408 protein-coding genes, 5 tRNA genes, 1 rRNA gene, 2 pseudogenes and 3 riboswitches (2 of these 419 only partly in view) are annotated in these 461,373 nt (G+C 66.5%); of the genes and pseudogenes, 273 read left to right on the top strand and 143 right to left on the bottom strand.

What is annotated here, in order from left to right:
* Window positions 1-474: the 3' end of a GAF domain-containing sensor histidine kinase gene (locus FBY33_RS10655; RefSeq protein ID WP_142030534.1), read on the top strand. 1,206 nt of this gene lie to the left of the window's left edge; 474 of the gene's 1,680 nt are visible here — the last part of the coding sequence; the start codon falls outside the window, past its left edge; it ends in the stop codon at window positions 472-474.
* A 26-nt stretch (window positions 475-500) separates the two neighbouring features.
* Here FBY33_RS10655 and FBY33_RS10660 read toward each other — a convergent pair whose 3' ends face one another.
* Window positions 501-1,187, bottom strand: coding sequence for a response regulator (locus FBY33_RS10660; RefSeq protein ID WP_142030535.1), 687 nt, complete (start codon window positions 1,185-1,187; stop codon window positions 501-503).
* A gap of 133 nt (window positions 1,188-1,320) precedes the next feature.
* Complete coding sequence (locus FBY33_RS10665; protein WP_235010537.1) at window positions 1,321-1,773, bottom strand: hypothetical protein; 453 nt, start codon at window positions 1,771-1,773, stop codon at window positions 1,321-1,323.
* A 209-nt stretch (window positions 1,774-1,982) separates the two neighbouring features.
* Here FBY33_RS10665 and FBY33_RS10670 point away from each other — a divergent pair, with 209 nt between their 5' ends.
* A complete protein-coding gene (locus FBY33_RS10670; protein WP_142030536.1) occupies window positions 1,983-2,690 on the top strand; it encodes a hypothetical protein in 708 nt (235 codons plus the stop codon).
* Window positions 2,691-2,699: 9 nt separating this feature from the next.
* On the opposite strand, the gene FBY33_RS10675 is transcribed toward FBY33_RS10670, so the two are convergent.
* From FBY33_RS10675 to FBY33_RS10690, 4 genes are all read right to left on the bottom strand, one after another.
* A complete protein-coding gene (locus tag FBY33_RS10675; protein ID WP_142030537.1) occupies window positions 2,700-3,776 on the bottom strand; it encodes a tellurite resistance/C4-dicarboxylate transporter family protein in 1,077 nt (358 codons plus the stop codon).
* A 110-nt stretch (window positions 3,777-3,886) separates the two neighbouring features.
* Complete coding sequence (locus FBY33_RS10680) at window positions 3,887-4,660, bottom strand: alpha/beta fold hydrolase (RefSeq protein WP_142030538.1); 774 nt, start codon at window positions 4,658-4,660, stop codon at window positions 3,887-3,889.
* Window positions 4,661-4,703: 43 nt separating this feature from the next.
* On the bottom strand, window positions 4,704-5,969 hold the full coding sequence (locus tag FBY33_RS10685) for a flavin-containing monooxygenase (RefSeq protein ID WP_142030539.1): 1,266 nt from the start codon (window positions 5,967-5,969) through the stop codon (window positions 4,704-4,706).
* A gap of 2 nt (window positions 5,970-5,971) precedes the next feature.
* Complete coding sequence (locus FBY33_RS10690) at window positions 5,972-6,376, bottom strand: TfoX/Sxy family protein (protein ID WP_142030540.1); 405 nt, start codon at window positions 6,374-6,376, stop codon at window positions 5,972-5,974.
* Window positions 6,377-6,604: 228 nt separating this feature from the next.
* Here FBY33_RS10690 and FBY33_RS10695 point away from each other — a divergent pair, with 228 nt between their 5' ends.
* From FBY33_RS10695 to FBY33_RS10725, 7 genes are all read left to right on the top strand, one after another.
* The gene (locus FBY33_RS10695; protein WP_142030541.1) at window positions 6,605-7,111 is read left to right on the top strand and encodes a hypothetical protein; all 507 of its coding nucleotides are present in this window, start codon (window positions 6,605-6,607) and stop codon (window positions 7,109-7,111) included.
* A complete protein-coding gene (locus FBY33_RS10700; RefSeq protein ID WP_142030542.1) occupies window positions 7,108-8,334 on the top strand; it encodes an Nramp family divalent metal transporter in 1,227 nt (408 codons plus the stop codon). The genes FBY33_RS10695 and FBY33_RS10700 overlap by 4 nt, the downstream gene beginning before the upstream one ends.
* On the top strand, window positions 8,331-8,741 hold the full coding sequence (locus FBY33_RS10705; RefSeq protein ID WP_142030543.1) for a hypothetical protein: 411 nt from the start codon (window positions 8,331-8,333) through the stop codon (window positions 8,739-8,741). The genes FBY33_RS10700 and FBY33_RS10705 overlap by 4 nt, the downstream gene beginning before the upstream one ends.
* Window positions 8,728-9,075 carry a PRC-barrel domain-containing protein gene (locus tag FBY33_RS10710; protein WP_142030544.1) on the top strand — a complete coding sequence of 116 codons (348 nt, stop codon included), beginning with the start codon at window positions 8,728-8,730 and terminating at the stop codon, window positions 9,073-9,075. The genes FBY33_RS10705 and FBY33_RS10710 overlap by 14 nt, the downstream gene beginning before the upstream one ends.
* Window positions 9,076-9,277: 202 nt before the next feature.
* The gene (locus FBY33_RS10715; RefSeq protein WP_015936345.1) at window positions 9,278-9,481 is read left to right on the top strand and encodes a cold-shock protein; all 204 of its coding nucleotides are present in this window, start codon (window positions 9,278-9,280) and stop codon (window positions 9,479-9,481) included.
* A 126-nt stretch (window positions 9,482-9,607) separates the two neighbouring features.
* Window positions 9,608-10,897: a plasmid pRiA4b ORF-3 family protein gene (locus FBY33_RS10720; RefSeq protein ID WP_142030545.1), complete on the top strand. Its 1,290-nt coding sequence runs from the start codon at window positions 9,608-9,610 to the stop codon at window positions 10,895-10,897.
* A gap of 301 nt (window positions 10,898-11,198) precedes the next feature.
* Window positions 11,199-12,152: a plastocyanin/azurin family copper-binding protein gene (locus tag FBY33_RS10725; RefSeq protein ID WP_142030546.1), complete on the top strand. Its 954-nt coding sequence runs from the start codon at window positions 11,199-11,201 to the stop codon at window positions 12,150-12,152.
* A gap of 69 nt (window positions 12,153-12,221) precedes the next feature.
* On the opposite strand, the gene FBY33_RS10730 is transcribed toward FBY33_RS10725, so the two are convergent.
* Window positions 12,222-12,956 carry a FadR/GntR family transcriptional regulator gene (locus FBY33_RS10730; protein WP_200831360.1) on the bottom strand — a complete coding sequence of 245 codons (735 nt, stop codon included), beginning with the start codon at window positions 12,954-12,956 and terminating at the stop codon, window positions 12,222-12,224.
* A gap of 192 nt (window positions 12,957-13,148) precedes the next feature.
* Between FBY33_RS10730 and FBY33_RS10735 the strand changes: the two genes are divergently transcribed.
* The 3 genes from FBY33_RS10735 (at window position 13,149) to FBY33_RS10745 (ending at window position 16,070) form a co-directional block, all read left to right on the top strand.
* Window positions 13,149-13,694, top strand: coding sequence for a gluconokinase (locus FBY33_RS10735; RefSeq protein ID WP_142030547.1), 546 nt, complete (start codon window positions 13,149-13,151; stop codon window positions 13,692-13,694).
* 35 nt (window positions 13,695-13,729) lie between these two features.
* A complete protein-coding gene (locus FBY33_RS10740) occupies window positions 13,730-15,133 on the top strand; it encodes a GntP family permease (protein ID WP_142030548.1) in 1,404 nt (467 codons plus the stop codon).
* 112 nt (window positions 15,134-15,245) lie between these two features.
* The gene (locus FBY33_RS10745; RefSeq protein ID WP_142030549.1) at window positions 15,246-16,070 is read left to right on the top strand and encodes an SDR family NAD(P)-dependent oxidoreductase; all 825 of its coding nucleotides are present in this window, start codon (window positions 15,246-15,248) and stop codon (window positions 16,068-16,070) included.
* 2 nt (window positions 16,071-16,072) lie between these two features.
* Here the strand turns inward: FBY33_RS10745 and FBY33_RS10750 are convergent, their stop codons facing one another.
* A complete protein-coding gene (locus FBY33_RS10750) occupies window positions 16,073-16,864 on the bottom strand; it encodes a hypothetical protein (protein ID WP_235010538.1) in 792 nt (263 codons plus the stop codon).
* Window positions 16,865-16,996: 132 nt separating this feature from the next.
* Window positions 16,997-18,406, bottom strand: coding sequence for an aminotransferase-like domain-containing protein (locus FBY33_RS10755; protein ID WP_142030550.1), 1,410 nt, complete (start codon window positions 18,404-18,406; stop codon window positions 16,997-16,999).
* Between FBY33_RS10755 and FBY33_RS10760 the strand changes: the two genes are divergently transcribed.
* Both FBY33_RS10760 and FBY33_RS10765 read left to right on the top strand, forming a co-directional pair.
* Window positions 18,405-19,334 (top strand): DMT family transporter, encoded by a 930-nt coding sequence (locus FBY33_RS10760; RefSeq protein WP_142030551.1) that lies wholly within the window; start codon window positions 18,405-18,407, stop codon window positions 19,332-19,334. The two genes, FBY33_RS10755 and FBY33_RS10760, sit on opposite strands and share 2 nt — an antisense overlap.
* Window positions 19,335-19,352: 18 nt before the next feature.
* A complete protein-coding gene (locus tag FBY33_RS10765; RefSeq protein WP_142030552.1) occupies window positions 19,353-19,976 on the top strand; it encodes an FMN-binding negative transcriptional regulator in 624 nt (207 codons plus the stop codon).
* Between the two features lie 6 nt (window positions 19,977-19,982).
* On the opposite strand, the gene rlmC is transcribed toward FBY33_RS10765, so the two are convergent.
* Window positions 19,983-21,110, bottom strand: coding sequence for a 23S rRNA (uracil(747)-C(5))-methyltransferase RlmC (gene rlmC / locus FBY33_RS10770; protein WP_142030553.1), 1,128 nt, complete (start codon window positions 21,108-21,110; stop codon window positions 19,983-19,985).
* A 224-nt stretch (window positions 21,111-21,334) separates the two neighbouring features.
* Here rlmC and FBY33_RS10775 point away from each other — a divergent pair, with 224 nt between their 5' ends.
* On the top strand, window positions 21,335-21,796 hold the full coding sequence (locus FBY33_RS10775; protein WP_142030554.1) for an Lrp/AsnC family transcriptional regulator: 462 nt from the start codon (window positions 21,335-21,337) through the stop codon (window positions 21,794-21,796).
* Here the strand turns inward: FBY33_RS10775 and FBY33_RS10780 are convergent.
* Window positions 21,793-23,220 (bottom strand): aldehyde dehydrogenase family protein, encoded by a 1,428-nt coding sequence (locus FBY33_RS10780; protein WP_142030555.1) that lies wholly within the window; start codon window positions 23,218-23,220, stop codon window positions 21,793-21,795. The genes FBY33_RS10775 and FBY33_RS10780 overlap by 4 nt on opposite strands.
* Complete coding sequence (locus FBY33_RS10785; protein WP_142030556.1) at window positions 23,213-24,265, bottom strand: homoserine dehydrogenase; 1,053 nt, start codon at window positions 24,263-24,265, stop codon at window positions 23,213-23,215. The genes FBY33_RS10780 and FBY33_RS10785 overlap by 8 nt, the downstream gene beginning before the upstream one ends.
* 288 nt (window positions 24,266-24,553) lie before the next feature.
* Between FBY33_RS10785 and FBY33_RS10790 the strand changes: the two genes are divergently transcribed.
* Complete coding sequence (locus FBY33_RS10790; RefSeq protein ID WP_142030557.1) at window positions 24,554-25,993, top strand: amino acid permease; 1,440 nt, start codon at window positions 24,554-24,556, stop codon at window positions 25,991-25,993.
* Window positions 25,994-26,141: 148 nt separating this feature from the next.
* Window positions 26,142-26,918, top strand: coding sequence for an IclR family transcriptional regulator (locus FBY33_RS10795; RefSeq protein WP_142030558.1), 777 nt, complete (start codon window positions 26,142-26,144; stop codon window positions 26,916-26,918).
* Between the two features lie 11 nt (window positions 26,919-26,929).
* On the opposite strand, the gene FBY33_RS10800 is transcribed toward FBY33_RS10795, so the two are convergent.
* The 3 genes from FBY33_RS10800 to FBY33_RS10810 are packed head-to-tail and all read right to left on the bottom strand — an operon-like array spanning window position 26,930 to window position 28,932.
* Window positions 26,930-27,706, bottom strand: coding sequence for an IclR family transcriptional regulator (locus FBY33_RS10800; protein WP_142030559.1), 777 nt, complete (start codon window positions 27,704-27,706; stop codon window positions 26,930-26,932).
* A gap of 30 nt (window positions 27,707-27,736) precedes the next feature.
* Entirely contained in the window at window positions 27,737-28,486 is a 750-nt protein-coding gene (locus FBY33_RS10805) for a cyclase family protein (protein WP_142030560.1), read from the bottom strand.
* Entirely contained in the window at window positions 28,483-28,932 is a 450-nt protein-coding gene (locus FBY33_RS10810) for a hypothetical protein (protein WP_142030561.1), read from the bottom strand. Before FBY33_RS10810 ends, FBY33_RS10805 begins: the two co-directional genes overlap by 4 nt.
* Window positions 28,933-29,054: 122 nt before the next feature.
* On the opposite strand from FBY33_RS10810, the gene mmuM reads away from it, so the two are divergent.
* Complete coding sequence (mmuM, locus tag FBY33_RS10815; RefSeq protein WP_142032778.1) at window positions 29,055-30,005, top strand: homocysteine S-methyltransferase; 951 nt, start codon at window positions 29,055-29,057, stop codon at window positions 30,003-30,005.
* Window positions 30,006-30,077: 72 nt separating this feature from the next.
* A complete protein-coding gene (locus FBY33_RS10820) occupies window positions 30,078-30,428 on the top strand; it encodes a DUF3846 domain-containing protein (protein ID WP_142030562.1) in 351 nt (116 codons plus the stop codon).
* A gap of 135 nt (window positions 30,429-30,563) precedes the next feature.
* On the opposite strand, the gene FBY33_RS10825 is transcribed toward FBY33_RS10820, so the two are convergent.
* The gene (locus FBY33_RS10825; protein ID WP_142030563.1) at window positions 30,564-31,115 is read right to left on the bottom strand and encodes a dihydrofolate reductase family protein; all 552 of its coding nucleotides are present in this window, start codon (window positions 31,113-31,115) and stop codon (window positions 30,564-30,566) included.
* A gap of 224 nt (window positions 31,116-31,339) precedes the next feature.
* Between FBY33_RS10825 and FBY33_RS10830 the strand changes: the two genes are divergently transcribed.
* Window positions 31,340-31,717, top strand: coding sequence for a hypothetical protein (locus tag FBY33_RS10830; protein WP_142030564.1), 378 nt, complete (start codon window positions 31,340-31,342; stop codon window positions 31,715-31,717).
* A gap of 30 nt (window positions 31,718-31,747) precedes the next feature.
* On the opposite strand, the gene FBY33_RS10835 is transcribed toward FBY33_RS10830, so the two are convergent.
* Together FBY33_RS10835 and FBY33_RS10840 are read right to left on the bottom strand one after the other, a co-directional pair.
* Window positions 31,748-33,937: a putative bifunctional diguanylate cyclase/phosphodiesterase gene (locus tag FBY33_RS10835; protein WP_235010539.1), complete on the bottom strand. Its 2,190-nt coding sequence runs from the start codon at window positions 33,935-33,937 to the stop codon at window positions 31,748-31,750.
* Window positions 33,938-34,082: 145 nt separating this feature from the next.
* Window positions 34,083-34,352 carry a GlsB/YeaQ/YmgE family stress response membrane protein gene (locus tag FBY33_RS10840; protein WP_056332502.1) on the bottom strand — a complete coding sequence of 90 codons (270 nt, stop codon included), beginning with the start codon at window positions 34,350-34,352 and terminating at the stop codon, window positions 34,083-34,085.
* A 244-nt stretch (window positions 34,353-34,596) separates the two neighbouring features.
* On the opposite strand from FBY33_RS10840, the gene FBY33_RS10845 reads away from it, so the two are divergent.
* Entirely contained in the window at window positions 34,597-35,460 is an 864-nt protein-coding gene (locus tag FBY33_RS10845; protein WP_142030565.1) for an HAD hydrolase family protein, read from the top strand.
* Window positions 35,461-35,490: 30 nt separating this feature from the next.
* On the opposite strand, the gene FBY33_RS10850 is transcribed toward FBY33_RS10845, so the two are convergent.
* The gene (locus tag FBY33_RS10850; protein WP_142030566.1) at window positions 35,491-36,861 is read right to left on the bottom strand and encodes a UDP-glucose dehydrogenase family protein; all 1,371 of its coding nucleotides are present in this window, start codon (window positions 36,859-36,861) and stop codon (window positions 35,491-35,493) included.
* A complete protein-coding gene (locus FBY33_RS10855; RefSeq protein WP_200831361.1) occupies window positions 36,858-38,012 on the bottom strand; it encodes a glycosyltransferase family 4 protein in 1,155 nt (384 codons plus the stop codon). Before FBY33_RS10855 ends, FBY33_RS10850 begins: the two co-directional genes overlap by 4 nt.
* 258 nt (window positions 38,013-38,270) lie before the next feature.
* Between FBY33_RS10855 and FBY33_RS10860 the strand changes: the two genes are divergently transcribed.
* Window positions 38,271-39,134 carry a DUF2382 domain-containing protein gene (locus FBY33_RS10860; RefSeq protein ID WP_142030568.1) on the top strand — a complete coding sequence of 288 codons (864 nt, stop codon included), beginning with the start codon at window positions 38,271-38,273 and terminating at the stop codon, window positions 39,132-39,134.
* 438 nt (window positions 39,135-39,572) lie between these two features.
* Complete coding sequence (locus tag FBY33_RS10865) at window positions 39,573-40,889, top strand: cell division protein PerM (RefSeq protein ID WP_142030569.1); 1,317 nt, start codon at window positions 39,573-39,575, stop codon at window positions 40,887-40,889.
* A 12-nt stretch (window positions 40,890-40,901) separates the two neighbouring features.
* Here the strand turns inward: FBY33_RS10865 and FBY33_RS10870 are convergent, their stop codons facing one another.
* Window positions 40,902-41,333, bottom strand: coding sequence for a hypothetical protein (locus FBY33_RS10870; protein WP_142030570.1), 432 nt, complete (start codon window positions 41,331-41,333; stop codon window positions 40,902-40,904).
* A gap of 39 nt (window positions 41,334-41,372) precedes the next feature.
* Between FBY33_RS10870 and purN the strand changes: the two genes are divergently transcribed.
* Window positions 41,373-41,954, top strand: a complete 582-nt coding sequence (purN, locus tag FBY33_RS10875) for a phosphoribosylglycinamide formyltransferase (protein ID WP_142030571.1) — start codon at window positions 41,373-41,375, stop codon at window positions 41,952-41,954.
* A 589-nt stretch (window positions 41,955-42,543) separates the two neighbouring features.
* A complete protein-coding gene (locus tag FBY33_RS20695; protein WP_235010540.1) occupies window positions 42,544-43,083 on the top strand; it encodes an endonuclease domain-containing protein in 540 nt (179 codons plus the stop codon).
* 36 nt (window positions 43,084-43,119) lie between these two features.
* Here the strand turns inward: FBY33_RS20695 and FBY33_RS10885 are convergent, their stop codons facing one another.
* Entirely contained in the window at window positions 43,120-44,472 is a 1,353-nt protein-coding gene (locus tag FBY33_RS10885) for an MFS transporter (protein ID WP_142030573.1), read from the bottom strand.
* Window positions 44,473-44,615: 143 nt separating this feature from the next.
* Between FBY33_RS10885 and purH the strand changes: the two genes are divergently transcribed.
* On the top strand, window positions 44,616-46,301 hold the full coding sequence (purH, locus tag FBY33_RS10890) for a bifunctional phosphoribosylaminoimidazolecarboxamide formyltransferase/IMP cyclohydrolase (RefSeq protein ID WP_142030574.1): 1,686 nt from the start codon (window positions 44,616-44,618) through the stop codon (window positions 46,299-46,301).
* 189 nt (window positions 46,302-46,490) lie between these two features.
* Here purH and FBY33_RS20510 read toward each other — a convergent pair whose 3' ends face one another.
* Both FBY33_RS20510 and FBY33_RS10895 read right to left on the bottom strand, forming a co-directional pair.
* Entirely contained in the window at window positions 46,491-46,664 is a 174-nt protein-coding gene (locus FBY33_RS20510) for a hypothetical protein (RefSeq protein ID WP_200831362.1), read from the bottom strand.
* Window positions 46,648-47,628 carry a trypsin-like serine peptidase gene (locus FBY33_RS10895; protein WP_142030575.1) on the bottom strand — a complete coding sequence of 327 codons (981 nt, stop codon included), beginning with the start codon at window positions 47,626-47,628 and terminating at the stop codon, window positions 46,648-46,650. The genes FBY33_RS20510 and FBY33_RS10895 overlap by 17 nt, the downstream gene beginning before the upstream one ends.
* A 330-nt stretch (window positions 47,629-47,958) precedes the next feature.
* Between FBY33_RS10895 and FBY33_RS10900 the strand changes: the two genes are divergently transcribed.
* On the top strand, window positions 47,959-50,178 hold the full coding sequence (locus FBY33_RS10900; protein ID WP_142030576.1) for an NADP-dependent isocitrate dehydrogenase: 2,220 nt from the start codon (window positions 47,959-47,961) through the stop codon (window positions 50,176-50,178).
* A 90-nt stretch (window positions 50,179-50,268) separates the two neighbouring features.
* On the opposite strand, the gene FBY33_RS10905 is transcribed toward FBY33_RS10900, so the two are convergent.
* The 11 genes from FBY33_RS10905 to FBY33_RS10955 all read right to left on the bottom strand — a co-directional run bounded on the left by FBY33_RS10905 (window position 50,269) and on the right by FBY33_RS10955 (window position 64,048).
* Window positions 50,269-50,802 (bottom strand): hypothetical protein, encoded by a 534-nt coding sequence (locus tag FBY33_RS10905; protein ID WP_142030577.1) that lies wholly within the window; start codon window positions 50,800-50,802, stop codon window positions 50,269-50,271.
* The gene (locus FBY33_RS10910) at window positions 50,799-52,067 is read right to left on the bottom strand and encodes a serine/threonine-protein kinase (protein ID WP_142030578.1); all 1,269 of its coding nucleotides are present in this window, start codon (window positions 52,065-52,067) and stop codon (window positions 50,799-50,801) included. The genes FBY33_RS10905 and FBY33_RS10910 overlap by 4 nt, the downstream gene beginning before the upstream one ends.
* 284 nt (window positions 52,068-52,351) lie before the next feature.
* Complete coding sequence (locus tag FBY33_RS10915) at window positions 52,352-53,866, bottom strand: hypothetical protein (RefSeq protein WP_142030579.1); 1,515 nt, start codon at window positions 53,864-53,866, stop codon at window positions 52,352-52,354.
* 91 nt (window positions 53,867-53,957) lie between these two features.
* Window positions 53,958-54,926 carry a hypothetical protein gene (locus tag FBY33_RS10920; RefSeq protein ID WP_142030580.1) on the bottom strand — a complete coding sequence of 323 codons (969 nt, stop codon included), beginning with the start codon at window positions 54,924-54,926 and terminating at the stop codon, window positions 53,958-53,960.
* Window positions 54,927-55,132: 206 nt separating this feature from the next.
* A complete protein-coding gene (locus FBY33_RS10925; protein ID WP_142030581.1) occupies window positions 55,133-56,203 on the bottom strand; it encodes a Gfo/Idh/MocA family protein in 1,071 nt (356 codons plus the stop codon).
* A gap of 121 nt (window positions 56,204-56,324) precedes the next feature.
* Window positions 56,325-57,029: an ABC transporter ATP-binding protein gene (locus FBY33_RS10930; RefSeq protein WP_142030582.1), complete on the bottom strand. Its 705-nt coding sequence runs from the start codon at window positions 57,027-57,029 to the stop codon at window positions 56,325-56,327.
* Between the two features lie 2 nt (window positions 57,030-57,031).
* Window positions 57,032-58,489: an ABC transporter permease gene (locus tag FBY33_RS10935; protein WP_142030583.1), complete on the bottom strand. Its 1,458-nt coding sequence runs from the start codon at window positions 58,487-58,489 to the stop codon at window positions 57,032-57,034.
* A 197-nt stretch (window positions 58,490-58,686) separates the two neighbouring features.
* Entirely contained in the window at window positions 58,687-59,784 is a 1,098-nt protein-coding gene (locus FBY33_RS10940) for a substrate-binding domain-containing protein (RefSeq protein WP_142030584.1), read from the bottom strand.
* A 49-nt stretch (window positions 59,785-59,833) separates the two neighbouring features.
* Window positions 59,834-61,120, bottom strand: a complete 1,287-nt coding sequence (mmsB, locus tag FBY33_RS10945) for a multiple monosaccharide ABC transporter permease (protein WP_142030585.1) — start codon at window positions 61,118-61,120, stop codon at window positions 59,834-59,836.
* Window positions 61,121-61,165: 45 nt separating this feature from the next.
* Entirely contained in the window at window positions 61,166-62,725 is a 1,560-nt protein-coding gene (mmsA, locus tag FBY33_RS10950; protein WP_142030586.1) for a multiple monosaccharide ABC transporter ATP-binding protein, read from the bottom strand.
* 132 nt (window positions 62,726-62,857) lie between these two features.
* On the bottom strand, window positions 62,858-64,048 hold the full coding sequence (locus tag FBY33_RS10955) for an ROK family transcriptional regulator (RefSeq protein ID WP_142030587.1): 1,191 nt from the start codon (window positions 64,046-64,048) through the stop codon (window positions 62,858-62,860).
* A gap of 240 nt (window positions 64,049-64,288) precedes the next feature.
* On the opposite strand from FBY33_RS10955, the gene FBY33_RS10960 reads away from it, so the two are divergent.
* Entirely contained in the window at window positions 64,289-65,158 is an 870-nt protein-coding gene (locus FBY33_RS10960) for a nitrilase-related carbon-nitrogen hydrolase (RefSeq protein ID WP_142030588.1), read from the top strand.
* 26 nt (window positions 65,159-65,184) lie between these two features.
* On the opposite strand, the gene FBY33_RS10965 is transcribed toward FBY33_RS10960, so the two are convergent.
* The gene (locus FBY33_RS10965; RefSeq protein WP_142030589.1) at window positions 65,185-66,792 is read right to left on the bottom strand and encodes a PucR family transcriptional regulator; all 1,608 of its coding nucleotides are present in this window, start codon (window positions 66,790-66,792) and stop codon (window positions 65,185-65,187) included.
* Window positions 66,793-67,060: 268 nt separating this feature from the next.
* Between FBY33_RS10965 and FBY33_RS10970 the strand changes: the two genes are divergently transcribed.
* Both FBY33_RS10970 and FBY33_RS10975 read left to right on the top strand, forming a co-directional pair.
* Complete coding sequence (locus tag FBY33_RS10970) at window positions 67,061-68,491, top strand: amino acid permease (protein WP_235010646.1); 1,431 nt, start codon at window positions 67,061-67,063, stop codon at window positions 68,489-68,491.
* Window positions 68,488-70,224 (top strand): flavin monoamine oxidase family protein, encoded by a 1,737-nt coding sequence (locus tag FBY33_RS10975; RefSeq protein WP_200831364.1) that lies wholly within the window; start codon window positions 68,488-68,490, stop codon window positions 70,222-70,224. Before FBY33_RS10970 ends, FBY33_RS10975 begins: the two co-directional genes overlap by 4 nt.
* Here FBY33_RS10975 and FBY33_RS10980 read toward each other — a convergent pair.
* Together FBY33_RS10980 and purU are read right to left on the bottom strand one after the other, a co-directional pair.
* Window positions 70,221-70,739, bottom strand: coding sequence for a gamma carbonic anhydrase family protein (locus FBY33_RS10980; protein ID WP_142030591.1), 519 nt, complete (start codon window positions 70,737-70,739; stop codon window positions 70,221-70,223). The genes FBY33_RS10975 and FBY33_RS10980 overlap by 4 nt on opposite strands.
* A gap of 82 nt (window positions 70,740-70,821) precedes the next feature.
* Window positions 70,822-71,682 (bottom strand): formyltetrahydrofolate deformylase, encoded by an 861-nt coding sequence (gene purU / locus FBY33_RS10985; protein ID WP_142030592.1) that lies wholly within the window; start codon window positions 71,680-71,682, stop codon window positions 70,822-70,824.
* Between the two features lie 43 nt (window positions 71,683-71,725).
* Window positions 71,726-71,811, top strand: a riboswitch (ZMP/ZTP riboswitch).
* A 146-nt stretch (window positions 71,812-71,957) separates the two neighbouring features.
* Here purU and glyA point away from each other — a divergent pair.
* From glyA to FBY33_RS11035, 10 genes are all read left to right on the top strand, one after another.
* A complete protein-coding gene (glyA, locus tag FBY33_RS10990) occupies window positions 71,958-73,256 on the top strand; it encodes a serine hydroxymethyltransferase (protein WP_142030593.1) in 1,299 nt (432 codons plus the stop codon).
* A gap of 4 nt (window positions 73,257-73,260) precedes the next feature.
* Entirely contained in the window at window positions 73,261-74,163 is a 903-nt protein-coding gene (locus FBY33_RS10995) for a bifunctional methylenetetrahydrofolate dehydrogenase/methenyltetrahydrofolate cyclohydrolase (protein ID WP_142030594.1), read from the top strand.
* A 129-nt stretch (window positions 74,164-74,292) separates the two neighbouring features.
* On the top strand, window positions 74,293-75,267 hold the full coding sequence (locus tag FBY33_RS11000) for an ABC transporter ATP-binding protein (protein ID WP_142030595.1): 975 nt from the start codon (window positions 74,293-74,295) through the stop codon (window positions 75,265-75,267).
* Entirely contained in the window at window positions 75,260-76,105 is an 846-nt protein-coding gene (locus tag FBY33_RS11005; protein ID WP_142030596.1) for an ABC transporter permease, read from the top strand. The genes FBY33_RS11000 and FBY33_RS11005 overlap by 8 nt, the downstream gene beginning before the upstream one ends.
* Window positions 76,102-76,917 (top strand): ABC transporter permease, encoded by an 816-nt coding sequence (locus tag FBY33_RS11010; protein WP_142030597.1) that lies wholly within the window; start codon window positions 76,102-76,104, stop codon window positions 76,915-76,917. The genes FBY33_RS11005 and FBY33_RS11010 overlap by 4 nt, the downstream gene beginning before the upstream one ends.
* Window positions 76,918-76,978: 61 nt before the next feature.
* Window positions 76,979-77,542 (top strand): hypothetical protein, encoded by a 564-nt coding sequence (locus FBY33_RS11015; protein WP_142030598.1) that lies wholly within the window; start codon window positions 76,979-76,981, stop codon window positions 77,540-77,542.
* Between the two features lie 10 nt (window positions 77,543-77,552).
* Window positions 77,553-78,386, top strand: a complete 834-nt coding sequence (locus FBY33_RS11020) for an exodeoxyribonuclease III (protein WP_142030599.1) — start codon at window positions 77,553-77,555, stop codon at window positions 78,384-78,386.
* A gap of 16 nt (window positions 78,387-78,402) precedes the next feature.
* On the top strand, window positions 78,403-79,446 hold the full coding sequence (gene trpS, locus FBY33_RS11025) for a tryptophan--tRNA ligase (protein WP_142030600.1): 1,044 nt from the start codon (window positions 78,403-78,405) through the stop codon (window positions 79,444-79,446).
* Between the two features lie 4 nt (window positions 79,447-79,450).
* On the top strand, window positions 79,451-80,155 hold the full coding sequence (locus FBY33_RS11030; protein ID WP_142030601.1) for a 2'-5' RNA ligase family protein: 705 nt from the start codon (window positions 79,451-79,453) through the stop codon (window positions 80,153-80,155).
* Window positions 80,156-80,264: 109 nt separating this feature from the next.
* Entirely contained in the window at window positions 80,265-81,188 is a 924-nt protein-coding gene (locus FBY33_RS11035) for a YihY/virulence factor BrkB family protein (RefSeq protein ID WP_235010541.1), read from the top strand.
* A 50-nt stretch (window positions 81,189-81,238) separates the two neighbouring features.
* Here the strand turns inward: FBY33_RS11035 and FBY33_RS11040 are convergent, their stop codons facing one another.
* The 5 genes from FBY33_RS11040 to sdhC form a co-directional block, all read right to left on the bottom strand.
* The gene (locus tag FBY33_RS11040; RefSeq protein WP_142030603.1) at window positions 81,239-82,015 is read right to left on the bottom strand and encodes an alpha/beta hydrolase; all 777 of its coding nucleotides are present in this window, start codon (window positions 82,013-82,015) and stop codon (window positions 81,239-81,241) included.
* A gap of 172 nt (window positions 82,016-82,187) precedes the next feature.
* Window positions 82,188-82,970 carry a succinate dehydrogenase iron-sulfur subunit gene (locus tag FBY33_RS11045; protein ID WP_018761929.1) on the bottom strand — a complete coding sequence of 261 codons (783 nt, stop codon included), beginning with the start codon at window positions 82,968-82,970 and terminating at the stop codon, window positions 82,188-82,190.
* Window position 82,971: 1 nt separating this feature from the next.
* A complete protein-coding gene (gene sdhA / locus FBY33_RS11050) occupies window positions 82,972-84,771 on the bottom strand; it encodes a succinate dehydrogenase flavoprotein subunit (RefSeq protein ID WP_142030604.1) in 1,800 nt (599 codons plus the stop codon).
* A 108-nt stretch (window positions 84,772-84,879) separates the two neighbouring features.
* Window positions 84,880-85,341 carry a succinate dehydrogenase hydrophobic membrane anchor subunit gene (locus FBY33_RS11055; RefSeq protein ID WP_142030605.1) on the bottom strand — a complete coding sequence of 154 codons (462 nt, stop codon included), beginning with the start codon at window positions 85,339-85,341 and terminating at the stop codon, window positions 84,880-84,882.
* A 3-nt stretch (window positions 85,342-85,344) separates the two neighbouring features.
* Window positions 85,345-85,725: a succinate dehydrogenase, cytochrome b556 subunit gene (gene sdhC, locus FBY33_RS11060; protein ID WP_081620212.1), complete on the bottom strand. Its 381-nt coding sequence runs from the start codon at window positions 85,723-85,725 to the stop codon at window positions 85,345-85,347.
* Between the two features lie 276 nt (window positions 85,726-86,001).
* Between sdhC and FBY33_RS11065 the strand changes: the two genes are divergently transcribed.
* The 28 genes from FBY33_RS11065 (at window position 86,002) to FBY33_RS11200 (ending at window position 114,972) form a co-directional block, all read left to right on the top strand.
* On the top strand, window positions 86,002-87,135 hold the full coding sequence (locus tag FBY33_RS11065) for a mannose-1-phosphate guanylyltransferase (RefSeq protein WP_142030606.1): 1,134 nt from the start codon (window positions 86,002-86,004) through the stop codon (window positions 87,133-87,135).
* A 99-nt stretch (window positions 87,136-87,234) separates the two neighbouring features.
* Entirely contained in the window at window positions 87,235-88,452 is a 1,218-nt protein-coding gene (locus FBY33_RS11070) for an amidohydrolase (RefSeq protein ID WP_142030607.1), read from the top strand.
* Window positions 88,453-88,603: 151 nt separating this feature from the next.
* A complete protein-coding gene (locus FBY33_RS11075; protein WP_142030608.1) occupies window positions 88,604-89,038 on the top strand; it encodes a MarR family winged helix-turn-helix transcriptional regulator in 435 nt (144 codons plus the stop codon).
* A gap of 43 nt (window positions 89,039-89,081) precedes the next feature.
* On the top strand, window positions 89,082-89,513 hold the full coding sequence (locus FBY33_RS11080; protein WP_142030609.1) for an organic hydroperoxide resistance protein: 432 nt from the start codon (window positions 89,082-89,084) through the stop codon (window positions 89,511-89,513).
* Window positions 89,510-90,526: an NADP-dependent oxidoreductase gene (locus tag FBY33_RS11085; RefSeq protein ID WP_142030610.1), complete on the top strand. Its 1,017-nt coding sequence runs from the start codon at window positions 89,510-89,512 to the stop codon at window positions 90,524-90,526. Before FBY33_RS11080 ends, FBY33_RS11085 begins: the two co-directional genes overlap by 4 nt.
* Window positions 90,527-90,781: 255 nt before the next feature.
* Complete coding sequence (locus tag FBY33_RS11090; protein ID WP_442858328.1) at window positions 90,782-91,891, top strand: BMP family lipoprotein; 1,110 nt, start codon at window positions 90,782-90,784, stop codon at window positions 91,889-91,891.
* Between the two features lie 179 nt (window positions 91,892-92,070).
* On the top strand, window positions 92,071-93,642 hold the full coding sequence (locus tag FBY33_RS11095; protein ID WP_142030611.1) for an ABC transporter ATP-binding protein: 1,572 nt from the start codon (window positions 92,071-92,073) through the stop codon (window positions 93,640-93,642).
* Window positions 93,635-95,023 carry an ABC transporter permease gene (locus FBY33_RS11100; RefSeq protein WP_142030612.1) on the top strand — a complete coding sequence of 463 codons (1,389 nt, stop codon included), beginning with the start codon at window positions 93,635-93,637 and terminating at the stop codon, window positions 95,021-95,023. Before FBY33_RS11095 ends, FBY33_RS11100 begins: the two co-directional genes overlap by 8 nt.
* Window positions 95,020-96,345, top strand: a complete 1,326-nt coding sequence (locus FBY33_RS11105; RefSeq protein ID WP_142030613.1) for an ABC transporter permease — start codon at window positions 95,020-95,022, stop codon at window positions 96,343-96,345. Before FBY33_RS11100 ends, FBY33_RS11105 begins: the two co-directional genes overlap by 4 nt.
* A 5-nt stretch (window positions 96,346-96,350) precedes the next feature.
* On the top strand, window positions 96,351-96,758 hold the full coding sequence (locus tag FBY33_RS11110; RefSeq protein WP_142030614.1) for a cytidine deaminase: 408 nt from the start codon (window positions 96,351-96,353) through the stop codon (window positions 96,756-96,758).
* A complete protein-coding gene (locus FBY33_RS11115) occupies window positions 96,755-98,071 on the top strand; it encodes a thymidine phosphorylase (RefSeq protein WP_142030615.1) in 1,317 nt (438 codons plus the stop codon). The genes FBY33_RS11110 and FBY33_RS11115 overlap by 4 nt, the downstream gene beginning before the upstream one ends.
* Window positions 98,072-98,077: 6 nt before the next feature.
* On the top strand, window positions 98,078-98,707 hold the full coding sequence (locus FBY33_RS11120) for a DedA family protein (protein WP_142030616.1): 630 nt from the start codon (window positions 98,078-98,080) through the stop codon (window positions 98,705-98,707).
* Between the two features lie 135 nt (window positions 98,708-98,842).
* Window positions 98,843-99,568 carry a DedA family protein gene (locus FBY33_RS11125; RefSeq protein WP_142030617.1) on the top strand — a complete coding sequence of 242 codons (726 nt, stop codon included), beginning with the start codon at window positions 98,843-98,845 and terminating at the stop codon, window positions 99,566-99,568.
* A gap of 39 nt (window positions 99,569-99,607) precedes the next feature.
* The gene (locus FBY33_RS11130; protein ID WP_142030618.1) at window positions 99,608-100,744 is read left to right on the top strand and encodes an adenosine deaminase; all 1,137 of its coding nucleotides are present in this window, start codon (window positions 99,608-99,610) and stop codon (window positions 100,742-100,744) included.
* A 61-nt stretch (window positions 100,745-100,805) separates the two neighbouring features.
* Window positions 100,806-101,396, top strand: coding sequence for a MazG nucleotide pyrophosphohydrolase domain-containing protein (locus FBY33_RS11135; RefSeq protein WP_142032786.1), 591 nt, complete (start codon window positions 100,806-100,808; stop codon window positions 101,394-101,396).
* A gap of 118 nt (window positions 101,397-101,514) precedes the next feature.
* Entirely contained in the window at window positions 101,515-102,795 is a 1,281-nt protein-coding gene (eno, locus tag FBY33_RS11140; protein ID WP_142030619.1) for a phosphopyruvate hydratase, read from the top strand.
* Window positions 102,796-102,921: 126 nt separating this feature from the next.
* The gene (locus FBY33_RS11145; protein ID WP_142030620.1) at window positions 102,922-103,605 is read left to right on the top strand and encodes an FtsB family cell division protein; all 684 of its coding nucleotides are present in this window, start codon (window positions 102,922-102,924) and stop codon (window positions 103,603-103,605) included.
* Between the two features lie 27 nt (window positions 103,606-103,632).
* On the top strand, window positions 103,633-104,304 hold the full coding sequence (locus FBY33_RS11150; protein WP_142030621.1) for a DUF501 domain-containing protein: 672 nt from the start codon (window positions 103,633-103,635) through the stop codon (window positions 104,302-104,304).
* Window positions 104,301-105,248 (top strand): Ppx/GppA phosphatase family protein, encoded by a 948-nt coding sequence (locus FBY33_RS11155; protein WP_142030622.1) that lies wholly within the window; start codon window positions 104,301-104,303, stop codon window positions 105,246-105,248. Before FBY33_RS11150 ends, FBY33_RS11155 begins: the two co-directional genes overlap by 4 nt.
* Window positions 105,249-105,252: 4 nt before the next feature.
* Window positions 105,253-106,674: a S8 family serine peptidase gene (locus FBY33_RS11160; protein WP_142030623.1), complete on the top strand. Its 1,422-nt coding sequence runs from the start codon at window positions 105,253-105,255 to the stop codon at window positions 106,672-106,674.
* 34 nt (window positions 106,675-106,708) lie between these two features.
* The gene (locus FBY33_RS11165) at window positions 106,709-108,175 is read left to right on the top strand and encodes an NAD(P)/FAD-dependent oxidoreductase (RefSeq protein WP_142030624.1); all 1,467 of its coding nucleotides are present in this window, start codon (window positions 106,709-106,711) and stop codon (window positions 108,173-108,175) included.
* Window positions 108,176-108,287: 112 nt separating this feature from the next.
* Window positions 108,288-108,361, top strand: a tRNA-Leu gene (locus FBY33_RS11170).
* Window positions 108,362-108,601: 240 nt separating this feature from the next.
* Entirely contained in the window at window positions 108,602-109,834 is a 1,233-nt protein-coding gene (locus tag FBY33_RS11175) for a branched-chain amino acid ABC transporter substrate-binding protein (protein WP_142030625.1), read from the top strand.
* A 158-nt stretch (window positions 109,835-109,992) separates the two neighbouring features.
* A complete protein-coding gene (locus FBY33_RS11180; protein WP_142030626.1) occupies window positions 109,993-111,000 on the top strand; it encodes a branched-chain amino acid ABC transporter permease in 1,008 nt (335 codons plus the stop codon).
* Entirely contained in the window at window positions 110,997-112,244 is a 1,248-nt protein-coding gene (locus FBY33_RS11185) for a branched-chain amino acid ABC transporter permease (RefSeq protein ID WP_142030627.1), read from the top strand. Before FBY33_RS11180 ends, FBY33_RS11185 begins: the two co-directional genes overlap by 4 nt.
* Window positions 112,241-113,188, top strand: a complete 948-nt coding sequence (locus FBY33_RS11190) for an ABC transporter ATP-binding protein (protein WP_142030628.1) — start codon at window positions 112,241-112,243, stop codon at window positions 113,186-113,188. The genes FBY33_RS11185 and FBY33_RS11190 overlap by 4 nt, the downstream gene beginning before the upstream one ends.
* Window positions 113,175-113,888, top strand: a complete 714-nt coding sequence (locus FBY33_RS11195; protein WP_142030629.1) for an ABC transporter ATP-binding protein — start codon at window positions 113,175-113,177, stop codon at window positions 113,886-113,888. Before FBY33_RS11190 ends, FBY33_RS11195 begins: the two co-directional genes overlap by 14 nt.
* 163 nt (window positions 113,889-114,051) lie before the next feature.
* Window positions 114,052-114,972: a Bax inhibitor-1/YccA family protein gene (locus FBY33_RS11200; protein WP_142030630.1), complete on the top strand. Its 921-nt coding sequence runs from the start codon at window positions 114,052-114,054 to the stop codon at window positions 114,970-114,972.
* Window positions 114,973-115,079: 107 nt separating this feature from the next.
* Here the strand turns inward: FBY33_RS11200 and galK are convergent, their stop codons facing one another.
* Window positions 115,080-116,261: a galactokinase gene (galK, locus tag FBY33_RS11205; protein ID WP_200831365.1), complete on the bottom strand. Its 1,182-nt coding sequence runs from the start codon at window positions 116,259-116,261 to the stop codon at window positions 115,080-115,082.
* A complete protein-coding gene (gene galT / locus FBY33_RS11210) occupies window positions 116,258-117,415 on the bottom strand; it encodes a galactose-1-phosphate uridylyltransferase (protein ID WP_142030631.1) in 1,158 nt (385 codons plus the stop codon). The genes galK and galT overlap by 4 nt, the downstream gene beginning before the upstream one ends.
* Before the next feature lie 110 nt (window positions 117,416-117,525).
* Between galT and FBY33_RS11215 the strand changes: the two genes are divergently transcribed.
* The 4 genes from FBY33_RS11215 to FBY33_RS11230 are packed head-to-tail and all read left to right on the top strand — an operon-like array spanning window position 117,526 to window position 121,724.
* The gene (locus FBY33_RS11215) at window positions 117,526-118,488 is read left to right on the top strand and encodes an aldose 1-epimerase family protein (RefSeq protein ID WP_142030632.1); all 963 of its coding nucleotides are present in this window, start codon (window positions 117,526-117,528) and stop codon (window positions 118,486-118,488) included.
* 36 nt (window positions 118,489-118,524) lie between these two features.
* The gene (locus tag FBY33_RS11220) at window positions 118,525-119,856 is read left to right on the top strand and encodes an AI-2E family transporter (RefSeq protein ID WP_200831366.1); all 1,332 of its coding nucleotides are present in this window, start codon (window positions 118,525-118,527) and stop codon (window positions 119,854-119,856) included.
* 3 nt (window positions 119,857-119,859) lie between these two features.
* The gene (gene ilvA, locus FBY33_RS11225; RefSeq protein WP_142030633.1) at window positions 119,860-121,098 is read left to right on the top strand and encodes a threonine ammonia-lyase; all 1,239 of its coding nucleotides are present in this window, start codon (window positions 119,860-119,862) and stop codon (window positions 121,096-121,098) included.
* Window positions 121,099-121,106: 8 nt separating this feature from the next.
* Window positions 121,107-121,724, top strand: coding sequence for a rhomboid family intramembrane serine protease (locus FBY33_RS11230; protein ID WP_142030634.1), 618 nt, complete (start codon window positions 121,107-121,109; stop codon window positions 121,722-121,724).
* Between the two features lie 109 nt (window positions 121,725-121,833).
* Here FBY33_RS11230 and greA read toward each other — a convergent pair whose 3' ends face one another.
* Together greA and FBY33_RS11240 are read right to left on the bottom strand one after the other, a co-directional pair.
* On the bottom strand, window positions 121,834-122,328 hold the full coding sequence (gene greA / locus FBY33_RS11235) for a transcription elongation factor GreA (protein WP_142030635.1): 495 nt from the start codon (window positions 122,326-122,328) through the stop codon (window positions 121,834-121,836).
* 151 nt (window positions 122,329-122,479) lie between these two features.
* Window positions 122,480-122,938, bottom strand: coding sequence for a DUF4307 domain-containing protein (locus tag FBY33_RS11240; RefSeq protein ID WP_142030636.1), 459 nt, complete (start codon window positions 122,936-122,938; stop codon window positions 122,480-122,482).
* Between the two features lie 133 nt (window positions 122,939-123,071).
* Between FBY33_RS11240 and mca the strand changes: the two genes are divergently transcribed.
* Both mca and FBY33_RS11250 read left to right on the top strand, forming a co-directional pair.
* Window positions 123,072-123,977: a mycothiol conjugate amidase Mca gene (gene mca / locus FBY33_RS11245; RefSeq protein WP_142030637.1), complete on the top strand. Its 906-nt coding sequence runs from the start codon at window positions 123,072-123,074 to the stop codon at window positions 123,975-123,977.
* 98 nt (window positions 123,978-124,075) lie between these two features.
* Window positions 124,076-124,417, top strand: coding sequence for a hypothetical protein (locus FBY33_RS11250; protein WP_142030638.1), 342 nt, complete (start codon window positions 124,076-124,078; stop codon window positions 124,415-124,417).
* Window positions 124,418-124,462: 45 nt separating this feature from the next.
* On the opposite strand, the gene trhA is transcribed toward FBY33_RS11250, so the two are convergent.
* On the bottom strand, window positions 124,463-125,206 hold the full coding sequence (gene trhA, locus FBY33_RS11255) for a PAQR family membrane homeostasis protein TrhA (RefSeq protein WP_442858329.1): 744 nt from the start codon (window positions 125,204-125,206) through the stop codon (window positions 124,463-124,465).
* 146 nt (window positions 125,207-125,352) lie between these two features.
* On the opposite strand from trhA, the gene FBY33_RS11260 reads away from it, so the two are divergent.
* Window positions 125,353-126,114, top strand: coding sequence for an isoprenyl transferase (locus FBY33_RS11260; RefSeq protein WP_142032794.1), 762 nt, complete (start codon window positions 125,353-125,355; stop codon window positions 126,112-126,114).
* Window positions 126,115-126,354: 240 nt separating this feature from the next.
* Entirely contained in the window at window positions 126,355-127,773 is a 1,419-nt protein-coding gene (locus FBY33_RS11265; protein WP_142030639.1) for a PhoH family protein, read from the top strand.
* A 427-nt stretch (window positions 127,774-128,200) separates the two neighbouring features.
* Here the strand turns inward: FBY33_RS11265 and FBY33_RS11275 are convergent, their stop codons facing one another.
* Both FBY33_RS11275 and FBY33_RS11280 read right to left on the bottom strand, forming a co-directional pair.
* Window positions 128,201-128,848, bottom strand: a complete 648-nt coding sequence (locus FBY33_RS11275; protein ID WP_142030640.1) for a GNAT family N-acetyltransferase — start codon at window positions 128,846-128,848, stop codon at window positions 128,201-128,203.
* A 36-nt stretch (window positions 128,849-128,884) separates the two neighbouring features.
* A complete protein-coding gene (locus FBY33_RS11280; protein ID WP_142030641.1) occupies window positions 128,885-129,685 on the bottom strand; it encodes a hypothetical protein in 801 nt (266 codons plus the stop codon).
* 59 nt (window positions 129,686-129,744) lie between these two features.
* Between FBY33_RS11280 and FBY33_RS11285 the strand changes: the two genes are divergently transcribed.
* Complete coding sequence (locus FBY33_RS11285; RefSeq protein ID WP_142030642.1) at window positions 129,745-130,290, top strand: prepilin peptidase; 546 nt, start codon at window positions 129,745-129,747, stop codon at window positions 130,288-130,290.
* A gap of 42 nt (window positions 130,291-130,332) precedes the next feature.
* Complete coding sequence (locus tag FBY33_RS11290) at window positions 130,333-130,803, top strand: NUDIX hydrolase (RefSeq protein WP_142030643.1); 471 nt, start codon at window positions 130,333-130,335, stop codon at window positions 130,801-130,803.
* Window positions 130,804-130,825: 22 nt separating this feature from the next.
* Here the strand turns inward: FBY33_RS11290 and FBY33_RS11295 are convergent, their stop codons facing one another.
* The 5 genes from FBY33_RS11295 to FBY33_RS11315 all read right to left on the bottom strand — a co-directional run bounded on the left by FBY33_RS11295 (window position 130,826) and on the right by FBY33_RS11315 (window position 136,107).
* Window positions 130,826-132,481, bottom strand: a complete 1,656-nt coding sequence (locus tag FBY33_RS11295) for an MDR family MFS transporter (RefSeq protein WP_142030644.1) — start codon at window positions 132,479-132,481, stop codon at window positions 130,826-130,828.
* Window positions 132,478-133,149, bottom strand: a complete 672-nt coding sequence (locus tag FBY33_RS11300; RefSeq protein WP_142030645.1) for a TetR/AcrR family transcriptional regulator — start codon at window positions 133,147-133,149, stop codon at window positions 132,478-132,480. The genes FBY33_RS11295 and FBY33_RS11300 overlap by 4 nt, the downstream gene beginning before the upstream one ends.
* A 138-nt stretch (window positions 133,150-133,287) precedes the next feature.
* Window positions 133,288-134,715 carry a class II fumarate hydratase gene (locus FBY33_RS11305; RefSeq protein ID WP_056332340.1) on the bottom strand — a complete coding sequence of 476 codons (1,428 nt, stop codon included), beginning with the start codon at window positions 134,713-134,715 and terminating at the stop codon, window positions 133,288-133,290.
* A gap of 87 nt (window positions 134,716-134,802) precedes the next feature.
* Window positions 134,803-135,417, bottom strand: a complete 615-nt coding sequence (locus tag FBY33_RS11310; protein WP_142030646.1) for a carbonic anhydrase — start codon at window positions 135,415-135,417, stop codon at window positions 134,803-134,805.
* Window positions 135,418-135,426: 9 nt separating this feature from the next.
* The gene (locus FBY33_RS11315; protein ID WP_235010647.1) at window positions 135,427-136,107 is read right to left on the bottom strand and encodes a DUF4245 domain-containing protein; all 681 of its coding nucleotides are present in this window, start codon (window positions 136,105-136,107) and stop codon (window positions 135,427-135,429) included.
* 224 nt (window positions 136,108-136,331) lie between these two features.
* On the opposite strand from FBY33_RS11315, the gene glpX reads away from it, so the two are divergent.
* Both glpX and FBY33_RS11325 read left to right on the top strand, forming a co-directional pair.
* Window positions 136,332-137,354, top strand: a complete 1,023-nt coding sequence (gene glpX, locus FBY33_RS11320) for a class II fructose-bisphosphatase (protein ID WP_200831455.1) — start codon at window positions 136,332-136,334, stop codon at window positions 137,352-137,354.
* Window positions 137,355-137,441: 87 nt separating this feature from the next.
* Window positions 137,442-138,497, top strand: a complete 1,056-nt coding sequence (locus tag FBY33_RS11325; RefSeq protein WP_142030648.1) for a lipid II:glycine glycyltransferase FemX — start codon at window positions 137,442-137,444, stop codon at window positions 138,495-138,497.
* Between the two features lie 74 nt (window positions 138,498-138,571).
* On the opposite strand, the gene manA is transcribed toward FBY33_RS11325, so the two are convergent.
* From manA to FBY33_RS11345, 4 genes are all read right to left on the bottom strand, one after another.
* Window positions 138,572-139,816, bottom strand: a complete 1,245-nt coding sequence (gene manA, locus FBY33_RS11330) for a mannose-6-phosphate isomerase, class I (protein WP_142030649.1) — start codon at window positions 139,814-139,816, stop codon at window positions 138,572-138,574.
* Window positions 139,817-139,915: 99 nt separating this feature from the next.
* The gene (locus FBY33_RS11335) at window positions 139,916-141,565 is read right to left on the bottom strand and encodes an LCP family protein (RefSeq protein ID WP_142030650.1); all 1,650 of its coding nucleotides are present in this window, start codon (window positions 141,563-141,565) and stop codon (window positions 139,916-139,918) included.
* 10 nt (window positions 141,566-141,575) lie between these two features.
* The gene (gene purE, locus FBY33_RS11340; protein ID WP_142030651.1) at window positions 141,576-142,160 is read right to left on the bottom strand and encodes a 5-(carboxyamino)imidazole ribonucleotide mutase; all 585 of its coding nucleotides are present in this window, start codon (window positions 142,158-142,160) and stop codon (window positions 141,576-141,578) included.
* On the bottom strand, window positions 142,157-143,353 hold the full coding sequence (locus FBY33_RS11345; protein ID WP_142030652.1) for a 5-(carboxyamino)imidazole ribonucleotide synthase: 1,197 nt from the start codon (window positions 143,351-143,353) through the stop codon (window positions 142,157-142,159). The genes purE and FBY33_RS11345 overlap by 4 nt, the downstream gene beginning before the upstream one ends.
* Window positions 143,354-143,528: 175 nt before the next feature.
* Between FBY33_RS11345 and FBY33_RS11350 the strand changes: the two genes are divergently transcribed.
* Entirely contained in the window at window positions 143,529-144,089 is a 561-nt protein-coding gene (locus FBY33_RS11350; RefSeq protein WP_142030653.1) for a GtrA family protein, read from the top strand.
* A 12-nt stretch (window positions 144,090-144,101) separates the two neighbouring features.
* Here the strand turns inward: FBY33_RS11350 and FBY33_RS11355 are convergent, their stop codons facing one another.
* On the bottom strand, window positions 144,102-144,803 hold the full coding sequence (locus FBY33_RS11355; RefSeq protein ID WP_142030654.1) for a TIGR03089 family protein: 702 nt from the start codon (window positions 144,801-144,803) through the stop codon (window positions 144,102-144,104).
* 388 nt (window positions 144,804-145,191) lie between these two features.
* Here FBY33_RS11355 and FBY33_RS11360 point away from each other — a divergent pair, with 388 nt between their 5' ends.
* From FBY33_RS11360 to FBY33_RS11370, 3 genes are read left to right on the top strand one after another with little or no spacing between them, the layout of a single operon-like run.
* Window positions 145,192-145,725 (top strand): WhiB family transcriptional regulator, encoded by a 534-nt coding sequence (locus FBY33_RS11360; protein WP_142030655.1) that lies wholly within the window; start codon window positions 145,192-145,194, stop codon window positions 145,723-145,725.
* Window positions 145,726-145,754: 29 nt separating this feature from the next.
* Window positions 145,755-149,120, top strand: a complete 3,366-nt coding sequence (locus tag FBY33_RS11365; RefSeq protein ID WP_142030656.1) for a glycosyltransferase family 2 protein — start codon at window positions 145,755-145,757, stop codon at window positions 149,118-149,120.
* Window positions 149,113-150,861 carry a DUF5719 family protein gene (locus FBY33_RS11370; protein ID WP_235010543.1) on the top strand — a complete coding sequence of 583 codons (1,749 nt, stop codon included), beginning with the start codon at window positions 149,113-149,115 and terminating at the stop codon, window positions 150,859-150,861. Before FBY33_RS11365 ends, FBY33_RS11370 begins: the two co-directional genes overlap by 8 nt.
* Window positions 150,862-150,889: 28 nt before the next feature.
* Here FBY33_RS11370 and FBY33_RS11375 read toward each other — a convergent pair whose 3' ends face one another.
* Entirely contained in the window at window positions 150,890-151,402 is a 513-nt protein-coding gene (locus FBY33_RS11375; RefSeq protein ID WP_056332317.1) for a metallopeptidase family protein, read from the bottom strand.
* 117 nt (window positions 151,403-151,519) lie between these two features.
* Here FBY33_RS11375 and FBY33_RS11380 point away from each other — a divergent pair, with 117 nt between their 5' ends.
* The 4 genes from FBY33_RS11380 (at window position 151,520) to FBY33_RS11395 (ending at window position 155,058) form a co-directional block, all read left to right on the top strand.
* A complete protein-coding gene (locus FBY33_RS11380) occupies window positions 151,520-151,906 on the top strand; it encodes a DUF3499 domain-containing protein (RefSeq protein WP_142030657.1) in 387 nt (128 codons plus the stop codon).
* A 79-nt stretch (window positions 151,907-151,985) separates the two neighbouring features.
* Entirely contained in the window at window positions 151,986-152,213 is a 228-nt protein-coding gene (locus tag FBY33_RS11385; RefSeq protein ID WP_056332930.1) for a Trm112 family protein, read from the top strand.
* 75 nt (window positions 152,214-152,288) lie between these two features.
* Window positions 152,289-153,755: an adenosylhomocysteinase gene (gene ahcY, locus FBY33_RS11390; RefSeq protein ID WP_142030658.1), complete on the top strand. Its 1,467-nt coding sequence runs from the start codon at window positions 152,289-152,291 to the stop codon at window positions 153,753-153,755.
* 64 nt (window positions 153,756-153,819) lie between these two features.
* Window positions 153,820-155,058 (top strand): L,D-transpeptidase, encoded by a 1,239-nt coding sequence (locus FBY33_RS11395; protein ID WP_142030659.1) that lies wholly within the window; start codon window positions 153,820-153,822, stop codon window positions 155,056-155,058.
* Window position 155,059: 1 nt separating this feature from the next.
* On the opposite strand, the gene FBY33_RS11400 is transcribed toward FBY33_RS11395, so the two are convergent.
* Window positions 155,060-155,860: an RDD family protein gene (locus tag FBY33_RS11400; protein ID WP_142030660.1), complete on the bottom strand. Its 801-nt coding sequence runs from the start codon at window positions 155,858-155,860 to the stop codon at window positions 155,060-155,062.
* Window positions 155,861-155,948: 88 nt separating this feature from the next.
* Between FBY33_RS11400 and FBY33_RS11405 the strand changes: the two genes are divergently transcribed.
* Both FBY33_RS11405 and FBY33_RS11410 read left to right on the top strand, forming a co-directional pair.
* Window positions 155,949-156,941, top strand: coding sequence for a stage II sporulation protein M (locus tag FBY33_RS11405; RefSeq protein WP_200831368.1), 993 nt, complete (start codon window positions 155,949-155,951; stop codon window positions 156,939-156,941).
* Between the two features lie 124 nt (window positions 156,942-157,065).
* Entirely contained in the window at window positions 157,066-158,319 is a 1,254-nt protein-coding gene (locus FBY33_RS11410; protein ID WP_142030661.1) for a TIGR01906 family membrane protein, read from the top strand.
* Here the strand turns inward: FBY33_RS11410 and FBY33_RS11415 are convergent.
* Together FBY33_RS11415 and FBY33_RS11420 are read right to left on the bottom strand one after the other, a co-directional pair.
* On the bottom strand, window positions 158,310-160,139 hold the full coding sequence (locus FBY33_RS11415; RefSeq protein WP_142030662.1) for an AMP-dependent synthetase/ligase: 1,830 nt from the start codon (window positions 160,137-160,139) through the stop codon (window positions 158,310-158,312). The genes FBY33_RS11410 and FBY33_RS11415 overlap by 10 nt on opposite strands.
* Before the next feature lie 67 nt (window positions 160,140-160,206).
* Window positions 160,207-161,934, bottom strand: coding sequence for a dolichyl-phosphate-mannose--protein mannosyltransferase (locus FBY33_RS11420; protein ID WP_142030663.1), 1,728 nt, complete (start codon window positions 161,932-161,934; stop codon window positions 160,207-160,209).
* Between the two features lie 45 nt (window positions 161,935-161,979).
* Here FBY33_RS11420 and rsmI point away from each other — a divergent pair, with 45 nt between their 5' ends.
* Window positions 161,980-162,855 carry a 16S rRNA (cytidine(1402)-2'-O)-methyltransferase gene (rsmI, locus tag FBY33_RS11425; RefSeq protein WP_142030664.1) on the top strand — a complete coding sequence of 292 codons (876 nt, stop codon included), beginning with the start codon at window positions 161,980-161,982 and terminating at the stop codon, window positions 162,853-162,855.
* A gap of 183 nt (window positions 162,856-163,038) precedes the next feature.
* Window positions 163,039-164,538 (top strand): NAD-dependent succinate-semialdehyde dehydrogenase, encoded by a 1,500-nt coding sequence (locus FBY33_RS11430; protein ID WP_142030665.1) that lies wholly within the window; start codon window positions 163,039-163,041, stop codon window positions 164,536-164,538.
* A gap of 60 nt (window positions 164,539-164,598) precedes the next feature.
* Here the strand turns inward: FBY33_RS11430 and FBY33_RS11435 are convergent, their stop codons facing one another.
* Genes FBY33_RS11435 through FBY33_RS11445 form a run of 3 tightly spaced genes read right to left on the bottom strand, consistent with a single transcriptional unit; the run spans window position 164,599 to window position 169,718 of the window.
* A complete protein-coding gene (locus FBY33_RS11435) occupies window positions 164,599-167,130 on the bottom strand; it encodes a transglutaminase family protein (protein ID WP_142030666.1) in 2,532 nt (843 codons plus the stop codon).
* Window positions 167,127-168,608, bottom strand: coding sequence for a DUF58 domain-containing protein (locus tag FBY33_RS11440; RefSeq protein WP_142030667.1), 1,482 nt, complete (start codon window positions 168,606-168,608; stop codon window positions 167,127-167,129). Before FBY33_RS11440 ends, FBY33_RS11435 begins: the two co-directional genes overlap by 4 nt.
* A 9-nt stretch (window positions 168,609-168,617) precedes the next feature.
* Complete coding sequence (locus tag FBY33_RS11445; RefSeq protein ID WP_142030668.1) at window positions 168,618-169,718, bottom strand: AAA family ATPase; 1,101 nt, start codon at window positions 169,716-169,718, stop codon at window positions 168,618-168,620.
* Between the two features lie 163 nt (window positions 169,719-169,881).
* On the opposite strand from FBY33_RS11445, the gene FBY33_RS11450 reads away from it, so the two are divergent.
* From FBY33_RS11450 to FBY33_RS11470, 5 genes are all read left to right on the top strand, one after another.
* Complete coding sequence (locus tag FBY33_RS11450; protein ID WP_142030669.1) at window positions 169,882-170,787, top strand: TatD family hydrolase; 906 nt, start codon at window positions 169,882-169,884, stop codon at window positions 170,785-170,787.
* Window positions 170,788-171,068: 281 nt separating this feature from the next.
* A complete protein-coding gene (locus tag FBY33_RS11455; RefSeq protein WP_142030670.1) occupies window positions 171,069-172,238 on the top strand; it encodes a resuscitation-promoting factor in 1,170 nt (389 codons plus the stop codon).
* 110 nt (window positions 172,239-172,348) lie between these two features.
* Window positions 172,349-173,221, top strand: a complete 873-nt coding sequence (rsmA, locus tag FBY33_RS11460) for a 16S rRNA (adenine(1518)-N(6)/adenine(1519)-N(6))-dimethyltransferase RsmA (protein ID WP_142030671.1) — start codon at window positions 172,349-172,351, stop codon at window positions 173,219-173,221.
* Window positions 173,218-174,195, top strand: a complete 978-nt coding sequence (locus FBY33_RS11465; RefSeq protein ID WP_142030672.1) for a 4-(cytidine 5'-diphospho)-2-C-methyl-D-erythritol kinase — start codon at window positions 173,218-173,220, stop codon at window positions 174,193-174,195. Before rsmA ends, FBY33_RS11465 begins: the two co-directional genes overlap by 4 nt.
* Window positions 174,196-174,228: 33 nt before the next feature.
* Window positions 174,229-176,055 carry an ABC-F family ATP-binding cassette domain-containing protein gene (locus FBY33_RS11470; protein WP_142030673.1) on the top strand — a complete coding sequence of 609 codons (1,827 nt, stop codon included), beginning with the start codon at window positions 174,229-174,231 and terminating at the stop codon, window positions 176,053-176,055.
* 401 nt (window positions 176,056-176,456) lie between these two features.
* Here the strand turns inward: FBY33_RS11470 and FBY33_RS11475 are convergent, their stop codons facing one another.
* Window positions 176,457-177,083 carry a TetR/AcrR family transcriptional regulator gene (locus FBY33_RS11475; RefSeq protein ID WP_142030674.1) on the bottom strand — a complete coding sequence of 209 codons (627 nt, stop codon included), beginning with the start codon at window positions 177,081-177,083 and terminating at the stop codon, window positions 176,457-176,459.
* Window positions 177,084-177,214: 131 nt separating this feature from the next.
* Between FBY33_RS11475 and FBY33_RS11480 the strand changes: the two genes are divergently transcribed.
* From FBY33_RS11480 to sufU, 9 genes are all read left to right on the top strand, one after another.
* Window positions 177,215-177,286, top strand: a tRNA-Gln gene (locus tag FBY33_RS11480).
* A 102-nt stretch (window positions 177,287-177,388) separates the two neighbouring features.
* Complete coding sequence (gene glmU / locus FBY33_RS11485; protein WP_142030675.1) at window positions 177,389-178,867, top strand: bifunctional UDP-N-acetylglucosamine diphosphorylase/glucosamine-1-phosphate N-acetyltransferase GlmU; 1,479 nt, start codon at window positions 177,389-177,391, stop codon at window positions 178,865-178,867.
* Window positions 178,868-178,869: 2 nt separating this feature from the next.
* Entirely contained in the window at window positions 178,870-179,850 is a 981-nt protein-coding gene (locus tag FBY33_RS11490) for a ribose-phosphate diphosphokinase (RefSeq protein ID WP_142030676.1), read from the top strand.
* Between the two features lie 267 nt (window positions 179,851-180,117).
* A complete protein-coding gene (locus FBY33_RS11495) occupies window positions 180,118-180,726 on the top strand; it encodes a 50S ribosomal protein L25/general stress protein Ctc (RefSeq protein WP_142030677.1) in 609 nt (202 codons plus the stop codon).
* A gap of 106 nt (window positions 180,727-180,832) precedes the next feature.
* Entirely contained in the window at window positions 180,833-181,438 is a 606-nt protein-coding gene (pth, locus tag FBY33_RS11500; protein ID WP_142030678.1) for an aminoacyl-tRNA hydrolase, read from the top strand.
* A gap of 109 nt (window positions 181,439-181,547) precedes the next feature.
* On the top strand, window positions 181,548-184,283 hold the full coding sequence (locus FBY33_RS11505) for a helix-turn-helix transcriptional regulator (protein WP_200831369.1): 2,736 nt from the start codon (window positions 181,548-181,550) through the stop codon (window positions 184,281-184,283).
* 52 nt (window positions 184,284-184,335) lie between these two features.
* Entirely contained in the window at window positions 184,336-186,927 is a 2,592-nt protein-coding gene (locus tag FBY33_RS11510) for a helix-turn-helix domain-containing protein (protein ID WP_142030679.1), read from the top strand.
* Between the two features lie 497 nt (window positions 186,928-187,424).
* Entirely contained in the window at window positions 187,425-188,750 is a 1,326-nt protein-coding gene (locus FBY33_RS11515; protein ID WP_142030680.1) for a SufS family cysteine desulfurase, read from the top strand.
* 23 nt (window positions 188,751-188,773) lie between these two features.
* Window positions 188,774-189,223 (top strand): Fe-S cluster assembly sulfur transfer protein SufU, encoded by a 450-nt coding sequence (gene sufU / locus FBY33_RS11520; protein WP_142030681.1) that lies wholly within the window; start codon window positions 188,774-188,776, stop codon window positions 189,221-189,223.
* Between the two features lie 95 nt (window positions 189,224-189,318).
* On the opposite strand, the gene FBY33_RS11525 is transcribed toward sufU, so the two are convergent.
* The 3 genes from FBY33_RS11525 to FBY33_RS11535 are packed head-to-tail and all read right to left on the bottom strand — an operon-like array spanning window position 189,319 to window position 191,591.
* A complete protein-coding gene (locus FBY33_RS11525; protein WP_142030682.1) occupies window positions 189,319-189,540 on the bottom strand; it encodes an SCO4848 family membrane protein in 222 nt (73 codons plus the stop codon).
* 3 nt (window positions 189,541-189,543) lie between these two features.
* Window positions 189,544-190,041: a DUF2505 domain-containing protein gene (locus FBY33_RS11530; RefSeq protein WP_142030683.1), complete on the bottom strand. Its 498-nt coding sequence runs from the start codon at window positions 190,039-190,041 to the stop codon at window positions 189,544-189,546.
* A 44-nt stretch (window positions 190,042-190,085) separates the two neighbouring features.
* Entirely contained in the window at window positions 190,086-191,591 is a 1,506-nt protein-coding gene (locus FBY33_RS11535) for an SDR family oxidoreductase (RefSeq protein WP_142030684.1), read from the bottom strand.
* Window positions 191,592-191,882: 291 nt separating this feature from the next.
* Between FBY33_RS11535 and mfd the strand changes: the two genes are divergently transcribed.
* Together mfd and FBY33_RS11545 are read left to right on the top strand one after the other, a co-directional pair.
* Window positions 191,883-195,626: a transcription-repair coupling factor gene (mfd, locus tag FBY33_RS11540; RefSeq protein ID WP_235010544.1), complete on the top strand. Its 3,744-nt coding sequence runs from the start codon at window positions 191,883-191,885 to the stop codon at window positions 195,624-195,626.
* Between the two features lie 6 nt (window positions 195,627-195,632).
* Window positions 195,633-196,445, top strand: coding sequence for a metal-dependent hydrolase (locus FBY33_RS11545; protein WP_142030685.1), 813 nt, complete (start codon window positions 195,633-195,635; stop codon window positions 196,443-196,445).
* A gap of 125 nt (window positions 196,446-196,570) precedes the next feature.
* Here FBY33_RS11545 and FBY33_RS11550 read toward each other — a convergent pair whose 3' ends face one another.
* The 6 genes from FBY33_RS11550 to nirB all read right to left on the bottom strand — a co-directional run bounded on the left by FBY33_RS11550 (window position 196,571) and on the right by nirB (window position 203,668).
* A complete protein-coding gene (locus tag FBY33_RS11550; protein ID WP_142030686.1) occupies window positions 196,571-196,834 on the bottom strand; it encodes a hypothetical protein in 264 nt (87 codons plus the stop codon).
* Between the two features lie 52 nt (window positions 196,835-196,886).
* The gene (deoC, locus tag FBY33_RS11555; RefSeq protein WP_142030687.1) at window positions 196,887-197,606 is read right to left on the bottom strand and encodes a deoxyribose-phosphate aldolase; all 720 of its coding nucleotides are present in this window, start codon (window positions 197,604-197,606) and stop codon (window positions 196,887-196,889) included.
* Window positions 197,607-197,696: 90 nt separating this feature from the next.
* Window positions 197,697-198,569 carry an FAD-dependent oxidoreductase gene (locus tag FBY33_RS11560; RefSeq protein ID WP_142030688.1) on the bottom strand — a complete coding sequence of 291 codons (873 nt, stop codon included), beginning with the start codon at window positions 198,567-198,569 and terminating at the stop codon, window positions 197,697-197,699.
* 226 nt (window positions 198,570-198,795) lie between these two features.
* Entirely contained in the window at window positions 198,796-199,977 is a 1,182-nt protein-coding gene (locus tag FBY33_RS11565) for a uroporphyrinogen-III synthase (RefSeq protein WP_142030689.1), read from the bottom strand.
* 14 nt (window positions 199,978-199,991) lie between these two features.
* Window positions 199,992-201,023, bottom strand: a complete 1,032-nt coding sequence (gene cobA / locus FBY33_RS11570; RefSeq protein WP_142030690.1) for a uroporphyrinogen-III C-methyltransferase — start codon at window positions 201,021-201,023, stop codon at window positions 199,992-199,994.
* Window positions 201,024-201,025: 2 nt separating this feature from the next.
* Window positions 201,026-203,668, bottom strand: coding sequence for a nitrite reductase large subunit NirB (gene nirB / locus FBY33_RS11575; protein ID WP_142030691.1), 2,643 nt, complete (start codon window positions 203,666-203,668; stop codon window positions 201,026-201,028).
* Window positions 203,669-203,926: 258 nt separating this feature from the next.
* On the opposite strand from nirB, the gene nirD reads away from it, so the two are divergent.
* Window positions 203,927-204,307: a nitrite reductase small subunit NirD gene (gene nirD, locus FBY33_RS11580; protein ID WP_142030692.1), complete on the top strand. Its 381-nt coding sequence runs from the start codon at window positions 203,927-203,929 to the stop codon at window positions 204,305-204,307.
* A gap of 71 nt (window positions 204,308-204,378) precedes the next feature.
* Here nirD and FBY33_RS11585 read toward each other — a convergent pair whose 3' ends face one another.
* On the bottom strand, window positions 204,379-206,127 hold the full coding sequence (locus tag FBY33_RS11585) for a phospho-sugar mutase (protein ID WP_200831370.1): 1,749 nt from the start codon (window positions 206,125-206,127) through the stop codon (window positions 204,379-204,381).
* Window positions 206,128-206,183: 56 nt separating this feature from the next.
* On the bottom strand, window positions 206,184-207,002 hold the full coding sequence (locus FBY33_RS11590; protein WP_142030694.1) for a purine-nucleoside phosphorylase: 819 nt from the start codon (window positions 207,000-207,002) through the stop codon (window positions 206,184-206,186).
* A 102-nt stretch (window positions 207,003-207,104) separates the two neighbouring features.
* On the opposite strand from FBY33_RS11590, the gene FBY33_RS11595 reads away from it, so the two are divergent.
* The 7 genes from FBY33_RS11595 (at window position 207,105) to FBY33_RS11625 (ending at window position 212,422) form a co-directional block, all read left to right on the top strand.
* On the top strand, window positions 207,105-208,520 hold the full coding sequence (locus FBY33_RS11595) for an NAD(P)H-quinone dehydrogenase (protein ID WP_142030695.1): 1,416 nt from the start codon (window positions 207,105-207,107) through the stop codon (window positions 208,518-208,520).
* A gap of 66 nt (window positions 208,521-208,586) precedes the next feature.
* Complete coding sequence (locus FBY33_RS11600; protein ID WP_142030696.1) at window positions 208,587-209,345, top strand: prolipoprotein diacylglyceryl transferase; 759 nt, start codon at window positions 208,587-208,589, stop codon at window positions 209,343-209,345.
* Window positions 209,342-209,692, top strand: a complete 351-nt coding sequence (locus tag FBY33_RS11605) for a hypothetical protein (RefSeq protein ID WP_142030697.1) — start codon at window positions 209,342-209,344, stop codon at window positions 209,690-209,692. Before FBY33_RS11600 ends, FBY33_RS11605 begins: the two co-directional genes overlap by 4 nt.
* 1 nt (window position 209,693) lies before the next feature.
* On the top strand, window positions 209,694-210,038 hold the full coding sequence (locus tag FBY33_RS11610; RefSeq protein ID WP_142030698.1) for a hypothetical protein: 345 nt from the start codon (window positions 209,694-209,696) through the stop codon (window positions 210,036-210,038).
* A 16-nt stretch (window positions 210,039-210,054) separates the two neighbouring features.
* The gene (locus FBY33_RS11615; RefSeq protein WP_142030699.1) at window positions 210,055-211,641 is read left to right on the top strand and encodes a radical SAM protein; all 1,587 of its coding nucleotides are present in this window, start codon (window positions 210,055-210,057) and stop codon (window positions 211,639-211,641) included.
* Window positions 211,642-211,649: 8 nt separating this feature from the next.
* Window positions 211,650-212,033, top strand: coding sequence for a hypothetical protein (locus FBY33_RS11620; RefSeq protein WP_142030700.1), 384 nt, complete (start codon window positions 211,650-211,652; stop codon window positions 212,031-212,033).
* 140 nt (window positions 212,034-212,173) lie between these two features.
* A complete protein-coding gene (locus FBY33_RS11625; RefSeq protein ID WP_142030701.1) occupies window positions 212,174-212,422 on the top strand; it encodes a hypothetical protein in 249 nt (82 codons plus the stop codon).
* An 81-nt stretch (window positions 212,423-212,503) separates the two neighbouring features.
* On the opposite strand, the gene FBY33_RS11630 is transcribed toward FBY33_RS11625, so the two are convergent.
* Genes FBY33_RS11630 through FBY33_RS11640 form a run of 3 tightly spaced genes read right to left on the bottom strand, consistent with a single transcriptional unit; the run spans window position 212,504 to window position 217,672 of the window.
* Window positions 212,504-214,066, bottom strand: a complete 1,563-nt coding sequence (locus FBY33_RS11630; RefSeq protein WP_142030702.1) for an FAD-dependent oxidoreductase — start codon at window positions 214,064-214,066, stop codon at window positions 212,504-212,506.
* A complete protein-coding gene (locus tag FBY33_RS11635; protein ID WP_142030703.1) occupies window positions 214,063-216,258 on the bottom strand; it encodes a molybdopterin oxidoreductase family protein in 2,196 nt (731 codons plus the stop codon). Before FBY33_RS11635 ends, FBY33_RS11630 begins: the two co-directional genes overlap by 4 nt.
* A gap of 1 nt (window position 216,259) precedes the next feature.
* Window positions 216,260-217,672 carry an MFS transporter gene (locus FBY33_RS11640; protein ID WP_142030704.1) on the bottom strand — a complete coding sequence of 471 codons (1,413 nt, stop codon included), beginning with the start codon at window positions 217,670-217,672 and terminating at the stop codon, window positions 216,260-216,262.
* A 277-nt stretch (window positions 217,673-217,949) separates the two neighbouring features.
* Between FBY33_RS11640 and FBY33_RS11645 the strand changes: the two genes are divergently transcribed.
* Window positions 217,950-219,359, top strand: coding sequence for an MFS transporter (locus tag FBY33_RS11645; RefSeq protein ID WP_142030705.1), 1,410 nt, complete (start codon window positions 217,950-217,952; stop codon window positions 219,357-219,359).
* 166 nt (window positions 219,360-219,525) lie between these two features.
* On the opposite strand, the gene FBY33_RS11650 is transcribed toward FBY33_RS11645, so the two are convergent.
* The 6 genes from FBY33_RS11650 to FBY33_RS11675 all read right to left on the bottom strand — a co-directional run bounded on the left by FBY33_RS11650 (window position 219,526) and on the right by FBY33_RS11675 (window position 226,570).
* On the bottom strand, window positions 219,526-220,257 hold the full coding sequence (locus FBY33_RS11650; protein ID WP_142030706.1) for a glutamine amidotransferase: 732 nt from the start codon (window positions 220,255-220,257) through the stop codon (window positions 219,526-219,528).
* A 43-nt stretch (window positions 220,258-220,300) separates the two neighbouring features.
* Entirely contained in the window at window positions 220,301-220,738 is a 438-nt protein-coding gene (locus FBY33_RS11655) for a YybH family protein (RefSeq protein WP_142030707.1), read from the bottom strand.
* Between the two features lie 18 nt (window positions 220,739-220,756).
* Window positions 220,757-222,568, bottom strand: coding sequence for an acetyl/propionyl/methylcrotonyl-CoA carboxylase subunit alpha (locus FBY33_RS11660; RefSeq protein ID WP_142030708.1), 1,812 nt, complete (start codon window positions 222,566-222,568; stop codon window positions 220,757-220,759).
* Window positions 222,569-222,697: 129 nt separating this feature from the next.
* On the bottom strand, window positions 222,698-223,342 hold the full coding sequence (locus FBY33_RS11665; protein WP_142030709.1) for a Maf family protein: 645 nt from the start codon (window positions 223,340-223,342) through the stop codon (window positions 222,698-222,700).
* Window positions 223,343-223,351: 9 nt separating this feature from the next.
* Window positions 223,352-225,874, bottom strand: a complete 2,523-nt coding sequence (locus FBY33_RS11670) for an MMPL family transporter (protein ID WP_142030710.1) — start codon at window positions 225,872-225,874, stop codon at window positions 223,352-223,354.
* Window positions 225,875-225,892: 18 nt separating this feature from the next.
* A complete protein-coding gene (locus tag FBY33_RS11675) occupies window positions 225,893-226,570 on the bottom strand; it encodes a TetR/AcrR family transcriptional regulator (protein WP_142030711.1) in 678 nt (225 codons plus the stop codon).
* Window positions 226,571-226,735: 165 nt separating this feature from the next.
* Between FBY33_RS11675 and FBY33_RS11680 the strand changes: the two genes are divergently transcribed.
* Entirely contained in the window at window positions 226,736-227,299 is a 564-nt protein-coding gene (locus FBY33_RS11680) for a hypothetical protein (protein ID WP_142030712.1), read from the top strand.
* Between the two features lie 90 nt (window positions 227,300-227,389).
* Here FBY33_RS11680 and FBY33_RS11685 read toward each other — a convergent pair whose 3' ends face one another.
* The 4 genes from FBY33_RS11685 to FBY33_RS11700 all read right to left on the bottom strand — a co-directional run bounded on the left by FBY33_RS11685 (window position 227,390) and on the right by FBY33_RS11700 (window position 232,641).
* A complete protein-coding gene (locus tag FBY33_RS11685) occupies window positions 227,390-228,832 on the bottom strand; it encodes a dicarboxylate/amino acid:cation symporter (protein ID WP_142030713.1) in 1,443 nt (480 codons plus the stop codon).
* A gap of 251 nt (window positions 228,833-229,083) precedes the next feature.
* Window positions 229,084-230,769, bottom strand: coding sequence for a DUF885 domain-containing protein (locus FBY33_RS11690; RefSeq protein WP_142030714.1), 1,686 nt, complete (start codon window positions 230,767-230,769; stop codon window positions 229,084-229,086).
* Window positions 230,770-230,809: 40 nt separating this feature from the next.
* Window positions 230,810-231,061, bottom strand: coding sequence for an acyl-CoA carboxylase subunit epsilon (locus FBY33_RS11695; protein WP_235010545.1), 252 nt, complete (start codon window positions 231,059-231,061; stop codon window positions 230,810-230,812).
* On the bottom strand, window positions 231,058-232,641 hold the full coding sequence (locus FBY33_RS11700) for an acyl-CoA carboxylase subunit beta (RefSeq protein ID WP_142030715.1): 1,584 nt from the start codon (window positions 232,639-232,641) through the stop codon (window positions 231,058-231,060). Before FBY33_RS11700 ends, FBY33_RS11695 begins: the two co-directional genes overlap by 4 nt.
* Before the next feature lie 215 nt (window positions 232,642-232,856).
* Between FBY33_RS11700 and FBY33_RS11705 the strand changes: the two genes are divergently transcribed.
* From FBY33_RS11705 to FBY33_RS11800, 21 genes and pseudogenes are all read left to right on the top strand, one after another.
* Window positions 232,857-233,744 (top strand): SDR family oxidoreductase, encoded by an 888-nt coding sequence (locus FBY33_RS11705; RefSeq protein ID WP_142030716.1) that lies wholly within the window; start codon window positions 232,857-232,859, stop codon window positions 233,742-233,744.
* A gap of 112 nt (window positions 233,745-233,856) precedes the next feature.
* Window positions 233,857-234,765 carry a biotin--[acetyl-CoA-carboxylase] ligase gene (locus FBY33_RS11710; protein ID WP_142030717.1) on the top strand — a complete coding sequence of 303 codons (909 nt, stop codon included), beginning with the start codon at window positions 233,857-233,859 and terminating at the stop codon, window positions 234,763-234,765.
* Window positions 234,758-235,369, top strand: a complete 612-nt coding sequence (locus FBY33_RS11715; RefSeq protein WP_142030718.1) for a PH domain-containing protein — start codon at window positions 234,758-234,760, stop codon at window positions 235,367-235,369. The genes FBY33_RS11710 and FBY33_RS11715 overlap by 8 nt, the downstream gene beginning before the upstream one ends.
* Window positions 235,359-236,570, top strand: coding sequence for an adenylate/guanylate cyclase domain-containing protein (locus FBY33_RS11720; RefSeq protein ID WP_142030719.1), 1,212 nt, complete (start codon window positions 235,359-235,361; stop codon window positions 236,568-236,570). The genes FBY33_RS11715 and FBY33_RS11720 overlap by 11 nt, the downstream gene beginning before the upstream one ends.
* Window positions 236,571-236,714: 144 nt before the next feature.
* On the top strand, window positions 236,715-242,888 hold the full coding sequence (locus tag FBY33_RS11725) for an Ig-like domain-containing protein (protein ID WP_142030720.1): 6,174 nt from the start codon (window positions 236,715-236,717) through the stop codon (window positions 242,886-242,888).
* Window positions 242,889-243,035: 147 nt separating this feature from the next.
* Window positions 243,036-249,158 carry an Ig-like domain-containing protein gene (locus FBY33_RS11730; protein ID WP_142030721.1) on the top strand — a complete coding sequence of 2,041 codons (6,123 nt, stop codon included), beginning with the start codon at window positions 243,036-243,038 and terminating at the stop codon, window positions 249,156-249,158.
* 75 nt (window positions 249,159-249,233) lie between these two features.
* Window positions 249,234-250,205: an AAA family ATPase gene (locus FBY33_RS11735; RefSeq protein WP_142030722.1), complete on the top strand. Its 972-nt coding sequence runs from the start codon at window positions 249,234-249,236 to the stop codon at window positions 250,203-250,205.
* A 73-nt stretch (window positions 250,206-250,278) separates the two neighbouring features.
* Window positions 250,279-251,622 carry a DUF58 domain-containing protein gene (locus tag FBY33_RS11740; RefSeq protein ID WP_142030723.1) on the top strand — a complete coding sequence of 448 codons (1,344 nt, stop codon included), beginning with the start codon at window positions 250,279-250,281 and terminating at the stop codon, window positions 251,620-251,622.
* Window positions 251,619-254,192, top strand: a complete 2,574-nt coding sequence (locus FBY33_RS11745; protein ID WP_142030724.1) for a transglutaminase-like domain-containing protein — start codon at window positions 251,619-251,621, stop codon at window positions 254,190-254,192. Before FBY33_RS11740 ends, FBY33_RS11745 begins: the two co-directional genes overlap by 4 nt.
* Window positions 254,189-254,245: pseudogene (locus tag FBY33_RS20830) on the top strand (hypothetical protein); the annotation flags it as partial. The gene FBY33_RS11745 and the pseudogene FBY33_RS20830, both read left to right, overlap by 4 nt.
* Window positions 254,246-254,533: 288 nt before the next feature.
* Window positions 254,534-255,805, top strand: coding sequence for an RDD family protein (locus FBY33_RS20835; RefSeq protein WP_268815888.1), 1,272 nt, complete (start codon window positions 254,534-254,536; stop codon window positions 255,803-255,805).
* Window positions 255,802-256,752: a PP2C family protein-serine/threonine phosphatase gene (locus FBY33_RS11755; RefSeq protein ID WP_142030726.1), complete on the top strand. Its 951-nt coding sequence runs from the start codon at window positions 255,802-255,804 to the stop codon at window positions 256,750-256,752. The genes FBY33_RS20835 and FBY33_RS11755 overlap by 4 nt, the downstream gene beginning before the upstream one ends.
* Window positions 256,739-258,889 (top strand): FHA domain-containing protein, encoded by a 2,151-nt coding sequence (locus FBY33_RS11760; RefSeq protein ID WP_142030727.1) that lies wholly within the window; start codon window positions 256,739-256,741, stop codon window positions 258,887-258,889. The genes FBY33_RS11755 and FBY33_RS11760 overlap by 14 nt, the downstream gene beginning before the upstream one ends.
* The gene (locus FBY33_RS11765; RefSeq protein ID WP_142030728.1) at window positions 258,886-260,688 is read left to right on the top strand and encodes a serine/threonine-protein kinase; all 1,803 of its coding nucleotides are present in this window, start codon (window positions 258,886-258,888) and stop codon (window positions 260,686-260,688) included. Before FBY33_RS11760 ends, FBY33_RS11765 begins: the two co-directional genes overlap by 4 nt.
* An 85-nt stretch (window positions 260,689-260,773) precedes the next feature.
* A complete protein-coding gene (locus tag FBY33_RS11770) occupies window positions 260,774-261,478 on the top strand; it encodes a hypothetical protein (protein ID WP_142030729.1) in 705 nt (234 codons plus the stop codon).
* The gene (locus FBY33_RS11775) at window positions 261,475-265,920 is read left to right on the top strand and encodes an FtsK/SpoIIIE domain-containing protein (protein WP_142030730.1); all 4,446 of its coding nucleotides are present in this window, start codon (window positions 261,475-261,477) and stop codon (window positions 265,918-265,920) included. Before FBY33_RS11770 ends, FBY33_RS11775 begins: the two co-directional genes overlap by 4 nt.
* A gap of 121 nt (window positions 265,921-266,041) precedes the next feature.
* Window positions 266,042-266,644 (top strand): hypothetical protein, encoded by a 603-nt coding sequence (locus tag FBY33_RS11780; protein ID WP_142030731.1) that lies wholly within the window; start codon window positions 266,042-266,044, stop codon window positions 266,642-266,644.
* Window positions 266,645-266,700: 56 nt separating this feature from the next.
* Window positions 266,701-269,019: an NAD-dependent DNA ligase LigA gene (gene ligA / locus FBY33_RS11785; RefSeq protein ID WP_142030732.1), complete on the top strand. Its 2,319-nt coding sequence runs from the start codon at window positions 266,701-266,703 to the stop codon at window positions 269,017-269,019.
* On the top strand, window positions 269,016-269,825 hold the full coding sequence (locus tag FBY33_RS11790) for an inositol monophosphatase family protein (protein ID WP_142030733.1): 810 nt from the start codon (window positions 269,016-269,018) through the stop codon (window positions 269,823-269,825). The genes ligA and FBY33_RS11790 overlap by 4 nt, the downstream gene beginning before the upstream one ends.
* Before the next feature lie 131 nt (window positions 269,826-269,956).
* Window positions 269,957-270,460: a GNAT family N-acetyltransferase gene (locus tag FBY33_RS11795; protein ID WP_142030734.1), complete on the top strand. Its 504-nt coding sequence runs from the start codon at window positions 269,957-269,959 to the stop codon at window positions 270,458-270,460.
* Between the two features lie 46 nt (window positions 270,461-270,506).
* A pseudogene (locus FBY33_RS11800) lies at window positions 270,507-270,886 on the top strand (RidA family protein).
* Window positions 270,887-270,973: 87 nt separating this feature from the next.
* On the opposite strand, the gene FBY33_RS11805 reads toward FBY33_RS11800, so the two are convergent.
* Window positions 270,974-271,636, bottom strand: coding sequence for a response regulator (locus FBY33_RS11805; protein ID WP_142030735.1), 663 nt, complete (start codon window positions 271,634-271,636; stop codon window positions 270,974-270,976).
* Entirely contained in the window at window positions 271,629-273,377 is a 1,749-nt protein-coding gene (locus tag FBY33_RS11810) for a sensor histidine kinase (protein WP_142030736.1), read from the bottom strand. Before FBY33_RS11810 ends, FBY33_RS11805 begins: the two co-directional genes overlap by 8 nt.
* Window positions 273,378-273,577: 200 nt before the next feature.
* On the opposite strand from FBY33_RS11810, the gene FBY33_RS11815 reads away from it, so the two are divergent.
* The 5 genes from FBY33_RS11815 (at window position 273,578) to FBY33_RS11835 (ending at window position 279,491) form a co-directional block, all read left to right on the top strand.
* Entirely contained in the window at window positions 273,578-275,044 is a 1,467-nt protein-coding gene (locus tag FBY33_RS11815; protein ID WP_142030737.1) for a CitMHS family transporter, read from the top strand.
* A gap of 147 nt (window positions 275,045-275,191) precedes the next feature.
* Complete coding sequence (gatC, locus tag FBY33_RS11820; protein ID WP_043455998.1) at window positions 275,192-275,488, top strand: Asp-tRNA(Asn)/Glu-tRNA(Gln) amidotransferase subunit GatC; 297 nt, start codon at window positions 275,192-275,194, stop codon at window positions 275,486-275,488.
* Window positions 275,489-275,490: 2 nt separating this feature from the next.
* Window positions 275,491-277,065: an Asp-tRNA(Asn)/Glu-tRNA(Gln) amidotransferase subunit GatA gene (gatA, locus tag FBY33_RS11825; protein ID WP_142030738.1), complete on the top strand. Its 1,575-nt coding sequence runs from the start codon at window positions 275,491-275,493 to the stop codon at window positions 277,063-277,065.
* Entirely contained in the window at window positions 277,065-278,573 is a 1,509-nt protein-coding gene (gatB, locus tag FBY33_RS11830; protein WP_142030739.1) for an Asp-tRNA(Asn)/Glu-tRNA(Gln) amidotransferase subunit GatB, read from the top strand. Before gatA ends, gatB begins: the two co-directional genes overlap by 1 nt.
* Window positions 278,574-278,795: 222 nt before the next feature.
* Window positions 278,796-279,491 carry a DUF5666 domain-containing protein gene (locus FBY33_RS11835; protein WP_142030740.1) on the top strand — a complete coding sequence of 232 codons (696 nt, stop codon included), beginning with the start codon at window positions 278,796-278,798 and terminating at the stop codon, window positions 279,489-279,491.
* A 48-nt stretch (window positions 279,492-279,539) separates the two neighbouring features.
* Here the strand turns inward: FBY33_RS11835 and FBY33_RS11840 are convergent, their stop codons facing one another.
* Window positions 279,540-280,451 carry a LysR family transcriptional regulator gene (locus tag FBY33_RS11840; protein ID WP_142030741.1) on the bottom strand — a complete coding sequence of 304 codons (912 nt, stop codon included), beginning with the start codon at window positions 280,449-280,451 and terminating at the stop codon, window positions 279,540-279,542.
* A 129-nt stretch (window positions 280,452-280,580) separates the two neighbouring features.
* Here FBY33_RS11840 and tdh point away from each other — a divergent pair, with 129 nt between their 5' ends.
* From tdh to FBY33_RS20705, 7 genes are all read left to right on the top strand, one after another.
* Window positions 280,581-281,627: an L-threonine 3-dehydrogenase gene (gene tdh / locus FBY33_RS11845; RefSeq protein WP_142030742.1), complete on the top strand. Its 1,047-nt coding sequence runs from the start codon at window positions 280,581-280,583 to the stop codon at window positions 281,625-281,627.
* 8 nt (window positions 281,628-281,635) lie between these two features.
* A complete protein-coding gene (locus FBY33_RS11850) occupies window positions 281,636-282,832 on the top strand; it encodes a glycine C-acetyltransferase (RefSeq protein WP_142030743.1) in 1,197 nt (398 codons plus the stop codon).
* Window positions 282,833-282,872: 40 nt separating this feature from the next.
* A complete protein-coding gene (locus tag FBY33_RS11855; protein ID WP_142030744.1) occupies window positions 282,873-284,018 on the top strand; it encodes an NAD(P)/FAD-dependent oxidoreductase in 1,146 nt (381 codons plus the stop codon).
* An 11-nt stretch (window positions 284,019-284,029) separates the two neighbouring features.
* On the top strand, window positions 284,030-285,241 hold the full coding sequence (gene hutI / locus FBY33_RS11860; protein ID WP_142030745.1) for an imidazolonepropionase: 1,212 nt from the start codon (window positions 284,030-284,032) through the stop codon (window positions 285,239-285,241).
* A 101-nt stretch (window positions 285,242-285,342) separates the two neighbouring features.
* The gene (locus tag FBY33_RS11865) at window positions 285,343-286,131 is read left to right on the top strand and encodes a DeoR/GlpR family DNA-binding transcription regulator (protein ID WP_142030746.1); all 789 of its coding nucleotides are present in this window, start codon (window positions 285,343-285,345) and stop codon (window positions 286,129-286,131) included.
* A 69-nt stretch (window positions 286,132-286,200) separates the two neighbouring features.
* Window positions 286,201-286,980 carry a CPBP family intramembrane glutamic endopeptidase gene (locus FBY33_RS11870; RefSeq protein ID WP_142030747.1) on the top strand — a complete coding sequence of 260 codons (780 nt, stop codon included), beginning with the start codon at window positions 286,201-286,203 and terminating at the stop codon, window positions 286,978-286,980.
* A 135-nt stretch (window positions 286,981-287,115) separates the two neighbouring features.
* Complete coding sequence (locus FBY33_RS20705; protein ID WP_235010546.1) at window positions 287,116-287,256, top strand: hypothetical protein; 141 nt, start codon at window positions 287,116-287,118, stop codon at window positions 287,254-287,256.
* Window positions 287,257-287,345: 89 nt separating this feature from the next.
* Here FBY33_RS20705 and FBY33_RS11875 read toward each other — a convergent pair whose 3' ends face one another.
* Together FBY33_RS11875 and FBY33_RS11880 are read right to left on the bottom strand one after the other, a co-directional pair.
* The gene (locus tag FBY33_RS11875; RefSeq protein ID WP_142030748.1) at window positions 287,346-289,079 is read right to left on the bottom strand and encodes an HNH endonuclease signature motif containing protein; all 1,734 of its coding nucleotides are present in this window, start codon (window positions 289,077-289,079) and stop codon (window positions 287,346-287,348) included.
* A gap of 196 nt (window positions 289,080-289,275) precedes the next feature.
* Window positions 289,276-289,914, bottom strand: coding sequence for a VOC family protein (locus FBY33_RS11880; protein ID WP_142030749.1), 639 nt, complete (start codon window positions 289,912-289,914; stop codon window positions 289,276-289,278).
* A 220-nt stretch (window positions 289,915-290,134) separates the two neighbouring features.
* Window positions 290,135-290,249: riboswitch (SAM riboswitch) on the top strand.
* 43 nt (window positions 290,250-290,292) lie between these two features.
* Between FBY33_RS11880 and FBY33_RS11885 the strand changes: the two genes are divergently transcribed.
* The 4 genes from FBY33_RS11885 (at window position 290,293) to FBY33_RS11900 (ending at window position 295,659) form a co-directional block, all read left to right on the top strand.
* Window positions 290,293-291,615: a bifunctional o-acetylhomoserine/o-acetylserine sulfhydrylase gene (locus tag FBY33_RS11885; protein ID WP_142030750.1), complete on the top strand. Its 1,323-nt coding sequence runs from the start codon at window positions 290,293-290,295 to the stop codon at window positions 291,613-291,615.
* Between the two features lie 102 nt (window positions 291,616-291,717).
* Window positions 291,718-291,833, top strand: a riboswitch (SAM riboswitch).
* 12 nt (window positions 291,834-291,845) lie between these two features.
* On the top strand, window positions 291,846-292,961 hold the full coding sequence (gene metX, locus FBY33_RS11890) for a homoserine O-acetyltransferase MetX (protein ID WP_142030751.1): 1,116 nt from the start codon (window positions 291,846-291,848) through the stop codon (window positions 292,959-292,961).
* A gap of 163 nt (window positions 292,962-293,124) precedes the next feature.
* Window positions 293,125-294,507 (top strand): MFS transporter, encoded by a 1,383-nt coding sequence (locus tag FBY33_RS11895; RefSeq protein WP_142030752.1) that lies wholly within the window; start codon window positions 293,125-293,127, stop codon window positions 294,505-294,507.
* Window positions 294,508-294,516: 9 nt separating this feature from the next.
* Window positions 294,517-295,659: a zinc-binding dehydrogenase gene (locus FBY33_RS11900; protein WP_142030753.1), complete on the top strand. Its 1,143-nt coding sequence runs from the start codon at window positions 294,517-294,519 to the stop codon at window positions 295,657-295,659.
* Between the two features lie 3 nt (window positions 295,660-295,662).
* Here the strand turns inward: FBY33_RS11900 and FBY33_RS11905 are convergent, their stop codons facing one another.
* Window positions 295,663-296,565: a LysR family transcriptional regulator gene (locus tag FBY33_RS11905; protein ID WP_142032806.1), complete on the bottom strand. Its 903-nt coding sequence runs from the start codon at window positions 296,563-296,565 to the stop codon at window positions 295,663-295,665.
* A gap of 141 nt (window positions 296,566-296,706) precedes the next feature.
* Here FBY33_RS11905 and mmsB (FBY33_RS11910) point away from each other — a divergent pair, with 141 nt between their 5' ends.
* Together mmsB (FBY33_RS11910) and FBY33_RS11915 are read left to right on the top strand one after the other, a co-directional pair.
* Complete coding sequence (gene mmsB / locus FBY33_RS11910) at window positions 296,707-297,627, top strand: 3-hydroxyisobutyrate dehydrogenase (RefSeq protein ID WP_142030754.1); 921 nt, start codon at window positions 296,707-296,709, stop codon at window positions 297,625-297,627.
* Between the two features lie 36 nt (window positions 297,628-297,663).
* Complete coding sequence (locus FBY33_RS11915) at window positions 297,664-299,148, top strand: CoA-acylating methylmalonate-semialdehyde dehydrogenase (RefSeq protein ID WP_142030755.1); 1,485 nt, start codon at window positions 297,664-297,666, stop codon at window positions 299,146-299,148.
* Between the two features lie 117 nt (window positions 299,149-299,265).
* On the opposite strand, the gene FBY33_RS11920 is transcribed toward FBY33_RS11915, so the two are convergent.
* Window positions 299,266-299,847, bottom strand: coding sequence for a hypothetical protein (locus tag FBY33_RS11920; protein ID WP_142030756.1), 582 nt, complete (start codon window positions 299,845-299,847; stop codon window positions 299,266-299,268).
* 49 nt (window positions 299,848-299,896) lie between these two features.
* A complete protein-coding gene (locus tag FBY33_RS11925; RefSeq protein ID WP_142030757.1) occupies window positions 299,897-300,766 on the bottom strand; it encodes an SGNH/GDSL hydrolase family protein in 870 nt (289 codons plus the stop codon).
* Window positions 300,767-300,844: 78 nt separating this feature from the next.
* Between FBY33_RS11925 and FBY33_RS11930 the strand changes: the two genes are divergently transcribed.
* Window positions 300,845-301,495: an alpha/beta hydrolase gene (locus tag FBY33_RS11930; RefSeq protein ID WP_142030758.1), complete on the top strand. Its 651-nt coding sequence runs from the start codon at window positions 300,845-300,847 to the stop codon at window positions 301,493-301,495.
* 57 nt (window positions 301,496-301,552) lie between these two features.
* Here FBY33_RS11930 and FBY33_RS11935 read toward each other — a convergent pair whose 3' ends face one another.
* A complete protein-coding gene (locus FBY33_RS11935) occupies window positions 301,553-301,783 on the bottom strand; it encodes an RNA-binding S4 domain-containing protein (RefSeq protein WP_056338601.1) in 231 nt (76 codons plus the stop codon).
* A gap of 32 nt (window positions 301,784-301,815) precedes the next feature.
* Here FBY33_RS11935 and FBY33_RS11940 point away from each other — a divergent pair, with 32 nt between their 5' ends.
* The 3 genes from FBY33_RS11940 (at window position 301,816) to FBY33_RS11950 (ending at window position 305,365) form a co-directional block, all read left to right on the top strand.
* On the top strand, window positions 301,816-302,814 hold the full coding sequence (locus FBY33_RS11940; RefSeq protein ID WP_142030759.1) for a DMT family transporter: 999 nt from the start codon (window positions 301,816-301,818) through the stop codon (window positions 302,812-302,814).
* A 131-nt stretch (window positions 302,815-302,945) separates the two neighbouring features.
* Complete coding sequence (locus FBY33_RS11945; RefSeq protein ID WP_142030760.1) at window positions 302,946-304,331, top strand: glycine--tRNA ligase; 1,386 nt, start codon at window positions 302,946-302,948, stop codon at window positions 304,329-304,331.
* Between the two features lie 2 nt (window positions 304,332-304,333).
* A complete protein-coding gene (locus FBY33_RS11950) occupies window positions 304,334-305,365 on the top strand; it encodes a GNAT family N-acetyltransferase (RefSeq protein ID WP_142030761.1) in 1,032 nt (343 codons plus the stop codon).
* Between the two features lie 67 nt (window positions 305,366-305,432).
* Here the strand turns inward: FBY33_RS11950 and FBY33_RS11955 are convergent, their stop codons facing one another.
* Both FBY33_RS11955 and FBY33_RS11960 read right to left on the bottom strand, forming a co-directional pair.
* Entirely contained in the window at window positions 305,433-306,269 is an 837-nt protein-coding gene (locus FBY33_RS11955; RefSeq protein ID WP_142030762.1) for a lysophospholipid acyltransferase family protein, read from the bottom strand.
* Between the two features lie 12 nt (window positions 306,270-306,281).
* Entirely contained in the window at window positions 306,282-307,073 is a 792-nt protein-coding gene (locus FBY33_RS11960; protein ID WP_235010547.1) for an alpha/beta hydrolase, read from the bottom strand.
* Window positions 307,074-307,214: 141 nt separating this feature from the next.
* Between FBY33_RS11960 and FBY33_RS11965 the strand changes: the two genes are divergently transcribed.
* Window positions 307,215-308,651 (top strand): YibE/F family protein, encoded by a 1,437-nt coding sequence (locus FBY33_RS11965; RefSeq protein WP_142030763.1) that lies wholly within the window; start codon window positions 307,215-307,217, stop codon window positions 308,649-308,651.
* Between the two features lie 33 nt (window positions 308,652-308,684).
* On the opposite strand, the gene FBY33_RS11970 is transcribed toward FBY33_RS11965, so the two are convergent.
* Entirely contained in the window at window positions 308,685-309,905 is a 1,221-nt protein-coding gene (locus FBY33_RS11970; RefSeq protein ID WP_142030764.1) for a globin domain-containing protein, read from the bottom strand.
* 137 nt (window positions 309,906-310,042) lie between these two features.
* Between FBY33_RS11970 and dusB the strand changes: the two genes are divergently transcribed.
* From dusB to FBY33_RS11995, 5 genes are all read left to right on the top strand, one after another.
* A complete protein-coding gene (gene dusB, locus FBY33_RS11975) occupies window positions 310,043-311,221 on the top strand; it encodes a tRNA dihydrouridine synthase DusB (protein ID WP_142030765.1) in 1,179 nt (392 codons plus the stop codon).
* Window positions 311,205-312,518, top strand: coding sequence for a deoxyguanosinetriphosphate triphosphohydrolase (locus tag FBY33_RS11980; RefSeq protein ID WP_142032811.1), 1,314 nt, complete (start codon window positions 311,205-311,207; stop codon window positions 312,516-312,518). Before dusB ends, FBY33_RS11980 begins: the two co-directional genes overlap by 17 nt.
* Window positions 312,519-312,621: 103 nt before the next feature.
* Window positions 312,622-314,565, top strand: coding sequence for a DNA primase (dnaG, locus tag FBY33_RS11985; RefSeq protein ID WP_142030766.1), 1,944 nt, complete (start codon window positions 312,622-312,624; stop codon window positions 314,563-314,565).
* 105 nt (window positions 314,566-314,670) lie between these two features.
* Window positions 314,671-314,743, top strand: a tRNA-Asn gene (locus tag FBY33_RS11990).
* 124 nt (window positions 314,744-314,867) lie between these two features.
* A tRNA-Asn gene (locus FBY33_RS11995) sits at window positions 314,868-314,940 on the top strand.
* A gap of 89 nt (window positions 314,941-315,029) precedes the next feature.
* Here the strand turns inward: FBY33_RS11995 and FBY33_RS12000 are convergent.
* From FBY33_RS12000 to FBY33_RS12010, 3 genes are all read right to left on the bottom strand, one after another.
* Complete coding sequence (locus tag FBY33_RS12000) at window positions 315,030-315,437, bottom strand: hypothetical protein (protein WP_142030767.1); 408 nt, start codon at window positions 315,435-315,437, stop codon at window positions 315,030-315,032.
* Between the two features lie 64 nt (window positions 315,438-315,501).
* The gene (locus tag FBY33_RS12005; protein WP_142030768.1) at window positions 315,502-315,711 is read right to left on the bottom strand and encodes a hypothetical protein; all 210 of its coding nucleotides are present in this window, start codon (window positions 315,709-315,711) and stop codon (window positions 315,502-315,504) included.
* 27 nt (window positions 315,712-315,738) lie between these two features.
* Window positions 315,739-316,962: a multidrug effflux MFS transporter gene (locus FBY33_RS12010; protein WP_142030769.1), complete on the bottom strand. Its 1,224-nt coding sequence runs from the start codon at window positions 316,960-316,962 to the stop codon at window positions 315,739-315,741.
* A 180-nt stretch (window positions 316,963-317,142) separates the two neighbouring features.
* On the opposite strand from FBY33_RS12010, the gene FBY33_RS12015 reads away from it, so the two are divergent.
* From FBY33_RS12015 to FBY33_RS12040, 6 genes are all read left to right on the top strand, one after another.
* Window positions 317,143-317,994 (top strand): phage holin family protein, encoded by an 852-nt coding sequence (locus tag FBY33_RS12015; RefSeq protein WP_142030770.1) that lies wholly within the window; start codon window positions 317,143-317,145, stop codon window positions 317,992-317,994.
* A 94-nt stretch (window positions 317,995-318,088) separates the two neighbouring features.
* Window positions 318,089-318,712, top strand: a complete 624-nt coding sequence (locus FBY33_RS12020; protein WP_142030771.1) for a CDP-alcohol phosphatidyltransferase family protein — start codon at window positions 318,089-318,091, stop codon at window positions 318,710-318,712.
* A complete protein-coding gene (locus FBY33_RS12025) occupies window positions 318,712-319,620 on the top strand; it encodes a DMT family transporter (RefSeq protein ID WP_142030772.1) in 909 nt (302 codons plus the stop codon). The genes FBY33_RS12020 and FBY33_RS12025 overlap by 1 nt, the downstream gene beginning before the upstream one ends.
* 111 nt (window positions 319,621-319,731) lie before the next feature.
* Window positions 319,732-320,928: a glycosyltransferase gene (locus FBY33_RS12030; protein WP_142030773.1), complete on the top strand. Its 1,197-nt coding sequence runs from the start codon at window positions 319,732-319,734 to the stop codon at window positions 320,926-320,928.
* Between the two features lie 73 nt (window positions 320,929-321,001).
* Window positions 321,002-321,075 (top strand) — tRNA-Ile (locus FBY33_RS12035).
* Between the two features lie 146 nt (window positions 321,076-321,221).
* Complete coding sequence (locus tag FBY33_RS12040) at window positions 321,222-322,412, top strand: acyl-CoA dehydrogenase family protein (RefSeq protein WP_142030774.1); 1,191 nt, start codon at window positions 321,222-321,224, stop codon at window positions 322,410-322,412.
* Between the two features lie 107 nt (window positions 322,413-322,519).
* Here FBY33_RS12040 and FBY33_RS12045 read toward each other — a convergent pair whose 3' ends face one another.
* On the bottom strand, window positions 322,520-323,071 hold the full coding sequence (locus FBY33_RS12045; protein ID WP_142030775.1) for a M23 family metallopeptidase: 552 nt from the start codon (window positions 323,069-323,071) through the stop codon (window positions 322,520-322,522).
* A 460-nt stretch (window positions 323,072-323,531) separates the two neighbouring features.
* Here FBY33_RS12045 and rpsB point away from each other — a divergent pair, with 460 nt between their 5' ends.
* The 6 genes from rpsB (at window position 323,532) to FBY33_RS12075 (ending at window position 328,555) form a co-directional block, all read left to right on the top strand.
* Entirely contained in the window at window positions 323,532-324,407 is an 876-nt protein-coding gene (gene rpsB, locus FBY33_RS12050) for a 30S ribosomal protein S2 (RefSeq protein ID WP_142030776.1), read from the top strand.
* A gap of 128 nt (window positions 324,408-324,535) precedes the next feature.
* The gene (gene tsf / locus FBY33_RS12055) at window positions 324,536-325,372 is read left to right on the top strand and encodes a translation elongation factor Ts (RefSeq protein ID WP_142030777.1); all 837 of its coding nucleotides are present in this window, start codon (window positions 324,536-324,538) and stop codon (window positions 325,370-325,372) included.
* Between the two features lie 134 nt (window positions 325,373-325,506).
* Window positions 325,507-326,244 (top strand): UMP kinase, encoded by a 738-nt coding sequence (gene pyrH, locus FBY33_RS12060; protein ID WP_018771653.1) that lies wholly within the window; start codon window positions 325,507-325,509, stop codon window positions 326,242-326,244.
* A gap of 129 nt (window positions 326,245-326,373) precedes the next feature.
* Window positions 326,374-326,931: a ribosome recycling factor gene (gene frr / locus FBY33_RS12065; RefSeq protein ID WP_056338542.1), complete on the top strand. Its 558-nt coding sequence runs from the start codon at window positions 326,374-326,376 to the stop codon at window positions 326,929-326,931.
* Window positions 326,931-327,851, top strand: a complete 921-nt coding sequence (locus FBY33_RS12070; protein ID WP_142030778.1) for a phosphatidate cytidylyltransferase — start codon at window positions 326,931-326,933, stop codon at window positions 327,849-327,851. Before frr ends, FBY33_RS12070 begins: the two co-directional genes overlap by 1 nt.
* Before the next feature lie 119 nt (window positions 327,852-327,970).
* Window positions 327,971-328,555, top strand: coding sequence for a DivIVA domain-containing protein (locus FBY33_RS12075; protein ID WP_142030779.1), 585 nt, complete (start codon window positions 327,971-327,973; stop codon window positions 328,553-328,555).
* Window positions 328,556-328,559: 4 nt separating this feature from the next.
* Here FBY33_RS12075 and FBY33_RS12080 read toward each other — a convergent pair whose 3' ends face one another.
* Genes FBY33_RS12080 through FBY33_RS12100 form a run of 5 tightly spaced genes read right to left on the bottom strand, consistent with a single transcriptional unit; the run spans window position 328,560 to window position 333,078 of the window.
* Window positions 328,560-329,270 carry a hypothetical protein gene (locus tag FBY33_RS12080; protein WP_142030780.1) on the bottom strand — a complete coding sequence of 237 codons (711 nt, stop codon included), beginning with the start codon at window positions 329,268-329,270 and terminating at the stop codon, window positions 328,560-328,562.
* A 4-nt stretch (window positions 329,271-329,274) separates the two neighbouring features.
* Window positions 329,275-330,771, bottom strand: coding sequence for a sodium/solute symporter (locus FBY33_RS12085; RefSeq protein ID WP_142030781.1), 1,497 nt, complete (start codon window positions 330,769-330,771; stop codon window positions 329,275-329,277).
* Between the two features lie 7 nt (window positions 330,772-330,778).
* Window positions 330,779-331,150 (bottom strand): DUF485 domain-containing protein, encoded by a 372-nt coding sequence (locus FBY33_RS12090; protein ID WP_142030782.1) that lies wholly within the window; start codon window positions 331,148-331,150, stop codon window positions 330,779-330,781.
* Window positions 331,147-331,863 carry a LytR/AlgR family response regulator transcription factor gene (locus FBY33_RS12095; RefSeq protein ID WP_142030783.1) on the bottom strand — a complete coding sequence of 239 codons (717 nt, stop codon included), beginning with the start codon at window positions 331,861-331,863 and terminating at the stop codon, window positions 331,147-331,149. Before FBY33_RS12095 ends, FBY33_RS12090 begins: the two co-directional genes overlap by 4 nt.
* Before the next feature lie 33 nt (window positions 331,864-331,896).
* A complete protein-coding gene (locus FBY33_RS12100; RefSeq protein ID WP_142030784.1) occupies window positions 331,897-333,078 on the bottom strand; it encodes a sensor histidine kinase in 1,182 nt (393 codons plus the stop codon).
* 233 nt (window positions 333,079-333,311) lie between these two features.
* On the opposite strand from FBY33_RS12100, the gene FBY33_RS12105 reads away from it, so the two are divergent.
* Both FBY33_RS12105 and FBY33_RS12110 read left to right on the top strand, forming a co-directional pair.
* Window positions 333,312-333,692, top strand: coding sequence for a DUF485 domain-containing protein (locus tag FBY33_RS12105; protein ID WP_142030785.1), 381 nt, complete (start codon window positions 333,312-333,314; stop codon window positions 333,690-333,692).
* A complete protein-coding gene (locus FBY33_RS12110) occupies window positions 333,689-335,305 on the top strand; it encodes a solute symporter family protein (RefSeq protein ID WP_142030786.1) in 1,617 nt (538 codons plus the stop codon). The genes FBY33_RS12105 and FBY33_RS12110 overlap by 4 nt, the downstream gene beginning before the upstream one ends.
* A 131-nt stretch (window positions 335,306-335,436) precedes the next feature.
* On the opposite strand, the gene FBY33_RS12115 is transcribed toward FBY33_RS12110, so the two are convergent.
* The 4 genes from FBY33_RS12115 to FBY33_RS12130 form a co-directional block, all read right to left on the bottom strand.
* The gene (locus FBY33_RS12115) at window positions 335,437-336,042 is read right to left on the bottom strand and encodes a hypothetical protein (protein WP_235010548.1); all 606 of its coding nucleotides are present in this window, start codon (window positions 336,040-336,042) and stop codon (window positions 335,437-335,439) included.
* A gap of 92 nt (window positions 336,043-336,134) precedes the next feature.
* Entirely contained in the window at window positions 336,135-336,539 is a 405-nt protein-coding gene (locus FBY33_RS12120) for a DUF4383 domain-containing protein (RefSeq protein ID WP_142030787.1), read from the bottom strand.
* A gap of 138 nt (window positions 336,540-336,677) precedes the next feature.
* Complete coding sequence (locus tag FBY33_RS12125) at window positions 336,678-337,223, bottom strand: hypothetical protein (protein WP_142030788.1); 546 nt, start codon at window positions 337,221-337,223, stop codon at window positions 336,678-336,680.
* 167 nt (window positions 337,224-337,390) lie between these two features.
* Window positions 337,391-337,864: an Lrp/AsnC family transcriptional regulator gene (locus FBY33_RS12130; RefSeq protein WP_142030789.1), complete on the bottom strand. Its 474-nt coding sequence runs from the start codon at window positions 337,862-337,864 to the stop codon at window positions 337,391-337,393.
* Between the two features lie 192 nt (window positions 337,865-338,056).
* Here FBY33_RS12130 and pdhA point away from each other — a divergent pair, with 192 nt between their 5' ends.
* The 3 genes from pdhA to FBY33_RS12145 are packed head-to-tail and all read left to right on the top strand — an operon-like array spanning window position 338,057 to window position 341,657.
* Window positions 338,057-339,226, top strand: coding sequence for a pyruvate dehydrogenase (acetyl-transferring) E1 component subunit alpha (pdhA, locus tag FBY33_RS12135; protein ID WP_142030790.1), 1,170 nt, complete (start codon window positions 338,057-338,059; stop codon window positions 339,224-339,226).
* Window positions 339,226-340,236, top strand: coding sequence for an alpha-ketoacid dehydrogenase subunit beta (locus FBY33_RS12140; RefSeq protein WP_142030791.1), 1,011 nt, complete (start codon window positions 339,226-339,228; stop codon window positions 340,234-340,236). Before pdhA ends, FBY33_RS12140 begins: the two co-directional genes overlap by 1 nt.
* Window positions 340,233-341,657: a dihydrolipoamide acetyltransferase family protein gene (locus FBY33_RS12145; RefSeq protein ID WP_142030792.1), complete on the top strand. Its 1,425-nt coding sequence runs from the start codon at window positions 340,233-340,235 to the stop codon at window positions 341,655-341,657. The genes FBY33_RS12140 and FBY33_RS12145 overlap by 4 nt, the downstream gene beginning before the upstream one ends.
* 15 nt (window positions 341,658-341,672) lie before the next feature.
* Here FBY33_RS12145 and FBY33_RS12150 read toward each other — a convergent pair whose 3' ends face one another.
* Window positions 341,673-342,326, bottom strand: coding sequence for an SACE_7040 family transcriptional regulator (locus tag FBY33_RS12150; RefSeq protein ID WP_235010649.1), 654 nt, complete (start codon window positions 342,324-342,326; stop codon window positions 341,673-341,675).
* A gap of 162 nt (window positions 342,327-342,488) precedes the next feature.
* Between FBY33_RS12150 and FBY33_RS12155 the strand changes: the two genes are divergently transcribed.
* The 7 genes from FBY33_RS12155 to FBY33_RS12185 are packed head-to-tail and all read left to right on the top strand — an operon-like array spanning window position 342,489 to window position 350,530.
* Window positions 342,489-344,096: a carboxyl transferase domain-containing protein gene (locus FBY33_RS12155; RefSeq protein ID WP_142030793.1), complete on the top strand. Its 1,608-nt coding sequence runs from the start codon at window positions 342,489-342,491 to the stop codon at window positions 344,094-344,096.
* Window positions 344,097-344,109: 13 nt separating this feature from the next.
* Window positions 344,110-346,377, top strand: a complete 2,268-nt coding sequence (locus tag FBY33_RS12160) for an acetyl/propionyl/methylcrotonyl-CoA carboxylase subunit alpha (RefSeq protein ID WP_235010549.1) — start codon at window positions 344,110-344,112, stop codon at window positions 346,375-346,377.
* 2 nt (window positions 346,378-346,379) lie between these two features.
* Window positions 346,380-347,543 carry an acyl-CoA dehydrogenase family protein gene (locus FBY33_RS12165; protein WP_142030795.1) on the top strand — a complete coding sequence of 388 codons (1,164 nt, stop codon included), beginning with the start codon at window positions 346,380-346,382 and terminating at the stop codon, window positions 347,541-347,543.
* 35 nt (window positions 347,544-347,578) lie between these two features.
* The gene (locus FBY33_RS12170; RefSeq protein ID WP_142030796.1) at window positions 347,579-348,370 is read left to right on the top strand and encodes a CoA transferase subunit A; all 792 of its coding nucleotides are present in this window, start codon (window positions 347,579-347,581) and stop codon (window positions 348,368-348,370) included.
* A 2-nt stretch (window positions 348,371-348,372) separates the two neighbouring features.
* The gene (locus FBY33_RS12175) at window positions 348,373-349,140 is read left to right on the top strand and encodes a CoA transferase subunit B (RefSeq protein WP_142030797.1); all 768 of its coding nucleotides are present in this window, start codon (window positions 348,373-348,375) and stop codon (window positions 349,138-349,140) included.
* Complete coding sequence (locus tag FBY33_RS12180) at window positions 349,137-349,694, top strand: MaoC family dehydratase (protein WP_142030798.1); 558 nt, start codon at window positions 349,137-349,139, stop codon at window positions 349,692-349,694. The genes FBY33_RS12175 and FBY33_RS12180 overlap by 4 nt, the downstream gene beginning before the upstream one ends.
* Window positions 349,691-350,530 (top strand): HpcH/HpaI aldolase/citrate lyase family protein, encoded by an 840-nt coding sequence (locus FBY33_RS12185; protein WP_142030799.1) that lies wholly within the window; start codon window positions 349,691-349,693, stop codon window positions 350,528-350,530. Before FBY33_RS12180 ends, FBY33_RS12185 begins: the two co-directional genes overlap by 4 nt.
* A gap of 5 nt (window positions 350,531-350,535) precedes the next feature.
* On the opposite strand, the gene FBY33_RS12190 is transcribed toward FBY33_RS12185, so the two are convergent.
* A complete protein-coding gene (locus tag FBY33_RS12190; RefSeq protein ID WP_142032819.1) occupies window positions 350,536-352,005 on the bottom strand; it encodes a lipase maturation factor family protein in 1,470 nt (489 codons plus the stop codon).
* 103 nt (window positions 352,006-352,108) lie between these two features.
* Between FBY33_RS12190 and dxr the strand changes: the two genes are divergently transcribed.
* The 11 genes from dxr to FBY33_RS12245 all read left to right on the top strand — a co-directional run bounded on the left by dxr (window position 352,109) and on the right by FBY33_RS12245 (window position 363,643).
* The gene (gene dxr, locus FBY33_RS12195; protein WP_142030800.1) at window positions 352,109-353,293 is read left to right on the top strand and encodes a 1-deoxy-D-xylulose-5-phosphate reductoisomerase; all 1,185 of its coding nucleotides are present in this window, start codon (window positions 352,109-352,111) and stop codon (window positions 353,291-353,293) included.
* A gap of 17 nt (window positions 353,294-353,310) precedes the next feature.
* Entirely contained in the window at window positions 353,311-354,642 is a 1,332-nt protein-coding gene (locus FBY33_RS12200) for a M50 family metallopeptidase (protein WP_142030801.1), read from the top strand.
* Between the two features lie 77 nt (window positions 354,643-354,719).
* Window positions 354,720-355,424: a MarR family transcriptional regulator gene (locus FBY33_RS12205; protein ID WP_142030802.1), complete on the top strand. Its 705-nt coding sequence runs from the start codon at window positions 354,720-354,722 to the stop codon at window positions 355,422-355,424.
* Window positions 355,425-355,488: 64 nt separating this feature from the next.
* Entirely contained in the window at window positions 355,489-356,007 is a 519-nt protein-coding gene (locus tag FBY33_RS12210) for a hypothetical protein (protein WP_142030803.1), read from the top strand.
* An 80-nt stretch (window positions 356,008-356,087) separates the two neighbouring features.
* Entirely contained in the window at window positions 356,088-356,381 is a 294-nt protein-coding gene (locus FBY33_RS12215) for a YciI family protein (RefSeq protein WP_142030804.1), read from the top strand.
* Window positions 356,382-356,415: 34 nt separating this feature from the next.
* The gene (gene ispG, locus FBY33_RS12220) at window positions 356,416-357,582 is read left to right on the top strand and encodes a flavodoxin-dependent (E)-4-hydroxy-3-methylbut-2-enyl-diphosphate synthase (RefSeq protein ID WP_142030805.1); all 1,167 of its coding nucleotides are present in this window, start codon (window positions 356,416-356,418) and stop codon (window positions 357,580-357,582) included.
* Complete coding sequence (locus FBY33_RS12225; protein WP_142032822.1) at window positions 357,545-358,435, top strand: GNAT family N-acetyltransferase; 891 nt, start codon at window positions 357,545-357,547, stop codon at window positions 358,433-358,435. The genes ispG and FBY33_RS12225 overlap by 38 nt, the downstream gene beginning before the upstream one ends.
* Before the next feature lie 40 nt (window positions 358,436-358,475).
* Window positions 358,476-359,249, top strand: a complete 774-nt coding sequence (locus FBY33_RS12230) for a hypothetical protein (RefSeq protein ID WP_235010550.1) — start codon at window positions 358,476-358,478, stop codon at window positions 359,247-359,249.
* Between the two features lie 344 nt (window positions 359,250-359,593).
* On the top strand, window positions 359,594-361,405 hold the full coding sequence (locus FBY33_RS12235; RefSeq protein WP_142030806.1) for a proline--tRNA ligase: 1,812 nt from the start codon (window positions 359,594-359,596) through the stop codon (window positions 361,403-361,405).
* The gene (locus FBY33_RS12240) at window positions 361,402-362,196 is read left to right on the top strand and encodes a sulfite exporter TauE/SafE family protein (RefSeq protein ID WP_142030807.1); all 795 of its coding nucleotides are present in this window, start codon (window positions 361,402-361,404) and stop codon (window positions 362,194-362,196) included. Before FBY33_RS12235 ends, FBY33_RS12240 begins: the two co-directional genes overlap by 4 nt.
* Before the next feature lie 55 nt (window positions 362,197-362,251).
* Window positions 362,252-363,643: a pyridoxal phosphate-dependent decarboxylase family protein gene (locus FBY33_RS12245; protein ID WP_142030808.1), complete on the top strand. Its 1,392-nt coding sequence runs from the start codon at window positions 362,252-362,254 to the stop codon at window positions 363,641-363,643.
* A gap of 31 nt (window positions 363,644-363,674) precedes the next feature.
* Here FBY33_RS12245 and FBY33_RS12250 read toward each other — a convergent pair whose 3' ends face one another.
* The 3 genes from FBY33_RS12250 to FBY33_RS12260 form a co-directional block, all read right to left on the bottom strand.
* Window positions 363,675-364,697: an aminoglycoside phosphotransferase family protein gene (locus FBY33_RS12250; protein WP_442858330.1), complete on the bottom strand. Its 1,023-nt coding sequence runs from the start codon at window positions 364,695-364,697 to the stop codon at window positions 363,675-363,677.
* A 64-nt stretch (window positions 364,698-364,761) separates the two neighbouring features.
* Window positions 364,762-365,529 (bottom strand): VIT1/CCC1 transporter family protein, encoded by a 768-nt coding sequence (locus FBY33_RS12255; RefSeq protein WP_142030810.1) that lies wholly within the window; start codon window positions 365,527-365,529, stop codon window positions 364,762-364,764.
* Window positions 365,530-365,624: 95 nt separating this feature from the next.
* Complete coding sequence (locus tag FBY33_RS12260; protein ID WP_142032826.1) at window positions 365,625-366,743, bottom strand: DUF4439 domain-containing protein; 1,119 nt, start codon at window positions 366,741-366,743, stop codon at window positions 365,625-365,627.
* Window positions 366,744-366,882: 139 nt separating this feature from the next.
* Here FBY33_RS12260 and rimP point away from each other — a divergent pair, with 139 nt between their 5' ends.
* From rimP to rbfA, 5 genes are all read left to right on the top strand, one after another.
* Window positions 366,883-367,494: a ribosome maturation factor RimP gene (gene rimP, locus FBY33_RS12265; RefSeq protein ID WP_142030811.1), complete on the top strand. Its 612-nt coding sequence runs from the start codon at window positions 366,883-366,885 to the stop codon at window positions 367,492-367,494.
* Window positions 367,494-368,474 carry a transcription termination factor NusA gene (gene nusA, locus FBY33_RS12270; RefSeq protein ID WP_142030812.1) on the top strand — a complete coding sequence of 327 codons (981 nt, stop codon included), beginning with the start codon at window positions 367,494-367,496 and terminating at the stop codon, window positions 368,472-368,474. Before rimP ends, nusA begins: the two co-directional genes overlap by 1 nt.
* Window positions 368,475-368,638: 164 nt before the next feature.
* Window positions 368,639-369,001 (top strand): YlxR family protein, encoded by a 363-nt coding sequence (locus tag FBY33_RS12275; RefSeq protein WP_142030813.1) that lies wholly within the window; start codon window positions 368,639-368,641, stop codon window positions 368,999-369,001.
* Window positions 369,002-369,153: 152 nt separating this feature from the next.
* Window positions 369,154-372,075 (top strand): translation initiation factor IF-2, encoded by a 2,922-nt coding sequence (infB, locus tag FBY33_RS12280; protein ID WP_142030814.1) that lies wholly within the window; start codon window positions 369,154-369,156, stop codon window positions 372,073-372,075.
* Window positions 372,076-372,323: 248 nt separating this feature from the next.
* Window positions 372,324-372,833 carry a 30S ribosome-binding factor RbfA gene (gene rbfA / locus FBY33_RS12285; protein ID WP_142030815.1) on the top strand — a complete coding sequence of 170 codons (510 nt, stop codon included), beginning with the start codon at window positions 372,324-372,326 and terminating at the stop codon, window positions 372,831-372,833.
* 75 nt (window positions 372,834-372,908) lie between these two features.
* Here rbfA and FBY33_RS12290 read toward each other — a convergent pair whose 3' ends face one another.
* The gene (locus FBY33_RS12290) at window positions 372,909-374,051 is read right to left on the bottom strand and encodes a ScyD/ScyE family protein (RefSeq protein WP_142030816.1); all 1,143 of its coding nucleotides are present in this window, start codon (window positions 374,049-374,051) and stop codon (window positions 372,909-372,911) included.
* Window positions 374,052-374,225: 174 nt separating this feature from the next.
* Here FBY33_RS12290 and FBY33_RS12295 point away from each other — a divergent pair, with 174 nt between their 5' ends.
* Together FBY33_RS12295 and trxA are read left to right on the top strand one after the other, a co-directional pair.
* Window positions 374,226-374,747, top strand: a complete 522-nt coding sequence (locus tag FBY33_RS12295; RefSeq protein ID WP_235010552.1) for a nucleoside deaminase — start codon at window positions 374,226-374,228, stop codon at window positions 374,745-374,747.
* Between the two features lie 2 nt (window positions 374,748-374,749).
* Complete coding sequence (gene trxA / locus FBY33_RS12300) at window positions 374,750-375,187, top strand: thioredoxin (RefSeq protein ID WP_142030817.1); 438 nt, start codon at window positions 374,750-374,752, stop codon at window positions 375,185-375,187.
* Here trxA and FBY33_RS12305 read toward each other — a convergent pair.
* Window positions 375,184-376,386, bottom strand: coding sequence for a pyridoxal phosphate-dependent aminotransferase (locus FBY33_RS12305; protein WP_200831372.1), 1,203 nt, complete (start codon window positions 376,384-376,386; stop codon window positions 375,184-375,186). The two genes, trxA and FBY33_RS12305, sit on opposite strands and share 4 nt — an antisense overlap.
* Window positions 376,387-376,487: 101 nt before the next feature.
* On the opposite strand from FBY33_RS12305, the gene truB reads away from it, so the two are divergent.
* The 10 genes from truB (at window position 376,488) to FBY33_RS12355 (ending at window position 386,531) form a co-directional block, all read left to right on the top strand.
* Window positions 376,488-377,423: a tRNA pseudouridine(55) synthase TruB gene (gene truB, locus FBY33_RS12310; RefSeq protein ID WP_142030819.1), complete on the top strand. Its 936-nt coding sequence runs from the start codon at window positions 376,488-376,490 to the stop codon at window positions 377,421-377,423.
* Window positions 377,424-377,426: 3 nt separating this feature from the next.
* The gene (locus FBY33_RS12315; protein WP_142030820.1) at window positions 377,427-377,780 is read left to right on the top strand and encodes a hypothetical protein; all 354 of its coding nucleotides are present in this window, start codon (window positions 377,427-377,429) and stop codon (window positions 377,778-377,780) included.
* 19 nt (window positions 377,781-377,799) lie between these two features.
* Window positions 377,800-378,267 carry a hypothetical protein gene (locus FBY33_RS12320; protein ID WP_142030821.1) on the top strand — a complete coding sequence of 156 codons (468 nt, stop codon included), beginning with the start codon at window positions 377,800-377,802 and terminating at the stop codon, window positions 378,265-378,267.
* Window positions 378,268-378,342: 75 nt separating this feature from the next.
* Window positions 378,343-379,326, top strand: coding sequence for a bifunctional riboflavin kinase/FAD synthetase (locus FBY33_RS12325; protein ID WP_142030822.1), 984 nt, complete (start codon window positions 378,343-378,345; stop codon window positions 379,324-379,326).
* 55 nt (window positions 379,327-379,381) lie between these two features.
* Window positions 379,382-380,236 carry a tryptophan 2,3-dioxygenase gene (kynA, locus tag FBY33_RS12330; RefSeq protein WP_142032830.1) on the top strand — a complete coding sequence of 285 codons (855 nt, stop codon included), beginning with the start codon at window positions 379,382-379,384 and terminating at the stop codon, window positions 380,234-380,236.
* A complete protein-coding gene (kynU, locus tag FBY33_RS12335; RefSeq protein WP_142030823.1) occupies window positions 380,233-381,492 on the top strand; it encodes a kynureninase in 1,260 nt (419 codons plus the stop codon). Before kynA ends, kynU begins: the two co-directional genes overlap by 4 nt.
* Before the next feature lie 185 nt (window positions 381,493-381,677).
* Window positions 381,678-381,947, top strand: a complete 270-nt coding sequence (gene rpsO, locus FBY33_RS12340; protein WP_056338389.1) for a 30S ribosomal protein S15 — start codon at window positions 381,678-381,680, stop codon at window positions 381,945-381,947.
* Window positions 381,948-382,186: 239 nt separating this feature from the next.
* A complete protein-coding gene (locus FBY33_RS12345; protein ID WP_142032832.1) occupies window positions 382,187-384,448 on the top strand; it encodes a polyribonucleotide nucleotidyltransferase in 2,262 nt (753 codons plus the stop codon).
* 114 nt (window positions 384,449-384,562) lie between these two features.
* The gene (locus FBY33_RS12350; protein WP_142030824.1) at window positions 384,563-385,906 is read left to right on the top strand and encodes a M16 family metallopeptidase; all 1,344 of its coding nucleotides are present in this window, start codon (window positions 384,563-384,565) and stop codon (window positions 385,904-385,906) included.
* Between the two features lie 118 nt (window positions 385,907-386,024).
* Window positions 386,025-386,531, top strand: a complete 507-nt coding sequence (locus FBY33_RS12355; RefSeq protein ID WP_235010553.1) for a DUF1579 family protein — start codon at window positions 386,025-386,027, stop codon at window positions 386,529-386,531.
* A gap of 8 nt (window positions 386,532-386,539) precedes the next feature.
* On the opposite strand, the gene FBY33_RS12360 is transcribed toward FBY33_RS12355, so the two are convergent.
* Window positions 386,540-386,821, bottom strand: coding sequence for a hypothetical protein (locus FBY33_RS12360; protein WP_142030825.1), 282 nt, complete (start codon window positions 386,819-386,821; stop codon window positions 386,540-386,542).
* A 139-nt stretch (window positions 386,822-386,960) separates the two neighbouring features.
* On the opposite strand from FBY33_RS12360, the gene FBY33_RS12365 reads away from it, so the two are divergent.
* The gene (locus FBY33_RS12365; RefSeq protein WP_142030826.1) at window positions 386,961-388,142 is read left to right on the top strand and encodes a helix-turn-helix transcriptional regulator; all 1,182 of its coding nucleotides are present in this window, start codon (window positions 386,961-386,963) and stop codon (window positions 388,140-388,142) included.
* A gap of 74 nt (window positions 388,143-388,216) precedes the next feature.
* Here the strand turns inward: FBY33_RS12365 and FBY33_RS12370 are convergent, their stop codons facing one another.
* From FBY33_RS12370 to moaA, 3 genes are all read right to left on the bottom strand, one after another.
* The gene (locus FBY33_RS12370) at window positions 388,217-389,518 is read right to left on the bottom strand and encodes an HNH endonuclease signature motif containing protein (protein ID WP_327436749.1); all 1,302 of its coding nucleotides are present in this window, start codon (window positions 389,516-389,518) and stop codon (window positions 388,217-388,219) included.
* Window positions 389,519-389,991: 473 nt separating this feature from the next.
* Complete coding sequence (locus FBY33_RS12375; protein ID WP_056338374.1) at window positions 389,992-390,258, bottom strand: MoaD/ThiS family protein; 267 nt, start codon at window positions 390,256-390,258, stop codon at window positions 389,992-389,994.
* A 5-nt stretch (window positions 390,259-390,263) separates the two neighbouring features.
* A complete protein-coding gene (moaA, locus tag FBY33_RS12380; RefSeq protein WP_200831373.1) occupies window positions 390,264-391,391 on the bottom strand; it encodes a GTP 3',8-cyclase MoaA in 1,128 nt (375 codons plus the stop codon).
* 174 nt (window positions 391,392-391,565) lie between these two features.
* Between moaA and FBY33_RS12385 the strand changes: the two genes are divergently transcribed.
* From FBY33_RS12385 to FBY33_RS12420, 8 genes are all read left to right on the top strand, one after another.
* Entirely contained in the window at window positions 391,566-393,176 is a 1,611-nt protein-coding gene (locus tag FBY33_RS12385; RefSeq protein ID WP_142032838.1) for a molybdopterin-dependent oxidoreductase, read from the top strand.
* Window positions 393,177-393,215: 39 nt separating this feature from the next.
* On the top strand, window positions 393,216-394,481 hold the full coding sequence (locus tag FBY33_RS12390; protein ID WP_142030827.1) for a molybdopterin molybdotransferase MoeA: 1,266 nt from the start codon (window positions 393,216-393,218) through the stop codon (window positions 394,479-394,481).
* The gene (moaC, locus tag FBY33_RS12395) at window positions 394,469-394,960 is read left to right on the top strand and encodes a cyclic pyranopterin monophosphate synthase MoaC (RefSeq protein ID WP_142030828.1); all 492 of its coding nucleotides are present in this window, start codon (window positions 394,469-394,471) and stop codon (window positions 394,958-394,960) included. The genes FBY33_RS12390 and moaC overlap by 13 nt, the downstream gene beginning before the upstream one ends.
* Window positions 394,961-394,974: 14 nt before the next feature.
* Window positions 394,975-395,487, top strand: a complete 513-nt coding sequence (locus FBY33_RS12400; RefSeq protein ID WP_142032840.1) for a MogA/MoaB family molybdenum cofactor biosynthesis protein — start codon at window positions 394,975-394,977, stop codon at window positions 395,485-395,487.
* Window positions 395,477-395,968 carry a molybdenum cofactor biosynthesis protein MoaE gene (locus FBY33_RS12405; protein WP_142030829.1) on the top strand — a complete coding sequence of 164 codons (492 nt, stop codon included), beginning with the start codon at window positions 395,477-395,479 and terminating at the stop codon, window positions 395,966-395,968. The genes FBY33_RS12400 and FBY33_RS12405 overlap by 11 nt, the downstream gene beginning before the upstream one ends.
* Before the next feature lie 113 nt (window positions 395,969-396,081).
* The gene (dapB, locus tag FBY33_RS12410) at window positions 396,082-396,852 is read left to right on the top strand and encodes a 4-hydroxy-tetrahydrodipicolinate reductase (protein WP_142030830.1); all 771 of its coding nucleotides are present in this window, start codon (window positions 396,082-396,084) and stop codon (window positions 396,850-396,852) included.
* A 3-nt stretch (window positions 396,853-396,855) separates the two neighbouring features.
* Window positions 396,856-397,338, top strand: coding sequence for a hypothetical protein (locus tag FBY33_RS12415; protein WP_142030831.1), 483 nt, complete (start codon window positions 396,856-396,858; stop codon window positions 397,336-397,338).
* Between the two features lie 249 nt (window positions 397,339-397,587).
* A complete protein-coding gene (locus FBY33_RS12420) occupies window positions 397,588-398,577 on the top strand; it encodes a TM2 domain-containing protein (protein WP_142030832.1) in 990 nt (329 codons plus the stop codon).
* A gap of 118 nt (window positions 398,578-398,695) precedes the next feature.
* On the opposite strand, the gene FBY33_RS12425 is transcribed toward FBY33_RS12420, so the two are convergent.
* Window positions 398,696-399,931 carry a heparan-alpha-glucosaminide N-acetyltransferase domain-containing protein gene (locus tag FBY33_RS12425; RefSeq protein WP_142030833.1) on the bottom strand — a complete coding sequence of 412 codons (1,236 nt, stop codon included), beginning with the start codon at window positions 399,929-399,931 and terminating at the stop codon, window positions 398,696-398,698.
* 101 nt (window positions 399,932-400,032) lie between these two features.
* On the opposite strand from FBY33_RS12425, the gene FBY33_RS12430 reads away from it, so the two are divergent.
* From FBY33_RS12430 to FBY33_RS12460, 7 genes are all read left to right on the top strand, one after another.
* Window positions 400,033-400,422 (top strand): hypothetical protein, encoded by a 390-nt coding sequence (locus FBY33_RS12430; RefSeq protein WP_235010554.1) that lies wholly within the window; start codon window positions 400,033-400,035, stop codon window positions 400,420-400,422.
* A 58-nt stretch (window positions 400,423-400,480) separates the two neighbouring features.
* Window positions 400,481-401,389 (top strand): 4-hydroxy-tetrahydrodipicolinate synthase, encoded by a 909-nt coding sequence (gene dapA / locus FBY33_RS12435; RefSeq protein ID WP_142030834.1) that lies wholly within the window; start codon window positions 400,481-400,483, stop codon window positions 401,387-401,389.
* Between the two features lie 40 nt (window positions 401,390-401,429).
* A complete protein-coding gene (locus FBY33_RS12440) occupies window positions 401,430-403,121 on the top strand; it encodes a ribonuclease J (RefSeq protein ID WP_142030835.1) in 1,692 nt (563 codons plus the stop codon).
* 181 nt (window positions 403,122-403,302) lie between these two features.
* Window positions 403,303-406,200 (top strand): FtsK/SpoIIIE family DNA translocase, encoded by a 2,898-nt coding sequence (locus FBY33_RS12445; RefSeq protein WP_142030836.1) that lies wholly within the window; start codon window positions 403,303-403,305, stop codon window positions 406,198-406,200.
* Between the two features lie 17 nt (window positions 406,201-406,217).
* Window positions 406,218-406,880 (top strand): CDP-diacylglycerol--glycerol-3-phosphate 3-phosphatidyltransferase, encoded by a 663-nt coding sequence (gene pgsA, locus FBY33_RS12450; protein WP_142030837.1) that lies wholly within the window; start codon window positions 406,218-406,220, stop codon window positions 406,878-406,880.
* Window positions 406,877-407,356: a CinA family protein gene (locus FBY33_RS12455; protein ID WP_142030838.1), complete on the top strand. Its 480-nt coding sequence runs from the start codon at window positions 406,877-406,879 to the stop codon at window positions 407,354-407,356. Before pgsA ends, FBY33_RS12455 begins: the two co-directional genes overlap by 4 nt.
* Window positions 407,357-407,523: 167 nt before the next feature.
* The gene (locus FBY33_RS12460) at window positions 407,524-407,976 is read left to right on the top strand and encodes a helix-turn-helix domain-containing protein (protein ID WP_018771597.1); all 453 of its coding nucleotides are present in this window, start codon (window positions 407,524-407,526) and stop codon (window positions 407,974-407,976) included.
* Between the two features lie 105 nt (window positions 407,977-408,081).
* Here the strand turns inward: FBY33_RS12460 and FBY33_RS12465 are convergent, their stop codons facing one another.
* Window positions 408,082-408,612: a MarR family winged helix-turn-helix transcriptional regulator gene (locus FBY33_RS12465; RefSeq protein ID WP_142030839.1), complete on the bottom strand. Its 531-nt coding sequence runs from the start codon at window positions 408,610-408,612 to the stop codon at window positions 408,082-408,084.
* A 41-nt stretch (window positions 408,613-408,653) separates the two neighbouring features.
* Here FBY33_RS12465 and FBY33_RS12470 point away from each other — a divergent pair, with 41 nt between their 5' ends.
* From FBY33_RS12470 to dapF, 6 genes are all read left to right on the top strand, one after another.
* Complete coding sequence (locus FBY33_RS12470; RefSeq protein WP_142030840.1) at window positions 408,654-408,887, top strand: DUF3046 domain-containing protein; 234 nt, start codon at window positions 408,654-408,656, stop codon at window positions 408,885-408,887.
* A gap of 180 nt (window positions 408,888-409,067) precedes the next feature.
* Window positions 409,068-410,123 (top strand): recombinase RecA, encoded by a 1,056-nt coding sequence (gene recA / locus FBY33_RS12475; protein WP_142032844.1) that lies wholly within the window; start codon window positions 409,068-409,070, stop codon window positions 410,121-410,123.
* 120 nt (window positions 410,124-410,243) lie between these two features.
* Window positions 410,244-410,744: a regulatory protein RecX gene (locus tag FBY33_RS12480; RefSeq protein WP_142030841.1), complete on the top strand. Its 501-nt coding sequence runs from the start codon at window positions 410,244-410,246 to the stop codon at window positions 410,742-410,744.
* Window positions 410,745-410,747: 3 nt separating this feature from the next.
* The gene (gene miaB / locus FBY33_RS12485) at window positions 410,748-412,322 is read left to right on the top strand and encodes a tRNA (N6-isopentenyl adenosine(37)-C2)-methylthiotransferase MiaB (protein WP_142030842.1); all 1,575 of its coding nucleotides are present in this window, start codon (window positions 410,748-410,750) and stop codon (window positions 412,320-412,322) included.
* A gap of 2 nt (window positions 412,323-412,324) precedes the next feature.
* A complete protein-coding gene (gene miaA, locus FBY33_RS12490) occupies window positions 412,325-413,221 on the top strand; it encodes a tRNA (adenosine(37)-N6)-dimethylallyltransferase MiaA (RefSeq protein ID WP_142030843.1) in 897 nt (298 codons plus the stop codon).
* A gap of 44 nt (window positions 413,222-413,265) precedes the next feature.
* Window positions 413,266-414,210, top strand: coding sequence for a diaminopimelate epimerase (gene dapF / locus FBY33_RS12495; protein WP_142030844.1), 945 nt, complete (start codon window positions 413,266-413,268; stop codon window positions 414,208-414,210).
* On the opposite strand, the gene FBY33_RS12500 is transcribed toward dapF, so the two are convergent.
* A complete protein-coding gene (locus FBY33_RS12500; protein WP_142030845.1) occupies window positions 414,182-414,805 on the bottom strand; it encodes a class I SAM-dependent methyltransferase in 624 nt (207 codons plus the stop codon). The genes dapF and FBY33_RS12500 overlap by 29 nt on opposite strands.
* A 436-nt stretch (window positions 414,806-415,241) precedes the next feature.
* Between FBY33_RS12500 and hflX the strand changes: the two genes are divergently transcribed.
* Complete coding sequence (hflX, locus tag FBY33_RS12505) at window positions 415,242-416,822, top strand: GTPase HflX (protein WP_142030846.1); 1,581 nt, start codon at window positions 415,242-415,244, stop codon at window positions 416,820-416,822.
* Window positions 416,815-418,875 carry an ATP-dependent DNA helicase gene (locus FBY33_RS12510; protein WP_142030847.1) on the top strand — a complete coding sequence of 687 codons (2,061 nt, stop codon included), beginning with the start codon at window positions 416,815-416,817 and terminating at the stop codon, window positions 418,873-418,875. The genes hflX and FBY33_RS12510 overlap by 8 nt, the downstream gene beginning before the upstream one ends.
* Before the next feature lie 87 nt (window positions 418,876-418,962).
* On the opposite strand, the gene lexA is transcribed toward FBY33_RS12510, so the two are convergent.
* The gene (gene lexA / locus FBY33_RS12515) at window positions 418,963-419,697 is read right to left on the bottom strand and encodes a transcriptional repressor LexA (RefSeq protein ID WP_142030848.1); all 735 of its coding nucleotides are present in this window, start codon (window positions 419,695-419,697) and stop codon (window positions 418,963-418,965) included.
* 435 nt (window positions 419,698-420,132) lie between these two features.
* Between lexA and FBY33_RS12520 the strand changes: the two genes are divergently transcribed.
* From FBY33_RS12520 to FBY33_RS12555, 9 genes are all read left to right on the top strand, one after another.
* Entirely contained in the window at window positions 420,133-420,474 is a 342-nt protein-coding gene (locus FBY33_RS12520; RefSeq protein ID WP_142032846.1) for a LysM peptidoglycan-binding domain-containing protein, read from the top strand.
* A 111-nt stretch (window positions 420,475-420,585) separates the two neighbouring features.
* The gene (locus FBY33_RS12525) at window positions 420,586-421,704 is read left to right on the top strand and encodes a histidinol-phosphate transaminase (RefSeq protein WP_142030849.1); all 1,119 of its coding nucleotides are present in this window, start codon (window positions 420,586-420,588) and stop codon (window positions 421,702-421,704) included.
* Window positions 421,705-421,765: 61 nt separating this feature from the next.
* Window positions 421,766-422,392: an imidazoleglycerol-phosphate dehydratase HisB gene (gene hisB, locus FBY33_RS12530; protein WP_142030850.1), complete on the top strand. Its 627-nt coding sequence runs from the start codon at window positions 421,766-421,768 to the stop codon at window positions 422,390-422,392.
* Window positions 422,389-423,150, top strand: a complete 762-nt coding sequence (gene hisH, locus FBY33_RS12535) for an imidazole glycerol phosphate synthase subunit HisH (protein WP_142030851.1) — start codon at window positions 422,389-422,391, stop codon at window positions 423,148-423,150. Before hisB ends, hisH begins: the two co-directional genes overlap by 4 nt.
* Window positions 423,151-423,309, top strand: coding sequence for a hypothetical protein (locus FBY33_RS20515; RefSeq protein ID WP_200831374.1), 159 nt, complete (start codon window positions 423,151-423,153; stop codon window positions 423,307-423,309).
* Window positions 423,310-423,399: 90 nt separating this feature from the next.
* Window positions 423,400-424,146 carry a bifunctional 1-(5-phosphoribosyl)-5-((5-phosphoribosylamino)methylideneamino)imidazole-4-carboxamide isomerase/phosphoribosylanthranilate isomerase PriA gene (priA, locus tag FBY33_RS12540; RefSeq protein WP_142030852.1) on the top strand — a complete coding sequence of 249 codons (747 nt, stop codon included), beginning with the start codon at window positions 423,400-423,402 and terminating at the stop codon, window positions 424,144-424,146.
* 20 nt (window positions 424,147-424,166) lie between these two features.
* Window positions 424,167-425,051, top strand: a complete 885-nt coding sequence (locus FBY33_RS12545) for an SseB family protein (RefSeq protein ID WP_142030853.1) — start codon at window positions 424,167-424,169, stop codon at window positions 425,049-425,051.
* Window positions 425,052-425,109: 58 nt separating this feature from the next.
* Window positions 425,110-426,405 (top strand): MFS transporter, encoded by a 1,296-nt coding sequence (locus tag FBY33_RS12550; protein WP_142030854.1) that lies wholly within the window; start codon window positions 425,110-425,112, stop codon window positions 426,403-426,405.
* A 94-nt stretch (window positions 426,406-426,499) separates the two neighbouring features.
* The gene (locus tag FBY33_RS12555) at window positions 426,500-427,702 is read left to right on the top strand and encodes an IS30 family transposase (RefSeq protein ID WP_142030855.1); all 1,203 of its coding nucleotides are present in this window, start codon (window positions 426,500-426,502) and stop codon (window positions 427,700-427,702) included.
* Window positions 427,703-427,853: 151 nt separating this feature from the next.
* Here FBY33_RS12555 and FBY33_RS12560 read toward each other — a convergent pair whose 3' ends face one another.
* Window positions 427,854-428,240, bottom strand: a complete 387-nt coding sequence (locus tag FBY33_RS12560; protein WP_056338291.1) for a DUF1844 domain-containing protein — start codon at window positions 428,238-428,240, stop codon at window positions 427,854-427,856.
* Between the two features lie 402 nt (window positions 428,241-428,642).
* On the opposite strand from FBY33_RS12560, the gene infC reads away from it, so the two are divergent.
* From infC to FBY33_RS12580, 4 genes are all read left to right on the top strand, one after another.
* Entirely contained in the window at window positions 428,643-429,644 is a 1,002-nt protein-coding gene (infC, locus tag FBY33_RS12565) for a translation initiation factor IF-3 (protein WP_235010556.1), read from the top strand.
* Window positions 429,645-429,761: 117 nt separating this feature from the next.
* Window positions 429,762-429,956 carry a 50S ribosomal protein L35 gene (rpmI, locus tag FBY33_RS12570; protein ID WP_009358635.1) on the top strand — a complete coding sequence of 65 codons (195 nt, stop codon included), beginning with the start codon at window positions 429,762-429,764 and terminating at the stop codon, window positions 429,954-429,956.
* 118 nt (window positions 429,957-430,074) lie between these two features.
* On the top strand, window positions 430,075-430,464 hold the full coding sequence (rplT, locus tag FBY33_RS12575; protein WP_018771574.1) for a 50S ribosomal protein L20: 390 nt from the start codon (window positions 430,075-430,077) through the stop codon (window positions 430,462-430,464).
* A gap of 71 nt (window positions 430,465-430,535) precedes the next feature.
* Window positions 430,536-431,462: a TrmH family RNA methyltransferase gene (locus tag FBY33_RS12580; RefSeq protein ID WP_142030857.1), complete on the top strand. Its 927-nt coding sequence runs from the start codon at window positions 430,536-430,538 to the stop codon at window positions 431,460-431,462.
* A gap of 154 nt (window positions 431,463-431,616) precedes the next feature.
* On the opposite strand, the gene FBY33_RS12585 is transcribed toward FBY33_RS12580, so the two are convergent.
* The gene (locus FBY33_RS12585) at window positions 431,617-431,892 is read right to left on the bottom strand and encodes a GlsB/YeaQ/YmgE family stress response membrane protein (protein WP_142030858.1); all 276 of its coding nucleotides are present in this window, start codon (window positions 431,890-431,892) and stop codon (window positions 431,617-431,619) included.
* A 154-nt stretch (window positions 431,893-432,046) separates the two neighbouring features.
* Entirely contained in the window at window positions 432,047-433,255 is a 1,209-nt protein-coding gene (locus tag FBY33_RS12590; protein WP_142030859.1) for an MFS transporter, read from the bottom strand.
* A 172-nt stretch (window positions 433,256-433,427) separates the two neighbouring features.
* Between FBY33_RS12590 and FBY33_RS12595 the strand changes: the two genes are divergently transcribed.
* Window positions 433,428-433,916, top strand: coding sequence for a (deoxy)nucleoside triphosphate pyrophosphohydrolase (locus tag FBY33_RS12595; protein ID WP_142030860.1), 489 nt, complete (start codon window positions 433,428-433,430; stop codon window positions 433,914-433,916).
* A gap of 30 nt (window positions 433,917-433,946) precedes the next feature.
* Here FBY33_RS12595 and FBY33_RS12600 read toward each other — a convergent pair whose 3' ends face one another.
* From FBY33_RS12600 to FBY33_RS12610, 3 genes are all read right to left on the bottom strand, one after another.
* Window positions 433,947-435,068: an Rv2578c family radical SAM protein gene (locus FBY33_RS12600; protein ID WP_142030861.1), complete on the bottom strand. Its 1,122-nt coding sequence runs from the start codon at window positions 435,066-435,068 to the stop codon at window positions 433,947-433,949.
* A 68-nt stretch (window positions 435,069-435,136) separates the two neighbouring features.
* Window positions 435,137-435,775 (bottom strand): SIMPL domain-containing protein, encoded by a 639-nt coding sequence (locus FBY33_RS12605; RefSeq protein WP_142030862.1) that lies wholly within the window; start codon window positions 435,773-435,775, stop codon window positions 435,137-435,139.
* A gap of 17 nt (window positions 435,776-435,792) precedes the next feature.
* A complete protein-coding gene (locus FBY33_RS12610; protein WP_142030863.1) occupies window positions 435,793-436,245 on the bottom strand; it encodes a hypothetical protein in 453 nt (150 codons plus the stop codon).
* A gap of 201 nt (window positions 436,246-436,446) precedes the next feature.
* On the opposite strand from FBY33_RS12610, the gene pheS reads away from it, so the two are divergent.
* Window positions 436,447-437,508 (top strand): phenylalanine--tRNA ligase subunit alpha, encoded by a 1,062-nt coding sequence (gene pheS, locus FBY33_RS12615; RefSeq protein ID WP_142030864.1) that lies wholly within the window; start codon window positions 436,447-436,449, stop codon window positions 437,506-437,508.
* Window positions 437,509-437,510: 2 nt separating this feature from the next.
* Window positions 437,511-440,054 carry a phenylalanine--tRNA ligase subunit beta gene (gene pheT, locus FBY33_RS12620; RefSeq protein ID WP_142030865.1) on the top strand — a complete coding sequence of 848 codons (2,544 nt, stop codon included), beginning with the start codon at window positions 437,511-437,513 and terminating at the stop codon, window positions 440,052-440,054.
* 109 nt (window positions 440,055-440,163) lie between these two features.
* On the opposite strand, the gene FBY33_RS12625 is transcribed toward pheT, so the two are convergent.
* The 3 genes from FBY33_RS12625 to FBY33_RS12635 form a co-directional block, all read right to left on the bottom strand.
* On the bottom strand, window positions 440,164-440,802 hold the full coding sequence (locus FBY33_RS12625; RefSeq protein ID WP_142030866.1) for a hypothetical protein: 639 nt from the start codon (window positions 440,800-440,802) through the stop codon (window positions 440,164-440,166).
* Between the two features lie 76 nt (window positions 440,803-440,878).
* Window positions 440,879-441,517, bottom strand: a complete 639-nt coding sequence (locus tag FBY33_RS12630; RefSeq protein ID WP_200831375.1) for an SRPBCC family protein — start codon at window positions 441,515-441,517, stop codon at window positions 440,879-440,881.
* A 153-nt stretch (window positions 441,518-441,670) separates the two neighbouring features.
* The gene (locus FBY33_RS12635; RefSeq protein WP_142030867.1) at window positions 441,671-442,636 is read right to left on the bottom strand and encodes a quinone oxidoreductase family protein; all 966 of its coding nucleotides are present in this window, start codon (window positions 442,634-442,636) and stop codon (window positions 441,671-441,673) included.
* A gap of 161 nt (window positions 442,637-442,797) precedes the next feature.
* Here FBY33_RS12635 and argC point away from each other — a divergent pair, with 161 nt between their 5' ends.
* The 10 genes from argC to FBY33_RS12685 all read left to right on the top strand — a co-directional run bounded on the left by argC (window position 442,798) and on the right by FBY33_RS12685 (window position 452,946).
* Window positions 442,798-443,829, top strand: coding sequence for an N-acetyl-gamma-glutamyl-phosphate reductase (gene argC, locus FBY33_RS12640; protein WP_142030868.1), 1,032 nt, complete (start codon window positions 442,798-442,800; stop codon window positions 443,827-443,829).
* Entirely contained in the window at window positions 443,826-444,992 is a 1,167-nt protein-coding gene (gene argJ, locus FBY33_RS12645; RefSeq protein ID WP_142030869.1) for a bifunctional glutamate N-acetyltransferase/amino-acid acetyltransferase ArgJ, read from the top strand. The genes argC and argJ overlap by 4 nt, the downstream gene beginning before the upstream one ends.
* 55 nt (window positions 444,993-445,047) lie before the next feature.
* On the top strand, window positions 445,048-446,007 hold the full coding sequence (gene argB, locus FBY33_RS12650; protein WP_142030870.1) for an acetylglutamate kinase: 960 nt from the start codon (window positions 445,048-445,050) through the stop codon (window positions 446,005-446,007).
* Window positions 446,004-447,269, top strand: coding sequence for an acetylornithine transaminase (locus tag FBY33_RS12655; RefSeq protein WP_142030871.1), 1,266 nt, complete (start codon window positions 446,004-446,006; stop codon window positions 447,267-447,269). The genes argB and FBY33_RS12655 overlap by 4 nt, the downstream gene beginning before the upstream one ends.
* On the top strand, window positions 447,266-448,267 hold the full coding sequence (gene argF / locus FBY33_RS12660) for an ornithine carbamoyltransferase (RefSeq protein ID WP_142030872.1): 1,002 nt from the start codon (window positions 447,266-447,268) through the stop codon (window positions 448,265-448,267). Before FBY33_RS12655 ends, argF begins: the two co-directional genes overlap by 4 nt.
* Window positions 448,267-448,797, top strand: a complete 531-nt coding sequence (locus tag FBY33_RS12665) for an arginine repressor (RefSeq protein ID WP_056338242.1) — start codon at window positions 448,267-448,269, stop codon at window positions 448,795-448,797. The genes argF and FBY33_RS12665 overlap by 1 nt, the downstream gene beginning before the upstream one ends.
* Window positions 448,798-448,842: 45 nt before the next feature.
* Window positions 448,843-450,048, top strand: coding sequence for an argininosuccinate synthase (locus FBY33_RS12670; RefSeq protein ID WP_056338239.1), 1,206 nt, complete (start codon window positions 448,843-448,845; stop codon window positions 450,046-450,048).
* Between the two features lie 5 nt (window positions 450,049-450,053).
* Window positions 450,054-451,481, top strand: a complete 1,428-nt coding sequence (gene argH, locus FBY33_RS12675; RefSeq protein ID WP_142030873.1) for an argininosuccinate lyase — start codon at window positions 450,054-450,056, stop codon at window positions 451,479-451,481.
* Window positions 451,482-451,602: 121 nt separating this feature from the next.
* Complete coding sequence (locus FBY33_RS12680) at window positions 451,603-452,151, top strand: pyridoxine/pyridoxamine 5'-phosphate oxidase (RefSeq protein WP_142030874.1); 549 nt, start codon at window positions 451,603-451,605, stop codon at window positions 452,149-452,151.
* Window positions 452,152-452,208: 57 nt separating this feature from the next.
* Window positions 452,209-452,946, top strand: a complete 738-nt coding sequence (locus FBY33_RS12685; RefSeq protein WP_142030875.1) for a maleylpyruvate isomerase family mycothiol-dependent enzyme — start codon at window positions 452,209-452,211, stop codon at window positions 452,944-452,946.
* Between the two features lie 95 nt (window positions 452,947-453,041).
* On the opposite strand, the gene FBY33_RS12690 is transcribed toward FBY33_RS12685, so the two are convergent.
* A complete protein-coding gene (locus FBY33_RS12690) occupies window positions 453,042-453,536 on the bottom strand; it encodes a methylated-DNA--[protein]-cysteine S-methyltransferase (RefSeq protein WP_142030876.1) in 495 nt (164 codons plus the stop codon).
* Complete coding sequence (locus tag FBY33_RS12695; protein WP_142030877.1) at window positions 453,533-455,011, bottom strand: AlkA N-terminal domain-containing protein; 1,479 nt, start codon at window positions 455,009-455,011, stop codon at window positions 453,533-453,535. Before FBY33_RS12695 ends, FBY33_RS12690 begins: the two co-directional genes overlap by 4 nt.
* 128 nt (window positions 455,012-455,139) lie before the next feature.
* On the opposite strand from FBY33_RS12695, the gene FBY33_RS12700 reads away from it, so the two are divergent.
* The 4 genes from FBY33_RS12700 to FBY33_RS12715 all read left to right on the top strand — a co-directional run.
* A complete protein-coding gene (locus FBY33_RS12700) occupies window positions 455,140-455,829 on the top strand; it encodes a DNA-3-methyladenine glycosylase (protein ID WP_142030878.1) in 690 nt (229 codons plus the stop codon).
* Between the two features lie 51 nt (window positions 455,830-455,880).
* Window positions 455,881-458,109, top strand: a complete 2,229-nt coding sequence (locus tag FBY33_RS12705) for a HelD family protein (RefSeq protein WP_142030879.1) — start codon at window positions 455,881-455,883, stop codon at window positions 458,107-458,109.
* 34 nt (window positions 458,110-458,143) lie between these two features.
* The gene (gene tyrS / locus FBY33_RS12710; RefSeq protein ID WP_142030880.1) at window positions 458,144-459,457 is read left to right on the top strand and encodes a tyrosine--tRNA ligase; all 1,314 of its coding nucleotides are present in this window, start codon (window positions 458,144-458,146) and stop codon (window positions 459,455-459,457) included.
* Between the two features lie 493 nt (window positions 459,458-459,950).
* Window positions 459,951-461,373 (top strand): 16S ribosomal RNA (locus FBY33_RS12715) (it continues 99 nt past the right edge of the window).

Consider the following 461,373-nt stretch of genomic DNA (forward strand, 5'->3'; position numbering starts at 1 on the left):
CGGATTGCCGGCATCACCACGGAACTGGACGACTGCATCCACCAGCTCCGCGACACCATCTACGCCCTGCAGGCCCGGGAACAGGACGGGGAGCTCCTGAGCGGCCGCGTCCTGCGCGCCGTCCAGGAAGCTGCCAACGCGGCCGGGGTCCTTCCGAGGATCCAGCTCTCGGGCCCCGTCGATGACGTCGTCGGAGACGAGGTGGCCGAACAGTTGCTGCCGGTGCTGTCCGAAAGCGTCAGCAACGCCGTCAGGCATTCGGGCTGCGAGGAGATCTACGTGCACCTCTCCGTGCAGGAGGGCCACGTGGTGCTCACCGTCCGCGACCATGGGCGGGGCTTCACGGATCCCGGCCGGATCAGCGGCCTGAACAACATGAAGACCCGGGCCTCCCGCGTGGGCGGGACCTGCATTATTGACAGCGCCCCCGGCAAGGGCACCAGCGTGACCTGGACGGCGCCCCTCCCTGAATGAGGGTGAGGGCTCCGTCCCGTGGTGTATCAGTGCAGCAGTTCCCACGCGGGCGGGATTGGCACCGGGATCAGCTGGCTGCGGCGCCGGAAGCCCAGCTTCTGCAGCACTGAGGATACGCAGGCACTCACCTGCTCGTCGGGCAGCATCAGTTCCTGCCCGATCTGCCGGTTGGTCAGGCCGCGGGCCATGAAAGCAAGGACGTTCCGCTCCTTCTCCGTCAGGCTGTCCAGCCAGGAGGCGGAGGAAGCTGCGTAAAGGCTTTCCGCGATCCTTTCCCTGACCCCCGGCCGTAACAGTGAACTGCCAGCGGCAGCGCTGCGGATGGCGTTCACCAGTTGGGTGTTGTCCCCCACCTGCTTCAGCACGTATCCGGACGCGCCTGCCAGAACCGCTGCCCGCACGGCATGCGGTTCATCCCAGCTTGTCAGGATCAGGCACCGGACCCCGGGGGCGGTGGCGCGGAGGTCGCGGCAGACCTCGATCCCGGTCCCGTCCGGGAGCCTGTCGTCCAACACGGCGAGGTCCGGTTCCAGGAGGGGGATAAGGTGCCTGGCTTCGGCGGCCGATCCGCTTTCACCGGCTATCGCGAACCCGTCATTTTCAAGCAGATCGCTCAGTCCCCGCCGCACCGGCTCATGGTCGTTGAGGATGAAGATCCGGGGAGTCCAGGCCGGAGACCGAAGTGAATCGCGGGGTGCTGCAGGTGTATCCATGAAGACGCTCTCATCGGGTCGATGGCCTCCCCGGCCGCCTTGTCAGCGCGCCCGCCCCGTTCGGAAGGATCCTCAGTCAATCATTTCGTGTCCGGCTACTTTAGCAGCAGGGCCAAAGGTCCGGTCCTGCAGTTTACCGGCGGAGGAAAACCTCCACTGAATGAAGGATGACGGCTGCGTCCTTGAAGGCCGGGCTGCCATGCGGGTGCAGCCGGTCCAGCAGACCGCCGTTGTGCTGGAGGCGGCGGAGGGCCGTGGACACCGCACGGCTGGCATAGGCCAGGTCTCCCTGGTGGCGGAGCAGTGCCAGGGGCGTGCCCTGGAGCGAGGTCAGCGCGACAGCAAGGACGTTTGCGTCCATCTGCCGGCCCGCGGCCCGGTGCCTGCGCAGCTGTAGTGCAAACCCGTCCCACACCTCCCGCGCCGCAATGCGTGCCACTTCCGTGCGGGCTTCATTGTCCGGGAAACCGCGGCATACCAGGTCCTCGTGAAGGCATTCGAACCTGCTGCTGAGTTCCTCCGCCATGCCATCGGCGTCCGTGCCGGGGGATGTCGAAGGCTTGAAGTTGGAAGGATGGAGGAGCATCGCGCGTCGGCGCGCGGCTTCCTACAAGGATGCCAAGCGTCCCGGCCCGGTTATAGGGCTGAAAGTCCCAACCTCGGAGCGGGCAGGGGGAGGGACAGCGGTTCAGGCTGAAGCCGGGGGGCTTTGGGCCCTGTTTCCCCTTTGTTCCCGCCCGTAGCGTGGGGTTAAGCAGCCCGCGCACGTTGGCTGCCGGAACCGGGAGGCCCACGGTGAAATCAGCGAACGCAAGCATCATTGCAGGCATTGTCCTCATTGGGCTGGGTGGGCTTTTGCTGCTGGACCGGTTCGGTGTCATGGACAGTGCGGCCATTGTGGCCCCGCTGATCTTCGCGGCCGTGGGGGTTCTGTTCCTTTCCCTGTTCGTCCGGCGGCGGGAAAACTGGTGGGCGGCCATCCCGGGATCTGTGTTCCTGGGCCTGGCAGCCGTCATCACCGCAACCGAGCTCACGGGCGGAGCCTGGGGCGCGGCCTTCCTGTTCCTCTTCATGGGGGCCGGCTTCGCCGCGGTGTTCGTGCGGGAACGCACCAACTGGTGGGCCCTGATCCCGTCAGGTGTCATGCTCACGCTGGCGGTCATTGTGGCCCTTCCGCAGGAGTTGCAGGGTATGCCCACCGCCGCGGTCCTCTTCCTGGGCCTGGCGGCCACCTTTGGTGTGCTTTCCCTGGTCCCGATCAACAGCACCGGGCACGCCGGCGATCACCCCGCGGAAAGGATGAAGTGGCCGCTGATCCCGGCCGCGGTCCTCACGGTCATGGGGTTGATTTTTGCCCTTCAGGCAACGGTGGTGTTCATTTCCCTGGACTTCGCTTTCCCGGCCATCATGATCCTGGCCGGCATCACCCTGATGGTCTACGCCTACATCGCCCACCGGGACGGACGGCAGAAGTCACACCGCCCCGGCCCACGGGCCGGCTGAGCCTCCGGGCTACCGTCCTTGGCGGGAGGGGCGCAGCAACGTGGCCCACAAATGCAGGAACATTCCGGCGAGGGTAGCCAGGAATGCCGCAAGCGCCAGCCACAGCTCCGCCCGGCCGATGGCTGCCACCAACGGCAGTTGGTCGGCGCGGCCCAGATAAATCCCGGCCACCGCGTACATGCCGAGGGGGAAGATCACGCTCCACAGGCCCGGCTCGTAGGACAACGGCACCCGGTGGACCATGTGCCGCCACCAGCCGGCGGCGATGAGTACCGGCAACAGCCACGAGGCGAAGGACCAGAACACCACGGAGGCACCTGCCACCAGCCCGCGGGTGGCATCCACCATGGGGGCTCCGGCCATCTCCACGATCCGCGCTCCCGCCAGGACGCTGATGGCCATGGCGCCCATAGCCACGAAGTACTGCGGGCGCAGATCCTCCGGCCGGATGGGATAGGTCATGAGCCGGAGCGAGACGAAGATCCCCACGGCGGCATACAGGATGAGCCCCACCGACCAGGCAACGACGGCGACGAGCGCCAGGGCGGCGCGCCAGTCCGGCGCGGCGAGCGGCTCGATGGAGGCCGCCGCGACAGCCACGGACTGGCTGGCCACGCACCAGATGAACCATGAGCCGTTGGCATCTTTAACCACAGGGCGCTCAGACCGGCCGAGCACGGCGGTCCATGGCACGACGTAGCCAAGCACCACCCAGGCGAGGACCGCGACTGACAGAAGGACCGCCGTCGTGCCCTGCCATCCCGCCATCCCAACCCGCGTCCCCAGCACATTTGTTCCGGCGATGAAGGTGAAGAATCCGAACGCCCGGCCGGGGTCCAGGAAGTCGCCGCGCATATCGTCGGCGAATTTGGCCAGGCGGAGCAGGCTGAGCGCAAGAATCACCACGTAGGAGAGCGCGCACACCACCAGCAGCGCCACTGACATGGAGTGGAACCCTTCGAGCTCAAGCCCCACGGAGATGATCCCGCTGGCCATGGTGAGGGCGAAGTAGCCGGGCGTCAGCGTCCGCACCGCCTGGTTCGCGCGGGAAGCGAAGGAGTGCCGGGCGTCAGTGGCCGTGTCCATGCCCCCAGCTTAGGCTGGAGGATCCTGCAGGCCAGCGTCCGCGAGATGGCACTTCGCCGCAGTCCCGGGCAGGATCATTGCCGTCATATGCCATCTCGCGGGGGAATTGCTTACGGTTCTCCGCGGCCAGCTTCGGCCCTTGCCCAATGCTCCCGGAGCAGCGCGGCAACCCGTTGCGGCTCGATCCGGTGCGGCGGATCAAAATGGTGGCGGTCGGGAAACACCTCAAGCCGGAAGTCAGGGAAGACCTGGCCCAGGCGCCTGGCGTTGTCGGCATAGTCATCAGGGTTGCTTTTGCCGCCCAGGATGAACAGCACCGGCCGGTCGAAGGAGGCGAGGCGGTCCCGGTCCAGGTTGTACGACTTGAACGTCCTGATGAACGCGCCGATCCCCGCCGGCCGCTTGGCCATCCATGGCGGTGGCGGGCCGGGCGGCGGTGGCGGCAGGAAGACGTCGTCCCTCACTCCGAGCCGCATGAAGGCGGTGATGAACTCCTCCGGCGGAAGTCCGTCCAACCGGTCATATTTTTTCCACAGTTCCCTGTGCCCGGGGCTCCAGTCCCAGGTGCCTGCCCATGCCGGCTCGAGCAGTGCCAGGCTGCGGAGCCTTTCGGGATGCGATGCGGTCAGGGCCAGGGTGGCTGAGCCGCCGCCGGAGTACCCCACCAGGTGGAACGTATCCCAGCCGCGCCGGTCGGCCTCGCGGAGCACGCCGTCCGCCTCGGTATCCAGGCTCCAGCCCGGCGGCGGTGCATCCCCGGCGTAAAGCTCCAGGTCCTTGGCAACCGCCTCCACGCCAGGTCCCAGCGCCTCCAGCAGGCCACCGTAGGCAGGGCCGGCGGGAAGGACGCTCCCGGGCAGCAGGATCACGCGAACCGGTTCCATGGTTATTCACTTCCGCTGGCTGTTCCGTCCGTTCTTGTCGCGCTTAGTGCCGCGCTGCCAAATGTTCCGTCACGTAGTCGGCGTCCGGGCCTACGCCCACCAGGGTGGCGGAGATGTGCCGGGTGAGCCAGGGGAGCCCGACGGCGTACAGGCCCGGGTGCTCCGTCACGCCTTTCACATGGCGGGGGTAGTTCCACTCATCCAGGAGGGGCAGGTCCAGGATGCTGAAGTCCAGTGCGTAGCCCGTGCACCAGATGACGGAGGTGATCCCTTCCGCGGCAAGGTCCAGGCGGGCGCCGGACTCTGGCGGCAGCCAGTGGTCCGCCTCCGGCTCCTCAGCTTCCGGGGCGTCGATCCCGGCTGCCCTGATGTACGCGTCGGCCAGCCGCTTGAGCCGCTGCCCGAACCCCGCCTCCACCAGCCCGAGGCGCTGGGGGAGGTCATCCGTGAAAACGAGGTCGTCGTCGTGCAGGCCCTCAAACCGGCCATGCAGCCGGACGCCGCGCCGGCCCAGCCCACGCAGGTGCACGCTGTGGCCGCCGCCGTTGCCGGACAGCAGCGGGTTGCACATGAAGCGTCCGGCGGGGGAGGGCAACTGGTCCACCAGCAGCGCATTGATCCCGTACCCGGGGCCGTGGACGTTTACTTCCATGATCCAGTGGAAGATGTCCTGGCCCCGGTACCGCCGCGGCGCTTCGGGGCAGCTGGACACTGACAGGTGCACGGTGCGCCCGGCGTCGAGCAGGTCCTCGGTGATCTGGCCGCCGGATTGTCCGGTGCCCACCACCAGCACCGCGCCCTCCGGAAGCTGCCCGGGGTTGCGGTACTCATGGCTGTGCACCTGCAGCACGTCCGGGGAGAGGCCGACGGCGGCAAGCGGGATCCGCGGTCGCTGGAAGGCGCCGCTGGCCAGCACCACGTTCCGGGCGGCCCAGGTACCCCGGCCCGTTTCGAGTGTGAACCCGGTCCCGGCCGCGGTGATCCGGGTGACCTCCGTGTCCAGTTCCACCGGGGCGTGGATGTCCTCCGCGTAACTGCGGAAGAAGTCGATGGTGGCGTCGCGGGGAATGAATCCGTCCGGGTCCGACCCGTCATAGTCCGTACCCGGCAGGGCCAGCGAAAAGTTGGGGGTGTTCAGGTAGAAGGAGTCCCACCGGTCCTGCCAGGCGCCGCCCACAGCAGGCCGCCGCTCCAGGAGCCGGTGCTCAACGCCGCGCTGCGCCAGCCAGTAGCTGGTGGCCAGGCCGGCCTGCCCGGCACCTACCACCACGGTGTTGGTCTCGTCACGGGAAACCGCGGGGGCGGACATGGCTACTTCGCCGCCGCCCGGGAACTCCTGGTGGGTCTTGCTCGGGGTTCCTTCGGCTCTTTGGGCGGCAGGGACGCGATGTAAGCCAGCGCCTTTTCGGCCCATGCCCGCGCCCGGGTGTCGTCGCCGTCGCCCTCTTCATTCCAGACCTCCGGCAGCCCGGTGTATCCGCCCATGGGCCGCTCCGCCGGCCCGAACGGCACGGTCCGCTCGGATGACTCCAGCATCTCCTTGTCCTCCGGGGAGAGCTTCACGCCGATGGTGGGGCCGAACAGTCCGGCGAACATGTTGCCGTTGATGAACGCGCCCAGGTTGCCGAACATCGGCTTCACCACCACCCCCGGATGGTCAGGGACCACGCGCCGGAACCGCTCTTTGTCTTCCTCGCTTGCCTTGGGCATCTCCATGGCTTCATCTCCCGGTGGCAGGGTATTTCCGCAGGATCTGGATGCAGGATATGCCTATTCGCAGGCGCGGTCGAGGGTCCGTGGACCTGATAGCGCAAGCGGCAAAAATCCCGGCCTGAGCAGGTCAAACTTCCCTGCGGAGTGCTATATATAGCTCAAGGCAACTATTTCTTTGGCTGCCCCGCCAGGTCACATGGATCCGGGAGTTTCCGGGGGCTGGAGGCAACGGTGCTGGACACGCCGGACTCCGCCCCGGCCGCAAAAATTACCGTGCGGCCCGCCACCTTCGGCGCCCGCCCCACCGCCAGGCCCGCGCTCGTGGCCCTCGCCGCGCTCGCCTTCCTCACGGGCTGCAGCGGCGGCGTTGGCGCGTCGGTGTCCACCGCCGTGCAGGACAGTTCCTCCGCCGTGGCCACCGCACGGATCGCCCTCCGCCAGGACATGGACGGCAAGCTCACCCAAGCCGCCACCGACACCAGCCTGGAGGACGCCCTCAAGGAGGTCGAGGCCAGCAGGAGCAGTGTCCTGAAGCTCTCGCCGGCCACGCAGGAGGAGCGTGTTGCGCAGAAGCAGGCACTGGACGTGCTGGACCAGTGCGCCGCGGGTTTCGCCACCGCGCGCGCCGCACTGGCAGGCAACGACGGCGGCAGCCCTTCCCTCTCCGACGGTGACAAGGCGCTCGCGGACGCGCAGGATGCCCTGAAGCAGCTCGAAGGCACGGTGGGGCCCCAATGAAGCGGCTCCTCGGCGTCGCGCTCGGGGTCCTCACCGCCATCGGCGGGTTCGTGGACATCGGGGACCTGGTGACCAACGCCGTGGTCGGTTCCCGGTTCGGCCTGTCAATGGTGTGGGTCGTGGTGGTCGGCGTGGTGGGCATCTGCCTGTTCGCCAACATGTCCGGCCGGGTGGCGGCGGCATCGGGGCGGGCCACGTTCGAAGTGATCCGCGAACGCCTCGGCGCGCGGGCAGGCCTGGCCAACCTTTCGGCGTCCTTCCTGATCAACCTGATGACCGTCACCGCGGAAATCGGCGGTATTGCCCTGGCGCTGCAGCTGGCCAGCAGCGTGTACTACCTGCTGTGGATTCCCGTGGCGGCGGTGGCCGTGTGGCTGGTCATCTGGCGCGTCAGGTTCACCATCATGGAAAACGTCACGGGCCTGCTGGGGCTGACGCTGATTGTCTTTGCGGTGGCGCTGTTCCTCCTCAAACCGGACTGGGGAGCACTGGCCGGGCAGTTGGCGCCCGCCGTGCCGGAGCAGGAAACGGTGTGGACGTACAGCTACTACGCCATTGCCCTGTTCGGTGCGGCCATGACCCCCTACGAGGTCTTCTTCTTCTCCTCCGGTGCCGTGGAGGAAGGCTGGACCGTGAAGGACCTGCTGCAGGAGCGCATCAACGTCATGGTCGGTTTTCCGCTGGGCGGCCTGCTGTCCGTGGCCATCGCCGCGTGCGCCGCCGTCGTGCTCCTGCCGGCCGGTATTTCCGTGACGTCGCTGTCACAGGTGATCCTGCCCGTGGCCGAAGGCGCCGGGAAGCTGGGGCTGGCGTTCGTTCTGGTGGGCATCGTGGCCGCAACATTCGGCGCCGCCCTGGAAACCACCCTCTCGTCCGGCTACACCCTGGCCCAGTTCTTCGGCTGGTCCTGGGGGAAGTTCCGCCGCCCGGCGGAGGCAGCCCGGTTCCACCTGGCCATGATTGTCTGCCTGCTGATCGGCATCGCGGTCCTGGCCACCGGCGTGGACCCCGTGCAGGTGACCGAATACTCGGTAGTGTTCTCCGCCATCGCCCTGCCGCTGACGTACCTGCCCGTCCTCATCGTGGCCAACGATCCCCAGTACATGCACGAGCACGTGAACGGCCGTGTGGTGAACGTGCTGGGGATGGTTTACCTGGTGATTATCCTGGTGGCCTCCCTTGCCGCCATCCCGCTCATGATCGTGACAGGAGCCGGCTCATGACCTCCCCGTCCGGTCCGCTGCCGCCGGTCCCGCACGTGGCCGGCCGCATCCTGGACGCGCAGCTGCACCTCATGGACCGGCAGGTCCTGGACCACGACGGCGTCCCGGTCACCACCGTGGACGACCTCGAGGTGAGCGGGCCTGCTTTGGACGTGGAGATCCCGCCGGGGACGGCACCACCGGTCATTACGGCCCTGCTGACCGGGGCGGTGCTGGGCACGCGCATCTTTGGCGGCAGGGCGCCGTCGTCCAGGCTGATCCGCGTCCCGTGGAAGGACGTGGCGGAGGTGGAAGTGGTGGTGCGGCTCGGTGTGAGCGGCGAACCGCTGGATGCCAGCTGGGTGGAACGGTGGGTGCGGGACAAGATCATCGCGCGGATACCGGGAGGCCGCCATGATCCTCGGTGACCTGCTGGGCACCCCGGTCCATGACGCCGACGGCGGCCGGTTGGGCCGCGTAGCCGACGCCCGGTTCGTCCTGGACGGGCCCCCGCACCAGTTGATGGCGGACGCGCGGCTGCTGGGGCTGGTGGTCAGCCCGCACAGCGTTGCGTCGTTCCTGGGGTATGAGCGGAATGGCCTCACCCACCCATGGCTGCTGGCCCGGATACTGCGGTGGCGGCACCGCGGCTCGTTCCTGGTGCTGTGGGAGGACATCGCCATGGTGGGCCCGCGCTCGGTCCGGCTCCGGCCCGGGTTCACCCGGTACAGCACGGCGCTGGAGGATCGCCGGCAGGTTTAGTGGCGCTGAACAGGTGCGGAATTAGGTGTGGGGCGAATCTCCTGTAGTGTTGATCCTGTTGTTGTGTTTATGCAGTTGGTAGTTCAGGCAGTACGCACGGTCGAAAGCCCGTGTTCTTCTGAAGTAGCGGTTTTTGAACACCCCACGCCGGAGGGCCCGAAAGTCGGGATTTTCCCCTCCACCTTCACGAAGGACAAAAATAATGGCTACTGGTACCGTCAAATGGTTTAACGCTGAAAAGGGCTTCGGCTTCATCTCCCCGGACGACTCCTCGCAGGACGTTTTCGCGCACTACTCCGCGATCAACTCCTCCGGCTTCCGCTCCCTCGAAGAGAACCAGAAGGTTTCCTTCGACACCGAGCAGGGCCCCAAGGGTCCCCAGGCCACCAACATCCAGGCTCTCTAATTTCCTAGAGTTCCGGGACCGTTAGGTTTCCAAGCAGGGCTTGCCGTTCATCGGCAGGCCCTGCTTTTGTTTAACCCACGTGTGCCAGCTCCTTTGATCGAGGCTGCACCTGCCAGAATTGTCAGCATGCCAACAGTGGGAACAGCGCCGGGTCTCAACCTTCGTATCAGCATTGAGGACAGCGAGCCGCTGATTTGGCGCCGACTATTCCTCCCTGAAACTCTGACCATCGGCCAATTCCACCTGGCCGTGCAGGCAGCCTTTGGATGGGAGAACCGCCATCTCTATGGCGTGCGCGGGACAGACTGTGCGGGCCGTGAGCGCAGGATCATTGGGCCCGACGATGAAGCGGAAGACCTGCAGGCAGAGTCCGCGTCCGCCGTCGTCCTCTCCGAACTTCTCGATCCACAGAAGCCAGGGATGGCCTTCGACTACGACTACGACTTCGGGGATTCGTGGACCCATCGTGTGGAACTCGTGGGAGCTGCAGAGCTTCAACCGGGTGAGATGTTGTGTGTCGAGGGCGCCCGGCGCGGGGCGATCGAGGACTCAGGCGGCCCACACGGTTATAGGCAACTAATCGAAGCGATTCAGGACCCATCGCACCCGGACCACCAGGAGGCCACATCCTGGGCTTACGGCATGACTGGTTTGTATGGCCACCGATTCGATCCCGCTGCCTTCGATCTGCACGCCGCCAACAGGAAGCTGCGGATGCTCAGCCTGCAGTGGTGGCCACAGCCGTTAGGGGATCCGGAGCGGGACAGCGTCCTCCGGCCGGTCCGGTGGCTCCTGCATGAAGCGTCCGGCGATGGAGTGGAGCTCACCAAGGACGGTTACCTCAAGCCGGCCCTGGTGAAGCGGGCCATGGAGGAGCTTGGCTGGGCGCACCCGGCCATGGGCAAGGGCAACCGTGAGACGCATGCCCGCCAGGTCGCTGAATTGCGCCAGCACCTGATGGACTGGAAACTCCTGTCCAAACGAAAGGGCCGGCTGGTCCTGTCCCCGCGTGGACGGCGGGGACTCGAGCGGCCCGAGGACCTGTGGGACTACGTGGTGGACGAGATCGCCCGCCCGCAACATCCGGGTGTTTACCTGGTGACGCTGCTGCAGGTGCACTGGCACCTTACCGGCATCGAGCCGCCGTACGCGTTCCAAGCCGGGATCATCCACGAGGACCTGCGGATGGCAGGCATGGTCACCCGTTCAGGCGACCCGATACCGGAGGAGTGGGGCGCCGACATTAACCGCACTGTCCGCTGGAGCCTTGAATGCCTGCACCTGACGGAGCCCGCACGGGACTCCATGGGCCCTCCGCTGCTCACCGACGGCGGGGTAAAATTCCTTCTGGACGTCGTGGACCGGGCCAGGACTTTTCCGCCCGCAGGCCTGCGCCTCGAGCGGCATTTTCCTTAGCCGCGCCGTCTCGACAAGTTCCAGCAGCAGGAGCACTCTTGAAGTGCGCACGCCTTGAGCATGCCAAACCGACGCCGTGGGCGGCGTCTGGAGAATTCCATATGTACCTGCGCGGCACCGGTTGGGGTGGTGCATGTCCGGTCCGAAAATCGGCCGGCACTGGCTGCCCGCGCTCCCCGGCATCGGCAGCCGGAACCTCACTCCGAAAAACAGTGGCCGGTTGGGCCAGTTACGCAATGGGTTGAATCGGCTACAGCTGCACATCGGCATTTATCAGATCGCCGTTTAAGAAAGCACTGCTATGAAGCACTATCGGGGAACCACACCGAGATCCAACAAACTGGCATTCATTGTCGCATTCGCTGTTGCACTACTCGCCTCATTGGCTGCAGCCGGCCCCGCATCGGCCGACGAAGGGAGCCACCGGACCTGGCAGGTGCAGGTGGGCTCTGAATCCCGCGACCAGGAGATTCAGGGGATGGCGTTCCTTCCCTCGGAAATCTTTATCAACAAGCGGGACACGATCACGTGGCACGCTAACTCCGCGGAAATTCACACGGTGACGTTCCTGGCATCGGGACAGTCGCTGCAACCATTCAATCCGTTCAGCAACGACGAGTTGCTGAAGCGCGGAGGGGACAGCTACGACGGGCATTCGTACTACAACTCCGGCCTCCTGGCCAACGTGGACGTCCCTGGCTTCCCCGATGCGAGGAGCTACAGCCTGTCGTTCCCGCGGGAAGGCGACTTTACGTACTACTGCCTCGTCCACGGCATGGTGATGAAGGGAACCGTCCACGTGCGCGATCGGGGCACGGACTACCCCTACAGCCAGGCGGACTACGACAAGGCATCGAGGGCCCAGGAGAGGTCCATCCTCCGGGACGGGCAGCAACTCGACGCATCCCTGGCGCAGCAGGCAAGCAACCACAAGGTAATAGCCGGCGGTGACGACGGCGTGGCGATGGTCATGCGCTTTGTCCGGCCAACCGTCACGGTGCACGTCGGCGATACCGTCGTGTTCGCCAACACAGGCATGGACGCTCCCCATACCGTCACGTTTGGCACCGAACCGGCGAACATTTTCGCCCCGTCCGGCGACCGCTCGCATTTCAACGGCGGCGATCTCAATTCGGGAATCATGTGGCCCGGGGATGAGTTCGCTGTGACGTTCCAGGCGAAGGGAACCTTTGAGTACATCTGCGCACTCCATGACTACATGGGCATGGTGGGCAAGGTGAGGGTCGTCGACTGACGCCATAGACACCGGCGGGATACGCGGTCCGGTCGGGCGCCTGCCCGGCCGGACCGTTTGCGTTCGGGGTCAGCGCAGCCCCATCGCCTCCCGCACCTCATCGAGGATGTGGTGCATGGCCCGTTCTGCCTCCGCGGTATCGCCGCCGGCCACGGCCGATGCAACGTCATCGTGCGCCTGCAGTGCCTCGCTCCGCGGCTTGAACGGCATGAGCCCCTGCCGGGTCCGGCTGGTCAGGACCTCCGCGATCATCCCTTCCAGGGCCCGGAACATTTCATTGCCGCAGCTTCGCAGCAGCAGCTGATGGAACGCGATATCGGCGGCCAGGAAGGCCTGGAGGTCACCGGCCTCGCCCAGGCGGCGGAGGTCGGCGGCCAGGGACACCAGTTGTGTACGCTCCGCGGCGCTGGCCCGGCGTGCCGCGCCCGCGGCGGCGATCGGCTCGACGGCGATGCGCAGCTCGGTGAGGCTGCTGTACTGCAGGTCCCGCCGGTCCGAGGCCAGCCGCCAGCGCACCAGGTTCGGGTCGAAGACGTTCCATAGTGAGGGTTCCTGCACCACGATGCCCACACGCCGGCGTGAGTAGACCAGGTTCATCGATTCCAGGACCTTCATGGTGTCCCGGGCAACGGTCCGCGAGATCCCGTATTCGTGCTGCAGCCCTTCCAGCGTGAGCCGGGTACCCGGGGCGAGTTCCCCTGAAGCTATGGCAACCCCCACCGCCTCAATGACCCGGCCCTGCGCCGCCGGGGCGGGAGCGCCGTCGTGCACTTCATCGCCGTCCTGGACTGTCGCCGTCGACATTCTTTTTCCCCGTTCCGTTACGCGCCGCTGCGCCTCTCCAGAATAGCGGTGAAACCGGTAAAGGTATGACTTATGACACGATTAGATAGTATCTTTGGGCAAGAAAGGTGATACCTTATCGCTGGGCCGATGAACACCGCGCCCGCAGCGAGCTTCTTCGAAAGCCAAAGACGTCTTCTCCGGAGGTATGACATGCAGTATCCAGCCACGCACCTGGTGGTCATGGGCGTTGCCGGTTCCGGCAAATCCACCCTGGCGGCCGCCCTGTCCCAGCAACTGGGGTGGGCCTGCGCAGAAGCCGATGAGTTCCACCCCCAAGCAAACATCACCAAGATGAGCCAGGGGATTCCGCTCCAGGACGAGGACCGCTGGCCCTGGCTCGAGGAGATCCGCAGCTGGATGACCGCGCAGGCCGCCGCCGGCAAGAGCACCGTCCTCACCTGCTCCGCGCTTAAGCGCGGCTACCGTGAGCTGCTCTCCGGCTCAGAAGGCCGCGTCATTTTCCTCCACCTCGACGGCGGCGCGGACTTGATCAGCCAGAGGATGCAGGGGCGGGTGGGCCACTTCATGCCGCCCACCCTGCTGCCCAGCCAGCTGGCAACCCTTGAGCCGCTCAGCCAGGAAGAGCTGGACGCAGGCAGCCTCCGGCTCGACATCTCGTGCTCACCCGAAGAGCTGGTCGCCGCCGTCGTCCATGCCCTCAACCTCCCCTCCGGCCAGGCGCCCGCGGCGTCCTGACCCCCTAGTCCCCAACCCTGTTTCAAAGGAGAACCATGACCATCGAAGGATGGACCCAGACGATGGGCGCAGGCCCCCTGCTGCTCATCGCCGCCGCGGCAATTCTTGTGCTGCTGTTCCTGATCATCCGGCTCCGGATGCACGCCCTGATCGCCCTGATCCTCATCAGCCTGGCCACCGCCTTTGCCACCGGCATCCCCGCCAACCAGGTGGTCCCGGTCCTGGTCAACGGCTTCGGCACAACCCTGGGGACGGTGGCACTGCTGGTGGGCCTGGGCGCGATGCTCGGCCGGATCGTGGAAACCAGCGGCGGCGCCAAGGTGCTGGCCGACTACCTGATCGGCGTCTTCGGTGAAAAGCGTGCCCCCTTCGCGCTGGGCCTGGCCTCACTGATCTTCGGCTTCCCCATCTTCTTCGACGCCGGCCTGGTGGTCATGCTGCCGGTGGTCTTCGCCGTCGCGCACCGCCTCGGCGGGGGAGTGCTCCGCTACGGCCTGCCCGCTGCCGGTGCCTTCTCGGTGATGCACATCTTCCTGCCGCCGCACCCGGGGCCGGTGTCCGCCGCCACCTTCTTCGACGCCAACATTGGCCTGGTCCTGATCGCAGGCCTGATTACCGCCATCCCCACCTGGTACGTCACCGCATACCTCTACGGCCTGTACACGGGCCGGAAGCTGGTGCTTCCGGTTCCCGAAATCCTGGGCCACGCCAGTGCCGAAGCGGAATCCCACCCGCCGCGCTTCCGCACCATCCTGGGCCTGCTCTTGCTGCCGCTGGTACTGATCTTCCTCAACACCGGGCTGAACACCCTGGCCTCCTCCGGCGCCCTGGACGCGTCCGTCAAGAAGGAGCAATGGTTCCAGGTCCTGCGGACCATCGGTGAAACCCCCGTGGCGCTGCTGATCGCCGTGCTCGTTGCCATGTTCGTCCTCGGCACCCGCCGCGGCCGCGACGCCGGAGCCCTCGAGAAGCTGCTCGAATCCTCCCTTGGGCCGGTCTGCTCGGTCATCCTGATCACCGGTGCCGGCGGCATGTTCGGTGGTGTCCTGCGCACCTCCGGCATCGGCAAGGCACTGGCCGACGTCCTGGGCGGCGTGGGTATTCCCCTGATTCTCGCCGGTTTCCTCATTTCCGCCATCCTGCGCATCGCCCAGGGTTCGGCAACCGTGGCCCTGACCACCACCGCGGGCCTCATTGCCCCGGCCGTTGCCGCCGCCGGGATGAACGGCATGCAGGTGGCCGCCCTGGTCATCGCCGTGGCTGCAGGCTCCGTGGTGGTCTCCCACGTCAATGACTCGGGCTTCTGGCTGGTGGGCCGCTTCTTCGGTATGGACGTCAAGACCACCCTGAAGACCTGGACCGTGATGGAAACCCTGATCGGCGTCATGGGCTTCGCCATCGCAGCGGTCATCTTCCTGGTGGCCGGCGCCGTGGGCTGACGCCCGAAGGCGACTGCGGCGGGGCGGCTGGTGGGAACACCGGCCGTCCCGCCGTCGTTGTTTCCCTTGGCATGCTTTCCACGTACGCCACCCGCCGACCAAAGGACACCCCTTGACTCCTCGCACCATCGTGATCACCGGCGCCAGTGACGGCATTGGAGCGGCAGCCGCACGGACGCTGGCCAAGGCAGGGGAGCAGGTGGTCGTCGTCGGCCGTTCTGCCGAAAAGACCCGCACCCTGGCGGGGGATATCGGCGCGGACCACTATCTGGCTGACTTCGCTGATCTGGCCCAGGTGCGCGAACTCGCCGCCAAACTCGAGGAAAAGTACCCCCGCATCGATGTGCTGGCCAACAACGCCGGCGGAATCATGGGCAAACGCACGCTCACGGTGGACGGCAACGAGGCCACCTTCCAGATCAACCACCTGGCGCCGTTCCTGCTGACCACCCTGCTCATGGACACGCTGACCAGCAGCAATGCCAAGGTGATCAACACCTCCAGCGCCGCCAACAACTTCGGCAAGCTGGACCTGTTCGACCTCACCGCCGAGCACGGGTACCGCACCAACCGCGCCTACGGCACCGGCAAGCTCGCCAACATCCTCTTCACCTCGGAGCTGCACCGCCGCTTCCATGACGAGGGCATCACGACGGCGGCATTCCACCCGGGTGTGGTCCGCACCAACTTCGCGGCGGACTCCACCAGCCCGTTCCGGCACGCGTACACCACCTTGCTGAACCGCTTCATGCTCAGCCCGGACCAGGGCGCCGACACCATGCTCTGGCTCATCAACGGCACCCCCGGCACCGACTGGATTTCCGGCGCCTACTACGCCAAGCGCGCCCTGGCCAAGGCCAACCCGCAGGCGTACGACGCCGAGCTGGCGCGCGGCCTGTGGGAAAAGAGCGAAGAGCTGGTCAAGGCCTTCGTCTAGGGCTACCTCTCGCAGGCCAGCCCATCGTGGTCCGCGTCCAGGCCGTAGATGTCCCGGCCAATGACCTGGATGGGACCGCTGACGTACGCCGGGCCGTTTCCGCTTCCGCCGGCGCAGTCCACGTCGGAGGCGATGGGAACGCGGCCTGAATAGTTCGGGTCGCAGCCCGGATTGGTTCCCGGCACTGCAGGCGCAACGGGGGCGGGAGGTGCAGCCGCCTTTGCGGCCGCTTCGGCCGCTGCCTTGGCCGCGGCTGCCTGTGCCGCCGCCGCTTCCTGGGCGGCCTTCGCGTCGGCGGCTTGCCGGGCAGCGGCCTCTGCCGCGGCTGCGTCAGCGGCAGCTTTGTCGGCCGCGGCCTTGTCGGCTGCCGCCTTATCTGCGGCTGCCTTGTCAGCTGCGGCCTTTTCCGCGGCCGCCTTCGCTGCAGCTGCGGCTGCCAGCTTCTCGGTGACCCGCTTGGATTGCGCGGCGTCCAGCCACACCAGCCTGCCGGATTCGTCTTTGGTGCAGACATAGGTGGTGCCGGCGGAAACCTGCTGCCCGTTCACTGCGGTGCAGGGCATATCGGCAATGGGTTTTGGCGTGGGTGTTGCGGTGGCAGTTTCGCTGGCGGGGCCGGCAGCGGCGGTCAGTGAGGCCTGGGGTCCGCCGCAACCTGCAAGCAAGAGCACGACGGCGGCAGCGGCCCCGGCGGTCAGCGCTTTGTTGGAGCCCTTCCGCCAGGCAGATCCGGCGGCCGGGGTGTCTTGCTGACGATAGCTACGGGGCGCGGAAGGACTGTGAATTTCAGGCATGGTTCCCCCAAGTGCATGTGCTGGATGCGGAGTGCACGGCCAGCGTAGCTACGCCCGCTGGGCCGGAACGGTTTAAGCGCAAATCTTGACGCATTCCTGAGCCAACCCTGCAGAATTCCGGCCGTGCCGCGGTCAACCCTGACGCGCCAGCACCTCGCCGATCACCCGCGCACCCTCCGGGTAGGCGCCCGGATTCGGGCCCGAGTAATTAAGCCGGATGAAGGCGCCGGCGGGTTCGGCCGGGAACCACTCCGTACCGGCGGCGATGATCACCCCCGCGTCCTCGCAGTCACGGACCAGACGCGGCAGGTCCGTGGCGTCCGGCAGGCGCAGCCACAGGTTCAGTCCGCCCTTGGGGAGGTTGTCGATGTGCGCCTGGGGAATGTGGTCACGGACGCTGGTGGCCAGCAGGTCGCGGCGTGACTGGAGCTGCTGGCGGAGGCTTCGCAGGTGCGTCTGCCACCCCGGCTGCGTCACCACGTCCAGCGCGGCGGCCTGCAGGAGCCCGCTCACGTACATCGACTCGGCGGCCCGCTGGCCCAGGATGCGTTCCCGCGCCGGTCCGCGGACAACCACCGCGGCAATCCGGATGGCGGTGGAAACGCTCTTGGTGAGGGACCTGATGTACACCACGTGCCCGGAGTCGTCGCGGGTTGCCAGCGGAACAGGATCCGAGGTGATGCCGAAATCGTGGGCCCAGTCGTCCTCCACCAGGAACGCGCCATGCCGGCGGGCCACGTCCAGGATCTCGCCGCCACGGCCTGCTGCCCACTGCGCCCCGGTGGGATTGGAATAGTTGGGCTGCACGTAGAACGCCCGGGCCCCGGTCTCGGCAAAGGCGCGGTCCACGTCCGCGGGGTCAGGCCCGTCCGGACCGGTGGGCACCGGAACCACCCGTACCCCGGTCTGCGCAGCGGCAAGGATGGCGCCCCAGTACGACGGCGATTCCATGAGCAGCGGCTGTCCCGCACCCACCAGCGCACGGAAGATGGAGCTGAGGCCGCTCTGGCTTCCCGGCAGCACCACCACATCGTTCGGGGTGGGAGGCGTGATGCCCACCGGAGTGGCCAGTCCCAGTTCCTGCGCGAACCATTGCTGCAGCTCGGGCATCCCGGCGGCCGGCGGCCGCGACAGGGCGGCGTCACCGCGGGCAGCACGCGTCAGCGCGCCGCGGACCAGCCGCTCCGGCAGCAGTTCCCGGTCCGGGTAGCCGGAATGGAACCAGATGGCATCACCGGGAACGTTCCGCATGGTGCCAGACGACGACGGCAGCGGAGACGACGGCGACCTCAGCGCAGCCGTTTGCCAGCCATAGTCCGAGGGCCGTGCCGTGCGCACGGCACGGACGAACGTCCCAACGCCGGGCCGGCTTTCGACCAGCCCCTGGGCAGTCAACGCCTGCAGCGCCTTCTGCACGGTGACCGGGCTGGCCTGGTGCTCGGCCACGAGTTGCCGGGTGGACGGCAGTTGGGCCCCCGGAGCCGCACCGGCGATCCATTGCCGGAGCGCCGCAACAATCCGCGCACTGCTATCGTTATTCATGAAGGAACATAGTAGCGCTACTGTCCTAAACCGCCCAGTGATACTGCCGCGAAAAGCCACCGGAATCTGGTGGGGCCTGCTGGGCGTGGCAGCCTTCTCCTTCACCGTTCCCTTCACCCGCGTGGCCGTCGCCGGCATCCCCCCGCTGTTCATCGGCTCCGGCCGGGCCGTGGTGGCCGCTGTTCTTGCGGTTGCAGCACTTGCCATCACCCGCCAGCGGCTGCCGCAACCGCGCACCTGGCTGCGCCTGGCGCTCGTGGCCGTGGGCGTCGTCGTCGGCTTTCCGCTGCTGACGTCCTACGCCCTCACCGCCGTGGCGGCAGGGCACGGGGCCGTGGTGATCGCCCTCCTGCCGGCGGCCACGGCCTCGGTGGCGATGCTGCGCTCCGGCGAGCGGCCGCCGGCCGTCTTCTGGGGAGTGACGGCGCTCGGCTCGCTGGCGGCGGTCTCCTTCGCCTTCCTGCAGTCCGGCGGTGTGGGGCACCTGCACTGGGCCGACCTCCTGCTGCTCGGCGCCGTGGCCTGCGCCGCGGTGGGGTACGCCGAAGGTGGCCTCCTGGCGCGCCAGCTTGGCTCCTGGCAGACCATCGCCTGGGCCTTGGTCCTTGCCGCGCCGGCCATGCTGGTCCTGGCCGTGCTCTCCGTGCTGGAACAGCCGCCGTCGGCCACGCCCGTCCAGTGGGCGGCCTTCGCCTACCTCGCCGTGGTCAGCATGTTCCTGGGCTTCTTCGCCTGGTACCGCGGCCTGGCCATCGGGCCCATGGCGCAGGTCAGCCAGATCCAGCTGCTCCAGCCGGTCCTCAGTCTCGGCTGGGCCGCGCTCCTGCTGGGCGAAGCGCTCACCTGGACCACCCTCATTGGTGCCCTTGCCGTCATCCTCTGCGCCGCCGCGGCCGTCCGCGTCCGGCTCAACCGTCCCGCCCCTTAACCCCGAAAGGACTTTCCCATGTACATTCCCGCCCACTTCGCCGCCGATCCCCAGGCCGTCCAGAACCTCCTCGCGGCTCCCGGCGCGGCCAACCTGGTCACCATGACGGACCAGGGCCTGCTGGCAACGCTGCTGCCTTTCGCCTTCAACCCGGGGGTGGGGGAGCACGGCGCGCTGCAGGCCCACATGGCAAGGAACAACCCGCAGTGGTCCGCCCCGCCAACCGGCGAGGCGCTGGCCATCATCCAGGGCCCCGACAACTACATCTCGCCGTCGTGGTACGCGTCCAAGGCCGAGCACGGCCGCGTGGTCCCCACCTGGAACTACAGCACCGCGCACGTGTACGGGGAGTTGGTGGTCCATGACGACGCCGGCTGGCTGGCCAGGCACGTCCGGCACCTGACCGGCCTGCACGAGGAGGGCCGGGAGGACCCCTGGACCGTGGACGATGCGCCGGAGAAATTCATTGCCGGGCAGCTGCGGGCGATCGTCGGCATGGAACTGGTGATCACCCGGATCGAGGCGAAGGAAAAACTGAGCCAAAACCGCTCCGACGCCGACGCCTGGGGAGTGGCGGCGGGCCTCCGGGCCAGCGGGCGCGAAGCCGGCGCGGCCGCCGTCGAACGCGTGCGCGGCAGGTGAGCGGGCCTAGGCTGCCCGTTCCAGCAGGACCATCACCTCGTAGTGCGTGGTCTGCGGGAACATGTCCAGGACCCGGGCGCGCCGGGCGGTGAACGACGGGAGTGCGGCCAGGTCCCGGGCCAGGGACTGCGCATTGCAGCTGGAGTACACCGCGTGCTGCACGTCCGACGATTCCAGCCAGCCGCACAGCTCCTTCCCGATGCCGCGCCGAGGCGGGTTCACGATCACCAGGTCCGGCGACTGCCTGCTGGCCAGGGCAAAGGCGGTGGCGTCGCAGGCCTGGAAGTCCATCCCCTCCAGGCCGGCTTCGCCACTGCTGATGCGGGCGGACACGATCGCCTCGCTGCTGGTTTCAATGCCGGTTACGGTGCGGGACGGGGCGGCGCTGTGCAGGGCGAAGCCGCCCACGCCGCAGTACAGGTCCCACACCGAGGCCGGGGCCAGTTCGTTGACCCACTCGCGCCCCTGCCGGTACAGGGCCGCGGCCATGTCGGTGTTGGTCTGGAAGAAGCTTTGCGGGCGCAGGTGCAGGTTGATGTCGTTGACCCGCATGTTCAGGGTGGACTGCCCGGTCAGCAGGATCTCCCGGTCGCCTTCCAGCACGGCTTTGTGTTCCGGGTGCAGGTTGACCGAGACCACCTTCACCTGCGGCAGGGCGGCCAGCAGTTCCGGGAGGTGCTTCCGGATGCGCGGCACCGTTTGTTCCGAGCGCAGGACCAGCCGGAGCATGACCTCGCCGTCAGGAGATTCCGTAACGATGATGTGCTTGAGCTCGCCGGTCCGGCGGGGAACGTCATAGGGCGTCAGGCGGACCCGCCGGATGAAGTTCGCCAGCACGGGGAAGCAGGCCAGCAGCCCGGGGGAGCAGACGCCGCACTTGCGCAGGTCCACGCCGTGGCCATCGGCGTCGAGGATCCCGATGGTGGGGTTCTGCGCGGTTCCGCCAACCACCATTTTGGCCTTGTTGCGGAAGCCCGACTCCTGGCTCGCCACCGGCGGCAGCCATTCGAGTTTGGTGTGACCTGACAGGAGGGTCTGGCAGTGCAGCTGTTTGCCGGCCAGCTGCTCACCGTAGGGCCTGCCCATGTGGGTGCAGGAGCGGCAGGTGCCGGCATCAAAGTAGGAACAGCGCATGACCGGACAAGTTTACCCGGTGCACCATCCCGGCCACGACGTGAGGGGGACGACGCCGGCACCCGGCCAGGTGCCGGCGTCGCGCTTCTTTCATGGCTGGCCCCTTTTCATTCCGGGTCAGGGGACCGGCCGGTTGCGGGCCGAAGTATCATCTCTTTGTGCTTCCGTTCTGGAGCCGGGCCGACTCTCGTCTGCTGTTGGATTTCTTGCGGTGAAGGGTGGACATGGAGCGGGCGAGTCTGGACCGGATCGATCAGAGCATCCTTGCGGAGCTGACGCGCAACGCCCGGGTCAGCCATGCGGAGCTGGCAGCGAAGGTGCTTCTGTCCCGGAACGCCGTGCGGCAGCGGATCGACCGCATGGAACGGCAGGGCTATATCCAGGGCTACACGGTGGTCACCGGTGCGCCGGGACAGGGGCCTGTCTCGGCGTTCCTGATGGTCTACCGGAAGGACAGGGTGCGCGGATCCGATGTGATTTCCCTGCTGCAATCGATCCCCGAAGTGGTCCTGTGTGATGTTGTCAGCGGCGACTTCGACCTGCTGGTCCGGGTGGAAGCCCGTTCCCTCGAGCGCATCCAGGAAATCTGGGAGCAGATTGCTGCCGCTCCCGGAGTGACGGACACGGTGACGGCCATGACGCTGTCCAACTACGTCCGGCGGGGCACGGCAGTCCAGCCCACCTAGGTCCTGCCGCCCTGGTGCTTGATGCAGACAACCTTCGGCTGGGTCATCTCCTCGTAGGCGAACCGGACACCTTCACGGCCCATGCTGCCGTACTTGGATCCACCGAACGGCATCCCGTCGAAGCGGTAATCCGAGGAATCATTGATCATCACGCCACCTGCATCGATGCGGCCGGCAGCCTCCAGCGCAGTGCCAAGAGAGCGCGTGAAGATTCCCGCATGCAGGCTGAAGTCCACCGCATTCGCCAGGTCCACAGCCTCGTCAAAGGTTGTGAACGGCTGCAGCAGCACCACTGGCCCAAAAACTTCTTCGTTCCAGAGTCTGCTCCCCATGGGGACGTTCTCCAGCACCGTGGGCTGCAGGACATTGCCGTTCCGGGTATTGCCGGCCAGGACTACGGCACCTGCGCTGACGGCCGCATCAATTTTGGTTTGGAGGTGTTCCACCGCTGCGGAGGAGATCATTGGACCCACATCGGTGTTCTCCCCTGCAGGATCGCCCGCCACGAGCCGTGACGTTTCCTGCAGGAAGCGCCGCCGGAATTCGGTGTACACGGGCTCGGCCACGAGAATACGCTGTGCTCCCACGCAGTTCTGGCCGGCGGCCCAAAAGGCACCGGAGACGCATGCTTCCACGGCGGCAGCAATGTCAGCGTCGTCCATCACGATCACCGGGGCGTTGCCGCCCAGATCCATGGACAGCTTCTTCAGCCCCGCTGTCCGGGCGATCGCCTCCCCGGTGGAAAACCCGCCGGTGAAGGACACCATCCGTACGTCCCGGTTCCTGACGATCGCCTCCGCAACGTCCCTGCCCCCGTGGACAACCGTGAGCACTCCGTGGGGCAGGCCCGCTTCGGTGAGGACGTCCGCCAGCATTTGCGCGGACAGCGGAGTCAAGGCGGACGGCTTGAGAATCACGGCGTTCCCTCCCGCGATGGCCGGGCCCACCTTGTGCGCCACCAGGTTCAACGGGTCGTTGTACGGCGTGATGGCCGCGATGATGCCCAGCGGTTCCCGGGAGTACCAGCCCATGCGGTCTTCCGAGCCCTCATAGGAGTCAAAAGGGATGGTTTCTCCTCCATTCCGGCGTGCTTCTGCCGCCGACAAGCGAAGGGTGTTGACCGCCCGCAGTACTTCCTTGCGTGCCTGCCGGATGGTCTTCCCGCTCTCAGCGGTGATGGTCCGGGCAAAATCCTCCGCCCGCCCGTCCATCAGCATGGCAGCAGCGTCCAGGAGCTTCCCGCGGGTGTGACGGGACATTCCCCGGGCCCGCACGGCCCCGGCCCGGGCCGTCTCGAAGATCGTTTCCATGGCGTCCGGTGGGGTCAGGACGACCGCTCCCACAATCCGGCCATCGTAGGGGCTCTGCACGTCGCCGAACGCAGGCAGTGCCTTCTCCGATGGGGCCAGTGTCGATTCACGCATGTGCAGTCACCTGGTTCCTCGCACCGTGCATCGCGATGATGTCCGAGAGCAGGGCATACGCCGTCTCCACCCGTCCGGCCCCGGGACCGGAAACCGTTACCGGCCCAAGAAGGTCGGTGTGGAACGACACCGCGTTGTTCGCTCCGGAAACTCCCGCGAGCCCGTGGTCAAGGGGGAGTGCTGCGGGGGCAACGCCGGCGGTTACTGTCCCGTCCGGGTTTCCCCGCGCAGACCCCACCAATTTCCACCGCCGGCCCTCACCCCTTGCCCTGGTGAGGTCTTCGCGGGTCAGCGCGGATATCCCTTGGCGCTGGACATCAGCGAGCGTAAGGTCCGCGCCCAGCAGTTCATTCGCCAAAATCAGGACTTTGAGCTGGACGTCGTAGCCTTCGATATCAGCGGAGGGATCCGCCTCGGCGTAACCCCGCTGCTGGGCTTCGCGCACTGCCTCGTCAAAGCTGAGGCCGTCCTCCATCCGGCCCAGAACGTAGTTGCTGGTGCCGTTGAGGATGCCCTCAAAGCCAGTGAGTATCAGGCCTGGAAGCAGTTGCTTCGCAAAACGGAGCACAGGGGTTCCGCTCATCACCGCGCCCTCGAATTCGAAACCCAGGCCATTTCCTTGTGCCAGTTGCGCCAGTTCCGCTCCCCACAGCGCAACGGGGCCCTTGTTGGTGGTGCAGACGCTCTTACCGGATTCCAGGGCCCAGCGTACGTGCGAGGCCGCGGGCTCACCGTCCGTGGGGTTGGTGAAGGTTGCTTCACAAATGATGTCGGCAGGGCACGTCCGGATGACACGCTCGTTGTCCGGCTCCGCGGACCCCCCGCATGCTGCGAAGGTCTCCACACCTGGCTCGAGCCGGAAGGCTGCGTCCAGGTCAATCCCCCCGGCCTGCACCAGTGAGCCGAGGCGAAGGTCCGTAATGGCCACCACCCGCAGGCCAAAACCCAGTTTGCGGCTGAGCTCATCCCCACGGGTGGCGATCAATTCAGCAAGTGTCCTGTTTACGCCGCCGAAACCGATCAGCGCGATGTCGTACGTGGTCATGGTGCTCCTTCAATCTGGCCAGTTGGTGCTCCCATCGTGGTCCCACCCGCTGTCCGTCGGGATATGTCCAAATGCCCAAACGGGGAGGCAGAACGACCATTGACCTGACGAATCGACATACTGCCCGCGCGTAGTAAACGTGCAACATTTGCATCTCCATATGCTTTTCATGACTAGAAAGGCGTTTTTGTGTTACTTTCGTCACTGTCGACGCACTCATAGCCCCTTTCGGACAGGCAAGCGAAATGCGGCCGCCCTTCCGACCCTTCCCCCAACTGGAGGCATCCCTTGGAATCTTCGACCCCCCTAACCCTCAAGCCAGAGCCTGGCGCTCCCCCCTCCGGAGAACCCGGACTCCACCGCTCCATGGGCCCCAGGCATCTGGTCATGATCGCCATGGGCGGAGTGATAGGTTCCGGCTTGTTCCTCAGCTCGGGCTACACCATTTCGCAGGCAGGGCCACTCGGCGCCGTTCTTGCCTACCTCGTTGGCGCCTTTGTGGTTTACCTGGTGATGGCATGCCTGGGTGAACTCGCCATCGCGTACCCCGTCTCCGGGGCATTCCACATTTACGCTGCCCGGTCCATCGGACCGGCCACCGGCTTCGCAACCGCTTGGCTGTACTGGCTGTGCTGGGCAGTGGCTATCGGGTCGGAGTTCACCGCCTCGGGCCTGCTGATGCAACGGTGGTTCCCCGGCGTTGACGTGTGGGTGTGGTGCCTCGTATTTGCCGCCACGCTGTTCGGTTTGAACGCCGTTTCGTCGAGGTTCTTTGGCGAGTCGGAGTTCTGGTTTGCCATCATCAAGGTCGCGGCGATCATTGCGCTCATCGTTCTTGGCGGTGCAGCCCTGCTGGGCTTCCATCCGCTCAGCGAAGGCGGCAGCCATCCCTTCCTGTTCGAGAATTTCAATACCGAGGGAGGCCTGTTTCCCAACGGATTTACCGGCGTTCTGATCACCGCGCTCGCCGTCTTCTACGCCTTTTCCGGGTCCGAACTGATTGGTGTGGCCGCCGGGGAAACAAAGGATCCCGCCACCAGCATTCCCAAAGCGATGCGAAGCACCGTCATCCGCCTGCTGGTGTTTTTCGTGGGGGCCATCGCTGTCATTGCCGCCACTATTCCGTACCAGGAAGTAGGGCTTGACGAGAGCCCGTTTGTGACCGTGTTTACGGCTACCGGTGTTCCTTTTGCCGCTGACCTGATGAACTTTGTCATCATCACGGCGTTGCTGTCCGCCGGCAACAGTGGATTGTTTTCGTGCGCGAGGATGCTCTACTCCCTTGCCAATGAAGGCCACGCACCGCAGGCGCTCAAGAAGCTGACCCGCCGGGGCATCCCCATGACCGCACTCTCGGTGAGCATGCTCGGCGGGCTGGCATCCCTCATCAGCAGCGTGGTCGCTCCTGAAACTGTCTACCTGGCACTGGTGTCGGTGGCGGGCTTCGCAGTGGTGGGCGTCTGGATGTCCATCACCGCTTCGCACTTCTTCCACCGTCGGTCCTTTGTCAGGAACGGCGGGAACGTCGCTGCACTGGGCTACAAGGCCCCGTTCTTTCCGCTGGTGCCGATCCTGGCATTTACCCTCTGCGTCATCTCACTCGTCGGCATAGCCTTTGATCCCAACCAGGTCGCGGCCCTCTACTTTGGTATTCCTTTCGTTGCGGCCTGCTACGGCTACTTCCACTTCAGGTACGGGCGGAAGGGCCCTGCCGGCGTGCCTGCTTAGGCATGGACCTCTGCTGAGGCCCGGCTCAGACGCGCCAAGCGTCTGTGCCGGGCCGTGGCTGCCTTCGGGGCGCGGGGAAAGGTGTGGCATCAGGGGAACCCTCCCCGTGTGAAGATAGACCGGTTGACGGTGGGAAGGAGCAGCAAGGGTGGACGATACTGCCCCGGAGGCGTCGTCGCTGGCGCAGGGACTGCGGATTGTGCGTCTGGTGGTTGAGCGGGAAAAGACCGGCAAGCAGCTCCTGGGTGTTTCCCAGCTGGCCGTTGAACTGGACATGGACCAGAGCCGGGTGTCCCGCCTTACCCAGGAGCTGTGCGACCTTGGCCTTCTGGAACGGCCGGAACGCGGTCCGTTCCGGGTAGGGAGGGGCTTCTTTGGCCTTGCAGCCACGCTCAATACGGGCTGGATACGGCACGCCGGGGCCGAGCTGGAGAGCCTGGTGGCCGCTACCGGTCTCCGCGCCCGTGTGTCCGTCCGGGACGGTTACCGCGTCATTTTGCTGCTGGCATCGAGCAACGATTCACGTGCAGGGAGCTTTGTCCAGCCTGGCATGGTGACGCCGGTTTGGTGCACGGGAGCCGGGCGGGCTTTGCTGTGGGACCATAAGCAGCGCGCTTTCGAGGCCTTGCTTTCGGACGTGGATTTCATCGGCGTCGGTGGTCCCGGTGCTGCCCACTCCATCCCGGAGGCCTGGGAGTTGATGGCCCGGGATAAAGCCGAGGGCTGTGTTGTTGCCGTGGAGGAATTCGAACACGGCATTGTCGAAGTTGCTGTCCCCATCCGCGATCCCCAGGGTGGAATCCTTGCTTCGCTCAGTGTTCTTGGCAGCCGGGCGGAGATTGGTATCCCGGCCCGGGAACTGGCCGATGTCCTCGCCGAGGCCGCGGCAAGGCTGGGGGCTGCACCGCCCACGCCTGAAGGGTAGCGGGCCGGCGCCTAGGGCTGCTTGTTGGGGGACGGGCACCCCAGAATGGCTTCAAGCCACGTTCCCTGCGCTGCCAACGCCTTGGCGTGGTCAGCCTGGCGGTGCTCAAGCCGGCTCTTCGGGCCCACGATCTGCAGGGCGGCCACCACCTCGCCCCTGAAGTCCCGCACGGGAACGGCCAGCGAGTACAGGCCGGGTTCAGCTTCCTCATCAACAATGGAATAGCCGCGCCGCCTCGCCACCTTAAGCCGCGACAGAAAGTCCTCTACGTCGGCCGGCGTGTTGGGGCCGTGCTTCACGAAAGGGACCCGCGCAAAGACTTTGCGTACCTGCGCCTCTGAGGCCTCCCAAAAAAGTGCCTGGCCGGCGTCGCTGCAGTAGGCAGGGTAGGGCCGGCCCAGCCATGAGCCCACCATTTTGCTGGTTGCGGGGATACTTTCGCCCACCGTAACGGTGCTGTCCCCGCTGAGGACACCCAGGAAGCATCCTTCGTCAGTCTCGCTTGAGAGCCGCTCCAACGCTGCCGTACCGTCGGTGTGCAGGCGGCGCCGGGTCAACAGGTGGGCATCGGTCAGCACGCTCCAGTCCAGGGCAAAAGTGCGTTGCGGCGTTCGCCGCAGGAACCCTTCCTGCTCTGCCGTCCGCAGGCTCCGGGACACCTGGCTGCGGTCCTTGCCCAGGTCGGCGGCAATTTCGGCCACAGTGCCGCCGGGGAGGCCATGGGCGTGGCGCTCCCCGGCCGCCAGCACCGCCGTGATTCCCCGTCCCATGCTTGTAGTCCTCGACATGGTCCGAGTCTAAATGACTGTTGCCTGCCGTCAGGAGATGGCGAAGACGCGGGCGGGAAAGCCGCTTCCTTGCAGTGGCTTGGCCCAGCTGGCAACGATTACGGCTCCCGCCTCCGGAAGGCCGGTGAGATCCGCCAGCAGTTCAATCTGCCAGCGGTCCTGGGCGAGGATGTAGGTTTCGAGGCCGAAATCCCCGTTGGAGGTTGCCAGTCCGAGATCTGTATCCGTCTGCTCGTGCCCGATGGCGGCAATTGAGCGTTCCTCCACGAGGAAGGACAGTACTTCGCGGGACCAGCCGGGAGTGTGGCTGACGCCGTAAGCATCCCGGTTGGCCATGGCCTCGCTGTCCGGCCAGCGCCGGCTCCAACCGGTCCTCAGTGCTACGAAAGAAGCGGCCGGAATCCTGCCATTCCGTTCCTCCCAGTCCCGGACATGGTCCAGGCCGGGTGTGGCGTCCGGGTTGCGGGCAACGTCCTTGGTGATGTCCAGAACCACCAGCGGCAGGATCATGTCCTCCACAGGAATGCAGTCCAGGGTCCGGCCGCCGCGGATGAAATGGGATGGCGGGTCAACGTGTGTTCCCCATTGGCCAACGATGGAATACCTGTGCGCCGTGAATCCGTCGCCTTTGTCGAGATCGAAAAGCGCTTCCCGGGTTTCGTTCGGAAAGGCGGGAAAGTGCGGCTGGCCGGGATGAAAGGCGTGGGTGAGGTCGGTGAACCGCCGTCCCTCCAATGCGGACTGCAGCGAGGGCCAGAGGCCGGTAGCGGTGTCAATCATGAGGCAGCCGCTCCGGAACGGTCTTTGGCGCGCAGGCCGCCGGCCACGCTCACGGGCCCGGTTACCTCGATGACCGGCAACTCCCATGGGTGGATGTCCACTAATTCCCCAATGAACTGCTCCACCACGTGGTCCTCAAGGGCGGCGTCAAAGTACGTGGTGAAAACGAAGGTGGGCGAGACCATCTGTTCCCCCACCGTGCCCAGTGTGGGTACGGCGCCCTCACCGCAGGTGAACCCTTCCAGGCCAATGCCCGCCTCAAAAACGTGCTTGTAGTTCCCAAAGTCGCCGAGCTCGCGGAACTGCTCCACGGCATGCAGGAGCGCGGCCAGGCCCGGGTCCTGCTTGAGAGCGGAGACCTCCCCGGCCGCTATCCGCGCGAACGTTTCTGTGCTGATGGGCCAGTGCACCCGAAGCTTGCGGACTGTATTCAGCTGCACACTCACGTCTGGTCCTCCTAACTGGTTCGTAGATGCCTGTCATCGTGGCACACAGTGATGTTCATTACAAGCATGAGAAATTGTTTATAATGATTATTGTCAGCACAGCTACCCAGTTCGGAGACGGCATGTCCAGCCCCATACCTCTGTCCAAGCTCCTTTCGCAGGAAAGGTCGCTGGTCTCCGATGGCGCCCTTGCCACCGAGCTGGAGGCCCGCGGGTGCAACCTGGCAGACCCCCTGTGGTCTGCCAAAGTGCTGCTGGAACAGCCAGGCCTCATCCGGGACGTTCACCGCGACTACTTCGCGGCGGGCGCCAACATTGCCACCACCGCCAGCTACCAGGCCACGCCCCAGGGTTTTGCCGCGCGGGGGATTGGCGGGCAGGACGCCCTGGAACTCGTCGCCCTGTCCGTCCAGCTCGCGGCTGAAGCGCGCCAGGAGCACCTGGCCCAGCATCCTGGTGCCGGTCCGCTGCTGGTTGCCGGTTCCGTGGGACCCTATGGCGCCTACCTCGCTGACGGTTCTGAATACCGCGGAGACTACGTGCTCAACCCGGCGGAGTTCAGGGACTTCCATGCCCCCCGGATCGCCGCCCTGGTCAACGCCGGCGTTGACCTCCTGGCCTTTGAAACGCTGCCTTCCTTCGCCGAAGCCGAAGCCCTGCTGGCACTCAGCCGGGAACACGGCGTCGACACCTGGTTCTCCTTTTCACTGCGCGACGGCGGGCACATCAGCGACGGAACTCCGCTCGCCGATGTGGCCCGGCTCCTTGACGGCCAGCCCCACGTCGCCGCAGTGGGCGTGAATTGCGTCCCGCTCAACCTGGTCACCCCGGCGCTCGCAGCGCTGCGGGAGCACACGGACCAACCGCTGGTGGCCTACCCCAACTCGGGGGAGACCTACGATCCGGCGACAAAGACGTGGAGCCAGGACCGGACCGCCGCAGCCGGCGCCCCCGCCAGCCTTGGCTCAGCCGCCCCTGGGTGGAGGAAGCTTGGTGCCCGGATCGTGGGTGGCTGCTGCCGCACCACGCCGCGTGACATCGCCGTGTTGGCCGGGCCGTCGGGCAACGCCTAGCTTCACGTCATCGCGCCGGTCCAGGGAACACTGGCGGATCCACAGGTGTTAAAACCTATGGAGCAACGAACAATGGACAACAGAACTTACACAGCACTTGTAGTACCGGCCGGCAATTCCGAACCGATCCGCCTCGAGCAGGTCCCGGCGGACCTGCAGGCCTTGGAAGCCCTGGTGGATGGCCCGCTGGAGTCGGTGATCCGCGGCGACTGGCATGTCTACCTGAACGCCGAGAGCGTCACCATGCTCCTGCCGGTCAACGTCCGCGCCGGGCAGCTCATGCACGAATGCGGCCTGGACCTTGACGGGATCCGAGGCACCGCCGTCTTCCTTGGCCGCGGCGAACATGGAGCCGAAGCGGACATCCCGGACCATCTGGCCCGGCTCGCGGAGGAGCTTTTCGGGGCGCCGCTGGCCGCGTAGGTCCGCCGACCCCGTTGGCACCTGCCGTCGTGGGGCACATTGAGCGGGAAACGGGCCGTGCAGGCCCTGATCCCCGGCGCGTCCGTGTCAATGTGCCCCATTTCGGAGCGGCTCCCGCAGCAGTTTGGGCTAAACCTAGTCCCCGCGGACCCCATACGTGCTCAGCACGTTGCCCTTGCTGGTGGTTGACTGGTCCTGCAGCACCAGCCGGGTCAACGGGTCGCCGTCCTCAAACAACCTGCGGCCACTGCCGGCAATGACCGGATGCGTCATCAACTGCAGCGAGTCCAGCAGTCCGGCGAAGAGCAGCTGCCGCACCACGGAGATGCTTCCGCACACGGCGATCTCGCCGCCGTCGCGCTCCTTCAAACCGGCCACGAACTCCTCCAGCGGCGCGTCCATCAGCTGCGAGTTCTGCCATTCCAGCGGCCCGGCGAGGGTGCGGGAGGCAACGAACTTCTCCACCGGGTTGATGAACGCGGCGAAGTCCTGGTCAGTCGAAGCGTTCGGCCAGTAACCGGCCCACTCCTGGTAGCTGACGCGGCCCAGGACCACCGTGTCCACCGTGTTGATCATCCTGGTCAGGCCCGCGCCAAGTTCCTCGTCGAAGCTGTCGAACTGGAACTTGAAAGGTTCGGACACCACCCCGTCCACGGAGTGGAACAGGCCGGCAGTGACTTTGCGCATGGGAACCTCCAGTTTTTGGGGCGGACAGGCATTACGGTATTCGCACAAGGCCGTTCCGGGAAGGGCACGGGAGGGGCATTTTTGGCCAGGGAATCCGTACGACGGCGGGTGGTTGCGTTAGCTTCATCACTCGCCGTGTCGTCTTGCGCAGTTTCGTGCCGGCCGGGCCCCATACTTGTGTTTGAGCGGCTTTTGCCGTCCCCCGGCCAGGCAGGAGGAAGTGCATGGAAACCCTGAAAAAAGTCGTGACCAACCAGTATTTTCCTGCCGGCGCCGTACTGACGGCCGTGGTGCTGTTCTGGGTCGTGGGCATGCTCGGCGGACTGTCCCTGCTCAACAACAACCAGCCGCCGCTGACCACCCTGACCTGGATGCTGTTCGTCTACGCGGCCGCTGTCCTGACCCCCCTCGCAGGGCTGCTGGCCGGCGTCGACCTCGTCCGCCGCTGGCGCCGCAACCGCGCCGCCGCACCTGCCCTGGAGGCCAACCTTTCGGTAGGGGCTGGAGAAGCGTTGGAGCCTGAAGCTTCCCCTGCACAACCCGCCGTTTCCCAGCAGGCACCGGCCAAGCCGCAGCGTCCCGGCCGGCAGGAAGCAGCCTAGGCGACTCAGCCCAGGTTGCGGGCGCCGTGCTTAGCGCCCCTGCAGAGCGTTGAGGGCCTCCTCCGCGTGGTGAAGTGCCTGGCCAAGCCGGTCACCGGGCTCCGGCAGTGAGAACAGATAGCCCTGCAGCGAATCGCACTCCAGTGCAGCCAGGTAATCAGCCTGTGCCACCGTCTCAATCCCTTCCGCAGTGACGGTCAGTCCCAGGCTGTGGGCCATGTTGATGATGGAGCTGAGAATGGGCAGGCGTTCGTTGCCGGTCCGCACCATGGACACGAACGACTTGTCGATCTTCACCGTGTCCACTGGCAGGTCCTGCAGCCGGCCCAGGGAGGAGTAGCCGGTGCCGAAGTCATCCAGCGCCACCCGGGCCCCGGCGTCCCGGAGCGTGCTGAGCTGCCGGATCAGGCTGCAGTCTGGGTCGAAAAACACGCTCTCGGTGACTTCCATGACCAGCTGGTAGGGGGCAACGCCGCTGGCTTTCGCCAACTTCAAGACAATCTCGGCGAAGTCCGGGTCCTGCAGTTGGACGCCGGAGACGTTGACGGCCAGGGACCGCGAGGGGTCCTCGCTGAGCCAACGTGCCAGCTGCACCATTCCGGAAGCCATCACCTCGGCGCCGATTTCGTTGATCAGCCCGGTGCGCTCGGCCAGCGGGATGAAGATCGACGGCGGCACCCGCTCGCCGTCGCGGTCCCACCTGGCCAGTGCCTCCAGCTGGACCACCTGTCCCATGCGGTGCGACACGATGGGCTGGAAGTCCACGGTAATTTCGCCGCGCGGAACGGCCAGCCGCAGTCCGCTCTCCATGTGCGTGCGCTGCACCAGGGCCTGCATCATGTCCGGGTGGAAGCGCAGGAGCCGGTTCTTGCCTGCCGCCTTGGCTGCGTACATCGCGATGTCCGCGTGCCGCAGCAGCTCGGACGGCCCAACGCTGTCCTGCCCCACGGAGGCGAGGCCCAGGCTCAGGCTCGGCCGCAGGACGGTGCCGTTGATGGTCACCGGAACGTGCAGGCAGCGCACGATGCACGCGGCGATGGCGTCGGCGTCCGGACGCGCCGTCAACAGCACCACGAACTCGTCCCCGCCCAAGCGAGCAACAACGTCGGCCGTCGGGACGCAGCCGCGGAGGCGACGTGCCACTTCGATTAGCATGTCGTCTCCGGCCTGGTGCCCAAGGATGTCATTGACCTCCTTGAAGTCGTCCAGGTCGAGGAGCAGGACGTCCACCGTCTTCAGCCGGGGTTCCTGCAGTGCCCCGGCCAGCGCGTCGTTGAATACGGCCCTGTTCGCGAGCCCGGTGAGCGGGTCCTGGAATGCCATGGCCCGCAGCTTTTCAGCCTGCACGGCCAGGTCCATCATGGCCCGGTGCGCCTGCTCCTGCGCTTTCCGCCGGGGCGTGACATCGCGGAAGCTCCATACCCGGCCGACGATTTTTTCCCCCACCCGCTGGGGCCGGGAATACCGTTCATAGGTACGGCCGTCCCTGAACTCGACCACGTCATGGCTTTCGGCGGCCGGGTCCTCCTGGAGTTCGCCGAGTCGGGCAGTGAAGGCCACAGGATCTGCCACCTGCTCCACGATGAGCTGCATGACCGGTTCTTCGCTCTCCGCTTCCATCAGTTCGGGCCGGATACCCCACATGGTGAGGAATTGTTCGTTTAAACCTGCAACCCTGCCGTCAGTGCCCATCACCAGGATGCCGTCGGCAGTGGATTCAAGGGTGGCCGTCAGCAAGGACATCGCCTCCCGCAAACCCTGGTCCGCCGCCTTGCGGTGTGCCGTGCCGCGGGCGGAAAGCAGCAGGCGCGCTTTGGAGTGTGCAGCCTGTTCTCCCGATTGCCCCGCCGGTTCAAGCTCCCCGTGAACGGTGGCCGCGGTTGGCTGGGGAAGGAGTGCGGCCGCCACCTCGATGGGGATCTCGGCGCCGTCGTGACGCAGTCCCATGATCTCGCACGGCCGCGGAAACTCTTCCGGCGCTGCAAGGAGTTGGTGGAACAACCGGCCCACCTCGTCACGGAAGCCCTCCGCGATCAGTTCGCGGTGGTCCCTGCCGGTAAGAGCCTCCTCCGCCAAGTCAAAGAGCCTGGCTGCTGCCGGATTGGCCGCAAGAATGATGCCCTCTGTGGTCAATGCCAGCAGCGCGTCCGGACTCGCGTCCATGACCACGCCAAAAGTTTGTAATGCCACATTGTTGGCACGGCCCATAAAACTGGTCATTACACCACCCCTTCGCCATCATAAATGCCATCCACGGGAAATGCGCGGGTACCGGGGGCCACAAAAATGGCGCAGGTTGGACGTCAAAAGCGCCGTCCTCCTTTGCGGAGTCCGGCGCTTTTGCTGAATTATTTATGTGCTGCGGCTACACCCGGCGGCCGCTGCGGTTGGTGACTGCTCCGTAGATCAGGAGAACGATGATGGAGCCGAGGATGGCCAGCAGCCAGGTCCTGAGATCGAAGAATTCGGCCAGCCCACCGCCAAAGATGAGCGATCCGATCCAGCCGCCCAGGATGGCCCCGACGACGCCGAGGACCAAGGTCACTACCCAGCCGCCGCCTTGGCGACCCGGCAGGATGGCCTTTGCAATGGCTCCAGCAATCAGGCCCAAAATGAGAAATCCGATAATGCCCATGTTGCCACTCCTTGTCAGTAAGTTGTGCCGGGCCCCCATTTCCGGTTCCATCATTCAATCAGCAGGCTTACTACTGTGCAAGACTTTGAATATCACAGGATGACTATCAGTTTCGCGGCAGGAATGCGGATCTTTTATCCAGGAGACCCAATAGAACGGTGTCTGCCAATAGAAGAGTGGCCGCTCATGGAGCAGTGCCCGCCGATAGGATGGCAAGTCCCGGATCAGACCAAGGAGCGCAGGCATGCCCCGCCAGACCGCCAGGCCACGTGCCATCTTTCTCGACATCGACGGAACCTACGCCGACCACGGGCTCGCTCCTGCAGCGCATGTGGACGCGGTGCGGACTGCCCGGAAACTCGGACACTTGGTCTTTGTCTGTACCGGCCGCCCGCTGTCCATGGTCCCCGCGCACATCCTGGAGGCGGGGTTTGACGGCACCATTACGGGGGCCGGTGCCCGCGTGGAGGTCAACGGGGAGATCCTGAAGGACGCCCGTTTTGAACCGGACCTGGCGGCACGCATTGTGGAGGTCCTGGATGCGCACCACGCTGCCTACATCCTGGAAGCCCCGGAGGCCCTGCACGGCCGGATCGGGGTGGACCGGCGGCTGAGGGAGGTGCTGGGCCCCGTCTTCGCCGGCCGTCCACAGCACGACGGAGTCCTCAGTACAGACGTGGATCCGCTCGAGGACATCCTGGGACCGATGCAGTACAGCGATGACCTCCGAGGCACCTCCTACGCCAAGGTCTCCTGCTTCGATTCACCCGTACCGTTGACCCACCTGATGGAATCCTTCGGCCCGGACGTGGGACTGATCCCCAGCTCCCTCTCGGCGCTGGGTGACCGCGCGGGCGAGATCTTCATGGCCGGCACCCACAAGGCGGTGGGCATCCGGGCGGTGGAAGCCCGGCTTGGCCTGGACAGGGCGGACATCATTGCCATCGGCGACAGCGCCAACGATATTGAAATGCTTGAGTACGCTGCTGTCGGCATCGCCGTGGAGGGCGGCCATCCCGCCGTTCTTGCCGTGGCGGACAGGATCACCGCCCCGCCTGCGGGTAACGGCGTCGCGCTGGCCTTCGCCGAACTCGGGCTCCTGGGCTGAACCAGGCTGGATTGGAGCGCCGGGTGGGCCTCAGCCCACCGCCGGAACCGTGACCGGGGCCCGGGCGGGGGTGCCAAGGCCCCGCACGGCCCAGCCTTCTTCCTGCCACGCCGCTGCATCCAGCACGTTCCGCGCATCCAGGACCACCCGCCGTCGTACCTGCTGGCCGGCGACCGCAGGACAGAGCTGCCGGTACTCGTCCCATTCGGTGAGGAGCAACACCAGTTCGGCTCCCTGGAGCGCCTTCCCTGTGGACACCTCGAAGCGGAGGCGCGGGTAGCGGCGCCAGGCAAGGTTCACCGCTTTGGGGTCCGTGACCGTGATGTGGGCCCCGGCAGCTGCCAGCCGGTCCGCCACGTCCAGTGCAGGGGAATCCCTGATGTCATCCGTATCGGGCTTGAAGGAGGCGCCCAGTACGGTGATCGAGCGCCCGGCCAACGACCCGCCGCACAACTCCGTGGCGAGGCTGACCGTGCGCTCACGCTGGCCGAGGTTGACCCCATCAACCAGGCGCATCCAGTCCTGCACCGCGGGCAGGCCGAGTGTGGCCGCCTGGGCGCGGAAGCTGCGGATGTCCTTTGGCAGGCAGCCGCCGCCAAAGCCCAGGCCCGCGTGCAGATACCGGCCGCCGATCCTCGGGTCCAGCCCCATTGCCTCGCTGAGCTCCGTCACGTCCGCGCCCGCAGCATCGCACAGCCCGGCCACGGCATTGATGAAGCTGATCTTGGTGGCCAGGTACGCATTCGCGGCCGACTTGATGAGCTCTGCCGTGGCAAAGCTGCAGACCAGGCGGGGGATCCCGGCTGCCAGCAGGGGTTCATAGACCGCATCCAGCGCTGCCGCCACCCCCAGCGGCGCACCTGTTGCCGTGTTGAAGGCAGAAGGCCGGCCGCCCTCCACGCCATAGACCAGCCGGTCCGGCACCAGCGAGTCCTTGACGGCGGTGCCCTGCCGCAGGAACTCGGGGTTCCAGCCCAGCAGCACGTCGGGGCGCGGCGCCAGGATGCCTCGGAGCATGTCCACCGTTCCAACGGGCACGGTGGATTTGCCCACGACGACGGCGCCCGCAGCCAGGTGCGGCAGCAGGGTTTCGAGGGCGGAGACCAGGAACGTGAGGTCGGCGGCGTCGGACGTTTTGTCCTGCGGCGTCCCAACGCAGAGGAAATGCACCTGGGCGTCCCTGGCATCCGCTGGATCGCTGGCGAACCTCAGTCTCCCGGTGCCGTGGCCGTCCCGGAGGAGTTCGTCCAGCCCGGGTTCATGGAATGGCGCTACCCCCTGGGCCAGGTGCTGTACCTTCCCGGGATCAACATCGATGCCCACCACCTCGTGGCCCATTGATGCAAGGGTTGCCGCGTGGACGGCGCCCAGGTAGCCGCACCCGATTACTGAAATCCTCATGACGCTGCTCCTGCTCTGGACGTCTTCCGCGGGAACGTCGGAACCGCCGCGATGGCGTCCCGGTAGTGCTGCACCAGTTCGGTGCACAGCGCAGGCCAGGTCCGGTCCTGTACCGAGGCGTGGGCGGCGGCCGCGAACGCCCGGCGCTTGGCGTCGTCGCCCAGCAAGTCCTGCACCCTTGCGTGCATGGCGGACAGGTCGCCCGGTTCGTAAAGCCATCCGGTCCGCGAATTCTCCACCAGGTCCAACGGCCCGCCACGCCCCGTCGCCACCACCGGAACACCCGATGCCATGGCCTCCTGGATGGTCTGGCAGAAAGTCTCGAGCTCGCCGGGATGGACGAACAGGTCAAAGGAAGCCACCGCCCGCGCCAGCTCCTCGCCACCGAGGAACCCGGTGAAGACCGCGCGGGGGAGTGCTGCCTCCAGGGCTATGCGCTGCGGTCCGTCGCCCACGATCACCAGCCGGGTATTGGGCATCCCGGCCAGTGTGGCCAGGTCCTCCACCTGCTTTTCCACCGCCAGCCTGCCCACGTAGCCGATGATCCGTTCGCCGTTGGCGGCCACCCCGGCCCGCCACCCGTCGTCGCGCTTTTCCGGCGAAAACCGGGCGGTGTCCACACCGCGCCGCCACATCCGTACCCGAGGGATACCCCGGCCGCGCAACTGGTTCAGCGCGAACGTGGAGGGCGCCAGGGTGCGCGTTGCCAGTAAGTGGATGTTCTCCACCCGGTTCCAGGCCCAGTTTTCCAGGAAGGGCACACCGTACCGGGCGGCGTAGCTGGGGACCTCGGTCTGGTAGACCGCCACGGTGGGAATCCCCAGTTGGCTGGCCGCTTGGGCCGCGCGCCAGCCCAGCACGAACGGCGAGGCCAGATGCACCACGTCGGGCGCGTACTCGGCAAGGATTCGCTTGACCCGGTACACCCCTCCCAACGCCACCCGCACGTTCGCATAGCCCGCCAGCGGAACCGCCGGGAGCCTGTGGACCGCGGCGCCTTTGACCTGGGCTGCCTCCCCGTCGTGGGCGGAAGGTGCTATGACCAGGACCTCGTCGCCCCGGTCCTGGAGATGGTCCAGGACCCGCAGGATGGAGTGGGTGACACCGTTCATCAACGGCAAAAAAGATTCGGCAACAATTGCGATCCGCACCCCTCAACCGTGGGCGCCTTCCTTGAAATGGCGGGGGAGAAAGCGTTACCCGAAGGAAAAGGCCGGATGAACAACTGCCCCTGAGTTTCCAATTATTTAGTAAGTAGGCTTGGCATCTGATGCTAAGCATGCTTACGGTAGTAGGGCAGTCAGCGCAAAGCCTCAAGCAGCCGGGGCGGAAGCCAGGTGTCGGGGACAACCCGCGCCAGGACATCCATTGCTGGCAGACCCAGTGCAAAGACACATCCAAGGAGAGTCATGCTCAACAGGGAAAATCTTGAAAACCTGCTCACCAAGGGCGGCAACGTCGTCGGTTCCGATGGCACCAAGATCGGTTCGATCGGACAGCTGTACGCAGACGACGACACGGGTGAGCCCACATGGGTCACGGTCAAGACCGGCCTTTTCGGAACTTCGGAGTCATTCATTCCGGTTGAGGGCGCCCACCACCAGGGCGACGACCTGGTGGTCCCGTACACCAAGGAACACGTCAAGGATGCCCCCCGCGTGGACGCAGACGGTCACCTCACCCCCGAGGAAGAGGACCGGCTTTACACGTACTACGACCGTGGCGCACGGACCTACACCGAGGCCCGCACCGGCACCGACACCGACAGGGATGTTGACCTGCAGGGTGACGCCGACCTGAACGCCGGCACCCCCACGGCAGGCATCACATCCGATCGCGACACGTATGACCGGGACACCTCAGCCCGGGGAGCGGTTGGCCACGACACCTCCGGCCCCACCACGGACGACGCCATGACCCGGTCCGAGGAAAAGCTGCACGTGGGCAAGGAGCGCGAGGCCACCGGCCGCGCACGTTTGCGCAAGTACGTCACCACCGAGAACGTCACCAAGACCATCCCGGTGGAGCGCGAAGAAGTCCGGATCGAGCGCGAACCCATCACCGACGCAAACCGCGGTGCCGCGTTCGACGGACCTGACATCAGCGAGGAAGAGCACGAAGTGGTCCTCCACGAGGAGCGCCCCGTCGTTGAGAAGGAAGCTGTTCCGGTGGAGCGGGTCCGGCTGGACAAGGACGTTGTTCGCGACGACGTCACGGTCAACGAGGAAGTCCGCAAGGAGAACATCGAAACAGACGGCGATCACCGCCGCTAACCGGCGTGGGGCTTCGGCCCCCGTTCCGCGGGCAGGCTGGTTGGACCAGCAGCCCTGACACGGTAAACGGCGCCGGGAGCCACCTTGGGGGCTCCCGGCGCCGCAGTCGTTTAAAATGCTGGTGCAGCCACGCCGAGGGCGGTGACTGCACCAGCCAGTAGGACGAATATCTTCAGAACTTACGGTTCATCTTTCATTCGCGGCTCCTGTTTTCCCGGTTTACGGAATCCGGGTTTTTGGCTGGCCCTGGGTCAGAGGCGGCGGCCAGCAGAAATCGCAGTACGCCCTCGGTGGGGCCTCTGGTGTTGGTTGCTACCAATTTTACGGCGGGGCTTGGGAAAAAGCGCCGGCCTGCGGGCCATTTGATTGTTCATCCATGGCCACGTGGAGCCTGTCGTTCGCGGGCAGAGCGGACCCGGCGTGACACCATGGAACACGATGAAACTGCGCGCTGACCAGACCGGAGACCGTGGCCTTCCTATGCCGTTGTGGCTGCAGGGTGCCCTTGAAACGGCGCAGGCAGCCATCATTTCGGCCCTGGTGGTGGTGGCGCCCATCGTGGCTGTCTGGGCCACTGCCGGTTTCCAGAACGGGCAATTCGATGTCCTGGCGCGGCTGGCCGGCCAGTCCTGGCTCCTGGTCCACGGCGTGCCCCTGGAGTTGGCAGGAGCGGGACCCGATGCGGCCTCGCACGGGGGAACCGGTGTCCTGAGCCTGATTCCGCTGGGCCTGACCCTGATTCCGTTCCTCCTGGCTTGGCGTGCAGGCCGCCGGTTGGCCCGGGCCTCCTACACAGACCAGCTGTGGCAGGCGCTTTTGGGGTCATGGGTGGTTTACGGGGCGTTCGGTGCTGCCACCGGTTTCGTCTGCCGCAATGCCGACGTCGTCATCAACCTTTGGTACGCCCTGCTGGTTCCGCTGGTTCCGTACGGGCTCGGCATGGTGATCGGGGCCCGCAGGGAGGCAGGCTCCTGGAGCCGGCTCATCGGCGTCGATGCCGTGGACTGGATTTCGCGCGCCAGCCAGCATTCCCGTTGGGCGGGTTCGTACTTTGCATCCGCGGCCAAGGCAGGGTTCGTGGCCGTGATGTCCGCGCTTGCCCTGGCCGCCTCGCTGCTGGCAGTTGACCTGTTCATCCACTGGAACCTTGTGGTGTCCGTCTACGAAGCGCTCGACGCCGGCCCGGTAGGAGGTGCCGCCCTCACCATCGCGCAGCTCGGCTTCCTGCCCAACCTTGTGGTCTTCGCCCTCGCATGGACGTCCGGCGCCGGCTTCGCCATGGGTGCCGGTTCCCAGGTGGGTCCACTCGGCACCGCCGTTGGGCCGCTTCCGTCCGTCCCCGTCCTGGCGGCCATCCCGTCGGGGCCGCTGGACTACGCCTTGGTGGCCATGATCGTCCCGGTGCTGGCTGGCGTCATGGCGGGCTGGTGGTTCCTGCGGGAGGGGGAAAACCATTTTGACGAGTGGCTGGCCATCAAGATCCACGCCCGCTGGTTCACCGCATCTGTCTCCACCCTGGTGCTTGGCGTGCTGGCCGGCCTGGCCGCGGGGCTGCTGACCTTGTGCCTGGCCTGGCTTGCCGGGGGATCAGCCGGCGTGGGCCGCCTGACCGCCATCGGACCCGACCCGCTGTGGACGGGATTGTGGGTGGCCGCCGAGGTGGCTGCCGGCGTCGTGATTGGCTATGCGGCCGGACCATGGCTTGAACGCGAGAAGACCGCGCCGGTGGAACAGGACGCCGAACTGGTGCACTAGGGTTGGGCCGGATCAGCGCACCTTGGTGGGCAGGACATCCTGGAACTGCACCATGCAAGCGTGGGTGGCCCGGTCCGTCAGGGCGCGGCCAAGGCAGGCCTGGTACTCCCGCACCTGGTCAAAGAGGACCATGGTGGTGACAATCAGCAGCACCATGACGGCCGCAACCACCAGGCCCGAGATGGTGCCGAAGAGAACCAGTTTGGATTCCTTCAGCCGGAATGCCCGCACCAGCAGGACAATTCCCAGGACCAGGCTCGCGGCCGTGAGCACCGTGGTCAGCCACAGGTAGCCCACATCCAGCTGGTACACGAAGAACGCGCCGAGCACCGAAACCACGAACATCCGGAACAGGGTATGGGTCTTGGCGAGGGACGCTTTTGCCGCCTCGCTGAGCGGGGGCCTGACCCGCTGCTGCCCGCTCCGGCCCGGTTCGCTGTTCATGTTTTCCAGCGTACGCGAGCCTGCACCTAAGCTGGACCAATGCGTATCGTCGTCCTCGTTTCCGGCACCGGGTCCAATCTCCAGGCAGTTATCGACGCCGTCAAAGCGGGCGAACTCCCGGTGGAGATCGCGGCGGTGGGCGCGGACCGCGAAGGAACGTACGGCGTCGAACGGTCAGCTGCGGCCGGCATCCCCACGTTCGTGGTGGACTTCAAGGCCTACCCGGACCGCGCCGACTGGAATGCCGCGCTGACCGAGGCCGTGGCCGCCTATAAACCGGACGTGGTGGTGTCCTCCGGATTCATGCGGATCGTCAGCCCAAGTTTCATCGACGCGTTCAACGGCAGGTACCTGAACACGCACCCTGCGCTGCTGCCGGCATTCCCCGGTGCCCACGGCGTACGGGACGCGATGGCATACGGGGTGAAGGTCACGGGCTGCACCGTCCACTGGGCAGACGCAGGCGTGGACACGGGGCCCATCATCGCCCAGGAAGCCGTGGCCATCCAGGACGCGGACACCGAGGAGTCCCTGCACGAGCGCATCAAGGTGGTGGAGCGCCGGCTCCTGGTCTCCACCCTGGCCGCCCTCGCCGCCGACCCCTCGTTCTCCGCCGCCTAGCTCCCACTCCGCCACCCTCCCCTCCCTTCCCTTCCCCCAACTAGGTAGCAGCAGATGTCGGAATAGAGGCGCAAACGGACATCTGCTGCTACCCAGTTGGGGGCGGAGGACGCTCCTGTGGATAACTTCAGCAGCTCCGCCAGGAAATTTGCCACCATGGGCCATGAGAACTCCGCGGCCTATGCCGGACGTACTTCCTTCCGGCGCCTTCACCTTCCAGGAAGCGGCCGACGCCGGGATTACAGTCGGACGGCTGCGGCACCATTCGCTGGCCACACCGAGCAGGGGGATAAGGCAGCCGCTGCACCCTCCGCTTCCTGAGCTGGAGTCGGTGGTCCGGCCGTTGACACTGGTCACCGAGTTCAGTGCTGCCTCTCATGCGACAGCCTTCACCTTGTGGTCCTTCCCGGGGTTCCTGCCGGGGAAAGGCGACCCAGTCACCCACATCTCCAGGCCGGACACCATGGCGATCCCGCGCCGCGGCGGAGTCCGGGGGCACCGCGGCCAGTTCTTTGCGGATGAGGTCGTGACTCATAACGGACTCCTGATCACTTCGCGGGTAAGGACGTGGTTGGACTGTTCTCGCAAGATGAGCATCGAAGAATTGACGGTTGTGGCCGACCACCTCCTGCGGATCCCGCGGCCGGAGTTCGAGGGCAGGTCCGAGCCGTACGCCACGATGGAGGACCTGGAGGAAATGCTGGACCGGCACAAGGGGACACCCGGAATCAGGAAGGCACGGGTTGCCCTGGAGCGGGCGCGGGTGGGCTCGGATTCCGCGCAGGAAACCAAACTGCGGCTTGCCTTGGAGGACGCGAGCCTGCCCGAACCCCTACTGAACGTGCGCACGCTCCTGGGGGCCGGCGTCGTACGCCAGCCCGACCTGAGCTATCCGGAACGGAAAGTGGCGGTGGAGTATGACGGCGAGGGACACTCGGAGGCAGGACAGGTTGTTCGTGATATTGCCCGCGATGAGGATTTTTCCCGGGCAGGCTGGCTCCTTGTAAGGATTTCGAAGCGGCATATGGAGCGCGACGCACGGCCCGCTGTCGGAAAAGTCCATTCGGCACTGCTCAGCCGCGGCTGGTCGCCCAACTGGGTAGCAGCAGATGTCGGAATACGGGCCTAAAACGACATCTGCTGCTACCCAGTTGGGAGGGGCGGGTCAGTCGAGGCGCCGCTGGCGGGTTTCGGGGGAGAAGAACGCCATCCACAGAACAGATGCCAGCACCAGGGCTCCCGCCAGCGCAAACGACGTGGCCAGCCCGAGCTCGGGCCAGAAGTAGTTCGCGAAGATCAACGGGCCAAAGCCTGCGCCGAGGCGCGAGAACGTGGACGCCCAGCCGAACCCGGTGCCCCGCAGTTCCGTGGGATACAGCTCGGACACGTAGGCGTAGAGCACGGGGATGGCCACCTGCACCACGAACCCGAACACCAGCAGCCAGAACACGGCGGCCGTGGGGATGTCCACCACGAACGCCACGATCACCAGGGTCAGCGCGGACAGCGGACCGGTGATGGCGAGAATCCACTTCCTGCCAACGCGCTCCACCAGGAGTGCTGCCACCACCACGCCAAGGAATCCGACGGCGGCCATGGAGGCTGTGGTGACGAAGGCCTTGTACTCCGCGAAGCCCGCGCCGATCAGGATGCGGGGCATCCAGGTCAGGGACAGGTAGTACACCAGCAGGATGCTGAAGAACAGCGACCAGGCCGCGGCGGTGATCTTCCAGTTGAACTGCCATACTGAGCGCAGTTGGGTCCAGGCGCTGCCGGCGGAGAGCCTCGGGACGTCCCTGGCGTCGGGAAGGCTGTACGCCCGTGGTTCCGCACCGGTTGCCTCCACCAGTCCGTCGATGATCCGGGCTGCTTCCTCGCGCCGGCCTTTTCGGATGAGGAACAGCGGGGATTCGGGCACGCTGCGCCGGACCCAGAAGACCAGCAGGGCGGGCAGGACCATCACCAGCATGGTCAGGCGCCAGTCACCGTAGAGGGCCACCAGCCCGGCGGAGACAAAACCTGCCAGGGCAGCGCCGATGGGCCACCAGCCATCCATGGCCGTCAGCACTCTGCCGCGCTGCTTCCGGGGGGTGAACTCACCCACCAGGGCGTAGTCCACCGGAATGCAGCCGCCCAGGCCGAATCCTGCCATGAGCCGGAAGACGCAGAACCAGGCAAAGTCGGGGGCGAACGCGCCGAACACCGTGAACACGGAGAACAGCAGGAGAGTGGCTGTGAAGGCCTTCTTGCGTCCCACCGTGTCCGCGATGGTTCCCCAGATGAAGGCGCCCAGCGCCATGCCGATAAGGTTGGCCGTGCCCACCCAGGCCGCCTCCCCTGCGGAGAGCGACCAGTGTTTGGACAGCAGTGGAATCAGGATGCCGTTCAGGGTCACATCCCAGGCATCGAACATGAAGCCGAGGCCCCCGATCAGGAAGATCCTGCCCTGGACTTTCCATCGCCAGGGCAGTTCCTGGACCACCTGTTCGCCGCTTGGCACAGTGGTGTAAGTATTCATCGCCGCCTCCTGTCCAAAACTTTAGCCCGGCCCCACCCCGTTCACACTCCGGGGGCCACGCCGGGCAACCGCGGCCTTCGCGATAAACTGGCCCTATCCCCACCAACCGCGGCCCTGTACCGCGAGATAAGACGGAGACATTTGTGAGCTTCACGCAGCATGAGCGCGTATCCATTGACCGTGTACCCATCCGCCGGGCCCTGATCTCGGTTTACGACAAAACCGGTCTGGAGGAGCTCGCCCAGGGCCTGCACGCAGCGGGCGTGAAGCTCGTCTCCACCGGGTCCACGGCCAAGAAGATCGCCGCAGCGGGCATCCCCGTGCAGGAGGTGGAAGAGGTCACCGGTTCGCCCGAGATGCTGGACGGCCGCGTTAAGACACTGCACCCGCGCGTGCACGGCGGCATCCTGGCGGACCGGCGCGTCCCTGCCCACATGGAAACCCTTGCCAGCATGGACATCGAGGCCTTCGACCTGGTTGTGGTGAACCTTTACCCGTTCGTGGAGACCGTCAAGTCCGGTGCCGCGCAGGACGACGTTGTGGAACAGATCGACATTGGAGGCCCTGCCATGGTGCGGTCGGCCGCCAAGAACCACGCCGCCGTCGCCATCGTGATGGACCCGTCCTTCTACGGCCAGGTGGTGGAAGCTGCCGCCGCCGGCGGCTTCGACCTGAAGACCCGCCGGCGCCTTGCCGCCAGGGCCTTCGCGCACACCGCTGCCTACGACAACGCTGTGGCCACCTGGACTGCCAGCCAGTTCCTGGATGAGGACGGCGACGGCGTCATCGACTGGCCCGCCTACGCCGGCCTGTCCCTCGAACGTTCGGAAGTCCTGCGCTACGGCGAGAACCCGCACCAGCAGGCTGCGCTGTATGTGGACAAGGCCGCGCCAATGGGCATCGCCCAGGCGGACCAGCTGCACGGCAAGGCCATGAGCTACAACAACTTCGTGGACGCCGATGCAGCCCTGCGGGCTGCCTATGACTTCAGCGAACCCGCCGTCGCCATCATCAAGCACGCCAACCCCTGCGGTGTGGCGGTGGGCTCCAAGGATGCCGCGGACCCCATCGCCGACGCCCACGCCAAGGCGCACGCCTGCGATCCCGTCTCCGCGTTCGGTGGCGTCATCGCCGCAAACCGTACCGTCACCGCCGGCATGGCCAACACGGTCAAGGACATCTTCACCGAAGTTGTCATCGCCCCCGGCTTTGAACCTGAAGCCGTGGAGATCCTCTCCAAGAAGAAGAACATCCGCCTGCTCTCCCTCCCCGAGGGCTACGGTCGCTACCCCACGGAGTTCCGCCAGGTTTCCGGCGGGATGCTGGTCCAGGTTGCGGACAAGGTCGACGCCGACGGCGACAACCCGGCCAACTGGACCCTTGCCGCCGGCGAGGCCGCGGACGATAAGACCCTCGCGGACCTCGCTTTCGCCTGGACCGCCTGCCGGGCCGCCAAGTCCAACGCCATCCTCCTCGCCCAGGACGGCGCGGCGGTGGGTATTGGCATGGGCCAGGTCAACCGCCTTGATTCCTGCCGGCTGGCCGTGGAGCGGGCCAACACGCTGGGCGTCACGGTGGAGTCCGACGTCGAAGGTGCCGGCGGTGCCTCGAACGCCAGCGGTGCCGGCGCACCGCAGCGGGCCCGCGGTGCCGTGGCAGCCTCCGACGCGTTCTTCCCGTTCGCCGACGGCCTGCAGATCCTGATCGACGCCGGCGTCCGCGCCGTCGTGCAGCCCGGCGGATCCGTCCGCGACGAAGAGGTGATCGCGGCAGCGAACGCGGCCGGCATCACCATGTACTTCACCGGAGCGCGGCACTTCTTCCACTAAGCCCCACCCTTTGCTCCCCACCGGTTCCCTAGCCTCCAAGCTCGGCCAGGGAACCCTGCCGGTGGTGGGCCCACGTAACTGCCGTTTTCGCACCTGAAAAGGGCAGTTACGGAGCAATCGATGAAGTAGAACCAACGACGGCGCCCGCCCCCTTCCAAAGGGGACGGGCGCCGTCGTCGTTGTGCCGGCTTAGTCCTGGTCACCTGGAGGCGGGCCGGGCTCCGGAAGTTGAATCTCCCGGGGCTTGGCCTCTGCCATCCGCTGTTTGGTCCAGTACTCGAGGACTTCCTCGTGGGTCTGGGTCAGGTCCACGTGGCTGACAGGGTCCTCGTCGTGGTCGGGTTCCTTAGGACTTGGCTGCACTGGCGTAGGTGGACTGGATGACGGAGCCCCAGTACGGGCCGTACATCACGGCGGAACGGTTGTAGCCGTAGCTGTTGATGGAGTTCTGCACGCCGGCAGCCCCGGTGGAGGAGCTCGTCTGGATGAACCACGGGCCGCCTGAGGAGCCGCCCGTCATGTCGCAGGGGATGCCTTGGGTGTTGAACTGCGGGTTGTTGGGATCGTTGGTTGCCTTGCCGGTGCAGCTCTTCAGGGTCTCGCCGTTGAAGGGTGCAGCGGCGGGGTAGCCATAGGACTTGTAGGTCAGGCCGCGGGCCTGGTTGAAGGCGACGCCGGACCCGCCCACGACGGACGTCAGGGTCTGGTTCTGTGCGTTCCTGTTCAGCACGGCAAAGCCGGTGTCGTAGGTCATGTCGCCATTGGAGACCCACTGGTTCGGCGCGTACAGGGCCCGTGCAGACCACTTGCCGTAGGGCGCCGCGCCATTCTCGTAGGCAGGAACGAAGATGAAGTTGGTGGCGTACGCGCCGGGGCCTTCGTTCACGCAGTGTCCTGCGGTGGCCACGGTACTGCCGTTGGTGGAGGAGACGGCGTTGCCTGAGCAGACGTAGTTTGAGCCACCCAGGGTGAAGAACACCTTGCCGATGTGGCTGACCGGCTGCTCGCTCTGGGCCGTGGCGGTGGTGGCCTTGGTGCCCTTGGTGGAGGACGGCTTGCCTTTCTCCACGACGGCGGCGCTGGAGCGGTTGCCGCGTTCCAGTGCCTTTCCGGCCAGGGTGTCGCCGGGGAGGGCGCTCTGCATCCGCTCCAGGGTCCAGTAGTCAGCCGCGCCGGCGGCGTTCAGGACAGCACTGGTGACGGACGGGTTTGTGTCGTCGCCGGCCGCTGCGGGTGCAGCCGTGGCAGCACCTGCGCCGGTGAGAGCCAGAACGGTGGCGGCGGAGAGGCTCAGGAGGGCGGAAGCCAGAGACCTGGTGCTTGTCATTGTTGTCCTGTCTGAACGGGGAAAAGGCCTGGAAAAGCCAAGTGTGACCCTGTGAATTTATCCCCTTCGTGACAGGTTTGTAAATAGTAGTGACGTATCATGTATGGCTGCTCGGCTGGGAAATGCCGCCCGGCCAGATGGACGCCCGGGTGCCTTGTGCACGCCGGTTCCTGCCGCCGTCGTGCGTTCTCCATCGCTGTAATCCTGCCCATCGCAGGGGTAACGCTGGGACTCCGGTACGGTTCAAACCGGCCTCCTCGGGTAAGTTGTACATGGTGAAATAGACCGAATTTTTCACAACCAAGCCGACCCACAGGGAGACGCCCGCGCATGTCCAAGATTATCTACACCCACACCGACGAAGCGCCGATGCTGGCTACCTATTCGTTCCTGCCAATCATCGAGGCGTTCGCTTCGACAGCAGGTGTGGAGGTGGAGACCCGCGACATTTCGCTCGCCGGCCGCATCATTGCCCAGTTCGGTGATTACCTGGCCCCCGAGCAGCAGATCGGTGACGCCCTTGCTGAACTCGGTGAGCTGGCGAAGACGCCGGAAGCCAACATCATCAAGCTGCCCAACATCAGTGCCTCCATCCCGCAGCTGAAGGCCGCCATCGCCGAGCTGCAGGGCCAGGGCTACGCGCTGCCGGATTACCCAGACAACCCCTCGTCGGATGAGGAAACCGCCGTCCGCTCCCGCTACGACAAGATCAAGGGATCGGCCGTGAACCCGGTCCTGCGCGAAGGCAACTCGGACCGCCGTGCGCCGCTGTCCGTCAAGAACTACGCCCGCCAGAACCCGCACTCCATGGGCGCCTGGACCCCTGACTCCAAGACCAACGTGGCCACCATGGGCCAGGACGACTTCCGCTCCAATGAGAAGTCCGTCATCATCGAGTCCGAGGGCACCATCGCCATCCAGCTGGTGCGCGAAGACGGCTCCGTGAAGGTCCTGAAGAAGGCCTTCCCGGTCCTGGCCGGCGAGGTCATTGACGGCACCGTGATGCGCGCCGCCGCCCTGGACGAATTCCTGAAAGCACAGGTTGCCCGCGCCAAGGAAGAAGGCGTGCTGTTCTCCGCGCACCTGAAGGCCACCATGATGAAGGTGTCGGACCCCATCATCTTCGGCCACGTGGTCAAGGCCTACTTCACCGAACTCTTCGACACCTATGGCAAGCAGCTCTCGGCAGCCGGCATCAGCCCCAACAACGGCCTCGCCGCCATCCTCAGCAGCCTTGAGGACCTGCCCGAGGACGTGCGCGATGGCGTCCAGAACCTCATCAAGAAGGGCCTGGACGACGGCCCCGCCCTGGCCATGGTGGACTCGGACAAGGGCATCACCACCCTGAACGTCCCCAGCGACGTCATCGTGGACGCCTCCATGCCTGCCATGATCCGCAGCTCCGGCCACATGTGGGGCCCGGACGGCAAGGAAGCGGACACCCTGGCAGTCCTGCCGGACAGCTCCTACGCCGGCATTTACCAGGTGGTCATCGATGACTGCCGCGCCAACGGCGCCTACGACCCCACCACCATGGGCACCGTGCCGAACGTTGGCCTCATGGCGCAGGCAGCCGAGGAATACGGCAGCCACGACAAGACCTTCGAGATCCAGGAAGCCGGCAGGGTCCAGATCGTTGACGGCGCAGGCAACGTCCTGATCGAACACGAGGTGGCCGAAGGCGACATCTGGCGCGCCTGCCAGACCAAGGACGCCCCCATCCGTGACTGGGTCAAGCTGGCCGTCACCCGCGCCCGCGCCTCGCAGACCCCCGCCGTGTTCTGGCTGGACGAGGAGCGCGCCCACGACGCCAACCTCATCGCCAAGGTCAACGAGTACCTGAAGGACCACGACACCGAGGGCCTGGACCTCCAGATCATGTCCCCGGTCAAGGCCACCGCCTTCACCCTCGAGCGCATCCGCAAGGGCGAGGACACCATCTCCGTCACCGGCAACGTGCTCCGCGACTACCTCACCGACCTGTTCCCCATCCTGGAACTGGGCACCAGCGCCAAGATGCTCTCGGTTGTGCCGCTGATGAACGGCGGTGGACTCTTCGAGACCGGCGCCGGCGGTTCCGCCCCGAAGCACGTCCAGCAGCTGCTCAAGGAAAACCACCTCCGCTGGGACAGCCTGGGCGAGTTCCTCGCACTGGCCGTCAGCTTCGAGCACCTGGCCACCACCACGGGCAACGCCCGCGCACAGGTCCTGGCCGATACCCTGGACCGCGCCACCGGCACCTTCCTGCTGGAGAACAAGTCCCCGAGCCGCCGCGCCGGCGAGCTGGACAACCGTGGCAGCCACTACTTCCTGGCCCGCTACTGGGCTGAGGAGCTGGCCAAGCAGACGGACGACGCCGACCTGGCCGCCGCCTTCAGCTCCGTCGCCAACGAGCTTTCCGCCAAGGAGGCAACGATTGTTGGCGAGCTGGCTGAGGTCCAGGGTTCGCCGGTGGACATCGGGGGCTACTACCGCCCGAACGACGCCAAGGCATCCGCCGTGATGCGTCCGTCGGCCACCCTTAACCAGGTCATCGCCACCCTCGCGTAAGGCCGGCCGCTGCTGCGGCAGCTGCGAAAAAGAGGCGGTGCTCCGGATTACTCCGGGGCACCGCCTCTTTTAATGCCCTCTGTGCCGGGGCTAGTCCTTGCCCTTGCCCTTGTCGCCGTTGCTGTTCTTGCCGGCGTCGGCACCGGTTCCCCCCGCATTGCCTTGGGCCGGTGCGGGCCCAGGCGCCGGCGCCGACTGGGGAGCCGGCTGCTGTGCCGGCTCCTCGGCGGTGGGGGAGGGGCTTTGAGCTGCCTGGCCGGCGGCGATCCGGGCATCCTCGGCTGCTTTGGCTACCGCCTGCTGTGCGTCGATGGCTTCCTTGAGGTCTGCGCGGACAGCGGTGGCTACGGTGGTGATGCTCCGGCTCCGCTCCTCGGACACCTGGCCCTTTACCTGAAGCGCCGAGAGGTCCGCTTCAAGACCCTCCAGCGCCTTCAGTGCCGTTGCCGGATCATCCTGGGACGACGCCTGGGTCACTTCCAGCACCCGCGCCTGGAGTTGTGCCGCGGCCTCGCGCTTAAGCCCGCTCCCTGGTCCGGCGCATGCGCTGAGCAAACCTGCCGCGAGGAGGGCCGCCCAGCAGGCCAGGACCATCCGGCCGGGGATGGCCTGCCGCAGCGTCACGGCTCAACACTTTTCTGGAGTTCCTGAAGATGGTCGCCCAGCACGCCGGTCACCGTGGGGTAAGGGACGACGCCGGCTGGCGGGGCGGAGAGGCTCATCATCACCGCAGCGGCGGCTGCAGTGAGGAGCAGGACACCGAGCACGACGGCCAGCCAGATCCGTTGGGACCGGGACAGGCGGGATTTGCGGGGAGCCTTGCCGACGGACGGGCTGGTAGCCACTCCGGAAGGTGCCACTTCAGAACCAGATGCGGGGGCGGCAGGCTGGGCGCCGGATACAGGCGTTTCAGCCTCCGTCGCTGCCGCGGCCTCGCGCATCTCTTCCACCGATTCTTCGGCAGTGATGGAGGGCGGGTGAAAGGGCATGGCCGGCAGGACGCGGGTGGTTTCCGGTGCCAGTTCTCCGGGAGTTGAGGCCGGCGAAACAAGTGCCTGGCGCAGCGCCGTCTCGATGTCAGCGGCCGTCGGCCGTTCCAGTGGCTCGATGGCAGTCATGGAACGAATGAGGTCGGCCCATTCCGCGGGAACGTCGTCGGGGATCTCCGGGGCGCGGTGCAGCCGGGCAACAGCGGATTCCACCGCACTGCCGGGATACTCCACGGTGCCCTTGATGCACTCCAGCAGCACCAGACCCAGGGAGTAGATGTCCGTGGCTGAAGACAGGGGTTTGCCAAGGGCCTGCTCGGGGCTGAGATAGGCAGCTGTTCCCACCATCGTGCCGGTGGCCGTGAGCCGGGTGGAATCCACGATCCTGGCGATGCCGAAGTCCGTGAGCTTGGGACGCAGCGGTTCGCCCGGGCGGATCTGGACCAGGAGGATGTTCCCCGGTTTGATATCGCGGTGGATGATGCCCAGGCCGTGCACGTATGCCAGTGCGTCGGCGATGCCGGCACCGATGACGGACAGCTCCTCCAGTGGCACCCTGCTGTGCCGGATGCGGCTGCGCAGGTCCTGGCCCTCCACGAGTTCCATGGTCAGGAAGGGGCGCGGCTCGTCCGGAATACGGTCATCGATTCCGGCATCGAAGAGCGTCACGAGGCCGGGATGGTTCAGGGTGGCAAGGAGCTGAATTTCGGCTTCCTGCCGCTTGAGCTCTTCCGCGTCCGGAGCCTGGGGGGCGAAGAGTTTCAACGCCACGTCACGGCCCAGTTTTTCGTCGTGGGCGCAGTACACCGATGACATTCCACCGCGGCCTATGACTTCGCCCAAACGGTAGCGACCGCCGACAACTTCATTCTTGATGGAGCTAGGCGATTCCGCCACCATGACCGTTCCTCCCGGTGCGCTGCGGCACTGTCGTACCTCAAATTATACGGGCGGTCCGATGAAACCAGTGATTGACCTAGGCTTTCGCCCTGCGGCACGCCGACGGCCCGGCGGCGATTTCAAACACCTTCGCCGCCGGACCACCGGCTACAAGGACATGTGTGCTGAAGACATGTTTTGTACTGTTGCTTGGTTGTTTGGGTTATGTCCTCCTTTCGTCAGCCCACTGAATGCTGCCGCTTCAGGCGCGTGTGCGGGCGGTTTCCGTTGCTGCCTTGATGTTTCTAGGACACCTTGCGCTTGCGGAGCATCAGGAGTCCGCCGGCCAGGAGCAGCAGGGCCAGGGGAACCAGCGATCCATCCCAGCCGGTTTTGGCCAGGCCCGTGTGGGCAGAACCCGTGTTGGCAAGGGCGGAGCTTCCGCTGGCCGGGGTGCTGTGGGGCGCCGTAACCGTGGCGATGCCTCCGCTTACCGCGATGGAGCCTGCCGGGGCCGCCGTGAAATTGCCGCTGCCTGCAGTACCGGTGCCGCCGGTGCCGCTTGCGGAATCATCGCCGGCAGTGGTGCCGCCGTTGCCGGCAGGGGCGCCTGAACCCGGAGTACCGGTACCTGGAGCACTGGTTCCCGGATCAAGGGTGCCCGTGTCTCCGCTGGTGCCGTCTCCCGGGCTGGTGGTTCCCGGATCAGTGGTGCCGGGTTCGTTCGTGCCCGGGGTGCCGGTGCTGCTGTCACCACCGAGTCCGATACCCAGGTCCGCAACAGCATCCAGTCCGCCGGTGCCTGCAGTTCCGGTGCCCACACCAGCTCCAAGGTCAATCACTGCATCGACTCCACCTGCCGTACCACCGTTGGTGACACCGCCAATGGCGAGGTCCAGGGCTGCATCAACCGTGGTGCCAAGCCCGTTGGTATCACCGGTGATGCCGCCGAGGCCGAGGTCTACGGCTGCGTCGGCGGTGAGGTCTGCCGTGGTGCCGTCCGTGGTCCCCGTGCCGGTGCTTCCCAGGCCGAGGTTGACGTCCACTGCGGCTGCCAGGTCGGTGGTGCCGGTGGTTGCGGGGTCGGTGGTGATGCCGCCGAGGTCGAGGTCTACGGCTGCGTCGGCGGTGAGGTCTGCCGTGGTGCCGTCCGTGGTCCCGGTGCTTCCCAGGCCGAGGTTGACGTCCACTGCGGCTGCCAGGTCGGTGGTGCCAAGCCCGTTGGTATCACCGGTGATGCCGCCGAGGCCGAGGTCTACGGCTGCGTCGGCGGTGAGGTCTGCCGTGGTGGCGTCCGTGGTCCCCGTGCCGGTGCTTCCCAGGCCGAGGTTGACGTCCACTGCGGCTGCCAAGTCGGTGATGCCGCCGAGGCCGAGGTCTACGGCTGCGTCGGCGGTGAAGTCTGCCGTGGTGGCGTCCGTGGTCCCCGTGCCGGTGCTTCCCAGGCCGAGGTTGACGTCCACTGCGGCTGCCAAGTCGGTGGTGTTGGTGGTTGCGGGGTCGGTGGTGATGCCGCCGAGGCCGAGGTCTACAGCTGCGTCAACGGCGAGATCTGCTGTGGTGGCGTCCGTGGTCCCGGTGCTTCCGAGGCCGAGGTTGACGTCCACTGCGGCGGCGACACCCGTAGAAGCGGCCGGCGTTGGGTCACCCAGCAGGCCCAACGACGTCGAGTCGGCGGGTGCCGCCGCCGAGATAAGGGCGGAGGCGGAAAGGTCCGTCCCGCTGGTGGTGTCCGCTGCGCTTGCGGCAGCGCAACCGAAAGCCAAAAGGCCGCCGGCAAAGAGGGTGCTAAGCAGCCCCCTGCGAAGGGTGCAGTTCATGATGGATACTCCTGAAAAGTTGAGGTTGTTCGGGCGCAGATCAGCTGCCCGTAAGTCCACGTGCTGCCCGATGCAGGGCAGGTGGCCTCAACTAGTCAGGGGAAGAACCGGGGTCGAATGACACCGGCGCAGGAGCGTGCTCAGACGCCCCGATGGCGGGAACAACGCCCGGACGTTCAAAACCAAAACCGAAAGGGGTAAGCCATGCCACGGCACCTGACGTGCCGCTGGAAGACCCACCGCTCCCCGCACCCGACGCCGGGGCAGGAACCTGGGCAGGCAGCGGGGCCGGGCCAACGGGTAGGGGATGCTCATAAGCCGGGTCAGCGGGCACAGATACTGCAGTCCGCGGGCCGGAAGTGCCCGCCAGGACTGTAACGCCTGACGCTTCCGACCCCGGGTTGCCGCCCGTATCCTGCCCGGCAGCTGCGGACCCGGCAACATCAGGTTCCGGTGCCGTCTCGGGTACATCTGGAAGTGTTTCCACGGCTGCGCTCTGAGCTGCCGCGGAATCAGGGATTACCCCTGCAGGAAGATCCACGGGCACCGCGCCAACAGGCGGATCCGGAAGCGGGAGGGGCAGCGGGGCAGCACCGGTTAGAAGGTCAGATACCGGTTGGAGCACCGGCTCGAGTGCCGGAACGGCCTCGGCTGCGGGGGCTACAACAACCTGCGCCACGCCGGCCGTCACGATGTCGGCAAGCCCAACAACGGGGGCGGAGACCGTGGCAACAGTGCCAGCCGGGATCACCTGGTCCACGACGGGAACGGCGGCAATCAAATTGTCTGCCAGCCCGGAAACTGGGGTTACCACAGGCACCAACAAGCCGGGCCCTGTGGCAGGTCCGGCCGGGGAGGTTGGCGCAGCCGGTGAAACCGTAGGCGCAACATCCTGGGCCAGCGATGAAACCGAGCTGGTGAGGCTGCCGAGCAGGGATGAGGAATCAGACCCGGAGTCGGCGGATGCTGCCGTTGACGAAAGCGTCAGCCAGGAAACTGCGGCTGCTCCGGCAAGGATCACCGGGCGCAGGGCACGCCATGGCGAACTCGTTCGAGCCATGCGTACCACCCCCCAGTGATCAGTGCAATCGATGTTGCCTAAAGCCTATGACCGGATGTCGCTGCAAGTCCAGACTTCGCTAAAGGGATTTTACAAATGGCGGGAACAGGCACACAAGGTGTCAAGGGCGAAAGCAGGAGGTCACATGCTTGACCGTCCTGGGAAAGCCGGGCTTGGCGCCGTCGTTCTTCCTTGCGTGCCCGCCCCTAATGGCTGTCGTTCGGGTAGCTCACGCCCAGCTGGGCGCGAACACCGTCGAACAGGCGCATGGTGTTCAGCGTGTCCTCAAGCGGCATCACCGGACTTTCGGTCAGCCCCTGCTGGACACACCGCATGACTTCGCGCAGTTCGTAAGCGTAGCCCTTGCCTACCACGTCAAAGGTCTCAGTTCGGCTCTCTTCCCACCCCTTGGTGATGATGAGTTCGCCGGGGTTGTTGATGGAACCCACGCTCTGCAGGAAGCCCTGGCTCCCCGCGACGGTTGCCGTGCGGGGACCGTGGGCCAGGAGCGAGGAGGTGAGCTGCACCTGGGCCGCGTTGCCGTAGCCAAGGGTCATAGCGTTCTGCGCGTCCACGCCGTCATCGTTGACAAAGCCGGTGGCGCTGACTGTCTGGGGAAAGCCAAGGGTGCCCAGCGCCCACAGGAGCGGGTAGACGGACAAATCCAGCAAGGCACCTCCGCCGTCCTTCCGGGCCCACAGCCTGGCTGTGGGGGAGTACGGCGCCGGGAATCCCAGGTCCGCGGTGATCCAGTGGATGTCGCCCAGTTCACCCGAAGCTGCGATCTGGAACGCCCGCTGCATCGAGGGCAGGAAGCGGCTCCACACCGCCTCCATGAGGAAGAGCCCGCGACTGCGGGCAAGGTCGATGAGTTCCGATGCTTCACGGGCGTTGATGGTGAAAGCCTTCTCGCAGAGAACATGCTTGCCGGCGTTGAGGGCGGCAAGGACTATCTCGTGGTGCTGTGCGTGGGGCGTGGCGACGTAGACAACGTCCACGGCGTCATCGGCGAGCAGCCGATGGTAGCCGGGTACACCGTCGTCGTCCCCGTAGGCCTTTGCAAAGTCATAGGCCACGGCAAAAGCGTCGGCAGTGTCCTGTGTCCGGGAGCTGACCGCATACAGCTCGGCGTCTTCAAGCAGCGCGAGGTCCTGCGAGACGGCGCGGGCGATGCTGCCCGTCGCGATGATCCCCCAGCGAAGGCGAGCACCGGTAGCAGAACGGGGATCCTGGTCGGGCTGGCTGGAAAGCCATGGCGTGGCGATGGGAGCAGTCATAGCTGCAATCCTGTCACAGCGGCGGGGAAGGACAGGGAACTTCCGGCGGGATGACGCAGGAGACCAGGAAGGGCCAACGATGGGACGGGATGTCCTCACCTTTGGCCCTCGTGGACTGTTGTCAGGCGTTGGCGGCCGCCGCCCTGCCGCGGACCGGCTCCTCCGTCAGCTTGCCCTGCTGCAGGCGGAACCGGCGGTCCGTTTTGTTGGCCAAGGCCCGGTCGTGCGTGACCACCAGGATGGTGGTGTCGTGATCCCGGCTGAGCGAGCTGAGGAGCTCGATGATGTGGTCGCCGGTCTGCTCGTCGAGGTTGCCCGTGGGCTCATCGGCGAGGATCAGCTTGGGCTCGTTGGCCAGTGCCCGGGCAATGGCCACGCGCTGCTGCTCGCCGCCGGAGAGCCGGTTGATGCGCCGCCCGTGCTTGGAGGGATCCAGCTGGACCTGCTCCAGCAGCTCCCTGGCGCGCTGCGCCCTGGCCGCGTTGCGCACTCCGGCGAATTCCATGGGGAGCATGACGTTGTCGATGGCGGACAGGTTGGGGATCAGGTTGAACTGCTGGAACACGAAGCCGATGTCCCGGCGGCGGTATTCCGTCAGCTTTGCATCCGGCATGCCGGCAAGGCTGACACCATTGACGACGACGTCTCCGCTGGTGGGTTTGTCCAGTGCACCAAGGAGGGACAACAGCGTGCTCTTGCCGCTGCCGCTCTTGCCCACGATCGAGGCCAGCGCGCCCTGTTCGAGGACGAAGCTGACGTCGTTGACCGGTTTGATGGTGCGGTCACCGGAGTTGAAGGTGCGGACCAGGTTCTTGACTTCAATCATGGCTATTCTCCTCGCAGGACTTCGATGGGACGGATGCGTGCCGTGAGCAGCGCGGGAACCAGGGCACCGATAATGGCGACGCCGAACACGGCGGCGATGCCACCGGCAATAACTCCGGGCGATGCGCCGGCGGTGACGGAGGTCAACAGCTGGGAAGCGCCGCCAAAGGGTCCACCCTGGCCGCCCGGGAAGCCCGCGCCACCGCCGGCCCCGCCCGGAAAGCCCCGGCCCGTGGTGGCAGTGGTTGTGGTGGTGTTGCTGCTGATCAGGGCGGAGGCAATGCCGCCGCTGGCGAACGAAGCGATGGCGGTCCCCACGGCGCTGCCCAGGGCTGCCAGGACCAGCGCTTCGAGGACGAACTGCAGGCCGATGGTGCGGTTGGGCGCGCCAATGGCCTTCAGCACGCCGATTTCGCGGCGGCGCTCGCGGACCAGCATCACCATGATGAGCAGGATGATGAGTCCGGCAGTGCCCAGGGCGGCGACGAACGCGATGAAGGAGATGTTCTTGACGCTGTCCAGGGAGCTGACCGCGCTCTGCAGGTTCTGGCCCTGGGTCACGTCAGCCTTGTCCGCGCCAAGGGCTGTCTGCAAAGCCGTCTTGGCAGCGGCGACATTGTCCATGGAATTGACCGTCACGATCATGCTGGACAGTTCACCGGGTGTGCCGGCGAGGGTCTGGGCGGTGGGGAGGGTGACATAGACAGCGTTGTTGCCGAAGGTGGTGCCGGCGTCGAACAGGCCGGAGACCGTGTAGGTCTGGTCATTGATGGTGAAGGTGGATCCGACGGTGAGGCTGTTCTTCTCCGCCAAAGTGGTGCCCAACAATGCGGCCGTGGACGCCGCCGAGTAGTCGCCGAGGCCGGAGCCCTGGGTAATGTTCAGTGCCTTGCCCGTGGTGTCCACCTCGGCGCCGATGCCGGTGGCGGTGATGGGCAGGGACCGGGTGGGCTGCTGGGTGGTTCCGGTGGCCCCCGTGGTGCCGTTGGCCTGCTGGTTGCGGTTGCCAAGGGTGCCCGCATCCACCGCCGCCGTCAGGCTGGTGGTCAGCGTGGCAGCCGCCTGGCCGCCGGGGCCGCCCTGCCCGGCTTGGCCTCCGGGGCCGGCCTGGCCGGTTTGTCCAGTTTGTGCAGCGGCCTGTGCGGCGGCTTCCGCAGCGTTGCGCAGCCGCAGTGAGGAGGTCCCGACGACGGCACTGACGTTGGGCACGCCGGCGGCCGTGGCTGCCTGGTCGGTGGTGAGCGGCTCGCCGCCGCCTTCGAAGCCCTGCCCGCCGGCGGGGTTGACGGTCAGGACGGTGCCGACGGAGGCGTTGAGCTCCTGGACTTTCGCCCCGACCGCCTGGTTGGCCACCAGCATGGCCAGGGCAAGGCCTATGGCGACGGCCAGCACCGCGACAACAGCTGCGGTGCGGACCTTGTTTCTGAAGGCATTGCCTACGCTTCGGGCAAGGACGCTCACTCTACTCCTATGACTCAGGTGCCGGCGCGGAAGGCCGGCTTCGCATCAACCCTCGCCGGGCATCCTGTGCAGGAATCCGGCCAGACCTGTGCCTGGGCTGTGAAGTGTTTGCGGCTGTGCCAAGACGCAGGAATGCCCGGCCCCTCGGAGGGACCGGGCATTCCGGTTGCCGGTGTACCGGCTGGTTCTAAAGGGTGTTACTTGGTGATCGGGCCGAGTACGGGATCGTCCTTGTAGGCCGTCTTCACGTTGGCGGCGGTCACGATGACCGGCTCCAGCAGGTAGGCCGGAACGGTCTTGACCTTGTTGTTGTAGGACTTGTCGTCGTTGACCTCAGGCTTCTTGCCTGCCTGGAGGTCCTTGACCATGGTGATCGCGTGCTCAACGAGCTTGCGGGTGTCCTTGTTGATGGTGGAGTACTGCTCACCCGCGAGGATGGACTTGACGGACTCAACTTCCGAGTCCTGGCCGGTGATGACGGGGGTCGGCTTCCCGGCTGCCTTGACCGAGGTCAGGACGGCGCGGGCCAGGGTGTCGTTGGGGGAGAGGACGCCGTCCAGGCTTGCGCTGCCGTAGCTGCCGGTGAGCAGCGTGTCGGCACGGCGCTGGGCGTTCTCTGCCTTCCAGCCCTGGGTCACAGCCTGCTCAAAGTTGGTCTGGCCGGACAGGACCTTGAGCGTGCCGTCGTCGATCTTCGGCTTCAGGACGCTCATGGCGCCGTCGAAGAAGACCTTTGCGTTGGCGTCATCGGGGGAGCCGGCGAAGAGTTCGATGTTGTAGGGGCCGCTTGGCTTCTTGGCCTTCATGCCCTCCAGCAGGGCCTGGCCCTGGAGGACACCGACCTTGAAGTTGTCGTAGGCCACGTAGTAGTCCACGTTCTCGGTGTTCAGCAGCAGGCGGTCGTAAGCGATGATGGTGGCGCCGCTGTCCTTGGCCTGCTTCAGCTGGGTTCCCAGCTGGGAGCCGTCGATGGCACCCACGATGATGACCTTGGCACCCTTGGTGACCATGGCGCTGATCTGGTTCTGCTGCTCCGACACGCCGCCGTTGGCGAACTGGACGTCAGCCTTGAACCCTGCACCGTTGAGGCCGTCGTTGAAGAGCTTTTCGGCCAGAACCCAGTTTTCACTGGTTTTCTGCGGGAGTGCCACGCCGATGGAGGAGTCCTGCGGGAATCCGCCTGCTCCTCCGCTGGCTCCGCCCGAGGGGGATTCCGAGCGTCCACAGCCCGTCAGCGCCAGTGCTGCGATGGCAGCAACCGCTGCGGCCTTTCCTGCTTTACCAAACATTCGCATTGTTGGTTCTCTTTCTTTGTTGTGTATAACTCGGTCAGGTCGCGGGAGCTCAGGCTTCCCTGGCGATCGCTTCCTTGGTGGAGGTGGTTTCGTCGGGCTGGAGCGGGTTGCTCGGGCCGCCGCCGGAGGGGCGGTTGAAGTTCCTGGTCAGCATGCCGATGATGGACGTCTTGCCCTGGCTCTTGTTGTAGACGTCGAAGGCGACAGCGATCAGGAGCACCAGGCCCTTGATGATCTGGGTCAGGTCTGCACCGACGCCGAGGAGCTGGAGGCCGTTGTTCAGGACTGCCATGACCAGGCCACCGATGATGGACCCGATGACGGTGCCCACGCCGCCGGTCACTGCCGCGCCGCCGATGAATACTGCGGCGATGGCGTCCAGTTCCCAGCCGACGCCGTCGAACGGACCTGAGGCGGTGGACCGGCCGACGAAGATCATGCCGGCCAGGCCCGCCAGGATGGACATGTTCATCATCACCAGGAAGTTGACCTTCTTGGACTGGACGCCGGACAGCTCTGCTGCATGCCGGTTGCCACCCACGGCGTAGACGTGGCGGCCGATGACGGTGCGGGAGGAGATGAAGCCGTAGATCAGGACAAGGACGGCCAGGATGAGGCCGGGGACAGGGAAGGAGGTGCCCGGACGGCCCGTGGCGAACAGGTACGTGGCGTAGAGGACGGCTGCGCAGACGAGGACCAGCTTCAGGACGGTGACCCACATTTCGGGAACTTCGGCACCGAGTGCCTTGGCCCTGGCGCGGGAGCGCAGCTCGCTGACGACCACGAACGCGGCGGCGGCAAGGCCGAGCAGCAGGGTCAAGTTGTTGTAACCGATGTTGGGTCCTACTTCGGGCAGGTACCCGGAGCCCAGGTACTGGAAGTCCGAGGGGACGGGGATGGTGTTGGACTTGCCCACGAACTGGTTGAAGCCGCGGAACAGGAGCATGCCTGCCAGGGTCACGATGAACGCCGGGATCCCGACGTACGCGGTCCACCAGCCCTGCCAGGCGCCGATCAGGGCGCCCAGGAGCAGGCCGAGGAGGACCCCGGCGTACCAGGGGATGCCCCAGTCGCGGATGGCCAGGGCCACGGTGACGCCAACGAAGGCGGCGACGGAGCCGACGGAAAGGTCGATGTGTCCGGCGATTATCACCAGCACCATGCCGATTGCCAGGATGAGGATGTAGGAGTTGCCGTTGAAGAGGTTGATGACGTTGCCGGAGGTAAGCGTCCGGCCTTGGGTGGCAATCTGGAAGAAGATGATCAGCGCCACCAGGGCGAAGATCATGCCGAATTGGCGGGTATTGCCGCCAAAAAGCTTCTTGAGGGCGTTCATGGTTTCAGTCCTTGTGTCCGGAAGGTTCTGGAATGGGCCAGAGGGTCAGGCGGCTTTTCGGGTGGCGGAGGTCATCAGCTTCATCAGGCTTTCCTGAGTGGCCTCGTCCTTGTTCAGGACGCCGGTGATGGCGCCTTCGAAGATCGTGTAGATACGGTCGGACAGGCCCAGGAGCTCGGGGAGCTCCGAGGAGATGACGATGACTCCCTTGCCCTGGTTGGCCAGCTGCTGAATGATGCCGTAGATCTCGTACTTGGCGCCGACGTCAATGCCGCGCGTGGGCTCGTCCAGGATCAGCAGGTCGGGATCGGTGAACATCCACTTGGCCAGAACCACCTTTTGCTGGTTGCCGCCCGAGAGCTTGGCGACGCCTTCTTCCACGGAAGGTGTTTTGGTGCGGAGGGACTTGCGGTACTCCTCGGCCACCGTGAACTCCTGGTTGGCGTCCACCACATAGTTGTGGCTGATCTTCCGCAGGTTCGCTGCCACCGTGGTGGTTTTGATGTCGTCCAGGAGGTTCAGTCCCAGCGACTTGCGGTCCTCCGTGACATAGCCCAGCCCCGCGTCGATGGCCTGGCGGACATTCTTGAGTGTGACCTCGCGGCCGTCCTTGTAGATGTGGCCGCTGATGAACCTGCCGTAAGAGCGTCCGAACACCGAGCGGGCCAGCTCGGTTCGCCCTGCGCCCATGAGGCCGGCAAATCCCACGATCTCGCCACGGCGGACAAAGAAGTTGGAACCTTTGCACACGAGGCGGTCCTGGATGGCGGGGTGGCCCACGGTCCAGTCCTTGACCTCGAAAAAGACTTCGCCGATCTTGGGGGTGTGGTCCGGGAAGCGGGACTCGAGGGTCCGCCCCACCATGCCCTTGATGATCCGGTCCTCGTCCACGCCGTCGGCCTTCACGTCAAGGGTCTCGATGGATTTGCCGTCACGGATGATGGTGATGGAGTCGGCGATCTGCTCAATTTCGTTGAGCTTGTGGGAAATGATGATGGACGTGATGCCCTTGGCCTTCAGCCCGAGCATCAGGTCCAGCAGGTGCTGGGAGTCGGACTCGTTGAGGGCGGCAGTGGGTTCGTCGAGGATCAGGATCTTCACGGACTTGTTCAGCGCCTTGGCGATCTCCACCAGCTGCTGCTTGCCGACACCGATCTCCTTGATGGGCGTGTCCGGATCATCCCGCAGGCCCACCCTCGCCAGCAGGTCCAGTGACCGCAGCCTGGCTTCGGCCCAGTCGATCACGCCCCGCTTTGTGGGTTCGTTGCCAAGGAAGATGTTCTCCATGATGGACAGCTCCGGGATCAGCGCCAGTTCCTGGTGGATGATCACGATGCCGGCGTGTTCGCTGGCCCGGATATCCCTGAACTGCTGGACCTGCCCCTGGTAGACGATGTCGCCGTCGTAGCTGCCGTACGGGTACACCCCGGAGAGGACTTTCATCAGGGTGGACTTGCCGGCGCCGTTCTCGCCGCAAATGGCGTGGATCTCACCGGCCTTGACCCGGAGGCTCACGTTATCCAACGCTTTAACGCCCGGGAATTCTTTGGTGATGGACCGCATCTCGAGGATGATCGGGTCCGTCTGCGTGGTCTGGGACGTCATGTTGCCCTAACCCTCCAATGCAATGACTTCTTTGTCCGGCCGGCAAAGCGCAGGGCCGTCTGAACCAAAAGTAAACTGGATCACAGCTGTTGTCGTCAAGTCTTTAACGCAATTGCCGGGTAACGATGTGGTCTAGGACTTCCGAATCCCGGCGTGCTGGAACACCAGGGCGGCTGCCCCGAGGGCCTCTGCGCGGTCTCCCAGGGAGGACATGGTGAGGGTTGTGGTCTCACCAATAACCGGCACCGCATGGCGGATTAATCCCCTCCGGATAGGGTCCAGCAGGATGTCCCCAAGGCCTGCCAGCGGCCCGCCTACAACGATCACCTCAGGATTGATCAGGTTGGCCACATTGCCCAGCGCGCGGCCTACCGCCAATCCTGCGTCGTCCACCACGCGGAGGGTGGCAGAGTCCCTGTTGAGGGCCTTGCGGACAATGTCCGCGGGTGTCAGGGGAGGGTCCTCGCCCCGGCTGAGGAGCTCAATCATGGTGGTGGTGGACGCTATGGTTTCAAGGCATCCGCGGTTGCCGCAGCGGCACACCAGCCCCTGCTCGTGGATGGTGGCATGGCCGATTTCGCCGGTGATCCCCACGTTGCCGTAGTAGGGCGAACCGTTGAGGATCAAGCCGGCGCCGATGCCGGATCCAATTTTCAGGAACAGCAAGTTGCTGACCCCCGAATGCTGCCCCCAAGTCACTTCTGACCAGGCCCCGAGATTGGCGTCGTTGTCAACAAAGACGGGGATTCTCAAGGTTTCCTCAAGATGCTGAAGGATGTTGATGCCTACCCATTCGGGAAGGATCGCGCCCTGGGCCACCGTCCCGGTCCGGCGGTCAATGGGGCCGGGAATGCCGACGCCGGCGCCCACCACCGAGGTGCGTTCCACCCCGCTTTCCCGGAGCAGTTTCTCCAATAGGTCCACCGCCGCCTGGATACCTTCCTCCGCTTGGTGGCCCAAGGGGAGGAGAACCGATTCTTCGGCAATGACGTGGTAGCTGAGCGACGCCAGCACCACCCGCAGGTGCCGCCGCCCGAAGTCGATTCCCACTGCTACCGCGCCGTTGCTGTTCAGCCGTACGTTCAGTGCCCGGCGGCCGGAGCTGGTAATGGGTTCGGTGGACGCCAGGCCCGAATCCAGCATGATCTTGACGATGTTCGAGACAGTGGCCGTGGAGAGCCCTGTCTGCCGGGCGAGCTCCGCCTGCGTGGACGGGCCGCCCATAAGTGCCTCAATGATCCGCTGCTGGTTCAGCTGCCGCAGGGCGGATTGTGAACCGGGGTTCTTGGGCTTGCTCCTCGTTGAGCGCGTGGTTGCGGACATGCTAAGAAGATTGCCCTATCGCTGCTCTTGTAGTCAAGAAGTTAACGCAAGGCCTCGCGGATGTGCGGCGAACCGTCGGCCAAATCGCCGCTCCACCGTTTCCGTGCATTACGTCCCGGGTCGGTCCCGGCCGGGTCCAAACGACCCGTCGTCCTTTCCATGCGGCTGGCTAGGCTGGACCATGAGATCAGTCCGGCCCTTCCACCTTTTGTGTGGACGGGGATACAGAAGGTGGTAACGATGCTGCTGTCCGTCCTGCAGGCGAACGCTGTGGTCCTGGACGTCGAGGCCAATCTTCGGACCATTGAGGACGCAGCCATAGGGGCCGCGGATGCGGGCGCCCACCTGCTCCTGACACCGGAACTGTTCCCCGTGGGCTACGCCCCGCTGCGGGTACGGGACGAGCTGGACCCTGCAAGCCTTCCCGCCATCCGCGAACGGCTGGCCGACATTGCGCGCCGGAACCGCATTGCACTTGTCTATAGCCTGCCCGCCGAAGCGGCTGGTGACGGCCGCGTTGACGTGGAGGCCGCCGGCACCCGAAGGTGGCACATATCAGCAACCCTGGTGGATGCCACCGGCACCGAGCTGCTGAGGTACGCCAAGGTGCACCTCTTCGGCGATGAGGAACGCAAGGCGTTCGTGGCAGCCTCGCAACCTCCCGCCGTCGTGGATTTCAACGGCGTCCGCACCTCATTGCTGATCTGCTACGACATCGAGTTCCCCGAGGCCGCCCGGGCAGCAGCCGGCCGCGGCGCGGAACTGCTCCTGGTCCCCACGGCACTGTCCGCCGGTTACGAGGCCGTACCCCAGGTGCTCATCCGCGCCCGGGCCCTGGAAAGCCAGCTGAATGTGGCATATGCCAACCACTGTGGCTCCGAGGACGCCTACACCTTCGGCGGCGGCAGTGTGGTGGCAGGGCCCGACGGCGGACTCCTCGCCGAAGCAGGCGACGCTCCGGCACTGCTTTTCGCCGAGGTGGGACCGGACGCCGTCCGCGCAGCCAGAAACGACGTGCCGTACCTGCGGGAGCGGCGGCCGGAACTGTACCGAGAATGGGAGGCCGGCCTGGCCCGGGAAACAGGCCAGCCCGGGGATAGTACCCCCTAGCCGCCGCTGCCCACCGTCCCGCCCGGTTAGCCCGCCCCGCCGGTCAACCCATCGGTGTACTGCAGCGCGATCCATAACTCCGCCCGGACCTGTGCCTGATTCAGGTCCATCTGGAGCAGCTCGGCAAGGACCCCGATTTGCCGCCGCACGCTGTTGCGGTGGAGCCCCAGCAGCTTGGCCGAACCATCCCAGCTGCCGTTTTCGCCAAGCCAGCCGCGGAGGACGGCCAGCAGCGGATCGCGCCGGTCCGGTTCAAGTGCCAGGACCGGATGCAGGAGCCGTTCGGCCAGCAGGGTCCCGGCCTCTCGGCCAAGCAGGCCGGTGACCGACCAGGAGACCTCGCCGGCCCGGATGCTTTGTCCGCTTCTCTGCACCCGGCTTCGCAGGGAGGTGGCGCGCTGGTATGCGGCGGGAAGGCCGGCCAACTCGGTGGGTTCGCCAATCACCAGGCGCCACCCGAGCTTCTCGACGTCGGCAAGCAGCGCATCGTCCACCTTGAGCCGGGTCACTGCCGCGAACCCGTAGTCCGTGATCTCCACCAGCTTCGTATCGAACATCCGCCGCCACTGCAGCAGTTCCCTCACGGGACTCTCTCCCGCCGGCCACTCCGGCGCCTCCACCTTGACGCCCTGGAGCACGCGGACGGGCGCGGACCGGGTGGAGGACAGGCTTTGGGCGAGCAGGTCCTTGAGTCCGTTGAGGTGCTTGGTGTCACCGCCCGTGAGGCTTTCGGGATGCAGCAGGACCGCGGTGGCCAGCTGGCTGGGAGCCAGGGAGCCGCTGGTCCGCTGCCGGACCAGCAGTTCCAGCAACCCGACGGCGGACTGGACCATGTTGTTCTGTGCCGGGGTCAGCGGAACGTCGGAGCCCAGGATCAGGGCACCGAGGTTGGCGTCCCTGGTGCTCCGCAGCGGGTGGCCCACCACCAGCGCGGAACCGGGCTGGTCAAAGCCGTCCATTTCCACGCGGGGGCCGCGGCCGGACAGAAGCCGTTCCAGCATGGGTTCCAGCAGGGAAAGTTCGACGGCGGTGCTGCCGCCGGCACTGGTGCCGCGCGCCCGCACCCGGCCGTCCGCTCCCACCATCACGGCCCAAACGGGCACGCGCTGGACCAGTGCTGCGAGCAGTTCGTGTTCCGGTTTGGGGGAGAGGACGGCGCGCATGAGTTGCCTGTTGGTCTCTGCCAGCTGCCGGAAGACTTTGGCGTTGTCGGTCTCCAGGAGTTGGGAGAACTGCAGGCCGATCGCCGCGAAGGGGAGCGACTCCGGCACCTCGAACAAGGTGAGGTTGTGCCGCCGGCATGCGTCGAGGACCACATCCGGGACGGCGTCGAAGTAGGGCCTGATCCCGAAGCCCAGGGCGGCGACCTTGGCGTCGACCAGCCGCCGGACATAGGCGTCAACGCTCCCGGCTGATCCGCCGTCGCCAAGGAAGGGAAGGCCGGCGGTGAGCAGGAATTCGCCCTCCGGAAGGTAGGGCGTGGGGTCCTCCAGCTCGCTGGGCTCCACCCACCGCAGCAGCCGGCCGCCGCTGCCGCCGTCGTGAAGCATTTTCAACACCGGCGGCAGCTGGTCAAGGAACTGCTGGAGGGTGACGAAGCTCAGCCGTCCGGACGTGGCGGGCTCAGCCGGCATGGTTTGATATATCCGCCCGGCCGCGTCTTTTGCGCGCTCCGGCCTCATGGAAGCCCTGTGCATTAAGTCTCATGGTGGATCACTATAAGTCATTTTGCACCGCCCTGAGAGTTGGCTCACATGCCAACCTTGGGGAGGGGAAACCGACAACTACTCTGAAGGGACGTCAACGGTGACCGTGCCTGTGACCACCGAAAAAACCATTGCGCCCAGTGTCGGGCGGCCCGGCCTCCGGGCCCAGCTGCTGCGCCGCAAACCGATCGGCCAGATGGTCAGCGAAACCGGAAGCAGCGAGGGCGGGACCGGGCTGGTGCGCAGCTTCGGCGTCCTCCACCTGACCATGATCAGCGTCGGCGCCACCTTGGGAACCGGCATCCTGGTGATCCTTGGCGAGTCGGTTCCGCTGGCCGGCCCGGCCATCTGGATCTCGTTCGTCATTGCCGGCCTGGCCGCGCTGCTCTCCGCAGTGTCGTACGCCGAAATGGCAGGCCTTGTTCCCGTCGCGGGCTCGAGCTACTCCTACTCCTACGCGACGATGGGGGAGGGCATGGCATGGATCTGCGGGTGGTGCCTTGTCCTGGAGTACGCCGTCTCGGTCGCCGCGGTTGCCGTGGGCGCCGGCCAGTATGTCAACGAGACGCTGGCGGTGTTCGGCCAGGTGCTCCCTGATGCCATGTCGCAGCCTCCCGGGGACGGGGGAATGGTGAACCTTCCAGCGATGGCCATCGTGGTGCTGGCCACGATCCTGCTGGTCCGCGGTGCCCGTGAAAGCGCCTGGATCAACACGGCAATCGTCATCGTAAAAATAGGCATCCTGCTGTTCTTCTGCGCCGTTGCCTTTACCGCCTTCGACGCCGGAAACTTCGAACCGCTCCTGCCCATGGGCGCCGCAGGGGTCTCCGCCGCCGCCTCCCGGGTGTTCTTCTCCTACATCGGCTTTGACGCTGCATCCACCGCGGGTGAAGAGGCCAAAAACCCCAAGCGCGATCTTCCCCGCGCCATCCTGCTGTCCATGGTGATTGTCACCAGCATCTACGTCCTCGTGGCCGTCGCCGCCATTGGCGCCCGGCCCTGGGGCTGGTTCGACGGCACCGAGGCCGCCCTGGTCCAGATCCTGGAGGAAACAACCCACCAGCCATGGATCGCACTGGTCTTTTCCGTCGGGGCTGTCCTGGCCATCGCCAGCATCGTGCTCACGGTCCTGTATGGCCAGACCCGCATCCTGCTCTCGATGTCCAGGGACGGCCTGGTGCCCAGGGTCTTCGGCCGCGTCTCCGCCCGGACCGGCACCCCGGCAGCAGGAACCCTGATCGTTGGCACCGCCGTCGCACTTACCGCGGGGCTGGTCCCGCTCGGTGCCCTCGCCGACGCCACCAGCATTGGAACCCTGTTTGCCTTTGCGCTGGTCAACGTCGCCGTCATCTACCTGCGGCGCAACCGCCCGGACCTGAAGCGCAGCTTCCGGGTGCCGCTGTACCCCATGACTCCCGTGCTGGGCACGCTGATGTGCGCCTACCTGATGGCGAACCTTGGCGCCGATACCTGGGTTGTCTTTGGCGCCTGGATGCTCGTGGGAATCGCCGTCTACTTCGGCTATGGACGCCGGAACTCGAAGGTAGCGGCTCTCAGCGAGTCCGACTACCGTGAACTGACCGCAAAGGCCCCGAGCCAGGAACCTGTGAAAGCAGAACTATCATGACCACCGCTACCGAACTGCCGGCCTTCGACCCCTCCAGCACTTCCGCGGCTCCTACCGATGCCGCCGGACGGGTCATCGACCGGCACCCGGCCCCCATCACCATGCTGAACCCCGACTTCCCGTTCAGCTACGACCACTACCTGGCCCACCCGGCTGGCCTGGGCTCCGTCCCGCCGGAGCTCTACGGTACGGAAGTGGCCGTTATCGGCGCCGGCGTCTCCGGCCTGGTGACCGCCTATGAATTGATGAAGCTCGGGCTGCGGCCCGTGGTCTACGAAGCGGACCAAATCGGCGGCCGGCTCCGCACCGCCGCCTTCCCCGCGGCCCCCGGAGTGGTGGCGGACCTGGGCGGCATGCGCTTCCCGGTGTCGGGCAAGGCCTTCTACCACTATGTGGACCTGCTGGGCCTGGAGACCCAGGACTTCCCCAACCCGCTTGCCGAGGCCACCTCCAGCACCGTGATCGAGCTAGCCGGCAGGAAGCACTACGCGGAGAAGCCGGGGGACCTGCCGCCGTTCTTCCGGGAGGTGGCCGACGCCTGGAAGGCCGCGGTCAATGACGGTGCCAAATTCGTGGAAATGCAGGAGGCCATCCGCGCCCGGGACATGGCCCGCATCAAGGACCTCTGGAACGAACTGCTCCCGCTCATGGACGAGCAGACCTTCTACGGCTTCATCGCCGCCAGCGAGTCCTTTAAGAAGGCAGGGTTCGCCCACCGGGAGGCCTTTGGCCAGGTGGGGTTCGGCACCGGCGGCTGGGACACCGACTTTCCCAACTCCATCCTGGAAATCCTGCGCGTGGTCTACACCGACGCGGACGACCAGCACCGCTTCATCCGGGGTGGAGCGCAGCGGCTGCCCGAGGCACTCTGGCAGCACGCGCCGTCGGACATGGTGCACTGGCCGGCCGGCACGTCCCTTTCCTCGCTGCACTCCGGCTCGCCCCGCGGAGCCGTGGGAAGAATCAACCGCGACCCGGACGGGAACCTGCGGATCCGCGAACGCTGGGGCCGTGAGGCCAGCTACCCGGCCGTGGTGGCCACCTGCCAGTCCTGGCTGCTGTCCACCCGGATCCACACGGAGGAGGCACTGTTCCCGGCAGAGCTGTGGACCGCGATGGAGAAATCGCACTATATGCAGTCCTCCAAGACGTTCGTCATGGTGGACCGGCCGTTCTGGAAGGACATCGACCCGGACACCGGCAATGAGGTCCTGTCCATGACGCTGACGGACAGGCTGAACCGGGCCACGTACCTGCTGGACAACGGCCCGGACCAGCCCGCCGTCATCCTGCTCTCCTACACCTGGAACGACGACGCGCTGAAGTGGCTGGCGCTGGACGCGGACGAACGCGTGGAACTGATGCTGCACTCGCTGGAGCAGATCTACCCCGGTGTGGACATCGCCGGCCACATCGTGGGTCAGCCCATCACCGTGTCCTGGGAGGCGGACCCCAACTTCATGGGTGCCTTCAAGGCCAACCTGCCCGGGCACTACCGCTACCAGCAGCGGCTGTTCACGCACTTCAAGCAGGACAGGCTTCCGGACTCCCAGCGCGGCATCTTCCTGGCCGGCGACGACGTCTCCTTCACCGCCGGCTGGGCCGAAGGTGCGGTCACCACGGGGCTGAATGCCGTGTGGGGCGTCGTGAAGCACCTGGGCGGGTCGGCCGCGCCGGGCAACCCGGGCCCGGGCGACCTGCTGGACGAGTTCGGCCCGGTCAGCCTGGACTAACTGTGCATATCGCGGTGCTTCGCCGCGAGCTCCACGTACCGGGTGGCGTTGGCGCGGACGCCGTCGAACTCTTCATCCGTGAGTTCTCGGCGCACCTTGGCGGGCACGCCCGCCACGAGTGACCGGGGCGGAACCACCGTTCCTTCGAGCACGACGGCGCCGGCCGCCACCAGCGAGCCGGCGCCGATCACCGCGCCGTTGAGGACCGTGGCGCCCATGCCGATCAGGCAGTCGTCCTCCACAGTGCAGCCGTGCACGACGGCGGCGTGCCCCACACTGACCCGTTCGCCCACCGTGCAGGGGAAGCCAGGGTCGGCATGCAGCACCACGTTGTCCTGCAGGTTACTGCCGGCACCCACGGTGATGGCCGCGGTATCGGCGCGGACGGAGACGCCGTAGAAGGCGCTGGAATCCGGGCCCAGGGTGGCATTGCCGATGATCGACGCCGACGGAGCGACGAACGCTGAGTCATGGACAGCCGGGGAGTTTCCGGCAAAAGGGTACAGAGGAGCCATGGGTTCACCCTAAGCCACCCCTGCACCCAACTAAGTAGCAGCAGATGCCGTTTTGGGGCCCCAAAACGGCATCTACTGCTACCTAGTTGAAGACCACGGTCCGGTTGCCGTCCAGGAGTACCCGGTGCTCGGCGTGCCACTGCACGGCCTGGACCAGGGTGCGGCCCTCGACATCGCGGCCCATCTGCACGAACTGCTCAGGGGTGCGGGCGTGGTCCACCCGAATGACTTCCTGCTCGATGATGGGCCCCTCATCCAGGGCGGCCGTCACGTAGTGTGCCGTGGCACCGATCAGCTTGACGCCACGGGCGTGGGCCTGGTGGTACGGCTTGGCGCCCTTGAAGGACGGCAGGAATGAGTGGTGGATGTTGATGGCCTTGCCGGTCAGCTCGGTGCAGAGTTCGTCGGAGAGGATCTGCATGTAGCGGGCCAGGACGGTCAGTTCGATGTCGTGCTCGGCGATGATGGCCCGCAGCTTGTCCTCCGCCTGGACCTTGGTGTCCCTGGTCACCGGGATGTAGTGGAACGGGATGCCGTAGAACTCGGCCAGACCGGCGAGGTCCTGGTGGTTGGACACGATGGCGGGAATCTCGATGGGAAGCGTGCCGGAGCGCTGCTGGAACAACAGGTCGTTCAGGCAGTGGGCCGAGGTGCTGGCCATCACCAGGGTGCGGACCTTGTCGCCGACAGTATTAAGGTTCCACTGCATCGAGAAGGCCTCCGCCACCGGCTCCAGCGCGGCACGCAGTTCGGACTTGGCAGCCGCCGTGGTTACCTCAACCCGCATGAAGAAGTTTCCGGTTGAAGGGCTGCCGTACTGCTGCGAATCCGTGATGTTGCAGCCTGCCGCCAGCAGTGCCCCGGCCACCGCGTGGACGATTCCGGGACGGTCCGGGCAGGACAGGGTTACAACGTACGCTTGGTTCAGCTGCTCTTCATTCACGCGTAATAGCCTACCCGCGCTGCGGGCGCTGGTTTTGGTAGGCTGGGATGGTCGCAACTGGCGTTGGGTGGCTAACCACCAGGGAGCGGCAATCACGAAGACCACGGATCGTACGCCTGGGCCGAGGGTCATGTCTTGCCGGAATTGGGGCTGCACCTGCGCCAGCAGATCAGAGCCCTGGCCGCACTTTCACGTCTCGTCATATGGGGGTGTGAAGTTGCGTAAGCCGGTAGCCTGACCTAAGCAGTGCCCGTATCCCTAGCCAGGAGTTCTTCGTGACTACTACAGCCACCTCAACAACCGCCGTCAGCAATCAGCCGCTGGCTGAGCTTGACCCCGAAATCGCCGCCGTCCTGGACCAGGAGCTCGGCCGCCAGCGGGGCACGCTGGAAATGATCGCCTCCGAGAACTTTGCACCCCGCGCCGTGATGGAGGCCCAGGGCTCCGTCCTCACCAACAAGTACGCCGAGGGCTACCCGGGCCGCCGCTACTACGGCGGCTGCGAATATGTTGACGTTGCCGAGCAGTTGGCCATCGACAGGGTCAAGGCCCTTTTTGGCGCCGAATACGCCAACGTCCAGCCGCACTCGGGCGCACAGGCCAACGCTGCAGCGCTTTCCGCGATGATCACCCCGGGCGACAAGATCCTGGGCCTGTCCCTGGCCCACGGCGGGCACCTCACCCACGGCATGAAGCTGAACTTCTCGGGCAAGCTGTACCAGGTCGCCGCGTACCAGGTCGAGGAAGGCAACTTCCGCATCGACATGGACAAGCTCCGCGAGCAGGCCATTGCCGAGAAGCCTCAGGTGATCATCGCCGGCTGGTCCGCCTACCCGCGCCACCTGGACTTCGCGGCCTTCCGCTCCATCGCCGATGAAGTGGGCGCCCTGCTCTGGACCGACATGGCACACTTCGCCGGCCTGGTGGCCGCCGGACTGCACCCGAGCCCGGTGCCGCACTCCGACGTCGTTACCTCCACCGTGCACAAGACCCTGGCCGGTCCCCGCTCGGGTGTGATCCTGGCCAAGGAGCAGTGGGCCAAGAAGCTGAACTCCAACGTCTTCCCGGGCCAGCAGGGCGGGCCGCTGATGCACGTCATCGCCGCCAAGGCCGTGGCCTTCAAGATCGCCGGCACCCAGGAATTCAAGGAGCGCCAGGAGCGCGTCCTCGAAGGTGCCCGGATCATCGCCGACCGCCTCAACCAGGCCGACGTATCAGAAGCCGGCGTCTCCGTCCTCACGGGCGGCACGGACGTCCACCTGGTGCTGGTGGACCTGCGGAACTCGCAGCTGGACGGCCAGCAGGCAGAAGACCTGCTGCACTCGGTGGGCATCACGGTCAACCGCAACGCCGTCCCGTTCGACCCCCGCCCGCCGATGGTCACCTCCGGCCTGCGCATCGGCACCCCGGCCCTGGCCACCCGCGGTTTCGGTGCTGCCGAATTCACCGAGGTTGCCGAGATCATCGCCACCGCCCTCAAGGCCGGCAACAGCACCGACGTCGAGGCCCTGCAGGCACGCGTGGACAAGCTGGCAGCCGACTTCCCGCTCTACCCGCAGCACGAGCAGTGGTGATCCCATGACTGAAACCACCACCGCACAGATCCTTGACGGCAAGGCTACCGCCGCCGCCATCAAGGCGGAGCTGAGCGAACGCGTCGCTGCACTCAAAGCCCGGGGCGTCACTCCCGGCATCGCCACCGTACTGGTGGGCGCGGACCCTGCCTCGCAGCTGTACGTTTCCATGAAGCACAAGCAGTCTGAGCAGATCGGGATGAACTCCATCCAGCGCGAGCTCCCGGCTGATGCCACCCAGGAGCAGGTGGAGGCCCTCATTGATGAACTCAATGCGGACCCGGCCTGCCACGGCTACATCGTGCAGTTGCCGCTGCCCAAGCACCTGGACCAGGACGCCATCCTGGAGCGCATCGATCCCGCGAAGGATGCCGACGGCCTGCACCCGACCAACCTTGGCCGGCTCGTGTTGAACGTCAACAACAAGATCGACACGCCGCTGCCGTGCACGCCCCGCGGGGTCATCGAGCTCCTGGAGCGGAACGGCTACAGCCTGGCAGGCAAGCACGTTGTGGTGGTGGGGCGCGGCGTCACCATCGGCCGCTCGATCGGCCTGCTGCTCACGCGGCGGGACGTGAACGCCACCGTGACCCTGACGCACACCGGCACGAAGAACCTGTCGGAGCTGTTGCGGCAGGCGGACGTCATTGTGGGTGCCGCCGGTGTGAAGCACATCGTCAAGGCCTCGGACGTGAAGCCCGGCGCGGCGTTGCTGGATGTCGGGGTTACCCGCGAGACCGATCCGGAGACGGGCAAGAGCCGCGTCTACGGCGACATCGATCCCGCCGCGGCCGACGTCGCCGGCTGGATTTCGCCGAACCCCGGCGGCGTGGGTCCCATGACCGTGGCGCTGCTGATGACCAACGTCGTGGAGGCCGCGGAACGCGCGGCAGCCCACGCGGGCTAGTCCCGGCATTTAGCGCCCGACGGCGGTACGGCACCTTTCGCATGGAAGGCGCCGTGCCGCCGTCGTCCGTTTAAAAAGGAAACTGCAAGCACACTTCCAGATGCGTCCCGCCTCCACTAGTCTGCTCAGGTGCACAACCACGCCCTGACCCCCTCCGGGACGCTGACCGCAGGCCCGCAGTCCGGCCCCGTCATCTCCGCCGAGAACCTGACCAAGACCTATGGTGACGCGGCGGCTGTGGACGGGATCTCCTTCACCGTGCCCGCAGGGGAGTCCTTCGGGCTGCTGGGACCCAACGGAGCGGGCAAATCCACCACCATGAAGATGATCGGCGGCGTGACCCGCCGGACCGCCGGGCGGCTCAGCATCATGGGACTGGACCCGGACACGCACGGGCCCGAGGTGCGCGCCCACCTGGGCGTGGTGCCGCAGCAGGACAACCTGGATGAGGAACTGCGCGTCCGCGACAACCTCCTGGTTTACGGCCGCTACTTCGGCCTGCCCATGAGCTACCTGAGGCCGAAAGCGGACGAACTGCTGGAGTTCGCCCAGCTGACGGACAAAGCCAAGTCCAAAGTGGACGCACTCTCCGGCGGCATGAAGCGCCGGCTCACCATCGCCCGCTCCCTGATCAACGAGCCGCGGATCCTGCTCCTGGACGAGCCCACCACCGGACTGGATCCGCAGGCCAGGCACATCCTGTGGGACCGCCTGTTCCGGCTCAAGGAGCAGGGCGTCACCCTGATCCTCACCACCCACTACATGGATGAGGCCGAGCAGCTCTGTGACCGGCTGGTCGTGGTGGACAAGGGCCGGATCATGGCGGAGGGTTCGCCCGCGCAGCTGATCCGGCAACATTCCACCCGGGAGGTGGTGGAGCTGCGTTTCGGTTCGGAGCGGAACGCCACCATCGGGGCCCAGCTGGAAGGGATCGGGGAGCGTCTTGAGGTGCTGCCGGACCGGGTGCTTGTCTACGCGCACGACGGCGAGTCAGCCCTTGAGCAGGTAGCGGCCCGCGGCCTGAGGCCGCTGACATCACTGGTCCGCAGGTCGTCGCTGGAGGACGTGTTCCTTCGGCTCACCGGCAGGAGCCTCGTTGACTGAGGACACGTTGGCGGCCGGGGCCACCCGTGCCCACAGCCCTGCCGTCGCGGCTGCGAAGGCGCGGCGCTGGGGCGCCTTCTACTATGCCGAGCAGGTGCTGCGGGTGATGAAGGGCTATACCTGGTCCATCCTCATGTACAGCGTGGGCCAGCCGGTGGCCTACCTCTTCGCCATGGGCGTGGGCCTGGCCACCCTGGTGGATACCGGCAACACGGCGTTCGGCGGGGTGTCCTACCTGGTCTTCATCGCCCCTGCGCTGCTGGTGTCGGCCGCCGTGATGACTGCAGCCAACGAGTTCACGTTTCCGGTGATGGCCGGATTCAAGTGGCGCCGGACGTACTTCGGGCCGCACGCCTCGCCGCTCACCCCGGGACAGATCGCCGCCGGGCACATCATGGCCGTGACTCTGCGCCTGGTCCTGCAGTCAGCCCTGTACTTTGCCGCGGTGGCACTGTTTGGGGCCTCGCCCTCAGGCTGGGGCTGGGCCGGGATCCTGGTGGCCACCCTGACGGGACTGGCCTTCGGGCTGCCCCTGATGGCGTACTCCGCCTCGATCACGGAGGACAAGGGCCAGTTCGCGCTGGTGATGCGGTTCATCGTGATGCCGCTCTTCCTGTTTTCCGGGACATTCTTTCCGCTGGACAACCTGCCGCCGGCCGTCCGCTGGGTGGGGTGGGTCTCGCCCATCTGGCATGGCACGGAACTGGGCCGGGTGCTCAGCTTCGGATACGGGGAACCGGGCCTGCTCATGGTCCTGCACGTTGCCGTCCTGACGGGGATGGCAGCCATTGGCTGGGTCCTGACGCGGCGCCGGTTTGCCTTGAGGATGGGCCAGTGAGCGCCGCCACCGAACAGGCCCGCAACCGCACGTTCGGGCCCCTGTATTCGCACAATGCCAGGGCGGTCATTGCCCGCGGCCTGATGGCCACACGGAGCAGCAACTGGCTGGTGATGGTGTCCGGGTTCTTCGAACCGGTGCTCTTCCTCATTTCCATGGGGGTGGGACTGGGCGGCATCGTGGGGGACATCCAGGGGCCGGACGGAACCACCATCAGCTATGCGGCCTACATCGCACCGGCACTGCTGGCCGTCTCCGCGATGAACGGCGCAGTCTATGACTCCACTTGGAACGTGTTCTTCAAGATGAACTTCGCCAAGCTCTACCAGGGGATGCTGTACACGTCGCTGGGTCCGCTGGATGTGGCGCTGGGCGAGATCTTCCTGGCCCTGCTGCGGGGGATGCTCTACGCCACCGGCTTCACGGCGGTCATGGGCGTCATGGGACTGATCACCACGCCGTGGGCGGTGTTGATGATTCCTGCGTCGGTATTGATCGCTTTTGGTTTCGCCAGCCTGGGCATGGGCATCACCAGTTTCCTCAAGACCTTCCAGCAGATGGACTGGATCAACTTCATCCTGCTGCCCATGTTCCTCTTCAGCGCCACGTTCTACCCGCTCAGCGTCTACCCGCAGCCCATCCAGTGGTTCATCCAGGCCATGCCGCTCTGGCACGGCGTGGAACTGCTGCGGCAGATCAGCGTCGGCAGCTTTACGGCGGCCACCCCGGTGCATGTTGGCTACTACCTGGTGATGACCGCCGCCGGCATGCTGCTGACCACCCTGCGCCTGCGGAGCCTGTTCCTGAAGTAGCCCTGTTCGCCCGGGGTGGAAGGCGGCGGGAGCAGGGTCCGTCGTTTGAGACAATAGCTGCATGCGAACTTTGGGCAGCTCCTCGTCATCCGCCAAACCCGTCCGGGGCGGCTTTTCGATGTTCCGGATCAGCGGGCCGGGCCTGATGGTCCTGGTGACGGCATTCATCGTTGCCGTCATCTTCGCGGCGAACCAGAACGACGTCGTAGGCTGGGTTGTCGCCATCATCGCCGCCTTCTGGTTGGCGCTGGCTGCGTTCGTGGTCTTCAGCATCCAGCGTGCCGCCAAGAAGGCGGGCGCCAAGCTGTCCGAGGCCCAGAGCGCCTTCAACACGGCGACCGGCCGGGCGCCGGCGCGCCAATCCGCCGACCACGGCGGCACCCGGGTGGTGTACGAGCGTTCCGAGGCCGACGAGGTGCGGGACCTGAAGCTGGACCACTCCTTCAAGATCGTCCAGGTGCAGGTCCGCGTGGTGGAGGAGGAGCGCGCCAAGGGCGCCGCCGCCAACCAGGACACCATCAACCGAGCCCTTGAGACCATCGAGATCACAGCCACCAACGCCAGGGACATGATCAAGTCCGCCGGCGGCAGCGGGGAGCCGGTGACCGGAACCATCATCGACTAGAGTGGAGCGGGTGAGCTCGGCATTGAAGAAGGACCACCTTCGCATCGCATCCGTTAACGTAAACGGCCTCCGGGCTGCCTACAAGAACGGCATGGCGGCCTGGCTGGAGCCGCGCGAAGTGGACATCCTCTGCCTGCAGGAAGTCCGCGCACCTGATGCCATCGTCCGGCAGCTGCTGGGGGAGGGCTGGCATATCCTGCACGCCGAGGCCGAAGCGAAAGGCCGTTCCGGCGTTGCCATAGCCTCCCGGGAAGAGCCGCTGGACACCAGGAACGGCATCGGGGACGACTACTTCTCCACCGCCGGACGCTGGGTCGAAGCAGATTTCCGCGTCCGCGACACCGCAGGAAATCCGGTGCAGCTCACGGTTGCCAGCGCCTACGTGCACTCCGGTGAAGTAGGGACTCCCAAGCAGGACGACAAATTCCGTTTCCTGGACGTGATGAGCACCCGCCTGCCCGAGCTGACCAAGCACAGCGACCATGCATTGGTGGTGGGAGACCTGAATGTTGCCCACACGCCACGGGACATCAGGAACTCCAAGGGCAACCTGAAGAAGGCCGGGCACCTGCCGGAAGAACGTGCCTACTTCGACCGGTTCTTTGGCGAGGAGATCGGCTGGCACGACGTCCACCGGAACCTTGCCGGCGATATCGACGGGCCGTACACGTGGTGGTCCTGGCGCGGCAAGGCATTCGACAATGACACAGGCTGGCGCATCGACTACCACCTCGCCACTCCCGAACTGGCGGCATCCGCCATTTCGGCAGTCGTGGACCGTGCAGCCTCCTGGGATACCCGCTTCTCCGATCACGCCCCGCTGGTAGTGGACTACCAGCTCTAAGCCCGAAAGTTTTTCCATGACCAGCCAGACTTCCCCCACTGCCAAGAAGCGCATTCTTTCCGGCGCCAAGCCCACCGCCGATTCCCTGCACCTGGGCAACTACATCGGTGCCGTGCGCAACTGGGTGGACATGCAGGCGGAGTACGACGCCGTCTTCTTCATCCCGGACCTGCACGCCATCACGGTGGACTTCGACCCCGCCGAACTGGCCAAGCGGACCCGCATCGTGGCTGCACAGTACATCGCTGCAGGCATCGACCCGGACAAGAGCATCTTCTTCGTCCAGTCCCATGTCCCCGAGCACGCGCAGCTGGCCTGGGCGCTGAACTGCATCACCGGGTTTGGCGAGGCCTCCCGGATGACCCAGTTCAAGGACAAGACCCAGAAATCCGGCGCGGACTCCGCCACGCTGGGTCTTTTCGCCTATCCCACGCTCATGGCCGCGGACATCCTCCTCTACCAGAGCGATCTCGTGCCTGTTGGCGAGGACCAGCGGCAGCACCTGGAACTCACGCGGAACCTGGCGCAGCGTTTCAACACCCGGTTTGGCCACACGTTCACGGTTCCTGAGGCCACGATCGTCAAGGAAAGCGCCAAGATCTACGACCTCCAGAACCCCAGCGCCAAGATGTCCAAGACGGGGGAGTCCCCCAACGGTGCCATCCAGCTGCTGGAGGATCCCAAGATCGCGGCCAAGCGGATCAAATCGGCAGTGACCGACGCCGGCACGGACATCCGCTTCGACCCCGAGGAAAAGCCCGGGGTGTCCAACCTGCTGACCATCTACTCGTCCCTCACCGGCAAGTCGGTGGCGGATCTTGAAGCTGAGTACCAAGGCAAGATGTACGGCCACCTCAAGGTCGACCTCGCCGAAGTGGTGGTGGACTTCGTTACCCCGCTCCGCAACCGGACCAATGAGCTGATGGCCGATCCCGCCGAGCTTGACCGGTTGTTGGCCCTGGGCGCGGAACGGGCCCGCGAGATTGCCTCCGTAACCCTTGGCCAGGTGTACCAGCGGATGGGCTTCCTGCCGTCCCTCAGCCTCGCAGGTGTCCGCTAGCGCCATGTCTTCGGGAAACGTCACCGCCAGGGGAGGTGCCTGCTCTGCCGGCCAGGTGGAGCCGACCCGGGCCGACCGCTTCGAAGACAAGTCGGGCCGGAGCGCGGCCACGGACCGTGAGGTTGCGGGTAGCGACGAAATCAGCGTTGGCGTCATTCTTGGTTTCCCAGCCGAGATCGCCGAGGAACTGCAGCGCTGGCGGGCGTCCTTTGGCGACCCCCTGGCGGACGTGGTCCCGGCGCACATCACGCTGGTCACCACCACCCCCACCCAGGACTGGGAAGCAACCCGCCGCCACGTCCGCGAGGTTGCGCGCTGCCAGAGTCCCTTCATGGTGACCATCGCCGGGACCGGAACCTTCCGCCCGGTCTCTCCGGTGGTCTTCATTAACGTGGAGGATGGGTTCGATGAGTGCGTGGACCTGCACCGCAGGCTCCAGCAGGGCCCGCTCCGCCGCGAACTGCCCTTTGCCTACCATCCGCACGTCACCATTGCCCACGACGTCGCCCCGGAAAGCCTGGATGAGGCCGAAACGGTGCTGAAGAGCTACAGGGCGACCTTCCCCGTGGTTAGCATGGGACTCTACGAGCATGATGCGGACGGCATCTGGCAGCTACGGGAAGAGCTGGACTTTGGGACCGAAACTGACAACCACGCCGGCACCCGCTTCACGGACGCTGCCGCGGACTCCGCAACCGAAGGCGGCTGACCAGCAGCCGCTGCCCACTGAACACGCCCAGCTGAAATTGGCGGTCATCCAGAAAAGGATGGAATGGGGCAAAGTCAGGAGATCCGGGGGCGGGCTGTTGCCGAGTCTGATGGCGGCGATCCAGTGGCTGCAGGCCAAGCTCAACACCCTCCGTCCCATGCGGGCGTTCCAGCACTACAACCTCCAGCACGGCCCCTTGCTGAGCGCCGGCATTGGGTTCCGGATGTTCTTCTCCATCACAGGCCTCCTGACTACCGGCTTCTCGGTTGCCGGGCTTGTCCTCAGAAGCCAGCCGGCCCTGCTGGACACCATTATTGCCACGGTGGCGCAAAGTGCCCCGGGGCTCCTCAAGGCCGGTAACGGGGAAGGACTGGTGGACCCGAAAGACCTCCTGAACCCGGACGGCCTCGGCTGGACCGCGGCGATTGCTGCCGTGGTCACCGTCATCACGTCGCTGGGCTGGATCAACGGCATCAGGGACGGCCTGCGCGGCGTGCTGCGGATGCCTCCGCCCGTGGTTAATCCCATCCTGATGAAGCTGCGCGACGCCGGAACCCTCCTGCTGCTGGGCGTGGCCCTGGTGATCAGCGCCGGAGCTTCACTGGTGTTCGGAACGCTGGCCGGGTGGGTAGCGGACTTTCTGAACCTCACCGATGCCGTGGCCGGGCCCCTGACGACGTCGGTCAAGATCGTTGTTCCGTTGGTCCTGAACTGGGTTACTGCGCTGATCATGTTCCGGCTGGCCGCCGGGCTCAAGCTGTCCCGCCGGGCACTGATTGAAGGTACTGTCCTGGCCGCCGTGGGCACCACCATTCTGCAGATCTTCAGCACCGAACTCCTTGGCGGTGCCAGCCGCAACCCCATCCTGGCGCCGTTTGCCATCATCATCGGCCTGCTCATCTGGTTCAACCTGGTCAGCCAGGTCTACCTTGTCTCCGCGGGCTGGGTTGCGGTCCGCGAGGCGGACCTGGAGGCGGACGGCGTCCCGCGCAAGACGATCCTGGGCGCACGGCGGACAACACCGCAAACCTGAGGGGCCGGCATGCCCGCCCAGGGCAGGCGCTAAAGGCCCGGGCTGCCGCGTCAGGCAGGTCCGGCCGCGTCGAGGTACTGGTCGGCCCAGGCGGCGATGATCCGTGCCGCCCGGGCGGCCTGGCCCTTACCTGTCAGGAGGTGGTCGCTTCCCTCAAGGGAGACGAAGTTCCGCGGATGCCGGGCCGTCTGGAAGATGGTGCTGGCATTCTCGATCCCCACGGTGTTGTCGGTGGGGGAGTGCAGCACCATCAACGGCTTGTGCAGCTGTTTGATGCAGTCCGTCAGGTCAGCGTTCTCCAGGTCCTCCACGAAGTGGCGGCGGATCTCCACCCGCTTGCCGCCCAGGTCCACCTCAGCGCTACCCTCGCTCAGGATCCTGTCCAGGGCCGCATCGAAAACATGGGCCACATGCTTGGGGGAGAAGGGGGCTCCCACGGTGGCAACGGCGTCGAGCTCGGGAATGTCCCGGGCTGCTGCCAGGACCGCCGCGCCGCCGAAGGAGTGGCCCACCAGCAGGGAGATCTCCTTCCCTTCGCTGCGCATGAACTCCGCGGCCTTCACGGTATCCGCCACCTTGTGGCTGAACGAGCCGGCGGACCATTCCCCGGCCGAGCCGCCCAGGCCCAGGTTGTCGAAGCGCAACATCCCGATGCCGCTGTCCGCCAGGGCCTTGCACATCCGGGATGCGGAGGGGCTGTCCTTCCCCAGCGTGAAACCGTGCGAAAAGACGCCCCAGCCCTTGATCGGGCCCTCCGGGACGTCAATGATGCCGGACAGCACCTCACCGGTGGAACCGGCGAAGGCCACTTTCTCGGAGCGGGACAAGGGGAACCCCTTTCTAGGTACAGCTTGCTCCATCACTTTTGGTTCCCAAAGCGGGCGTTTAGGGACCAAAACTGATGGAGCATCTGGCTGGGTTAGCGCTGAAACGACGACGGCGCCGCCACCACACGTGGTGAGCGACGCCGTCGGCCGTTATTTCTATTGGTGAACGTGCCTAGATCTTGCGGGCCAGGATGGCCTGCTTGACCTCCGCGATGGCCTGCGTGACCTGGATGCCGCGGGGGCATGCCTCGGAGCAGTTGAAGGTGGTGCGGCAGCGCCACACACCTTCCTTGTCGTTCAGGATCTCCAGGCGCATGTCACCGGCATCATCACGGGAATCGAAGATGAAGCGGTGTGCGTTGACGATTGCGGCAGGGCCGAAGTACTGCCCGTCCGTCCAGAACACGGGGCAGGAGGACGTGCACGCGGCGCACAGGATGCACTTGGTGGTGTCGTCAAAACGCTCACGGTCCTCAGCGGACTGCAGGCGTTCCCGGGTGGGCTCGTGGCCCTTGTTGATCAGGAAGGGCATGACCTCGCGGTACGACTGGAAGAAGGGTTCCATGTCCACGATAAGGTCCTTCTCCACCGGCAGGCCCTTGATGGGTTCCACCGTGATGGGCTTGGACGTGTCCAGGTCCTTCAGCAGGGTCTTGCAGGCAAGGCGGTTGCGGCCGTTGATGCGCATGGCGTCCGAGCCGCACACACCGTGGGCGCAGGAGCGCCGGAAGGACAGCGTGCCGTCCGTCTCCCACTTGACCTTGTGCAGGGCATCCAGGACGCGGTCCGTGCCATACATGGTCAGGTGGAAGTCATCCCAGGTGGCTTCCTCGGAAACCTCCGGGTTGTACCGGCGGACGCGCAGGTGGACGTCGAACGTGGGGATTTCCCCGCCCCCGCCAACGCCGGCAGGAAGTTCAACCTTTGAGGCTGGCTCAGCGATTTCAGCGGTCATCTTAGTACTTCCTCACCATCGGCTCGTAGCGGGTAAAGACAACCGGCTTCGTGGCCAGGCGGATGCCGGCGATTGATTCCGCCGATCCGTCAGCCGGCGCATGGTCATCCTTGTACGCCATGGAGTGCTTCATGAATTTCTCGTCGTCACGCTCGGGGAAGTCCTCGCGGAAGTGCCCGCCACGCGATTCCTCGCGGTGCAGGGCGGCCACGGTCATGACCTTGGCCAGTTCCAGCAGGAAGCCGAGTTCAACGGCTTCGAGCAGGTCCAGGTTGAACCGCTTGCCCTTGTCCTGGACGTTGATGCGCTTGTACCGCTCCTCGAAGGATGCGATGTCGCGCAGCACCTGGTTAAGGGTCTCGGCCGTACGGAACACCTGCATGTTGGCGTCCATCGTGTCCTGCAGCTCCTTGCGGATCTGCGCCACCTTTTCGTCGCCGGTGCCGTTGCGGGCAATGTCCAGCAGTTCGGTGGTGTAGGCCAGCGGGTTCTCCGGCAGCTCCACGAACTGGGCGGTCTTGGCGTATTCGGCCGCGGCGATGCCGGCCCGCTTGCCGAACACGTTGATGTCCAGCAGCGAGTTGGTGCCCAGGCGGTTGGAGCCGTGGACGGACACGCAGGCAACCTCACCGGCGGCGTAGAGCCCCGGGACCACGGTGTCGTTGTCCTGGAGGACCTCGGTGGTGATGTTGGTAGGGATGCCGCCCATGGCGTAGTGCGCGGTGGGGAACACGGGCACCGGCTCGGTGTACGGCTCCACACCCAGGTAGGTGCGGGCGAACTCGGTGATGTCCGGCAGCTTCGCGTCGATATGCGCCGGCTCCAGGTGGGTGAGGTCCAGGAGGACGTAGTCCTTGTTCGGACCGCAGCCGCGGCCTTCACGGACCTCGTTGGCCATGGAGCGGGCCACGATGTCACGGGGCGCCAGGTCCTTGATGGTGGGGGCGTAGCGCTCCATGAACCGCTCACCCTCGGAGTTGCGCAGGATGGCACCTTCACCGCGGGCGGCCTCGGACAGCAGGATGCCCAGGCCGGCCAGGCCTGTCGGGTGGAACTGGAAGAACTCCATGTCCTCCAGGGGGATGCCGCGGCGGAAGGCGATGCCCATTCCGTCACCGGTGAGGGTGTGGGCATTGGACGTGGTTTTGAAGACCTTGCCGGCGCCGCCGGAGGCGAACACCACCGACTTGGCCTGGAACACATGCAGTTCACCGGAGGCGAGGTCGTAGGACACGACGCCGGCGACGCGCTTCTGCTTGTACGGCGTGCCGTCCTCGCGGACTGCGTCCTCTTCAACGGTCAGCAGGTCAAGGACGTAGTACTCGTTGTAGAACTCAACGTTGTGCTTGACGCAGTTCTGGTACAGGGTCTGCAGGATCATGTGGCCGGTGCGGTCGGCGGCGTAGCATGCGCGGCGGACCGGTGCCTTGCCGTGGTCGCGGGTGTGGCCGCCGAAACGGCGCTGGTCAATGCGGCCTTCGGGCGTGCGGTTGAAGGGCAGGCCCATCTTTTCCAGGTCCAGCACGGCGTCGATGGCTTCCTTGGCCATGACTTCGGCGGCGTCCTGGTCAACCAGGTAGTCGCCGCCCTTGACGGTGTCGAACGTGTGCCATTCCCAGTTGTCTTCCTCGACATTGGCAAGGGCTGCACACATGCCACCCTGTGCCGCACCCGTGTGCGAGCGGGTGGGGTAGAGCTTGGTCAGTACTGCTGTGCGCGCACGCTGACCGGATTCGATCGCGGCGCGCATGCCAGCGCCACCGGCACCGACGATGACGACGTCGTACTTATGGACCTGCATACCAGACGCTCTTTCTCTCAAAATTCGCTATGAAACAACGGGGCGGCTTTGCCTGCTCCGCAAAACAGGGCCCGCGGAAAAGCCCGCGGGCCCGGGGTTGTGCCAGTGCTAGGCAGGGCAGAAGCCACCAGGAAGGGCAACACCGTTCACCACGGGGCACGGGTTGAAGGTGAAGATCACCAGCGTGCCCAGGAGGATGATGACGACGGCGGCCGCGTACAGGACGGTCTTCAGCCACCGGCGGGTGGACGTCTTCTCGGCGTAGTCATTGATGATGGTCCGCACGCCGTTGGTGCCATGCAGCATGGCCAGCCAGAGCATGGCGAGGTCCCAGAACTGCCAGAACGGGTCCGCCCACTTGCCGGCGACAAAACCGAAGTCGATGGCGTGGATGCCCTCGCCCACCATGAGGTTCACGAACAGGTGGCCGAAAATGAGGACCACCAGCACCACGCCGGAGAGGCGCATGAACAGCCAGGCGATCATCTCGAAGTTGCCCCGGGAGCCGCCGCTGCGGCGGTACTGGGGGGCGATCCGCCCGCTGCGGGGGCTCTCGATCGTTGCAGTCATGGCTCAGTGACCTCCGAGGGCGAGGGACAGGTGGCGGATGGAGAAGGCGACCATGGTCACGACCCACAGGGCCAGGACTGCCCACAGCATCTGCCGCTGGTACTTGGCGCCCTTCTTCCAGAAGTCGACCGCAATGATCCGCAGGCCGTTGAAGGCGTGGAACACGATGGCGGCAACAAGGCCGGTCTCGCCCAGCGCCATCAGGGGGTTCTTGTAGGCGCCGATCACAGCGGTGTAGGCCTCCGGTGACACACGCACCAAGGAGGTGTCCAGGACGTGGACCAACAAGAAGAAAAAGATCACTACACCGGTAATGCGGTGTCCTACCCAGGACCACATGCCTTCACGGCCGCGGTACAAGGTGCCAGCTGGTTTTGTCGGCACTGATAAACCTCCCTGCAACACAGCGGCGCTGGCATGAGATCCATGCGGGGGGAACGCCTGCTGCGAGAGCACTCGTAGCTCAGGCCTAAATCTAGGCTCCGCTAACAGCTTATTCAATTTAGGAGTTTCTTGGTGCCCAGTACTGGAGCGGATTTTCCGGGGAAATGAGACGAACGCCACATCCGTGCACGCTTTTGGTCGGTACGGTCCCGCAAAATGCGGGTCTGGTGCGTCTCCAAAGGAACCCGTTGCGGCCCTTCCGCTAAAGTAGCCCTGATGAGTACAGACAAAGTGACAAGCCCGGCTTCACCCCTTGACCGCTTCATTGCGGTGATTCCGGCAGGCGGAGTGGGGACCCGCCTCTGGCCCCTGTCACGTGCAGCAGCTCCCAAGTTCCTTCACGATCTCACGGGATCGGGCAGCACCTTGCTGCGCGCCACCTATGACCGGCTGCACCCGCTGGCAGACAGCCGGATGCTGGTAGTCACTGGCAAGGCGCACCGCGAAGCCGTGTGCCGGCAGTTGCCCGAGCTTCTGGATTCGGACCTGGTGCTCGAATCAGAGCCCAAGGACTCCGGTGCGGCCATCGGCCTTGCCGCGGCCATCCTGCACGAGCGCGATCCCGATACCATCATGGGTTCCTTCGCCGCGGACCATGTGATCAGCCCGGACGACCTCTTCCAGCAGGCGGTCCGCGAAGCCATCCACACCGCTGCCGCCGGCAAGATCGTGACCATTGGCATCAAGCCCACGCACCCGTCCACCGGGTTCGGCTACATCCGTTCCGGCAAGGCATTGCACATCGACGGTGCCCCCAGTGCCCACGACGTCGTGGAGTTCGTCGAAAAGCCGGACGAAGAGGTGGCGCAGCAGTATGTGGACAGTGGTGACTACGTGTGGAACGCCGGAATGTTCGTGGCGCCGGTGGCGCTGATGCTCAAGCACCTGGAAGCGAACCAGCCCGAGCTGTTCCAGGGCCTGCAGGAAATCGCCCGCGCGTGGGACACCCCGGAGCGCGACGAGGTCACGGCGCGCGTCTGGCCAACACTGCCGAAGATCGCCATCGACTACGCCGTGGCCGAACCCGCCGCCGAAGCCGGGGACGTCGCCGTCGTACCCGGGACCTTCCGTTGGGACGATGTTGGTGACTTCGCCTCCGTGGGGCGCCTCAACAGCGCCAAGGAAGTGGACGACGTCACGGTCCTCGGCGAAGGCGCCCGGGTGTTCACCGAGAACTCGAGCGGTGTTGTGGTCACCGACACCAAGCGCGTGATCGCCCTGATCGGCATCCAGGACGTTGTCATCGTGGATACGCCGGACGCTTTGCTGGTGACCACCATGGCCAATTCCCAGCGCGTCAAGGCTGCCGTTGACGCACTCAAGGCAAGCGGCGACACGGACGTTCTCTAACCCTGAACCTGCCGGCTCAACGCGTGCCGGCAGGTTCCGGGATGTAATGAGGCGTCAGTGAATGGGCACTAAAGCCAACACCCTCGCTAGAGTGAAGCAGTGCGCAATTACACTACTGAAGCCGAGCCCACCGCCCTGGTGGCTCCCTGGCTTGAACCGCTTTTGCCGGAACTGATCGAATTCCGGCGGGACCTGCATGCGCACCCGGAGCTGTCCTTCAAGGAGTTCCGCACCACGGACAAGCTCGCCGAGCGGCTCGAAGCCGCCGGCCTGAGCCCCCGCCGCCTGGAAGGCACCGGGCTGACGGTCGACGTGGGCGAAGGCCCCATCGCCACGGCGCTTCGCGGCGACATCGATGCCCTGCCCATCATCGAGGAGACCGGGCTGCCGTTCGCGTCGAAGAACCACGGCGTCACCCACGCCTGCGGCCATGACGTGCACACCACCACCATGCTGGGCATCGCCCTGGTCCTGCACCGGATGCACCAGGAATCACCCCTCGGCGCCACCGTCCGGATCATCTTCCAGCCCGCTGAGGAGACCATGCCCGGCGGCGCGCATTCCTGCATTGAACAGGGTGTGCTGGACGGCGTCCCCCGGATTTTGGCGCTGCACTGCGACCCCCGAATTGAAGTAGGCAAGGTGGGAACCCGCATCGGTGCCATCACCTCGGCGTCGGACACCATCCGGATCGAGCTCTCCGGCCGCGGCGGCCACACCTCCCGCCCGCACCTGACCGAAGACCTGGTGTTCGCGCTGGCCCAGATTGCGGTCAACGTGCCGGCCGTGCTGTCCCGCCGGGTGGACGTCCGCAGCGGCGTGTCCATGGTGTGGGGCCAGATCACCGCAGGCTCGGCACCCAACGCCATCCCCGGCAGCGGCTACATGGCCGGGACCATGCGCTGCCTGGACCGGGACGCCTGGCACGCTGCCGGCGAACTCCTTGACGAAGTGGTCCACCAGGTGGCCGCGCCCTACGGCGTGGACGTCCACCTGGAGCACACCAGGGGAGTGCCGCCGGTGGTGAACTCCGAACACGAGACGGCCATCATCGAGGCCGCCGCGCGGGCCGAAATCGGCGAAAGCGCCGTCGTGCTGACCCCGCAGTCCATGGGCGGCGAGGATTTCGCGTGGTTCCTCGCGGAACTTCCCGGCGCCATGATGCGCCTGGGCACCAAGACGCCGGGCGGGGAGGACTACGACCTCCACCGCGGCGATTACATCCTGGACGAGCGCTCACTGGGCCTGGGCATCCGGGTCCTCACCGCAGCGGCGCTGCGCACCATCCGCGACCTGGAGCAGACCCAGGCTTCCTGACAACCCTTGCCTGGTAGCCCCGCCTCCCCGGCGGGGATACCGGGCATCGCTGTTCCAGGACACCAAGGAAAGTACGACGACGGCGGCGAACCGGGGCAGCCCCGGCCATGGTAAGTTGTGCACAACTTAGTTGTGGACTATTGTTTTATTCATGACCGAAGCACCCCGCCTGGACCGGCAAGTCTGTTTTGCGCTGTACTCGGCCTCCCGCGCCGCTACCGCTGTCTACCGGCCTGTCCTGGACGAACTGGGACTCACCTACCCGCAGTACCTCGTGATGCTGGTCCTGTGGGAAAACGAACCCCGGGGCGTAAAGGAACTTGGCGGGGAGCTTGGCCTTGACTCGGGCACCCTGTCGCCACTCCTGAAGCGGCTGGAAGCGCTGGGGCTTGTGGAACGGCGGCGCTCCGGCGAGGACGAACGCCGCGTTGCCATCCACCTGACCTCCGCCGGGCGAAGCCTCAGTGGCCCGGCAAGTTCCATTCCGCAGCGGCTGGCCGACGCCGCCGGTCTCTCCCTCGACGAACTTGAACAATTGCGGACCACGCTGGGCAAGCTCACGGCTGCCCTGCATGAATCGCTGTGACCCCAAATACTGCACCAACCCACCAACAGGACGGATATCTTTCGTGAAGACTCTCTACACCGCCGAGGCCCTGGCCTCGGGCGAAGGCCGTGACGGCGCTGCACGCAGCAATGACGGCAAACTGGCAGTGGCCCTCGCCAGCCCGGTCGAACTCGGTGGCAGCGGCCAGGGCACCAATCCCGAACAGCTCTTTGCCGCCGGGTATGCCGCCTGCTTCCACTCCGCCCTGCGCCTGGTGGGCCGCAAGGCAGGAGCCGACCTGACGGATTCGGCAGTGGCGGCGAAGATCCACCTGGGGCAGCTGGACGGCGGTGCCGGCTTCGGACTGGCCGCCGAGCTCGAGATCGCCCTGCCCGCGCTGGACCTCGCTGCCGCCGAAGAGCTGGTGGCCAAGGCACACGAGGTCTGCCCCTATTCAAATGCCACGCGCGGCAACATCACCGTTGACCTCAAGATTCTGGAGTACGCAGCATGAGCACAGCCCTTGCAACCACCACCCGTGAAATCCGGCTGGCCTCCCGTCCCGTGGGACGACCCTCCGGCGAAAACTTCGTACTTGCCGAGTCGCCGCTGCCCGCACGTGAAGACGGCCAGATCCTGGTCCGCAACCTCTTCATGTCCGTGGACCCCTACATGCGGGGCAGGATGAACGACGTCAAGTCCTATTCGGCACCCTTCGCTGTGGGCAAGGCGCTCGACGGCGGTGCGGTGGGTGAGGTGATCGCGTCCCGCTCATCCGCACACCAGGAGGGCGACGTCGTCGTGCATTCCCTTGGCTGGCGCGAGTACGCGGTGGTGGACGGCACTGCCGCCACCCCGGCCCGCACCGACCTGGCCCCTGCTTCCGCTTTCCTCGGCGCGCTGGGCATGACCGGACTCACCGCCTACTCCGGCCTGTTGAAGGTCGCCGAATTCAAGCCGGGGGACGCTGTATTCGTTTCGGGTGCAGCCGGTGCGGTGGGCTCCCTGGTGGGACAGATCGCCAAGGCCATGGGCGCCTCGCGGGTCATCGGCTCCGCCGGCTCGCCGGCCAAGGTGGCACGGCTCCTGGAGCTCGGCTTCGACGCCGCGTTCGACTACCACGACGGCCCGGTTGTGGAGCAACTGGAGAAGGCGGCCGGCCCGGCCGGCATCGACGTCTACTTCGACAACGTGGGCGGCGAGCACCTCGAGGCGGCCCTGGCAGTCCTGAACGTGGGCGGCCGGGTGGCCATGTGCGGTGCCATCGCACAGTACAACTCAACCGAACCCACACCCGCACCCCACAACCTGATGCAGGCCATCGGCAAGCAACTGACCCTGCGCGGTTTCCTGGTGGGCGGGCAGCGGCAGCATACGGCAGAGTTCGCGGAGAAAATGGCCGGGTGGCTCGCGGACGGGACCGTGCGCTACGACGAGACGATCGTCGACGGGCTGGAGAACGCTCCGCAGGCCTTCATGGACCTCCTGGACGGCGCAAACACCGGCAAAATGCTGGTCCGCCTGTAGCCTGCCGGACCATAAATCGGGAGTAGGGGCACCGCATTGCACGGTGCCCCTACTCCTTGGTAACAACTTGTAAACAATCTCCCGGATGGGCTTCCGCCGTGCTATGGGGACGTGGCGCAGGCCACTAAAGTAAGTGCCATCAGTGCGCTCCGGCGCAGTGCTGCGTGCCTTCAGTGAAAACAGAATTTCAGCGCCGAAACGGACACTCATTGAATTCCAGCCCGTAGCGCCACTCGCATCATCCCTGGAGGAAAATTGAAGAAATCACTGCGTGCCAGCTTCAAGCGCGGTTCAATGGCCGGTGTGGCCACCCTCGGTGCGTCCGCGCTTGTGCTCACCGCCTGCGGTGCAGCCCCCGAAGCCGGCAGCACCTCATCCGCAGGTGCCAGCAACTACACGGGCTGCATCGTTTCGGACTCCGGTGGATTCGACGACCAGTCCTTCAACCAGTCCTCCTACGAGGGCCTGAAGAAGACCGAGAAGGACCTCGGCATCAAGGTCAACCAGATCGAGTCGAAGACCAACAACGACTTCGAACCCAACCTGCGCGCCATGGTCACGGCCGGCTGCAACCTGACCATCACGGTCGGCTTCCTGCTGGGCGACGCCACCAAGGCCCAGGCCACCGCCAACCCGGACAAGCACTTCGCCATCATCGACTTCGGCTACGACAAGCCCATCAGCAACGTCAAGCCCATCATCTATGACACCGCGCAGGCGGCCTTCCTCGCCGGCTACCTGGCCGCGGGAACCACCAAGACCGGCACCGTGGCCACCTTCGGCGGCATCAAGATCCCCACCGTGACCATTTTCATGGACGGCTACGCCGACGGTGTGAAGTACTACAACCAGCAGAAGGGCAAGAACGTCAAGCTGCTCGGCTGGAACAAGGACGCCCAGGACGGCAGCTTCACCGGTGACTTCGAAAAGCAGGACGTAGGCAAGCAGCTGACCAAGAACTTCCTGGACCAGGGCGCGGACATCGTGATGCCCGTGGCCGGTCCCGTGGGCAAGGGCGCCGGCGCCGCGCTCAACGAGGCCAAGGCTGCCGGGAAGGACGTCAAGCTGATCTGGGTTGACTCCGACGGCTACCTCACCGCCCCGGACTACAAGGACATCATGCTCTCCTCCGTGATGAAGCAGATGGGCGAGGCCGTGGAGACCGTTGTCACCGAGGACAAGGACGGCAAGTTCAACAACACCCCGTACGTGGGCACCCTTGCCAATGACGGCGTGCAGCTGGCACCCTTCCACGACCTCGATTCCCAGGTCCCGGCGGAACTGAAATCCGACCTCGAGAAGATCAAGAAGGACATCGTCGACGGCAAGCTGAAGGTTGAGTCCGCAGCAAGTCCCAAGGCCTGACCCATAACAGGAAGCGCCGCCGCCGGTCCGTCACCCACTGGCCGGCCGGTGGCGCTTTTTGCTGGCCGAACGTTTACCGCGCCCGGCCGGCTCCCCCCGGTACTGCAGCCACTAGGCTGGTGCTGCAGCCATATATCCCGTCCGGTCGATCACCGGACGCTTCGAGATTGGTCAGAGTTTTGAAACTTGAACTCAGAGGGATCACCAAACGCTTTGGCATGCTCCTGGCCAACGACCACATCGACGTGGTGGTTGAGCCGGGCCAGATCCATTGCCTCCTTGGTGAAAACGGGGCGGGTAAATCCACCCTGATGAACGTGCTGTATGGGCTGTACGAGCCCTCCGAAGGCGAAATCCTCATCGATGACAAGCCCGTCACCTTCAGGGGTCCCGGTGATGCGATGGCGGCAGGGATCGGCATGGTGCACCAGCACTTCATGCTGGTGCCGGTCTTCACCGTGGCCGAGAACGTGGCACTGGGGGCCGAACCCACCAAGGCGGCCGGGTTCCTCAACCTGGACCAGACCCGGCAGCGCATCAAGGAGATCTCGGACCAGTACGGGTTCGACGTGGACCCGGACGCCCTGGTGGAGGACCTGCCGGTAGGCGTGCAGCAACGGGTGGAAATCATCAAGGCACTGGTCCGCAACGCCAAGGTCCTGATCCTTGACGAGCCCACGGCCGTACTTACCCCGCAGGAGACCGATGAGCTCCTGGACATCATGCGCCAGCTCAAGTCACGCGGAACCTCCATCGTCTTCATTTCGCACAAGCTGCGCGAAGTCAAGGCAGTCTCGGACACCATCACGGTGATCCGACGCGGCAAGGTGGTGGGCACTGCCGATCCTGCCGCCTCCACCACCGAGCTTGCCTCGATGATGGTGGGCCGTGCGGTGAACCTGACCCTGGACAAGGCCCCGGCCCAGCCGCGGGAAACCACTTTCGAGGTCCGCGACCTCACCGTCATCGCGCCCAATGGGCAGCACGTGGTGGACCACCTCAGCTTCCACATCAAGCGCGGTGAGATTCTGGCCATTGCAGGCGTCCAGGGCAACGGGCAGACTGAACTCACTGAGGCCATCCTGGGCCTGCAGGAGCGGGTCACCGGTTCCATCGTCCTGGACGGCAGGGAACTCGTGGGCCGGTCCGTCAAGGAAGTCCTGCAGGCCGGCGTCGGGTTTGTCCCCGAAGACCGCAAAGTGGACGGGCTGGTGGGCACCTTCTCCGTGGCGGAGAACCTGGTCCTTGATCTTTACGACAAACCGCCCTTCGCCAAGGGGATCAGCATGAGCCCCGCGAAAGTCATGGAGAACGCCAAGGCACGCATCGGCGAATTCGATGTCCGCACCCCCTCGGCCGCGGCGGCCGCCGGAACGCTGTCCGGCGGCAACCAGCAAAAACTCGTGATGGCGCGGGAACTTTCCCGCCCCCTGCGCCTCTTCATTGCTTCCCAGCCCACCCGCGGCGTGGATGTGGGCTCCATCGAGTTCCTGCACCGGCGGATCGTCGCGGAGCGTGACCAGGGGACCCCGGTGATGATCATTTCCACCGAACTGGACGAAGTGATGGAACTGGCTGACCGGATCGCGGTGCTCTACAAAGGCAAGCTGGTGGGCACTGTCCCCGCCGGGACAAGCCGCGACGTGCTGGGCCTCATGATGGCCGGCATCCCGCCCCAAGAACACGCACAGACCCCGCAGGCCGGCACCCCGGCCGCCACCTCCAACGTCGAGGGAGCCGACCATGCCTGACCAGCCTTCCCCTAAACACGCCAAGGACGACCCACAGACTGAAGACAACCGGCACGCCGAGGGCCAGGACAGCCCGGCCGTGGAGGACACGGCCGCCGTGGTGGCCGTCGATACCGCCGGCGGGGCGATGCAGCCGTCGGCTGTTCCGGCCACGGCCCAAAGCGGGCAGCTGCCCGGCGGCCCCGGGACCGTACTGCGGCGGATCTTCACTGGAAGCGGCATCGTGTCCGTCCTTGCAGTGCTGCTGGCGCTGATCATCGGCGGCCTGCTCATTGCAATCACGGACAAGCAGGTGGCCACCACGGCCGGCTACTTCTTCGCCCGGCCCACGGACATGCTGGCGGCTGTCTGGAATGCCGCCACCCGCTCCTACATTGCCCTGTTCCAGGGTTCAGTGTTCAACCCGCGCGGCAACGGGTTGGCTGCCCAGTTCGCACCCTTCATGGAGACCCTCACCATCGCCACGCCGCTCATCACCGCCGGCCTGGGCGTAGCGCTGGCCTTCCGGGCAGGACTCTTCAACATCGGTGCCCAGGGGCAGATCATCGTGGCCGGCATCCTGGCGGCCTGGGTGGGCTTCGCCCTGCACCTTCCGTTCGGCCTGCACCTGCTGCTGGTGTTGGTGGCCGGCATCGTTGGCGGCGCCCTCTGGGGCGGCCTCGCCGGCCTGCTGAAGGCGCGTACCGGAGCCCACGAGGTCATCGTGACCATCATGTTCAACTACATTGCGCTGTACTTCCTGCGCTACCTGCTCAACACCCCGGCGTTCCAGCGGCCGGGGGAGTCCAACCCCATTTCACCCATACTGGATCCCAGCGCCGTCTACCCGCAGATCCTGGGAAGCCAGTACCGGCTGCACCTGGGCTTCCTCCTGGCGATCGCCGCCACGGTCCTGGTGTGGTGGCTCCTCAACCGGTCCACCGTGGGCTTTGAGTTCCGTGCCGTGGGGGCCAACCCCAAGGCGGCGCAGACCGCCGGCATCAACGTCTCCCGCTCCACCATCCTGGTCATGGCCATCGCCGGCGGGCTCGCCGGCATGTCAGGGGTGGCCCAGGTGGCCGGCACCGAGAAGGTGCTCACCGATGGCGTCGCCGCCACGTACGGCTTTGACGCCATCACGGTCGCCTTGCTGGGACGTTCGACGCCGTGGGGCACCTTCGCTGCCGGCCTGCTGTTCGGCGCCTTCCGCGCCGGCGCGGTCCAGATGCAGATCCAGACCGGCACCCCCATCGACATCGTCCTGGTGGTCCAGTCCCTGATTGTCCTTTTCATCGCCGCACCGCCGCTGGTCCGGGCCGTTTTCGGACTGAACCCCCGGCGCAGGAAGCCCGCGCGCGCAGCCAGGTCCGGGCAGGCAGCCACAACCGGAGGTGCCGCATGAGCACAACAGTTTCTTCGTCCAGGCCCGGCAAACCCCAGCCCGGAGGACCCAAGGCAGGCGCTCGTTCCGCAGCGCCGGCTACCAGGCCCGTCAGCTGGAAGACTCCCGTCCTGCTCACCGTCTTCGCCCTGGTCTCCCTGGTGTTCTTCGGATTCCTGGCCCCCCGCCAGACGGCCAGCTTCGGCATCTCCACCGGCGGCGATTTCTTCCAGCTGCCTGCACTGGAAATCAACGCGTTCGCCGGCGGCATCGTCTTATCCGTGCTCCTCGTGGCGCTGGCAGGGTACGCCGTTTACCTGAAGACAAGGAACCAGCCGGCTCCGGGCTGGCTGGCCATCACCTTCATCGTGATCTTCGTGGCCGCCTTCCTCATTTGGGTGGTGGGCGGCGCCCGTACGCCCGCCATCTCGCTGGCGGGGCTCATCGCCGGGTCCGTCACACTTGCCGTTCCGCTCGTGTTCGGGTCGCTGTCCGGTGTCCTGTGCGAGCGGGTGGGCGTGGTCAACATCGCCATTGAAGGCCAGCTCCTGGGTGGCGCCTTCACCGCAGCCATCGTCGCCAGCATGACCAGGAACGCGTTCATCGGGCTGCTGGCGGCGGCCATCGCCGGTGCCCTTGTATCCATGGTCCTGGCCCTGTTCAGCATCAAGTACCTGGTGAACCAGATCATCGTCGGCGTGGTCCTTAACGTCCTGGTCTCCGGGGTGACGGGGTTCCTGTTCAGCACCGTCATGCAAGCCAATAAAACCCAGTTCAACTCACCCCCGGGCCTGGACGTCATCGACATTCCCGTCCTTTCCAGCATTCCGATCATCGGTCCCATCCTCTTCCGCCAGTCGCTGGTGGGCTACCTCATGTACGTGGCGGTCGCCGTGGTCTGGATCGGCCTGTTCAAGACGAGGTGGGGGCTGCGCGTCCGGGCCGTGGGGGAGCACCCGCAGGCGGCGGACACCCTTGGCATCAACGTCAACGCCACCCGGTTCTGGAACGTGACCCTCGGTGGTGCCGTAGCCGGCATTGGCGGCTCCTTCTTCACCCTGGTGGCCATCGACAGCTTCACCAAGGAAATTTCCGGTGGCCGCGGCTTCATCGCCCTGGCGGCCCTTATCTTTGGCCGCTGGAACCCGGTGGGCGCCTTCTTCGCTGCACTCCTGTTCGGCTTCGCCGACAACCTGCAGAGCATCGTGACCATCATCGGCACCCCGGTGCCCAGCCAGTTCATGGCCATGCTGCCCTATCTGGTGACCGTCCTCGCCGTCGCCGGCCTGGTCGGCAAATCCAGGGGCCCCGCAGCCAGCGGCATCCCTTACGTCAAGGGATGACCGCCATGGACAAAGCACATACGGTGGACTGGGCGGCCCTCGAGGCAGCCGCCGTCGCCGCCATGCAGAACGCCTACGCCCCATACTCCAAGTTCCCGGTAGGGGCAGCGGCCCTCACCGGGGACGGCCGGATCGTCAGCGGCTGCAACGTGGAGAACGCCAGCTATGGGCTGACGCTCTGCGCGGAATGCGCCCTGGTGGGCAACCTCCACATGACCGGTGGCGGCGTGCTGCGGGCGTTCTACTGTGTTGACGGGGCAGGCAACGTGCTTATGCCCTGCGGCCGGTGCCGCCAGCTGCTGTACGAATTCCGCGCCCCGGACATGCAGCTCATGACGACCCACGGCATCAAAACCATGGACCAGGTGCTGCCCGACGCCTTTGGTCCCGAACACCTGGAGGAGACCCCGTGACCGAGAGCAGGACCGAGGCGTTCGACGCCGTCGACATCATCCGCACCAAGCGCGACAAGGGAACACTGAGCCCCGAACAAATCGACTGGACCATCGACGCCTACACCCGCGGCGCGATCGCGGATGAGCAGATGGCGGCACTGAACATGGCCATCCTGCTCAACGGCATGGACCGGGCCGAGATTGCCCGCTGGACCGCCGCCATGATCGCGTCCGGGGAACGGATGGACTTCTCGAGCCTCCGGCGACCCGACGGGGGCCTGAAGTACACCACGGACAAGCATTCCACCGGGGGCGTGGGGGACAAGATCACCCTGCCGCTGGCCCCGCTTGTCGCCGTGTTCGGCGTGGCCGTGCCGCAGCTGTCAGGCCGCGGCCTGGGGCACACCGGCGGCACCCTGGACAAGCTGGAATCCATTCCGGGGTGGCGGGCCAACCTCTCCAACGAGGAGATCCTGGCCCAGCTCCAGGACATCGGGGCGGTGATCTGCGCCGCCGGTGCCGGCCTGGCGCCCGCAGACAAGAAGCTCTACGCCCTGCGTGACGTTACCGGCACGGTGGAAGCCATCCCGCTGATCGCGTCGTCCATCATGAGCAAGAAGATTGCCGAGGGCACCGGGTCGCTGGTCCTGGACGTCAAGGTGGGCAGCGGCGCGTTCATGAAGGACGAGGCAAAAGCCCGGGAACTCGCCGAGACCATGGTGGCGCTGGGCAAGGATGCCGGCGTCAACACTGTGGCGCTGTTGACCAACATGGACACCCCACTGGGCCTCACCGCGGGCAACGCCATCGAGGTGGAGGAATCCGTGGAGGTGCTGGCCGGCGGCGGCCCCGACGACGTCGTGGAGCTCACCGTCCGGCTCGCCCGGGAAATGCTCACCTGCGCAGGAGTGCACGACGCCGACCCCGCCGCCGCCCTCAAGGACGGCCGGGCCATGGACGTCTGGAACCGGATGATCGCCGCCCAAGGGGGCGACCCCCGGGCTGCGCTGCCGGTGGCCAGGGAATCCGACGTCGTCTACGCCCCGGCAGACGGTGTGCTGGTGGAACTTGACGCCCTCGCCGTGGGTGTGGCCGCCTGGCGGCTGGGTGCAGGGCGTGCCCGCAAGGAGGACGCAGTCCAGGCGGGAGCAGGGGTGCGGATGCACGCAAAGCCCGGCGCCACCGTCCGCGCCGGGGAACCCCTGATGACCCTGCTCACGGACACTCCGGAGCGGTTTGCCCGTGCCAGGGAAGCCCTGGAACACGCCGTGGTCATCGCTCCGGAAGGTTCGCGGCCCGCCCAGCAGCTCATCATCGACCGCATAGCGTAGCGACCAATGCAGGCCGTCAATGAGTTCATCCTCGCCGCAGCCGGACAACCCTGGGTGCTGGTCCTGGTGCTGGCCTGCTGCATCATTGACGGCTTCTTCCCGCCCGTCCCCAGCGAATCCGTGGTGGTGGGCCTTGCAGCCGTGGCAGCCACCGCCGATGTTCCCAACCCGCTGCTCCTGGCCCTGGTTGCGGGGGCGGGCGCCTTCTCCGGTGACAACATCGCCTACCTGCTGGGCCGGCGGGTGGGCACCAGCCGCTGGGCGTGGATGCGCGGCCCGCGCATGCAGAGCGCATTCCGCTGGGCGGGCCGTGAACTGCGGAAGCGGCCGGCGTCGCTGATCCTGGTGGCCCGCTTTGTCCCCATCGGCCGGGTGGCCGTCAACTTGACCGCCGGGGCCACCCATTATCCCCATTTGCGGTTCGTGGGCCTGACCATCCTTTCGGCCAGCCTGTGGGCCGCGTACTCGGTGGCGATCGGACTCTTCTTCGGCCAGTGGTTCGAGGACAACCACGTCCTGGGTGCGGCAATTGCCATTGTCTGTGCGGTGGCGCTGGGCATCCTGGTGGACCTCGTGATCAACAAATTCCGGGGCAAACCCAACGTTGTGGAACGGATCCGGGAACCCGGCACCTGACCAGCGCGTTGAACGGGTGATTCCGGGCACAGGGACCGTAGCGGATTGGGTCCCCCGCGTGGGACACTTAGGAACGATTTCCGCTTTGGCTGCGGCACTTTAGCTGTGTCATTTTTTGTACAGGAGCAACACCGCGTGGAGTTTATTAATGAGGCCGTGCTCCATGCAGCGGGCCAGTGGTGGATTTACCCCGTCCTGCTGGTGTTCTTCTTCGTCGACGGCTTCGCCATGGTGGTCCCCAGCGAGACCCTCATCGTGGCGCTGGCGGCGTTCTCCCGGCACAGCGGCGAACCCAACCTTTGGATCCTCGGCCTCACGGCCCTGATCGGCGCCATCTGCGGCGACAACATGGCCTACCTGCTCGGCCGCAAGATCGGCCTGGACCGGTGGGGGTGGATGCGCCGGCCCAAGGTCCGGAAGGTCTTCGCCTGGGCGCGCTATGAGCTGGAAAAGCGTGGCGCCGTCCTGATCTTCACCGCCCGGTACATCCCCTGGGGCCGGGTGGCCGTCAACTACGTCGCCGGCAGCACCGGTTTCTCGCACCGCAGGTTCTTCGTTTTCGACGCCTTCGCCTGCGTCACGTGGGTCGGTTACTCCCTTGGAATCGGCGTTCTTGCCAGCTCGTTCCCCTGGCTGCACCACAACCCCCTGCTGAGCGCGGGCATCGCCGTCGTGTTCGCCATCGTCCTCGGCATCGTCATCGACCACCTGCTGCGCTGGTGGCACAAACGGCTGGGCCGGAACGACGCCCCTGATACGGACGGCTGGAGCGATGAAACCCCGACCTCCGGCCATGAGGGGCGGCCCGGCACCCAGGCCCTCGTGGTGCCTTCGGCGGAGGCCGGCCCCGCGGTCAAGTAGCGGCTGGCTTTGAACTCCGCCCCACCCTAAGGTGGGAACGTGACTGAGCCCATTGTTGACGCCGCCCCTGCCATCGATTTTGACCTGAAGAGCCTGCCCAAGGTTTCCCTTCACGACCACCTGGACGGAGGACTCCGTCCGGCCACCATCATCGAACTGGCGGAGGCCGTTGGCCACACGCTCCCCTCAACAGACCCCGTGGCCCTGGGGCAGTGGTTCCGGGAATCAGCGGATTCCGGATCCCTGGTCCGCTACCTGGAAACGTTCGACCACACCGTTGCCGTGATGCAGACCTACGACGGCCTGTTCCGGGTGGCGAAGGAATTCGTCGAGGACCTTGCCGACGACGGCGTGGTGTACGGCGAAGTCCGCTGGGCCCCCGAACAGCACCTCCAGAAGGGCCTCAGCCTCGATGAAGCCGTCGAGGCAGTCCAGGACGGCCTGGAAGCCGGCGTCGAAGCAGTCTCCGAAAGCGGCCGCGAAATCCAGGTGGGCCAGCTGATCACCGCCATGCGGCACGCCGACCGTGGCCAGGAGATCGCCGAACTGGCCGTCCGCCACCGCAACAAGGGCGCCGTGGGCTTTGACATCGCCGGGGCCGAGGACGGCTTCCTGCCCAGCCGCTTCAAGGACGCCTTCACCTACCTCGCCCAGCACAACTTCCCCGCCACGGTTCACGCCGGCGAGGCCGCCGGGCTGGACAGCATCCAGTCTGCGCTGGTGGACGGCCGGGCCCTGCGTCTGGGACACGGCGTCCGCATCGCGGAGGACATCATGGTGGAATTCGACGACGACGAGGACGCCGGCGACACCGTGGGCCTGGTTACCCTGGGGGACCTCTCCAGCTGGGTCCGCGACCGCGGCATCGCCCTGGAAGTCTGCCCCTCCTCAAACCTCCAGACCGGCGCCATCGCCGAGTTCGGCGAAGGCATCGAAAGCCACCCGCTGGACATGCTCTACCAGCTGGGCTTCAACGTCACCATCAACACGGACAACCGCCTGATGAGCGGCGTCACCCTGACCGATGAGTTCAACCTGCTGGTGGAAACCTTCGACTACGACCTCGACGACCTGCTGGAGCTGACCCTCAACGCCGCCGAGGCATCCTTCCTGCCCCTGGAGGAAAAGGAAGCGCTGGTGGAATACATCAACGACGCCTACGCCAACCTTGGCTGACCAGCCAGCCACTGAAGAACTGGTCACCATCGTCGGGCAGCTGCGCGAGCACTGTCCCTGGATGGGTGCCCTGACCCACGCTTCACTGGTGGAGTACCTCCTGGAGGAGGCGTACGAGGTGGCCGAGGCCATCGAGGACGGCCACCCGGACGCCGAACTCCGGGGCGAGCTGGGAGATGTCCTGCTCCAGGTGGTGCTGCATGCCCGGCTGGCGGAGGAGCGGGACGCGTTCACGTTCGACGACGTGGCGCGCGGCCTGGGTGCCAAGATGATCCGCCGCAACCCGCACGTCTTCAAACCCGACGGTTCCCTGCAGGACAGCTTCCCGGCGACGGTCGGGGAGATCGAGCAGAAGTGGGATGCGGTCAAGCGGGCCGAACGCCCGGAGCGGCTCAATGCCTTTGAAGGCATTCCGGACGCGCTGCCTGCGCTGGCCAAGGCCCACAAGTCGCTGGACCGGGCCGCCCGCGGGGGCCTGGGGCTCCCCGAGGGGGCTCCCGTTCCCAAGAGCGAGGATGAACTCGGAAACCTGCTGCTCGCCGTCGTGCGTTCCGCCCGGGACAACGGAATGGACGCCGAGCGTGCCCTGCGTGCCGCGGTCCGCCGCTACCAAAGCGACCAGGCTGACCAAAGCGGCCCAGCAGCATCATGACGTCCCGGCCTTGGCCGGTTTGAGTAACCCGGAGCACTCTCGACTAGGCTGGTCCCTGACGAGTACGTCGAGTTTTCTGCCTGATTCCCCCCGTTAATCGCCCATAAGGAGCAAATTCATGGCGCTTATCGATGCCATCCACGCCCGCGAGATCCTCGATTCCCGCGGCAACCCCACCGTAGAAGTTGAAGTCCTGCTTTCCGACGGCCAGATCGGCCGGGCGGCGGTTCCCTCCGGCGCCTCCACCGGCGAGCACGAGGCCGTCGAACTGCGCGACGGCGACAAGGGCCGCTACCTCGGCAAGGGCGTGCAGAAGGCCGTCGACGCCGTGATCGACCAGATCGCCCCCGCCCTGACCGGTTTCGACGCCACCGACCAGCGCAGCATCGACCAGGCCATGCTGGACCTGGACGGCACCCCCAACAAGGGCAAGCTCGGCGCCAACGCCATCCTGGGCGTTTCCCTGGCCGTCGCCAACGCAGCCGCAGCCTCCGCTGACCTGCCCCTCTACAAGTACCTGGGCGGCCCCAACGCGCACGTCCTGCCCGTGCCGCTGATGAACATCCTCAACGGTGGATCGCACGCCGACTCCGACGTCGACATCCAGGAATTCATGATCGCCCCGATCGGCGCCGAGACCTTCTCTGAAGGCCTGCGCTGGGGCGTGGAGGTGTACCACAACCTCAAGTCCGTCCTGAAGGAGCAGGGCCTGTCCACCGGCCTGGGCGACGAGGGCGGCTTCGCGCCGAACCTGCCGTCCAACCGTGCGGCACTGGACCTGATCCAGGAAGCGATCAAGAACGCCGGCTACACCCCGGGCAAGGACATCGCCCTGGCCCTGGACGTGGCTTCCTCCGAGTTCTTCAAGGACGGTGCCTACCAGTTCGAAGGCAAGTCCCTGTCCGCCAGCGAGATGAGCGCCTACTACGCCGAACTCGTGGCCGACTACCCGCTGGTCTCCATCGAGGACCCGCTGGACGAAAACGACTGGGAAGGCTGGAAGACCCTCACCGACTCCATCGGTGACAAGGTCCAGCTGGTGGGTGACGACCTCTTCGTCACCAACCCCTCCATCCTGCAGCGCGGCATCGACACCAGGACGGCCAACTCCCTGCTGGTCAAGGTCAACCAGATCGGTTCGCTGACCGAGACCCTGGACGCCGTGAGCCTGGCCCAGCGCGCCGGCTACACCACCATCACCTCGCACCGCTCCGGCGAAACTGAGGACACCACCATCGCCGACATCGCGGTGGCCACCAACGCCGGCCAGATCAAGACCGGCGCTCCTGCCCGCTCCGAGCGCGTTGCCAAGTACAACCAGCTGCTGCGCATCGAAGAAGAACTGGACGACGCCGCACGCTACGCCGGCCGCAGCGCGTTCCCGCGTTTCAAGGGCTAGTAACCGCCTAAACCCATCCGCGGTGGCTATGGTTGAAAGACCATAGCCACCGCTGTTGTTTCCAGCAGCATTTGTTTGTCCAGCACAGATAGTGGCGGCCCAGGCAGGCTGCGTTTCAGGAGTGTCATGGCTACCCGCCGCCCCAAAGTTCCCAAGGTCGCCCCCGCCCGTCCACCCCAGGAAACGGCCGACGACGGATCCTCCGGCCGTGCCGAAGTCATCCGGGCGGATTTCCGCCCGGGCAAGGGTGGGGACGCCAAGGCGCAGACCGCACCTTCCGGCGGAAAGCAAGGGCGTGGAACCGGGGCCCACACCGCCGGCAAAGCGGGGGAGGCGGCCAAGGCCAGGCCTTCCGCCGGAAGCAAAGGCAGCAGTTCCGGTGACGGCAAGGCCGCCCGGTCCGGCGAGGAAGAGCAGCAACCGGTCCCGGCCAAGGCGTTCTCCGGCCGCATGCTGGCACTGGCCGTTGTCATGATCGCCATCACCATCATGCTGGCGCCTACGGTGAAGATCTTCTTCGACAAGAAAGCCGAAATCGACGCGCTGAACGCCGATATTGCCGCACGCCAGGCCGAAGGCGACGCCCTCCGGCAGCAGGTTTCGCGGTGGCAGGACCCCAACTACGTCAAACAGCAGGCCCGCGACCGCATTAACATGGTTATGCCGGGCGAAACCGGCTACTGGGTTTTTGGCAGCGACGAGCCGGCCGGAGAAAGCAGTAGCCCCGCCGGCGCAGCAGCACAAGACCCCGCCGATCTGCCGTGGGTGGATTCCCTGTGGGAGTCCATCAGGCGCGCGGCCACAGACTGAACCGCACAGGAAGGACGGCCCGCGACAGTGGAACACAACACGGCAGCCGCCCGGGACGAATCCCGCCAACCGACAGCACACGACCTTGAAGTACTGAGCAGGCAGCTGGGACGTCCCGTCCGCGATGTCGTAGAGATTCCGGCGCGCTGCGTCTGTGGAAACCCGCTGGTAGCCGCCACCGCACCGCGCCTCAGCAACGGCACTCCCTTTCCCACCACCTTCTACCTGACGCACCCGGTGATCACGTCCGCGGTCTCCAGGCTCGAAGCGGCAGGCGTCATGAACGACATGAACGATCAGTTGGCAGCCGATGCCGGGCTCGCAGCTGCCTACCGGACAGCACACGAGGAGTACCTGGCCGTCCGGGCGGCCATTGGGGAGCGTTCCGGCATCGGTCCGGTGCCTGAAATCGACGGCGTCTCCGCCGGCGGGATGCCTTCCCGCGTCAAATGCCTGCACGTCCTGGTGGGTCACTCCCTCGCAGCAGGCGGCGGCGTCAACCCCCTGGGGGACCAGGCGCTGGACATGATCAGCGAATGGTGGACCGCGGACAGGTGCTACTGCACGGGCGCCTGGGACACCACCGGCGAGGCGCCATCCAGGGACCTCAGCCGCCACGGACCGCAGGGCCTGCCCGATATCGTCGGCCGCCCTGCCCCGGTGCGGAAGTCCGCCGGCGCCACGGAGGCCGGCGAATGACCCGCGTGGCCGCGATCGACTGCGGCACCAATTCCATCCGCCTCCTGATCGCGGATATTGACCGCAGCAACGGCAGCCCGGCCCTTACCGATGTTGTCAGGGAGATGCGCGTGGTCCGGCTGGGCCAGGGCGTGGATGCCACGGGTGAACTGGCCCCGGAGGCGCTGGAACGGACCTTTGCCGCCACTGCTGACTACGCCCGCCTGATCAAGGAACACGGCGCGGAGCGGATCCGCTTCGTGGCCACCTCCGCAAGCCGCGATGCGCGAAACCGGGACGTCTTCGTGGACGGCATCAGGGACCTGCTGGGAGTGGAACCGGAAGTAATCTCCGGGGACGAGGAAGCGGCCTTGTCCTTTGCCGGTGCCAGCAGCGTCCTGCCCATCCTGGACGGCCACCAGGTGCTGGTGGTGGACCTCGGGGGCGGAAGCACCGAGTTCGTCCTGGGCACCGCCGCCGGGGTTACCGCTGCGAAGTCCGTGGACATCGGCTGTGTCCGCCTGACCGAACGGCACCTGCGTGCCGATCCGCCCACGGCGGAACAGATTGCCGCCGCGGAAGCCGACGTGGACGCAGCCATGGCCCGGGCAGGACGCGACGTGCCGCTGGAACGCGCCACCGCCGTCGTCGGTGTTGCCGGCTCCGTCACCACCATCACCGCGCACGCGCTCCGCCTGCCCGAATACTCGCCCGACGCCATCCACGGCGCAGTACTGCCCATCAGGGACGTCCGCGCCGCCGCCACCGACCTGCTGTCCATGACCCGGGCAAGCCGCGCGGCACTGCCGTACATGCACCCCGGACGTGTGGACGTCATCGGCGCCGGGGGACTGGTGTGGCGCCGCATCCTGGAACGGATGGGGGAGCTGAGCGGCGGGAGGATCACCGACGCCACCGCAAGCGAACACGACATCCTCGACGGCATCGCGCTAAGCATCGGTTAGGCCCATGTATTCCACCCCAGCTTCCACCCCAGCTTCCACCCCGTTGGTGCCCCGGGCGGCGGCCGCCGCCCTGGCCGTCCTCCTGGCGGCGTGCTGCCTGTGCGCGGGCCTCTGCACGGCACCCGCTGCAAATGCCGACGAGTGGCGCGACAAGGAATACTGGCTGGCAGACTCCGGCATTACCAAGGCCTGGGAAGTGTCAAAGGGCGCCGGCGTGAAGGTGGCCGTCATCGACAGCGGCATCGACGCCCAGCACCCGGACCTCAAGGGCGCGGTCGTGGGCGGTTATGACGCCTCGGGCTCAGGCCAGCCGGACGGCCAGAAAAGCGTCGGCTCCAAGCCCGAACACGGTACCCTGGTGGCCACCATGCTGGCAGGCCGCGGACACCAGCCTGCAAGCGCAAGCCCCAGCCCCAGTCCGGGGCCGCAGGGCACGCCGCCGGACGGCATCGTGGGCGTGGCGCCGGAAGCACAGCTCCTTTCCGTCTCCACCTGGCTCGGTTCCGCCAATCCTTCGGGCAAGAGCGACCAGGACCAGATCCCCGAGGCAGTCCGCTGGGCCGTGGACAACGGCGCCAAAGTGATCAACATTTCGCTGGGCAGCACAACCCCGCAGTGGCCCCAAAGCTGGGATGCCGCGTTCCTGTATGCGGAGCAAAAGGACGTGGTCATCGTGGCCGCCGCCGGAAACCGGGTGGGCGGCAACACGCAGGTGGGCGCGCCCGCCACCATTCCCGGTGTCCTCACCGTCGCCGGCCTGGACCGCAGGAACCTGGCCAGCGTGGACGCCTCTTCACAGGGAATCAGCATTGGGGTGGCTGCCCCTGCCGAGAACCTGCTGGGCGGCCTCCCCGGCGGAAGCTATGCGGAATGGGCCGGGACCTCCGGGTCCACGCCCATCGTTGCCGGCGTCGCCGCCCTGATCCGGTCGAAGTGGCCCGACATGAGCGCCGAACAGGTGATCAACAGGATCGTCTCCACGGCAAAGGACGCCGGCGCTCCGGGCAAGGACCCGCTGTACGGCTACGGCATCCTCAATGCAGAGGCCGCGCTGAAGGCCGACGTCCCCCAGGTCTCCGTGAACCCCCTGGGCACCGTCGCGGAATGGATCCGGGTGCACCGGCGGGGCAACGCCGCTCCGGCCACCCCGCTGCCCACCGCCACCACTGTGCCCAGCGCGGCACCCACGCTGCCCGAAGCCACCGTTCCGGCTGCCAAGGCGCCTTCGCAGCGTGACAGTGCCATTGGCGCCGCCGTCGTGATCGGTTTTGCTGTCCTGTTCGTAGCCATCATCGCTGCTGCTGCCATCCAGCTCCGGCGGGCCGCCCGGAACCCTGCCCTTGCCCGGGAAGAACCGGAAACCGGGGTGGTGGAACGGGTTGATTCGGGCACTAATCCGCAGGTTACGGACCGGGGCGCAAGTTAGTGAAGATTTTCACAAACTGCGCTATCCTTAAACTATGGCAACCACCCCACAGCTCCAGGACCGTCCCAGGGTACTCGTCGTCGGCGGCGGGTACGTCGGCCTGTACGTAGCACTGAAACTGCAGAAGAAGATCGCGAATGCCGGTGGCATCGTCACCGTCGTTGATCCCCTGCCCTACATGACCTACCAGCCCTTCCTCCCCGAGGTTGCCGGCGGCAACATTGAAGCCCGCCACGCGGTGGTTTCCCACCGCCAGCACCTCAAGCAGACGGAACTGATCCAGGGCCGCGTCACCTCCATCGACCACGAAAACCGCACGGCTGTGGTGGCTCCCGCCGATGGCGGCGAAAACTTCGAGATCCCGTACTTCGACGTCGTGCTTGCAGCCGGCGCCATCACCCGCACGTTCCCCATCAAGGGCCTCGCGGACAAGGGCATTGGCCTGAAGACCATCGAGGAAGCCGTTGCGCTGCGCAACAAACTGCTGGAGCGCATCGAGGTTGCCTCCACCATGACGGACCCTGCCGCACGCGCCCGAGCCCTCACCTTCGTGGTGGTCGGCGGCGGCTTTGCCGGCATCGAATGCATCACTGAGATGGAAGACCTCGCCCGCGCTGCCGTGCGCAACAACCCGCGCATCAAGCAGGAGGAAGTCCGCTTCGTCCTGGTCGAAGCCATGGGCCGTATCATGCCCGAGGTCACCGCCAAGCAGGCTGACTGGGTGGTTGAGCACCTCCGCAGCCGCGGCATCGAGGTCCTCCTGAACACCTCGCTGGACAGCGCCGAAGGCACCCTGAAGCTCATCAACCTGCCGGACAAGACGCCCGCCCAGGAATTCGAAGCCGACACCCTCGTATGGACGGCCGGCGTGCAGGCCAACCCGATGGTCCGCTCCACCGACTTCCCGCTCGAGCCCCGTGGCCGCGTCCGCGTCCTGCCGGACCTGCGCATCGCCGGTGACGAAGGCATCGTGGAGAACGCCTGGGCCGCCGGCGACATCGCCGCTGTCCCGGACCTCACCGGCAAGGGCCTGCCGGACGGCACCTGCGTCCCCAACGCCCAGCACGCCCTGCGCCAGGCCAAGCGCCTCGCCAAGAACCTGTGGGCTTCCCGCTGGGACAAGCCGCTGGCGGACTACAAGCACAAGAACCTGGGTGCTGTGGCTGGCTTCGGCGAATGGAAGGGTGTCGCCAACATCAACCTCCTGGGCCGCATCGGCCTCAAGGGCGGACTGGCGTGGCTGGCCCACCGCGGTTACCACGGCATGGCCATGCCCACGTTTGAGCGCAAGTTCCGCGTCATCCTGAACTGGATCATCGGCTTCTTCGCAGGCCGCGACACCACGCAGCTGATGGACCTGGACAACCCCCGCGGCGCCTTCGTTTCGGCAGCAACCCCCGCCCCGAAGCCCGCGGCTGCACCGGCAGCCGCTCCGGCGGCCGGATCCGGTTCAACCGCCACTGCCGCTCCCAAGGAAACGGTGGCGGCCAACGCCAAGTAGCGCGTCCGTTCCACCGCTTTACAGCGCACGACGGCGGCCGGCCCCCTTGTGGGGACCGGCCGCCGTCGGCATTTCCAGCCGATGCGCCTTTCACAGGTACCATTGACCCGGCGCCCCAGTAGCCCAATTGGCAGAGGCAGCGGACTTAAAATCCGCGTGTTGTGGGTTCGAGTCCCACCTGGGGTACACATGTTCCGCCATCACGGTGCCGTCACCGACTGTCGAAAGCCGCCTGCCGAGCAGGCGGCTTTCGGCGTTTAATGCCCCACAGGAAACTACTGTTATAAGGCTGTGACCTCAGTCACTTAGTTTCGTGCCGTCTATGCACTAGCTTGAACCTAAATCAGGAATACCTGGTCCCGCTCCGGGCGCCACCGCGCCCATTCCGCACCCGCATCGCACGGTCCTGTTTCGGAAGGCAGATTAATGTACCGAAAGAAAGTCCTCACTTCGTTGGCAGCGGCAGCCACGTTCAGCATGCTGCTGTCGGCCTGCGCCAACCAAGCAGGCCCCAGCAACACCGAGAGCTCCGGCTCGTCCAACAAAGTAAACATCCCCGCCATTTCGAAAGTGGACGTCCCTGCCGCCGCTGTAAAGCCCGCCGGCGACGGCAAGGCAACCTGCCCGGCCACCACCACGCTGGCCTACGCCGGTGCACAGACCGGCCCCAACGCTCAGCTCGGTATCAATATTTTTAACGGCATCCAGCTGGCCATCGACCAGCACAACAAGGCCAACCCGGGCTGCCAAGTCCAGTTCAAGAAGTTCGATACGGAAGGCGACCCCAACAAGGCCACCGGCCCTGTCACCCAGATGGTGAGCGAACCGGACATCCTGGGCGTGATCGGTCTCCCGTTCTCGGGTGAATCAAAAGCCACGGGCAACATCTTCGAGCAGAAGGGCCTGGTCCACATCACGCCGTCGGCCACCAACCCTGGCCTGACGGGTAACGGCTGGAGCACCTTCTTCCGGGGCCTCGGCAATGACGCCGTGCAGGGCCCGGCGGCCGCCAAGTTCCTCACCGGGAAGCTCGGCGCCAAGAAGGTCTACCTGGTCCAGGATGACTCCGACTACGGCATCGGCCTGGGAACCTCCACCTCTGCCGGCCTGGGCAGCGCCCTGGCCGGGACGGAGAAGGTGACAACCGGCCAGAAGGACTTCTCGGCCGTCATCTCCAAGATCATGAACGCCAAGGCTGACGCGGTCTACTACGCCGGCTACTACGCAGAGGGTGCACCGTTTGCCCAGCAGCTCGTGGGCAAGGGGTTCACCGGCACCTTCGTTGGCCCGGATGGCGTGAAGGATGAACAGTTCATCAAGCAGGCAGGCGATGCTTCCAACAACGCCTACTTCACCTGCCCGTGCCTCCCAGGTGAACTGATCCCCGATTTCGCCTCGGCCTACAAGGACATTTCCAAGGGCGCAGAACCCGGAACGTACTCCATTGAAGGCTACGACGCCGCAACCGTCCTCCTGTCCGGGATCGACGCGGGCAAGCAGAGCCGCGCCGACCTGCTGTCCTGGGTCAAGTCGTACGACAAGGACGGCCTGAGCAAGCACTACAAGTGGGATGCCAAGGGCGAGCTCCAGGCCCCGACCGTGTACGGCTACAAGGTGGAGAACGCGAAGATCGTTCCCGTCGGGCCCATCGGGGAGTAGCAGCCCGGCGAAACGCAAACGGCTGTGGGGGCCGGCATCAGCAGGCCCCCACAGCCTTTTCTTCGCTTCGGCAGCAGCCCAGGACCAAGTTACGTCACTAGACACAAGTCCCACGGCCGGGCCCACAAGGCCGCGTGCAACTGGATCAGGATGTTCCCATGCTTCCCTCTCTTGTCCCACTACTCCCCACTGAAAACGACTGGATCACCTTCGACATACCGTCCCTGGCCCAGAACTTCTGGAGTGCCACCTTTGACGGCCTAACCTTCGGGGCCATCTACGCGCTCGTCGCCCTGGGTTACACCCTGGTTTACGGCGTGCTGAACCTGATCAATTTCGCCCACTCAGAAGTGTTCATTGTCGGCTGCTACGCAGTCTTCTTCACCCTCAGCAGCCTGGGCTTCGGCCCCTCAGTTCCCCGGCTCGACATCTGGGCCATCATCCTGAACCTGCTGCTGGCGCTGGTCCTGGCCATGGTTGCCTCGGCCGTCACAGCCTTCCTGCTGGAACGCATCGCGTACAAACCCCTTCGGAAACGGAACGCCCCCCGCCTGGTCTTCCTGATCACCGCCATCGGTGCTTCCTTCACCATCCAGTACCTGATCTACCTGTGGCGCGGCCCCAGCCCCGAGCTTGCACTGACAATGTTCCGGCCCACCCCCATCTTCGACGTCTTCGGCACCATCATCGATTCCCAGCAGCTGGTGATCATCATCGCCGCGGTGATCATGATGGTGGGCATCGACAGGTTCATCAGCAAGTCCCGCACCGGCCGCGGCATCCGGGCCGTCGCCCAGGACCCTGATACCGCAACATTGATGGGCGTCAACAAAGAGCGCATCATTATTACCACCTTCATCATCGGAGGCCTGCTCGCAGGAGCCGCCGCCTTGTTCTACGTCATGAAAATCCCTTCCGGTGTCCAGTACAGCGGTGGATTCGTCCTGGGTATCAAGGCGTTCGCCGCCGCTGTGCTCGGCGGTATCGGCAACGTCCGCGGAGCCCTGCTGGGCGGCCTGCTGCTCGGCCTGATCGGCAACTACGGCCAGATCCTGCTGGGCAACTCGCAGTGGACCGACGTCGTGGCATTCGTGGTGCTGGTGCTGGTGCTGCTGCTGCGGCCCGAAGGCATCCTGGGAACCTCCCTTGGAAGGAGCAAAGCATGAGCATGACGGACGGGCCCACACCGCTGCAGACAGCTGCCGCCGAACAGGCAGCAGAGGAACGCGAAGCGTCATCGAAAGCCGCAGGAAAAAGCGACCTCGCCCAGCGGGGCAGGCGCAAGCCAGGGTACTTCTCCGACCGATGGCACGCACTGTCCCGGCAACAGCAGTGGGCGTTCCTGATCATCGTTGTGGTACTGGCCTACCTGCTCCCGTTGATGAACCCGCCCATCATCACCACCGAGCCCGGCAACAACTTCGCCCTGGCCTGCTTCGACATGGCGCGCTTCGCACTCATCGCAGTCGGCCTCAACGTCGTGGTGGGCTACGCCGGTCTCCTGGACCTGGGATACGTCGCCTTCTTCGCCGTCGGCTCCTACTGCGCAGCGATGCTGACCAGTCCGGACTCGCCCTTCCTGCACATCCCGTACCTGTGGACCATCCCGATCGCCATGGCGGTCACTATGTTCTTCGGTGTGGTGCTGGGCGTGCCCACCCTCCGCCTCAGGGGCGACTATCTTGCCATCGTGACGCTGGGGTTCGGCGAAATCGTCCGCATCCTGGCCACCATCATCCCGGCCATGAAGGGCCAGGTGGGCTTCCAGAACGTCGGCCATCCTCCGGGTACCGAGGCTGACGGAACGCCCATCTTCTCCAATTCGAACGGCGTACCCTGGTACTGGCTGACGCTGACCATCATCATCATCGTCACCCTCCTGGTGGGCAACCTGGAACGCAGCCGGGTGGGCCGCGCGTGGATCGCCATCCGTGAAGACGAGGACGCCGCTGAGATCATGGGCGTTCCCACCTTCAAATACAAGGTGTGGGCCTTCGCCATCGGCGCTGCGATCGGCGGCCTGTCCGGGGCCCTCTTCGCCGGCCAGGTGGGGTTCGTCAACAACCAGAAGTTCGACGTCACCACCTCCATCCTGTTCCTCGCCGCCGTGGTGCTTGGCGGAGCCGGCAACAAGGTAGGCGCCATTCTGGGCGGGGCCCTGGTCAGCTATATCCCGCTCCGATTCACGGCCATCGCGGAATACAAGTACCTGATCTTCGGCATCGCCCTGGTGCTGATCATGATCTTCCGTTCCCAGGGGCTGCTCCCGGCACGGCAGCGGTTGCTCGCCTACGGACGGACTGCCCTGAACAAGGTCACCAGCCGCGACGGCACCGAACCCAAGGACACGGACAATCCATCAGCCGGCCCCGGCACGCGTGCGGCCGGACAGAGAGGAGCGGAGGCATGAGCTCCGAGGAGAGGCACGGAAGCTCCAGCAGTGTGGACGAGCAGCCGGCAGTTGACGGCTCCGCCGCTGTTGCACCCGAGATCGACATCGAGGCCCTGGCCGAGGCCGGGGTTGACCAGGAGCTTGCCGAGAAGGTGGCTCCGGACCGTGATATCGCGGTCAAGGTTGGCGACAACATCGTCGAGGTACAAAACCTGACCATCAAGTTCGGTGGCCTCGTGGCGCTGGACAACATCAGCTTCAACATCAAGCGGGGCGAGATCCTGGGGCTGATCGGCCCCAACGGCGCCGGCAAGACCACCTGCTTCAACGCGATGACGGGCGTCTACAAGCCCACCAGCGGCAAGGTAGTGCTGGAGGGCCAGGTCCTGAACGGCATCAAGCAGCACAAGATCACCCGCCTGGGCCTGTCACGCACCTTCCAGAACATCCGGTTGTTTGGCGAAATGACGGCCCTCGAGAACGTTGTGGTGGGCCTGGACGCGCGGCACAGGACCAGCGTTGGCGGGGCGCTGCTGCGCCTGCCCACGCACATCCGGGAGGAGAAGTCAGCCATCGAGCGGGGCATGGCCCTGCTGGACTTCGTCGGCATCGGCAGCCACGCGCACGTCCTGTCCCGGCAGTTGCCGTACGGCTATCAGCGCCGCCTTGAGATCGCCCGGGCCCTGGCCACCGATCCCAAGGTGCTGTGCCTGGACGAGCCTGCGGCCGGCTTCAATCCTGCCGAGAAGGAGGAACTGATGGCCCTCATCCGCACCATCAGGGATGAGGGCTACACGGTGTTGCTGATTGAGCACGATATGAAGCTCGTGATGGGCGTGACGGACCGGATCGTCGTGCTGGAATTCGGGAAGAAGATCGCGGATGGGCTGCCCCGCGAGATCCGCGAAGACCCGCGCGTTATTGCCGCCTACCTAGGAGAGCCCGAAGATGACGTTGCTTGAACTTAAGGACGTTTCCGTCCACTACGGCCGCATCCAGGCGCTGCGGAACATCTCCTTCACTGTGGACGAGGGTGAAGTCGTGGCCCTGATCGGCGCCAATGGAGCCGGCAAGACCACCACCATGCGGACCATCTCCGGGCTCTTGAACTGCTCCGAAGGCAAGGTCACCTTCGCCGGCCAGGACATCACCAAGATGAAGGCACACATCCGGGTGGTCCATGGAATCTCCCAGGCCCCCGAAGGGCGCGGGATCTTCCCGGGCATGACCGTCATGGAAAACCTGGACATGGGGACCTTCGGACGCAAGGACCGCAGCGGAGTGGGGAAGGACCTGGACCGTGTGTTCGATCTCTTTCCCCGGCTTAAGGAGCGGGAAAAGCAGTACGGGGGCACCATGTCCGGCGGCGAGCAGCAGATGCTGGCGATTGGGCGGGCCCTGATGTCCAACCCCAAGCTGCTGCTGCTGGACGAGCCGTCCATGGGCCTTGCGCCGCAGTTCATCCGCCAGATTTTCAGGATCATCAAGGAGATCAACAACCAGGGCACTACGGTCCTGATGGTGGAGCAGAACGCCAACCAGGCGCTGGCCGGGGCGCACCGGGCCTTCGTGCTGGAAACCGGGGAGATCACGCACAGTGGTACCGGCAAGCAGCTGCTGGAAGACCCCTCCATCAAGGAGGCCTACCTGGGGGTGGGGTAGTTGTGGGGTACTTGTCTCGACGGGGCCCGGTGCTTTAAGAGCGCGCAACGGTCACGGTTCGGTTGCAACCGGGCCCCACGGGAACTTTCCCTGCCGCCCCCACGTGGGAATTGGTAGCGTAACAAGAAGCTCATCACCCACATCCACATGGAGGAATCCCGCAATGGCACTTGGCGGCAACCCGATCTTCAACGGAAAGAGTTTCCGTGGAGCCACCCAGGCACCGCCTGTCCCGCAGGCTCCCTACGGCACTCCCTATGGCCAGCAGCCTTATGGCGGCCAGGCGCCCTACGGACAGCAGCCTTACGGCCAGCAGGGCTGGGGCACGCAGCCCCAAAGCATGAGCGACGAACAGCTGCGCCAGATGTACAGCCAGCCGTCGGCCGGCCCCGCGGACACCGGGCGGATGACGTTCGACGACGTCATCATGAAGACCGCTGCCTGCCTCGCCGCTGTGGTTGCCGGCGCCGCAGTCACCCTTGTGGTGGCGCAGGGCCTGGCCTCCCTGCTGATGATCGTTGGTGCCCTGGGCGGTTTCGTGCTGGCCCTGGTCAACACCTTCAAGAAGCAGCCGTCGCCGGCGCTGATCCTCGCCTATGCGGCTCTCGAGGGACTGTTCCTTGGCGGCTTGACCCGGATCCTCGACGGCATGTTCCCCGGCGTCGGCCTGCAGGCCGTCATCGGCACACTGTCCGTCTTCGCCGTCACCTTGCTGCTCTTCAAGAGCGGCAAGGTCCGCGCCACACCGCGCGCCATGCGGTTCTTCATGATCGCAATTATCGGCTACGCCGTGTTTGCGCTGATCAACATGATCATGATGTGGACAGGGGCCGTGCAGAGCCCCTTCGGCCTGCGCACCAGCGTCGAGATCTTCGGCATCCCGCTGGGCGTCTTCATCGGCCTGCTGGCCATCGGCCTCGCCGCGTTCTCGCTGATCATGGACTTCACCAGCATCGAAGAAGGTGTCCGCAGCGGAGCCCCGCAGCGCTTCTCCTGGACAGCCGCCTTCGGCCTGACCGTCACACTGGTCTGGCTGTACGTGGAGATCATCCGCCTGCTGGCCATCCTGCGGGGCGACGACTAGGCATCCCGGCAGCTTCCGCCGTCGTAAACCAAACAACCGTGGGCCCCACCAGACTGGTGGGGCCCACGCTCGTTAACTGCTGCCGGCCTCAGGCCGTTCGGCGCGCGCTACGCGACGCGCATGGCTCCGGCGGCAGGGGCGACGGTGAAGATATCCGGCGTCCTGTAGCCGGCGTCGGCGAAGGCCTTTACGACGGCGGCACGCACCGCCTGCTCGGCGTCCACCGGGGTCAGCGCAATGGCCGCGCCGCCGAACCCGCCCCCGGTCATGCGGGCGCCGATGGCACCATGGGACCTGGACGTGTCCACGGCCAGGTCCAGCTCGGGGCAGGAGATTTCAAAGTCGTCGCGCATGGAAGCGTGGCTGGCATCGAGCAGGGTGCCGATGGCGCTTGGCCCGGCGCCGCCCAGGAGCTCTACGGTCTGGAGCACCCGGTCATTTTCGGTAACCACATGGCGCACCCGCCGGAACGTGACCTCATCGAGCAGACCGCTGGCCTCCTCAAGGTCAGCCACCTCGACGTCCCGCAGCGCCTTGACCCCCAGCACCTCCGCTCCCAGCTCACAGGATGCCCGGCGTGAGGCGTAGCCGCCGTCGGCGTGGGAGTGCGACACCTTGGTGTCGATCACCAGGAGCACCAGGCCTGCGGGTTCGGTTTCGAAAGGAACCAGGGTTGCCTTCTGGTCCCGGCAATCGAGGAAGACCGCGTGACCCTTGGCGCCGCGAAGGGACGCCGACTGGTCCATGATCCCCGTGGGTGCACCCACGAAATCGTTTTCCGCCCGCTGGGTTGCCAACACCATGTCCTCGGCGGCCAGCCCGGCACCCGTGAGGTCATTCAGTGCCGTGACGACAGCACATTCGATGGCGTGCGACGACGACAGGCCGGCACCGAGCGGCACGTTCGAGTCCAGGAGCAGGTCCACTCCGGGAACGGTGATGCCCCGCTCCCCGAGGGCCCACATGACGCCGAGGGGGTACTTGGTCCAGCCCTTCGCTTTGCCGGGATGCAGGGAGTCGAGCGTGGTGGTGACCACGCCCTGGTCGCCATACGTGGACAGGAGCCGCACGGTTGAATCCGGCCGGGCGGCGACGGCCACCCGGGCGGTGCGGTCGATGGCGAACGGAAGCACGAAGCCCTCGTTGTAGTCGGTATGTTCGCCGATGAGGTTCACCCGCCCCGGAGCCTGCCATACGCCGTCGGGTGCGCTTCCGAATTCATGCTCAAAGCGGGCGCTCAGCTCCTGCGGGGCCGCAGGTATGGCCTTGGCCTGGTCCTGGGTACTCACGCGGAGGCTCCTACCGGGGTGGCCGCCATGGCGGCGGCAGGAACGGACGACGGCGGGACGGCAACAGTGCGCAGCCGTTCCGCCACCGTTTCGGGGGTGGTGTCATTGATAAAGGCGCCCATGGCCGCTTCGGAGCCGGCCAGGTACTTCAGCTTGTCGGCCGCCCTGCGCGGGGAGGTCAGCTGGAGGTGGAGGTAGCCCGCCGGCCGGAGGAGATCATCCAGCGGCGCCTGGTGCCATGCGGAGATGTAGGGAGTAGGCGTGGGGTAGAGGGCATCCACCCGCTTGAGCAGATCGAGGTATACCTGTGCCAGCTCATCCTTCTCCTCTCCGCTCAAGGCCGCCAGGTCCGGAACGTGGCGGTGCGGGACCAGGTGGATCTCCAGGGGCCACCGGGCCGCGAAAGGCACATAAGCGCTGAAATGCGTGCCTTCCAGGACCATCCTGCTGCCATCCTCCCGCTCGGCCCGCAGCAGGGAGCCGGTCAGGGTGTCCGTGCCGTCCTGCGCATCGAAGTACTTCCGCGCCGCCACGCCCAGGGTGCCTGCGCGTGGCGTGACATAGGGGTAGGCGTAGATCTGCCCATGCGGGTGGTGCAGTGTCACGCCGATGTCCGCGCCGCGGTTTTCGAACGGAAACACCTGTTTGATGCCGGTCATGGCGCTCAGGGCGGCGGTGCGCTGCGACCAGGCCTCAATTACGGTCCGGGACCGCTCTGCGCTGAGGCCACTGAAGGACCCGGTGTGTTCGGGGGTGAAGGACACCACTTCGCAGCGGCCGTACGCCGGGCCCTTTGTTCCCCACACTGCATTCTCCGGGACGGGTCCCAGGGCCGGGCCCAGCGAGGGAAACCGGTTTTCAAAGACCACGACGTCGTAGTCGGCGGCAGGAATTTCGGACGCGTTGGCAGGAGTGGTGGGACAGATGGGGCACTGGTCTGCCGGCGGCAGGTGGGTGCGGGTCTGGCGGTGCGCGGCAACAGCCACCCATTCGTCCGTCAAGGCATCGAAGCGCACCTCGCCGGGCTCCCCGCGCGCGGGCAGGCCGCGGTGGTCGGTGGTGAGGTGTTCGGCACGGGAGGTGCTGGTGCTGTCGTCGTCAAAGTAGATCAGCTCCCGCCCGTCGGAGAGTCTGGTGCTGGTAATCCCTGTCATCCAAAAAGTTTCCCATAAACGATCAGGAATGAATAGTTAACAACAAAAAGTAACAGTGAGGGATGGAAGGGCGCTGCCCGATTCCGGCAGCGGCATGTACGGTAATGCCCATGACAGCCTCTTCCCAAGACGGAACTTCCACCCGCTCATCCATCCGTTCCTGCGCCACCGGACGGCAACACGAGCTCCGCCGGGGCGACGCCGTGGCCGTGGTCACCGAGCTCGCCGCGGGGCTCCGTTCGTTCAGCCGGGCAGGGATCCAGCTGACTGAAACCTATGGTGATGACCAGATCGCTCCCGGCGGGGCGGGCATTACGTTGGCACCCTGGGCCAACAGGGTGGAGGACGGGGTGTGGTTCCTGGATGGCAGCAAGCAGCAGCTGGACATCACCGAGGTGTCCCGCAACAATGCCAGCCACGGCCTGCTGCGAAACACCGGCTACGCGGTGGTGGGGGAGTCCCAGGATGCCGTGGCCCTTGAAGCGGCCGTTTTTCCGCAGCACGGCTACCCGTTCCTGGTCCGGCACAGGGTGGAGTACCGGATTTCCGAAGACTTGGGACTGCAGGTCCGGCAAAGCCTCACCAATGACTCCGCGGCAGCCGCCCCGTTTGTCCTCGGCGCGCACCCCTACCTGCGGCTTGGCGACACTCCGGTTGAGGAATTGCAGCTGACCGTTTCCGCCGCCACCCGGCTGGTGACTGATGAGCGGCTGATTCCGCGCAGTTCCGCCCCTGTCGACGGGGAGGTCGACTTTCGTTCCGGGAGGCACATCGCGGACCTGGCAGTGGACGTGGCGATGACTGACCTCCGCTTCGAGGGCGGCAAGGCCCGCCACACCCTGGCAGCTGCCGACGGCAGCGCGGTATCGCTCTGGCAGGACGAGACCTGCCGGTACGTCCACATCTACGTGAGCACGGTCTACCCTGACCGGAGCCGGGCAGTGGCGGTGGAACCGATGACGGGGCCGGCCAATGCGTTCAACTCCGGCGACGGCCTGCGGTGGCTGCCGCCGGGGGAGTCCTTCAGCATGGAATGGGGCATCGACTACAAGCCTGGCGCGGCAGGGCAGTAGTTTCCCATTGGGCCACCGCTGGGGAAGTATTGGCATATGACGCCTAAAGAGGACGACGTTACCCTGGCCCACCCCGTCCCCGCGCCTTCGCCGGCGCCGGCTGCTCCGCTGCGGGTCCTGACAGACCGTGAACTGGACAAGGACATACCGTACGGCATCCGCATCGCGGCCTCCTGGTCCTGGCGGCTGGGCCTGATCCTCCTGATGGTGGGGACGCTTGTCTGGCTGCTCAGCCACATCACGCTCCTGATCATCCCGGTCATGGTGGCCGCCCTCCTGGCCGGTCTGCTGAGCCCGGTCACGGCGTGGCTGAAGCGGCACGGGCTGCCTGCAGGCCTGGCCGTTGCCGTGACAGTCCTCGGGTTCATCGGCGTCATCGTCGGCGCGCTGGCCCTCGTGGGCAGGCAACTCGTGGTTGGTTTCGGCGAGCTCTATTCCCAAGCCCTCGAAGGTGTACGGCAGGTCCAGGACTGGCTGTCAGCCGGGCCCCTGCACCTGACCGCCGCACAGATCGACCAGTACATCAAGGAAGCCACCGACGCGCTGCAGAACAACAGCAGCAGCATCCTCAGCGGCGCCCTGTCCTTCGGCAGCACCGCCGGCCACTTCGCCGCCGGAATGCTCCTCTCGTTGTTCATCCTCATCTTCTTCCTCCTGGAAGGTGACCGGATCTGGGCGTTCCTGGTCAGGATGCTTCCCCGGAAGGCCCGGGCGGCGACGTTCGGTGCAGGCCGCAAGGGCTGGGCGTCCATGGTCAGCTACGCCCGCATCCAGATGTTTGTCGCGGCTGTCGACGCGCTTGGCATCGGCGTAGGCGCCGCCATCATCGGTGTCCCGCTGGCGCTTCCCCTGGGCGTGCTGGTGTTCCTCGGCTCCTTCATCCCCGTGGTGGGTGCCCTTTTGACGGGCGTCGTCGCCATTCTGCTGGCCCTGGTGGCCAACGGCCCCATCAACGCCCTGATCATGCTGGCCATCGTCCTGCTGGTCCAGCAGCTTGAAGGCCACATCCTGCAGCCCCTGGTCATGGGCAAGGCAGTATCGCTGCATCCGGTGGCAGTCATCCTCAGCGTTGCGGCCGGCTCCTACCTCGCCGGGATCCCCGGCGCGCTGTTCTCCGTGCCCATCCTGGCCGTAGCAAACTCGGCTGTTCGCTACATCGCCGCAAGAACGTGGGAACATGAACAGGTGCCGGTAATTGCCGGGAAGCCCATTACGGCCGGAGCAGGCGGGGACAACACCATCAAGGACGTTGAACCGCCGTCTGCACCTGGTTCGGGGCGGGACGCGGCGTCCGGCACCCCAGCCGAACACCGTGATGCCCGTGCTTCCTCCCCGGAAGGCACCGGAGCAGAACCCAGAGGAGAGTAGTCCGTGAAGATCCTTGAAACCCTTCCCGTCACACTGGACGATGTCCTTGAGGCGCAGAAGTTGCTTGACGGGATTATTGCGCGCACTCCCGTGGAATCGTCGCGGGCGCTGGGGAGCATGGTGGGCGGCGACGTCTATTTCAAATGCGAAAACCTGCAGCGCGCGGGCTCGTTCAAGGTCCGCGGCGCCTACGTCCGGATGGCGCGGCTCTCCCCGGACGAGAAAAAGAGGGGAGTGGTGGCAGCCTCCGCCGGCAACCATGCCCAGGGCGTTGCCGTTGCCGCCAAGAGCCTGGGCATCAAGGCCCGGATCTACATGCCGCTGGGCGTGGCGCTGCCCAAACTCGCCGCCACCCGCAGCCATGGTGCCGAGGTGGTCCTGCACGGGCACAACGTGGATGAGGCGCTCGCCGAGGCCCAGCGCTACAGCAACGAAACCGGCATGGTCTTCGTCCATCCCTTCGACAACGTGGACGTGGTTGCCGGCCAGGGCACCGTAGGCCTGGAGATCCTGGAGCAGGTTCCCAACGTTGACACGATCCTCATGGGCGTGGGTGGCGGAGGGCTCCTGGCTGGGGTCGCCGTCGCCATCAAGGCACGTGCCCGGGAACTTGGCCGGGAGATCCGGATCATCGGGGTACAGGCGGAAAACGCTGCCGCCTACCCGCCTTCGCTCGCCGCCGATGCGCTGGTGCCGCTGAAAAAGGTCTCCACCATGGCGGACGGCATCGCCGTGGGGCGTCCGGGGCAGCTGCCGTTCAGCATCATCCGCGAACTGGTGGACGATGTTGTGACCGTCAGCGAGGACTCCCTGGCCCGTGCCCTGATCTTCCTGCTGGAACGGGCCAAGATGGTGGTTGAACCCGCCGGTGCTGTGGGTGTTGCAGCGCTCATGGACGGCAAGATCGAGAACCCGGGAACCACCGTGGCGGTGCTTTCCGGCGGGAACATTGACCCCATGCTGATGCTGAAGGTGATCCAGCGTGGCCTTTCCGCCGCCGGCCGCTACATGACAGTGCGGATGATGCTTGATGACCGCCCCGGCTCGCTGGCAACCATTGCCCGGATCATTGCCGAAAACGATGCCAACGTCACCGGACTGGACCACACCCGCGTGGGAGGCTCCATCAGCATGGGCGACGTCTCCATCACCGTGAACCTGGAAACCAAGGGCCACCAGCATGGGGAGCAGGTCCTCAGCGCACTCCGTGCCGAGGGCTTCCAGCCGATCGTTGTGCATTAGGAGCGGCCGTGGCCGGACTGATGGGTAACGGGCGCATCCCCGAGCGGCAGGCCATCGCCTCCCGCGCCAAGGGCGGGCTGGTGGTGCTGGGCGGTTTCGTTGCCCTGCTGTTCGCCATCGAAGTGGTCAACACCCTGATGATGGGGGCCCTCACCCGGACCTTCGGCCTGCGGCCCAGGAGTGCCGACGGGCTGCTGGACATCTTTACCTTTCCGCTCCTGCACGCGAACCTGGGCCATCTTCTCTCCAACAGCCTGCCCCTGGTCATCTTCGGCTTCCTGGTGTTCCTCTCCGGGTTGCGTGTGTTTCTCACGGCCCTGGCCTTCAGCTGGCTCGGCAGCGGACTGACGGTATGGCTCATCGGGAATGGGGTCACCGTGGGAGCGTCAGGGCTGGTCTTCGGGCTTTTTGCGTTCCTGCTGGTCAGGGGTTTCTTCAACCACAGCTGGCGCCAGATCCTGCTCGCCGTGGTCCTCTTCATGGGCTACGGGAGCATCCTCCTGGGCGCCCTGCCGTTTGTGGCCGGCTACGTAAGCTGGCAGGCCCACCTCGGCGGGGCCGTGGGCGGCGTGGTGGCGGCGCTGCTGCTGCGTCCGCGCGGACCCGCGGGTTCGCGGCAGTTTTAGCACCCGGGACGCAGGCCCGGCACGTTAAACGGAAGCGGCGGCCGTCCCCTGGGGGCGGCCGCCGCTTCGTGCCTTTGCGCTGGCTGCTGCGGAGCCGGGCGCCGCGGAGCTAGGGGACGTAGGGCTTGGCGGAGAGGATCTCCACCTTGATGTCCTTGCCGTTCGGCGCCACGTAGCTGAGGGTCTCGCCCTCCTTGTGGCCCAGGATGGCGGCGCCAAGCGGCGATTTTTCGCTGAAGACATCCAGGTCCGAGTCGCCCGCGATTTCGCGTGAACCCAGCAGGAAGGTCTCCTCGTCGCCGGCGATCCTGGCCACCACAATCATGCCGGGCTCCACGATGCCGTCGTCGGCAGGCGATTCCCCCACATGGGCGTCACGGAGCAGTACCGTCAGCTGGCGGATGCGGGCTTCAATTTTGCCCTGCTCCTCCTTGGCTGCGTGGTAGCCCCCGTTCTCCTTGAGGTCCCCCTCTTGCCGCGCTGCTTCAATCTTCTGGACGATCTCCGCCCGGCCTGCGCCGGAAAGGTGGTCCAGCTCTGCCTTCAGGCGGTCAAAAGCTTCCTGGGTGAGCCAGGCTGCAGATGCGCTGTTGGTGGTAGACACGGACTTCTCCTCTAGTGGTCCTACATGCAAAAGACCCCGCCACGGTGGCCACTTGTGGAACAGTAACCAGCTCAGCGGGGTAAAGGTATCTCCCTATTGTAGTCAATCCTCTGGAGATAACCCAACACGGAAGCGTCGCACATCACATCCCTTAGGACGTCCCGCCGGGAATCCAGCAGCTGTCCACCACACCCGATACGGACTCCGACTCCGTACGCAAGGTAACGCGCTGAGCCACCGTCCTGCCGCCGTCGGCCGTTCCATCTGCTGCCGACGGCGGGATGTCCACCACTTTCCAGCCCACCACGGCAAACTTCGAATCCAGTGCCTTCACGGCGCATTTGACGGACTTGCCCGGTTCCCGCGTCACCTGGAAGTCCACCTCTGCGAGCGTGGCATCGGAGGTGCTGTAACCAACGTCCTTGAACGTCACTCCGGAGAGCGAGTTCGACGTGGTCACCCAGGCAAGGAAGCCGATTCCCGCAGTAAGTGCCAGGCCGATCGCAACCCGGGCCGCCCTGGGGGAGAGCCGGCGCTTTTTAGCACCATACCGATTGGCTAGGCTAGTGTCTGCGGGCGCGGATTGGGCCGGCTGGTCCGGGGAAGTCACCAGACCAGTTTAGTTCCCTTTTCCGCCTGCCCTTTGCGGTGGCGGCAGCTGCCGATGAGGCAGCGCAGCACCCGCAACAGCATCCACGAGCTGCCACAAGCCGTCCAAAGAAGAATAAGGAGCCCTCCCCTCCATGACAGCGTCCAGCAACAACCAGGTGCCGCTCCGGCTGCTCGCAGTCCACGCCCACCCGGATGACGAATCCAGCAAGGGCGCTGCGACCATGGCCATGTATGCCGCTGCCGGCGTGGACGTCCTCGTGGCAACCTGCACGGACGGATCCCGCGGCGATATCCAGAATCCGGCCGTGGAGGGGGAGCCGCACCCCAAGCGGGATATGGCCGGCGCCCGGAGGCTGGAGATGCAACGCGCCGCTGCCATCCTCGGCATCCGCCAGCGGTGGCTCGGATTTGTCGACTCGGGCCTGCCCGAAGGGGACCCGCTCCCGCCCCTCCCGGCCGGATCCTTCGCCACCCTTCCCCTGCACCAGGCCGCGGCGCCCCTGGTACGGCTGGTGCGTTCGTTCAAGCCCCACGTCATCCTCAGCTACGACGAAAACGGCGGCTACCCCCACCCGGACCACATCATGGCCCACCGGGTGGCCGTGGAGGCCTTCGAAGCCGCAGGCGATCCCGAACGCTACCCGGAGGCGGGGGAGCCCTGGGAGCCGGGCAAGCTCTACTACGACCGCGCGTTCAGCCCCGAGCGGTTCCGGGCGCTGCACTTTGCACTGGAAGAGGCGGGGCTGCAGTCGCCCTACGCAGAACGCCTGGCCGCATGGCTGGAGTCCGATGCAGAGGGGCACACACCGCCGCCGGCCGCGCACGCCACCACCACCCAGATTGACTGCGGGGACTTTTTCGAAGTGCGCGACGACGCCTTGCGCGCCCACCGGACCCAGGTGGACCCGCTGGGGTTCTTCTTCGCCGTTTCCCCCGACATGCAGCGCCGGGTTTGGCCGTGGGAGGACTATTCGCTGATCCATTCCAGGGTGCCCTCCGAACTCCCCGAAAAGGACCTGTTCGCCGGGCTAAGATAGACACGGCAGGCTATTTCTATCTTGCGTAGAAGATAGGCGCGGCGACGGCCGGTCCCGTCCGCTTCCTGCTTCATCCGCTCCACCAGAAGGTATCAACCGTGCAATCTCTGCTCCTCCGCCTCGCCACCACGCCGTCACCGCTGCCTACTCCAACGCTGCGGGAGGGGATTTCAGAGGACCAGGTGACACCGGGCCTGCTGGGGTTCATCATGACGGCCTTCTTTGTGGTGGCGACCGCCCTGCTCATTGTGGACATGGTGCGGCGGATCCGCAGGGTGCGCTACCGGGCGCAGGTGGAGGAAGAGCGCCTGGCGGCCGCCGCTGCCGCAGACATTGACGCCGCGGACGCCCAGGACGGGCTCGACGGCGGCACGCGGCCCGGAGTGCCCGACTCCGAAGGGAATGGCACGGGCAACGGACACCCGCGGCAGCGCGGGTAGGAGTCTTCCGGTGCGGCAATGCCGGCCCCGGGCTGTGAAAGGGCTTTAGTCAAGGACCGCCATGGCGATCGCCGCGAAGTGCGCCGCGAACGCGAACACGGTGAACGCGTGGAACAGTTCGTGGAAACCGAAGTGGTGGTAGCTGAAGTTCGGCTTTTTCAGCGCGTAGAAAACAGCGCCCGCGATGTAGAGGGCGCCGCCCAGGCAGATCAGCACGGCTGATGGCGGACTGGCCTGGAAGAACTGCGGCAGGTAGAACAGCGCGCCGCAGCCCAGTGCGATGTAGATGGGCACGTAGAGCCAGCGGGGCGCGTCCGTCCACAGCAGCCGGAACAGCACGCCGAGGATGGCCCCTGTCCAGATGACCCACAAGAGAACCACCGCCTGCTGCCGTTCAAGGAGAGTCCAGGCCAGCGGCGTGTAGGTGCCGGCGATCACCAGCATGATGTTGGTGTGGTCCAGCCGCTTGAGGACGAGCTTGACGCGCGGGGACCAGTTGCCGCGGTGGTAGACGGCGCTGACACCGAACAGCAAGACGCCGGTGGCGGCATAGATGGCGGTGGTGATCCGGCGGTCAGCCGTGGGGGCCAGGACAATCAGGATGATGCCGGCGGCAAGGGCCAGGGGGGCCGTGACTGTGTGGATCCAGCCGCGCCACTTCGGCTTGATCATCAGGAGTTCGGCCAGGCGGACGGCGGCGTCATCCACGGCGCTGGTTTCTGGTTCAGCGCCTGGGTTCGGGTCCTCCGGCTGGGGCCCCCGGGAGGCATGCGGAGAGTCGCTGTTCATGGCACCAGAATAACTTACGGACCGGTAAGTTACTGGTGGGTAGCGTTTGAGATAGGTCTCCTGCGGTGCTGGCCGTCCCACCCCGTCCCGGGCGGTAGCCTAGGATGTGGATGTACGTACGGCAGGAAAGTCAGGTGAGTGGACGCGTGGAGTTGCCCGGGTTCCTCTATGGCTATTACGAACGCCGGCTGCTGAAGGATCTTCCACGTGACCGGATTCCCCGCCACATCGGCGTCATGGTGGACGGCAACCGGCGGTGGGCCAAGCAGTTCAACGCACCCACCAGCCAGGGCCACCAGGCCGGAGCGGACAAAATCCACGAATTCCTCGGCTGGTGCCAGGAGCTGGGCGTCAAAGTAGTGACCCTCTACATGCTGTCCACGGACAACATGAACCGGTCCAGCGAGGAACTGGACCTCCTCATGGGGATCATCGCCAAAACCCTGGACCGGCTGGATGAAGACGCGAACATCTCCGTGCATGCCATGGGCGCACCCGAACTGCTTCCGGACTACCTCGCCGATCGCCTCAACAAGCTCACCGCCCGCACTCCCGTCCGGGAAAAGATCCACGTCAACGTGGCAGTGGGGTACGGGGGCCGCCGGGAAATTGTCGATGCCGTGCGGGAGCTCCTCCACGACGCCGTTGCCAAGGGCATGGACATTTCCAAGCTTGCGGACGATCTGTGTGTCGATGACATCTCACGCTTCCTGTACACCCGCGGCCAGCCGGACCCGGACCTGGTGATCAGGACGTCGGGCGAGCAGCGCCTGTCAGGCTTCCTCGTGTGGCAGAGCGCCTACAGCGAGTTCTACTTCTGCGAGGCGCTGTGGCCCGCGTTCCGCAAGGTGGATTTCCTCCGAGCCCTGCGGGACTACGCCGGCCGCCAGCGCCGCTTTGGCACCTGAAACCGTTCGGTTCATAACGAGTTCATACACCTGCAAGGGAAATCGCCGGGTAATGGTTGCGGAAATTACCCCGGGTGGATTTACGTTATATCCATCAGCAGGCAAAACCGCCGGCTGATCGGGGAGGCCAGTACATGGAGCGAAACATCGCACCGGTTGTATGGGAGGCCGGACCCGGCCTCTTGGCCGAGCCGCCTCACCAATAACAATTCCGGGCTGGCGCCCGGGGCTGGAGTCGATGTGGCTACTTCTGAACAACTGCCCGAGGTCCTGTTTGGACAGGGCGGAAAAGCTACCTCTCGCGCCGAGCGAGCCACCTCTGAAGCCGGCGCAGCAATTGATGCTGCGGCCGGTTTTGCTGTCTCCGGAAGGGACGCCGACATCCACACCTTCGTGATTGACACCTCCGTCCTCCTCTCCGATCCGCGGGCACTCCTGCGGTTCGCTGAGCATGAGGTAGTGGTTCCCGTCGTGGTCATCACCGAACTCGAAGCCAAGCGGCATGACCCCGAACTCGGCTACTTCGCACGGAAGGCCCTGCGGCTCCTGGATGACCTCCGGGTCAAGCACGGCGGCCTGAACCAGCCCCTCCCCATCGGTGACGAGGGCGGCACCCTCATGGTGGAACTCAACCACATCTCCTCTGAGGTGCTGCCGTTGGGCTTCCGCAGCGGGGACAACGACAGCCGCATCCTCGCCGTCGCCAAGAACCTGGCCAACGAAGGACGCAACGTCACCGTCGTGTCCAAGGACCTGCCCATGCGGGTCAAAGCCTCCGCCATGGGCCTCACCGCCGACGAGTACCGCAACGAACTGGTCAAGGATTCCGGGTGGACGGGCGTTGCCGAAATCGAAGCCGATGAACAGGACATAGCCACCCTGTACGGCCACGAACCGGCCTATATCCCGGCGGCCGCCGAACTGCCCGTCAACACCGGGCTGGTCCTGCTGTCCAACCGCGGTTCCGCGCTGGGCCGGGTGGGCGCGGACAAGCAAGTGCGCCTGGTCAAGGGCGACCGCGACGTGTTCGGCCTCCACGGGCGGTCGGCTGAGCAGCGGCTGGCCATCGACATGCTGATGGATCCCGCCGTCGGCATCGTTTCCATTGGCGGCCGCGCGGGCACCGGCAAGTCCGCGCTTGCCTTGTGCGCCGGCCTGGAAGCCGTGCTGGAACGCCGCGAACACCGCAAAGTGATCGTCTTCCGGCCCCTCTACGCGGTGGGCGGCCAGGAACTTGGCTACCTGCCCGGCTCCGAGTCCGAGAAGATGAATCCGTGGGCGCAGGCCGTGTTCGACACCCTCGGGGCCCTGGTCAGCCAGGAAGTGGTGGAGGAGGTCATGGACCGCGGCATGCTCGAGGTCATGCCCCTCACCCACATCCGCGGACGCTCACTCCACGATGCCTTCGTGATCGTGGACGAAGCCCAGTCCCTCGAAAAGAACGTCCTCCTCACCGTCATGAGCCGTATTGGCCAGAACTCCAAGATCGTGCTCACCCACGACGTCGCCCAACGGGACAACCTGCGCGTCGGACGCCACGACGGAATCGCCGCCGTCGTCGAAACCCTGAAGGGACATCCCCTCTTCGGCCACGTCACCCTGACCCGCTCGGAACGTTCGCCAATCGCCGCCCTGGTCACGGAACTGCTCGAGGGCTAAATCACCTAAGCAAAGGGCCGTGGCCGGGTTCGCCGGGCCGCGGCCCTTGTGCGTGTCCGTGGCTCCGTCCGTCCGCACCGAGCGCATCGCCGTCGCTTAGACACCTCCCGGCGTGCGGCTCCGGTCGCTGGGCGACCTGCGCAGCACTCTGGTCGGCGATGCGCTCCTATACGAAGCACCCGGTCCGGACGTGTGCAGAGGCGCACCTCAACGCATGGAAGCCCACAAGCCGGGTTGCGGTCCTTCTTGTAGGAGCGCATCGCGGCGCATCGGACGCCGCAGGTCGCCCAGCGACCGCAGATGGCCCTGTGCGTTGTAAGCGTCGTCCCGAGGGCCCCGACACGAGCTTGCGAGCGTTGGGAAGGGACCTACGCGCTAAGCGACGGAGAAGGACCGTGGCCCGGCATACCCAGACACGGACAGGCACTCAACGCACGCCAAGGAACTTCGCTGCTGCTTCGTGGCCCTCTACTTGCAGCTGCCAGTCGGGCCTCTTGAACGTTTGCGGGGTGACGCGGACGTGTTGGAGTGTTTCGACTTTGGGGCCCCAGGCTTTGCGGCTGGTGCCGTTGAGTTCGTAGCCGAGGGAGCGGGACACGCCCAGGGAAGCGCTGTTCCAGGTGGCGGCCTCGGATTCGGCGGCTTCCGCCCCGAGCCAGTTAAAGGCCCAAAGGACGACGGCGGCACGCATTTCCTTGCCAAGGCCGCGGCCCTGGACGGACTGCTTGAGCCAGGATCCGGTGGTGACTGTCCGTAGAGCCGTGAAGTCACTGGCTCCGACGTCCTGGCAGCCGATGAACTGGCCTTCGTGCCAGATTCCGAGGAGCAGTGTCCAGTTTTCGGGCCTGCATTCAGCGCGGCAACGCCAGTACCAGCGCGCCATGTTGGGGCCCAGTTCCTCGTCCGGCAGCTCCGTCCAGGGAGTGCTGAACGGATTCCGGCCGGCGTCGTGGATTCCGCCGCGGGCCGCTGCCACCGCCGCGGGAATGTCCTGGTCGGTAATGGGGCGCAGTTCCAGCCGCGGGGTGGTGAGCGTGAGGTTGAACAGCGGCCAGATGGAGCCCAGGGTAGTCATCCGCGAAGCCTAGCCGATGGGCTCCGTGCGCGTTTGTCACGCTTTGGCGGGGATGACCCAGGTGATGTGGCGGCGGACGTCGGTGAGATTCATTGACTCGGCCAGGAACAGGTCGTCGAGCATGTACTCGTCCACGGCGAGGATCCGGAGCCAGTGGCCATATTCCTCTGTTTCCTGCTCCCGCGACTGGCTGGACACGCAGACGCCGGTGCCCGTGTCCACCCTGAGGAGGGAACGTCCGGGAAGGCAGAGGGGAGCGGCAGGATCACCTGGACGGTAGGCGGCGTTGGGCGCCACAACCGCCTCCAGGACCGGCCGGCCCTCGTGTTCTGCGAAACGGACATCCAGGATGTCCAGGGCATTGGTGCCAGGAAACTCGATGGGCACGGGGGCGCTGCCTGCGAGCTCCACTGGGTCCAGTGCGGCCGAAAACCGTGCGTTCCCGAACCCGGGCTCGCCGTACGCGGCCTCAGGCCGGCGGCGCACCAGACCGGCGTCGTCGTACACCGGCGTGACCAGGTGCGGAGGCAGGAGCCAGGACTTGCGGGTGGCACTGACGTAGATGCCATCGCGGGAGTCGTTGATTCCTGTGGTGCTGTGCAGGACGTGGCCGTCCGGGCTTTCAAGGCGGAGCGCCCCGGGACGGCGCAGCCAGGCACGGACGAACGGTGCGCCGGGAGCGGGAGCCGACGCAAAGGCCTGGTCCCAGTACTCAAAGCGCAAAATCTGCCACTTCCATGGGGAAGACCGGCAAAGGTTCCGGAACATCGCGGCCAGGTCCGTGGGGACGCCAGGAGGGCCCGGAACCGGCCGGCGCCGGGAGTCCCAGGTCGACATATCCACATTTTACGCATGGGTGCTACGGCCGGAATGGTGGATCCAGTAGCATCCGAGGAGTGATCGGACGACTCGGCGAACTCTGGCAGCACACCCCGCTTGCGTTCTGGCTGGTACTGGCTGCCTGCCTCTACTTTGCGGTGATGGCGGTCCGGCTCACCATCATCGACGTCCGGCACCACCTCCTGCCCAACAGGATCGTTTTCCCGTCCTATGCAGTGGCCGGGGTGCTCCTCCTGGCGGCGGCCGCGGTTGCGTGGGCCAGCCCCGTTCCGGCCGCCGGTGATGCCGGCGGGCTCCTGGCCATCCCCGCCCTCCGCGTGGTGGCCGGGGCCGCGATCCTGTGGGTGTTCTATTTTGTCCTGCGGTTCATCTACCCGCCCGGGATGGGTTTTGGCGACGTTAAGCTTGCAGGTGTGCTCGGGATGTACCTGGGCTACCTCAGCTGGGGGCACCTCTTCGCGGGGACGTTCCTGGCGTTCCTGCTGGGCGGGCTGTGGTCCCTTGCCCTGCTGGCGGCGCGGCGGGGCACCCTGAAGTCAGCCATACCGTTCGGCCCGTTCATGCTCGCCGGGGCCGCAGCGGCCATGCTGCTGCCTGCCTGAGCCGTCCGGGTTGCCGGGGTGGCTTTTCGGTAGGCTGGCGGTATGCCTGCACCTGAATACGTCCTGAAGCTGCGCGAAAAGATCGGCAACGATCCCATCTGGGTCCCCGGCGTCCGGGGGGTTGTGGTCGACGACGCCGGCAGGATCCTGCTGGCCCAGCGGGCAGACAACCGGCAATGGGCGCTCATCAGCGGCATGCTGGACCCGGGGGAACAGCCTGCCCGTGGTCTGGTTCGGGAGATCTTCGAGGAAACGGCCGTCGTGGCGGAGGCCGAGCGTGTGGTGTCAGTGGGGGCGGTGGGGCCAGTCACCTACCCCAACGGCGACATCTGCGAATTCCTGGACGTGGTGTTCCTGTGCCGCTACGTCTCCGGTGAAGCCAGGGTAAACGACGACGAATCCCTTGCCGTTGGCTGGTTCGGCCCGGACGAACTTCCCGACCTCATGCCCGGCCACCTCACCAGCATCCGCCAGGCGCTGGCACCTTCCGCTGGCGTCCACTTCGAGCCCTGAAAAGCCAAGCGCCCGACGGCGGTCAGCGGCCCGGGGACACCAGCTCGCCGTCGTCGTCCTTCACCTTGGCAGTTGCGCCGGACAGTCCGGCTGCCAGCCGCTCGGCTTCCTCGCCGCCCACTGCCTCACCGCGTGCCACCATGCCGGCGGTGTCCGAGAGCGGGATCTGCTTCAGCGTGAGGGCCAGGAGCAGCGCCACGGCGATGAACGGCAGCAGGTACCAGAACACCGGTGCCAGCGAATCGGCATAGGCGTTCACGATGGCGTCCCGCAGCTGTTCCGGGAGCTGGCTCAGCGCCTGCGGATCCAGGGTCCGGGTGGACTGCCCGGCCTGCTCAGCGGACGCCCCTGCCCCCGTGAAGGCGTCGGTCAGTGCCTCGGAAAGACGGGTGGTGAAGATGGAGCCGAACACTGCCACGCCCATGGCGGCGCCCACTTCGCGGAAGTAGTTGTTGGTGCTCGTGGCGGTGCCGATCTGGTCAGCCGGCACCGAGTTCTGGACCACCAGGACCACCACCTGCATGATCAGGCCAAGGCCCGCACCGAAGACGAACAGCTGGAGGCAGATGACCCAGATGGGGGTGCTGGCGGCGAGGGTGGTCATCCACAGCATGGCGGCCAGGGTGAGTATGGCGCCGAGGATGGGAAACATCTTGTACTTGCCCGTCTTGGAAATCCGGATGCCCGAGTAGATGGAGGTGCCCATCAGGCCGGCCATCATGGGGAGCATGAGCAGCCCGGACTCGGCGGCGGAGGTGCCGGAGGACATCTGCAGGAACGTGGGAACGAACGCGATGGCCGAGAACATGCCTAGGCCCAGGGTGAAGCCGATGGCCGTGGCGTTGATGAAGATCCGGTTGCGGAACAGGCTCAGCGGGATGATGGGATCCTCGGCGCGGCGCTCCACCATTACGAAAGCGGCCGCAGAAACCAACAGGCCGGCGCCGAAGGCCCAGGTAAGGGATGAATCCCAGCCCTCGTCCTTCTTGCCGCCAAAGTCGGTGAAGAAGATCAGGCACGTGGTGGCGACGGAGAGCAGCACAACGCCCAGGACATCGATCCGCTTCTCAGCCTTCTTGTTCGGCAGCGTCAGGGCGAACCAGGCGATGGCGAAGGCGGCCAGGCCAACGGGGATGTTGATGTAGAAGGCCCATTCCCAGGTGAGGTGGTCCACGAAGAAGCCGCCCAGCAGCGGACCGGCCACGGCGGACAGGCCGAAGATGGCGCCCAGCGGGCCCATGTACTTGCCGCGGTCCTTGGCCGGAACGATGTCGGCGATGATCGCCTGGGAAAGGATCATGAGCCCGCCGCCGCCCAGCCCCTGGATGGCACGGAAGATGACGAAGCCCCAGAAATCGGTGGCCAGTGCGCAGCCAACGGACGCCAGGGTGAAGAGCGCAATGGCCACCAGGAACAGGTTGCGCCGCCCCAGGATGTCACCGAACTTGCCATAGATGGGCATCACGATGGTGGTGGCCAGCAGGTACGCGGTGGTGATCCAGGCCTGGTGCTCCACGCCGCCCAGCTTTCCCACGATGGTGGGCATGGCGGTGGACACAATGGTCTGGTCCAGGCTGGACAGCAGCATTCCGGCGATCAGGGCCGAGAAGATGATCCAGATGCGTTTTTGGGTCAGAAGCAGGGGCCCTGCCGGCGGTGTGGCGGTTGCGGTACTCATGCGTTTCCTTCTGCTGCGGCGGTGGCCGTGCCGTCGACTGGTTGGGAGAAGAGGAGGCTTGCTGCCGAGATGTTTTCCAGCAGCAGCTCCGGGTAGCTGCGGGTGTTGCCGTCGGAGAAGTAGGCCATGCTGCTTTTGCGGGCGATGGTGCTGAGCAGCACCACGGCCATCTGCACCACGGGATGGTCCGGCGCCACCCCTTCACGCCGTGCGACGTCGCGGGCGAACTGCGCCTCGCGCTGTTCTGTCACCCCGATGATCTTCAGGATGAGCTGGGGTTCCTTGTGGACTACGCCAATGAGCTGCCGGGTTTCCTCTTCAGAGCCCGACATGCCATCTGCCAGGCGAAGGGAGAGCCGGACCAGGTCGCGGAAGAGCGTAGGGGAAATTTCACCGGCGGGGGAGCCTGCGCCGGCGGCGACGAATTCCTCGATCACGTCGGCAGGGATGTCGTCCTCAGCGTGGCCGATGATGGCGTCTTCCTTGGTGGGGAAGTAGTTGAAGAAGGTGCGGCGCGAAATTCCGGCGGCCTCGCACACTTCCTCCACCGTGTAGCCGTTGAGGCCGCGTTCGGCAGTGAGTGCCCTGGCCGTTGCCGTAATGGCACCGCGGGTGGCGGCACGTTTGCGCTGCCGCAGCCCGGACTCGGAAGTTGCACTTTCACTCATATAGTAAACTTTTGCACTGAACGACTTATAGTGCAAATTAATGCCGGTCCGGGAGGCGAAGCTTAAAGTACGACGGCGGCCGGCACCTTTCCTTCGAAGGGTGCCGGCCGCCGTCGGGCGTCCAGGAGGTGGTGGGGACTACGCCTTGTGGGCCGGGGCCGTCATGGTGGTGACGTCCAGGGCCTTCTCGAGGTCGGCCTCGGAGACCTTGCCCTCGCCGTCGCCGACGAAACCGAGCTTCTCCGTGGCCTGGCGGATGGTCAGGCCCTCCTTGACTGCGGTCTTGGCGATCTTGGCCGCGTTCTCGTACCCGATGTACTTGTTCAGCGGGGTGACGATGGACGGTGACGCCTCGGCCAGGAAGCGGGCGCGCTCCACATTGGCCGTGATGCCGTCGATCATCTTGTCCGCCATGACGCGGCTGGTGTTGGCCAGCAGGCGGATGGACTCGAGCAGGTTGGCGGCCATGACCGGGATGCCAACGTTCAGTTCGAAGGCGCCGTTGGTGCCGGACCAGGCGATGGCGGTGTCGTTGCCGATAACCTGGGCCGCCACCATAATGGACGCCTCGCAGATGACCGGGTTGACCTTGCCTGGCATGATCGAGGAGCCGGGCTGCAGGTCCGGGATGGCGATCTCGCCGAGTCCGGTGTTGGGGCCGGAACCCATCCAGCGAAGGTCATTGTTGATCTTCATGAACGAGATGGCGATGTTGCGCAGCTGGCTGGACGCCTCGATCAGGCCGTCACGGTTGGCCTGGGCCTCGAAGTGGTCGCGGGCCTCGGTCAGCGGCAGGCCGGTATCCGTGGCAAGCAGCTCGATAACGCGCTCCGGGAAACCGGCCGGTGTGTTGATGCCGGTGCCCACGGCGGTGCCGCCCAGCGGAACCTCGGCAACGCGGGGGAGTGAGGCGTTGATGCGCTCGATGCCATAGCGGACCTGCGCGGCGTAGCCGCCGAACTCCTGGCCCAGGGTCACCGGGGTGGCATCCATGAGGTGGGTGCGGCCGGACTTCACCACGTCCTTGAACTCCGCGGCCTTGCGCTCCAGCGAGCCGGCCAGGTAGTCAAGGGCGGGGATGAGGTCGTTGATCAGCGCGGACGTGGCGGCCACATGCACGGACGTGGGAAACACGTCGTTGGAGGACTGCGAGGCGTTGACGTGGTCGTTCGGGTGGACAACCTTGTCGCTGCCGGCGGCCTTCAGTGCACGGGTGGCCAGTTCGGCAATGACCTCGTTGGTGTTCATGTTCGAGGACGTGCCGGAGCCGGTCTGGAAGACGTCGATGGGGAAGTCGCCGTCGTACTTGCCGGCAGCCACCTCGTCGGCAGCGTCTGCAATCGCCTTGGCCAGCTCGCCGTCGAGCACGCCCAGTTCTGCGTTGGCCTGGGCGGCAGCCTTCTTGACCCGGGCCAGCGCCTCAATGTGGGTGCGCTCAAGGGTCTTGCCGGAAATGGGGAAGTTCTCCACTGCCCGCTGCGTCTGCGCGCGGTACAGTGCGTTCACGGGGACGCGGACTTCGCCCATCGTGTCATGTTCAATGCGGAACTCTTCAGTGGAAGTCATGGGGCTAGCTTATGGCGATCCGGTGCCCCATCGAAAACCGTTAAGGGAGCATTGCCGGCGGCCCGCTGGACCGCCGGCATAGGGGTCCTAAAGCTCGCCGATTCCGGAAACAAGGTCGGCGCGGCCCTCAGCCAGCCGATAGGAAAGGCCGACGACGGCGGTGCGGCCGCCTTCGATTGCGTCGGAAATCACACGCGAGCTGTCCGCAAGGCGCTGCGCCGTCTGCTTGACGTGCTCCACCACCATGTCGTTGACCTCGGGCTGGTCATTGCGCAGGGACGTCAGCACGGAGGGCGTGATGCGCTCCACGAGGTCGCGGATGAAGCCGGCCGGCATCTCGCCGGTCTCCACGGCGTCCTTGGTGGCGGTGACGGCGCCGCAGCTGTCGTGCCCAAGGATGACAATCAGCGGCACGTTCAGCACGCCGACGCTGTACTCGAGGGACCCCAGGACGGCGTCGTCGATGACCTGTCCGGCGGTACGGACCACGAAAACGTCGCCCAGGCCGACGTCGAAAATGATTTCCGCCGCGAGCCGGGAATCAGAGCAGCCGAAGATCACCGCGAAGGGATTCTGCGTCTCCACGAGCGATGATCGCCGCGACGCATTCTGGTTCGGATGGGAGGACTCGCCGTTTACGAAACGTTCATTGCCTTCGCGCAGGCGGCGCCAGGCCAGTGCAGGGGTCAGGTTAGTCGTCACGGCCCCACCTTACGGCGTGGGGGCCGCCGAGGGTGAAACTGTGACGGCGGGGCTGCCCTCAAGGGAGGTGACGACGGCGGCGGCGAGCGTTGCGAATTCGTCCAGTTGCGCCGCCCCGGAGAGGATGACGGTGCTGCCCCGGTAGTTCAGCACCACCGATTTCTCACCCTTGCCGCTGTCGCGCAGTTCCCATTCCTGGCCGCCCGCGTTCCGCGAGCCGGTGACGGGGGCGTTCCTGGTCTGCTGCAGGAGCCAGGTGGGGTTGGGGTTCCGGGTCTGCACCAAACCGATGAAGGATGTTTTGGGGGTCAGGTAGCCGACCTCCCAGGTGGGTACGCCGCTGCCGGTGCCTGCTTCCCACCGGGCGTAGTTGGCGCGGAAGGCATTGCCGGTATCAGGGGCAACGGGTGTGAATCCTGCCACATCCGCCGCGTTCCGTGCCACCGATGCAACGTCGATGTCCGGCCGGTAGCCATCGCCCTTGGGCTGGGGATTCATGAGGACAACGGGCAGGAACGCCGCAATGCTGAGCACCAGGGCAATGATCATGCCGATCACCGAGGCGTTCGCCCGCTTCGCCGCTGCCGCCGGAATGACGGGCTTAACCGGGGCGCCCGTACTGCTGCCGGCAGGGCCGGAACGTGCCTCGGGCTGTTCCTGGCCGGAGGTGGGACTGGTGGCTTCCTGCATGTCATTCACCCCTCTATAGTCGCCCATCCCGGAGCCGGACTTCCATTCGGCCCTGGCCTGGGGTACCGCGGAACCGCAGCGCACATTGCGTGGTTGCGTCATGGGCCGCCCGCAGAGTGGTGCCGCGACTATGATCGATAGCAGAGGAATCACCGTCCTGCTGCACCGGCGGGCGGGTTCAATGATCGCCACTCGAAGAAGAGGTTCACGTGTCACCAGCGTCCATGACCCAGAAGTACTCCACGATTTCACCGTCCCTTGCGGTGGGCCACGACGAGCCGGACCGCAACCTCGCCCTTGAGCTTGTCCGCGTCACCGAGGCCGCGGCCATCGCGGGCGGCCACTGGGTGGGTTTTGGCGACAAGAACACCGCCGACGGCGCAGCGGTGGACGCCATGCGTTCCTTCCTGCAGACCGTCCACTTCAACGGTGTGGTGGTGATCGGCGAGGGCGAAAAGGACGAAGCGCCCATGTTGTTCAACGGTGAGCGCGTTGGCGACGGCACCGGCCCCGAATGCGACGTGGCCGTTGACCCCATCGACGGTACCCGCCTGACCGCCCTGGGCATCAACAACGCCCTCGCTGTCCTGGCTGTTGCCGAGCGTGGCTCCATGTTCGATCCCTCCGCTGTGTTCTACATGGAGAAGCTCGTCACTGGCCCTGAGGCCGCCGACATGGTTGACCTGCGCCTGCCGGTCAAGCAGAACCTGCACCTCATCGCCAAGGCCAAGGGTGTCAAGGTCAACCAGCTCAACGTCATGGTGCTGGACCGCGACCGCCACAAGCCGCTCATCGAGGAGATCCGCGAGGCCGGCGCGCGCACCAAGATCATCCTGGACGGCGACGTTGCCGGCGCCATCGCCGCTGCCCGCTCCGGCACCGGGGTGGATGCGCTGATGGGTATCGGCGGCACCCCCGAGGGAATCGTGGCCGCCTGTGCCATCAAATCCCTGGGCGGCGTGATCCAGGGCCGTCTCTGGCCCACCAGCGATGAAGAAAAGCAGAAGGCCATCGACGCCGGCCATGACCTCGACCGCGTGCTTTCCACCAACGATCTGGTCTCCAGCGACAACTGCTACTTCGCCGCCACCGGCATCACGGACGGCGACCTGCTCAAGGGTGTCCGCTACTCCAAGGACAAGGTCCTCACCCAGTCCATCGTCATGCGCTCCAAGTCCGGCACCATCCGTTTCGTCGACGGCGAGCACCGCGCCGACAAGTGGGAAGGCTACGCCCGCAAGAGCTGATCCACGGCCTCTGCAGGATGTAAGGCCCCGGGACGCCGCGTGCGTGCCGGGGTTTTGCCGTTAATGCCTTGGTATAGGGTTTAAGCCATGATTCCTGCTGTTGTGCCCTGTACTGACCGCGCCCTTTGGGACGAAAATGTCGACCAGTTCCAGGGGCATCCGCAACAGCTGTGGGGCTGGGGCGAGACCAAGGGGATGCACGGCTGGTCGGTGGACCGGGTCCTGGTCAAGGCCGGGGAAGAAACCATCGGCGCCGCCCAGCTGCTGGTCCGCAGGCTTCCCGTCCCCTTCCGGGCGCTGGTTTACATTCCGCGCGGTCCCATGTGCTCAGTGGAGAACGCGCAGGTGGTCCTCAACCGGCTGGCCGAGCACGCTGCCCTCCGCCACAGGGGAGTGGCCCTCAGCATCGAGCCCGACTGGGACAAGGACTCCGCCTTCGCCGGCGCCGTCGCCGGCGCAGGCTTCCGCGAGTCGGCCAACACTGTCCTTATCCCGCGCACGCTCATCCTGGACCTCACCCGGTCCGACGACGAGCTGATGGCGGAGATGTCCAAGTCCACGCGGGCGAACATCCGCAAGGCCATGCGCAGCGACGTGGAATTCCGCAAGGTCAAGAACGACTCCGAGCTGGAGCAGGTGCTGGCCATCTACCACGACACGGCAGCGCGGGCCGGCTTCGGCATCCACGAGGACCAGTACTACCGCGACATCTTCAAGAACCTCGGCGACGCCTCGCCGATCATTGCCGCGTTCGACGGCGAGCAGATGCTTGCCTTCACCTGGCTGTCCCGCAGCGGCTCCACCGCGTTCGAACTCTACGGCGGAGTTTCCGCCGAAGGCCAGAAGCAGCGCGTGAACTACGGCGTGAAGTGGGCAGCCCTGCAGTCAATGCGCGAGGACGGCTGCAGCCGGTACGACTTCAACGGCCTGCTCAACGACGGCATTTCCGACTTCAAAAAGCAGTTCGGCAAACACGAAAACATGCTGCTGGGCACCTGGGACAAGCCGCTGTCGCCGTTCTACCCCGCCTACTCCACCGCCATGCCGCTGGCCCGGAAGGGGCTCCAGCGGGGGCGGCAGCTGCTGAAGACCGCGGCCGGGCGGGTTCTGCCGCTGGTCCGGAAGCTGCGCCCCGGCAGCTGACTGCACCAAAACAAAGGGCGACGGCCGCACCCCGGTGGGTGCCGCCGTCGCCCTTTGGCGTTGCGGCCGGGCCGCTAAAGGCCGGTGGTCACGGCGAAGGCCAGCGCCGTCCCGTCACTGCCTGCTGCCCGGTGGACGTTGACGGGGGCTTCCGCGGCGGCGATGAATGCGCTGCCGCCCCGCGACAGCTCCAGGTCTCCCTTGGGGGAGTCGAGGTAAACCTCACCCGCCACCACGATGACCACGGCCGGGCCGGCCTGCGCCAGCGGAACGGGGCCGGCGCCCGGCCCCAGCTCGATGCGCTGCAGCTGGAACTCCCGGAAGGGCGGGCGGAAGAGCTCCTGGTCCATCACCGTGTTTTCGGCAGCCAGCATGGGCACGGCCACCGGACGGAAGTCAATGGTGTGCAGGAGTTCGGGCACATCCACGTGCTTGGGCGTCAAGCCGCCGCGCAGGACGTTGTCGGAGGAGGCCATGACCTCCACGCCCAGCCCGTGCAGGTACGCGTGCACGTTCCCGGCAGGCAGATACACCGCCTCGCCCGGCGTGAGGGATATGCGGTTCAGCAGCAGCGAGATCAGGACGCCCGGATCGCCGGGGTACTTCTCGTTGAGGCTGATAACGGTGCCCAGCTCTGCCTGGTACGGCTCAAGCGGAGAACCGGACACCAGGGCCGCCACCACCAGGGCAGTTTCGTCTGCCACGCCCTGGCCGCCCATGATCAGCCGTTCAAAGGCCCGCCGGAGCCCCGCGCCCTCATCCGGTGCATCGAGGTCTTCGAGAAGCGCTTGAAGCAGCTGCGGGGTCTGCCCGGCGTCAGGGAAGGCCGCCGCAACATGCTGCAGGATCTTTCGGGTTTCCGCTGCCGGGCGGAATCCGCACAGCGCCTCGAACGGCGTGAGGGCGAAGATCATCTCCGGCTTGTGGTTGTCATCCTTGTAGTTACGGTTCGGGGCATGGGGATCGATTCCCGCTTCGTTTTCCCGTGCGAAGCCCTCCCGCGCCTGCTCCAGGCTCGGGTGGACCTGGAGGGAGAGCGGCTGCGCGGCCGCAAGGATCTTGGCCAGGAACGGCAGGCGGGGGCCAAAGGCGTCGACGGATTCCGCGCCGAGGAAATGCTCCGGGTCGGAGGAGATCAGGGCGTCCAGCGGACTCCGGGACCCGTCCTCGGGCAGGTGCGCCACGGACGGAGAGTCCGGGTGCGCCCCGATCCATAGTTCTGCCTCCGGGCGTCCCGATTCCGGACGGCCCAGCAGCGAGGCGATGGCGGTCGTCGAACCCCAGGCGTAGTCCCGGAGGACGTTCTCAATCTCGTACAAACCGTGTTCCGTTCCTTATGCAGGTGGCACCCTTATGGGCGGGTACCGATGGTGGGCACTGATGGTGGACCCTGGAAGCGGGCCCCTTTGGGGTGGCCGCTACAGCGGGGCGCACTGTCCGTTGGTGGCCACGAGCTGGCGGATGGCCTCTTCGTCTCCCTCGAGCTTGAGCTGGGTCAGCATTTCCTCGGTGATCGGCTCGCCGTCGGGAGTCGTGGTGACGGGCGTGAAGTCCGACGGCGAGGGCTGCTGGACGGCATTGCCGCCGGTTGGCAGGGTGGCGGGGACAGGCCCGGCCGCCTGGAGATGCCCGGCACCTGCCTGCGGAACTGCCATCCCGTCGTCGGGAATTCCGGCCGACTGCGCCCCCTTGGCGGATGCCGACGCCAGCAGCTGGTCCACCCGCTCATGGATCTGGTCGAAGTCAGGGTTGGTGGAGAATGACGGATCGAAGTCCGGCGGTCCGATGGTGAGCCGCTTGACGTCCTTGCCCCTCGCCTTGATGGCGAGGTCCAGGAAACTGCCCAGCTGCGCGGAGGAGATGTTGGACTCCACCACCTTGGTTCCGGCGCCGGCGATGTCCTCGAACTTGGACAGCAAGGTGGCTGGATCCAGCTGCTTCAGCATTGCCTGCTGCACGCACTGCTGGCGCTGGATGCGGGAATAGTCGTCCACATACTCGCGGGACCGCCCATACCAGAGTGCCTGGGCGCCGTTGAGCGTCTGGTCTCCGGCGGGGATCCAGCCCAGGGGCATGCCGTGGGTCTTGGTGGCCTCGTCGAAATAGCCGCTCATGGGAACCCAGCCGCCGGCCTTGATCCGGATGCCGCCCATGGCGTCGATGAGCGTCGAGAAGCCCTCCATGTCAACCAGGACATAGGCCTGGATCTGCATGCCCAGCGTGCCGGAGACCGCCTCCATGGTCGCTTGGGCGCCGGGGTCTGCCACGCCGGGGTACAGGTCGGTGTGCTCGTTAGTGACCTCGGTGTTGATGGCATTGATCAGGCATTCATCGCCGCAGTTGTAGCCGTCGGGGTAGATGGCACGCATGGGTGAACCTTCGCTGAACTGTGCGTTCTGGAAGTTCCTGGGAACGGAAATGATCGCGGTCTGGCCGGTCTCGGCATCAACGCTCAGGATGGAGAGGCTGTCCGGGCGGCGTCCGGTACGGTCATCGCCGGCGTCGCCGCCCATCATGAGGAAGTTGTAGCGTCCGTCCACCGGCTTCATGGCCGGGCCGGAGGAGAAGATGTTGCCGATGGCGTTCCGGCCCACGTTCAGCAGGTAGGCTGCGTAGCCCATGGAGCCGCTGCCCACCATCAACGCGAGGACCAGGGCGATGCCGACGGCGGGGCGCGCCTTCGGTGCCAGCAGGACAGGACGGATGAGCCGGAGGGTATTCAGGAAGAGGAAGGCCCAGCCGAGCGCCAGCGCTGCCAGCAGGACCACGAGCACCAGTGACGTAACAGGGTTGGTGACGATGCTGATGACCAGGCTCCGGTTGAGCAGCAGCATGGCCACTGTCAGCACCAGGAGCGCCCATACGCACAGGGTGACGCGCAGGGCAGTGCGCCCCAGCTTCCGGTCACCCGCGACGAGCTGCGCGCTGCCCGGTACCAGGAGCGTCAGCAGGACCAGTACGAACGCACGCTTGGTGCGGACCTCGGAGGACGCACTGACCGGATAGCGCACCGGATCTGTCATGGCGGCCCCGGAGCCGGTATTGAGTACGCTGCTGCTGCTGGCCATGCCCGCCGCCCTAACGGCTGCCCCGAAGGGCGCTGGAACCGCCGGGGAAGACTTCGCTGACTTTTTGCCGCAGGCTTGCGCCCTTGCGGGAAGCCACCGCGTTGAGGTCGGCGGCGAAGTCCAGGAGGTCCGCACGCAGCGAAGAGGCCAGCTCGTCCGTGCCGGAGGCCAACATCCTTACGGCCAGGAGCCCGGCGTTCCGGGCGCCTGCGATGGACACGGTGGCTACCGGCACTCCGGCCGGCATCTGGACGATGGACAGCAGGGAATCCATCCCGTCAAGGGTCTTCAGGGGAACGGGAACGCCGATCACTGGCAGCGGCGTGACGCTGGCGAGCATGCCTGGCAGGTGGGCGGCACCGCCGGCGCCGGCGATGATTACCCGCAGGCCGCGTTCGTGGGCGGTCTGGCCGTACCGGATCATTTCGGTGGGCATCCGGTGGGCTGAGACGACGTCCGCTTCAAAGGGGATGCCGAACTCAGCCAGGGCGTCTGCCGCAGCCTCCATGACCGGCCAGTCCGAGTCGGAGCCCATGACCAGGCCGACCAGGGGACTGGCACCGGAACCGGCGGCGGTGGTTGCTTCGGCGCTCATGCATTCTCCTCGAATATTGCGGAAGGTTCTTCGCTGCCAACCCGTCCGTCACGGATGATGCCTGCAACGGCCGTGGCCCGGCGGCGCACCGACTCGACTTCCGCCGTGGAGGTTCCCACCAGGTTGACGTGGCCGATCTTACGTCCGGGGCGCACGGATTTGCCGTAGCAGTGGACTTTGGCGGCCGGTTCGGCGGCAAGTGCCATCGGGTAGGCGGAGTAGAGGTCCTGGTTGTCTCCGCCCAGGAAATTCTTCATCACGGTTACGGGTGCCAGCGCATCGGTGGCACCCAAAGGCAGGTTCAGGACGGCACGAAGGTGTTGTTCGAACTGACTGGTAATCGAACCGTCCTGGGTCCAGTGGCCGGTGTTGTGGGGCCGCATGGCCAGTTCGTTGATCAGGAACCCGGCGCCGCTGCCCGGGGTTTCGAACAGTTCCACGGCAAGGACGCCGGTGACGTCCAGTTCGGCGGCGATGCGCAGGGCGGCGTCCTCGGCGGCGGCTGCAACCTCCAGCGGAATGTCCATTGCGGGCGCGATCACCTCGTCGCAGACACCGTCCACCTGAATGGTGTGGACGACCGGCCAGGCCCGCGCCTCGCCGTCGGGCGTGCGTGCCACGAGTGCCGAGAGTTCGCGGGTGAACTCGACTTTGGCCTCAGCGAGCAGGGGGCTCATGGCGGCAAACCAGTCTTCGGCTTCCGCGGCCTCCTCTGCCGATGCCACGATCCTCACTCCCTTGCCGTCATATCCGCCCCGCGGTGTCTTCAGTACGACGGGCCAGCCGGTTTCGTCGCCGAAACGGACCAGCGCGGCGACGTCCGCGACGGACGCCCAGGCGGGGTTGGGCAGTTCCAGGCGGTCGATGGCGGCACGCATGACCAGCTTGTCCTGGGCATGGACCAGGGCGTCCGGCCCGGGCTGGACGTTGACGCCGGCCTCCTGCAGGGCACGGAGGTGGTCGGTCGGCACGTGCTCGTGGTCGAACGTCATCACATCCAAACCCTTGGAAAAGTCCAGGAGCGTCTGCAGATCCCTGTAATCGCCCACGGGCGTTGCGGGTACGGCCGACACCGCGGAAACGTCGTCATCCTCGGCGAGGACGCGGAGTTCAAAGCCGAGTGCTGTAGCGGCAGGGGCCATCATTCGCGCGAGCTGGCCGCCGCCAACCACGCCTATCACTGGAAAAGTCACATCTGCCAGCCTACCGAAGAGCCGCCGGATCCCGCTTTTTCGGACCGGCGGGGGAAGGAGATTTTACGTTGGTGGGACATAGGCCGGGCCGTCCGGCAGCACCGGCTCCAAGCTTTTGGGGCTAAAATGGTCATTTGGCCGAGTGGCCCACAGTTCGTCACGGCCATGGAGGGTCATGTTTAGCGCACTTGCAGATCGTATCCGGGGGCTCGCCTCACTCTTTTGGCGCGAGGTGGCCAAGTTCGGTGCGGTAGGCGGTGTGGCCTTCGTCATTGACAACGGGCTGACCTATTACCTGATGCACGGTGCCATGTCGGACAGCGAGGCGAAGGCCCGCTTCGTGGGGGCCACCGTCGCCACAGTTTTCTCGTGGGTGGCCAACCGTTTCTGGACTTTCCGCCACCGCCGCCAGGCCAACGTGCTCCGCGAGTTTGTCATGTTCGTCATCATCAACGGGATTGGCATCGGTATCTCCACCGGCTTCACCGCCCTGGCCAAGTACGGGATGGGCATCGACGACAAGAACATGCTGTTCCTGGCGGGCGTGGCGGGCATCCTGGTTGCCACGGTGGTCCGCTTCTTCGCGTACCGCTTCCTGGTGTTCAACGAGGAACTGGACCAGGAGCCGGAGTTCTCCCACGACCACGAACTCATCGAAGCCCACCCGCACAGGGAGCACGCACGTGCCGCCGAGCATCCGGCTCCCACTTCCGCCGACGGCGGCCCCCAGTCGTAGGGTGGGCCGCTGCTAGCTGCCGTGGATGCGTTCGTCCGCGAGCAGTTTCTCGGTAAGCGCCACGTCAGCGTGGGTCAGCACCACTGAGCCGTCCTGCTGCCAGGCTCCCAATGCGTTGGCCAACGCGGATTCCAGTCCATGGTCGGCGGGAACATGCACCCTGGCGCCTTCCGAATGGGGCAGGGCGAAACCGCTGGCCAGCTGGCTGTGCAGGATGGTGCGCCCATCGTGCGTCCGTACCGCGCAGGCTGACGGGTCGGGATCGGAGTGCGGCATGAACACATCCCCGTGGGACCGTACCTCGGCGGCATAGTCGAGGCAGCCGGCGGGAAGCTCCCCGGTCCAGCGCATAGCGAGGGCTGGCAGCGCAACTGCAATGACGGCGTCGTGCTGAATCCCGGCACCGCTGGGATTGTCCGTGGCCAGGAAGTCGGCCGGGCCGTCGTCGAGCACGGTCTCCAGTCCCAGCTGCCAGCCCGCCAGTGCCCAGACCAGGGCTTTCCAGTGGGCCGGAAGCGCAAGCCGCAGGCGCATGCCCGGTTCCGCGTCCAGCTCGTCCTGCAGCAGGTTGCTGGTCTTTGCCACCCAGTTGTCCAGGACCCGTCCGGACAGTTCCACCCGCTCTGAGTCCGGCCCGTACCAGGTCAGGCGGGGTGAGGTGGAGTTGCCGGAGCGGAGGCTGCCCATCAGGTCGATGGCGGGGATAGTCGTCATGGGTTCATCCTGCCACTTCGCGAGTTTCCGGTCATGGGTGCCGATGGCACATCAGGCCGCGCCGGGCAGGAGTGACATTAATCACTAGCGTTGCTAAGCGTACTTGCTATTTACGCTTGGACCGGGTATTTTCCCCGCCGTTCCAGAGAATTCAGGGCTTTTTTGCAGCTGGAGGTCGTCCTGCCATGGCCGCCACGCCCGGACCGAAGGAAATCCCGGGCGTGGCGTGCACAAACTTACCGGCTCCGACTGTCTATTATCCCGGCAACGGCTTGACTCGCCCTAGTTACACACGTGTAATTAGGTAACTAAAGCAATTGCGCAAATACCGGCACACAACCGAGTGCCCACGTATCCAGGCAGTGGCTGAAACATCAGGAGGGTCGCCGTGGGGCAAGCAGAGCGTATCCAGGAAGATGCCGTCGTAGCCGGTCAGGCAACGGCAAAATACCGTGCGCGGGGGGTGCCGAGCGATTGGTACGTCGATCCCGCCGATCCTGATGCTGCAGAGCGGTACAACAGGAATTCCAGCAGTATCCTCGAGGACCAGGCCACGGCCTTCCTTGCCGCGCACGAAGCCCTCCTTGACGGCGGTGCGGAGCCGGAAGACGATCTTGATCCGCCAATGGAACTGGCTGCGCCCGGTACCGCCCAGCCGGTATGGATCGGCCTGCCGCTCCAGCAGGACTTCGACGATGAGGGCGAACTTGGCTGGCAGACGGACGCGCTGTGCGCCCAGACTGATCCGGAAGCCTTCTTCCCGGAAAAGGGCGGTTCCACCCGCGATGCCAAGAAGGTCTGCGGTGCCTGCAATGTCAGGTCACAGTGCCTGGAGTACGCGCTGGCCAATGACGAACGGTTCGGCATTTGGGGAGGCCTTTCCGAGCGCGAGCGCCGGCGGCTAAGGAAGCGAGCAATCTAATTCTTCAGAATGTCCATGTCACTGCCGTTGTGGTCGCCCACAACGGCAGTGCCTATCTGCCCAGAACCCTTTCGGCCCTGGCGGCCCAAACCAGGCCCGTGGATCGTGCCATTGGCGTTGATGCCGGGTCCCGCGATGACTCGTACAGCCTCCTTCAGGGAGCCCTGGGTGAGGGTGCCGTTGTCAGCCACCCCCGTGGAAAGGGCGGCATGGGCGCCGCCGTTTCTGCCGGCCTGTGCGCACTGGCGCCCTTCCACGCAACCGCTGATGGTTCCGGGACCGAGTGGATCTGGCTTCTGCACGATGACGCGGCGCCGGCGCCGGAGGCATTGGCTGAGCTTCTGGGCGCGGTGGAGCGGGCGCCTTCGGTGACCGTCGCTGGCTGTAAACAGCTGGACTGGCATTCGCCGCGGAAACTGATGGATGTGGGCCTTTCCACCAGCCGGTGGGCCGAACGGCTTACCCTGATCGACGCCGATGAGATGGACCAGGGCCAGTACGATGGCCGCACCGATACCTTCGCCGTAAATTCCGCCGGCATGCTTGTCCGGCGGGACATCTGGGAACACCTGGGCGGCTTCGACCCCGCTCTGCCCGGCAGCGGCGACGACGTCGATTTTTGCTGGCGGAACCGCCTTGCCGGCCACCGCGTCGTGGTGGTCCCCGCAGCCCGCGTTTTCCATGTGGCGCACCGGCCGCACGCCCTTGGGAACCCGTCCGCGGCCCGGAAGGCGCAGGTCCACCTGCGCCTGAAGCACAGCCCGCTCTGGATGGTGCCCGTCCACGGCATCGGTGCACTGCTGGGCAGCCTCTTCAAGCTGGTCCTGAGCGTTGTGGTCAAGGATCCGGGCCACGGTATCTCCCAGCTGGTGGCCACCTGCGCTGCCCTGAGCCGCCCGGGGGCCGTGGCGAGGGCCCGGCGGACAGCCAAGCGGACCCGGCGGATCCGCCGGTCCGTCATCCGGAAGCTCCAAACACCCCGCCGCGAGGTCTGGAGCCACCGCAGGTCATTAATGGAGGCGCTGGGATCCGACGGGTCAGGCAGTGACCACCTCGTTCAGGATCCGCTCGCGCACCAGCCAACCGGCGATGCAGCGGACGATTTTGCTGCCCTCGCCACCACTAAACGCGGCTGGGTGGGTAACGGCGCCCTTGCAGCCGTCATCATTGCGGCCGCCGCCTCGCTGCTGGCCCTGGCAGGACTCTTCCGCGCGGGGGCCGTAGCCGGCGGCGCCCTAATTCCCGCCTCCTCCCACCTTGGGGACATCTGGCACAACGCCTCCAGCTGGTGGGTCAGCCTCGGTGCGGGCCTTCCCGGCCACGGCGATCCCTTTGACTATGTGCTGTGGATCCTTGGCGTCTTCGGCGGTGGTGACGCCAACCCCGCCATGGCATGGCTGCTCCTGCTTGGGGCCCCGCTGTCCGGACTCACCGCGTGGTTCGCGGCGGGCGGGGTCACCGTGCGCCGCCGGCTCAGGTTCGTGGCGGCGGTCTTTTGGGCTGCCGCGCCGGCACTCCAGATAGCCCTGAACCAGGGCCGCGCCGGTGCCTTGGTCGCGCACATCATGATGCCGCTGGTGGTCCTGGGCCTGCTGCGCGCTACGGGGTCGGCGGTAGGCCATGGCCGGTTCAACCCTGCCCCGGCACTCGAGGGCCGGCCGCCTGAACTGCCTCCGGCCAAGGCGGGCATCAACGGCGTGCCTTCCTGGACGGCCGCCGCAGCTGCCGGGCTGGCCCTGGCGGTCACTACGGCGTCAGCTCCCTCCCTGCTCGTCCCGGCCACTGTTGTCATCGGTCTCTGCGGCCTCCTCCTGGGACGGCGCGGGCGGACTGTGTGGTGGGCCCTGTTGCCCAGTGCGGCCTTGTTTGTCCCCTTCGCGCTGTCCACGCTTGACCGGCCGAGGGCACTGCTGGCAGATCCCGGACTCCCATTGGGGTTCGATGCTGCCCCGCTGTGGCAGCAGATCCTGGGCCAGCCCCTGTCGTTCGACCCAGCCGCGGGCCTCCAGGGGCTGGCCGCCTTCCCTGGCGGAACAGCGCCCTGGGCCCTGCTGCTGGCGCTGCTCATCGCCGGGCCGGTGCTGGTCCTTGCCCTGGTGGGCCTCCTCAGCCCGGGGCGCCGGGCCGGGACTGCCAGGTGGTTCTGGACTGCAGCGGTTATTGTACTGGCCGGCGGATGGCTGGCCAGCCACGTTGCCACCGGCCTGAATTCAGGGGTCCTGGTGACTCCTTTCACCGGGCCGGCCGTGTCCGCCGCGTCCTTCGCCCTCCTTGCAGCAGCCCTCCTCGGATTCGAGCAGCTGCTGTCCGTGGCAGACCGGGCTTCCGGCGGTGCGGCAAAGACCAGGACCGCCGCCCGCGCCGGCATCGCCTTGGGCCTGGTGCTGCTGCTGGCAGGACCGCTGGCCGGAATGGCGGCCTGGTCGGCCCAGAACCTGCTGCGTCCGGGCGTCGCCGCCGCACCTGCGATCTCAACGCCGGGAGGCGCTCCCGGTCCAGCCGCTTCCCGGAGCGGGGGAGCCCTGGGCGCTCAGCGGCTGGTTGAGGCCGCGCCCGGGCGGTCCCTGCCTGCTACTGCCATTGACCGGGGCGAGGGTCCCGAGCAGACGCGGACCCTCCTGCTCAGTACCGGCGATGACGGCACCTTCAACGCATCCCTGATGCGCGGGAGCGGCACCACCCTGGACAGCCTCTCGGCCATCGCCTCCGCACGGAACATCATTGGCGGTCCGGGCGAGGAAGAGGTGCGTGAGGACGACGACGTCACCACTGCGGTCCGCCGCGTCGTGGCTACCCTCGTTGCCGGGCAGGGCGTGGATCCGCGTTCCGACCTCGAACAACTCGGTGTCGGATTCGTGGTGCTCCGCTCCGCGGACACCGCAGCCCAGCTGACCGCCAGCCGGATGGATGCCGTTCCCGGCCTGGTGGCCGTGGGACAGACCGATGTTGGCTGGCTGTGGCGGATCAGCCCGCTCAACCAGGCCGTTCTGCAGGCTGCCGACGTTGCCCACCGTGTCCGCATTGTCGATCCCCGCGGGGCGGCCACCGCCCTGGTGGCCTCCGGCACCGATGAGGTCGACGCTGCTGTCCCGGCAGGTGCCGAGGGCCGTTTGGTGGTACTTGCCGAGCGTGCTGACCCGGGCTGGACTGCCTGGCTCGACGGGCGGAAGCTGACCTCCACCACCTCCGGCTGGTCCCAGGCGTTCACCCTTCCTGCAGCTGGCGGCCAACTGACCGTCCGTTATGAAAACCCCTGGTCGTTCTGGACGGCCGCCGCACAGATCACGGTGATAGGACTAACGGTGATCCTTGCCATTCCCATGCCGGCCCGGCGGCCGCGGACCGGTCTCTCCCGTGACGAGGGCTCCCTGCGTAAGGAACACCAACATGCATGACCACACCCCACCGGCTGCGGCGACGCCACCGGCAGATGCCGAAACGCCGGGTGTAAACAAACCGCCGTTTGCAGGCGACAAGACGGCTCCGGCCGCAAAACCGGCTCCGGAAGGAGCCACGGCCGGTGCAGGCAGGAAGTCATCGGGCCGCGGCGCTACCCGGCTTCCCGGCGGCAAGGGCCGCGCAGCATCCGTGGCCGGGGTGGCGGCAGGAGTCCTGATCCTCGCCGGGGGAGGGGCCGTGGTGGGCGCCGGGTCATTGGTGCCGCCTCCTGAAAGCAGCCGCATTATGCAAGCGGTGGAAGCCGCGGTCCCGGCAGGTGCCAGCGTCGGCGTCTGCCCAGGCCCCGCGCGCCTGCTGGAAGGTACCGACGCCGGTACAGACGCGCAATTCCGGCCCGAGTCCGCCACCGCGGCAACCAGGGTCAGTGCCGCGGTGCTCAGCGCGGGTGGTGTGCTGCCCGGGAGCCGGCTGGCACGGCTGGACGGAACAGCCGCCGTCGAAATCGCCAAGGACCCCGGTCCGGCGCCCACTGCCGGCGCCCCCCAGGAACTCGTGGCCGGAGTTGTTGCCGACCGCGCAGTGGACCAGGTCAACGTCCTCAGGGCCGATGCCCTGGCAAACCAGAATGCTTCAGCTGCAGGGGCCATGAAATACACCGCCAGCGACGGTGATCTGCAGGGCAGTGCGGCGGCGACCTGCGGCCAGCCCTCGAACGACCAGTGGCTGGCAGGTGCCGGCACCACTGTTGGCCGCACCTCCGTGCTCGCCCTGACCAATGCCTCCAGCACACCCGCCACCGTGAGCCTGGAGCTGTTCGGGGCAGGCGGCCAGATCCAGGCTCCGGGCAGTCGCGGCCTCCTGGTTGCGCCCGGCACCACCCGCAGCGTCGTCCTCGCCGGCCTGGCGGCCAACGAGTCCCAGCTCACCGTGCATGTGCGAAGCGCGGGTGGTCCGGTTGCCGCATCCATCCAGCAAAGCGTCCTGCGCGGCCTCACCCCTGGCGGCGTGGATTTCATTAGCCCGGGGACAGCCCCTGCAGTCCGCCAGGTGATGACGGGCGTGGACATCCAGGACCCCTCCGGGGTCGCCGCGCTGACGGGGCAGCCGGGGTACGGGGACGCGGGGCCCGCCCTCGAACTGACCGTCCCCGGTGCTTCCGATGCCGTGGTGGAGATCAAGCTGTACGGGCGGGACGGGCAGCACGCGCTTCCATCCGGCGGCGTCATCACCGCAAAAGCGGGGTCGACCACGGAGGTATCCCTGGCCGGCGTTCCTGCCGGCCAGTACACCGTGGCGGCCTCGTCCGACGTGTCCTTCGTCGCGGCGGCACGCATGAGCCGCGGGCTTCAATCGGGGCAGCCCTCGGATGTCGCGTGGGCGCCATCCGCCGTCCGGCTGGGGAGCCAGCACGTGGTCCCCGTCCCCAAGGGCGGCGTTCGCCAGTTGGTGTTCGGCGCCCTTGATGCCCGGGCCACCATCACGTACGCACCCATTACGGCTGATGGAAAGGTGCGGGCAGCCGCTGCTGCGGACATCGCAGGGGGAACAACGGCCTCCATCAGCGTTCCGGAGCAGGCCGACGGGGCCGAGGTCGTGGGCTATGTAGTGTCCGCGTCCGGTGACGCCGCCTATGGAGCGGTGCTCGTGGGGCAGGACGGCCGCAACGACGTTTCCTCCCTGGCTTTCCTCGCTGCCGCGGCCGGCCGGGAAACAGTTCCGGTGGCATTGGGTTACTAGGGGCTGGCAAGCGTCCCGGCTGCCGGGATCAGTAGCGGCGGCGGTATACGGGATCCAGTGTCTCCGGCGCCACGCCGAGCATCTCCGCGGTGTGTTCCACCACCACGTCGTGAACCAGGTCCTGGAGCTCTTCGACTCCGGAGCAGGCCTGCTCCACCACCCGCCGGTACACGGTGATCATGGGTCCATCCTCGCCGGCAGCGGGCGTGTAGGAGCCCATGGGAGGTGTGGAGGCATTGGCGGCCAGCTGCTCAAGGTCCGGCGGGATTTCGTCAACCCCGAAGCGCACGCCGTCGAGGGTTTTGCCCCAAATGTCGTGCAGCCGCTGGGCCGAATCCAGCACCATGTCGTCAAACCGGTCTGCGCGGGTCCGGTACCCGGGATGGGTGGGCAGCATTATCTCGCCCCGAAGGCCACGCCCGTGGCGGTTCCGGCGCCGCCTGAAGAAGCTCCTGCCGGCGGTCTCCACACCCGTTGCCACGCGGGCATCCGGGTCAGCCAACCGGACCGAAAAACCTGATTCATGGTTCGATGACTGCATACATCGACTGTAAACCCGGTGGCGGATTTACGCGATACATCCCTTCCGGCGCGGGGGCGCGTCGGCCTGTGCGGCAATGCCGGGTTTTTCCGCTGTGAAGGGGTAGTCTGTGATGTCGTGGGAGCTATCCGTCAGTGTTCAAGGTCAGCCTGCCGCCAGTCGGCGGTAGCCACCCTGACGTACGTGTATGCAGACTCCACGGCAGTCCTTGGTCCGCTGGCCACCTACGCCGAACCGCACTGCTACGACCTCTGCGAGCAGCATGCCGACTCGTTGACGGTTCCCCGCGGCTGGGAAGTACTGCGCCTGGCCATGCCATCAACCCCCCAGCAGCCGGGCCCCGATGACCTGCTGGCGCTCGCCAACGCCGTGCGCGATGCAGCTGCACTCCCGCCCGAGGCCCAGCCACCGGCCCAGCGGAGCCACCATTCCGCCCTGGAAGCTCCTGCGGGCGCTGAGGGTGTGCGCCGGGGCCACCTGCGGGTCCTTCGGGAACCTTCCTGACCTGCATCTGGCGGTACGCTGGAAGCTGCACATCTTTTCCGCTACCGGCGCGAGCGCGCCCGCCAGGGAGCATGAACAAATGCCAAAGATCAGTCCCGAGCTGTTGTCCGTCCTGCGTTGCCCCGTGACCGGCTCGCCGCTGGTCCAGGAGGGGGAAGAGCTGGTGGCCACTGCCGCCGGTGATACGGGGATCAGGAACCGGTACGCCATCGAGGACGGGATCCCGCTGCTGCTGCCTCCGGAACTGCTCGCCGCAGCAGCCTCGGCAGGGTCAGACCAGCACGATCCGGCTGCTGCAGGGCACTAGTTCACCTGCACCTGCCCGCACAGAAAAAGCAGAACGGGGACTGGACCAGGACCCGGACCAAGCAAAGGACCACCCATGACTTTTGACTACAAAGTTGCCGACATCTCCCTGGCGGAAGCCGGCCGGCACCAGATCCGCCTGGCCGAGCACGAGATGCCCGGCCTGATGTCCCTCCGCGAGGAGTTCGGCCCCACCCAGCCGCTCAAGGGTGCCCGGATCGCCGGTTCCCTGCACATGACGGTGCAGACCGCGGTGCTGATCGAGACCCTTACCGCGCTGGGCGCCGAGGTCCGCTGGGCCTCCTGCAATATCTTCTCCACCCAGGATGAGGCCGCCGCGGCCGTGGTGGTGGGCAAGGGCACGGTTGACGATCCGCAGGGCGTGCCGGTGTTCGCCTGGAAGGGCGAGACCCTTGAGGAGTACTGGTGGACGGCCGAGCAGATCCTGACCTGGCCGGGCGCCGAATCCAACCCTGAGCTGGGTCCCAACATGATCCTGGACGACGGCGGCGACGCCACCATGCTGGTCCATAAGGGTGTCGAGTTCGAGGCTGTTGGCAACGTGCCCTCCGCCGATCCCGAGGATTCCGAGGAATACGGCATCTTCCTCGAGGTGCTGCGACGTTCCCTTGCTGCGGACCCGCAGAAGTGGACCCGGACGGCGGCCACGATCCGGGGCGTCAGCGAGGAGACCACCACCGGTGTCCACCGGCTGTACCAGCTCGCGGACCAGGGCAAGCTGCTCTTCCCCGCCATCAACGTCAACGACTCCGTGACCAAGAGCAAGTTCGACAACAAGTACGGCATCCGCCACTCCCTTCCCGACGGCATCAACCGGGCCACCGATGTGCTCATGGGCGGAAAAGTCGCTGTCGTCTGCGGTTATGGCGACGTTGGCAAGGGCGCGGCGGAAGCGCTGCGGGGCCAGGGCTCACGCGTCATCGTGACCGAGATCGACCCCATCTGCGCGCTGCAGGCGGCCATGGACGGCTACCAGGTGGCCAAGCTGGAATCGGTCCTGGCCCAGGGTGACATCTTCATCACCACCACCGGCAACAAGGACGTCATCCTGGCCGAGCACATGGCCGGCATGAAGAACAAGGCCATCGTGGGCAACATCGGCCACTTCGACAATGAGATCGACATCGCCGGCCTGGCCCGCATCCCCGGCGTCAAGAAGGTCGAAATCAAGCCGCAGGTACACGAATGGGTCTTCGATGAGGGCTCCAGCGAGGAGCGCTCCATCATTGTCCTGTCCGAGGGCCGGCTGCTCAACCTTGGCAACGCCACGGGCCACCCGTCCTTTGTCATGAGCAACTCGTTCGCGAACCAGACCATTGCGCAGATCGAGTTGTGGACCAAGCGGGACCAGCACGAGTACGAGAACAAGGTCTATGTGCTGCCCAAGGTCCTGGACGAAAAGGTGGCCCGGCTGCACCTGGACGCCCTGGGTGTTGAACTCACGGAACTGACCAAGGACCAGGCGGAGTACCTGGACATCGACGTCGCCGGTCCGTACAAGCCCGAGCACTATCGTTACTGAGACGTAAGGGCCCGGGCGCAATCGAGCGCCCGGGCCGTTATTTTTTGCACGTAGGATCGAAAACATGGAGCCTGATGTAAAGCCCCGTCGCCGGGGGACTGCCAAGAAAATCCTTGCTGTGGCTGCCGTCTGTGTCCTGGCTGCCGTGGGCGGGGTCTTCGCCGCCGTCGCCCCGGGCCTTGCCGGCGGCCCGCTTGAATCCGAAGCAGGCTCCGCACTGCGGACATCCCCTGGCATTGCTTCCCCTGTTGTGCCGCCAGTGACTTTTGACGCGGCGCCGGCCAACGGCGCCAAGCAGGTGAACCCCGCGGCCCCGGTGTCGCTGAAAGTGGGCAACGGGACAATCCAGCGCGTCACCCTGGCCAGCACTGCGGGCAAGACCATTGACGGCAGCATCGATTCCAGCGGGACGGCGTGGTCCGCCACCGGGCCCCTGGAATTCAACACCGAATACAGCTACACCTATGTGGTCAAGGACGGCGCAGGACGCGAGACCAGCACCACGCAGTCCTTCAACACCGTGACAAGCTCACACGAGGCAGACGCCGCCATCTACCCGCTGAACGGCATGAAGGTGGGCGTGGGGCAGCCGCTGCAGATCATCTTCAGCGAACCCGTAACCAACCGTGCCGCCGTGGAAAAGGCCATCAAAATCACCACGACGGGGGGACAGGCCGGAGCCTTCCACTGGTACAGCGACACCATGGTCCGGTACCGCCCGGAGAACTTCTGGACTGCGAACTCAACGGTCACCATGGACATGCAGCTCTTCGGCGTCGACCTGGGCAACGGCCAGATCGCAAACTTCAACAAGAAGGTGAATGTCTCGATTGGAGACAAGAAAGTGGCCATCGCCGATGCCACCGCACACACCTTCACGCTCAGCGTCAACGACCAGCCCGTCAAGACCCTGCCCGTCAGTATGGGGGACAAGCGCTTCCCGTCAGCAAAGGGATACGCGGTGCTGATGGAGAAAAACCGTTACGACCACTTCAGGGCCGCAAGCATCGGCTTGAAGCCTGATGATCCGGCCTACTACGGTGAAGCGGACGTCGAATACACCATCCGCCTGACCCTGAGCGGCGCCTACATCCACCAGGCCCTCGAGTCGGCCTACCCGTTCATTGGGAACGCCAACGTGTCCCACGGCTGCATTGGCTTCCTGCCTGACGGAGCGGCATGGGTATTCGACAACATGGGAACCGGCGACGTGGTCCAGATCATCAACACCGAGGGTGACTACGCGGCGAACACGGACGGGTTCGGCGACTGGAACATCCCGTGGAGCGAGTACGACAACTAAGTCAGCCGGTGAAGGGCAGCCGCTGCAGCCGCTGCCCGGTTTCAGTGTTCCGCCGGCGTAACAGCGACAGCCTGGTGAACTCCCTGTTCCGCCGTTCGGCAACGACGGCGGCCAGGTAGTCATCGGCGCCCGTGCCCGGGGGCGGGGGCGGGGCCACGTATGCGAAAAGCTCCGCGGCGATGGCCTCAGCCATCCCTGCCCTGGACAGCGGCGCCATCCGGACCGCCTGGCGGATGAACTGGGCGGCCCTGCGGGCCGTGGCATCGGGGATGCGGCCGATGTCCGCCGCGGCAGCCCACGCCTGCAGCTGGGGCGGAACAAAAACCCGGAGGGCCTGGTCTGCAGGAACCCGGCCGCGGACGGAGTAGGTGCCGGCCAGAAGGTCGCCGAGCCGCCTGGACTTGTCGTTGAAGAGCGCCACGGCGAGGGCGAGCCCGCCGAGGGTCAGGTAGATCTCGAGGAACCCGGTGAGTCCGCGGATCAGTGCATGCCGGAACCTGATGGCGCCGCCGTCTTCACGGACCACCCGCAGGCCTGTAGCCAGCTTGCCCAGCGACCGGCCACGGCTCAGGGTCTCGACGCCCACCGGCGCCACCACCAGGCAGAATACGACGGCGGCCAGGCCAAGAGCCCGCGCGGCTGCCTCATCGAGGTCCGCGCCGGCGGCGGACAGGCCAATCATGATCAGTACGAGCAGGACCACGTGGATGACGACGTCGATGGCAAGGCCCAAGGCCCGCGCGGCGAAGCTCGCCGGACGGAGTTCGAGGACCACTGCCTCGCCGGTAATTATCGGGCTCACACGGTGTCCCTGCCCTTCGCAGCTGGTGGTTCGGACGATCACATGGTGCGGACCGTCAAAGTCTAGTGCCGGGCGCTAGGCTGTAGCCGTGGACATGGATGCCTTCGCCGCCGTTAATGCGGACAAGTGGGCGCGCCTGCAGGAGCTTGCCGGCAAAGGCAGGCTCACCGGTGCCGAGGCCGATGAATTGCTGGCGCTGTACCAGTCCACGTCCGGCCACCTGTCGCTGGTCCGCTCGGTGGCTCCGGAAAGCGGACTCTCCGCTTCGCTCTCGGCCACGCTGGCCCAGGCGCGGACCCGCTTTACCGGCGCCCGCTCAAACGCCATGGCTGACCTGGCACGGTTCTTCGTGGTGGCCCTGCCTGCCGCGCTGTACCGGCTGACCTGGCTGACCTTGGCATGCGGCACCGCTTTCGTGCTCATCGCTGCCGCCTACGCCGCCTGGATCGGCACGTCCGCCGAAGCGCTCCGGGCCGTGGTTTCCGAGACGGCTGCCGCCCAGTACGTGGACGAGGACTTCATCAACTACTACTCGGAGAACCCGGCAGCATCATTTGCCGGTGCCGTTTGGACCAACAATGCGTGGATCAGTGCGCAGGCGGTGGCCCTGGGGATCACTGGGATCTGGGTGCCGATGATCCTGTTCAGCAACGCACAGGGAGTAGGCATCGCAGCCGGCATTTTTGCGTCCGCCGGCAAATCCGACGTCTTCTACAGCTACATCCTGCCGCACGGGCTAATGGAGCTCACCGCCGTCTTCGTTGCCTCCGCCGCAGGCCTTCGGATCTTCTGGGCGATGGTATCGCCGGGGCCGCGGACACGGGGCAGGGCCGTGGCGGAGGAGGGCAGGTCGCTGATCACGGTGGCCCTGGGGCTGGTGGTGGTGCTGTTTGTCTCGGGCCTGGTGGAAGGGTTCGTCACTCCGAGTCCGCTGCCGGCTTGGGCCAGGATCAGCATCGGGGCGGCTGTTCTCACCTCGTACTGGTCGTATGTCCTGCTGCTGGGCAGGCGGGCTTTCCTGGCCGGGGAGCGTGGCGACCTCCGCCGCGAAGACGCCGGCTACACGGAAATCGCTGCCTGAATCGTTGTAATCCCGCCGGGGTGGTTCCTCGCCCCGCGGAACTTCCGGACGGTAGGCTCGTCTGCAGAACGAATCGCACCGGCTGACTGGGACCGGTGCGGAACCCTACGGAAGTGACGCTGCTGTGAATGACGAGACACCGGCCCGCGCCAAAAGCGCCGCGCCGCAGCCGGAACCTTTCCTGGACACGTCCGGGGATTCCGACGAGCCCGCGTTTTCCTGGCTGACACCCGCCGCCGGGGACAAACCTGCGGGGAACAAGCCCTCCCGCGAGAACCCTGCCGCGGACAAATCCGGTCCCGGCGCGTCCGCCTTGGAAGAGGGCGGGGAAAAAGCCGGCCGGAACCAGGCACCGGCAGAGACCACAACAGCCCAGCCCGGAAGCCGGGCCGACCGCAAGGCTGCGGAAGCCGCCGTCGGATCCTCCTCCACTGCCGTCTCATCTGCAACCGCCGGATCATCCGCCACTGGCACCACCCGCACGTCCGCTGGGGGAACGTCCGCCACGGACCCCTCCGCGAACGGGCCCGGCAGCAGCGCCGGTTCGCCGGTCTTCAAGGAACCACTTCCCACCTCCGCCCTGCACGTCCGTCCCCCCGAGGAGGAAGTGGAGCGCCGCAATGCCCAGCGCGAAAGCGCCGCCAATGCCAAGCCGGTGGCGCCGCGTGTCATGCAGGTCCTGCTGGCCATCATCTACCCGCTGATCCTGCTGATCCTGGCCGTCCGGGCCGTGACCAGCCCACTCTTCCTCTGGGTGGAGTACAACCGTCCAGGCTTCCCCGGTGACGGGTACGGTTTCAGCACGGACGACAGGATGACCTACGGCTCCTATGCCGTGGACTACCTCAGCAACTGGGCAGGCCCACGGTACCTGGGCGACCTGGTGCACCGCGGCGGCGAAAAGCTCTTCAAGGACGGCGAAGTCAGCCACATGGCCGACGTCAAGGCGGTCATCCTGTCCACCTTTGGCGCAGGTGCTCTGCTGCTCCTCCTCGCGCTGATCGCCATCCTGTACCTGCGCAGGCGCAGCACCGGCGGGATCCGGCGCGGCCTCTTTGCCGGCTCCATCATCACGCTGGCCCTGATCCTGGGCCTCGGTACGCTGGCGGCACTGGGCTGGCAGCAGTTCTTCACCGAATTCCACCGGATCTTCTTCGCCGATGGATCCTGGACCTTCAGCCTGGACGACACCCTGATCCGGCTGTTCCCCAGCCAGTTCTGGATTGACGCCGGCATCGTCATCGCCGGCCTGGTGCTCGTGGCATCCGTCGTGACTCTGGTGCTCACCTGGCCGACGCGCAAACGCCGCGGTCTGGCGCCAAAGCCGGTACAGGCGGATCAGGAACAGGCAAACCAGCAAAAGGCTGATCAGCCGTAGATGCCGGCGATCTCCGCCTGGAATTCCTGAACGACGGCGGACCGCTTCAGTTTCAGGGACGGTGTCAGGTGCCCGGACTCCACAGTGAATTCGGCATCCAGCAGCCTGAACGTGCGCACCGACTCCGCCTTGGACACCGTCTGGTTGGCCAGGTCCACTGCCTCCTGCAGGGCAGCCAGGATGTCCGGGTCCTTCGCGGCTTCGCGGAGGGGGAGCGGAGGCAGGCCGCGCTCTGACCGCCAGTTGGCAACCCCGTCCGGGTCCAGGGTCAGCAGGGCTGACACGAACGGCCTGCCGTCGCCAACCACCACGGCATGCCCCACGAGTTGGTGGCTGCGGATTTTCTCCTCCAACGGCCCGGGCGCCACGTTCTTGCCGCCCGCCGTGACCAGGAGGTCCTTCTTGCGGCCCGTGACGGTAAGGAAGCCGTCCTTGTCGAGTTCGCCAAGGTCTCCGGTGCGGAGGAATCCGTCCACAAACGCTTCGGCGTCCGCCTCCGGATTGGCGTGGTAGCCCCGGAAGACGCCAATTCCCTTCACCAGGATTTCGCCGTCCCCGGCAACGCGGATGGTGGTGCCCGGAATGGGGATGCCCACTGTTCCCACCTTGGTGCGGGAGGGCGTGTTGGCAGTGCACGGCGCCGTGGTCTCGGTCAGCCCGTACCCTTCCAGGACGGGAATGCCCACGCCACGGAAGAAATGGGCATCCTCGGAAGCCAGGGGGCTGGCGCCGGAGACGGTGTATCCCACCTCGCCGCCCATCGCCTGGCGCAGCCGCGGGTAGACCAGCCGGTCGTACACTCCGTGCCGGATCCGGCTGAGCAGGCCCGGGCCCGATCCGTCGCCGCGGCTGTGGCGGTCCTGTTCGCGTGAGTACTCGATGGCGGCAGCTGTTGCGGCCTCGAAGAGCCTGCCCTTGCCTGCCACAGCGGCTTTGTGCGCGGCAGTTGCCCGGACTTTCTCAAAGATGCGCGGCACTACCAGCAGGAAGGTGGGCCGGAACGTTCCGAGGTCGTCCAGGAGCTGGGCGGCACCCGGGGTGTGGCCCAGGGTTGCCCCGGCAGTAAGGCATACCACCTGGACGGCGCGGGCCAGCACGTGGGCCAGCGGCAGGAACATCAGGGTGCGGGCCTGGTCCTTTTGCAGGATTTCGGGCAGGAACGCAACGATGTTCTTGGCCACCAGGGCAAAGTTCCCGTGCGTGATCTCGCACCCTTTAGGTTTGCCCGTGGTGCCGGAGGTGTAGACCAATGAGGCGAGGTCGGCCAAACCTGCACGGCTGCGCTGCCGTTCCAGTTCAGCGTCACTGACTCCGGTGCCTGCAGCGGCGAGGCTGGCAAGGTCCGGAGCCTCGCCGTCGTAATCCATCCGCACCACGTTGACCAGGCGGTCGCTGAGCTCGGCGGAACCGGCCACCACGCCGCTTACCAGCTGCACTGTGGCGCGGTCGCCGGCGAAGACACGGCGGACCCCTGCATCCTTGATGATCCACTCCACCTGGCTGGCGGAGGACGTTTCATAAATGGGCACCGTGACGCCGCCAGCGAACCAGATGGCGAAGTCCACCAGCGTCCATTCGAACGAGGTGCGGGACATGACGGCTACGGTGTCGCCGGGCTCCAGGCCTCCGGCGATGAGCCCCTTGGCCAGGGCACTGACGTCCTGGAGGAATTTCTGCGCCGTGACGTCGACCCAGCCGTTGGGGCCCTTCCGCCGGTACAGTGCGTGGGCCGGATTGGCGGCGTGCTGCTCCAGCAGCAGGTCAGTCACGTTGCTGTTGGCGTCAAGCTCAACCAGCAGTTCCGTGCTCGCTTCTCTCACAGCCGGTCTCCGTTTCCGCTGCCATGCCGCGGCAGCGGCTCCTTCAGGTCTCTGTTGCCATCCTGCCCTAGATCCAGGACGGCATCCACATCCGGACCTTCCAGTCGACGTAGGGGATGACTTCTGCGGCCCAAATCGGGTAGAAGAACGCCGACAGCAGGACTGCCGCCGCAAGGAACAGGACCACCAGGTACATCCCGGAGCGCCGGCGCCACGGCGGGTCCGTAGCCCGGCCCAGGACCAACCCCAGGCAGTACACCAGCGCCAGGACCAGGAACGGTTCGAAGGATACCGCGTAGAAGTAGAACATGGTCCGCTCCGGGTACATGAACCACGGAAGATAGCCCGCGCCGACGCCGGCCAGCACGGCCCCGGCCCGCCAGTCCCGGCGTCCCACCCACCAGAAGAGCAGGACCACCAGGGAGATGGCTGCGGCCCACCAAACCAGCGGGTTCCCGACGGACAAGATGGCGGAGGTGCACTTTTCCACGTCACAGCCGGGGGTGCCCTGGGACGGGGATTCATAAAAGAACGACGTCGGCCGCCCCATCACCAGCCAGCTCCACGCACTTGCCTGGTAGGGGTGCTCGGAGCTCAGTCCCTGATGGAACTTGTACGCTTCGAGGTGGTAGTGGACAAGCGACCGGACGGAGTCAGGCAGCCAGCCCCATTCCGTTGAGGGGTTGGTTTCAGCCCAGTGGCGGAAGTAGGCGTTCTCGGACAGGAACCAGCCCGTCCATGTGGCGGAGTAGACAATGGCTGCCACGGGCACCATGGCGGTGAAGGCGGGAATTCCGTCCCGGATCGCGCCGCCGCTGATCCAGCCGCGGATGCCCGCCACGCGCCGGGCGTTGAGGTCCCACAGCACGGTGAGGAGGCCGAATCCGGCGAGGAAGAACAGGCCGGACCACTTGGTGCCCACCGCCAGGCCCAGGCAGACTCCGGCAGCCACCCGCCACCAGCGCACACCCAGCCATGGCCCGGACAGCAGCGCCCCGGCCGCGGGCTGCCCGCCGTTCGCGGCAGCGGTCCGGGCAAGCCGCCCTGCCAGGCGCCGCCGCCCGTCGTCGCGGTCCATCAGCAGGGCGCTGAAGGCGGCAAGGATCCAGAACGTCAGGAAGATGTCCAGCAGGGACGTCCTGGACATCACCAGATGGTGGCCGTCGACGGCGAGGAGCAGCCCCGCGGCGCCGGCGAGCGGAAGCGAGCGGAACAGTTTCAAAGCGATCAGGGAGACCAGCAACACCGTGAGGGTGCCCGTGAGGGCTGCGGCGAAGCGCCAGCCATAAGGGTTGTCCGGCCCGAACAGCCACATGCCGGCTGCGATCATCCACTTGCCCACGGGCGGGTGGACCACATACTCGGGTGTGTTCAGCAGGACGTCAGGGTTGCCTGCGTTGAAGGAATCATTTGCCTTGTCCGGCCAGCTGCGTTCATAGCCGCTGATGAGGTAGGAGTAGGCGTCCTTGACGTAATAGGTTTCGTCGAACACCAGTTTGTGCGGCACCTCAAGGCGGATGAAGCGGAGGAGGCCGCCCACAACTGCCGTCAGGACCGGGACCAGGACACACCAGAGCCGGAGTGTCGGTGGATAGTCCCGCCAGGACGTGCCGGCGCCGGTAAGCCTTGCCCTCAGAGCCTCGACGGTGAACGCCTCATCAGGCCGGCTGATCCAGGGGCGGGCAACCTTCCCTGCAGGCTTCGTCCCGGTTGCTCCGGTTCCGCCAGGGGATTCCGCCGGGCCGGGCTTCCCGGGCCCCGTGGGCCGCGTCGAGGTCTGCGTCACGAGCCCCATGCTACCTTTTGCGACTGGAAGACCCGGCGGCAGTAGGCTTGGGAGGTGGACCCCAACCCCAGCCCCCTTTCCGAAACCGCCCCTGCGACCGCGGGGCGGATCGTCCTTGCCGCCACTCCCATCGGAAACACCGGAGATGCCTCAGCCCGCCTGGTGGAACTGCTGGGCACCGCGGACATCGTGGCGGCCGAGGATACCCGGCGCCTCCACCGCCTGGTGCAAAGCCTGGGCGTTGCCGTCGCGGGACGCGTCATCAGCTACCACGAGCACAATGAGGCCACCAGGACTTCTGAACTCCTGGACCAGGTGCGTGCCGGCAGTACCCTCCTCATGGTCACCGACGCCGGGATGCCAGCGGTCTCTGATCCGGGTTTCCGGCTGGTGGAGGGTGCCATCGCGGCGGGACTTCCCGTCACCGCGGTTCCCGGCCCCTCCGCGGTCCTCACGGCGCTGGCATTGTCTGGCCTGCCCACGGACCGGTTCTGCTTCGAGGGGTTCCTTCCCCGCAAGGCCGGCGAAAGGGCCTCCCGCCTGGCGGACCTTGCCGGGGAGCGGCGCACCATGGTGTTCTTCGAGGCACCGCACCGGCTGGAGGCAATGCTGCGCGCGCTGCGCGAGCGGTTCGGACCGGACCGCCGCATCGCAGTATGCCGGGAACTGACCAAAACCTACGAAGAAGTCATCCGCGGCACTGTTGGCGAATTGCTCCAGTGGGCTGAGGACACGGAGGTCCGCGGCGAGATCGCCGTGGTGCTCGGCGGGGCACCGGAACAGGCAGCCGGTACCCCGGAGGACCACGTGGCCGCGGTCAACGAACTGGTGGCCCAGGGCATCCGGCTGAAGGAGGCCGTCGCCGCCGTCGCCGAAGATGTCCGGGTCAGCAAACGGGAGCTCTACTCCGCTGTCCTTGCCGCCCGGTAGCCAGCCCCAAACCCATCTTCCGGTTTCCTGTGCAGGTGCACAGCGAAGCTGTGATCCCGCAGTGCGCAACGGCGTAGACCGGGGGAGTGGCCCGCAGTAGTCTGACTGTTAATCAGCCCCATGATCCCGGTCACTCCGGCCGCGGCGACGGGCTGCCACAACCCTACTGACGAGGGAGTCATCGTGACTGTCACTGCACAGCCGGCCGTTACCGCCGAGCGCGAAACCCGGCTTTTGGCCTCCGTTCCCACCGGACTGCTCATCAACGGTGAGTGGCGCGACGCCGCATCAGGCAAGACGTTCGACGTGGAGGATCCCGCCACCGGGAAGGTGCTGCTGAGCATTGCTGACGCCGGTCCCGAGGATGGTGCGGCCGCCCTGGATGCCGCCGCAGCCGCCCAGGAATCCTGGGCAAAGGTGCCGCCCCGCGAACGCGGCGAAATCCTCCGCCGGGCCTTCGACCTGGTGACCGAACGCGCAGACGACTTCGCCCTCCTGATGACCCTGGAAATGGGCAAGCCGCTGGCCGAAGCCCGCGGTGAAGTGACCTACGGCGCCGAGTTCCTGCGCTGGTTCTCCGAAGAAGCAGTACGCGCCTTCGGCCGCTACTCGGTCTCGCCCGACGGCAAGTCCCGCCTCCTGGTCACCAAGAAGCCGGTGGGCCCCTGCCTGCTGATCACCCCCTGGAACTTCCCGCTGGCCATGGCCACCCGCAAGATCGCGCCGGCCGTAGCCGCCGGCTGCACCATGGTGCTGAAGTCGGCCAACCTCACGCCGCTGACCTCGCAGCTGTTCGCCGCCGTCATGATGGAAGCCGGCCTGCCCGCCGGCGTCCTGAACGTCATTCCCACCTCCACGGCAGGCGCCACCACCGGGCCGCTGATCAAGGACTCCCGGCTGCGCAAGCTCTCCTTCACCGGCTCCACCGAAGTGGGCCGCCGCCTGCTGGCAGATGCGTCCGAAACCGTGCTGCGGACCTCGATGGAACTGGGCGGCAACGCCCCGTTCCTGGTCTTCGAGGACGCAGACCTGGATGCAGCAGTGGCCGGAGCCATGCTGGCGAAGCTGCGGAACATGGGCGAAGCCTGCACCGCGGCCAACCGCTTCATCGTTCACGAGTCCGTTGCCGGTGAATTCGCGGAGAAGTTCGCGGCGAAGATGAAGGAGATGACCACCGCCCGCGGCACGGAGCCCGAGTCCAAGGTGGGCCCGCTGATCGACGCCAAGAGCCGGGACAAGGTCCACGAGCTGGTGTCCGACGCCGTTGCCTCCGGTGCCAAGGCCGTCCTGGGCGGCGGACCGGTGGAGGGTCCCGGCTACTTCTACCAGCCCACCATCCTTTCCGGCGTCACCGAAGGCACCCGGATCCTGTCCGAGGAAATCTTCGGTCCCGTGGCCCCGATCATCACCTTCAGCAGCGAGGACGACGCTGTGCGGCTGGCCAACAACACCGAATACGGGCTGGTGGCCTACGTCTTCACCAAGGACCTGAACCGTGGCATCCGGATGGGCGAAAAGCTCGAGACCGGCATGCTGGGCCTGAACGCCGGCGTCATCTCCAACGCTGCTGCACCCTTTGGCGGCGTGAAGCAGTCGGGCCTGGGTCGCGAAGGCGGGCTGGAAGGCATCGAGGAATACCTCTACACGCAGTACATCGGCATCGCCGACCCCTACGCCGGCTAGTTCCGGCGGTTACCCAACCCTCATGTGCCGGCCGGGGCTTCCCCGGCCGGCACAGCCCGTTCAGCTCCGCCCGGTCCGGCCGCCGTCGTCGGCCGCGGCTGCCCGGGAACGCCCTCCTGCGGCCGGTTGCACCGGCTTCAGGGGCCGGAAGAGCGCCGCAGCGCGCACCGCTTTGCGGATGGCCCTGCCGGCCGCGCTGAACGGCATCCGGAGCAGCAGGCCCAGCCTGCGCGTGACCGACAGCGGAAGCCACGCCGCTGACAAGCGCCTGGGCAGGGTGGCGTTCGCCCGGAGGGACGCTTCCACGGCGGCCACACCGGCAGCAATGTCCTCGCCGGCCGGGCCGGCAATGATGTCCGGGGAGCCCGCACCGCCCGGGCGGCCGTAGCGGTACTGTTCGAACGCCGAGGTGAAGAACGACACTGCCTGGTGCGCGTCCTGGTCCATGCCGCCAGGCTCGCCCAACAGTTCAGCACGGAACCGGGCTGAGTAGGCCCTGGGGGTCTCGCTGTCCGCGGCGGGCAGGCCGTAATCGGTGCCGAGATCCCTGATCTCATTCCATGCCAGCGGGACTGCCACGTCCCGGTCCTTTGGACGCAACCGCCGCGACCTGGTGCCAAGGCGGACCAGGTGCGGGGCAGCCGCCAGGAGAACAAGGCCCATCACGGCGGACGCACCAAGGAGCCAGGGCATCAGTTGCGCGCCCTCGCCGGTGTTGCTGCCGCCGGCGCCGGGGACAGCCGGCGGCGTCGCGCTGGGGGATGCGGCGGGAACCGGTGCCGTGTCCGGAATGAGGCCGTCATTGCTGCCCAAGGAATCCGGAACGGAAGGTGCGGAGGCCTCGGTGGCATAATCCGGGACCACCCCGCGCGACGGCGTTGGCTCGAAGGGCACCCAGCCCAGGCCCTGGAAGTACAGTTCCGGCCAGGCATGGGCGTCGCGCGCATCCGCCTCATATTCCGGGAGGGCGCCCTGGCCGGACACAGACACGGTGGCCCCGGTCAACCTGCCGGGGGCATAACCCACGGCGATCCTGCTGGGGATGCCTTCCAGCCTGGCCATCACCGCCATGGCCGAGGCGTAGTGGATGCAGTAGCCGCTCTTTTGCTGCAGGAAGTCAGCCAGGACGGAAAGGCCGTTGCCGTCGTAGCCGCCCTGCACCGGAGACTGCAGCGAGTACGTGAACTCGGACGAGCGCAGGTACTTCTGGATGGCCATGGCCTTCTGGTACGGCGTCCCCGCAGCTCCGGTCACGGTCCGTGCAGTGTTCCTGACGATGTCGGGGACGTTGCCGGGAATCCGGGTGAAGATATCCGGAATACCCCGCACCGGCGCTGAGGACTGGGCCAGGAGCACAGCGGAAAGCTTGGGTACCGCCGAGGTCACCAGGTACTCCTGCCGCCGCGTGGTGGTGTCGGTGCCTTTGATGCTCAGCGTGGCGGGATCCCACGTCCACTGGCCGCCTAGCCCGCGGATGGTTTCAGGCGCGTACGGGACCGGCAGGTAGGGGCTGGTGAAGGCCCCGGCGTCGACGGCTGTCACCAGCCGCACCTGCTCATCGGCCAGGACCGCGTACCCGGGGTCGATCCGGCCGTCAAGGGGCACCCTGGACGCGGTGCGGTCGTCCGGCCCCCACGAATCGCCGTCGAAGTTGTCCACCGTGACAGAGCGCAGGTAGAGGGGGTTGGGCGAATTGGTGGCGTAGGTGATCCTGCCGCTTCCGTCAGGCGTGCGGAGGCTGCTTCCCAGGGTGATCATCGGGTTCAGGCCGGTGGAGGCACCCCACGGATTGAGCCGTGAGCCCTGCGGGAACGTGCCGCGGTCGAACCCGGGAATTGCCAGGGGCAGCAGCAGGGTGGCCACCAGGGCCACGGCGCCCGTCAATATTGCCCTGCGCAGCAGGCCAGGGCTCCTGGCCGAGGCGCCCTGCAACCTGCCGTCGGGGGCAAACCACTGGCTGCAGGCAAGGATCAACAGGTATCCCGCCACGGTGGCGACGAAACTCCACACCCCCACACTCTGCGGCTTGATCATGGCCGGAACCACCAGCAGGGCAAGCAAACCGGTGCCGGAGGCGGCCGGCATCCCCAGCGGCACCGCGAGTGCGTCGACGAGGATCACCGCCAGGCCAAGCACAGCGCAGACCACCATGACGATCCCGGCGTTGGGTGCCACGGGGGCTGTCTCTGCCAGGACTGTCTCGCTGGCCCGCCGGATCAGCCGGTCCAGCTCCGGTAGGGTGGCGCCGGTGGGAACCACCCAAAGGAAACTGGAGCTGCGGAAGAACGTCAAGGTCAAGACGGCGCCCAGTGCCACGAACCCGCCTGCAGTGACCAGCAGGGGCTGGGCACGGACGGAACGCAGGACGGCCAGGGCGAATGCCACCACCAGCACCGTGGTCATTGCCGGCCAGTACCAGTTCCACCCCCGCAGGACACCGTTCAGGGACAGGGCGGCCCCGCAGACGGCCACCGTGATGGATGCCGCCATGGCCCATGGATAGGCGCCGGCACGCATCCGGCCCGCGGGCATCTCCGGACGTGGCTGTGCCTCGTGCCCGGCACCCGTTGGCCGGGCCGGTGCCATGGTCATTTGGCCACCCCCGCTCCGCGTCGGACCTCTGATGCCGGAACCACCGGCAGTGCCGCGTCCTGGTCCAGCTGGCCCCATGCAGTGGCAAGCCGGGTCGTCGGCGCCACGGCCAGCGCCCGCCAGCCGCCCTGCCTCAGCACTTCCAGGACATCCTGGGCATCCGCAGGCCGCTCCACCGCCAGGATGGCGAACGAGTTGGTGCCGTACGCCGCAGCCGGCGCCAGTGCCGCGGCCTCCTCGGCGGTAACGCGTCCCAGCACGGCGATCAGTGGGCCCCGCATCCGATGGGCGGACAGCTTGTCCATCAGCTGGTCATCAAAGGCCGGTGGCCCCTGCTCCGCACCCGCCGGCGTCCGCACCCCCGGAGCGCCCCTGCGTTCCGCGTACCTGGCCGGGGCCTCCCGATGGATGACCTCCCGAAGCAGTCCGTCCCGCCGGGGGTGGGCCGGCCCGGACAGATGGATTGCGGCCAGGCTTTCGGCTATTGACTGCAGCCCGGACGCCCCGCTGAATTCCTCCATGGCCGGTTCCGGGGCCGATGGCGAGTGGAGGAACGCCGGTTCCCCGCCGGTATCCAGCAGCCGAAGGCTGTAGTTGCGCTCCGCCAGGTGTGCGCTGACGGACATGGCGGCAACAACAGACCACTCGAAGGTGTCGCTGGTGGCCGGTGTATGTCCCTCCGGGGCCGGCAGGCCCGGCAATGATGTGCCGGGGCCGCCGCCAAACGCCCCGGCCCTGTGGTCCAGGATGATGGTGGCCTCAGGCGTGGTGACGGACTCTTCCTGCCGGACCATCAGGGATCCGTGCCTCGCCGTAGCGGGCCAGTGGACCCTGCGCATCGGGTCCCCATGACGGTACTCACGGGTCATGATGTCGTCATCGCTCGGGTTCGCGCGGACACGGGTGGCGGTAACGCCGTCGCTCCCGCGCGCTCCGGCCAGCCCGGTGGCGGGCAGGACGACGGCGGCAGGCGTCACGGTCAGGACGTCGCCGTCGTCGATGGCCTGGCGGTGCAGGGAGAGGCCGAAGGGGTCGGTGAACTCGGCCGTCACGGGTCCGATCCTGAACTGCCCCCGGTGTCTGGACGTGAGGTGGTACTCGTAGCGGCTTGTGCCGCCGGTGGCGGACCGGGACGGGAACCAGAAGGAAGGCGCCTGGCCGAAGTGCGCCGGCAGACGCTCCTCCATGGCCACGCGTCCGCTGCCCGGGCCCGTCCTGGCCACCGCAAGATGCACCGTTGCCGGGGCTGAGGTTTCCACGGGGGAGGGGTTGAATTCCCGGTAGACGCGGAAGCGCGGTTTGACCAGCCGGATGCCGGCAAGGGAGACCAGCGGCAGGACCAGCAGCAGCAGGGCCAGCGTCAGGAGGTCCCGGCGTCCCATGACCTGGGCCGCTGCCAGGGTGAATGCCCCGGCTGCGAGCATGCCCCAGCCGCGCCTGGTGAACAGATGCCGCGGAAGCTTGTCCAGCAGGGCCATGGTCCGCGCCTAGTGGTTCCTGCTGCCGGCGGCGGCCGCGGCCCGGTTGGGCTGCCCGGTCTGGGCCTGGGGCACGGGCAGCCGGGACAGGATGCCCCGCAGCACGCTGTGCGGGGTCTCGCCTGCGCCGGCTGCCTTCCGGTCCAGGATGATGCGGTGCGCCAGGACGGCCTCGGCCACGTCCCGCACATCGTCCGGCAGGACAAAGTCGCGTCCGTCGAGGGCGGCTGTGGCCTTTGCGGCGCGCAGCAACTGCAGCATGGAGCGGGGACTGGCGCCCAGCCGCAGCAGCGGGCTCTCCCTGGTGGCCCTGCCCACTGACACCGTGTATTCCTTGACGGCTTCCGAGACATAGACCTGCTGGACGGTGGCGGTCATCGCTGCCACGTCCGCCGCCGTGACGACGGGGGAGACATTGGCCAGCGGCGAGACCGCCTGGTGGGTTTCGAGCATCTCGATCTCTGCGGCCTTGTCCGGGTAGCCCATGGAAATCCGGGCCATGAACCGGTCCCGCTGGGCCTCGGGCAGGGGATATGTGCCCTCCATTTCAATGGGGTTCTGGGTGGCCACCACCATGAACGGCTCATCCAGCTTGTAGGACGTACCGTCCACCGTGACCTGGTGCTCCTCCATGCATTCCAGCAGCGCGGACTGGGTCTTGGCGGATGCGCGGTTGATTTCGTCGCCGATGACGATGTTCGCGAAGACCGCACCCGGCCGGAATTCGAAGAGCCTGGAGGCCTGGTTGTAGATGGAAACCCCGGTGACGTCGGAGGGCAGCAGGTCCGGGGTGAACTGGATGCGGTTGACGGTGCAGTCGATGGTCCGGGCGAGGGTCTTTGCGAGCAGGGTCTTTCCGACGCCGGGCACGTCCTCCAGCAGCAGGTGGCCCTGCGCGAGCAGGACTGTGAGGGCCAGCTTGGCAGCATCGGATTTGCCGTCGATGACCGTGTTGACCGTGGTGAGGATGCGCTGCGCCGCGGCGTGGAAGGACCCCGAATCCATGGCCGCCGGCCGGTGCCCGTTCAGGTGGCTGACGGAATCGGCGACGCCGGCCAGGTTCAGGTTCGGTGCGCTGGCATTGTTGGCAGTGCGTCGGTGGGGTTCCATCGGCAACCTTTCAGCCCGGGGTTCACCTGGACGGGACAGCAAGCCTGCCTTCGCCCCTTGGTGGGCGTGCGCGTGTGTTCGTTCCAGACTACTAACACAACTGCCGTGCCTGACAGAGAGTTCCGGTAAATATAGGGGTACCTTCGGCCGATAGTGTGGGTGGATGTGCAATTCCTCTATTCCCGCCGCCTACCGGGTGCCATCCGACGAGGGGACGCCGGACCCGGACGCCCCGCGCCGGAAGGATTTCCCGCCCGCGCCCGAGCCCCTGCCGGTACCGGTCATGGACAACCACACGCACTTGGATTTCCCGGAAGGAAAGGGTCCCGTAGGGATCAAGGCTGCGCTGGATGCCGCGGCGGCCGTAGGGGTGCAGGGCGCCGTCCAGGTGGGCTGCGACCTGGAATCCTCGCGGTTCACCGTAGAGGCGGTGGACCAGGATGAACGGCTCCTGGGGGCTGTGGCCCTGCATCCCAATGATGCTCCGCACTATGCGGCCCGCGGTGAACTGGAAACGGCCCTTGCCGAGATCGAACGACTGGCTGCGCATCCCCGGATCCGGGCCATCGGTGAAACCGGACTGGACTTCTACCGCACCCAAGGCGAGGGGCTGCGCCATCAGGAGTACTCGTTCCGCCGGCACATCGACATCGCCAAACGCCTGGACCTCACCCTCCAGATCCACGACCGGGACGCGCACGGCGACGTGGTGCGGGTGCTCCGGGAAGAGGGGGCGCCGGACAGGGTGGTGTTCCACTGCTTCTCCGGAGACGAGGACCTGGCGAAAACCTGCAACGAACAGGGCTGGTGGATGTCCTTTGCCGGCACGCTGACGTTCAGGAACGCCACCAACCTGCGCGCTGCGCTCGCCGTGGCGGACCGGCAGCTCATCATGGTGGAAACGGATGCGCCGTTCCTGACGCCGCACCCGCACAGGGGACGTCCGAATGCCAGCTACATGGTCCCGTACACGGTCCGGAGCATGGCAGAATTGACAGGCTCCGACCTGGCTGGGCTGTGCACCGCGATCAGCGAAAATACCGTGCGCGCATACGGTTCCTGGGCCTGACATCCCGCCCCGTCTTGGCCGCAAAATGCATATCTGGTATGCAAAAATGTTGGCTGCTTTATAACGCTACGGTTACAGTGGGTAACTATTAGCCGGGGTCGGGGAAGGCCAGCGGGTAATTTCACTCCATTTGCAGCCGGCCCGGCCTGTCCAGAATCCGGCTCTGCCGCTGCGCGGAGTGTGGCGGCGCACCGGTGCCCGGACTGTCCTTTTCAAGGTTGCTCCGGGCATTTTATTGCGCGTTTCCCCGTGCCCGGATAGACCGAGAGTTACGGGCAATCGTGATCAAGTTCTTCACATCGGACGGCAAGTTCAGCTATATCAAGGTTGGCGCCCAGCTGCTGGTGCTTTGCGGCCTGGTCGCGGGCCTCGTAGCCTTCGTGGGCAATAACAAAACAATCACGCTCAACGTGGACGGCAAAGCGTCGTCCGTGCAGTCCTTTGGCGGAACAGTGGAACAGGTGGTCAAGAGCGCCAACCTGGAACTGAAGCCCGGCGACCGCGTATCGCCTTCCCTTGACGCGACCGTCCAGAACGGCACCGTCATCAACATCAACCAGGCCAAGGAAGTAAAGGTCAGCCTTGACGGGGCCGAAAAGACAGTCAACACCACGGCGCAGGATGTCGAAGACCTGGTGACCGAACTCGGCGTCGCCAGTGCCTCGTCCGTTTCGGCGCCCAAGGATGCCACCCTCTCGCTGGCCGGTTCCTATGTTTCGATTTCCACCCCCAAGACCGTCAGCATCGTGGCCGACGGCAAGGTGAACACCGCTACCACAACTGCCCTTACCGTTGGCAAGGTCCTGGAGGATTCCGGCGTGACCCTCGGCGCCAACGACCGCACCTCGCAGCCGGCGAACGCCAACGTGGTGAACAACATGGTCATCAAGGTTTCCCGGGTGGACACCAGCCAGACGGCCGTCACCAGTGAAGAGGTGCCCTTCGAGACCGTTACCGCCGAAAGTGCGGACATGCTCAAGGGCGATAAGGAAGTGACCCAGGCAGGCGCTGCCGGCAAGCTTGAGCGGACCTTCAAGCTGGTGCTCGTGGACGGACGGGAAGCTTCCCGCACCCTGGTCTCAGAGAACGTGGCCGTGCAGCCCGTCACCGAGAAGGTCACCGTCGGCACCAAAGCCAAGCCTGTGCCGCAGGCCGCACCTGCGGCACCTGCCGGCGCAAACACCGGGGCGGCAGCACCGGCCATGATGAATGAAGCCATGTGGGACAAGATTGCCCAGTGCGAGTCCACTGGAAACTGGAGCATCAACAGCGGCAACGGCTACTACGGCGGCCTCCAGTTCGACATCCGCACCTGGATCGGAGCCGGCGGCGGTGCCTACGCCCCCAACGCCAGCTTGGCCACCAAGGCGCAGCAGATCGACATCGCCAACCGCGTATACGCGCAGCGCGGCCTGTCGCCCTGGGGCTGCGGCTGGGCAGCAACCAGCTGATCCACCGCTCAAGCGCATACTGAACAGCGTGGCCGGGCCCGGGTACTCCGGGCCCGGCCACTGCCGTTAATCCGGCAGGGCAGGGGTGGCGCGCGGGATAGGATACCTAGGTGACTGAACCGATCCCCGCCGTGCCCGCACCGTTGTTCGGTGCCTCCGACATACGCCGGATGGCAGAGGAAATCGGTATCAGGCCCACCAAGACCCTGGGCCAGAACTTTGTGATCGACGGCAACACCATACGGCGGATTGTGGCCGCAGCAGGTGTGGGCCCGGACGAAACGGTGCTCGAGGTCGGTCCGGGGCTGGGGTCCCTCACCCTGGGGCTGCTTGACGCTGCAGCGGCGGTTGTCGCCGTCGAAATCGATCCCGTCCTTGCCGCAAAGCTTCCGGAAACCGTGCAGGAATGGCGGCCGGCCGCCGTCGACACCTTCCACCTGGTCCACGCCGATGCCATGAAGGTCACCGAGCTGCCGGTGGAGCCCACGGCCCTCGTGGCCAACCTGCCCTACAACGTGGCGGTCCCGGTGGTGCTCCACCTGTTGCAGCACTTTCCCAGCCTGCGCCACGGCCTGGTGATGGTGCAGGACGAAGTGGCTGACCGGCTGGCCGCCGGCCCGGGCTCCAAGACCTACGGGGTGCCGTCGGTCAAGGCCGCCTGGTACAGCCAGATGCGCAAGGCCGGCGTGATCGGCATGAACGTTTTTTGGCCGGCCCCGAAAATCCATTCCGGGCTGGTGGCCTTCACCCGTCGCGAACCGCCGGCAACCACCGCCACCCGGGAGCAGGTGTTCGCCGTGGTGGATGCTGCGTTCGCCCAGCGCCGCAAGACGCTTCGGGCGGCCCTGGCGGGCTGGGCCGGGGGAGCCCCGGAAGCGGAGCGCTGCCTCCTCGCGGCCGGCGTCGACCCCACCGCACGCGGCGAGGTCATTGATATTGCCGCGTTCGCCAGGATCGCCGAAGCCAGGGAAAACCGCCCGTGAGCGCGGGACTTGAGAGGGCAGGCACGGGGCGGTTCGCCGCCCGGACGGTCCGGGTCAAGGCTCCGGGCAAGGTCAATGTCTCCCTGGCCGTAGGCCCGCTCCGGCCCGATGGCTACCACTCCGTTGCCAGCGTCTATCTCGCAGTGTCCCTCTACGAGGAAGTGGCAGCGACCAGTACCGCTGCCCCCGGCATTACCATCAGCCTCAGCCCGGAAAGCACTCTGGACCTCGACGCCGTCGACATCCCCCTGGACGGCAACAACCTGGCCTATAAGGCGGCAGCCATCATGGCTGACGTCTCGGAGCACGCCACGGGCGTGCACCTGGAAATCACCAAGCGTGTTCCGGTGGCCGGCGGGATGGGCGGTGGCTCCGCCGACGCCGCCGCCACGCTCCTGGCCTGTGATGCGCTCTGGAACAGCGGGCTGTCGCGGGAGGAACTGGCGCACCTGGCATCCGAACTGGGAGCCGACGTCCCCTTCCCGCTCCTCGGCGGCACCGCCGTCGGCCTCGGCCTGGGTGACGAACTGTCCCCGGCCCTGGCGAAGGCGCAGACCCACTGGGTGCTGGTGGTGGCCGACTACGGGCTCTCAACCCCTGAGGTGTACCGGACGCTGGACCGGCTGCGCGCAGCCGAAGGGGTCGATGCGGGTGAGCCCACAAGCGTGGATCCGCAGATCTTGGCGGCGCTGCGGGGCGGGGACGCCGAATCGTTGAGCCGGGTGTTGGTCAACGACCTTCAAAGGGCTTCCATTGAATTGTCGCCCGCCCTGCGCGATACGCTGGGAATCGGCGAATCCCATGGGGCCATCGCAGGAATCGTTTCGGGTTCCGGCCCCACCGTGGCTTTGCTGGCTGATGACTCCGTTGCGGCGGAGGCGCTGGCGGAGGACCTGCAGCACTACGGCTTGACAGCCCTCCCCGTCCACGGCCCGGTCCCGGGCGCGCGCATCATCTCTGACACCCTCCTTTAAAACGTACAGTCCGGCAGCAGAAAGCAGTTCCCTTTGGCACACCTTCTTGGCGGCGAGAACCTCACGGTCTCCTACGCAACCCGCACCGTCCTTGACGGCATCACCTTGGGCCTTGAGGAGGGTGACCGGATCGGCATGGTGGGCCGCAACGGCGACGGCAAGTCCACGTTGATGAGGCTGCTGGCCCTGCGGTCCACGCCCGACTCCGGCCGCGTCACCAAGCGGGGCGACGTCAACGTGGGTTACCTGGACCAAAGCGACGTGCTCGACGGCGACCTCACCGTGGGTGCAGCGATCGTGGGGGACCAGGCGGACTACGAATGGGCCCGCAATCCCCAGATCCGCGAAGTCATGGGCGGGCTGGTGTCCGACGTCGATTGGCATGCCAACGTCCATGCGCTGTCCGGCGGGCAAAAGCGGCGCGTGGCCCTCGCCAAGCTGCTGATTGAGGACCACGACGTCATCATGCTTGATGAACCAACCAACCACCTCGACGTCGAGGGCGTGGCCTGGCTGTCCCGGCACCTGAAGACCCGGTGGCGGGCAAACCAGGGCGCATTCCTGGTGGTCACCCACGACCGCTGGTTCCTCGATGAAGTCTGCAACAAAACCTGGGAAGTCCACGACGGAATCGTGGATCCCTTCGAGGGCGGTTACGCGGCCTATGTGCTGGCACGCGCTGAGCGGGACCGTTCGGCGTCGGTCATGGAAGGCAAGCGGCAGCAGCTGGTCAAGAAGGAGCTCGCCTGGCTGAGGCGCGGCGCGCCGGCCCGGACAGCAAAGCCAAAGTTCCGGATCGAGGCGGCCAACGCCCTGATTGCGGACGTTCCCGCCCCCCGGGATTCCATGGCCCTGAGCAGGATGGCCACGGCCCGGCAGGGCAAGGACGTGCTGGACCTGGAAAACGTCTCCCTTGACTTCCAGGGCGGCGACGACGGGCGAAAGCTCTTCGACAACATCACCCTGCGCCTTGCCCCGGGCGAACGCCTGGGATTGGTGGGCGTCAACGGTGCCGGCAAGACCACCCTCCTGAAACTCCTTAACGGAGAAATCACCCCCGACGCCGGGAAGGTCAAGCGGGGCAAGACCGTGGTCACCGCGGTCCTCAGCCAGGAGGTCAAGGAGCTCGACGACGTCGCCGACCTGCGCGTCATTGAAGTGATTGAGCGGGAAAAGCGTTCCTTCAACGTTGGCGGCAAGGAGTTCAGCGCAGGCCAGCTCGTGGAGCAGCTCGGCTTCACCAATGAAAAGCAATGGACCCCGGTCAGGGACCTCTCCGGCGGCGAGCGCCGCCGCCTGCAGCTCCTGCGGTTGCTCGTGGGGGAGCCCAACGTGCTGATGCTCGACGAGCCCACCAACGACCTGGACACGGACACCCTCGCGGCCGTGGAGGACGTACTGGACGGCTGGCCCGGCACCCTGGTGGTGGTCAGCCACGACCGGTACCTGCTGGAGCGCGTCACCGACCACCAGATGGCCCTCCTGGGCGACGGCAAGCTCCGCGGCCTTCCCGGGGGCGTGGACCAATACCTGGAACTGCGCGAGTCGGCCCTGGCAGGCTCCACGGTGACCGGCGGCGGCAACCCCGTCACCAGCGCCGGCCAGGCCCCCTCAGCCAGCGGGACCGGAGCGTCCGAGGCCGAGAAGCGGGACGCCCGCAAGGCCCTCAACAGGATCGAGCGCCAGATCAAAAAGCTCGACCAGCAGGAGAAGAAACTCCACGACGAGATGGTCAAGAGCACGGAGAAGTCCGACTTCGACGCCCTCGCCGAACAGAACAGGCAGCTCAAGGACCTGGCCGACGAAAAGGACGCCCTGGAACTCGAATGGCTGGAGTCCTCAGAACTCCTCGGCGACTGAGCCCACCTTGGTTGGGTCCGGAACCGGCCCTTCGACGTCGCTTAGACACGTCGCGAAGAGGGCATTTCGGTCGCTGGGCGACCTCAACGCCCTGACGCGCCGCGATGCGCGACTTTCCGAAGGCCCGGCTTCCGGAATTCGTCGGCACCTTTCAGCTCGGCCGCCGATCCAGACGGGACACTTGCACGAGCGGCGTGGTGGGCCTTCGTGTAGTCGCGCATCGCGAGCCATCGGGCGCATAAGGTCGGCCAGCGACCGTTGGGCCCCTATGCGTCGTAAGCGTCGTCCCGAGGGCCCCGAGGCGAGCTTGCGAGCCTTGGGAAGGGACCTCCGCGCTAAGCGACGGCGAAGGGCTCCTGTGCCGCGAAGGTGATCACAGCGCCTGCGAAGGCGACCTTCGCTCAGGGTTCAGACTGCAGCTCCGGGTCCTTCTTCAAGCCGGTCAGGCCGTTCCAGGCGAGGTTGACCAGGTGCGCGGCGACCGTGTGTTTGTCCGGCTGGCGGCTGTCCTGCCACCACTGGCCGGTCATGGCCACCATGCCCACGAGCATTTGGGCGTACATGGCGCCGTCCTCGCCGCTGAGGCCGCGGCGGGAGAACTCTTCGGAGAGGATGTGTTCCACGCGGGCGGTGACGTCGGAGAGCAGGGTGGAGAAGGCGCCCTCCGGCTGGGATGGGGGAGCGTCGCGCATCAGGATCCGGAAGCCCTCGGTGCGGTCCTCGATATAGGTGAGCAGGGCCAGCGCGGCGCGTTCGACGAGGACGCGGGGTTTGGCTTCCTCGGTGAGGGCCGCGGTGATCGCGTCCAGGAGGATGTGGAATTCGCAGTCCACCACCTCGGTGTACAAGCCTTCCTTGGAGCCGAAGTGTTCGTAGATGACCGGCTTGGACACTCCGGCGCAGGCGGCGATTTCCTCGATGGTGGTTCCGTCCAGGCCGCGGACGGCGAAAAGGCCCCGCCCGACGTCGATCAGCTGGTTTCGGCGCTGCACGCCCGTCATCCGCATCCGCGGAAGGTTGTTGCTCACGTTCCCATCATGCCTCACCGCCGGCGGCTGGATTCCGGGGCCCGGAGGAGTGGAATGTCCCGTGTCGCGCGGCGGCCTGAACCCGTGGCAAAATAGGGACTTGTGCCCGGGCCTTGAGTCTTTAGGCACGGTCCGCTCTGGTGTAATGGCAGCACCCCGGCCTTTGGAGCCGTGGAGTATAGGTTCGAATCCTATGGGCGGAACTGCTGCGCAAAAGCGATCATGAGGATGGCACCCGGTGCCCGGCGGGCTGACCCGCCGGACGCCGAACAGCGCCAGCACAACCAAGCAAGGAGAGCCCGTACGTGATCCCCGAGAATACCGGCCCGGCCGCTGTAATCGTTCTGGCAGCAGGCGCCGGTACCCGGATGAAGTCGCGGACACCGAAAATCCTCCACGAAATCGGCGGCCTGTCCATGGTGGGCCACGCACTCCGTGCCGCCCGCAGCATCAACCCGCAGCGGCTCGCCATCGTTGTGCGGCACGAACGGGACCTGGTGGAAAGCCACGTCGCCGCCCTGGATCCGCAGGCAGTGATCGTTGACCAGGACGACATCCCCGGAACCGGCCGGGCCGTGGAGGCCGCACTCCAGGCACTTCACGCCGAACAGGACCTGGCAGGCACCGTCGTTGTCACCTACGGCGACGTGCCCCTGCTCTCCGGGGAACTGCTCACCGAACTCGTGGCCACCCACGAACGCGACGGCAACGCCGTTACCGTCCTCACGGCAGTCCTTGACGACGCCACCGGCTACGGCCGGATCCTGCGCGGCGAAGACGGCTCCGTAACCGGCATCCGTGAACACAAGGACGCCACCGAGGCCGAGCGGCTGATCCGGGAGGTCAACTCCGGAATCTACGCCTTTGACGCCGCAATGCTCCGCGAGGCCCTGGGCAAGGTCACCACCGACAACGCCCAGGGTGAGAAATACCTCACCGACGTGCTGGGACTGGCCCGCGAGTCAGGCGGCCGGGTGGCTGCCGTGGTCACCGCCGACCGCTGGCAGGTGGAGGGCGCCAACGACCGCGTCCAGCTTGCCGCCCTCGGCGCCGAGCTGAACCGGCGTACCGTGGAAGCCTGGATGCGCGCCGGCGTCACCGTCGTCGACCCGGCAACCACCTGGATCGACTCCTCCGTCACCCTGGACGAGGACGTCCGCATCCTGCCCAACACCCAGCTGCACGGCGCCACCACCGTGGCCAGGGACACCGTCGTGGGCCCTGACACCACCCTGACCGACGTCACCGTGGGTGAGGGCGCCACGGTGATCCGCACCCACGGCTCCGGCTCCGTGATCGGCCCGCGCGCCGCCGTCGGCCCCTTCACGTACCTTCGCCCCGGCACTGTGCTGGGTGAAAAGGGGAAGATCGGCGCCTTCTATGAAACCAAGAACGTCACCATCGGCCGCGGCTCCAAGCTCTCCCACCTGGGTTATGCAGGCGACGCCGAAATCGGCGAGGACACCAACATTGGCTGTGGAAACATCACAGCCAATTACGACGGCGAGAAGAAGCACCGCACGGTCATCGGCTCGGGCGTCCGTACAGGCTCCAATACCGTCTTTGTTGCCCCGGTCACCGTGGGGGACGGCGCCTACAGCGGCGCCGGCGCGGTGATCCGCAAGGACGTACCGGCAGGCGCACTTGCGCTGAGCGTTGCCGCCCAGCGCAACGCCGAAGGATGGGTCCCCGCGAACCGACCGGGAACCCGCTCCGCCGAACTGGCCCAGGCCGCCACCAAAGACTCCTCAAGTACCCCGGCATCTACAGAAGAGGGCAAGTAACAATGAGTGAAATTACGGCGCACGGCGAGAAGAAGCTGGTGCTCGCCACGGGGCGGGCCCATCCTGAGCTTGCCCGGGAAATCGCCAAGGAACTCGGCACTGACCTCCTTCCCGTTGATGCCTACGACTTCGCCAACGGCGAGATCTATGTCCGGGCCGGCGAGAGCGTGCGCGGCACCGATGCCTTCGTGATCCAGGCGCACCCCGCACCGCTGAACAACCACCTCATGGAACAGCTGATCATGATCGATTCGCTGAAGCGGGCCTCCGCCAAGCGCATCACCGTGGTTTCGCCGTTCTACCCCTACGCCCGGCAGGACAAGAAGGGCCGCGGCCGCGAGCCCATCTCCGCCCGCCTGGTGGCGGACCTCTATAAGACCGCCGGTGCGGACCGCATCATGAGCGTGGACCTGCACACCTCCCAGATCCAGGGCTTCTTCGATGGGCCCGTTGACCACCTGATGGCCATCCCGCTGCTGGCGGATTACATCCGCACCCGCGTTGACGCCGAGAACATCACCGTGGTGTCCCCGGACACCGGGCGCGTGCGGGTGGCAGAGCAGTGGGCAGAGCGGCTGGGCGGGGCGCCCCTCGCCTTCGTCCACAAGAGCCGTGACCTCACTGTCCCCAACCAGGCCGTCTCCAAGACCGTGGTGGGCCAGATCGAGGGACGCACCTGCGTCCTCATCGACGACATGATCGACACCGGCGGAACCATCTCCGGCGCCGTCACGGTGCTGAAGAACGCCGGCGCCAAGGACGTCATCATCGCCGCCACGCACGCCGTCTTCTCGGATCCGGCCGCGCGCCGCCTCTCTGAGTCCGGTGCGCGCGAAGTAGTGGTCACCAACACCCTCCCGCTGACTTCGTCCCAGCAATTCCCGCAGTTGACGGTGCTCTCGATCGCACCGCTGATTGCCAGGGCCATCCGCGAAGTGTTCGACGACGGCTCCGTCACCAGCCTCTTCGACGGCAAGGCCTAAGCACCACCTTCAGACGGGTCCTGCTCCCGGCGGCTGCCGCCAGCCGCCGTGGGGCAGGACCCGTTTTCAGTATTCCGTTCCGGCGCTGGTAAGCTGGTCAGCGATACCTTGGCGAGGGAGGGCATAGCCTCCGTTATCGACTGGGTCTGAACAGTCCTTCAGCTGAAGGACTACCTTCTTGAAGGCCGCCATCCGGCGCCCGGCGTTGAAGGTCACCCCAGACCTCCGCCCTTGCTGAACACCGTTTAGTCTTTCAAGGAGATATCCATGTCTGAGCAGAAGCTCGCAGCAGAACTGCGCACCGAATTCGGCAAGGGCTACGCCCGCCGCGCCCGGATGAACCACCAGATCCCCGCCGTCATCTACGGCCACGGCGCAGAGCCCATCCACGTCACCCTGCCGGCGAAGGCCACCACCCTGGCTGTCCGCACCGCCAACGCCCTGCTGTCCCTGGACATCAACGGTGAGGGCCACCTGGCCCTGGTCAAGGACGTCCAGCGCGATCCCGTAAAGCAGATCATCGAGCACATCGACCTCCTGACCGTCCGCCAGGGCGAGAAGGTCACGGTTGACGTTCCGGTCCACGTTGAAGGCGAAACCGCTCCCGGCACCGTGCACAACCTGGAACTGACCGTTGTGTCCCTCGAGGCTGAGGCAACGCACCTGCCCGAGTCCATCGTCGTCAGCATCGAAGGCCGTGGCGCCGGCGAGCACATCCACGCCTCCGACCTGGTCCTGCCCAAGGGTTCCGCTCTCCTGACCGACGCCGAGGCTCTCGTGGTAAACATCTCCGAGGCCACCGCTACCCAGGAAGAGACCGAAGCTGCCGAGGCAGCAGAGGAAGCTCCCGCAGCCGAAGAAGCAGCAGCCGAGTAATTACCCGGCAATTCATGGCGGTGGCCGGACCCCAAGGGTCCGGCCACTGTCATGTCCGCAGGCGGGGCTTCAATTCCGCCAAGACCGCCCCCATAGGATTGACTCCATGACAGATACCTGGCTGATCGTCGGCCTCGGCAACCCAGGCGCACAGTACCAAGGCAACCGGCACAACGTCGGCCAGATGGTGCTCGATGAACTTGCCGCCCGCGTCGGGGCCGGATTCAAGACCCACAAGGCCCGCGCCCAGGTCCTGGAAGGCAGGTTGGGCATCGGTGGTCCGCGGGTGGTGCTGGCAAAGCCGATGAGCTACATGAATGTCTCCGGCGGTCCGGTCTCCGCCCTGGCGAATTTCTACGGAATCACTGTGGACCATGTGGTGGCCGTCCACGATGAGATCGACATCCCCTTCAATACAGTCAAGCTCAAGCTCGGTGGCGGCGAGGGCGGCCATAACGGGTTGCGGGATATCTCCAAGGCGCTGGGCACCAAGGACTACCTGCGGGTCCGCGTAGGGGTGGGAAGGCCGCCCGGCAGGATGGACACCGCTGACTACGTGCTGCGGGATTTCGGCACTGCGGAACTGAAGGAATTGCCCTTCCTGCTGGACGATGCAGCGGATGCCGTCGAGTTCGTGCTGCGTGACGGACTGGCTGCCGCCCAGCAGAGGTTCCACCCGGCCAAGTCGGGATCACAACCGCCGGAATCGTAAAAGTTCCCTTCGACCCTATTTCCTTGTCAGTGCCACGGGGTACTCTTCTTCCTATGCGGGGGAGCAATGGGGCTACATCCCGCTAGTGCAGGATGTAGGGGAAAAGTTCATGTCAATCGAGCCACTCAGCTGGGGACGTGGGTCAACACCTCAGGGTGACCTGCTGCCCACGCCAACCTCCGGGGCGCCGGAGGGCCAGCAATGGTCCATGCCTGCACGAAGCGCCAACCTCGACGCCGTCCGCACCGCCCTGACCAGCGAGGACTCCCTGGGAGTCGTCATCACCGGTGCCAGGGGTGTGGGTAAGTCCTCCCTTGCGCGGGCGGCTGTGGCAGACCTGGGTCCCGAGGTCTGGTCGCTGCAACTCCGGAGCGGACCCTCCGGTTCCAATACGCCGTATGGCTGCCTGTCGTTCCTGTTGGCCCGGCTGCCGCAGGCCTACATGGGCTCGCCCACGGCCATTCTGCGGGGCATCACCTCGCTTATCCGTAGTGACGCCGCGGGCCGGCCCTGCGTCATTACCCTGGACACCTCCGCCTGTATCGACGACATGAGCGCCGGAGTGCTGTTGAATGTCCTGGTGACCGGTACGGCGAAGATCATCGCGGTCGCTCCGAATGCCAGCGACCTGCCGGCCGACTTCCATTGGCTGCTGACGGAGCGGAAGCTGACAGAGGTGAGGCTCAACAACCTCAACGAGCTGCAGACCCGGCAGGTCCTCCTGTCACTGCTGGGTCACCGTGTCGCCTCCTCCCTGGTCACCACCTACCACCAGATGGTGGGCGGAAACCCCCTGCTGCTCAAAGCCCTGGTCACCGAACAGCAGCTCTCCGGAAACTTGGTCCTGTCAGATTCGGTGTGGACGCTGCGGGACAAAGTGGTGCTCGACGGCGCTGCCAGCCTTGATGACATCGTCCGGTCGCGCTGGTCCCGGGAGACACCCGGGACGCGGGACGTCGTCGAAATGCTTTCCTGTGCCCGGCGGGTGGAACTGGCCCGCCTCACCGCGATATACGGCGCGGATGTGGTTGCGGACATGGAAGACGCTGGCCTGCTGCAGATCGACGACTCCGAGCACCGCTGGGTGTCGCTGCGGGAGAAATACATCGGAGACGTCGTCAGGACCTGGCTGAGCATTTCCCGGCGCCGGGAGCTTCGCAGCATGTTGCTGGGCGGCCAGGAGCCGGATCCGGCGGCCATGACAGTGGAAGAACTCATGTCTTTCGCCGCCTGGACCCATGAGTGCGAGGCCGAACTGAGCCCGGCGCTGGCGCTCGCAGCCGCCCAGGCCGCAGTCCAGCTCTTCGACCCCCGCTTTGCCTTGACCTACGCGGAGATGGTTCAGCGGACCGACGCAGGGTGGGCACCGGCGCAACGGCAAAAGGCTGCGGCGTACCTTCAGCTGGACCTGCCGGACCAGGCCCTTTCCGCCCTGGACGCCATTTCCCAGCCCGAACTCGAGGCACTTGACCCCCAGGAGTACGCCGAGGTGGTCGCCGCCAAAGCGCGGGTCATGCTCTGCATTCCGGACCAGGCGGGCAAGGTCCGGGAACTGCTCGCCGCGGCCCGCGACCGGCTTGAGACAGTGGACAACAGCTCTTCCTGGCCGGAACCCGCAGCGGTTGCAGTAAACCGCATCTCCCTGAGTAAGTTCGAATACCAGGCCCATACGGGCGATTACGCGGCCATGATCCCGGCGCTGGAGCGGGCGGCCGATCCGTCCGCCAATCCGGACACCGGGTTCCGCCTCCAGTCCGCAGTCATCCTGATGAGCGCACTTGCCCTGACCGGGCGCGAGATGGACGCGCTGGGGCTCATGCGAAAGCTCGGTGGCCAGCTCACCGACGCCTCGCACGTCGTGGGCCTCCGCGAACGCTATACCAGGGAGGCTTACTTCGTCGCGCTGATCACTGGCCAGTGGCGGCGCTGCATCGACCTCCTCAGCCCCTTCAGCACCGGGCAGACCCACCGGCTTCCATACCGCAGCGCCGCCACCGAACTGGCGGCCGGCGTGGCCTTTGTCTTCTCCGGCCGCGGTGACGCAGCCCTGGAGCCTTTGATCTCAGCTGCTGCCCAGCTTGAATTGCAGCCTGTCCAGACCGCGCTGCGGACCGCCTACGCGGCAACGGCTTTGGCTTACGCCCAGACCGGCAATGCCCCGCTGGCCCGCAAGTACCTGGCCAAACTGCAGAGGACACCCGGCAGGGCAGGGTTCGCCACGGAGAGCATCATCGATTTTTGTTCGCTCGTGGCCGGGCGCTGGCTGGGCGACTCGGAGGCAGTGGCAGCCCTGAAGCAAGGGGCCCGCCGGAACCTTGAAGCGGGCAGGCATACAGTTGCCGGGATCTACCTGCTGGCGGCAACAGTGAACGGCAGCGACGCGGACTTCCGCCTCCTCGAGGAGATCGCCGGCGGCCGGCAGGGTCCGCTGGCGGAAGTTTCGCGGCTGATCGCCGTCGGCAGCAGGACAAAGGATGCCAAAACCCTCCTTGCCGGCGGTGAAATCGCAGCAACGCTCGAACTCGATGCCGTTGAGGCCCGGTGCATGGCGCTAGCGGTGGACTTTGCCCGGCAGGACGGGGACGCCCTTTCGGCGAGGACGGCGCAGGCGCGGCTGGACATCCTGGCCGCAACTGTCGCGAACCTTCCCATCGTTCCCAGCAGCGGGAGCCCGCTGCTGACCAGCCGGGAACGGCAGATCGCCCGGATGGCCGGCCGCGGCGTCTCGAACCGTGACATCGCCATGGAAATGGGTGTTTCCGTGCGCACGGTGGAAGGCCACCTGTATCAGGTCTTCACCAAACTTGGCGTGACTTCAAGGGGTGATCTGACTGGACTCGTCTAATGGCCACAAACCGGCCACTGCGCACCGGCTCCTTACCGGACGGAGGGAGCCGGTGGATCGCATCTGCACCATGGTCCGCGACGGAACCCACCGGGCCATTTTCATCATGGCCGGCCCGGGCATTGGAAAGTCGGCGGTCACTGACGCCGTGACCGAGCGCCTTGCCGGCAACATGAAGATTCTGCGCATCCACGCCAGTTCGGCGCTGGCCGGGGTGCCGTTCGGGGTCCTGACCCCCTACACGGGGGAACTCACTGCCGAGGAGTCCGTCTCGCCCGTCGCGGTGCTGCGTTCCATGTGGTCATACTTCGAAAAGCTCAAGGCCGGCCACGGGGGAGCGGTCCTGCTGGCAGTGGACGATGCCCACCACCTGGATGATGCTTCCGCAGGGGTGCTGGCTGAAGTGATATCCGCCGGATGGGCAACAGTGGTTGCAGCCGCCAGGCCACGGCCGGGCCTGCCGCAGCCGCTGGACCAACTCTGGTATGACGGGCTGGCAGAACGGGTGGACCTCCGGCCCCTCAACCGGGAACAGATTGAAGAGGTCCTGGCCCACGTCCTTGACGGGACCGTCCCCGCTGCAACAGTGGACTCCATATGGAACGCATCAAGCGGCAACCCCCGGATCCTGGACGCCCTGCTCCACGACTCCGCTGAAGCCGGCGTCCTCGCCAAGCGCAACGGAATCTGGGTGCTGCTGGGCCAACTGCCCGTGGACGGGGCCCGGCTGGCAGGCGTGGTTGCCAAAGACCATCTGCGCCGCCGCACTGAGGAGCAGGAAGCCCTGAAGCTCATCGCCCTTGCCGGACCTGTGGGCAGGAAGGTCATCGAAGACATCAGCGGGGCGGCAGTGGTCCGGTCCCTGCTGGACCAGCAGATCATCGTCGAAGCGCCCGGCATCCCCTCCGAGCTTTCCATCTGGAACGGGCTCTTTGCCGGCGCCATCAGGAACACTGTGTCGGTCTCCCGCAGCCTCCAGTTGCTGGAGAAGGTCAAGGCCCGCCAGGACCCCACCCAGTTGCAGGGGGAGGGCCGGTTGCGGGCCGTGGAGTGGGCCCTGGAGTGCGGCGTCAGGGTCAGTGACGACGAGATGCTGGCAGCGGCCAAAGAGGCCCTGTTGAGGTTCCGCAACCACAGTGCACGTTCCATTGCGGCCCGTATCCAGGATCCCGCCATGGTTCCGCTGGCCCAGGCCATCCAAGCGCGGGCGCTGTATAACGAGGGTGCGTATCGGGAAGCCGCTGCCCTCCTGGACGAATGCTGGCTCCCGCTCGCTGAAGACCCCCAGGGACCGGCCGTCCTGCTGCTCCGCGTCTGGGCCCATCAGGCCAGTGGCCATCCCTTGGGGATGACCGCAGAGGACGTCGAAAAGCACGTGCCGGCTTCCGGACACGGCTACACGAACTGGCAGGAAGAACTCCTGCACCTGCTGCACCTTGGTGCAGAGGTGAACTTCCAGGCACTGAACGACGCAGTTGACGCGATGCGGAAGCGCCCCCCGGCAGAAGCCGGGGAGCCCATCCGCGCCCTGGCCGAGGGTCTCCTGGCCCATGCCCTCGTCTCGGCGGGGCGCCCCGCCCAGGGATTGGAGGCCGCGCTGCTGGCGGCCTCGGAACTTCCCCCGCTCGAAGGCAGCCTGTTCTTCTTCCCCGAGTTTGTCCTGGGACGGCTCGTATCCGACTACCTGGCCATGGGTGAGTGGGAGTCCGCGGAGCGGGAGATCAACCATTACGCCGCCGGACACGCGTCAGGTGCGGCCACCTTCAACGGCAGCCTGGAGCTGCTGCGGGGCTACTCGCTGCTGCGGCAGGGCCGGATGGAACGCGCCTACCAGGTCCTGCTGCCCGCCGTGGAAGCGCTCCGGCTCAACGACCCCCTGCAGCTGTACCGTTTCGGCACCGCGCTTGGCTTCTACGCCGCAGCCAGGCTTGGAGACAACGAGCAGGCACAACGCCTGGAACAGGATCACAAGGACGCCGACGCCGGCTGGCCCGCGCACGATCTCCTGGCCGAAGCCTACATGGCGGCGGCCGCCGAATACCTGATTCGTGACGGCAAGGGCCTGGCCGCGCTGCAGACGCTGATGACCACCACCGAGGCCTCCGCCAGGACAGGGAACTTCCTTGAAATCCTGACGATGTGCTGGGACCTCGGGGACCCCTCCGTTATTCCCATGGTGCAGTCAACAGCGCGTGGCGTGGAAGGCCGGTGGGCCGAGGCACTGCTCACTTTGGCCACTGGGTGGGAACATGCCGACGGCGACACCCTGATGGCGACGGCTGCCTCGCTGGAGGAGGCAGGCTTCGTCAACCTCGCCCGTGAAGCCTACGCCCGTGCCAGCACCATCCTGGAACAGGCCGGGGAACGCCGCCGGTCACGGCAGGCCGTTGCCCAGCGCGAAAAGTGCGACCACGAACTGGGGGAGCGGTTCCGTGAAGGACGCTTCATCGCCGCGGCGCCCACAGTGCGGCTTACCAGGCGGGAACAGGACATCGTCGAGCTGGCAGTGGAGGGCCTGACCGACCGCGAGATCGCGCAGCGGCTCATGGTCTCCGTCCGCACGGTGGAAGGCCACCTGTACCGCACCTACGTCAAGCTCGGGGTCCGCAGCCGCGATGAGCTGGAAGCGGCCCTGCCAAAGTAGTCCCTGGCCTTCGAGCCGCCTCTGCGGCACGCTGTGCCGCCGCACCGCTGCCCGGGCGCGTGCTGCCCTATGACTGCCCCGGGAAACCCGCCGGGCCGCCGTCGGGCCGTATGCGCCACTCACGCCACGGCGGATGGTGTCCGGGAGAACCTACCCCCGTAGTGCGCCTGCCGGGATTCGAGTACACCCTACTCGTGTACGGAAGGGCCCCGCGGGATTTACTTAAGGAGGCAAAGCAAAGCGGCGGACCGGAGGCCGCGGAGCAGCCGCACAGGACATTGAGGCCCTCTCAACTTCCGGTCCCCTGGGGCCGGGCCAAGACGGGGCCGGCGACGTCAGAGTCTTCTGAGACCGAGACTCTCCCCCCAGCCGTCGCCGGCCCTCTGCTCCCTCGGCTGAAGCCCGGGGCAGCGGTGGCGGCTGCCCCTCCCGGGCGGCCGCCACAGCCGTGTGTGGGACAATTGGGTGTCAGACATTGGCAGCCCAAGGAGTTCGTTTTGGCCGTAGTATCAACGCCAGCCACACTGGAACGTGCTGTACCTGTCATGGATAACGCCGAGGTGCTGCGGATCCGCAATGACTTCCCGGTCCTCAACCAGATGGTGAACGGACAACCGCTGGTGTACCTCGACTCCGGGGCCACGTCGCAGAACCCCGTCAGCGTCATCGAAGCCGAGCAGGAATTCTACGAGCAGCGAAACGCCGCCGTGCACCGGGGCGCCCACCACCTTGCCGTGGAGGCCACCGAAGTCTTCGAAGATGCCCGGCAGACCATAGCGGACTTCATCGGTGCCGATTACGAGGAAACCATCTGGACCTCGAACGCCACGGAGGGCCTGAACCTCCTTTCCTACGCGCTGTCCAATGCCGGGCTGTGGGCTGCGCAGGGCCGTGGCGACCAGCGGCTCGGGGAACTGGCGCTGGGGCCGGGGGATGAGATCGTGGTGACCGAGATGGAGCACCATGCCAACCTGATTCCATGGCAGGAACTGGCGTTCCGCACCGGCGCCACGCTCCGCTACATCCCCATTGGGGATGATGGCAACCTTCGCATGGACCAGGCCGGCGGGATTATTGGCCCACGCACCAAGGTCCTTGCCTTCACGCATGCTTCCAACGTCCTGGGAATCATCAACCCGGTGAAGGAGCTGGCAGCCCTCGGCCACGCAGCCGGCGCCCTGGTGGTCCTGGACGCCTGCCAGTCCGCTCCACACCTGCCCTTGAACGTCAAGGAACTCGCTGTGGACTTCGCGGTCTTCTCCGGCCACAAGATGCTCGCCCCCACGGGAATTGGCGTGCTGTACGGGCGGCAGGAGCTCCTGGACATCCTCCCGCCGTTCCTGACCGGCGGGTCGATGATCACCACCGTCACCATGGAACGGGCCGAGTACCTGCCGGCACCCCAGCGCTTCGAGGCCGGCACCCAACGCATCTCCCAGGCAGTGGCCCTCGCGGCCGCAGCGAACTACCTGACCGAAACCGGGCTGGACCGTATCCATGCCTGGGAAGCCGAACTGGGCCAGCGCATGGTGGCGGGTCTGGAGTCCATCCCCGGCATCCGTGTCCTGGGCCCGGCAGCCGGAAAGGAACGGATCGGCCTTGCCGCATTCGACGTCGAAGGCGTCCACGCCCATGACGTGGGGCAGTTCCTGGATTCCCGGGGCATCGCCGTACGCGTGGGACACCACTGCGCCCAGCCGCTGCACCGCCGGCTTGGACTGACAGCTACCACCCGGGCCAGCGCCTACCTCTACAACACCACGGACGACGTGGACCGCTTCCTTGAAGCCGTAGCCGGCGTCCGTGGCTACTTCCGCGCCTAGCGGAAAAGACGAAAGTTGAGATCATGAGCCTTGACCAGCTGTACCAGCAGATCATCCTGGACCATTCCAAGGCCCGCCACGGCAGCGGGCTCGCTGCTACGGAAGCGCCGCAGGGCACCTCCACCGGGCAGTCGCACCAGCTGAACCCGGTATGCGGCGACGAAGTCACCCTCCGGCTTGCCGTCCAGGACGGGAAAGTGGCGCAGGTTGCCTGGGACGGCGCCGGCTGCTCCATCTCCATGGCCTCCGCGTCCGTCCTGAGCGACCTCGCCGAAGGCATGACCGTGGCCGAGTTGCATGAAGTCATCGACAGCTTCCGCGAAGTCCTTCGCTCACGCGGGAAGGTCCATGCCGATCCTGAGCTGCTGGGCGATGCCGCAGCCTTTGAAGGGGTTGCCCGCTACGCCGCCAGGGTCAAATGCGCCATGATTTCCTGGGTGGCTGCCGAGGACGCCCTTAACCAGGCGGCTTAGGCCAAACCGAAAACAGCCCGGACCTTCTTCCAAGAGGAAGAAAGTCCGGGCTGTTTTTTGAGCCGGGCAGGCCGGTTCAGCCCAGCAAGCTTGGGTCAGCCCAGCAGGCCGAGGACGCCGATCACTGCTGTGGCGAGTCCGAGCACCATGGAGATGCTCACCAGCACCACATGCACGGTCAGGAACCGGGTGGCCTTGCCTGCCGCGTCGCGGGCCCGGGGATCCTTCATCACGCGGCGGAGGAACTGCGGCCAGACCACCAGCGACCAGACGCCGGCGACGATCAGGACCAGCGCGGCGAGGACGGGAAGCTGCATGGGCTAGTGGCTTTCCAGCCAGGCCTGCGCCTGTGCGGCCTGCAGGTTCAGTGCCTTGGCCACCATGGGTTCGGCGGCGTCGGCGATCTTGCCACCGAGGAACGGGACAGAGGACTTGACGGCGCCCTCAAGCTCCACCCGGGTTCCACCGGCATCTGCCACGAGGCGCTGGACGGCGGTGACATCCACGGGCGCCCCGGCAATCTTCAGCGAAATGTTGCTCTGGCGGGAGCCGTCGGCTGCGGGGGCTTCCCAGTTCTCCACCTGGGTCACCTTGAGGTGCTCACCGACGAACTTGCGGGCGATCTCGGGCAGGCGGGTGGTGGGAAGGGTGCGCACGGAGGTGGCGTTGAAGGCCCCTGCAAGGTCGCCGTCCACGGTGAATGACTCCAGGGTGCCGCCCACCAGCTGGCTGACGTGGCGCTGGAAGTCTTCGTTCACCAGCACTGCGGCAACGCTGTCAACGGGGTGCGGAAGGGAAGTGGTTGCGCTCAGCGCCATGGGTCCTCCTGGGACGTGGGGAAAGGATTTACGCCTCCAACATCCTACGGGGTGGCCGGCGAGGGTTCCGCATCGGCCAGTTTCTGCGCTGTGGCGGTGATGTTCCGCGCCATGGCCGGGAAGATCAGGCTGTGGAACGGCAGCACGGCCAGCCAGTAGAGCCGTCCGCTCAATCCCTTGGGGAAGAAAATGGCGCGTTGCCGGTAGCGGCTTCCGTCGCCGTCGGGCTCCACGGAAAGCTCCAGCCACGCCCGTCCCGGCGCCCGCATCTCGGCCCGCAGCCGGAGCAGGCGGCCCCGATCGATCCGCTCCACCCGCCACCAGTCCACCACCTCGCCGGCCGCCAGCGTGTGGGGGTGCCGCCGGCCGCGCAGCAGGCCGGCGCCGCCCGTCAGTTTGTCCAGCCACCCCCGGACCTGCCAGGCCAGCGGCAGCGAATACCAGCCATTGCGTCCGCCGATGCCCTCGATGATGGTCCAGACGTGGGCCGGGTCCACATCGCCGTGGAAGGTCCTTTCGTCGATGTACACCTTGTGCCCCGCCCATTCGGGGTCGCTGGGAAGCGGATCGGAGTCGGCGCCGGCGTTGGCCCACGTGGTCTCCACCTGGCCGTCCCGCTCCTTGCCCAGCGCCAGGGCCACCGCCGTGCGGTAGGGGGTCAGGCCGCCGTCGGGCTGTGGGATGTACTGGTCGATGTCGTGCTCGTTGGAAACGGCGTCATGCTGCAGCGACTGGACCAGCGGCACGGCCATGGAAAGCGGGATGGGTGTTGTCAGGGCCACCCACATGCCTGCCAGCTTGGGCGCCGGCACCGGCAGCGCGAGCACCACACGGTAGGGCAGGCCCGCTTCCGCGGCGTATTCCTTCATCATGCCCGCGTAGGTCAGCACCTGCCGGCAGCCAATGTCGAACGTGCGGTTGATGGGGCCCACCAGCGATGCCGCGGACACCAGGTAGTAGAGGACGTCACGCACGGCGATGGCTTCGATCCTGTTGCGCACCCAGCTGGGCGCCGGCATCAGGGGCAGCGTTTCGGAGAGGTGGCGGATCATCTCAAAGGAGGCGGAACCGGAGCCGATCACCACGCCCGCCTGGAAGACGACAGCGTCCACCGGGCTGTCCAGGAAGACCTTGCCCACCGCCTCCCGCGACCGCATATGGGTGGAGAGTTCCACGCCCTGGGGGTGCAGGCCGCCCAGGTAGACAATCCGGGGTACCCCCGCGGCCGCTGCAGCTTCCGCGGCCTTCCCGGCCATCGCTTTTTCCTTTGCCTCGAACCCTGCACCGGCAGCCATCGAATGCACCAGGTAGTAGAAGACGTCGACGCCGGCAAGGGCGTCGCGGAGTGCGTCGCCGTCGTCCAGGCTGCTTTCCACGACGTCCACTTTGTCCCGCCAGGGCACGCCGGCGATCTTGTCAGGCGAGCGGACCAGCACCTTGACGGCGTGGCCTGCTTCCAGCAGCTTGGGCACCAGGCGGCCGCCGATGTAGCCGGTGGCCCCGGTGACAAGCACAGTCTTCGGTGTTGGCGGGGCACTCATTGCAGTCATGCTGGCTCCTGTTCGTCCTGGCCGGTATCCGTGCGGGACCCTGTTTGCCCCAAGCGGGTCGTCCCTTTCGGCTCTATCGTCCCTTGTAATTCGTAGCCGCCGCCCATGCGGACGGCTGGCTCCGAGCGGATGTGGTGCGGCCCTGCCAGCCTAGATCCATTCCCGCCAAGACATGCGCCGCGCTGCCATGTCGTTCCTGCGCGGTAGGCTGGGAGTACCCGGGATTCGCAGCGAATTTCGGGTTTTCGCGTTGCCTGCTTGTCTTCGATGAACACCACAGGAGCTTCTGCCATGAGTCTTCCCGGCCAGTCCGCCGCCGGCACATCCAGCACAGGCACGTCCCGCGCCGGAACGTCCCGCGCCGCCAAAAGCAGTGCCGGCAAGGGCAGTGCCGGAACGTCCCCAGCCCCATCGCTGGACGGACTGCGCCGCGCGCTGGCACCGGACCATACGTTCGCCCGGGTCCGTGCCGAGGCCGCCCGGGGATTCGCCGTCCGCGGACAGGACTACCAGATCAGCGCTCCTGCGGGACTCCGTCCGGTGCTGCTTGCGGAGATGGCGGACGGACTTGCCGCCAAGGCGGAACAGGCCGGCGCCGAGCCTGGCGTGGTGCTGGCCGTCACCGCCACCGGCCGGGAGGCGGAGGACCTGACCGCAGCCCTGCGCGCCTACCTGCCGGCGGACGCTGTGGCGGAGTTCCCCAGCTGGGAGACCCTCCCACACGAGCGGCTTTCGCCGCGCTCGGACACGGTAGGCCGCCGGCTGTCAGTGCTGCGCCGCCTGGCCCATCCGGAAAGCTCGACGGCGGGATGCCTCCGGGTGGTGGTGGCGCCCGTCCGCGCCGTGGTCCAGCCGGTGGTGGTGGGCCTGGGCGACCTCGTTCCCGTCACGCTGAAGGTGGGCCAGGAGGTTCCATTCTCCGACGTGGTGAAGAGCCTGGCCGACGCCGCGTACGCCCGGGTGGACATGGTGACGCACCGCGGCGAGTTCGCCGTCCGCGGCGGCATCATCGACGTTTTCCCGCCCACGGAGGACCACCCCATCCGGGTGGAGTTCTTCGGCGACGAAGTGGACCAGATGCGCTGGTTCGCCGTGGCCGACCAACGCTCGCTGTCCGCCCCGGGCATCCACCACCCCACCGAGCTGCACGCCCCGCCGTGCCGCGAAATCCTCATCACCCCGTCCGTCATGTCCCGTGCCGCCACCCTGAAGGCCCAGCTCCCGGCCGCGGCGGACATGCTGGAAAAGATCGCCGGCGGCATTGCCGTGGAGGGCATGGAGTCCCTGGCGCCGGTGCTGGTGGATGCGATGGTCCCGTTCGTTGACCAGTTGCCCGCAGAGTCCGTCGCCGTGGTGATCGAACCGGAAAAGGTGCGCACGCGCGCCCACGACCTCGCCGCCACCAACGAGGAGTTCCTGGAGGCGGCCTGGTCCACGGCGTCCGACGGCGGGGCGGCCCCTTTGGACCTCAGCTCACAGGCGAGTGCGGCGCTTCATTCGGCGAGCTTCCGCTCTTTGGCTGAAACCCGGGGGTCCGCCCTGGAGCACGGCGTGTCCTGGTGGTCCATCACGTCCCTGGTACAGGATGCGGAACTGCTCCCCGAGATCGACGTGCTGAACCTGCATGCCCGCGAACCCCGCGGCTACCAGGGCGACGTGGCCGAAATGATGGAGTTCATCGGCTCGCACGTCCGCGACCAGTGGCGGATCGTTGTTGCCACCGAAGGTCCCGGCCCGGCCCAGCGCCTGGCCGAGCTGTTCCATGAGAACGACATCCCCTGCGCCCGGGTGGACAGCCTGGACCACGAACCCCAGGCGGGCATCATCGAGGTGACCACTGCCGCCGTCGGCCGTGGTTTTGTCCTGGACGGCCTCAAGCTGGGCCTGCTCACCGAAGCCGACCTGCTGGGCCGGACCTCGGCCGGGTCCACCAAGGACATGCGGCGGATGCCCTCCAAGCGGCGCAACGCCGTGGACCCGCTGCAACTGGTGGCGGGGGACCACGTGGTCCACGAACAGCACGGCATTGGCCGGTTCGTGGAACTCATCCAGCGCAAGGTGGCCGGCGGCGGCGACGGCGTCCGCGAATACCTGGTGCTGGAGTACGCACCGGCCAAGCGCGGCGGTCCCGGCGACCGGTTGTTCGTCCCCACTGACCAGCTGGACCAAGTGACCCGCTATGTGGGCGGCGACGCCCCGGTCCTCAGCAAGATGGGCGGCGCGGACTGGGCCAGCACCAAGTCCAAGGCCCGCAGGGCGGTCAAGGAAATCGCCGGTGAACTGATCCGGCTGTACTCCGCCCGCATGGCCTCCCGTGGCCACGCCTTCGGCCCTGACACCCCGTGGCAGCGCGAACTGGAGGAAGCCTTCCCGTACGTGGAGACGCCGGACCAGCTGACCACCATCAACGAGGTCAAGGCGGACATGGAGCGGGAGATTCCCATGGACCGGCTGGTGTCCGGCGACGTGGGCTATGGCAAGACCGAAATTGCGGTGCGTGCTGCCTTCAAGGCCGTGCAGGACGGCAAACAGGTGGCGGTGCTGGTGCCCACCACGCTGCTGGCCCAGCAGCACTACGAAACGTTCACCGAGCGGTTCTCCGGGTTTCCGCTGCGGGTGAAGCCGCTGTCCCGGTTCCAGACCGCCAAGGAAGCCAAGGAGACGGCGGAAGGGGTGAAAAGCGGGGCCGTGGACGTGGTGATCGGTACCCACCGGCTGCTGGCCAAGGACTTCGAGTTCAAGGACCTGGGCCTGGTGATCGTCGATGAGGAACAGCGGTTCGGCGTGGAGCACAAGGAAGCGCTGAAGAAGATGCGCACCAACGTGGACGTCCTGGCTATGAGTGCCACCCCGATTCCCCGCACCCTGGAAATGTCCCTCACCGGGATCCGGGAAACCTCAACCCTGGCCACCCCGCCGGAGGAACGGCACCCCGTGCTCACGTACGTGGGCCCGTACACGGACAAGCAGACCTCCGCCGCCATCCGGCGGGAACTCATGCGTGAAGGCCAGGTGTTCCTGGTCCACAACCGGGTGTCCACCATTGAGCGGACGGCCGCCAGGATCCGCGAGCTGGTGCCTGAGGCGCGTGTGGAGGTGGCGCACGGCAAGATGTCCGAGAGCCGCCTGGAGCAGATCATCGTTGACTTCTGGGAGCGGCGCTTCGACGTGCTGGTGTGCACCACCATCATCGAGACCGGCCTGGACATCTCCAACGCCAATACCCTGATCGTGGATGGCGCGGACAAGTACGGCCTGTCCCAGCTGCACCAGCTCCGCGGCCGCGTGGGACGTGGCCGTGAGCGCGCCTACGCCTACTTCCTGTACCCGTCGGAGAAGCCGCTGGGTGAGGTGGCGCTGGAACGGCTCAAGGCTGTGGCCGCGCACAACGAGCTCGGCGCCGGCATGCAGCTGGCCATGAAGGACCTGGAAATCCGCGGCGCCGGCAACCTGCTGGGCGGGGAACAGTCCGGCCACATCCAGGGGGTGGGTTTCGACCTGTACATCCGCCTGGTGGGCGAGGCCGTGGCCGACTTCCGGGGTGAAGCCGAAGAAAAGGCCGCGGAGATGAAGATCGAGCTGCCGGTCAACGCCCACCTGCCGCACGACTACGTTCCCGGCGAGCGGCTGCGGCTTGAGGCGTACCGGAAGCTCGCCGCGGCCCTCACCAACGAGGCCATCGACGAGGTGCAGGCAGAACTCGTTGACCGCTACGGCGACCTTCCGCTGCCGGCCCAGAACCTGGTGGCTGTGGCACGCTTCCGTGTTGGTGCCCGCGAAGCCGGCCTGTCCGACGTCGCGCTGCAGGGAAACTTCGTTAAGTTCTCCCCGGCCACCCTCCCCGAATCCAAGACCATGCGCCTGAACAGGATGTACCCGGGATCGCAGTCCAAGCCCGCCCTGGACGCCGTGCTCATCCCCAAGCCCAAGACCGCGCGGATCGGCGGCCGGGACCTGCAGGACGCCGAGATCCTGGAATGGGCCAACGGCGTGATCCGGAACATTTTCTCCGATGCCCCGCTGGCGGTGAGTTAGGACTTGATGGGAGGACACCACGCCGCGTCGGGAGCCGCGGCGTGGGTAGCTGTTGCGTCCACCGGCCCCTACACCCTGGGTTGGTATCCGCTGGACCCCACGGGAATCCTCATCGGCGGCATGGCCACCGCGGGCACGGCGCTGGTGTGCGACTGGGACCACCGGGCAAGTACGGTGGCCCACTCGCTGCCGCCGCTGTCCAACGTGATCGCGCGCGGCATCGAGAACGCCAGCGGGGGCCATCGGCAGGGCACGCACTCCATCCTGGGTGCCGCGGTCTTCGTGTTCTTGGCGGGCCTGGCGTCGCAGGTGCACATGGACACCGGCTGGGGCCGCCTGTCCGTGGGGGCCGGGCTGCTGTGCATGTTCCTGATCAACATTGCAGCCAAGGCCCTGAAGCTTTTTCCCAAGAGCGGCTTCATCTCCAACTGGATTTTTGCGCTGGTGATGGCCGGCCTGGTCACGGTGTACGCGCCGGATCAGTGGACCTGGCTGCCCACATCGATGCTGATCGGGGTGGTGGTGCACATCGTCGGCGACCTCATCACCACCGGGGGAGTGCCGCTGCTGTGGCCGCTGGTGGTCCGGCCACCGAAAATGCTGCGCCGGCTGCCGCTGCTGCGAAACGTCTGGCGGGCCAACGGCGCCCTGTCCCTGCCACTGCTGGGGCGTGCCGGTTCCAAACGGGAGTGGCTGGTGCTGATCCCGGTCAGTGCCTACGCCATGGTGGGCATGTCCATGGCCGGATGGGCCATCGCACAACACCACTGGGGCCGCGTGGCCGCTGCCGCGGGCGCGTGGATTAGGCTGTGGTTCTAGCGGGCAGCGCCTTTCACCAGCAGGCAGCAATGCCGGTGGAAGGAGCCATGCCGGCTGAAGACAGCAACGGACCGGCGGACAATGTCCGCCGGTCCGTTTTGCTGTGCCGTTCTTTGGCTTGAAGTTTAGTGCTCGCCGGCAGAGTCGGAACGGCCGAGGATGGTCTGCGGAATCCAGAATGCCAGCGCAAACAGGACCAGGCAGGCGGCCATGGGCCACGGGTTGCCCAGGGTGAGGAATGACAGCGAGTAGATGGCGCCCAGGAACAGGACGAAGCAGACAACGAAGAGGATCACGCTGGTGGCGAGGTTGTTCTCGTTCTGCGGGGTCCGGACGGACTCCGCATTGGACGCCGTGTCCCGGCTGGACGCGTTGATCTGGCTGGACATGTGTTCCTCCTCAGCCCCGCGGGGCTTGTTCTGCGGCCGCCTCGGGTTCCGGTCAGTAAGCGGCTGAACCCTGTTCACCCTTGACAATGGCAATCCCGGAGCTGGCACCAATTCGTGTTGCACCTGCTGCAATCATAGCCTGCGCGTCGGCCAGGGACCGTACGCCGCCGGAGGCCTTGACCCCCAGGTCCGGGCCAACGGTCCTGCGCATCAGGGCTACATCTTCAACGGTGGCACCGCCGCCGTTGAATCCGGTGGAGGTCTTCACGAAGTCCGCGCCGGCCTCCACGGCCGCCTGGCATGCCAGCACCTTCTGCTCATCCGTGAGGAGGGCGGTTTCGATGATGACTTTCAGGATGGCACCGCCCGCGTGCACGGTCTCGGCAACCGCCGCGATGTCGTCCGTCAGGGCACCCTTGTCGCCTGCCCTCGCGGCGGCAATGTTGATCACCATGTCCACCTCGTCCGCCCCGTCCAGCACGGCGCCGCGGGCTTCGAATGACTTCACATCGGTGGGCGTGGCCCCCAGCGGAAAGCCCACCACGGAGCAGGTGAGGACGCCGGAGCCTTTGAGCGCGGTGGTGACCGTCTTGACCCAGATGGGGTTGACGCAGACCGACTTGAACCGATACTTGGCCGCCTCCGCGCAGACCTTCAGCACGTCAGCCTCCGAGGCTTCGGGCTTGAGCAGCGTGTGGTCGATGTAGGAGGCGATGTCCGCGGCCCCGGCCGGATCAGCGGTTCCTGCGTGAACGGTGGCTTCGTTGCTCATGATGGTCCTCTCGAAGGGCCTTGTGGGCCCGGCGTTGACTCGGTTTCGGAAACCATCTTGTCACAGCGCACCGCGCCGGAGGCGGCCCGCTCAGGCAGCCGACTGCAGGACCGGTGCTGCCGACGATGCGGACAGCAGCTGGGTGGCGCAGGCACCCGCCGCGGAGGCGGCTGCCACCAGCAGCCCCAGCCGGACGCCGTCGAACGCTGCTGCGTCACCGATGGCCCAGATTCCCGGGACGGATGTCCGGAAGTCGCGGCTGATCTCGATGCCCCCGCCGGGAGCGGTCCGCAGGCCGGCGCTGGCAGCGAGGCCGTCCCGGGAGACCCGCTCCTCGGCCAGGACCACCAGGTCGCCGGCCATGCTGCTGCCGTCCTCGAAGACCACGGCGGAGGAGGCGAGAGGGGAACCGGAGCCGCTGGAAACGGCAGCGGGGATGACGGCGGCGGGCCGGGCGGTGGTGCGGATGGGCCGCACCCCTTTGGCCCGGAGCACCGCTTCGGCCTGCCCTGCCGCTGCGCCGGTGCCCACCAGGATCCCCACGGGGCGCCGGCCCAGCTGCCTGGCGACTTCCTGTACTCCGTCCGCAATGCGTGGGGCGTCATCGATCGTGGAGTAGCTCAGGCACTGTCCGGCGCCGTCCACGGGGGCGGCTACGGGAGCCGATCCGGTGGCAATCACGAATTGGTCGTAGGCGAATTCCATGCCATCCGCCGTTGCCACGGTGCGCTTGGCGGCGTCGATGTGGCTGGCCGGCTGGCCGAAGCGCACGGAGACCTGGGGCAGCATGGCCAGCTCCAGCAGCTCTTCCGGGGTGTCGTCGCGGTTGCTCAGCACCGTGATGGAGCCGTTGAACCGTGCGCGGTCCAATTGTGCCACCAGGGCCTGGGCGGCGGGGCCGGCGCCGGCGATGACGATGCGCGTAGCGGTGGAGGTGGACGTTGAGGGTGCCGGAGCGGACATGTGCTGGCCCTTTCGCTGGTGGCCGGGAACCGGCCGGAACTTCGTGATGGAACCCAGCGTAGGGGTGTGCTTTTTCGGTTGTGTTACCCGTCCATTGCTGTTTCGCGGGCCCGTGTTCGCCAGTATTTACCGGCCGGTAACAGAACCCGTGATGCATCTCTCATCCATCCGGCGCCGGACACAATTCCCCGTGTCCAGCGCCCCGGGCGGGCCCGCCCAACCACGCTTAGACGCGGATCCGGTACCCCCGCTTGACCACCGTTTCAATGAGTTTGCCGTCCGGCAGCGATGAACGCAGCCTGCTCACGGTCATGTCCAGCGCGTGCACGGAGCCCCGGAGTTCCAGCAGGTCGGAGAGTGATTCACGGGACAGGACAGCGCCGCCGGCACCCAGCAGGGCGCGCAGGAGCAGCAGGGGAGCGGGCGCCAGTTCCACTGCCTGGCCGTCGATCCGCAGGCTGCGGCCGCGAAGCTCGATGTTCCCCGAGCGGGTATCCAGCCGCCGGACATGGTTCAGCGCCAGGTGCTCGCACACCAGCCGGATGAGGGCCCCCATCCGGAACCGTTCCGGGATCAGCGGGTTCAGCCCTGCGTCCAGGAGGGGCTGCGCGGTTACGGGACCCACCACGGCGGTGGTGACGTTCAGTTTCAGGCTCTCCACCAGCTGTTTGTAAAGGCCCATCTCATGGGCGGTGCTCCACATGGCGTCCACGGCGGGGGCGCTGGTGAAGGTCAGGACGTCCAGGTTTCCGCTGCAGGCGGCCTCGATCAGCCGCGGCAGCTTGTCCTCGCCGTCCGGCTTCACCCAGCGGTAAGGAGTGACAGTGAGGACGGTGGCGCCGGACATCCGCAGGCGCTCGATCTGGCGCACGTCCGTGTAGCCATGCAGCTGCATGGCGACGGTTTTGCCGCGCACGCCCTCGGTGAGCAGCATGTCCACCAGCGTGGAGGTGGTTTCGTCGCTGCTGATGCCGACGTCGGCAAGGCCGGCCGCGCGCACCGCACCGCGGGCTTTGGGTCCCCGAACGAACATGCGGGTGCTCCCGAGCGTTTCCAGCAGTTCGTCGCCGATGCCGAAGGAGTCCGCGGCTTCGCACCACCGGCGCATGCCGTAAGCGGTGGTGGCGATGCACAGGTCCGGCTTGGCGGCGATGATGGCCTTGGTGTCCTCGATGAGCCGGATGTCCTCCTGGACGGGGGCGATCTTGAGCGCCGGCGCATGCAGCACTTCGGCACCCCGGCGCTCCAGGGCCTCGATCAGGTCGCGCGACCGCCGGTCCGAGGTCACGCCAATGCGGAACCCTTCCAGCGGCGACTCCGCGGCATCGGTGGCTTCGTCGGCCTGCGGCGCCGGTTCGGCCTGGGTTGGGTCAGCCTGGGCCGCTTCAGCCGGTGCAAGTGCAGTCATGGGGGTCAATCCTTTCATGATCCCAGCAGCGAGGCCGCAAGCCTGTCCAGGTCTGCGGCGGCAGCGGCGTGGTTCCGGTTGGCTTCTGCCACCCGGACCACCTCGCCGATGACCAGCACTGCCGGGTTGCTGCAGCGGGCCGCGGCGGAGGTGATGGTGCCGAGGTCTGCGATGGTGGTCCGCTGGCCGGGCCGGTAGCCGCGTTCCACCACGGCCATGGGCATGTCGGGGCGCATACCGGCGCGGCGCAAGCCCGCCGCCAGCTGGTGGAGGGTGCCGATGCCCATCAGCACCACGATCGTCCCGCCCAGGCCGGCAAGGTGGTGGTGCTCCTTCTCCGTTAGCGGCGCGTGCCCGGAGACCACGGTGAACATGTGGCTGACTTCGCGGTGCGTTACCGGGATACCGGCGGCGGCCGGGACCGAAATGGCGCTGGTGACGCCGGACACTACCTGGACCTGGACGCCCGCGGCCACGCAGGCGGCAACTTCCTCCCCGCCGCGGCCAAAGACGTAGGGGTCGCCGCCCTTGAGGCGGACCACGTTGTTTCCGGCCAGCGCGCTCTCCACCATCAGCTTTTCGATGTCCGACTGGCTGACCTTGTGGTGCCCGGGCTTCTTTCCGACGTCCACCAGTTCCGCGGACGTCAGCAGCGGCAGTTCCTGGTAGGGCGCCAGGCGGTCGTAGAACACGACGTCGGCATCACGGAGTGCCTTGAGGGCTGCCACCGTAAGCAGGTCCCCGGTGCCGGGGCCGCCGCCCACCAGGGTGACGTGTCCGGCGGGGCCGGCGGCCGGCTCGGCAGCGACGGGAATGCCGGTCTTCCGGCAGCGCTCCAGGAACGCGTCCCAGCCGGGTTGTCCGTCCTCGACGGCGGCAACCAGGAACAGCCGCTCCGGCAGGTGGACGAACCGGGCCTCGGCCGGGCTGCCAAGGCGGTGCACGACGGCGCCCGCGGCTTCGTACCGCCGCACCGCCTGCCGCGCGGCAGTGGGGCTGCCGGCCACCACGACGTTCCGGCCGGTGAGGTCGATACTGAGCTGCATGGCTATGCCTCGTTTCCGATGGTTTCGGCTGTGGCGGGGCGGACCGGGATGGACGCGCCGATCAGGACCTTCCCTTTTTCCTCAGGCGTGGCCGGGCGCATCTGGCCGCGCTCATCCGGGACGAAGGTGATGGAGTCGTCCTTCTGGTCCGGTGCATTGACGAACGAGCGGAACCTGCGCAGCCGCTCGGGATCCTTGAGGGTGTCTGCCCATTCGTCGACGTAGGTGTCCACGTGCTTGGCCATGGCCGCCTCAAGGTCCGCGGCAATGCCCAGGGTGTCCTTGACCACGACGTCCTCAACGTGCTTGATGCCGCCGTCGAGCTCCTCCTGCCAGCGGGCCGTGCGCTGCAAGCGGTCCGCGGTGCGGATGTAGTACATGAAGTAGCGGTCGATGTACTTGATGAGCGTTTCATCGTCCAGGTCCTTGGCCAGGAGCTGGGCGTGGGCCGGGGTGGCTCCGCCGTTGCCGCCCACGTACAGGTTCCAGCCGTCGGCTGTGGCGATTACGCCCACGTCCTTGCCGCGGGCCTCGGCGCATTCACGGGCGCAGCCGGAGACGCCCATCTTGAGCTTGTGCGGGCTGCGCAGGCCGCGGTACCGCAGTTCCAGCTGGATGGCCATGGCCACCGAATCCTGGACGCCGAAGCGGCACCACGTGGAACCGACGCAGGACTTCACCGTCCGCAGGCTCTTGCCATAGGCCTGGCCGGACTCGAATCCGGCGTCCACCAGTTCCTTCCAGATCTCCGGCAGCTGCTCCAGCCGGGCGCCGAACATGTCGATCCGCTGGCCGCCGGTGATCTTGGTGTACAGGCCGTACTTCTCGGCCACGGCGGCGATGACGCCAAGCTTCTTGGGGGTGATCTCGCCGCCGGCGATGCGGGGGACGACGGAGTAAGTACCGTCCTTCTGCATGTTGGCGAGGGCGCGGTCGTTGGTGTCCTGCAGGGTGCCGCGGCCGGCGTCCAGGACGTAGGCGCTGTTCTGGCTGGCCAGGATGTTGGCGATGGTGGGCTTGCAGATGTCGCAGCCGGCGCCGGTGCCGTACTTGGCCATGATCTCTTCGAAGGAGGTCAGTTCCAGGACGCGGATGGCGTCGAACAGTTCCTGGCGGGAGAGCTCGATGTGCTCGCAGAGGGCCTTGGAGACCTCGACGCCGGACTTGGTCAGCTCGGTTTCCAGCAGCTTCTTCAGCATGGGGACGCAGGAACCGCACTGGGTGCCGGCCCGGGTGCAGCCCTTCAGCTCGCCCAGTTCCTGGACCGGGGCGTTGCCCTCGCAGGCACCGCAGCCGTTGATGGCGTCGCGGATGCTGCCGGCGGTGACGTTGTTGCAGGAGCAGAGGGTGGCGTCGTCGGGAAGTTCGGTTTCGGGGGCCTCGCCGCCGCCGGCCGCACTCAGGAACGCGCCGGGCTCTGCCGGGAGTTCGCGGCCCAGGAGGGGGCGCAGGCTCATGTAGGGGGAGGCGTCGCCGACGAAGATGCCGCCCAGGAGGGTCTTGGCATCGTCCGTCGTCACGATCTTCTGGTAGACGCCCCGGGCGGGATCGGCGTAGACGATCTCGAGGGCGTGTTCGGTGCGGGCGAAGGCGTCGCCGAAGCTGGCCACGTCAACGCCGGAAAGCTTCAGCTTGGTGGCGGTATCGAAACCGGGGAAGGTGGCGTCCCCGCCGTGCAGCCGGTCGGCGACGATTTCCGCCATGGTGTTGGCGGGTGCCACCAGGCCCAGGCACATGCCGCCGTAGTTGGCCACTTCACCGATGGCCCAGATGCCATCCACCTCGGTGGCGCAGTAGTCGTTGATGACCACACCGCCGCGCTGGCCCAGGCTGAAGAGCTGGTCTTCGCCGTCGGCGGCGCGGAAGAGCTCATCGCGGGGCTTCACGCCGACCGCGACGATCACCAGGTCGGCCGGGATGATGCGCTGGTCCGCCATCAGCACTCCGGTGACCTGGCCGTCGTCGTCCGTCAAAATCTCCGAGGGGAACACGCCGCCGTGCACTTCGAAGCCTTTCGCCTCGATGAGGCGGCCCAGGGCCTGGCCGGCGCCCTCGTCCAGCTGGGTGTTCATCAGCCACGGCGCACCGTTAATGACAACGGGGGTGGCGCCCAGTTGCTCGGTGCCGGCGGCCGACTCGAGCCCCAGGAGACCGCCGCCGATGGTAACGGCGTTGACCTTGCGGCCCAGCCTGGTGGTGAGTTCGGCGAGGGCCTTGTTGATGGCCCACACGTCCTCAAGGGTGCGGTAGACGTGGGCGTGTTCGGCACCGGGGATGGGCAGGCGGACGGCGTCCGAACCGGTGGCCACCACCAGCTCGTCATACTCGTAGGCGTTCCCGGCAGCAGTCTGCACCGTCTTTGCGCCTGCGTCGATCTTCACCACGCGCTCGCCGGTCTTCAGGACCAGGGAGCCGTGGTCCCACATCGAAGCCGTTCCCAAGGTGAGGTCCACCCCGGTATCGGTGAGTGCCTTGGAGAGTGCCACCCGGTCGTAGGGGAGGTGGGCTTCTTCGGTGAGGACCGTGACATGCCAGCCGTCGAGGCCGCGGGCATGCATGGCGTCCGCAAAACGGTGGGCCGCTGGGCCGCCGCCGGCGACGACGATGCGGCGCGGAGTCTCTGTGCTTGAAGTCTGTTCGGTCACTGTGGGCCTTTCGCATGGGCCGCAGACGGTGCTCTGCAGCTTGTGCCTCCAGCCTAGGGAGGGGCAGTTTCGCCTCAGTTTCCCAATTGTTTCGCGAACTTAACTTCTGCATCACGAACGCATTTCGGGCCGGGTTAGGTCTCTTTTACGCGCCGGACACATTCGCCGCACCCTGTTGAAACACCCGGAGCCTAGCGTGGGACTCGGCCGCAAAAGCAGCGGCTGCACGGACAACAGGCACAGGGAAAGGAGCCGGACATGACGGCAACACTGGAACTTGGGGCGCTCGCCGCCGAATCAGACCTCGCTGGATTCCATACCGGCTGGCACCGTGTCTGCACGGTGGAGGACCTCGAACCGGCCTGGGGCGAGGCCGCCCTGGTGGCAGGCCGCCAGGTGGCCCTTTTCCGCACCGGCCCGGCCGAAGTCTTCGCCGTGGCCCATGAGGATCCGGCCACCGGGGCCCATGTCATGGCACGCGGCATCCTTGGTTCCAGGGGCACGCGGCCCACCATCGCCTCCCCGCTGCACAAGGAGGTCTACGACCTCGAGACCGGCGAATGCTTCACCACTCCGGGCCTGCGGCTGGCAGCATTCGGCACCCGCGTCATCGACGGCTTCGTCGAGGTGCAGCTTTAGCACGCAGACCCTTCAAGGGGCGCAGGGCCTGTGGTGGTCCTGGCGCCCCTTTGGGCTTTAACCCAGGAGTGTTAAAGACCCAGCGCTTCGCTGACGTCGTGCAGTACCTCATCCAGTGAGGCGCGTGCGGCCTGGCGCGCCGCCGGCAACTCCGCGGCGGAGCCTACCTGGTGGATAACCTCCAGATAGCACTTGAGCTTGGGCTCCGTGCCGCTGGGCCGGATGATCACGCGGGTCAGGTTGCGGGTGATGTAGAGCAGCCCCTCGGTGGGCGGCAACTGGGCACTGCCCTCGGCCAGGTCCGTGAAGACCTCCACTGCTGACTGTCCGAACGATTCCGGCGGCGAAACCCGCAGGCGGTTCATCATGGCGTCCAACAGCCCCAAGTCCGCAACCCTGATGCTCAACTGGTCGCTGGCGTGCAGGCCGTGCTGGAGGTACAGCTCATCCAGGGTGTCGAAGACGGTCTTGCCTGCGGCTTTGGCGGCGGCCGCGAGTTCGGCAATCAGGACGGCGGCCGAAATGCCGTCCTTGTCCTTCACCAGTTCCGGGGCCACGCAGTACCCCAGCGCCTCTTCGTAGCCGTAGACCAGCCCGGGAACCCGGGAAATCCACTTGAAGCCGGTCAGGGTTTCCTCGTGGGCGAAGCCGGCCGCGGCGGCGATGCGGGCCAGCAGCCGTGAGGAAACAATCGAATTGGCAAAGACGCCGCGGCCGTCGGCCTCCGCGCCGGTGCGGCCGTCAGAGAGCCGCGCCACCACGTGGGCACCCAGTAGGGAACCCACTTCGTCGCCCCGGAGCATCCGCCACGCCCCGGTGTCGGGGTCTTTTGCCGCCACGGCTGCCCTGTCGGCGTCGGGGTCGTTGGCGATGACGAGGTCGGCGTCCAGCTGGGCGGCCGCTTCGAGGGCAAGGTCCAGGGCCCCGGGTTCCTCCGGGTTGGGGAAGCTTACGGTGGGAAAATCGGGGTCTGGTTCGGCCTGTTCGGCCACCACGGTGACATCTGTGAAACCTGCCGTCTTCAGGACATCCATGGCCGTCCCGCCGCCGACGCCGTGCAGCGGGGTGAGGACAATGCGCAGATCGCGGGCGGGGAAGCGGTCCGGCATGGTGAGTGCCGCCGTCGCCCGCTCATACCCAGCCGCCAGCGAGCCGTCCAGGACGGTCCAGGCGCCCTCTGCCAGCGTGATGGATTCCAGCGGTCCCACGGCGCTGATCCGCGCGGCGATTTCCGCATCGTAGGGCGCCACGATCTGGGCGCCGTCACCGTCCGCCGCCACGGCATGCCGGCCGAGGTACACCTTGTAGCCGTTGTCCTGGGGCGGGTTGTGGCTGGCGGTGACCATGACGCCGCCGTCGCAGTCCAGGGCGCGGACGGCGTACGCCAGCAGGGGAGTGGGGAGTGGTGCCGGGAGCAGGAAGGTCTCGATGCCGGCGGCGGCGAAGATCGCTGCCGTTTCCGCCGCGAAGGCATCGGAGTTATGCCGGGCGTCATACCCGACGACGGCGCGCGGCCGGGTGCCCGGCGCGGCCTTGGCCACTGCATCGAGCAGGAAGGAGGCGAGTCCCGCTGCGGCGCGGCGCACCACCACCCGGTTCATCCGATTCGGCCCCGGGCCCAGTGCGGCGCGCAGCCCGGCCGTGCCGAACTGCAGCGTGCCGCGGAAGCTGTCTTCCAGTTCCTGCCGGGCTACCGGATCGCCGTCCCCAACACGGCGGACAAGCTCAAGGAGCGATGCCTTCGTTGCGGGATCCGGGTCTTGGGCAGCCCATTCGCGGGCCTCGGTGAGCAGGCGAAGTTCGGCATCGGAAGACGTCATGGGCATAACGCTATCGTCATTGCCCGGCCGCGTGACGCACCCGGCGGCCGGGAACGTTAGAGCCGGGCGATGATATCGGCCAGCAGCCTGGAGATGCGCGGGCCCGCTGCCCGGCCGGATTCGATCACTTCCTGGTGGCTGAGCGGCTGGGGGCTGATCCCCGCTGCGAGGTTGGTGACCAGCGAAATTCCAAACACTTCCATGCCGGCGTGCCGCCCGGCGATGGCTTCCAGCGCCGTGGACATGCCGATGAGGTCGGCACCGATGCGCTTGGCGTACTGCACTTCGGCCGGGGTCTCGTAGTGCGGGCCGGGGAACTGGGCGTACACGCCCTCCGCCAGGCTGGGGTCCACCTCGCGGGCCAGGCCGCGGATCCGGGGCGAGTACAGGTCTGTCAGGTCCACGAACGTGGCGCCCTCCAAAGGGGATGCCGCGGTGAGGTTGATGTGGTCCCTGATCAGTACCGGGGTGCCGGGGGCCCAGTCCTCGTTGAGTCCGCCGCAGCCGTTGGTGAGGACCAGGGTGCCGCATCCGGCGGCAGCCGCGGTCCGGATTCCGTGGACCACGGCCCGGACACCCCTGCCCTCGTAGTAGTGCGTGCGGGCACCGAGCACCAGGGCCCGCTTTCCCGAGGGGGTGAGGATGGAGCGGATGGTGCCCACGTGGCCCTCCACGGCCGGGGCGTGGAAGCCCGGAACTTCTTCGGCGGACAGGGTGGCGGTGGTCTCGCCGATGAGGCCCGCGGCATCGCCCCACCCGGAGCCGAGGACCAGGGCGGTATCGTGCCGGTCCACGCCTGTCTCTTCGGCGATGTAGTCCGCTGCGGCGCGGGCGGCGGCAAACGGGTCCGTGTTCAGGAAGTCTGTTGTACTCACCAGTACAAGTTATCGTGCCGCCCGTGTTGCCCCCGTCACGGCTGGCCCGGAAGGGCCCTGTCTTCTTGGTGGTCAGCGGCAAATGGGCGAGAATGGATGACTGTGACTACGCATCCAGATTTCAGTTCCCCCCGGATCGCAATCCTGGGAGGTGGCCCGGGCGGATACGAAGCCGCCATGGTGGCCGCCTCGCTCGGGGCGACGGTCACCATCATCGAACGCGCGGGCCTGGGTGGATCGGCCGTGCTGACCGATGTGGTTCCCTCCAAGACCCTCATTGCCACGGCTGACCTGATGACCCGCGTGGCCGAGGCCGGAGAGCTGGGCGTGAAATTCGACGTCGACGGCGGCGACTTCGTGCCGGTGATGCGGGCCGACCTCAAGCACATCAACGACCGGCTCCTCAACCTGGCGCGCAACCAGTCCCATGACATCCGCGACGCCCTGGAGAAGCTGGGCGTGCGGATTATTGCCGGTTCCGGCCGGCTCCTGGACAGCCACACCATCGAGGTCCTGACGGTGGACGGCACCGAGACCGTTGAAGCGGACACCATCCTGCTGGCCGTGGGTGCACACCCCCGCGAGCTGGAGACGGCCCGCCCGGACGGCGAGCGGATCCTGAACTGGACCCAGATCTACAACCTGGACGAGCTGCCCGAGGAACTCATCGTGGTGGGGTCCGGCGTCACCGGTGCGGAGTTCGCCTCCGCCTACAACGGCCTTGGTTCCAAGGTCACCTTGGTGTCCAGCCGCGACCGGGTGCTGCCCGGCTCCGACGTTGACGCCGCCGTTGTCCTGGAGGAAGTCTTCGAACGCCGCGGCGTCCGGGTCCTGTCCCGCTCCCGCGCCCAGACCGTGGAACGCACGGACGACGGCGTGCTGGTCACCCTTTCCGATGGCTCCACGGTGACCGGCAGCCACTGCCTGCTCTGCCTCGGGTCCATCCCCAACACGGCAGGTTTGGGCCTCGAGGAGGCGGGCGTGGCCGTCAGCGAAAGCGGCCACATCAAGGTGGACGGCGTCTCCCGCACCACCGCCCCCAACATCTATGCCGCCGGTGACTGCACAGGCGTCCTGCCGCTGGCCTCCGTGGCCGCCATGCAGGGCCGCATCGCCGTGGCGCACTTCATGGGCGACGTCGTCACCCCGCTCAAGCTCCACCAGGTGGCATCCAACATCTTCACCTCGCCCGAAATCGCGAACGTGGGCGTCTCCGAAGCCGACATCGAGTCCGGCAAGTACCAGGCCGACGTCGTCAAGCTCTCCCTGCGCAGCAACGCCCGCGCCAAGATGCGCAACGCCAAGGACGGGTTCGTCAAGATCTTCGCGCGCAAGGGCTCCGGCACGGTGATCGGCGGCGTGGTTGTGGGCCCCAACGCCTCCGAACTGATCTTCCCGATCTCCATCGCGGTCAAGCAGAAGCTGCATGTGGACGACCTCGCCAGCACCTTCACGGTCTACCCGTCGCTGACCGGATCCATCTCCGAGGCCGCCCGCCGCCTGCACGTCCACATGTAGGGCACCCGCCCATGTAAGGGCCGAAGGGCCCGCATTCCACGGGCAACCCGTTGTTACACTCTGCTCATGATCGGGCTTCCCTTCGCGGGAAACGGGCTGGTACATGCCGGCTTCGTCGGGCTGGGAATCCTCGCAGCCCTGCTGTTCTACGCGTATGAGAAGCGTCGCCGCGGGCTCAGCGATCCCCGGTTGTGGCCTATTGCGGGTTTTGCCGTTGCGTTCGGAGCCATCGGTTCCCGGGTGCTCACCTGGGACATCTCGCGCCAAGTTTCACTGGCTGACTGGTGGGGCAATGGCGACCGCAGCATCCTGGCCGGCCTGGTAGGAGCCTGGTTCGGCGTCCTCCTGGCCAAACGATTGACCGGTTACCGGCAGCCGACGGGTGACCTGCTGGCCCCGGCAGTAGCCCTGGCGCTCATCATTGGGCGTATCGGCTGCCTTCTAACAGAGCTCCCCGGAACGCCGACCGGGGGAGCCTGGGGAGTGTTCCTCACTCCGGCGCAGGCCGCGCTGACCGGGGCCCAGGCCGGGGTGGGACTTCATCCGTCGTTCGCCTACGAGATTGTCTTCCACCTCGCGGCCTTTGCCCTGATGTGGCGCTACCGGGACCGCCTGCCCCACCCCGGCGACCTCTTTATCTGCTTCGTCAGCGCTTATGCCCTCTTCAGGTTCGTCGTCGAATTCGTCCGGGGCAACGAGGTGCTCTGGCTGGGGATGAGCCGGCCCCAATGGTTCCTGCTGACGGTTTTGCCCCTCTTGGTATGGCGGGTCCGGCGTGTCTTCGGCCCATCACTCCGCCGTGAGATGGAAGGAACCTCAGCATGAGTGACGACACGGCTGAGACCCCTCCGCCACCGCCGAACCAGGACGACCCGGCGCCGCAAGCCTCGAAGTCCGGATCAATGAGTATGGGGGCTTTTTTCGGGGCCCTGGCCCTGTACGCCGTCTATGTACTGGGAACCATGGCGCAGGGGCCTTATGCCTGGTCGGCCACCTTCCTCTCCATCCCGGCCCCGTTCATCCCCATCGCCCTGTACCTGGCGATGGCGATCGTGCTGGCAGTGCGTCGCCGGACGTCGCGCCTGGGCACAGGGCTGCTGATCGGCCTGGGCGCCTTCTTGTTGCTGGGTGGCGGACTCTGCGTTACGTTCCTTGCCCAGGTCCGGGGCTGACATGGACGACGACCAGTCGGTTCCGCCGCCAGGGGAGCAAGGGAGCGGGCAGAAGCGGGAGAACCGGGGTGGTTATCTGGGGTCCGGAGCCGTTTTCGGCGCTGCGGCCCTGTACATCCTCTACCTTTGGGCAACGATAGAGGTCGGTCCACCACCTTGGCCCGCCAGCATCTTCGCCGGGCCGGCCGCCTTCGTCCCGATCGCCGTCTATCTGGGGCTGGCCATCGTTCTTGCCGTTAATCCCCGCACTTCACGCACCGGAGCGGGCTTACTGATTGGGCTCGGCATTTTCACGTTGCTCGGCGGGGGACTTTGCGTGGGTGCCCTTACACAGGTCGAAATTTGAAGAAGGGTGCCGAATCATGAGGACTCAACAGTTGCCAGGGCCAGGCCAGCCGCTGCGCGGTGACAGGATCCACCGTTATGTGACCGCTTTCTGCCCCCAATGCCACGAAACCGACCCGCCACTCAGCGAGGTCCGGCGGCTGTCCGGGGCGTTGCTTGTCCGTGAAGGTCGCGTGTGGCTCGAACGCGGCTGCCCGGACCATGGCCTGGTCCGCACCCTGTACGACGAGTCGGCGGAAATCCTGCGCTACCTGGAGAAGTGGCAGGCGCCCACGAAGCAGCACATCCCTGACCAGGCCGACAATTTCCGCGCTGTCCCTGGGGCCTATGCCTTCGGGCTTCCGGCCATGCAGACTCAGCACACCTGTATCCTCCTGCAGGACATCATCGAGCACTGCAACCTGCGCTGTCCCACCTGTTTTACGGCGTCGGGCCCGCAACTGCAGGGAGTCGCGCCGCTTCAGGAGGTGCTCGACAATGTGGACACCCGCTTGGCCCGGGAGAACAACCGGCTGGATGTGCTAATGCTCTCCGGCGGTGAACCTACGCTGTACCCCTATTTGGCCGAACTGCTGGACGAACTCGTTTCCCGGCCGATCGTCCGGATCATGGTGAACAGCAATGGCATGCTGATTGCCACCGATGACGACCTCCTCGCCTTGCTGGCACGGCACCGGGACAGGGTGGAGGTGTACCTCCAGTACGACGGTCCGTCCAGGGAATCGTCGATTTACCACCGCGGCGGGGATTTGACCCGCTTCAAAGATGCGGCAATCGCCCGCTTGTCGGAAGCGGGCATCTTTACCACGCTGACCATGACGGCAGCCCTTGGGGTCAACGATGGTGAAGTGGGTGCCGTGGTGATGCGTGCCCTGGAGACTCCCTTTATTGGCGGGGTGGCGCTGCAGCCCGTCTTCGGTTCAGGACGCGGACACGGCATCGATCCCTTGGACCGGCTCACCCATACAGGCGTCCTGGAGAGGTTGGCTGAGCAAACCAACGGTGTCGTGTCCTGGCACGACCTGACGGCACTGCCCTGCTCCCACCCGCACTGCGCCTCGGTGGGCTACATGCTGAAGGACGACGCGGGAGTCTGGAGGTCCCTGACATCATTGGTCGGGCACGATCAGCTGCTGACGTGGCTGGAGCTCAACCCGGACAGCCTTGCGAACCGGATCGCTGACAGCTCCATCCCGCTGGAGCTGCGGAACCTGATGAAAACCTCGCTGCTGGACCTGCTGAGCGAGCAGGCGTCGCTGTCCCACCCACGCACCATGGACCTCTGGAAGAACATCTGCTCCCAGTGCGATTTGGGCATCGGCACGCTGACCACCCTGGCGGCAGGCAAGCTCCCTGGCCAGCAACAACGCCTGCGCAGGCTCCTCGCGGAACGGGTCACCCGGATCATGGTCAAGCCGTTCATGGACATCTCCACGATGATCGAGGAGCGGCTCACGCAGTGCTGCGTCCACGTAGGAACCAAGAGCGACGCCGGCGCCCACCAGTGTGCTCCGTTCTGCGCAGTGCAGGCATGGCCTTCGCTGGCGAGGCAGCGCATGAGCACCGCCACCGGTGTCCGGCTGCTCCCGATGCGTCAGGTTTAGGGGGAACGATGGACCCAGCGTCGCATGCCAGGCGGATCGCCGCCGGGCCGCTGCCCTCACAGCTGCTGGGCGGCAGGCACGGCACCACTCCTGAAGCACCCTCGGCTCCACCGGGTTCCGGCCCTGGCAGCACCGAAGAAGCGCCTTTTGACCCCTTGCGCCTGTGCATCTTCGCCACAATTGCCCTGCTGGGGTGGCTTGCGGGCCCCCTGGCGCTGTCCGTCTTTGCAGCCATAGGACTCATCGGATACTGGAAAGCGCGTCGACGCGGCCTCAAGAAGTCCAAGTGCTACCTGCGCGATACGCGGCTGGTGCTGGCTTATCTGGCTGTCCTCCTGGCTTCCGGCGCCTACGGAATCTACCTGCTTGCGGGACGTATGTTCGGGGTGTGAAGAGGCGCCCTGCGACCGGGGCGTCCTGAAGGCTGGACCGCCGCGCGGGCATCTGCATAGACTCGGACGAGGCAGGGCCGGGAATTTCCAACGAAGTTCCCGGCCGTACCGTTTTGACCCGTCAAAGCGAGGAGAAGCCCATGGAATTGCAGGATGTGAAATGGAACGAGCAGGCGCGTGAAAAGATCCTGCTGGACGCCGACCGGGCCCTGCAGGAGGCCGTCCGCGAAGCGGCGTCGTCGCTGTCCGGATCGGACAAGGACCAGGTGTACAAATTCCTCTTTGAAAAGCTGAAGGACCAGTTCGTGGACTTCCAGCCGGGTCCGGACCTGACGGAGTATGCCGAGGCCGTGGCGGATGGTGCGTTCAACGGCGCCGCCACTACCTGACGGATCCGCATTCACGCGGAACAGAGGTTAGACAGGCCACTGTGGAAATCCGCGCAGGGTCTGCGGGAGGACAGGGGTTAGTCAGGCTGCCGGTACCGCCTGGAAGTGCCGTTCGATGAGGCCCTTGATGTCCTCGTGGCAGCCGCCGCAGCCCGTGCCCGCGCGGGTGGCCTTGGAGACGTCCGCCACCGTGGAACACCCTTCCTGCACCGCTCCCTGGATGGCAGTACCGCTGACGCCCGCACACCTGCACACGGTCCCGGCGGGGTCCGTGACGGCATTCCCCGGCAGCTGGTCCGGTCCGTCCAGGCGGAGGAGGAGCGAGCGGTCGGCAGGCAGTTCGGCGCCCCGTTCAAAGAGCCCCACCAGTTCTGAAGCGGTGCGGGGCATCCCCACCGCCACCAGGCCTTCGAGCACGCCGCCGCGCGTGGTCATCTTGACGTACCGGCCATGCTCGGGATCAGCCCACTGGGCCACCTGCAGGCGGGCCCTGCCGTTGGCTGCCCCCGCCGTGAGCGCTTCCTCGTCCCAGGGATCGGCGGCGTTGTTCCCGGCCACCGCCAGGTTCATGCCCCGGGCTTTCAGGACCACGACGCCGGGCTGTTCAGGCGGCAGGGCGGGCAGCAGTTCCGCCTCCTCCGCCTCGCCGGTGGCCAGCAGCGTGAGATAGCCTGCCAGCCACTCGGCCTGCCGCCAGCCCGGGCCCACGAGCCCGGACGGCCCGGTGGAGTTGCGGCATGCGGCGCAGCCGGGGTCAGGGCAACGGACCTCGGCGCAGTCACCGATGGCAAAGATGTGTGGTTCGTGGTGCGCCCGCAGGCGGTGGTCCACCAGGATCCCGGTCCCGGTGGAAAGCCCGCAGCCATCGGCCAGCTCGGTGCGGGGACGCACCCCGCACGAGATGACCAGGAGGTCGCCGTCAATCGCCTGCCCGTCGTCCAGCAGCAAAGCGGAGAAACCGCCGTCGGGGCCGTTGTGCTCAACGCCGGTGGAGCGGGCGTTGCCCGCCACCCGGACGCCGCAGCGGCGCAGTCCGGCAGCCAGGACGGCTCCGCCGCCGCGGTCGATGCTGCGGCCCAGGGGGTGCGGCCCGTTATGGACCACGGTGACGGTGGCGCCTTCCTCCGCGGCGGCCAGCGCCGTTTCCAGGCCCAGGACGCCGCCGCCCAGGACCACCACCCGCTTGCCGCCGTCCACCGCCTGCCGCAGGACAGCCGCGTCGCGGAGGTCCCGCAGCGCTGTGACACCCGCGGGAAGCACGGGCGAGGCCGGATCCGGGTTGATTCCGGTCAGGTTCGGGATGACGGGCCGGGACCCGGTGGCAAACACCAGCCGGTCGTAGTGCACGGGTGCTCCGTCGGCGAGCAGGACCTGCTGCCGGGCCCTGTCCACGCGTTTGACCCGCACGCCCAGCCGGACCTCCACGCCCTCCGCCGCCAGTTCGGCGGCATCGGCAAGGGCCAGTGCGTCAGCGGTGGTCCGGCCAACGCCGAGGTCGGCCACGAGGACGCGGTTGTAGGCGGCCTCGGTTTCCTCGCCGAGCACAGTGAGCTGGACCTGCCCTGCGCGCACGGCAGGGAGGAGCTCGTCCACCAGCCTGGCGGCCACGGGGCCGAATCCCACGATGACAATCTGCTCGCTCATGAGGCCTCCGTCGTTTGCAGCGTGCGGGCGGAATCGGGGGTGGCCACGGGCCGGACCCACACGGTGTTGAATTTGAATTCGGGCATCCCGGAGATGGGATCGGTGGCGGCTTCAGTGAGGCGGTTTGCGCTTTCCGCGCCAGGGAAGTGGAAGGGCAAGAAGACCGTCTCGGGACGGATGGCAGTGCTGAGCTCCGCCCGGCAGACCACCTCACCCCGCCCGTTTGCCACGGAGACCAGTGATCCGGCGGCGATGCCCATGGCGTCTGCCGCAGAGGGATGGATCTGCACTCTGGCTTCAGGCTGGGCGGCGATGAGTTCGGCTACCCGACGCGTCTGGGCGCCGGACTGGTAATGCTCCAGGAGCCGGCCGGTGATGAGGGTCATGGCTTTGCCGGCAGGCTCCGGCATGACGGGTGAAGTACGACGGCGGCGCGGCACTACCGGGACCATGACCGCCTTGCCGTCGGGGTGCACAAAGCCATCCGCGAACAGGCGCGGTGTTCCGCTGCTGCCTGCCGGGTAGGGCCAGTAGGCGGCTTCGCCGCGGTCCAGCATGGCGTAGTCGATGCCCGAGTAGTCGGCCAGGCCGCCCGCGGAGGCACGGCGCAGTTCCTCGAAAACTGTTTCCGGATCCTCGCTGTAGGTGGACGGGGCGTCGAGCCGCGCGGCGAGGCGGGCCATGATCCACAGCTCGCTGCGGGCGCCGGCGGGAGGGGAGATGGCACGGCGGCGACGCAGCACGCGTCCTTCCAAATTGGTCAAGGTCCCGTCCTCTTCGGCCCACTGCAGCACGGGGAGGATCAGGTCCGCCTCGGCGGCGGTTTCGGACATGAAGAAGTCGCAGACCACCAGGAAGTCCAGGCTCCGCAACCCCTCGATCACGGCGTTCGCGTCAGGTGCTGCCACCGCGATGTTGGAGGCGTGCACGAAAAGGCACCGGACGCCGTCGGGCTTTCCCAGTGACTTCAGCAGCTGTACGGCGGGCAAACCCGGTCCGGGGATGGTTTCCTCCGGGACGCCCCAGACGCCGGCGACATGTGCGCGGGCGGCGGGATCGGTGATCTTGCGGTAGCCCGGGAGCTGGTCCGCCTTCTGGCCGTGCTCGCGGCCGCCCTGGCCGTTGCCCTGGCCGGTGAGGGTTCCGTACCCGCTGCGGGCCGTGCCGGGAAGGCCCAGGAGGAGGCTGAGGTTGATGGCGGCGGTTGCGGTGTCGGTGCCGTCCACGTGCTGCTCCACGCCGCGTCCGGTGAGGATGTAGCTCCCGCCTTCCCGTGCCCCCGCGGCGAGCATGCGGGCGGTCTGGCGGATCAGGTCGGCGGGGACGCCGGTCAACGACTGGACGCGTTCGGGCCAGAAGGCGTTGACGCTGCGGACCACGGCGCTGTAGCCCGAGGTGCGCGCCTGGATGTAGGCGGTGTCCACCAGGTTCTCGTGGATGACCACGTGGGAAAGGCCCAGCAGCAGGACAAGGTCCGTGCCCGGCAGGGGCTGGAGGTGGAGGCCGCCGCCGTCGGCCGTGAAAGCTGCCGTAGCCGAACGGCGCGGATCAACCACCACCAGCCCGCCGGCGTCGCGGGCTCCCCGCAGGTGCTGCACGAACGGCGGCATGGTCTCGGCAACGTTCGAACCGAGCATCAGGATGGTGCTGGCGGTATCCAGGGCTTCGAGCGGGAAGGGCAGGCCACGGTCCACGCCGAAAGCACGCATTCCCGCGGCTGCTGCGGAGGACATGCAGAACCGGCCGTTGTAGTCGATGCGGGAGGTGCCGAGGGCCAGGCGGGCAAACTTGCCCAGCATGTAGGCCTTCTCATTGGTGAGGCCGCCGCCGCCGAAAACGCCAACGGCGTCCGCGCCGTAGCGTGCGCGGGCGTCCTTCACGGCCTGCGCGGCGAGGTCCATGGCACGGTCCCAGCTGATGGGCCGGTGTACGCCGTCGGGACCTTTCAGGAGCGGTTCGGTGATCCGGCCGGCGTGGTTCAGGAGTGCGGGGGAGGTCCAGCCTTTGCGGCACAGACCGCCGCGGTTGGTGGGGAAGTCCCGGCCTGCAACCTCCAGTGCAGGCGCGGAGGGAAGTGCAGGCGCGGGGCCTGGCCCCGGCTGGGCGGCCGGGGCCAGGTCCGCAGGGGACGTGAGCGTCATGGCGCACTGCAGGGCGCAGTAAGGGCAGTGCGTGTCGGCGCTTGTGGTCATGTTAGACGTGTCCCATCGCGTTCCGGCCGGCGTTGCGGATGTAGCAGGTCCAGCAGACCAGCAGCATCAGGACGTAGGCGCCAACGAATCCGTAGAATGCGGGGGTGTAGGAGCCGCTGGCGGTGCTGGAGGCGTTCAGGACCTGGGGAATGACGAAGCCGCCGTACGCGCCGATTGCGGAGATCAGCCCGAGGGCCGAGGACGCCAGGCGCTGGGTGGCCACCGAGCTGGCGCCGTTGCGTGCGGCCCGGCTGGAGGTGGCGAAGATGACCGGGATCATCCGGTACGTGGCGCCGTTTCCAAAGCCGCTGGCGGTGAACAGCATCAGGAAGAGGACCAGGAAGAGCCAGAAGTTCTTCAAGGGCAGGATCCAGATCATGGTGAGCGTGATGACGACCATGGAAGCGAAGGCGGCCACGGTCATCCGGGCCCCGCCCATCCGGTCCGCCATGCGTCCGCCGTAGGGGCGGGCCAGCGAGCCCACCAGGGGGCCCAGGAACGCAAGGGACAGGGCCACGGTGCCTACTCCGATGGAGGAGAACGCGGGGAAGTAGTCCTTGATCAGCTTGGGGAATACACCGGCAAAGCCGATGAAGGAGCCGAAAGTACCGATGTACAGCAGCGCCATGATCCACAGGTGCGGTTCCTTGAGTGCCGCGACCGAGCCGGCCACGTCACCCTTGGCGCTGGTGAGGTTGTTCATGTACTTGAAGGCGCCGTATGCCGCGAGAAGGATGAAGGGAACCCACATCCAGCCGGCCATGGGCAGGTTGACGGTGCCGGCGGCCAGCAGGGTGATCACGATGGGAACAGCAAGCTGTGCGACGGCGGCGCCCAGGTTTCCGCCGGCGGCGTTCAGGCCCAGCGCCCAGCCCTTTTCCCGGGCCGGGTAGAAGAACGTGATGTTCGCCATGGAGCTGGCGAAGTTGCCGCCGCCGAAGCCGGCGAGGGCGGCAACGAGCAGCATGACGCCGAAGGGCGTCTCCGGGTTGGAGACACACAGGGCCAGGCCGGTGGAGGGGATCAGGAGCAGCAGGGCGGACACGATGGTCCAGTTGCGGCCGCCGAAGCGGGGGACCATGAAGGTGTACGGGATGCGGAGGGTGGCACCCACGAGGCTTGGCATCGAGATGAGCCAGAAGATTTCCGAGGTGGAGAAGGTGAAGCCGGCGGCGGGAAGTTGGACCACCACGATGGACCACAGCTGCCAGACGACGAAGCCGAGGAATTCGGCGAAAATGGACCAGTTCAAATTGCGGCGGGCGATGGCGCGGCCAGCGGTTTCCCATTGTTCCTTGTTCTCGGCATCCCAGTTGGCGATCCAGCGGCCGGGGCGGAACTCAAGGGCAAGGGTGTCTGTGGTGCGGGTAGAGCCGGGCTGTACGCCGGCATCGACAGTGCGGTCAACAGTCACGGGTTACCTCCTTCGGGGGATGTTGTTCCTCCAAGGTAGGGACGGCGCGTTTCGCGGACGGTCGATGTTTGTTAACGCGCTGTGACTTTTGCCTATCCGGCCGGCCGGGGCAGCGTGAGGCTGTCCTTTCCGCCCGGAATGTGGGACACGCAACAGCGGTCCGCATAGTGGACGTTTCGTCCATTGACTGGACGCGGCGAAGTAAGATCGAACTCTAACTATTCGAGCCGGGAGGCAGCCTTGCCTGCGCCCGGCCGGTCCATGAAAGCGTTTACCTATGTCATCCACCGATATCACCAAGGTGCCTGGTTCGCACCAGCCGGTGAACTCCCGAGGCCGCGTTATCGTGGCCAGCCTGATCGGCACCACAGTGGAGTTCTACGACTTCTACGTCTACGCCACGGCCGCCGTGCTCGTGTTCCCGAAGCTTTTCTTCCCGAATGTGAACGAAACCACCCAGCTGCTGAGCTCCTTCGCCGTCTTCGGCGTGGCCTTCATTGCCCGCCCCCTCGGCTCGATCGTCTTCGGGCACTTCGGGGATAAGTTCGGCCGCAAGGGAACCCTTGTTGCGTCGCTGCTGACCATGGGCATTGCCACCTTCCTCATCGGCTGCCTGCCCACCGCAAAGGTGGAAGGCTGGGAGTTCTGGGCACCGGCCCTGCTGGTGGTCATGCGCTTCGCCCAGGGCCTGGCCCTCGGCGGCGAGTGGAGCGGCGCGGCCCTGCTGGCCACCGAGAACGCACCCGCCAACAAGCGCGCCATCTACGGCACCTTCCCGCAGCTCGGAGCCCCGATCGGCTTCATCATCGCCAACGTCATCTTCCTGGTGGCCAGCTACACGCTGACCCCGGAGGCCTTCGCAGCATGGGGCTGGCGCGTGCCGTTCCTGCTCAGCGCCATCATGGTGATCATTGGCCTCTACGTCCGTCTCAAGCTGATCGAAACCCCCGCCTTCACCAAGGTGGTGGAATCCAACGAGGTAGCCAAGCTTCCGCTGGGCCGCGTCTTCAAGTCGAGCTGGCGCCAGCTGATCCTGGGCACGTTCATCATGCTGGCCACCTACGTGCTGTTCTACCTGATGACCACGTTCACGCTGACCTACGGCACCAAGCCCACCTTGGAGGGTGCCAAGGCTGCCGCCGAGAAGGCCGGAAAGCCCATGACGGAAGCCGCAGCTGCCGCGTTCGTTCCCGGCCTTGGCTACAGCCGCAACGACTTCCTCTGGATGCTGATTGCCGGCGTCGTCTTCTTCGGCATCTTCACCCTAGTGTCCGGACCCCTGGCCGAGAAGTACGGCCGGCGTAAGATGCTCCTGGCCGTCACTGCGGGCATCTTCGTGTTCGGCCTGCTGTTCGTGCCGCTGTTCAGCGGCGGCTTCGTGGGCACCATGGGCCTGCTGATCCTTGGCTTCTCCCTGATGGGCCTGACCTTCGGGCCGATGGGAGCGCTGCTGCCGGAGCTGTTCCCCACGAACGTCCGGTACACCGGCTCGGCCATCAGCTACAACTTCTCCAGCATCCTGGGTGCGGCCGTGGCTCCGTTCATCGCCGTGGCCCTGTGGGAAACGGCCAAGGGCAGCCCCGTCCTGGTAGGCGTCTACCTGACGACCATGGCCGTGCTCACCCTGGTTGCGCTGTTCCTCACCCGCGAAACCCGCGACCTGGACTACGAGAACAACGTGGCCTGACGCTCCGCGTGCATTCCAGCCCACTTGCCGGCTGGCCTGCCCGGCGCCGTCCTGCAATGACAGGGATGGTGCCGGGCATTTGCTTTAAGTGCCGGAGGCAACCGGGCGGGAATGCACGACGGCGGGCTGCCGCGGCTTGGTGGTGTGCGGCTCAGCGGGCTCAGGGTCAGCGGGCGTAGCGGGCCACGAAGTTCTTCAGCACCGTCATGGGTTCGGTGACGGTGAAGCGGCTGGCCGCCGCCATCAGCTCCTCTGCGGATTCGGGCGGAAAGTATCCGGCGTGCCGGTAGATGTCGATCCGCGTCACCAGGCCCCCGGCATCCAGCTCGGGGTGGAACTGGGTTGCGTAAAGATTGGTCTTGATCCGGAACATGTGGACCGGGCAGGTGGCCGAGCTTGCCAGCAGCACCGCGTGCGGGGGCAACGAACTGACGGCCTCCTTGTGGCCGGTCAGCGCCGTGAAGGTCCGTGGCATGCCCTGCAGCACCGGATCGTGCAGCCCGTCCTCTGTCAGTTCGATCTCCACGGCGCCCAGCGGCTCGCCATAGGTCCGGTCGATGACGGCGCCCTGGTGTTTACCCAGTGTGCCCACCCCGTAGCACGCCCCCAGGAACGGGAAGTCGCGGGCCACCAGGTGGTCCAGGAGGGCTGACAACTCCCGCTCCACCCGGTGCTGGACCGGACTTTTCTGCTCCGGCGGGTCGCTGGAAGTGAAGGGGCTGCCGCCCACGATGACGCCGGAGAACTCCGAAAGATCCAGCGCGGGCAGGGGAGCGGCCTCGAGCCGAACCCGGCGCAGCTCGCGTTCCTCCAGGCCGCCGTACCTCAGGTAGGCGGCGTATTCGTCCTCCGCGGCCGCGTCTTCCGCGCGGGAGGCGAGGAGCAGGAAAGGCAGCATGAGCTAAGTCTGCATCCTGGCGGCGCCCCCGGCCAGCACCGGCTCAGCCGGCGGGCTGGGTCAGCGACCGGCGGGACTGTGGGCGCGCTGCGGGGTCGGCGTGGCGGTGCACCAGTTTCCAGTACCCTTCCTCGCGGCGGAAGATGCTGGTCACGCGAAGCGCGAACTCCTCGGTGGCGGCTGCCCCGTCCAGCCGTGCCCGGAAGTGCTCGGTTTCCACCAGGTAGGCGGTGTCGCGGGCCGTGTAAGAGGTGACGGTATCGAAGCCCAGCATCTCGCCGTCGCGGAACTGCCGGGCAGCTTGGTCCAGCCGGGCCTCCACCTGCGCCCAGCCGCGGGCTATGCCGCCGAACGGATTGGCCAGGGTGACGTCGTCAAGGCGGGAGTAGAGCTCCTTGATGGGCCCCGGGTTGCCCTGGGTGATTTCGGGAACCGCCTGGTGGTAGCGGTCCACTTCTTCCTGGAAACTTGGTGCGAGCATGGCTGCCTGGACTGCTTTCTAGTCTTCGATGGTGGCGATGATGGCGCCCGCGGACACCGTTTCGCCAGCCGTTGCCGTCAGGCCCGTGATGGTGCCGGACCGGTGGGCGGTGAGGGGCTGCTCCATCTTCATGGCCTCGAGGACCACCACCAGATCGCCTTCGGACACCACGTCCCCGTGCGTCACGGCAACCTTCACGATGGTGCCTTGCATGGGGGAGGTGAGGGCGTTGCCCGTGGCGGCTGCGGGGCCGGCGGAACGGGAGCGCTTCTTGGACTTGCCCGGCTTGCCGGCGGCGGCTGCCGCGGTGCCCGGCGTGCCCAGTGAGGCGGGGAGGACCACCTCGAGGCGCTTGCCGCCCACTTCCACCACCACGCGCTGGCGCTCCTCCACAGAACTGTCGGCGTCCGCGGTGCCGTCCGGGGTCCAGGCGGGGATGTCGTTTACGAAGGACGTCTCGATCCAGCGCGTGTGGACCTTGAACGGTCCCTCGGCGGGGGCGAAATCGGGGTTGGAGACGACGGCGAGGTCGAACGGGATGACGGTGGGAATGCCCTCGACCACCATTTCCTCCAGGGCGCGGCGGGAGCGCTGCAGGGCCTGGGTGCGGTTGGCGCCGGTGACCACCAGCTTGGAGAGCATGGAGTCGAAGTTGCCGCTGATGACGTCGCCCTGCTCCACGCCGGAGTCGATCCGGACGCCGGGGCCGGTGGGGTTCTTCAGGCCTGTGATGGTGCCCGGGGCGGGCATGAAGTTCCGGCCAGGGTCCTCGCCGGTGATGCGGAATTCGATCGAGTGGCCGCGGACCTCGGGGTCGCCGTAGCCCAGTTCCTCGCCGCGGGCCAGCCGGAACTGTTCGCGGACCAGGTCGATGCCGGTAACTTCCTCGGAGACGCAGTGCTCCACTTGCAGGCGGGTGTTGACCTCAAGGAAGGAGATGGTGCCGTCCTGGCCCACCAGGAACTCGCAGGTGCCGGCGCCGAGGTAGCCGGCCTCCTTCAGGATGGCTTTGGAGGATTCGTAGAGCCGCTGGTTCTGTTCGTCGGTGAGGAATGGTGCCGGGGCCTCTTCGACCAGTTTCTGGTTGCGCCGCTGCAGTGAGCAGTCGCGGGTGGAGACGACGACGACGTTGCCGTGCGCGTCGGCGAGGCACTGGGTCTCGACGTGCCGCGGTGCGTCCAGGAAGCGTTCAATGAAGCACTCGCCGCGGCCGAAGGCGGCCGTGGCTTCGCGGACGGCGGATTCGAACAGTTCGGGGATTTCTTCGCGGGTGCGGGCCACCTTGATGCCGCGTCCGCCGCCGCCGAAGGCAGCCTTGATGGCCACGGGCAGGCCGAACTTGTCGACGAACTCCAGGATTTCCTCGGCGGAACCGACCGGGTCCGCGGTCCCGGGCACCTGCGGTGCGCCGACCTTTTCGGCGATGTGCCGTGCCTGGACCTTGTCGCCAAGTGCGGAAATAGCCTCAGGGGAGGGGCCGATCCAGGTGATGCCCGCTTCGATCACGCGTGCGGCAAACTGGGCATTTTCGGCCAGGAAGCCGTAGCCGGGGTGGATGGCGTCGGCGCCGGAGCGCAGGGCCACCTCGATCAGCTTGTCCATCACCAGGTAGGACTCTGCAGCCGTGGTGCCGCCCAGGGCGTAGGCCTCGTCGGCGAGCTTCACGTGCAGCGCGTCGCGGTCCGGGTCTGCGTAGACGGCCACGGAGGCGATGCCTTCGTCGCGCGCCGCCCGGATGATGCGCACGGCGATTTCACCCCGGTTGGCGATCAGCACCTTTGTGAGGCTGGGCTGCGTGGTACCTGCGGACTGCTCCAAATTTGCTGACAAGGCGTCTCCTTCTTTCCTTCAGGGAGCCTAGCGCGGTTTTGGAGGTTCCGCCGATATTACTTGCGGAATCCGCGTGTAAAGCGGCCTTCCTTTGTAGGGAAGCTACAAGCTGTGCGGAAAGGGAGGGTTTTACCGGGGCGGCCAGAGGTCCGTGATGCGCACGTTGGCGGACGCCAGCAGGCCGCGCAGGGTGGAGACCGACAGGCCGACGACGGCGTGCGGGTCGCCGTCGACCTTCCGGATGAAGGCCCCGCCCAGGCCGTCGATGGTGAAGGAACCCGCACAGTGGAGCGGTTCACCGGTGGCGATGTAGGCGTCGATCTCTGCCGGGTCCATCTCCAGGAAGGAAACCTCGGCTGAGGCGACCGCGCCCACCGTGGCGCCCGAGCCGCGGCGGCCGCTGCCGTCGTCGTCCGTGTCCCTGCAGTCCACCAGCCAGTGCCCAGTGTGCAGCACCCCCGCACTGCCGCTCATCCGGAGCATCCGCTCGCGGGCCACGTCGGCGGTGTAGGGCTTGCCGTGCGCCTCGCCGTCGAACTCGAAGACCGAGTCGCAGCCCAGCACCAGGGCGCCGTCCGCTTCCGGCAGGGCCGCCACGGCCTCGGCCTTGGCGCGGGCCAGCAGCAGCGCGGTGTCGTGCGGGTCCGTGACGCCGTAGTGCGCCTGCACGGCTGCTTCGTCGACGTCGGACACCAGCACGGTGTGCCGGATGCCGGCCTCGGCCAGGAGCTTGGTGCGGGCGGGGGACTGGGAGGCGAGGATCAGATGGAGCACCGCTTCAGCCTAGTGGACCAGCTCGCCGGAGACCGGTGCCGCCTGGCCACGGTTCAGCTTGGCGCCCTCCACGTCCACGTCCGGCAGGATCCGGTCCAGCCACCGCGGCAGCCACCAGGACTTCGCGCCGAGCAGGTACATCACGGCCGGAACGATGGTCATGCGGACCACGAAGGCGTCGAACAGGACGCCGAACGCCATGGCAAAGCCCAGCGGCCGCACCATGGTGAGGTGGCTGAAGATGAAGCCGGAGAACACGCTGACCATGATGATCGCGGCGGCGGTGACCACGGCGGCCGCGTGCCGGAAGCCAACCCGGACCGCTTCCTTGGCGGATGATCCGTGCATGTACGCCTCCCGCATGCCGGAGGCGATGAACACCTGGTAGTCCATGGCCAGGCCGAACAGCACGCCGATCAGGATGATGGGCAGGAAGCTGAGCACCGCGCCGGGGTTGGCCACGTCGAAGACGTTCCCCAACCAGCCCCACTGGTACACGGCAACCACGGCGCCGAAGGCGGCTGACAGGGACAGCAGGAAGCCGCCCGTGGCCAGCAGCGGGACCACGATGGAGCGGAACACCAGCAGCAGGAGGATCAGGGAAAGCCCGACGACGATCGCCAGGTAGGGCGGCAGGGCGTCACCGAGCTTGGTGGAGACGTCCACGTTGCCGGCGGTCTGCCCCGTCAGTCCCATGGCCACGTTGTAGTCATCCTTGATCTGGCCGTTGAGCCCCCGCAGCTCGGAAACCACCTTGACGGTGCTGGCACTTGCCGGGCCTTCCTTGGGGATGACCTGGAAAACGGCGGTCCGACGGTCTTCGCTGAGGGCCACCGGCACGGCAGCCACCACGTTGTCCACGGCGCGGAGCTTGTCCGCGATGTCGTACTGCAGCTTCTGCGCCTGGGCTGCGTCCAGGTTCGCCGGGAACTCACCGACGGCCACGATGGGTCCCGTGACGCCTTCTCCGAAGCTGCGCGCGGTCAGGTCATAGGCCTGGTAGGCCTCGGACTCCACGGGCTCGGAGCCGCCGTCGGGCAGGGCCAGCTGCAGCTGGGTGGCGGGAAGGGCCAGCGTGCCGAGCAGGAGGACGCCGGCAATAAGTGCCACCCACGGGTGCCGGGTGACCAGGCCGCCCCATCCGCGGGTGCTGCGTTCGCGGTCGGTCGCCTGGTCCGCGGCTTCGTGGCCGGGTTCGGCGTTGTGCGCCTCCGACTTGGCCCAGGCACGCTTGGAGACGATGCGCCGTCCGATCAGGGACAGCATGGCGGGAGTCAGGGTGATGGCCACGAGGACTGCCACTGCCACGGTTCCAGCTGCCGCAAGGCCCATGACGGTGAGGAACGGCAGTCCGGGGACCACCAGGGCGGCCAGGGCAATGACGACGGTCAGGCCGGCGAACACCACAGCGTTGCCGGAGGTACCGTTGGCCCGGGCCACGGACTCTTCAGGGTCCATGCCGGCGAGGAGCTGGGTCCGGTGCCGGTTAACGATGAACAGGGAGTAGTCGATGCCGACGGCGAGGCCCAGCATGAGGGCCAGCATGGGGGAGATGGAGCTCATGTCGAACAGGCCGGAGAGGGCGAACGTGATGCCCACGCCCACGCCGACGCCGATGATGGCCATCAGCAGCGGCAGCCCGGCGGCGATCAGCGTGCCCAGCATCAGGATGAGGACCAGCGCTGCAACGGCGATGCCGACGATTTCCGCGGTGCCGAACAGGGCTGAGATGTCCTCGGTGATTTCCTTGCTGGCCAGTGCAGTGACGCCGGCCGAGGAGGTTTCATGGGCGATCTCCTGCACGTGCTTGCGCACGGCCGGGGTCAGTCCGTTGATGGAGGTGTTGAACTGCACCTGTGCCACGGCAGCCTTGTTGTCTTCGGACACAAAGCGGATGGCCGATGCCCCCTGGGCCTGGCGCTTGCCCAGTTCCAGCTTGGCCTTGTTGGCGGCCAGTTCCTGGGTGCCGGCGTCAAGCTTGGCCTGGCCCTGCGCGAGTGCTGCCTTCTGCTGGCCCAGCTGGGCTTCAATCAGTGCTGCCGGCGCTCCGGCGGCGGTGAGCTGCTGCTCGGCTACGGCCAGCTGTGCCTTGCCGGCGTCAAGCTGGGCGCGGGAGGCGTCCAGCTGCGCCTGGCCTGCTGCCAGCTGCTGTTCACCGTCGGTGATGGCCTTGCCGGCCTGGTCCACCTGTGCCTGGGTGGCGAACGGGTCCACCGTGCCGCGGACCTCGGGGAGGGTCTGGAGTTTCTTCAGCGCATCCGTCACGGCAGCCCTGCTCCCGGCCGTGAAGCCGCCGTCGGGGGCCTCGAAAACGATCGTGGCGCTGCCGCCGGAGGCCGAGGGCAGCTCCTGCTTGAGCTTGTCCGCGATCCGCTGGGTTTCAGTCCCGGGAATCTGGAAGTTGTTGGACGGGGTGCCGTGGAATGCCGCGGCCGATCCGCCTACAGCCACCAGCACGGCAAGCCACAGGGAGATGACAAGCCAGCGCCGGCGGTAGGAGAACGTGCCGAGGCGGTAGAGGAGGAGTGCCATGCGGGTGTACCGATCTGATCAGGAGGAACGGGTGGCGGATGGTGGAGCGGGGGTGTTGAAGCCTGTGGCCAGCAGGGCCATGGCATCGATGAGCAGTTGGCGGAGCTCTGCCAGGGATGCGGGTGTCAGGTCCGGACCACGCCGGCTGAACCACACCTCCATAGCGGCTTTTCCGCAGGAGATGATGGAGCCGGCCAGTGCGTGGATGTACAGCTCGTCCTGCGCCCCGGGGGTTCCGGCGAGGCGCTCGCGGGCGACGGTGAAGACCTGCGTCCGGCAGTGGTCCCACGCCTCAAGCTCGGTGTGCGACATCAGCGGGCTCTGCTGGGTCAGCGTGAAGAGTTCTGCCAGCGGGGCCACGGCCTTCGGGTCGGCCAGGGCCACCAAAGCGGCTTGTGCGGACTCCAGCATTGGTTCGTCCACCGGACGCAGGCGCAGTTGTTTGATCGCATTGTCCAGGAAGCCGTGGACGATGGACGCCAGGGCAGCGTCGGTGCTGCTGAAGTAGTTGAAGAAGGTGCGGCGCGAAATCCCCGCGGCGTCGGCGATGTCCTCGACGGTGAAGTTTCCCGGCCCTTTGGACCGCAGCAGTCCCAGCGCGGCGTCGGTGATCGCCTGCCGGGTGGCTGCCTTGTTCAGCTCGCGCCGGGTAGGGGCTGCAGTTTCGGTGCCCGGCTGCGGGCGGGGTTCGGTCACGCTCTTACACTATGTGCAAGTTTGCACTCGATGCAACTTTAATTCACAGGAGAACGAAAGGTTCCCGACAGCCTCTCCTGAAGTGCCGTGGCGATGCTTGGTATGTCTCGCCACGAGGCACATCACCAGCAGCCGTCAGACGACGGCTCGATCAGGAGACATGATATGAACCCCACGAAAAAGATGACCCTGGGCATGTCGGGGGCAGCGCTGGCGCTTGCTGCCGGCATCGGTTTCGCCGGCATGGCCTCAGCGACCACCACCACGCCCAGCCCCTCACCGAGCGCAAGCTCCAGCGCATCGACTGATGGAAGCACGGGCACGGCCCCTGACGGCATGGGACGCCACGGCGGCCGGGGCGGCCACGGCATGGTGCAGGCTTCGGCCCTCGCTGCCAAGCTTGGCGTGGACGAAACCAAAGTGAGCGACGTGCTGAAGGCCTTCCGCGATGCCAACAAGCCCACCACGCGGCCTGCTGACGGCCAGAAGCCCGATCCGGCCACCCGCGACGCGGCCCTTGCCAAGGCCCTGGCTGATTCGCTGGGAATCGACGAGGCCAAGGTGACCCAGGCCCTGGAGGAGCTTCGCACCGAGGCCCAGGCTGAACGCGCCGCCGGGCTGAAGACGCGCCTGGACCAGGCTGTCACCGACGGCAAGCTGACCCAGGCCGAGGCCGACGCCGTTACCAAGGCGGTCCAAAACGGGATCATCGGAGGTGGCGGCCGCTGACCTGAGCCGGCGGTTGACGGGTATTTGATCACTTAAAGCAGGAACGTCCCCGGGAGAATCTCCCGGGGACGTTTCCTATGGCGGCGCTGATTAGGCCTTGGCATCCTGCAGTTCGCGGGGTGCGGCGTCTGCGCTGATGCCGTCAGTGGCGGTTTCGCCGCCGGCAGCGTCGCTGTCATCCACGAACGGGGTGCCGTTGCGGGGTGCGTTGTACAGCGACTCGTCCAGGATGCCCTGGCGCTTTGCCACGATGGTGGGAACCAGGGCCTGGCCGGCCACGTTCACGGCGGTGCGGCCCATGTCCAGGATGGGGTCAATGGCCAGCAGGAGTCCGACGCCGGCCAGCGGCAGTCCCAGCGTGGAGAGCGTCAGGGTGAGCATCACCACGGCGCCGGTGGTGCCGGCGGTTGCGGCCGAACCCAGCACGGAGACCAGGGCGATCAGCAGGTACTGGCTGAAGTCCAGGTGGATGCCGAAGAACTGGGCCACGAAGATCGCCGAGATTGCCGGGTAGATCGCGGCGCAGCCGTCCATCTTGGTGGTGGCACCCAGCGGCACGGCGAAGGAGGCGTAGGCGCGGGGGACGCCCAGGCTGCGTTCGGTCACGCGCTGGGTCAGCGGCAGGGTCCCCACGGAGGAGCGGGACACGAAGGCCAGTTGGACGGCAGGCCATACTCCGGAGAAGTACTGCTTGATGGACAGGCCGTGACTGCGGACCAGGATGGGGTAGACCACGAACAGCACCAGGACCAGGCCGGCATAGATGGCCACCGTGAACTTGCCCAGCGAGCCGATGGTGTCCCAGCCATAGACCGCCACGGCGTTGCCGATGAGGCCAACGGTGCCCAGCGGTGCGATGCGGATGATCCACCAGAGGACCTTCTGGATCACGGCAAGGGCCGAGGCGTTGAGGTTCAGGAACGGCTCCGCGGCCTTGCCGACCTTGAGTGCGGCGACGCCCACGGCGATGGCGATCACGAGGATCTGCAGGACGTTGAAGCTGATGGAGGTGGTGACGGCGCCGGACTCGGCGACGGTGGAGCTGGCACCGAGGCCCAGGAAGTTCTTGGGGAAGAGGCCCACGAGGAAGGCCCACCAGTCACCGGACTTGCCGGTGTACTTGGCGTCCCCGCTGATGCCGGTGTTGGCGCCGGGCTGCAGCAGCACGCCCAGGCCGATGCCGATCAGCACGGCGATCAGGGACGTGATGGCGAACCAAAGCAGCGTGTTCCAGGCCAGCCGGGCGGCGTTGGACACCTGGCGCAGGTTGGAGATGGAGCTGACGACGGCGGTGAAGATCAGCGGGACCACGGCAGTCTGCAGCAGCGACACATAGCTGGAGCCGATGGTCTGCAGGGTGGCGCCGAGGGCGTTGGGGTTGGTCTTGGTGCTGCCGGTGTACTTTGCCAGCAGGCCGAGGCCCAGGCCCACAATGAGGGCGGCGATGATCTGGAAGCCGAACGAGCCCGCCCACTTGGGCAGCTGGAATCCGGTCTTCCCTGCGGGGGACGGGGTGCTTGTCTGAGTGCTCACCAGAACAAGCTAGACCCCCAGCCAATACCACGTCGAAAGAACATTGAGAAATATTACGCGTCAACGTTCACGGCAGGATCTGGAAAACCCCGGAAATCCAAGGCCGGAGCGGCTTGTGTTACATATTCCCGGCGCAGTTGTGCTTAATGTCTCGTGCTGGAAGGGGCGGGAGGGCGGCATCCGGCAGCGCGCGTCAAAGCGAGGTACGAGCAGCGCGCCGAGGATGTTGCCCTCCCGCCCCGAAGGGGCGACTACGACAAGAGCGCGCGCCGCAGGGTATCGAGTCCAACAGAGCCGATGTTGAGGGCCTTGGTGTGGAACTCCTTGAGGTCGAACCCGGGCCGGGCTTCGAGTTCGGCACGGATCTGTTCCCAGAGGCGCTGGCCCACTTTGTAGGAGGGAGCCTGGCCGGGCCAGCCAAGGTAGCGGGTGAACTCGAAGTTGAGCTGGCCTTCGCTGATGGGGAGGTTTTCCTTGAGGAAGCCGTAGCCCTTGTCGGCGGTCCAGGTGCCGGCTCCCCAGCGCCGGGGCATCTCGAGTTCGAGGTGCACGCCGATGTCGAAGACCACGCGGGCGGCACGCATGCGCTGCATGTCCAGCATGCCCAGGTGGTCGCCGGGATCGTTGAGGTAGCCCAGTTCCTGCATGAGCTTTTCCGCGTAGAGGGCCCAGCCTTCGCCGTGGCCGGAGGTCCAGCAGACGTTCCGGCGCCATTTGTTCAGCAGTTCGCGGCGGTAGGTTGCGGTGGCCACCTGGAGGTGGTGGCCGGGAACGCCCTCGTGGTACACGGTGGTGGTTTCGGCCCAGGTGGTGAACGTGTCCTCGCCGGCCGGGACGGACCACCACATGCGGCCGGGGCGGCTGAAGTCGTCGGACGGGCCGGTGTAGTAGATGCCGCCCTCATCAGTGGGGGCGATCCGGCATTCGAGTTTCTTCATGACGTCGGGGATGTCGAAGTGCACCCCGGCGAGTTCGGCAACGGCTTTGTCGGATAGGTCCTGCATCCATGCGCGGAGTGCCTCGGTGCCTTTGAGCTGGCGTGCGGGATCGTTGTTGAGGATGTCCTTGGCCTCGGCGATCGTGGCGCCTGCCTTGATGCTGCCGGCAACGCGTTCCTGTTCGGCGATGAGGCGGTCCAGTTCCGCCACGCCCCACGCGTACGTTTCTTCCAGGTCCACTTCCGCGCCGAGGAAGGAGCGGGAAGCCAGTGCGTAGCGTGCCCTGCCCACGGCGTCCTTCTCGGGCGCGGCGGGGAGCAGTTCGGTGCGCAGGAATTCCGCCAGCCGGGTGTAGGCACCCCGGGCTGCGTCAGCGCCGGCGTCGAGCCTGTCCTGCAGGGCAGCGGGAAGCGGACCTCCAGTGATGGTGGCTTCTGTGGCGAGCTTGGCGAAGAAGCCGTCCGGGGCGGCGTACTTGGCCACCTGTTCGATGACGATCCGCACCTGGCGGGCAGCGGACACCCTGCCGGAGTCCCTGGCCATGCGCAGGGACTCGATGTACCCGCTGATGGCAGCGGGCACGTTGTGGGCGCGCCCGGCAATGTGCTCCCAGTCCTGTTCGCTGTCCGTGGGCATGAGGTCGAAGATGGCCCTGATGTCCTGGGCGGGGGAGGCGATGTTGTTCAGGTCCGCGTATTCCCAGCCGGAGGCGTGGATCAGCAGCTGGAGGCCCAGCCGTTCCCGCATGGCGTCCAGGGTCACCGCGTCCACGTCGTCTTCCGGTTCCAGGCCCTCCAGGGAGGCCAGGGCTTCCCGTGCCGCCTCTGCGAATCCGGCAATGCCGGCAGGTGAGAAGTCCTGGTACTCCGTCTCATGTCCGGGCAGGCCAAGGGTGGTGGCGAACGTCGGGTTGAGCCTGATCAGGGTGTCCGTGTAGTTGTCCGCGACGGCGTCGATCCGGGTATGCGGGCGCGCGGCGGGTGCAGTGTCTGTAGTCACATTCCGAGACTAATAGCCAGGGTGCGAAAGATCCGGCTTTTCAGCCGCGGCTTCGTTTCCAGGCGCCTGGTCCCGGCGTGGGGTCCAGCTTGAGCTGCTGCCGGCGCACCCAGTGCCGCACGGACGGTTTGTCCGCACGCGCTGGTTCGGCGCCGCCGAGGGAAAGGACGACGGCGGTGAGCGCGGCCAGCTCCTCGGCGTTCGGCTGTCCCTTGACAACAGAGAGCAGGGGAGCGGCCTGGGCTTCGGAAGTCTCCACGGCCCCCGCCTCGGGATCGTGTGCGGCGGTCACAGGGGGATGTTCCCATGCTTCTTGGCGGGGAGGCTGGCGCGCTTGTCGCGCAGGGCCCGCAGTCCCTTGATGATCTGGATGCGGGTATCCGAGGGGGCGATGACGGCGTCCACGTAGCCCAGCTCGGCTGCCTGGTAGGGGTTGAGGAGTTCTTCCTCGTACTGGCGGATCACTTCGGCGCGGCGCGCCTCCACGTCGCCCCCGTCCTGGGCAACGGCGGCGAGGTCGCGCCGGTAAAGGATGTTCACCGCGCCCTGCGCGCCCATGACGCCGATCTGGGCCGTGGGCCATGCCAGGTTCAGGTCGGCGCCGAGCTTCTTGGAACCCATCACGATGTAGGCGCCGCCGTAGGCCTTGCGGGTGATGACGGTGAGCTTGGGGACGGTGGCCTCGGCGTAGGCGTAGAGGAGCTTGGCGCCGCGGCGGATGATGCCCTGGAACTCCTGGTCCTTGCCGGGAAGGAACCCGGGAACGTCCACCAGGGTGATGATGGGAATGTTGAAGGCGTCGCAGTGCCGCACGAACCGGGCGGCTTTTTCCGATGCGGCGATGTCAAGGGTGCCGGCGAACTGCAGCGGCTGGTTGGCTACGATGCCCACGGTGTGGCCCTCCACCCGCCCGTAGCCGATCATCACGTTGGGGGCGTACAGGGCCTGCATCTCCAGGAAGTGCCCGTCGTCCACGATCTGTTCCACGACGGCGCGCATGTCGTAGGGCTGGTTGGCCGAATCCGGGACCAGCGTGTCCAGGGCGAGGTCGTCGTCGTCCACCTCCAACTCCTGCTGGTGCCCCAGCACCGGTGCCTCCGAGAGGTTGTTGGAGGGCAGGAAGTCCAGCAGTTCGCGCACGAACTCGATGGCATCGGTTTCATCCGAGGCCAGGTAGGCGGACGTTCCGGTGGTGGCGTTGTGCTGCCGGGCGCCGCCCAGGGTTTCCATGTCCACGTCCTCGCCGGTGACCGTCTTGATGACGTCGGGGCCGGTAATGAACATGTGCGAGGTCTTGTCCACCATCACCACGTAGTCGGTGAGGGCGGGGGAGTAGGCGGCGCCGCCGGCGGACGGGCCCATGATGAGGGAGATCTGCGGCACCACGCCGCTGGCGTGGACGTTGTTGCGGAAGATGTCCGCGAACATGGCCAGGGAGGCCACGCCTTCCTGGATGCGGGCGCCGCCGCCGTCCAGGATCCCGACGACGGGGCAGCCGTTGCGGAGGGCGAACTCCTGGACCTTGACTATTTTTTCGCCGTTGACCTGGCTCAGCGAGCCGCCGTAGACGGTGAAGTCCTGGCTGTAGACCGCCACCAGGCGGCCGTCCACGGTGCCGTAGCCGGAGACCAGGCCGTCGCCCAGGGGCTTCTTCTTGTCCATGCCGAAGGCGGTGGAGCGGTGCACGGCCAGCGCGTCGAATTCGACAAACGAGTCCTCGTCCAGCAGCAGGTCAATGCGCTCGCGGGCCGTGTTCTTGCCGCGTGCGTGCTGCTTTTCGATGGCTTCGGGGCCGGAGGGCTGTTCGGCGCGCGCCTGGCGGTCGCGGAAATCGGCAATCTTTCCCGCTGTCGTTGTCAGATCGTGGCTCATCAAGTGTCTCCGGCTCTGTAGCAGGTCAGTTCTGTTGGCTGGTGGCCCGCGTTGTCCGGAGCATTAAGTAGCATCCACACAAAAGACCAACCCTGCTGGCAAGTCTAGTGACGCTTTGGGCGCCTACAGCTGTAGGGAACCTACAATTTTCTGCGTTTCCCCCAGCCTCTCTCCCATGTTACTCACCGGTAACTTAGTTGGGTTACAGTGTTCCCATGACTTCTAGCGATGATGCTGTGCATGCTCCCGAAAGCCCTTACCGGGCGGCAGGTTCCCTGGCGGGCAGGACCATCCTGATCTCCGGCGGCAGCCGTGGAATCGGGCTGGCTATTGCCACGAGGGCGGCCAGGGACGGCGCAAATATCGTGCTCCTGGCCAAGACGGGGGAGCCGCACCCCAAACTGGACGGAACCGTTTTTACCGCGGCCGGGGAACTGGAGCAGGCGGGCGGCCAGGCACTGCCGCTGGTGGGCGATGTGCGCCGGGATGAAGACGTGGCCGGCGCCGTGGCCGCAGCCGTTGACCGCTTCGGCGGCATCGACATCGTCATCAACAATGCCTCCGCCATCGACCTCTCCACCACTGACGCCGTGGACATGAAAAAGTACGACCTGATGCAGGACATCAACGTCCGCGGCACCTTCCTGTTGTCCAAACTGGCGCTCCCGGCGCTGCGTAAGTCAGAACAGGGGCACATCCTCACGCTGTCGCCGCCGCTGAACCTCCACCCCTCCTGGGCCGGAAAGCACCTTGCGTACACCATGGCCAAATACGGGATGAGCCTAACCACGCTGGGGCTGGCCGAGGAACTGAAGGCTGACGGGATCAGGGTCAACTCACTCTGGCCGTGCACCCTGATCGACACCGCCGCCATCCGGAACATGCCGCACGGCGAAACCATGGTTCTGGCCGCACGGGGCCCGCAGATCATGGCAGACGCAGCGCACGCCATCCTCACCGGTGCCAACCTGTCCGCCGGCGACCCGCCGTCGGGCAATTTCTACACGGACGAGCAGGTGCTGGCGGCAGCGGGAGTCAACGATTTCCGCCCCTACAGCCTGGGAGCGCCCGAAGACCAGCTGGTTCCGGACATCTTCCTTTAGCCGGGTCTCCTGCCGCGCCCGCATTGTCCACGCGCTGCCGTGACGGGCTGGGCGGTGGCGGCCGGGCAGTGGCCGGCTCGGTGGGACTGGCCAGGCTCGGTAGGATTTGGATATGGACGACGCACACGCACCGGGCACTCCCCTGAACCGAGGGGACCTGGCCGACCAGCGTTTCCTCGCTGCCACAGGAATACCGCGGATCGATGTTGTGGACTCCACCGGCTCCACCAACGCGGACCTCCTGCGCGGTGTCACCGTTGAACCTTCAGCATGGCCGGACCTCTCTGTGCTGACGGCCGAGTACCAGACTGCGGCCAGGGGACGGCTGGACCGGCGCTGGGAAGCTCCGCCGCTGAGCTCGGTGTCCGTGTCCGTGGTGCTGCGTCCGGTCAACGCGGAGGGCAGGCCCCTTCCCACCCAGAGCTATTCCTGGTTGTCCTTGATCGCAGCCCTGGCGCTGCGCGAAACCCTCCTGGAAACTGCCGGCATTCCGGCCGAACTCAAATGGCCCAACGACGTCCTGGTCCGCGGCAGGAAAATCGCCGGCATCCTGGCCCAGCTGGGCCCGATGGTTGACGGCAACGTGCCCCCCGTCATCCTGGGGACCGGCCTGAACGTCACCCTGCGCGAAAGCGAACTTCCGGTGCCCACCGCCACTTCGGTGGCCCTGGAAGGTGCCCGCACCACCGACCGCACCGCGCTGCTCAAGAGCTACCTGACCAACTTTGCGGTCCTGTACCGCAGTTTCTGCAACGCCGATGGCGACCCCGCGGCCGGGCTGGCGGGTGGTCCGTCCTTGCACAAGAGGGTGGAAGCCGTGATGGTCACCTTGGGGAAGCAGGTGCGCGCGCAGTTGCCCGGCGACCACGAAATCATCGGACATGCGTCCCGCCTGGATGACTACGGCTCCCTGCTGGTGGTGGACCGTGACGCGCGGGAGCACGTGGTGACCGCCGGAGACGTGGTTCACCTGCGGCCCTGGACGGCACCGGACGCGCCCAACCAAGGCGGTTATGCGTAAAACCCTCCTTCCCGGGGAGCAGGTCATCGTCACTACCCGTCCCCAGCCCAGGAAGCTGGCCGGGGCAGCTGTGGCCTTCGTGCTGGCGCCGGCATTGGCTGCCTACGCAAGTGCCTGGATCATCCGCGGCGGGGCAGCCCGCCTGGCGCCTGCCCTTGGCCGCCAGTGGACGCCGTGGCTTGTCACCGCCTGTGTGGCCGCCGCCGCGGCCGTGTGGCTGGCTTATTGCCTGCCCCGTCTCCTCCGCTGGCAGGGAACCCGCTACACCCTGACCAGCCAGCGGATGGTGGCCCGCTACGGACTGCTGAACAGGCGGGACCAGCAGGTGAACCTGGCATCGGTGCGTAACCTGACAGTCCACGAATCCTTGCTGCAGCGATTGGTGCGCTCGGGGAATATATCCTTGGAAACCGGGTACCAGGGCGTGGTGACCTTTCGCGACGTGCCCGAGGTTGCCAGGTTCCGCGACTTTATCCTCGACGCCATCGGGGAACTGCCGGACGACAGCCCGGATTTCAGCGAGCCCCAGCTTGGTGGCGCGATGCATTACCCCGCCGGTGCTTTTCCGGAGGACATGAGAGAAGGTGGACGGGATGACCGATGAGGCCCAGCAGGAACGCGTTGACAGCATCGCCCCTGCCACCGCCGCCTTTGAACCAACTGATGCATCCGCCTCGGTGAACGCTGCCGGCGACGCGACGCCCGCACCCGACACCGCCGCCGCCACCCCCGCTGTGGACCGGCACCCGCCCACCGGAACCATGTCCGCCGAACGCCTGGCCATGAAGGCCCTCGAAGCCCGCCTCCTGGGCGGCGAACGCAAGCTCCGCCGTCGTGAAGTTGCTGCCGGCGCGGGACTGTCCCTCCTCTCTGCCCGCAAACTCTGGCGTGCCCTGGGATTCCCGAATTTCGGCGACGAGGACGTCGCCTTCACCGAACGCGACCAGGCCGCCCTGTCCACTGTGGTGGATCTGGTCCGGGCCGGAAAGCTTACGGAAGAGGCTGCCATTTCGGTGACCCGCTCCATCGGGCAGATGACGGACCGCATGGTGGTCTGGCAGATCGAAGCCCTGGTGGAGGACATGGTCCACGAGCAGGGCGTTACCGATGCCGTGGCCCGGAAACGCCTGGTCAATGAACTTCCGGCCCTGGTGGACGCCCTCGAAGAGGTCCTGGTGTACTCCTGGCGGCGCCAGCTCAACGCCGGGGTCCAACGGCTGGCGGTGCGTGCCGAAGCAGGGCTGCAGGCCAGCGAGGAAGGCCGGGAAGGCGATGAGGACGACGCTCCGCTGCCCCTGGCCCGCGCGGTGGGTTTCGCGGACCTGGTCTCCTACACCAGCCTGTCCCGGCGGATGAACGAAAAGACGCTGGCCCGGCTGGTCCAGCGCTTCGAAAACAAGTGCGCCGAAATCATCTCCGTGGGGGGTGGCCGCCTGGTCAAGACCGTGGGCGACGAAGTCCTCTACATCGCCGAAACCCCGGCCGCCGGCGCGGAAATTTCCCTGGCGCTGGCCGAGGCCTTCACCGAGGACGAAATCCTGCCCGAAGCCCGGGTGGCCATGGTGTGGGGCAGGATCCTCTCCCGTCTTGGCGACATTTACGGCCCCACGGTCAACCTTGCAGCCCGCCTGACCACCCTTGCCGACCCCGGTACGGTGCTGGTGGACTCCATGACGGCCTCCGCCCTGGAGCACGACGAGCGGTTCGTCATGATTCCCCAGGCCCCGGAAAACGTCCGCGGGTTCGGCGAAATCAATCCCGTCCGCCTCACCCGCGGCCGCGGCAAGGGCTTGGTCCTGGACTAGGAAACCGGCAGTTGCGGCTCCCGCCGAAGCCGGACCGAAAGAATTTATCCATTTGTTGGCGTATAGCGGTATCGTTGTGGTGCCCGGGGTCCCGTGACGCCGGCTGCAGGCACAGAGCCTAGATTTACCGGGGGATATTCACACATGAAACGTCGCGGACAAACGCGCGCCCAAAGCCCTGCTTCCGGCGTGCCCCGCTGGCGCCGCCTGCCGCGCTCGCGGGGGTTTACCGGTTCTGCGTTTGGTGCTGTGGTGGCGGTGGTGGTGACCGGTGCTGTGTTGTATCCGGGGTTTAAGACCACTGAGGTGGAGTTGAATGACGGCGGCGTGTGGGTGGTGTCGAAGTCGAAGAATGCTGTGGGGCGGTTGAATTATCCGTCGCGGGTGCTCGATGGTGCGGTGACGCCGGCGTCGACGACGTTCGATGTCCTTCAGCATGCGGGCGAGGTGTTTGTTGATGATGAGGCTGGTTCGACGTTGAACCAGGTCTCGCCGGCGAATTTGCGTTTGGGCGGGGATAAGCAGTTGCCGGGCGCTGCTGATGTGAGTTTCGGGGCGCGGACGATGTCGGTGACCGATGCTGCCTCGGGGAAGGTGTGGGCGGTGTCGCCGTCCACAGTTAACGGCTTCGACAAGGAAGCGTCGGAGCCGGTTTTGGTGGGTTCTGCGGGTCTGGTGTCTGCGGTGGGTTCTGATGACCGGATTTATTCGGCGGACCCAAAAACCGGGGCTGTGTCGGTGACGGGGGTGGATGCCAACGGGGCGGTGACGTCGTCGGAGTCTGAGACCTGGGATGGGTTGAGGGGTGCCGGGGATGTGCAGATGACGGTGGTGGGGGACCGGCCGGTGGTGTTGGATGCCGCGGCGGGGAACCTGTTTTTGCCTGGTGGTAAGCGGTTGGCGTTGGAGGGTGCGCGGGATGCGAAGTTGCAGCAGCCGGGCCCGGGCAGTGATGTTGTTGCCATTGCCACGCGGAAGGCGTTGTTGAAGCAGCCGTTGGATGGCGGGACGGCCAAGACGGTGACGTTCGATGGTGAGGGTGTTCCTGCTGCTCCGGTGCAGTTGGGCGGGTGTGTGCATGCGGCGTGGTCGGGTGCGAACAAGTATGTCCGGGACTGCACCAATGATGGGGACGATAAGAAGGTGGACGTGCCCAGGGCGAGTGCGTCGCCGTCGTATGTTTTCCGGGTGAACCGGGACCTGGTGGTCCTGAATGACGTGAATTCGGGCAATGTGTGGTTGGTGAACCAGAACATGCAGCTGGTCAACAACTGGGACGACGTCATCCCACCCAAGGAAACTTCCGACGACGCCGACAAGGATTCCGCCGACGAAGTCCAGCAGACGGTCCTGCCGGACCGGACCAAACCCAACAGCGCGCCGGTGGCCAAACCGGACCAGTTCGGCATCCGTGCCGGAAGAACAACCATCCTGCCGGTGCTGGACAATGACTCCGACCCCGATGGTGACGTCCTGACCGTCCGCACTCCGGAAGGCGTCAGGACTGGCTCCGTTTCGCCCATCTACGGCTCCACCGGGCTGCAGACTGCCGTGCCGGCGGACAAAGCGGGCAGTGAGACCTTCAAGTACACCGTGGATGACGGCCGCGGCCTCTCCGCGTCAGCCGACATTACCCTCAACGTCGTCCCGCCGGGCACCAACAGCGCGCCGCGGCAGAAGCCAAACCGGAACACCACGCTGGTGGTTCAATCCGGGAAGGCTGTCACGCAGAACATCCTTCCCGACTGGATCGATCCCGACGGCGACGACCTGTTCGCCGTTTCCGTGTCCAGCACAGACCCGCTGGACCAGGCCCGGATCCGCCCCGACGGCCAGCTCACCTTCCAGGACTCCGGCGCCGGCCCCGGCCGCAAAGTCCTGACCGTGTCGGTATCGGACGGACAGGCCACGGCCGAAGGAAAGGTCACCGTGGATGTCAGGAGCCCCGGCTCCCTGCCGCCGATTGCCAACGCCGACCACGTGGTGGCCGTTGCCGGCACCGATACCGTCATTACTCCGCTGAAAAACGATTCGGACCCGCAAGGCGGCACGTTGCGTCTGGCGCAGGCCACCCCCGATGCTGAGTCGACGGCCACCCTCAACCCGGACCAGCAGACCTTCACCTTCAATTCCCGCACGCCCGGCGCCCACTACGTCAGCTACCTGGTAACCAACGGCCCTGCCAGTGCCCAACAGTTGGTGCGCGTGGACGTGGTGCCGGGCACCGACGAGGGTGCGCCCGTCGCCGTCCGCGATACGGCGCTGCTGCCCACCGGCGGGGACGTCCTGGTGGATGTCCTGGGCAACGACTCGGATCCGTCCGGTGGCGTGCTGGTGGTGCAGTCCGTGACGGCCGACGCCGGCCTGCCGGTGAGCGTCGCGGTGCTGGACCACTCGGTGGTCCGGATTACCGACATCCGGGCTGAAGGCCAGTTGACCGTCCGGTACACCGTGTCCAACGGCCGGTCGTCCGCCACCGGCGAGATCGCCGTGATCATGGTCCCTGCGCCGGCCAAGCTCCAGGCTCCCCAGGCCAAGCCGGACGAAGCCACCGTCCGCGTCAACGACGTCGTGACCATCCCTGTCCTGGCCAACGACACTGATCCGAACGGCTCCAAGCTCACCCTCCTGCCCGATCTCGCCCAGCAACCTGACGCCGGTGACGGCCGCATCTTCGTGGCTGGTGATCAGCTGCGCTTCCTTGCCGGACCCGAAGCGAAAACCGTGTACGCCATTTACAAGGTGCAGAACGAATCCGGGCAGGTGGATTCCCAGCAGGTGACCATCCGCATCCGCGCCCGGGACGATGACCGGAATTCCCGGCCCGAACCTCGGAACCTGACGGCCCGCGTGGTGGCCGGCATGACCGTCAAGGTGCCGGTGCCCCTGGACGGAATCGACGCCGACGGCGACTCCGTCCAGCTCATCGGCATCGACAAGGCACCTGCCATGGGAACCGCTGTGGTGAGGGAGGGTTACCTTGAATTCACGGCAGCAGGAGATGCTGCCGGCACCGACAGCTTTACCTACCGGGTGCGGGACCGGATCGGCGCCGAGAACACGGGCACGGTAATTGTGGGAATCGCTCCGCCGGAGGCCAACAACCAGAAGCCCATCGCGGTGGATGACGCCGTGGATGTCAGGCCGGGCCGCAAGGTGGCCGTGGAGGCCCTGGCAAACGATTCAGACCCCGACGGCGACCCGCTCAGCCTGGTCTCCGATGGTTTCGAGGCGAAGCCTGAACTGCAGGTCGAGGCAACGGACGCCGCCAAGGTCCTTTTCACGGCGCCAGGTGCTGCCGGCAACGAAAGCATCAGCTACCGGATCCAGGACGACAAGAAAGCTTCGGCCAGCGCCGTCATCCGGATCCGGGTCAGCCCGGATGCCGAACTCAAGCGCCCCGTGGCCAAGGATGACCGGGTGACGGTGGCGGAAACCCTCGGCAAGACAGCCGTGGACGTGCCGGTCCTTAAGAACGACTCGGATGCCGATGGTGTGGCCTCCGACCTCAAAATCAGCCTGCCCGACGGCAACCCCAACGCCCGCGATGGCGGCTCGGGCAACGTGGTGGTGGCGCTGACCCCGGAAGACCAACTGATTCCCTACACGGTGACGGACATCGACGGGCTCACCTCCACCGCCCTGATGTGGATCCCCGGCCAGGGCGCGCAATACCCCACGCTGGCCAAAACCGAGCCGGTCGAAATCATGTCCGGCAAGGACGTCACGCTGGACCTTTCCGAATATGTCCGCGTCCGCAACGGCCGCACTGCCCGGGTCACGGTGGCTGACTCGGTGCGCGTTCAGGGCGGATCTTCCGACGGCGTCATCCAGTCCGACGGGAAGGCCCTGCGGTACGCGGCGAAGCCCGACTACGTGGGTCCCGGCTCCATCACCTTCGAGGTCACGGACGGCTCCGGGCCGGAGGACGGGGACGGCCTGAAATCCACACTGGTCATCATGACCAAGGTGATCCCCGACCCCAATGCCAACCACCCGCCTACGTTCAGCGGCACTTCAGTGGACGTCCCCAAGGCAGAACAGGCAACGGTTGACCTGGCCGGACTGGCCAAAGACGTGGACGATCGGGACAAGGACAACCTGCGCTTCGAACTCGACGGGACGCTTCCCGCCGGTTTCACCGCAAAGGTCGACGGCGCCACCCTCGCCATCACTGCCGACGGTTCCCTTGGCATCGGCGTCACCGGAAACATCCAGGTGAAGGCCACCGACGGCAGGTCGCCCGCCGTGGCTGCCACCATCACGGCACGCCATGTGGCCTCCAACCGGCCGCTGCCTGTGGCCAATGACGACGCAGTGGAGAAAGCCAACGCGGGCAAAACGGAACGCGTCAACGTCCTGGCCAACGACTTCAACCCCTTCCCGGACACCCCTCTCCGGATAGTCGCCGCCACCGTGGAGACGGGTTCTGCGGCGGGACAGCCGGGGGTATCAGGAGACAGCATCACTGTTACCCCGGCTGACGGCTACAAAGGCGTCATGGTGGTCCGGTACACCCTGGCGGACAAGACAGGCGACCTGTCCCGCCAGGTGGACGGCCGCCTGAGACTCACCGTGCGGGACAAACCCGACGCGCCCTCGGCTCCCAGTGCCACCGACGTCCGCAGCCGGACCGCCGTCCTCAAATGGGCCCCGCCGTCGGACAACGGTGCCGCCATCACGGGATACACGGTCCGTTCGAACAACGGCTTCGAGCAGAAGTGCCCCACCACCACCTGCACGTTGAGCGGGCTGACCAACAACGTCAAGTACGTGTTCACGGTGCTGGCCACCAATGAGGTGGGGGACTCACAGGCGTCTCCACAGTCCAACGAAATCCGGCCGGACGAGAAGCCGTCACCCCCTGATGCCCCCACCGTCAAGGCCGGCGACAAGACCATGGCCATCACCTGGCCGGCCGCGAAAACCGAGGGCTCACCGGTGAAGCACTACAACCTGGAGATCTCTCCGCCGCCGGCCAGCGGCGTCGCGGTCAAGAACGAGGTGGCCGGGCTGAACTACACCTGGACCGGCCTCACCAACGGCGTCAAGTACAAGGTGCGCGCGCAGGCCGTCAACGAACTCGGCGCCTCCGACTGGGGGACCTACTCGGCGGAAGACAACCCCGCCGGCGTCCCTGCGGCACCCGCTGCGCCGTCGTCCGCCGTCGCACCTTCCGTGGGAAGCCAGAGCCAGATCAGGGTCACCTGGTCCGAACCCAACACCAACGGCGACCCCATCAGCTCCTACTACGTCACCATGAGCGGCGGCAACGCCGCTGCCCAGACGCAGACCGTGCCCGGCAATGTCCGCACCGCGAACTTCACCGCCAACAACTCCGAGGCTGCCTACACCTTCACGGTGCAGGCTGAAAACAAGGCAGGCAAGGGCAACGTCAGCCCGCCCTCGACGCCCCGACGCGCGACCGGCAAGCTGGCAACGGTATCAGGCGTTACGGCAACACCCGCCAATACAGGTGGGGCAGGACGCTCAGTGACAGTGGACTTCCGCAAGCTGACCGCTGCCGAACGCAACGGTTCCGCCGAGAACGAAGTCAGCTACAGCTACAACGCCAGCAACGGCGCACGCGGACCCATCACGCCAGGGCAGACCGTTGGCGGCTTCACCAACGGCTCGGCCGTCAGCATCACCGTTATTGCCAATTCAACGGTGGCTCCAAGTTCGGACGGCAGCACCCCTGCGACGGCCACGCCGTACGGATCCCCGGGCACCCCCTCGGCGTCAGGCCAAAATGGCGGAGTCAACCAAAAGTCGGCCACCCTCAACTGGTCCTCACCGTCCACCAGCACCAACGACGTCGCCCAAACCAAGATCAGGATCAACAACGGCGGCTGGGAGAACGTTGCCCCCTCCGGCAGCAGGACAGTCAACACGGCAGGGTTCGGCGAAACCGTCACCATCGCCGTGCAGACCTTCAACTCGCTGGGCACCGGCAGCGCGGTGGTCACTGCCAGCGCCACGTCAGGCAAGCAGGGACTGTGGGAAACCCGGATCAAGACCTCCGACCCCAACTTCGAGCGGAGCTGTACCTTCACTTTGGGCGGATCGAACTACCGGCCCAATCCCTACTTCGACTGTGACGGCGTCACGGGGGACAACCCGCCATGGTTCTACAAGGTCACCCAGGACCGCATCATGGTGGCGTGCTACATCGACCAGAGCGACAACTGGTCAGGCACCGGCATCATCCGCTGGTGGCGGGTCGAATCCGGTTCAGCACGCAACGTGGGCCGCTACGTCATCGCCGGCCACACCACTCTTCCCGACCCCGCCGCACTTGGAGCCCCGCATTGCTGACCCGTCCCACGCCCTGCCACCCGGGCAGATGTCCCCATCGCGGGGTATTCCGCCATTCGGTAGGCTTACGCGGGGGAAAAGAGAGCCTCGTACCGGTCCCTGACAAGGCCGCCATGCGGCCGCACAATCTGGGGGAAAAGTAACGCTGTGACAACTCTGCTGGGGAAGCTTGGGCTGAAGAAGCGACACAAGAAATTCGTCACCGGTTCTGCGTTTGGTGCTGTGGTGGCGGTGGTGGTGACCGGTGCTGTGTTGTATCCGGGGTTTAAGACCACTGAGGTGGAGTTGAATGACGGCGGCGTGTGGGTGGTGTCGAAGTCGAAGAATGCTGTGGGGCGGTTGAATTATCCGTCGCGGGTGCTCGATGGTGCGGTGACGCCGGCGTCGACGACGTTCGATGTCCTTCAGCATGCGGGCGAGGTGTTTGTTGATGATGAGGCTGGTTCGACGTTGAACCAGGTCTCGCCGGCGAATATGCGCCTGGGCGGGGATAAGCAGTTGCCGGGCGCTGCTGATGTGAGTTTCGGGGCGCGGACGATGTCGGTGACCGATGCTGCCTCGGGGAAGGTGTGGGCGGTGTCGCCGTCCACGGTGAATGGTTTTGATAAGGAGGCGTCGGAGCCGGTTTTGGTGGGTTCTGCGGGTCTTGTGTCTGCGGTGGGTTCTGATGACCGGATTTATTCGGCGGACCCAAAAACCGGGGCTGTAACGGTGACGGGTGTGGATGCCAACGGGGCGGTGACGTCCTCGGAGTCTGAGACCTGGGATGGGTTGAGGGGTGCCGGGGATGTGCAGATGACGGTGGTGGGGGACCGGCCGGTGGTGTTGGATGCTGCGGCGGGGAACCTGTTTTTGCCTGGTGGTAAGCGGTTGGCGTTGGAGGGTGCGCGGGATGCGAAGTTGCAGCAGGCGGGCCCGGGCAGTGATGTTGTGGCCATTGCCACGCGGAAGGCGTTGTTGAGGCAGCCGTTGGATGGCGGGACGGCCAAGACGGTGACGTTCGATGGTGAGGGTGTTCCTGCTGCTCCGGTGCAGTTGGGCGGGTGTGTGCATGCGGCGTGGTCGGGCGCGAACAAGTATGTCCGGGACTGCACCAATGATGGGGACGATAAGAAGGTGGACGTGCCCAGGGCGAGTGCGTCGCCGTCGTATGTTTTCCGGGTGAACCGGGACCTGGTGGTCCTGAATGACGTGAACTCGGGCAATGTCTGGTTGGTGAACCAGAACATGCAGCTGGTCAACAACTGGGACGACGTCATCCCACCCAAAAACGAATCCGATGACCAGGACCAGGAATCGGCGGACAACAACACCATCAACATCCTGCCGGACCGCACCAAACCCAACCGGCCGCCCGAAACCAAGCCCGACGCCGTCGGCGTGCGCCCTGGCCGCACCACCATCCTGAGCGTCCTGGACAATGACTCCGACCCCGACGGCGACGTCCTGACCGCGGCGGTGGGGGACTCCCGGCCCAAAGCGGGCACGCTGGAAAGCATCTACGGCGGCACCGCGTTCCAGATCACTGTCCCGGCTGACGCCAAACCCGGCACCGAGACCTTCAACTACAGTGCTTCCGACGGCCGGGGCCTGTCCGCCGGTGGCCAGGTCACGCTCAGCGTAGTGGGACCGGACGAAAACAAACCGCCCAAGTTCAAGCGCGGCGAAGACACCACCATGCTGGTGGAACAGGGCAAGACCGTCAGCCAGAACATCCTCACCGACTGGATTGACCCCGACGGCGACGACCTGGTGCTGCTGGATGCCAAAGCCGATAACGACCAGGACCAGGTCAAGGTGCGGCGCGACGGCCTGCTCACCTTCCAGGACTCCGGTGCAACCGCCGGCAAGAAGAACGTCCAGGTCACTATCTGGGACGGACGGGCAACTGTCACCGGCAAGGTGGTGGTCAACGTCCAGCCGCCCGGCGCGCTTGCGCCCGTGGTCAACGCCGACCACGTCACCGCCGTGGTGGGCCAGGACCTGGTCATCTCCCCGCTGAAGAACGACGTCGACCCCAACGGCGGCGCCCTCCGCCTGGCGCAGGTGGAAGCCAACGGCCCGGCCGAGCTCGGCCCGGTCACCGACGGCGGGACCTTCACCTTCCGCAGCACCACCCCCGGCCCGGTGTACCTCACGTACATTGCGAGCAATGGTCCGCAAAGCAGCCAGGGCCTCATCCGGGTCGACGTCGAATCAGGCAACGACGGCGGCGACCCCGTGGCAGTCCATGACGTGGCCTTGATGCCCACCGGCGGCAGCGTACTGCTGGATCCCCTGGCCAACGACTCCGACCCCTCCGGCGGCGTCCTGGTGCTACAGTCCGTCAAACTCCCTGACAACGCCACGGTATCGGTCAGCGTGATCAACCACAGCGTCCTGCGGATTACCGACATCCTGGGGACCAAGGACCCCATCCTGTTCGACTACACCATGTCCAACGGGAAGAAGTCGGCCACGGGCAGCGTCTCCGTGGTGCCCGTCCCCGCCCCGGCGGTGGTGGAAGCCCCGCAGCCCAAACCGGATGAAGTGAACGTCCGTGTCAACGACGTTGTCACCATCCCGGTCCTGGACAACGACACCCATCCGCAGGGGCAGGAACTGGCCGTGGACCCGGTCCTGCCGCAGGCCGTGGATCCCGTGGACGGAAAGAGCTTCGTCTCAGAGAACACGCTCCGCTTCATCGCCGGCGCCCAGCCCAAGACGGTACGCGCCATCTACAACGCCGTGGATCCGCAGGGCCAGAAGAGCGCAGCCGCCGTCACCATCCACATCCTGCCCCTGGAGGGAGCGGAGAATTCCCGGCCCCAGCCCCGCAACCTGACCGCCCGGGTGGTGGCGGCCGGCACCGCCCGGATTCCGGTGCCGCTGGACGGAATCGATCCCGACGGCGACTCCGTGCAGCTGACCGGCATCGACAGCACCCCTGCCATGGGAACCGCCACTGTCGGCAGCAACTTCATCGACTTCACCGCCGCAGGGGACGGCACCGGTACCGACACCTTCCGCTACAAAGTGGTGGACCGCCAAGGTGCCATCAACACGGGCACCGTGACCGTGGGCATCGCACCGCGCGGCGAGACCAACCAGAAGCCCACCCCGGTGGACGACGAGGTCCGGGTGCGTCCGGGGCGGCAGATCGCCGTCGACGCGACCGCCAACGACACCGATCCCGACGGCGACCGCATCCGCATCCTCACCGACGGAGTCGAGGCCGACCCGGCCCTGCAGGCGACCGTGAGCAGGAACAGCGGCCGCATCATCCTGCAGGCCCCCAACGAGGCGGGAACCGTGAACGTGCGGTACACCGTCGCGGACGACCGGGACGCTGCTGCCCAGGCCGCCATCCGCCTGGTGGTGGACAACGACGTGCCCCTCACGGCACCGGTTGCCCGCGACGACAGGGTGACCTCGGCCCAGGCCATGGGCAAGACGGCCGTGGATGTTCCCGTCCTCAAGAACGACGAGGACCCTGACGGTGTGGGGGAGAACCTGAAGATCAGCACCGAGGCAACCACCGCCCGGCCCGGCGGTAACGGCAACGTGCTGGTGGAACTCACCGAACAGCCCCAGCTCATTCCGTACACGGTGGAAGACGTTGACGGCCAGCAGTCCACGGCCATCATCTGGGTGCCGGGCCTGGGCCAGCAGGTCCCCACCCTGGCCAAGGATGAGGTCATCGAGGTGGTGGCCGGGCAGTCCGTCGACGTGGACCTGAAAGAGTGGGTCAAGGTACGGGAAGGCCGCTCGCCGCGGCTGACCCAGGTGGACAGGGTCAAGCTCATTGGGGCCGACGGCGGCGATCCGGTGACGCGCGACGGTACCGGCCTGAAGTACACGGCAGGAGCCGACTACGTGGGCCCCGGATCGCTCACGTTCGAGGTCACCGACGGTACTGGCCCGGATGACCCCGCCGGTCTGAAATCAACCTTGAGCATCCGTACCAAAGTCCTGCCGAACCCCAACAAGAACAACCCGCCGGAGCTGCTTGGCGCCAATGTGGACGTTCCCAAGGGTGACCCGGCCAGCACTGACCTGGGCAAGCTGACCTCCGACCCCGACCAGGACGACGTCGAGAAGATGAAGTATGAGCTGGTGGGGGATTCACCCGGCGGCTTCAACGCGCGCGTCGAAGGCGCGGCGCTGAAGGTTTCGGCGGCCGATTCCACGGCAACCGGGACCCGGGCCGCGGTGCAGGTCAAGGCGACGGATCCGCGCGGGCTTGAAGCCACGGCCACGTACCAGCTTGCCGTGACCGCCTCCAACCGGCCCAAGCCCGTTGCCAACGACGACGTGCAGGACATGGCCGCCGCCGGCAAGCCGGTGACCATCAACGTCCTGGCCAATGACGCCAACCCGTTCCCGGAAACACCGCTGAAGATCATTGCCGCAAACACCGAAACCGGCAGTGGCAACGTGGGAGTCAACGGTGACTCGATCACGGTTACGCCTGCTCCGGGTTTCACCGGAACCCTGGTGGTTGCGTACACGGTGGAGGACAAGACGCAGGACAGCTCCCGGCATGCCACGGCACGGGTCCGGCTCACCGTCAAGGACAAGCCGGCGTCACCCACCACGCCGCAGGCGCAGAGCGTGGGCGACCAGACCGCGTTGCTCAACTGGTCCGCACCGGCGGACCGGGGTTCATCCATCACCAAGTACACGGTCTACGGGGAGGGCGGCTTCCGGCAGGACTGCCCCGCCAACACCTGCACGCTGAATGGGCTGACGAACAACACCACGTACCACTTCCAGGTGACGGCCACCAACGAATTCGGTGAGTCAGACCGGTCGCCGGCGTCCGCGGACGTGCGTCCGGACGTGAGGCCGGATACCCCGCTGGCGCCGTCGTTGAAGTTCGGCGACAAGCAGCTGACGGTCAACTGGACTGCTCCGGCGAGCAAAGGCTCGCCGGTGAAGTCCTACGACCTGGAGATTTCCCCGGCCCCCGCCGGCCAGAACCCCCAGATCCAGGGACTGACGTCCGTCAGCTACGTCTGGAAGGGCCTGCAGAACGGCGTGTCCTACAAGGTGCGGGTCCTGGCCCGGAACGATGCGAAAGACCCGTCCGAGTGGAGCCCGTATTCGGCTGCGGAAGTACCGGCCGGCGTCCCCGCGACTCCTGCCGCGCCGAGCGTGGCACAGGCAACCCCGGTGGGTTCGCAGAGCCAGCTCAGGGTGGTGTGGACGGCGCCCAACAACAATGGTGACGCTGTCTCGTCGTATACCCTGACCACCCTCCGCGGCGGTGCCGCCATCACAAGCCAGCAGGTTGCCGGCACCTCGCAGAACGTCACGGTGGACAACTCCGAGTCCAGCTACACCTTCACGGTCTCGGCCACCAACAAGGCCGGAACCAGTGCAACCAGTGCGCCGTCGGCGGCGACCCGTGCCGTGGGCAAGCCCGGAACCGTGGGAGCGCCCACGGCCACGCTCGTGGACACCAACGGCAACGGCGGCAAGATCGATGTCCGGTTTACGCAGTTGACGGACGCCCAGCGCAACGGCTCATCGCCGACGGAGATCACCTACCGGTACAGCCTCACGTCAGGGGGCGGCTCGGGGACCATTCCCGCCGGCGGCGGTGTGGTTGCGGCTCCCAACGGCACCCAGACATCGGTGGTGGTGTGGGCTGTTTCGTCCCGAAGCACCAGTGCCGGCGATGCCAGCGCGCCGTCCAACGCCGTCAATCCTTACGGCCTCGCGTTTGCTCCGACCGTCAACGGCAGCAACAGCAGTGGCGTCGGCGACAAGACAGTCTCCTGGACCTGGAACCAGCCGGACGGCAACGGCAGGGCGGTGACCGGCTACCAGTACAGGCTCGATGGCGGTGGCTGGCAGGACACAACCCAGCGCTCATTCTCGAAAAGCGTGGGCTACGACGAGACGCACAAGCTGGAAGTGCGGGCCATCAGCGGGGGCCAGCCCGGCCGGATCGGCAGCGATACCTCCCGCAGTGGATCGGAGCCACCGCCCCCGGTACCCACGTCCTGGAACGTCACTGCCAGCCCGGTCCGCAGTTGCACCGAACCCCGCAAGGGCACGGACAGTTACGTTGCAGGCAATCCCTCACAGTGCACGGGAGAGGGTATATGGCTCGACGCCGGCGCCCCGTCCACTGCTGACCGGTACCAGGTTTGGTACAAGACATCCAACAACCCCAGCGGTATCTGGTATCACCTGAGCTCCGGCATGGCGTCCGGCCACTGGCTTCGCTGTGACACGTCAAACGTCGGCTGCAACCCGCCGGCCGGAATGCCCAACCGTTAGCAGGAAACACCGCACCGCAATGCAGGTCCACCCGGGCCCGCACAGAATTCGACCCAGAAGAAGGAAGCAACTTTCATGACCATGACCATGGAGCAGGCCGAGTGGTTTGCCGACACATTCGAAAAGCTGGTTGCCAACGTGGGCCAGGCGGTGCTGGGCAAGGAACACGTCATCCGGCTGACCTTCACCGCCATGCTGGCCGAAGGCCACGTCCTGTTCGAGGATGCCCCGGGCACGGGAAAGACCTCCCTGGCCAGGGCACTTGCCGCCACCGTGCAAGGGTCCAACAACCGCATCCAGTTCACCCCCGACCTGCTGCCCTCGGACGTCACCGGTGTGACCATCTATGACCAGAAGACGCAGAAGTTCGAGTTCCACAAGGGGCCGATCTTCAACAACATCGTCCTGGCCGATGAGATCAACCGTGCGTCGCCCAAGACCCAGTCCGCACTTCTGGAGGTCATGGAGGAATCCCGCGTCACCGTGGACGGCACCACCTACTCCGCAGGCCGCCCCTTCATGGTGATGGCCACCCAGAACCCGATCGAGCAGGCCGGTACCTACCGCCTGCCCGAGGCCCAGCTGGACCGCTTCCTGATCAAGACCTCCATCGGATACCCGGACCACGCCTCCACTGTCCGGCTCCTGGGCGGCAACAACCTGAGGGACCGGTCCAAGGATCTGTCTCCCGTGATCACCACCCAGGCGGTGGCGGACATGGCCGACCTCGCCGCCACGGCGCACGTTGACACGGCGGTGCTGGAGTACATCTCCCGGCTCTGCGAGGAGACCCGCAGCGCCCCGGAGACCCGGCTTGGCGTCTCGGTCCGCGGCGCCCTGGCCATGGTCCGTGCCGCCAAGGTCTGGGCCGCAGCGCAGGGACGGAACTTTGTGCTGCCGGATGACATCAAAGAACTGGCGCCCGTGGTCTGGACCCACCGGTTCGTGATGGACCCGGAAGCCGAGTTCTCGGGTGCCACCGCCGAGGCTGTACTCACCCGCATCCTGGCCGACGTCGCCGCCCCGCAGCAGCGTACCAACGCCTGAACCGCCCGGCCTGCAGCCTGAAGCTGCAGCCGCCGCCACTGTCATTCCAGCGCAACAACGAAGGCAAACCCTTATGTCCGACGGCACGTCCAGCGGCACCCGGTTGACCCGGCTCGCGGAGCGTCTCCAGCAGCCCTTCCACCGGAACGGCCGCCCCACCGCGCTGCACCCTGCAGCCGTGTGGTCCGAAGCCAGCAGCACGGCCCTGCTCGCCCTGGCGCCCGCCTGGCGGACTGTCCGGGGCATCTGGCTGAAGTACGCCTGGCCCGTGCTGTCTGTGGTCAGCATCCTGGGCTGGTCCGTCCTTGCCGCCGCCATCCTGCTCTGGACCACCGGCCAGGCGTTCGGCTGGCAGGAAGCCACGGCGGCCGCCATCGCCGCCTTCGCCATGTTCGTGATCGCCGTCGCGTTCATCCTCGGCCGGTCCTCCTACGGCGTGGTGCTGGACCTCGCCCGGACGCGTGTGGCGGTGGGGGACAGCGCCGTGGGCAGCATCGCCGTCTCCAACACCTCGGCCCGCCCGCTGCTGCCGGCCGCGCTGGAACTGCCGGTGGGCAGCACCACGGCCGTCTTCCACCTGCCCCGGATGAAGCCCGGCCAGGTCCACGAGGACCTGTTCACCATCCCCACCGCGCGGCGCGCCGTCATCGTGGTGGGACCGGTCCGTTCCGTCCGGGCCGACCCCCTGCACCTGCTGCGCTGCCAGGTCCTCTGGACCGAGCCGGAGGACCTCTTCGTCCACCCACGCACGGTTGCCCTGGCAGGTTCCGCCGCAGGCTTCATCCGTGACCTCGAAGGCATGCCCACAACGGACCTCTCCAGTGCCGACGTGTCCTTCCACGCCCTGCGCGACTACGTGCCCGGCGATGACCGGAGGCACATCCATTGGAAGACAACAGCCCGCACCAACAAACTGATGGTGCGCCAGTTCGAGGAAACCCGCCGCGCCCACCTGGCCATTTCGCTGTCCATCAACACCGACGAGTACTCCTCCGAAAACGAATTCGAGATGGCCATCTCGGTAGCCGCCTCCATCGGCCGGCAGGCCATCCGCGAACAGCGCGAACTCGACGTTCTCACGCAAAAAGGCCCGCTCCGCTGCGAAACCGGCCGCACCATGCTCGATGACATGACCAGGATCGTGGGCACGCCGATGCGCCGCACCGCCGTCGACCTCGCCAGGACCCTGGCCGACACGGTTCCCAACGCCTCCGTGGTCTTCTTCGTGGTGGGCAGCAACGTAACGGCAACCCAGCTTCGTTCCGCCGCCGCCTCCGTTCCGCCAGGCGTCCGCAGCCTGGCGGTCCGGGTGGAAGCCGGTGCGGCGCCCACCAGGGCCAACATCGCAGACCTGACCGTCCTGACGCTCGGCGACCTTGCCGACCTTGCCATCGTGCTGAGAAAGGCTGCCGCATGAGCGCCGCACCGGGCCGTTCCCGACAAACGCCGGCCGCACAAACACGGTCCCCGCAATCCCGTACCCGCCGCAAGGCCGCAAACCCGGACTCCGCATTCACTACCGGCCAGCCGCCCTGGCATTTCATGCTCGACGCCGGAGCCCTGGTGGTCCTGCTGGGCTTGGGCCTGCTCGGCTTCGGCCTGAGCTTCGGCGGTGACCCCTACTACCTCCTGTCCGGGTTCGGCGGCATCATCCTGGGCCTGGCCATCGGTGCAGCCAACGCCCATCTGCGCCTGGGCCTGCTGATCACCACCGCCCTGGCCCTGGCCGCCTACCTGGTGTTTGGGACTTGGCTGGCCGTGCCGGACTCCGCCATTGCCGGCTTTGTCCCCTCCCTGGATTCGCTGCGCACCCTGCTCCTGGGCGTCGTGTTCGCTTGGAAGGACATGCTCACCGTGGGCGTGCCGGTGGGAACCGCCGGCGGCGTGCTCATTGTCCCCTTCCTGAGTTCGGTGATCACGGCCCTGGTGGCCGCGCTGCTGACCTGGCGTGCCAGGAGCCCCTACCTGCCCCTCCTGCCGGTGCTCGTCCTGTTCGTCACGGGCATCGCCTTCAGCACCAACGCCGCGTTCCTGACCCTGGAACGCGGCATCGGCCTCACTGTGCTCGGCATTGCCTGGGCGACTTTCCGCCGGGACGCCCTGCGGCGGAACAGCACGCGCAGGGTGGCGGTCAACAATCCGCAGGCGGACAGCGCCACCGCCCGCCGCGCCAGGATCCGTCGGTTGGGCATGGCCGCAGGAGTGATTGCCGCCAGCGTGGGAATCACCGCTGTAGCCGCGCCGCTGGTCAGCGCCGGCGAGGACCGGAAAGTCCTGCGCAACGTGGTGGTGCCGCCGTTCGACCCCAAGGACTACATCACGCCCCTGGCCAGCTTCCGGACCTACGTGAAGGACAAGAAGGACGACACCCTGTTCGTGGTCAAGGGCCTCCCGCGGGACGGGCGGGTGCGCCTGGGTGCCCTGGACGCCTTCAATGGCACCAACTACAACATGGACCCCAACGGCTCCGGCAACTTCAGCAAGGTGGGCGACGCCAAGTCCATCAACACCCTCGTTGACACGTCCGGGGTGGTGCCCACGAACGATTACTCAGTCAGCATCAACGTGGAGGACTACCAGGGCTACTTTGTCCCCGGCGGCCGGAAGACCACCGGCATCAGCTTTGGCCAGTCAGGTTCGGCCGCTGCTGCCGGCCTCTACTTCAACGCGGGAACGGACACCGCCGTCACCACCAATGGACTGTCCCGCGGCGACGCCTACACGGTGCAGGTGTCTGACCCCGCCAAGCTCGAACACGGGCAGCTGACGCAGTACGACTTCGCCAAAATCTCCCTGCCGGCCCCGCTGGAGGTGCCGCCGGTGGTCGGTTCCCAGGCCAATGACCTGTCCGCCGACGCTCCCACGGCCATCGACCGGGTGCGCCAGATCGAGGCACATTTCCAGAAGACGGGGGCCTTCAGCAACGGGCTGGTCAGCGAGGGGCAGCTGCCCAGCGTCTCGGGCCATGGCGCGGCCCGGATCCGCAACCTGCTGACCGCCAAGCAGATGCTCGGCGATGATGAACAGTACGCCGTGGCCATGTCCCTGATGCTCCGGCACCTGGGCATCCCCTCCCGCGTGGTGATGGGGTTCTACCCGGAGCCCACCAGCCCGGAGAACGGTGCCGGCGAGGTGAAGATCACCGGAAAGGACGTTCACGCCTGGGTGGAGGTCGCCTTTGAGCGGGTGGGCTGGGTCAGCTTCGATCCCACCCCTCCCAAGGACAACATCCCCATCCCGCCGGACCCGGAGAACAAGTCCAAGCCCAAGCCCCAGGTGCTGCAGCCGCCGCCCCCGCCGCAGGAGCCCGCGGACCTGCCGCCGGACTCCTCACCGGATGCCCTGGACGCGGACCAGAAGAAGAACAACCCATGGCTGTTCTGGGGCGCCCTTTTGGGTGCATTGGGTGTCGCCGCCATTCCGCTGGTGGTCCTTGCCCTGCCGCTGCTGCTGATCGCCCTGTTGAAGGCACGACGGCGGAAGTCGCGTTTCCGCGACGGCCACCCTGCCCAGCGTGTGGGCGGAGGCTGGAACGAGGTGGTGAGCCTGGCGACCGACCTGGGTGCCGCCGTCGACACCCGTTCGACACGGCGCGAAAGCGCAGCGGTCCTGGCCGAGGCGTTCCCTGCCACCCAAGGGACCACCACCCTGTTGGCCCGCCGGGCGGACGCCTCCATCTTCGGAGCCGGAGAACCCACCGAGGAGGACGTTCGCGAGTACTGGACCATCGTTGATGGTTCCCTCAAGGACATGACCTCCGGCATGGGGTTCTGGCGCCGGCAGCAGGCGCGGTTCTCACCGCGCTCCCTGCTTGCCGACGCCCGGACCGCCATGAACTCCGGCAAGGGCCCCAGCCTGCGCGGCGGCCGGCCGGCACTGCCTGCGGTCTCCGCGTTCGTTGCCGCCCGGCGCCGTCGTGCCTCCGGAAGTGCTGACGCGCCGCCGGCCCGGGAAGGACGCGGCCAGGAAGGACCCGGCCGGCAGTGACCTCCGACGACGAACGCTGCCCGCGCTGCCAACAGCCCGTCCGGGCAGGCGCCACCTTTTGCACCTCCTGCGGTGCACCGCTGCCTAACCGGGCGGCACGCCGCCCCCACACCCCGGACCTTCCGACGGCCCGCGGAAGGAGTGCTGCTGCCGAGGCGCGCCCCGCGCACGCGCCCGGGAATCCCGGTACTATCCCGGTAGTAGAAAGGCCCCCGGCACGTCAGCCGGCGGGCACCGCATTTACGGGCACCGCGCAGGCGGGCACCTTGCACACGGGGACCGCGCCGGGCAGGACCGGCGGTTCCACACGGGTGGAGGCCGCTCCAGGGGGAGGAACGGGAATGGCAGTGAACCTTCAGCTTGTTCCGGCTGCGGCGGGCAAGCGGCTCGGTGCTGCAGTCATTGACTGGCTGCCGGGGGCGGCGGTGCTGGTGGTGACGTTTGCCATCGGATTTGCAGGGATCACCCGGACCAGGAGCGGCGGCTTCATTGTCTACGACACCTCCTCGCTGGTCCTCTTTGGCGGCATCGGCCTTGGCCTGGCTCTTGCCTACCTGTTCGTGGTGATCGGCCTGGAGGCCCGCACGGGCAAAACCCCCGGCAACCTGCTCATGGGGATCCGCAGCGCGGACCAGGACGGCTATGCTCCCGGCGCCGGTGCCGTGTTCCTGCGCGGCCTCATCACCGGGGCAGGCATCCTGCTGGCCGTGCTGGCTGCGGTGCTGGTGGTGGTCTTCAAGTGGTTCGACGCTGCCCTGTTCATCCTTGGCCCGCTGCTCCTGGTGGGTGCTGTGTGGGCCGTGCTGGTGGTCGTTTCCAGCCGCTGGGACAAGAACGGCGGGCTGCGCGGCTGGAATGACGCCGCCGCCAAGACCCTGGTGTTCGACGTCAAGGCCGGCCGCGACCCCATCACCACCGGCGGCATCCAGGGGCCCTACAGCTTCGCGCCCCTGGACCTTCCGCCCGTGCAGCAGGTACTGTCCCCGGTGGCCGGGGCCACCGCAGTCCAAACTCCCGTGCGCCAAACCCCGGCCTCCCAGCCCTCCGCACCGCCAGCACCTTCGCCATCGGCCACCATGCCGTCGCAGACCATGCCCTACGCCGCGCCGGCCTCCTTCGCGCCGCCGGCACCCGCGGAGGCTGCCGCCCAGGGGATGATGCCCGCTTTCCCGCAGGTTTTTGCACCGACAGGTTCCGCCGGCCACCGGGTTCCTCCGCAGCACGTGGACGACGACGTCGAACGCACCCAGGTGCGGCCCGGAACAAGCGGCACTGCCCCTGTGGCCGTCCTCCGTATCCGACTGGACGACGGCCGCGACTTCCAGCTGGACCGCAGCGTCCTGGTGGGCCGCAACCCGGTGGGGCAGGCCGGGGAACAGCACGCGCAGCTGCTGGCTGTGGATGATCCCGGGCGCTCCATCTCCAAGACGCACCTGCACCTGCTCACCGACGGCGCAGGTATCTGGGTGACGGACCGGCAGTCAACCAACGGAAGCGCCGTCACCACCCCGGACGGCCTGCGCACCCCACTGGTGCCGGGCGTCCCCACGTTTGTTACCCCGGGATCCAGCGTGCATTTTGGAGACCGTACCTTTTACCTAGGACAGGCATGAACCAGCACCCCGCCAGTGTTTCCTCCACCATCCAGCCGGGGCCGGGACCCAGCCTCAGCTGTGGCTACGGGACGGACAGGGGACTCCGCCGGGAGCTGAACGAAGATTCGTACATCGCGGCCGATCCCGTCTTCGCCGTTGCCGACGGCATGGGCGGCCACGAAGCCGGCGAAATTGCGAGTGGCCTGTGCGTGCGGGCACTCGCCGAAATGCCCCAGGTCAGCACGGGGGAGCGGAGCATCACCGCTGCCGTCCTCCAGCAGTACCTGGTCCGTGCGGACAATTCGATCCGCGAGGCCACTGGAGCCCGTGCGGGCACCACCCTCACCGGTGCGGTGGTGGTGGAACAAATGGGCATGCCGTACTGGCTGGTCCTGAACATCGGCGATTCCCGCACGTATCGGCTCAGCCAGGGACGGTTCGAACAAATCAGCGTGGACCACTCGGAGGTCCAGGAACTCGTGGACGCGGGCGAAATCACGGCGCAGGAAGCAACCGTTCACCCGCGGCGGCACGTGGTCACCCGCGCACTGGGCACGGGGGACGAGACGGAGGCGGACTACTGGCTTCTTCCCGTGGAGGAAGGCGACCGCGTGCTGGTCTGCTCTGACGGACTGACCGGGGAACTGGCGGACGAGGAGATCCTGGGGATCCTCAGCACCGTGGCGGATCCGCAGGAGGCAGTGGACGCCCTGATCCAGGCCGCCCTTCGCAAGGGCGGGCGGGACAACGTCACGGCCATCGTGGTGGACGCCAGGAACGTTGCGAACGACGACGGCGCGGGCACCACAGCGCCCCGCCTCACCTCTGCTGACGGAGACGAGGTGACCCTGCCGCGCCCGCAGGCATCCGAAGCAGTGACGCAGCCGCTGCCCGAACCGGTTGAGGAGACGGCTGACCGGGGCGCTCCTGCCCAGCACGGGGAGCAGGGCAATGACGGCCGCTAGCTACAGCCCGGGCACCTGGCTGGGTGTTGTCAGGTCCCGCACCGCTGTCCTCCTGGGCCCCGGGTGGTCCGCCGAACTCGCAGGTGCGCTGTGGGAGCTCCTGGCGGGCCGGCCCGAGCCGCACGAGGTCCTCGCAGCCGTGACCAGCACGTCGGGCGGATCCCTCACCCGCATCCCGTCCTTCGGCATCCTGGACTTCAACGGGTCCCTGCGGGTCTTCCTGCGCGGCGATATCGACCTCACCGTCGAGCAGCCCGGCGGAGCCATGGACCTTGACGGCCGGGACGTGACCACCTGGAACGAACGCAGGTTCGTGCTGCCCGGCACGTGCCGGGTGAGGATCGCAGACGGTGGCGCCGGCAGCTCCGGGCACGCTGCGGAGCAACCCGAACTGCCAATCGGTGAAGGCGTGGTGCTGCTGCAGTCCCTGACCATGGGCGCACCGTCCGGCCCCGCTGCCGTGGGTGGTCCGGCCGCAGCGGATGCCGCAGCACCAACGGGAACTTCCGCCGCCGGCCCGGCGGCTGATGTTCCGGCCGCTGATGTTCCGGCCGCTCCCGCCGCTGACGCACAGCCCCCTTCTGACGCACAGCCCCGGGCTGTCCTGCGCGAAACCGATGACGTGCCGCCGACCACCCTCCTTTCCGAAGCCACGCTCCTTCCCGAACACGGAGCCTCGGCCGAAACGGTGCTGGGAGTCATCGACGAGGACCGGGCCGATGAACACCCTGCTGGCGTCGTTGCGGATCTCCCGGTCGCGGGCCGCCTGGACCTGGACGCCACGATTGCCCCGGACGGCATTATTGGCGTCGACGGGGAGAATCATTCGGACGGGGACATCCGTGCCGACGGGGAGATTGCCGGGGAAGCTGACGGGGAGCCGGAACTCCCCGACGCAGGCGCAGATGCTGCTGTGGGCGGCGCCTCCGCCGGAATCGGTGCCGGTTCCGCAGGGGAGATGACCACATCCTACGACCACCTCTGGGACCGCACGGTGATGCGGCACATCGAAGACGCTGCCGTGCGGGAGGACCCCGACGCCGATTCGGGCCACGTTTCGCGGCAGCAACCTCCCGCACTGCCCGCGGCCGAACTGCTGCCCGCCCTCGGCGCTGCAGGGGAGCCTGCCCTCGAAGTTTCACCAGCCGGTCCAGGGACCGGGGCAGAAGCTGAAGGCGGTGGCCAGTCCGGGCCTGCCGCCGGACCTGATGCCGGTCCCGGACCCGATGCCGGTTCCGGATTTGAGGCCAGCCCGAATGAAGGGCCTGCCGTGCCGCCCCGTCCCGCGTCCACCGGCGTCCTCATTGATTCTGTCCCATGGCGCATTGGTGGAGCCACGCCGGCACCGGCCGCCCCGGCACCTGTTCCGCAGCCAACCTCCGACAACCCGGCCGCGCCGCCCGCAGCCGCCGTTGCGGTTCCATCCACGCCGATGCCTGCTGCACCCGGCCTTGGCCCCGCCAGCCCGGCCCCCGGATCGATCCCGGCATCAGGACCCTTTCCAGCATCGGGATCCGGCGCCGGCCAGGAACACAGCGCCGGCCAGGAACACAGCACCGGGTTCGACGCCGCATTCGACCCCGACCACGATGGCCAGACGGTCATGAAGAGCAGCCTCCCGGGAACAGCATCCGGGCAGGCAACGAACGCACCGGCCGTTCAGCAGGACCGCGCCGGCCGCCCGCTGGTGCTGGCTCGCGTGTGTGCGCAGGGCCACGCCAATCCGCCCACCCATGCCCAATGCAGCGCCTGCGGGAGTGCCCTGTTGCCTGATGCCGTGCAGGTGGCCCGTCCCCGGCTGGGGCGGATGCGCCTGTCCACCGGCGAACTCCTGGATCTCGATCAGTCCATGGTGATCGGCCGGCAGCCGTCCGTGTCCCGGGTCCAGGGCGGCGTCATGCCGCGGCTGGTCCAGGTGGCAAGCCCCGGCGGGGACATCTCCAGGTCCCACCTGGAGGTCCGGCTCGAAGGCTGGCACGTGATGCTCTGCGACCTCAAGGCCACCAACGGCACGGTCCTGGTCCGTGAAGGGCAGCCGCCGCGGCGCCTGGCCCAGAACGAGATGGCCATCCTGCTCGACGGCGACATCGCGGAACTGGGCGACAACATCTCACTGCGTTTTGAGGAGATTCCTTGAGTTCCAAACGGCCCGTTGCGCCGCCGCCCCGCATTTCAGGGTTCACCTATATCAGCCTGCTGGGCTCCGGCGGGTTCTCCGACGTCTACCTGTACGAACAGGACCGGCCGCGCCGTAAGGTCGCCGTCAAGGTGCTGCTCTCGGACCTCAAGACCGAGGGCGCGCGGCGGCGTTTCGAGTCCGAAGCCAACCTCATGGCCCAGCTGTCCTCACACCCGTACATCGTCACCATTTTCGAAGCGGAAGTAACGGACGACGGGCATTCCTACCTGGCCATGGAGTACTGCTCCCGGCCCAGCCTTGACGTGCGGTACCGGCGCCAGCGCTTCAGCGTGGACGAGGTCCTGGCCGTTGGCATCCAAGTGGCCTCCGCCGTCGAAACAGCCCACCGCGCCGGCATTGCCCACCGCGACATCAAGCCCGCCAACATCCTGGTCACCGACTACAACCGTCCGGCCCTCACCGACTTCGGCATCTCCGGCACCCTGGCAGGGGACTCAGACGACGATTCGGGCATGTCCATTCCCTGGTCCCCGCCGGAGCAGTTCCGCGACGGCAGCGTTGACGGCGTCATGGTGGACGTGTGGGCCCTCGGCGCCACGCTCTACACCCTCCTGGCCGGACGCTCGCCGTTCGTGATGCCCGGCGCGGACAACTCGCAGCGTGAACTGATCAACCGGATCAGCAACACGGCGCTGCCGCGGCTGGGCCGTGCCGATGTGCCGGAATCACTGGAACTGGCCCTGGCCACGGCCATGGCCAAAATGCCGCAGTCCCGGTACTCGTCGGCGCACGCCTTCGCGCTTGCCCTGCAGCGCATCCAGGCCGAGCTCAACCTTTCCGTCACTCCCTTCGAGGTCCTCGAGGAACCCCAGCAGGAGGAGAGCCACCCGGACGACGGCACCGAGGAGACGCGCGTCCGCAGCATTGCCGCCATCGACCCGGAGCGGACCGGCAGCGCACCCACGTTCCCGGCCCGTACGCGCCCCAACCCCGGCGGCGCCGGGACCGACGCAACGGGCCGCAGGGGAGGTGCCGTCCCGCCGTCGCACTTTGCCCCCGTCACGCCCGGCCAAGGCAAGCCGGCCCCGGCGGTGCCCTCCATTCCGGCCCGCACCACCTGGGCTGCAGCCACCGGAATGGCGTCCACCGGGGCAGCCGCTCCCGTTGCAGGCACGGACGACGGCGCCGGGCAGGGGGAGTGGTCCCACTCCACCGTCCTGCGCGGCAGCGCAGGGCCGGCCAACTACGGCGCGCCGGTAACGGACCCGGCGGGAGCTGCGCAGGATACGGGCCACGCCGCCGACGCAACAGTGCAGCGGGCCGTGAAGGTGGACGAGCCCGGGGAAACACCGGAAGCAGACCACAGCAAGCGCAACCTCTGGCTCGCGCTCGCCGGCGGAACCCTCCTGGCACTGGCGGCGGTGGTGGGCATCGTGGTGGCGAACACGGCCACCGGCACCCCCAAGGTTGTGGAAACCCAGCAGGCCAGCAAACCCCCGGCCGACGCATTGGACAACGGCACCGTGCCCGACGTCGAAAGCCTCAAGGGCACTATCGGCGGCGACGGGGAAGCCAGCTTCACGTGGACCAACCCGCAGCCCAAGGACGGGGACACCTACAAGTGGAAGGTGTACACCATCGGGGGCGGCGAAGGGGGATTCCAGGCCATCGCACAGCCGCCGGTCCGGGTCCGTCCCAACCCGACAGGGCAGACCTGCATCCAGGTGATGATCGTCCGGACCGACGGCGCATTCTCACCGCTTGCGTCCGGCTCCATCGCGTGCACCGGCCAATGAAATTGCTGCCCGGCCGGCCGCCGCTATTACGGCATGACCAGCACTCCGACCACCGCAACAGTTCTGCCTTGAGGAGGCACAGATCATGGGGGATCTAGCAATCGATTTCTGTGGCGAATGGTACGAGCCATCGGATGAGGACATCTTCAATATCGGCCGTGAAGGCGACCTGGAGGTGGACGACAACCCGTACCTGCACCGGCAGTTCCTGCAGGTGGCCCGCTACGACGGCATCTGGTGGCTCAACAACGTTGGCAGCATGCTGTCCGCCACCATAGCGGACGCCTCGGGCGGCATGCAGGCGTGGCTGTCACCCGGCGCCCGGATTCCGCTGGTCTTCAGCCACACCAATGTCATCTTCACGGCCGGGCCCACCACGTACGAGTTCGCCGTCCACCTGAAGACGCCGTCCTTCCGGCAGGAAACCCGGGAAGGCGCGTCCAGCGGTGACACCACCATCGGCCCCGTGGTCTTCACGAACGCCCAGAAGGCACTGATCGTAGCGCTTGCCGAGCCCGTGCTCCGGCGCGAAGGCACGGGCTTCAGCACCATCCCGTCCTCCGCGGCGGCCGCCAAGACCCTGGGCTGGGCACTGACCCGGTTCAACCGCAAGCTGGACAACGTCTGCGACAAACTGGACCGCGTGGGCGTGGTGGGACTGCGCGGCGGCGGCGGCAAGCTCGCCACCAACCGCCGGGCGCGCCTGGTGGAGCACGCCGTCACCACCCACCTGGTGACGCCCGATGACCTGTACCTCCTGGAGAAGATGAGGGGCGTGGACGAAGGATGAGGATCCGGCTGACACTCCGCCGCGAACCCGCCGACGCCAAGGACCTGGCCGTCACGGTGGACGGCATGGCCACCGTGGCCGACATCGCCACCGTGTTGTGGGCGGCGGACCCCGACCGCAAGGGTACCCCTGCCCCGGACAACCTTTCCCTGCGGATCGACGAAGCCTTCGTGGGTGCCGGCATCAGCGGGAACATCCTGGCCCGGGAGGACAACCTCCTCGAATCCGGCCTGCGCCCCGGCTCGGTGGTATCGCTGGCGCAGGTCAGCGGACAGTTCCACGAACCCGGTGCCGGCAGGGGACCGGCTGCCGCCACCCTGCGCGTGCTGTCCGGGCCCGACGTCGGGCGCGAATTTTCGCTGCCCACCGGCACCAGCTACATCGGTCGGGACCGGGACGTGGACATCCGCCTCACGGACCCGCTCACCTCCAAACGGCACGCCCGGATCACGGTGGGCGACGCCATCGAGATCGTGGACACCAACTCCGCCAACGGCCTCCTGATGGACGGATTGCCCGTCACCCGCGCCACCCTGAACTCCTCCGACACGGTGACCCTGGGCGACACCACCGTCACCGTGGTTCAGCTGGGACACAACCATGCGGCAGCACCGACGTCGCCCCTGGTTGACTTCAACCGCTCCCCGCGGGTGGTGCCCCGCTTCGAGGTCTCCAAGCGGGTCCTGCCTGCCGGGCCCAAGCGCCCCGAGGACCATCCCTTCCCCTACATCATGCTGGTGGCGCCCCTGATGATGGGCGCGGTCATCTTCGCCGTCACGCAGAACGTGCTTTCCATGGTGTTCATGCTCATGATGCCGCTGTTCATCGTGGGCCATTACGTGGACCAGAAGATGCGGACCCGGAAGCAGCAGAAGGAGCAACTCAAGCAGTTCCGCGCCGCCATGGCTGCGTTCCGGCAGGACCTCACCGGGCTGCAGCAGGTGGAACGGGCGGTCCGGCTGCAGGAAGCGCCATCCGTCAGCGACACCGTGGACGCCATCTACAAACTGGGGCCGCTGCTGTGGACGCACCGGCCGGAGCACTCCACATTCCTGGGCCTGCGGTTCGGGCTGGGCACCGCGCCGTCGCGCATCCCGCTGGAAGAGCCGTCCAGCAACGACACGGAAGTCCAGTACAGCCGCGAAATCCAGGACTGCATCAAACAGTTCAGCGAGATCGAAGGTGTCCCTGTTGTTTCCCAGCTCCGCACCTCCGGAGCTTTGGGGATCGCCGGTACCCGCGGCCTGGTGGACGACGTGGCCCGTGCCATGGTGCTGCAGCTGGTGGGACTGCATTCCCCGGCCGAGGTGGTCCTCACCGCCATCACGTCCGCCCGGTCCCGGGAGCGCTGGAACTGGCTGCAGTGGCTGCCGCATGTTGGGTCGGGCCACAGCCCGCTGGGCGGGGACCACCTGGCCGCCGGTTCCGCGGGCGGCTCCTCCCTGCTGGCCCGCCTTGAGGACCTGGTGGAGGCGCGGGAGGCAGCGGCCAGGCGGTCAGGCCCTGACCTGCGCCCCGGCATCGACCCCGTGAAGCATGAGCTCGAAGAGCCGGTCCTGCCGTCCGTCCTGGTCATCGTGGAAGATGACGCCCCCGTGGACCGCGGCCGCCTCACCCGGCTGGCCGAACGCGGCCCTGACTCGGGCGTGCACATCCTGTGGGTGGCCACCGACGTCCAGTCGCTCCCGGCCGCCTGCCGCGATTTCATGGTGGTGGACGGCGACCACGGCGCCACCACCGGCCAGGTCCGGCTGGGCCGCCATACGTACCCGGTCAGCTGCGAGAGCGTGGACGCGGAGCTCGCCGCCCAGCTGGCCCGGATGCTGGCACCCGTGGTGGATGTGGGCAAACCCGTCAACGACGATTCCGACCTGCCGCGCGCGGTGTCCTACGTGACCCTGATCGGCAAGGACTTCCTGGACAACCCACAGGCGGTGGTTGAGCGCTGGATGGAAAACAACTCCCTGCACGCCACCGCTGTAGCCAACCGCAAGGACAACGGCACCCTCCGGGCACTGGTGGGGTCCAAAGGCATTGAGCCGCTGTACCTGGACCTGAAAAACGAAGGGCCGCACGCCCTGGTGGGCGGCACCACCGGCGCCGGCAAGTCCGAGTTCCTTCAGTCCTGGGTGATGGGCATGGCGGCGGCCTACAGCCCGGACCGCGTCAGCTTCCTCTTTGTGGACTACAAGGGCGGAGCCGCATTCGCCGACTGCATCAACCTTCCGCACACCGCGGGCCTGGTCACGGACCTCTCCCCGCACCTGGTGCGCCGCGCCCTCACCTCCCTTCGCGCCGAACTGCACTACCGCGAGCAACTGCTGAACCGGAAGAAGGCCAAAGACCTGCTGGCCCTGCAGCGGGAGGCGGACCCGGAGGCCCCGCCGTACCTGGTGATCATCGTGGACGAGTTCGCCGCTCTGGCCAACGACGTGCCCGAGTTCGTGGACGGCGTGGTGGACGTGGCCGCCCGTGGCCGTTCCCTTGGCCTGCACCTCATCCTGGCCACCCAACGGCCGGCGGGCGTCATCAAGGACAACCTGCGCGCCAACACCAACCTTCGCGTGGCGCTGCGGATGGCCGACGAGGACGACGCCACCGACATCCTGGGTGTTCCGGATGCGGCCTACTTCGACCCCTCCATTCCGGGCCGCGGTGCCGCCAAGACAGGGCCCGGCCGGATCCAGGGGTTCCAAACCGGCTATGCCGGCGGCTGGACCACCGACAAACCGCAGCGTCCCCAGATCGACATCGTGGAAATGGCCTTTGGTTCCGGCCCCAGCTGGGAAGCGCCGGCGCTGGAGAAGCCTGCGGCGCCGGAGCCTGCCGGCCCCAACGACATCGCCAGGATGACCTCCACCATCGTGCACGCCGCCGACACACTGGCCCTCCGGCCGCCGCGGAAGCCATGGCTGGACGAACTGGCCAAGACCTACGACTTCTCCAAACTGCCCAATCCCCGCACCGACGAACAGCTGCTGCTGGGCGTCGCGGACGATCCCGTGCACCAGGACCAGCCCACCGTGTTCTACGAACCGGACCGCGACGGCAACATGGCCATTTACGGAACGGGCGGTTCCGGCAAGTCCGCGGCCCTGCGCGGCATCGCTATTGCAGCGGCCGTCACACCGCGCGGCGGTCCGGTCCACGTCTACGGCATCGACTGCGGCTCTGCGGGGCTGCGGATGCTGGAGGAACTTCCGCACGTGGGGGAGATCATCAACGGCGACGACGTCGAACGGGTGGGGCGGTTGCTGCGGCTCCTCCGGGACGTCGCCGAGCTGCGTTCGGCGCAGTTCGCCGAGGTGCGGGCCTCCACCATCGTGGAGTACCGGAAGTTGGCCAACCGGCCCGATGAGAAGCGGATCTTCGTGCTGGTGGACGGCATGTCCGCCTTCCGCGAGGCGTATGAGCACAGCAAGCTTTCCGGGCTCTGGGACATCTTCCTGCAGCTGGCCACGGACGGCCGCACCCTGGGCATCCACCTGGTGGTGACGGGGGACCGGCCCAACGCCGTTCCCGCCTCGCTCCTCGCCTCCATCCAGCGCCGCCTGGTCCTGCGCCTCTCCTCTGAAGACGACTACATTTCCATGGACGTGCCCCGGGACGTCCTCACGGCCACGTCGCCCCCGGGCCGTGGCTTGCTGGACGGGCTTGAAGTCCAGCTGGCCGTCCTGGGCGGGAACTCGAACCTGGCCCTGCAGGCCCGCGAAGTCCACAAGCTCAGCGAAGCCATGCTGCGGCAGGGCCTGGAAACCGCCCCGGGCATCGAGCGGCTCCCCGAGCAGGTGGACCTGGATGTCCTGCCCGCCGGCAGCCCGGACCTGCCTGTTATCGGCGTGGACGACGAGTCCCTGCAGCCGGCCGAAATCATGGCGCGCGGCCCCCTCCTGCTGGCCGGCCCGCCCGGGGCGGGGCGCACCGTTGCCCTGGTCAGCCTTGCCTACGCGCTGCGCCGCTCCAACCCGGCCACCGAGCTGGTCTACCTCGGGTCCCGCCGGTCCGCCGTCGCGTCCCTTCCCATCTGGAACCGCGCCGTGGTGGGCCCGGACGATCTCGCCGAGGTGGTGGAGGACCTGGTGGAGCATTCCACCGGTAACCCGGGAACCATGGCCTTCTTCATCGAAGGCCTCACAGAGTTCACTGACACCATCGCCGAGTCCGGGATGGCGCAGCTGGTGACCGCGTCCCTCAAGGCAGACCAATGGGTCATCGGCGAGTCCGAGTCCTCCACCTGGTCCTCCGCCTGGCAGCTTGCCCAGCCCTTCAAATCCGGCCGCCGCGGCCTGCTGCTCAATCCGGGGGACATTGAGGGCGACAGCCTGCTCAACACCTCCCTGGGCAGGGTCAGCCCCGACTTCATTCCGGGCCGCGGGTACGTGGTGGGACGGGGCAAAGCCAGGAAAATCCAGGTGGCGCTGCCGCCGGAAAACCGGGATTGAACACGCCGGGACCGGACGGCCGCTCCTGCGGCGGATTTGCGGCCGTCCGGTCGAGTGTAGAAGACTGCTGCGGAACCAGAAGGCCGCGGACGGGGGGATCCGTGGGCGTCGAAAGGTAACCGTGACCCCCTCCACCCCGCTCTTCCGCGCTGTGCCCGCCGCCGCCTCCGCGGCGCTCCTGGCACTCACCATGGGCCTGTCCGCCCCTATGCCGGCGTTGGCTGATTCTCCTGAGCCGTCGCCGGCCACCACTGCGGCACCCGGCCCGGATCCCTCGGCAGACAAGACATCGAACGGACGGCCGGGCAAGCCCGGTGAACCACCGGGACAGGGCGGCACACTTGTCCAGCCGACGGCCCAACCGGCGCCTTCCACCCAAAGGCCCGTCCAGCCTGTCCAGCCCCAGCCACCCAGGACAGGCACTCCTGCCCCGGCCGCGCCGCCCGCCACGGCAGCGGAGGTCCCGGCGGGAGCCGCCACCGAAAACCCCTCAGCCGCTGCCGGCTACCGTCCGCCCACAGGCCCCTCCAGTGGTGTGGACTGGAACAGCCCCGTCACCCGGACTACCGGACCTGCCCGGATGGCTGCCGCTGCCCCTGCCCGTGGCCAGGGTCCCGGCGGCCCCGCGCCCCTGCCCATTGCCCTTGGCACGCTGCTGGTGGGGGTTTCCGCCGGTGCCTTCGCATGGTGGAACCGAAACCGGAACCGGTTCCGCGCGCACTGACAGCCCTTTGGCTGCCGTGTCAGGCGAGTGTCGGAGGCGTAAGGCAAGATAGGTCTGTGAGCACAGGACCAGGACCCGCAGAACAGACCGCCGCCCGGACCGCGGCGCCCCACGAGCCCCAGGCCGTCCCCACCGAAGCCATCCGCGAGGAATACCAAAACCTCGCCGACCTGGTGCGGAAGTACCGGTTTGCGTATTACCAGGAGGATTCACCCCTGGTCTCGGACGCCGAGTTCGACGCCCTTTTCCGCCGCCTCGAGGAGATCGAGGCGCTGCACCCGGAACTGGTGGCCAACGACTCGCCAACGCAGGAAGTGGGCGGCGAGGTCTCCGCCGCGTTCGCGCCCGTGGAACACCTGCAGCGGATGTACAGCCTGGAAGACGTCTTCTCGCTGGAGGAGCTCGAGGCCTGGCTCAACCGGGCCGAGGCCAGCATCGAAAAGATTGGGGACGGCAGCTCCAAGGCAGCCTGGCTGACCGAACTCAAGATCGACGGCCTGGCCGTCAACCTCCTGTACCGCGACGGCAAGCTGGTGCGGGCTGCCACCCGCGGCGACGGCACCACCGGCGAGGACATCACCCACAACCTGCTCACCATCAAGGAAATACCGCAGGACCTGCGCGGCAGCGGTTTCCCCGCCGAGATGGAGGTGCGCGGGGAGGTCTTCATCCCGTCCAAGGCGTTCGCTGAGTTCAATGAGGCCCTGATCGAGGCCGGAAAGGCACCGCTGGCTAACCCCAGGAATGCCGCCGCCGGCTCCCTGCGGCAGAAGGATCCCGCGGAGACGGCCAAGCGGCCCCTGAAGATGTTCGTCCATGGCATCGGCGCCCGCGAAGGCCTTGCGGCCGGCAGCCAGTCGGAAACGTACGGGCTCCTCAAGGAATGGGGCCTGCCGGTCAGCCCCTACTTCGAGGTGCTCGAGGCCCGGGAGGACGTCCTGGGCTTCATCAAACGGTACGGGGACCAGCGGCACAAGCTGCTCCACGAAATCGACGGCATCGTGATCAAGGTGGACAGCTTCGCCATCCAGCGCGCGCTGGGCAACACCACCCGCGTTCCCCGCTGGGCCGTGGCCTACAAGTACCCGCCGGAGGAAGTCCACACCAAGCTCCTCGACATCCAGGTCAACGTTGGCCGCACCGGACGCGTCACCCCCTTCGGCGTCATGGAACCGGTCAAGGTTGCCGGCTCAACGGTGGAGATGGCCACCCTGCACAACCAGGACGTGGTCAAGGCCAAGGGCGTCAAGATCGGCGACATCGTGATCCTGCGGAAAGCGGGGGACGTCATTCCCGAGATCGTGGGTCCCGTCCTGTCCCTCCGGGACCAGCAGGACCCGCCGGTGCGGGACTTCGTCATGCCCACCGAATGCCCCTCCTGCGGGACACCGCTGGCACCGGCCAAGGAGGGGGACGTGGATGTCCGCTGCCCCAATTCCAGGTCCTGCCCGTCCCAGCTTCGCGAGCGGGTCTTCCACGTTGCAGGCCGGGGCGCCTTCGATATCGAGGCCCTGGGCTGGGAAGCGGCCATTGCGCTGACCCAGCCGGCCGAACCCGAAGTCCCCCCGCTGGCCTCCGAAGCCGGGCTGTTCGACCTCACCCCCCAGGACCTGGCCGGCGTCAGGATCCGGCGGGAGAAGAAGACCAAGGGCGTTCCCACCGGCGAGTACGAGCTGGTTCCCTACTTCTTCAGCAAGGGCACGGCCAAGTCGCCCTCCAAGCCCACCGCCACCACGCAGAAACTGTTCACGGAACTCGAAAAAGCCAAGACCCAGCCGCTGTGGCGGGTGCTGGTTGCCCTGTCCATCCGGCACGTGGGCCCGCGCGCATCACGGGCCCTGGCGCAGGCGTTCGGCTCCATGGACCGCATCCGGGCAGCGTCCGAGGAGGAACTGGCCCACGTGGACGGGGTGGGCCCCACCATCGCTGCGGCACTGAAGGAATGGTTCGCCGAGGACTGGCACCTTGATATCATCGACCGCTGGGCGGCCGCCGGGGTGCGCATGGAGGACGAACGTGACGAGTCCATGCCGCGCACGCTCGAAGGGCTGACCGTGGTGGTCACCGGTTCCCTGCCCAACTTCAGCCGCGACGAGGCCAAGGAGGCCATCCTGCTCCGCGGCGGCAAGGCCGCTGGCTCCGTCTCGAAAAACACCAGCTACGTGGTGGCCGGTGAAAGCGCCGGCAGCAAACTGGATAAAGCCGAGCAGTTGGGGATTCCGGTGCTGGATGAGGACGGGTTCCGGCAATTGCTCGACGGCGGCCCGGCAGCCCTGGAGGATGCGGCCGCCTTCGGGGATTCGGCGTCGCCCGGGACGGACGCAGACGATAACGAAGAGGCGGCTGTACCGGCCGCGGTGGAGGAGAACGCATGACGTCCGCTTCGGAACTGCTGGAGGTCGCCAAACAGGCAGCCGCTGCCGGTGCCAGGGTCCTTTCCGGCCGGGACGGCAACGCGCTGGACGCCAGCAACAAGGGGGCGGCCGGGGACTGGGTCACCACCTTTGACCTTGCCGCCGAAAACGCGGTGCGGGACGTCATCGCCGCTGCCCGCCCGGGAGACAGCATCACCGGGGAGGAACAGGGCAGCACCCGACCCGCCAATCCCAGCGGCTACCGCTGGTCCATCGACCCGCTGGACGGCACCACCAACTTCATCCGCAATATCGTCTACTACGCCACCTCCGTGGCAGTTGCCGATGCCGACGGCGCCTGGCTGGCCGGCGTCGTCAATGCTCCTGCGCTGGGCCGCATCTACTACGCTGCCCGCGGCCAGGGTGCCTGGCTGGAGGAGCGCGGCACGGTCACCAGGCTCGAGGGCCCCGTCCCCGGCCGGACCGGGCAGATCCTGGCCACCGGGTTCAGCTACGAGCCCGGGATCCGTTCCCAGCAGGCTGCAGCCTTCGCCACCCTGATGGATGGGTTCGCAGACGTCCGCCGGCTTGGTTCCGCGGCCCTGGACCTGTGCATGGTGGCGGACGGAACCCATGACGCCTACGGCGAGCGGGGCCTGAACGAGCATGACTTCTCCGCCGGGGCACTCATCGCGGAGGAAGCCGGGTGCTGGGTGCGCAGGCCGCGCCTGACCAGCCCCCTCGATGGCGGCCCCACCGATGACGAACGCCTGGACGCCTGGACATGCGCCGCCAGCCTGGAGCTGTCCGGCAAGTTTCCGCTATAAGGACCTGTTTCCCGGTGCCCGGGTTCCCCATGGGCCCCAGCGGAGCATCAGGCCATGCCCGTACTGATAGTTCGATCACGGAAAGCACGTTTCCGCCGGAACCGGGACCGCCCCGCCACTACCATTGATGGGTGCAGCAGCCGTTAACCATCCGTCCCGCAGTCGAAGCCGATTTCCCCGCCGTGGCCCGCATCACCGGCGACTCGTACCTGTCGGCAGGCTACTTCGACGACCCCGCCCACCCCTACATGGTCAAGATCATGGACGTTGCTGCACGCGCCCGGGAGGCCACTATCTGGGTGGCTGAACGGGAAGGGACCGTCATCGGCTCCGTCACCCTGGCACTGTCGGGTGAACCTTACGCGGACATCGCGCTGCAGGACGAGCTGGAATTCCGCATGCTGGTGGTGGACCCTGCCGTCCAGCGCAGCGGCGCCGGCAAGGCAATGGTGGAAGCCATCCTGGGCCACGCCAAGACCCTCCCCGGCATCCGAGGAGTGTCCCTCACCACCGGCAAAGCCTGGGAAAGCGCCAACGGCCTGTACCGCAAGACCGGCTTCGAGCGCGTGCCCGAACGGGACTGGTTCGTCCCCGAAACCGACATAAAACTGCTGGTTTACCGGCGCGACCTGTAGCAGCCCTACAGTGGTGGCGACCCATTCCAGCTTTGAAAGGCCACCCATGCGCAAAACCTTCGGCAGCGGATCCGTCTGGGAACAAACCCTCGGATATTCCCGTGCCGTCCAGGTGGACAACACCCTCTACATCTCTGCCACCGCGGCAAGCGGGGATGACGGAACGTCGGGGACGACTTCTACACCCAGACCCAGTACATCCTGCAGAAACTCGGCAAGGTGCTGGCCGACGCCGGCTTCGCCTACGGGGACGTGGTGCAGTCCAAGCTGTACCTGACGGACGTCAGCAAATGGGAAGAAGCCGGCCGGGCCCACGGCGAGGTGTTCGGGGAGATCCGCCCCACCCTCTCCCTGGTCCACGTGCTGCCGTTCCTGGACCCGAAGATGCTGGTCGAGATCGAACTGGTCGCCCAAAGGAGCGCCTGACGCGATACAGACATCCTCCGCGTGCTCGCTCGTTCCTCGCTTAGACGCACGCTTCCGGATGCCTGCATCGCGCATATCTCCCTTGCATCACCGCGCCGGCAGGCCGTACCTGTGTTCCGGCCTGCCGGTGGTTCCGTAGCGGAGCTGGATATCCACCGCGCCGTCGTCGGCCAGGGAGGACAGGTACCGCTGGGCGGTGGCCCGGGAGACGCCCACCCGGGAGGCCACTTCGGCGGCGGAGTACTGCTCACCGGGAACCAGGGATTCCAGCACCGCCGCTTCGGTTGCCGAGCGGGGTTTCGACGACGGCGTGACGTCGCCCGGAATCAGTGAACGCTTGGCACGTTCCACCGCTTCCTGGTCCAGTGCCCCGGGCTGGCCCAGGAGGCGCCGGTACCGGGCATAAGAGCGCAGCTGCTGGGACAGTGACTCCGCCGTGAAGGGCTTGAGCAGGTACCCCAGGGCGCCGCGGCGGAAGGCCACCCGGAGGGATGCGGCATCGGAGGCGGCGCTGAGGATGATGGTGTCCACATCCAGCTGCTGCAGCAGGTCCAGGCCGGAAGCGTCCGGCAGGTAGACATCCAGCAGCACCAGGTCGGGCCGCAGGCTGTGGATGGCCTGCAGCGCCAAAGACGCCGTACCCACCGGTGCCAGGGCCAGGAACCCGGCCACCGAGTCAACATAGGCTGCATGGAGCTTGGCCACGTGGAAGTCATCGTCCACGATCAGGACCCGAAAATCATCAGCCATTCTCATCCTTTCCGGCTGCCCCCGGGGTGGCGGCGGCAGATGTTCCCGCCGTCGTATGCGGCAGGGTGGCCATGAACACGGCACCCGGCCCGCCCCTGGTCCCGCGCTCCAGTACCTTCACATCGCCGCCGCGGCGCCGTGCCAGCTGGCGCGCCAGGGCCAGTCCGAAGCCCTGCCCGCCGCCTGCGCGGACGGGACCGGAAGCGGTAGTGAAACCTTCGGCAAACACGCCTTCCGCGTCCGTGCCTTCTGCCAGCCCGTCGCCGGAGTCCGCCACCACGATATGCAGCGTGCCGCCGTCGTCTGCCGGCTCATCCAGAACTTCAAGCTCAACCCAGCGGTCCGTCGATGACCCCGCCACGGCGGCGTTGACGGCGTTGTCGATCAAGTTGCCCAGCACCGTGGTGACATCCTGGGCCTCCGTGACCTGCCCCCGGACAAGGGTCTCCGGGCCGATGCGGAGGGCGACGCCGCGCTCGTCCGCCTCCACGCCCTTGGCGCCCACGAAGGCCTGAAGGTACGGGTCCTGCAGCAGTTCGGCCTGGTCCACCGGGAACTTCAGCGGACCCGTGGCGGCCAGCCCGGCGAGGTAGTCGCGCGCCTCCTGGTGCTGGCCGATGCCCAGGAAGCCGGCCAGGGTGTGCAGCTGGTTGGCGAACTCGTGCCGCTGGGCCCGCAGCGCCGTGGACATGGTGCCGACGGCGTCCAGCTGGCGGGTCAGCTGCTGCAGCTCGGTGCGGTCCCGCAGCATGATGACCCAGCCCAGGTCCTCGCGCCGGTGCAGCGCCTTGCGGGCGTTCGCCACCAGGACGCGGCCGCCGGCCACCAGCTCCAGTGCATCCACGGGGGAGCCTGCCGTACCGGGGACATCGGTGCCGGAGCCCGGGCGGGTCAACGCTTTCAGCTGCTCCGGAACCGGCGCTTCCTCCCACCGTGTTCCGGCCAGGTCGGGCAACTCCAGCAGGCGCTGGGCGGCGGCGTTGAAGACGCTCACCCGGCCGTCGGCACTGACGCCGATGACGCCGTCGTCCACCCCCTGCAGCACCGCCACCTGGTCGTGGACCAGCGTGCTGATCTCTTCCGGCTCCAGGCCCAGGGTGAGCCGCTGCAGGCGGCGGCGCAGCAGGAAGGACCCCACGATCCCGGCCAGCAGGGCGCCCGCTGCCGTCAACGCCACCGGTCCGATGTCGCGGGCCACGCTTTGGGCCACGGTCTCCATGGAGTAGCCCACGCTTACCTCGCCCACCACAGTGTCGGTACCTGGGGCATATACGGGCACCTTGGCGCCGGCGGAGGGACCCAGGGTGCCGGTGTTCCGGGTGGTGATTTCCTGCCCGGACAGGGCCTCGGAGGGATCGGTGCTCACCTTCTCACCCAGCCGCTGCGGATCCGGATGGGCCAGCCGGATGCCGGTTTCGTCGGTGATGACCACGAAGAGGGCGCCGGTCCGGGTCCGCGCGGCCTCGGCTGAAGACTGGATCGGCCCGGCCAGAAGCTCGGCGGGCGGGGGAGTGCCGGGCTGTTCGCTGATGGCCAGGACGTTGGCCCTGACCTCAGGATCGGAGGCAACGGTCCGGGCCAGCGTCAGCGCCTGGTTTTCGGCTTCGGTGCCCACCCGGTCGTACGTCAGCCAGGCATGGACGGCGGCGCTGAGCAGCACCACCAGCAGCACCACCGCCAGCTGCAGCAGCAGGGTCTGGGTGGAAAACCGCAGCGGCGGCCGGGGCGCGGAACGCTGCATTCATCCTCCTTGACGGTGTTGGCGGTGCTGTTGAAGTGCGCGGCTTCAGCGCGAAAGCGCTGTGAGCACAATGAGCAAAATGCTTCCAATAAGCAGTATGCCAATCAATTGAGCCAAAGGCACTGCCGTGACGGACGCCACCCTACAGTCTGTAGCACGCATCACAACGCTGTGGTGCCGTTCACAAGAAGGAGCCGGCTGTGCTGGTAATACTTGGATTCGCCATGATCGCGGTATTCATGGTGCTGATCATGACGAAGAAGTTGACGCCAGTGCTGGCGTTGATCATTGTCCCTACTGTTTTTGGCCTTTTCGCCGGCGCCGGCCTCGGCATCGGCGACATGGTCATGGACTCGATGAAGTCCATGACATCCACCGCGGCGCTGCTGATGTTCGCCATCATCTACTTCGGCCTGATGATCGACGTCGGGCTCTTTGACCCGCTGGTGAAGTTCATCCTCCGCAAGCTGGGCAACGACCCCGCCAAGGTTGTCCTGGGCACCGCAATCCTGGCGGCCGCCGTGTCGCTGGATGGCGATGGATCCACCACGTTCATCCTCACCACCGCCGCCATGCTGCCGGTCTACCTGCGCCTCAAGATGAGCCCGGTAGTCCTCACCTGCGTGGCCGGCCTGGCCAACGGCACCATGAACATCCTGCCGTGGGGCGGCCCCACCGCCCGCGCCGCCACCGCCCTGAAGATCGACGTCAACGACGTCTTCGTCCCCATGATCCCGTCCCTGGTGGCCGGCCTGGTTGTCGTCTTCGCCTTCGCCTGGCTGCTGGGCCTGCAGGAGCGCAACCGCCTCCGTGCCACCGCACCCGAGATCTGGAGCGTCCTGGACACTGCAGAGCAGTTCGATGGAACGTCCGACGGCGGCACCTCTGCAGCTGCCTCCGGCTCCGGCCGTGGGCGCAAGGGCGGCAACCCCGGCGGCGCAGTCCCCGCCGGTGGATCCGTGGCTGTCCTGGAGCGCACCGAAACCCTGGTGGATGATCACGACTCAGCCATGGCGGACACCGCGCTGGACCCCAACCGCAGCACCCTGCGCCCCAAGCTGTTCTGGTTCAACCTGGCCCTGACCGTCGCCGTCATGGTGGTCCTCGTGGCCAACATCATCCCGCTGCCGTTCGTGTTCATGGTGGGCGCCGCCATCGCCCTGCTGGTCAACTTCCCCAAGGTCAAGGACCAGGGCGCCCAGCTGATCGCACACGCTCCGTCCATCGTTGCCGTGGTCAGCATGGTCATGGCCGCCGCCGTCCTCACCGGTGTCCTGAAGGGCACGGGCATGGTGGAAGCAATGTCCGCATGGCTGGTCCAGATCATCCCGTCCTCGATGGGCCCGTTCATGGCCGTCATTACCGGCATCCTGAGCATCCCCATGACGTTCTTCATGAGCAATGACGCGTTCTACTTCGGTGTCCTGCCGGTACTGAGCGAGACCGCCGCGCACTACGGGGTTGGCGCTGCCGACATGGCCCGTGCCTCCATCACCGGCCAGCCGTTCCACCTGCAGAGCCCGCTGGTTCCTGCCATCCTGCTGCTGGTTTCGCTGGCCAAGGTGGACCTCGGCGACCACCACAAGAAGGTCCTGTGGCGCACCGCGGTCATCTCCCTGGTAATGCTTGGCGTCGGACTGCTGACTGGAGCCATTGGAATCGGTTAGTCTTTAGCTGCCCGCGCTCCTGTCCCTGAGGCAGGACCGGGTCTGGAAGGTGCCCGTCTGACGCCCGCTGGGGGCCGTCAGACGGGCATCTTCGTTTCCGCACTAGACTGGATCGGAAAACAATTACGAACTTTGCAGGGGAGATCCATGGCTGCGATCAACCGTGACGACGTCGCGCATCTCGCGCGGCTCGCTCACATCGAGATGAGTGCCGAAGAGCTGGACAGGATGGCCGGCGAGCTGGCCGTCATTGTCGATTCGGTCAAGTCCGTCAGCGAGGCCGCCGGGGATGACGTCCCGGCCACCTCCCACCCCATTCCGCTCACCAACGTCTTCCGCGAGGACGTTGTGGGGCACACCTTTACGGCGGAACAGGCACTCTCCGGCGCTCCGGATTCCGATGACAACCGTTTCAAGGTCCCGGCCATCCTGGATGAGGCATAACCATGACTGAAAACAACACCACCGGCACCAGCGCCGAAGCCCTGATCCGCCTGTCCGCCGCGGAGCTGGCCGGGAAGCTCGCCGCCGGCGAGGTCACCGCCGTCGAAGTTACCCAGGCCTACCTGGACCGCATCGCTGCCGTGGACGGCCTGGTCAACGCGTTCCTGCACGTCAACGCCGAGGAGGCGCTCGCCGTCGCCGCCGAGGTGGACGCCATCCGCGCCGCCGGCGGAGCCGAGGCTGAGGCCCTGCACGTGCTCGCCGGCGTCCCCATCGCCGTCAAGGACCTCATCGTCACAGTCGGACAGCCCACCACTGCGGGCTCGAGGATCCTCGAAGGCTGGCACAGCCCCTACGATGCCACCGTGGTGGAACGCCTCCGCGCTGCCAAGATGCCCATCCTGGGCAAGACCAACCTGGATGAGTTCGCCATGGGCTCCTCCACCGAGCACTCGGCCTACGGCCCCACCCGCAATCCATGGGACCTGGACCGTATCCCGGGCGGCTCCGGCGGTGGTTCGGCTGCGGCCGTTGCCGCCTTCGAAGCACCCCTGGCCCTGGGAACGGACACCGGCGGTTCCATCCGGCAGCCCGGTGCCGTCACCGGAACGGTTGGCGTGAAGCCCACCTACGGCAGCGTCTCCCGCTACGGTGCCATCGCCATGGCCTCCTCACTGGACCAGATCGGCCCGGTCACCCGGACCGTGCTGGACTCCGCCCTCCTGCACCAGGTCATCGGCGGCCACGACCCGCGTGACTCCACCTCCCTCCCGGACCCGCTGGCGGACCTGGTTGCCGCCGCGAAGACCGGCAACGTGGAGGGCCTGCGGATCGGCATCATCAAGGAACTGCACGGCGAGGGCTACCAGGCCGGCGTCGAAAACCGTTTCAACGATGCCTTGGAGCTCCTTAAGGAAGCCGGCGCGGAGATCGTGGAGGTCTCCTGCCCCAACTTCCAGTACGCCCTGGGCGCCTACTACCTGATCATGCCGTCCGAGGCCTCCTCCAACCTGGCCAAGTTCGACGGCGTCCGCTACGGCCTGCGCGTCCTCCCCGAAGAGGGCCCCATGACCATCGAACGCGTCATGGGTGCCACCCGCGCCGCCGGTTTCGGCGACGAAGTGAAACGACGCATCATCCTGGGCACGTACGCCCTGTCCGCCGGCTACTACGACGCGTACTACGGCTCCGCCCAGAAGGTGCGCACGCTGGTCCAGCGCGACTTCGAGGCCGCCTTCACCGTGGCCGACGTCCTGATCTCGCCCACCGCCCCCACCACGGCCTTCCCGCTGGGAGAAAAGCTGGACGACCCGCTGGCCATGTACCTCAACGACGTCGCCACCATCCCCGCCAACCTGGCAGGTGTTCCAGGACTGTCGCTGCCCGGCGGCCTGGCTGACGAGGACGGATTGCCCGTCGGCATCCAGCTGCTGGCCCCGGCCCGCGAGGACGCCCGCCTCTACCGGGTGGGTGCGGTCCTGGAATCGCTGCTCGAAGCCAAGTGGGGCGGCCCGCTGCTGGCCCAGGCTCCCGACCTCGCCGCAGCCGTCACCCTCGAAACCCAGGAGGCAAAATAATGAACACTGACGAAATCCTGAGTTTCGACGAGGCCATGGAGAAATATGATCCTGTCCTGGGGTTCGAGGTCCACGTGGAGCTCAACACCAAGACCAAGATGTTCTCCTCGGCCCCCAACGTTTTCGGTGACGAGCCCAACACCAACGTCAACGAGGTGGACCTGGGCATGCCGGGCGTCCTGCCCGTGGTCAACAAGACGGCGGTGGAGTCCTCCATCAAGATCGGCCTGGCGCTGAACTGCAAGATAGCCGAATCCTGCCGGTTCGCCCGAAAAAACTACTTCTACCCGGACACTCCCAAGAACTTCCAGACCTCGCAGTACGACGAGCCCATCGCGTACGACGGCTACCTGGACGTTGAACTGGAGGACGGCACCGTGTTCCGCGTGGAGATCGAACGCGCGCACATGGAGGAGGACGCCGGAAAGCTGACCCACATGGGCGGCGCCACCGGCCGCATCCAGGGCGCGGACTTCTCCCTGGTGGACTACAACCGCGCCGGGGTTCCGCTGGTGGAAATCGTCACCAAGCCCATCGAAGGCGCCGGCTCCCGCGCACCGGAACTGGCCAAGGCGTACGTGGCCGCCGTCCGGGAAATCGTGAAGAACCTCGGTGTCTCGGATGCGCGCATGGAACGCGGCAACGTCCGCTGCGACGCCAACGTCTCGCTCCGCCCGCACGGCCGCGAGCGGTTCGGCATCCGGTCCGAAACCAAGAACGTGAACTCGCTGCGCGCCGTCGAACACGCCGTCCGCTACGAAATCCAGCGCCATGCCGCCGTCCTGGACTCCGGCAACCCCGTGGTCCAGGAGACCCGGCACTGGCACGAGGACACCCGCACCACCACCTCGGGCCGGCCCAAGTCCGACGCGGACGACTACCGCTACTTCCCGGAACCGGACCTGGTCCCCGTGGTTGCCTCCCGCGAATGGGTGGAGGAACTGCGCGCCACGCTGCCCGAACCCCCGGCCGAGCGCCGCAAGCGCCTCAAGGCGGACTGGGGCTACTCGGACCTGGAATTCCGCGACGTGGTGAACGCCGGCGTCCTGGACGAGATCGAGGAAACCATCGCGGCCGGCGCCTCGGCGTCCGTGGCCCGGAAGTGGTGGATGGGTGAGATCGTGGGCCGGGCCAAGGCCGCCGACGTCGACCCAGGCCAGTTGGGCGTCCAGCCCGCCACCATCGTGGAGCTCAGCCGCATGGTGGAAGCCGGCAAGATCAACAACAAGATGGCTACGGAGGTGCTGGACGGCGTGCTCGCCGGTGAAGGCACCCCCGAAGAGATCGTTGAGAAGCGCGGCCTCGCCGTGGTGTCCGACGACGGGCCCCTCCTGGAAGCCATTGACGCCGCACTGGCTGCCCAGCCCGACGTCGCGGAGAAGATCCGCGGCGGCAAGGTCCAGGCCATCGGTGCCATCGTGGGCGGCGTCATGAAGGCCACCCGCGGGCAGGCCGACGCCGGCCGCGTGAAGGAACTGATCCTAGAGAAGCTGGGCGTCACCGTCTAGCGCCAGCCTGTTGAGGGACCCGATCCGGGCCGCAGCCAGCTTCGTCATGAGCCTCATGATGAATGCCGGCAGCGGTCCGGTCGGCGTTTAACCAGCACCATAAGCAGGTGGTGAGTACTCAGGCGTCGGGCGCCCAAAGTACCCGTGGCTGCCCGTTGGCGCCGGACCTACACTGGAGCCCACGGGGTGCTGCTGCCCCGGCGGGACGCGGGAGGAACAGCAATGATGCTCTGGGAACCAACGAGGATTCGCAAGGTTGTGCTCGCCGGGGCAGTGGCCCTGGCCTTGACGGGCACGGGAGCTGCCCTGGCCTGGTCTGCCACAGGCACGCCCACGCCGTCGCCATCCCAGTCGGCGCCCGGCCAGGAGAAGGCACCCGGGAAGGCAACGGCACCCGGCCAGCAGGACAAACAGGACAAAAAAGCCCAGCGACCGCAGCCGCTCCACGGCGAGGGCGTTGTGAAGAACCCTGACGGAACGTTCCAGGCCAAGCTGGAACAGCGCGGAACCGTGGAGTCTGTCAGCGATTCGGCCATTACCGTCAAGAGCGAGGACGGCTTCTCCCAGACCTACACGGTGAACGGCGATACAAAAATCACCGTTATACCTGCCCCGGCCGCGGATGGTTCAGGAACAAATGGTTCGGGGACAAACGGCCCAAATGCTACGGGCGACGGCGGCAAGCGGCTTAAGCCGGCGGACGGAACCATCGCGGACATCGCCGTGGGGGACACCGTACGCATTTCGGGCGTGAAGGATGGGGACAAGGCCACCGCCAAGCGCGTTGTGAAGGGCGCCGGTGATGGGCCGGGCCTTGGTTTGGGACGCGGATTGGGACGCGGCCATGGCCTGGGACACAGGATGGGCCAGGGCAACCATCAGGACGACGGTAACCACCAGGACGACGACGGGGAGTAAGGCCCGCATCCCTGCCCGGTCCGGCGTTCCGAAACCGGACACCCCGGCTCAGCCCTGCCGCACCAGTCCGGCCATGATGTCCTCGAGGGACTCGCAGACCATCACCACGGCGCGCCGCTTCAGGTTTTCCGGCCTGGCCAGCAGGTCGATCCTGCGGCGCGTGCTGATGCCCTCCAGCGGCCGCAGCACGATGTCCGGGTTGAGGACCGGTCCTGCGGTATACCTGGGCAGCAGGCCCACCACGCCGCCGGCGGCCACGAGCGCCGCCACCGTGGAGTAGTCGTTGATGCGGTGGACGATGTTCGGCTCCCGGCTGGAGACGGCAGCGACGGCGGACAGGACGTCGGCGGGGGAGTAGCCGGGGTGGCTGGTCACCCAGGCCTCGGCGCCCACGTCGTCCGCCGTGACCGTGTCCTTTTGCGCCAACGGGTGGCCGGCGGGCAGTGCCACGTCCAGGGGTTCGTGCGCCAGCGGGATCACCGCGACCCGTTCTGCGGGCCAGCGGGGACTGTGGTCCATGCGGTGCGCCAGGACCAGGTCGTACCGCGCCGTGAGGGCAGGGAAGTCCTGCTGGGCCACGTCCTCGTCGGACAGTTCGATCCGGGGGTGCTCCGGCTTGTCCAGCATCCGTGCCAGCGGCGCAAACAACGCCTGCCCGGCGCTGTGGAAGCCGCTGAGGGTCACCCGGCCTGCCGGCGATTGGTGATAGGTGCTCAGGGCGCCGCGGGCGTCGGCCATGGCACTGACGACGGCGGCGCCTGCGTCGGCGAGTACCTGGCCGGCTTCCGTGAGGACCAGGTTCCGGCCCTCCTTGCGCGTCAGCGGCACCTCCACCGTCCGCTGCAGGTGGGCCAGTTGCTGCGATACGGCCGAAGGGGTGACCATGAGTGTGTCTGCCACGGCCTTGACACTTCCCAGTGCTCCCAGTTCGCGCAGGATCTCCAGCTGATGTACTTCCACGATCCCAGTCTAATCATTAGCAGTAGCTACACCGTCGATTGAGAAGATCCTTGTTGTGCTAACGCTTCGGCAGGGCTTCAATGAGGAGGACAAGACCTCGGATGTGAACGCCAAGAAGTAAGGACGCCAATGAAGGCCCTCTACAAGGCCGGCTCCCACGCCGGTTTCGAACTCGTCGACCGGCCCGAGCCTGAGGCTGGCCCGGCGGACGTGAAGATCAGGGTCATGACCACGGGGATCTGCGGTACGGACCTGCACATCCAGTCATGGGACTCCTGGGCGCAGGGAATCATCGAAGCGCCCCTCATTGCCGGCCACGAGTTCTACGGCGAAGTGGTGGAGGTGGGCGAAGACGTCCGCGACGTCAAAGTGGGTGACCGGGTCTCCGGTGAAGGCCACGTGGTGTGCGGCATCTGCCGCAACTGCCGGGCCGGCCGCCGCCAGATGTGCATTCACACTGTCAGCGTGGGAGTCCAGCGCGACGGTGCCTTCGCCGAGTACGTGGTGATCCCCGAAACCAACGTCTGGGTCCACCACGACCCCTCCGTCACCCCCGAACTCGGCGCCATCTTCGACCCCTTCGGCAACGCGGTGCACACGGCACTGAGCTTCCCGCTGGTGGGGGAGGACGTTCTCATCACCGGCGCAGGCCCCATCGGCCTGATGGCTATCGCAGTTGCCCGCCATGCCGGCGCCCGAAAGATCGCCATCACGGACATCTCCCGGCCCCGCCTGGACCTGGCCCGGCGGCTCGGGGCGGACCTTGCCATCGATGTCTCCACCACCAGGGTCCGCGACGCCCAGCGCGAGCTCGGCATGCGCGAAGGTTTCGACGTCGGAATGGAGATGTCCGGCCACCCCTCCGCCCTGCCTGAGATGATCGACAACATGAACCACGGCGGCCGGATCGCCATGCTGGGGCTGCCCAGCCAGGAGATCACCATCGACTGGGGCAAGGTGGTCACCCACATGCTGACCCTCAAAGGCATCTATGGCCGCGAGATGTACGAAACCTGGTATGCCATGAGCGCCATGCTCTCCTCCAACCCGGTCCTGCACGCCGGAATCTCCGCCGTGGTCACGGACACCCTTCCGGCCGCCGAGTGGGAGAAGGGCTTCGACATTGCCCGCAGTGGCGTGGGCGGCAAAGTTGTCCTCGACTGGACCCGACTGTAAGGAAACCCATGTACACCTCCATCAAGGACCAGCTCCACGACGAGCTGGAAGACATCCGCACCGCCGGGCTCTACAAGACCGAACGCAGCATCAGCTCGCCGCAGTCCAGCCACATCACCGCCGGCCGGATCGGCGGCCCGGGCGCCGACGTGCTGAACTTCTGCGCCAACAACTACCTGGGCCTGGCCGACCACCCGGACATCATCACTGCCGCCAAGTCCGCCATGGATGAGCGCGGCTTCGGCATGGCCAGCGTCCGTTTCATCTGCGGAACCCAGGATCTCCACCTGGAACTCGAGGCCAGGGTCTCGAAATTCTTGGGGACCGAAGACACTATCCTGTTTTCCAGCTGCTTCGACGCCAATGGCGGCGTCTTCGAATCCCTCTTCGGCCCCGAGGACGCGGTCATTTCCGACGCCCTGAACCACGCCTCCATCATCGACGGCATCCGCCTGTGCAAGGCCCGCCGCTACCGCTATGCCAACCAGGACATGGCCGACCTTGAGGCCCGGCTGCAGGAGGCGCAGGACGCCCGCCGGAAGATCATCGTCACGGACGGCGTGTTTTCCATGGATGGCTACCTGGCCCCGCTGGAAGCCATCTGCGATCTGGCCGAGAAATACGACGCCCTGGTGATGGTGGACGATTCGCACGCCGTGGGCTTCATGGGTGCCACGGGCGCGGGCACTCCCGAACATGCCGGGGTGTCACACCGGGTGGATATCTACACCGGCACGTTCGGCAAGGCCCTGGGCGGGGCGTCGGGCGGTTATGTTTCCGGCCGCAGGGAGATCGTTGCCATGCTGCGGCAGAAGGCCCGGCCATACCTGTTCTCCAACTCCCTGGCTCCCGCCATTGTGGCCGCCACCCTCAAAGCGCTGGACCTGGTGGAAAACTCGGCCGACCTGCGCCGCCGCCTGTTCGAAAACGCCGAGCTCTTCCGCCGCCGCATGACCGAGGAGGGCTTCGACCTGCTTCCCGGGGAACACGCCATCGTGCCGGTGATGTTTGGTGACGCCGTGATGGCCGCCAAGGTGGCTGACCGCATGCTGCAGCACGGCGTCTTCGTCACCGCCTTCAGCTTCCCCGTGGTCCCGCGGGGTTCCGCGAGGATCCGGGTCCAGCTGTCGGCTGCACATTCAGCGGACGACGTCGAGGCGTGCGTGGGTGCCTTCGTCGCCAGCCGTGCCGAAGCAGCAGCCTGACGGGAGTTCCACGGGACGCGAACTCTGCGAGGATGGACGGATGGCAGCACATTACAATGTCCTGATCGTGGGCGGCGGCATTGCCGGCCTGTCCCTGGCTTCCGAGCTGGCCGGGCGCTGCAGCGTTGCGCTGGTGGAGGCTGAGCAGGATCTGGCGTATCACACGTCCTCCCGCTCGGCCCGCCAGCTGATCCCCAGCTACGGCCCTCCCGTAGTGCAGGAGCTCACCGTCCGGACCCTTGAGCTGATTGCGGCCCGGGACGCGGAACTGCCGGAACCGATCCTGACACCGCGCAGTTTCATGCTGGTTGGTTCAGAGGCGGATGTCGCCGCGGAAGCCAGCGGGCACATGCAGGCCATCACTGTGGAACATGCGCTGGAGCTCTGTCCGGCCCTGCTCCCGGGAACCTTTGCCGCCGCCGGGCTGGACACCGGGTCCTATGGCTGCAATGCGCCCCTGCTGCTGGCCGACCACCGGCAACGCGCTGAGGCCGCCGGGGTGGACATCATCACCGGCGCCCGCGTGCATTCAGCGCAACGGTTGGGCTCCGGGTGGCAGGTAGGTGCCGGCGCCGAGGGTTTCGAGGCGGGGATCCTGGTCAACGCGGCCGGTGCATGGGCCGACGAGCTCGCGGTGCTCAGCGGTGTGGAGAAGCTGGGGCTGCAGCCGTACCGGCGCACTGCGGCGATTGCCGCCGTCGAACGCCCACTGCCTGCCGCCACCCCCATGGTGGCGGCAGCGGACAATACGTTCTACTTCCGCCCGGACGGCGGCGACGTACTGATTTCACCGTCCGAAACCGTGCCCAGCGGTCCCGAGGACGCGCAGCCGCGGCCCGGCGACGTGGAACGCCTCGTGGACAGGCTGAACTCTGTCACCAGTCTGGGGATCACCGGAATTCGCCGGGCCTGGACCGGCCTGCGCACCGAAGCCGCCGACGGGGTTCCTGTGGCCGGGTTCGACGCCGAAGCTCCCGGGTTCTACTGGCTTGCCGGGCAGGGTGGCTACGGTTTCCAGACTTCTGCTGCCATGGCTGAGCTGGCGGCCGGCCAGATCCTTGCCGGCCACGCGACGTCCGGAAGTGCGGCGTCCGGAAATGCGGCGTCTGGAAGTGCGGCCGGCGACGGTCCGGCATCCCGGACAGCGCAGGCCCTGGCTGCCACCCGGTGGTCGATCCGACGCTGAAGAATGGTTCCATGAGCACCCTGATCACCAATATTGCCGAGCTGATGACCCAGGACCTGGAACACCGGGTCCTGAAGGATGCGGCGGTAGTGGTGGAGGGGGAACGGATCTCATGGATTGGCGCCGCGGCGGACGCCCCGGCAGCGGATGACGCCGTGGACGCCGGCGGCCGGGCCATGCTCCCGGGCTGGGTGGACTCCCACAGCCACCTGCTGTTCGCCGGGGACCGTACTGCAGAATTCGAAGCCCGGATGGCGGGGGAGGCGTATGCCGCCGGCGGCATCGCCGTCACGATGAATGCCACCCGCGCCACGTCGGATTTCGACCTCACCCGCCTGGCCATGGGCAGGGTTGCCGAGGCGGTTTCGCAGGGGACGACGTACCTGGAGACGAAGACCGGCTACGGCCTGGATATCGGGAATGAGGCCCGGAGCGCGCGCATCGCCGCCACTGTAGCGGACCAGGTGACCTACCTTGGCGCCCATTTGGTTCCTGCCGGCCAGGACCCGGAGGAGTACACCGACCTGGTCTGCGGGCCGATGCTCGACGCCGTCCGCCCGTATGTCCAGTGGGCCGACGTCTTTTGCGAGGAAGGTGCGTTCACGGCCGAACAATCCCGGCGCGTGCTGACAGCCTGCCGCGACGCCGGCCTGGGCCTGCGTGTGCATGGCAACCAGCTGGGCGAGGGGCCCGGCGTGCAGCTTGCCGTTGAGTTGGGTGCGGCCAGCGTGGACCACGTCAATTACCTGGCCGGGCATGACGTGAAGGCCCTTGCGGCTTCCTGGTCCGGGTGGGACGCTGCCACGGGAACCGGTGAGCGGGGCACCGTGGCCACCTGCCTCCCGGCCTGCGATCTCTCTACCCGGCAGCCATTGGCCCCGGCCCGTGAGCTTCTCGACGCCGGCGTGCAGGTGGCGCTTGCCTCCAACTGCAATCCCGGAACGTCGTACACAAGTTCGATGGCATTCTGCGTCACCACCGCTGTCCTCCAGATGCACCTGAGTGTGCACGAGGCCGTCCGCGCAGCCACCTATGGCGGTGCGCTGGCGTTGCACAGGGAAAGCGGCAGTGATGCCGACGGGGAACGCGCCGTGGGGTCCATCGCCGTCGGGCACCGTGCCGACCTTCACCTGCTGAACGCTCCTTCCGCGACGCATCTCGCTTACCGCCCGGGCATGCCGTTGACGTACGCTGTGTGGCGGGCGGGAGTCAGGGAGCGGTAGACCCAGGCCAAGCTTCTGATTGTTCCTGATTCTTTCTCTTGGCTTATAATCAGGAAACGTCATCGACAGCGGTGGCTGATGTATCGAAAGGCCCCGTTTGCATGACGCGCACTGACCGGTTGACGGCGATCCTTGACCTGCTGGCCAGGACCGGGCAAGTGGAGGTTGACGAGATTGTCAGCACCCTCAATGTCTCCCCGGCCACCGCGAGGCGGGACCTGGACAGCCTGGCCAAACGCCGGCTGCTGACACGTACCCGGGGCGGCGCCACCACCGGCGCCCTGGCCTACGATCTTCCCGGCCGTTACAACCGCGACGACCACGCGGAGGCCAAGGAACAGATCGCCCAGTGTGCCTCGGCGTTGATCCGGCCCGGGGCGGTGATTGGCCTGTGCGGGGGGACCACCAGCACCGCGCTCGCGCAGATCCTCGCTACCCGGGAAGACCTGAACGCTCCGTCCAACCAGCCCACCCTTACTGTTGTCACCAATGCCATCAACATTGCCGGGCAGTTGGCGGTGCGGCCCAACATCAAGGTGATGGTGACCGGCGGAATCCTCAACCCGCGGTCCTATGAACTCGTAGGCCCCTATACGGACATCATCATGCAGAAGGTGGTGCTGGACATCGCGTTCATCGGCGTCAACGGCATTGATCCCGAAGTCGGCCCGACCAACACCGGGGAGGGGGAGGCATCCGTGAACGCCCTGCTCGCCAGCAGGGCCCGGGTCTCCTATGTCCTGGCCGATTCCTCCAAAGTGGGCGTGCGGGCCTTCGCCACCATGGACGGTTATGACTTCACCCGCCTCATTACCGATTCCGGGATCTCGCCGCGGGACAAGGCTGCCTTCGAGGCCAACGGCACGGAAGTGATCGTCGCGCCCGCCTGATTTCCGGGGAGTCCAGTGGTTCGGCAGTTCCATCAGCCCGGATCCAGAAACTGAAGGCAAGATGGGAACATGCTGGTTCCCTCCCGCCGTCGCCTGCGGCTTGAAGTTTGGATCGTCCTGGGCCTGTCCCTGGGCCAGTCGGCTGTCTACTCCGTGGTGCAGCTGCTGGACAAGATGACCCGCGCTCCGCTGGCGGAGGGCACGTCCACGCTGAACCGCTCGCAGAGCACCCGCGAATACTTCGACCTCACCTACCAGCTGCTGGACATCATCTTTGCGCTGGTGCCGGTGCTCCTGGTTCTCCACTTCCTTACGGACCAGCGCCAGGCAGGGCCCGGTGATGCCGGGAACACCCGCTCTGCGTTCCAGAAGCTCGGGTTCAATTTCGCCAGGCCCGGCAAGGATCTGCTGCAGGGCCTCGGACTGGCCGCGCTCATCGGCATACCTTCGTTGGGGCTCTACGCTGCCGGCCGGGCGCTGGGAATCACCACCGCGATTATCCCCAGTGCCCTGGATGCCTACTGGTGGACGGTGCCTGTGCTCGTCCTGTCCGCCATCCGCCATGCAGTTCTTGAGGAAGTCATTGTGGTGGGCTACCTCCTGAACCGCTTCGGCAAGTTCGGCTGGAGCACGCCGCTGGCCATTGCGGTGAGTTCCCTGCTGCGCGGCAGCTACCACCTCTACCAGGGCTTCGGCCCGTTTATCGGCAATGCGGTGATGGGCGTGGTCTTCGCCTGGCTGTACACCCGAACCCGCCGGGTCATGCCACTGGTCATCGCCCATGCCCTGCTGGACATCGTGGCCTTCGTCGGCTTCAGCCTGTTCGGCAAAGCCGTGGGGTTGGGTTAGGGCCCGGGGCATCAGCCGGCGGTGGGAGTAAACGGCTGTTTCGAAGAGACCTGTTCGCACTGACTACCTGTTGACCATCAGTTGGCCGGCCGTGACTATGACTGCGGCCCGACTCCAGCAACTGCACACCACGACGTGAGCGGAATGACGCGACAAGGCACCACAGCAGGCGGGGCCGAGATCCTTGCGGAACCTCCTTCGGTGGAAGCCAAGGTCTTCATCCTGGTGCGAACGGCTGAGGGGACGTTTGGTTGCGGCCTGCTGGGCGGCCCTTGATTTTCCGGGGACCCCTTCCCAGGCCATAGGCCGTTGCCTTACGGAACCCATCGCATACAGGAGCCTGAGGCGGTTGCGGATTGCTGCTGTCACGTCAGTGACAGCAGCAACTGCCAGTCCGCCTGCGGGTCAGGCGGCAACACAAAGGGCATCGCGTAAAAGTCGTCCCATAGGGCATCGGTAGCGCAAAGATCATCCGGATCCAGCAGGTTGTCGCCGTCAGGTTCCTCAAGTTCAGGTGCCTCCAGCTCCGGTAAGGCTTCCAGCCACGTTAGCGTCCCAGCAAGTAGCGGTTGGCATGGTAAGTCCTCCGCTGGTCCTGCGACATTCCGCCCTCCGGCATGCCCTGAGGCTGCGGCAACCGATGGCGCTGTGACATTCGGTGCGGCAGTCGCCTCCGGTGCGACGGCGGATACATTCGACGGCAACAACCCTGGTGGCCACCGGGTTGGTTCCCGGTCGGGGTGTTCGGGGTTGTAGTGCCGGCCTGTTGGGGAGGTCCAGCCGGCCGGCCCGTTGTGGGTTGCGGGGTCCGGGATCCATGGCCGGGCGTGCTTGAGCCGGTGATGTTTTGGGCAGAGTTGTGCCAGGTTGCTGGTGCCGGTGGTGCCGCCGTGTTCCCACGCGGTGAGGTGGTCGGTGTCGTTGTCAGGGGAACGATTGCTGCAGCCGGGAAAGGTGCATTTCCCGTCGCGCATGCGGATCCATTGTTTGATGGTTTCGGTGAGCCGGTAGCGCGTGCGGCCAATCTCCAACGGGGCGCCGTCGCGGGGGTCGACCAGGACCCGGTAAAACGAGTCCGCACCGTCCGCGACGAGTTTGCGGGCCATCGATGCCGGGATGGGGCCGTGGCCGTCCAGTTCTGCGGGTTCGTCCGTCACGCCGAGAAGGGCGCACACCGGGACCATGACCAGCACGTCCGCACGCGGGGTGGGGACCTTCCCGATCTCACCGGTGCTTCCGTTAGCCTGGGCTGCCTCGCTGGTGCTGCCTGCGCCGAGGAGGAGTGATGCTGCGATGTCGGGGCGGAGCTGGGTGAGGCTGCGGGGTTCGTTGGGGCCTTGGAGGCCGCGGGCGGTGGCGGTGGTGCGGTTCCAGATGGCGCAGGCGGTGTCGCCCGGGAGGTGGAGCGAGATCCAGGCCATGCCGTCCCGGTCCGGGGTGTATTCCATCCGCCGGTCCGCGACACCCTTGACGTGACGCTTTTCCAGGGTTTCAGGGTGGTGGCTTTCCCGCCAGGTACGGACTTTGGTCCGGAGCCGGGACGGGACGAGCTCACCGGGCGCGGCGCCGCGGGCCGGGTTGGGGGCATCCGGGTCGAAGAAGTGCGCCACCAGGGCGGCGGCGCCGTCGGGGGTGAGGCCTTCGGTCTCGTCGGCAACAATTCTCGCGTGCTGCCAGGACAGGTTCCCGGCAGACAAGGCGTCCATCACCGGCGGGAGGAAACACACCCGCCGGGACTGCTCCACGGATGCCCCTGCGGCCCCGGAACTGATGGTCAGGACCCCGGCGATCTCCTCCACCGCTGACATCTCCGAGAAGGTGCGTTCGTGCACCGGCGCGTCCGGAGCAACCATGGCGTGCTGGATCTCAACGGCCTCGGCGACATCACGGGCTTTCACCGCGGCGAGCTGCGCCTCCAGCCGTTTCACCACCTCCAGCCGGGCCAGCCGGAGCTCGTACCGCCGCTGCAACACATCCACACCGGCACCAACACCCACCCCGGCAGCCAGGAAAGAATCCTCAGCAGCAAGCGCATCAAGCGCAGCGACAGAGGCATGAACACCCTCCAAAGCCACACCACCACCGCTGCTGATTCCCATGGAAACATCATCCATCGAGGCACTGACAATCAAACGTTTGCAGGAATCCCGGCCGCGCCCGGCAGCCAACTTAAATGAATTCGGCCGCCATCGGGTAGTGACGCCGTTGTCACCACCTGATGGCGGCCGAAGCAGGTCCGGGCGTTGGCCCGGCAAACCCAAATCCCGCGAGTGCCGGGAAAGAGGGATGGAGCGTTTAGATGGTGACGGCTCCGTTGGCGGTTTCGAACGTGACCGACAGGATGCCCGGCGTTCCGTGCGGGGCCACCCACTCAACCGCAACGTCCTCCAGCGGCTTCTCCACTGGCTCACCCAGCCATTCGGTCACCCGGGAGGCGGAACCGGCGATGGTCAGGCAGCTCATCTTGATGTTGCTGGGGTAGGCGTTGGAGGGGTGCAGCGACGGGTCACCTTCCCACTTGAGCATGTACGGAACCTGGGGGTCGGCGATAAGGCCAAGGATGCCAATCTGCTTCCAGACCAGCTCCCGGCCGTCCGGGAACTTGCGGTTGCCGTTTACGGCAGCACGGCCAAGGCGTTCCTCGAAGCGGGCGAGGTCGTCCACTTCGACGCACCAGCCCATCCAGCCGCCACCGGCCGCGGAACGGGCACGGACTGCCTGACCGAACGGTGCCTTGTCGGATGCCGGGTGGTCCAGGACCTCCACGACTTCCAGGTACTTGTGCCCGGCGAGCGGGATGATCATATTCCGGGTTCCGAACCGGGGGTGGACCCCGCCCTTCACTGCCTCAACGCCGAGGGCAGATGAAATACGTTCGGTAGTGGCCGCGAGGCCATCGGTTTCACAGGCGTAAGAGACGTGATCCATGCGCATGGCAACATCTTGGCACTTTGTGATCGGGCTCTCAGCTAAGGCTACCCTTACTGGAAACGCGGCCCGTGGAAAGTGCCGGGAATGGGGACAACCGGGACGACTGCGGCGTCCCCGGGCTGGGTGCCGCGCGCCAATCCGCCGCCAGCACGAGGGCATGCCGGATGACCTTGTTCGTCACAATGCTGTCCACGGCGGCCCCCCGGTTCCTAGACTTGGCGCAGGTCATGAGCGCCAGCGCCAAGCCCCGGCCCGCTGGCCGGCAACCCTCCATCCGCGGTGGGGTGCCCCGGGTGAGGACCTGGCTGTCCGGCACCAGCCGGAAGCAAGCGCGGCCCGTACTGCTCCACGCATGCCGGGCCCATGTCAAAGGAGATTTGGATGTCCAACGGATGGTCCTTCGAAACCCGCCAGATCCATGCAGGCCAGGAAGTGGACACTGCCACTGGAGCCCGTGCCCTGCCCATCTACCAGACCACGTCCTTCGTGTTCCCCAGCGCCGAAAGCGCGGCCAACCGCTTTGCTCTTGCTGAACTTGCGCCCATCTACACCCGGATCGGCAACCCCACCCAGGACGCCGTCGAACAGCGGATCGCCAGCCTTGAGGGAGGCCTGGCCGCTCTGCTGCTCAGCTCCGGGCAGGCAGCGGAAACCTTCGCGGTCCTGAACATCGCGGAGGCCGGGGACCACATTGTGGCCAGCCCCAGCCTCTATGGCGGAACGTACAACCTGTTCGCCCACACCCTGAAGAAGTTCGGCATTTCGGTCACCTTCGTGGACGATCCGGACAACCTGGACCAGTGGCGCGCCGCAGTCCAGCCGAACACCAAGCTCTTCTTCGGCGAAGTGGTGTCCAATCCCCGTCAGGACGTCCTGGATATCGAGGACATCTCCCAGGTGGCCCACCAGGCTGGCGTGCCACTGATCGTGGACAACACCCTGTCCACTCCGTACCTGATCCGTCCGCTGGAGTGGGGCGCTGACATCGTGATCCACTCGGCCACCAAATACCTGGGCGGCCATGGCACGGCGATTGCCGGCGTCATTGTCGATTCCGGGAAATTCGACTTCAGCAAGGATCCTGAACGGTTCCCCGGCTTCAACACCCCGGACCCCACGTACAACGGCCTGGTCTACGCACGCGACCTCGGCGCCGATGGTGCGCTGGGAGCCAACCTGTCCTACATCCTCAAAGCCCGCGTCCAGCTGCTGCGCGACCTCGGCTCGGCCGTGTCCCCGTTCAACGCCTTCCTGATCTCCCAGGGCCTGGAGACGCTGAGCCTGCGGGTGGAGCGTCACGTTGCCAACGCCACGGAAGTGGCGCGCTGGCTGGAAGGAAGGGACGACGTCGAGTCCGTCGCCTACGCGGGGCTGCCCTCCAGCCCCTGGTACGAACGTGGCCGCAAGTACGGGCCCAAGGGGACGGGCGCCGTCGTGGCTTTCAACCTGGCCGGCGGAGCCGAGGCGGGCAAGCGCTTCGTCGACGCCCTGGAACTGCACTCCCATGTGGCCAACATCGGCGACGTCCGCTCCCTGGTCATCCACCCGGCGTCCACCACCCACAGCCAGCTTTCACCGGAGCAGCAGGCAGTGGCAGGGGTAACCCCGGGACTGGTCCGGCTGTCCGTTGGCCTGGAACACATCGATGACATCCTGGCCGACCTGGAAGCAGGGTTCCGCGCAGCCAAGGGCGCCGCGGCCTGAGGTTGGAGCCGGGGCTGCAGTGAGTGCCGCCGGCAAGCCGGGAAAGTCACAACCAGTCACACTCTTGGCTTGGAACGGGTGGTGTTTCGTACACTCGAACCAGGTCATGAGTGCCAGTGACAGCCCCGGCTTGCTGGCCGGCAACCCTCCATCCGCGGTGGGGTGCCCCGGGTGAGGACCTGGCCTGCCGGTCAAATGACGGCGGGCAAGCGCGTAGAAGAGGTCTTGCCATGACGGTTACCGTCGCCCGAACCACCATCCCCGAACACGGAATCGTCCGCTATGCCTCCATCGGGGGACTGGAACTTGAAGCCGGCGGCTACCTCCCGGACGTCACGCTGGCCTACGAAACCTGGGGCACGCTCAATGCGGACGGCAGCAACGCCGTCCTGATCGAGCATGCCCTGACCGGAAGCACCCACGTGACCCGTGGCGACACCGACGAAGAAGGCTGGTGGGAGCAGCTGGCCGGTCCCGGCGCGCCCGTGGACACGGACAAGTTCTTCGTGGTGTCCATCAACATAGTTGGCGGCTGCTACGGATCAACGGGCCCGTCGTCGGCCGCCCCGGACGGAGCGCCCTGGGGCTCCCGTTTTCCGCTCGTCACGCTGCGGGACAGCACCGTGGCGGAGGCCCGGCTGGCAGACCAGTTGGGCATCAAGAGCTGGTTCGCCGTCCTGGGCGGCTCCATGGGCGGCGCCCGTGCCCTGGAGTGGGCTGTGACGTACCCGGAGAGGGTGCAGCGGTGCGCCGTCATTGCCGTGGGAGCCGCAAGCACGGCCGAGCAGATCGCCTTTGCGCAGGCCCAGACGCTGGCCATCCGGCAGGATCCGAATTTCAACGGCGGCGACTACTACGGCGGTCCCAGCCCCGAAGAAGGGCTGGCCCTTGCCCGGCGCATCGCCCACATCACGTACCGCTCCGCAGCCGAGCTGGAGGGCCGCTTCGGCCGGTCCCCGCAGGCGCCCGAGTCGCCCCTTAAGGGTGAGGTCCTGGCCGCCCGGGGCCGCTACCAGGTGGAAAGCTACCTTGACCACCAGGGCAACAAGCTCGTGCAGCGCTTCGACGCGAACAGCTACATTGCCCTGACCGAAGCGCTGATGAGCCATGACATCTGCCGGGGCCGGGGGACCCTCGCCGAGACGTTGGCCGGGTCAACCGCACGCTTCCTCGTGGCCGCCGTCGACTCCGACCGGCTCTATTTCCCGTCCCAATCCCGTGAGCTGGCCCAGGCCCTGCCCGGGGACGTGGACGTGCACGTCATCCAGGCGCCGATCGGGCACGACGGGTTCCTGACCGAGATCGGTCAGCTGGGCAGCCAGTTGAGGGGCAGCTTCCTGGCCTAAGGCCCCCATGTGCATTCCTGCAGATGCCTTCTGCACTAATCGGCGTTGAGGTTGCACCGCAGGCAGACCATACTCAATCAAATCCGGCGTTCGTGGTGTGCATCACACACGACTGCCATTGACTGGTCCCAGTGGTGTCGACGACGACGCCGAAGGAGTTCGCATGAGTACGGAAAGCTCCGCCGCAAGGCGTACAGAGGAAACCGACGTCAAGGCTTCAGGCCTCAAGAAGGTGGTGACGGCCTCCATGGCCGGAACCGTCGTGGAGTGGTACGAGTTCTTCCTCTACGCATCCGCCGCCACACTGGTGTTCGGGAAGGCCTTCTTCCCCAACGCCGGGACGGAACTGGACGGCATCATCGCCGCCTTCCTCACCTATGCGGTCGGCTTCGTGGCCCGCCCCATCGGCGGGATCGTCTTCGGCCACTTCGGCGACAAGTTTGGCCGGAAGAAGCTGCTGCAGCTGAGCATCATCCTGGTGGGCGTCTCCACCTTCCTGATGGGCTGCCTGCCCACCTTCCAGCAGATCGGCTATTGGGCTCCAGCCCTGCTGGTGGTGCTGCGTTTTGCCCAGGGCTTTGCCGTCGGCGGGGAATGGGGCGGCGCCGTCCTCCTCGTGGCAGAGCACAGCCCCAGCAAGTCCCGCGGGTTCTGGGCCAGCTGGCCGCAGTCTGCAGTGCCGCTGGGAAACCTGCTGGCCACGGCCGTGCTGTTCATCCTGTCCTCCACACTGACCCAGGACGCCTTCCTTGGGTGGGGCTGGCGAGTGGCGTTCTGGCTGTCCGCGGTGATCGTCCTGATCGGCTACTACATCCGGACCAAGGTCAACGACGCCCCCATCTTCCTGGAGGCCCGCAAAGAGGTCGAAGCCGGCCACAAGGGCTACGGTGTCGCCGAAGTGTTCCGGCGGTATCCCCGCGGTGTCTTCACCGCCATGGGCCTGCGCTTCGCGGAAAACATCCTGTACTACCTGGTGGTCACGTTCTCCATCACCTACCTGAAGACCGTGGTGCAGGCCGACACCACCCGCATCCTGCTCCTGCTGCTCCTGGCCCACGCCGTTCACTTCGCGGTGGTGCCCATGGTCGGCAAGCTGTCGGACCGGTTTGGCCGTAAACCCGTTTACATGGCCGGCGCCATCATGGGTGCCACCTGGGGCTTCTTCGCCTTCCCCATGATGGATACCAAGAACGATGCCATCATCCTTGCCGCCATCATGATCGGGTTAGTGTTCCACGCCTTCATGTACGCAGGGCAGCCTGCCATCATGGCGGAAATGTTCCCCACCCGGATGCGCTACTCCGGCGTGTCCCTCGGCTACCAGGTGACCTCGATCGTGGCAGGTTCACTGGCTCCGATCATCGCCGCCTCGCTCCTGGGCACCTACAAGTCCTCCGTCCCCGTGGCTGTCTACCTGCTGATCGCCTGCGTCATTACCGCCGTCGCGGTCTTCTTCCTGAAGGAAACCCGCGGCATCTCGCTGCACGACGTGGACGCCGCGGATGCCCAGGGCACCGCCGACCTCCTTGCCGCCAACAAGAAGTAGCAGGTTCCCATGAAAGCCGCCGTCCTGTACTCCACCGTTCCGGCCCCCACTCCGGGGGCCGGACCCGGGAAGCGGACCTACTCCGAGGCCGGCCCGCTGCTGGTGCAGGAACTGGAGCAGCCGGAACCCCGCGCCGGTGAGCTTGGTGTTGCCATCACCTACTCCAGCCTGTGCCATTCGGACCTCTCGGTGGTGGACGGTTCCCGCGTCCGGCCGCTTCCCATGGCCCTGGGCCACGAGGCCGTGGGGCGGGTGGTGTCCGTGGGTGCCGGTGTGTCCGACGTGTCGGTGGGCGACCACGCGGTGCTGGTCTTCGTGCCGAGCTGCGGGAAGTGCCGGGCCTGCCTGTCCGGCCGGCCGGCCCTGTGCCACCGCGCAGCGGAGGTCAACGGCTCCGGAGACCTGCTGCACGGTCCGGCGCTGCTGCGGACGCCGGCGGGGGAGCGCATCAACCACCACCTGGGCGTCTCGGCCTTTGCCGACTTTGCGGTGGTTGCCAGGGAATCGGTGGTGGTGATTGACGACGACGTCCCGGACACGGTTGCCGCGATGTTTGGTTGCGCCGTGCTCACCGGAATGGGCGCCGTCCTGAACACCGCCGGCGTCAGTCCCGGCCAGTCCGTGGCAGTGTTCGGGCTCGGAGCGGTGGGCCTGTCCGCCGTCATGGCAGCGCGCCTCGCGGGGGCAGCCAGCGTGATTGCAATTGATCCAAACCAGGGCAAGCACCGGCTGGCCCGCGACGCCGGGGCCACGTCGGTGGGGACCCCGGAGGACGCGGCCCGGCTGATTGCGGAAGCCTCCGGTGACGGGGTGGACGTTGCCATCGAGGCGGTGGGCTCGGCGGGCGTCATTGCCTCCTGCCTGGAGCAGGTTACCCGGGGAGGCGCCGTGGTCTCGGTGGGCCTGCCCCACCCGTCCGCCCAGTTGACGGTACCGGCCCTGCAGTTTGCCGGGGCGGGAAAACGGCTGCTGGGCTCCTACATGGGGGATGCCGTGCCCTCCCGCGACATCCCGAAATACCTGGGATTCTGGCGGGAGGGCAGGCTGCCCGTTGAGTTGCTGCATACTGACACGCGGCCACTGAGCGAGATCAATGAGGGCCTTGATGCACTGGCTTCCGGGCAGGTGGTGCGGCGGCTCTTCCAGGCCTGAGGCCTAACCTGCCAGCAGTCCGGCGCGCTCTTTCATCTCCTCTTTGAGGGCCGCAATCACGGCCTGCACCGGGGCCGAGCGGAGCGATTCCGGGCGGGCAACGGCCCAGATGGGGAGCTGCCGCTCGAAGTCGGCGGGCAGGACGGGAACGAAATTGTCGGATTCCGCCACCATGAAGTTGGGCAGCAGGCCAATGCCCGCCCCCCGCCGTACCGCCTCCACCTGGGCGAACACACTGGTGGCCTGGAAGCTTGTCCTGGGCACGGGAAGCTCCGATGACCAGCGCGGCCCCAGCTCCGCTACCTGGAGTGCGGACTCCACGTACGAGACAAACCCGTGCTGCCCCACGTCGTCGAGCCTTTCCGGCAGGCCATGCCGGGCGGCGTAGGCGGAACTGGCGTAAAGGCGCAGGTAGTAGTTGCTCAGGAAGATGGTCTGCGCGCTGGTGACGTCAGCCCGGCCCACCACGATCTCCAGGTCCACTCCTGAACGGTTCTGGCTGACTTTCCGGGTGGCGCTGAGCACCTCAACGTTCAGCTGCGGGTTCTGCTGCTGGAGCCGCACCAGTGACGGGGCCACGAATACCGCCCCGACACCGTCCGAGGTGGCCACACGGACCAGGCCGGCAAGGGCGCTTTGGTCCTGGTTGATCACGCCCGACAGCGAGCCCAGCGTGGCCTCGATGGTCTCTGCCGCCTCCACCGCTGCGGCACCAAGCTGCGTCAGTTCCCAGCCATGCGGGCTGCGCTCCAGGGTGCGGCCGCCCAGCTGTTTGTCCAGGGCGAGGATGCGGCGGGAAATGGTGGTGTGGGTTGTCCCCAGTGTTTCCGCCACGGCGTTGAAGCGGCCAAGTCGTGCAACCGTCAGCAGGATGAGCAGGTCGTCGGGGCTGGGCAACCGTCTCAGGTCCACGCCGGTCCTTCCATAGATGTGCAGCAATGCACATGGTCTCTGTGATTTTTCCCCTTGATTGCACTCTAGCAGGATGTGATGGTTGACACAGACATGCCGGCAGCAAGGCTGGAATGAAAGCAAAGGAGCTTACGCATGGCAGTTATCGGTTGGATCGGCCTGGGCAACATGGGCGGCCATATGTCCGTGAATCTGGTGAAGGCCGGGCACGACGTTCGCGGTTTCGACCTCAATCCCGCGGCGCTCGCGGCCGCTGAGGCGGGCGGCGTCAAACGGACCGCCAGCATCGCCGAAGCGGTGGACGGTGCAGACGCCGTGTTCACCATGCTGCCAAAGGGCGAACACGCCCGCGCGGTGTATCTGGGAGCGGACGGAGTGCTGGCGCACGCGGACACCCGCACGCTGCTGATTGACTCCTCCACCATCGACGTCGCCTCGGCGCAGGAACTGCACGACGCCGCTGCTGCCGCCGGCTTCCGCTTCGTGGACGCCCCGGTGTCGGGTGGAATGAGCGGGGCCGAGGCAGGAACGCTGACGTTCATGGTGGGCGGCGAAGAGGGCGCCGTGGCGGACGCTACGGGCTACATCGGCCCCATGGCCGCAAACATCATCCCCACGGGTGGGGCCACCACAGGGCAGGCCGCGAAGATCTGCAACAACCTGATGCTCTTCATCAACCTCGCCTCGACCGCCGAGGGCGCAGTGCTCGCCGACCGGCTGGGCCTGGACAAACAAGTATTTTGGAACATTGCCTCGGTCTCCTCGGGTGACTCATGGGCGCTGCGGACCTGGTACCCCGTGCCCGGCGTGGTTCCCACCGCGGCCTCGAACAACGACTTCGCACCCACCTTCACCACCGAGCTGGCGAACAAGGACATTGGGCTGGCCATCAGTGCAGCCGAAGATACCGGCACACCCCTGGAGATCGGCAGGCACGTCCAGCAACTGTTCCAGCGCCTCATTGACGAAGGTGATGCGGGCAAGGACTGCTCCATGATCATCAAGCTCGTTGACGGCTCACTCGAGACCGCCCACCCGGCGCCGTCCACCAACTAGCCCCGCCGCAAGCCAACGCAGGAAAAGAGACTCCCCTTGGAAACCATTCCGCACTACATCAACGGCACCCGCCTCAGCGACGCAGACCGCTTCGGTCCGGTCTTCAATCCCGCCACCGGTGAACAGGACAAACAGGTGGCGCTTGCCTCGGCGGCCCGCACGGAGGAAGCCATTGCGGCTGCCCGTGCTGCGCTCCCTGCCTGGCGGGCCACCAGCCTGGCCAGGCGCACCACTATCTTCTTCAAGGTCCGCGAGATCCTGAACCAGCGGAAGTCCGAACTTGCCGCCATCCTCACAAGCGAGCACGGCAAGGTCCTCTCAGATGCAGAGGGCGAAATTGCCCGCGGCCTGGAGAACATCGATTTCGCCACCGGCCTGTCCCACATGCTCAAGGGCGAGCGGTCCGAGCAGGTCTCCACCGGAGTCGACGTGCACTCCGTCCGCCAGCCCGTGGGCGTCGTCGCCTGCATTACGCCGTTCAACTTCCCGGCCATGGTGCCGCTGTGGATGATCGGCAGCGCGCTGGCCTGTGGCAACACCGTGCTGCTGAAGCCCAGCGAGAAGGACCCATCCGCCGCCGTCTTCATCGCCGAGGCCTTCGCCGAAGCGGGCCTGCCGGCGGGCGTGCTGAACGTGGTCCAGGGGGACAAGGAAGCCGTCGACGTCCTGCTGGAACACCCCGACGTCAAAGCGGTGAGCTTTGTCGGGTCCACGCCCATCGCCCAATCGATCTACAAGCGGGCGGCAGAACACGGCAAGCGGGTGCAGGCCCTGGGCGGCGCAAAGAACCACATGGTGGTGCTTCCCGACGCCGACCTGGACATGGCTGCCGACGCTGCGGTTTCGGCCGCCTACGGTTCGGCCGGCGAACGGTGCATGGCCGTCAGCGTCCTGGTGGCCGTGGGCAACATCGCGGACGACCTGGTGAAGGCCATCTCCAGTCGCATGGCAGACCTGACAATCGGCCCGGGAACCGACCCCGCCTCACAGATGGGTCCCCTGATCACCGCAGAGCACCGGGACCGCGTGGCCTCCTACATATCAGGAGCGGAAGGCGAGGGTGCCACGGTAGTTGTGGACGGGCGCTCGCAGCAGTTCGACTCAAACGGGTTCTTCATCGGCGTCAGCCTGGTGGACCACGTCAAACCGGGCATGAAAGTGTACGACGACGAGATCTTCGGCCCGGTCCTGTCCGTGGTCCGGGTGGACACCTACGCCGACGCCGTCAAGCTGGTCAACGACAACGAGTTCGGCAACGGCACCGCCATCTTCACACGCGACGGCGGGGCGGCACGGCAGTTCGAGTTCGACGCCGAAGCAGGCATGGTGGGCGTCAACGTGCCCATTCCGGTCCCGGTGGGGACCTTCTCGTTCGGCGGCTGGAAGAACTCGCTGTTCGGCGACACCCACATGTACGGCCCCGACAGCATCCGGTTCTACACGCGGGGCAAGGTGGTGACCACCCGCTGGCCGGATCCCTCCACCTCGGTGATTGACCTGGGCTTCCCCCAGGTGGATTAGGCACAGGTGGATTAGGCGCAGTTGGATTAAGTGAAACAGGCCGGGGACCGGTAACCGGTCCCCGGCCTGCCTGTTTAGTGAATCTGCCTCTTCAGTTCGGCAGCCTCAGTGGATTGGCTAGCCGTTCATGATGTCGCTGCGCCGCTTCATGTACTCCTCCATGGACAGCTCACCATTGCTGTACTGCTGGTCCAGCTCGGCGAGCTTGCGGGCACGGAACCCCTGCGGTGCGGCCGGCGGCGGGGGAGTGGCCGGCCCCGAAGACTGGCCCGGCCCCTGCTGGACTGGTCCCTGCTGTACGGGCGGCTCCTGGTACGGCTGCTGCTGGAACGGCGGTTCCTGCGGGGCACCGTAGCCGGGCCCCGGCATGGGCGGCTGCCCGTACTGGTAGGGCAGCGGCTGGGGGTCGCCCGTGGGCTGCGGCCGCTGGATACTGCGGAAGCCGCCGGAGAAGTAATCCTGCTGGGTGTAGCCGTCGCGGGGCTGGTTGCTCTGCGGCCCTGCCGAGCCCGGGTACTGGCCTGACCCTGGGAACCCGCCTTGTCCGTACTGTCCGGGGTGCTGCCCCGGGAACTGGTCGGGGAAGCGGCCGGGCAAGCCTTGGTCCCGGTCCCGCCGCGCCATGGAGCGCCGGTACATCCGCATGGCCATGGGAATGACGAAGGACAGGATGATGATCCAGAAAAACAAGCTGCTCACGGTGCCGCGCCTCTCGAGTGTTGTCCTTCCAGCCTAACCCCGGGTGGCCCTACCGGCGGCTGGGCTCCGCCGTTCCCAGCGGACCCTCGCCGGATCCCAACGGAACGCCCGGACCGAAGACGGGACCCGGCGTCGGCCGCTTTGCCGTGATGCCGTCACCGGAGGATTGGTGGCGCAGCCGCCGCAGCACCCACGGCACGAAGTATTCGCGCGCCCACACGAAGTCCCCGCTCCTGGCCTCGCGCCAGGTCCGCGGCGGCAGCGGCTTGGGCTGCAGCGGTTCCAGGGAATGCTCCACGTTCAGCGCGTCCAGCACCATGGCCGCGATGGTGTGGTGGCCCAGCGGGGAGAAGTGCAGCCGGTCCTGGTCCCACATCTGCGGGTCGCCCAACTGCCGCAGCGACCACATGTCGGCGATGATGGCGTCGTGCCGCGCCGCGACTGTCCGCAGGTTCTCGTTGTAAATGGCCACCTTGCTGCGGATCCTGCCGAGAACCGATGAACCCGTGTCCGGTCCGTTGAACAGGACCACGGAGGCGCCGCCCATGGACAGGATCTGCACCACGGAATCGAGCTTCTCAGCCAGTGCGTCCGGGTCTCCGCCGGGGCGGATCAGGTCGTTGCCGCCGGCGGAAAGGGTGACCAGGTCCGGCTTCAGCCCCAGCGCAGGGGCAAGCTGCTGGTCCACGATCTGCTGCAGCAGGCGGCCGCGGACGGCAAGGTTGGCATAGGCGAAGTCAGGTTGGGTCCGGCCCAGCTCCTCGGCCACCCTGTCGGCCCAGCCGCGATGGCCGCCGGGGCTCGCGGGTTCGGGGTCGCCAATGCCCTCAGTGAAGGAATCGCCCATCGCCACGTAGCGGGTCCACGGATGGGATCCGCGCTGCGCGGGCAGGGCCTGGATGTCACTTGTGTCAGTCACGGTCCTATCCTGCCTTCCGCCTTACTGCCTACGCGAACGTAGGTTGTTACCTGTGGGTAACTGATATGAATGGAAACCATGACTGACGCCGAAGTATTTCCTGCCCCCGTTGTCCTGTGGTCCCATCCTGAGGACCAGCGCACCGGCAAGCCGCTGCTGGTGCTCCTCCATGGCTACGGCGCCAATGAGCAGGACCTGCTCAGCCTGGCCGACCTGCTGCCGGGGGGCTTCGCCGTCGCTTCCGTGCGGGCACCCATCGCCATGGGCCCCGGCTTCACGTGGTTCCCGCTGACGGCCTCCATCGACTATTCCCTGGACCGGGTCAAGAAGGCCTCGGAATACGTGCTCGACTGGATCGACGCCATCCGGGTATGGCATCCTTCGGTGACCCTGCTCGGCTTTTCGATGGGCATGGCCATGGCAACCACGCTCCTGCGGCAGCGGCCCACGGACTTCGCTGCCGTCGTCGGACTCTCCGGCTTCGTGGTGGACGCCGCCGGCGACCCTTCCTTCAAGGACGGCGAACTGGACGGCACCGTGCCCATGTTCTGGGGCCGGGACCAGCAGGATCCGGTCATCACCCAGGACAAAATCGAGTTCACCATGGGCTGGGTCCGCAAGCACGTCAAGCTCACCAAGGTGCTCTACACCGGCATGTGGCACGGCATCAACCAGCAGGAGATCGGGCACGTGGGGGAGTTCCTCACCCATGAGGTGCTGAACAAATAGGCGTACGACGGCGGCGCGGCAGCCTGGGAGGCCGGCCCGCCGCCGGTGCGCCGGAGGTCAGGCCTCCGGCGCCACCACCTTCACCGAGTGGCCGTTGACGGTGACGATGTCGCCGTTGTGCAGCTGGCGGCCGCGGCGGTCGTCGATTTCGCCGTTGACCTTGACCAGCCCGTTTTTGATGAGGTCCGCCGCCTCCACCCCGTCCTCCACGAGGTTGGCGAGCTTCAGCAGCTGGCCCAGCCGGATCATGCTGTCGCGGATGGGGACGTCGTCAATGGGGTTGCTCATACAGCAATAATGCCTGAACTAAGGTGGATGCAATGACCTCCCCTCCCCGCCTGCCGGTGCTCGCAGGCCTGCCGCTGGCCGTAGGCTCCGGCCTTGCCATCCCAGTCCAAGGGCGCATCAACGGGGCCCTGGGTGCCCGGCTCAATGACGGAATCGCCGCCGCGGCCGTGAGCTTCAGCACAGGGCTGCTGGTCATGATCGTCATTTCGTTGGTCCTGCCGCGCGGCCGGGCCGGGCTGGCAAGCATCCTCCCGGCGGTCCGCAGCCGTGCTTTTCCCCGCATCTACGTAGTGGCCGGTGCCATCGGCGCATTGTTCGTCTTTGCCCAGTCCTTCACGGTGGGCATCCTGGGCGTGGCCCTTTTCACGGTGGCCACCGTGACCGGACAGACCGTAAGCGGCCTGCTGGTGGACCGCATGGGAATCGGCCCGGCCGGGAAGAAATCCGTCACCGGCATCCGCATCATCGGCTGTGTCCTCACCATCGCCGCGGTTGCATGGGCGGTGTCGCCCCGGTTCAGCGGCGCGGGGGCCGGCGGCTCCGACGACGATCCCGCTTCCCTGCTGCTTCCCATCCTGCTGCCTGTGGCCGCGGGCTTCCTCATGAGCTTCCAGCAAGCCATGAACGGCACCGCCACCGTCCACTACGGCACACCGATCGCGGCAACGCTGGTCAACTTCGTGGCCGGCTGCACGGTGTTTTGGGCCGCGCTGGCGGTAAAGCTGGCGGTGGCCGGCCCCGCCAACCCGCTGCCGTCCGAATGGTGGTACTACCTGGGTGGTCCCATGGGGGGTGTCTTCATCGGCCTCGGCGCCCTCCTGGTCCGCAGCTTGGGCGTGCTGGTCACCGGGCTGGGCATGATTGCCGGGCAGTTGCTGGGCTCGCTGGCCCTTGACCTCACGCTGCCCACGCCGGGGACCGTCGTCGCTCCGGCCACCGTCCTCGGGACCTTGCTGACCCTCGCCGCCATTATCCTGGCAACCCTGCCCTGGCCGCGGGGCGCGCTCCGGAGGCAGCGGCCGGTACGCTAGGACACGAGCTTTCCACCATCTTCCTTCATTCGCCCCGGCGGGCAGCCCACTGTGCCTCCAGGCATACGGCGGCCGGGGCCTGACAACCCGCGGACCGCACCCAGCGGCCCTGTAGAAATTGGAGTTACCCCATGGCAGCAAAATCCGTCCTCGACCAGGTCATTTCCCTCTCCAAGCGGAGGGGCTTCGTGTTCCAGGCCGGTGAGATCTACGGAGGTTCGCGTTCTGCCTGGGACTACGGCCCCCTGGGCGCGGAACTGAAGGAAAACATCAAGCGCCAGTGGTGGCAGTCCATGGTCCGCGGCCGCGAGGACGTGGTGGGCCTGGACTCCTCCGTGATCCTGCCCCGCCAGGTATGGGAAGCCTCCGGCCACGTGGAGGTCTTCTCCGACCCCCTGGTGGAGTGCCTCTCCTGCCACAAGCGCTACCGCGCCGACCACCTCGAGGAAGAATACGAGGAAAAGAAGGGCCGCCCGGCCGAGAACGGCCTGAAGGACATTGCCTGCGCCAACTGCGGCACCCGTGGCCAGTGGACCGAGCCGCAGGAGTTCTCCGGCCTGCTCAAGACCTACCTGGGTCCGGTGGCCAGCGAGGAAGGCCTGCACTACCTGCGCCCCGAAACCGCGCAAGGCATCTTCGTGAACTTCAACAACGTCCTCACCACCTCCCGCAAGAAGCCGCCGTTCGGCATCGGCCAGATCGGCAAGTCCTTCCGCAACGAGATCACGCCCGGAAACTTCATCTTCCGCACCCGTGAGTTCGAGCAGATGGAAATGGAGTTCTTCGTGGAGCCCGGCACGGACGAGGAATGGCACCAGTACTGGATGAAGGAGCGCATGGCCTGGTACACCGGCCTTGGCATCCGCGAGGAGAACCTGCGCTTCTTCGAGCACCCCAAGGAGAAGCTCAGCCACTACTCCAAGGGCACCACGGACATCGAGTACCGCTTCGGCTTCCAAGGCTCGGAGTGGGGCGAACTGGAAGGCATCGCCAACCGCACCGACTTCGACCTCTCCACCCACGCCAAGGCCTCCGGCACGGACCTGAGCTACTTCAACCAGGCCACCAACGAGCGCTACACCCCGTACGTGATCGAGCCCGCCGCGGGCCTGACGCGCTCCTTCATGGCGTTCCTGGTGGACGCCTACACCGAGGATGAGGCTCCCAACGCCAAGGGCGGCGTGGATGTGCGCACCGTTTTGAAGCTGGATCCGCGCCTGGCCCCGGTCAAGGCCGCCGTCCTGCCGCTGAGCCGCAACGAGGACCTGTCCCCGAAGGCCAAGGACCTGGGCGCGCAGCTGCGGAAGAACTGGAACATCGACTTTGACGACGCCGGCGCCATCGGCCGCCGCTACCGGCGCCAGGACGAGATCGGGACCCCGTTCTGCATCACCGTGGACTTCGACACCCTTGAAGACCAGGCAGTCACCATCCGCGAGCGGGACACCATGAGCCAGGAGCGGGTCTCCCTGGACAAGGTGGAGGGCTACCTGGCGGCACGGCTGATCGGGGCCTGAGCATGGCCATCGAATACCGCGAATGGCGGGACGGCGATGACCTGGCGCTCCTGGAAATCTGGGGCGACCCGGACACTGCGCAGGCCCGGCAGTTCCGCAGCGCCCTTGCCGTGTCCTCCAACGGGAGGGACGGTTCCCCATGGCGCCGCTGCATCGTGGCCGAGGACGTCATTGACGGCGTGGGCATTCCGGTGGCCGCCGGCGTCGTCTATGAAGCGTCCCTGCACCCGGAACGCCTCTGGTGCTACATCGAAGTGGCCCGCGACCACCGCCGTGCGGGCATCGGGGCCAGCCTTCTGACCATGCTGCGGCGCGAAGCCGACCACGCGCCATCGGGGGTCAGCAAGCTGCGTGCCAAGGTGGAGCCAGGCACCGCTGGTGCCGGCTTCGCCGAAACGTTCGGCCTGGCGCCCATCCAGCGTTCCCGCCTTGTGGTGGTGGAGCCCGGCGCCCTGCGGCTTCCGGTGTTCCCGGCCAAGGACGACGGCGGCGCGGCCAGCGGCGAGAACGCCGGCTCCGACGTCGTGATGGACCTGGCAACGGGCTCCGTGGAGCTGACCGACGTGGTGGGCCGGTATTACACCGCCATCCACGGTTGGGACTCTCCCGGCGTCCTGTCCGTGGGGCAGGTGCAGAAGCTGTTCCTGGACGAACTCACCGGAGCCCACGGCGCCATTGTGCTGCGCGCCCAGCCTGAATCCGCGTTCGGGTCGGGGGTTGCCCCCAGTAAGAAGGGGCGCATCCGGGCCTTTGCCGTCAGCTACGCGGCCCCGGCAGACCCGGACGCCGCACCAGGCACGGAGAGCGCGGGATCCGAAACGCCCACCGACGTTTTCGTGGGTCACGAGCCTTCGCTGGACGCTGATGATGCCGCTGAGGCTGTCCGCGACATGCTTGCCCTGATCGCCTACCAGCACCCGGTCATGCTGGAACTGGATGATTCCATGACCGCCCTGCGTGCCGCCGTCGAACCCCTGCTGGACAGTGGCAAGGCACGGCTGGCGGGCGCGGAAACCCTGGTGGTCTCGGACTAACCAGCCCCGCCCCAACTGGGTAGCGCCAAGTGTCGTTTTGACCCCTCAAAACGACACTTGGCGCTACTTACTTGGGCTGCTGCTTAGCGCGGGGAGCACGACGGCGGCCCGCGGCTGCGTCGGCTGCGTCGAGCAGCTGCCGCTCGGCGTCGGTCGGCGCGCTCCCGCCCAGGTGCGCCGGCATCCACCACGCACCGGATCCGGGATCGAGTGGGAAGCCGGCGATGCAGCGGTCGATCCCCAACTGCAGGGTGCTGCGCAGCATGCCGGTGGCCGCCTCCGCGTCGCTGCCTGGCGGAAACCACATGGGTTCGCGCACGTGGACCCGCACCGGGGCGCGCCAGCTGCGGCGCAGGGAAAAGCCGTGGCCGCGCGTCAGCACCCGGTGCGCGCCCCAAACAGATACCGGAATCACTGGTACGCCTGCCTCCGCAGCCATGCGGACTGCGCCTGTTCGGCACTCGCGTACGGTGAAGCTGCGGCTGACCCCTGCCTCCGGGAACACCGCAAGGTACTCGCCGTCGCGGAGCCTGGCCACCGCCGCGTCATAGGCGTCCGAACGGTCCGTGTATCCCAGCACGACGTGGCCGCTGGCGCTGATGGCGGGACCGGCAAGCCAATGATCCGCCGCTCCCTGGTGGACCAGGAACCGCAGCTGGGCCCGGGCGTGCCGCCACAGGAGCAGCTCGAGCACGGCGAAATCCAGGTAGCCGAAATGCGTCACGGCGAACACTGCACCCTTCCCGGGATCAACCCGGCGGGACGGCCCACTGAGCGGTCCCTTGTCCGGCAGGTGCGCCAGGCCCGTCGCCTGGAGGTCCAACCGCAGGGCCCAGCGCAGGAACTGCCCGGTCCGGACGATCAGCCGATAGAACCGGTCGTTGGGCGGCGGACGCCAGGGCATGTTCGAAACTGCCTAGAGGGTGACCTGGACGGATGAGTCCGGCAGCAGCTGCGAGAAGGCCGGCGACGGCCGGACCGCGGCGCCCGTGCTCTCCGCAAAGGACTTGATGACGAAGCCGGTGGCGAGGGTCTGCCACACTCGGACCTTCCGGAGCATGAAATGCCCCACGCCCTTGAGTGCCACGTACTGCATGCTCCCCGCATCTGCAGAGGCCCGGCGGGCGAAGGCAAGGGACTGCGAGGGGCTGGTCATGTGGTCCGTGGTGCCGTGGATGATCAGGACTTTCCTTCCGGCGACGGCGGTGGCGGGAGTTGCCGGGCTCAGCCACGGAGCAAGCGCCACCACGGCCTCCACCTGGGGGTGGTCCGCTGCGCATACGGCTGTCAGGCCGCCCATGGAGTGGCCCAGCAGGAAGACCGGAACGTCCGGATGGCGTTCGCTGATCTGCCGCAGGGCCCAGCGGGCGTCCTGCAGCGGGGACATGTCAGGGCCGTTCCAGCCGCGGACGCTGTTGCGCAGGGACCAGACGGCCAGTCCGTGCTTCCGGCCGGCGCGGTGCAGGTGCCTGGCGAAGGGGATCATCCGGGCCGGGCTGAGGTGCCGGGCCTCCACCGGATCCCGGCTGTGGGCCTTGCCGCCGTGCAGGACCAGGACCACGCCCCTGGTGTCACCTGCTGCCTCGAGGACACTCAGGACAGGCTGGTGGGCGGGTACCGCTGTCACTTGATCCGACTGCAATCCACCTTCGGCGGCCCCGCGAATTCCTGCCCCGCTGCCGGTTTCCCGCGTATCACGGATGTCCATGCCTGGTTCCTCCCCATCCCGATGGTCCATTTATAAACCCTATGGCGGCCCACGTAGAGTTCAACCTATGAGGTTGTACTGCTGATGGGCGCCGGTCACTCCCACGCTTCCTTGGATCATTCGGAGCCGACGCCCCAGGCGATGGCTGCCCGCAGCAAGGCGAACCGCATCCTTGCCGCGGTGCTCATTCCGCTGGCGCTGCTGACCCTCGCCGGGATGGCCGCGTTGTGGCCGTCCGGCAGCAAGGAAGGCGTCTCGCTGGCCAACCCCTATTCCACGGCCCCCGGGGTCACGTTCGATACGGGCACCATCCAGAACGTGGTGACCGAGAACTGCACGCAGGGCCTCAGCCAGCAGGGCACAGGCCAGCAGGGAACCGGCCAACAAGGCAGCCAGCAGGGTTCCACGCAGCAGCCGCCGGGGCAGGGCTCGGACTGCACCTTCGCCTTCACCGAGCCGGACAAGGGCGGAAGTCCGGTGAGGGTGGTCATCAACCCGGATGTGGCCTCCTCCCACGGCGTTAAGCCCGGAGACCAGATCCGCTACCTGAATCTCTCCAACGCCCAAGGCGCCACGGGGTCGCAGGGCTCCCCGGCCTTCATCTTCGTGGACTTCGTCCGGACGCTGCCGATTGTCCTGCTTGCCGTGCTCTACGCGGCGGTGGTCATCGCCGTCGCCAGGTGGCGCGGACTCCGGGCCCTGGTCGGGCTGGTGGGCGCCTACTTCGTGCTCGCAAACTTCCTGCTTCCGGGCCTGGTGGAAGGCAAGCCGCCGCTGCTGCTGGCGCTGGTGGGTTCCACGGTGATCATGATCGGGGTGCTGTACTTTGCCCACGGATTCTCCGCGCGCACCTCCACGGCACTCCTGGGCACCATCTTCGGCCTGGCCATCACCGCCCTGCTGGCTGCCTGGGCCACCGACGCCGCCAACCTCGCAGGGGTGGGCAGCCACGACGCCGCCACCCTGGTGAACACCTCGGCAAACATCTCCATTTCCGGCGTGATCCTCTGCGGACTCATCATCTCGGGCCTGGGCGTCCTCAACGATGTCACCATCACCCAGTCCTCGGCGGTGTGGGAACTCTATGAGCTGGCACCGGCCAGCAGTGCCCGGAAGCTGTTCACCTCGGCCATGCGGATCGGCCGCGACCACATCGCCTCCACCGTGTACACCATCGCCTTCGCGTACGCCGGCGCCGCACTGCCCATCCTGATCATCGTCATGCTCTACGACCGGCCGCTGATGGACACCCTCACCAGCGCCGAACTCTCCGAAGAGGTCATCCGAACCCTGGTGGGTTCGATCGGGCTGGTCCTGGCCATCCCGGTCACCACCCTGATCGCCGTGCTCGTCGTGAAGGCCACCGGGATCAAGGCACCAGACGCCGTGCCAGTAAGCGGTGCGGTCCGGGATGGAAAGAGGGGTACAAAGCACGACGACGGGCACGTCCATACGGACGACGTCACGGACACGGGGGCGCTCGCCGCCGCCGTGCTTGAGGAACGCACCCGGCGCACCGCCGTCGAACCCGCGGATGAACCAGCCACCCGGCGGGGCCGCCGGGCCGACCGCGGCTGAAAACCTTCTCTTTGTACGGCTGTCCAGCTGCTGCTACTGGAAGTCCGCCAGCCAGAGATCCGGGCCGAAGACTTCGTACTGGATGTCCTTGGGCCGGACGCCTGCGCCCACCAGGGCGGTCCGGACGGCTTGCATGAAGGGCACCGGGCCGCAGAGGTAATATTCGGCGTCGGATGGCAGCTGGACATCCTTGATGTTCATGAACCCTGAGCGCACGGTGCCGCCGGCCTCGGAGGTGGAGGATTGGGCGCCGTCCGGATCGAGGAACCACGTATTGAGGGACGCATCCGGCAGTGCGGCAAGGTCCGCCGTCACCTGGTTCCGCAGCGCGAAGGAGGCAGGGGAGTCGTCCGCGTGCAGGAACATAACCTTCCGCTGCGAGCCGGCCTTCACCAGGTGGGACAGCATGCCTGCCATGGGCGTGATCCCGATGCCCGCGCTTGCCAGCACCACGGGCCGGTCCGTGTATTCGAGCACAACGTCGCCGAAGGGCGCCGAAAGGGTGACTTCATCGCCCACGTCGACGTGGTCGTGAAGGAGGTTGGACATCTCGCCGTCCGGCTTCCCGTCCGTGCGCACGCGCTTGACGGCGAACCGCCGGTGCTGCCCGTCGTCGGCCTGGGTGAGGCTGTACTGGCGGGGCTGCAGGACGCCGTCGGGCATCTGCATCCGGAGGGTGACGTACTGTCCGGGCAGGGAGGGCTTGACCTCCCGCTCGTCGGTCCGCTCCACCACGAAACTGACAACATCGCCGGTTTCCTGGATCTTTTCGGCCACCCGCCACGTGCGCCACACGGTCTCCGGGCTCAGCCGGACGGCGTCGTACAATCCGCGTTCCTTGTTGATGAGCATGTTGGCCATAAGCCAGTAGACCTCGTCCCACGCCGCGGCCACTTCCGGGGTCACTGCGTCGCCGAGGACATCGACGATGGCCCACATCAGGTTGTCGTGCACCACCTGGTACTGCTCGGGGCTCAGGCCCAGGGACACGTGCTTGTGCGCAATGCGGGACAGCAGGTGGTCCGGCAGGTGCGTGGGGTCGTTGACGAGGAAGCCGGCAAACGCGGCGATTGACCCGGCCAGCGCCTGCTGCTGCCGGCCGTCGGCCTGGTTTCCGCGGTTGAAGAGGCCGTTGAGCAGTTCGGGATGTTCCTCGAACATGTGGCCATAGAAGCGGGAGGCGATGTCCTGGATGTTTTCGCCGACGACGGGAAGGGTCGCCTGGATCACGGGGTATGCGGTGTCTGACAGCACGGTGATCTCTCCTCTGAAGGCAGGCCCCTGGCAAGGCCCGGTTCCACGACACGCTAACAGCCGGCCGGAAACCCGCGACAGGCCCTTCGGCACTGGTGGGAAACCACCGATTTGCCCGGCTTTGCAACAATGGATAAGTGACTGTTGCAGCAACTCCTCCCGCCCCCAAGCTGGAACTCCCGCCCCTCAAGCTGGGACCCATCACCGTTGACACCCCCGTGGTCCTGGCTCCCATGGCCGGCATCACCAACTCCGCCTTCCGCAGGCTGTGCCGCGAATACGGCGGCGGCATGTACGTGGCGGAGATGGTCACCTCCCGTGCGCTGGTGGAGCGGACCCCCGAATCCCTTCGCATCATTTCCCACGACGACGACGAGAAAGTCCGCTCCGTCCAGCTCTATGGCGTGGACCCGGCCACCGTCGGCGCCGCCGTGCGGATGCTCGTGGAGGAAGACCGGGCCGACCACATCGACCTCAACTTCGGTTGCCCCGTCCCCAAGGTGACCCGGCGTGGTGGCGGGGCCGCGCTGCCCTGGAAGATCGATCTCTTCACCTCTATCGTTCAGACGGCCGTCAGGGAAGCCTCCAAGGGAAACGTCCCGCTCACCATCAAGATGCGCAAGGGCATCGACGATGACCACCTGACGTACCTCGACGCCGGCCGCATCGCCCGTGATTCCGGTGTTGCCGCCGTCGCGCTCCACGGCCGCACTGCGGCCCAGTACTACTCGGGCCAGGCTGACTGGTCCGCCATTGCGCGCCTCCGCGAGGCCCTGCCGGATATCCCGGTGCTGGGCAACGGCGACATCTGGTCCGCCGAGGACGCCGTCCGGATGGTGCGGGAGACCGGCGTGGACGGCGTGGTGGTTGGCCGCGGCTGCCAGGGGCGGCCGTGGCTCTTCGGGGACCTGCAGGCCGCATTCGAAGGCAGCGACGTCCGGCACCGGCCCAACCTGCGGCAGGTGGCAGAGGGCGTCTACCGCCACGCCGAACTGATGGTGGAAACCTTCGGCGACGAAGGCAAGGCACTGCGCGAGATCCGCAAGCACATCGCCTGGTACTTCAAGGGGTATGTGGTGGGCGGCGAACTGCGTACCCGGCTTGCCCTGGTCACCAGCCTGGAAGTGCTCCGGGACACCCTGGCCGAGCTGGACCTGGATTCGCCCTATCCCGGAGTGGACGCCGAGGGCCCGCGCGGCCGTGCCGGCTCGCCCAAGAGGCCAGCCCTCCCCAAGGACTGGCTCGACTCCCGGGCGCTGAACGATGACCAGTCCCGGGACATCGCAGCCGCCGAACTGGATGTTTCCGGTGGCTGAGACACCGACTGCAGGAACGCCCACCGCCGCCCTGGCGCTGCCCGGGTACGATCTGCACGATTCTGCCCGGTGGGTGGAGGAGCCGCCCAAGAGCACCTACCGTTCAGACTTCGAGCGGGACCGTGCCAGGGTGCTGCACTCCTCGGCCCTGCGCCGGCTGGGCGCCAAAACCCAGGTGGTGGCACCTGACACCGACGACTTCGTCCGCACCCGCCTCACGCACAGCCTGGAAGTGGCCCAGGTGGGCCGCGAACTGGGCCGGGCCCTGGGCTGCGATCCCGACGTGGTGGACACCGCCTGCCTCAGCCATGATCTCGGCCATCCGCCCTTCGGCCACAACGGCGAATCGGCGCTGAACGAGGTGGCGCATGCCATCGGCGGCTTCGAGGGCAACGCCCAGACCCTCCGCCTGCTCACCCGCCTCGAACCCAAGGTGCTCACGGTCGACGGCCGGCCCGCCGGACTGAACCTGACGCGCGCAAGCCTTGACGCGGCGTCGAAGTACCCGTGGTCCGCCCTGGAAGCGCCGGTGATCCACGGCCAGCGGACCAGCAAGTTCGGCGCGTATGAGGACGACCTGCCCATCTTCAACTGGCTCCGGGAGGGTGCGCCGGAGCGCCGGACCTGCCTGGAAGCCCAGGTGATGGACCTGGCGGACGACATCTCCTACTCGGTGCACGACGTGGAGGACGCGATTGTTGCCGGCCACTTCCAGCTGCGCTGGATGGACAACCCGGACCACCGCGCCCGCGTGGTGGGTTACGCCAAGCAGTGGTACCTGCCGCACAACGATCCCGCAGCCATCGATGCCGCACTCGCCCGGCTGGAGGCCACGGACGTGTGGGTGCGCGAGGCGGACGGCAGCCGCAAGTCCATGGCGGCCCTGAAAAACATGACCAGCCAGCTGATCGGCAGGTTCTGCCAGAGCGCCCTGGAAACCACGCGCGCCGTCTACGGGCCGGAGAACCTCACGCGGTACAACGCCGAACTGATGGTTCCGGACGAGACCGTCATGGAGATCGCCGTGATGAAGGGCCTTGCCACCACCTTCGTGATGACCACCGAACACCGGCAGCCCATTTACGAGCGCCAGCGGGAGGTGCTCCACGCCCTGGTGACCGCCCTCAGCGCCACCGGGGACCGGCACCTGGAACCGATGTTCGCGGCGGATTGGCGCGCGGCGGACGACGACGGCGCGCGGCTTCGCGTGGTCATCGACCAGGTGGCGTCCCTCACCGACGGTTCCGCCCTGGCCATGTATGAGCGCCTGGTGGGGAGCCTGCCCTCGCTGTGGTGAGGAACGCTGTGGTGAGGAACGCTGTGGTGAGGAACGCCGTGGTGCGCCGCCCGCCGTCGTACCGTGGGCCGGGAAGGTCAGTGCCCGGCACTAGGATGGCTCTGTGGCTGGGCTGATCAAACGTGAAGATATCGACGAAGTACGCCAGCGCACGGACATCAAGGAAGTGGTGGACGGCTACGTCACGCTCAAGGGTGCCGGGCTGGGCACCTTCAAGGGCCTGTGCCCCTTCCACGACGAGCGCTCGCCGTCCTTTACCGTCCGTCCCCAGGTGGGCCGCTACCACTGCTTCGGCTGTGGCGAGGACGGCGACGTCATCGCCTTCGTCCAAAAGCAGGACCACAGCTCCTTCCAGGAAGCCGTGGAAAAGCTCGCCGCCCGCATCGGCTACGAGCTCCGCTACGAGGACGGCGGCACCGGCCCCAACCGCGAGGAAGTAGGACGGCGCCAGCGGCTCCTGGATGCGCACAAGATCGCGGACGAGTTCTTCCGGGCCCAACTCCTGACGCCTGGAGCCGCGGAGGGCCGGACCTTCCTGCATGGCCGGGGCTTTGACCGGGCTGCCGCCGAGCACTTCGGTGTGGGCTATGCCCCGCAAGGCTGGGACGCCCTCCTGAAGCACCTTCGCGGCCGTGGATTCACCGATGCCGAGCTCAAACTCACCGGAATGTTCAGCGAAGGCAACCGGGGGATCTACGACCGTTTCCGCGGCCGCCTCATCTGGCCGATCAAGGACATCGCCGGCGACACCATCGGCTTCGGCGCGCGCAAGCTCTACGAGGACGACCAGGGCCCCAAGTACCTCAACACCCCGGAAACCACGCTCTACAAGAAGTCACAGGTCCTGTACGGCATCGACCTCGCCAAGCGCAGCATCGCCAAGGACCGCCAGTTGGTGGTGGTGGAGGGCTACACCGACGTGATGGCCTGCCACCTTGCGGGCATCACGACGGCGGTGGCCACCTGCGGCACCGCGTTCGGCACCGAGCACATCAAGATAGCCCGCCGGCTGCTGTCCGACGACGGCACCGGGGGAGAAGTGGTGTTCACCTTTGACGGCGACGCCGCCGGCCAGAAAGCGGCCCTCCGGGCCTTCGAGGAGGACCAGCGGTTCACCGCGCAGACCTACGTGGCCGTGGAACCCACCGGCGCCGATCCCTGCGACCTCCGCCTCAGCCGGGGGGATGAAGCCGTGCACGCCCTGATCCAGTCCCGGCGTCCGTTGTTCGAGTTCGCTATCCGCACCACGCTGAGGCAGTTCAATCTGGACACCGTGGAAGGCCGTGTCCAGGGCCTGAAGGCATCCGTGCCCGTGGTTGCGGCCATCCGCGACGCCTCCACCCGGACCGGCTACTGCCAGGCGCTGACCGGCTGGCTGGGCATGCCGGACCCCAACGAGGTCCTGCGCATGGTCACCGCGGCGGTCAAGCGCGGCGAAACGGGACGTCCCGCCGCCCCGGGCCAACCGCAAGGGGGAGCCACCAACCCCTCCACGGCCCACTCCGGCGCCTCCCAGGCCGGCGGTCCCGGGGTAGCTGCGGGGCCGGCGTCGGGCGCCGTGCCCTCCTACCACCGCCCCGATCCGCGCGACCCCGTGGCCTCGATGGAACGGCAGGCGCTGGAAGTGGCGCTGCAGCAGCCCGCGCTGCTGGCAGGAGGGGTCTGGGACAGGTTCGCTGCCGCCGGGTTTGCCACCCCGGCCTTCCAGGCCGTCCATGACGCCATGAGGGCCACCGGCCCCGGGCTTGTGGGGGATCCCGCGCGCTGGGTGGAACACGTCATGCACGAGGTTCCGGAGCCGCTCCGGCCCCTGGTCTCGGAGCTTTCCGTGGTGCCGCTGCCGGCGCACACGGAGGAGGCGGTGCTGAAGTACTGCCGGGACATCCTGTCCAGGCTGTTCGAACTGCAGATTACCCGCGTCAAAGCGGACAAGATGGGCCAGCTGCAGCGCCTCGACGCCGCGGCGGACCCGGAAACCTATCAGCGGCTCAACCGAGAACTGATGATGCTGGAAATGGAACGCCGGGCACTGCGGGCGGAGTCGTAGCCGGCGCCTGCTCCGCGCAGGGGTGGCTGGCGGGCGTGGGGCAGGTCACTGCCGGCTCGATTTCGTTTCCGCCGCAGGTGTTTGCTAGGCTGATACCCGCTTCATTCCTCCTTAGCTCAATTGGCAGAGCATTCGACTGTTAATCGAAGGGTTGCTGGTTCAAGTCCAGCAGGAGGAGCTTCCAATCCCCGTTCCGGCCTCCGGAACGGGGATTTTTTGTACTCCGAAAGGGCCGTTTGGGCCCGCAAAACCGCCGATTTCCCTTGTGCCGGAATCCTTTGCTAATGTCATACCTGCTTCATTCCTCCTTAGCTCAATTGGCAGAGCATTCGACTGTTAATCGAAGGGTTGCTGGTTCAAGTCCAGCAGGAGGAGCGCTACGAAAAATCCCCGTTCCTCCACATGGAGGAACGGGGATTTTTTCTTTCCGCGGGGCGGGAAGCTGAGCGGGGCGGGAAAGCCGGCTAGACGAAGTCCATCTCCACCTGCAGGAACCTTTCGGCCTCGGCGATGGCTGCCTCGAAGGCCTCCTTCTCGGTGGGCGACTTCCGGGGTTCGCGCGGGCTCCATTCATGCGGCGCGGAGTGGATCCGCACAAAGCCTGTGTCCGGCGGGGCGTAGAAAATACCGAAGCGCTGCACCGGCCATTCCGGCGAAGTCTCCGGCGCCACCAGCAGGGCTGCATTGAAGGCGGGGTTGAACCATTGGGCGATGGGCCTGCGCCGGTCTTCGGTGAACAGCCCGGCCGCGTACAGCGCCGCCGACTGCTGTCCCGCCTGCGCGCACAGCCGCTCCCACCACAGTGGCAGGATCCGGGCGTCGCACCGTTGCCAGGTGGCCGGAAGTGGCGGTTGGTTCTGCCAGTTGGGCACGGGATTATTTTATCCCCGGAGGCGGCCGCAGGGCAGGGAAAGCCGTCCCGGTCAGGCAAAACAGTCAGAGTCGCTTACGGGGCCCGCCGTTCCTTGGTCCGGGCTTCCTTGGTCCTGGATTCACCCGGTACAGGAGGGCGGCGCCTGCCAGCAGTCCCAGGACAATGCCCATGGCGGGGTTGCCCAGGGCGCGCCCCCCAAAATAGCCGACGACGGCGCCAAGCACCGCTCCGAGGAAAAGTCCCCTTCCGTTGCGGTGCGGTTTGCGGCTCATGGGCTGCCTTTCAATGAAAGCCGGTGCTTAGTGAATGGACGGGACGGTACGCGGCCGGACCACCAGCCACAGCGCCGCAATGGCCACCAGGATGCATGCTGCCTGCACCGCGCCCATCGGCGCGGCGCTGGTGATGCCGATCCAGCCCACGACGGGCGAGATCAGTCCGGCTGTGAGGAACGTTGCCGCACCCAGCAGTGACGCGGCTGTTCCTGCCTGCCCTGCATGGCCGGCCAGCGCCAGCACCTGCACGCAGGGGAACATGAAGCCGGTGCCCATGATGTAGAACCACAGCGGGATCATGACGCCCCACAGCCCCAGGCCCGCGCGGTCGAACACCACGATCAGCAGGGCCATCAGGAACATCCATGCGGTGGCGCCGGCCAGGATCCATTGCGGCGGCACGATCCTGATCAGCCGCGCACTGGTCTGCACGCCGGCCACGATACCCAGGGAGTTGATGCCGAACAGCAGCCCGTACTGCTGGGCCGAGAATCCAAACACATCCTGGAAGAGGAACGGTGAGGCTGACAAATAGGTGAAGAGGCCGCCGAAATTGAAGCCGGCCACCATCAGCAGCCCCACGAAGATCCGGTCGCTGAAAAGGACCTTGTAGCGCTGCCGTGCCGTCATGCCGCTCTGGCCGCGCTTCTCCGGTGGGAGGGTTTCGCGCACCAGGAGCAGGGCCGCCACGATCACCAATGTCCCGTAGGCGGCCAGGAACACGAAGATGCCTGGCCACGGCATCACCAGGAGCAGCTGTGAGCCAATGACGGGGGCAAGGATGGGCGCCAGGCCGTTGACCAGGGACATCCGGGAGAACATCCGCACCATCGCATAGCCGGAGAAGAGATCCCGCACCATGGCCATGGCCACCACGCCGCCGCCTGCGGCACCGACGCCCATCAGCACCCGGAAGACCCCCAACGTGTTGATGTCCGTGGACAGGGCGGCGCCCAGGGATGCGGCGATGTGCAGTGCCGTGGCCAGGATCAGCGGGGTGCGGCGGCCGAACCTGTCGCTGAATGGCCCCACCACCAGCTGCCCAAATGCAAAACCCACCGTGGTGCCTGCCAGGGTGAGCTGGACCTGGGCCTCGGTCACCCCCAGGCTTTCCTCCAGCGCGGGAAAGGCAGGCAGATAGAGATCGATGGTGAACGGACCGAGCGCCGTCAGGGCGCCAAGGAGGAGGATGTACAGGAGCTTCCGGCGGCGGCTGAGCAGGTCGCCTGGATTGGGGGGATTGGTCACGGAGAACAATCCTAGGCCCGGCGGGGGTGCTTTTTGCAGCGTTGTAGGCCGCGCCGCCCGGCAAGCCCCCGGGTTCGCCCTGAACCTGAATGGTAGTTTTGGTGGCGTGGACTGTGCGGCTGCACATGTCCGCGGCAAACGGAAGCAGTATCGACCCATAAAACCAGTAAGGCGGAACCGATGAGCGGACGTCACAGCGGGCGCACCAGCCCCGGATTGCGTATCACTGCGCTGCCCGGGACGGCAAGGCTCCTTTTCCGGTTGGCGCCACGCCAGCTCAATGACGAGATCGCGTTCGCCAAGATCGAACTCAAGCGCAAGGGAATCCAGGTAGGCGTGGCCGCGGCATTCTTCGCCGTGGCGCTCCTCTTTCTTGCGTTCCTGGTGGTGGGCCTGATCGTCGCAGCCATCATGGGACTGGCCACCATCATGCCTGCGTGGCTGGCTGCCCTCCTGGTATCCGCCGCTTTCCTGCTGATAGCCCTTATCGGCGGGCTCGTTGGGCTCGCCCGGTTCAAGAAGGCCATGCCGCTGATGCCGGAGGAAACCATCCGCGGCATCAGGCACGATATCGGCGTTGCCCGGGAAGGGTCCGCCTTCAACCCGGCCGTCCTGGACCCGCAGAGCCCCGAGGCCAAGGCTGCGAAGGCAGCCAAGGCCGAAGCAGCGGCCAAGGCCAAGGCCGAGAAGGCAGCAAAGGCTGCCGAGCACGACAAGGAATTCCCGCACGCCTCCGAGCCCGAGCTGGTGCACCGGCTGAGCCAGCGGCGCCACCACCTCACCGAGGTCCGCGACGAACTCGGCACGGAGCTGGACCTCAAGACCCAGGCCCGCTACGTGCTGGCCGCCGCACAGGTCAAAGCCCGCGAGACCCAGGTGCTGGCGCAGCGCAGCATGGATGCGGCGGGCCAAAGGCTTGCAGCGTTCTCCGGATCCACCGACCTGTCCAGGCGGTGGAAGCCACTGGCAGCTTTCGCAGCGGCCGGAACCGTCCTGGTGGTCCTCCTCCGAAAGCTGCTCCGCTCCAGCTAGGCCAGTGCAATGCACAACGCTCCAATGCACAACGTTCCAGTGGACGACTCATAACCGAAAGACCGTGATGCGGCGCAGGAAGGAGAGGGGACGGGTGAAGTTTATTGGTGCAGGTGCCCGCCCCGGCCGTCCGCAGGTGGACCACGACGTCGTCTTCACCATCCCCAACCTGCTCACCGTTGTGCGGTTCATGGGTGTCCCGCTCTTCATGTGGCTCGTCCTGGCCCAAAAGGAGTATGGGGCCGGTGTGATCGTCCTGGCAGTCATGGCTGGTACGGACTGGATTGACGGCTACATCGCCCGCCGGTTCGACCAGGCCTCAAAACTCGGCAGGGTCCTTGACCCGATCGCCGACCGGCTGGCGCTGCTGGCCGTGGCCTTCACCCTGGTGATTGCCGGCGTCGTGCATTGGCTGTACCTGGCCGCGCTGGTGGTCCCCGACGCCGTCCTGCTGGTCCTCACGCTCTCCTTCTTCCGCGGGCACCCGGACCTTCCGGTCAGCGTGGTGGGCAAGGTACGCACCGGGCTGCTCCTCCTGGGCACTCCGCTCCTGGTCCTCTCCCGCCTGGACACCGGCTTCGCCGACCAACTCTTCGCCGCCGCCTGGGTGGTGCTGGGGCTGGGCCTGGTTGGCCACTGGGTCGCCGCCTACAACTACTTTTGGGCCATCCTGCGAAAGGGCAGGGAACTGAAACAGCACGACGGCGGGCACGGCTGATGGTCTGGATCGCCGTCGGCCTGGCGGTGCTTGGTGCCTTCTGCCTGGCCCTGGGTGCCCAGCGCCAGGGCAGTGCCGTCAAAGCCGATACCGGCGGCCTTGCCCTGAGTTCCAACGGGTTCCTGCGCCTCCTGCGCAATCCCCGGTGGATGTTCGGGCTCCTGCTGCTGTGCACCGGAATGGCCATGAACGCCGTGGCCCTGGTTTCCGCCCCGCTCACGGTGGTCCAGCCCATCGGCGCCATCGCCCTGGTAATCACTACAGTGGTCAATGCCCGGGACCAGGACCTGACCATCAACCGTGCCACCGCCGTGTCCATCGGCGCCTGCGTCACCGGCTCGGCACTCTTTGTCCTCTTGGCGGTCAACGTCACCCAGGAGAGCCACCATGTCAGCCTGGCGGACGAGCTCACCATCGTGCTGCTGCTCGCCTTGGCGGTGGGCCTGTTCGGCACGCTGGCAGTGATGTTCAGGCACCGCATGAACGCGTTCGTCTACATCCTGGGCGCCGGCATCCTGTTCGGCTTCGTTGCGGTGCTTACCAGGATTATCGGCAAGCACCTCCTGGACCCCAACGGCCTGTTCCTGCTGAACGTGCAGTGGTACTCGGTGGTGGCCATCATCGCCGCCGGCGGCCTGGGATCCTGGTTTGTCCAGAGCGCCTACTCCACCGGCCCCCCGGACCTGGTCATTGCCGGACTCACGGTCATCGATCCCATGGTGGGCATTGCCATCGGCATCATCATCCTGGGTGAACTGCGCCCCGATGTCCATGCCGTCATGGCCATTGCGATGGGAACGGCGGCCTGCCTTGCTATCGTTGGGGTTATCGCCCTTTCCCGGCACCACCCGGAGGTCACCAAGCGCAAGAAGGACGCGCGGAAGGCCGCCGGCAGGCCGTCCCACTAGCCCATTCCCGCACAGACCAGCTATCCCGCGAAGCCCCGGCGCCCTGCGCCAGCGGCCAACCGTGCTGCCAGTTCCACGCTGTCCGCACCGTGACCATCAGGAGTACTCCACATGACCACGCCAGCCGACCAGCATCCCCTGACCATCCTGATCGCGGCGGACACGTACCCGCCGGACGTCAACGGCGCCGCCCAGTTCGGATACCGCCTGGCCAAGGGAATGACTGCCCGTGGGCACAACGTCCATGTCCTGGCGTCCCGTGACAGCAAGGGGAAGAGCTTCACGGAGTTCCGCGAGGAAGCAACCGTCCACCGGCTCCGCTCGCACAAGGCGTTCACCCACGAGACCTTCCGCCTCTGCTTCCCGTGGGAAATCAAGAAGGAAATCAGTCTGCTCTTCGACCGGGTGAAGCCGGACGTGGTGCACATCCAAAGCCACTACATGATCGGCGAGCACGTACTCTACGAAGCTGTGAAACGGGGCGTCCGGGTGGTGGCCACCAACCACTTCATGCCCGAAAACCTCAACCCCTTCCTGCCGTTCCCGCAGTGGTTCAAGGACATCATCGGGCGTGTTTCCTGGAAGGACATGGGCAAGGTCATGGGCCAGGCCGACGTCGTCACCACGCCTACGCCGCTGGCCGCCCGGGCCATGCACGAGCACGCCTTCCTGCGCAAAGTCCTGCCGCTGTCCAACGGCATCGACTCCTCAGCGTACGAACTCCAGCCCGGCGAGCACATCGAGCCGCATGCGAACCCCACCGTGCTGTTCGCCGGACGCCTGGCCGAGGAAAAGCATGTTGACGTACTCATCAAGGCCGTCAGCAAGACCCCGCGGGAATTGAACGTGCACCTGGAGATCGTGGGCGGCGGCGAAGTGCGCACCGCCCTGGAGGACCTGGCGCGCCGGCTTGGGCTGGGAAGCCGCGTGAAGTTCCTGGGCCTTGCCAGCGACGAGGAACTGCGGAGGGCCTACATCCGGGCGGACCTGTTCTGCATGCCCGGAACGGCCGAACTCCAATCGCTGGTGACGCTCGAAGCCATGTCCGCCTCCACCCCGGTGGTCCTTGCGGACGCCATGGCCCTGCCGCACCTGGTGCGCGACGGCGAGAACGGCTACCTGTTCACGCCCAACGACAGCGACGACCTCGCCAAGAAGATCACCCAGGTCCTGGAGCTGCCCAGGGAGGAACAGCGGGCCATGGGCCGGGCCAGCCGCCAGATGGTGGAGCCGCACAGCATCCAAGGGACACTGCAGACCTTCGAGGACCTGTACCGCGGCGCCACGTACGAGGACAAAGTGGTCTGAACCCTTTCCCGGGTTTGCTAGAGTGTTTCTGCCCTGCCGGAGCGTGCCGTTTGGACACGTGTCCACGGGGTTTGGGGCTATAGCTCAGCTGGTTAGAGCGCGGGACTCATAATCCTAAGGTCCTCGGTTCAAGTCCGAGTAGCCCTACCGCCAGTGGCGGAACCGCGGCCGACGATTTTTCGTTGGCCGCGGTTTTCTTGGTTAACCCCGCCTCCTGCGGTATGTTACTGGTCAGTAACATACCGTGCTCCGCTCCGCCGCATGGTCAGCGCTGATCATCAAAGAAGGTACCCATGGCCACCTCCGCAGCCGATCCCCACGAACTTCCCTACGTCGACGGGGATTTCTTCGCCTTCGAGCAGCTCCTCTCCGGGAAGGAACAGGACCGGCTCGCTGAAGTCCGCGAGTTCCTGGCGCGCGAGGTCAAGCCCATCGCGGTTGACTGCTGGAACCGCGGCGAGTTCCCGGCGGAACTGGTGCCGAAACTTGCCGGCCTGGACCTGGCAAGCCCGGTCCGCCGCCAGGGGTACTCCAACCTCTTTGCGGGCATGCTGCATGCCGAGCTGACCCGTGCCGACGCCTCCATCGCCACCTTCCTGGGCGTCCACGACGGACTGTTCACCGGTTCCATCGAGTTGCTGGCCTCGCAGGAGCAGAAGGACGAGTGGCTTCCCGACATCTACTCGCTCAAGAAGATCGGTGCCTTCGGCCTGACCGAGCCGCTGGGCGGCAGCGATGTTGCCGGCGGGACGCGCACCACGGCGCGGAAGGACGGCGACCACTGGATCCTCAACGGCGCGAAACGGTGGATCGGGAACGCCACCTTCTCGGATTGGGTGGTGGTGTATGCCCGGGACCTGGCCGACAACCAGGTCAAGGGCTTCATGCTGGACACGGCGCTTGACGGGTTCAGCGCCACAAAGATCGAGAACAAGATCTCGCTGCGCACCGTCCAGAACGCCGACATTGTCCTGACGGACGTGGTGGTGCCGGAGCGCTTCAAGCTGGCGAACGCCAACAGTTTCCGCGACGTCAACAAAGTCCTCAAGGTAACCCGGCTGGCGGTTGCATGGCAGGCCGTGGGGCTCCAGCTTGCCGCGTTCGACGTTGCCCGCCGCTATGCCGTGGAACGCCGCCAGTTCGGCCGGCCCCTGGCCTCCTTCCAGCTCATCCAGGACCAGCTGGTGCGGATCCTGGGAAACACCGTCAGCTCGATGGGGATGATGGTCCGGCTCTCCCAGCTGGAGGACGAGGGGGTGGCCAAGGACGAGCAGTCCGCGCTTGCCAAGGCCTACGCCACGACGCGCATGCGGGACAGCGTGGCGTTGGGCCGAAGCATCCTTGGCGGCAACGGCATCGTGACCGACTTCGAGATGGCCAAGATCTTCGCCGACGCCGAGGCCATCTACTCATACGAGGGCACGGCCGAAATCAACACCCTGGTGACGGGCCGGGCCATCACGGGCATCTCTGCCATCGTCTAGCTGCCATCGTCCAGCGGCAATCGGCCCGCCGCCAGGTCGCGGCAGGCCCGTACGCAGCGGTGGGACCGGGTGTCCCGGCAGGCCGGACATTTCCGGCTGCCCATCACCTACGGCGGGCCCGGCAGCGGAAGCAGGACGGATGGGCGAAGGTCCAGGACGAACTGCAGCGGATTGACGTATTCCTCCCCGTCCCGGACTCCCCAGTGCAGGCACTGGGCCGCCGGGCAATGTCCCGGCAGCACGGTCCCCACCACCTGGCCCGGAGCAACGGCTTCGCCCACCGCCAGCGTGCTGTCCACGGGTTCGAAACTGCTGCGCAGCCCGCCGCCATGGTCGATGGTGATCACGGGCCTGTCCACCACGATGCCCGCGAAACTCACCGTTCCCGCCGCGGGTGAAACAACGGGGGCTCCGGCTGCGCCGGACCCCAGGTCAACGCCGCGGTGCCCGCTGAGCCACGGCTTTGGCGGGGGATCGAAACCGCGCAGCACCGGCGGGCGCGGCGCCAGCGGCCACTGCCAGGAAGGCGCTGCACCCGCTGCGGCAGCCGCCGTCGTACCGTCCCCTTGGGAGGCGGCGCTGTACGGGAGGGCCGCACCGGCGGAGGCCACGGATGCCGGCAGCAGCAGGAGCACGGCCAGGAGGGCTGGTGGTTTCATGTCACCAGCCTGCCGGGCTGCGGACGGTACCGGCAGGGCCGGTTCCGCCTATGTGGACAACCCTCGCGAAGGGCAGGCCCCCGGCCGCAGCAGTGTCCGGTGGGCGGGGACGCCTGTAGTACACTTGATGGAGCAGTTTGCTGCGCCCTCAACGCTTTCCGTCCCAGTGGTTTACCCCCGCGGTAGATGGCCCTGTCCGGATTGCGTCGGCACATCTCATTCAGGAGTGTGGGGGAGCGGCAGCTGACTACGCGCATCCAGCCCTCCGGCAGGCGACGCCCCGGCGCCGTCCATGGAGGATCGAACTTCCTGCGGTCAGGCTTTGATCCTGATGGGAAGTGCGGTGGATGCCAGGAGCACGGCCCGTCCGGGCCACGCTGATCAACCGTCAACTATTGGCAGGGTAAGAAGCCTCCGGGTTTTCTCATGAATGACCTGCCGGAAAATAAGGAGCGCCGGAATGCCCGTCGTAACCATGCGCCAGCTGCTTGACAGCGGCGTCCACTTTGGACACCAGACCCGCCGTTGGAACCCGAAGATGAAGCGCTTCATCTTCACCGAGCGCAACGGCATCTACATCATCGACCTTCAGCAGTCGCTGTCCTACATCGACCGTGCCTACGAGTTCGTCAAGGCCACTGTTGCCCACGGCGGCACCGTGCTCTTCGTCGGTACCAAGAAGCAGGCCCAGGAAGCAATTGCCGAGCAGGCAACCCGCGTAGGCCAGCCCTACGTCAACCAGCGTTGGCTCGGCGGTATGCTGACCAACTTCCAGACGGTCGCTAAGCGCATCCAGCGCATGAAGGAACTCGAAGAGATCGACTTCGACGACGTCGCCGGCTCCGCGTACACCAAGAAGGAACTGCTGCTCCTCAAGCGCGAGCTCACCAAGCTGGAGTCCAACCTCGGCGGTATCCGCAACCTGACCAAGGCTCCGTCCCTGCTCTGGGTCGTGGACACCAAGAAGGAACACCTCGCCGTTGACGAGGCCAAGAAGCTGAACATCCCGGTTGTGGCCATCCTGGACACCAACTGCGATCCGGATGAAGTCGACTTCCCGATCCCGGGCAACGACGACGCCATCCGCTCCGTGAACCTCCTGACCCGCGTTGTGGCCGACGCCGTTGCCGAGGGCCTGATCGCCCGCAACAACCGCGGCACGGGCGCCACCGAAGCTCCGGAAGAGCCGCTGGCCGAGTGGGAGCGCGAGCTCCTCGAAGGCAGCAAGGCCGAGGAAGCTGCTGCAGCCCCGGCTGCTCCGGCTGAAGAAGCCGAAGCTCCGGCCGCCGCCGAGGCTCCGGCCGCCGCCGAGGCTCCCGCCGAAGACGCCAAGTAACACACTTTAATCCGGATTTTCCGCGCTGTTAGCAGCCGGAACTGCTGACAGGATGGCAGCCCACCTTCGTGGGCCGCCGTCCTGTCGGTCCGTACACCACCACACATTTTCTAGACAGAGGGGTTCACATGGCGAACTACACTGCCGCGGACATCAAGGCCCTGCGCGAGCGCACCGGCGCCGGCATGATGGACGTCAAGAAGGCTCTTGACGAAGCCAACGGTGACGCCGAGAAGGCCATCGAGATCATCCGCATCAAGGGCCTCAAGGGCGCTACCAAGCGTGAAGGCCGCTCCACCGCTGAAGGCCTCGTGGCCGCAAAGGTCAGCAACGGCGTCGGCGTCATGATCGAGGTCAACTGCGAGACCGACTTCGTTGCCAAGGCTGACAAGTTCATCCAGCTGGCCGACAAGGTCCTGGCCGTCGCCGTCGAGTCCGGCGCTGCCGACCTCGAAACCCTGCTCGCCACCGACGTTGACGGCAAGCCGCTGTCCGAGGTCGTCATCGAAGAGGGCGCCGTCCTGGGCGAGAAGGTTGTTGTCCGCCGCATCTCCCGCATCGAGGGTGCAACGGTCGACGCTTACCTGCACAAGACCTCCAAGGACCTCCCGGCCCAGGTTGGCGTGCTGTTCGCCGTCGACGGTGAGGGTGAAGCTGCCACCACCGCTGCCCACGATGTCGCCGTCCACATCGCGGCCATGGCTCCGAACTACCTCACCCGCGAGGATGTTCCCGCCGAGCTCGTCGAGTCCGAGCGCCGCATCGCCGAAGAGACCGCAAAGGCCGAGGGCAAGCCCGAAGCTGCCCTCACCAAGATTGTGGAAGGCCGCGTAACGGGCTTCTACAAGGGCGAGGTCCTGGTTGACCAGGCATTCGCAAAGGACGCAAAGAAGTCCGTGGCACAGGTCCTCGAAGAGGCCGGTGTCAAGGGAACCGCGTTCACGCGTTTCCGCGTCGGCTCCTAGTCGATTCTGCAAGGGGGTGGCCACTTCGGTGGCCGCCCCTTTTGCATGCGCACAGTCCACATGGAGCGCGGCCGGTTCCGACCAACGGATCCGGCAGGATACCCTTTTTTCAGAGTCACCAACCGGAAGGCATCATGGAAGCCGTCAACACTGTCATCCATTCCGAGAAGAACAAGCGGCGGGTCCTCCTCAAGCTCTCCGGCGAGGTCTTCGGCGGCGGGAAACTGGGTGTCGACCCCGAGACCGTCCGCGACGTCGCCAAGCAGATCGCCGCGGCCGTCCCGCAGGTGGAAGTGGCCATCGTGGTGGGCGGCGGAAACTTCTTCCGCGGCGCTGAACTCTCCCAGAGCGGCATGGACCGCTCCCGCGCCGACTACATGGGCATGCTGGGAACGGTCATGAACTGCCTGGCACTGCAGGACTTCCTGGAGCAGGCAGGCGTGGAAACCCGCGTCCAAAGCGCCATCACCATGGGCCAGGTGGCCGAGGCCTACATCCCGCGCCGCGCCATCCGCCACATGGAAAAGGGCCGCGTGGTCATTTTCGGCGCCGGTGCGGGCCTGCCCTACTTCTCCACCGACACCGTGGCAGCCCAGCGGGCCCTTGAAGTCCACGCCGACGTGGTCCTCATGGCCAAGAGCGGGGTGGACGCCGTCTACACCGCAGACCCCAAGAAGGACCCCACCGCGGAACGCCTGGAAACCCTCAGCTACGACGACGCGCTGCGCCGCGACATCCGCGTCATGGACCAGACGGCCATGACCATGTGCAAGGACAACAACCTTTCCATGGTGGTCTTCGGCATGGAGGGTGAAGGCAACGTCACCCGCGCCATCCTCGGCGAAAAGCTGGGCACGCTGGTCACTGCCTAGCTGCGGCTAGGATGAATTCAGGACAGTTCTGTTCCCGCGCTTCCCGGCGGGAACGGAAACGGCAACAAAGAACCACGTGAGTGCAGGGAACCGGCGCACCGGACTGCACCAAAACCGTCAGGAGAGACCGTGATCGAAGAAACCTTGCTCGAGGCCGAAGAAAAGATGGACAAGGCGGTTGAGGTAGCCAAGGAAGACTTCGCTTCCATCCGTACCGGCCGCGCCAATCCCGGTCTCTACAACAAGGTCCTGGTGGACTACTACGGCTCGCCCACCCCGCTGCAGCAGCTCGCGTCCTTTGCCATCCCGGACGCCCGGACCATCCTGATCACCCCGTTCGACAAGACCGCCATGCGCGATATCGAACGCGCCCTGAGCGACTCCGAGGTTGGCGCCAACCCGTCCAACGACGGCAACGTCATCCGGATCACCATCCCGGAACTGACCAAGGAACGCCGCAAGGAATACGTCAAGATCGTCAAAACCAAGGGCGAAGACGCCAAGATCTCCATCCGCAACATCCGCCGCAAGGCCAAGGAAGCCCTGGACCGCCTGGTCAAGGACGGCGAGGCCGGCGAAGACGAGGGCACCCGCGCCGAAAAGGAACTGGACAGCCTCACCAAGGCTCACGTGGACGGCATCGACGAGCTGCTCAAGCGCAAGGAAGCAGAGCTGCTCGAAGTCTGATGGGCCAGGCAGATCAGGCCCCCGCACCAAGGGCGCGCACACGGGGGAAGCAGCCCAGGAGCAACCCGACGCCAAAGGCCGGACGGAACCTGCCCGCCGCAGTCGTGGTGGGCCTGGCCATGCTGCTGGCCGTCTTAGGTGGGCTGCTGCTCCTCCCGCTGGCTTTCGTGGCCATCGTGACGGCCTTCGCCGTCTTCGGCGTGTGGGAAATCTACCGGGCGCTGGAGCACAACGGAACCAGGATGCCCATCGTGCCGGTCATGACCGGCACGGTGGCCATGCCGTTCGCTGCCTACTTCGGCGGCATCGAGAGCCAGCTCTTCGCGCTGCTGCTCAGTGCCGTGGCGGTCCTGCTGTGGCGATCGATCGAAAGCGCCGCCGGATCGGCCAACAGCATCTTCGCCGGAGTCTTCACCCTGGGCTGGGTACCGTTCTTCATCAGCTTTGCCGCACTGCCGCTGCATGCCGCCGGCACTACGCCGCTGGGGCTTTGGCCCGGCGGCGTAGCGCCGATCGGGGCATGGGAGATTGCGGTCATGCTGCTGCTGGTGGTGTCCAACGACACCTTCGGCTACCTGGTGGGCGCTTCCATTGGCAAGCACCCCATGGCGCCGAAGATCAGCCCCAAGAAATCCTGGGAAGGTTTCGCGGGGTCAGCAGGAGGTGCGATGCTGATCGGGGTCCTGGCAGCCCTCTTCGTGCTGGACAAGCCCTGGTGGGTAGGCGTGGTGCTGGCACTGGGCACCGTAGCCGCAGCCACGGCGGGGGACCTCGGCGAATCGATGGTCAAGCGCGAACTGGGCGTCAAGGACATGAGCAGCATCCTGCCAGGACACGGGGGAGTCATGGACAGGCTGGACTCCATCGTCTTCGCCTCGCCGGTGGCCTTCATCCTGTACGGGCTTGTGGCCGGCGCGTAACCTTATCCGGCCCGGCGCAAGCGGGCATCCGACACAAAAGGGCCCGGGCGGCCGGACCAGGTGCGGCATCCTAGACTGGTGCGGAAGCACTACGGCTGAAGAGCATTGAAGGAATCGAAGTGGCATTGGACATTCATCGGCAGATCCCTGCGTCCTTTGAGCGCGTGCAGCGCAATGAGTACGGGTACAACGCCAAGCAGGTGGACCAGTTCCTGCAGCGGGCACGGGTCTCCCTGGAAACGCCCCAGGCCGCCACAGAGCCCGTCAACAGTGCCGATGTCAGGGCCGTGTCCTTCGACCCCGTCAAGGGCGGCTACTCCGCTGCCGTGGTGGACGCCGCACTGGACCGGCTCGAGGACGCCTTCGCCCGCCGGGAGCGGGATGAGCTCATCGCCGCCCACGGCGAGGAAGCCTGGCTCCGCGAAATCGGAAACCTCTCCGGCATCCTCCGGGGGCGGCTGCACCGGCCCGACGGAGACCGCTTCCGCCGGCCCACCGGCAGGAAGGCGCGCAGCTACAACACGGACGACGTCGACCGGCTGTGCCACGAACTCGTGGCCTACCTTGAGCAGGACAAGCCGCTGAGCGTGGACAGCGTACGCCGTGCAGTCTTCCGCCCGGCGGTTGGCCGGGACGGCTACGAGGAATCACAGGTGGACGCCTTCCTGGACCGCGTCGTGGAGCTGATGGCGGCCATCGACTGAAGGGTTACGTCCCAGGGACCGTTTGTTCCCCGTCCTGTGTTGGAGTGGGAGACAGCGGCGTATAGCGGCGCCACACATTTCGGTAACCCCGGTACCCGTTCACGGCGGACACAACGAAAAACAGAGCTCCACACACGGCTCCCGCCACTGTGGCAGCTGCCGTACCGGCGCCGGCCACCGTCACCAGCAGGCCTGCCAGGATGGCGATCAAGGCGGCGTTCGCCATCGTCATGAAAATCATGCTGCTGCCCGCCACATGGCTGAAGTTGCCCCGGCCGCCGAAGAAGAAGTAGGTCTGCCTTGACCCGGCCTCGTCGTCGTGGTGCGCGGCCATCAGGTACGGTTCCACGCCCGGGTCAAGGTCCACGTAGGCGGCGCGCAGCCTGTTCATCGCCGTGACGTACATAAGGTCCTCGTGGGCCACATTCATTACGCGAAGCTGGGTCAGGAGCCCGATTGCCGCGTCGATGAACAGGACAACCACGGCCAGCAGGACAAAGCCGTCCGAAAACCCCGTAGCCTGGCCCACCAGCGCCACGCTGACCACGCTTGCCGACGTGAAGGTGAGGAACATGCCGATCCGCGTCAGCACCTCGCCCTGCGCGGTACTGCGGGATGCGAGCAGCCCCCAGTGTTCCGTGGCGAGCAACTGCGCCCGCACGGAGGCCGGAACCGCATCCTGCTGGTGGGACGTCCCGCCGTCCTCAATGGACATGGCGTTATTGTCCTCCCGATCCCCGTTCGGTTGCCAGCGGCCGTTCCGGGGTGTGCAGGCGGGTCATGGTCCGTGGCATCGTAGCGGGAATTCGGTGGGAGGTAGCCTGGGACACCACGACCATGACGGCGAAGGCGGCAGGAACACTCCACGCCGCAGGCTGCGCGAGCCAGGCCGGGGTCTGGCCTAAGCCGGACAGGCCCGCGCCGGACAGGGAGCCCACAATCATGGCCCCGCCGCAGAGCACGCCGCCGGTGAGCATGCCGGCGATGGCCCCGGCATCCGTCAGGCCGCGCCACCAGATGCCAAGCAGCAGGACCGGGCAGACCGTGGAGGCCGTGAAGGCGAACACCAGGCCCACGCTGCCGGCCAGTGCCAGGGAGCCGGTCATGAAGGCAAAACCCAGGGGGACGACGGCGGACACGACGGCGGCGAGGCGGAACCCGCGGACGCTGCCGCCCAGGACGTCCTGGCTGATGACCCCGGCGAGGGACACCACCAGGCCGGACGTTGTGGACAGGAACGCGGCGAAGGCGCCCGCCACCACCAGGGCGGAGAGCAGGTCCCCCGGCAGCCCGCCCACGAGTTCGCCTGGCAGCCGCAGGACCATGGCGTCCGGCTGTCCCGATCGGGCCAGGCCTGGCGCGTACATGCGGGCCACCAGGCCGTAGGCGGTGGGGAAGAGGTAGAACACGGACAGCAGGCCCAGGACGATCAGCGTGGTGCGCCGGGCGGACTGCCCGTCCGGGTTGGTGTAGAAACGCACCAGCACGTGGGGCAGCCCGAGGGTGCCGAACAGCAGCGCCACCAGCAGGGACACATTCTGGTACAGCCCGGCCGGCGCCAGGTCCGTGGGATTGACCGCCGGCAGCGACTCCGGCTCGGCACCGTTCCCGGCCAGCACCAAGATGATGAACAGGATGGGCACGGCCAGGGCCGTCAGCTTGAGCCAGTACTGGAACGCCTGCACAAAGGTGATGGAGCGCATCCCGCCCGCCACCACCGTCAGGCACACCACCACCACGACAGCCACTGAACCCACCCAGGACGGCAGGCCCGTGGCGATCTGGATGGTCAGCGCGGCGCCGTGGAGCTGCGGAACGATATACAGCCAGCCCACCACGACGACCACCAGGCTGGTGACCCTCCGGACCGTCCGGGACGAAAGCCGGGACTCGGTAAAGTCCGGAATGGTGTAGGCGCCCGAACGGCGCAGCGGGGCGGCGACGAAAAGCAGCAGCATCAGGTAGCCGGCCGTATATCCCACCGGGAACCAGAGTGCGTCGGTCCCGGACAGCAGGATGAGCCCGGCCACGCCCAGGAAGCTGGCGGCGGACAGGTACTCGCCGCCGATCGCGGACGCGTTCCACCACGGCCGCACAGTGCGCGAGGCAACGTAGAAGTCACCCGTGGTCCTTGAGATCCGCAGCCCGTAGAAACCGATAATGGCCGTGGCGAGGGACACCACCGCCACGGCTGCAATGGCGGCGCCGGCGTTCATGGGCACCTCACTGCTCACCGGCAAGGTCGCGGTACCGGGCCTCGTTGCGGGCCGCCGTCCTGACGTACAGCCAAGCGCTCAGCCCGATCACGGGGTAGATCCCGGCGCCCAGCAGGAGCCAGCCGAAGGGGATACCGGCGATCCGGGTTTCAGCCATGCCGGGAACTACCACCAGGATCAAGGGGAACGCGGCAAGGATCAGCAGGAAGCCGCCCGCCACTACCAGGGCCAGCCGCAGCTGCGACCTGATCAGGGAGCGGACGAACACCTGTCCCACTTCGGAATCCTGGGCGGCTTCGCGTGACTCAAGCGGACTCCGCCCGCCGGCCACCGGGGATCGTGGGGACGCAAAGGGAGCGGTGACGCGGACGCGGGTCATGCGTGCGGCCTGATCCTGGTGGCCTCCAGCTTCTCCCGCACGGTGGGCAGATGCCGCCGGCTGATGGGAAGGCCTGCGCCGGCCACCGTGACGCGCGGCCCGTCAGCCGCCAGCTTCATCGAGGACACATGCTTCAGCGCCACCAGATAGGAGCGGTGGGTGCGGATGAAGCCGGCGTCCGCCCACTGCTGTTCAAGATCTGCCAGCGGCACCCGGATCAGGTAGCTGGCGTCGGCGGTGTGCAGCCGCGCGTAGTCCCCCTGCGCCTGGACGTAAGTGACGTCGTCCCGGCGGATCATCCTGGTGGTCCCGCCCTGGTCAACGGTGATCATCTCAGGTGCCGCACCGCCGTCGCGCAGTTCGCAGATCCGCCCCACGGAACGGGCCAGGCGTTCGGCGCGCACTGGCTTGAGAAGGTAGTCCACGGCGGCGAGTTCGAACGCCGCCAGGGCGTGTTCCTCGTCAGCGGTGACAAAAACAACGGCCGGCGGATTGCTGCTGCGCGCGATGGCGCCGGCGATGTCCAGGCCGGACACGGCGGGCATGTGGATGTCCAGGAAGACGGCGTCGATGTTTCCGGCAGACAAGGCCGTCATCGCTTCAGCACCGGACGTGGCCCGCAGCACCTTTCCGATGCGTTCGTCCCTGCCCAGCAGGAAGGCCAGTTCCTCAACGGCGGGCAGCTCATCATCAACGACGAGGACGTTAATCATTCTCCTAGGGTACTTCCAGCTGCGGTGCCGGCCTCACGCATCGTGCCCGGGCTGGGACTTTGGCACCCGCATGGTGATCAGCGTTCCCTCGCCCGGTGCCGTCTCCACCACCAGTCCATGGTCGTTGCCGTACACCTGGCGGAGGCGGGCATCCACGTTCCTCAGCCCCACGTGGTCCCCGTCCGTGTGGCCCGCCAGCACCGACCGGAGCTGCTCCGGATCCATCCCCACGCCGTCGTCCTCGATGGTGACCTCCGCGAAAGCGCCGGCGTCCTCCGCGGTGATGGTGATGTGTCCGGGTCCGGCCTTGGCCTCAAGCCCGTGCCGGACGGCGTTCTCCACCAGTGGCTGCAGGCTCAGGAACGGGATGACGGTACCCAGTACCTCGGGCGCAACCCGCAGGCTGACCTGGACCCGCTCGCCGAACCGGGCCCGCTCCAGGAGCAGGTAGCGGTCAATGCAGCGGAGCTCCTCGGCGAGCGTGGTGAAGTCGCCGTGCCTTCGGAACGAGTAGCGGGTGAAATCGGCAAATTCCACCACCAGTTCCCTGGCCCGCTCCGGATCGGTGTTGATGAAGGACGCGATGGCGTTGAGCGAGTTGTAGATGAAGTGCGGGCTGATCTGGGCGCGCAGGGCCCGGACTTCCGCTTCCATCAGCAGGGTCCGGGAGGCGTCCAGTTCGGCGAGTTCCACCTGGACCGCCACCCAGTCAGCCACTTCCCCCGTTGCCCTGACCAGGCCGGCACCCGCGGAAGGGGCGAAGGCGGCCACGGTGCCCACGATCCGGGCGCCCGCCCGTACGGGGGCGATGACGCCGGCAAGGCGGCCGCCGGTCCCATCGCCGCCTGCGGACAGGACGGCGGTCCGGCCCGAGGCAAGGACCCCGCCGGCGAGTTCCATCAGGCGCGGCCTGATGTCCTCGGCGCCGCCGTCCCAGGCCAGTACGCCTGAGGTGTCCGTAATGGCCAGGGCGTCGCAGGCCAGGAGGGCGCGCAGTTGGCGGCTGGCTTTCGCCGCTCCGGTTGGGTTCAAGCCGCGGCGCAGGTGCTGCCCGGCCTGGGAGGCCGCGTGGAGCGTGTGGTAGGTGGCGCGCTCGGCATCAGTGCCCAGGTCCCGGAAGGAGCGGAGCACCTTCAGGCCCACGCCGACGACGACGGCGATGGCCATGGCGATCACCGCAACGGCCGCAGCGGTGAGGAGGGGGGAGTCCGGCATGGTGCCCAGCGTAGCGGCGGGTGCCGTTAGGCGCAGCATCGCGACCGTTGAGCGACCGTGGGCGGCCAGGTTATGGAATGGACAGGCCAACGGACGGCAGAGTGATTGGTGTCACATCTGCGGTGTCCCTGTGCAGTGCCTCTGCCCAGTGTCCCTGTCCGAAGCCCCAGCCCGGGGCCTTCGTCCCAGGGCCTGCCGCCCGGTGTGTACCGGCAACTCAATGAGGAGGAATGATGGGTCACGATGCCCATACTCCGGACGCAGCGGCGTCCGTGGACTTCGAACAAGTCCAGTCGACCGGGCAGTTCCAGGAATTGCGCAAGCGTCACCGCAGCTTTGTCTTCCCCATGGCAGTGGCCTTCCTGCTGTGGTACTTCGCCTATGTCCTGCTCGCCGACTACGCGGTGGGCTTCATGTCCACCAAGGTATGGGGCAACATCAACATCGGCCTGATCCTGGGCCTGCTCCAGTTCATCTCCACTTTCGCCATCACCGGCTGGTACGTGCACTACGCCAACCGGAAGCTGGACCCCATCGCCTCCGAAATCAGGCACGAAATCGAGGGCCACGAATTCGATAAGGACGGAAACCGAGTGGGCGGAGCCAACAAATGATCGCAATTCCAGCTGCGGTGGACGTCGCCGCCCTCAAGGACACCACCCTTCTGAACATGGGCATCTTCGGCCTGTTCGTGGCCGTGACCATGGTGATCGTGTTCCGCGCCAGCCGCAACAACAAGACCGCCGCCGACTACTACGCCGCCGGCCGCTCCTTCACGGGCTCGCAGAACGGCACCGCCATCGCCGGCGACTACCTGTCGGCAGCATCCTTCCTGGGCATCACCGGCGCCATTGCCATCAACGGCTATGACGGGTTCATGTACTCCATCGGCTTCCTGGTGGCCTGGCTCGTGGCGCTGCTGCTGGTGGCGGAACTGCTGCGCAACACCGGCAAGTTCACCATGGCGGATGTGCTCTCCTTCCGGCTGAAGCAGCGCCCGGTGCGGATCGCGGCAGCCATCTCCACGCTGGCCGTCTGCTTCTTCTACCTGCTGGCCCAGATGGCCGGCGCGGGCAGCCTCATTTCCCTCCTGCTCGGCATCAGCGACTGGGGCGGCCAGGCACTGGTGATCATCGTCGTCGGCGCCCTCATGATCATGTACGTCCTGATCGGCGGCATGAAGGGCACCACCTGGGTCCAGATCATCAAAGCCATGCTGCTGATCGCCGGCGCCGCCGTCATGACCCTGTGGGTCCTGGCCATCTACGGCTTCAACCTCTCCGCCCTGCTGGGCGGCGCCGTGGAGACGGCCAACAATCCTGCGGTCCTGAACCCCGGCCTGCAGTACGGCAAGTCGGACACCTCCAAGCTGGACTTCATGTCCCTGGGCCTTGCCCTGGTCCTGGGTACGGCAGCCCTGCCGCACGTGCTGATGCGCTTCTATACCGTGCCCACTGCCAAGGAAGCCCGCAAGTCAGTGGTCTGGTCCATCTGGCTGATCGGCCTGTTCTACCTCTTCACGCTGGTGCTGGGCTACGGTGCCGCCGCGCTGGTGGGTGCCGACACGATCAAGAGCGCCCCTGGCGGAGTTAACTCGGCCGCGCCGCTGCTGGCCTTCTACCTGGGCGGCCCGCTGCTGCTCGGCTTCATCTCCGCGGTGGCGTTCGCCACCATCCTGGCGGTGGTGGCAGGCCTGACCATCACGGCCGCCGCTTCCTTTGCCCATGACATCTACGCCAACGTCATCGCCAAGGGCAAGGCCGACGCCGCCACGGAAGTCCGGGTGGCCCGGCGCACCGTGGTGGTGATCGGCATCCTGGCCATCCTTGGCGGCATCTTCGCCAACGGCCAGAATGTGGCCTTCCTGGTGGCACTGGCCTTCGCCGTCGCCGCATCAGCCAACCTGCCCACCATCATCTACTCGCTGTTCTGGCGGAAGTTCACCACCCAGGGCGCCGTGTGGAGCATGTACGGCGGCCTGGCCTCGGCGATCCTGCTCATCGTGTTCTCCCCGGTTGTTTCCGGAGCCAAGACCTCGATGATCCCGGGCGCCAACTTCGCCCTCTTCCCGCTCAGCAACCCGGGCATCGTGTCCATTCCGCTGGCCTTCTTCCTGGGCTGGCTGGGGACCACCCTGGATAAGAAGAAGGAGGATCCCGCCAAGCAGGCCGAAATGGAAGTCCGCTCGCTCACGGGCATTGGAGCCGAAAAGGCCGTGGACCACTGACAGATGGACTACTAATACGTGGATCACTGACCGATATGCCGGCCGCGCCGGCGTGAACGGGAAGAGCCTCCAGCCGCAGCCGCGGCTTGGAGGCTCTTTCCGTTGGCCCTCGGGGTTCCCCGGGAGCGGGTTCAACGCTGGTGGTGGCCGCCCGGCATTAGGTTGTTGTGGCCACCGTGCGGGACGGCGTACTGGCCGGCCGTGGAAGCGGCGAGGCCCGGCGTCGTTATCCCTGCCACCAGGACGGCGCCGGCGAAAGCTGCCGGCAGGAGCCGCCCCGGGCGCACTCCCGCTCCCGCCGGAGCAGCGGGAAGCAGCTGCCGTTCATTGTCCTGCCCATGGCCGCGTTGCCGGACGGCGGCCCGCTGCAGCCACCCGAGCGACGCAATGATCGTGAGCGTGAGCAGCAGCGCCGAAAGGTGGGTCAGGCTGAGGTTGGAGGCGGCGGGGGCAACGGGCGTGAATGCTATCGCGGCCAGATGGATGGCGGCGGCGCCCGCCAGCACCCACCGCGCCCAGGGCCCGCCGGCCAGGCGTTCCCTGGCCAGGAACACCACAGCTCCGGCCAGCATTGCCAGTCCCCAGGCGCCGGCCACCACGCCGGCGAAAACCGCCAGTGGCGCCGCAGGTCCCGCCGACGCCGCAAAGACACTGGACGAGAGGGCCAGGTTGAGCGATCCCGCCCCGAAGCCCGCAAACCCGGTGAGCAGGCGAACGGCAGGGCCCGCCTGAGGCACCTTGCCCTCCGGCACCCCTGTCAGAGGTGTTGGCGTGCCCCGGCCAGCCCGTGCAGCCGGCCGGAGCGATGCCATGCCCGGCGTCGCCACGGCTAGGCCCGGGCAGCGGCGGGGGACTTGTCCAGGGACAGGCCCACGCCGAGGAGGAGCACGGCGCTGGCAAGGTGGAGGACGTTGTCGGCGCCGTTCAGGGCGATGATGTTCAGCGGCGAGTTCAGCAGGAACAGTCCCACGATGCCCACCAGGAGGTAGACGGCGCCCACGGTCGCGTTAACCGTGCGCGCGCTGTCCGTCCCCCGAAGCCCGGCAAGGAGCAGTGCGGCACCGATAGCGAGGTGGATGACGTTGTGCAGCGGGTTGACTTCGAAAATGATCAGGTTCGCGCCCTCAGTGGCGACGAAACCGATGCCGGACGTGACAGCGAAGCCCAGCAGGCCCACCAAGAGGTAGACGGCTCCGAAAATGGTGGCGACGAGGCGGTTGGGTGAGTTGCGCATGGCCAATTCCTTCCGATGGGGCGGGCAACAGTTCCCGCCGGTCCAACAGGCCCCAGGTGGGACCCTCGGAAGCGATTCGGTTCATGAACGTGGGTGGATGGGTAAAAAGATCAGCACCCTTTTCACTTTCCTGTCCGGCTAGGCCGCCGGCCGCAGCTTGATGTTGGTCATGAGCGGCTTGTCCTTGCCTTCGAAGCGGTATGCCAGGTCCACCTTCTTGCCCGTGCAGCTGATCTGGCCCACCACCTCGGCCGACTTCACCCCGTTTTCGGTGGACACCTTGAGGTCGTTGTAGGCCGGCTGGCAGGAGCTGTCCATCTCCAGGCTTTTCACCCCGGAGATGAAGGCTTCCTTGGAGAGTTGCTTCTGCAGTGCCGGGTCAAGGTATTCGTCGTAGGCCCGGGAGGTGTCCCCGGCGATGACCTTCCTGGTGAAGTCATCCGCGAGGCCCCTGGCCTGGTTGGTTGCGCTCCCCACCACATTCACGAGGATGACGACGCCGAGGATCACCAGGAGCAGCACTCCGCCGATGCTGCCAAGAATGATCCACAGCTTCCTCCGGTTCCGTTGCCGGGGCGGTTCCCCCGGCAAGCCGAAGGGGGCGGGCTGCTCCGGCATCGGCGGCAACTGTTGTGGTGTGTAGCCCGTCCGGCCCTGCTGGTACGGATCCTGGGAACTGCTCAAAAGTGGGGCCTTTCGGGAACTGCGCCGCGGCGCCGGCGTACTGGCCCGGGCCTATCCCGGCCCGGCGATGACTCGAACCAGCCTATAGCCCCCTACGCCGCCGTCGTGCCTGAAGCACACCAATGCCCGGCGGCATCATGCACCCGCCGGGCTATGCATCTTCCGGGCTACGCCCCCTCTGAACCGCGGTCCAGCAGGGGCTGCACCCGGAAGGGGATCAGTTCGCCCATGGCCAATGCGGTGTCAGCGCGTTCCACGCCATTGCAGGCAAGGATCTTGCCGTTGATCCGGAACAGGTCCTCGGCATCCCTGGCCACCACGCGCAGCAGCAGGTCCGCTGAACCCGTCAGCCCGTAACCCTCCAGGACCTCGGGGATGGCGGCGATCTCCTCCGCCAGCTGCCCCAGCTTCTGCTGCTGCACATGGACGGAGATGAAGGCCATGAGCGGATACCCCAGGGCCACTGGATTGATGCGCCGTTCAAAGGACAGGAAGACGTGCTTTTTCTCCAGCTGGGCCATGCGCGCCTGGACCGTATTGCGGGACAGGCCCAGCTTCTGCGCGAGTGCCACGACGGTGCGGCGCGGATCCTGCGCGAGCGCTGCCAGCAGGCGGGTGTCAGTGCCATCCAAAGCTCGCATAATGCGCAACGCTAGCACGGTCTCCAAGCGCCACGTAGGGCATTCTGCTCAACATGATCCGCAGTGGTTGTACCCGATGGGCATTGTGAGTAGGGTCACAGTATCTGGGGCAATGACGCCCCGAAGGCCGGTGGCGGCAGGGCCAAAAGCCCGACAACCGCTGGTCAACGACGTACGAAGGTTGCGGCAATCGTGTCTACAGACGAAACGGGCCCTGGCGGCGCACAAACCCCCGAAATCGCAGGAAACCCCGGCGGAACGGGGCCGGATCTCCTCCAGCTGATCACCCCGTCGGGTGAGCGCATCAGCCACCCGGAATTCGATTTCTGGGTCAGGGACATTACCGACGATCAACTGTGTTCCCTCTTCGAGGATATGACCGTCATCCGCCGGATCGACGTGGAGGCCACGGCCCTGCAGCGGCAGGGTGAGCTGGCCCTGTGGCCCCCGCTCCTGGGCCAGGAGGCAGCCCAGATCGGGTCCGGCAGGGCCCTGCGGGCGGACGACTTTGTCTTCTCCAGCTACCGCGAAAACGGCGTGGCATACTGCCGCGGTGTTGACCTGACGGACCTCCTGCGGGTGTGGCGGGGGAACGCGTCCGGCGGCTGGGACCCGTACGGCATCAACATGGCAACACCGCAGATCATCATCGGCGCCCAGACATTGCACGCCACTGGCTACGCCATGGGGATCCAGAATGACGGCGCTGACGCGGTGGCCGTTACCTACTTCGGTGACGGAGCCACCAGTGAGGGCGACGTCAACGAGGCCATGGTGTTCGCCGCCAGCTTCCAGGCCCCCGTGGTGTTCTTCTGCACGAACAACCACTGGGCCATCTCCGAGCCCGTGCGCCTGCAGTCCCACATCCAGCTCGCGGACCGGGCCACCGGCTTTGGCATCCCCAACCTGCGCGTGGACGGCAATGACGTCCTGGCGGTCATGGCTGCCACCCGGCTGGCACTTGACCGGGCCCGCCGTGGCGGCGGCCCCACCTTCATCGAAGCCGTCAGTTACCGCATGGGCCCGCACACCACCGCCGACGATCCCACCCGCTACCGGGACGCCAATGAGCTGGAGGACTGGGCCGCCAAGGACCCCATTTCCCGGCTCGCCGGTCTCCTGGACCGGAAGGGGATCCTGACCGCGGACCTGCAGGAGCAGGTCAAGGCCAAAGCCGACGCCGTTGCATCCGAAATGCGCCGCGGCTGCACCACCATGCCGGAACCCCAGCCCATGGACGTCTTCAAGCACGTCTACAGCACGCCCAATTCCTGGCTGGAACGCCAGCAGGACCATTACGCCCGTTACCTGGCCTCCTTCGGCGATCCCGCAGGAGCCGTTTCAGAGAAAGGTGCACGCTGATGACGCAGTTGACCTTTGCCCGTGCCATCAATGCCGGGCTGCGGAAGTCGCTGGAAAACGACTCCAAGGTGGTCCTCCTCGGCGAGGACATCGGCGCCCTGGGCGGCGTGTTCCGGGTGACGGACGGCCTGCAGAAAGACTTCGGCACGCACCGGGTGGTGGACACCCCGCTGGCAGAGTCCGCCATCGTGGGCACCGCCGTGGGCCTGGCCTACCGCGGCTACCGGCCCGTGGTGGAAATCCAGTTCGACGGCTTCATCTACCCGGCATTCGACCAGATCGTCAGCCAGGTGGCCAAACTCCACTACCGCACCCGCGGGGCCGTCAGGATGCCCATCACCATCAGGGTCCCGTTCGGCGGCGGCATCGGCTCGCCGGAGCACCACTCCGAATCCCCGGAAGCCTACTTCACCCACACCTCCGGCCTGCGGGTGGTCACCGTGGCCAACCCGCAGGACGCCTACACCGTGATCCAGCAGGCCATCGGCTGCGACGACCCGGTGCTGTACTTCGAACCCAAGCGCCGCTACCACGACAAGGGCGAAGTGGACGAGTCCGTGGATCCGCGTTCCGCCCTGCCCATGGACAAGGCCCGGGTCCTGACCGACGGCAGCGACGTGACCCTGGTGGCCTACGGCCCCCTGGTCAAGACGGCCCTGGACGCCGCCTCCGCCGCAGCCGACGAGGGCATCTCCATTGAAGTCATTGACCTGCGCTCGCTGTCCCCCGTGGATTATGAGCCTGTAGTGGCGTCCGTGCGGAAGACCGGGCGCCTGGTGGTGACGCACGAGGCCGCGCAATCCGGCGGGCTGGGTGCAGAAGTGGCGGCAAGCATTACCGAGCGGTGCTTCTACCACCTTGAGGCGGCTCCGGTGAGGGTGACCGGATTCGACATTCCCTACCCGTACTCCAAGCTGGAAATGCACCACCTGCCGGGCCTGGACCGCATCCTGGACGGCGTGGACCGCGCCCTGGGCCGCCCCAATTCCCTGAGCGGGCTGGAAGGATGAGCGCCATCATGATCAAGGAATTCCGGCTCCCTGACCTGGGCGAGGGACTCACAGAGTCTGAAATCCTCAGCTGGAAAGTGGACGTTGGCGACACCGTCAGCCTGAACCAGGTCATCGCCGAAGTCGAAACCGCCAAGGCCGTGGTGGAGCTCCCCTCGCCGTTCGCCGGCGTGATCAAGGAACTCCACGAACAGCCCGGTTCCGTTGTGGAGGTGGGCAAGCCGATCGTCTCCTTTGAGGTGGCGGACGACGACGGCGCGCCACCTTCACAAGGGTCTGCCGCCTTTTCACCCGGGGCGGGGGAGTCCGCCGGGGAAACGCCGAACGCGGGGGAGGCCCTGAAGCGGGAACCCAACCTTGTGGGGTACGGCGCTGTCGTGGAAGCTTCCGGCCGGCCAACCCGGCGGCCACGGAACCTCGCCCCGGTGGAGCCTGCCGGGATCCTGCCGCATGTGGTTGAGCACGTGGAAGCCAGCCCTGTCCGCTCCAGCCCCATCGAGACCAGGCCCGCCGAAGATCACCCCGCAGAGCGCCCGCGGTCCACGCCTCCCGTCCGGAAGTTGGCCAAAGACCTGGGACTGGACCTCACACAGGTTACCGGCACCGGTCCCGGCGGGCTGATCACGCGCGAAGACGTCCAGGGCTTCGCGGGGCATGCAGGAGAACCTGCCGGGGCCACTGCCGGGCAGATGACCGTCTCCGGAGGAACCCGGCCCGGGGAGCGGGAGACCCGGACTCCCATCAAGGGCGTCCGCAAACATACTGCGGCGGCAATGGTCCAAAGCGCCTTCACCGCGCCGCATGCCACCGAATTCCTCACCGTTGATGTCACGCCCAGCCTTGAGCTGCTGGCAAAACTCAAGAACAGCAGGGACTTCGCCGGAACCAGGCTCAGCCCGCTGACGCTCGCCGCCAAGGCCGTCCTGGTGGCCCTGCCGCGGAACCCGGCACTGAATTCCCGCTGGGACGGGGACAACCAGGAGATTGTCACCTTCAACTACGTGAACCTGGGCATTGCCGCGGCCACACCCCGCGGACTCACGGTCCCCAACATCAAGGACGCCGACGCCATGGCGCTCCCGCAGCTGGCCCAGGCGCTGACGGCGCTCGCAGATACGGCCAGGGCCGGCAAGACCACGCCCGCAGACCTTACCGGCGGCACCATTTCCATCACCAACATCGGCGTCTTCGGCATTGACGCGGGGACGCCCATCCTTAATCCCGGGGAGGCGGCGATCCTTGGCCTGGGTGCGGTCCGGACCATGCCGTGGGAGTACAAAGGCGAGGTGGCGCTGCGCCAGGTGCTCACGCTGAGCCTGTCCTTTGACCACCGCCTGGTGGACGGTGAGCAGGGATCCCGGTTCCTGGCCGACGTCGGAGCCATCCTGGCCGAGCCGGGGATGGTCCTCACGATGGTCTAGCGGCCTGCTCCAAAGCTAAGGTGCGGGCGCGCTGTCCACCACCAGCGCCGCCAGTGCCATCCGCTCGAGCAGGGGGCGGGCCGCTCCGGCCGCCAGCCTCCTGCCATGGCTCCGGACCGAGTGCGGGGTTGAATTGATGAGGCCGAACGTGGCATGGGCACGCATCCGCAGCTCAGCCGCATCGGTCCCCGGGTGGACCTCGGCCAGGACGTCCACCCACACCTCCACGTAGCTGCGCTGCAGGGTGCGCACCGCGGATTGGTCCTGCTCCGACAAATTGCTGAAGTCACGGTCCTGAACCCGGATCACGTCCGGCTTGCTGAGGGCGAAGTCCACCTGGAACTCCACCAGCCGGCGCAGGGCAGCCAGGGGGTCCGGCGCACTGTCCACCACCTGGCGCCCACCGTGCAGCAGTTCCTGGCTCACGGTGACCAGGAGATCCGCCAGGACGGCCTGTTTGCCGGGAAAGTGGCGGTAGACCGCGGGGCCGCTGACGCCCGCCGCCGCGCCAAGATCCTCCAGCGAAACGCGGTTGAAGCCGTTGAGCGCGAACAGCGAAGCCGCAGCCGACAGCAAAGCCTGCCGCCGGTTCTCCTTGGCCTTGCCCCGCTGGGTTGTTGGAACGGAGTGGGTTGTTGGAATGGGCTGGGCGGCGGGGGCCGGCTGCACTGTATTGCTGGGCACTTTTCCTCCTTGAGCCGACCACAGAGTCTAGCAACGCGGCGATGTGTTGGACATCACAGTTAATCGAGACTAACCTGAATTTCAGTTATTAGTCACTAACCGAGTTGGCGGTAAAGCCGGCCCGGCACAGACAAGGACGGACCGTCAATGGAGACCCTGGCTACCCGGCTTGACCCCGCAAGCGAGGCCTTCCGCGCCAACCGGGAAGCGCAGTTGGCGCTCGCGGGGGAATTGCGGAAGAGGCTGGCGGATGCAGCGCTGGGCGGTCCCCAGAAGTCGCGGGACCGGCACGTGGCGCGGGGCAAGCTGCTGCCGCGGGACCGGATCGACCAATTGCTGGATGAGGGCTGCCCGTTCCTGGAGATCGCACCCCTGGCGGCCAACGGGATGTATGGCGACGAGGCTCCCGGGGCCGGGGTCATCGCCGGCATCGGCCTGGTGCACGGCCGGCAGGTCCTGGTCATCTCCAATGACGCCACCGTTAAGGGCGGCACGTACTACCCCATGACGGTGAAGAAGCATCTCCGGGCCCAGGAGGTCGCGCTGGAGAACGGGCTGCCCTGCATCTACCTGGTGGATTCGGGCGGGGCTTTCCTGCCCAAGCAGGACGAGGTCTTCCCGGACAGGGACCACTTTGGCCGGATCTTCTACAACCAGGCGCGTCTCTCAGCCGGCAAAATTCCACAGATTGCTGCCGTGATGGGGTCCTGCACGGCCGGCGGCGCCTATGTCCCCGCCATGAGCGACGAAACCGTCATCGTCCGGAACCAGGGCACCATCTTCCTGGGCGGACCGCCGCTGGTGAAGGCGGCAATCGGGGAAATCGTCACCGCCGAGGAACTGGGCGGCGGCGAGGTGCACTCCCGGGTTTCCGGCGTGACGGACCACCTCGCCGAGAACGACGAACATGCCCTGCAGATCGTCAGGGACATCGTCTCCACCCTCCCGCCACCCGCCGCGCCCGCCTGGCAGGTGGAACCCGCCGTCGAACCTGCCGTGGACCCGGAGGGGCTCTATGGTGCGGTGCCCACGGACGTCAACGCGCCCTACGACGTCCACGAGGTTATTGCACGCCTGGTGGACGGGAGCAGGTTCCATGAATTCAAAAAGGACTACGGCACCACCCTCGTCACGGGATTCGCCCGGATCCATGGGCACCCGGTAGGGATCGTGGCCAACAACGGCGTGCTGTTCAGCGAATCCTCGCTCAAGGGGGCGCACTTCATTGAGCTGTGCGACCAGCGGGGGATCCCGCTGGTCTTCCTGCAGAACATCTCCGGCTTCATGGTGGGCAGGGACGCCGAGCAGGGGGGAATCGCCAAGAACGGCGCCAAGATGGTGACGGCCGTTGCCACGGCACGGGTGCCCAAGTTGACCGTGGTGATTGGCGGTTCCTTCGGGGCGGGAAACTACTCCATGTGCGGCCGCGCCTACTCGCCGAGGTTCCTGTGGATGTGGCCGGCTGCCCGGATTTCCGTGATGGGCGGCAACCAGGCCGCCAGCGTGCTGGCCACCGTAAAGCGGGACCAGTATGAAGCAGCAGGTGAGGACTGGCCGGCAGAGGACGAGGAAGCCTTCAAGGCGCCCATCCGGCAGCAGTACGAGGACCAGGGCAGCCCCTACTACTCCACCGCGCGGCTGTGGGATGACGCCGTTATCGACCCCGCCGATACCCGCATCGTCCTGGGCCTGGCGCTCGACGTCGTCTCCCGCACCCCCTTGCCGGAGACCTCCTTCGGCCTCTTCCGGATGTGAGCCAGGAATGACAATGCAAACCAACGCAGCAACAAGCAGCACGGCTTCCGCTGCGGCGGTGGACGGCAAGCCCCTCTTCAGCACCGTACTGGTGGCCAACCGCGGCGAAATCGCCTGCCGCGTCATCCGCACGCTGCGCCACCTGGGAATCCGTTCGGTGGCCGTCTACAGCGATGCCGACGCCGGCGCCCGCCACGTGCGCGAAGCGGACGCTGCCGTGCGCATCGGCCCCGCCCCGGCGGCAGAGAGCTACCTGAACATTGACGCAGTTATTGAGGCCTGCCGTCACACCGGCGCCGAAGCCGTCCACCCGGGCTATGGCTTCCTGAGTGAGAACGTGGACTTCGCCCGTGCCCTGGAGAAGGCTGGCCTCACGTTCATCGGCCCCGGCGTGGAAGCGCTGAACGTCATGGGCGACAAGATCCGCGCCAAGAACCACGTGGCGGGATACGACGTGCCCGTGGTCCCCGGCGTCGCCAAGCCCGGCATGACGGACAGTGAACTGATGGAGGCCGCTGCCGCCGTCGGCTTTCCGCTGCTCATCAAGCCGTCCGCCGGCGGTGGCGGCAAGGGCATGCATGCCGTCGAAAAACCGGAAGACCTGCCTGCCGCCCTGGCCACGGCCCGGCGTGTAGCGGCCGCCGCGTTCGGCGACGACACCCTGTTCCTGGAACGGCTGGTGACCACCCCGCGGCACATCGAGGTCCAGGTGCTGGCCGACGGCCACGGCAACGTCATCCACCTTGGCGAACGTGAATGTTCCCTGCAGCGCCGGCACCAGAAAGTCATCGAGGAAGCCCCATCACCCTTGCTGGAGGGCCTTCCCAACGGGCCCGAAGTGCGCGCCCGGATCGGTGAGGCCGCCTGCAACGCGGCCCGCAGCGTGAAGTACGTGGGTGCGGGGACCGTCGAATTCCTGGTCTCCGATGACGCACCGGACCAGTTCTTCTTCATGGAGATGAACACGAGGCTGCAGGTGGAACACCCGGTCACCGAAATGGTCACGGGCATCGACCTGGTGGAATGGCAGGTGCGGATCGCCGCGGGGGCGGAGTTGACCGTCCGACAGGCCGGCGTCGTGCTTTCCGGCCATGCGGTGGAGGCGCGGGTCTACGCAGAGGTGCCGGAGAAGAACTTCCTCCCGTCCACCGGGACCGTGCTGGTGCTCGATGAGCTGCCGGGCCCGGCGCAGCGGCCGAGCGCCCCCGCACGGAGCGAAACCGGGACAGTGCAGGGCCGGGTCCGGGTGGACTCATCCCTGGTGGAAGGCCTGGAGCTGTCGGCACACTACGACCCCATGGTTTCCAAGGTGATCGCCTGGGCTGTGGACCGCCCCGCGGCGCTGTCCACGCTGGACGGGGCTTTGTCCGGCTACACGGCGCTGGGCATCGAGACCAATGTCGAGTACGTGCGGCTCCTGGTCAACGACCCCGACGTCCAGGCAGGGCATGTGGATACCGGACTGATTGAACGGAAGCTGCCCGGACTGGCTTTCCGGCGCATCGACAACCCCGAGCTGGTGGCCGCCGCGCTCTACGCGCTGTCCCTGGACGCGCAGGACAACCCTTCCCCGGTGCACGGGCCCTGGCAGGGCAGGAACGGCTGGCGCCTCGGCGCGCCGGCGCCGCGCCGGGTCAGCCTGGGAACGCCCGACGGCGGCGTGGTGACCGTCCAGGTCACCGGCAGTCCCATTGCGGGGGACAAGGCCGTGGTCTCCGTCGACGGCGGTCCGCGGCAGGCAGCCTCGCTGCAGTGGTCGGGCCGGAAAAGCATCGAACTCGACCTGGACGGCGGGCGCCACGCCTACCGGCTGGCACCGGTGTATTCGGGAGCCGCCGGACCAACCTGGGACAACCCTGTGCCGGCCGGTCCCATACAGCTGTACCTCGGCAACGACGGCTGGTCCTGCCGGCTCGATGTCCTGACCCGGGAGGCGCGGCTGGAACGCGTGCTGGCAGCCGTCCAGCGGCAGGAAGGGGCAGCCGACCCGGAGGTGCGCTCGCCGATGCCCGGAACCGTCGTGGCCGTCCCGGTGGCTGACGGGGACGCGGTCCGGGCAGGGGAGGTCCTGGTGTCCGTGGAGGCCATGAAGATGGAGCACCACCTGGTGGCCCCGCTGGCAGGGACCGTGCACTTGACGGCCCGTACGGGTGACCTGGTGAAGGCCGACCAGGTGCTGGCCACTATCCATCCCGCTGCCGCCGGCACAAAAATTCCCAGTACAGAAACAGCAACAGGCACAGCATCAGACACTGCTGCAGACCAAGGCGAAGGAGCCTGAAAATGTCCGGTTTTGAACTCAGCGAGGAATACCAGGACCTCAGCAACACCGTCCGGGAATTCGCCGACGAAGTAGTCGCCCCGGTATCGGCCAAGCACGACGAAGAGCACAGCTTCCCCTACGAAGTGGTGAAGCAGATGGCGGAGATGGGCCTCTTCGGGCTGCCCTTCCCGGAGGAATACGGCGGCATGGGCGGGGACTACTTCGCCCTGGCCCTGGCGCTGGAGCAGCTTGGCCGGGTGGACCAGTCCGTAGCCATCACCCTGGAAGCCGGCGTTTCCCTGGGCGCCATGCCTGTCTACCGTTTCGGTACCGAGGAGCAGAAGCAGGAGTGGCTGCCCATGCTGGCGTCCGGCCAGGCGCTCGCCGGCTTTGGGCTCACCGAGCCCGAGGCCGGTTCGGATGCCGGCGGCACCAAGACCCACGCCCGGCGCGAGGACGGGAACTGGGTCATCAACGGAAACAAGGAGTTCATCACCAACTCCGGCACGGACATCACCCGGCTGGTCACGGTCACCGCTGTCACAGGCCAAAAGGAGCGCGCGGATGGCAGCGTGCAAAAGGAGATTTCCACTATCCTGGTGCCTACCGACACGCCGGGTTTCAAGGCGGAAAAGCCGTACAACAAGGTGGGTTGGAACGCTTCCGACACCCACCCCCTCACCTTGAAGGACGTCCGGGTCCCGGAAGCGAACCTGCTGGGCGCAGAAGGCCGCGGCTATGCCAACTTCCTGTCCATCCTCGATGAGGGCCGGATCGCCATCGCCGCGCTGGCCACCGGCGCGGCCCAGGGCTGCGTGGATCTCTCCGTCAAATACGCCAGCGAGCGCAGGGCATTCGGCCAGGAAATCGGCAAGTACCAGGGCATTTCCTTCAAGATCGCCCGCATGGAGGCCCGGGCCCACACCGCCCGCCTGGCGTACTACGACGCGGCCTTCCGGATGCTTGCCGGCAAGCCGTTCAAGACCCAGGCGGCCATCGCTAAGATGGTCGCAGGCGAGGCGGCCATGGACAATGCGCGGGATGCCACCCAGGTATTCGGCGGCTATGGCTTCATCAACGAGTTCACCGTGGCACGCCACTACCGCGACTCCAAGATCCTTGAAGTGGGGGAGGGCACCACGGAGGTCCAGCTGATGCTGATCGCCCGCGAACTGGGTCTTTAGAAACTGGGACTGTAGCCGGCCTGAGAGGATCACTGATGATTGACAAGGTTGTTGCCAGCGCTGATGAGGCGGTTGCAGACATCCCGGACGGCGCGTCGCTGGCGGTGGGCGGATTCGGCCTCTGTGGAATTCCCGTTGCCTTGATCGACGCCCTGCACCGGGCGGGCACCTCCGGCCTGGAAACCGTCAGCAACAACTGCGGCGTTGACGACTGGGGTTTGGGCATCCTGCTGCGTGACGGGCGCATCCGCCGCACCATCAGCTCCTACGTGGGCGAGAACAAGGAATTCGCACGACAGTACCTCGCCGGTGAGCTCGAAGTGGTGCTCACGCCGCAGGGCACGCTGGCCGAAAAGCTGCGGGCGGGCGGGGCGGGCATCCCGGCGTTCTACACCAAGGCGGGGGTGGGCACGCAGGTGTCCGACGGCGGCCTGCCGCAAAAGTACGACGCCAACGGCGGCATCGCGGTTGCCTCCGCCCCGAAGGAAGTGCGGTCCTTCGGGGGAGTGGACTACGTCCTGGAAGAATCCCTCACCCCTGACTTTGGGCTGGTCCACGCCTGGAAGGGCGACCGGCACGGGAACCTCGTCTTCCACGCCACCGCCATGAACTTCAACCCCCTGTGCGCCATGGCAGGCAGGATCACCATCGCCGAGGTGGAGGAACTCGTGGAGCCCGGTGAGCTGGACCCCGAACACATCCACACCCCCGGCATCTTCGTCCAACGGGTGGTCCTGGCCGCGCACGGGGAGAAACGGATCGAGAAGCGGACAGTGGCGCTGGCCCCGGCACAGGAGCGCGGCACCAACCAGCAGGCAGGAGCTTAGCCATGGACCCGAACAGCCCCTTCGCACCGAGGCCCGAAGGCGTCCGCCCTGAATACCGCCGGGCGGCAGGACAGCAGCATGAGACACCGCCGGACGGGACCGGTGCCAAGGGCTGGACGCGCAACGAACTCGCCGCACGGGTGGCCAGGGAGCTTCGCAACGGCCAGTACGTGAACCTGGGCATCGGGATGCCCACCCTGATCCCCAACTACATTCCCGACGGCGTGGAAGTGGTGCTGCACTCCGAGAACGGGATCCTCGGCGTCGGCCCCTACCCCGCTGAGGACGCGGTGGATCCGGACCTCATCAACGCCGGCAAGGAAACCGTCACGGTCAACCGGGGAGCCGCGTTCTTCGATTCGGCAACATCCTTTGGCATGATCCGGGGCGGCCACGTGGACCTCGCCGTCCTGGGCGCCATGGAGGTGGCCGCCAACGGGGACCTGGCCAACTGGATGATCCCGGGCAAGATGGTCAAAGGCATGGGCGGGGCCATGGACCTGGTGTTCGGTGCCAAGCGGGTCATCGTGATGATGGAGCACGTGGACCGCAACGGCAACCCGAAGATCGTCCAGCAATGCTCACTGCCGCTGACCGGCAAGGGCTGTGTGGACCGGATCATCACCGACCTCGCCGTCATTGATGTCGTCAAGGACAATGGCGCCTCACGCCTGGTGCTTCGCGAACTGGCCCCCAATGTCTCTGCCGAGGACGTGGTGGCGGCCACCGGTGCGGACCTGTTCGAGGAAGACCGGGAACTCACCGTATGACTGACGGAAACGGTCCGGCTTCCCGCCATGAGGACGACGGCGGCAGGAGGGTCATCGAGCAGCGCGGGCTGTACTTCGACGAGCTGGAGGAAGGCGTGCTGTACGCCCACCGTCCCGGACGCACGGTGACCGAAACCGACAACGTCCTCTTCACCACGCTCACCATGAATACCCAGGCGCTGCACCTCGATGCCGCCTGGAGCGCCGGGCAGCCCTTTGGCCAGCGGCTGGTGAACTCGATGTTCACTCTCGCCACCATGGTGGGCCAGTCCGTCACCCAGCTCACCCAGGGAACCATCATTGCCCAGCTGGGCCTGACGGACGTCACGTTCCCGCACCCCCTGTATCACGGCGACACGTTGTACACGGAGACAGCCATCACCGGCAAGCGGCTTTCTTCCTCACGCCCAGGCCAGGGCATCGTTACCATGGAGCACACCGGGCGCAACCAGGACGGAACGGTGGTGGCCCGGGCCACCCGAAGTTGCCTGATGTGGACGCGGGATGCCCACCACAAGGCGCAGGACGCCGGACAGGAGACAATGCCGGTATGACATTCGTAATGGGCCCCGCACTGCTGTTCTGCCCCGCCGACCGGCCCGAGCGCTACCAGAAAGCCGCAGCGCGGGCGGACGCGGTGATCCTGGACCTTGAAGACGCCGTGGCCCCGGCGGACAAGCAGCGCGCCCGGGGTGCCATCCTTGCCCAGTTGGGAACCACTGGTGTGGAACCGGAGCTCGAACCCAGCTGCACCATCGTCAGGGTGAATCCCGTTGGTACGGAGGAGTTTGAAAAGGACCTGCACTGCCTGGCCCATACGCCGTACCGCACGGTGATGCTGGCCAAGGCCGAATCGGCCGAACAGCTCAAGGCGCTCGAGGGCTACCAGGTGATTGCCCTCTGCGAAACGGCCTTAGGCGTGCTCAATGCGCCGGCCATCGCCGCCGCTCCCAACGTGGTGGGCCTGATGTGGGGCGCCGAAGACCTGCTGGCCAGCCTGGGAGGTACGTCCAGCCGTAGGGACGACGGCGGCTACCGGGCCGTGGCCCTGCATGCCCGCTCCGCCGTCCTGCTGGCGGCCCGCGCCTACGGCAAGGAAGCGGTGGACGCCGTCTACACCAACATTCCCGACCTCGACGGACTGGCGGCCGAAGCCGCCGACGCAGTGGCCTCGGGCTTCAGCTCGAAAGCCTGCATCCATCCCAGCCAGGCGGCGGTGGTCCGCAAAGCCTACGCACCATCGGAAGACGAGGTGGCCGCGGCTGTTGCCCTCCTGGAGGCCGCAGGGTCAGCCGGATCGGGAGTGTTCCAGTACCAGGGGAAGATGATCGACGGGCCCATCCTCAAGCACGCCCAGGAAATCGTCCGCCGCGCCGCTGCGAAAGCATAATCCAGCTACCGTTGCCGTCCCTGCTGGCGGCGGAGGGACGTGGGCGGGATGGGCTCGTACAGCAGCGTCCGCACCCAGCGGTTCCCTGTCTCCCGGAACTCCTTCCGGGTGGCGAAGCGGTAATGGAAGGTGCGCACCCGCACCCAGCGCGGGGCGGCGCCGTCGAACGGGTCATGCCTGAGCAGCCGCAGCATCTGCCGGTCCGCCGCCAGCAGCTTGGCAAGGAACGCGTAGAACCATTCCTCGTGCACGGTACGCAGCGGCAGGAACCACATCAGCCAGTCCAGCCGTAAATGGTACGGGGCCCACTGCCGCGGAATCCGGCGCACATCACCGGGCTTGCCCTTGAATCCGTACTCGCGCCAGTCGGAGCTGTCATCAGGGTCATCGTCCAGCGTGCCTTCCACCACCACCTCGATGCGCTGCTTGGTCACCGTGCCGAACGCGCCGTAGGCGTTCACCAGCTGCCACCGGTTGAAACTGGCATTCATCAGCTGGCGGCGGGAGAACAGGTTCCGCAGTGGCCAGTAGCTCAGCACCAGCAACAGGACGGACGCCGCCGCTGTGATGGCCAGCCACCACAGCGGCGTCTCCTGCCGGCCTCCCATGGCTGCGTCCCAGTCCGCCGGGATGGCCGGTACCACCGCGTGCGCCACAGGATCGCTGACGGCCGCGAACGCCAGCACGATCGCCATCCAGTTGAGCCAGGCGAAGTTGCCGCTGGCCACCAGCCACAGCTGGGTGACGATGACCACGCCCGCCGCCACGCCGGCCACGGGCTGTGGAGCGAACAGCAGGAACGGCACCACCAGCTGGGCGATGTGGTTGCCCACCACTTCGATGCGGTGCAGCGGCTTGGGCAGGAGATGTGCCTGCCGGCTGAGGGGGCCGGGCATGGGCTGGGTCTCATGGTGGTAGTACAGCGCCGTCAGGTCGTGCCACTCCCGGCCACCGCGGATCTTTATCATTCCCGCCCCGAATTCCAGCCGGAACACCAGCCAAACGACCAGGATCAGGATGGTCCGCGGCGGCTCGGTCTGGTTGGAGCCCAGGAACGCCACGGTGAAGCCCGCCTCCAGGAGCAGCATTTCCCAGCCGAACCCGTAGAACGTCTGGCCCACGTTCACGATCGACATGTACAGCAGCCACAGGACCAGGAACGTGATCAGTGGAACCCATGGCGGGCCCGTTTGCGGTATCCCGGCCACGAGCAGCGCAGACACCAGCAGGCCGACGGCACAAACGCCGCGAAGCAGCCCGTCCGAATACCGCCAGCGGAACAGCGTGGGCCGGCGCAGGCGGGTGAATGCCGCAAGGAAATCGGGCACCGGGAGGAGGCCGCGCTCGCCGAGGAGGGCGGGAAACTGGTTCAGCGTGGACAGGAACGCAACGAAATACAGTGCAGCGACACCCCGCTGCAGCACCTGCCGGGCGAATTCGTACTCCGGCGCATCGAACCAGGTGAGCCAGTCCACGCAATCCACGTTACGCCCGGCCACCTCCCGGTCAAGGGCGGTCACGGCATTGCAGCAGGCCACGGGCGCAAGCACGCAGGGCAGGGTGCGGGATACTTAACCAATGCAGCCACGCAGAATCGTCCTCCTCGGATCCACCGGTTCCATCGGCACCCAGGCGATTGACGTCGTCGACGGCGCCCCGCACCTGTTCGAGGTGGTGGCGCTCAGTGCCGGCGGCGGCAACCTGGAGCTCCTGGCCCGGCAGGCTGTCCACACCGGTGCGGCGGCGGTGGGAATTGCCGCTGGAGACCCCGGCAGGCTGGAAGCGCTGATCCGCGAGGCCGCGGCAGCTGCAGGCCGTCCAGGGTACCGCCCGGAGATCGTGGCCGGCCCTGACGCCTCCGCGCGGATCGCCGCTGTGGAGGCGGACGTGGTGCTCAACGGCATCACCGGTTCCATCGGCCTGGCACCCACGCTGGCGGCCCTCAAATCCGGAGCCACCCTTGCCCTTGCCAATAAGGAGTCGCTGATCGTGGGCGGCAGCCTGGTCAAGGCTGCAGCGCGTGAGGGGCAGATCGTGCCGGTGGACTCGGAACACTCCGCAATCGCCCAGTGCCTGCGCTCAGGTACCGGGCATGAGGTGGACAAGCTCATCCTTACCGCCTCCGGCGGCCCATTCCGGGGCATGAGCCGGGAGGAACTTCACGCCGTCACCCCGCAGCAGGCGCTTGCCCACCCAACCTGGGACATGGGCCCCATGGTGACCACCAACTCCGCCACGCTGGTGAACAAGGGCCTGGAGGTCATCGAGGCGCACCTGCTGTTCGATATCCCGCTGGACCGGATCGACGTGGTGGTACATCCCCAGTCCATCGTCCACTCCATGGTCCAGTTCGTTGACGGCTCCACCATCGCGCAGGCCTCGCCGCCCGACATGCGGCTGCCCATCGCCTTGGGTCTCGGCTGGCCGGCCCGGGTGCCCGGTGCCGCACGCCCCTGCGACTGGACGCAGGCCGCCACCTGGACCTTCGAACCGCTCGATGCTGGAGCCTTTCCCGCCGTTGGCCTGGCCAAGGACGCCGCACGGCAGGGGAGCACCTTCCCGGCCGTGTTCAATGCGGCCAATGAAGAGGCGGTCACCGCCTTCCATGCCGGCCGCATCCGGTTCACCGACATCGTCGATACCGTGGACAGCGTGCTCAGCGAGCACTCAGGTTCCTCCGGGCTGACGGTGGAATCAGTACTGGATGCTGAAAGCTGGGCACGCACCCGCGCCCACGAACGTTTAGCAGTCAGCAGTCTCTAGGAAGCAGCAGCACCTCCATGACCCCTGTCCTACTTTTCATCCTCGGCGTCGTCTTTGTCGCCGTGGGCATCGCCGTGTCCATCGCGCTCCACGAGGTGGGGCACCTGGTCCCGGCCAAGCTCTTCAAAGTCCGCGTCACCAAGTACATGATCGGCTTCGGGCCCACGCTGTGGTCACGCCGGAAAGGTGAAACCGAGTACGGCGTGAAGGCCGTGCCGCTGGGCGGCTACGTGTCCATGATCGGCATGTACCCGCCCAACAAGGAGGACGGTTCGGTCCGGCCCTCCAGCACCGGCATGTTCCAAACGCTTGCCACCGAGGCCCGTTCCATGGCCCACGAGGAAGTGGGGCCGGGCGACGCAAACCGGGTCTTCTACCGCCTGCCGGTGTGGAAGAAGGTGATTGTGATGCTGGGCGGCCCGGCCATGAACATGATCCTTGGCGTGCTGCTCACCGCCGTGCTGCTGATGGGCTTCGGTATTGCCACAGCCACCACCACCATCTCGGACGTGTCCAAATGCCAGGTGGCCGCAGGCCAAACGGTCGATCCCGACTCCGCGGACTGCCGGCTGACGCCCGCTGCCGCCGCCGGGTTGAAACCAAACGACGTCATCACCTCCTTCGACGGCAAACCCGTCACCAGCTGGGAGCAGCTGACGGAGTGGATCCGCGCCTCCGCCGGCAGGGAAGTGGCCATCACGGTGCAGCGGGACGGCAATTCCGTCTCAACCACCGTGACCCCCGTGCTGTCGGCCCGGCCCGTGATGGGAGCCGACGGCCGGCAGGCCACCGACGCTGCCGGCAACCTCCAGTACCAGGACGTAGGATTCCTCGGCATCGGCGCCCAAACGGCGTTGGTGCCCCAGCCGGCGTCGTCCGTCCTGCCCATGGCGGGGGAGAACATCCGCCAGGTGGCCGGCGTTATCTTCAACCTCCCGGCGCGTGTGGTGGGCGTGGCCAAGGCTGCGTTCAGCGAAGAGCCCCGCGACCCCAACGGCCCCATAAGTGTGGTGGGCGTGGGCAGGGTTGCCGGCGAAGTGGCGGCCATGGAAGCCGTACCGCTGCAGTCCCGGGTGGCCACGCTCATTGGCCTGATGGCGGGACTGAACTTTGCGCTGGCAGTGTTCAACCTGGTCCCGCTTCTGCCCCTCGATGGCGGACATGTGGCCGGGGCCCTCTACGAGGGCATTCGGCGCCGGGTGGCAAAGCTGCGCGGACGGCCGGATCCCGGAGCCTTCGACATCGCCAAGCTGCTTCCCGTCACGTATGTGGTCGCAGCAATGCTAATGGGCATGAGCGTGCTGTTGATCTACGCGGACATCGTCAAGCCGGTCAATCTGTTCGGTTAGGAATCCGATATCGGCTGACTTCAGAAAATCAGTCAAATGTGATTGATCCCCACGACTCAACCCTCTATGGTTGATGAATGTTCGTCATGACCATCGACCAGCGCGGAAGCACCGGTGACCAGGACCGGGTTCCGGCGTTGCTTGCACAGGTTTCACGCCTCGAACTTCCCGAATCCGGACACCCGGTGTTCGACCGGTCGGTCGGGGACGAAGTGCAGGGGGTGGTGCGGGACCCTTCCACGGTGGTGGAGATAGCCCTGCACGCCCTCCGCGAAGGCCGCTGGTACGTGGGGATCGGCGTCGGAAGCGTCTCCCTGCCGCCGGGAGCCAGCCCGCGCGAAGGGACCGGAACTGCTTTTGTTGCCGCCCGCAAGGCTGTCGAGCTCGCCAAAGGCGCCGGCTCCCAGGTGCCGCTGTCAGTGGTGGCCGGCATCATGGCAAGGGAAACCCACGGGGGAACCCCTGTGGAGGAAGGGGTGAAGGGGTGTGCCAATGCGGAGGCGGTTCTTCGGTTGCTCGGCCGGCTTGTCCAGGACCGGACCGAAGCCCAGTGGCGGGTGGTCGATGCCCTGCGCCGCCTGGGCGCCGGCGGGCAGGGTGCAGGCCGGCACGGAAACCAGAAGCAGGTGGCCCTTGAACTTGGAATCTCGGAGCAGTCGGTGAGCCGGACCGTGCTTCGGGCCGGCTGGCAGGAAGAATGGGCAGCCAGGCCGGCTGCTGCCATGCTTCTTGGTTTTGCCGACTCCCAGGTTGCCCAGGCACTCAAGGAGGGCCGGGCTTGAAAAGGTCCCGCCCCCCGAAGGAGCAGGATGGCCGGATTGAAGAGGACCCGAATGAAGGAGACAGGTGACCGCATTTTGGGTGGCAGTGGCGCTGGTGGTGGCAGGCTTCGCCGGCTGGCCGGTCACCGCGCTGGTGTTCAAGCTCGCCCGGACCATCGACGACAAAGCGGACGCTGCCAAGGCTGCGGAGGAAGCCCGCCGGACGGAACTTGACCCCTCTGCTGACGTCACCGTGGACGATCCTTCCGGGAGCGCAGCCGGCCAGACCGTGGACGGTGAGCTGAGCGCCCCTCCTGCCGTACCGGCGTCGGACGGGCCGCCGGCCGGACCCGCCCTTCCCAGCCAGCGCATCCTGCGCGGCGGGGCCATCATCGGCGTGCTGGAGCGGCTGGGGGTGTGCCTCGCCATCCTGGGCGGCCAGCCTGTGGCCATTGCCTACATAGTCGCCATCAAGGGCCTGGGCAGGTTCGCCGAGCTGAAGGAGACGCCCGTGGCCGCTGAGCGCTTCATCATCGGGACCCTCACCTCCATGCTCTGGGCTGCCGGAACGGCTGCCGCCGTGAAAGTCCTCTTCCTGCACTGACGCTCCGTCCCTGCGCCGGCGCTTTTCCTGCATGGGGGATGGGTACGGTACCAAGCCAGCCATGGCGATAGGGTAGCGGTATGACAGTTTTTGCCGTTGAGTACGTTTATGCCGCCAACTCCACCGAAACCCGCAATGAGGTCCGCCCCGCACACCGGGAATGGACGGGCAGCCTGGCGCAGGACGGCGTCATCGTGGCCAGCGGGCCCTACGGCGACGGTGCGGGTGCCCTGTTGATCTTCACTGCATCGGATGAAGCCGCCCTCAACTCGATCCTCAAGCAGGACCCTTTCGCCGCGGCCGGCGTGATCGCCGGAACCCGCATCACCGAATGGTCTCCGGTAACCGGCATGCTGGCCGGGATTGCCGCGTAGCCGCCTTTTCACCCTTTCAACTCAAGGAGTCCACGTGACCTCGGTCAGCCTGGGAATGCCGTCAGCACCACCGCCCGTCCTTGCCCCCCGCCGCAAGACGCGCCAGATCAAAGTCGGCTCGGTTGGCGTTGGATCTGATTTCCCCATCAGCGTGCAGTCCATGACCACCACGCCCACCACGGACATCAATGCCACGCTCCAGCAAATCGCTGAACTCACGGCGTCCGGCTGCGACATTGTCCGCGTCGCCTGCCCCTCCGCTGACGATGCGGAGGCGCTGCCCATCATCGCCCGGAAGTCCCAGATCCCGGTCATCGCGGACATCCACTTCCAGCCCAAGTACGTCTTCGCGGCCATCGAAGCCGGCTGCGCTGCCGTGCGCGTGAACCCTGGAAACATCCGCAAATTCGACGACCAGGTCAAGGAGATCGCCGCAGCAGCGCGCGATCACGGAACGTCCATCCGTATCGGCGTCAACGCCGGCTCCCTGGAGCCGGGCATCCTGAAGAAGTACGGCAAGGCCACCCCCGAAGCGCTGGTGGAGTCTGCCGTCTGGGAAGCGTCCCTCTTTGAGGAGCACGGCTTCCACGACTTCAAGATCTCGGTCAAGCACAACGACCCCGTCATTATGGTGGCGGCCTACGAGATGCTGGCTGAGAAGGGCGACTGGCCGCTGCACCTCGGCGTCACCGAGGCCGGCCCGGCGTTCCAGGGCACCATCAAGTCCGCCACCGCCTTCGGCGCGCTCCTGTCCCGGGGCATCGGCGACACCATCCGCGTGTCCCTCTCCGCGCCGCCGGTGGAGGAGATCAAGGTGGGCAACCAGATCCTCCAGTCGCTGAACCTGCGGCCCCGGAAGCTGGAAATCGTGTCCTGCCCTTCCTGCGGCCGTGCCCAGGTTGACGTGTACACTCTGGCTGAACAGGTCACTGCCGGGCTCGAAGGGATGGAGATCCCGCTCCGCGTGGCGGTTATGGGCTGTGTTGTTAATGGACCCGGCGAGGCCCGCGAGGCCGACCTTGGTGTCGCCTCAGGCAACGGCAAGGGCCAGATCTTCGTTAAGGGCGAGGTCATCAAGACTGTTCCCGAGAGCGCAATTGTTGAGACACTGATCGAAGAGGCTATGCGTATCGCGGAAGAGATGGGGGAGGCCGATGGCGAAGATGCTGTCAAGGGTAGCCCCGTGGTTAGCGTCTCGTAGGGACGCTCCTGACCCTGCGGGGCTTTCTGTCCGCACTCTGGACGGCCAGGATACCCCCGCGCTGTTATTGCTGGCCCAGCAGGACCCGGTGGCAAACGTCTTCATCCTGGCCCACCTGCGCGCCACGGGGACGGCAGCGCCCACCAGTGGTGGTGCCAGTGTCATCGGAGTCTTTGACGACGGCATCCTGACGGGTGCGTGCTGGGCCGGAGCCAACCTGGTTCCGGTCCAACTCGATCCCGCGCTGGCCCCCTTGGTGGCGGAGGCCGCAAACAGTTCCGGACGCCGGTATGCATCTGCCTTTGGCCCCGCCGCAGCCGTGCTGGCACTTAACGCCGAACTTGCGGAGTTGGGGCACCGTGCGCACGAGGTCCGGGCTGACCAGCCACTGATGATCATTGACGGACCGCCCCTGGTCCAGCCGAACCGGGGCCTGGACCTGGGGAACCTCGCCGACTTTGACCGCATCCTTCCCGCCTGCGCCGCCATGTTCGAGGAAGAAGTGGGGTATTCGCCCTACCTGGGCGGCAGGGAGTTCTACAGCCGCCGGGTGGAGGGCCTCATCAGGCAGGGGCACTCGCTGGTCCACCTCAACAACGCCCGCGAAGTGGTGTTCAAAGCTGAGCTCGGCGCAGTCACCGATGACGTCACCCAGGTCCAAGGTGTCTGGATGAACCCGATCTTCCGCGGCCAGGGGCTGAGTGCCGGCTACATGTCGGCTGTGGTGGAAAAGGCCCGGCAGATCGCCCCGGTGACCAGCCTCTACGTGAACGGCTTCAACACCCGGGCCAGGTCCACCTACGAACGCGTTGGCTTCCGCCAGGTAGGGACGTTCGCTACAGTTCTGTTCTAGCCGGGCACTGGCCGCGGCCAGCTGGATATTGGGGGAAAAATTGAAGACGTCAGTGCTGGGAACTTTGGGGGCTTCGGCCCTGCTGGCCATATCCGTTTCCGCCTGCGGCGGGACGGCAGGGCCTCCCGCTGCGGAGTCTTCGTCGGCCCCGCCTGCCACGGCCCAAACTTCGGCGGCAGCCCCGGCGCCAACAGCTCCGCCGACGCCAATCCCCACTCCCACGGCCAAGGTGTACACCAGTGGCGAACTCGCTGCCATCGTGGGACAGGTGCGTGACGATGCCGACCGCAGGCTTTCCGTCCTGCCCAGCGGTGACATTGCCGCGGCGGTGGAGCAAACCAAGGCAATGATCTCCTCCATCGAGGTTGAGCCGGCGGAGTGCAGGGAACTCGCTGCCGCAAGCACGGTGCCGTCGGTGGAGGATGCCACCATGGCGATCGGCATGAGCACTGACTCCGCTACCGGTGCGATGGCGGCGCTGTCGCTGGTGGCGGGGCTGGACCAGGGAGTCCTTGCCCAGGTTTCCGACCCGACAGAGCAGTTGGCGAAGTGTTCCTCCATGACCATGACGGCGTCGGGCATCAATGTTGCAGTCACCATCACGCCGGTGGAGGGGGCCAGCGGGCTGCCAGGCGCCGTCGCCTACCGGACCGACACCTCGTTACCGGATGGCAGCACGCAGTCCATGGTCAGGGCGCAGGTGGTCCACCACGGCATGTTGATCACCTCGGTGGCAGCCGGCGGTGAAAGCGGGACTGACGCCGTGCGGCGGGCAGGTGCGCTGCTGGACTCCGCCGCCGCCCAGGTCAAATAACCATCCGGTGGGTTAAAAAGTAAAAACACTTGTCAAACGTGTTCACGATCACATAGGTTCGTTCTAGCTGCGCTGGAAGTGGGGTGGGCGGTCTCACCAGTCCTCACCAGTACTTAGGCGATAACGGCGTCGGGCCACGCGCGGATACGATGACCAGCCCTATTGGGGGGCCAGGGGCTTTGTATTCCCGGGCGTGGCCCTACTGTGTCCGGGCCCTGAAAGAAGGTCTGCGGCAGCTGCCCGTGACGCCAGTCCATGCCGCAGGCCGTGTGCCGGTAGATTAGTACCCAGACGAATTGTCCGGCCCTGCTGACCCAGCACTTCCCCAGAAACGGATACCACCCGTGGTCCTACGACTGTCCCAGCTTTTCCTGCGCACGCTGCGCGAAGACCCCGTCGATGCCGAGGTTGCCAGCCACAAGCTCCTGGTCCGCGCAGGCTACATCCGCCGCGCGGCCCCGGGCATCTACACCTGGCTTCCGCTGGGACTGAGCGTGCTGCGCAAGGTCGAGGAAATCATCCGCGAGGAAATGGCTGCCATCGGCGCGCAGGAAGTCCACTTTCCGGCCCTGCTGCCCCGTGAGCCCTACGAAGCCACCAACCGCTGGACCGAATACGGTGAAGGGCTGTTCCGGCTCCAGGACCGCAAGGGTGCCGACTACCTGCTGGCCCCGACGCATGAGGAGATGTTCACGCTCCTGGTCAAGGACCTGTATTCGTCGTACAAGGACCTTCCGTTGAGCCTGTACCAGATCCAGAACAAGTACCGTGACGAGGCACGCCCGCGGGCAGGCCTCCTCCGCGGCCGCGAATTCATCATGAAGGATTCCTACTCCTTCGACGTTGACGACGCCGGGCTGGACGCCAGCTACGCAGCCCACCGCGGCGCTTACCTGAAGATCTTTGAACGCCTGGGGCTTGAGGTTGTTCCGGTGGCAGCCACCGCAGGTGCCATGGGCGGGTCCAGGAGCGAGGAATTCCTGTTCCCCACCGAGATCGGCGAGGACACCTTTGTCCGTTCCGCCGGCGGCTATGCAGCCAACGTCGAGGCCGTGACCACGGTGGTCCCCGACGAGATCGACTTCAGCAATGCCCCGGCCGCAGAGGTCCTGGACACCCCGGACACTCCCACCATCGAGACGCTGGTTACCGCTGCCAACCAGATTGCCCCGCGGGCAGAGGCCGACGGCGGCGCCTGGACTGCCGCGGACACGCTCAAGAACGTGGTCCTCGCCGTCACGCTGCCCACCGGCGAGCGGCAGTTGGTTGTCATCGGCGTTCCCGGGGACCGCGCGGTGGACCTCAAGCGCGTGGAGGCAAACATTGGCGCCTTCCTGCCCATCGCGGGCGAGATCGGACTCGAGCAGGCCGGCGAGGAGGACCTCAAGAAGCAGCCGCTGATCGTCAAGGGCTACCTGGGCCCCGGGCTTTCGCTGGACCAGCCGCTCCTGGGCTCCGAAAGCGAAACGAAGCTGCTGTACCTCGTGGACCCGCGCGTGGTCAGCGGAACGGCATGGATCACCGGCGCCAACGAGGCCGGCAAGCACGTTTTCGGCCTGGTGGCCGGCCGCGACTTCGCGTGGGACGGCGTCATGGAATGCACCGAGGTGCGCGCGGGCGACCCTTCACCCGACGGCTCAGGCCCACTGGAGACTGCGCGCGGCATCGAAATGGGCCACATCTTCCAGCTCGGCCGCAAGTACGCCGAAGCCCTGGACCTCAAGGTGCTGGACCAGAACGGCAAACAGGTGGTGGTCACCATGGGCTCCTACGGCGTCGGCGTGACCCGCGCCGTGGCCGCCCTGGCAGAGGCCAACCACGATGACCGCGGCCTGGTCTGGCCCCGCACCGTGGCCCCCGCCGACGTGCACGTGGTGGCAGTTGGCCGCGGCGAGGAGATCTTCCAGGCCGCCGAGAAGCTCTCGGCAGAGCTTGAGGACGTCGGCCTGTCCGTCATCTACGACGACCGGCCCAAGGTTTCCCCGGGCGTAAAGTTCGGCGACGCGGAACTCGTTGGCGTCCCCACCATCCTGGCCGTGGGACGCGGCCTGGTGGACGGTGTGGTGGAAATCAAGGACCGCCGCAGCGGGGAAGCCGAGAACATCGAGGTCGATAAGGCCGTGGACTACGTGGTCAACGCCGTACGAAACCAGTGATCTCCGGCTTCGAATCGATCCAGCTCACCACCATCATCCTGATCGTGGTGGCTGGATTCGCAGCCGGCTGGGTTGACGCCGTGGTGGGCGGCGGGGGGCTCATCCAGCTTCCAGCGCTGCTCCTGGTTCCGGGCATCGCGCCCGTCCAGGCGCTGGCCACCAACAAGATGGGCTCCATTTTCGGAACCGCCACCAGTGCCGCCACCTATTACCGGCGGGTGGGGCCGGACCTCCGGACTGCCGTGCCCATGGCGGTGATAGCCCTGGCGGGAAGTTTCGGCGGGGCCAGCCTGGCGGCCACCCTGCCGGCCGGGGTTTTCAAGCCCATCATCGTGGTGGCGCTGGTCGCCGTCGCGCTGTTCACCGCACTGAGGCCCAGTGTCGGTGAGCTAACGGCGCTCCGCCACGCAGGCCACAGGCATTACGTCGTCGCCTGCCTCATCGGGGCCGTGATCGGCTTCTACGACGGCCTTATCGGCCCTGGGACAGGATCCTTCCTGGTCATTGCCCTGGTGTCCGCCATGGGTTACGCGTTCCTGGAGGCCAGCGCCAAGGCCAAGATCGTGAACATGGCCACCAACGCCGGCGCGCTGCTGTTCTTCCTGCCGCACGGGTCCATCCTGTGGGGCATTGGCCTGCTGCTGGGGGCAGCCAACATGGCAGGCGGGTACCTTGGCGCCCGTACGGCCGTGCAACAGGGGAGCAAATTCGTCCGCATTGTCTTCCTGGTGGTCGTTGCGGCCCTCATCGTCAAGCTTGGCTACGACGTTTGGCAGGAAAACTTAGCCTGATTCATCCCGGAAACTGATCCTCGTGGCGTGGACCAGCCCGGCGTAGCATGCAGGTATGGCACACGGCGACGAAGAGTATGCCGCGGCACTGGCGGCCGCAGCCGGGCACTCGCAGGCCTGGCTGGCCACCCTCCCGCACCGCCCGGTGGGGCCCAGCCTGCACGCCCCCGAACTCGCCAGTGTGTTTGGCGGGCCGCTGCCGCGGAAAGGCATGCCGGCGGCTGATGTGATCGACTTCCTGGCCACCGCGGCCGAACCCGGGCTCATGGCCATGCCCTCCGGCCGGTTCTTCGGATGGGTTATTGGCGGCACCCTGCCCGCTGCCCTGGCCTCGGACTGGTTGGTTAGCGCCTGGGACCAGAACGCAGCCATCCGGTATGCAACCCCGGCCACCGCGGCCATCGAGGAAGCCGCCGGGCAGTGGGTGCTGGAGCTGCTGGGCCTGCCATCCACTGCCGACGTCGGATTCGTCACCGGCGCGACCATGGCAAATTTCACCGGAATGGCGGCCGCCCGCTGGCGGCTGCTCGCCGACGCCGGCTGGGACCTGGACCGGGATGGCCTCTTCGGCGCGCCGCGGATCCGCTGCTTCGTGGGACGGGAACGGCACGACACCGTGGACCTTGGCTTGCGCTATCTGGGCCTGGGCCAGCCCACGCAGGTGGACGCCGACGGGCAGGGCCGCCTGGTACCCGCCGCACTGGACGCTGCCCTTGCCGCGGGCACCGGCCCCGCCCTGGTATGCCTCCAGGCTGGGAACCTGCACTCCGGTGCCTTCGATCCCTTTACCGAGGCCATCGCCGTCGCGCGCAAACATGGTGCCTGGGTGCACGTTGACGGTGCCTTCGGGCTGTGGGCGGCCGCCGCGCCGGAACTGCGGCACCTTGTGCGCGGCTGCGGGGAAGCCGACTCATGGGGCACGGATGCCCACAAGACCCTGAACGTGCCCTACGACTGCGGCATCGCCGTCGTCAGGGACCCGTCGGCCCTGCGAACGGCGATGGGTCTTCACGCGAGCTACCTGGTCCACGACGCAGAAGGCCCGGGCGACCCCTTCGAGAAGGTCCCCGAACTCTCGCGGCGGGCGCGGGGAGTTCCGGTCTGGGCCGCCCTGAAAAGCCTGGGCCGGGATGGGGTGGCAGCACAGGTGGGTGGACTTGCCGCCGCCGCCACCGCAATTGCCGGGGGCATGGCGGGCCTGGACGGTGTGGAGGTGCTCAACGACGTCGTCTACACCCAGGTGTGCCTGGCCTTCGGCGACGACGACACCACCCGCGCGGTCACCGCCCGGGTCATCGAGGAGGGAAAAGTGTGGATGTCCGGCTCACGTTGGCGGGACCGCGATATTCTCCGGGTTTCGGTAAGCAACTGGCAGACATCCGGCGGGGAGGTGGCCGCGGCGGTGGACGCTGTCCGGTCAGCCCTGGCCGCCGTGCGGAGCGCTTAACTCCTTTTCGCCGGGGTCTAGCCGCCCCTGCCTATCCGCCCTGTCCGGGTTCCGGCAGAGCATGGGGATGCGGCAGGTCCGCCATTGTGCCGCCGGCGAGGGTGCTGGCGACCCAGAGGGACCTGGCCAGGTCGCCGGGGTGGCCATGGGCGGCGTACGTCAGTGCATTCTCCACCTCCCTGGCCACGCCCCATTGCCGGGCAACCTCAGGGTCCAGCCCGGCGGCAGTACTGAAGTCGTGACAGCGCCTGAGCAGCGCCGGCCCGGCTTGGACCGCCGGCAGCTCCCCAAGGCGGTTCCACAGCAGCGGCGCAACCGCGAACTCCGGCTCGCCGATCATTGGCTGAGGATCGATCGCTGCGTAAGCAGCCGGTGCCGGCGTGCCGTCCAGCTCGGCTGTACCGGGGCGGGCCAGGATGTTCAGGAAATGCAGGTCCGTGTGGACCAGGAGGTCGCGGGCGGACCGGCGTCCCACCGCGCCGCGCGTCTGGCAGACCTCCAGCGCCGCCTCCAACAGCCACCTGGGAAACGGCCGGCCCAGCTGCTCCCAGTCGGCTGGAAGATCATCACTCCACTGTTCGGCCCGGGCCGCGATGTGGCCGAACTCCCGCCACTCCGGCCGGTGGTCGGGGGCAATGCCCAGTTGCCGCACCAGCCCGCCCCACACCTGCACGGCGTCGTCCAACCCCAGGTCCGCCAGGGTCCGGCCGGCATCGAGGCGTTCCAGGAGCATGGCACACGACCCGGCATCCGAGGCCAACAGCCCAACAGCGCCGCGGCCATCCCAAAGGGCCAGGGCATGCCGCTCCACCTTGGCCTCGTCGTGGGGAAAAGCGATTTTGAGGGCTGCCGGCAACCCGTCCTGCCGCCGCACCGGTACCACCAGGCCGCCATGGCCGTTCCACGGCATGGTCCCGGGCGCCAGGTCCACCTCGAGGTGCCACTGCGCCAGGCGCTCCTGCAGCAGGCCCGGGAGGCGGGCAAGCCACGCCCTTCCTTCACTGGTGCGGGCGTAGCGGGCCGAAAGGTCCGGCGGGATGGAGACGGCTGCCACAGAACCACTTACGCCGGGGCCAGGCCCTGCCGGGTCCGGAACTGTCGAGTCAGGAAGCATCGGATCAGACAACGCCGGAGGCGCCGAGCAGGTTGCCGATCAGGAAGGTTGCGGCGAGCGCCAGGGCACCGCCAACCACCACGCGCACGGCCGCCCGGACTTTCGAACCGCCGCCGATCCACGCACCGAGGGCACCCGTCAGGGCCAGGGCCACCAGGACTGAAACGAAGGTCAGCGGAACACGGATCTCCGGTGGCGGAAGCAGGATGGCTAGCATGGGCAGGACGGCCCCGATGGTGAACGCGATGGCGGAGGCGAAAGCCGCGTGCCAGGGGCTGACGATGTCCGCCTCATCAATGTTGAGTTCGGCGGACAGGTGCGCGGCCAGCACATCGTGGGCCGTCAACTCCCGGGCAACCTTGGAGGCTGTTTCAGGGGTGAGGCCCTTGGCCTGGTAGATCGCCGTCAGTTCTGCCAGTTCCGCTTCCGGTTCTTCCTCGAGTTCGCGCCGTTCCTTCTCGATCAGGGCCCGCTGGCTGTCGCTTTGGCTGCTGACCGATACATATTCACCCAAGGCCATGGACACCGCACCGCCCACGAGCCCGGCCGCACCCGCCGCCAGGATAGGGCCGGTCTCGGCAGTGGCCCCGGCCACGCCCACCACAATCGCGGCGACGGAAACGATGCCGTCATTGGCGCCCAGGACGCCGGCACGGAGCCAGTTCAGCCGGTGCGCGATGTCGTTGCCGTGTGGTTCGGTCTCGAGGTGGCTGTTCAGTCCCTGGTTGGCTGCACTGGCTCCCGGAGCATCGGCCGGATCGTCCGCGTTCATCCCCTCAGCAAACCATTCCCGCCTGCCCAGTGCCAGCCTCGAGGTGGCCTTACTTGCCGGCGGGGGTTCGGAGGAGAGCCGCTGACCACCAGGGTTCAGGGAGCGGCAGGCGAGTACGGTGCGCCGTCTCGAGTAGGCAGGGCAGCGCCGGCAGGAAGGGGCGGCAGTTGGTCAATATCCAGTCGCAGCCCGGGAACGGGTCCTGGATCTGCGCCCCACCGCTGGGCCCGGCCCGCGGCGGACTGCAGCGCTGACAATGCCCACCTCCGGTCCTGGCCCTGGGACACCGCCACGACGTCCCCGTAGGCCGCCAGCGTGGCTGCCTCGAGCTTGCCCAAGCCGGCCGCCGGTGCAGCCAGAAAGCCTGGCTCAAGCACATACCCCGGCTGTTGCGGCAGGGGCGCCCCGCAGGCGGACCGGAGGCGTTCGGCCGCGGCTGCGGCCTGTTCCTTGTGCCGGAGCAGGAATTCCGACGCCGGGCCCGCCTCCGCGGGCGCCAGGCGGGGGAGTGCCGCCTGGTAGCCGTAGGCGGCCTGCTGCTCCGCGGTGATGGCAGCGGCCAGTGCCCGGCCCGCACTTGCGGGAGCGTCCGGCCCGGCGGCCTTCGGGGCGGCAGCCGGCTCCGACAACGACGGGCAGAGGGAAGCAGTTGCTGTAGCCGCGGCAGCCTCTTCCGGGGTTCCTGCCGGTCCCTGCGGTGCCGGTACCCCTGTTGCAGCGGCAAGACGTCCGGCCGCGAGGAGCTGTGCAGTGCCGGTACCCGCGAGGAGGCGCGCCATGCCGCCGTCGGCCGTCTCCGCGTCCTTGACGCGGGCGGTGCCACTGTTGGCCAGCGCCTGGACAAGTTCTGCGGCGGATTGGAGGCCGGCAGCAGGAGCACCGGCTGTCGAAAGGCCGGCGCTGGGAAGGCCGCCGGTGGAAGATGGCGACGCCGACGCCGGGCTGGAGTCCGAAGCGGGGCCGGACAGTGCCCTGGCCTGGATGGTCAGCAAGGTCACAACCGGCTCCACTGCGGTGGATTCGGCCGGGCCGGCGGAGGCCAGCTCCACCCCGGCAGCGCGCAGGTCCATCGCCTCGCTCAACGCCGCCGCCCGTGCGCGCTCGGAGAACGAAGGCGGGGCAGGTGCCGGCTTTTCCGCGGGATTCAGGGCGAAACCGAGGCTCAGGACAACCAGAACGGCAAGGCCAAGGACGGCAAAACGGAACGGGCGCATGCGCGGGCTGCTGTCCTGGCGGCGGTCTTTCACAACAGACCATGGTGTCACGGTGAAGGGGCACCCGGGTGCACCGTTGGGCCGGTAAAATAGCTACGCTAGTAAACACCACATCATCTATAGGGAGGCGGCCGGCATCGTGAGCAATGCAGAAGCCACGGCTTCACCAGACCATACCGGTACGGGAAGCGGATCCGCGCCGGCCCACAACCCCGAAGCTGCCCGGCTGCGGGCCCTCCTGGAACCCGCCGTCCAGGCCAACCGCCTGTACCTGGAGGACGTGGCCATTATTCCCGGCTCGCACCGCGTGGTCCATGTAGTGGTGGACCTCCCGCAGGAGGAAAGCGGCGGGGTCAGCCTGGACGTCATTGCGGACATCTCCAAGGTGCTCTCGGATGTGCTGGACAACGATCCCAACGACGACGGCCGTCCCTACGACCTCGAAGTGTCTTCACCCGGCGTCGGACGCCCGCTGACGGAACCCCGCCACTGGTACCGCGCCCGGGGCCGGATGGCCAAGGTGAACGTCATCCAGGGCGAGAACATCACCGGACGCATCCAGTCCGTGGACGATGGGGGAGTCACCCTGGTCCCCGAAGTCGCCGTCAAGAAGGGCATGAAGCCCCGCCAGGGCGAACCCGTAAAACTTCCTTTCGACAGGATCCGCAACGGAAAAGTCGAGATCGAATTCAGCCACCTCCCCGAGGATGGTCTGGAACCTGAACACAATGGACCTTCTGAGGAGGCCTGATGGATATTGACATGAGCGCACTGAGACTTTTGGAGCGTGAGCGTGAAATCCCGCTGGACCTCCTGATCCCCACCATCGAGCAGGCGCTCCTGGTGGCCTACCACAAGTCACCCGGCGCCTTCGAGAAAGCGCGCGCCGAGCTGGACCGCAAGAGCGGCCACGTCACCATTTGGGCTGTGGAGATTGACGACGACGGTGCACCCATCGGTGAATTCGAGGACACCCCGGAAGGATTCGGCCGGATCGCCGCCAGCACCGCACGCCAGATCATCCTGCAGCGCCTGCGCGATGTTGAGGACGATAACGTCCTGGGCGAATTCAAGGGCCGCGAAGGCGAGTTGGTGTCCGGCACCATCCAGCAGGGCAACAACCCGCACATGATCCAGGTCAACCTCGGCTCGCTCGAGGCCCTCCTGCCGCCGCCCGAGCAGGTTCCCGGTGAGAAGTACATCCACGGCAACCGGCTGCGCGCCCTGGTCATCGACGTGCACCGAGGTACCAAGGGGCCGTCCGTCACGCTCTCCCGGTCCCATCCCGGCCTGGTCCGCAAGCTCTTCGAGCTCGAAGTACCCGAGATCGCCGACCACTCGGTGGAAATCGTTGCCCTGGCACGCGAAGCCGGCCACCGCACCAAGATTGCCGTCAAGGCGAACACTCCGGGGATCAACGCCAAGGGTGCCTGCATCGGTGAGATGGGCTCGCGCGTCCGCGCAGTGATGACCGAGTTGAACGACGAAAAGATCGACATCGTCGACTTCAGCGAAAACCCGGCCACCTTCATTGCCAGTGCACTGTCGCCGTCGCGCGTGAATTCGGTCACCATTACGGACGAGGCCACGCGTTCGGCCCGGGTGGTGGTCCCTGACTACCAGCTGTCCCTGGCCATCGGCAAGGAGGGCCAGAACGCCCGGCTGGCGGCGAAGCTGACCGGCTGGCGGATCGACATCGTCTCCGACGCCGCGGTGGCCCGCGACAAGTAAGGTCCCGGGAGGGGTGGCTTCCGCAACGCGGCAGCCACCCGGTTTCGGGCAGAACGGCCCAAAGGGGCTAGAATAGACAAGACCGCGCCTAACGGCCGGTAGCCGTGTGCCTTGGGCGTGCTCGTTTCCGTGACTGCGGAGGCGGTAAACCTGCGGCCAGCAGAATGAACGTCAGGACGATAACCGTGGCAGAAGTGCTTTCCACCGGAAATCAGCCTGAACGTACCTGCATCGGCTGCCGGAAGAAGGGCCCGCGGTCGCAGTTGCTCCGGCTCGTCGCCGAAGGCAGCGGGTCAACCGCTGTCCTGGTGGATGAACGACGCCGGATGTCTGGCCGGGGTGCATGGCTGCACCCCAGCGCATCGTGCCTGGCTCTGGCGGTCAAGCGGCGAGCATTCGGACGTGCCCTTCCGGGCGCAACCGAAACAGCCGCCGTCGAACACCGGATCACGCGAGGCCCGAACGTTTACGCCGCCCCGGTGGCTGCAACACCAACCGTCCAACCTGAAAGCGGGTCAGAAATCTGATGGAAACCCGATGAGTTCCCAGCGATGAGTGCGTAACGATGACAACTTTGTTGCGCTCTGCAATGGGCCCTTCCGCTGTATTCGCGGCTGGGGTCCGCAGTAAGAAGTAGACGGTTCGTGCCTGGCTCGGTGCGGACCGAGACAGGAGAAATGTGGCCAAGGTCCGCGTACATGAGCTCGCCAAAGAGCTCGGTATTACTTCCAAAGATGCAGTGACAAAACTGCAGGAACTGGGCGAATTTGTTCGCTCCGCCTCTTCCACCATTGAGGCCCCCGTTGTGCGTAAACTGCGCAACGCCTTCCCCGACGCCGCTGCCAAGTCAGCGGCACCGGCCGCAGCGCCCGCCGCTGCGCCCAAGGCACCTGCTCCCGCAGCAGAATCACGTCCTTCAGCACCGGCTCCCGGCCCTGCTGCGCCCAAGGCTCCGGCCCCCAAGGCGCAGGCACCGGCTCCCGCCGCACCCGCACAGGCAGAAGCACCGGCCGCGCCGGCTGCCGCGCCTGCCGCCCCTGCGGCTTCGTCCTCGGCTGCGCCCACCTCGGGTGCTCCGTCCACCGGCGCCAAGCCCGGTGCACGCCCGGCACCCAAGGCCGACACCCCGGCTCCGTCCACCCGTCCGGGTGGATCCGCACCGGGTGCGTCCGGACCCCGTCCCGGCGGCCCCCGTCCGGGTAACAACCCCTTCGCCACCTCGCAGGGTATGCCCCGCGGCCGCGGCGGAGACGGTGAACGCGCCCCGCGTCCGGGCAACAACCCCTTTGCCACCTCCCAGGGCATGCCCCGTCCCGGTGGCAGCCGTAACGACGGCGACCGCCCCGGTGGCCCCCGTCCCGCAGCCGGTGCCGGCGGACCCCGTCCGGGCGGGCCGCGTCCCGCAGCCGGTGCAGGTGGACCCCGTCCCGCGGCTGGTGCAGGCGGACCCCGTCCGGGTGCACCCCGCCCCGGAGGTCCCCGTCCTACTCCCGGCATGATGCCCAACCGCACTGAACGTCCCGCACCCGCAGGTGCAGGCCGTCCCGGTGGCGGCGGCCGCGGTCCCGGACGTCCCGGCGGCGCACCCGGAACCGGCGGTCCCGGTGCCGGCGGCGGAGCTCCCGCCGGTGGTGGCTTCGGCAAGGGCGGCCGCGGCCGCGGCGGCACCCAGGGTGCCTTCGGCAAGGGCGGCGCAGGCCGTGGCAAACAGCGCAAGTCCAAGCGCGCCAAGCGCCAGGAACTTGAGCAGATGAGTGCCCCGTCGCTGGGTGGCGTGAGCGTACCCCGCGGCGACGGCAACACCGTCATCCGGCTCCGCCGCGGCTCGTCCATCACGGACTTCGCCGACAAGATCGAGGCAAACCCCGCCGCACTGGTGACCGTGCTGTTCCACCTTGGTGAAATGGCCACGGCAACGCAGTCGCTGGACGAGGAGACCTTCGCCCTGCTGGGCGAGGAGCTGGGCTACAAGCTCCAGGTAGTGTCGCCGGAAGACGAGGAGCGCGAGCTGCTCTCCGGGTTCGACATTGACTTCGATGCCGAGCTGGAAGCCGAAGGCGACGAGCAACTCGAGGCACGTCCTCCGGTTGTCACCGTCATGGGCCACGTCGACCACGGTAAGACCCGCCTGCTCGATGCCATCCGCAAGTCCGACGTCATGGCTGGCGAGCACGGCGGCATCACGCAGCACATCGGTGCCTACCAGGTCACGCACAACCACGAAGGCGACGACCGCAAGATCACCTTCATCGATACCCCGGGCCACGAGGCGTTCACCGCCATGCGTGCCCGTGGTGCGAAGGTCACCGACATCGCCATCCTGGTGGTCGCAGCGGACGACGGCGTAATGCCGCAGACCGTTGAAGCGCTCAACCACGCCCAGGCGGCCAACGTGCCGATCGTCGTGGCAGTGAACAAGATCGACAAGGAAGGCGCCAACCCGGAGAAGGTCCGCGGCCAGCTGACCGAATACGGCCTGGTTCCCGAGGAATACGGTGGCGACACCATGTTCGTGGAGGTCTCTGCCCGCCAGAACCTCAACATCGACGAGCTGCTCGAGGCCGTCCTGCTCACCGCAGACGCAGCCCTGGACATGCGGGCCAACCCGAACAAGGACGCCCGCGGTATCGCGATCGAAGCCAACCTGGACAAGGGCCGCGGTGCCGTTGCCACCGTCCTGGTGCAGTCCGGTACGCTGCGCGTCGGCGACACCATCGTGGCAGGCACGGCCCACGGCCGCGTCCGTGCGATGTTCGACGACGACGGCAGCGCCCTGACCGAGGCCGGCCCGTCCCGCCCCGTCCAGGTGCTGGGTCTGTCCAACGTGCCGCGCGCCGGCGACACCTTCTTCGTAACCGCTGACGAGCGCACCGCCCGCCAGATCGCCGAGAAGCGCGAAGCCGCCGACCGCAACGCCGCCCTGGCCAAGCGCCGCAAGCGCATCAGCCTGGAAGACTTCGACCAGGCCGTCGCCGAAGGCAAGATCGACACCCTCAACCTCATCCTCAAGGGTGACGTGTCCGGTGCCGTGGAAGCCCTCGAAGACGCGCTGCTCAAGATCGATGTCGGGGAAGGCGTGCAGCTGCGCGTCATCCACCGCGGCGTGGGTGCCATCACGCAGAACGACGTCAACCTGGCAACGGTGGACTCCGCCGTCATCATCGGCTTCAACGTCAAGCCTGCCGAGCGGGTTGCCGAACTGGCAGACCGCGAAGGCGTGGACATGCGCTTCTACTCCGTCATCTACGCAGCAATCGATGACATCGAGGCAGCGCTCAAGGGCATGCTCAAGCCGGAATACGAAGAAGTCCAGCTCGGCACCGCCGAGGTCCGCGAAGTCTTCCGCTCCTCCAAGTTCGGAAACATCGCCGGCTCGATCGTCCGCTCCGGCATCATCCGCCGTAACACCAAGGCACGGATCAGCCGCGACGGCAAGGTCATTGGTGACAACCTCACCGTTGAGACGCTCAAGCGCTTCAAGGACGACGCCACCGAGGTCCGCACGGACTTCGAATGTGGTATCGGTCTTGGCTCGTACAACGACATCACCGAAGGCGACATCATCGAGACCTTCGAGATGCGTGAGAAGCCGCGCGTCTAAACCTTGATGCTCTACTGGTGCGGGGCCGTCGGGATTTTTCCGGCGGCCCCGCCCCTTCGCTGGGTGGCCAACGTCTTACGACGTCGGCCACCCAGCTTCGGCAGGCCCGATGCCACTCCCAGGCCGCCGGAAAAATCCCGACGGGAGTCCCGTCTTACACTCGCCTTAGGTGGGTGGCAAAAACGTAAACGTACGTATCGGCCCCCTCGGGCCGCCGTCGTGCGTCCCATATTTTTTAGGAGTTGTTCATGGCTGATCCGGCACGTGCTGCCAAGTTGGCGCAGCGGATTAAGGTTGTTGTTGCTGAGGCTCTGGGCCGGAAGGTCAAGGATCCCCGGCTGGAGGGCATCACTGTTACTGATGCCCGCGTGACCAATGATCTGCAGCACGCCACCGTTTATTACACCGTCTTCGGCGACCAGGCTGTCCAGGCTGATGCTGCCAAGGGACTTGAGAAGGCCAAGGGTGTGCTCCGGCAGGAAGTTGGCCGGAACATCACCGTCCGGCTGACTCCCACCCTTGAGTTCGTGGCTGACCAGATTCCGGTCAACGCCTCCAACCTGGAGGAACTGCTGCGCGAGGCCAAGAAGCGGGACGCCGAGGTTGCTGCCCTTGCCGCCAACGCCCGCCACGCCGGCGACGCGGACCCCTACAAGTCCGATGCCGCGGCCGACGTGGATATCGACGAGGACGACTTCGACGAAGAGGACCTGGACCCCGGCGACGACGAAGACCTCGACGAGGACGGCAACAAGTAGGCAGCTGGCGCTTGCCGGCATGACAACAGGACCCGGAGTCATCTCCGGGTCCTGTTGCATAGGTGCTGCCGCCTGTCAGCGGTCGACTTCGATGACCCTGCCTGCAGGCGTGGCCGCGGGAGCGTCCGGCGCTGAAGGGTCTTGCAGCCCCATCAGTGCATCCACCGTGGCGAAGACATCCCCATCCCTGTACTCAACATCGGCGGGCTGGTTCACGGCAAGGAAACGTGACCGCTCGGCATCGCCGGTGAACTTGAGGATTTCGCCACCAAACAGTGACGCCACGTAGACGTCCCCGTTGTCTGCCACGGCCAGCCCGGTGGGGCTCAGGATGTGGTCCGCCCAAACAGTCGTGTCACCGTTCCACGGATTCACCTTGAAGACGGCACCGCGCGGACCCATTTCCGGTCCTTCCGGGCCACCAGGCAAGGACGTGACGTACAGCCAGCCGTCCGGCCCTATTTCAACGTCGGTGGGAACGGGTTCGAAGGCGTACTTCTCGCCGACAACACATTCAGGTACCGGCACGGTGTGGCCCTGCATGTCGACGGGGATCTGAAGGCCGGCCGGGACCTTGGCTGGCCTTGGCGGCAGGACCGCCAGCGTCGAAATGGCGCCTGATGAAAGATTCACCTTGAGGATCGCGTTCATGCCGGCATCAGCCACATAGGCAGTATTGCCTTTGACTGCCAGGGCGTACGGGTGGGAATCCACCGCTCCTGTGTACCGGGCGGGCGGGAAGGCCGGCCAGTCCGCCAGGCACGTGTCACTGACATCTGGCTCGAAGCCGTAGTGCTGGTCACCGTCGGGGTTGTGCTTCCGTTCGTAGTCCGCGAAGTTGGCGATGGTGTCCACATGACCCTTGGAGTCAATGGACTTGAGGTAGCCCTGGAGAGCTGCAGGATCCCCCTGCCCGGCTCCGGTACTCTCCAGGAAATACGTCATGCCATCGTGGATATCCAGCCCGGCGACTTCCCAGCCCTTCTCCGCGGTATGGATGTCCTCGCGATCGCCGTCGTGCTCCACGCGGGTGAGGATGCCGGCGAAATCCTGGCTGACGCGGGCAGATTCACCACTGCCCACCGCGAGATGGAGGGGCGAAACGAGGCCGGTTGCCATGACCTCATAATCCGGGTTGTGGCTGGATGCGAAGGCCGGTGCGGCCTGCACCATGCTGGCGGCGGCCACACAGGCGATAAAGGTGAGTTGTCGTTTCATTGGGTACTCCGGGGTGCGAGATGCCCTTGCGGGCTGGATATGAAGCCTCCGCAGAGGCGAAATGATCCCCCGGCGCAAGCGTAGGCCCCTACCAGCGGGTAGTCGTTGGGGGCATCCCCCCTTTCTGGCCCCCTTTTCGTCCCCCAACGGGGCACCTGTGGCTAGGATCGTGCTATGACGTCCGCAGACCACGGCAACAGGGGCTTGCAGCACCCCGAATCTGCCCAGCATCCTGGGCAGGCTCAATACCTTGAACAGGCCGTGGAACTGGCCACGCGCAACGTCGCGGAAGGCGGCGGACCATTCGGTGCGGTGGTGGTCACGCCGGACGGACGCATCCATACCGGAGTCAACAGGGTGACCAGGGATAACGACCCCACCGCCCACGCGGAAGTGGTGGCCATCCGGGCGGCGGCCGCCGCTGCAGCCGATTTCGATCTCACCGGTTCGGTCCTCTACGCAAGCTGCGAGCCGTGCCCCATGTGCCTGGCGTCCGCCTTGTGGGCCAGGGTCGGCCGCGTCTACTACGCAGCGGACCGGCACGGGGCCGCGGCGGCAGGCTTCGATGACGCACTGTTCTACGACTACTTCAGTGGCGCGGCGCCAGAGCTGATGCCGGTCACCAAGGGTGACATCCCGACGTCGGACGTCCCCTTCCAGGCGTGGCGCGCCTTTGACAGCAGGAAGGAATATTAGCCATGGAACCCACACTCTTGAGCTGCCCGGCCTGCGGCAAGACCAACCGGGTTCCGGCCAGGGCTTCGGGCCACCCGCGCTGCGGCAACTGCAAGGCGGACCTGCCCTGGATCGTATCCGCAGGCGACAGCGACTTCGCGGCCGTGGCGGAGCAATCCCCGGTTCCGGTGCTGGTCGACTTCTGGGCCGCCTGGTGCGGACCCTGCCGCATGGTCAGCCCGGTCCTGGACAAGCTGGCCCGGGAACGGCCCGGGAAGATCAAGCTGGTGAAGGTGGATGTGGACACGTCTCCGGGCCTGTCGCAGCGGTTCGATGTGCAGGCCATTCCCACCTTGATGGTGCTCGTTGACGGAAAGGTGGCAGCGCGCCAGGCCGGCGCCGCACCCGCGCAGGTCCTCCGTTCCTGGCTCGACAAGGCCCTCGCCGGCGCCCGCAGCTAGCTAAGCTCGCAGCGCTCGAGGCCCAGCACCGGCCCCGCCGGTCTACGGCCGGGCGCCGGAAGCCGGGACAGCCCATCCAGCAGATCCTGTTTCCGGCCGCACAGCGCGATCCGGACCCACCCCTCGCCAATGGAGCCGAAAGCGGTCCCCGGAGCCAGCGCCACGCCGGAGTCTGCGAGGAAACGCCGAACCCAGGCCCGCACATCCCCGCCGCTCACATGGGACATATCAGCCCACAGGTAGAACGCGCCCTGCGCCGGAAGGTACCGGATCCCCTTCGCTGCCAGCACCGCAGAGGCGGCGTCCCGGTTCTCCCGGTAGTGCTGGTGGGCGTGCCGGACGTAGTCCTGCGGCCCGGTCAGCGCCGCCAGCGCCGCATACTGCGGCGCAGAGGCCACGCACGAGACGATCGATTCCATGACGTTGTCCATCTTCTGTTTGAGCCCTGGCGGGCAGACCAGGGCGCCGATGCGCAGCCCGGTCAGGCCGTAGGTCTTGGACAGTGTCAGCGACGTGAACACGCGCGCATCCGCCGCGGTGCCGCCGTCGAACCTTGCCGGGCTGACGTGGGGCACATCGTAGGTGAACGCCTCGTAGCACTCGTCCGAGACCACCCAGATGTCGTGCCGACGGGCCAAATCCATGAGTTCCCGGACCACTTCTTCACCCAGCACGGCGCCGAGCGGGTTGGAGGGGGAGTTGAGGACCAGCACCCGGGTGCGGCTGCTGATCAGCGCCTCCACATCGGCTACTAGCGGCTGGAAGCCGTGTTCGGGGTGCAGCGGATAGCCCACAGGGACGGCATTGAGCAGCCGGCTGGTCATGGCGAAGGTGGGGTAGCCCGGGTTGGGGATCAGGATTTCGTCCCCGGGGGAGAGCAGCAGGCTCATGGCGAAGTGCAGCCCCTGCTGCGCACCGGACACCACGTAAACGCGGTCAGCGCCGACGTCCACTCCCTGTTCTTCCCGGAACCTGGCAGCGAACGCTTCACGAAGGGCCGGGATCCCGGCGTTGGGCGTGTAGTTGGTTTCGTCGCGGTCCAGGCAGGCGATGCCTGCGTCCAGGACATGGCGGGGGAGCGGGAACCCCGGCTCCCCGATGCTCAGGACAATGGCACCGGGAGTACGCCACGCGGCCTCGGTGATCTCGCGGATCTGGTTGACGGGCACGTCGCGGACATGGGCGGCAAGCTCAGGCATGCCAGCCATCCTAACGGGCGGTGCGGGACTGCCGTGGAGCGTGCGGTACCGGACCCGGCGGGTGGGCAGACGGGCCTACCAGCGCCGATATACTGGGAGGCGTGCTTTCTGGACTGGTGATAGTGGACAAGCCGCAGGGATGGACCAGCCATGATGTGGTTGGCCGGATGCGGCGCCTCGCAGGGACCCGGAAAGTGGGGCACGCAGGAACCCTGGACCCGATGGCCACCGGCGTGCTGGTGGTCGGCATCAACAAGGCCACGCGGCTGCTGACCTACATCGTGGGCACCTCCAAGACCTACACCGCCACCATCCGGCTGGGCCAGTCCACCGTCACCGATGACGCGGAAGGGGAAGTCACCGCCACGGCCGGCACGTCCGGCGTCAGCGAGCAGGCAATTTACGACGGCGTCGCGGCCCTCACGGGCGACATCCAGCAGGTGCCCAGCAGCGTCAGCGCCATCAAGGTGAACGGCGAACGCGCCTACGCCCGCGTGCGGTCGGGCGAGGACGTGAAGCTTGCCGCACGCCCCGTCACCATCCACCGTTTCGAGGTACACGCCATTCGGTGGGACACGGAAGCGGATGTGGTTGACCTCGACGTCACCGTCGAGTGCTCCTCGGGCACGTACATCCGTGCCCTGGCCCGGGACCTTGGCAATGCCCTCGGCGTCGGAGGACACCTCACCGCCCTCCGCAGGACCCACGTGGGCCCCTATTCCCTCGATCAGGCGCGCACTCTTGAACAGCTGGCCGAGGAGCTCAACGTCCTGGAAATGTCGCAGGCTGCCCGCGCGCTGATGCCCAACCGCGAACTCAGCGCCGAGGAAACCACGGAAATTTCCTTCGGGCGGCGCATTGCTGCCGGGGCCGCTCCCGGCGCTCCCGGCGCTGCCACCCCCGAACATCCCGCCGCTGCCTTCGCCCCCGACGGAAACCTGGTGGCCCTTCTGGCCGACGCCGGCAGCTACGCCAAGCCGGTGCTCGTCTTCGCCCCCGGCTCCGGCGCTGCCGCAACCGCCGCCGCGGAGGCCTAAAGCGTGGACGCATATTTTTGGATCATCCTTGTCGTCGGCCTGGTGTCCACGCTGGCATGCCTGGGTGCCGGAATCATGAAGAAGGCGCCCAACGATGCCACCATCCTCTCCGTCATGGCCGTGGAAGCAGCGCTGGTGGTGTACCTGGTGGGTTCCATCGTCCGGGTCATCGCCGGCGAACCCATTGCCGGCGAGGCGTGGGAGTTCTGGGGCTACATGGCCACCGCCATGCTCCTGCCCCCGGCCGCGGTCTACTGGTCCGTCCTGGAGCGCACACGGTGGAGCAACTTTGTCCTGGCCGCAGTCGGCGTCACGGCACTGGTCATGGCTGCCCGAATGAACCAGATCTGGTACTGAAGTGGAAGAAGCAGCAGGAATGAAAGACAAGCAGGCCCGGGCGGCCACCGGCGAGGCACCCGTCCGCAATACCCGCAACACCGGCCCCGGCCGCCTCCTGATCGCCGTGTACGGGGTCTTCGCCATCTCGGCCACCGCCCGTGCCGGCTACCAGATCCTCACCAAGTTCTCCGAAGCTCCACTGGCCTACCTGCTCTCGGCCTTCGCCGCACTGGTCTACGTGGTGGCCACAGTGTCGCTGGCCAAGGCCGGAACCACCTGGTTCAAGGTCTCCGTTGCCGCAGTGCTGGTTGAACTGTTGGGTGTCCTGGTGGTGGGGACCCTGAGCATCCTGGACTCCGTGCAGTTCCCGCACGAGACGGTGTGGTCCCTGTTTGGCCGAGGCTATGGCTTTATCCCGCTGTTGCTGCCCATCCTCGGGCTGGTATGGCTGTACCGGCGCCGGCCCTCCGCGGCGCGTGCAACAGCGGCCAAAGCTGCGCAGTGAATCCGGGTAATCTTGAAGAGTTCCGCGGCCGGCATGGTTCCGGAACGACGATGCAGGCAGCTTAAGGCGAGGGTGATGGTTTACATCTGGAACGATCCGTCCGATGTCCCGGCGGATTTCGGCCCATCCGTTGTCACGTTCGGCAACTTTGACGGCGTCCACCGCGGCCACCAGCAGGTGCTGTCCCAGCTGATCCGTTCGGCCCGCCTCTCCCATGCCAAGGCCGTTGCCGTGACGTTCGACCCCCACCCCGCGCTTATCCACCGTCCCGAGGCCGCCCCGGAGCTGATCATGGGCCTGGACGACAAGCTGGAGGCGCTGGGCGAACTGGGACTGGACGCCATCCTGGTGGTCAAGTACTCGCTGGACCTCGCCAGCCTCACGGCGGAGGAATTCGTGGAGCAGTACCTGGTGGACTGCCTCCATGCCAGCCATGTGGTCATCGGCCACGACGCCCGTTTCGGACGGGGCAACTCCGGCGACCTGGACACCATGAAGGCGCTGGGCGACAAGTTCGGCTTCGACGTCCAGGTCATCAGCGAGTTCGGTGCCGAGGGCTACCCCCTGCATGACGACGACGGCACGGACCGGCGCTGTTCCTCCACCTGGGTGCGTGAGGCCCTGCAGGATGGCGACGTGGCCACCGCTGCCTCCGTCCTGGGGCGCCCGCACAGGATGCGAGGCGAGGTGGTCCATGGTGCCGCCCGCGGCCGGGCCCTCGGGTTCCCCACGGCAAACCTCTCTTCGAATGCCTCAGGGCTGATTCCCGCGGACGGCATCTATGCCGGCTGGCTGGTGGACCAGGCCGGCACGCGGTGGCCGGCAGCGATCTCGGTAGGGTCCAATCCCACGTTCGACGGAGTGAGCCGCCAGGTTGAGGCGCACGTGATCGACAGGCCCAAGGAAGCCGTGGAGGACTTTGATCTGTACGGCCAGACAGTGATTGTTGAATTCGTGGCGCGGCTTCGCGGCATGGTGGCCTATCGTGGCCCTGAAGCCCTGGTGGAACAAATGCGGCTGGATGTGGCCCAGGCCCACCAGCTCCTCAGCGGCCGCTGATTCCAGCATCCGCCGGAGTCTCAGCAACCGGGTGAGCACCAACGAAAGGCAGTACGTGTCCGTCGAGAAGAACACCCGCAAGCTGGATAAGGGGATCGTCCGTGACTTCAGCTCACGGATGAGCTACGCCTCCTACCTGCAGCTTCCCACCCTGCTCAGTGCGCAGCAGCCGGTGAGCGAGCCCGAACACCACGATGAGTTGCTTTTCATCATCCAGCACCAGACCACGGAACTGTGGCTGAAGCTGGTCCTGCATGAACTGCGCAGCGCGGCCGCATGGCTCCGTGAGGACGACCTGGGCTCGGCGCTCAAGGGCATCGCACGGGTCAAGCACATCCAGAAGACCCTCACTGAGCAGTGGTCCGTCCTGGCGACCCTGACACCCACGGAGTATTCGCAGTTTCGGGGCTTCCTGGGCAACTCGTCAGGGTTCCAGTCCGCCCAGTACCGCGCGGTCGAATTCGTCCTGGGCAACAAGAACCGCAAGATGCTTCCCGTCTTCGAATCCGACCCCGAGGCCCACGCCATGCTGGAGGAACTGCTTGCCGCACCGAGCATCTACGACGAGTTCCTGGCCTACCTGTCCCGCCGGGGTTTCGATGTTCCACGTTCGGTCCTGGACCGGGATGTGACCCGGGCGCACGAGTTCGCCCCGGAACTGGTCCCGCTCTTCAAGTACATCTATGAGAACGCGGCGGACAACTGGGCGGCCTACGAGGCGTGCGAGGAGTTGGTGGACCTGGAGGACAACTTCCAGCTCTGGCGGTTCCGGCACCTGCGCACCGTCCAGCGGACCATCGGCATGAAGACCGGCACCGGCGGGTCCAGCGGTGCCGCCTTCCTGCAGAAGGCCCTGGAACTGACGTTCTTCCCGGAACTATTCGCTGTCAGGACGGAGATCGGCCAATGAGCATCCACCAGGAAAACCCCACCGACGTGGCCACCGAAAAGCTCCGCCGGCGGGCCGAGGAGCTGGACCGCCGGGACGCCCTGGCGCACTGCCGGGACCACTTCATCGGCACGGACACGCCCCTGTCCTACCTCGACGGCAACTCCCTGGGCCGGCCGCTGCAGCGGACGGCAGACGACGTCGCCGCCTTCATCCGCGACGAATGGGGCGGCCGCCTCATCCGCGGCTGGGACGAAAAGTGGCTCGAAATGCCGCAGGCCATCGGTGACCAGCTGGGCCGCACGGTCCTTGGGGCGGCTCCGGGGCAGACGATCATCGCCGATTCCACCACAGTGGTGCTTTACAAGCTGATCCGCGCAGCCCTTGCCGCCGTGCAGGACCCGGACCGCAACGAGCTCGTCCTGGACACGGAGAACTTTCCCACCGACCGTTACCTGGTGGAGGGCATCGCACTCGAGGAAGGCCTGACCCTCCGCTGGATCGAGCCGGACCCCGCTGCGGGGGTGACCCTTGAGCAGGTGCGCCGGGCCATTGGGCCGCGTACCGCCGTCGTCCTTCTCAGCCAGATCGCGTACCGCTCCGGCCACCTGGCCGACCTGCCCGGGATCACCGCGGCAGTGCACGACGCCGGTGCCCTGGTGGTGTGGGACCTTTGCCATTCCGTGGGGTCGGTGGAGATCGACCTGGACGGCGCGGAGGTGGACTTCGCTGCCGGCTGCACCTACAAGTACCTCAACGGCGGCCCCGGATCGCCAGCGTTTGCTTACGTCAACCAGCGCCACCTGTCCACCCTGAACCAGCCCATCTGGGGATGGATGGGGCGCAAGAATGCGTTCGAGATGGCCGCCGGCTATGAACCGGCCGCGGGCATCCGGGGTTTCCTTAGCGGTACCCCCGCGATTTTCGGAATGATCGCCATGCAGGGCACTTTGGACCTCATCGAGGAAGCGTCGATGGCCGCCGTCCGGGACAAATCCGTGGCACTGACCGGGTTCGCCGTTGAGGTCTTCGATGCGCTGCTGGCCCCGCTGGGTGCGGAGCTGGCGTCGCCCCGGGATCCGGGGGAGCGGGGCGGCCACATCACCGTGGACCACCCGGACTTCACCAAGGCCACCGTGGAAGCACTGTGGAAAGGGGACGTCATCCCGGATTTCCGCTCTCCGCGCGGCATCCGGGTGGGGTTGTCCCCCTTGAGCACCAGTTTTGTCGAAGTGCTCCAGGGCATGGCGGCCATCCGGGACCGGCTCCAGGGCTGACAAGCGCGCTGTTTCGACAAGGTTGGGCCGGGGCCGGTAAACTGGACGATGGATCCGGCTGCAGTCCGTGGCGGCTGGTTCCTGTTGCAGTCCGCCTGCTCCGGTTCGCCGGATCAGGACGTACCCGGCAGACCCGGCAGTGAGTTACTGACCTGGGCCCTCACGGCACATCCCTAGGAGTTATTGTGGCACTTGACGCCGCTGTAAAGCAGTCCATCATCAAGGAATACGCAACCGTAGAAGGCGACACCGGTTCACCGGAGGTCCAGGTTGCTGTCCTGACCCAGCGGATCAAGGATCTGACTGAGCACATGAAGGAGCACAAGCACGATTACCACACCCAGCGCGGTCTGCTGGCCATGGTTGGTCGTCGTAAGCGCATGCTGAGCTACCTCAAGAAGACCGACATCGCCCGCTACCGTTCGCTCATCGAGCGCCTCGGCCTGCGCCGCTAGTCTGGCTTCGGGCGGCCCTTTCCTTCCGGAACGGGCCGCCTTCTTCAAATAAAACTAAACAGGAGGATCAACCGCATCACGCATTCGCGGTCCTCGGTAGTGATCCCCGGGAACGGCTTCGTTGACTGAAGCCGGCGGCCCGTGGGTCTCGATCGATGACCGGGTGCAGGGCCAGTAGACAGATGCTGGCCGGGTTGATGCGGCTGGACTTCCGTCAAACAGAAACGGAGGTGACTCTCTTGGAGGGTCCCGAAATCCAGTTCTCGGAAGCAGTCATTGACAATGGCCGTTTCGGCAAGCGCGTAATCCGCTTCGAAACCGGCCGTCTTGCCAAGCAGGCAGCCGGCGCAGCCATGGTGTACATCGACGATGACACCGCACTGCTGTCCGCCACCACTGCCGGCAAGCACCCGCGTGAAGGCTTTGACTTCTTCCCGCTGACGGTCGACGTCGAAGAGCGCATGTATGCTGCCGGCCGCATCCCGGGCTCGTTCTTCCGCCGTGAAGGCCGCCCGTCCACCGAAGCCATCCTGGCCTGCCGCCTGATGGATCGCCCGCTGCGCCCCGCCTTCATCAAGGGCCTGCGCAACGAGGTCCAGATCGTGGTCACCGTCCTGGCCATCAACCCCGACGAGCTGTACGACGTGGTGGCCATCAACGCTTCCTCGATGTCCACCCAGCTGTCCGGCCTGCCGTTCTCCGGCCCCATCGGCGGCGTCCGCGTTGCCCTGGTGGCCGACGAAAACGGATCGCAGTGGGTTGCTTTCCCCAAGCACTCGCAGCTGGAGAACTCCGTCTTCAACATGGTGGTTGCCGGCCGCGTTGCAGGTGACGACGTCGCCATCATGATGGTCGAGGCCGAAGCTACGGACAACTCCTGGAACCTCATCAAGGAACAGGGCGCCACTGCCCCCACCGAAGAGGTTGTGTCCGAGGGCCTTGAGGCTGCCAAGCCGTTCATCAAGGCACTCTGCGAAGCCCAGGCCGATTTGGCCGCACGGGCTGCAAAGCCCACTGTCGAGTTCCCGGTCTTCCTGGACTACGAGGACGACGTCTACGCGGCTGTCGAATCCGCCGCCGCCGACAAGCTTGCCGCTGTCTTCCAGATCGCCGACAAGCAGGAACGCGACAACGCCTCCGACGCGCTCAAGGACGAAGTCCTGGGCAACCTCGCCGGCCAGTTCGAAGGCCGCGAGAAGGAACTGTCCGCTGCCTTCCGCTCCGTCACGAAGCACGTTGTGCGCCAGCGCATCCTGAAGGACCAGGTCCGCATTGACGGCCGTGGCCTGACGGACATCCGCCAGCTCACCGCCGAAGTTGAGGTTCTGCCCCGCGTTCACGGTTCGGCCATCTTCGAGCGCGGCGAGACCCAGATCATGGGTGTCACCACACTGAACATGCTCAAGATGGAACAGCAGATCGACTCGCTGTCTCCCGTCACACGCAAGCGCTACATGCACAACTACAACTTCCCGCCGTACTCCACCGGTGAGACCGGCCGCGTGGGCTCGCCCAAGCGCCGCGAAATCGGCCACGGCGCCCTGGCAGAGCGTGCCATTGTGCCCGTGCTGCCTTCACGCGAGGAATTCCCGTACGCCATCCGCCAGGTGTCCGAGGCCCTCGGCTCCAACGGCTCGACGTCGATGGGTTCCGTCTGCGCCTCCACCCTGTCCCTCCTGAACGCCGGTGTGCCCCTGAAGGCCGCCGTCGCCGGCATCGCCATGGGCCTGGTTTCCGACCAGGTTGACGGTCAGACCCGCTACGCGGCACTGACCGATATCCTCGGCGCCGAAGACGCCTTCGGTGACATGGACTTCAAGGTTGCCGGTACCTCCGAGTTCGTCACGGCCATCCAGCTGGACACCAAGCTCGACGGCATTCCCGCTTCCGTGCTGGCAGCAGCACTGAAGCAGGCCCGCGAAGCACGCCTGCACATCCTCGAGGTCCTCAACTCGGCCATCGACACCCCGGACGAGCTCTCCGAGTTCGCACCGCGCGTCATCGCCGTGAAGATCCCCGTGGACAAGATCGGCGAGGTCATCGGCCCCAAGGGCAAGATGATCAACCAGATCCAGGAGGATACCGGCGCCGACATCTCCATCGAGGACGACGGCACGGTCTACATTGGCGCCACGAACGGTCCGTCTGCAGATGCAGCACGCTCGGCCATCAACGCCATCGCCAACCCGCAGGTCCCGGAAATCGGTGAGCGTTACCTGGGTACGGTCGTCAAGACCACCACCTTCGGTGCCTTCGTATCGCTGACTCCGGGCAAGGACGGCCTCCTGCACATCTCCGAGCTGCGCAAGCTGGCCAACGGCAAGCGCGTGGACAACGTCGAGGACGTTGTCTCGGTGGGCCAGAAGGTCCAGGTGGAGATCACCAAGATCGACGACCGCGGAAAGCTCTCGCTCGCCCCGGTAGTTGCCGAGGAAGAAGGCGCCGAGGTCGAAACCGAGCGCGCCCACACCACCGAACCTGCTGAAGGCGCTGACGTCTAACAGTTCCGGTTTCCGGCACATAAGCATGAATCGGCGGGGCCGGTGGATGATCCACCGGTCCCGCCGCTGTTACGATGGCAGCCAGATCCCGGCTGCCCCTTTTGAAAGGCCTCAATGACTGTTGTACCCCTGCCGCTTGAGCAGAACCACCGCGGCGAGACCCTGGTCCACGGCTCCGACGGCGGGTCCGAGGTCCGGCGTTCAGTGCTGCCAGGGGGAGTGCGGGTACTGACGGAGGCGATGCCGGGCCAGCGGTCGGCCACCATCGGGTTCTGGGTGGGCGTGGGGTCCAGGGATGAAGCGCCAGGCCAGCACGGGTCCACCCACTTCCTCGAGCACCTGCTGTTCAAAGGCACCAGGCGCCGCACAGCCCTGGAAATTGCCTCCGCCTTTGATGAGGTGGGCGGCGAATCAAACGCGGCAACCGCCAAGGAAAGCACCTGCTACTTTGCCCGCGTCCTGGACTCCGACCTCCCCATGGCCATCGACGTCATTGCGGACATGATCACCGGCGCCGTGCTGGATCCTGACGAGATGGAGCAGGAACGGGACGTCATACTGGAGGAAATCGCAATGGACAGCGATGACCCCACGGATGTGGCGCACGAGCACTTCGTCGCCGCGGTCCTCGGCAGCCACCCCCTTGGGCGGCCGATTGGCGGCACCCCGGCCGCCATCAAGGCCGTCGCCCGCGATTCAGTGTGGGAGCACTACCGCCGGTACTACAAGCCTGAAGAACTGGTGATCACCGCGGCTGGCGGCCTGGACCACGATTTGGTGTGCGGACTGGTGGTGGATGCCCTGCAGACCGCCGGGTGGTCCCTGGAGGCCGACGCCGCGCCGGTGCAGCGGCGTTCCACCGAGCGTGCCCTGATCACGGGAACTGCCGGCCTGCATGTGGTCAAGCGCGCCGTGGAGCAGGCAAACATCATCATGGGATGCCCCACGATCGTTGCCACCGACGAACGGCGCTATGTTATGAGTGTCCTGAACGCGGTCCTGGGCGGCGGCATGTCCTCCCGGCTGTTCCAGGAGGTTCGCGAGAAGCGTGGACTGGTGTACTCCACCTACTCCTTTGCGTCGTCCTACGCCGACGCGGGCTATTTTGGAATGTACGCCGGCTGCACCCCGTCGAAGGTGCGGCAGGTGGTGGACCTGCTTGGTATCGAGCTCGATAAGCTCGCCGAACACGGAATTTCCGACGACGAACTCCGCAAGGCCGTGGGGCAACTCGGCGGCGGAATTGTCCTGGCACTGGAGGACACCGGCTCCCGGATGTCCCGGCTGGGCCGCGCCGAACTGGTGTCCGGTGAATACCAGGACATCGACGAAACCCTGCGGCTGATCAAAGCCGTCACCACCGAACAGGTCCAGGAACTTGCAGCCGAACTCGCTGCCGCGCCGCGGACCATCACTGTAGTAGGTCCCTTCGACGAGACCGAGACCTTCGGGCTCTAGCATCTGGCGCTGTCGGGCAGGGCTGCCGTGGGACACTGCTCTCGCGGGGCCACTGGCGGCCCGGCCCTGGAGAGCCCATCCTGAGGGGGAACGATCTTCGGCAGGAGGTGGCGGAACGGTGAACGGGCCAACAGTGGAGCGCACCCATCCAGCCTTATCTGGCCTGCCGGGACATTGGCGGGGCCGCACGTATGTGGCTTCCGGTCCCTGGGGGCCGGAGCACAGCGTGGACGCCGAGGTGTCCTACCACCAGGTGGCCGGAGGCCTCGGTGTAGTGCAGAGCTACCGGCACGTTGAGCCGGACGGCAGCCATTTCGAAGGCCACGGCATCTTCACGGTTGATCCGGTCCGCAACGACGTGCTCTGGTATTACGTCGACAGCACAGGTGTGCCGCCAGGCAGCGCCGCCCGCTGCACATGGCGCAATGGCGTCCTGCGGGTTGAACGGCGCAGCGACGCCGGGTGGACACGCCACTCGATCAAAGTTGAAGGAGAAGTCCTGACCCACGTCACCAAGTTGCGTGCGATTGGCAAGGACGACGGCGGCGACGCCCCTGACGCTGGCACCAACGGCAAGGCTTCGCCCTACAGGCCGTTCATGCGCTCGGAGTTCCACCGGGTCTGAACAGCGGTTCAGGCCGCTGCCTCGATGATGCGGGTCTTTGGTGCTCCGGCGAGAGCAGGGGCGTTGGCAGGGGAATGCCAAACGTGTTCGCGCAGGTTCGAGAGCAATCGCTCCGCCTTGTCCAAATCCGCGAAGTCCAGCTCAACTACGATGTAGTGCGGGTCCCCGACTGGTTGGCCAATCCGGTGGGAGAGCACCCCGGAAGCCGCCCTGTTGACGGGGTCGCGGTCAAAAGCGGTCTTCCAGGTTTGGAAGTCTGTGATGGTGTGTTCGATCTGTAGGGTGTACATCGGAGTCTCCTCACTCGTCCGGCGACGTGGGCGCTGTCCACGTTGCCAACATAGACGGCACGGTCCCTGGCCGGTATCCCAGAAATCTGGGTGGCGGATGCGTCGGGTCCGGTGGTGCCGGCGGGAGCATACTGGGGGAATGAAGAGCGACTGGGCGATGGTCCGAAGCCTTGAACGCATCCGGGTTCTTGCTGGATCCATCCGGGACCACCAGGCTCTCCGAAAAACCGTTCTCACGGAAGTGGGCACGATGGTGCCCTTCGACGCATTCGTCTGGCCTCTTTGCGACCCCCGCACGACGGTAGGCATGGCTCCTCGGGCCAGGATTCCCTGCCCGCAGGAACTGCCGGCACTCATCCGTCTCAAGTACCTTTCCCCTCCGGCGCGCTGGACCGGGTTGATGGCCTCCCCAGTCCCCGCACTGAGCCTTCAGCACGCAACCCAGGGTGATCCTGCCCGCAGCCTGTTGTGGAGGGGAATGCTGAATCGCTACGACGTTCGCGACGTGCTGTCAGCCGTCTTCGCCGACCAGCACGGGTGCTGGGCCTGGCTTGATCTCTGGCGAACTGGAGAGGCAGACGACTTCACCGAACAAGAAACCACTTACCTGGCTGAGCTGGCAGCGGCACTGACGCCGGGATTGCGTCGTTCCGTGGCCGGGCAATTCCATGCAGGAACCACGCCCGACGTTATGGTTGGGCTGGATCTGGCTTCCCGGAAAGGCGACTCTGCGCGACCGGGTGCACCTTCTGGACAGGACATGGCCCCTGGGCCGGATACCGGGAGGCAGGGATTACCCGAGCAGGGTGTCCTGACCTTGAGCGAAGACCTCGCCGTGGTTGGCCGGACTGAATCGGTCAACGAGTGGCTCCATCTGTTGCAGCCCGGTCCCGTCCCGCATCACCAGGTTCCGGCCGAGGTGCTGAACGTTGCTGCGCAGTTGCTCGCTAGGGAGGCCGGAGTGGACCACCATGATGCGGAGAGCAGGGTGCATATTGGTTCCGGCAGATGGGTCCTGCTGCGAGCCAACCGGATTGCCCCTGCCGCAGAGGGCTCGACACCGCCGCTGGCCGTGACCATTCAGGGCTGTATGCCTTCGGACCGGCTGGACATCTTTGCCCGGGCCTTCGGCCTTACGCAGCGGCAGAGGGAGCTGTTGTTGTTGGCTGCTGCCGGGGCGGACACAGGAACTATGGCGGATACCCAAGGAGTGACTCCATACACTGTCCAGGACCAGTTCAAGCAAATTTTCCAGGCTTGCGCAGTCCACAGCCGCGCGGCCTTGATGGCCCTGGCGCTTGGAACCGGGTCATGGGGGTAATAATGGCTGCTTGGAACGCCGGACGGTGGACAGTGGACCATCAGTGTTGCCAGCACAGGCTTCAGCAGGACTTTTCACGTCAGCAGCATCTGCCAGTTCATTTCTGGATCCGGCGGCAGGCGGAATGGCATGGCGTAGAAGTCGTCCCACAGCGGATCGGCCGGTGAAAGTGCATCCGGGTCAATGAAACGGCCACCGGGTGGCTCTCCACATGGCACGTCCGGCACGTCCGGCCAGTCCGGGATCTCGGCCAGTAAGTGCAGGATTGCCGATGGCCAGTGGGTTGGGTTGGGGTCGGAGTGTTCGGGGTTGTAGTGGCGGCCGGTGGGTGAGCTCCAGCCGGGCGGTCCGTTGTGGGTTGCGGGGTCGGGGATCCATGGCCGGGCGTGCTTGAGCCGGTGATGTTTTGGGCAGAGTTGTGCCAGGTTGCTGGTGCCGGTGGTGCCGCCGTGATCCCACGCGGTGAGGTGGTCGGTGTCGTTGTCAGGGGAACGATTGCTGCAGCCGGGAAAGGTGCATTTTCGGTCGCGCATGCGGATCCATTGTTTGATGGTTTCGGTGAGCCGGTAGCGGGTGCGGCCGATCTCCAACGGGGCGCCGTCGCGGGGGTCGACCAGGACCCGGTAGAACGAGTCCGCGCCGTCGGCGACGAGTTTGCGGGCCATTGATGCCGGGATGGGGCCGTGGCCGTCCAGTTCTGCGGGTTCGTCCGTGATGCGGAGGAGGGAGAAGACCGGGACCATGACCAGCACGTCGGCCCGCGGCGTGGGGACTCTTCCAATATCACTATTGCTCCCCGCAGCGCTCCCGGTACCGGAAACGCTGCCTGCACCCGTTCCCGCAGCATCACCAGTCCTCCCGGCCGTCTCACTCGCAGCACCCTCACGCGCAGGCGTTCCGGCGCCGAGGAGCAGGGACGCTGCGATGTCGGGGCGGAGCTGGGTGATGGTGCGGGGTTCGTTGGGGCCTTGGAGGCCGCGGGCGGTGGCGGTGGTGCGGTTCCAGATCGCCGAAGCGGTGTGCCCGGGGAGGTGGAGCGAGATCCAGGCCATGCCGTCCCGGTCCGGGGTGTATTCCATCCGCCGGTCCGCGACACCCTTCGCGTGGCGCTTCTCCAGGGTTTCGGGGTGGTGGCGTTCCCGCCAGGTACGGACTTTGGTCCGGAATCGGGACGGGACGAGCTCACCGGGTGCGGCGCGGCGGGCCGGGTTGGGGGCGTCGGGGTGGAAGAAGTGAGCTACCAGGGCGGCGGCGCCGTCGGGGGTGAGGCCTTCGGTCTCGTCGGCAACAATTTTCGCGTGCTGCCAGGACAGGGCCCCGGCGGCCAAGGCGTCCATCACCGGCGGGAGGGAACACACCCGCCGGGACTGCTCCACGAATGCTCCTGCGGCCCTCGGAACTGATGGTCAGGACCCCGGCGATCTCCTCCACCGCTGACATCTCCGAGAACGTCCGCTCATGTACGGGCGCGTCCGGGGCAAGCAGTGTCTGCTGGATCTCAACGGCTTCGGCAACATCACCGGCCTTGACCGCGGCGAGCTGCGCCTCCAGCCGCTTCACCACTTCCAGCCGGGCCAGCCGGAGCTCGTACCGCCGCTGCAACACATCCACACCGGCACCAACACCCACGCCGGCAGCCAGGAAAGCATCCTCAGCAGCAAGCGCATCAAGCGCAGCGACAGAGGCATGAACACCCTCCAAAGCCACACCACCGCCGCTGCTGATTCCCATGGAAACATCATCCAACGAGGCACTGACATTCCAAGTTGCGCCGGGCCATCCAAATGGCCTCAGGCGATCAGAAGCCCGCGGCAGCCTCGAGAAGCTGTTCCGGTTACAACCCGGTTGTTTACCCGCCGGCGAACGGAGGCAGCACGTCCACCACGTCGTCCGGACCAAGAACTGTCGAGCGGTCCCGCACCGCCACCTCATTGAGCAGGAAGCTGCTGCGGGACAGGATGCGCGGAAGCGGCGGCGTCCCGGCAGGGGGTTCGGCACGCTCCACGGCGAGCACCGCCTCCAGCAGGTCGGCCACGGTAGCACCATCCGGAAGTTCGAACTTTTCTTCCTCGAAGCCTGCGGCAGCGCGTGCGGCAGCAAAATAACGTACCAGCATCCCGGTCAGCCCCCGATAGCGCTCATGCTGCGGTCCGGCTGGACGAAGTCCGGAGCATCCAGTCCCACATGGTCCATGCCGTGGGCCTTCGGTTTAATCCACATGGCGTCCTGCCACCGCTGCGCCAGTTCCTCGTCGGTGGCGCCGTCCCGCAGCAGGCCCAGCAGGTCGAACTCTTCGCGCGAGAACAGGCAGCTCATGATCTTGCCCTCGGCAGTGATCCTGGTGCGCCGGCAGTCAGAGCAGAAGGGCTCGGTGACGGAAGCGATGATTCCCACGGTTCCCAGCACTGGCCCAGCCGAATCTGCAGAACCTGCCGCCCGCCGTCGTACTTCAAACCGCTCCGCCGGGGCACCGTCACGCGCGCGGGGATCAGGGCTGAGGACAAAGTCGCGGGACAGCAGATCGCGGATCTCGGCGGCGGTGATCATGTTGCGGCGGGTCCAGCCGTGATCGGCGTCCAGCGGCATCTGTTCGATGAACCGCAGTTCGTAGCCGCGCCCCAATGCCCAGTCGAGCAACTGCGGCGATTCGGCGTCGTTAATGCCGCGCATCAGGACAGCGTTCAGTTTGACCGGGCCCAGGCCGGCAGCCCACGCGGCGTCCACACCGGCCAGGACCTGGCCCAGGAATGGACGCCGGGTCAGCTTGGTGAACGTTTCTTCATGCAGGGAATCAAGTGACACATTGATGCGGGTCAAGCCGGCTTCCTTGAGGGCGGCAGCCTTCTTGGCCAGGCCAACACCATTGGTGGTCATGGAGATCGGCAGGTCCCGGTGGTTGGCCCGCAGTGCCGCGATAATCTGCACGAGGTCGTGCCGAACAAGCGGCTCGCCGCCGGTCAGCCGCAGTTCGCGGACACCCAGCTGCTCCACGCCAACCTTGACAATCCGCACGATCTCCCCAGCAGACATGACAGCCTGCTTGGCGAGCCATTCCAGGCCCTCCGCCGGCATGCAGTACGTGCAGCGGAGGTTGCACTTGTCCGTCAGGGACAGCCTCATGTCGGTGGCGCGGCGGCCATACCGATCCACCAGCCCCGCCGGTGCATCGGCCGGGCGGCGCGCGGGAACGCCGGGCAGCGCCGACGCTGCTTCCTCCCGCGGCTGGGGCATGCCTAGCTGGACACTCATGAAATCAGGCTACGCCACGTTGAGCCGCCCATCACACCTGTGACCAGAGTCAGCTGGGCAAGATGTATGGGCGCACCGCCGCCGGCGACCCTTGGCAAACCTATGCTGGAAGATGTGAAGAGTTCCCAGCGCCGGCAGGTAGCGGACGACGACGGCGCTGGCCTTGGCGAGCGCATGGAGAGTCCCGTCCCGCTGCAGGCAGTCCCGCACGCCAGGGGCGGTTGGGCTGCCGCTGCCGGGATAGCCGCCGCAGGCGCCGGTGTGGCAGTGGGGGAGTTGGCCGCGGGGGTTGTCAGCCCATCCCTGTCACCCTTGACAGCCGTTGGCGGCGCCGTCATCGACGCCGTCCCTCCCGGCGTTAAAGACTGGGCCATCTCCGTCTTCGGGACGGCCGACAAGGCGGCACTCCTGGTGGGAATGGCGCTGGTCATCGCCGTCCTGGCGGCGCTGGCCGGAGTCCTCGAGTATCGGCGCCGGTTCACCGGTGCTGCCGTGATGGGAATCTTCGGACTCGCCGGAGCGGCCGCCGTGCTGACCCGTTCCCAGATGACCCCCATGTCACTCATCCCGCCGCTCCTGGCCGCAGGCGCCGCCGTCGTGCTGTTGCGGGTCCTGGTGCGCAGGCTGCACGCGTGGGACATGTCAATGCCCGTCCAACCAAGAGCGAGCCAGCGTGCTGCCGCTGCCGGAGCCACGGCCGGCCCCGTGGCCGCCCAATCCCGCCGCAGCTTCTTCCAGTTCCTCGGTGTTACCGCAGCGGCTTCTGCGGCGGGAGGAGTACTGGCAGGAATCTGGCGCGGGGCCACCATGGCGGTCACCGAGGCCCGGGCACGCATCACCCTTCCCGCAGCGGCGTCACCGGCAAAGCCCGTGCCTGCTGCTGCAGAATCGGGTGTTGCAGGGACGACACCGCTGGTAACCCCAAACCGGGACTTCTACCGGATCGACACCGCGCTGTCCGTCCCGGCGGTGAACCCGGATACCTGGGTCCTGAAAGTAACCGGCAAGGTAGCCCGGGAAGTCCAGCTCTCCTACGCGGACCTCCTGGCCAAGCCGCTGACCGAACGGCACATCACCATCGCCTGCGTCTCCAACGGCGTGGGCGGTGACCTGATCGGAAACGCCCGCTGGCTGGGCTGGCCGGTCCGGGATCTGCTGGCCCTGGCCGGTCCCCAGCCGGACGCCGACATGGTCCTCTCCCGCAGCGCCGACGGCTGGACCGCCGGGACGCCGCTGGCGGTCCTCACAGATAACCGGGATGCCCTGCTGGCCGTGGGCATGAACGGCGAACCGCTGCCGCTGGAGCACGGCTTCCCGGTCCGCATGGTGGTTCCGGGCCTCTATGGCTATGTCTCGGCCACCAAATGGGTCACCGAACTCAAAGTCACCCGGTTCGCCGACGACGCCGGATACTGGACTCCGCGTGGCTGGTCCGAGCGCGGGCCCATCAAGACGTCGTCCCGCATCGACGTCCCCCGCAGCGGCCGCCCGGTCAATGCGGGAACGGTTGTTTTCGCCGGAGTCGCCTGGGCCCAGCACACCGGCGTCAGGAAGGTGGAACTGCGGATCAACCGCGGACCATGGCGGGAAGCGGATCTCGCCACGGGGATCTCCGCCGACACCTGGTACCAGTGGAAGGTGGCCGTGGACCTCACCCCCGGGCAGTACGAGGTCCAGGTGCGCGCCACCACCCTGGCGGGCGAACCCCAGGACGAAACCGCACGTCCACCGGCACCCGACGGCGCCACCGGATTCCACACCGTTAGAGTGGACGTGAAATCCTGACGGCCCAGACCCCTGACGGCCCAGACCAAAGGCGTACCCATGACCAGCCACACCCCACACGGCCCCGCCCACCACGCAGCGGAGCACGCCCGGTCTGTCGCTGAACATGCCGCCGCCGTCGTGGCAATTCTCCGGCCGCTCCAGTCAGCGGACCGCACGGAGACCCTGCCGCTCAGCCAAGCGCTGGGACGCGGCCTGGTGCACGGATTCCTGGCGCCGCTCAGCCTTCCCCCCTTCGCGAATTCCCAGATGGACGGCTATGCCGTCTGCTCCGCTGACCTTTCCGACGGCGGCGCGCCCTTGCGCATCATGCCTCCGGTTCCTGCCGGGTCAAGCCCGCAACGGCTCCAGCCGGGAGCTGCGGCGCCCATCATGACAGGTGCCATGATCCCGGCGGGGGCCGACGCCGTCGTACCGATCGAAAAGGCGCTACCGGACCACTTCCTGGCATCCGGTGACGGGCAGGCAGTAACGCTGCCCGTCACCGCACCCGGAACGTTCGTGCGCGCTGCCGGCAGCGACATCAGGGCGGGGGAGCGGGCCCTGGCCGCCGGGACGTGCCTGGGACCGGCCCAACTGGGGCTGCTGGCGGCGCTCGGAATGCCGGAGGTGACCGTGTACAAGGCCGTGACCGTCCTGCTGGTTACCACAGGGGACGAAGTGGTGGAACCGGGCCAGCCACTCCCGCCGGGCAAAATCTACGACTCCAACGGAACACTCCTGGAAGCCGCCATGAAACAGGCGGGCCTGACAGTCCGGCGCACCGGAATTTCCACCGACAACCCGGCTGAGCTCCAGGCGCTGCTCAGAACCGAAATCGAGGGGGCTGACCTGATCGTCACCACCGGCGGGGTCAGCAAGGGGGCCTACGAGGTGGTGCGTCAGGCAATGGCGGACCAGCCGGTGGACTTCCTGCACGTGGCCATGCAGCCGGGCGGGCCCCAGGGACTGGGAACGTTCGACGGCGTCCCTTTCCTTGGGTTTCCCGGCAATCCGGTCAGCTGCCTGGTGTCCTTCGAGATGTTCCTCCGCCCCGCATTGGCGGAGTTGCTGGGGACGCCGGCCCGAAGGCTGCCGCTGCGCGCCCGCCTTGACCTTGGAGGGGCGGGCGGGAAACTAGCCTCGCCCGGGCACAAGCACCAGGTCCGGCGCGGCAGCCTGCAGCCGGACGGAACCGTTCGGCTGGAGGGCGGCGAGAGCTCGCACCTGATGCACGCCCTCGCCGGATCGAACGTCCTGGTCCACATTCCTGCCGGAGTAACGGAACTCGCCGACGGCGACGAGGTGGAAGTATGGATGCTGTGAACGCAGAACATACCCCCGCACTGACGCACCTGCGCCAGGACGGCAGCGCCCAGATGGTGGATGTCTCCGCCAAAGCCGAGACCACCCGGGAGGCTACGGCCACCGCCACCGTCAGGACCACCGCCGAGGTGATGCAGCTCCTGGGCACTGGCGGGCTCCCCAAGGGCGATGCCCTGGCTGTGGCCCGCGTGGCGGGCATCATGGCAGCCAAGAAGACGCCGGACCTGATACCGCTCTGCCACCCGCTGCCCCTTTCAAAAGTCACCGTTGACTTCGAACTCGACACTGACGCCGTGACGGTAACCTCCACCGTCAAGACCAGGGGCGTCACCGGAGTGGAAATGGAGGCCCTGACCGCAGTGTCCGTGGCAGCCCTTAGTGTCTACGACATGATCAAGGCAGTGGACAAGCATGCCGTCCTGACGGATATCAAGGTGCTGGCCAAGAGCGGCGGCAAGAGCGGAGACTGGGCACTGTGACCAACCCCAACATCATGGACGTCTCCGAACCCCACCGGCACGGCGACGTGCAGGGGCGCAAGGCCGGCGTCGTAATCGCGTCCACCCGCGCCGCGGCCGGCATCTACGACGACGAAACGGGCCCCGTGATCACCGACTGGCTCACGGAACACGGCTTCGACGTCTTCCCGGCCATGGTGGTCCCCGACGGCGAGCCCGTCGGCGCTGCCATCAGGGCGCTCCTCACCCAGCGACCTGCCGTCGTCATCACCAGCGGCGGCACCGGCCTCAGCCCGGACGACCGCACGCCTGACGTCACCCTGCCCCTGCTGGACCGGGAAATCCCCGGAATCATGGAAGCGATCAGGCGGGCCGGTGCTGCCAAGACCCCGCTGGCCGCCCTGAGCAGGGGCTACGCCGGCGCCGCGGGCCGGACCTTCATTGTGAACCTGCCCGGGTCACCGAAGGGCGTCATGGACGGACTCAGCGTCCTGGACCCGGTGATCGGGCACCTTTGCGACCAGCTGGAAGGCGGACATGGGCACTGAAGCAGCATTCGAGGTAGTGCGGGCGGTCCTGAGCGCGGATCCCATTTCCGTGGACCAGGCGATTGCCGCGGTGGAAAGCGACACCGCGGGCGCGGTGGTCAGCTTCAGCGGGGTTGTGCGCAACCACGACGGCGGCAAGGCCGTTGAGCGCCTCAGCTACAGTGCGCACCCCACGGCCCACCAGGTGATGGCCGACGTCGTCGCCCGGCTGGTTGCCGAGCAAAACGCCGTGGCGGAGGAGGCTGCCGGGGAGACTTCCGGGGGCAAGGCCGGCCAGCCGGTCCGGATCTGGGCCGCACACCGGATCGGGACGCTGGAGATCGGGGACCCGGCGCTGGTGTGCGCGGTATCCGCTGCGCACCGCGGGCAGGCCTTTGCAGTCTGCTCCGAACTGGTGGACCGCATCAAGGAACAGGTGCCCATCTGGAAGGAACAGTTCTTCGTGGACGGCACCGTGGAATGGGTGGGCGCAGGCGGCTGATGCCGTCCTGGGCCAGGCGCCGCTCAATGCGCGCCCGCAGGATGCCCCAACTGCGAGGTAACGCACGCTGCACGGTTCCTGCACCAACCTGTCCCGCCGGTAGGGTTAACGCCATGACCGAACAACACCCCGTTTCCAAGCTGGTGGCCGTCCTTGGTGCCAACGGACGCATGGGCGCCGAGGCCGTCAAGGCCATTGATGCCGCGCCCGACATGAAGCTCGTCGCAGCCCTGGGACGGGGTGACTCACTGGAGCAGCTGACCGCCTCAGGTGCCCGGTACCTGGTGGACCTGACAGTCCCCGAAAGCACCGAAGCGAACGTCCGCTTCGCCGTCGAGCATGGAATCCACGCCGTGGTGGGCACCACCGGCTGGGACGCCGGCCGCCTGTCCGCGCTGGAGTCCCTCCTGGCCCGGCACCCGGAAACAGGCGTACTCATTGCGCCGAACTTTGCCCTGGGCTCGGTGCTGGCCTCCGCCTTCGCCGCAAAGGCGTCCAAGTACTTCGAATCCGTTGAAATCGTCGAGCTCCACCATCCGGACAAGGTGGACGCCCCCTCCGGCACCGCCGTCCGCACCGCAGAACTCATTGCCGCTGAACGCAAGGCAGCCCAGGTGCCGCCCAGCCCCGATGCCACCACCACCGAACGTGCCGGCGCGCGCGGCTGCGAGGTGGACGGCGTCCGCGTCCACAGTGTCCGGCTCCGCGGCCTGGTGGCGCACCAGGAAGTCCTGCTGGGCGGTCCCGGCGAGCAGTTGACCCTCCGCCATGACTCCTTCGACCGCGCGTCATTCATGCCCGGCGTGCTCCTGGGCATTCGCAACGTCGCCGCGCACCCCGGCCTGACCGTAGGCCTGGACGGTTTCCTGGACCTGGGGCTCTAGGCCGTGAACCCGTTCGCAGCCGGCTTCCGGAAGAACCGCACCAAGATCTGGGTGGGAGCGGTGACCCTGCTGCTGGTCTTCTACCTGGTGGTGTCCTTCCAGCGTTCCCTCCTGCTCCTGGCGGACAGCAACCTGACGGCCAAGGCCATCGGCGCTGCCTACCTGGTGCTGCCCATCGTTGGTGCGTGGGCCCTGATCCGCGAGCTGATGTTCGGTGCCCGCACGGAGCAGATGGCCAAGGTCCTGGAAGCCGAGGGCGGGCTGCCCGTGGATGAACTTCCCCGCACACCCGGCGGCAGGATCGTCCGCGCCGCTGCCGACGCGGAGTTCGAAAAGTACAGGGTCGAAGCCGAGGCTGCTCCTGACGACTGGCGCTCCTGGTTCAGGCTGAGCTGCGCCTATGACGCGGCCGGGGACCGCAAGCGCGCGCGTTCTTCCATGCGTGACGCCGTGAAGCTCTTCACCGCGGCGTCCCAGCCGCACTAACCCCACGCACGGTCTAAACTCCCACCTACCCTGCTGCGGGGGGAGGCACCAACATCAGTGGCGGCTGCCGGCGGCCGCTCATCTTCTGCGATGGGTATTTCTGCCCATCGCTGCTGCATGCCGTATGCGGTAGGTTCGGTGTGCAACATTTTCCGGCTTGGGGGGCGGACATGGGGTTGGCGTTTATTCCGCCACGGTCGTCCCTTGAACCCCACATGCGCACCTGCACACCTTTACAAAGGACGACCAATGAGCCACCCGAACTACCCCCACGCGCCCCAGAGCGGACCGTCGGCGCCGCCGATTCCCCCAGCGCCACCCAGCTTTGAAGGGCAGCCCTCCTTCGAGGGGCGGTACCCGGCAGGCCCCCAGGGGGAGTACCAGCCGGGATCCTATGGGCAGGGTCCATACTCCGACCGGCCCCGCAAGTCCTTCGTGACCACCTGGATCCTGTCCCTGCTCCTGGGCACCTTTGGCGCCGACCGCTTCTACCTTGGCAAGATCGGCTCGGGTGTTGCCAAGCTGCTGACGGCTGGGGGCCTGGGTATCTGGTCCATTGTGGACCTGGTCATGACCTTGACCGGGAACACCAGGGACAAAGATCGCCGTCCCCTGGACGGCTACCCGGAGAACAAGAAGAAGGCCTGGATCATCACCGGCGTCGTTTGGCTGGTGAGCATCATAACCGGCGTTGTGCTGACCATAATGTCCGTGGCCATGATTACTGCTGCGGTCAACGGCCGGAACATCCCCGTTCCGCCGGAACTTCCTTCGGCTTCCCAAGCCGCCCCCGCGCCCTCGACCGGGACCACGCCGTCAAATGGGACCTCCCCGTCAGCCGGAACCGGGGCCGGTGCGAACTCCTTCGTGGCCACGGTCTCCGAAGGCAACACTGTGAAGATCGGCGTTCTTGACTCCATTTACACCACCGAGATACCGGGCATGACCTATCTGGAACCGAAGAATGGCGGCTTCCTGGCGGTACAGGTTTCCTGGGAGACGCTGACCGGCAGCAGCTTCTCCAGCCCATCGAATTTCGCGGTCTACGATGCCGACGGCAAAGAGGGCGAACTGGTCTACCTGGATGAGGGACTGGGAGCCCTGCCCACCGATGAGGTCGGCGCCGGCGATGTCCGCAAAGGTGTCATTGCGTTCGACGTGAAGAAAGGCCCAGTCCAGGTGGTGGTGAACGATGACTACGGCGACAAGACGGCAACTTTCCCGCTGACCCCGCAATAGCCCGGGGCGCAACTTAACTGTCAGGAAGGGAACCCGCGGCGCCATTCAGTGGCCGGCCGCGGGTTCCTTTTCAGGTGATGCGAAGCTCCTCGCGCAGCCCGTGTGCAACCCCTGGGGTTCAGGCCAGGGCCTTAAAGCCGCCACGCCCCACCAGGCTTGCCCCATGGCCCAACCATTCCAGCGGGCCCCGCCACATCAGCCGCGCGAACACGATGCCCACACCGATGGCAAGGGCGGCGTGGGCAAAGTACATCCCGTCCTCGGTCCAGCCTGCCGGCAGGGGTTTGAGGTAGAAGCCGGAGACCACCCAGACATGGACGGTGTACAGGGTCAGCGTCATGGCACCGGGCCCCCGCAACGGCAGCAGCAGGTCCAGGTCGACCCATTCGGCGAGGCGCTCCAGGAGCAGGCACGCACCGATGACGGCCGCCGCCACGGCCGAGGTATGCAGCAGGTCAAGCGGGGTGCCGGAATGCGGTGCGGCCGATGCCAGCCACCACCACGAACCCTCCTGGGGCAGTCCGGCCAGGTTCACCTGCAGTACGCTGCCCAGCGGGTATCCCGGTGAGTTGAGGACCTTCTCCAGGGCTGCCCGGCCGCCCCAATCCTCCATCGCCGCCACACCCAGGGTCTTGGCCACCACAGCCACCACTGTTCCGCCCACCAGCAGCAGCACGGGCACCACTGTCCTGGCCAGGAGCAGCCGGCCAATGGCCAGTCCCACCAGCAGGTAGGCCAGCCACTGCAGGACGGGGTAGTAGCCCGTGAGGAACAGGTCGGCGAGCAGCCGGGACGGTGTTCCGAGGTCCTCCCAGCGTGGGTTGTGGCCCAGCCTCAGGGGCGGCTCGGGGGCAAGGAGCCAGGGCCGCAGCAGGTAGGCCAGCACCGGCGACACCAGGATCCAGCCAGCGGCCCACCGGCACAGGCGCTTTACGCCCAGTCCCAGGAAGGGGAGGACGCACAGGAACAGCACGGCGTAGTGGACCAGGATGATGGCCACGTTCACTTCCAGGGCGCCCAGGGTCAGCCCGACCGCGGCAATCACCAGGGCGCGCAGTGCCACGCCGCGGCGGGCCGCCGAGAGCTCGGGGCCCTGCAACGGCTTGTCCTTCCCCGTGGACAGGGAAAGTCCCACGCCCGCCAGCACGGCGAACAGGGCGGCAGCGCGTCCGGAAAACGTGAGGCCGATCCAGGTCGGCGTGAGATCCGCATTCGATTCGAACGTCGGCAGCAGGTGGGTGGCCATCATGCCCAGCAACGCCAGGCCGCGGGCTGCATCGACGCCCCGGAGGCGGCCCGGTTGGTGACGGCTTGCGGTCTTCCGGGGCCGGGTGGCCGGGGTGCGGGACGTCATGACCAGATCGTCTCACATGCGCCTGTGGCGTTGCTGTCACAGCGAGGGCGCAGTCCAGCAAATCCTTGTATTCGAATATATGTTCGAATACTATGGGGTGCATGGAGATGCCACCATCAGAAGCCGTTGCCCCGCAGGGATTCAACCCTCCACCGGTGCCCGCCGGCGGGAACGCCGGAGGTGGGCTGTTGAAGGCCATGAGTCCGGGCGTGGTGGACTACCTGTTCCGCCAGCTTGTCTCCGGGCGCCCGGCCGAGGACGTCCAGTGGGAACGGGAAGGCGTCAGCCTGGCCGCCCAGCCCGAAGGGGCGGAGCTTGCGCGCCGGCTGGCGGAAACGGACATTGACGCCCTGACGCCCACCGAGCTGTTCCACTACGTCCGGGCGGCGCAGCGGCTCGCCTCCTGGGCGGAGGACCTCCGGCAGGCCGCCGTCGGCCGCTATTGCCATGCCGGAACGGACGCGCGGCAGTCCGGCCGGAACCGTATTTGACGCTTGTCACGCCCGTGGCATTGTCCTAACCAGCCAGGGACAGGGTAACGTTTTTTCCATGGCTGACTCTTCCGCGCACATCCCTGCCCTCGGTACCCTCCTGACCGCCATGGTCACGCCGTTCACCAAGGACGGCGCAGTGGATTACGACCAGGCGGCAGCGCTGGCCAGCAAGCTGGTCGACGACGGCTGTGACGGCCTGGTGGTCACCGGCACCACCGGTGAAACCTCCACGCTGACGGACGATGAGAACCTCGGCATGTTCCGCGCCGTGAAGGAGGCAGTGGGCGGCCGTGCGGCCATCATTGCCGGTACCGGTACCAACGACACCGCGCACTCGGTCCACCTTTCCCAGCAGGCTGCCGCCCTCGGCGTCGACGGCCTCCTCCTGGTGACCCCTTACTACAACAAGCCCAGCCAGGCCGGTGTCCGCGCCCACTTCGAGACCATCGCCTCCGCCGTGGACGTACCCGTGATGCTGTACGACATCCCCGGCCGGTCCTCCATCGCGATCGAACCCGACACCATGATCCGGTTGGCGCAGCACCCCAACATCGTGGCCGTCAAAGACGCCAAGGCCGACTTTATGGCAGCCACCCGTGTCATGGCGGAAACGGACCTCCTGTTCTACTCGGGCGACGACGGATTGACCCTTCCCTGGATGGCGCTGGGCGCCGTCGGCCTGGTGGGCGTTACCACCCACGTCGCCACCCGCCGCTTCCGCGAACTCATCGACGCCATCAACGCCAACGACCTCGGCACCGCGCGCAAGATCAACTTCGAGCTGCAGCCGGTGGTCCGCGCAACCATGACCCGGGTCCAAGGCGCCGTGGCGGCCAAACAGATTCTTAAATGGCAGGGAGTCCTGCCCAACTCGATTGTCCGTTTGCCCCTCGTGGAGCCGGACGAAACCGAGATCGAAACCATCCGCGGGGATTTGGCGGAAGCGGGGCTGGTCTTCTCCTGAGGCTAAGACCGGCACCCTTCCGCCTGGAAAGTAGTGCACTATGACCCAATCTGCCCTTACCGGCCTTGTCACCCCTCCGCGCCTGCCCCAGGGTACGCTCCGGATCGTTCCGCTTGGCGGCCTGGGGGAGATCGGCCGGAACATGGCCGTGTTCGAAATCGACGGCAAGCTGCTGATCGTGGACTGCGGCGTCCTCTTTCCAGAGGAAACCCAGCCCGGTGTTGACCTGATCCTGCCCGACTTCTCGTACATCGAGGACCGGCTGGACGACGTCGTGGCCGTCATCCTCACGCACGGCCACGAGGACCACATCGGCGCCGTGCCGTATCTGCTGCGCCTGCGCAACGACATCCCCCTGGTGGGATCCCAGCTGACCCTCGCCCTGATCGAGGCGAAGCTGCAGGAGCACCGCATCCGGCCCTACACGCTGACCGTGGAAGAGGGCCAGGTGGAGAAGTTCGGGCCCTTCGAATGCGAGTTCGTGGCCGTGAACCACTCCATCCCGGACGCCCTGGCCGTGTTCATCCGCACCGTGGGCGGTACCGTCCTGCACACCGGCGACTTCAAGATGGACCAGCTGCCGCTGGACGGACGCATCACCGACCTGCGGCACTTCGCCAAGCTGGGCGAAGAGGGCGTGGACCTCTTCATGTCCGACTCCACCAACGCCGATGTCCCCGGATTCACCACCGCGGAGAAGGAAATCGGCCCCACGCTGGAGCGGCTGTTCGGCCAGGCCACCAAGCGCATCATCGTGGCTTCCTTCTCCTCCCACGTCCACCGCGTGCAGCAGGTCCTGGACGCCGCGGCCAAGCACAACCGCAAGGTGGCCTTCGTGGGCCGCTCCATGGTCCGCAACATGGCCATTGCCGAGAAGCTGGGCTACCTGGACGTCCCCGCCGGGCTGATCGTGGACATCAAGAACATCGACAACCTCCCGGACAACCGCGTGGTACTCATGTCCACCGGATCGCAGGGCGAGCCCATGGCCGCCCTGTCCCGGATGGCCAACGGCGACCACCGGGTGGTGGTGGGCGAGGGCGACACCGTCATCCTGGCCTCCAGCCTCATCCCGGGCAACGAAAACGCCGTGTTCCGGATCATCAACGGCCTCCTGAAGCTTGGCGCCGACGTGATCCACAAGGGCAACGCCAAGGTCCACGTATCCGGCCACGCCGCCGCCGGAGAATTGCTTTACTGCTACAACATCCTTGAGCCGCTCAATGCCATGCCGGTGCACGGCGAAACCCGGCACCTGATTGCCAACGGCAAGATCGCCATTGAGTCCGGCGTCCCGGATGCCAGCGTCCTCCTTGCGGACAACGGCACCGTCATTGACCTCCGCGACCACCAGGCAGACATTGTTGGCCAGGTGGAGGTTGGCTTCGTCTACGTGGACGGCTCCAGCGTGGGTGAGATCACCGACGCCGACCTCAAGGACCGCCGCATCCTGGGAGATGAGGGCTTCATCTCCATCATCACGGTCATCCACCGCGCCACCGGCAAGGTGGTGTCCGGCCCGGAGATCCACGCCCGCGGCGTTGCCGAGGACGATTCGGTGTTCGATGACATCATCCCCAAGATCAACGCTGCACTGGAGGAAGCGGTCCAGAACCACGCCGACCACACCAGCCACCAGCTCCAGCAGGTAGTGCGCCGCGTCGTGGGCACCTGGGTCAACCGCAAGCTGCGCCGCAAGCCCATGATCATTCCCGTGGTGCTCGAGGCCTGATACCAGGCGGCACCGCGTCAGTGGATCCCCGGAAGGGCCCGGTTCATCATGAACCGGGCCCTTCCGCGGATCAGGATGGTCCTTCGGAGCGTCCGTCCGGGGTCCCTCCCCGCCGTGCGGCGGGTAGGCCGGGGGCCCCGATATCCCCGGAATCACAGCCTGCTTCCGGTACCGTGGCAGTATGGCCACACGTACTACTTCCGCGCCCAAAGGTACCGGCAGGGGGAGCTCCGCCAGCAAAGCCGGCAGCTCCACAGGCCGCGGACCCGGCTCCACCGCCAGCAAGACGAGGCGCGGCGGCTCATCCAGCACCGCACGCACCCGCCAGCTTCCCGCCGTCGAACACCACCAGCCCTGGCTGCTGCGCGTCGTGGGCGGAGCGTGGCTGGGAGTGGGCCACCTGGTGGGCGGGGGAGTGCGCCGCATTGGCCACGACGTCAGCGACATCCCCGCGGAGGAACGCCGCGACGGCGCCGCCCTGTTCAACCTGGCCCTGGGCGTCTTCATCGCCACCTTCGCCTGGTGGGGTCTGACGGGCTGGTTCCCGGACGCCGTCTACGCCGTGGTGAACGGCACCTTCGGCTGGATCTCCCTGCTGCTCCCGCTCATGCTTTTCGTGTGCGCCTTCCGGCTGTTCCGCCAGCCCTCAGACGGCCGGGGCAATAACCGGGTGGGCATCGGCTTCCTGATCATGACGTTCGCCGGGTGCGGGCTGGCGCACATCCTGGGCGGCCAGCCCACGGTTGCCGACGGCTTCGACGGCCTCCGCAAAGCCGGCGGCATGCTCGGCTTCCTGGCTGCTACGCCGCTGGCCGCCATCCACCCCGCCGTGCCCGTGGTCCTCTACGCCCTGCTGGCCTTTGTGTCATTGCTGATCATCACCGCCACCCCGTTCACGGCCATCCCGCGCCGGATCCGCGGAGCCTACGAACACCTCATGGGCATCGACCTGATGGACCAGGAACATCCCGGGGACGCCCACGACCGCAGCTACCTGGAACGGTCGACACCCGCGGCGCCCAAGAAGAAGCGCAAGCTGTTCGGCAAGGGCCAGGAGTCCGACGCCGGCCTTGAGGGCTACGTGGGCGATGAGGCCTTCGAGCACGCCGTCATTGACGACGACGAGCGCGAACCCGCCCGGCCGGCGCCCGGAGTGCGGCGCCCCACCCAGGCGGAGATCGCCGTCGAAAAGATCAAGGCGGCACAGGGGCTGGGTGCCGCCGCCCAGGCGCCCCCGGCGGAGAATGCCACCGAGGCTATCCCGCTGGTCATCCCCGGTGCCGCGGCTCCGGGCAAGGCAGGGGCCGCGCCCGCTGCGCCCACCGTTCCGTCGAATCCCGTGGCCCCCGCGCCGCCGCCCGTTCCCATTCCGCAGCGCACTGAACAACTGTCCCTGGCCGGAGACGTCACTTACACGCTCCCTGCCTCGGACTACCTCACCCCGGGCTCCATCCCGAAGGAACGCACGGAAGCCAATGACGCCGTCGTCGCTGCCCTTACGGACACCCTGCAGCAGTTCAATGTCGATGCCACCGTTACCGGCTTCAGCCGCGGCCCCACCGTGACCCGGTACGAGATCGAACTTGCCCCGGGAACCAAAGTGGAGCGGGTCACCGCGCTGTCCAAGAACATCTCCTACGCCGTCGCGTCCAGCGATGTGCGTATCCTCAGCCCCATCCCGGGCAAGTCCGCCATCGGTATCGAAATCCCCAACACGGACCGCGAGACGGTCTCCCTGGGCGATGTCCTGCGGAGCCAGAACGCCCGGCGCACGGACCACCCTATGGTCATGGGCGTGGGCAAGGACGTTGAGGGCGGCTACGTGGTAGCCAACCTGGCCAAGATGCCCCACTTGCTGGTGGCCGGTGCCACCGGCGCCGGTAAGTCCTCCTTCGTAAACTCGATGATCACCTCCATCCTGATGCGCGCCACCCCCGATGAGGTGCGCATGGTGATGGTGGACCCCAAGCGGGTGGAACTGACTGCCTACGAAGGCGTCCCGCACCTCATCACGCCCATCATCACCAACCCCAAAAAGGCCGCGGAAGCCCTGCAGTGGGTGGTGCGTGAAATGGATGCGCGCTATGACGACCTCGCCAACTACGGCTTCAAGCACATCGACGACTTCAACAAGGCGGTGCGCGCCGGCAAGGTCCAGCCGCCCGTGGACTCCAAGCGGGTCATCCGCCCCTACCCCTACCTGCTGGTGATCGTCGACGAGCTTGCTGACCTGATGATGGTGGCGCCGCGCGACGTCGAAGACTCGATCGTCCGCATCACCCAGCTCGCGCGGGCCGCCGGCATCCACCTGGTGCTGGCCACCCAGCGTCCGTCCGTGGACGTCGTCACCGGCCTGATCAAAGCCAACGTGCCCTCGCGCATGGCGTTCGCCACGTCATCCGTCACCGACTCCCGCGTGGTCCTGGACCAGCCGGGCGCGGAAAAGCTCATTGGCCAGGGTGATGCGCTCTTCCTGCCCATGGGCGCCTCCAAGGCCATGCGCGTCCAGGGCGCCTGGGTTACTGAGTCGGAAATCCATAAAGTGGTGGAGCACGTCAAGGGACAGCTCCAGGCAAGCTACCGCGACGACGTAGCCGCCGAGGCGCCCAAGAAGCAGATCGATGACGACATCGGGGACGACCTCGAGGTGCTGCTGCAGGCTACCGAACTGGTGGTCACCACGCAGTTCGGCTCCACCTCAATGCTGCAGCGCAAGCTCCGCGTCGGATTCGCCAAGGCCGGACGGCTCATGGACCTGCTCGAATCCCGCGGCGTGGTGGGCCCCTCCGAAGGCTCCAAGGCCCGCGATGTGCTGGTGAAGCCGGACGACCTCGCCACCGTCCTGGCCGCCATGAAGGGCCAGGAAGCGCCCGCCGCCGCAGACTCCCAAACCGCAGCGCTCAGCGACAACGCCAACGCCAACATCGCCCAGGGCGGCTACGCCGAGGACCTTGTGGCCGCCGACCTGGACAAGAGGAACCAGAACGTCGAATATTACGACGGCGCGGATTCCGCTCCGGGCGGGTACGGCGATGATGACGAGGGATCCGAGGACGCCTGGTCCCTCACCGGGCGCTAGGCCGGTAGCCTAGGAACGTGACTAGCACCGATGCAACCGCCGCCGGCCAGGGCCGTGCCGGAGTCTGGAACCTTCCCAACATCCTGACCATGATCCGCATCGCGCTGGTCCCGTTTTTCGTATGGTTCCTCGTGGCGGACGCGCCCGGGCTGCACAGTACCTCCGGACCGTGGCGCTGGGCAGCGGTGGCGGCGTTCGCCGTGGCCATCTACACGGACAAGCTCGACGGCGACATCGCCAGGAGCCGGAACCTCGTCACGGACTTCGGGAAGATTGCCGACCCCATCGCAGACAAGCTCCTGACCGGTTCCGCGCTGGTGATGCTCTCCCTGCTGGGTGAGCTGGCCTGGTGGGCAACCCTGGTGATCCTGGTCCGGGAATGGGGCATCACCGCACTGCGCTTCTTCGTGATCCGCTATGGGGTCATTCCCGCCTCCCGCGGCGGCAAGCTCAAGACTGTCGTGCAGACGGCGGCGATCTTCCTCTACCTCCTTCCGTTCGGGGCCTTCGCGCCGTGGATGTCCTGGGTGGCGTTCGCCGTCATGATGGCCGCCGTGGCCATCACGCTGTGGACCGGCGTCGAATATTTTGTCGAAGCACTGCGCCTTCGGGCGAAGGGCAAGCGGCAGGCAGGGACCGCCCCCGGGCAGGAAACAGCGACGGGGCAGGACCAGGCATGAGTAACCTCCACCTTTTGGCCGGGCAAGCTGTCCGGCAGGCGCTCGAGTCCGGGCGGACGGTCGCCACAGCAGAATCGTTGACGGCCGGGATGGTGTCCGCTGTCCTTGCCGACACGCCCGGCGCCTCCGGCATGCTGCAGGGCGGGGTCATTGCCTACCAGAACTCCGTGAAGGAATCGGTATTGCACGTCCCGGCCGACCTCCTGGCCAGTGCCGGCTCAGTGGACCCGGACGTTGCCTGTGCCATGGCTGCCGGGGCGCGCGCAGTCCTGGCCGCCGACGTCGGAATTTCCACAACCGGGGTGGCAGGTCCGGACGCCCACGACGGCAAGCCCGTGGGGCGGGTGTACGTTGGGGTTGCCACGGCGGCCGGAACCGCAGCTTTCGAATACTCCTTTACCGGCAGCAGGCCCGACATCAGGGGCGCGGCCTGCGCCGCCGCCCTGGAACGGCTCCTTGAAGCACTGTCCGACTGACACTTGGCCGACCCCAAGTTACCGGGCGTAAAGTTGGCGGGAACAAAAGCCGGTACCGATTAGTTATTACATTGTGTCGCTTCCGGATAGCGGAGGCGCCTAGGATGAAATGACCACGACGGTTCGCCCACGGCGGACCTGACCAATGAGGGAGCAAGGCGATACAGATGGTAAAGCAGCCCGTATCCGTAAACGGCGTTGTCCGCTGGAAGGATGTGGGCCTCGCCGAACAGGCTAAGAGCGAACAGAAGGAGCGCAAGATGGTAGTACTTCGTCACGAAATCGGTGATGTGCTGCGCGATGTCCGCCAGCGTCAGGGACGCACGCTCCGTGAAGTTTCGCACAGCGCCCGCGTCTCCCTGGGATACCTCAGCGAAGTGGAGCGCGGCCAGAAGGAAGCATCGTCAGAGCTCCTGTCCTCGATCTGCTCGGCACTGGATGTTCCGTTGTCAAGCATGCTCCGTGAGGTCAGCGACCGTGTGGCAGTAGCCGAAGGCGTCGCAGTTCCGGACACCGTTCCGCAGGAATTCTCCCAGCGTTACGGCCGTGACCTGGAACGCGACCTCAACACTGAACTGAACGACGAACTCTCCACAGGCCTTCTCTCCGGCGCCCGGTAAAGGCAGCCCCCACCGCAGGTGGGCCCTGGAATGCAGAAGCCCCCGGCCACGCCGGGGGCTTCTGGCATGTCACGCGGTTGATGTACCCGTTGTTACCCGGGCGGGCTATTCCTCCTCTGCCGTGGATCCGCCCGTACCTTCCCTGGGAAACCCGTCACGCTCATAGGTGGAGTTCAACTTGGCCATGTAGCGGGCCAGTTCCTGCAGGTCCTCCACCGGCCACTCACGCAGCCGCTCCTGGAAAACCTGGCGCCTCGCGTCCTGGACCTGGTGCATCTTCTCTTCGCCCTTTGGCGTCAACCGGATGGACTGTGCACGGCGGTCCTGGGGATCCGCTTCCTTGGACACCAGCCCCAGGCTTTCCAGGAAGGCAATCTGCCGGCTGACCGACGGTTTGCCCACCCCGATGTTCATGGCGAGCTCGGTCAGGCGGATGGGGCCTTCCCTCCGGATCACCGTCAACAGCCCGTAGGCCGCAGGCTCCATGTCGGGGTGGACTTGGCGCGAGAGCTGGTTGGAGATGGCCCTGGCCCGCCGCCAAAAGAGGCTGATCTGGTGTTCGACGTTCTGCAGCGCGGTATCGGCGGCATCATCGCCGGCGTCCTGCTGCGGCGGGAGGTCAGGGGAGTTGCTCATGGCAACAATTCTAGGGTCCGCAATCATGAGAGGATTTACCGATGCGAATCAGCGAGTACTGGCGTCTGATGGATGACGAGTTCGGCGCGGGATACTCCCGCGTGCTGAGCAGTACCCTGGTCCTTGCCAGTGTGGGCAGCCGCACCGCCGAGCAGGCCCTGGCTTCAGGCGTCGACCCCCGCAAGGTGTGGCTGGCAGTCTGCGACGTCCAGGACGTGCCGGCTGAACGGCGGCTGGGCCGGGACATCGCTCCGCGCCGCGATCAGGGCGCCTGACACGCCGCAGAGCCGGCACTCTTCGAATACCTGTTCGGATAACGCTATGCTTTTTCCATTGGGCTTATCCACATAGCCGTTGTCCTCAGGCCGGAATGTCAGTGGGTCCGATTAGCGTCAGAGATGACCAATAAAACGGCCGCGAAGGCCACCATCGAGAAAGCATTAGAGGTGTCAACCATGGCGGCAGCCCCGGATCGTGCAAAAGCGCTGGAAGCAGCGCTTGCCCAGATTGACAAGCAGTTCGGCAAGGGCTCGGTCATGCGCCTGGGCGACGAAGTCCGCGCCCCGATCGAAGTCATCCCCACCGGCTCCATCGCTTTGGACGTCGCCCTGGGCATTGGCGGGCTCCCGCGCGGCCGTGTCATCGAAATCTATGGTCCTGAATCCTCCGGTAAGACCACCGTTGCCCTGCACGCCGTGGCAAGTGCCCAGCGCGCGGGCGGGATCGCAGCGTTCATCGATGCCGAACACGCCCTGGACCCCGATTACGCCGCCAAGCTGGGTGTGGACACCGACGCCCTCCTGGTCTCGCAGCCGGACACCGGTGAGCAGGCGCTGGAGATCATGGACATGCTGGTCGGCTCCGGCTCGCTGGACGTTATCGTCATCGACTCCGTCGCCGCCCTGGTGCCGCGCGCTGAAATCGAAGGCGACATGGGCGACAGCCACGTGGGCCTCCAGGCCCGGCTCATGAGCCAGGCCCTCCGTAAAATCACCGGCCGCCTGAGCCAGACCAAGACCACCGCCATCTTCATCAACCAGCTCCGCGAAAAGATCGGCGTCTTCTTCGGTTCCCCCGAAACCACCACCGGTGGTAAGGCCCTGAAGTTCTACGCCTCGGTCCGCATCGACGTCCGGCGGATCCAGACCCTCAAGGAGGGCGCGGATTCGGTTGGCAACCGGACCAAAGCCAAGATCGTCAAGAACAAGATGGCCCCGCCCTTCAAGGTCGCCGAATTCGACATCATCTATGGCCAGGGCATCTCCCGCGAAGGCGGCATCATCGACATGGGTGTGGAGCATGGCATCATCAAGAAGTCCGGCTCCTGGTTCACGTACGACGGCGACCAGTTGGGCCAGGGCATGGAGAACTCGCGCCGCTTCCTGCGCGACAACCCCGAGCTCGCGGCGGAACTGGAGCGACTGATCAAGGAGAAGCTCGGTGTCGGCGTAAAACCTGCCGAGGATGAGTCCAAGGACACGCCAAAGCTGAAAGCCGTCGACGGGTTCTAACCCTTGACCGGACCACGTTCACGGCGGGCCCGTACCGGCGGCCCTTCTTCAGGGCCGCCGGACGGCTTTAACGTTCCAGAGGATCCGCAGGCTGTTGACGCCGAACCGGATCCTTTCACGGTGGCGCAGGCCATTGTGTACCGGCAGCTCACGGCAGCCCCCAAGAGCAGGCTGCAGCTTGCCCGGAAGCTGGCGGAGCGGAATATCCCCGAACACGTCGCCGAGGCGGTGCTGGACAAGTTCCAGGAAGTCCGCCTGATCAATGACGCCGAGTTCGCGGACATGTGGGTCAGGAGCCGTTCCCAGTCCCGCAAGCTTGCCAAGGGTGCTCTCGGGCGTGAACTCGCAGAGAAAGGCATTGACCAGGAGACAGCGGCTTCCGCCTTGGAGCAGCTGACCGACGCCGACGAGGAATCGGCTGCACGCACCCTGGTAGAGCGCAAACTCCGGCCCGGGACGGACTTATCCGACCGGGTGGAACGGGACAAAGCTGTCCGGCGGCTGGCCTCCATGCTGGCAAGGAAGGGGTACCAGCCCTCCCAGGCGTTCCGGATCGTCAATGACGTCATGGATTCCCGGCATGATCCCGACGGCGACATGCTCCAAAGCCGGTACCCTTAACTGGTGAGTTTGACCATTCCTTCCCCCCATTCCGGCGCTGCCCCGTCCGTTGAGCCCGAGGCTGTCCCGCAATCCGGGTCCGTTCCAGTCGGTGGAGCGCAGCCGCGTACTTACCAGGTCCGCACGTTCGGTTGCCAGATGAACGTGCACGACTCGGAGCGGATGGCCGGCATGCTTGAGGATGCGGGCTATGTACCGGCGCATGGCGAACATGCTGACGTTGTGGTGTTCAATACGTGCGCTGTCCGGGAAAACGCCGACAACAAGCTCTACGGCAACCTCGGCATCCTGGCCCCCGTCAAGGCAGCCAACCCCGGTATGCAAATCGCTGTGGGTGGGTGCCTGGCCCAAAAGGACCGCGAAACCATCCTCAAGAAGGCACCATGGGTGGATGCTGTCTTTGGCACCCACAATGTTGGTGCCCTGCCCGCACTCCTGGACCGGGCACGGCACAACAATGAGGCCCAGCTTGAAATCCTGGAGTCCCTGGACGTCTTCCCATCCACGCTGCCCACAAAACGCGACTCCGTCTACTCCGGCTGGGTGTCCATCTCGGTCGGCTGCAACAACACCTGCACCTTCTGCATCGTGCCGGCCCTCCGCGGCAAGGAGAAAGACCGCCGGCCAGGTGACATCCTCGCCGAAATCCAGGCGCTTGTGGACGACGGCGCCATCGAAGTGACCCTCCTTGGCCAGAACGTCAACTCCTATGGTGTCGAATTCGGGGACCGGCAGGCCTTCTCCAAGCTCCTTCGCGCCTGCGGCGATATCCAAGGCCTTGAACGCGTCCGCTTCACCAGCCCGCATCCGGCCGCCTTCACCGATGACGTCATCGACGCCATGGCCGAGACGCCCAACGTGATGCCACAGCTCCACATGCCGCTGCAATCCGGTTCGGACCGCATCCTCAAGGCCATGAAGCGTTCCTACCGGTCCACCAAGTTCCTGGGCATCCTGGACAAGGTCCGCGACAGGATTCCGCACGCCGCCATCTCCACCGACATCATCGTCGGGTTCCCCGGCGAAACCGAGGAGGACTTCCAGGCGACGCTGGACGTGGTGGAAAAGTCCCGCTTTGCCACCGCTTTCACCTTCCAATATTCAAAGCGCCCCGGCACGCCCGCCGCCGATTTGCCTGAGCAGCTGCCAAAGGCTGTTGTCCAGGAGCGCTTCGAACGCCTCACCGCCCTCCAGGACCGGATCGCTGCCGAGGAAAACCGGAAGCAACTCGGCCGCAGGCTCGAGGTCATGGTCACCGCACAGTCCGGACGGAAATCCGGGGAAACCCATCGGTTGTCCGGCCGCTCCCAGGATCAGCGGCTGGTGCACTTCTCGGTCCCGGACGGCGCTCCTGCCCCCAGGCCCGGGGACCTCGTTACCGTCACCATCACCGAGGCCGCAGCCTTCCACCTGGTGGCCGATCCCGCTCCCCAGGATTACAGCCTGCGCCGCTCACGTGCGGGAGATGCCTGGGACAGGTCCCAGGCGGACTCCTGCGGTGCGCCCGCGCCTGGTTCCGGCACTGAAGCCAAGGCTGTCTCCCTGGGCATGCCCTCGCTGCCGCTGCGCACCCGCTGAAGGTGGCCGCCCCGCCCGTCATCGCCGTCGTCGGTCCCACCGGCTCCGGTAAGTCCGACCTCGCCGTCAACCTCGCCCTGGAACTGGACGGCGAGGTCATCAACGCCGATGCCATGCAGTTCTACCGCGGCATGGACATCGGCACCGCCAAGATCACGATGGCCGAGCGGAGGGGAGTGCCGCACCACCTCCTGGATATCCTGGACGTAACGCAGGAAGCCAGCGTGTCCGACTTCCAGCAGCAGGCCCGGGCCGTCATCAAGGACATCCATGCCCGCGGCAAACGAGCAATTTTGGCCGGCGGCTCCGGGCTGTATGTTCGGGCTGCCCTGGATGTCCTGGAATTCCCGGGGACAGACCCAGCACTGCGTGCACGGCTGGAGGCGGACCACGCGCAGCTGGGCACCCAGGCGCTCCTGGACAGGTTGAGGGCCGTGGACCCCGTTTCCGCTGACAGGGTCTCAGACGCCCGGCGGATTATCCGCGCCCTGGAAGTCCACGAACTCACCGGACGGCCCTTCAGTTCCTTCATGCCCCGGCGGGAGTACTACCGGCCGGCGGTCCAAGTGGGCCTGAGCGTGGACCGGGAAGTCCTGCGGGAGCGCCTGGCGGAACGGGTGCACCGGATGGTGGAGGCCGGCCTGCTGGAGGAAGTCCGGCTGCTCGATGGCCGGGGCCTGCGGCGGGGCAAAACCGCCTCCCGGGCGCTTGGCTATTCACAGTTCCTGCGCGTGGTCGATGGCACGTCCACCGTTGCAGACGCCGCGGAGGAGACCATCGTGGCCACGCGGCAGTTCGCCCGCCGTCAACTGACGTGGTTCCGCGCCGACCCCCGCATCACCTGGCTGGACTGGCAGGAACCTGGACTCGTCGGCCAGGCAGCGGAGTTGTGCCGGTAGCTGCAGTTTCAGCGCCGGCGGCATGCGCCGCTACGCTTGGGACCATGAATGCAACCCCCGCCGAAACCACCGGACCCGTCCTGCACACGCTGAGCGGGCTCCGCTTTTCCAAGGGGCACGGAACCGGCAACGATTTCGTCCTGGTGGCCGACCCCGAGGGCGTCCACGCCATCGGTGCGGACCAGGCCGCCGCGCTCTGCGACCGGCACCGGGGGATCGGCGCCGACGGCCTGATCCGTGCGGTCCCGTCCCGTTTCCTGCCCGAGGGCCAGGAACTGCTCACCGAAGCCCCGGACGCGGAATGGTTCATGGATTACCGCAATGCCGACGGCTCACTGTCGGAAATGTGCGGCAACGGTGTGAGGGTGTTCGTCCACTTCCTGCGGTCCGAGGGCCTGATCGACCTGCCCGACGGCGGATCGCTCACCATCGGCACCCGCGGCGGGGTAAAGACCGTGGTCCGGACGGGGAACGGTTATGCCGTGGACATGGGCCCCTGGGAGTTCATCTTCCCCGGGGAAGCAAGCGCCAAGGCCATGGATTCCCTGGTCACCGCCGATGGGCTGGAAGTTCCCCGGCCGGCCCTCTCCGTGAGCATGGGCAACCCTCACACGGTGGTGGCCCTCGCGGAACTGGGCGAACTCGAAGGTACCCGGCTCTTCACAGCGCCCAAGGTCGATCCGGTGCCGCCAAACGGGACCAACGTGGAGTTCGTGGTTCCCGCGGAGCCGCTGGTCCATGAGGGTGTGGGCTCTGTGACCATGCGGGTGCACGAACGGGGTGTGGGGGAGACCCAGTCCTGTGGCACGGGTGCCTGTGCTGCCGCCGTGGCCATCCGGCACTGGGCCGGCCCGGAAGCGCCGGACGCCTGGCGTGTCCACGTTCCGGGCGGAGTGGTGGGCGTGAAGTTCTTCGCCGGCCCCGCCGGCCACGAGCACGTTGAGCTCAGCGGCCCCGCCGTTATTGTGGCGAGCGGGACGCTTTCGTAACCTTCAGGATGCGGAAGGACTTTGAGGTTGATTCGCGGGTAACCCTGAAGGATGTGTCGAGTTCGGCGGCCAGCCAGCGCTGAAGGGAATCAGAGCCCAGGTTCTTCTGCACCACCAGCCAGGCAGTCCCGCCGTCGGCCAGGCGTGGAAGCCACAGCATGAGCAGGGCGTGCAGTTCCTCCTTGCCGATCCTGATGGGCGGGTTGGACCAGATGGTGTCGAACCGGAGGTCGGGGTCTACCTCCTGGGGAGTACTGGCCACGACGTTGGAGAGTCCCAATGAAGCGGCGTTTTCGTTGGTCAGGGTGACGCAGCGTTCGTTGACATCCACTGCATAGACCTTTGACCCGGGCGCCAGCAGGGCCATACTGAGCGCGATGGGACCCCAGCCGCAGCCAATATCCAGCAGGTTGCCCTGGGGGTGCGGCGCCGGAACTTCGGCCAGGAGCACCGCTGTACCCTTGTCGATTCCGTCCGGGCTGAAGATGCCCGTGGAAGTCTGGAGTCTCCGCGTTTCACCGGCCAACTCCACGGTAAGGGGCTTCCGGGTGAAGGGGCCGGCGGGGGACGTGCTGAAATAGTGTGCGGACTCCATAACTGGCCAGAGTAGTTCCCCTTGCAGCGTAATGGGAAACCGCGCAAAATCCGCTCTGCTACGCTGGATGGCATGTTCCTGATCTTCGAGTAGCTGGCTCGGGCCACGCCCGTCCCTCAGCCTGTCCTCCAGCGACAGCCCGTCCCGCAGCGATGCAGGCATTCAGCCTTCCGCTTGTGCACCGGCCAGACCCAACTGTCTGCCCCGGCCGCCGGACGATACTCGAAAGTCAGCCTCCTGCTGCACTTCCCGCTATTTTCCGGCCCCATTTTGCCTTGCCGCCGTCCTGACGCGGCATCCCCGGCCCCGGCATCGCAGCCGGTCGCCACAAAAACAGGAGTCTTGCATGACCGCAGGCCGTCAGCCCAGCGCGAATACGTTCCAACTTCCCACCAATCAGCACTATTCTGGAATTGCCGAATCTTCAAAGGAGACCATGACCAGCCAGCCCAACACCGGTTCCGATCCAGCCGCCCAGGACATGAGTCCGCAGGAGATCCAGGCTGTTATCGACCGGATCCTCGCCAAGGACGTCCCGGCCAAGAATGTCAGCACGCCCGCGGGTGAGGGCAGCGGCAATGGAAAAGCGGTGCTCGGCAAGGCACAGGCTATTTCCCGCCTTGACGAAGAACACTCAACCTACGACGGCGACCAGCAGGACCTCGAGGAACGGCGCGCGCTGCGCCGAAGGGCAGGACTGTCCACTGAACTTGAGGACGTCACCGAAGTCGAATACCGCCAGCTCCGCCTGGAACGGGTGGTCCTGGCCGGGCTTTGGTCCGAGGGGACCCTTGCGGACGCCGAAAACTCACTGCGTGAGCTTGCAGCCCTCGCCGAGACTGCCGGTTCCGAGGTCCTGGACGGGCTGGTGCAGCGCCGCGACAAGCCGGACCCGGGAACCTTCCTGGGTTCAGGCAAGGCACTCGAACTCAAGGACATTGTCATGTCCACCGGGGCGGACACGGTGGTGGTGGACGCTGAACTGGCGCCATCCCAGCGCCGTGGTCTTGAGGACATCGTCAAGGTCAAGGTCATCGACCGAACGGCCCTGATCCTTGACATCTTCGCCCAGCACGCCAAGAGCCGCGAGGGCAAGGCCCAGGTGGAGCTTGCGCAGCTGGAATACCTGCTTCCGCGCCTGCGCGGCTGGGGCGAGTCCATGTCCCGCCAGGCCGGTGGCCAAGTGGGCGGCGCTGCCGCCGGCATGGGCTCCCGTGGCCCCGGTGAGACCAAGATCGAACTGGACCGGCGCCGGATTCGTACCCGCATGGCAAAGCTGCGGCGTGAAATCGCCGCAATGAAACCGGCACGCGAGACCAAACGGGCCAACCGCCGTCGTAATGAAGTGCCCTCCGTGGCAATTGCCGGGTACACCAACGCCGGCAAATCCTCCCTTCTCAACCGGCTTACGGACGCCGGGGTCCTGGTGGAGAACGCGCTGTTCGCCACCCTGGATCCCACGGTCCGCAAGGCGGAAACCGCTGACGGCCTCGGTTACACCCTGGCTGACACCGTCGGATTCGTCCGTTCGCTGCCCACCCAGCTGGTGGAGGCCTTCCGCTCCACCCTCGAGGAGGTGGCGGACTCGGACCTGATCCTGCACGTGGTGGACGTTTCGCATCCCGACCCGGAAGGACAGATCGCTGCCGTCCGGAAGGTCTTCAGCGAAGTTGACGCCCGGAAGGTGCCGGAAATCATCGTGTTGAACAAGGCCGATGCAGCCGACCCCTTCGTAGTGGAGCGTTTGAAGCAGCGCGAGCCGCGGCACGTGGTGGTCTCCGCCCGCACCGGCAAGGGAATTCCGGAACTGCTGAAGGCCATCAGCGAAGCGATTCCCCGGCCTTCGGTCAAGATGGACGTGCTCATCCCTTATGACCGCGGAGACCTGATCAGCAAGCTCCACGAGTCCGACGCCGAAATCCTCAACCTGGACCACGTTGAGGCAGGGACCAGGGCTGAGGTGAAGGTCCGCGAGGGCCTGGCGTCCGAACTGGAACCATTCGTCGTCAATGAGTGACCCCGCGGCCGGCGACGCCGCGCAGACGGCCGGCGAGCAGTTCGTCATTGAACTGCTCGACCGTGCCGTCGCCGGCATGGGCGGACAAAGCCGCACCGGACAACACGAAATGGCCCGGCAGGTGGCCCGGGCCATCGAAACCGGCAACCACCTGCTGGTCCAGGCCGGCACTGGCACCGGCAAGTCGCTGGCCTACCTGGTGCCCCTGATCGCCCACGCCCTGGAGAGCAACAAGCCGGCGTTGGTGTCCACGGCAACGCTGGCACTGCAAACCCAGATTGTCGGAAGGGACTTGCCGCGGCTGCTGAAGAACATCACGCCGGCCCTGGAAAGACCGGTCAAGGTTGCCCTGGTGAAAGGGCGGTCCAACTACGTCTGCCGCCATAAACTCGAAGGCGGGTTCCCATCAGAGGAACCTGCCGAAGGGCAACTCTTTTCCCTGGGCGAGGACACCAGCGTGCCGCACTTCGCTGCGTCCGTGGGCGGACCCTCCTCCCAGCTTGGCAAGGAAGTGGTGCGGCTCCGCGAGTGGGCGGAGAAAACATCCACAGGCGACCGGGACGAGCTCCTCCCCGGCGTGACGGACCGTGCCTGGCGACAGGTATCCGTCACCTCCATGGAGTGCCTGGGCGCCCAAAAATGCCCCATGGCCGCCGAATGCTTCAGCGAGCTGGCGCGGCAGGACGCAGCCGAGGCAGACGTGGTGGTGACCAACCATGCCATGCTGGCCGTCAGCGCCTTCGAAGGGCTTGCAGTCCTGCCCGAGTACGACGTCGTGGTGGTGGACGAAGCCCACGAACTCCAGGACCGGGTTACCGGAGCCGTGTCCGGGCAGCTGTCCGTAGCCATGGTCCACGCTGCCGCGTCCGGCGCCCGCAAACACACCGCCATCACCGTTGACGCCCTGAACGCCGCAGCCGACAACCTTGAGCTGGCCCTTGCCGGCGCGCCGAACGGCCTGCTCCCCAACGGCCTGAATGATGAACAGCTGGACTGCATCGACCAGCTGCGGGAGGCGTGCCGTGCCGCATTGTCAGATTCCAAGGGGGACAGCAACACCACGGCCGACGGTGGCCGCCAGCTGGCGCGGTCCCGCCTCATGCTCATCCTGGAACTGTGTGAGCGGCTGATCGCTGCCCGGGAAAACCGGGAAGTCGTCTGGTTTTCCCGCGCCGGCACATTCGATCCAGGCCAGGGATACACGCAGCCCGATGACAACGCGCCGGTGCTGGTCAACATCGCACCGCTGTCCGTTGCGGGAAGGTTGCGGGAAGGGCTCTTCGCCGGGCACACCGTGGTGTTGACTTCCGCGACGCTGGCGATTGGCTCGGCTTTCGAGCCCGCGGCCGGTGGACTGGGCCTCATCGGTGAGGGCGCACCCAGCTGGACGGGCGTGGATGTCGGCTCGCCCTTCGATTACCCCAAACAGGGCATCCTCTATGTGGCAGGCCACCTGCCAAAACCCGGCCGCGGCGTTTCCCCCGAGGCGCTGGAGGAACTGGAGGCGCTCATCAAAGCGTCGGGCGGGGGTGCCCTGTGCCTGTTTTCATCGCGCCGGGCTGCCGAAGAGGCTGCGGATGCCCTCCGGCCCAGGCTGGAGGTGACCGTCCTGTGCCAGGGGGAATCGACCATGACTGCCCTGGTCAAGCAGTTCGCCGACGAACCGGACACCTGCCTTTTCGGGACGATGTCCCTGTGGCAGGGGGTTGACGTTCCCGGGGGCTCCTGCCGCCTGGTAGTGATCGACCGTATACCGTTCCCCAGGCCGGATGATCCGCTGATGACGGCGCGGTCACGTGCCGTGGCCCAGGCCGGCGGAAACGGCTTCATGTCGGTTTCGGCCACGCACGCCGCCATCCGGCTGGCCCAGGGCGCCGGCCGGCTGATCCGGTCCACTGGAGATAAAGGTGTGGTGGCCGTTCTGGATTCCCGGCTGGCGACAGAGCGCTATGCCGGCTTCCTGCGGGGAGCGCTTCCGCCGTTCTGGGCCACCACGGACCGCACCAAGGCGCTGGCCGCATTGACCAGGCTTGGAGCGGACGCGGCCAGATAGTTGGTGCCCAGGGATAGCTCCCGCATGCCTACACGCCGTTGGCCACGGTGAACGTGGCCAGCGCAACCTCAGGCCAAAGGGAACGGGCTAGAGGGAACGCAGGACCGAGACCACTTTGCCCATGATCGTGGCGTGGTCTCCCAGGATGGGTTCGTACTGGGTGTTCTGGGGGAGCAGCCAAGTGTGGCCGTCGCGCTGGCGGAACGTCTTGACGGTTGCCTCGTCATCGAGCAGGGCCGCAACAATGTCCCCATTGGCAGCGTCCGCCTGGCGCCGCACCACCACCCAGTCACCGTCGCAGATGGCCGCGTCCACCATGGAATCGCCTGCCACCCGGAGCATGAACAGTTCGCCCTGGCCGACGAGCTGGCGGGGGAGCGGCATGACGTCCTCGACCAGTTGCTCGGCGAGGATGGGGCCGCCGGCAGCAATCCGCCCAACCAACGGAACCATGGCCGTATCAAGGGCGGTGGGAAGTTCGGTCACCGTGGCTCCGCTGCCCTGGGCCTGAGGAGCAGGAGATGCGCCTGCTGCCTTGCTGCCGCCATCCAGCGTGAGGGGCATCAGGACCTCCATGGCGCGAGGCCGCTTGGGATCGCGCCGCAGGTAACCCAGCTTTTCCAGTTGCGAGAGCTGGTGGGTCACGCTGGACAGGCTTGCGAGGCCCACCGTATCGCCGATCTCGCGCATGGAGGGCGGGTATCCGTTCTCATTGACTGAGCGCTGGATGGTTTCGAGGATCTTCTTCTGCCGCGGCGTCAAACCCTTGGCGGTCTTCTTCGATTGCGGGGCGGTCCTGCCCCCGGCGGCTGCTGCTGCCATATTCGCCAATGCCTTTCGCTTGCCGCCGGACCTTCCGCCTGGCACTGTTCCGCAGCGCCACCGGAAGGACTTCCGCTGTCATTGTCAGACCCTGCTGATCAACTTCAGTGGTGGTTGTTCTTTGGTTCAAAGCTAGGCCAGCCACATTGCTTTTTCAAACATTTGTTCTAGCGAGTCTCGACATTATTCGTCGATAGGTGCTAAAACTTAACAAGCAAAGTTCGAATATGTGTTCTAACCAGTGCGTGCCCTATTCGAAGACGTGGCCGGAAGAAATTGGCTGCCACGGAATGCATCGAGGGGCAGCTGGCTGGGCGGACACCCGGGCAGCACGGCAGGTCCAGGAGGGCTCAGTTCATGTCAGCTATATCTCTTCATCAGGTTTCACTCCCGCAGCCGGTTTCCCTGCAGGGGCGGAAGACTTCAAAGCGCTCGATTTCTTCAAAGAGCGGCGGCCCATCAGCAGCACCTTTCCGGCTTACGCGGCGGGGGCAGATCGTCCTGATCGGAGTGCCTCTTGTACTTCTCGCGGTCCTTCTGGTGTCCCTGTCCGGACTCTTCAACTCCCCGGCCAAGGCGTCCGATTCCGCTGCGGACCTGGCCGTGACGCCCACGGTCACGGTCACGGTGCAGGCCGGGCAGTCGCTGTGGTCCATCGCCGGGGCCGTTGCTCCGGACCGGGATGCCCGGGACGTGGTGGCAGACATCGTCCAGCTGAACAACCTTTCCGCCGGTGCCGTCCTGCCCGGCCAGCAACTGTTCGTCCCCACCCGCTAGGCGGATGCGGGTGTTGGCCCTCGAAGGAACTTGGCCAATTGCCCGCCACGCCCTTGGCGAACAGTACCCGTCACATTTTCCGGTGGTTGCCCCGGCAACTAAACTGTTCAGGTGAACGACCAGCTAGAACGTCTGAACCGGCTTCCCCTCCGCAGCAATCTTCGTGGGCTGACCCCTTACGGGGCACCCCAACTGGACGTCCCCATCCTGCTGAATGTCAATGAGAACACCCATGGTGTTCCTGCGGACGTGCGTGCCGCCATCAGCGCCGCCGTTACGGAGGCTGCTGCAGGGCTCAACCGCTATCCTGACCGGGAGTTCAGCGAACTGCGGAAAGCATTGGCGGAATACCTGGGGCACGGGCTCGATGAAACCAACCTTTGGGCAGCCAATGGCTCCAACGAGGTCCTGCAGCAGATCCTCCAGGCCTTTGGCGGGCCGGGGCGCACCGCGCTTGGCTTCCCGCCCACGTACTCCATGTACCCCCTGCTGGCCAGCGGAACGGACACCGCATACATCACCGGTGAACGCGCGGAAGGCTATGACCTGAGCGCAGAGTCCGCCGCCCGCCAGGTTAAGGAACTGCAGCCGAACATTGTTTTCCTCTGCTCGCCCAACAATCCCACCGGGACCGGCTTGGGACTGGACGTCGTGGAGGCCGTCTACGAGGCCGGCGAGGCAAGCCAGGCCATCGTGATCGTCGACGAGGCCTACCACGAGTTCGCGCACGACGGGACTCCCAGCGCCCTGACCCTGCTGCCCGGACGGGAGCGGCTCATCGTTTCCCGGACCATGAGCAAGGCCTTCGCCCTGGCCGGCGCCCGGCTTGGCTACATGGCGGCCGCCCCGGAGGTCACCGACGCGCTGCGGCTGGTACGCCTGCCGTACCACCTGTCCGCGATCACCCAGGCAACGGCCCTGGCCGCCCTCCAACACCGTGAAGCGCTGATGGCTGATGTCCAGGACATCAAGAAGCAGCGCGACCGGATCGTGACGGAACTGACCCGGATGGGCCTCACCCCGGCCGCGTCGGACTCCAACTACGTGTTCTTTGGCGGCCTGGAAAACCCGCATCAGGTCTGGCAGGAGCTGTTGGATGCGGGGGTGCTCATCCGCGACGTGGGAATTCCCGGCCACCTTCGGGTCACGGCAGGCACTGAGGCGGAAACCACAGCCTTCCTTACATCCCTGGAGCGCATCCTTGCGGGCCAGGCCGCGCTTCCCGCCTAGACTTGATACAGCGGCGCTGGACGCCTTGAACCACTTCCTCTCCCACTAAGGATCCTTCAGTATGAGTCCCACCGGATTGAATACGGCTGCGGCCCGGACCGCCCGCATGGAGCGTGCCACCAGCGAGTCCTCCGTACTCGTGGAGATCAACCTCGATGGAACCGGCGTATCGGACATCGATACCTCTGTGCCGTTCTATGACCACATGCTTACGGCCCTGTGCAAGCACTCCCTGATCGACATGACGGTCAAGGCCACGGGTGACACCCACATCGACGTCCACCACACAGTGGAGGACGTCGCCATCACCTTCGGCGAGGTCCTCCGGACCGCCCTGGGCAACAAGGCCGGGATCCGCCGGTTCGGCGAAGCCACCGTGCCGCTGGACGAAGCGCTTGCCAGCGCTGTGGTGGATGTCTCCGGGCGTCCTTACCTGGTGCACGGCGGCGAGCCCGCCGGCCAGGAGTACCACCTGATTGGCGGCCACTTCACCGGTTCCCTGACCCGCCACGTTTTCGAGGCGATCACGCTGCACGCGGGCATCTGCCTGCACATGAACGTGCTCGCCGGCCGGGACCCGCACCACATCGTCGAGGCACAGTTCAAGGCCTTCGCACGCGCCCTCCGCGCCGCCGTCGAACCCGATCCCCGGGTCGAGGGCATCCCCTCCACCAAGGGGGCGCTGTGAGCGGACAGGTCCTGAAGGACGGCGCCATCATCGACCCGTCAGCTTCACGCAAGCTGCCTTCACCCGAGGGTAAGCCCACAGTCACCGTGCTCGACTACGGCTCCGGGAACGTGCGGTCCGCTGTACGTGCCCTGGAACGCGCCGGAGCGGAAGTGATCCTCAGCGCCAAACCTGAAGATGTACTGAACGCGGATGGCCTGGTGGTCCCGGGTGTGGGTGCGTTCGAAACTGTAATGCGCGAACTCAGGGCCGTTGACGGGATCCGACTCATTGGCAGGCGAGTGGCAGGCGGCCGCCCCGTGCTTGGCATCTGCGTGGGCCTCCAGGTCCTCTTCGAAGCCGGAGTGGAGCACGGCACCGAAGCCGAAGGCATCGGCGAGTGGCCTGGCAAGGTCGAGGCACTCCGTGCCGAGGTGGTTCCACACATGGGCTGGAACACCGTCAAGGTCCCGGAAGGCTCCAAACTCTTCGCCGGCGTCGAAAACGAACGGTTCTACTTCGTGCACTCATATGGCGTGCAGGAATGGAACTTCGACGTCATCCAGCCCCGGATGGCGCCGCCCCTGGTGACCTGGTCTGAACACGGCGGCCCGTTTATCGCGGCGGTCGAGAACGGCCCCCTCTGCGCCACCCAGTTCCACCCCGAGAAGTCCGGCGACGCCGGCGCGCGGCTCCTGCGCAACTGGGTGGAAGGCCTGCGCAAACCGGTTGGCGGCCAACCTGCTGCAGCGCCGGCTGATGCCGGCAGCGACGCCTAGATGTGGTCTGTACTGCTCATGGGACTCGCCGGCATCCTCATCGGCGGCGGCATCTCATTCCGGCAGCAGCACAAGCCGCTCTGGACCCAGATTGCGTTCTACGTGCTGGCCGCCATGTCACTGCTCGCCGCCTACCTGCTGACGTTGCCGGCGGGCTGACCATCACCCGGGCGGCGGCGCGACGCCGACCTGCAAGCCCTGCCCCACCCAGCCTTTGCCCGAACCGAAGAATCAACACCGAGGATGAGTATGACCACCGCACATGACCTGCCGGTCCTTGAACTGCTGCCAGCCGTCGACGTCGTCAACGGCCAGGCCGTCCGGCTGGTCCAGGGCGAGGCCGGCAGCGAAACCAGCTACGGAACACCCCTTGAAGCTGCACTTAACTGGCAGCAGCAGGGCGCCGAGTGGGTGCACCTGGTGGACCTGGACGCCGCTTTCGGCCGCGGCTCCAACGCGGACCTGCTCCGTGAGGTTGTGGGCCGGCTGGACATCAAGGTGGAGCTCTCCGGCGGTCTCCGTGATGACCAGACCCTGGAGGCCGCCCTTGACCTGGGCGTGGCCCGGGTCAACCTGGGGACGGCTGCGCTGGAGAACCCGGAGTGGACCCGGCGGGCCATCGAGCGCTTTGGCGACAAGATCGCCGTCGGCCTTGACGTCCGCGGAACAACCCTGGCCGGCCGGGGCTGGACCAAGGAAGGCGGGGACCTCTGGGACGTGCTGGGCCGCCTCGAGGAGGCCGGCTGCGCCCGGTACGTCGTGACCGACGTGACCAAGGATGGCACGCTGCAGGGACCCAACGTCGAACTCCTCCGCCAGATGGTGGAAAAGACCGGCAAGCCCGTGGTTGCTTCCGGCGGCATCTCCAGCCTGGATGACCTGAAGGTCCTCCGGTCCCTGGTCCCCCTTGGCGTCGAAGGCGCCATTGTGGGCAAGGCCCTCTATGCCGGCGCCTTCACCCTGCCCGAAGCCCTCGACGTCGCCGGCCGTCGCTAAGCCGGGCGGCCTGTTCATCCATGCCTAATCCCGAAGAGCCGGGGCGCCCGGCACCCCGCCCGCTGCCTGGCCACATCGCGGCAGCATTGGCCGGCGCCGGCGGCGCAACGGATTCCGCGGGCCAGCCGTGGGCAGGACGCAGCCTTGAAGGTGATGACGCGAAGATCCACAACTTCGAGGACGACGACGGCGCGGCCGACGCCGGTTACCTCGCCGCCGTGGCCGCGCTCCGGCAGGGGACAGGAGACGAAGCGGGCGTCGTCGCCGCCCTGGCCACGGCCCGCGTCTTCATTCCGATTGTGGCGCAGCTGGCCGAAGAGGCTGAAGCAGCCCACGGGCTGCACGCCGACAAGCAGGCAGACATGGCGCTGGTGACGCTGAAGGCGGCCGATGGCAGGACCGCCCTCCCCGCATTCACCTCTGCGGCCGCCCTGGCCGCCTGGCATCCGGAGGCCCGGCCCGTCGCCGTGTACGCCGCGCGGGCGGCCCTCTCGGCAGTCGCGGAAGGCGCCGAGCTCCTGGTCCTGGACCCGGGAGCAGACGTGACGTTCGTGGTGCGCCGCCCCGGCGTCTGGGCACTGGCACAGCAGCACGGCTGGACCCCTTCGTACAACGACCCCGAACTGGCCGATGAGATGACCCGCGCCGCCTCCGGTATTGCCGCCATTCGCAGCATCGGGCTGTTGCCAGGCAGAGGAGTAGCGTCCCGTGCAGCAGACGGCGCCGTGCTCCCGGGCGGCGGCGCGGGGCCGGAGCTGCAGGTGGTGCTGTACCTCGAGGACGGACTGGACGCCGCCGGTGTCCAGGAGTTGGTGGCCGGCCTGCAGTCGGAGTGGTCGCGGAATGTATTGTTTGGGGAGCGCGTCGACTCGCTGGAAATCAAACTGAGGCGTGCTCCCGACTAGCCGGCAGCCGGATGGGTGATCCCCGCCAGCGCTGTGGCGTACCCTGAAGGACCGCTTCGTGAATTTCGCTCTCTACCGGGAGTTGCTCGCCATCCGGCCGATCCGCCGGCTGCTGCTGGTGGGCATGATTGCCCGCATCCCGCACTCGGCCGCCGGGGTGCTCCTGACCCTGCATATCGTCCTCACCCTGGGTCAGGGCTATGCCGCTGCCGGTGCCGCCGCAGCCGTCATGACCATTGGCATTGCCCTGGGCGCTCCATGGCGGGGCAGGCGCGTTGACACCGTGGGACTGCGGACCGCGCTCATCCCGTCCGTGATTTCGGAGACGGTGATCTGGTCTGTCGTGCCGCACGTGTCCTACCAGTGGCTCCTCCCGCTGGTCTTCGTAGGCGGCCTGCTCACCCTCCCCATCTTCAGTGTGGTCCGGCAGTCCCTCGGCGTCCTGGCGGAGGGCGACCAGCGGCGCACCGCCTTCGCCCTGGACGCCATCACCACGGAAATGGTCTTCATGATCGGCCCTGCCGCCGGCGCTGTGGTGGCCACCAGTGGATTCACCATTGCCGGGTTGACTGTGGTGGGCGTGGCCACGTCCCTCGCCGGGCTGTTCCTCATGTGGTTCAACCCGCCCACCCGCAGTCCGGGACAAACCATCGAATGCGCCGAAGATGAGCAGCATGCAGCGGAAGTTGCCGTCGTCTCCACCGCGCCGGCCCACGTCCAGGAAGCGGCCGCGGAACTGGCGCCGGCCGGAGCGGCCACCAGTGCTGCACAGGGACTGCGCGGAAGGCTGGCAGGTGGCTTCGCCTGGTTCACCCCAACGGTCGCGGCACTCTTTGCCGTTGCTGCCGGCGCCGGAATGGTGTTGAGCGGCACCGACGTCGGCATTGTTGCGGCGCTGCAAACCGGCGGACACCAGAGCGAAATCGGCATCGTCTTCGTCTTCTGGTGCGCTGCGTCAGTGGTGGGCGGCCTCATCTACGGCGCCATGCACCGGCCCATCCCGCCTGTCATCCTGCTGCTGGGCATGGCGGCGCTGACCCTGCCCATGGCTTTTGCCCACGACACCTGGACCCTGGCGTTCGTCTCCGTCCTGCCGGGCCTGCTCTGCGCTCCCGTACTCTCCGCGGCTTCCGAAAAAGTCGCGGACCTGGTGTCCGAGGAGCGGCGGGGAGAGGCCATGGGCTGGTACGGCTCGGCCCTCACCGCCGGTGTTGCCCTCGGTTCCCCGCTGGCCGGCATCTTCATCGACGTCATGGGGCCGTCCGGGGGCTTCGTTTCGGTCGGCGCCGCCGGCGTCGTACTGTGCCTGGTGGGCCTGGTCCTCCAGCAGCGCCGCCGGAAAGCCGCCGCCTGATACCGGTCCCCTCATCGATTGCTGCGTAGTTGTCGTTTTGGCCTCGGCGGATTCATATGGTCATTGCAACAAGGCCATTTGAAGGGGTGTTGCGATGCCGGCGGGGTACGTGTTTGGGGATCAGGTCAGGGACGGGTTTTTTGCTTTGCTGCGGCAGGGAGCGTCGATTAGTGAGGCGTGCCGCGTGTCGGGTCTGTGGTCCTCAACGGTGCTGCATTGGATCCGGAAGATGGGCCCTGTGGAGATGTCCAAGGGCAATCGTGGAGGGCCTGCAGGGGCGCCGTTTCCGGACGGCGTCCCTGGTTCAGGCAGGCTGAGTCTGTCGGAACGGGCGGTGATCATGGTGCGCCTGCGAGATGGCTGGTCCTACGCGGCGATCGGCAGGGAACTTGGCCGGGACCGGTCAGTGATCTGGCGCGAGGCCAGACGGAACTGCTGCGATGACGGCATCTACCAGTCCGACGTCGCGCAGCTAAAGGCAGGTCAGAACGCCCGCCGCCCCAAGGAACACAAGCTCGCCCATAAACCGCTGGCCCGCTTCGTGGAGTCCGCCATGGACGAGGGCTGGTCCCCCCAGCTGTGCTCGCTGGTCCTGGCTGGTGCATTCCCGGACGATAAGAGGATGCAGATCAGCCACGAGACGATCTATCAGGCCATCTACGTCCAGGGCCGCGGTCATGTCCGCCAGGACCTGTACCGGCAACTGAGCACCGGCCGGGCCAAACGGGTCACCGACGGACGCGGCCGGGGTCGGAACAACAGTCCGTTCAAGGACGCGCTGAAGATCTCCGAACGTCCTGCTGAAGCCGAGGACCGGGCCGTTCCCGGGCACTGGGAATGCGACCTGATACTCGGCTCGGTCGCCAGCAACTCAGCGATCGGAACCTGCGTGGAACGTTCGACCCGATACACCATGCTGCTGCACCTGCCCAACGGCCACAGCGCAGACGAGGTCGCTAAGGCCATGATCACCGCGTTCGCCGAACTGCCGGCGGACCTGCGCAAAACCCTCACCTATGACCGCGGAGTCGAGATGGCCCGTTACGCCCAAATCCAGATCGCGATCGACGCGGAAATCTACTTCTCCGACCCGCACTCGCCCTGGCAACGCGGGACGAACGAGAACACCAACCGGCTCCTGCGGCACTGGTTCGCCAAAAGCACCGACCTGTCCGTCCACACGGCCCAGGACATCAAACGAGCTCAGGACAGCCTCAACAACCGGCCACGCCCCACCCTCGGCCTCGCAACACCCAAGCAGAAATTCAACGAACTCCTCCTCGCCGCAGCAGCCTAACCGTTGCAACGACCACTTGACTTTCCACTCGGAAAACGGCAGGTACGGAGCAATCGATTGACCCCGGGGGCACTTTGCTGGGGAAACGACGACGGCGGGACGACCTTGAAAGGCCGTCCCGCCGTCGGACACTGCTTGGGTAGGTTCTTCCTTAGTTCACTGCCCCGGTGTACTTTTCGCCCGGGCCCTTGCCCGGGGCGTCCGGAATCAGCGACTCTTCACGAAACGCCAGCTGCAGGGAGCGCAGGCCGTCGCGCAAGGGTCCTGCGTGCTGGGACCCGATTTCCGGGGCAGCCGCGGTCACCAGGCCGGCCAGCGCGGTGATCAGCTTGCGGGCCTCGTCAAGGTCCTTGAGTTCGGCTGCGTTGTCCTCTGCGGCCAGGCCAAGCTTTACCGCGGCCGCGCTCATCAGGTGCACGGCGGCCGTGGTGATGACCTCGATGGCGGGGACTTCCGAGATGTCGCGGATCTGCTGTGAAACGTCTGCGCCCGCGTCGCCGGGCTCGAAGACGTACGAATTACTGTCTGGGGTGCTCATACTGGTAAGCTTGACACAGACCGACTGGATGTCGTTATTTCAGAGATTGTCCCAAACGATCAGGTTCCCAACAGCGCTTTCCGGCGTTGACGGGAATTTTTTCTGTAGAATGGCTTCCAGTTTGCAAGCGGAGTTCTCTCCCACCCGCGTCAGCCGCTGTCCCAGGCGTTCCCTTTGGAACCTGCAGGGGACGCAAGGTTGCCGGGTACCTGGTTGGGCACGGACCGGCACTCGCCGGGACTGTGCACGTGCAGCCCTTTCGGGGTTGCTGAGCCAACCTATCTGAGGCCTTCGATTGCTCCGGCAATTGGGGGCCTTCTCTATTTGCCGGGAATCAACAACAAACACAGGAGCTTTAACATTAGCGAGCCAAGAATCAATGAGCGTATCCGCGTCCCCGAGGTGCGGCTGGTCGGCCCTGCAGGTGAACAGGTAGGAATCGTCCGTATTGAGGATGCCCTGCGACTGGCTGCCGAGTCCGACCTTGATCTCGTTGAAGTTGCACCTCAGGCAAAGCCTCCGGTGTGCAAGCTGATGGACTTCGGCAAGTACAAGTACGAGGCCGCAGTCAAGGCACGTGAAGCACGGAAGAACCAGACGAACACTGTTCTGAAGGAAATCCGCTTCCGCTTGAAGATCGACACCCACGACTACGAGACCAAGCGCGGCCATGCCCTGCGCTTCCTCGGTGCCGGGGACAAGGTCAAGGCCATGATCCAGTTCCGCGGCCGTGAGCAGCAGCGTCCGGAGATGGGCATCCGCCTGCTCCAGCGCTTTGCCGACGACGTCGCCGAAGTTGGCGTAGTGGAGTCCAGCCCCCGTATTGATGGCCGCAACATGGTCATGGTGGTGGGCCCGCTGAAGAACAAGGCTGAGGCCAAGGCCGAGGCGCGCCGTGCAACGCAGCGTGCTGAAGCGAAGGCGCAGAATGAAGCCAAGGCTTCGGGACGTGTCGATACGTCCGGCGAGGACCAGGCCCCCTTGACGCAGTCACTGGCTGACCTGCTGCCGGAGGGTTTCACCGTCTCCACCGAACCGGATGCAGTCGTTGAGGACAATGCTCCCGCCGAGGCGCCCGCGGCTCCTGAGCAGGAAGCTCCGAAGCAGGAAGCCCCCAAGGCTGCTGCACCGAAGCAGGAAGCTCCGAAGCAGGAAGCCCCCAAGGCTGCTGCACCGAAGCAGGAAGCTCCGAAGCAGGAAGCCCCCAAGGCTGCTGCACCGAAGGCTGCTCCGGCGCCCCGGCCTACAGCTGCCGCCAAGCCGGAAGCCGCCGCGCCTGCGGCGCCCAAGCCGGCCGCTGTGCCTGCACCGCCCAAGCCGGTGGCCAGGCCTGCAGCGCCGAAGCCTGCTGCACGCCCTGCCCCCAAGGCAGCGCCGAAGCCGGCCGGCAAGAAGACCAACTAGTTCACAGCTGCCGGGGTATGCACCCGGCAGTCAGCAACCAGCATGCTGCCCGCAGGGGCGGCTGCGCGATAGAACTGCGGCCCCCGGGCCCGCAGAAACGTAAGGAGATCGGTTCCCATGCCGAAGATGAAGACCCACAGTGGCGCTAAGAAGCGCTTCAAGCTGACCGGCAGCGGCAAGCTGCGCCGCCAGCAGGCCAACCGCCGCCACTACCTGGAGCACAAGTCCTCCCGCCTGACCCGCCGCCTTGCCGGCGACAAGATCGTCTTCAAGGGCGACGCCAAGGTCATCCGCAAGATGCTCGGCATCTAATTTCCAAGTTCTATGAGGGGCTGCCACCTGGCGGCCCGTCACCTGCCAAACAGCATTCTCAGGCCGCCGGAACTCCGGCAGTAGATGCTTGGGATCAGATTTTCGAAGGAGTACGCACGTGGCACGTGTGAAGAGGGCGGTCAACGCCCACAAGAAGCGCCGGGTTGTTCTTGAGCGCGCAAAGGGTTACCGCGGACAGCGTTCGCGCCTGTACCGCAAGGCCAAAGAGCAGCTGCTGCACTCGTTTGTGTACAGCTACGGCGACCGCAAGAAGAAGAAGGGTGACTTCCGCCGCCTGTGGATCCAGCGCATCAACGCTGCTTCCCGCGCCAACGGCCTCACCTACAACCGCCTCATCCAGGGCCTGAAGGCCGCCGAGGTCGAGGTTGACCGCCGTATGCTGGCCGAGCTTGCCGTCTCTGACGCCAACGCCTTCGCCGCGCTGGTCCAGGTGGCCAAGGACTCCCTGCCGGCAGACACCTCCGCCAAGAAGGCAGCAGCAGCCTAGGCAAGCCGCTTCCGCCCCTCGCCTGAGGGGCCCGTTCAGGAACAGGTGGCAGCAGCTACTACAGTTCTTATATGAACGAAACCGGGCGCCCGCAAGATTTTCCACTGTCCAACCCCCGAGCCGATCGGGTGAAGGACGTGGCAAAGCTTGCAGGGCGCCCGGCCCGTTTAAAGCGTGGCCAGTTCCTGGCTGAGGGGCCGCAGGCCGTCCGCGAGGCACTCAAACTCCACCAGCAGCGGATTGCGGCGGGAGCACCCGGAATAGTCACCGAGGTCTTCGCCAGCGAAAGCTGCCTTGACCGGTTTCCGGAATTCGAGGAGCTTGCCGACGGCACCAACGCCCGGCTGGCCACCGAAGAGGTCCTGGCAGCCATGGCAGACACCGTTAACCCCCAGGGGATCGTCGCCGTCTGCAGGTTTGTGGACGTGCCCCTTGAAGAGGTGCTCGACGCCGGGCCCCGCCTGATTGCCGTGCTGTGCCAGGTGCGGGACCCGGGGAACGCGGGAACCGTCCTGCGCGCCGCAGATTCTGCCGGTGCCGACGCCGTGGTTTTCACCACCTCCAGCGTGGACATCTACAACCCCAAGGCTGTCCGCTCCACCGCAGGGTCGCTGTTCCACCTTCCCGTCGTACTTGCTGCCGATCCCGCTGAACTAGCCCAGGCCTGCAAGGCGCGCGGCATCGGCATCCTCGCCGCTGACGGCTACGGACAGCTGGACCTCGATGTCCTGCAGGACGAGAACGCCCGGCGCAGGCTCACCGGTACCGGACCTGAGTCCGTCTACGACCTCGCCGCGCCTACCGCCTGGCTTTTCGGCAACGAGGCGCAGGGACTGTCCGCTGAGGAGCTGGAATTGGCAGACCACCGCGTGGCTGTTCCCGTCTACGGTGCCGCCGAAAGCCTCAACCTGGGGACCGCGGCCACGGTGTGCCTCTACGCCAGCGCCCGCTCCCAGCGCCGGGTCCAGGCTCCGATGGAACCGGAAGCAGCAACCTAAGGACGCACGACGGCGGCCGGCGCCTTGGTCAGGCCCGCCCCTCACGGAGGCTTCCGGACAAGGGCATCAGGGGGCACAGACCAGGCGCAAAGACGGGGCACAAAGAAAAGGCCCCGGAAGTCCGGGGCCCCATCGGATAGTTGTAACAGAGCGGTTATGGTGCGCGGCTGGTCCGGCCGCGTCCGGTAACTGCTCCATAGATGCCGGCGACAACCAGGCCACCGACGATAGCGAGAATCCAAGTGCCGAGGTCGAAGAAAGCAAGATCGCCCTTGTTGAACAGCAGGCTGCCAATCCAGCCGCCAACAATGGCGCCAACGACACCCAGGATGAGGCTGGTGACCCAGCCGCCGCCGACCCGTCCGGGCATAACGGCCTTAACGATGGCCCCGACTATGAGGCCCAAAATAATCCAAGCAAGAAAACCCATGTCTCCTCCTTATTGTGACCGGGATTAATAGTCCCGATGAGGCTCAAGCTAACATAAGCCCCCTGCAAAGTCAGTAGCTCCAGTGGCGGCGTTGCGGCATCGTTAGGACCTGGCGGCCGCCGGGTTTCCCGCCTTGGGACGCGCCGCGAAGGGTTCAGGCGGCCAACGGACTTTTGCGCTCGAGCAGGCCGCTGAGAAGGGCGACGCCGAAACCAAGGATGGCGAGCACGGCCCCGACCAGGGCCGGGGCAACGAAGCCCCAGCCGAGGGCGATGACAACGCCGCCGAGGAAGGCGCCCAGGGCGTTGGCCACGTTCAGCGCGGCGTGGTTGAGGGAGGAGGCCAGCGACGGGGCATCCGGTGAGGCATCCAGCAGGCGGGTCTGGAGGGCAGGGATGAGCATGGAGCCGGAAGCTCCCACCACAAACACCATGACCATGGCGCTCCAGGGCCAGTGCGCTGCAACCGCGTAGACCACCAGGGCCACGGCGATGGCCGGGAGGACCCGGTACAGGGTGCCCATGACCGATTTGTCAGCGAGCCTGCCGCCGACGATGTTCCCTGCCACCATGCCAAGCCCGTAGAGCGCAACCACCAGTGGGATCAGGGCGGACGGGATGCCGGCTACCGCCGTCATGGTGTGGGCGATATAGGTGTAGGTGGCGAAAAAGCCGCCGAAGCCCACAATGCCCACCAGGAGGGCCAACCATACCTGGAGCCGTTTGAGGGCCCCGAGTTCGCGCCGGATGCTCGCGTCCGGGTGCGCGTGCTGGAAGGGGACGAATTTCCACACCATGGCCAGTGCCAGCAGTCCGATGGCACCAACCAGGACAAACAGCAGGCGCCAGCCGAAAGTCTGGCCCAGCCACGTGGCGGCCGGTACTCCCACGACGTTTGAGACGCTGAGTCCGGCCATGACCATCGAGATGGCCCAGCCCCGTTTTGTCGGCGGAACAAGGGATGCGGCGATGACGGCTGCCACCCCGAAAAACGCGCCGTGCGGCAGGCCGGCGGCAAAGCGGGACACCAGCATTGAACCGTAGTCGGGCGCAATGAATGACGTCAGGTTGGCCACGGTAAAGAACAGAAGCAGCCCCAGCGCGAGTCTCTTGCGGGGGAGTTTGGCTCCGACGGCGGCCAGGAGGGGAGCGCCCACCACCACGCCCAGCGCATACGCGGAGATCAGGTGCCCGGCTTCAGGGGTGCTGATCCCCAGGCCCACTTCCACTTCCTTCAGCAGGCCCATCATGGTGAATTCGGTGACCCCGATCCCCACCCCGCCCATGGCCAGGGCGAAGATGGCCATGCCGATGTTGGGCGTTTTGGTGCGGGTAGCCGTGGACGGGGAAAGAACGCTGCTCATATGCCTGCTTCTCGAAACGTGGATCGTATAAGGGGCGGATGCCACGGCGGTGGGGCAGGACGGTCCGGACAGTGTGGGAACCCTTGCTGGGCTGGACCTATTCCCGCGGGAGGAGATTCCCCGGCAGGACTGCTGTTCCCGGACACTCCATTGTGGCCCATAGAATGAGCCGGTGACTGGACTGATTCAGGTTGTGGGCGGAGCTGTAGTGGACCGACTGGCCAATCCGGCGGCGCTGCTGGTGGCGCGGCGAAGCGCGCCGGAGCACCTGGCGGGGCTATGGGAATTCCCGGGCGGCAAGGTGGAACCCGGTGAGGAACCCGAGGCGGCGCTGGTACGGGAACTGGCTGAGGAACTCGGGATCGGCGTGCACCTTGGTTCAGAGCTGCCAGCGGAAACACCGGGCGGCTGGCCCCTGAATGAAAGGGCCAGCATGAGGGTCTGGTTCGCGGAGGTGACCCGCGGCGAACCGATGCCCCTGGAGGACCATGATGAGCTGCGCTGGGTTGACCTGGGGGACCGCGAGGCGGTCCTGGCCCTGCCGTGGATCCCGGCCGATTATCCGATTGTCCGCGCGCTCCTGGATTCTGTTGCCCAAGGTTCTGATCCCATGGATTCCGGTGCGCTGCTTGCGGAGGCCCCGGGCAGGACCAAGGCCTGACACATCAGGGCGGCCTGGATGACGGGGCAGTTAGAACAGGGATTCCTGCACAGCATTCCCGGATGCCGCCGAAACTGGCGCCGAAGGATGATCAGCCGGGACGCCCGGAACCGCTGTGGGAATGATCCCGGCCGGATATTCCGCTTCCTCCACTCTGGGGTCGTCCAAGTTCCGGTGGCTGAAACCTGCCGAATGTGAGAAGCCGTGCCGGGCCTTGAAATACCTGACCTTCCCGGCCAACCAGGTGCGGTACTCCTTGGAGGCGTAGGAACCTGTCCCGTACAGCCGCCGGTACCGGCCGGCGAGTTCGGGGTGGTGGGTGGCGAGCCATTTCATGAACCATTCCCTGGTGCCCGGCTTCAGGTACAGTGCGCCCGCACTGACTCCGGTTGCCCCGGCTGCCGCCAGGGAACCGAACAGCGCATCCAGGGCTTCGTCACTGTCGGACAACCACGGCAGGATGGGCATGGCCATGACACCGCAGGGGAGTCCAGCCTCACGCAAGCGGGAGACGAGTTTGAGCCGGGCCCTGGGTCCGGGCGTGCCGGGCTCGATGGCCTCCGACAAGGCTTCGTCCGTCATGGCCAGGGAGATGCCCAGCCCCACGGGCACCTGCGTGGCAGCCCTTTTGAGCAGCGGAATGTCCCGAGCCAGCAGGGTCCCCTTGGTGAGGATGGACAGGGGAGTGCCGGACTCCGCCAATGCGGCAATAATGCCAGGCATGAGCCGATACCGGCCCTCGGCCCGCTGGTAGGGATCGGTATTGGTGCCCAGCGCCACTTGCTGGCGTGTCCAGGAGGACTTGTTCAGTTCCTTGCGGAGGACTTCCGCGACGTTCACCTTGACCACCACCTGGCTGTCAAAGTCCATGCCGGCGTCGAAATCCAGGTAGGTGTGCGTCTTCCGGGCAAAGCAGTAGACGCAGGCGTGGCTGCAGCCGCGGTAGGGATTCACGGTCCATTCGAACGGCATCTTTGATCCCGCCGGGACCCTGTTGAGCGCGGACTTTGCGGTGACCTCATGGAACGTGATGCCGACGAACTCAGGGGTGGTGACGGAGCGGACCAGTCCCGCGAGTGGAAGGAGCGCCGGTGCTGCCCCGGCCGCGGTGTCCGGTGGACTGGGCATCAGTGCCTGCGCTTCCCATCTCATGACTCCATTCGAAAACATGTTCGAATGGAAGTCAAGGCGCCGCGCAGCAGGCCGTGCCGGCGGAAAGGCTATTGTTCCAGTGCCCACGTGGCAGTGACGGTGGCCTCGACACGGTTGGTGCCCGGCTCGACTGCCAGGCCCTCCGACGCACTCGTCCGCTGCATCCCGTCAAGTGGAACCGGCCCTCCCGCAGGCGGCTGGTCGGTCACGGACAGCACCCGGCCCAGGGTTGCGGAGGCCAGGGCGGCATACTGGACGGCGGTGCGCAACGCGTCATGCCAGGCAGTGTCCCTGGCCTCTGCGCGGACCGCGGCGTCGTCAGAGAGGACCAACTGCAGGTTGTTCAGCCGCACGTTGTCCCCGGCCGCACCCACTGCCGCGGAAATGATGGCGGACGCGCTGCCAATATCCCGCAGCCTGACCGTGAGGCTGCTGGCCGCTACGTACCCCACGAGTTTCTGGCCTTCGCCGTCCCGCCAGGCGAGGTCGGCGCGGACGGATAAACCTGCTGAGCGGATATCGGCCGGGGCAACGCCGTGGCTGCGGAGAGCGGAGCCTACCGCAGCCAGTCCCTCCGCGGCCGCCGCGTACGCGCCCTCCACCGATTCGGCGCGGCACTCCACTCCCACCGAAACCAGCATCAGGTCAGGGGCCGCTTCCGCCCATCCCGTACCCGTGACGGTGACTGTCCGCGCATCCTCGTGCATGCCGGGTTCCTGTCCCTTCACTTTCGCCTTCCCGCCATAAGCGGGTAGCCGCCGGCCGCCAGCCCTGCCCTGCGTTCAAAGATGTTGCCCGTTCCCGGATTTCCGGTACGCAGCACCGACCAGCCCGCGGCTGCGAGGTACAGCGGGATGAAGGGCAATCCCAGGCACCATGCGTACTGGCTGCAGTGCCTTTCCTCGTGCCCCAGGAGCCCCGGCCGGGACAGCAGTTCCCCGGCCGTGCTGCGGCACAGCACCACGTTGCCAAGGGTGTAGGCGTGAGCGAACGGCAGCCGCCAGCGGTAGCCCGCGGCGATGATCAGTCCGCGCGGCCCCCGGCTGATCCGGGTCCGGGCGGCGAGGGCGACGGCGAGCCCGGCCAGGGTGCTCCCGTTCAGGAGGTTCGCTGCCCGCCTTAGTCGCTGGGCCGTCGTCGGGCGGTGAAAGGCACCCGCGCGCTGCCGCAAAGTCATGAGGCCATGGTAACCGGAGGGTTCAACTAGACTGGAGGGCAGTGGCCGCCGGTCCTGCCGGCGAGCCCTGACCTGGTCATTGAATGCACCTGACGTTCAGCGCATTCATCCATGACCTGCCGGCGACGGACGCGCCGGGCGGGAAACCGCCAACGGCTGCCCCGGCCGCCGGCAGCCACGACTCCTAGCTAAGAACAGTAGATGACTGAAACTTTGCCGGGCGGTGCCATCCCGAACCCCACGGATGAGGCCGCCATCAATGCCGCTGTAGACCAGGCCATCACCGCCATCGCCGGTGCGGCCACCCTTGACGAGCTGAAGGCAGTGCGCCTCGCCCACAGTGGTGAGAAGTCCCCGCTGAGCCTTGCCAACCGTGAGATCGGCCGCTTGCCCAAGGACCAGAAAGCGCTCGCCGGAAAGCTGATGGGCTCCTCCCGCGGCCGGGTCAACAAGGCGCTCGCCGATCGTGCCACGGTTCTGGAGGCTGAAAACGACGCCAGGATCCTGGTCGAGGAAACCGTGGACGTCACCGCCGCGCCGCGCCGCCGCCGCGCCGGTGCCCGTCACCCGCTCTCCACGCTGCAGGACCGCGTCGCGGACATCTTCGTGGGCATGGGCTGGGAAATCGCCGAAGGCCCCGAGGTGGAATCGGAGTGGTTCAACTTCGACGCCCTGAACTTCAAGCCGGACCACCCGGCCCGCGAAATGCAGGACACCTTTTTCGTGGAACCTCCCGAGGCCCACTTGCTGATGCGCACCCACACCTCGCCGGTGCAGGTCCGGTCCATGCTGGAGCGGGAGGTGCCCATCTACGTGCTGTGCCCCGGCAAGGTGTTCCGCACCGATGAACTGGATGCCACCCACACCCCGGTGTTCCACCAGTTCGAAGGCCTGGCCATCGACAGGAATCTGTCCATGGCGGACCTGCGCGGCACCCTTGAGCACTTCGCCCGGCAGATGTTCGGCGACGAAGCCCAGATCCGGCTGCGCCCCAACTACTTCCCGTTCACCGAGCCCTCCGCCGAGCTGGACATCTTCCACCCCGGCGCCAAGGGCGGCCCGGCCTGGATCGAGTGGGGCGGCTGCGGCATGGTCAACCCCAATGTCCTGCGCGCCGCGGGCATCGACCCGGACGTCTATTCAGGTTTTGCCTTCGGCATGGGCATCGAGCGCACCCTCATGTTCCGCAACGAGGTGGGGGACATGCGCGACATGATCGAAGGCGATGTACGGTTCAGCGAGCACTTCGGGATGGAGATCTAACAGTGCGTATCCCACTTTCCTGGCTGCGTGAATTCGCGGCCGTACCGGCCGAAGCATCGGCCGAAGATGTCATGGCCGAGCTGGTCAAGGTCGGTTTCGAGGAAGAAGCGGTCCACCGCCCCACGGACACGCTGAAGGGCCCCGTCGTGGTGGGGCAGGTGCTGAGCCTGGTCAAGGAGCCGCAGACCAACGGCAAGACCATCAACTGGTGCCAGGTCCGCGTTGTCCCCGAAGGGCAGGAGCAGACCCTCACCGGAGACGGGATTGACCCCTCCGGTGTCCAGGGCATCATCTGCGGCGCCCACAACTTCGTGGAGGGCGACAAGGTGGTGGTCACGCTTCCGGGCGCCGTGCTGCCCGGCGACTTCCACATCTCGGCCCGCAAGACCTACGGCCACCTGTCAGCCGGCATGATCGCCTCGGTCCGCGAACTGGGCATCGGCGAGGACCACGACGGCATCCTAGTGCTGTCCCGCATCGGGCTTGACCCGGAAGTGGGCACCGACGCCATGGAGCTTTTGGGGCTGTACGACCAGGCCGCGGAAATCAATGTCACCCCGGACCGCGGCTACGCCTTCTCCATCCGCGGCATGGCGCGGGAATACGCGCACGCCACCGGCACCGCCTTCACGGATCCGGCCGGGAAGGTCAATGCACCCGCGGAGCTCTCCGGCGGCTACGGCGTGAAGCTCAACGACGACGCCCCCATCTACGGCAAGCCCGGCTGCGACCGTTTCGTGGCACGCACCGTTCGCGGCGTGGACGCCACCCGGCCCACCCCGCCGTGGATGGTGTCCCGGCTCCGGCTGGCAGGCATCCGCTCCATCTCACTGCCCGTGGACATCTCCAACTACGTCATGCTGGAGCTGGGCCAACCGACGCACTGCTACGACCAGGACAAGCTGTCCGGTGAGATCGTGGTGCGGCGCGCCTCGGCAGGCGAGAAGATCACCACCCTGGATGGCAAGGAACGCACCCTTGACGCCGAGGACCTGCTCATCACCGATGACTCCGGTGCGATCGGCATTGCGGGAGTCATGGGCGGCGCGGCCACCGAGGTGAGTGATTCGACGTCGAACGTCCTGGTGGAATCGGCACACTTTGACGAGGTGTCCATTGGGCGGTCCCGGCGCCGGCACAAGCTGCCGTCCGAGGCGTCCAAGCGTTTCGAGCGCGGGGTTGACTGGCAGGTGGCGGGCATCGCCGCCCAGCGCGTGGTGGACCTCCTGGTGGAACTCGCCGGCGGCACCGCCGACGAAACGGGCACCGACGTGGGCGCGGCACCGGAGACCATCACCATTGGACTGCCCGCCGGCTTCGCCGCGGCCCGCATCGGCATCAACTTCACCGAGGAGCAGATTGTCACCTCCCTTGAGGACCTGGGCGCCGTCGTGGAGAAGAACGACGGCGGCTGGAGCGTTACGCCGCCCACGTGGCGCAGCGACCTGGAAACCAAGGAAGACCTGACCGAGGAAATCGCCCGGCTGGTGGGCTACGACAAGATCCCCGCCACCCTGCCGGTGGCCCCTCCGGGCCGCGGACTTACCCGGGTCCAGCAGCAGCGCCGGCGCCTGATCCAGTCCCTGGCTGATGCCGGCCTGACTGAGGTGCTGTCCTACCCGTTCGTGTCCAAGGCAGCCAACGACACCTTTGGTGCGGCCGAACAGGGTTCGGAACTGAGCGCGGTCAAGCTGGCCAACCCCATCAGCGAGGAGCAGGGTTTCCTGCGCACCTCCATCCTGCCCGGGCTGATCGAGGTGGCCAAGCGGAACCACTCGCGGGGCTTCCGCGATCTTGCCCTGTTCGAGTCCGGCCTGGTATTCCTGCCGGCCGGGACCGTGGGCACAGCTTCGATCCCGCCGCTGGGCGCCAAGCCTGACGCCGAGGTCCTCGATGCACTCTACGACGGCGTCCCGGACCAGCCGTTCCACGTGGCTGCCGTCCTCACCGGCCACGATTCCCCGGCCGCCGCGGGGCACACCCCCCGGCAGTGGGACTGGGCCGATGCGCTGGATGTTGCCCGCCTCGCCGGCGACGTCCTCGGCGTCGACCTGGTGGTCAGCCAGGGCAGCCACCAGGCGTTCCATCCCGGCCGCACCGCCCGCCTGGCGCTGCGGACAGGGGAGACCGTTGGCTACGCGGGCGAACTGCACCCCAAGCTGCTGGCAGCTTCGGACATGCCTGCCCGTTCGGTGGCACTCGAACTCGACGCCGACACCCTGTTTGAGGCGGCACCGGACGTGATCGTGGCCCGCCACATCTCCACGTACCCGGTAGCCACTCAGGACGTTGCACTCGTTGTCCCGGCCGGGGTGCCGGCGGACGAGGTCCTTGATGCGCTGCGTGAAGGTGCCGGCGAGCTGCTGGAGGACGTGGCGCTGTTCGACGTCTACGCAGGCAAGGGGATCGAGGAAGGCAAGAAGTCGCTGGCCTTCGGCCTTCGGTTCCGGGCAGCCGACCGCACCCTCACCGCAGACGAAGCCTCGGCTGCGCGTGAGCAGGCAGTGGCGTTGGCCGCAGAACGCTTCGGAGCCGTCCAGCGCTAAGCAGGGCAATCTCCGGACGAAAGCAGTCCCCGCATCCCTTTGAATTGGGTGCGGGGACTTCTTCGTTACGGCGCCAACTGTTCGAACATGCTGATGGCGCAGAAATTTCTTACTTCCTAAGTTTTTCGGCACGTTGACGGATTCCCTTGAGCATCCTTCGCTCCATAACGAACCAGCATGCATCGACCAGCGGCGCCAGAATCCAGAGGACGACCTTTGTGTAGATCCGGATGCGTACCCGGCTCACCAACCGTGTATTGTCCCCCTCCGGGTACAGCGCGAAACACCAACTGACGCGGCCGGAGACCGGTTCCAGTACCATGGCCCGTTCGGCGTCAAGGATCCTGACCGGCCAGTCCGGGCCCTTGCCCAGGGGAATCACGTCACCTGCCGCAAGCCCTTGGAACTCGGGAAGTATCCTGCCGGCGCTTGGGCCACTCAGGATACCGAAGGCCCGGTCCAGGACGTCGTAGCTGTACAGGCCACCGCGCCTGTCGCCCATTTGCACAAGCCATGGCCATATGCTGCCGGGACGGGCCTTGATGGACACGGCCCTGGTTGTCGTCACATACGGATCGTTCACGAACTCATCGCCTGGCATTGGGCGTTCTTCTTCGTCCTCGTTCGCTCCCCAGTGAAGGTGGAGCGGGCGGATGAACTGGTGATAGACAGCTACCGCGGCGAGGATTGCCCCGGGAATGCGCAGGATTTTCGGGGGCAATTGAGCCGGCTGCCTGGGACTGTCCATGATTGAGGACTCTCCATCCTGTGACTGGTATCCCTGGCGACGTCAATGTACTTGCCCCGGGGTGCAGCCTGTTCCTTTAAGTGAGTCCCTCGGCCCGGCTCCTGATCCCGTGGAGCATGCGCAGGGACATGACGAAGCTGGCAACTTCCACGGTCTCTACCAGGAACCGTGCCCACCATTGCCGGTAGGCGTACCGCTCACGGACAACGAGTCGGGTGGTGTCGTTTGGCTTGGGTTGGAGGATGAAGGCCCAGGTGAAGTCGAAGGGGCCGGGTGCTGGACTCCGGGGGATGCGCAGGACGAGCGCTCTTTCCGGTTCAAGGAGCGCCACCTCCAGGTCCGAGGAGTCCGTGGGTGCCAGATGGACAGGGTCGCCCACTTTGATGTCCTGCCACTCAGGATGGATGCGGTCCGCGCTGTGGATATCCAGGCCGGCGAGGTTCTCCAGGAAATCGTAGCTGTAGAGTCCCCCTCGGCGCTGGCCCATCTGCACCAGCCACGGCCACACCCGTTCAGGCGGCGCATGGACGGTGACAGACCGCGTTGCCTGCAGGCCGGCGACAGTGATCAGGTCATCACCGGGCAGTTGCCCGCCCGCCTCCTCCCGGGTTGCACCCCAACGCAGTTGGAGGCGCCGGAACGCAAACCAGCAGGCCGGAACACAGATAAGTGCTCCGGCGGCAGGAAGCCGGCGCAGGTTCCGTTGATGCATCATTGGCCGAGTGTCCCACCCTGGGCGGCCTTTGGGTTGGGCCGAAAGCCCTGTTCCACCATCCCAGGGCCAGGGTGTGAGCGCCCCATGTACAACCGCCGCGCTCAGGCTGTGAACCGCCGCCGTGGCTACTTCACGTTCCCCAAGGACCAGGTGTCAGGGCACCAGGACGACCTTGCCCGTGGTCTTCCGGCCCTCCAGGTCGCGGTGCGCCTGGGCTGCCTGGCTCAACGGGTAGCGCGCGCCGATCCGGACCTTCAGGCTGCCGTCTGCGGCGGCGCCAAAGACCTCGTCCGAGCGCCAGCGCCGTTCCGCAGCATCCCGCAGGTGGTGTGCAATGGTGGGCCGGGTGAGGAACAGGGAGCCCCCGGCATTGAGCCGCTGCGGGTCAAAGGGCGGGACCGGCCCTGATGCCGCGCCAAAAAGCACCAGCATGCCCCGGACGCGCAGCGCTGCAAGTGAACCATCGAACGTCTCTTTCCCCACGCCGTCGTACACCACGTCCACGCCGATGCCGCCCGTGATGTCCGTGACCCGCTTCGCGAAACCGTCGTAGCGCAGCACGTGGTCCGCGCCCGCCGCACGCGCAAGCTGATCCTTCTCATCGGTGGAAACCGTGGTGATCACTTCCGCGCCGCGGGCCTTGAGGAGCTGGATCATGAGCAGGCCCACACCGCCGGCCCCGGCGTGCAGCAGGACCCTGTGGCCTGGCTCCACCTTGAAAGTGGAGTTCATCAGGAAATGCGCCGTCATCCCCTGCAGGGGGAGGGCTGCGGCCGTGTAGACGTCCAGGCCTTTCGGTACCGGCAGCGCCGCCTCCTCGTCCACCAGCGCGTAGTCCGCATAGCACTTGGTGCCCTCGGCCGTTGCAATCCGGTCGCCCACGACGAAAGCCGTCACTCCTTCGCCCACTGCCTCCACCGTCCCTGCGGCTTCCGTACCGGGGGTAAAGGGGTACTGCACTTTGTAGGTCCCGCTGCGCTTGTATGTGTCGATGAAATTGACGCCCGCCGCCTCCACTTTGAAGAGCACCTGACCCGGTCCGGGGACAGGGGTTTCAACCTCGGTGTAGTCAAGGACTTCCGGTCCGCCTGCCTGCCGTGCGACGATTGCGTGCGTCATGGCTCTCCTTTCGCGGGTCCCGGCGTTTCCGGCCCCGGCTGCCGAAACCATCCTAGGGACACCGCAGCCCGGGGCGGCAAGTACAGAAGCAGCAGGGGCGCCAAGGACATCCATGCATAAATATCGGCATCAGTGCATAACTATTGCTGTATAGTCTAAGCATGACTATTTCTGTTGCGGTTTCGGGAGCCAGCGGCTACGCCGGGGGAGAGGTCCTTCGCCTGCTTGCCGGACACCCAGGTGTGACCATCGGTGCCATCACAGCCCACAGCAATGCCGGTTCCCGCCTCGGTGAACTGCAGCCGCACCTCCATGGACTGGCCAGCCGCATCCTTGAAGACACCACCGTGGAGAACCTTTCCGGCCATGATGTTGTCTTCCTGGCGCTGCCGCACGGAGCCTCCGCCGAGATCGCTTCCCAGCTTCCCGAAGGGACGATTGTCATCGACGCCGGCGCGGACCACCGCCTCGAGGACCCCGCCGCATGGGAGAAGTTCTACGGCTCGCCCCACGCGGGCACCTGGCCCTACGGGCTCCCGGAACTGCCAGGGCAGCGTGAAGCCCTCAAGGGCGCCAAGCGCATCGCCGTTCCCGGCTGCTACCCAACCTCCGCCCTCCTGGCACTGACCCCCGGATTCGCCGCGCACCTGCTGGAGCCGGACGACGTCGTGATTGTGTCCGCTTCCGGCACCTCGGGCGCGGGCAAGGCTGCCAAGGTCAACCTGATCGGCGCCGAAGTCATGGGTTCGATGAGTCCCTACGGCGTGGGCGGCGGGCACCGGCACACCCCCGAGATCGAGCAGGGCCTCTCCAACGCAGCCGGGGAAAAAGTCAGCGTTTCCTTCACTCCCACGCTTGCACCGATGAGCCGCGGCATCCTGACCACCGCCACCGCCAAGGTCAAAGACGGCACCACCGCAGCGCAGCTTCGCCAGGCGTGGACCGAAGCGTACGACGACGAGCCGTTCGTCCACGTGCTGTCCGAGGGCCAGTGGCCCGGGACCAAGTCCGTGCAGGGCTCCAACCACGCCGCCATGCAGCTGGCCTTCGACGCGCACACGGGACGGGTCATCGTCACCTGCGTGATTGACAACCTCACTAAGGGCACGGCCGGCGGCGCTGTGCAGTCCATGAACATCGCACTCGGCCTGCCCGAAACCGCCGGCCTCAACCTCCAGGGAGTAGCCCCGTGACCATCACCGCACCCCAGGGATTCCGGGCAGCCGGCGTCACTGCCGGACTCAAGGCCTCCGGCAACCCGGACCTCGCCCTGGTCGTCAACGACGGCCCCTCCAAGGCGGCCGCCGCCGTCTTCACCAGCAACCGCGTGGCGGCAGCCCCCGTGCACTGGTCCCGCCAGGTGGTCTCCGATGGCCGCGTTGACGCCGTCATCCTCAACTCCGGCGGAGCCAACGCCTGCACCGGCCCCACCGGGTTCCAGAACACCCACAGCACCGCCGAGAAAGTGGCCAAGGTGCTGGGCATCTCGGCCACCGACGTCTTTGTCTGCTCCACCGGGCTGATCGGCGAGCAGCTGCCCATGGACAAGATCCTGCCGGGGGTTGAGGCCGCTGCTGCCGAGCTCAGCACTGACGGCGGACCGGCTGCCGGCACCGCCATCATGACTACCGACAGCGTGCCAAAGTCGGCCCTCTTCATCGGCACCGACGCCGACGGCCAGGAATTCAGTATCGGCGGGATCGCCAAGGGTGCCGGCATGCTGGCGCCCGGCCTGGCCACCATGCTGGTGGTGCTCACCACGGATGCCATGGTGCAGCCGGAGCTGCTCGACGTCGTCCTCCGCGATGCCACGCGCGTCACCTTCGACCGCGCCGACTCCGACGGCTGCATGTCCACCAACGACACCGTGGTCCTCCTGGCTTCCGGCGCCGCCGGTGCCGTTCCCTCCGCTGAAGCGTTCGGCGAGGGCCTGACCCAGGTCTGCGCCGAGCTGGCCCGGAAGCTGATTGCCGATGCTGAAGGTGCCAGCCATGACATCGCCATCCGCACGTTCAACGCCGCCAGCGAAGCCGATGCCGAAACGGTCAGCCGCTCGGTGGCCCGCTCCAACCTGTTCAAGGCCGCCATCTTCGGCAAGGACCCCAACTGGGGCCGCGTGCTGTCCGCCGTCGGCACCACGGACGCCGTCTTCGAACCGGACAAGCTCAACGTGGCCATGAACGGCGTCCAGATCTGCCGCAACGGCAGCATCGGGGACGACCGGAGCCTCGTGGACCTGGAACCACGCGAGGTGCTGGTGGAGATCGACCTGCAGGCAGGCGACGCCGAAGCCACCATCTGGACCAACGACCTCACCCACGACTACGTGCACGAGAACAGCGCCTACTCCAGCTAGGGGCTCCGCCAGCCATTGCCCGCCCAAGGCATAAACCGCTGTGGAAAGTGACAACATGAACACCCAGACGCGTGAAACCACCAGCATGTCCGCTGCCCAGGACAAGGCGGCAACCCTGATCGAGGCGCTGCCCTGGATCCAGCGGTTCGCCGGCACCACCATGGTGGTCAAATACGGCGGCAACGCCATGGTCAACGACGAACTGCGCCGCGCCTTCGCCGAAGACATCGTCTTCCTCCACCATGTGGGCATCCACCCCGTGGTGGTCCACGGCGGCGGCCCCCAGATCAACTCCATGCTGGGCCGGCTGGGCATTGAATCCGAGTTCAAGGGCGGCCTCCGCGTCACCACCCCCGAAGCCATGGACGTGGTCCGCATGGTCCTCACCGGCCAGGTGGGACGCGAACTGGTGGGCCTGATCAACTCCCACGGACCCTACGCCGTCGGCATGTCCGGCGAAGACGGCGGACTGCTGCGCGCCGTGCGCACCGGCACCGTGGTGGACGGCGAAGAAGTGGACCTCGGGCTGGTGGGCGAGGTGGTGGGCGTGGACCCCGCCGGCATCGTGGACATCCTCGACGCAGGGCGCATTCCGGTGATCTCCACGGTGGCCCCGGAAATTGTCGACGGCGGAGAGGGCGTGGCGGGCACTGCCCGGTTCCAGCCCACGGGCCAGGTCCTGAACGTCAATGCGGACACCGCAGCGGCCGCCGTCGCCTCGGCGCTGGGCGCCTCCAAGCTGGTGATCCTGACCGACGTCGAGGGCCTCTACGCCAACTGGCCGGACAAGTCCTCGCTGATCTCATCCCTCACCGCGTCGGAGCTGCGGCAGATGCTGCCCAGGCTCGAATCAGGAATGATCCCCAAGATGGCTGCCTGCCTCAAGGCCGTTGACGAGGGCGTTGAACGGGCACACATCGTGGACGGCCGCCTGGCCCACTCCATGCTTCTTGAAACATTTACGACGGCGGGCATCGGCACCCAGGTAGTCCCGGACGAGGAGATCAACGGATGAACACGATGGAAAACCTGGAGCACCGCACACCCGTTGCTGAGCTTGTGGAGACTACGGGCCACGCGGGCTCCGAGTGGCTCTCCCGCTACTCCAGCTCCCTCATGAACGTCTTCGGTACGCCCCAGCGCGTCCTGGTCCGCGGTGCAGGCTGCCTGGTGTGGGACGCCGACGGCAAGGAATACCTCGACCTGCTGGGCGGCATCGCCGTCAACGCCCTGGGCCACGCGCACCCGTTCGTGACGTCAGTCATCGCCAGCCAGCTGGCCACCCTGGGCCACGTCTCCAACTTCTTTACCAGCCCTACCCAGGTGGCACTGGCCGAAAAACTCCTGGAACTGGCCCACGCTCCGGCCGGCTCCAAGGTGTTCTTCAGCAACTCCGGCACGGAAGCCAACGAGGCCGCCTTCAAGCTGGCCCGCCGCAACACCGGAACCGGTGAGGTCAAGCGGACCAAAATCATTGCCCTTGAGGGTGCCTTCCATGGCCGGACCATGGGAGCGCTGGCACTCACGGCCAAGGAAGCCTACCGGGCGCCCTTCGAGCCGCTGCCCGGCGGCGTGGTCCACATCCCGTTCGGGGATGTGGAGGCACTCAAGGCAGCAGTGGACGAAACCGTGGCGGCCGTGTTCCTGGAACCCATCCAGGGTGAAGCCGGCGTCCGGCCGCTGCCGCCGGGCTACCTGAAAGCTGCGCGGGAGGCCACCAGCAAGGTCGGCGCGCTGCTGATCCTGGACGAGGTCCAGACCGGAATCGGACGCACCGGAAAGTGGCTCGCAAGCGAGGACGCCGGGATCGTCCCCGACGCGATCACCCTGGCCAAGGGACTGGGCGGTGGTTTCCCCATCGGTGCCCTGATCACCGTGGGCGGGCAGACGTCGTCGTTGTTGTCCGCCGGCCAGCACGGCACCACTTTCGGCGGAAACCCCGTGGCCACGGCAGCCGCCCTCGCCACCCTCCACGCCCTCGAAAGCCAGAACGTCCTGGCCAACGCCACGGCGGTGGGGGAGCACCTGCGCTCCGCGCTGGCCGCGATCCCGGGCGTGACCGAGGTGCGGGGCGAAGGGCTGCTGATCGGGTTCGACCTGGACGCCGACGTAGCCCCCGCCGTGGTGCAGGCAGGCCTCGACGCCGGCTTCATCATCAACAGCCCGGGCCCGCGCACCATCCGCCTGGCACCGCCGCTGATCCTCACCACGGCACAGGCCGACACCTTCCTCGCCGCATTCCCGGCAATCCTCCAGACCGCTAAGGACGCCCAGTGACCACCGCAACCCGGCACTTCCTCAAGGACACCGACCTCAGCCCCGCCGAACAGGCCGAAGTCCTTGAGCTCGCCGCCCGCATGAAGGCTGCCCCTTACAGCGTGCAGCCGTTCGCCGCGCAAGGCAGCGGCCGCAAGACCGTGGCCGTGATCTTCGACAAGACCTCCACCCGGACCCGGGTCTCGTTCGCCACGGGCATCGCGGACATGGGCGGCAACGCCCTGATCATCAACCCCGGCGAGGCGCAGATCGGGCACAAGGAATCCGTGGAGGACACCGCCAAGGTGCTCGAACGGATGGTCTCCACCATCGTGTGGCGCACCGGACCGCATGCCGGCCTGGTGGCCATGGCGCAGAACTCCAGGGTTCCGGTCATCAACGCCCTGTGCGATGACTACCACCCGTGCCAGCTCCTGGCCGACCTGCTGGCCGTCAAGGAACACAAGGGCAACCTCAAGGGGCTCACCATGAGCTACCTGGGCGACGCCGCCAACAACATGGCCAACTCCTACCTGCTTGCCGGGGTCACCGCAGGCATGCATGTCCGCATTGCCGGGCCGGAGGGCTACTTGCCGGCCGCGGAAATTGTGGCGGCGGCAGAGGAACGTGCGGCCGAAACCGGCGGTTCCGTCCTGATCACCACCGATGCAAAGGAAGCACTGAAGGGTGCCGACGTCGTCGCCACGGACACCTGGGTATCCATGGGACAGGAAGCCGAGAAGGAAGCCCGGATGCAGCTCTTCCGGGACTACTCCGTCGACTCGGACGCCATGGCACTCGCTGCGGATGACGCCGTCGTGCTTCACTGCCTTCCCGCCTACCGTGGCTACGAGATTTCCGCCGACGTTATCGACGGCCCGCAATCCATCGTCTGGGACGAGGCGGAAAACCGGCTGCACGCCCAGAAGGCGCTGATGGCATGGCTGATGCACCGCTCAGGCCTGGCCTTCGTCGATGGCCTTTCCCCTGTCGAAGGCACCGGAGAGAGCACGTTCTAGTGTCCGCCCAGCCGTCCACTCCGGGCACCAGCCCGGCCACCAAGACCGCCCGGCAGGCGCGCATCACCGCCATCCTCACCGGGCAGTCCGTGCGTTCCCAGGCTGAGCTTGCGGCGCTGCTGGCCGACGACGGCGTACAGGTCACCCAGGCCACGCTATCGCGCGACCTGGTGGAACTGGGCGCCGTCCGCGTCCGCGGCAAGGAAGGCGTCCTGGTCTACGCCGTCCCCGGCGAAGGCGGCGAACGGGCCGCCAAGAGCGGCGTGACCCAGGAGATCCTGGACGCGCGGCTGGCCCGGCTGTGCAGCGAACTGCTGGTCACCGCCGAAGCCTCCGCCAACATCGCCGTCCTGCGCACCCCGCCCGGCGCCGCCAACTTCCTGGCCCTGGCGATCGACCACTCGGTGATGCCGTCCATCCTGGGCACCATCGCCGGCGACGACACCGTCCTGCTGGTCTCCCGCGACCCGCTGGGCGGCCCGGACCTCGCAGCCCGCTTCCTGCAAATGGCCGAGGAAGCCGGGCAATAAGCTTGAAGACAACGAAACAACCAACCCCAACAAGGAGCATCTAAAGTGACTGAACGCATTGTGCTGGCCTACTCCGGCGGCCTGGACACCTCCGTCGCCATCGGCTGGATCGGTGAAGCCACCGGTGCCGAGGTCATCGCCGTGGCGGTCGACGTCGGACAGGGCGGCGAATCCCTGGAAACCATCCGCCAGCGCGCCCTGGGCTGCGGCGCCGTCGAGGCCTACGTGGCCGACGCGTCCGACGAGTTCGCCAACGAATACTGCGTGCCCACCCTGAAGGCCAACGCACTCTACCAGGGCCACTACCCGCTGGTGTCCGCCATCTCCCGGCCGGTCATCGTCAAGCACCTGGTGAAGGCCGCCCGCGAATTCGGCGCCACCACCGTGGCCCACGGCTGCACGGGCAAGGGCAACGACCAGGTCCGCTTCGAAGTGGGCATCCAGACCCTGGGCCCGGACCTGAAGTGCATCGCACCGGTCCGCGACCTCGCCCTGACCCGCGACAAGGCCATCGCCTTCGCCGAGGAAAAGGGACTGCCCATCGAGACCACCAAGAAGAACCCGTACTCCATCGACCAGAACGTCTGGGGCCGCGCCGTGGAAACCGGCTACCTCGAGGACATCTGGAACGCGCCCACCAAGGACATCTACGACTACACCGCCACCCCGGAGTTCCCGCCGGCGCCGGATGAGGTCACCATTTCTTTCGAAGCCGGCGTTCCGGTAGCGATCGACGGCGTCAAGGTCACCCCGCTGCAGGCCATCAAGGAACTCAACCGCCGCGCCGGCGCACAGGGCGTGGGCCGGATCGACGTCGTCGAGGACCGCCTGGTGGGCATCAAGTCCCGCGAGATCTACGAAGCACCGGGTGCCATGGCGCTGATCACCGCGCACAAACACCTCGAGGACATCACGGTTGAGCGCGAGCAGGCGCGCTTCAAGGCCACCGTCGGCCAGCGCTGGGCCGAGCTGGTCTACGACGGCCAGTGGTTCTCCCCGCTCAAGCGCTCCCTGGACGCCTTCATCGAGGACACCCAGAAGTACGTCTCCGGCGACATCCGCATGACCCTGCACGGCGGCCAGGCCATCGTAAACGGCCGCCGCTCCGACACCTCGCTTTACGACTTCTCGCTGGCAACCTACGACACCGGCGACACCTTCGACCAGTCCCAGGCCAAGGGCTTCATTGAGCTGTGGGGCATGTCCGCCAAGGTTGCCTCGGGCCGCGACATCCGGGTCGCAGGGAAGTAGCCCCTGTGGCTGAGCTTAAGGCTGAGGCTACAAACACGGGTGCGCTGTGGGGCGGCCGGTTCGCCGGCGGCCCCGCGGACGCCCTGGCCGCGCTGAGCAAGTCGACGCACTTTGACTGGCGGCTGGCGCGCTACGACATTGCCGGTTCCAAGGCGCACGCCCGCGTGCTGCACAAGGCCGGGCTGCTGGACGACGCCGAACTGGAAGGCATGCTGGCTGCGCTCACCCAACTGGATGAGGACGTTGCGTCAGGCGCCTACCTGCCCGCCGAGTCCGATGAGGACGTGCACGGGTCGCTGGAACGCGGGCTGATCGAACGGGCCGGGGCCCAGCTGGGCGGCAAGCTCCGCGCCGGCCGGTCCCGGAACGACCAAGTGGCAACGCTGGGCCGGATGTTCCTGCGCGACCATGCAAAGATCATCGCCCGCGGCGTCCTGGCCACGGTGGACGCGCTCGTGGAGCAGGCCAAGGCCCATCATGGTGTTGCCATGCCGGGCCGCACCCACCTGCAGCATGCCCAGCCGGTCCTGCTCAGCCACCACCTGCTGGCCCACGCCTGGGCCTTGCTGCGCGACGTGCAGCGGCTTCAGGACTGGGACAAGCGGGCAGGCGTGTCGCCCTACGGCTCCGGCGCCTTGGCCGGGTCCTCGTTGGGCCTCGACCCGGAAGCCGTGGCGGCGGACCTCGGGTTCTACTCCGCCGTGCACAACTCGATCGATGGCACCGCGTCCCGCGACGTCTTCGCCGAGTTTGCCTGGGTTTGTTCCATGATCGGCGTGGACCTGTCCCGCATCTCGGAGGAAGTCATCTTCTGGGCCACCAAGGAGTTCTCCTTCGTCACGCTGCATGACTCGTACTCCACGGGATCCTCGATCATGCCGCAGAAGAAGAACCCGGACGTGGCGGAGCTGGCCCGCGGCAAGGCGGGGCGCCTGATCGGCAACCTGACCGGGCTGCTGGCCACGCTCAAGGGCCTGCCGCTGGCGTACAACCGCGACCTGCAGGAGGACAAGGAGCCGGTGTTCGACGCCGCCGACACCCTGGAGCTGCTGCTCCCGGCCGTGTCCGGCATGATCGCCACCCTGACGTTCAACACGGAGCGGATGGAGTCGCTGGCCCCGCAGGGCTTCGCGCTGGCCACGGACATCGCCGAGTGGCTGGTCCGCCAGGGCGTGCCGTTCCGCGAGGCGCACGAACTCTCCGGCGCTGCCGTCAAGCAGGCGGAATCCCGCGGCGTGGAGCTGTGGGACCTCACGGACGAAGAGTATGCGGCCATCTCGGCGCACCTCACGCCCGAGGTTCGCACTGTCCTGTCCACGGAAGGGTCCCTGAACAGCCGCAACTCGCAGGGCGGAACTGCGCCGGCCGCCGTCGAACGCCAGCTGGTTGCGCTCGAAGCGGAGCTCGCGGGCGTGCGGGAGTACGCCAAGTAACACCTGGGCGGATGCTCCCTGCCCGCACCTCCGCGAGATGGCACTTTGCAGCAATGTTTTCCACAAACACTGCCGTGAAGTGTCATCTCGCGGCGTTTAATGTGGCCGCTAGGCTGGCTCCATGAGCGAAACCTTCCGCAAATTCCTTCGCACCCTTCCCGACTTTCCGTCCGACCTGCCCGGTTTCGACCCGGACAATGCACCGCAGGACCCAGCGCTGCTGTTCAAACAGTGGCTGGATGAGGCGCTGGACGCGGGGGAGCAGCAGCCGCACGCGTTCAGCCTGGCCACTGTGGGCGCGGCATCCGGGGGCGGGCTCCAGCCGTCCTCGCGGATGCTGATCCTGAAGAACATTGACGACGACGGCTGGCACTTTGCCACGTCCCGCACCTCGCGCAAGGGCCGGGAACTGGCCGCCGAGCCACGTGCCGCCATGAACTTCTATTGGCCGGGCATGGGCCGGCAGGTCCGGGTAGCTGGCAACGTGGCCGAGCTCTCCGCCGAGGCGTCCGCGGTGGACTGGCACGAGCGGCCCCGGGCCGATGGCAGCGACAATCCGCACTGGCAGCTTTACGCCGTTCAGCCCACCGAGATCGAGTTCTGGCAAGCCAGCAACGACGGCAACCATGTCCGGCACCGTGTGGGGCCGGACGGAACCCTGCTGGATTGAGGTACCTGGGCTGGATTAAGTACCTGGCCCACCTGACTGCTCCGCTAGGCTGGCCGCATGACCTCTCCTTCTCCTGCCGTGCTCCTGGCTGAACTGCACAAGGCCGCCGCGGCGCTGACTGCCGGGCTGGACCGCATCCCCGACGGCGGCGAAACCGCTCCGTCCACCCTTCCCGGCTGGAGCCGCGGCCACCTCCTGGCCCACGTCGCAGGAATCTGTGACGCCCTGGCCCGGCAGGTGGAGTACGGCCGCCGCGGCGAAACGGTGGAGCTCTACGACGGCGGCGTGGAAGGCCGCAACCGCGCCATCGACCTCGCCGCCGGGCACAGCCTCGAGGAGCACCGGGCGGACGTGAAGGCTGCGCTGCAGCGCGCACTGGCCGCCTTCGACTCGCTGGGTGAAGACGAGTGGCAGACGCGGATCGCGTTCCGCGACGGCGTCATCTTCGATGCTGGGCTGGCGCTCTGGCGCGAGCTGGTCATCCACACCGCGGACCTGGACAGCGGCACGGGACCCGAAATATGGAACCGGGAATTCTGCTCCCACCTCTTCGACTTCCTGGCGGCCCGCGTCCCGGCCGAAACCCGGCTGGTCCTGCAGCCGGTGGCACTTCCGCCGCTGGCCCTCGGTGCCGGCGGCAGCACCGTCGTCGTCAGCGGCATGGTCACGGACATCGCCGCATGGCTTGCGGGGCGGAAGCCATCGCTGGACAGCCTCCGGGCCACTGCCGCCGGGGACGGCAGCGACCTTCCCGCCCTGCTGCCCTGGCCGTCAGCGATGCCCGACCCCAAGTAACACGTCCTTGCTCTATCACTTGTGGTCCCTAAATCGGGGTTTTAGGGACCACAAGTGATAGAGCAACCCAGGGGGGGTGGGGGAGTTGCCAGGCGTCAGGCGGCCTCGCGGGACAGCAGGCTTTCCTTGACGCGCAGGCCCCAACGGAAGCCGCCCAAGGATCCATCAGTCCGGATTACGCGGTGGCAGGGCACGAACAACGCCGCCGCATTGAAGGCACACGCGCTGGCGGCGGCCCGCACCGCACGCGGGTTGCCCGCGAGGGCCGCATACTCGGTGTACGTGACCGGTGAGCCGGGCTTGACCTGGCGCAGCACATCCCACGCATGGACACGGAACGGGCCGGACTGCTGCAGGACCGGAACTGCCATGGCCGGGGCGGGGTCGCCGTCGTAGAAGGCCTCGACGGCGGATGAGATCCCGCCGAGGTCCGTCACCTCCTCCACGGCGTCGGGCCGCAGTGCGGGATGGACCTGTCCGGTCAGTTCCCCAAGGCCTGCCGTCCACCCCGAAGCAAGGACCACGCCATCCCGGGCAAGGATGGTGAACGGTCCGTCCGGTGTAGACAGCTGCAACAGTTGGGCTTTCATGGCATCCCTCTCGCGGGAACGGTTGTTGTCAGTGCGGGCCGTGCCGCAGCGCGCCACAGGTGCATGGTGGCGTAGGAGCGCCACGGGCTGGTCTCCCGGAAGTCAGGGCTGAGGGTGCCCTCACCATTATCGAGGGCGCGGATCCCGTTCCGCACGGCGGCGTCATTGGCAAGGAAGACGTCCGGGGCGCCCAGGACCCGCATGGCCACGTACCCTGCGGTCCACGGTCCCACCCCGGGCAAGGGCAGCAGTTTGGCGGCCAGGCTTGCGGGGTCATCCCCGTAACCGAACTCCAGTTCTCCGGCGGCCATGGCTGATGCTGCCTGAAGCAGCGATTCGGTCCGCCTCCTGGGCCCGCGTAGCAGATGTTCTGCTGCGGCTATTTGGGCCGGGGTGGGGAAAAGCCTGTCCAGGCCGTCGCCGGCGGTACTGCTGGGACTGCCGGCCGCGGACAGCTGGGTCAGTGCGGTCCGTGCCGCTGCCACTGTTATCTGCTGGCCCACCATGGCCCGGACCAGCAGCTCCTGCGGGTCCAGCGCCCCCGGCAACCGCATCCCGGGAGCGGAGGCAACCGCGGCAGCAAGCCGGGGATCGGCGGTGAGGGCGGCGTCAATCGCTTCCGGATCTGCGTCCAGGTCGAACAACCGCCGCACGCGGCTCAGCAGTGCCGGTAGGTCGCGAAGGTCCACCGCGCCCACGGTGAGGGTGAGCTGCCCTTCCCGCGTGCCGCCGTCGTACGCCACCCGGAAGCGCCCGTCGCCGTGGGGGAGCCGCAGGGTCCGTGCGTAGGAGGTGGGCGTGCCCTCTTCAATCCCTGGGAGGGCGCGGACGGCCAGGAAGGAGAAGATGCCCGGATCGAACGGCGGACGGTAGGGGAGGCCCAGGGTCAGGGCCGTCGTGCCGCCGCCGGCCATCGGGTGCCGCACGGTCCTGCGGAGGGCCGTGGGGGTCATGTCGAACACCTCGGCGATGGTTTCGTTGAATTGCCTCACGCTGCTGAAGCCGGCGGCGAAGGCGATGTCGGCCAGCTTCATGGAGGTGGACACCAGCAGCGTCCGCGCGGTCTGGGCCCTTGCAGCGCGGGCCAGCGACAGGGGACCGGCGCCGAGCTCCTGGCCCAGGATCCGGTTGAGCTGGCGGGGCGAATAGCCCAGGCGGGAGGCCAAACCGGCAACCCCGTCCCGGTTGATCACGCCGTCATTGATCAGCCGCATCGCGCGGCCCGCAACGTCCTGCCGCACGTTCCAGGCCGGCGTACCCGGCACGGCCTCCGGCAGGCAGCGTTTGCAGGCGCGGTAGCCTGCCTCGTGTGCCGCGGCGGAGGTCTCGTAGAACGTCACGTTTGACGCCTTGGGGGTCCGGGCCGGGCACGAGGGGCGGCAGTAGATCCCCGTGGTGCGGACGGCCGTATAGAACTGGCCGTCGAACCGGGGGTCACGGGCATCGATTGCCCGGTAGCGCTGCCAGAAGTCCATTCCTTCATCCTGCCAGCCTGCCGCGGCAGGTACTAGCGGAAATCGGACATGGCCGTGGACGGCCGGAATCCGTTGCCCGGCCGCATTGCGGGGAGCTGAAGCCGCCCCCAGCTGGGTAAGGTCAAGCAATGAACGAAAGTACTTCGGACGCCGGGCAGCTTCGGAGCTTCCTGTCCGGGGATGCCCGCGAGCTTGCTCCGCAACTGCTGGGCGCCGTCCTGACGCACCAGTCCCGGGAGGGCGCCGTGTCCATCCGGCTCACCGAGGTTGAGGCGTATCTTGGGCCCGAGGATTCCCTGCACCCGGACCCCGGCTCCCATACCTACCGCGGTCCAACCCCGCGCAATGCCCCGATGTTCGGTCCGGCCGGTCACCTTTATGTGTACTTCACCTACGGCATGCACCACTGCACCAACATCGTTTGCGGCCCGGCCGGCGTCGCGTCCGCCCTGCTGCTGCGCGCGGGCGAAGTGGTGGACGGCCTGGAACTGGCCCAACGGCGGCGTCCTACGTCGAAGAGTCCTGCCGACCTGGCCAGCGGTCCGGCCCGCCTCGCCAAAGCGCTGGGATTGACGACGGCGGACAGCGGCCGGGATGCGCTTGCTCCGCCTTTTGGCCTGGAGCTTCCCTCCGGCTCCAGTGGTCCGGTCAGTTCCGGTCCGCGGGTGGGCGTGGCCGGGGCCGGGGGGTCCGAGGAATACGCCTGGCGGTTCTGGCTCAGCGGGGATCCCACCGTCTCCAAATACAAGGCGGCCAAGCCCCGGACCAGGAAGCAGCAGGACGCCCTGCCGCCGGCTGCAACGTTTCATAAGCGTTAACGGAAATGGTTGTAGAATGGACGGTCTGTCTTTCGCGATAGGGGAACGTTAATGCACGACGCCGAATTGGCCCACGAACGGGAGTATGTAGCCGGCCTGTATGCCCGGCTGGAGGAACTCCGGGAGGAAAAGCGCCGCCAGCTGGCGCAGGTCCGGCGCGCCGGAGCCGTGGGCACCATGCAGAACGTTTCCGAACGTGATGCGTTCGCCGCACTGTATGAGGACCGCCTGGCGCAGCTGGATGCGGTGGATGACCGGCTGGTCTTCGGCCGTCTGGACCTGGATTCCGGGGAAGCCCAGTACATCGGCCGCATCGGGCTCACCACCGAGGACCTGCAGCGGCTGATGGTGGACTGGCGGGCACCTGAGGCCGGCCACTTCTACCAGGCCACGGCCTTCGACCGGCAGGGCGTACGCCGGCGCCGGCACCTGATCCTGCAGGGACGCGACGTCAAAGCCATCGAGGACGACGTCCTGGACGCCGGAATGCTCACGGACGACGAATCGCTGCAGGGCGAAGGCGCCCTGCTCGCCGCCCTGAACTCCAAGCGGACCGGCCGCATGTCGGACATTGTCAGCACCATCCAGTCGGAACAGGACCGGATCATCCGGTCCTCCATCTCCGGCGCCGTCGTGGTCCAGGGCGGGCCGGGTACCGGCAAGACCGCCGTGGCCCTGCACCGTGCCGCCTACCTGCTGTACACCCACCGTGACCGCCTTAAGAGTGCAGGCGTGCTGCTGGTGGGCCCGTCGTCGTCGTTCATGAAATACATCGAACGGGTGCTGCCCTCGCTTGGCGAGACCGGCGTTGTCATGGCCAGTGTGGGCCGCCTGATGCCCGGCATCAATGCCGTTCCCGAACCCGATCCGGACGCGGCCGCCATCAAGGGCCGCCTGGACATGGCGGCCATCGTGACCAACGCCGTGTCCAACCGCATGCGCGTCCCCGCGCAGAACCGGATCCTCGAAGTGGACGGCCGCAAGCTCACTCTGACGCCCCGGCAGGTCCGGCGCGCCCGGGAGCGCGCCCGTGCCACCGGAAAGCCTTACAACGAGGCACGCGTGACGTTCGTGAAGATCCTGCTGCGCGAACTGACCGAACAGATGACCGAACTCGTTGAGGCCGGCAACCTCGGCAACAACGCGGACCGTTCATACCTTGCCGAGGACGTCCGGGCCGCCCGGGACGTGCGGATCGCGCTGAACCTGTGCTGGATGCCCATGACGCCGGAGAAGCTGATCTCCGATCTGTTCAGCAAGCCGGAGGTGCTGGAATTCTGCACCCCCAACCTGACCCCGGCTGAGCGGGCGCTGCTGCAGCGTCCCGCGGATGCCCCTTGGACCGAATCCGATGTGCCGCTGCTGGACGAGGCCGCCGAACTGCTCGGCGAGCTGGACCCGGCTGCCGGGCGCGGGCTGGCGCAGCAGGAGCACGACCGTGCCCGCGACCTGGCCAACGCAAAGCAGACCCTGGTCAACATGGAAGCCGCCGGCGTGGACCCCTTGATGTCCGCGGAGGAACTGGCCGAGCAGAACCGGGAGCAGGAAGCCCGGCAGACCGCCGCCGAACGCGCCACGAGCGACCGAACCTGGGCCTTCGGGCACATTGTGGTGGATGAAGCGCAGGAACTCTCACCCATGCAGTGGCGGCTGCTGGTCCGGCGCTGCCCGCTGAAGTCCTTCACCATTGTGGGCGATATTGCCCAGACCAGTTCCGTGGCCGGCGCCAACTCGTGGCAGGGGGCACTGGCCCCCATGTTCGGCGACCGCTGGCAGCTGGAGGAGCTGACCGTCAACTACCGCACGCCTTCCCAGATTGCTGAAGCAGCCGTCAGGATGGCCAACGCCGCGGGCCTGGTGGTGTCCGCGCCCAAGGCGGTACGCGAGGGGCGCTGGGCGCCCATCATCGACGAAGTCGGGCAGGATACGGTGGTCAGCAAGCTGGTGGAGGTCCTCCCGGAAGAAATCAAGGCGCTCGACGGCGGCCTGCTCGCCGTCATTGCCGACGGTGACCTCCTGCCCGAGGCCACGGCAGCCCTGCGCGCCGTGTACGGGCGCCGCATCGGCACGGGCGCCGGCAGCTACGAACAGGACATCGTGGTGATCAGCCCGCGCGAGGCAAAGGGCCTGGAGTTCGACGGCGTCGTGGTCCTGGAACCGTCCGTCATGCTCAACCATGAGCACGGCAAGGTGGGGGACCTGTACGTGGCCATGACCCGTGCCACGCAGCGCCTGCGGCTGATTGCCTCGCAGCCCGTGCCTGCCGGGATCGCCGGCTGACCCGCTGTGGGGCGTTACTGCTAACTTAGGAAGCGTGCCAGAACTGAACAACCTCGAACCGCAGCGCAACGACCCCACTTTCGCCAACATTTGGCAGGAACTGAAGTGGCGTGGGCTGGTCCATGTATCAACCGACGAAGCAGAGCTGGAAAAGCTCCTCGCCAATGGGCCGGTCACGTACTATTGCGGCTTCGATCCCACCGCGCCAAGCCTGCACCTGGGCAACCTTGTCCAGCTCCTGGTCATGCGGCGGCTCCAGCTGGCCGGTCACAAGCCACTCGGACTCGTAGGCGGCTCCACCGGCATGATCGGCGATCCCCGTCCGACGGCGGAGCGTACCTTGAACACGAAGGACACGGTGGCGGAGTGGGTTGGCTACCTGCAGGCCCAGGTCAGCCGCTTCCTCAGCTTCGAGGGTGACAACGCCGCCAGGATCGTGAACAACCTGGACTGGACGGCTCCGTTGAGCGCCATCGACTTCCTGCGTGAGGTGGGCAAGCACTTCCGGGTGGGAACCATGCTGCGCAAGGACGCCGTGGCGTCCCGTCTGAACTCCGATGAGGGCATCAGCTACACGGAATTCAGCTACCAGATCCTCCAGGGCATGGACTACCTGCAGCTCTACCGCGACTACGGCTGCGTGCTGCAGACCGGCGGCTCGGACCAGTGGGGCAACCTCACCAGCGGTACCGAACTGATCCGCAAGGTGGAGGGCAAGAGCGTCCACGCCCTGGGAACGCCCTTGATCACCAACTCTGACGGAACCAAGTTCGGCAAGAGCGAGGGCAACGCCATTTGGCTGGATGGCGGCATGTGCAGCCCCTACGCCTTTTACCAGTTCTGGCTCAACACGGCGGATGCAGACGTGGTGGACCGGCTCAAGGTGTTCACGTTCCTGACGCGTGCGGAGATTGAGGAGATCGCGGTTTCCGTGGCCGAGCGCCCCTTTGCCAGGGAAGGCCAGCGGAAGCTTGCTTTCGAAGTGACCTCACTGGTCCACGGAGTGGACGCGACTGAAAAGGTCATTGCTGCTTCCGCCGCCCTCTTCGGCAACGGCGACCTGGCTGCCCTGGACAAGGCAACGCTGCAGGCGGCTACCTCCGAGCTCCCTTCCACCACAGTGCAGGTGGATGGGATGGGAATTATCGACCTGCTGGTGGCGTCCGGTCTTTCAGAAAGCAAGTCTGCCGCCCGCCGGACAGTGGGCGAGGGGGGTGCCTACGTGAACAACGAGAAGGTCTCCGATCCCGAAGCCGTGATCTCCGAGTCCGAACTTTTGCACGGCCAGTACCTGCTCCTGCGCCGGGGCAAGAAGAACCTGGCCACCGTCGAGGTGCTGGTTCCCTAGCACCTTCGGGTCCTGCATGCACGCCCTTCCGCAGCCGATTTGCACGGCTGCTGGAGGGCGTGTATTGTTTTCTGAGTCGCCGCCGCTGAGTGGCGACAAACCCCAACTTCTGAGAAGCAATTCTTACCGCGCAGGGCGTGGAACTGGAGAAATTGCTTCTCATTTTGCTGGGCGGATTCATTCCACCGAGTGAATTCCGGGAAAATAGCCGGATTTGCAAAAGTGAATATGAATGAAATAAGATTGAAACATCGCAGCGAAGAAATACGGAATAAACAAATTCATTGAATTGGTTCCGGGAATATTCGAATGTGTCTGTTGTTTGAGAACTCAATAGTGTGCCAAGTTTGTTGATACCGATTTTTTATAAATTGGTTGAATTTGCTGTGCCGCCACCCCGTGGTTGGCATGGTGTTTTTAGCTGGTTTCAAATTTTGCAGCTGTTTCTGCCGTTATTTCCGGTGGTTGTGGTTGTGTCTGTTTTTGTTTTACTTCAACGGAGAGTTTGATCCTGGCTCAGGATGAACGCTGGCGGCGTGCTTAACACATGCAAGTCGAACGATGAAGCCCACTTGTGGGTGGATTAGTGGCGAACGGGTGAGTAACACGTGAGTAACCTGCCCTTGACTCTGGGATAAGCCTGGGAAACTGGGTCTAATACCGGATATGACCTTCCATCGCATGGTGGTTGGTGGAAAGCTTTTGTGGTTTTGGATGGACTCGCGGCCTATCAGCTTGTTGGTGGGGTAATGGCCTACCAAGGCGACGACGGGTAGCCGGCCTGAGAGGGTGACCGGCCACACTGGGACTGAGACACGGCCCAGACTCCTACGGGAGGCAGCAGTGGGGAATATTGCACAATGGGCGCAAGCCTGATGCAGCGACGCCGCGTGAGGGATGACGGCCTTCGGGTTGTAAACCTCTTTCAGTAGGGAAGAAGCGAAAGTGACGGTACCTGCAGAAGAAGCGCCGGCTAACTACGTGCCAGCAGCCGCGGTAATACGTAGGGCGCAAGCGTTATCCGGAATTATTGGGCGTAAAGAGCTCGTAGGCGGTTTGTCGCGTCTGCCGTGAAAGTCCGGGGCTCAACTCCGGATCTGCGGTGGGTACGGGCAGACTAGAGTGATGTAGGGGAGACTGGAATTCCTGGTGTAGCGGTGAAATGCGCAGATATCAGGAGGAACACCGATGGCGAAGGCAGGTCTCTGGGCATTAACTGACGCTGAGGAGCGAAAGCATGGGGAGCGAACAGGATTAGATACCCTGGTAGTCCATGCCGTAAACGTTGGGCACTAGGTGTGGGGGACATTCCACGTTTTCCGCGCCGTAGCTAACGCATTAAGTGCCCCGCCTGGGGAGTACGGCCGCAAGGCTAAAACTCAAAGGAATTGACGGGGGCCCGCACAAGCGGCGGAGCATGCGGATTAATTCGATGCAACGCGAAGAACCTTACCAAGGCTTGACATGAACCGGTAACGCCTGGAAACAGGTGCCCCGCTTGCGGTCGGTTTACAGGTGGTGCATGGTTGTCGTCAGCTCGTGTCGTGAGATGTTGGGTTAAGTCCCGCAACGAGCGCAACCCTCGTTCTATGTTGCCAGCACGTGATGGTGGGGACTCATAGGAGACTGCCGGGGTCAACTCGGAGGAAGGTGGGGACGACGTCAAATCATCATGCCCCTTATGTCTTGGGCTTCACGCATGCTACAATGGCCGGTACAAAGGGTTGCGATACTGTGAGGTGGAGCTAATCCCAAAAAGCCGGTCTCAGTTCGGATTGGGGTCTGCAACTCGACCCCATGAAGTCGGAGTCGCTAGTAATCGCAGATCAGCAACGCTGCGGTGAATACGTTCCCGGGCCTTGTACACACCGCCCGTCAAGTCACGAAAGTTGGTAACACCCGAAGCCGGTGGCCTA

Source organism: Arthrobacter sp. SLBN-112 (genome assembly GCF_006715225.1).
Lineage (GTDB): Bacteria > Actinomycetota > Actinomycetes > Actinomycetales > Micrococcaceae > Arthrobacter.

Bases quoted from the DNA above. Each gene is read 5' to 3' on its own strand.
- FBY33_RS10660 (WP_142030535.1), bottom strand. From the start codon at position 1,187: ATGGATACACCTGCAGCACCCCGCGATTCACTTCGGTCTCCGGCCTGG.
- FBY33_RS10665 (WP_235010537.1), bottom strand. From the start codon at position 1,773: ATGCTCCTCCATCCTTCCAACTTCAAGCCTTCGACATCCCCCGGCACG.
- FBY33_RS10675 (WP_142030537.1), bottom strand. From the start codon at position 3,776: ATGGACACGGCCACTGACGCCCGGCACTCCTTCGCTTCCCGCGCGAAC.
- FBY33_RS10680 (WP_142030538.1), bottom strand. From the start codon at position 4,660: ATGGAACCGGTTCGCGTGATCCTGCTGCCCGGGAGCGTCCTTCCCGCC.
- FBY33_RS10685 (WP_142030539.1), bottom strand. From the start codon at position 5,969: ATGTCCGCCCCCGCGGTTTCCCGTGACGAGACCAACACCGTGGTGGTA.
- FBY33_RS10690 (WP_142030540.1), bottom strand. From the start codon at position 6,376: ATGGAGATGCCCAAGGCAAGCGAGGAAGACAAAGAGCGGTTCCGGCGC.
- FBY33_RS10700 (WP_142030542.1), top strand. From the start codon at position 7,108: ATGAAGCGGCTCCTCGGCGTCGCGCTCGGGGTCCTCACCGCCATCGGC.
- FBY33_RS10705 (WP_142030543.1), top strand. From the start codon at position 8,331: ATGACCTCCCCGTCCGGTCCGCTGCCGCCGGTCCCGCACGTGGCCGGC.
- FBY33_RS10710 (WP_142030544.1), top strand. From the start codon at position 8,728: ATGATCCTCGGTGACCTGCTGGGCACCCCGGTCCATGACGCCGACGGC.
- FBY33_RS10715 (WP_015936345.1), top strand. From the start codon at position 9,278: ATGGCTACTGGTACCGTCAAATGGTTTAACGCTGAAAAGGGCTTCGGC.
- FBY33_RS10720 (WP_142030545.1), top strand. From the start codon at position 9,608: ATGCCAACAGTGGGAACAGCGCCGGGTCTCAACCTTCGTATCAGCATT.
- FBY33_RS10725 (WP_142030546.1), top strand. From the start codon at position 11,199: ATGAAGCACTATCGGGGAACCACACCGAGATCCAACAAACTGGCATTC.
- FBY33_RS10730 (WP_200831360.1), bottom strand. From the start codon at position 12,956: ATGTCGACGGCGACAGTCCAGGACGGCGATGAAGTGCACGACGGCGCT.
- FBY33_RS10735 (WP_142030547.1), top strand. From the start codon at position 13,149: ATGCAGTATCCAGCCACGCACCTGGTGGTCATGGGCGTTGCCGGTTCC.
- FBY33_RS10740 (WP_142030548.1), top strand. From the start codon at position 13,730: ATGACCATCGAAGGATGGACCCAGACGATGGGCGCAGGCCCCCTGCTG.
- FBY33_RS10750 (WP_235010538.1), bottom strand. From the start codon at position 16,864: ATGCCTGAAATTCACAGTCCTTCCGCGCCCCGTAGCTATCGTCAGCAA.
- FBY33_RS10760 (WP_142030551.1), top strand. From the start codon at position 18,405: ATGAAGGAACATAGTAGCGCTACTGTCCTAAACCGCCCAGTGATACTG.
- FBY33_RS10755 (WP_142030550.1), bottom strand. From the start codon at position 18,406: ATGAATAACGATAGCAGTGCGCGGATTGTTGCGGCGCTCCGGCAATGG.
- FBY33_RS10765 (WP_142030552.1), top strand. From the start codon at position 19,353: ATGTACATTCCCGCCCACTTCGCCGCCGATCCCCAGGCCGTCCAGAAC.
- rlmC (WP_142030553.1), bottom strand. From the start codon at position 21,110: ATGCGCTGTTCCTACTTTGATGCCGGCACCTGCCGCTCCTGCACCCAC.
- FBY33_RS10775 (WP_142030554.1), top strand. From the start codon at position 21,335: ATGGAGCGGGCGAGTCTGGACCGGATCGATCAGAGCATCCTTGCGGAG.
- FBY33_RS10780 (WP_142030555.1), bottom strand. From the start codon at position 23,220: ATGCGTGAATCGACACTGGCCCCATCGGAGAAGGCACTGCCTGCGTTC.
- FBY33_RS10785 (WP_142030556.1), bottom strand. From the start codon at position 24,265: ATGACCACGTACGACATCGCGCTGATCGGTTTCGGCGGCGTAAACAGG.
- FBY33_RS10800 (WP_142030559.1), bottom strand. From the start codon at position 27,706: ATGTCGAGGACTACAAGCATGGGACGGGGAATCACGGCGGTGCTGGCG.
- FBY33_RS10805 (WP_142030560.1), bottom strand. From the start codon at position 28,486: ATGATTGACACCGCTACCGGCCTCTGGCCCTCGCTGCAGTCCGCATTG.
- mmuM (WP_142032778.1), top strand. From the start codon at position 29,055: ATGTCCAGCCCCATACCTCTGTCCAAGCTCCTTTCGCAGGAAAGGTCG.
- FBY33_RS10820 (WP_142030562.1), top strand. From the start codon at position 30,078: ATGGACAACAGAACTTACACAGCACTTGTAGTACCGGCCGGCAATTCC.
- FBY33_RS10825 (WP_142030563.1), bottom strand. From the start codon at position 31,115: ATGCGCAAAGTCACTGCCGGCCTGTTCCACTCCGTGGACGGGGTGGTG.
- FBY33_RS10830 (WP_142030564.1), top strand. From the start codon at position 31,340: ATGGAAACCCTGAAAAAAGTCGTGACCAACCAGTATTTTCCTGCCGGC.
- FBY33_RS10835 (WP_235010539.1), bottom strand. From the start codon at position 33,937: ATGACCAGTTTTATGGGCCGTGCCAACAATGTGGCATTACAAACTTTT.
- FBY33_RS10840 (WP_056332502.1), bottom strand. From the start codon at position 34,352: ATGGGCATTATCGGATTTCTCATTTTGGGCCTGATTGCTGGAGCCATT.
- FBY33_RS10845 (WP_142030565.1), top strand. From the start codon at position 34,597: ATGCCCCGCCAGACCGCCAGGCCACGTGCCATCTTTCTCGACATCGAC.
- FBY33_RS10850 (WP_142030566.1), bottom strand. From the start codon at position 36,861: ATGAGGATTTCAGTAATCGGGTGCGGCTACCTGGGCGCCGTCCACGCG.
- FBY33_RS10860 (WP_142030568.1), top strand. From the start codon at position 38,271: ATGCTCAACAGGGAAAATCTTGAAAACCTGCTCACCAAGGGCGGCAAC.
- FBY33_RS10865 (WP_142030569.1), top strand. From the start codon at position 39,573: ATGAAACTGCGCGCTGACCAGACCGGAGACCGTGGCCTTCCTATGCCG.
- FBY33_RS10870 (WP_142030570.1), bottom strand. From the start codon at position 41,333: ATGAACAGCGAACCGGGCCGGAGCGGGCAGCAGCGGGTCAGGCCCCCG.
- purN (WP_142030571.1), top strand. From the start codon at position 41,373: ATGCGTATCGTCGTCCTCGTTTCCGGCACCGGGTCCAATCTCCAGGCA.
- FBY33_RS20695 (WP_235010540.1), top strand. From the start codon at position 42,544: ATGAGCATCGAAGAATTGACGGTTGTGGCCGACCACCTCCTGCGGATC.
- FBY33_RS10885 (WP_142030573.1), bottom strand. From the start codon at position 44,472: ATGAATACTTACACCACTGTGCCAAGCGGCGAACAGGTGGTCCAGGAA.
- FBY33_RS10895 (WP_142030575.1), bottom strand. From the start codon at position 47,628: ATGACAAGCACCAGGTCTCTGGCTTCCGCCCTCCTGAGCCTCTCCGCC.
- FBY33_RS10900 (WP_142030576.1), top strand. From the start codon at position 47,959: ATGTCCAAGATTATCTACACCCACACCGACGAAGCGCCGATGCTGGCT.
- FBY33_RS10910 (WP_142030578.1), bottom strand. From the start codon at position 52,067: ATGGTGGCGGAATCGCCTAGCTCCATCAAGAATGAAGTTGTCGGCGGT.
- FBY33_RS10915 (WP_142030579.1), bottom strand. From the start codon at position 53,866: ATGAACTGCACCCTTCGCAGGGGGCTGCTTAGCACCCTCTTTGCCGGC.
- FBY33_RS10920 (WP_142030580.1), bottom strand. From the start codon at position 54,926: ATGGCTCGAACGAGTTCGCCATGGCGTGCCCTGCGCCCGGTGATCCTT.
- FBY33_RS10925 (WP_142030581.1), bottom strand. From the start codon at position 56,203: ATGACTGCTCCCATCGCCACGCCATGGCTTTCCAGCCAGCCCGACCAG.
- FBY33_RS10930 (WP_142030582.1), bottom strand. From the start codon at position 57,029: ATGATTGAAGTCAAGAACCTGGTCCGCACCTTCAACTCCGGTGACCGC.
- FBY33_RS10940 (WP_142030584.1), bottom strand. From the start codon at position 59,784: ATGCGAATGTTTGGTAAAGCAGGAAAGGCCGCAGCGGTTGCTGCCATC.
- mmsB (WP_142030585.1), bottom strand. From the start codon at position 61,120: ATGAACGCCCTCAAGAAGCTTTTTGGCGGCAATACCCGCCAATTCGGC.
- mmsA (WP_142030586.1), bottom strand. From the start codon at position 62,725: ATGACGTCCCAGACCACGCAGACGGACCCGATCATCCTCGAGATGCGG.
- FBY33_RS10955 (WP_142030587.1), bottom strand. From the start codon at position 64,048: ATGTCCGCAACCACGCGCTCAACGAGGAGCAAGCCCAAGAACCCCGGT.
- FBY33_RS10960 (WP_142030588.1), top strand. From the start codon at position 64,289: ATGCTGCTGTCCGTCCTGCAGGCGAACGCTGTGGTCCTGGACGTCGAG.
- FBY33_RS10965 (WP_142030589.1), bottom strand. From the start codon at position 66,792: ATGCCGGCTGAGCCCGCCACGTCCGGACGGCTGAGCTTCGTCACCCTC.
- FBY33_RS10970 (WP_235010646.1), top strand. From the start codon at position 67,061: ATGGTCAGCGAAACCGGAAGCAGCGAGGGCGGGACCGGGCTGGTGCGC.
- FBY33_RS10975 (WP_200831364.1), top strand. From the start codon at position 68,488: ATGACCACCGCTACCGAACTGCCGGCCTTCGACCCCTCCAGCACTTCC.
- FBY33_RS10980 (WP_142030591.1), bottom strand. From the start codon at position 70,739: ATGGCTCCTCTGTACCCTTTTGCCGGAAACTCCCCGGCTGTCCATGAC.
- FBY33_RS10995 (WP_142030594.1), top strand. From the start codon at position 73,261: ATGACTGAAACCACCACCGCACAGATCCTTGACGGCAAGGCTACCGCC.
- FBY33_RS11015 (WP_142030598.1), top strand. From the start codon at position 76,979: ATGCGAACTTTGGGCAGCTCCTCGTCATCCGCCAAACCCGTCCGGGGC.
- trpS (WP_142030600.1), top strand. From the start codon at position 78,403: ATGACCAGCCAGACTTCCCCCACTGCCAAGAAGCGCATTCTTTCCGGC.
- FBY33_RS11030 (WP_142030601.1), top strand. From the start codon at position 79,451: ATGTCTTCGGGAAACGTCACCGCCAGGGGAGGTGCCTGCTCTGCCGGC.
- FBY33_RS11035 (WP_235010541.1), top strand. From the start codon at position 80,265: ATGGCGGCGATCCAGTGGCTGCAGGCCAAGCTCAACACCCTCCGTCCC.
- FBY33_RS11045 (WP_018761929.1), bottom strand. From the start codon at position 82,970: ATGACCGCTGAAATCGCTGAGCCAGCCTCAAAGGTTGAACTTCCTGCC.
- sdhA (WP_142030604.1), bottom strand. From the start codon at position 84,771: ATGCAGGTCCATAAGTACGACGTCGTCATCGTCGGTGCCGGTGGCGCT.
- FBY33_RS11055 (WP_142030605.1), bottom strand. From the start codon at position 85,341: ATGACTGCAACGATCGAGAGCCCCCGCAGCGGGCGGATCGCCCCCCAG.
- FBY33_RS11065 (WP_142030606.1), top strand. From the start codon at position 86,002: ATGAGTACAGACAAAGTGACAAGCCCGGCTTCACCCCTTGACCGCTTC.
- FBY33_RS11075 (WP_142030608.1), top strand. From the start codon at position 88,604: ATGACCGAAGCACCCCGCCTGGACCGGCAAGTCTGTTTTGCGCTGTAC.
- FBY33_RS11085 (WP_142030610.1), top strand. From the start codon at position 89,510: ATGAGCACAGCCCTTGCAACCACCACCCGTGAAATCCGGCTGGCCTCC.
- FBY33_RS11100 (WP_142030612.1), top strand. From the start codon at position 93,635: ATGCCTGACCAGCCTTCCCCTAAACACGCCAAGGACGACCCACAGACT.
- FBY33_RS11105 (WP_142030613.1), top strand. From the start codon at position 95,020: ATGAGCACAACAGTTTCTTCGTCCAGGCCCGGCAAACCCCAGCCCGGA.
- FBY33_RS11110 (WP_142030614.1), top strand. From the start codon at position 96,351: ATGGACAAAGCACATACGGTGGACTGGGCGGCCCTCGAGGCAGCCGCC.
- FBY33_RS11120 (WP_142030616.1), top strand. From the start codon at position 98,078: ATGCAGGCCGTCAATGAGTTCATCCTCGCCGCAGCCGGACAACCCTGG.
- FBY33_RS11135 (WP_142032786.1), top strand. From the start codon at position 100,806: ATGGGTGCCCTGACCCACGCTTCACTGGTGGAGTACCTCCTGGAGGAG.
- eno (WP_142030619.1), top strand. From the start codon at position 101,515: ATGGCGCTTATCGATGCCATCCACGCCCGCGAGATCCTCGATTCCCGC.
- FBY33_RS11145 (WP_142030620.1), top strand. From the start codon at position 102,922: ATGGCTACCCGCCGCCCCAAAGTTCCCAAGGTCGCCCCCGCCCGTCCA.
- FBY33_RS11155 (WP_142030622.1), top strand. From the start codon at position 104,301: ATGACCCGCGTGGCCGCGATCGACTGCGGCACCAATTCCATCCGCCTC.
- FBY33_RS11160 (WP_142030623.1), top strand. From the start codon at position 105,253: ATGTATTCCACCCCAGCTTCCACCCCAGCTTCCACCCCGTTGGTGCCC.
- FBY33_RS11165 (WP_142030624.1), top strand. From the start codon at position 106,709: ATGGCAACCACCCCACAGCTCCAGGACCGTCCCAGGGTACTCGTCGTC.
- FBY33_RS11175 (WP_142030625.1), top strand. From the start codon at position 108,602: ATGTACCGAAAGAAAGTCCTCACTTCGTTGGCAGCGGCAGCCACGTTC.
- FBY33_RS11180 (WP_142030626.1), top strand. From the start codon at position 109,993: ATGCTTCCCTCTCTTGTCCCACTACTCCCCACTGAAAACGACTGGATC.
- FBY33_RS11185 (WP_142030627.1), top strand. From the start codon at position 110,997: ATGAGCATGACGGACGGGCCCACACCGCTGCAGACAGCTGCCGCCGAA.
- FBY33_RS11190 (WP_142030628.1), top strand. From the start codon at position 112,241: ATGAGCTCCGAGGAGAGGCACGGAAGCTCCAGCAGTGTGGACGAGCAG.
- FBY33_RS11195 (WP_142030629.1), top strand. From the start codon at position 113,175: ATGACGTTGCTTGAACTTAAGGACGTTTCCGTCCACTACGGCCGCATC.
- FBY33_RS11200 (WP_142030630.1), top strand. From the start codon at position 114,052: ATGGCACTTGGCGGCAACCCGATCTTCAACGGAAAGAGTTTCCGTGGA.
- galT (WP_142030631.1), bottom strand. From the start codon at position 117,415: ATGACAGGGATTACCAGCACCAGACTCTCCGACGGGCGGGAGCTGATC.
- FBY33_RS11215 (WP_142030632.1), top strand. From the start codon at position 117,526: ATGACAGCCTCTTCCCAAGACGGAACTTCCACCCGCTCATCCATCCGT.
- FBY33_RS11220 (WP_200831366.1), top strand. From the start codon at position 118,525: ATGACGCCTAAAGAGGACGACGTTACCCTGGCCCACCCCGTCCCCGCG.
- mca (WP_142030637.1), top strand. From the start codon at position 123,072: ATGACAGCGTCCAGCAACAACCAGGTGCCGCTCCGGCTGCTCGCAGTC.
- trhA (WP_442858329.1), bottom strand. From the start codon at position 125,206: ATGAACAGCGACTCTCCGCATGCCTCCCGGGGGCCCCAGCCGGAGGAC.
- FBY33_RS11275 (WP_142030640.1), bottom strand. From the start codon at position 128,848: ATGACTACCCTGGGCTCCATCTGGCCGCTGTTCAACCTCACGCTCACC.
- FBY33_RS11280 (WP_142030641.1), bottom strand. From the start codon at position 129,685: ATGTCGACCTGGGACTCCCGGCGCCGGCCGGTTCCGGGCCCTCCTGGC.
- FBY33_RS11290 (WP_142030643.1), top strand. From the start codon at position 130,333: ATGCCTGCACCTGAATACGTCCTGAAGCTGCGCGAAAAGATCGGCAAC.
- FBY33_RS11295 (WP_142030644.1), bottom strand. From the start codon at position 132,481: ATGAGTACCGCAACCGCCACACCGCCGGCAGGGCCCCTGCTTCTGACC.
- FBY33_RS11300 (WP_142030645.1), bottom strand. From the start codon at position 133,149: ATGAGTGAAAGTGCAACTTCCGAGTCCGGGCTGCGGCAGCGCAAACGT.
- FBY33_RS11305 (WP_056332340.1), bottom strand. From the start codon at position 134,715: ATGACTTCCACTGAAGAGTTCCGCATTGAACATGACACGATGGGCGAA.
- FBY33_RS11315 (WP_235010647.1), bottom strand. From the start codon at position 136,107: ATGCAGGAAGCCACCAGTCCCACCTCCGGCCAGGAACAGCCCGAGGCA.
- glpX (WP_200831455.1), top strand. From the start codon at position 136,332: ATGACCCAGAAGTACTCCACGATTTCACCGTCCCTTGCGGTGGGCCAC.
- FBY33_RS11325 (WP_142030648.1), top strand. From the start codon at position 137,442: ATGATTCCTGCTGTTGTGCCCTGTACTGACCGCGCCCTTTGGGACGAA.
- FBY33_RS11335 (WP_142030650.1), bottom strand. From the start codon at position 141,565: ATGGCCAGCAGCAGCAGCGTACTCAATACCGGCTCCGGGGCCGCCATG.
- purE (WP_142030651.1), bottom strand. From the start codon at position 142,160: ATGAGCGCCGAAGCAACCACCGCCGCCGGTTCCGGTGCCAGTCCCCTG.
- FBY33_RS11350 (WP_142030653.1), top strand. From the start codon at position 143,529: ATGTTTAGCGCACTTGCAGATCGTATCCGGGGGCTCGCCTCACTCTTT.
- FBY33_RS11355 (WP_142030654.1), bottom strand. From the start codon at position 144,803: ATGACGACTATCCCCGCCATCGACCTGATGGGCAGCCTCCGCTCCGGC.
- FBY33_RS11370 (WP_235010543.1), top strand. From the start codon at position 149,113: ATGCATGACCACACCCCACCGGCTGCGGCGACGCCACCGGCAGATGCC.
- FBY33_RS11375 (WP_056332317.1), bottom strand. From the start codon at position 151,402: ATGCAGTCATCGAACCATGAATCAGGTTTTTCGGTCCGGTTGGCTGAC.
- FBY33_RS11385 (WP_056332930.1), top strand. From the start codon at position 151,986: ATGCCAAAGATCAGTCCCGAGCTGTTGTCCGTCCTGCGTTGCCCCGTG.
- ahcY (WP_142030658.1), top strand. From the start codon at position 152,289: ATGACTTTTGACTACAAAGTTGCCGACATCTCCCTGGCGGAAGCCGGC.
- FBY33_RS11395 (WP_142030659.1), top strand. From the start codon at position 153,820: ATGGAGCCTGATGTAAAGCCCCGTCGCCGGGGGACTGCCAAGAAAATC.
- FBY33_RS11420 (WP_142030663.1), bottom strand. From the start codon at position 161,934: ATGGGGCTCGTGACGCAGACCTCGACGCGGCCCACGGGGCCCGGGAAG.
- FBY33_RS11435 (WP_142030666.1), bottom strand. From the start codon at position 167,130: ATGACCATGGCACCGGCCCGGCCAACGGGTGCCGGGCACGAGGCACAG.
- FBY33_RS11440 (WP_142030667.1), bottom strand. From the start codon at position 168,608: ATGGCCCTGCTGGACAAGCTTCCGCGGCATCTGTTCACCAGGCGCGGC.
- FBY33_RS11445 (WP_142030668.1), bottom strand. From the start codon at position 169,718: ATGGAACCCCACCGACGCACTGCCAACAATGCCAGCGCACCGAACCTG.
- FBY33_RS11450 (WP_142030669.1), top strand. From the start codon at position 169,882: ATGTGCAATTCCTCTATTCCCGCCGCCTACCGGGTGCCATCCGACGAG.
- FBY33_RS11490 (WP_142030676.1), top strand. From the start codon at position 178,870: ATGAGTGAAATTACGGCGCACGGCGAGAAGAAGCTGGTGCTCGCCACG.
- FBY33_RS11495 (WP_142030677.1), top strand. From the start codon at position 180,118: ATGTCTGAGCAGAAGCTCGCAGCAGAACTGCGCACCGAATTCGGCAAG.
- pth (WP_142030678.1), top strand. From the start codon at position 180,833: ATGACAGATACCTGGCTGATCGTCGGCCTCGGCAACCCAGGCGCACAG.
- FBY33_RS11505 (WP_200831369.1), top strand. From the start codon at position 181,548: ATGTCAATCGAGCCACTCAGCTGGGGACGTGGGTCAACACCTCAGGGT.
- sufU (WP_142030681.1), top strand. From the start codon at position 188,774: ATGAGCCTTGACCAGCTGTACCAGCAGATCATCCTGGACCATTCCAAG.
- FBY33_RS11525 (WP_142030682.1), bottom strand. From the start codon at position 189,540: ATGCAGCTTCCCGTCCTCGCCGCGCTGGTCCTGATCGTCGCCGGCGTC.
- FBY33_RS11530 (WP_142030683.1), bottom strand. From the start codon at position 190,041: ATGGCGCTGAGCGCAACCACTTCCCTTCCGCACCCCGTTGACAGCGTT.
- FBY33_RS11535 (WP_142030684.1), bottom strand. From the start codon at position 191,591: ATGACTGCAATGAGTGCCCCGCCAACACCGAAGACTGTGCTTGTCACC.
- mfd (WP_235010544.1), top strand. From the start codon at position 191,883: ATGAGTCTTCCCGGCCAGTCCGCCGCCGGCACATCCAGCACAGGCACG.
- FBY33_RS11545 (WP_142030685.1), top strand. From the start codon at position 195,633: ATGGGAGGACACCACGCCGCGTCGGGAGCCGCGGCGTGGGTAGCTGTT.
- FBY33_RS11550 (WP_142030686.1), bottom strand. From the start codon at position 196,834: ATGTCCAGCCAGATCAACGCGTCCAGCCGGGACACGGCGTCCAATGCG.
- deoC (WP_142030687.1), bottom strand. From the start codon at position 197,606: ATGAGCAACGAAGCCACCGTTCACGCAGGAACCGCTGATCCGGCCGGG.
- FBY33_RS11560 (WP_142030688.1), bottom strand. From the start codon at position 198,569: ATGTCCGCTCCGGCACCCTCAACGTCCACCTCCACCGCTACGCGCATC.
- FBY33_RS11565 (WP_142030689.1), bottom strand. From the start codon at position 199,977: ATGACTGCACTTGCACCGGCTGAAGCGGCCCAGGCTGACCCAACCCAG.
- cobA (WP_142030690.1), bottom strand. From the start codon at position 201,023: ATGCAGCTCAGTATCGACCTCACCGGCCGGAACGTCGTGGTGGCCGGC.
- nirD (WP_142030692.1), top strand. From the start codon at position 203,927: ATGACGGCAACACTGGAACTTGGGGCGCTCGCCGCCGAATCAGACCTC.
- FBY33_RS11585 (WP_200831370.1), bottom strand. From the start codon at position 206,127: ATGACGTCTTCCGATGCCGAACTTCGCCTGCTCACCGAGGCCCGCGAA.
- FBY33_RS11600 (WP_142030696.1), top strand. From the start codon at position 208,587: ATGATCGGGCTTCCCTTCGCGGGAAACGGGCTGGTACATGCCGGCTTC.
- FBY33_RS11605 (WP_142030697.1), top strand. From the start codon at position 209,342: ATGAGTGACGACACGGCTGAGACCCCTCCGCCACCGCCGAACCAGGAC.
- FBY33_RS11610 (WP_142030698.1), top strand. From the start codon at position 209,694: ATGGACGACGACCAGTCGGTTCCGCCGCCAGGGGAGCAAGGGAGCGGG.
- FBY33_RS11615 (WP_142030699.1), top strand. From the start codon at position 210,055: ATGAGGACTCAACAGTTGCCAGGGCCAGGCCAGCCGCTGCGCGGTGAC.
- FBY33_RS11620 (WP_142030700.1), top strand. From the start codon at position 211,650: ATGGACCCAGCGTCGCATGCCAGGCGGATCGCCGCCGGGCCGCTGCCC.
- FBY33_RS11625 (WP_142030701.1), top strand. From the start codon at position 212,174: ATGGAATTGCAGGATGTGAAATGGAACGAGCAGGCGCGTGAAAAGATC.
- FBY33_RS11630 (WP_142030702.1), bottom strand. From the start codon at position 214,066: ATGAGCGAGCAGATTGTCATCGTGGGATTCGGCCCCGTGGCCGCCAGG.
- FBY33_RS11635 (WP_142030703.1), bottom strand. From the start codon at position 216,258: ATGACCACAAGCGCCGACACGCACTGCCCTTACTGCGCCCTGCAGTGC.
- FBY33_RS11645 (WP_142030705.1), top strand. From the start codon at position 217,950: ATGTCATCCACCGATATCACCAAGGTGCCTGGTTCGCACCAGCCGGTG.
- FBY33_RS11650 (WP_142030706.1), bottom strand. From the start codon at position 220,257: ATGCTGCCTTTCCTGCTCCTCGCCTCCCGCGCGGAAGACGCGGCCGCG.
- FBY33_RS11655 (WP_142030707.1), bottom strand. From the start codon at position 220,738: ATGCTCGCACCAAGTTTCCAGGAAGAAGTGGACCGCTACCACCAGGCG.
- FBY33_RS11670 (WP_142030710.1), bottom strand. From the start codon at position 225,874: ATGGCACTCCTCCTCTACCGCCTCGGCACGTTCTCCTACCGCCGGCGC.
- FBY33_RS11680 (WP_142030712.1), top strand. From the start codon at position 226,736: ATGAACCCCACGAAAAAGATGACCCTGGGCATGTCGGGGGCAGCGCTG.
- FBY33_RS11700 (WP_142030715.1), bottom strand. From the start codon at position 232,641: ATGAGCCACGATCTGACAACGACAGCGGGAAAGATTGCCGATTTCCGC.
- FBY33_RS11705 (WP_142030716.1), top strand. From the start codon at position 232,857: ATGACTTCTAGCGATGATGCTGTGCATGCTCCCGAAAGCCCTTACCGG.
- FBY33_RS11710 (WP_142030717.1), top strand. From the start codon at position 233,857: ATGGACGACGCACACGCACCGGGCACTCCCCTGAACCGAGGGGACCTG.
- FBY33_RS11715 (WP_142030718.1), top strand. From the start codon at position 234,758: ATGCGTAAAACCCTCCTTCCCGGGGAGCAGGTCATCGTCACTACCCGT.
- FBY33_RS11720 (WP_142030719.1), top strand. From the start codon at position 235,359: ATGACCGATGAGGCCCAGCAGGAACGCGTTGACAGCATCGCCCCTGCC.
- FBY33_RS11725 (WP_142030720.1), top strand. From the start codon at position 236,715: ATGAAACGTCGCGGACAAACGCGCGCCCAAAGCCCTGCTTCCGGCGTG.
- FBY33_RS11735 (WP_142030722.1), top strand. From the start codon at position 249,234: ATGACCATGACCATGGAGCAGGCCGAGTGGTTTGCCGACACATTCGAA.
- FBY33_RS11740 (WP_142030723.1), top strand. From the start codon at position 250,279: ATGTCCGACGGCACGTCCAGCGGCACCCGGTTGACCCGGCTCGCGGAG.
- FBY33_RS11745 (WP_142030724.1), top strand. From the start codon at position 251,619: ATGAGCGCCGCACCGGGCCGTTCCCGACAAACGCCGGCCGCACAAACA.
- FBY33_RS20835 (WP_268815888.1), top strand. From the start codon at position 254,534: ATGGCAGTGAACCTTCAGCTTGTTCCGGCTGCGGCGGGCAAGCGGCTC.
- FBY33_RS11755 (WP_142030726.1), top strand. From the start codon at position 255,802: ATGAACCAGCACCCCGCCAGTGTTTCCTCCACCATCCAGCCGGGGCCG.
- FBY33_RS11760 (WP_142030727.1), top strand. From the start codon at position 256,739: ATGACGGCCGCTAGCTACAGCCCGGGCACCTGGCTGGGTGTTGTCAGG.
- FBY33_RS11770 (WP_142030729.1), top strand. From the start codon at position 260,774: ATGGGGGATCTAGCAATCGATTTCTGTGGCGAATGGTACGAGCCATCG.
- FBY33_RS11775 (WP_142030730.1), top strand. From the start codon at position 261,475: ATGAGGATCCGGCTGACACTCCGCCGCGAACCCGCCGACGCCAAGGAC.
- FBY33_RS11790 (WP_142030733.1), top strand. From the start codon at position 269,016: ATGACGTCCGCTTCGGAACTGCTGGAGGTCGCCAAACAGGCAGCCGCT.
- FBY33_RS11805 (WP_142030735.1), bottom strand. From the start codon at position 271,636: ATGGCTGATGATTTTCGGGTCCTGATCGTGGACGATGACTTCCACGTG.
- FBY33_RS11810 (WP_142030736.1), bottom strand. From the start codon at position 273,377: ATGCAGCGTTCCGCGCCCCGGCCGCCGCTGCGGTTTTCCACCCAGACC.
- gatC (WP_043455998.1), top strand. From the start codon at position 275,192: ATGGCTGCGATCAACCGTGACGACGTCGCGCATCTCGCGCGGCTCGCT.
- gatA (WP_142030738.1), top strand. From the start codon at position 275,491: ATGACTGAAAACAACACCACCGGCACCAGCGCCGAAGCCCTGATCCGC.
- gatB (WP_142030739.1), top strand. From the start codon at position 277,065: ATGAACACTGACGAAATCCTGAGTTTCGACGAGGCCATGGAGAAATAT.
- FBY33_RS11835 (WP_142030740.1), top strand. From the start codon at position 278,796: ATGATGCTCTGGGAACCAACGAGGATTCGCAAGGTTGTGCTCGCCGGG.
- tdh (WP_142030742.1), top strand. From the start codon at position 280,581: ATGAAGGCCCTCTACAAGGCCGGCTCCCACGCCGGTTTCGAACTCGTC.
- FBY33_RS11850 (WP_142030743.1), top strand. From the start codon at position 281,636: ATGTACACCTCCATCAAGGACCAGCTCCACGACGAGCTGGAAGACATC.
- FBY33_RS11855 (WP_142030744.1), top strand. From the start codon at position 282,873: ATGGCAGCACATTACAATGTCCTGATCGTGGGCGGCGGCATTGCCGGC.
- hutI (WP_142030745.1), top strand. From the start codon at position 284,030: ATGAGCACCCTGATCACCAATATTGCCGAGCTGATGACCCAGGACCTG.
- FBY33_RS11865 (WP_142030746.1), top strand. From the start codon at position 285,343: ATGACGCGCACTGACCGGTTGACGGCGATCCTTGACCTGCTGGCCAGG.
- FBY33_RS11870 (WP_142030747.1), top strand. From the start codon at position 286,201: ATGCTGGTTCCCTCCCGCCGTCGCCTGCGGCTTGAAGTTTGGATCGTC.
- FBY33_RS11875 (WP_142030748.1), bottom strand. From the start codon at position 289,079: ATGGGAATCAGCAGCGGTGGTGGTGTGGCTTTGGAGGGTGTTCATGCC.
- FBY33_RS11880 (WP_142030749.1), bottom strand. From the start codon at position 289,914: ATGCGCATGGATCACGTCTCTTACGCCTGTGAAACCGATGGCCTCGCG.
- FBY33_RS11885 (WP_142030750.1), top strand. From the start codon at position 290,293: ATGTCCAACGGATGGTCCTTCGAAACCCGCCAGATCCATGCAGGCCAG.
- metX (WP_142030751.1), top strand. From the start codon at position 291,846: ATGACGGTTACCGTCGCCCGAACCACCATCCCCGAACACGGAATCGTC.
- FBY33_RS11895 (WP_142030752.1), top strand. From the start codon at position 293,125: ATGAGTACGGAAAGCTCCGCCGCAAGGCGTACAGAGGAAACCGACGTC.
- FBY33_RS11900 (WP_142030753.1), top strand. From the start codon at position 294,517: ATGAAAGCCGCCGTCCTGTACTCCACCGTTCCGGCCCCCACTCCGGGG.
- mmsB (WP_142030754.1), top strand. From the start codon at position 296,707: ATGGCAGTTATCGGTTGGATCGGCCTGGGCAACATGGGCGGCCATATG.
- FBY33_RS11930 (WP_142030758.1), top strand. From the start codon at position 300,845: ATGACTGACGCCGAAGTATTTCCTGCCCCCGTTGTCCTGTGGTCCCAT.
- FBY33_RS11935 (WP_056338601.1), bottom strand. From the start codon at position 301,783: ATGAGCAACCCCATTGACGACGTCCCCATCCGCGACAGCATGATCCGG.
- FBY33_RS11940 (WP_142030759.1), top strand. From the start codon at position 301,816: ATGACCTCCCCTCCCCGCCTGCCGGTGCTCGCAGGCCTGCCGCTGGCC.
- FBY33_RS11945 (WP_142030760.1), top strand. From the start codon at position 302,946: ATGGCAGCAAAATCCGTCCTCGACCAGGTCATTTCCCTCTCCAAGCGG.
- FBY33_RS11950 (WP_142030761.1), top strand. From the start codon at position 304,334: ATGGCCATCGAATACCGCGAATGGCGGGACGGCGATGACCTGGCGCTC.
- FBY33_RS11955 (WP_142030762.1), bottom strand. From the start codon at position 306,269: ATGCCCTGGCGTCCGCCGCCCAACGACCGGTTCTATCGGCTGATCGTC.
- FBY33_RS11960 (WP_235010547.1), bottom strand. From the start codon at position 307,073: ATGGACATCCGTGATACGCGGGAAACCGGCAGCGGGGCAGGAATTCGC.
- FBY33_RS11965 (WP_142030763.1), top strand. From the start codon at position 307,215: ATGGCTGCCCGCAGCAAGGCGAACCGCATCCTTGCCGCGGTGCTCATT.
- FBY33_RS11980 (WP_142032811.1), top strand. From the start codon at position 311,205: ATGTTTCCGGTGGCTGAGACACCGACTGCAGGAACGCCCACCGCCGCC.
- FBY33_RS12005 (WP_142030768.1), bottom strand. From the start codon at position 315,711: ATGAGCCGCAAACCGCACCGCAACGGAAGGGGACTTTTCCTCGGAGCG.
- FBY33_RS12015 (WP_142030770.1), top strand. From the start codon at position 317,143: ATGAGCGGACGTCACAGCGGGCGCACCAGCCCCGGATTGCGTATCACT.
- FBY33_RS12025 (WP_142030772.1), top strand. From the start codon at position 318,712: ATGGTCTGGATCGCCGTCGGCCTGGCGGTGCTTGGTGCCTTCTGCCTG.
- FBY33_RS12030 (WP_142030773.1), top strand. From the start codon at position 319,732: ATGACCACGCCAGCCGACCAGCATCCCCTGACCATCCTGATCGCGGCG.
- FBY33_RS12040 (WP_142030774.1), top strand. From the start codon at position 321,222: ATGGCCACCTCCGCAGCCGATCCCCACGAACTTCCCTACGTCGACGGG.
- FBY33_RS12045 (WP_142030775.1), bottom strand. From the start codon at position 323,071: ATGAAACCACCAGCCCTCCTGGCCGTGCTCCTGCTGCTGCCGGCATCC.
- rpsB (WP_142030776.1), top strand. From the start codon at position 323,532: ATGCCCGTCGTAACCATGCGCCAGCTGCTTGACAGCGGCGTCCACTTT.
- tsf (WP_142030777.1), top strand. From the start codon at position 324,536: ATGGCGAACTACACTGCCGCGGACATCAAGGCCCTGCGCGAGCGCACC.
- pyrH (WP_018771653.1), top strand. From the start codon at position 325,507: ATGGAAGCCGTCAACACTGTCATCCATTCCGAGAAGAACAAGCGGCGG.
- FBY33_RS12070 (WP_142030778.1), top strand. From the start codon at position 326,931: ATGGGCCAGGCAGATCAGGCCCCCGCACCAAGGGCGCGCACACGGGGG.
- FBY33_RS12080 (WP_142030780.1), bottom strand. From the start codon at position 329,270: ATGTCCATTGAGGACGGCGGGACGTCCCACCAGCAGGATGCGGTTCCG.
- FBY33_RS12085 (WP_142030781.1), bottom strand. From the start codon at position 330,771: ATGAACGCCGGCGCCGCCATTGCAGCCGTGGCGGTGGTGTCCCTCGCC.
- FBY33_RS12090 (WP_142030782.1), bottom strand. From the start codon at position 331,150: ATGACCCGCGTCCGCGTCACCGCTCCCTTTGCGTCCCCACGATCCCCG.
- FBY33_RS12095 (WP_142030783.1), bottom strand. From the start codon at position 331,863: ATGATTAACGTCCTCGTCGTTGATGATGAGCTGCCCGCCGTTGAGGAA.
- FBY33_RS12100 (WP_142030784.1), bottom strand. From the start codon at position 333,078: ATGCCGGACTCCCCCCTCCTCACCGCTGCGGCCGTTGCGGTGATCGCC.
- FBY33_RS12105 (WP_142030785.1), top strand. From the start codon at position 333,312: ATGGGTCACGATGCCCATACTCCGGACGCAGCGGCGTCCGTGGACTTC.
- FBY33_RS12110 (WP_142030786.1), top strand. From the start codon at position 333,689: ATGATCGCAATTCCAGCTGCGGTGGACGTCGCCGCCCTCAAGGACACC.
- FBY33_RS12120 (WP_142030787.1), bottom strand. From the start codon at position 336,539: ATGCGCAACTCACCCAACCGCCTCGTCGCCACCATTTTCGGAGCCGTC.
- FBY33_RS12130 (WP_142030789.1), bottom strand. From the start codon at position 337,864: ATGCGAGCTTTGGATGGCACTGACACCCGCCTGCTGGCAGCGCTCGCG.
- FBY33_RS12140 (WP_142030791.1), top strand. From the start codon at position 339,226: ATGACGCAGTTGACCTTTGCCCGTGCCATCAATGCCGGGCTGCGGAAG.
- FBY33_RS12145 (WP_142030792.1), top strand. From the start codon at position 340,233: ATGAGCGCCATCATGATCAAGGAATTCCGGCTCCCTGACCTGGGCGAG.
- FBY33_RS12155 (WP_142030793.1), top strand. From the start codon at position 342,489: ATGGAGACCCTGGCTACCCGGCTTGACCCCGCAAGCGAGGCCTTCCGC.
- FBY33_RS12160 (WP_235010549.1), top strand. From the start codon at position 344,110: ATGCAAACCAACGCAGCAACAAGCAGCACGGCTTCCGCTGCGGCGGTG.
- FBY33_RS12165 (WP_142030795.1), top strand. From the start codon at position 346,380: ATGTCCGGTTTTGAACTCAGCGAGGAATACCAGGACCTCAGCAACACC.
- FBY33_RS12170 (WP_142030796.1), top strand. From the start codon at position 347,579: ATGATTGACAAGGTTGTTGCCAGCGCTGATGAGGCGGTTGCAGACATC.
- FBY33_RS12175 (WP_142030797.1), top strand. From the start codon at position 348,373: ATGGACCCGAACAGCCCCTTCGCACCGAGGCCCGAAGGCGTCCGCCCT.
- FBY33_RS12180 (WP_142030798.1), top strand. From the start codon at position 349,137: ATGACTGACGGAAACGGTCCGGCTTCCCGCCATGAGGACGACGGCGGC.
- FBY33_RS12185 (WP_142030799.1), top strand. From the start codon at position 349,691: ATGACATTCGTAATGGGCCCCGCACTGCTGTTCTGCCCCGCCGACCGG.
- dxr (WP_142030800.1), top strand. From the start codon at position 352,109: ATGCAGCCACGCAGAATCGTCCTCCTCGGATCCACCGGTTCCATCGGC.
- FBY33_RS12200 (WP_142030801.1), top strand. From the start codon at position 353,311: ATGACCCCTGTCCTACTTTTCATCCTCGGCGTCGTCTTTGTCGCCGTG.
- FBY33_RS12205 (WP_142030802.1), top strand. From the start codon at position 354,720: ATGTTCGTCATGACCATCGACCAGCGCGGAAGCACCGGTGACCAGGAC.
- FBY33_RS12215 (WP_142030804.1), top strand. From the start codon at position 356,088: ATGACAGTTTTTGCCGTTGAGTACGTTTATGCCGCCAACTCCACCGAA.
- FBY33_RS12225 (WP_142032822.1), top strand. From the start codon at position 357,545: ATGCTGTCAAGGGTAGCCCCGTGGTTAGCGTCTCGTAGGGACGCTCCT.
- FBY33_RS12245 (WP_142030808.1), top strand. From the start codon at position 362,252: ATGGCACACGGCGACGAAGAGTATGCCGCGGCACTGGCGGCCGCAGCC.
- FBY33_RS12255 (WP_142030810.1), bottom strand. From the start codon at position 365,529: ATGAACGCGGACGATCCGGCCGATGCTCCGGGAGCCAGTGCAGCCAAC.
- FBY33_RS12260 (WP_142032826.1), bottom strand. From the start codon at position 366,743: ATGCGCCCGTTCCGTTTTGCCGTCCTTGGCCTTGCCGTTCTGGTTGTC.
- nusA (WP_142030812.1), top strand. From the start codon at position 367,494: ATGGATATTGACATGAGCGCACTGAGACTTTTGGAGCGTGAGCGTGAA.
- FBY33_RS12275 (WP_142030813.1), top strand. From the start codon at position 368,639: ATGAACGTCAGGACGATAACCGTGGCAGAAGTGCTTTCCACCGGAAAT.
- rbfA (WP_142030815.1), top strand. From the start codon at position 372,324: ATGGCTGATCCGGCACGTGCTGCCAAGTTGGCGCAGCGGATTAAGGTT.
- FBY33_RS12290 (WP_142030816.1), bottom strand. From the start codon at position 374,051: ATGAAACGACAACTCACCTTTATCGCCTGTGTGGCCGCCGCCAGCATG.
- FBY33_RS12295 (WP_235010552.1), top strand. From the start codon at position 374,226: ATGACGTCCGCAGACCACGGCAACAGGGGCTTGCAGCACCCCGAATCT.
- trxA (WP_142030817.1), top strand. From the start codon at position 374,750: ATGGAACCCACACTCTTGAGCTGCCCGGCCTGCGGCAAGACCAACCGG.
- FBY33_RS12305 (WP_200831372.1), bottom strand. From the start codon at position 376,386: ATGCCTGAGCTTGCCGCCCATGTCCGCGACGTGCCCGTCAACCAGATC.
- FBY33_RS12320 (WP_142030821.1), top strand. From the start codon at position 377,800: ATGAAAGACAAGCAGGCCCGGGCGGCCACCGGCGAGGCACCCGTCCGC.
- FBY33_RS12325 (WP_142030822.1), top strand. From the start codon at position 378,343: ATGGTTTACATCTGGAACGATCCGTCCGATGTCCCGGCGGATTTCGGC.
- kynU (WP_142030823.1), top strand. From the start codon at position 380,233: ATGAGCATCCACCAGGAAAACCCCACCGACGTGGCCACCGAAAAGCTC.
- FBY33_RS12350 (WP_142030824.1), top strand. From the start codon at position 384,563: ATGACTGTTGTACCCCTGCCGCTTGAGCAGAACCACCGCGGCGAGACC.
- FBY33_RS12360 (WP_142030825.1), bottom strand. From the start codon at position 386,821: ATGTACACCCTACAGATCGAACACACCATCACAGACTTCCAAACCTGG.
- FBY33_RS12365 (WP_142030826.1), top strand. From the start codon at position 386,961: ATGAAGAGCGACTGGGCGATGGTCCGAAGCCTTGAACGCATCCGGGTT.
- FBY33_RS12375 (WP_056338374.1), bottom strand. From the start codon at position 390,258: ATGCTGGTACGTTATTTTGCTGCCGCACGCGCTGCCGCAGGCTTCGAG.
- moaA (WP_200831373.1), bottom strand. From the start codon at position 391,391: ATGAGTGTCCAGCTAGGCATGCCCCAGCCGCGGGAGGAAGCAGCGTCG.
- FBY33_RS12385 (WP_142032838.1), top strand. From the start codon at position 391,566: ATGGAGAGTCCCGTCCCGCTGCAGGCAGTCCCGCACGCCAGGGGCGGT.
- FBY33_RS12390 (WP_142030827.1), top strand. From the start codon at position 393,216: ATGACCAGCCACACCCCACACGGCCCCGCCCACCACGCAGCGGAGCAC.
- moaC (WP_142030828.1), top strand. From the start codon at position 394,469: ATGGATGCTGTGAACGCAGAACATACCCCCGCACTGACGCACCTGCGC.
- FBY33_RS12400 (WP_142032840.1), top strand. From the start codon at position 394,975: ATGGACGTCTCCGAACCCCACCGGCACGGCGACGTGCAGGGGCGCAAG.
- FBY33_RS12405 (WP_142030829.1), top strand. From the start codon at position 395,477: ATGGGCACTGAAGCAGCATTCGAGGTAGTGCGGGCGGTCCTGAGCGCG.
- dapB (WP_142030830.1), top strand. From the start codon at position 396,082: ATGACCGAACAACACCCCGTTTCCAAGCTGGTGGCCGTCCTTGGTGCC.
- FBY33_RS12420 (WP_142030832.1), top strand. From the start codon at position 397,588: ATGAGCCACCCGAACTACCCCCACGCGCCCCAGAGCGGACCGTCGGCG.
- FBY33_RS12425 (WP_142030833.1), bottom strand. From the start codon at position 399,931: ATGACGTCCCGCACCCCGGCCACCCGGCCCCGGAAGACCGCAAGCCGT.
- FBY33_RS12430 (WP_235010554.1), top strand. From the start codon at position 400,033: ATGGAGATGCCACCATCAGAAGCCGTTGCCCCGCAGGGATTCAACCCT.
- dapA (WP_142030834.1), top strand. From the start codon at position 400,481: ATGGCTGACTCTTCCGCGCACATCCCTGCCCTCGGTACCCTCCTGACC.
- FBY33_RS12440 (WP_142030835.1), top strand. From the start codon at position 401,430: ATGACCCAATCTGCCCTTACCGGCCTTGTCACCCCTCCGCGCCTGCCC.
- FBY33_RS12445 (WP_142030836.1), top strand. From the start codon at position 403,303: ATGGCCACACGTACTACTTCCGCGCCCAAAGGTACCGGCAGGGGGAGC.
- FBY33_RS12455 (WP_142030838.1), top strand. From the start codon at position 406,877: ATGAGTAACCTCCACCTTTTGGCCGGGCAAGCTGTCCGGCAGGCGCTC.
- FBY33_RS12460 (WP_018771597.1), top strand. From the start codon at position 407,524: ATGGTAAAGCAGCCCGTATCCGTAAACGGCGTTGTCCGCTGGAAGGAT.
- FBY33_RS12465 (WP_142030839.1), bottom strand. From the start codon at position 408,612: ATGAGCAACTCCCCTGACCTCCCGCCGCAGCAGGACGCCGGCGATGAT.
- FBY33_RS12470 (WP_142030840.1), top strand. From the start codon at position 408,654: ATGCGAATCAGCGAGTACTGGCGTCTGATGGATGACGAGTTCGGCGCG.
- recA (WP_142032844.1), top strand. From the start codon at position 409,068: ATGGCGGCAGCCCCGGATCGTGCAAAAGCGCTGGAAGCAGCGCTTGCC.
- dapF (WP_142030844.1), top strand. From the start codon at position 413,266: ATGAATGCAACCCCCGCCGAAACCACCGGACCCGTCCTGCACACGCTG.
- FBY33_RS12500 (WP_142030845.1), bottom strand. From the start codon at position 414,805: ATGGAGTCCGCACACTATTTCAGCACGTCCCCCGCCGGCCCCTTCACC.
- hflX (WP_142030846.1), top strand. From the start codon at position 415,242: ATGACCAGCCAGCCCAACACCGGTTCCGATCCAGCCGCCCAGGACATG.
- FBY33_RS12510 (WP_142030847.1), top strand. From the start codon at position 416,815: ATGAGTGACCCCGCGGCCGGCGACGCCGCGCAGACGGCCGGCGAGCAG.
- lexA (WP_142030848.1), bottom strand. From the start codon at position 419,697: ATGGCAGCAGCAGCCGCCGGGGGCAGGACCGCCCCGCAATCGAAGAAG.
- hisB (WP_142030850.1), top strand. From the start codon at position 421,766: ATGAGTCCCACCGGATTGAATACGGCTGCGGCCCGGACCGCCCGCATG.
- FBY33_RS20515 (WP_200831374.1), top strand. From the start codon at position 423,151: ATGTGGTCTGTACTGCTCATGGGACTCGCCGGCATCCTCATCGGCGGC.
- priA (WP_142030852.1), top strand. From the start codon at position 423,400: ATGACCACCGCACATGACCTGCCGGTCCTTGAACTGCTGCCAGCCGTC.
- FBY33_RS12545 (WP_142030853.1), top strand. From the start codon at position 424,167: ATGCCTAATCCCGAAGAGCCGGGGCGCCCGGCACCCCGCCCGCTGCCT.
- FBY33_RS12555 (WP_142030855.1), top strand. From the start codon at position 426,500: ATGCCGGCGGGGTACGTGTTTGGGGATCAGGTCAGGGACGGGTTTTTT.
- FBY33_RS12560 (WP_056338291.1), bottom strand. From the start codon at position 428,240: ATGAGCACCCCAGACAGTAATTCGTACGTCTTCGAGCCCGGCGACGCG.
- rpmI (WP_009358635.1), top strand. From the start codon at position 429,762: ATGCCGAAGATGAAGACCCACAGTGGCGCTAAGAAGCGCTTCAAGCTG.
- FBY33_RS12580 (WP_142030857.1), top strand. From the start codon at position 430,536: ATGAACGAAACCGGGCGCCCGCAAGATTTTCCACTGTCCAACCCCCGA.
- FBY33_RS12585 (WP_142030858.1), bottom strand. From the start codon at position 431,892: ATGGGTTTTCTTGCTTGGATTATTTTGGGCCTCATAGTCGGGGCCATC.
- FBY33_RS12590 (WP_142030859.1), bottom strand. From the start codon at position 433,255: ATGAGCAGCGTTCTTTCCCCGTCCACGGCTACCCGCACCAAAACGCCC.
- FBY33_RS12600 (WP_142030861.1), bottom strand. From the start codon at position 435,068: ATGAGATGGGAAGCGCAGGCACTGATGCCCAGTCCACCGGACACCGCG.
- FBY33_RS12605 (WP_142030862.1), bottom strand. From the start codon at position 435,775: ATGCACGAGGATGCGCGGACAGTCACCGTCACGGGTACGGGATGGGCG.
- FBY33_RS12610 (WP_142030863.1), bottom strand. From the start codon at position 436,245: ATGACTTTGCGGCAGCGCGCGGGTGCCTTTCACCGCCCGACGACGGCC.
- pheS (WP_142030864.1), top strand. From the start codon at position 436,447: ATGACTGAAACTTTGCCGGGCGGTGCCATCCCGAACCCCACGGATGAG.
- FBY33_RS12625 (WP_142030866.1), bottom strand. From the start codon at position 440,802: ATGGACAGTCCCAGGCAGCCGGCTCAATTGCCCCCGAAAATCCTGCGC.
- FBY33_RS12630 (WP_200831375.1), bottom strand. From the start codon at position 441,517: ATGATGCATCAACGGAACCTGCGCCGGCTTCCTGCCGCCGGAGCACTT.
- FBY33_RS12635 (WP_142030867.1), bottom strand. From the start codon at position 442,636: ATGACGCACGCAATCGTCGCACGGCAGGCAGGCGGACCGGAAGTCCTT.
- argC (WP_142030868.1), top strand. From the start codon at position 442,798: ATGACTATTTCTGTTGCGGTTTCGGGAGCCAGCGGCTACGCCGGGGGA.
- argB (WP_142030870.1), top strand. From the start codon at position 445,048: ATGAACACCCAGACGCGTGAAACCACCAGCATGTCCGCTGCCCAGGAC.
- FBY33_RS12655 (WP_142030871.1), top strand. From the start codon at position 446,004: ATGAACACGATGGAAAACCTGGAGCACCGCACACCCGTTGCTGAGCTT.
- FBY33_RS12680 (WP_142030874.1), top strand. From the start codon at position 451,603: ATGAGCGAAACCTTCCGCAAATTCCTTCGCACCCTTCCCGACTTTCCG.
- FBY33_RS12685 (WP_142030875.1), top strand. From the start codon at position 452,209: ATGACCTCTCCTTCTCCTGCCGTGCTCCTGGCTGAACTGCACAAGGCC.
- FBY33_RS12690 (WP_142030876.1), bottom strand. From the start codon at position 453,536: ATGAAAGCCCAACTGTTGCAGCTGTCTACACCGGACGGACCGTTCACC.
- FBY33_RS12695 (WP_142030877.1), bottom strand. From the start codon at position 455,011: ATGGACTTCTGGCAGCGCTACCGGGCAATCGATGCCCGTGACCCCCGG.
- FBY33_RS12700 (WP_142030878.1), top strand. From the start codon at position 455,140: ATGAACGAAAGTACTTCGGACGCCGGGCAGCTTCGGAGCTTCCTGTCC.
- FBY33_RS12705 (WP_142030879.1), top strand. From the start codon at position 455,881: ATGCACGACGCCGAATTGGCCCACGAACGGGAGTATGTAGCCGGCCTG.